At 61.7% G+C, this 453,096-nt stretch carries 422 protein-coding genes, 1 tRNA gene, 1 other RNA gene, 7 pseudogenes and 3 riboswitches (2 of these 434 running past the window's edge); of the genes and pseudogenes, 198 read left to right on the top strand and 233 right to left on the bottom strand.

What is annotated here, in order from left to right; genetic code table 11:
• The 4 genes from priA to aroF form a co-directional block, all read right to left on the bottom strand.
• Positions 1 to 1,037, bottom strand: partial view of a replication restart helicase PriA gene (gene priA, locus DSOUD_RS04750; RefSeq protein ID WP_053549930.1) — the 5' portion only. It extends 1,156 nt beyond the left edge of the window; the window shows 1,037 of its 2,193 coding nt (coding positions 1–1,037); the start codon lies at positions 1,035 to 1,037; its stop codon lies beyond the left edge, outside the window.
• A gap of 16 nt (positions 1,038 to 1,053) precedes the next feature.
• Positions 1,054 to 2,397, bottom strand: coding sequence for an alanine/glycine:cation symporter family protein (locus DSOUD_RS04745; RefSeq protein ID WP_053549929.1), 1,344 nt, complete (start codon positions 2,395 to 2,397; stop codon positions 1,054 to 1,056).
• 104 nt (positions 2,398 to 2,501) lie between these two features.
• Entirely contained in the window at positions 2,502 to 3,704 is a 1,203-nt protein-coding gene (locus DSOUD_RS04740; protein ID WP_053549928.1) for an FprA family A-type flavoprotein, read from the bottom strand.
• A 176-nt stretch (positions 3,705 to 3,880) separates the two neighbouring features.
• Positions 3,881 to 4,891, bottom strand: a complete 1,011-nt coding sequence (aroF, locus tag DSOUD_RS04735; RefSeq protein ID WP_053549927.1) for a 3-deoxy-7-phosphoheptulonate synthase — start codon at positions 4,889 to 4,891, stop codon at positions 3,881 to 3,883.
• Positions 4,892 to 5,103: 212 nt separating this feature from the next.
• On the opposite strand from aroF, the gene DSOUD_RS04730 reads away from it, so the two are divergent.
• From DSOUD_RS04730 to DSOUD_RS04705, 6 genes are all read left to right on the top strand, one after another.
• The gene (locus DSOUD_RS04730; RefSeq protein WP_053549926.1) at positions 5,104 to 5,421 is read left to right on the top strand and encodes a c-type cytochrome; all 318 of its coding nucleotides are present in this window, start codon (positions 5,104 to 5,106) and stop codon (positions 5,419 to 5,421) included.
• An 85-nt stretch (positions 5,422 to 5,506) separates the two neighbouring features.
• Positions 5,507 to 6,208: a tRNA (guanosine(46)-N7)-methyltransferase TrmB gene (gene trmB / locus DSOUD_RS04725; protein ID WP_082351071.1), complete on the top strand. Its 702-nt coding sequence runs from the start codon at positions 5,507 to 5,509 to the stop codon at positions 6,206 to 6,208.
• A complete protein-coding gene (gene truD, locus DSOUD_RS04720) occupies positions 6,201 to 7,391 on the top strand; it encodes a tRNA pseudouridine(13) synthase TruD (protein ID WP_053549925.1) in 1,191 nt (396 codons plus the stop codon). Before trmB ends, truD begins: the two co-directional genes overlap by 8 nt.
• 325 nt (positions 7,392 to 7,716) lie before the next feature.
• Complete coding sequence (locus DSOUD_RS04715) at positions 7,717 to 8,043, top strand: DUF4212 domain-containing protein (RefSeq protein ID WP_053549924.1); 327 nt, start codon at positions 7,717 to 7,719, stop codon at positions 8,041 to 8,043.
• A 9-nt stretch (positions 8,044 to 8,052) separates the two neighbouring features.
• A complete protein-coding gene (locus DSOUD_RS04710) occupies positions 8,053 to 9,579 on the top strand; it encodes a VC_2705 family sodium/solute symporter (RefSeq protein WP_053549923.1) in 1,527 nt (508 codons plus the stop codon).
• 18 nt (positions 9,580 to 9,597) lie between these two features.
• Positions 9,598 to 10,437, top strand: a complete 840-nt coding sequence (locus DSOUD_RS04705) for a sugar phosphate isomerase/epimerase family protein (RefSeq protein ID WP_279330678.1) — start codon at positions 9,598 to 9,600, stop codon at positions 10,435 to 10,437.
• 82 nt (positions 10,438 to 10,519) lie between these two features.
• Here the strand turns inward: DSOUD_RS04705 and DSOUD_RS04700 are convergent, their stop codons facing one another.
• Positions 10,520 to 10,972 carry a universal stress protein gene (locus DSOUD_RS04700; RefSeq protein WP_053549921.1) on the bottom strand — a complete coding sequence of 151 codons (453 nt, stop codon included), beginning with the start codon at positions 10,970 to 10,972 and terminating at the stop codon, positions 10,520 to 10,522.
• A gap of 286 nt (positions 10,973 to 11,258) precedes the next feature.
• Between DSOUD_RS04700 and DSOUD_RS04695 the strand changes: the two genes are divergently transcribed.
• Both DSOUD_RS04695 and DSOUD_RS04690 read left to right on the top strand, forming a co-directional pair.
• Positions 11,259 to 12,041 carry an IclR family transcriptional regulator gene (locus DSOUD_RS04695; protein WP_053549920.1) on the top strand — a complete coding sequence of 261 codons (783 nt, stop codon included), beginning with the start codon at positions 11,259 to 11,261 and terminating at the stop codon, positions 12,039 to 12,041.
• Between the two features lie 209 nt (positions 12,042 to 12,250).
• Complete coding sequence (locus DSOUD_RS04690; protein WP_053549919.1) at positions 12,251 to 13,063, top strand: alpha/beta hydrolase; 813 nt, start codon at positions 12,251 to 12,253, stop codon at positions 13,061 to 13,063.
• On the opposite strand, the gene coaE is transcribed toward DSOUD_RS04690, so the two are convergent.
• On the bottom strand, positions 13,026 to 13,634 hold the full coding sequence (gene coaE / locus DSOUD_RS04685; RefSeq protein WP_053549918.1) for a dephospho-CoA kinase: 609 nt from the start codon (positions 13,632 to 13,634) through the stop codon (positions 13,026 to 13,028). The two genes, DSOUD_RS04690 and coaE, sit on opposite strands and share 38 nt — an antisense overlap.
• Before the next feature lie 108 nt (positions 13,635 to 13,742).
• Between coaE and DSOUD_RS04680 the strand changes: the two genes are divergently transcribed.
• From DSOUD_RS04680 to DSOUD_RS04660, 5 genes are all read left to right on the top strand, one after another.
• A complete protein-coding gene (locus tag DSOUD_RS04680) occupies positions 13,743 to 15,581 on the top strand; it encodes an AMP-dependent synthetase/ligase (RefSeq protein WP_053549917.1) in 1,839 nt (612 codons plus the stop codon).
• A gap of 2 nt (positions 15,582 to 15,583) precedes the next feature.
• The gene (locus DSOUD_RS04675; RefSeq protein WP_053549916.1) at positions 15,584 to 16,156 is read left to right on the top strand and encodes an isochorismatase family protein; all 573 of its coding nucleotides are present in this window, start codon (positions 15,584 to 15,586) and stop codon (positions 16,154 to 16,156) included.
• A gap of 74 nt (positions 16,157 to 16,230) precedes the next feature.
• Complete coding sequence (locus DSOUD_RS04670) at positions 16,231 to 16,806, top strand: hypothetical protein (protein ID WP_053549915.1); 576 nt, start codon at positions 16,231 to 16,233, stop codon at positions 16,804 to 16,806.
• Between the two features lie 23 nt (positions 16,807 to 16,829).
• Entirely contained in the window at positions 16,830 to 17,810 is a 981-nt protein-coding gene (locus DSOUD_RS04665) for a HEAT repeat domain-containing protein (RefSeq protein ID WP_053549914.1), read from the top strand.
• The gene (locus DSOUD_RS04660; RefSeq protein ID WP_053549913.1) at positions 17,807 to 19,138 is read left to right on the top strand and encodes an HD-GYP domain-containing protein; all 1,332 of its coding nucleotides are present in this window, start codon (positions 17,807 to 17,809) and stop codon (positions 19,136 to 19,138) included. The genes DSOUD_RS04665 and DSOUD_RS04660 overlap by 4 nt, the downstream gene beginning before the upstream one ends.
• Before the next feature lie 82 nt (positions 19,139 to 19,220).
• Here the strand turns inward: DSOUD_RS04660 and DSOUD_RS04655 are convergent, their stop codons facing one another.
• From DSOUD_RS04655 to DSOUD_RS04645, 3 genes are all read right to left on the bottom strand, one after another.
• Positions 19,221 to 19,787: a HEAT repeat domain-containing protein gene (locus DSOUD_RS04655; RefSeq protein WP_053549912.1), complete on the bottom strand. Its 567-nt coding sequence runs from the start codon at positions 19,785 to 19,787 to the stop codon at positions 19,221 to 19,223.
• 85 nt (positions 19,788 to 19,872) lie between these two features.
• Positions 19,873 to 20,142 carry a DUF3024 domain-containing protein gene (locus tag DSOUD_RS04650; protein ID WP_053549911.1) on the bottom strand — a complete coding sequence of 90 codons (270 nt, stop codon included), beginning with the start codon at positions 20,140 to 20,142 and terminating at the stop codon, positions 19,873 to 19,875.
• A gap of 138 nt (positions 20,143 to 20,280) precedes the next feature.
• Positions 20,281 to 20,748: a single-stranded DNA-binding protein gene (locus DSOUD_RS04645; RefSeq protein WP_053549910.1), complete on the bottom strand. Its 468-nt coding sequence runs from the start codon at positions 20,746 to 20,748 to the stop codon at positions 20,281 to 20,283.
• Positions 20,749 to 20,893: 145 nt separating this feature from the next.
• Between DSOUD_RS04645 and DSOUD_RS04640 the strand changes: the two genes are divergently transcribed.
• The 34 genes from DSOUD_RS04640 to DSOUD_RS04475 all read left to right on the top strand — a co-directional run bounded on the left by DSOUD_RS04640 (position 20,894) and on the right by DSOUD_RS04475 (position 60,090).
• Positions 20,894 to 21,598, top strand: coding sequence for a lysophospholipid acyltransferase family protein (locus tag DSOUD_RS04640; RefSeq protein WP_053549909.1), 705 nt, complete (start codon positions 20,894 to 20,896; stop codon positions 21,596 to 21,598).
• A gap of 34 nt (positions 21,599 to 21,632) precedes the next feature.
• Entirely contained in the window at positions 21,633 to 23,312 is a 1,680-nt protein-coding gene (locus tag DSOUD_RS04635; protein ID WP_053549908.1) for a ribonuclease J, read from the top strand.
• Positions 23,313 to 23,406: 94 nt separating this feature from the next.
• A complete protein-coding gene (locus tag DSOUD_RS04630) occupies positions 23,407 to 24,198 on the top strand; it encodes an undecaprenyl-diphosphate phosphatase (protein ID WP_053549907.1) in 792 nt (263 codons plus the stop codon).
• A 30-nt stretch (positions 24,199 to 24,228) separates the two neighbouring features.
• On the top strand, positions 24,229 to 26,520 hold the full coding sequence (locus DSOUD_RS04625) for a DNA translocase FtsK (protein WP_053549906.1): 2,292 nt from the start codon (positions 24,229 to 24,231) through the stop codon (positions 26,518 to 26,520).
• A gap of 251 nt (positions 26,521 to 26,771) precedes the next feature.
• Positions 26,772 to 27,512 carry a hypothetical protein gene (locus DSOUD_RS04620; protein ID WP_053549905.1) on the top strand — a complete coding sequence of 247 codons (741 nt, stop codon included), beginning with the start codon at positions 26,772 to 26,774 and terminating at the stop codon, positions 27,510 to 27,512.
• A gap of 136 nt (positions 27,513 to 27,648) precedes the next feature.
• Positions 27,649 to 28,407, top strand: coding sequence for a nickel pincer cofactor biosynthesis protein LarB (larB, locus tag DSOUD_RS04615; protein WP_053549904.1), 759 nt, complete (start codon positions 27,649 to 27,651; stop codon positions 28,405 to 28,407).
• Positions 28,404 to 29,600, top strand: a complete 1,197-nt coding sequence (gene larC / locus DSOUD_RS04610) for a nickel pincer cofactor biosynthesis protein LarC (RefSeq protein ID WP_053549903.1) — start codon at positions 28,404 to 28,406, stop codon at positions 29,598 to 29,600. Before larB ends, larC begins: the two co-directional genes overlap by 4 nt.
• Entirely contained in the window at positions 29,597 to 32,662 is a 3,066-nt protein-coding gene (locus DSOUD_RS18670; RefSeq protein WP_053549902.1) for a class I SAM-dependent DNA methyltransferase, read from the top strand. The genes larC and DSOUD_RS18670 overlap by 4 nt, the downstream gene beginning before the upstream one ends.
• 241 nt (positions 32,663 to 32,903) lie before the next feature.
• Complete coding sequence (locus DSOUD_RS04600) at positions 32,904 to 33,290, top strand: endonuclease domain-containing protein (protein ID WP_082351387.1); 387 nt, start codon at positions 32,904 to 32,906, stop codon at positions 33,288 to 33,290.
• A 107-nt stretch (positions 33,291 to 33,397) separates the two neighbouring features.
• Positions 33,398 to 33,871, top strand: a complete 474-nt coding sequence (locus DSOUD_RS04595) for a phosphatidylglycerophosphatase A family protein (RefSeq protein ID WP_053552290.1) — start codon at positions 33,398 to 33,400, stop codon at positions 33,869 to 33,871.
• 2 nt (positions 33,872 to 33,873) lie between these two features.
• Positions 33,874 to 35,118: a CinA family nicotinamide mononucleotide deamidase-related protein gene (locus DSOUD_RS04590; protein ID WP_053552289.1), complete on the top strand. Its 1,245-nt coding sequence runs from the start codon at positions 33,874 to 33,876 to the stop codon at positions 35,116 to 35,118.
• 16 nt (positions 35,119 to 35,134) lie between these two features.
• Complete coding sequence (locus DSOUD_RS04585; protein ID WP_198300365.1) at positions 35,135 to 37,207, top strand: sensor histidine kinase; 2,073 nt, start codon at positions 35,135 to 35,137, stop codon at positions 37,205 to 37,207.
• Complete coding sequence (gene thpR, locus DSOUD_RS04580) at positions 37,194 to 37,754, top strand: RNA 2',3'-cyclic phosphodiesterase (RefSeq protein ID WP_053549900.1); 561 nt, start codon at positions 37,194 to 37,196, stop codon at positions 37,752 to 37,754. The genes DSOUD_RS04585 and thpR overlap by 14 nt, the downstream gene beginning before the upstream one ends.
• Before the next feature lie 76 nt (positions 37,755 to 37,830).
• Positions 37,831 to 38,886 (top strand): recombinase RecA, encoded by a 1,056-nt coding sequence (gene recA, locus DSOUD_RS04575; protein WP_053549899.1) that lies wholly within the window; start codon positions 37,831 to 37,833, stop codon positions 38,884 to 38,886.
• 3 nt (positions 38,887 to 38,889) lie between these two features.
• Complete coding sequence (locus DSOUD_RS04570; RefSeq protein ID WP_053549898.1) at positions 38,890 to 40,044, top strand: type IV pilus twitching motility protein PilT; 1,155 nt, start codon at positions 38,890 to 38,892, stop codon at positions 40,042 to 40,044.
• Complete coding sequence (locus tag DSOUD_RS04565) at positions 40,031 to 40,504, top strand: regulatory protein RecX (protein ID WP_053549897.1); 474 nt, start codon at positions 40,031 to 40,033, stop codon at positions 40,502 to 40,504. Before DSOUD_RS04570 ends, DSOUD_RS04565 begins: the two co-directional genes overlap by 14 nt.
• Complete coding sequence (gene alaS / locus DSOUD_RS04560; RefSeq protein WP_053552288.1) at positions 40,504 to 43,152, top strand: alanine--tRNA ligase; 2,649 nt, start codon at positions 40,504 to 40,506, stop codon at positions 43,150 to 43,152. The genes DSOUD_RS04565 and alaS overlap by 1 nt, the downstream gene beginning before the upstream one ends.
• A gap of 216 nt (positions 43,153 to 43,368) precedes the next feature.
• Positions 43,369 to 44,490, top strand: coding sequence for a hybrid sensor histidine kinase/response regulator (locus DSOUD_RS04555; protein WP_232426494.1), 1,122 nt, complete (start codon positions 43,369 to 43,371; stop codon positions 44,488 to 44,490).
• A 162-nt stretch (positions 44,491 to 44,652) separates the two neighbouring features.
• Complete coding sequence (gene hslV, locus DSOUD_RS04550; protein ID WP_053549896.1) at positions 44,653 to 45,183, top strand: ATP-dependent protease subunit HslV; 531 nt, start codon at positions 44,653 to 44,655, stop codon at positions 45,181 to 45,183.
• Entirely contained in the window at positions 45,180 to 46,496 is a 1,317-nt protein-coding gene (gene hslU, locus DSOUD_RS04545; RefSeq protein WP_053549895.1) for an ATP-dependent protease ATPase subunit HslU, read from the top strand. Before hslV ends, hslU begins: the two co-directional genes overlap by 4 nt.
• A gap of 91 nt (positions 46,497 to 46,587) precedes the next feature.
• Positions 46,588 to 47,472: an acetylglutamate kinase gene (argB, locus tag DSOUD_RS04540; RefSeq protein ID WP_053549894.1), complete on the top strand. Its 885-nt coding sequence runs from the start codon at positions 46,588 to 46,590 to the stop codon at positions 47,470 to 47,472.
• Between the two features lie 129 nt (positions 47,473 to 47,601).
• On the top strand, positions 47,602 to 48,798 hold the full coding sequence (locus tag DSOUD_RS04535) for an acetylornithine transaminase (protein WP_053549893.1): 1,197 nt from the start codon (positions 47,602 to 47,604) through the stop codon (positions 48,796 to 48,798).
• A gap of 172 nt (positions 48,799 to 48,970) precedes the next feature.
• A complete protein-coding gene (gene argF, locus DSOUD_RS04530; protein ID WP_053549892.1) occupies positions 48,971 to 49,879 on the top strand; it encodes an ornithine carbamoyltransferase in 909 nt (302 codons plus the stop codon).
• Between the two features lie 149 nt (positions 49,880 to 50,028).
• A complete protein-coding gene (locus DSOUD_RS04525) occupies positions 50,029 to 50,661 on the top strand; it encodes an RDD family protein (protein WP_053549891.1) in 633 nt (210 codons plus the stop codon).
• A gap of 52 nt (positions 50,662 to 50,713) precedes the next feature.
• On the top strand, positions 50,714 to 51,931 hold the full coding sequence (locus DSOUD_RS04520; RefSeq protein WP_053549890.1) for an argininosuccinate synthase: 1,218 nt from the start codon (positions 50,714 to 50,716) through the stop codon (positions 51,929 to 51,931).
• Positions 51,932 to 51,983: 52 nt separating this feature from the next.
• A complete protein-coding gene (locus DSOUD_RS04515) occupies positions 51,984 to 52,475 on the top strand; it encodes an NUDIX domain-containing protein (RefSeq protein ID WP_082351069.1) in 492 nt (163 codons plus the stop codon).
• Between the two features lie 13 nt (positions 52,476 to 52,488).
• Positions 52,489 to 53,667, top strand: coding sequence for a hypothetical protein (locus DSOUD_RS04510; RefSeq protein ID WP_053549889.1), 1,179 nt, complete (start codon positions 52,489 to 52,491; stop codon positions 53,665 to 53,667).
• 66 nt (positions 53,668 to 53,733) lie between these two features.
• Positions 53,734 to 55,116 (top strand): argininosuccinate lyase, encoded by a 1,383-nt coding sequence (gene argH, locus DSOUD_RS04505; RefSeq protein WP_053549888.1) that lies wholly within the window; start codon positions 53,734 to 53,736, stop codon positions 55,114 to 55,116.
• Positions 55,117 to 55,118: 2 nt separating this feature from the next.
• On the top strand, positions 55,119 to 55,901 hold the full coding sequence (locus DSOUD_RS04500) for a fibronectin type III domain-containing protein (protein WP_053549887.1): 783 nt from the start codon (positions 55,119 to 55,121) through the stop codon (positions 55,899 to 55,901).
• Positions 55,902 to 56,154: 253 nt separating this feature from the next.
• Positions 56,155 to 57,030 (top strand): 4-hydroxy-tetrahydrodipicolinate synthase, encoded by an 876-nt coding sequence (gene dapA, locus DSOUD_RS04495; protein ID WP_053549886.1) that lies wholly within the window; start codon positions 56,155 to 56,157, stop codon positions 57,028 to 57,030.
• Positions 57,031 to 57,192: 162 nt separating this feature from the next.
• On the top strand, positions 57,193 to 57,996 hold the full coding sequence (gene dapB / locus DSOUD_RS04490; protein WP_053549885.1) for a 4-hydroxy-tetrahydrodipicolinate reductase: 804 nt from the start codon (positions 57,193 to 57,195) through the stop codon (positions 57,994 to 57,996).
• Positions 57,997 to 58,171: 175 nt separating this feature from the next.
• Positions 58,172 to 59,407, top strand: coding sequence for an LL-diaminopimelate aminotransferase (locus DSOUD_RS04485; protein WP_053549884.1), 1,236 nt, complete (start codon positions 58,172 to 58,174; stop codon positions 59,405 to 59,407).
• Positions 59,408 to 59,464: 57 nt separating this feature from the next.
• Positions 59,465 to 59,671 carry a DUF3185 family protein gene (locus DSOUD_RS04480; RefSeq protein WP_053549883.1) on the top strand — a complete coding sequence of 69 codons (207 nt, stop codon included), beginning with the start codon at positions 59,465 to 59,467 and terminating at the stop codon, positions 59,669 to 59,671.
• Between the two features lie 152 nt (positions 59,672 to 59,823).
• Positions 59,824 to 60,090 carry a hypothetical protein gene (locus DSOUD_RS04475; protein ID WP_053549882.1) on the top strand — a complete coding sequence of 89 codons (267 nt, stop codon included), beginning with the start codon at positions 59,824 to 59,826 and terminating at the stop codon, positions 60,088 to 60,090.
• Positions 60,091 to 60,261: 171 nt separating this feature from the next.
• On the opposite strand, the gene DSOUD_RS04470 is transcribed toward DSOUD_RS04475, so the two are convergent.
• Positions 60,262 to 60,597, bottom strand: coding sequence for a YegP family protein (locus tag DSOUD_RS04470; protein WP_053549881.1), 336 nt, complete (start codon positions 60,595 to 60,597; stop codon positions 60,262 to 60,264).
• A 363-nt stretch (positions 60,598 to 60,960) separates the two neighbouring features.
• Positions 60,961 to 61,248: a lytic murein transglycosylase gene (locus tag DSOUD_RS04465; RefSeq protein WP_053549880.1), complete on the bottom strand. Its 288-nt coding sequence runs from the start codon at positions 61,246 to 61,248 to the stop codon at positions 60,961 to 60,963.
• Positions 61,249 to 61,474: 226 nt separating this feature from the next.
• Here DSOUD_RS04465 and DSOUD_RS04460 point away from each other — a divergent pair, with 226 nt between their 5' ends.
• The 3 genes from DSOUD_RS04460 to DSOUD_RS04450 all read left to right on the top strand — a co-directional run bounded on the left by DSOUD_RS04460 (position 61,475) and on the right by DSOUD_RS04450 (position 64,449).
• On the top strand, positions 61,475 to 62,677 hold the full coding sequence (locus tag DSOUD_RS04460; RefSeq protein ID WP_053549879.1) for a DUF898 family protein: 1,203 nt from the start codon (positions 61,475 to 61,477) through the stop codon (positions 62,675 to 62,677).
• Positions 62,677 to 63,714: a M48 family metallopeptidase gene (locus DSOUD_RS04455; protein ID WP_053549878.1), complete on the top strand. Its 1,038-nt coding sequence runs from the start codon at positions 62,677 to 62,679 to the stop codon at positions 63,712 to 63,714. Before DSOUD_RS04460 ends, DSOUD_RS04455 begins: the two co-directional genes overlap by 1 nt.
• Positions 63,715 to 63,834: 120 nt before the next feature.
• Positions 63,835 to 64,449 (top strand): MBL fold metallo-hydrolase, encoded by a 615-nt coding sequence (locus tag DSOUD_RS04450; protein ID WP_053552286.1) that lies wholly within the window; start codon positions 63,835 to 63,837, stop codon positions 64,447 to 64,449.
• Positions 64,450 to 64,636: 187 nt separating this feature from the next.
• Here the strand turns inward: DSOUD_RS04450 and DSOUD_RS04445 are convergent, their stop codons facing one another.
• Positions 64,637 to 64,972 (bottom strand): YegP family protein, encoded by a 336-nt coding sequence (locus DSOUD_RS04445; RefSeq protein ID WP_053549877.1) that lies wholly within the window; start codon positions 64,970 to 64,972, stop codon positions 64,637 to 64,639.
• Between the two features lie 414 nt (positions 64,973 to 65,386).
• Between DSOUD_RS04445 and lhgO the strand changes: the two genes are divergently transcribed.
• From lhgO to DSOUD_RS04425, 4 genes are all read left to right on the top strand, one after another.
• Positions 65,387 to 66,601, top strand: coding sequence for an L-2-hydroxyglutarate oxidase (lhgO, locus tag DSOUD_RS04440; RefSeq protein ID WP_053552285.1), 1,215 nt, complete (start codon positions 65,387 to 65,389; stop codon positions 66,599 to 66,601).
• 198 nt (positions 66,602 to 66,799) lie between these two features.
• A complete protein-coding gene (ric, locus tag DSOUD_RS04435) occupies positions 66,800 to 67,534 on the top strand; it encodes an iron-sulfur cluster repair di-iron protein (RefSeq protein WP_053549876.1) in 735 nt (244 codons plus the stop codon).
• A 183-nt stretch (positions 67,535 to 67,717) separates the two neighbouring features.
• A riboswitch (cyclic di-GMP riboswitch) is annotated at positions 67,718 to 67,804 on the top strand.
• Positions 67,805 to 67,883: 79 nt separating this feature from the next.
• On the top strand, positions 67,884 to 68,813 hold the full coding sequence (locus DSOUD_RS04430) for a hypothetical protein (RefSeq protein WP_053549875.1): 930 nt from the start codon (positions 67,884 to 67,886) through the stop codon (positions 68,811 to 68,813).
• A gap of 231 nt (positions 68,814 to 69,044) precedes the next feature.
• On the top strand, positions 69,045 to 69,536 hold the full coding sequence (locus DSOUD_RS04425) for a peptidoglycan-binding domain-containing protein (RefSeq protein WP_053549874.1): 492 nt from the start codon (positions 69,045 to 69,047) through the stop codon (positions 69,534 to 69,536).
• 150 nt (positions 69,537 to 69,686) lie between these two features.
• Here DSOUD_RS04425 and DSOUD_RS04420 read toward each other — a convergent pair whose 3' ends face one another.
• The 6 genes from DSOUD_RS04420 to DSOUD_RS04395 form a co-directional block, all read right to left on the bottom strand.
• On the bottom strand, positions 69,687 to 69,869 hold the full coding sequence (locus DSOUD_RS04420) for a hypothetical protein (RefSeq protein WP_053549873.1): 183 nt from the start codon (positions 69,867 to 69,869) through the stop codon (positions 69,687 to 69,689).
• Between the two features lie 67 nt (positions 69,870 to 69,936).
• The gene (adeC, locus tag DSOUD_RS04415; RefSeq protein ID WP_053549872.1) at positions 69,937 to 71,364 is read right to left on the bottom strand and encodes an AdeC/AdeK/OprM family multidrug efflux complex outer membrane factor; all 1,428 of its coding nucleotides are present in this window, start codon (positions 71,362 to 71,364) and stop codon (positions 69,937 to 69,939) included.
• 1 nt (position 71,365) lies between these two features.
• Entirely contained in the window at positions 71,366 to 74,530 is a 3,165-nt protein-coding gene (locus DSOUD_RS04410) for an efflux RND transporter permease subunit (protein ID WP_053549871.1), read from the bottom strand.
• A gap of 12 nt (positions 74,531 to 74,542) precedes the next feature.
• Entirely contained in the window at positions 74,543 to 75,739 is a 1,197-nt protein-coding gene (locus tag DSOUD_RS04405; protein ID WP_053549870.1) for an efflux RND transporter periplasmic adaptor subunit, read from the bottom strand.
• A gap of 73 nt (positions 75,740 to 75,812) precedes the next feature.
• A complete protein-coding gene (locus DSOUD_RS04400) occupies positions 75,813 to 76,385 on the bottom strand; it encodes a TetR/AcrR family transcriptional regulator (RefSeq protein ID WP_053549869.1) in 573 nt (190 codons plus the stop codon).
• A 115-nt stretch (positions 76,386 to 76,500) separates the two neighbouring features.
• A complete protein-coding gene (locus tag DSOUD_RS04395) occupies positions 76,501 to 77,076 on the bottom strand; it encodes a TetR/AcrR family transcriptional regulator (RefSeq protein ID WP_053549868.1) in 576 nt (191 codons plus the stop codon).
• A 201-nt stretch (positions 77,077 to 77,277) separates the two neighbouring features.
• Here DSOUD_RS04395 and DSOUD_RS04390 point away from each other — a divergent pair, with 201 nt between their 5' ends.
• The 3 genes from DSOUD_RS04390 (at position 77,278) to DSOUD_RS04380 (ending at position 80,272) form a co-directional block, all read left to right on the top strand.
• The gene (locus DSOUD_RS04390; protein ID WP_053549867.1) at positions 77,278 to 78,483 is read left to right on the top strand and encodes an MFS transporter; all 1,206 of its coding nucleotides are present in this window, start codon (positions 77,278 to 77,280) and stop codon (positions 78,481 to 78,483) included.
• 92 nt (positions 78,484 to 78,575) lie between these two features.
• On the top strand, positions 78,576 to 79,484 hold the full coding sequence (locus tag DSOUD_RS04385) for an ATP-binding cassette domain-containing protein (RefSeq protein WP_053549866.1): 909 nt from the start codon (positions 78,576 to 78,578) through the stop codon (positions 79,482 to 79,484).
• Positions 79,481 to 80,272, top strand: a complete 792-nt coding sequence (locus DSOUD_RS04380; protein WP_053549865.1) for an ABC transporter permease — start codon at positions 79,481 to 79,483, stop codon at positions 80,270 to 80,272. Before DSOUD_RS04385 ends, DSOUD_RS04380 begins: the two co-directional genes overlap by 4 nt.
• A 46-nt stretch (positions 80,273 to 80,318) precedes the next feature.
• Here the strand turns inward: DSOUD_RS04380 and DSOUD_RS04375 are convergent, their stop codons facing one another.
• The gene (locus DSOUD_RS04375; protein WP_198300363.1) at positions 80,319 to 81,080 is read right to left on the bottom strand and encodes an alpha/beta fold hydrolase; all 762 of its coding nucleotides are present in this window, start codon (positions 81,078 to 81,080) and stop codon (positions 80,319 to 80,321) included.
• Between the two features lie 253 nt (positions 81,081 to 81,333).
• On the opposite strand from DSOUD_RS04375, the gene DSOUD_RS04370 reads away from it, so the two are divergent.
• The 7 genes from DSOUD_RS04370 to DSOUD_RS04340 all read left to right on the top strand — a co-directional run bounded on the left by DSOUD_RS04370 (position 81,334) and on the right by DSOUD_RS04340 (position 90,901).
• Positions 81,334 to 81,759: a YbaN family protein gene (locus DSOUD_RS04370; RefSeq protein WP_053549863.1), complete on the top strand. Its 426-nt coding sequence runs from the start codon at positions 81,334 to 81,336 to the stop codon at positions 81,757 to 81,759.
• Positions 81,756 to 83,810, top strand: a complete 2,055-nt coding sequence (locus tag DSOUD_RS04365; protein WP_053549862.1) for an ATP-binding protein — start codon at positions 81,756 to 81,758, stop codon at positions 83,808 to 83,810. Before DSOUD_RS04370 ends, DSOUD_RS04365 begins: the two co-directional genes overlap by 4 nt.
• The gene (locus tag DSOUD_RS04360; RefSeq protein ID WP_053549861.1) at positions 83,803 to 85,185 is read left to right on the top strand and encodes a sigma-54-dependent transcriptional regulator; all 1,383 of its coding nucleotides are present in this window, start codon (positions 83,803 to 83,805) and stop codon (positions 85,183 to 85,185) included. The genes DSOUD_RS04365 and DSOUD_RS04360 overlap by 8 nt, the downstream gene beginning before the upstream one ends.
• A 463-nt stretch (positions 85,186 to 85,648) precedes the next feature.
• A complete protein-coding gene (locus DSOUD_RS04355) occupies positions 85,649 to 87,799 on the top strand; it encodes a multiheme c-type cytochrome (RefSeq protein WP_053549860.1) in 2,151 nt (716 codons plus the stop codon).
• A 204-nt stretch (positions 87,800 to 88,003) separates the two neighbouring features.
• The gene (locus DSOUD_RS04350; RefSeq protein ID WP_053549859.1) at positions 88,004 to 89,308 is read left to right on the top strand and encodes a DUF3422 family protein; all 1,305 of its coding nucleotides are present in this window, start codon (positions 88,004 to 88,006) and stop codon (positions 89,306 to 89,308) included.
• 115 nt (positions 89,309 to 89,423) lie between these two features.
• A complete protein-coding gene (locus DSOUD_RS04345) occupies positions 89,424 to 89,906 on the top strand; it encodes a YehS family protein (RefSeq protein WP_053549858.1) in 483 nt (160 codons plus the stop codon).
• 71 nt (positions 89,907 to 89,977) lie between these two features.
• Entirely contained in the window at positions 89,978 to 90,901 is a 924-nt protein-coding gene (locus tag DSOUD_RS04340; protein ID WP_053549857.1) for a hypothetical protein, read from the top strand.
• A gap of 211 nt (positions 90,902 to 91,112) precedes the next feature.
• Here the strand turns inward: DSOUD_RS04340 and DSOUD_RS18980 are convergent, their stop codons facing one another.
• Positions 91,113 to 91,247 (bottom strand): hypothetical protein, encoded by a 135-nt coding sequence (locus tag DSOUD_RS18980; protein ID WP_269745866.1) that lies wholly within the window; start codon positions 91,245 to 91,247, stop codon positions 91,113 to 91,115.
• Positions 91,248 to 91,860: 613 nt separating this feature from the next.
• On the opposite strand from DSOUD_RS18980, the gene DSOUD_RS18340 reads away from it, so the two are divergent.
• Entirely contained in the window at positions 91,861 to 92,157 is a 297-nt protein-coding gene (locus DSOUD_RS18340) for a TRL domain-containing protein (protein WP_053549856.1), read from the top strand.
• A 123-nt stretch (positions 92,158 to 92,280) separates the two neighbouring features.
• Here the strand turns inward: DSOUD_RS18340 and DSOUD_RS04330 are convergent, their stop codons facing one another.
• The 52 genes from DSOUD_RS04330 to DSOUD_RS04105 form a co-directional block, all read right to left on the bottom strand.
• Positions 92,281 to 92,886 (bottom strand): hypothetical protein, encoded by a 606-nt coding sequence (locus tag DSOUD_RS04330; protein WP_053549855.1) that lies wholly within the window; start codon positions 92,884 to 92,886, stop codon positions 92,281 to 92,283.
• A 9-nt stretch (positions 92,887 to 92,895) separates the two neighbouring features.
• Complete coding sequence (locus tag DSOUD_RS04325) at positions 92,896 to 93,660, bottom strand: DNA adenine methylase (protein WP_053549854.1); 765 nt, start codon at positions 93,658 to 93,660, stop codon at positions 92,896 to 92,898.
• A gap of 154 nt (positions 93,661 to 93,814) precedes the next feature.
• Positions 93,815 to 95,977, bottom strand: coding sequence for a hypothetical protein (locus DSOUD_RS04320; RefSeq protein WP_157671765.1), 2,163 nt, complete (start codon positions 95,975 to 95,977; stop codon positions 93,815 to 93,817).
• Between the two features lie 19 nt (positions 95,978 to 95,996).
• Positions 95,997 to 96,521 carry a YmfQ family protein gene (locus DSOUD_RS04315; RefSeq protein ID WP_082351066.1) on the bottom strand — a complete coding sequence of 175 codons (525 nt, stop codon included), beginning with the start codon at positions 96,519 to 96,521 and terminating at the stop codon, positions 95,997 to 95,999.
• Positions 96,511 to 97,293: a baseplate J/gp47 family protein gene (locus tag DSOUD_RS04310; protein WP_053549851.1), complete on the bottom strand. Its 783-nt coding sequence runs from the start codon at positions 97,291 to 97,293 to the stop codon at positions 96,511 to 96,513. The genes DSOUD_RS04315 and DSOUD_RS04310 overlap by 11 nt, the downstream gene beginning before the upstream one ends.
• On the bottom strand, positions 97,293 to 97,649 hold the full coding sequence (locus DSOUD_RS04305; protein WP_053549850.1) for a phage GP46 family protein: 357 nt from the start codon (positions 97,647 to 97,649) through the stop codon (positions 97,293 to 97,295). The genes DSOUD_RS04310 and DSOUD_RS04305 overlap by 1 nt, the downstream gene beginning before the upstream one ends.
• 8 nt (positions 97,650 to 97,657) lie before the next feature.
• Entirely contained in the window at positions 97,658 to 98,326 is a 669-nt protein-coding gene (locus tag DSOUD_RS04300; protein WP_053549849.1) for a phage baseplate assembly protein domain-containing protein, read from the bottom strand.
• Positions 98,323 to 99,375: a phage baseplate assembly protein gene (locus DSOUD_RS04295; RefSeq protein ID WP_053549848.1), complete on the bottom strand. Its 1,053-nt coding sequence runs from the start codon at positions 99,373 to 99,375 to the stop codon at positions 98,323 to 98,325. Before DSOUD_RS04295 ends, DSOUD_RS04300 begins: the two co-directional genes overlap by 4 nt.
• Positions 99,368 to 100,636: a DNA circularization protein gene (locus tag DSOUD_RS04290; protein WP_053549847.1), complete on the bottom strand. Its 1,269-nt coding sequence runs from the start codon at positions 100,634 to 100,636 to the stop codon at positions 99,368 to 99,370. Before DSOUD_RS04290 ends, DSOUD_RS04295 begins: the two co-directional genes overlap by 8 nt.
• Positions 100,637 to 102,415 (bottom strand): phage tail tape measure protein, encoded by a 1,779-nt coding sequence (locus DSOUD_RS04285; protein WP_053549846.1) that lies wholly within the window; start codon positions 102,413 to 102,415, stop codon positions 100,637 to 100,639.
• 71 nt (positions 102,416 to 102,486) lie between these two features.
• Positions 102,487 to 102,900, bottom strand: a complete 414-nt coding sequence (locus DSOUD_RS04280; protein WP_053549845.1) for a hypothetical protein — start codon at positions 102,898 to 102,900, stop codon at positions 102,487 to 102,489.
• Between the two features lie 62 nt (positions 102,901 to 102,962).
• Positions 102,963 to 103,319 (bottom strand): hypothetical protein, encoded by a 357-nt coding sequence (locus DSOUD_RS04275; RefSeq protein WP_053549844.1) that lies wholly within the window; start codon positions 103,317 to 103,319, stop codon positions 102,963 to 102,965.
• Between the two features lie 37 nt (positions 103,320 to 103,356).
• Positions 103,357 to 104,775, bottom strand: coding sequence for a phage tail sheath subtilisin-like domain-containing protein (locus tag DSOUD_RS04270; RefSeq protein ID WP_053549843.1), 1,419 nt, complete (start codon positions 104,773 to 104,775; stop codon positions 103,357 to 103,359).
• Positions 104,775 to 104,972, bottom strand: a complete 198-nt coding sequence (locus tag DSOUD_RS04265; protein ID WP_198300362.1) for a hypothetical protein — start codon at positions 104,970 to 104,972, stop codon at positions 104,775 to 104,777. Before DSOUD_RS04265 ends, DSOUD_RS04270 begins: the two co-directional genes overlap by 1 nt.
• A gap of 15 nt (positions 104,973 to 104,987) precedes the next feature.
• Positions 104,988 to 105,542 (bottom strand): hypothetical protein, encoded by a 555-nt coding sequence (locus tag DSOUD_RS04260; RefSeq protein WP_053549841.1) that lies wholly within the window; start codon positions 105,540 to 105,542, stop codon positions 104,988 to 104,990.
• A complete protein-coding gene (locus DSOUD_RS04255) occupies positions 105,539 to 106,042 on the bottom strand; it encodes an HK97 gp10 family phage protein (protein WP_053549840.1) in 504 nt (167 codons plus the stop codon). The genes DSOUD_RS04260 and DSOUD_RS04255 overlap by 4 nt, the downstream gene beginning before the upstream one ends.
• Positions 106,043 to 106,050: 8 nt before the next feature.
• Positions 106,051 to 106,770, bottom strand: coding sequence for a hypothetical protein (locus DSOUD_RS04250; RefSeq protein ID WP_053549839.1), 720 nt, complete (start codon positions 106,768 to 106,770; stop codon positions 106,051 to 106,053).
• Positions 106,771 to 106,822: 52 nt separating this feature from the next.
• Complete coding sequence (locus tag DSOUD_RS04245; RefSeq protein ID WP_053549838.1) at positions 106,823 to 107,281, bottom strand: hypothetical protein; 459 nt, start codon at positions 107,279 to 107,281, stop codon at positions 106,823 to 106,825.
• A gap of 85 nt (positions 107,282 to 107,366) precedes the next feature.
• Positions 107,367 to 109,628, bottom strand: a complete 2,262-nt coding sequence (locus DSOUD_RS04240) for a phage major capsid protein (RefSeq protein ID WP_053549837.1) — start codon at positions 109,626 to 109,628, stop codon at positions 107,367 to 107,369.
• A 24-nt stretch (positions 109,629 to 109,652) separates the two neighbouring features.
• Positions 109,653 to 109,877, bottom strand: a complete 225-nt coding sequence (locus tag DSOUD_RS04235; protein ID WP_053549836.1) for a hypothetical protein — start codon at positions 109,875 to 109,877, stop codon at positions 109,653 to 109,655.
• Between the two features lie 97 nt (positions 109,878 to 109,974).
• Positions 109,975 to 110,916: a structural protein gene (locus tag DSOUD_RS04230; protein WP_053549835.1), complete on the bottom strand. Its 942-nt coding sequence runs from the start codon at positions 110,914 to 110,916 to the stop codon at positions 109,975 to 109,977.
• Positions 110,917 to 112,335, bottom strand: a complete 1,419-nt coding sequence (locus DSOUD_RS04225; RefSeq protein WP_053549834.1) for a hypothetical protein — start codon at positions 112,333 to 112,335, stop codon at positions 110,917 to 110,919. It lies immediately after the preceding gene.
• Positions 112,335 to 113,921, bottom strand: coding sequence for a phage terminase large subunit family protein (locus DSOUD_RS04220; protein ID WP_053549833.1), 1,587 nt, complete (start codon positions 113,919 to 113,921; stop codon positions 112,335 to 112,337). Before DSOUD_RS04220 ends, DSOUD_RS04225 begins: the two co-directional genes overlap by 1 nt.
• The gene (locus tag DSOUD_RS04215) at positions 113,908 to 114,396 is read right to left on the bottom strand and encodes a DUF1804 family protein (RefSeq protein ID WP_053549832.1); all 489 of its coding nucleotides are present in this window, start codon (positions 114,394 to 114,396) and stop codon (positions 113,908 to 113,910) included. Before DSOUD_RS04215 ends, DSOUD_RS04220 begins: the two co-directional genes overlap by 14 nt.
• Before the next feature lie 100 nt (positions 114,397 to 114,496).
• On the bottom strand, positions 114,497 to 114,742 hold the full coding sequence (locus tag DSOUD_RS04210) for a hypothetical protein (protein ID WP_053549831.1): 246 nt from the start codon (positions 114,740 to 114,742) through the stop codon (positions 114,497 to 114,499).
• Positions 114,742 to 115,080 (bottom strand): hypothetical protein, encoded by a 339-nt coding sequence (locus DSOUD_RS04205; protein ID WP_053549830.1) that lies wholly within the window; start codon positions 115,078 to 115,080, stop codon positions 114,742 to 114,744. The genes DSOUD_RS04210 and DSOUD_RS04205 overlap by 1 nt, the downstream gene beginning before the upstream one ends.
• Positions 115,081 to 115,083: 3 nt before the next feature.
• A complete protein-coding gene (locus tag DSOUD_RS04200; RefSeq protein ID WP_053549829.1) occupies positions 115,084 to 115,869 on the bottom strand; it encodes a hypothetical protein in 786 nt (261 codons plus the stop codon).
• 12 nt (positions 115,870 to 115,881) lie between these two features.
• Positions 115,882 to 116,295: a hypothetical protein gene (locus DSOUD_RS04195; protein WP_053549828.1), complete on the bottom strand. Its 414-nt coding sequence runs from the start codon at positions 116,293 to 116,295 to the stop codon at positions 115,882 to 115,884.
• Positions 116,289 to 116,918, bottom strand: coding sequence for an N-acetylmuramoyl-L-alanine amidase (locus DSOUD_RS04190; RefSeq protein WP_053549827.1), 630 nt, complete (start codon positions 116,916 to 116,918; stop codon positions 116,289 to 116,291). Before DSOUD_RS04190 ends, DSOUD_RS04195 begins: the two co-directional genes overlap by 7 nt.
• A gap of 212 nt (positions 116,919 to 117,130) precedes the next feature.
• A complete protein-coding gene (locus DSOUD_RS04185) occupies positions 117,131 to 117,448 on the bottom strand; it encodes a hypothetical protein (protein ID WP_053549826.1) in 318 nt (105 codons plus the stop codon).
• 16 nt (positions 117,449 to 117,464) lie between these two features.
• On the bottom strand, positions 117,465 to 118,028 hold the full coding sequence (locus tag DSOUD_RS04180) for a regulatory protein GemA (protein ID WP_053549825.1): 564 nt from the start codon (positions 118,026 to 118,028) through the stop codon (positions 117,465 to 117,467).
• A 20-nt stretch (positions 118,029 to 118,048) separates the two neighbouring features.
• A complete protein-coding gene (locus tag DSOUD_RS18335; RefSeq protein WP_157671763.1) occupies positions 118,049 to 118,336 on the bottom strand; it encodes a hypothetical protein in 288 nt (95 codons plus the stop codon).
• Positions 118,333 to 118,479: an anaerobic ribonucleoside-triphosphate reductase gene (gene nrdD, locus DSOUD_RS18330; protein WP_053552284.1), complete on the bottom strand. Its 147-nt coding sequence runs from the start codon at positions 118,477 to 118,479 to the stop codon at positions 118,333 to 118,335. Before nrdD ends, DSOUD_RS18335 begins: the two co-directional genes overlap by 4 nt.
• Before the next feature lie 11 nt (positions 118,480 to 118,490).
• Complete coding sequence (locus DSOUD_RS04170) at positions 118,491 to 118,748, bottom strand: hypothetical protein (protein WP_053549824.1); 258 nt, start codon at positions 118,746 to 118,748, stop codon at positions 118,491 to 118,493.
• Positions 118,749 to 118,762: 14 nt separating this feature from the next.
• Positions 118,763 to 119,551, bottom strand: a complete 789-nt coding sequence (locus DSOUD_RS04165; RefSeq protein ID WP_157671762.1) for a hypothetical protein — start codon at positions 119,549 to 119,551, stop codon at positions 118,763 to 118,765.
• Positions 119,548 to 119,778, bottom strand: coding sequence for a hypothetical protein (locus tag DSOUD_RS04160; RefSeq protein ID WP_053549822.1), 231 nt, complete (start codon positions 119,776 to 119,778; stop codon positions 119,548 to 119,550). The genes DSOUD_RS04165 and DSOUD_RS04160 overlap by 4 nt, the downstream gene beginning before the upstream one ends.
• 64 nt (positions 119,779 to 119,842) lie before the next feature.
• An RNA gene (locus DSOUD_RS17705) (hammerhead ribozyme type II) lies at positions 119,843 to 119,918 on the bottom strand.
• Positions 119,919 to 120,077, bottom strand: coding sequence for a hypothetical protein (locus tag DSOUD_RS18325; protein WP_157671761.1), 159 nt, complete (start codon positions 120,075 to 120,077; stop codon positions 119,919 to 119,921).
• Positions 120,074 to 120,262: a hypothetical protein gene (locus DSOUD_RS04155; protein WP_053549821.1), complete on the bottom strand. Its 189-nt coding sequence runs from the start codon at positions 120,260 to 120,262 to the stop codon at positions 120,074 to 120,076. The genes DSOUD_RS18325 and DSOUD_RS04155 overlap by 4 nt, the downstream gene beginning before the upstream one ends.
• Entirely contained in the window at positions 120,262 to 120,462 is a 201-nt protein-coding gene (locus DSOUD_RS18320) for a hypothetical protein (protein WP_157671760.1), read from the bottom strand. Before DSOUD_RS18320 ends, DSOUD_RS04155 begins: the two co-directional genes overlap by 1 nt.
• A complete protein-coding gene (locus DSOUD_RS18315; RefSeq protein ID WP_157671759.1) occupies positions 120,419 to 120,595 on the bottom strand; it encodes a hypothetical protein in 177 nt (58 codons plus the stop codon). Before DSOUD_RS18315 ends, DSOUD_RS18320 begins: the two co-directional genes overlap by 44 nt.
• Positions 120,595 to 121,122, bottom strand: a complete 528-nt coding sequence (locus DSOUD_RS04150; protein WP_053549820.1) for a host-nuclease inhibitor Gam family protein — start codon at positions 121,120 to 121,122, stop codon at positions 120,595 to 120,597. The genes DSOUD_RS18315 and DSOUD_RS04150 overlap by 1 nt, the downstream gene beginning before the upstream one ends.
• 3 nt (positions 121,123 to 121,125) lie before the next feature.
• Positions 121,126 to 121,260 (bottom strand): hypothetical protein, encoded by a 135-nt coding sequence (locus DSOUD_RS18975; protein WP_269745865.1) that lies wholly within the window; start codon positions 121,258 to 121,260, stop codon positions 121,126 to 121,128.
• 14 nt (positions 121,261 to 121,274) lie between these two features.
• Positions 121,275 to 121,694, bottom strand: a complete 420-nt coding sequence (locus DSOUD_RS04145; protein WP_053549819.1) for a helix-turn-helix domain-containing protein — start codon at positions 121,692 to 121,694, stop codon at positions 121,275 to 121,277.
• Positions 121,695 to 121,700: 6 nt separating this feature from the next.
• Complete coding sequence (locus DSOUD_RS04140) at positions 121,701 to 122,591, bottom strand: AAA family ATPase (RefSeq protein WP_053549818.1); 891 nt, start codon at positions 122,589 to 122,591, stop codon at positions 121,701 to 121,703.
• Positions 122,588 to 124,183, bottom strand: a complete 1,596-nt coding sequence (locus DSOUD_RS04135) for a DDE-type integrase/transposase/recombinase (RefSeq protein WP_053549817.1) — start codon at positions 124,181 to 124,183, stop codon at positions 122,588 to 122,590. The genes DSOUD_RS04140 and DSOUD_RS04135 overlap by 4 nt, the downstream gene beginning before the upstream one ends.
• A 5-nt stretch (positions 124,184 to 124,188) precedes the next feature.
• Entirely contained in the window at positions 124,189 to 125,247 is a 1,059-nt protein-coding gene (locus tag DSOUD_RS04130; RefSeq protein ID WP_053549816.1) for a hypothetical protein, read from the bottom strand.
• Position 125,248: 1 nt separating this feature from the next.
• Positions 125,249 to 125,545, bottom strand: coding sequence for a helix-turn-helix domain-containing protein (locus DSOUD_RS04125; RefSeq protein WP_053549815.1), 297 nt, complete (start codon positions 125,543 to 125,545; stop codon positions 125,249 to 125,251).
• A gap of 129 nt (positions 125,546 to 125,674) precedes the next feature.
• Positions 125,675 to 125,923: a hypothetical protein gene (locus tag DSOUD_RS04120; protein ID WP_053549814.1), complete on the bottom strand. Its 249-nt coding sequence runs from the start codon at positions 125,921 to 125,923 to the stop codon at positions 125,675 to 125,677.
• On the bottom strand, positions 125,920 to 126,396 hold the full coding sequence (locus tag DSOUD_RS04115) for a hypothetical protein (RefSeq protein ID WP_053549813.1): 477 nt from the start codon (positions 126,394 to 126,396) through the stop codon (positions 125,920 to 125,922). Before DSOUD_RS04115 ends, DSOUD_RS04120 begins: the two co-directional genes overlap by 4 nt.
• Positions 126,397 to 126,398: 2 nt before the next feature.
• Positions 126,399 to 126,710 carry a helix-turn-helix domain-containing protein gene (locus DSOUD_RS04110; RefSeq protein ID WP_082351064.1) on the bottom strand — a complete coding sequence of 104 codons (312 nt, stop codon included), beginning with the start codon at positions 126,708 to 126,710 and terminating at the stop codon, positions 126,399 to 126,401.
• A gap of 3 nt (positions 126,711 to 126,713) precedes the next feature.
• Positions 126,714 to 126,923: a hypothetical protein gene (locus DSOUD_RS04105; protein WP_053549812.1), complete on the bottom strand. Its 210-nt coding sequence runs from the start codon at positions 126,921 to 126,923 to the stop codon at positions 126,714 to 126,716.
• A 284-nt stretch (positions 126,924 to 127,207) separates the two neighbouring features.
• On the opposite strand from DSOUD_RS04105, the pseudogene DSOUD_RS19130 reads away from it, so the two are divergent.
• The 7 genes and pseudogenes from DSOUD_RS19130 to DSOUD_RS04075 form a co-directional block, all read left to right on the top strand.
• Positions 127,208 to 127,414, top strand: a pseudogene (locus DSOUD_RS19130) (helix-turn-helix domain-containing protein); the annotation flags it as partial.
• 21 nt (positions 127,415 to 127,435) lie between these two features.
• Positions 127,436 to 127,699 (top strand): hypothetical protein, encoded by a 264-nt coding sequence (locus DSOUD_RS18800; RefSeq protein WP_232426493.1) that lies wholly within the window; start codon positions 127,436 to 127,438, stop codon positions 127,697 to 127,699.
• On the top strand, positions 127,696 to 128,385 hold the full coding sequence (locus tag DSOUD_RS04095; RefSeq protein WP_053549810.1) for a hypothetical protein: 690 nt from the start codon (positions 127,696 to 127,698) through the stop codon (positions 128,383 to 128,385). Before DSOUD_RS18800 ends, DSOUD_RS04095 begins: the two co-directional genes overlap by 4 nt.
• 15 nt (positions 128,386 to 128,400) lie before the next feature.
• Positions 128,401 to 128,967, top strand: coding sequence for a hypothetical protein (locus DSOUD_RS04090; RefSeq protein ID WP_053549809.1), 567 nt, complete (start codon positions 128,401 to 128,403; stop codon positions 128,965 to 128,967).
• A 626-nt stretch (positions 128,968 to 129,593) separates the two neighbouring features.
• Positions 129,594 to 130,667, top strand: coding sequence for a nucleoid-associated protein (locus tag DSOUD_RS04085; RefSeq protein WP_053549808.1), 1,074 nt, complete (start codon positions 129,594 to 129,596; stop codon positions 130,665 to 130,667).
• Positions 130,667 to 132,241 carry a hypothetical protein gene (locus tag DSOUD_RS18310; RefSeq protein WP_157671758.1) on the top strand — a complete coding sequence of 525 codons (1,575 nt, stop codon included), beginning with the start codon at positions 130,667 to 130,669 and terminating at the stop codon, positions 132,239 to 132,241. The genes DSOUD_RS04085 and DSOUD_RS18310 overlap by 1 nt, the downstream gene beginning before the upstream one ends.
• A 53-nt stretch (positions 132,242 to 132,294) precedes the next feature.
• On the top strand, positions 132,295 to 132,639 hold the full coding sequence (locus tag DSOUD_RS04075) for a hypothetical protein (protein WP_053549806.1): 345 nt from the start codon (positions 132,295 to 132,297) through the stop codon (positions 132,637 to 132,639).
• A gap of 123 nt (positions 132,640 to 132,762) precedes the next feature.
• Here DSOUD_RS04075 and DSOUD_RS04070 read toward each other — a convergent pair whose 3' ends face one another.
• Entirely contained in the window at positions 132,763 to 133,503 is a 741-nt protein-coding gene (locus tag DSOUD_RS04070) for an OmpA/MotB family protein (protein ID WP_198300361.1), read from the bottom strand.
• A 301-nt stretch (positions 133,504 to 133,804) separates the two neighbouring features.
• On the opposite strand from DSOUD_RS04070, the gene DSOUD_RS04065 reads away from it, so the two are divergent.
• The 5 genes from DSOUD_RS04065 to DSOUD_RS04045 all read left to right on the top strand — a co-directional run bounded on the left by DSOUD_RS04065 (position 133,805) and on the right by DSOUD_RS04045 (position 139,783).
• Positions 133,805 to 134,680 carry a site-2 protease family protein gene (locus tag DSOUD_RS04065; protein WP_053549804.1) on the top strand — a complete coding sequence of 292 codons (876 nt, stop codon included), beginning with the start codon at positions 133,805 to 133,807 and terminating at the stop codon, positions 134,678 to 134,680.
• 441 nt (positions 134,681 to 135,121) lie between these two features.
• Positions 135,122 to 138,046, top strand: a complete 2,925-nt coding sequence (locus tag DSOUD_RS04060) for a c-type cytochrome (RefSeq protein ID WP_053549803.1) — start codon at positions 135,122 to 135,124, stop codon at positions 138,044 to 138,046.
• Between the two features lie 148 nt (positions 138,047 to 138,194).
• Complete coding sequence (locus DSOUD_RS04055) at positions 138,195 to 138,659, top strand: dioxygenase family protein (protein WP_053549802.1); 465 nt, start codon at positions 138,195 to 138,197, stop codon at positions 138,657 to 138,659.
• 203 nt (positions 138,660 to 138,862) lie between these two features.
• A complete protein-coding gene (locus DSOUD_RS04050) occupies positions 138,863 to 139,267 on the top strand; it encodes a hypothetical protein (RefSeq protein ID WP_053549801.1) in 405 nt (134 codons plus the stop codon).
• A gap of 33 nt (positions 139,268 to 139,300) precedes the next feature.
• Entirely contained in the window at positions 139,301 to 139,783 is a 483-nt protein-coding gene (locus tag DSOUD_RS04045) for an SRPBCC family protein (RefSeq protein ID WP_053549800.1), read from the top strand.
• Positions 139,784 to 139,861: 78 nt separating this feature from the next.
• Here DSOUD_RS04045 and DSOUD_RS04040 read toward each other — a convergent pair whose 3' ends face one another.
• From DSOUD_RS04040 to DSOUD_RS04025, 4 genes are all read right to left on the bottom strand, one after another.
• Positions 139,862 to 140,827, bottom strand: coding sequence for a D-2-hydroxyacid dehydrogenase (locus DSOUD_RS04040; RefSeq protein WP_053549799.1), 966 nt, complete (start codon positions 140,825 to 140,827; stop codon positions 139,862 to 139,864).
• A gap of 222 nt (positions 140,828 to 141,049) precedes the next feature.
• Positions 141,050 to 142,306, bottom strand: coding sequence for an MFS transporter (locus tag DSOUD_RS04035; protein WP_053549798.1), 1,257 nt, complete (start codon positions 142,304 to 142,306; stop codon positions 141,050 to 141,052).
• Between the two features lie 60 nt (positions 142,307 to 142,366).
• Positions 142,367 to 143,212: a class I SAM-dependent methyltransferase gene (locus DSOUD_RS04030; RefSeq protein WP_053549797.1), complete on the bottom strand. Its 846-nt coding sequence runs from the start codon at positions 143,210 to 143,212 to the stop codon at positions 142,367 to 142,369.
• Between the two features lie 55 nt (positions 143,213 to 143,267).
• On the bottom strand, positions 143,268 to 143,519 hold the full coding sequence (locus DSOUD_RS04025) for a YheU family protein (protein WP_053549796.1): 252 nt from the start codon (positions 143,517 to 143,519) through the stop codon (positions 143,268 to 143,270).
• Between the two features lie 207 nt (positions 143,520 to 143,726).
• Between DSOUD_RS04025 and DSOUD_RS04020 the strand changes: the two genes are divergently transcribed.
• Both DSOUD_RS04020 and DSOUD_RS04015 read left to right on the top strand, forming a co-directional pair.
• Positions 143,727 to 144,278 (top strand): cytochrome c3 family protein, encoded by a 552-nt coding sequence (locus tag DSOUD_RS04020; RefSeq protein ID WP_053549795.1) that lies wholly within the window; start codon positions 143,727 to 143,729, stop codon positions 144,276 to 144,278.
• A 49-nt stretch (positions 144,279 to 144,327) separates the two neighbouring features.
• Positions 144,328 to 144,768 carry a DUF4149 domain-containing protein gene (locus DSOUD_RS04015; RefSeq protein WP_053549794.1) on the top strand — a complete coding sequence of 147 codons (441 nt, stop codon included), beginning with the start codon at positions 144,328 to 144,330 and terminating at the stop codon, positions 144,766 to 144,768.
• Between the two features lie 126 nt (positions 144,769 to 144,894).
• Here the strand turns inward: DSOUD_RS04015 and DSOUD_RS04010 are convergent, their stop codons facing one another.
• Complete coding sequence (locus DSOUD_RS04010) at positions 144,895 to 145,662, bottom strand: hypothetical protein (protein ID WP_053549793.1); 768 nt, start codon at positions 145,660 to 145,662, stop codon at positions 144,895 to 144,897.
• A gap of 209 nt (positions 145,663 to 145,871) precedes the next feature.
• On the opposite strand from DSOUD_RS04010, the gene DSOUD_RS04005 reads away from it, so the two are divergent.
• Entirely contained in the window at positions 145,872 to 146,834 is a 963-nt protein-coding gene (locus tag DSOUD_RS04005; protein ID WP_053549792.1) for an NADPH:quinone reductase, read from the top strand.
• 104 nt (positions 146,835 to 146,938) lie between these two features.
• Entirely contained in the window at positions 146,939 to 147,454 is a 516-nt protein-coding gene (locus DSOUD_RS04000; protein WP_053549791.1) for a ferritin-like domain-containing protein, read from the top strand.
• Between the two features lie 143 nt (positions 147,455 to 147,597).
• Here DSOUD_RS04000 and DSOUD_RS18305 read toward each other — a convergent pair whose 3' ends face one another.
• A complete protein-coding gene (locus DSOUD_RS18305; protein WP_198300360.1) occupies positions 147,598 to 147,741 on the bottom strand; it encodes a hypothetical protein in 144 nt (47 codons plus the stop codon).
• Positions 147,742 to 147,755: 14 nt separating this feature from the next.
• Here DSOUD_RS18305 and DSOUD_RS03995 point away from each other — a divergent pair, with 14 nt between their 5' ends.
• On the top strand, positions 147,756 to 148,490 hold the full coding sequence (locus DSOUD_RS03995; RefSeq protein WP_053549790.1) for a substrate-binding domain-containing protein: 735 nt from the start codon (positions 147,756 to 147,758) through the stop codon (positions 148,488 to 148,490).
• Between the two features lie 128 nt (positions 148,491 to 148,618).
• On the opposite strand, the gene DSOUD_RS03990 is transcribed toward DSOUD_RS03995, so the two are convergent.
• Positions 148,619 to 149,212 (bottom strand): superoxide dismutase, encoded by a 594-nt coding sequence (locus tag DSOUD_RS03990; protein ID WP_053549789.1) that lies wholly within the window; start codon positions 149,210 to 149,212, stop codon positions 148,619 to 148,621.
• A 194-nt stretch (positions 149,213 to 149,406) separates the two neighbouring features.
• On the opposite strand from DSOUD_RS03990, the gene msrA reads away from it, so the two are divergent.
• Positions 149,407 to 149,958, top strand: a complete 552-nt coding sequence (msrA, locus tag DSOUD_RS03985; RefSeq protein WP_053549788.1) for a peptide-methionine (S)-S-oxide reductase MsrA — start codon at positions 149,407 to 149,409, stop codon at positions 149,956 to 149,958.
• 25 nt (positions 149,959 to 149,983) lie between these two features.
• Entirely contained in the window at positions 149,984 to 150,688 is a 705-nt protein-coding gene (locus DSOUD_RS03980; RefSeq protein ID WP_053549787.1) for a DUF1722 domain-containing protein, read from the top strand.
• A gap of 12 nt (positions 150,689 to 150,700) precedes the next feature.
• Here DSOUD_RS03980 and DSOUD_RS17700 read toward each other — a convergent pair whose 3' ends face one another.
• From DSOUD_RS17700 to DSOUD_RS03970, 3 genes are all read right to left on the bottom strand, one after another.
• Positions 150,701 to 150,922 carry an Rdx family protein gene (locus DSOUD_RS17700; RefSeq protein WP_279330669.1) on the bottom strand — a complete coding sequence of 74 codons (222 nt, stop codon included), beginning with the start codon at positions 150,920 to 150,922 and terminating at the stop codon, positions 150,701 to 150,703.
• Between the two features lie 120 nt (positions 150,923 to 151,042).
• Positions 151,043 to 151,333, bottom strand: coding sequence for a hypothetical protein (locus DSOUD_RS03975; RefSeq protein ID WP_053549786.1), 291 nt, complete (start codon positions 151,331 to 151,333; stop codon positions 151,043 to 151,045).
• A 173-nt stretch (positions 151,334 to 151,506) separates the two neighbouring features.
• Entirely contained in the window at positions 151,507 to 152,211 is a 705-nt protein-coding gene (locus tag DSOUD_RS03970; RefSeq protein ID WP_053549785.1) for an alpha/beta fold hydrolase, read from the bottom strand.
• 494 nt (positions 152,212 to 152,705) lie between these two features.
• Between DSOUD_RS03970 and DSOUD_RS03965 the strand changes: the two genes are divergently transcribed.
• Complete coding sequence (locus DSOUD_RS03965) at positions 152,706 to 153,443, top strand: dienelactone hydrolase family protein (protein WP_053549784.1); 738 nt, start codon at positions 152,706 to 152,708, stop codon at positions 153,441 to 153,443.
• Positions 153,444 to 153,718: 275 nt separating this feature from the next.
• Here DSOUD_RS03965 and DSOUD_RS03960 read toward each other — a convergent pair whose 3' ends face one another.
• The 6 genes from DSOUD_RS03960 to DSOUD_RS03940 all read right to left on the bottom strand — a co-directional run bounded on the left by DSOUD_RS03960 (position 153,719) and on the right by DSOUD_RS03940 (position 159,361).
• Positions 153,719 to 153,994: a hypothetical protein gene (locus DSOUD_RS03960; protein WP_053549783.1), complete on the bottom strand. Its 276-nt coding sequence runs from the start codon at positions 153,992 to 153,994 to the stop codon at positions 153,719 to 153,721.
• A 15-nt stretch (positions 153,995 to 154,009) separates the two neighbouring features.
• The gene (locus DSOUD_RS03955) at positions 154,010 to 156,157 is read right to left on the bottom strand and encodes a phospholipase C/P1 nuclease family protein (protein ID WP_157671752.1); all 2,148 of its coding nucleotides are present in this window, start codon (positions 156,155 to 156,157) and stop codon (positions 154,010 to 154,012) included.
• Between the two features lie 17 nt (positions 156,158 to 156,174).
• Complete coding sequence (locus DSOUD_RS18300) at positions 156,175 to 156,645, bottom strand: hypothetical protein (protein ID WP_157671750.1); 471 nt, start codon at positions 156,643 to 156,645, stop codon at positions 156,175 to 156,177.
• On the bottom strand, positions 156,624 to 158,111 hold the full coding sequence (locus tag DSOUD_RS03950; RefSeq protein WP_053549781.1) for a hypothetical protein: 1,488 nt from the start codon (positions 158,109 to 158,111) through the stop codon (positions 156,624 to 156,626). Before DSOUD_RS03950 ends, DSOUD_RS18300 begins: the two co-directional genes overlap by 22 nt.
• A gap of 309 nt (positions 158,112 to 158,420) precedes the next feature.
• Positions 158,421 to 158,921 (bottom strand): Slp family lipoprotein, encoded by a 501-nt coding sequence (locus DSOUD_RS03945; protein WP_053549780.1) that lies wholly within the window; start codon positions 158,919 to 158,921, stop codon positions 158,421 to 158,423.
• Between the two features lie 17 nt (positions 158,922 to 158,938).
• Positions 158,939 to 159,361 carry a DUF3617 domain-containing protein gene (locus DSOUD_RS03940; protein ID WP_053549779.1) on the bottom strand — a complete coding sequence of 141 codons (423 nt, stop codon included), beginning with the start codon at positions 159,359 to 159,361 and terminating at the stop codon, positions 158,939 to 158,941.
• 204 nt (positions 159,362 to 159,565) lie between these two features.
• On the opposite strand from DSOUD_RS03940, the gene DSOUD_RS03935 reads away from it, so the two are divergent.
• Both DSOUD_RS03935 and DSOUD_RS03930 read left to right on the top strand, forming a co-directional pair.
• Positions 159,566 to 159,799: a hypothetical protein gene (locus DSOUD_RS03935; RefSeq protein ID WP_157671748.1), complete on the top strand. Its 234-nt coding sequence runs from the start codon at positions 159,566 to 159,568 to the stop codon at positions 159,797 to 159,799.
• A 13-nt stretch (positions 159,800 to 159,812) separates the two neighbouring features.
• Positions 159,813 to 160,490, top strand: a complete 678-nt coding sequence (locus DSOUD_RS03930) for an NnrU family protein (protein WP_053549777.1) — start codon at positions 159,813 to 159,815, stop codon at positions 160,488 to 160,490.
• A gap of 141 nt (positions 160,491 to 160,631) precedes the next feature.
• Here DSOUD_RS03930 and queF read toward each other — a convergent pair whose 3' ends face one another.
• Entirely contained in the window at positions 160,632 to 161,462 is an 831-nt protein-coding gene (gene queF, locus DSOUD_RS03925; protein WP_053549776.1) for an NADPH-dependent 7-cyano-7-deazaguanine reductase QueF, read from the bottom strand.
• Positions 161,463 to 161,662: 200 nt separating this feature from the next.
• Between queF and DSOUD_RS03920 the strand changes: the two genes are divergently transcribed.
• Complete coding sequence (locus tag DSOUD_RS03920) at positions 161,663 to 162,070, top strand: response regulator (RefSeq protein ID WP_053549775.1); 408 nt, start codon at positions 161,663 to 161,665, stop codon at positions 162,068 to 162,070.
• 6 nt (positions 162,071 to 162,076) lie between these two features.
• Here the strand turns inward: DSOUD_RS03920 and DSOUD_RS03915 are convergent, their stop codons facing one another.
• Positions 162,077 to 162,535: a phosphate-starvation-inducible PsiE family protein gene (locus DSOUD_RS03915; protein WP_053549774.1), complete on the bottom strand. Its 459-nt coding sequence runs from the start codon at positions 162,533 to 162,535 to the stop codon at positions 162,077 to 162,079.
• Positions 162,536 to 162,663: 128 nt separating this feature from the next.
• Here DSOUD_RS03915 and DSOUD_RS03910 point away from each other — a divergent pair, with 128 nt between their 5' ends.
• On the top strand, positions 162,664 to 164,055 hold the full coding sequence (locus DSOUD_RS03910) for an MATE family efflux transporter (RefSeq protein ID WP_053549773.1): 1,392 nt from the start codon (positions 162,664 to 162,666) through the stop codon (positions 164,053 to 164,055).
• 177 nt (positions 164,056 to 164,232) lie between these two features.
• On the opposite strand, the gene DSOUD_RS03905 is transcribed toward DSOUD_RS03910, so the two are convergent.
• The 3 genes from DSOUD_RS03905 to DSOUD_RS03895 are packed head-to-tail and all read right to left on the bottom strand — an operon-like array spanning position 164,233 to position 165,359.
• Positions 164,233 to 164,823 (bottom strand): hypothetical protein, encoded by a 591-nt coding sequence (locus tag DSOUD_RS03905; RefSeq protein WP_053549772.1) that lies wholly within the window; start codon positions 164,821 to 164,823, stop codon positions 164,233 to 164,235.
• A complete protein-coding gene (locus tag DSOUD_RS03900; protein ID WP_053549771.1) occupies positions 164,820 to 165,137 on the bottom strand; it encodes a redoxin domain-containing protein in 318 nt (105 codons plus the stop codon). Before DSOUD_RS03900 ends, DSOUD_RS03905 begins: the two co-directional genes overlap by 4 nt.
• A gap of 9 nt (positions 165,138 to 165,146) precedes the next feature.
• Positions 165,147 to 165,359 (bottom strand): thioredoxin domain-containing protein, encoded by a 213-nt coding sequence (locus tag DSOUD_RS03895; protein WP_053549770.1) that lies wholly within the window; start codon positions 165,357 to 165,359, stop codon positions 165,147 to 165,149.
• A 293-nt stretch (positions 165,360 to 165,652) separates the two neighbouring features.
• Between DSOUD_RS03895 and asd the strand changes: the two genes are divergently transcribed.
• Positions 165,653 to 166,762 carry an aspartate-semialdehyde dehydrogenase gene (asd, locus tag DSOUD_RS03890; protein WP_053549769.1) on the top strand — a complete coding sequence of 370 codons (1,110 nt, stop codon included), beginning with the start codon at positions 165,653 to 165,655 and terminating at the stop codon, positions 166,760 to 166,762.
• Positions 166,763 to 166,885: 123 nt separating this feature from the next.
• On the opposite strand, the gene DSOUD_RS03885 is transcribed toward asd, so the two are convergent.
• Positions 166,886 to 169,249 carry a glycoside hydrolase family 65 protein gene (locus DSOUD_RS03885; RefSeq protein ID WP_053549768.1) on the bottom strand — a complete coding sequence of 788 codons (2,364 nt, stop codon included), beginning with the start codon at positions 169,247 to 169,249 and terminating at the stop codon, positions 166,886 to 166,888.
• Between the two features lie 281 nt (positions 169,250 to 169,530).
• On the opposite strand from DSOUD_RS03885, the gene DSOUD_RS03880 reads away from it, so the two are divergent.
• Positions 169,531 to 170,967 carry an alpha,alpha-trehalose-phosphate synthase (UDP-forming) gene (locus DSOUD_RS03880; protein ID WP_053549767.1) on the top strand — a complete coding sequence of 479 codons (1,437 nt, stop codon included), beginning with the start codon at positions 169,531 to 169,533 and terminating at the stop codon, positions 170,965 to 170,967.
• A gap of 84 nt (positions 170,968 to 171,051) precedes the next feature.
• On the opposite strand, the gene DSOUD_RS03875 is transcribed toward DSOUD_RS03880, so the two are convergent.
• Positions 171,052 to 172,125: a mechanosensitive ion channel family protein gene (locus DSOUD_RS03875; protein ID WP_053549766.1), complete on the bottom strand. Its 1,074-nt coding sequence runs from the start codon at positions 172,123 to 172,125 to the stop codon at positions 171,052 to 171,054.
• A gap of 180 nt (positions 172,126 to 172,305) precedes the next feature.
• On the opposite strand from DSOUD_RS03875, the gene DSOUD_RS03870 reads away from it, so the two are divergent.
• Positions 172,306 to 173,040, top strand: coding sequence for a DUF4197 domain-containing protein (locus DSOUD_RS03870; RefSeq protein ID WP_053549765.1), 735 nt, complete (start codon positions 172,306 to 172,308; stop codon positions 173,038 to 173,040).
• 95 nt (positions 173,041 to 173,135) lie between these two features.
• On the opposite strand, the gene DSOUD_RS03865 is transcribed toward DSOUD_RS03870, so the two are convergent.
• The 4 genes from DSOUD_RS03865 to DSOUD_RS03850 form a co-directional block, all read right to left on the bottom strand.
• Positions 173,136 to 173,606, bottom strand: coding sequence for a DUF2889 domain-containing protein (locus tag DSOUD_RS03865; protein WP_053549764.1), 471 nt, complete (start codon positions 173,604 to 173,606; stop codon positions 173,136 to 173,138).
• An 89-nt stretch (positions 173,607 to 173,695) separates the two neighbouring features.
• Positions 173,696 to 174,169, bottom strand: a complete 474-nt coding sequence (locus DSOUD_RS03860) for an FKBP-type peptidyl-prolyl cis-trans isomerase (protein WP_053549763.1) — start codon at positions 174,167 to 174,169, stop codon at positions 173,696 to 173,698.
• A 190-nt stretch (positions 174,170 to 174,359) separates the two neighbouring features.
• Positions 174,360 to 175,580 carry an MFS transporter gene (locus DSOUD_RS03855; RefSeq protein WP_053549762.1) on the bottom strand — a complete coding sequence of 407 codons (1,221 nt, stop codon included), beginning with the start codon at positions 175,578 to 175,580 and terminating at the stop codon, positions 174,360 to 174,362.
• Between the two features lie 45 nt (positions 175,581 to 175,625).
• Complete coding sequence (locus tag DSOUD_RS03850; RefSeq protein ID WP_053549761.1) at positions 175,626 to 176,081, bottom strand: YqaA family protein; 456 nt, start codon at positions 176,079 to 176,081, stop codon at positions 175,626 to 175,628.
• Positions 176,082 to 176,213: 132 nt separating this feature from the next.
• Between DSOUD_RS03850 and DSOUD_RS03845 the strand changes: the two genes are divergently transcribed.
• Positions 176,214 to 176,327: an RCKP-type rubredoxin-like domain-containing protein gene (locus DSOUD_RS03845; protein ID WP_053549760.1), complete on the top strand. Its 114-nt coding sequence runs from the start codon at positions 176,214 to 176,216 to the stop codon at positions 176,325 to 176,327.
• A 107-nt stretch (positions 176,328 to 176,434) separates the two neighbouring features.
• Here the strand turns inward: DSOUD_RS03845 and ppnP are convergent, their stop codons facing one another.
• From ppnP to DSOUD_RS03830, 3 genes are all read right to left on the bottom strand, one after another.
• Positions 176,435 to 176,764 (bottom strand): pyrimidine/purine nucleoside phosphorylase, encoded by a 330-nt coding sequence (gene ppnP, locus DSOUD_RS03840; RefSeq protein ID WP_053549759.1) that lies wholly within the window; start codon positions 176,762 to 176,764, stop codon positions 176,435 to 176,437.
• Between the two features lie 93 nt (positions 176,765 to 176,857).
• A complete protein-coding gene (locus DSOUD_RS03835; protein ID WP_053549758.1) occupies positions 176,858 to 178,492 on the bottom strand; it encodes an ABC-F family ATP-binding cassette domain-containing protein in 1,635 nt (544 codons plus the stop codon).
• A 136-nt stretch (positions 178,493 to 178,628) separates the two neighbouring features.
• The gene (locus tag DSOUD_RS03830) at positions 178,629 to 179,039 is read right to left on the bottom strand and encodes an acyl-CoA thioesterase (RefSeq protein ID WP_053549757.1); all 411 of its coding nucleotides are present in this window, start codon (positions 179,037 to 179,039) and stop codon (positions 178,629 to 178,631) included.
• Between the two features lie 108 nt (positions 179,040 to 179,147).
• Here DSOUD_RS03830 and DSOUD_RS03825 point away from each other — a divergent pair, with 108 nt between their 5' ends.
• Positions 179,148 to 179,651: an MgtC/SapB family protein gene (locus DSOUD_RS03825; protein WP_053549756.1), complete on the top strand. Its 504-nt coding sequence runs from the start codon at positions 179,148 to 179,150 to the stop codon at positions 179,649 to 179,651.
• A gap of 6 nt (positions 179,652 to 179,657) precedes the next feature.
• On the opposite strand, the gene DSOUD_RS03820 is transcribed toward DSOUD_RS03825, so the two are convergent.
• On the bottom strand, positions 179,658 to 180,485 hold the full coding sequence (locus tag DSOUD_RS03820; protein WP_082351386.1) for a thiopurine S-methyltransferase: 828 nt from the start codon (positions 180,483 to 180,485) through the stop codon (positions 179,658 to 179,660).
• Between the two features lie 31 nt (positions 180,486 to 180,516).
• Here DSOUD_RS03820 and DSOUD_RS03815 point away from each other — a divergent pair, with 31 nt between their 5' ends.
• The 5 genes from DSOUD_RS03815 to DSOUD_RS03795 all read left to right on the top strand — a co-directional run bounded on the left by DSOUD_RS03815 (position 180,517) and on the right by DSOUD_RS03795 (position 186,396).
• On the top strand, positions 180,517 to 181,860 hold the full coding sequence (locus DSOUD_RS03815; RefSeq protein WP_053549755.1) for a DUF1015 domain-containing protein: 1,344 nt from the start codon (positions 180,517 to 180,519) through the stop codon (positions 181,858 to 181,860).
• 132 nt (positions 181,861 to 181,992) lie between these two features.
• Positions 181,993 to 182,736, top strand: coding sequence for a DUF1847 domain-containing protein (locus DSOUD_RS03810; RefSeq protein ID WP_053549754.1), 744 nt, complete (start codon positions 181,993 to 181,995; stop codon positions 182,734 to 182,736).
• Between the two features lie 176 nt (positions 182,737 to 182,912).
• On the top strand, positions 182,913 to 184,184 hold the full coding sequence (gene lysA / locus DSOUD_RS03805) for a diaminopimelate decarboxylase (RefSeq protein WP_053549753.1): 1,272 nt from the start codon (positions 182,913 to 182,915) through the stop codon (positions 184,182 to 184,184).
• 174 nt (positions 184,185 to 184,358) lie between these two features.
• A complete protein-coding gene (locus DSOUD_RS03800; RefSeq protein ID WP_053549752.1) occupies positions 184,359 to 184,700 on the top strand; it encodes a hypothetical protein in 342 nt (113 codons plus the stop codon).
• A 289-nt stretch (positions 184,701 to 184,989) separates the two neighbouring features.
• On the top strand, positions 184,990 to 186,396 hold the full coding sequence (locus DSOUD_RS03795) for a SulP family inorganic anion transporter (RefSeq protein ID WP_157671746.1): 1,407 nt from the start codon (positions 184,990 to 184,992) through the stop codon (positions 186,394 to 186,396).
• Between the two features lie 641 nt (positions 186,397 to 187,037).
• Here DSOUD_RS03795 and DSOUD_RS03790 read toward each other — a convergent pair.
• Both DSOUD_RS03790 and DSOUD_RS19125 read right to left on the bottom strand, forming a co-directional pair.
• Positions 187,038 to 187,700, bottom strand: a complete 663-nt coding sequence (locus DSOUD_RS03790) for a MipA/OmpV family protein (RefSeq protein WP_082351057.1) — start codon at positions 187,698 to 187,700, stop codon at positions 187,038 to 187,040.
• Between the two features lie 66 nt (positions 187,701 to 187,766).
• Positions 187,767 to 187,910: pseudogene (locus DSOUD_RS19125) on the bottom strand (DUF2141 domain-containing protein); the annotation flags it as partial.
• Positions 187,911 to 188,015: 105 nt separating this feature from the next.
• Between DSOUD_RS19125 and DSOUD_RS03785 the strand changes: the two are divergent.
• Positions 188,016 to 189,095, top strand: a complete 1,080-nt coding sequence (locus DSOUD_RS03785; RefSeq protein WP_053549738.1) for an IS5 family transposase — start codon at positions 188,016 to 188,018, stop codon at positions 189,093 to 189,095.
• A 322-nt stretch (positions 189,096 to 189,417) separates the two neighbouring features.
• Here the strand turns inward: DSOUD_RS03785 and DSOUD_RS03780 are convergent, their stop codons facing one another.
• From DSOUD_RS03780 to DSOUD_RS03755, 6 genes are all read right to left on the bottom strand, one after another.
• Complete coding sequence (locus DSOUD_RS03780; RefSeq protein WP_053549749.1) at positions 189,418 to 189,699, bottom strand: hypothetical protein; 282 nt, start codon at positions 189,697 to 189,699, stop codon at positions 189,418 to 189,420.
• 194 nt (positions 189,700 to 189,893) lie between these two features.
• Entirely contained in the window at positions 189,894 to 190,394 is a 501-nt protein-coding gene (locus DSOUD_RS03775; RefSeq protein WP_053549748.1) for a thermonuclease family protein, read from the bottom strand.
• Positions 190,391 to 190,816, bottom strand: coding sequence for a hypothetical protein (locus DSOUD_RS03770; RefSeq protein WP_053549747.1), 426 nt, complete (start codon positions 190,814 to 190,816; stop codon positions 190,391 to 190,393). The genes DSOUD_RS03775 and DSOUD_RS03770 overlap by 4 nt, the downstream gene beginning before the upstream one ends.
• 58 nt (positions 190,817 to 190,874) lie before the next feature.
• Complete coding sequence (gene larE / locus DSOUD_RS03765; RefSeq protein ID WP_053549746.1) at positions 190,875 to 191,684, bottom strand: ATP-dependent sacrificial sulfur transferase LarE; 810 nt, start codon at positions 191,682 to 191,684, stop codon at positions 190,875 to 190,877.
• Between the two features lie 88 nt (positions 191,685 to 191,772).
• Entirely contained in the window at positions 191,773 to 192,693 is a 921-nt protein-coding gene (cysK, locus tag DSOUD_RS03760) for a cysteine synthase A (protein WP_053549745.1), read from the bottom strand.
• A 40-nt stretch (positions 192,694 to 192,733) separates the two neighbouring features.
• Complete coding sequence (locus tag DSOUD_RS03755) at positions 192,734 to 193,201, bottom strand: RrF2 family transcriptional regulator (RefSeq protein ID WP_053549744.1); 468 nt, start codon at positions 193,199 to 193,201, stop codon at positions 192,734 to 192,736.
• Between the two features lie 142 nt (positions 193,202 to 193,343).
• On the opposite strand from DSOUD_RS03755, the gene DSOUD_RS03750 reads away from it, so the two are divergent.
• From DSOUD_RS03750 to DSOUD_RS03740, 3 genes are all read left to right on the top strand, one after another.
• Complete coding sequence (locus DSOUD_RS03750; protein WP_157671744.1) at positions 193,344 to 193,877, top strand: hypothetical protein; 534 nt, start codon at positions 193,344 to 193,346, stop codon at positions 193,875 to 193,877.
• A 63-nt stretch (positions 193,878 to 193,940) separates the two neighbouring features.
• Complete coding sequence (locus tag DSOUD_RS03745; protein WP_053549742.1) at positions 193,941 to 194,423, top strand: Hsp20/alpha crystallin family protein; 483 nt, start codon at positions 193,941 to 193,943, stop codon at positions 194,421 to 194,423.
• A gap of 169 nt (positions 194,424 to 194,592) precedes the next feature.
• The gene (locus DSOUD_RS03740; protein WP_082351055.1) at positions 194,593 to 196,227 is read left to right on the top strand and encodes an SBBP repeat-containing protein; all 1,635 of its coding nucleotides are present in this window, start codon (positions 194,593 to 194,595) and stop codon (positions 196,225 to 196,227) included.
• Here the strand turns inward: DSOUD_RS03740 and DSOUD_RS03735 are convergent.
• A complete protein-coding gene (locus tag DSOUD_RS03735; protein WP_053549740.1) occupies positions 196,221 to 197,048 on the bottom strand; it encodes a CvfB family protein in 828 nt (275 codons plus the stop codon). The genes DSOUD_RS03740 and DSOUD_RS03735 overlap by 7 nt on opposite strands.
• A gap of 198 nt (positions 197,049 to 197,246) precedes the next feature.
• Between DSOUD_RS03735 and DSOUD_RS03730 the strand changes: the two genes are divergently transcribed.
• Positions 197,247 to 197,321 (top strand) — tRNA-Gly (locus DSOUD_RS03730).
• A gap of 199 nt (positions 197,322 to 197,520) precedes the next feature.
• On the opposite strand, the gene DSOUD_RS03725 is transcribed toward DSOUD_RS03730, so the two are convergent.
• Entirely contained in the window at positions 197,521 to 198,168 is a 648-nt protein-coding gene (locus DSOUD_RS03725; RefSeq protein WP_232426492.1) for an SOUL family heme-binding protein, read from the bottom strand.
• 362 nt (positions 198,169 to 198,530) lie between these two features.
• On the opposite strand from DSOUD_RS03725, the gene DSOUD_RS03720 reads away from it, so the two are divergent.
• Complete coding sequence (locus DSOUD_RS03720) at positions 198,531 to 198,845, top strand: hypothetical protein (RefSeq protein ID WP_053549739.1); 315 nt, start codon at positions 198,531 to 198,533, stop codon at positions 198,843 to 198,845.
• Between the two features lie 152 nt (positions 198,846 to 198,997).
• On the opposite strand, the gene DSOUD_RS03715 is transcribed toward DSOUD_RS03720, so the two are convergent.
• Positions 198,998 to 200,077: an IS5 family transposase gene (locus DSOUD_RS03715; RefSeq protein ID WP_053549738.1), complete on the bottom strand. Its 1,080-nt coding sequence runs from the start codon at positions 200,075 to 200,077 to the stop codon at positions 198,998 to 199,000.
• Between the two features lie 497 nt (positions 200,078 to 200,574).
• Between DSOUD_RS03715 and DSOUD_RS03710 the strand changes: the two genes are divergently transcribed.
• On the top strand, positions 200,575 to 205,842 hold the full coding sequence (locus DSOUD_RS03710; protein WP_053549737.1) for a hypothetical protein: 5,268 nt from the start codon (positions 200,575 to 200,577) through the stop codon (positions 205,840 to 205,842).
• Between the two features lie 523 nt (positions 205,843 to 206,365).
• Here DSOUD_RS03710 and DSOUD_RS03705 read toward each other — a convergent pair.
• Together DSOUD_RS03705 and DSOUD_RS03700 are read right to left on the bottom strand one after the other, a co-directional pair.
• A complete protein-coding gene (locus DSOUD_RS03705) occupies positions 206,366 to 206,773 on the bottom strand; it encodes a putative toxin-antitoxin system toxin component, PIN family (protein WP_053549736.1) in 408 nt (135 codons plus the stop codon).
• The gene (locus tag DSOUD_RS03700; protein ID WP_053549735.1) at positions 206,770 to 207,033 is read right to left on the bottom strand and encodes an AbrB/MazE/SpoVT family DNA-binding domain-containing protein; all 264 of its coding nucleotides are present in this window, start codon (positions 207,031 to 207,033) and stop codon (positions 206,770 to 206,772) included. Before DSOUD_RS03700 ends, DSOUD_RS03705 begins: the two co-directional genes overlap by 4 nt.
• 94 nt (positions 207,034 to 207,127) lie before the next feature.
• On the opposite strand from DSOUD_RS03700, the gene DSOUD_RS03695 reads away from it, so the two are divergent.
• Positions 207,128 to 207,703, top strand: coding sequence for a recombinase family protein (locus DSOUD_RS03695; RefSeq protein ID WP_198300359.1), 576 nt, complete (start codon positions 207,128 to 207,130; stop codon positions 207,701 to 207,703).
• 187 nt (positions 207,704 to 207,890) lie between these two features.
• On the opposite strand, the gene DSOUD_RS03690 is transcribed toward DSOUD_RS03695, so the two are convergent.
• Positions 207,891 to 209,831, bottom strand: coding sequence for an aconitate hydratase (locus DSOUD_RS03690; protein WP_053549734.1), 1,941 nt, complete (start codon positions 209,829 to 209,831; stop codon positions 207,891 to 207,893).
• A gap of 137 nt (positions 209,832 to 209,968) precedes the next feature.
• Between DSOUD_RS03690 and DSOUD_RS03685 the strand changes: the two genes are divergently transcribed.
• Positions 209,969 to 211,102: a mechanosensitive ion channel family protein gene (locus DSOUD_RS03685; protein ID WP_053549733.1), complete on the top strand. Its 1,134-nt coding sequence runs from the start codon at positions 209,969 to 209,971 to the stop codon at positions 211,100 to 211,102.
• 107 nt (positions 211,103 to 211,209) lie between these two features.
• Here DSOUD_RS03685 and DSOUD_RS03680 read toward each other — a convergent pair whose 3' ends face one another.
• From DSOUD_RS03680 to DSOUD_RS03670, 3 genes are all read right to left on the bottom strand, one after another.
• Positions 211,210 to 211,653 (bottom strand): Hsp20/alpha crystallin family protein, encoded by a 444-nt coding sequence (locus DSOUD_RS03680; RefSeq protein ID WP_053549732.1) that lies wholly within the window; start codon positions 211,651 to 211,653, stop codon positions 211,210 to 211,212.
• Between the two features lie 65 nt (positions 211,654 to 211,718).
• The gene (locus DSOUD_RS03675; RefSeq protein WP_053549731.1) at positions 211,719 to 215,006 is read right to left on the bottom strand and encodes an AAA family ATPase; all 3,288 of its coding nucleotides are present in this window, start codon (positions 215,004 to 215,006) and stop codon (positions 211,719 to 211,721) included.
• Entirely contained in the window at positions 214,966 to 215,976 is a 1,011-nt protein-coding gene (locus DSOUD_RS03670) for an SPFH domain-containing protein (RefSeq protein ID WP_232426491.1), read from the bottom strand. The genes DSOUD_RS03675 and DSOUD_RS03670 overlap by 41 nt, the downstream gene beginning before the upstream one ends.
• A 259-nt stretch (positions 215,977 to 216,235) precedes the next feature.
• On the opposite strand from DSOUD_RS03670, the gene DSOUD_RS03665 reads away from it, so the two are divergent.
• Entirely contained in the window at positions 216,236 to 217,363 is a 1,128-nt protein-coding gene (locus tag DSOUD_RS03665; RefSeq protein WP_053549730.1) for a DUF362 domain-containing protein, read from the top strand.
• Between the two features lie 83 nt (positions 217,364 to 217,446).
• On the opposite strand, the gene DSOUD_RS03660 is transcribed toward DSOUD_RS03665, so the two are convergent.
• Entirely contained in the window at positions 217,447 to 218,679 is a 1,233-nt protein-coding gene (locus tag DSOUD_RS03660) for a cytochrome c biogenesis ResB family protein (RefSeq protein ID WP_053549729.1), read from the bottom strand.
• Between the two features lie 183 nt (positions 218,680 to 218,862).
• Here DSOUD_RS03660 and DSOUD_RS03655 point away from each other — a divergent pair, with 183 nt between their 5' ends.
• Both DSOUD_RS03655 and DSOUD_RS03650 read left to right on the top strand, forming a co-directional pair.
• Positions 218,863 to 219,609: a hypothetical protein gene (locus tag DSOUD_RS03655; RefSeq protein ID WP_053549728.1), complete on the top strand. Its 747-nt coding sequence runs from the start codon at positions 218,863 to 218,865 to the stop codon at positions 219,607 to 219,609.
• Positions 219,610 to 219,621: 12 nt separating this feature from the next.
• Positions 219,622 to 220,005 carry an OsmC family protein gene (locus tag DSOUD_RS03650; RefSeq protein ID WP_053549727.1) on the top strand — a complete coding sequence of 128 codons (384 nt, stop codon included), beginning with the start codon at positions 219,622 to 219,624 and terminating at the stop codon, positions 220,003 to 220,005.
• A 159-nt stretch (positions 220,006 to 220,164) separates the two neighbouring features.
• On the opposite strand, the gene DSOUD_RS03645 is transcribed toward DSOUD_RS03650, so the two are convergent.
• Positions 220,165 to 220,413 (bottom strand): DUF4911 domain-containing protein, encoded by a 249-nt coding sequence (locus tag DSOUD_RS03645; protein WP_053549726.1) that lies wholly within the window; start codon positions 220,411 to 220,413, stop codon positions 220,165 to 220,167.
• 107 nt (positions 220,414 to 220,520) lie between these two features.
• On the opposite strand from DSOUD_RS03645, the gene ald reads away from it, so the two are divergent.
• Positions 220,521 to 221,630 (top strand): alanine dehydrogenase, encoded by a 1,110-nt coding sequence (ald, locus tag DSOUD_RS03640; protein ID WP_053549725.1) that lies wholly within the window; start codon positions 220,521 to 220,523, stop codon positions 221,628 to 221,630.
• 155 nt (positions 221,631 to 221,785) lie between these two features.
• On the opposite strand, the gene DSOUD_RS03635 is transcribed toward ald, so the two are convergent.
• From DSOUD_RS03635 to DSOUD_RS03610, 6 genes are all read right to left on the bottom strand, one after another.
• Positions 221,786 to 222,955, bottom strand: coding sequence for an IS4 family transposase (locus DSOUD_RS03635; protein ID WP_053549677.1), 1,170 nt, complete (start codon positions 222,953 to 222,955; stop codon positions 221,786 to 221,788).
• Between the two features lie 369 nt (positions 222,956 to 223,324).
• Positions 223,325 to 224,206: an NAD(+) diphosphatase gene (gene nudC / locus DSOUD_RS03630; protein WP_053549724.1), complete on the bottom strand. Its 882-nt coding sequence runs from the start codon at positions 224,204 to 224,206 to the stop codon at positions 223,325 to 223,327.
• A gap of 35 nt (positions 224,207 to 224,241) precedes the next feature.
• Positions 224,242 to 224,754, bottom strand: a complete 513-nt coding sequence (locus DSOUD_RS03625) for an NUDIX hydrolase (protein WP_053549723.1) — start codon at positions 224,752 to 224,754, stop codon at positions 224,242 to 224,244.
• The gene (locus tag DSOUD_RS03620) at positions 224,751 to 225,650 is read right to left on the bottom strand and encodes a diacylglycerol/lipid kinase family protein (RefSeq protein ID WP_157671742.1); all 900 of its coding nucleotides are present in this window, start codon (positions 225,648 to 225,650) and stop codon (positions 224,751 to 224,753) included. The genes DSOUD_RS03625 and DSOUD_RS03620 overlap by 4 nt, the downstream gene beginning before the upstream one ends.
• Positions 225,651 to 225,738: 88 nt before the next feature.
• Entirely contained in the window at positions 225,739 to 226,365 is a 627-nt protein-coding gene (locus DSOUD_RS03615) for a methyltransferase family protein (protein ID WP_053549721.1), read from the bottom strand.
• Positions 226,366 to 226,632: 267 nt separating this feature from the next.
• Positions 226,633 to 227,370, bottom strand: a complete 738-nt coding sequence (locus tag DSOUD_RS03610; protein WP_053549720.1) for a hypothetical protein — start codon at positions 227,368 to 227,370, stop codon at positions 226,633 to 226,635.
• A 272-nt stretch (positions 227,371 to 227,642) separates the two neighbouring features.
• Here DSOUD_RS03610 and DSOUD_RS03605 point away from each other — a divergent pair, with 272 nt between their 5' ends.
• Positions 227,643 to 228,308, top strand: coding sequence for a metallophosphoesterase family protein (locus DSOUD_RS03605; protein WP_198300358.1), 666 nt, complete (start codon positions 227,643 to 227,645; stop codon positions 228,306 to 228,308).
• Positions 228,309 to 228,341: 33 nt separating this feature from the next.
• On the opposite strand, the gene DSOUD_RS03600 is transcribed toward DSOUD_RS03605, so the two are convergent.
• A complete protein-coding gene (locus tag DSOUD_RS03600; protein WP_053549719.1) occupies positions 228,342 to 229,559 on the bottom strand; it encodes a peptidase U32 family protein in 1,218 nt (405 codons plus the stop codon).
• Positions 229,560 to 229,787: 228 nt separating this feature from the next.
• Here DSOUD_RS03600 and ybgF point away from each other — a divergent pair, with 228 nt between their 5' ends.
• From ybgF to DSOUD_RS18665, 13 genes are all read left to right on the top strand, one after another.
• Positions 229,788 to 230,468 (top strand): tol-pal system protein YbgF, encoded by a 681-nt coding sequence (gene ybgF, locus DSOUD_RS03595; protein WP_053549718.1) that lies wholly within the window; start codon positions 229,788 to 229,790, stop codon positions 230,466 to 230,468.
• Positions 230,469 to 230,498: 30 nt separating this feature from the next.
• Complete coding sequence (locus tag DSOUD_RS03590) at positions 230,499 to 231,533, top strand: LysM peptidoglycan-binding domain-containing protein (protein WP_053549717.1); 1,035 nt, start codon at positions 230,499 to 230,501, stop codon at positions 231,531 to 231,533.
• 269 nt (positions 231,534 to 231,802) lie between these two features.
• Positions 231,803 to 232,900: a DNA-processing protein DprA gene (gene dprA, locus DSOUD_RS03585; RefSeq protein ID WP_082351050.1), complete on the top strand. Its 1,098-nt coding sequence runs from the start codon at positions 231,803 to 231,805 to the stop codon at positions 232,898 to 232,900.
• A gap of 14 nt (positions 232,901 to 232,914) precedes the next feature.
• The gene (locus tag DSOUD_RS03580) at positions 232,915 to 233,397 is read left to right on the top strand and encodes a Smg family protein (RefSeq protein WP_053549716.1); all 483 of its coding nucleotides are present in this window, start codon (positions 232,915 to 232,917) and stop codon (positions 233,395 to 233,397) included.
• A gap of 133 nt (positions 233,398 to 233,530) precedes the next feature.
• Positions 233,531 to 235,969 (top strand): type I DNA topoisomerase, encoded by a 2,439-nt coding sequence (topA, locus tag DSOUD_RS03575; RefSeq protein WP_053549715.1) that lies wholly within the window; start codon positions 233,531 to 233,533, stop codon positions 235,967 to 235,969.
• Entirely contained in the window at positions 235,966 to 237,327 is a 1,362-nt protein-coding gene (gene trmFO / locus DSOUD_RS03570) for a methylenetetrahydrofolate--tRNA-(uracil(54)-C(5))-methyltransferase (FADH(2)-oxidizing) TrmFO (RefSeq protein ID WP_053549714.1), read from the top strand. The genes topA and trmFO overlap by 4 nt, the downstream gene beginning before the upstream one ends.
• A 143-nt stretch (positions 237,328 to 237,470) precedes the next feature.
• Positions 237,471 to 239,513 (top strand): diguanylate cyclase, encoded by a 2,043-nt coding sequence (locus DSOUD_RS03565; protein ID WP_053549713.1) that lies wholly within the window; start codon positions 237,471 to 237,473, stop codon positions 239,511 to 239,513.
• A gap of 89 nt (positions 239,514 to 239,602) precedes the next feature.
• Entirely contained in the window at positions 239,603 to 240,223 is a 621-nt protein-coding gene (locus DSOUD_RS03560; RefSeq protein WP_053549712.1) for a Maf family nucleotide pyrophosphatase, read from the top strand.
• A 143-nt stretch (positions 240,224 to 240,366) separates the two neighbouring features.
• Complete coding sequence (locus DSOUD_RS03555) at positions 240,367 to 241,059, top strand: YggS family pyridoxal phosphate-dependent enzyme (protein ID WP_053549711.1); 693 nt, start codon at positions 240,367 to 240,369, stop codon at positions 241,057 to 241,059.
• Between the two features lies 1 nt (position 241,060).
• Positions 241,061 to 242,446, top strand: coding sequence for a sodium-dependent transporter (locus DSOUD_RS03550; protein ID WP_053549710.1), 1,386 nt, complete (start codon positions 241,061 to 241,063; stop codon positions 242,444 to 242,446).
• 145 nt (positions 242,447 to 242,591) lie between these two features.
• Complete coding sequence (locus DSOUD_RS03545; protein ID WP_053549709.1) at positions 242,592 to 243,230, top strand: HAD family hydrolase; 639 nt, start codon at positions 242,592 to 242,594, stop codon at positions 243,228 to 243,230.
• Complete coding sequence (locus tag DSOUD_RS03540) at positions 243,227 to 244,510, top strand: hypothetical protein (RefSeq protein WP_053549708.1); 1,284 nt, start codon at positions 243,227 to 243,229, stop codon at positions 244,508 to 244,510. Before DSOUD_RS03545 ends, DSOUD_RS03540 begins: the two co-directional genes overlap by 4 nt.
• Before the next feature lie 56 nt (positions 244,511 to 244,566).
• Positions 244,567 to 244,740: a hypothetical protein gene (locus DSOUD_RS18665; RefSeq protein WP_198300357.1), complete on the top strand. Its 174-nt coding sequence runs from the start codon at positions 244,567 to 244,569 to the stop codon at positions 244,738 to 244,740.
• 174 nt (positions 244,741 to 244,914) lie between these two features.
• Here the strand turns inward: DSOUD_RS18665 and DSOUD_RS03535 are convergent, their stop codons facing one another.
• From DSOUD_RS03535 to proC, 7 genes are all read right to left on the bottom strand, one after another.
• Positions 244,915 to 245,208 (bottom strand): c-type cytochrome, encoded by a 294-nt coding sequence (locus DSOUD_RS03535; protein WP_053549707.1) that lies wholly within the window; start codon positions 245,206 to 245,208, stop codon positions 244,915 to 244,917.
• 16 nt (positions 245,209 to 245,224) lie between these two features.
• Positions 245,225 to 245,950 carry a hypothetical protein gene (locus DSOUD_RS03530; protein ID WP_053549706.1) on the bottom strand — a complete coding sequence of 242 codons (726 nt, stop codon included), beginning with the start codon at positions 245,948 to 245,950 and terminating at the stop codon, positions 245,225 to 245,227.
• The gene (locus tag DSOUD_RS03525; RefSeq protein WP_053549705.1) at positions 245,947 to 246,243 is read right to left on the bottom strand and encodes a hypothetical protein; all 297 of its coding nucleotides are present in this window, start codon (positions 246,241 to 246,243) and stop codon (positions 245,947 to 245,949) included. Before DSOUD_RS03525 ends, DSOUD_RS03530 begins: the two co-directional genes overlap by 4 nt.
• Positions 246,240 to 247,442 carry a hypothetical protein gene (locus tag DSOUD_RS03520; RefSeq protein ID WP_053549704.1) on the bottom strand — a complete coding sequence of 401 codons (1,203 nt, stop codon included), beginning with the start codon at positions 247,440 to 247,442 and terminating at the stop codon, positions 246,240 to 246,242. Before DSOUD_RS03520 ends, DSOUD_RS03525 begins: the two co-directional genes overlap by 4 nt.
• A gap of 66 nt (positions 247,443 to 247,508) precedes the next feature.
• Entirely contained in the window at positions 247,509 to 248,573 is a 1,065-nt protein-coding gene (locus DSOUD_RS03515) for a twin-arginine translocation signal domain-containing protein (RefSeq protein ID WP_053549703.1), read from the bottom strand.
• Between the two features lie 404 nt (positions 248,574 to 248,977).
• A complete protein-coding gene (locus DSOUD_RS03510) occupies positions 248,978 to 250,045 on the bottom strand; it encodes an SO_0444 family Cu/Zn efflux transporter (RefSeq protein ID WP_053549702.1) in 1,068 nt (355 codons plus the stop codon).
• A 4-nt stretch (positions 250,046 to 250,049) separates the two neighbouring features.
• Entirely contained in the window at positions 250,050 to 250,862 is an 813-nt protein-coding gene (gene proC, locus DSOUD_RS03505) for a pyrroline-5-carboxylate reductase (protein WP_053549701.1), read from the bottom strand.
• 300 nt (positions 250,863 to 251,162) lie between these two features.
• Here proC and DSOUD_RS03500 point away from each other — a divergent pair, with 300 nt between their 5' ends.
• From DSOUD_RS03500 to DSOUD_RS03480, 5 genes are all read left to right on the top strand, one after another.
• Entirely contained in the window at positions 251,163 to 251,636 is a 474-nt protein-coding gene (locus tag DSOUD_RS03500; RefSeq protein ID WP_053549700.1) for a pyruvoyl-dependent arginine decarboxylase, read from the top strand.
• A 185-nt stretch (positions 251,637 to 251,821) separates the two neighbouring features.
• Complete coding sequence (gene speE, locus DSOUD_RS03495) at positions 251,822 to 252,670, top strand: polyamine aminopropyltransferase (protein WP_053549699.1); 849 nt, start codon at positions 251,822 to 251,824, stop codon at positions 252,668 to 252,670.
• Between the two features lie 272 nt (positions 252,671 to 252,942).
• Positions 252,943 to 254,856, top strand: coding sequence for a biosynthetic arginine decarboxylase (speA, locus tag DSOUD_RS03490; RefSeq protein ID WP_053549698.1), 1,914 nt, complete (start codon positions 252,943 to 252,945; stop codon positions 254,854 to 254,856).
• Positions 254,857 to 255,064: 208 nt separating this feature from the next.
• The gene (locus DSOUD_RS03485; RefSeq protein ID WP_053549697.1) at positions 255,065 to 255,349 is read left to right on the top strand and encodes a nucleotidyltransferase family protein; all 285 of its coding nucleotides are present in this window, start codon (positions 255,065 to 255,067) and stop codon (positions 255,347 to 255,349) included.
• Complete coding sequence (locus DSOUD_RS03480; protein ID WP_053549696.1) at positions 255,346 to 255,678, top strand: HepT-like ribonuclease domain-containing protein; 333 nt, start codon at positions 255,346 to 255,348, stop codon at positions 255,676 to 255,678. Before DSOUD_RS03485 ends, DSOUD_RS03480 begins: the two co-directional genes overlap by 4 nt.
• A 90-nt stretch (positions 255,679 to 255,768) precedes the next feature.
• Here the strand turns inward: DSOUD_RS03480 and mazF are convergent, their stop codons facing one another.
• The 14 genes from mazF to DSOUD_RS03410 all read right to left on the bottom strand — a co-directional run bounded on the left by mazF (position 255,769) and on the right by DSOUD_RS03410 (position 271,481).
• Complete coding sequence (gene mazF, locus DSOUD_RS03475) at positions 255,769 to 256,101, bottom strand: endoribonuclease MazF (RefSeq protein WP_053549695.1); 333 nt, start codon at positions 256,099 to 256,101, stop codon at positions 255,769 to 255,771.
• Positions 256,102 to 256,347 carry an AbrB/MazE/SpoVT family DNA-binding domain-containing protein gene (locus tag DSOUD_RS03470; RefSeq protein WP_053552278.1) on the bottom strand — a complete coding sequence of 82 codons (246 nt, stop codon included), beginning with the start codon at positions 256,345 to 256,347 and terminating at the stop codon, positions 256,102 to 256,104. It lies immediately after the preceding gene.
• 201 nt (positions 256,348 to 256,548) lie between these two features.
• The gene (locus DSOUD_RS03465; RefSeq protein ID WP_053549694.1) at positions 256,549 to 258,834 is read right to left on the bottom strand and encodes a multiheme c-type cytochrome; all 2,286 of its coding nucleotides are present in this window, start codon (positions 258,832 to 258,834) and stop codon (positions 256,549 to 256,551) included.
• Between the two features lie 589 nt (positions 258,835 to 259,423).
• The gene (locus DSOUD_RS18295; RefSeq protein WP_157671734.1) at positions 259,424 to 261,142 is read right to left on the bottom strand and encodes a CxxxxCH/CxxCH domain c-type cytochrome; all 1,719 of its coding nucleotides are present in this window, start codon (positions 261,140 to 261,142) and stop codon (positions 259,424 to 259,426) included.
• A 20-nt stretch (positions 261,143 to 261,162) separates the two neighbouring features.
• Positions 261,163 to 261,633 (bottom strand): cytochrome C, encoded by a 471-nt coding sequence (locus DSOUD_RS03455; protein WP_096335469.1) that lies wholly within the window; start codon positions 261,631 to 261,633, stop codon positions 261,163 to 261,165.
• Between the two features lie 31 nt (positions 261,634 to 261,664).
• Positions 261,665 to 262,951, bottom strand: a complete 1,287-nt coding sequence (locus DSOUD_RS03450) for a hypothetical protein (RefSeq protein WP_157671731.1) — start codon at positions 262,949 to 262,951, stop codon at positions 261,665 to 261,667.
• Positions 262,952 to 263,201: 250 nt separating this feature from the next.
• Complete coding sequence (locus DSOUD_RS03445) at positions 263,202 to 264,299, bottom strand: DUF2304 family protein (protein ID WP_198300356.1); 1,098 nt, start codon at positions 264,297 to 264,299, stop codon at positions 263,202 to 263,204.
• A gap of 34 nt (positions 264,300 to 264,333) precedes the next feature.
• Positions 264,334 to 265,131 carry a glycosyltransferase gene (locus DSOUD_RS03440; protein WP_053549690.1) on the bottom strand — a complete coding sequence of 266 codons (798 nt, stop codon included), beginning with the start codon at positions 265,129 to 265,131 and terminating at the stop codon, positions 264,334 to 264,336.
• A complete protein-coding gene (locus DSOUD_RS03435) occupies positions 265,128 to 266,081 on the bottom strand; it encodes a glycosyltransferase family 2 protein (protein ID WP_082351046.1) in 954 nt (317 codons plus the stop codon). Before DSOUD_RS03435 ends, DSOUD_RS03440 begins: the two co-directional genes overlap by 4 nt.
• Entirely contained in the window at positions 266,078 to 267,358 is a 1,281-nt protein-coding gene (locus DSOUD_RS03430; protein WP_053549688.1) for a glycosyltransferase, read from the bottom strand. The genes DSOUD_RS03435 and DSOUD_RS03430 overlap by 4 nt, the downstream gene beginning before the upstream one ends.
• The gene (locus tag DSOUD_RS03425) at positions 267,358 to 268,338 is read right to left on the bottom strand and encodes a polysaccharide deacetylase family protein (protein ID WP_053549687.1); all 981 of its coding nucleotides are present in this window, start codon (positions 268,336 to 268,338) and stop codon (positions 267,358 to 267,360) included. Before DSOUD_RS03425 ends, DSOUD_RS03430 begins: the two co-directional genes overlap by 1 nt.
• Positions 268,331 to 269,029 carry a methyltransferase domain-containing protein gene (locus DSOUD_RS03420; protein WP_053549686.1) on the bottom strand — a complete coding sequence of 233 codons (699 nt, stop codon included), beginning with the start codon at positions 269,027 to 269,029 and terminating at the stop codon, positions 268,331 to 268,333. The genes DSOUD_RS03425 and DSOUD_RS03420 overlap by 8 nt, the downstream gene beginning before the upstream one ends.
• 42 nt (positions 269,030 to 269,071) lie before the next feature.
• Positions 269,072 to 270,436, bottom strand: a complete 1,365-nt coding sequence (locus tag DSOUD_RS03415; protein ID WP_082351044.1) for a flippase — start codon at positions 270,434 to 270,436, stop codon at positions 269,072 to 269,074.
• Between the two features lie 70 nt (positions 270,437 to 270,506).
• The gene (locus DSOUD_RS03410) at positions 270,507 to 271,481 is read right to left on the bottom strand and encodes a radical SAM/SPASM domain-containing protein (protein WP_053549685.1); all 975 of its coding nucleotides are present in this window, start codon (positions 271,479 to 271,481) and stop codon (positions 270,507 to 270,509) included.
• 401 nt (positions 271,482 to 271,882) lie between these two features.
• On the opposite strand from DSOUD_RS03410, the gene DSOUD_RS03405 reads away from it, so the two are divergent.
• Positions 271,883 to 273,709, top strand: a complete 1,827-nt coding sequence (locus DSOUD_RS03405) for a tetratricopeptide repeat protein (protein ID WP_053549684.1) — start codon at positions 271,883 to 271,885, stop codon at positions 273,707 to 273,709.
• Between the two features lie 254 nt (positions 273,710 to 273,963).
• Here the strand turns inward: DSOUD_RS03405 and DSOUD_RS03400 are convergent, their stop codons facing one another.
• Positions 273,964 to 276,312: a multiheme c-type cytochrome gene (locus DSOUD_RS03400; RefSeq protein WP_053549683.1), complete on the bottom strand. Its 2,349-nt coding sequence runs from the start codon at positions 276,310 to 276,312 to the stop codon at positions 273,964 to 273,966.
• 694 nt (positions 276,313 to 277,006) lie between these two features.
• Here DSOUD_RS03400 and DSOUD_RS03395 point away from each other — a divergent pair.
• From DSOUD_RS03395 to DSOUD_RS19120, 6 genes are all read left to right on the top strand, one after another.
• Positions 277,007 to 277,324 (top strand): cytochrome b5 domain-containing protein, encoded by a 318-nt coding sequence (locus DSOUD_RS03395; RefSeq protein ID WP_082351042.1) that lies wholly within the window; start codon positions 277,007 to 277,009, stop codon positions 277,322 to 277,324.
• A 702-nt stretch (positions 277,325 to 278,026) separates the two neighbouring features.
• Positions 278,027 to 278,575 carry a prepilin-type N-terminal cleavage/methylation domain-containing protein gene (locus tag DSOUD_RS03390; RefSeq protein WP_053549682.1) on the top strand — a complete coding sequence of 183 codons (549 nt, stop codon included), beginning with the start codon at positions 278,027 to 278,029 and terminating at the stop codon, positions 278,573 to 278,575.
• Positions 278,576 to 278,976: 401 nt separating this feature from the next.
• A complete protein-coding gene (locus DSOUD_RS03385) occupies positions 278,977 to 280,347 on the top strand; it encodes an MBL fold metallo-hydrolase RNA specificity domain-containing protein (protein WP_053549681.1) in 1,371 nt (456 codons plus the stop codon).
• Between the two features lie 109 nt (positions 280,348 to 280,456).
• Positions 280,457 to 280,729 carry a YlcI/YnfO family protein gene (locus DSOUD_RS03380; RefSeq protein ID WP_053549680.1) on the top strand — a complete coding sequence of 91 codons (273 nt, stop codon included), beginning with the start codon at positions 280,457 to 280,459 and terminating at the stop codon, positions 280,727 to 280,729.
• The gene (locus tag DSOUD_RS03375) at positions 280,726 to 281,025 is read left to right on the top strand and encodes a type II toxin-antitoxin system RelE/ParE family toxin (protein WP_053549679.1); all 300 of its coding nucleotides are present in this window, start codon (positions 280,726 to 280,728) and stop codon (positions 281,023 to 281,025) included. The genes DSOUD_RS03380 and DSOUD_RS03375 overlap by 4 nt, the downstream gene beginning before the upstream one ends.
• On the top strand, positions 281,015 to 281,185 hold the full coding sequence (locus DSOUD_RS19120; protein ID WP_082351384.1) for a type II toxin-antitoxin system RelE family toxin: 171 nt from the start codon (positions 281,015 to 281,017) through the stop codon (positions 281,183 to 281,185). Before DSOUD_RS03375 ends, DSOUD_RS19120 begins: the two co-directional genes overlap by 11 nt.
• Positions 281,186 to 281,298: 113 nt before the next feature.
• Here the strand turns inward: DSOUD_RS19120 and DSOUD_RS03370 are convergent, their stop codons facing one another.
• Together DSOUD_RS03370 and DSOUD_RS18290 are read right to left on the bottom strand one after the other, a co-directional pair.
• Positions 281,299 to 282,630, bottom strand: a complete 1,332-nt coding sequence (locus tag DSOUD_RS03370; RefSeq protein ID WP_053549678.1) for a tetratricopeptide repeat protein — start codon at positions 282,628 to 282,630, stop codon at positions 281,299 to 281,301.
• Between the two features lie 218 nt (positions 282,631 to 282,848).
• Positions 282,849 to 283,181 carry a hypothetical protein gene (locus tag DSOUD_RS18290; RefSeq protein ID WP_157671728.1) on the bottom strand — a complete coding sequence of 111 codons (333 nt, stop codon included), beginning with the start codon at positions 283,179 to 283,181 and terminating at the stop codon, positions 282,849 to 282,851.
• Between the two features lie 139 nt (positions 283,182 to 283,320).
• Between DSOUD_RS18290 and DSOUD_RS03365 the strand changes: the two genes are divergently transcribed.
• Complete coding sequence (locus DSOUD_RS03365; RefSeq protein ID WP_053549677.1) at positions 283,321 to 284,490, top strand: IS4 family transposase; 1,170 nt, start codon at positions 283,321 to 283,323, stop codon at positions 284,488 to 284,490.
• On the opposite strand, the gene DSOUD_RS03360 is transcribed toward DSOUD_RS03365, so the two are convergent.
• Positions 284,435 to 288,496 carry a CxxxxCH/CxxCH domain c-type cytochrome gene (locus DSOUD_RS03360; protein WP_157671726.1) on the bottom strand — a complete coding sequence of 1,354 codons (4,062 nt, stop codon included), beginning with the start codon at positions 288,494 to 288,496 and terminating at the stop codon, positions 284,435 to 284,437. The genes DSOUD_RS03365 and DSOUD_RS03360 overlap by 56 nt on opposite strands.
• A 790-nt stretch (positions 288,497 to 289,286) precedes the next feature.
• Between DSOUD_RS03360 and DSOUD_RS18285 the strand changes: the two genes are divergently transcribed.
• Positions 289,287 to 289,610, top strand: coding sequence for a hypothetical protein (locus DSOUD_RS18285; protein ID WP_198300355.1), 324 nt, complete (start codon positions 289,287 to 289,289; stop codon positions 289,608 to 289,610).
• Positions 289,611 to 290,478: 868 nt separating this feature from the next.
• Here DSOUD_RS18285 and DSOUD_RS03355 read toward each other — a convergent pair.
• The 3 genes from DSOUD_RS03355 to DSOUD_RS03345 form a co-directional block, all read right to left on the bottom strand.
• Positions 290,479 to 290,922 (bottom strand): MarR family winged helix-turn-helix transcriptional regulator, encoded by a 444-nt coding sequence (locus tag DSOUD_RS03355; RefSeq protein ID WP_053549675.1) that lies wholly within the window; start codon positions 290,920 to 290,922, stop codon positions 290,479 to 290,481.
• 635 nt (positions 290,923 to 291,557) lie between these two features.
• Positions 291,558 to 293,000 (bottom strand): sigma-54-dependent transcriptional regulator, encoded by a 1,443-nt coding sequence (locus DSOUD_RS03350; RefSeq protein WP_053549674.1) that lies wholly within the window; start codon positions 292,998 to 293,000, stop codon positions 291,558 to 291,560.
• Positions 293,001 to 293,009: 9 nt separating this feature from the next.
• A complete protein-coding gene (locus tag DSOUD_RS03345; protein ID WP_053549673.1) occupies positions 293,010 to 295,421 on the bottom strand; it encodes a PAS domain S-box protein in 2,412 nt (803 codons plus the stop codon).
• A gap of 225 nt (positions 295,422 to 295,646) precedes the next feature.
• Here DSOUD_RS03345 and DSOUD_RS03340 point away from each other — a divergent pair, with 225 nt between their 5' ends.
• Positions 295,647 to 295,979, top strand: a complete 333-nt coding sequence (locus DSOUD_RS03340; RefSeq protein ID WP_053549672.1) for a nucleotidyltransferase domain-containing protein — start codon at positions 295,647 to 295,649, stop codon at positions 295,977 to 295,979.
• Positions 295,980 to 296,060: 81 nt separating this feature from the next.
• Positions 296,061 to 296,381, top strand: a complete 321-nt coding sequence (locus DSOUD_RS03335; protein ID WP_053549671.1) for a HEPN domain-containing protein — start codon at positions 296,061 to 296,063, stop codon at positions 296,379 to 296,381.
• Positions 296,382 to 296,490: 109 nt separating this feature from the next.
• Here DSOUD_RS03335 and DSOUD_RS03330 read toward each other — a convergent pair whose 3' ends face one another.
• Together DSOUD_RS03330 and DSOUD_RS03325 are read right to left on the bottom strand one after the other, a co-directional pair.
• A complete protein-coding gene (locus DSOUD_RS03330; protein ID WP_053549670.1) occupies positions 296,491 to 297,456 on the bottom strand; it encodes a UDP-glucuronic acid decarboxylase family protein in 966 nt (321 codons plus the stop codon).
• Entirely contained in the window at positions 297,456 to 298,202 is a 747-nt protein-coding gene (locus DSOUD_RS03325; RefSeq protein WP_053549669.1) for a glycosyltransferase family 2 protein, read from the bottom strand. The genes DSOUD_RS03330 and DSOUD_RS03325 overlap by 1 nt, the downstream gene beginning before the upstream one ends.
• Positions 298,203 to 298,395: 193 nt before the next feature.
• On the opposite strand from DSOUD_RS03325, the gene DSOUD_RS03320 reads away from it, so the two are divergent.
• The 3 genes from DSOUD_RS03320 to DSOUD_RS03310 all read left to right on the top strand — a co-directional run bounded on the left by DSOUD_RS03320 (position 298,396) and on the right by DSOUD_RS03310 (position 299,858).
• Positions 298,396 to 298,623: a hypothetical protein gene (locus tag DSOUD_RS03320; protein ID WP_053549668.1), complete on the top strand. Its 228-nt coding sequence runs from the start codon at positions 298,396 to 298,398 to the stop codon at positions 298,621 to 298,623.
• Positions 298,610 to 298,867, top strand: a complete 258-nt coding sequence (locus DSOUD_RS03315; protein WP_053549667.1) for a type II toxin-antitoxin system RelE family toxin — start codon at positions 298,610 to 298,612, stop codon at positions 298,865 to 298,867. Before DSOUD_RS03320 ends, DSOUD_RS03315 begins: the two co-directional genes overlap by 14 nt.
• 439 nt (positions 298,868 to 299,306) lie before the next feature.
• Complete coding sequence (locus tag DSOUD_RS03310) at positions 299,307 to 299,858, top strand: prepilin-type N-terminal cleavage/methylation domain-containing protein (protein WP_053549666.1); 552 nt, start codon at positions 299,307 to 299,309, stop codon at positions 299,856 to 299,858.
• Positions 299,859 to 299,978: 120 nt separating this feature from the next.
• Here DSOUD_RS03310 and DSOUD_RS03305 read toward each other — a convergent pair.
• A pseudogene (locus tag DSOUD_RS03305) lies at positions 299,979 to 301,231 on the bottom strand (ISL3 family transposase).
• A 271-nt stretch (positions 301,232 to 301,502) separates the two neighbouring features.
• Between DSOUD_RS03305 and DSOUD_RS03300 the strand changes: the two are divergent.
• Positions 301,503 to 302,315 (top strand): formylglycine-generating enzyme family protein, encoded by an 813-nt coding sequence (locus tag DSOUD_RS03300; RefSeq protein ID WP_053549665.1) that lies wholly within the window; start codon positions 301,503 to 301,505, stop codon positions 302,313 to 302,315.
• Here the strand turns inward: DSOUD_RS03300 and DSOUD_RS18280 are convergent.
• From DSOUD_RS18280 to DSOUD_RS03215, 17 genes and pseudogenes are all read right to left on the bottom strand, one after another.
• Positions 302,312 to 302,470: a DUF5989 family protein gene (locus DSOUD_RS18280; RefSeq protein WP_157671720.1), complete on the bottom strand. Its 159-nt coding sequence runs from the start codon at positions 302,468 to 302,470 to the stop codon at positions 302,312 to 302,314. The genes DSOUD_RS03300 and DSOUD_RS18280 overlap by 4 nt on opposite strands.
• Before the next feature lie 3 nt (positions 302,471 to 302,473).
• Positions 302,474 to 304,228 carry a carbamoyltransferase family protein gene (locus DSOUD_RS03295; RefSeq protein ID WP_053549664.1) on the bottom strand — a complete coding sequence of 585 codons (1,755 nt, stop codon included), beginning with the start codon at positions 304,226 to 304,228 and terminating at the stop codon, positions 302,474 to 302,476.
• A gap of 242 nt (positions 304,229 to 304,470) precedes the next feature.
• Positions 304,471 to 306,450: a tetratricopeptide repeat protein gene (locus tag DSOUD_RS03285; RefSeq protein ID WP_053549662.1), complete on the bottom strand. Its 1,980-nt coding sequence runs from the start codon at positions 306,448 to 306,450 to the stop codon at positions 304,471 to 304,473.
• 48 nt (positions 306,451 to 306,498) lie between these two features.
• Complete coding sequence (locus DSOUD_RS03280) at positions 306,499 to 308,424, bottom strand: SGNH/GDSL hydrolase family protein (RefSeq protein ID WP_053549661.1); 1,926 nt, start codon at positions 308,422 to 308,424, stop codon at positions 306,499 to 306,501.
• A gap of 18 nt (positions 308,425 to 308,442) precedes the next feature.
• Entirely contained in the window at positions 308,443 to 309,780 is a 1,338-nt protein-coding gene (locus DSOUD_RS03275; RefSeq protein ID WP_053549660.1) for a tetratricopeptide repeat protein, read from the bottom strand.
• 286 nt (positions 309,781 to 310,066) lie between these two features.
• Positions 310,067 to 314,341: a CxxxxCH/CxxCH domain c-type cytochrome gene (locus DSOUD_RS18970; RefSeq protein WP_157671718.1), complete on the bottom strand. Its 4,275-nt coding sequence runs from the start codon at positions 314,339 to 314,341 to the stop codon at positions 310,067 to 310,069.
• A gap of 948 nt (positions 314,342 to 315,289) precedes the next feature.
• Positions 315,290 to 323,668, bottom strand: a complete 8,379-nt coding sequence (locus DSOUD_RS03265) for a CxxxxCH/CxxCH domain c-type cytochrome (protein WP_096335421.1) — start codon at positions 323,666 to 323,668, stop codon at positions 315,290 to 315,292.
• A gap of 73 nt (positions 323,669 to 323,741) precedes the next feature.
• Positions 323,742 to 324,518, bottom strand: coding sequence for a cytochrome c3 family protein (locus DSOUD_RS03260; RefSeq protein ID WP_053549657.1), 777 nt, complete (start codon positions 324,516 to 324,518; stop codon positions 323,742 to 323,744).
• Positions 324,519 to 324,555: 37 nt separating this feature from the next.
• Positions 324,556 to 327,420 carry an FG-GAP-like repeat-containing protein gene (locus tag DSOUD_RS03255; protein WP_053549656.1) on the bottom strand — a complete coding sequence of 955 codons (2,865 nt, stop codon included), beginning with the start codon at positions 327,418 to 327,420 and terminating at the stop codon, positions 324,556 to 324,558.
• A gap of 213 nt (positions 327,421 to 327,633) precedes the next feature.
• Positions 327,634 to 329,005: pseudogene (locus DSOUD_RS19115) on the bottom strand (sigma-54-dependent transcriptional regulator).
• A complete protein-coding gene (locus tag DSOUD_RS03245) occupies positions 328,992 to 330,494 on the bottom strand; it encodes a sensor histidine kinase (RefSeq protein WP_053549655.1) in 1,503 nt (500 codons plus the stop codon). Before DSOUD_RS03245 ends, DSOUD_RS19115 begins: the two are co-directional and overlap by 14 nt.
• A 9-nt stretch (positions 330,495 to 330,503) precedes the next feature.
• Complete coding sequence (locus DSOUD_RS03240; RefSeq protein ID WP_053549654.1) at positions 330,504 to 331,055, bottom strand: type II secretion system protein; 552 nt, start codon at positions 331,053 to 331,055, stop codon at positions 330,504 to 330,506.
• Positions 331,052 to 331,990, bottom strand: coding sequence for a transketolase family protein (locus tag DSOUD_RS03235; RefSeq protein WP_096335420.1), 939 nt, complete (start codon positions 331,988 to 331,990; stop codon positions 331,052 to 331,054). Before DSOUD_RS03235 ends, DSOUD_RS03240 begins: the two co-directional genes overlap by 4 nt.
• Before the next feature lie 116 nt (positions 331,991 to 332,106).
• Positions 332,107 to 332,934 (bottom strand): transketolase, encoded by an 828-nt coding sequence (locus DSOUD_RS03230; protein WP_053549653.1) that lies wholly within the window; start codon positions 332,932 to 332,934, stop codon positions 332,107 to 332,109.
• Between the two features lie 120 nt (positions 332,935 to 333,054).
• A complete protein-coding gene (locus tag DSOUD_RS18790; protein ID WP_232426490.1) occupies positions 333,055 to 333,645 on the bottom strand; it encodes a hypothetical protein in 591 nt (196 codons plus the stop codon).
• 66 nt (positions 333,646 to 333,711) lie between these two features.
• Positions 333,712 to 336,120, bottom strand: coding sequence for a homocysteine S-methyltransferase family protein (locus tag DSOUD_RS03220; protein WP_053549652.1), 2,409 nt, complete (start codon positions 336,118 to 336,120; stop codon positions 333,712 to 333,714).
• A complete protein-coding gene (locus DSOUD_RS03215) occupies positions 336,117 to 336,731 on the bottom strand; it encodes a GerMN domain-containing protein (RefSeq protein WP_157671716.1) in 615 nt (204 codons plus the stop codon). Before DSOUD_RS03215 ends, DSOUD_RS03220 begins: the two co-directional genes overlap by 4 nt.
• Positions 336,732 to 336,852: 121 nt before the next feature.
• On the opposite strand from DSOUD_RS03215, the gene DSOUD_RS03210 reads away from it, so the two are divergent.
• Positions 336,853 to 338,040 carry an integrase core domain-containing protein gene (locus DSOUD_RS03210; RefSeq protein ID WP_053549650.1) on the top strand — a complete coding sequence of 396 codons (1,188 nt, stop codon included), beginning with the start codon at positions 336,853 to 336,855 and terminating at the stop codon, positions 338,038 to 338,040.
• A 60-nt stretch (positions 338,041 to 338,100) separates the two neighbouring features.
• On the opposite strand, the gene murI is transcribed toward DSOUD_RS03210, so the two are convergent.
• The gene (murI, locus tag DSOUD_RS03205; RefSeq protein ID WP_053549649.1) at positions 338,101 to 338,940 is read right to left on the bottom strand and encodes a glutamate racemase; all 840 of its coding nucleotides are present in this window, start codon (positions 338,938 to 338,940) and stop codon (positions 338,101 to 338,103) included.
• Between the two features lie 176 nt (positions 338,941 to 339,116).
• Here murI and DSOUD_RS03200 point away from each other — a divergent pair, with 176 nt between their 5' ends.
• The 3 genes from DSOUD_RS03200 to DSOUD_RS03190 all read left to right on the top strand — a co-directional run bounded on the left by DSOUD_RS03200 (position 339,117) and on the right by DSOUD_RS03190 (position 340,392).
• Positions 339,117 to 339,449 carry a hypothetical protein gene (locus DSOUD_RS03200; protein ID WP_053549648.1) on the top strand — a complete coding sequence of 111 codons (333 nt, stop codon included), beginning with the start codon at positions 339,117 to 339,119 and terminating at the stop codon, positions 339,447 to 339,449.
• A 71-nt stretch (positions 339,450 to 339,520) separates the two neighbouring features.
• A complete protein-coding gene (locus DSOUD_RS03195; protein WP_053549647.1) occupies positions 339,521 to 339,778 on the top strand; it encodes a hypothetical protein in 258 nt (85 codons plus the stop codon).
• A complete protein-coding gene (locus DSOUD_RS03190) occupies positions 339,778 to 340,392 on the top strand; it encodes a putative metallopeptidase (RefSeq protein WP_053549646.1) in 615 nt (204 codons plus the stop codon). Before DSOUD_RS03195 ends, DSOUD_RS03190 begins: the two co-directional genes overlap by 1 nt.
• A 218-nt stretch (positions 340,393 to 340,610) precedes the next feature.
• On the opposite strand, the gene DSOUD_RS03185 is transcribed toward DSOUD_RS03190, so the two are convergent.
• Complete coding sequence (locus tag DSOUD_RS03185) at positions 340,611 to 341,633, bottom strand: energy-coupling factor ABC transporter permease (protein WP_053549645.1); 1,023 nt, start codon at positions 341,631 to 341,633, stop codon at positions 340,611 to 340,613.
• A 339-nt stretch (positions 341,634 to 341,972) separates the two neighbouring features.
• Here DSOUD_RS03185 and DSOUD_RS18965 point away from each other — a divergent pair, with 339 nt between their 5' ends.
• Positions 341,973 to 342,104, top strand: a complete 132-nt coding sequence (locus DSOUD_RS18965) for a hypothetical protein (RefSeq protein WP_269745864.1) — start codon at positions 341,973 to 341,975, stop codon at positions 342,102 to 342,104.
• A 169-nt stretch (positions 342,105 to 342,273) separates the two neighbouring features.
• Here the strand turns inward: DSOUD_RS18965 and DSOUD_RS03180 are convergent, their stop codons facing one another.
• The 3 genes and pseudogenes from DSOUD_RS03180 to DSOUD_RS03170 form a co-directional block, all read right to left on the bottom strand.
• Positions 342,274 to 342,969 carry an anaerobic ribonucleoside-triphosphate reductase activating protein gene (locus DSOUD_RS03180; protein WP_053549644.1) on the bottom strand — a complete coding sequence of 232 codons (696 nt, stop codon included), beginning with the start codon at positions 342,967 to 342,969 and terminating at the stop codon, positions 342,274 to 342,276.
• Positions 342,970 to 343,063: 94 nt separating this feature from the next.
• Positions 343,064 to 343,201: pseudogene (locus DSOUD_RS19230) on the bottom strand (hypothetical protein); the annotation flags it as partial.
• A gap of 10 nt (positions 343,202 to 343,211) precedes the next feature.
• On the bottom strand, positions 343,212 to 345,200 hold the full coding sequence (locus DSOUD_RS03170; RefSeq protein WP_053549642.1) for a ribonucleoside triphosphate reductase: 1,989 nt from the start codon (positions 345,198 to 345,200) through the stop codon (positions 343,212 to 343,214).
• Positions 345,201 to 345,454: 254 nt separating this feature from the next.
• Here DSOUD_RS03170 and nikR point away from each other — a divergent pair, with 254 nt between their 5' ends.
• The 3 genes from nikR (at position 345,455) to DSOUD_RS03155 (ending at position 347,714) form a co-directional block, all read left to right on the top strand.
• Positions 345,455 to 345,874 (top strand): nickel-responsive transcriptional regulator NikR, encoded by a 420-nt coding sequence (nikR, locus tag DSOUD_RS03165; protein WP_053549641.1) that lies wholly within the window; start codon positions 345,455 to 345,457, stop codon positions 345,872 to 345,874.
• A gap of 281 nt (positions 345,875 to 346,155) precedes the next feature.
• Positions 346,156 to 346,968: a cobalt ECF transporter T component CbiQ gene (gene cbiQ / locus DSOUD_RS03160; protein ID WP_053552274.1), complete on the top strand. Its 813-nt coding sequence runs from the start codon at positions 346,156 to 346,158 to the stop codon at positions 346,966 to 346,968.
• On the top strand, positions 346,965 to 347,714 hold the full coding sequence (locus DSOUD_RS03155; RefSeq protein WP_053549640.1) for an energy-coupling factor ABC transporter ATP-binding protein: 750 nt from the start codon (positions 346,965 to 346,967) through the stop codon (positions 347,712 to 347,714). The genes cbiQ (DSOUD_RS03160) and DSOUD_RS03155 overlap by 4 nt, the downstream gene beginning before the upstream one ends.
• 194 nt (positions 347,715 to 347,908) lie before the next feature.
• On the opposite strand, the gene DSOUD_RS03150 is transcribed toward DSOUD_RS03155, so the two are convergent.
• The 30 genes from DSOUD_RS03150 to yihA form a co-directional block, all read right to left on the bottom strand.
• Positions 347,909 to 348,430: a hypothetical protein gene (locus tag DSOUD_RS03150; protein WP_053549639.1), complete on the bottom strand. Its 522-nt coding sequence runs from the start codon at positions 348,428 to 348,430 to the stop codon at positions 347,909 to 347,911.
• An 81-nt stretch (positions 348,431 to 348,511) separates the two neighbouring features.
• Positions 348,512 to 349,513 carry a tRNA dihydrouridine synthase gene (locus DSOUD_RS03145; RefSeq protein WP_279330661.1) on the bottom strand — a complete coding sequence of 334 codons (1,002 nt, stop codon included), beginning with the start codon at positions 349,511 to 349,513 and terminating at the stop codon, positions 348,512 to 348,514.
• Positions 349,510 to 349,863: a PilZ domain-containing protein gene (locus DSOUD_RS03140; RefSeq protein WP_053549638.1), complete on the bottom strand. Its 354-nt coding sequence runs from the start codon at positions 349,861 to 349,863 to the stop codon at positions 349,510 to 349,512. The genes DSOUD_RS03145 and DSOUD_RS03140 overlap by 4 nt, the downstream gene beginning before the upstream one ends.
• Before the next feature lie 56 nt (positions 349,864 to 349,919).
• Positions 349,920 to 350,141: a hypothetical protein gene (locus DSOUD_RS03135; protein WP_053549637.1), complete on the bottom strand. Its 222-nt coding sequence runs from the start codon at positions 350,139 to 350,141 to the stop codon at positions 349,920 to 349,922.
• A gap of 91 nt (positions 350,142 to 350,232) precedes the next feature.
• Positions 350,233 to 350,448, bottom strand: coding sequence for a DUF3820 family protein (locus DSOUD_RS03130; RefSeq protein WP_053549636.1), 216 nt, complete (start codon positions 350,446 to 350,448; stop codon positions 350,233 to 350,235).
• The gene (locus DSOUD_RS03125) at positions 350,445 to 353,111 is read right to left on the bottom strand and encodes a chemotaxis protein CheW (RefSeq protein WP_053549635.1); all 2,667 of its coding nucleotides are present in this window, start codon (positions 353,109 to 353,111) and stop codon (positions 350,445 to 350,447) included. Before DSOUD_RS03125 ends, DSOUD_RS03130 begins: the two co-directional genes overlap by 4 nt.
• Before the next feature lie 26 nt (positions 353,112 to 353,137).
• On the bottom strand, positions 353,138 to 354,214 hold the full coding sequence (gene cobD, locus DSOUD_RS03120; protein ID WP_053549634.1) for a threonine-phosphate decarboxylase CobD: 1,077 nt from the start codon (positions 354,212 to 354,214) through the stop codon (positions 353,138 to 353,140).
• Between the two features lie 24 nt (positions 354,215 to 354,238).
• Positions 354,239 to 354,853 (bottom strand): hypothetical protein, encoded by a 615-nt coding sequence (locus DSOUD_RS03115; protein WP_053549633.1) that lies wholly within the window; start codon positions 354,851 to 354,853, stop codon positions 354,239 to 354,241.
• 94 nt (positions 354,854 to 354,947) lie between these two features.
• Entirely contained in the window at positions 354,948 to 355,904 is a 957-nt protein-coding gene (gene cbiB / locus DSOUD_RS03110) for an adenosylcobinamide-phosphate synthase CbiB (protein WP_053549632.1), read from the bottom strand.
• Complete coding sequence (locus DSOUD_RS03105; protein WP_053549631.1) at positions 355,901 to 358,240, bottom strand: cobyric acid synthase; 2,340 nt, start codon at positions 358,238 to 358,240, stop codon at positions 355,901 to 355,903. Before DSOUD_RS03105 ends, cbiB begins: the two co-directional genes overlap by 4 nt.
• Before the next feature lie 74 nt (positions 358,241 to 358,314).
• Positions 358,315 to 359,370 carry a cobalt-precorrin 5A hydrolase gene (locus DSOUD_RS03100; protein ID WP_053549630.1) on the bottom strand — a complete coding sequence of 352 codons (1,056 nt, stop codon included), beginning with the start codon at positions 359,368 to 359,370 and terminating at the stop codon, positions 358,315 to 358,317.
• A complete protein-coding gene (gene cobM / locus DSOUD_RS03095) occupies positions 359,367 to 360,146 on the bottom strand; it encodes a precorrin-4 C(11)-methyltransferase (RefSeq protein ID WP_053549629.1) in 780 nt (259 codons plus the stop codon). Before cobM ends, DSOUD_RS03100 begins: the two co-directional genes overlap by 4 nt.
• Before the next feature lie 83 nt (positions 360,147 to 360,229).
• Positions 360,230 to 360,934 carry a precorrin-2 C(20)-methyltransferase gene (cobI, locus tag DSOUD_RS03090; RefSeq protein ID WP_053549628.1) on the bottom strand — a complete coding sequence of 235 codons (705 nt, stop codon included), beginning with the start codon at positions 360,932 to 360,934 and terminating at the stop codon, positions 360,230 to 360,232.
• Between the two features lie 155 nt (positions 360,935 to 361,089).
• Positions 361,090 to 362,301, bottom strand: coding sequence for a bifunctional cobalt-precorrin-7 (C(5))-methyltransferase/cobalt-precorrin-6B (C(15))-methyltransferase (locus DSOUD_RS03085; protein WP_053549627.1), 1,212 nt, complete (start codon positions 362,299 to 362,301; stop codon positions 361,090 to 361,092).
• A complete protein-coding gene (gene cbiD, locus DSOUD_RS03080) occupies positions 362,298 to 363,446 on the bottom strand; it encodes a cobalt-precorrin-5B (C(1))-methyltransferase CbiD (RefSeq protein ID WP_053549626.1) in 1,149 nt (382 codons plus the stop codon). The genes DSOUD_RS03085 and cbiD overlap by 4 nt, the downstream gene beginning before the upstream one ends.
• Before the next feature lies 1 nt (position 363,447).
• Positions 363,448 to 364,296, bottom strand: coding sequence for an energy-coupling factor ABC transporter ATP-binding protein (locus DSOUD_RS03075; RefSeq protein WP_053549625.1), 849 nt, complete (start codon positions 364,294 to 364,296; stop codon positions 363,448 to 363,450).
• A 47-nt stretch (positions 364,297 to 364,343) separates the two neighbouring features.
• Positions 364,344 to 365,114, bottom strand: a complete 771-nt coding sequence (cbiQ, locus tag DSOUD_RS03070) for a cobalt ECF transporter T component CbiQ (RefSeq protein WP_053549624.1) — start codon at positions 365,112 to 365,114, stop codon at positions 364,344 to 364,346.
• Positions 365,114 to 365,404 carry a hypothetical protein gene (locus tag DSOUD_RS18785; RefSeq protein WP_053549623.1) on the bottom strand — a complete coding sequence of 97 codons (291 nt, stop codon included), beginning with the start codon at positions 365,402 to 365,404 and terminating at the stop codon, positions 365,114 to 365,116. The genes cbiQ (DSOUD_RS03070) and DSOUD_RS18785 overlap by 1 nt, the downstream gene beginning before the upstream one ends.
• On the bottom strand, positions 365,401 to 366,135 hold the full coding sequence (locus DSOUD_RS03060) for an energy-coupling factor ABC transporter permease (RefSeq protein ID WP_053549622.1): 735 nt from the start codon (positions 366,133 to 366,135) through the stop codon (positions 365,401 to 365,403). The genes DSOUD_RS18785 and DSOUD_RS03060 overlap by 4 nt, the downstream gene beginning before the upstream one ends.
• Before the next feature lies 1 nt (position 366,136).
• Entirely contained in the window at positions 366,137 to 366,769 is a 633-nt protein-coding gene (locus tag DSOUD_RS03055; protein ID WP_053549621.1) for a precorrin-8X methylmutase, read from the bottom strand.
• 24 nt (positions 366,770 to 366,793) lie between these two features.
• Positions 366,794 to 367,192, bottom strand: coding sequence for a sirohydrochlorin chelatase (locus tag DSOUD_RS03050; RefSeq protein WP_053552272.1), 399 nt, complete (start codon positions 367,190 to 367,192; stop codon positions 366,794 to 366,796).
• Positions 367,193 to 367,280: 88 nt separating this feature from the next.
• Positions 367,281 to 367,454: riboswitch (cobalamin riboswitch) on the bottom strand.
• 90 nt (positions 367,455 to 367,544) lie between these two features.
• Entirely contained in the window at positions 367,545 to 368,852 is a 1,308-nt protein-coding gene (thiC, locus tag DSOUD_RS03045; protein WP_053549620.1) for a phosphomethylpyrimidine synthase ThiC, read from the bottom strand.
• Between the two features lie 97 nt (positions 368,853 to 368,949).
• On the bottom strand, positions 368,950 to 370,335 hold the full coding sequence (locus tag DSOUD_RS03040) for a cobyrinic acid a,c-diamide synthase CobB (RefSeq protein WP_053549619.1): 1,386 nt from the start codon (positions 370,333 to 370,335) through the stop codon (positions 368,950 to 368,952).
• Positions 370,336 to 370,338: 3 nt separating this feature from the next.
• Positions 370,339 to 370,938 (bottom strand): alpha-ribazole phosphatase, encoded by a 600-nt coding sequence (cobC, locus tag DSOUD_RS03035; RefSeq protein WP_053549618.1) that lies wholly within the window; start codon positions 370,936 to 370,938, stop codon positions 370,339 to 370,341.
• A gap of 198 nt (positions 370,939 to 371,136) precedes the next feature.
• A complete protein-coding gene (cobS, locus tag DSOUD_RS03030) occupies positions 371,137 to 371,886 on the bottom strand; it encodes an adenosylcobinamide-GDP ribazoletransferase (RefSeq protein ID WP_053549617.1) in 750 nt (249 codons plus the stop codon).
• Positions 371,883 to 372,944, bottom strand: coding sequence for a nicotinate-nucleotide--dimethylbenzimidazole phosphoribosyltransferase (gene cobT, locus DSOUD_RS03025; protein WP_053549616.1), 1,062 nt, complete (start codon positions 372,942 to 372,944; stop codon positions 371,883 to 371,885). Before cobT ends, cobS begins: the two co-directional genes overlap by 4 nt.
• Positions 372,945 to 373,114: 170 nt before the next feature.
• A complete protein-coding gene (gene cobU / locus DSOUD_RS03020) occupies positions 373,115 to 373,636 on the bottom strand; it encodes a bifunctional adenosylcobinamide kinase/adenosylcobinamide-phosphate guanylyltransferase (protein WP_053549615.1) in 522 nt (173 codons plus the stop codon).
• Between the two features lie 4 nt (positions 373,637 to 373,640).
• Entirely contained in the window at positions 373,641 to 374,162 is a 522-nt protein-coding gene (locus DSOUD_RS03015) for a cob(I)yrinic acid a,c-diamide adenosyltransferase (RefSeq protein ID WP_157671714.1), read from the bottom strand.
• A gap of 87 nt (positions 374,163 to 374,249) precedes the next feature.
• Positions 374,250 to 374,439, bottom strand: a riboswitch (cobalamin riboswitch).
• Between the two features lie 192 nt (positions 374,440 to 374,631).
• The gene (locus DSOUD_RS03010; protein WP_053549613.1) at positions 374,632 to 374,877 is read right to left on the bottom strand and encodes a SemiSWEET family sugar transporter; all 246 of its coding nucleotides are present in this window, start codon (positions 374,875 to 374,877) and stop codon (positions 374,632 to 374,634) included.
• Between the two features lie 8 nt (positions 374,878 to 374,885).
• The gene (yihA, locus tag DSOUD_RS03005; RefSeq protein WP_053549612.1) at positions 374,886 to 375,554 is read right to left on the bottom strand and encodes a ribosome biogenesis GTP-binding protein YihA/YsxC; all 669 of its coding nucleotides are present in this window, start codon (positions 375,552 to 375,554) and stop codon (positions 374,886 to 374,888) included.
• Positions 375,555 to 375,730: 176 nt separating this feature from the next.
• On the opposite strand from yihA, the gene DSOUD_RS03000 reads away from it, so the two are divergent.
• Entirely contained in the window at positions 375,731 to 376,243 is a 513-nt protein-coding gene (locus tag DSOUD_RS03000; RefSeq protein ID WP_053549611.1) for a ferritin, read from the top strand.
• 127 nt (positions 376,244 to 376,370) lie between these two features.
• Here DSOUD_RS03000 and DSOUD_RS02995 read toward each other — a convergent pair whose 3' ends face one another.
• The 6 genes from DSOUD_RS02995 to ettA all read right to left on the bottom strand — a co-directional run bounded on the left by DSOUD_RS02995 (position 376,371) and on the right by ettA (position 383,544).
• On the bottom strand, positions 376,371 to 376,790 hold the full coding sequence (locus DSOUD_RS02995; protein WP_053549610.1) for a thiol-disulfide oxidoreductase DCC family protein: 420 nt from the start codon (positions 376,788 to 376,790) through the stop codon (positions 376,371 to 376,373).
• Between the two features lie 139 nt (positions 376,791 to 376,929).
• Positions 376,930 to 378,945 (bottom strand): putative bifunctional diguanylate cyclase/phosphodiesterase, encoded by a 2,016-nt coding sequence (locus tag DSOUD_RS02990; protein ID WP_053549609.1) that lies wholly within the window; start codon positions 378,943 to 378,945, stop codon positions 376,930 to 376,932.
• Positions 378,946 to 379,314: 369 nt separating this feature from the next.
• Complete coding sequence (locus DSOUD_RS02985; protein ID WP_053549608.1) at positions 379,315 to 380,418, bottom strand: IS91 family transposase; 1,104 nt, start codon at positions 380,416 to 380,418, stop codon at positions 379,315 to 379,317.
• On the bottom strand, positions 380,415 to 381,287 hold the full coding sequence (locus DSOUD_RS02980) for a site-specific integrase (protein WP_232426489.1): 873 nt from the start codon (positions 381,285 to 381,287) through the stop codon (positions 380,415 to 380,417). The genes DSOUD_RS02985 and DSOUD_RS02980 overlap by 4 nt, the downstream gene beginning before the upstream one ends.
• Positions 381,288 to 381,454: 167 nt before the next feature.
• Positions 381,455 to 381,790, bottom strand: a complete 336-nt coding sequence (locus DSOUD_RS02975) for a hypothetical protein (protein ID WP_053549606.1) — start codon at positions 381,788 to 381,790, stop codon at positions 381,455 to 381,457.
• Between the two features lie 77 nt (positions 381,791 to 381,867).
• Positions 381,868 to 383,544, bottom strand: coding sequence for an energy-dependent translational throttle protein EttA (ettA, locus tag DSOUD_RS02970; protein ID WP_053549605.1), 1,677 nt, complete (start codon positions 383,542 to 383,544; stop codon positions 381,868 to 381,870).
• A gap of 891 nt (positions 383,545 to 384,435) precedes the next feature.
• Between ettA and DSOUD_RS02965 the strand changes: the two genes are divergently transcribed.
• From DSOUD_RS02965 to tatA, 10 genes are all read left to right on the top strand, one after another.
• Positions 384,436 to 384,762 carry a c-type cytochrome gene (locus DSOUD_RS02965; RefSeq protein ID WP_053549604.1) on the top strand — a complete coding sequence of 109 codons (327 nt, stop codon included), beginning with the start codon at positions 384,436 to 384,438 and terminating at the stop codon, positions 384,760 to 384,762.
• A gap of 72 nt (positions 384,763 to 384,834) precedes the next feature.
• Positions 384,835 to 386,541, top strand: a complete 1,707-nt coding sequence (locus tag DSOUD_RS02960; protein WP_053549603.1) for a DUF3373 domain-containing protein — start codon at positions 384,835 to 384,837, stop codon at positions 386,539 to 386,541.
• A 127-nt stretch (positions 386,542 to 386,668) separates the two neighbouring features.
• Positions 386,669 to 388,870: a molybdopterin-containing oxidoreductase family protein gene (locus DSOUD_RS02955; RefSeq protein ID WP_053549602.1), complete on the top strand. Its 2,202-nt coding sequence runs from the start codon at positions 386,669 to 386,671 to the stop codon at positions 388,868 to 388,870.
• Positions 388,871 to 388,898: 28 nt separating this feature from the next.
• Entirely contained in the window at positions 388,899 to 389,453 is a 555-nt protein-coding gene (locus tag DSOUD_RS02950; RefSeq protein WP_053549601.1) for a 4Fe-4S dicluster domain-containing protein, read from the top strand.
• A 10-nt stretch (positions 389,454 to 389,463) separates the two neighbouring features.
• Entirely contained in the window at positions 389,464 to 390,612 is a 1,149-nt protein-coding gene (gene nrfD, locus DSOUD_RS02945) for an NrfD/PsrC family molybdoenzyme membrane anchor subunit (protein WP_082351036.1), read from the top strand.
• A 411-nt stretch (positions 390,613 to 391,023) separates the two neighbouring features.
• On the top strand, positions 391,024 to 391,641 hold the full coding sequence (mobA, locus tag DSOUD_RS02940) for a molybdenum cofactor guanylyltransferase (protein WP_053549599.1): 618 nt from the start codon (positions 391,024 to 391,026) through the stop codon (positions 391,639 to 391,641).
• Positions 391,638 to 392,147: a molybdopterin-guanine dinucleotide biosynthesis protein B gene (gene mobB, locus DSOUD_RS02935; protein ID WP_053549598.1), complete on the top strand. Its 510-nt coding sequence runs from the start codon at positions 391,638 to 391,640 to the stop codon at positions 392,145 to 392,147. The genes mobA and mobB overlap by 4 nt, the downstream gene beginning before the upstream one ends.
• A complete protein-coding gene (locus DSOUD_RS02930) occupies positions 392,144 to 392,521 on the top strand; it encodes a winged helix-turn-helix domain-containing protein (protein WP_053549597.1) in 378 nt (125 codons plus the stop codon). Before mobB ends, DSOUD_RS02930 begins: the two co-directional genes overlap by 4 nt.
• Before the next feature lie 84 nt (positions 392,522 to 392,605).
• Positions 392,606 to 393,823, top strand: a complete 1,218-nt coding sequence (locus tag DSOUD_RS02925; RefSeq protein ID WP_053549596.1) for a molybdopterin molybdotransferase MoeA — start codon at positions 392,606 to 392,608, stop codon at positions 393,821 to 393,823.
• 74 nt (positions 393,824 to 393,897) lie between these two features.
• Positions 393,898 to 394,092 (top strand): twin-arginine translocase TatA/TatE family subunit, encoded by a 195-nt coding sequence (gene tatA / locus DSOUD_RS02920; protein WP_053549595.1) that lies wholly within the window; start codon positions 393,898 to 393,900, stop codon positions 394,090 to 394,092.
• A gap of 284 nt (positions 394,093 to 394,376) precedes the next feature.
• On the opposite strand, the gene DSOUD_RS02915 is transcribed toward tatA, so the two are convergent.
• Complete coding sequence (locus DSOUD_RS02915; RefSeq protein ID WP_053549594.1) at positions 394,377 to 395,027, bottom strand: YiaD family glycine zipper/OmpA-like lipoprotein; 651 nt, start codon at positions 395,025 to 395,027, stop codon at positions 394,377 to 394,379.
• Between the two features lie 187 nt (positions 395,028 to 395,214).
• Here DSOUD_RS02915 and gatC point away from each other — a divergent pair, with 187 nt between their 5' ends.
• From gatC to DSOUD_RS02865, 9 genes are all read left to right on the top strand, one after another.
• A complete protein-coding gene (gatC, locus tag DSOUD_RS02910; protein ID WP_053549593.1) occupies positions 395,215 to 395,502 on the top strand; it encodes an Asp-tRNA(Asn)/Glu-tRNA(Gln) amidotransferase subunit GatC in 288 nt (95 codons plus the stop codon).
• Between the two features lie 51 nt (positions 395,503 to 395,553).
• A complete protein-coding gene (gene gatA / locus DSOUD_RS02905; RefSeq protein WP_053549592.1) occupies positions 395,554 to 397,011 on the top strand; it encodes an Asp-tRNA(Asn)/Glu-tRNA(Gln) amidotransferase subunit GatA in 1,458 nt (485 codons plus the stop codon).
• Between the two features lie 140 nt (positions 397,012 to 397,151).
• On the top strand, positions 397,152 to 398,597 hold the full coding sequence (gene gatB / locus DSOUD_RS02900) for an Asp-tRNA(Asn)/Glu-tRNA(Gln) amidotransferase subunit GatB (RefSeq protein ID WP_053549591.1): 1,446 nt from the start codon (positions 397,152 to 397,154) through the stop codon (positions 398,595 to 398,597).
• Positions 398,598 to 398,637: 40 nt separating this feature from the next.
• Positions 398,638 to 399,036 (top strand): nucleotidyltransferase substrate binding protein, encoded by a 399-nt coding sequence (locus tag DSOUD_RS02895; RefSeq protein ID WP_053549590.1) that lies wholly within the window; start codon positions 398,638 to 398,640, stop codon positions 399,034 to 399,036.
• Positions 399,018 to 399,353, top strand: coding sequence for a nucleotidyltransferase family protein (locus tag DSOUD_RS02890; protein WP_053549589.1), 336 nt, complete (start codon positions 399,018 to 399,020; stop codon positions 399,351 to 399,353). The genes DSOUD_RS02895 and DSOUD_RS02890 overlap by 19 nt, the downstream gene beginning before the upstream one ends.
• Before the next feature lie 80 nt (positions 399,354 to 399,433).
• A complete protein-coding gene (gene mtnA, locus DSOUD_RS02885) occupies positions 399,434 to 400,480 on the top strand; it encodes an S-methyl-5-thioribose-1-phosphate isomerase (RefSeq protein ID WP_053549588.1) in 1,047 nt (348 codons plus the stop codon).
• Between the two features lie 3 nt (positions 400,481 to 400,483).
• On the top strand, positions 400,484 to 403,696 hold the full coding sequence (glnE, locus tag DSOUD_RS02880; protein WP_053549587.1) for a bifunctional [glutamate--ammonia ligase]-adenylyl-L-tyrosine phosphorylase/[glutamate--ammonia-ligase] adenylyltransferase: 3,213 nt from the start codon (positions 400,484 to 400,486) through the stop codon (positions 403,694 to 403,696).
• 584 nt (positions 403,697 to 404,280) lie between these two features.
• Positions 404,281 to 407,037: a metallophosphoesterase gene (locus DSOUD_RS02870; RefSeq protein ID WP_053549585.1), complete on the top strand. Its 2,757-nt coding sequence runs from the start codon at positions 404,281 to 404,283 to the stop codon at positions 407,035 to 407,037.
• 74 nt (positions 407,038 to 407,111) lie between these two features.
• Complete coding sequence (locus DSOUD_RS02865) at positions 407,112 to 408,182, top strand: pentapeptide repeat-containing protein (protein ID WP_157671712.1); 1,071 nt, start codon at positions 407,112 to 407,114, stop codon at positions 408,180 to 408,182.
• A 202-nt stretch (positions 408,183 to 408,384) separates the two neighbouring features.
• On the opposite strand, the gene DSOUD_RS02860 is transcribed toward DSOUD_RS02865, so the two are convergent.
• From DSOUD_RS02860 to polA, 5 genes are all read right to left on the bottom strand, one after another.
• Positions 408,385 to 409,170: a porin family protein gene (locus tag DSOUD_RS02860; RefSeq protein ID WP_157671710.1), complete on the bottom strand. Its 786-nt coding sequence runs from the start codon at positions 409,168 to 409,170 to the stop codon at positions 408,385 to 408,387.
• Between the two features lie 108 nt (positions 409,171 to 409,278).
• A complete protein-coding gene (locus DSOUD_RS02855; protein WP_053549582.1) occupies positions 409,279 to 410,145 on the bottom strand; it encodes an NAD(P)-dependent oxidoreductase in 867 nt (288 codons plus the stop codon).
• A 75-nt stretch (positions 410,146 to 410,220) separates the two neighbouring features.
• The gene (locus DSOUD_RS02850; protein WP_053549581.1) at positions 410,221 to 411,129 is read right to left on the bottom strand and encodes an acetyltransferase; all 909 of its coding nucleotides are present in this window, start codon (positions 411,127 to 411,129) and stop codon (positions 410,221 to 410,223) included.
• A gap of 9 nt (positions 411,130 to 411,138) precedes the next feature.
• Complete coding sequence (locus tag DSOUD_RS02845; RefSeq protein WP_053549580.1) at positions 411,139 to 411,789, bottom strand: class II aldolase/adducin family protein; 651 nt, start codon at positions 411,787 to 411,789, stop codon at positions 411,139 to 411,141.
• An 82-nt stretch (positions 411,790 to 411,871) separates the two neighbouring features.
• Positions 411,872 to 414,544 carry a DNA polymerase I gene (gene polA / locus DSOUD_RS02840; RefSeq protein ID WP_053549579.1) on the bottom strand — a complete coding sequence of 891 codons (2,673 nt, stop codon included), beginning with the start codon at positions 414,542 to 414,544 and terminating at the stop codon, positions 411,872 to 411,874.
• 302 nt (positions 414,545 to 414,846) lie between these two features.
• Here polA and gspC point away from each other — a divergent pair, with 302 nt between their 5' ends.
• From gspC to DSOUD_RS02765, 15 genes are all read left to right on the top strand, one after another.
• The gene (gspC, locus tag DSOUD_RS02835; RefSeq protein ID WP_053549578.1) at positions 414,847 to 415,743 is read left to right on the top strand and encodes a type II secretion system protein GspC; all 897 of its coding nucleotides are present in this window, start codon (positions 414,847 to 414,849) and stop codon (positions 415,741 to 415,743) included.
• Between the two features lie 13 nt (positions 415,744 to 415,756).
• Positions 415,757 to 417,955 (top strand): type II secretion system secretin GspD, encoded by a 2,199-nt coding sequence (gspD, locus tag DSOUD_RS02830; protein WP_157671708.1) that lies wholly within the window; start codon positions 415,757 to 415,759, stop codon positions 417,953 to 417,955.
• A 6-nt stretch (positions 417,956 to 417,961) separates the two neighbouring features.
• The gene (gene gspE, locus DSOUD_RS02825) at positions 417,962 to 419,653 is read left to right on the top strand and encodes a type II secretion system ATPase GspE (RefSeq protein ID WP_053549576.1); all 1,692 of its coding nucleotides are present in this window, start codon (positions 417,962 to 417,964) and stop codon (positions 419,651 to 419,653) included.
• A 2-nt stretch (positions 419,654 to 419,655) separates the two neighbouring features.
• Entirely contained in the window at positions 419,656 to 420,870 is a 1,215-nt protein-coding gene (gene gspF / locus DSOUD_RS02820; protein WP_053549575.1) for a type II secretion system inner membrane protein GspF, read from the top strand.
• 104 nt (positions 420,871 to 420,974) lie between these two features.
• A complete protein-coding gene (gspG, locus tag DSOUD_RS02815) occupies positions 420,975 to 421,424 on the top strand; it encodes a type II secretion system major pseudopilin GspG (RefSeq protein ID WP_053549574.1) in 450 nt (149 codons plus the stop codon).
• Positions 421,425 to 421,429: 5 nt separating this feature from the next.
• Entirely contained in the window at positions 421,430 to 421,960 is a 531-nt protein-coding gene (locus tag DSOUD_RS02810; RefSeq protein WP_053549573.1) for a prepilin-type N-terminal cleavage/methylation domain-containing protein, read from the top strand.
• Positions 421,960 to 422,364, top strand: a complete 405-nt coding sequence (gene gspI / locus DSOUD_RS02805; RefSeq protein WP_053549572.1) for a type II secretion system minor pseudopilin GspI — start codon at positions 421,960 to 421,962, stop codon at positions 422,362 to 422,364. The genes DSOUD_RS02810 and gspI overlap by 1 nt, the downstream gene beginning before the upstream one ends.
• A gap of 7 nt (positions 422,365 to 422,371) precedes the next feature.
• Positions 422,372 to 422,983, top strand: a complete 612-nt coding sequence (locus tag DSOUD_RS02800) for a GspJ family type II secretion system protein (RefSeq protein WP_053549571.1) — start codon at positions 422,372 to 422,374, stop codon at positions 422,981 to 422,983.
• Positions 422,980 to 423,966 (top strand): type II secretion system minor pseudopilin GspK, encoded by a 987-nt coding sequence (gspK, locus tag DSOUD_RS02795; RefSeq protein WP_053549570.1) that lies wholly within the window; start codon positions 422,980 to 422,982, stop codon positions 423,964 to 423,966. Before DSOUD_RS02800 ends, gspK begins: the two co-directional genes overlap by 4 nt.
• Before the next feature lie 8 nt (positions 423,967 to 423,974).
• Complete coding sequence (gene gspL / locus DSOUD_RS02790) at positions 423,975 to 425,375, top strand: type II secretion system protein GspL (protein WP_053549569.1); 1,401 nt, start codon at positions 423,975 to 423,977, stop codon at positions 425,373 to 425,375.
• Positions 425,372 to 425,899: a type II secretion system protein GspM gene (gene gspM / locus DSOUD_RS02785; protein ID WP_053549568.1), complete on the top strand. Its 528-nt coding sequence runs from the start codon at positions 425,372 to 425,374 to the stop codon at positions 425,897 to 425,899. The genes gspL and gspM overlap by 4 nt, the downstream gene beginning before the upstream one ends.
• A complete protein-coding gene (gene gspN / locus DSOUD_RS02780) occupies positions 425,896 to 426,786 on the top strand; it encodes a type II secretion system protein GspN (protein WP_053549567.1) in 891 nt (296 codons plus the stop codon). Before gspM ends, gspN begins: the two co-directional genes overlap by 4 nt.
• 19 nt (positions 426,787 to 426,805) lie before the next feature.
• Entirely contained in the window at positions 426,806 to 427,822 is a 1,017-nt protein-coding gene (locus DSOUD_RS02775; RefSeq protein ID WP_053549566.1) for a DUF3187 family protein, read from the top strand.
• A 320-nt stretch (positions 427,823 to 428,142) separates the two neighbouring features.
• Complete coding sequence (gene lon, locus DSOUD_RS02770) at positions 428,143 to 430,554, top strand: endopeptidase La (protein WP_053549565.1); 2,412 nt, start codon at positions 428,143 to 428,145, stop codon at positions 430,552 to 430,554.
• 48 nt (positions 430,555 to 430,602) lie between these two features.
• Complete coding sequence (locus tag DSOUD_RS02765; protein WP_053549564.1) at positions 430,603 to 430,836, top strand: hypothetical protein; 234 nt, start codon at positions 430,603 to 430,605, stop codon at positions 430,834 to 430,836.
• A 109-nt stretch (positions 430,837 to 430,945) separates the two neighbouring features.
• Here the strand turns inward: DSOUD_RS02765 and DSOUD_RS02760 are convergent, their stop codons facing one another.
• Both DSOUD_RS02760 and DSOUD_RS18960 read right to left on the bottom strand, forming a co-directional pair.
• Positions 430,946 to 431,407, bottom strand: a complete 462-nt coding sequence (locus DSOUD_RS02760) for a glutathione S-transferase family protein (protein ID WP_341475716.1) — start codon at positions 431,405 to 431,407, stop codon at positions 430,946 to 430,948.
• Positions 431,387 to 431,560 (bottom strand): annotated as a pseudogene (locus DSOUD_RS18960) (glutathione S-transferase family protein); the annotation flags it as partial. The gene DSOUD_RS02760 and the pseudogene DSOUD_RS18960, both read right to left, overlap by 21 nt.
• Before the next feature lie 240 nt (positions 431,561 to 431,800).
• Between DSOUD_RS18960 and DSOUD_RS02755 the strand changes: the two are divergent.
• Entirely contained in the window at positions 431,801 to 432,181 is a 381-nt protein-coding gene (locus DSOUD_RS02755; protein ID WP_053549563.1) for a DUF488 domain-containing protein, read from the top strand.
• Here DSOUD_RS02755 and DSOUD_RS02750 read toward each other — a convergent pair.
• A complete protein-coding gene (locus DSOUD_RS02750; protein WP_053549562.1) occupies positions 432,178 to 432,633 on the bottom strand; it encodes a hypothetical protein in 456 nt (151 codons plus the stop codon). The genes DSOUD_RS02755 and DSOUD_RS02750 overlap by 4 nt on opposite strands.
• 170 nt (positions 432,634 to 432,803) lie before the next feature.
• Here DSOUD_RS02750 and DSOUD_RS02745 point away from each other — a divergent pair, with 170 nt between their 5' ends.
• Positions 432,804 to 433,328, top strand: a complete 525-nt coding sequence (locus DSOUD_RS02745) for a hypothetical protein (RefSeq protein ID WP_053549561.1) — start codon at positions 432,804 to 432,806, stop codon at positions 433,326 to 433,328.
• Between the two features lie 80 nt (positions 433,329 to 433,408).
• Here the strand turns inward: DSOUD_RS02745 and DSOUD_RS02740 are convergent, their stop codons facing one another.
• Positions 433,409 to 434,089 carry a PilZ domain-containing protein gene (locus DSOUD_RS02740; RefSeq protein WP_053549560.1) on the bottom strand — a complete coding sequence of 227 codons (681 nt, stop codon included), beginning with the start codon at positions 434,087 to 434,089 and terminating at the stop codon, positions 433,409 to 433,411.
• Between the two features lie 12 nt (positions 434,090 to 434,101).
• A complete protein-coding gene (locus DSOUD_RS02735) occupies positions 434,102 to 434,866 on the bottom strand; it encodes a PP2C family protein-serine/threonine phosphatase (RefSeq protein ID WP_053549559.1) in 765 nt (254 codons plus the stop codon).
• A 353-nt stretch (positions 434,867 to 435,219) separates the two neighbouring features.
• On the opposite strand from DSOUD_RS02735, the gene treZ reads away from it, so the two are divergent.
• Positions 435,220 to 437,103: a malto-oligosyltrehalose trehalohydrolase gene (treZ, locus tag DSOUD_RS02730; RefSeq protein ID WP_082351033.1), complete on the top strand. Its 1,884-nt coding sequence runs from the start codon at positions 435,220 to 435,222 to the stop codon at positions 437,101 to 437,103.
• Positions 437,104 to 437,427: 324 nt separating this feature from the next.
• Entirely contained in the window at positions 437,428 to 440,424 is a 2,997-nt protein-coding gene (locus tag DSOUD_RS02725; RefSeq protein WP_053549558.1) for a malto-oligosyltrehalose synthase, read from the top strand.
• Positions 440,425 to 440,449: 25 nt separating this feature from the next.
• Here the strand turns inward: DSOUD_RS02725 and glgB are convergent, their stop codons facing one another.
• Genes glgB through DSOUD_RS02710 form a run of 3 tightly spaced genes read right to left on the bottom strand, consistent with a single transcriptional unit; the run spans position 440,450 to position 447,704 of the window.
• On the bottom strand, positions 440,450 to 442,369 hold the full coding sequence (gene glgB, locus DSOUD_RS02720; RefSeq protein WP_053549557.1) for a 1,4-alpha-glucan branching protein GlgB: 1,920 nt from the start codon (positions 442,367 to 442,369) through the stop codon (positions 440,450 to 440,452).
• A 3-nt stretch (positions 442,370 to 442,372) separates the two neighbouring features.
• Entirely contained in the window at positions 442,373 to 445,690 is a 3,318-nt protein-coding gene (treS, locus tag DSOUD_RS02715) for a maltose alpha-D-glucosyltransferase (protein ID WP_053549556.1), read from the bottom strand.
• A 28-nt stretch (positions 445,691 to 445,718) separates the two neighbouring features.
• Positions 445,719 to 447,704, bottom strand: a complete 1,986-nt coding sequence (locus DSOUD_RS02710; RefSeq protein ID WP_053552270.1) for an alpha-1,4-glucan--maltose-1-phosphate maltosyltransferase — start codon at positions 447,702 to 447,704, stop codon at positions 445,719 to 445,721.
• Between the two features lie 325 nt (positions 447,705 to 448,029).
• Between DSOUD_RS02710 and fdnG the strand changes: the two genes are divergently transcribed.
• The 5 genes and pseudogenes from fdnG to DSOUD_RS02685 all read left to right on the top strand — a co-directional run.
• Positions 448,030 to 451,086 (top strand): formate dehydrogenase-N subunit alpha, encoded by a 3,057-nt coding sequence (fdnG, locus tag DSOUD_RS02700; protein WP_082351032.1) that lies wholly within the window; start codon positions 448,030 to 448,032, stop codon positions 451,084 to 451,086.
• Between the two features lie 7 nt (positions 451,087 to 451,093).
• The gene (locus DSOUD_RS02695) at positions 451,094 to 451,867 is read left to right on the top strand and encodes a 4Fe-4S dicluster domain-containing protein (protein ID WP_053549554.1); all 774 of its coding nucleotides are present in this window, start codon (positions 451,094 to 451,096) and stop codon (positions 451,865 to 451,867) included.
• 2 nt (positions 451,868 to 451,869) lie between these two features.
• Positions 451,870 to 452,481, top strand: a complete 612-nt coding sequence (locus DSOUD_RS02690; protein ID WP_053552268.1) for a formate dehydrogenase subunit gamma — start codon at positions 451,870 to 451,872, stop codon at positions 452,479 to 452,481.
• Between the two features lie 80 nt (positions 452,482 to 452,561).
• Positions 452,562 to 452,714, top strand: a complete 153-nt coding sequence (locus tag DSOUD_RS18270; RefSeq protein WP_157671706.1) for a hypothetical protein — start codon at positions 452,562 to 452,564, stop codon at positions 452,712 to 452,714.
• Positions 452,715 to 452,726: 12 nt separating this feature from the next.
• Positions 452,727 to 453,096 (top strand): annotated as a pseudogene (locus tag DSOUD_RS02685) (DsbA family protein); its annotated part runs 56 nt beyond the window's last position; the annotation flags it as partial.

Raw genomic sequence — 453,096 nt, 5'->3', positions numbered from 1 at the left:
CGGAGAAGGGCGAGGTCGCGAGCGTGGTAGCGGAACCCCTCCCCCTGCTTGTAGCTCGCCTCGTGCTCCTCGTCGACGACGATGATGCCCAGATCGGTCAGAGGGGCAAAGACCGCCGAGCGGGCGCCGATGACGATACTGGCTCCGCCGCGGACGATGGCCCGCCAGGCGTCGTAGCGCTCGCCGTCGGAGAGCCCCGAGTGCAGGACGGCGATCTCTTTTTCCTGCCCACCGAAACGGGCCCGGAAACGCCCCACCAGCTGGGGGGTGAGGGCGATTTCGGGGACGAGGACCAGGGCGCGCCTGCCGCGGGAGAGGGCGGCGGCGATGGCCCGCAGGTAGACCTCGGTCTTGCCGCTGCCGGTCACCCCGTGCAGCAGCAGGGGAGTAAACGCCCCCCCTTCGAGGGCGGCGTCGATAACCTCCAGGGCGGCGGCCTGTTCGGCCGTCGGCTGCACCGGCACGTCGGCCGGCGGGGGGACGTCGAGAAAGGGGTCGCGGCGCACCTCCCGGGACGTCTCGACGAGAAAACCGAGCTCGACCAGGCGCCCCAGGGGGACATGGGGGGAGGCGAAGGTCTCGCGCAGCGCCGAGAGGGGGGTGGCGCCGCGGCGCCGCAGAGCGCCGAGAATCTCCTTCTGCAGGGCGCCGGCCGGTTCCCCCGAAAGCTCCGTGGGGGAAAAGATCCGCTCGTGAAGGATGCCGACACCGTCCTCCCTGCCGGAGAGCCCGGCGGGGAGGGCGGCGCGGATCACCTCCCCCAGGGGATGGAGGTAATAGTCGGCGGCCCGGCGGTAGAAGGGGACGAGCTCGGCGGGGAAGAGGGGCGCCTCGTCGAGGACCTCGGCGATCGCCTTGAGCCCCTCACCCTCCCCTTCCTCAAGGGCGATGAGGTAGCCGATGGCGCTGCGCCGCCCGAAGGGGACGCGCAGACGCATCCCGACCCGGGCCCGCTCCCGCAGGGGATCGGGGACCAGATAGGAGAAGGGGCCGGCGACGGGAGCGGCGACGGCGACGCTGGCAATCAGTGCAGACACGAATCGACCGTTCGGCTCACAAAAGCTCCTCGGGGTTGGCGAAGGCCTCGCGGGTCGTCGCCACGACGACTCCGGAAAGGCCGAGGAGGCCGATAAGGTTGGGGATCGCCATGGCGCCGTTCATGGTGTCGGAGAAATCCCAGACGAAACCGACCTTCTGGAAGGCGCCGACGGCGATGAGCAGGCAGAAGAGGTAGCGGTAGGGGGTGCGGGCCCTGAGGCCGAAGAGATATTCGATGCACTCTTCGCCGTAGTAGGCCCAGCCGATCATGGTCGAATAGGCAAAGATCGCAATGCCGATGGTGACGATCAGACCGCCGGGGCCCGGAAGGGCGCTCTCGAAGGCGAGATAGGTCAGGGCGCTGGAAGTCTCCCCCGAGGTCCAGGCGCCGGTGGAGAGGATCACCAGGGCGGTCATGGAGCAGACGATGACCGTATCGAAAAAGACGCCGGTCATGGCGATCAGCCCCTGGCGCACGGGGCTGTTGGTGCGGGCGGCGGCGTGGGCGATGGGGGCGCTGCCGAGGCCGGCCTCATTGGAGAAGACGCCGCGGGCGACTCCGAAGCGGACCGCGGCGGAGACGGCGGCGCCGGCAAAGCCGCCGCTGGCGGCGGCGGGGGCAAAGGCGTGGGAAAAGATCAGGGCGAAGGCCCCGGGGAGCGCCGAAGCGTTCAGGGCAAGGATCACCAGGGCGCCGAGGACGTAGGCGATCCCCATCACCGGCACCAGTTTCTCGGTGACCTTGCCGATGCGGCGGATACCGCCGATGATGACGACTCCCGTGAGAACCGCCAGGACGATCCCGGTGCCGACGGGAGGAATCCCCCAGGTCGCGGTGAGGGCGACGGCCACCGAATTGGACTGGACCATGCTGCCGATACCGAAGGCGGCCACGGAGCCGAAGAGGGCAAAGAGCCAGCCGAGCCATTTGAGCCCCAACCCCTCGGCGATGTAGCGCATCGGCCCCCCCTGCATCGAGCCGTCGGGGAGGAGGTGGCGATATTTGACCGCCAGAACCGCCTCGGCATACTTGGTCGCCATCCCGACCAGGGCGCAGATCCACATCCAGAAAATCGCCCCGGGGCCGCCGAGATAGATGGCGGTGGCGACCCCGGCGATGTTGCCGGTGCCGATGGTCGCCGCCAGGGCCGTGGTCAGGGCCTGAAAGGGGGAAATATCCCCCTCGCCGACGGCGGTACGGGAGCGGGAAAAGACCAGGCGGAGCGCCCGGGGGAGCTGGAGAATCTGCAGAAAGCCGAGGCGCACGGTGAGAAAGGCGCCCGTACCGACCAGAAGGGCCAGCATGACAGGACCCCAGACGAAACCGTTGAGGGTCGACATGATCGCAGAGGGATCCATGAAAAACTCCTGAGGCAATAGGCGCCGGTTGCCAGGGTGCGGCGCAAATCAAAGGGCCGGCACTGCGGCCGGCCCGGGAAATTCAGGGAGGAGGATGGGCCGCCCTAGGGGACAACCTCGCCGACGAGGGCCCGTCCCACCTCCTCGCCGAAAGCGCGGCAGGCCTGGCGGTCTTCGGCGGTGGGACGGAAACGGTAGGTGAGCCCGGGGGCGGCGAGGGTGAACTTGAGCCCTTTAAGGCGCTCCTCCACCTGACCCACCGCCTCCCCGCTCCAGCCGAAGGACCCGAAGACGGCGGCGACCTTCCCCTTCGGCGTCACCGACGAGAGGAGGGAGAGGGCGTGCCACACCGGCGGCGGGGCGTCGCGGTTGATGGTCGGGGTGCCGACGACGAAGGCATCGGAGCGCTCGATCTCGTCGCGCAGGACGGCATCGTCGGCATCAAGGAGGCTGTATTCGGCGACCTCCACCCCCTGGGATTCGAGGCCGCCGCGGATTTCGGCGGCCATGGTGCGGGTGTTGCCGTGGGGGGAGAGGGTGACCAGCAGGACCCGTTTTTTGCCGTTCTCAGCCGGTGCGGCCGACCATTCCTTGTAGCTCCTGATGGCCGCCAGAGGATCGCGGCGCAGCACGGGGCCGTGGGAAGGGCAGAGCATGGTGATGGGGAGATGCTCGACCTTGGCCACCGCCTCGCGGATCTTCGCCTTGAAGGGGCGCATGATGGTGTCGAAATAGAAGGCGAACTCGGCGGAGAAGTCGCCGACCTGATCGTTGAACAGCCCCTCGCCGCAGAAGTGGGCGCCGAAGGCGTCGCAGGAGAAGAGGACTCCGTTCTCCGGCAGGTAGGTGAACATGGTGTCCGGCCAGTGGAGGTTGGGGGCGTGAATAAAACGCAGCGTCTTTTCGCCGAGATCGATCTCCTCGCCGTCGGCGACGACCCGCGCCTTGAAGGGGCGGTTCAAGAGCTGACGGAGAAAGTTTTCGCCGGCCTTGGTGCAGACCACGGTCAGCTCCGGATTGATCTCGAGGAGCCTTTCGAGCGCCCCCGTGTGATCGGGCTCGGTGTGGTTGACCACCACCAGGTCGATGCGCTCCGGCGCCTCGAGGGAGGAAAGGCCCTCCAGGTAGTCCTCGGTAAAGATCCCCTTGACCGTGTCGATGAGGGCGACCTTTTGGTTGCCGCGCACCAGGTAGGCGTTGTAGGTCGTCCCCCTGTGGGTGGGAAAGAGCTCGTCAAAGACCTCCAGCTCGGGATGACGGGCGCCGAGCCAGTGGACACCGGGTCTTATCTCTGCAGTCGTCGACATGGGCTTTGTCCTCTTTTCTTTTCGAGTCGAAAAAATGTTCCGGAATTATACTGCGTCGGAGGGGCGTCGTCGATCCGGATAAGCATCGGCATTCGGCCCCTTCGGGTTGCAAACAAAGATTAAGCGGAAGAATGATAACCTATCGGCGGCCGCGGGACAACCACGACGATCCGCCGTCAGTAGCCGAGGTAGGTCAGCAGTCCGCGCAACTCGTCCATGAGGGTGGAGAAGCCGGGGCCGTTGAGGCTCTGGGCGCCGTCGCACAGCGCCTTCTCCGGGTCGGGATGGACCTCGATCATCAGGCCGTGGGCGCCGGCGACCAGGGCGGCCCTGGACATGACCGGCACCAGGGAGCGCTTGCCGGTGGCGTGGCTCGGATCGACGATGATCGGCAGATGGCTCATCTCGCGGATCAGGGGGACCACCGAGAGGTCGAGGGTGTTGCGGGTGGCCCGTTCGAAGGTGCGGATCCCCCGCTCGCAGAGAACCACCCGCTCGTTCCCCTCGGCGACGATGTACTCGGCGGCGGCGAGAAACTCCTCGAGGGTGGCGCTCATCCCGCGCTTGAGGAGAACGGGATAGCGCAGCTTGCCGACTTCCTTGAGAAGGTCGAAGTTCTGCATGTTGCGGGCGCCGATCTGCAGGATGTCGGCGTAGCGGCAGACCGCGTCGAGCTGCTCGATGCGCATCACCTCGGTGATCACCGGCAGTCCCACCTCGTCCCCGGCGAGGCGCAAAAGCTTGAGCCCCTCGATTCCCAGCCCCTGGAAGGAATGGGGGCCGGTGCGGGGCTTGAAGGCGCCCCCCCGCAGGATCCTCGCTCCGGCCGCCTTCACCAGGCGGGCGGCGGAGACCATCTGTTCCTCGCTCTCGATGGAACAGGGGCCGGCCATCACCACCGGCACCTGACCGTCGCCGATGAGAACCCCGGCGGCATCGATCACCGAGGAGGTGGGGTGAAAGTCCCGGGAGACGAGCTTGTAGGGCTTGCTGACGTGAATCACCTCCCGCACCCCGGGGAGCTCGCGGATGGAGCTGTCGTCCACGTACCCCTGGTTGCCGAGGACGCCGATGGCGGTGCGCTCGCTGCCGGGAATCGGCCGCGCCTCCAGTCCCAGCGCCGAGACGGCTTCCTGGACGGCGCGGATCTGCTGGTCGCTGGCGCTGTGATGCATGACGATGAGCATGGATCGGTCTCCTTGGAAAAGGATAATATCAATAAATGTTTTTTCATCGTTTAAGTTCTGGAGTCGCTTCAGGGCTGAGGCCATAGCCTAATCCCGTCCACGGCGAATTTCAACTCTTTTCCCCCCATCTTCCCCCTTGCCTCGGCGGCGCTTTCCGGTATCATACCGGATGGCCGCCGTGCCGGTTACCGACCCCTTCCCTGGAGCTCGCCATGACACCGATCCGCTGCATCCTTTTCGCCCTGGTCGCCCTCGCACTCGGTGCTCCCGTCCTGGCCGCAGAGGACGAGGGGCACGCCCGGGAACTGATCAACGCCCTCGGCTGCAAGGGATGCCACTCCCTCGGGGAAAACGGCGGCAACCTCGGCCCGTCCCTCACCGGCGTCGGCAGCCGCCTCGTCAGGGAGGCGATCCACCTTCAGATCGTCAATCCAAAGAGGAACAACCCCGCTTCGATGATGCCGTCCTACGACTATCTCCCCGAAGCCGACATCGAGGCGCTCACCGACTATCTCAATAGCCTGCGTTAGGCGCCGCGGTGGAGCGTTGAAATAATCCCCGGCCCGTGCTACTCTGCCGGTCCCTGCCCCCTCCGTTCGGAAAGGCCCGCCCGGAATGACCCAGAGAACCATCCAAATCACCTCCCCGACCTTCGTCGCCGCCTCCGAACTGGAAACAGTCGCAGCTCCCGGCGACCTCTTTGCCGTCTCCCGCCCCCTGGCCCTGGAGATCGGCTGCGGCATCGGCGACTTCATCCTGCAGCTGGCTTGCCAGCATCCCCACATCAACTATCTGGCCATCGACATCTACAACAAGGGGTGCCTGAAGACCTGCAGCAGAATCGATGCGGCCGGCCTCGACAATGTCCGCGTCGTCCGCGCCGAGGCCCGCGACCTCCTCGGCCGTCATTTCGGTCCCGAGAGCCTGACGGCGATCTACATCAACTGCCCCGATCCCTGGCCGAAGAAGCGCCACCGCGATAGACGCCTGGTCGGCGCCGACTTTCTGCGCTCCCTCCTCTATTACCTGGCCCCCGAAGGGGAGCTCTACTTCATCACCGACTTCACCGACTACGCCGAAGACGTCGCCGCCCTCCTGCCGACCGTCCCGGGGTACGTCAACGCCCTGACTCTCCCCAGCGCCACCGAACTCCCCGGCTACCCGATCTCCAAATACATGCGCCGCTTTCTCGATCTCGGCCAGCCGATCCACTACATCCATTACCGCAAGGCCCCCGGATTTGCCGCCGGAGCCGACCTGCTGCCGCCGCTTCGCCCCGGGTTCCGGGTCCATGGGGAGCACGCCGGAAATGAGTGACTATCTGACAGGTGCCCTGCCGGGAACAGGCGGGGCGATCAAGGAGATCCCCGAGGACTTCCTCGTGGAAGAAATCCCCCTCTACGCCCCCTGCGGCGACGGGGAGCACCTCTACCTGCGGGTCGAGAAGAGCGGGATCACCACCTTCGACCTTCTGCAGCGCCTCGCCAGGGCCCTCGGCGTTCGGGAGCGGGACATCGGCTACGCCGGCCTCAAGGACGCCCGGGCCACCACCCGTCAGACCCTCTCCCTGACCGGGGTGAGCGAGGAGCGGGCCCTGGCCCTCGACCTCGAGGGGATCCGCATCCTGGGTGCCGCGCGCCACCGCAACAAACTGCGCCTCGGCCACCTGGCCGGCAACCGTTTCACCATCCGGGTGCGCCAGGTTGGCGCCGACGCCCTCGAGCGGGCCCTCGACGTCCTTTCGGTGCTGCGGGATATGGGCGTCCCCAACCGCTTCGGCCAGCAGCGCTACGGCTCCCTCGGCAATTCCCACACCATCGGCGGCGCCCTGCTGCGCGGCGACCACGCCGCGGCCGCGGCGCAGATCGTCGGCGACCCGGCGGCCATCAGCAACGAACGCTGGCGCCAGGGGGCCGAAGCCTTCGCCGCCGGCGACTACGATACCGCCCTGGCCGCCCTGCCGGCGCGCTTCCGCGACGAGCGCCGCATGATCCAGATGCTCAAGGATGGCCAATCGGCCAAAGAGGCGGTCCTCGCCCTGCCGAAGAAGCTGCTGCGCCTCTATCTTTCCGCCTACCAGGCAAGCCTCTTCGACCGCATGGTCGACATGCGCCTGGCCACCCTCGACCGCCTGTGGGTCGGAGACCTGGCCTTCAAGCACGACAACGGCGCCTGCTTTCTCGTCGAGGACCCCGAGGTCGAACAGGTCCGGGCCGACCGCTTCGAGATCAGCCCCACCGCCCCCCTTTTCGGCTGCAAACTGACCCCGGCCCGGGGAGAAGCGGGGCTCCTGGAGGCCGCTCTCCTCGACAAGGAAGGGGTGCAGCCGGAAGATTTTCGCCTCGGCGCCGGGCTGACCATGGAGGGGGAGCGCCGTCCCCTGCGGGTGCCGTTGAGCGCCGCCGAGGCCCGTCTCGACGACGACGATCTGATTCTCTCCTTCGCCCTCCCCCGGGGGAGCTACGCCACCGCCGTGCTGCGCGAGGTCATGAAGGGGTAGAATCGACCAATAGAGACGACTATTAAAGCTTCAACGCAGAGATCGCAGAGAAGGTCCGGAGAACGCGGAGAAGAGCAGAATCGGAAGCGTTTTTTTTGGTTGCACCTTGAAACTCGATTTTCTCAGCGTTCTCTCTTTTCCTCTGCGTCTCGAGTGAGCACAGCGAACGGGCGTTGAGAATTGGTTCTCAAACAAGCTCGAATCTGTCCTCAAATATCCAATTTTTCGGACCGTATAGTCCGACAGGCTCCTAGCGGGAAGCAATCCTTCATGGTCGGCGATTTTCGACCATTTCGCCACAGACAGGCTTCGAGGAGAAAAAATCATGGCACAGCCCCAGGAAGAACACGGTCCCGCCCCCCGGGACACCGGCGTCAACTTCTTCCGCCCCCGGCCGGGATTCATGCGCAAAAAGGTCATGTACACCTGGATGTTGCTTTTGAGCTGGGCCTTTTTTACCTTCGGCTTCCAGCTGGTCCTGGCCCTTCAGGACGTGGGCAACGGCGGGGTGTTGACCGAGACGGTGATTTTAGGCTTCCCCTTTCATTACTGGTTCACCGGCCAGTTTCTCATCGTCTGGTTCATCCTGTTGTGCTTTCTCTTCAACACCTTCGTCGACCGCCTCACCAAAATCTACCAGAAGCGCAAGTAGGGAGAATCCATGACTGCCGAAGGTTTCAAGCTCCTCCCCGCCCTCCTGCTCCTGGCCGTTCTCGGGATTCTCATCCTGGCCGGGCTCGCCACCCGGACGAGCAAGGGGGAATACTATCTGGGCTCGGCGCGTTCCGTCGGCCGGATGGGGATCGGCGCCGCCATCGCCTCCAACTGGATGAGCGCCGCCTCTTTCCTCGGCATCGCCGGGGTCTTTTACCTCAAGGGGTACTTCGCCCTCGCCTACGTCATCGGCTGGACCGGCGGCTACGTGCTGCTGCTGATCCTGCTGGCCGGACAGATCCGCCGTTTCGGCAAATACACGGCCCCCGAGTTCGTCGACGCCCGCTATGAATCCCCCGTCGCCCGGGTCCTCTCGGCGGTCATCGCCATCCTCATCTCCCTGATCTACTGCGTCGCCCAGTACAAGGGGATCGGCCTGGTCTTCTCCTGGATGTTCGGCCTCGACTACACCCCGGCCCTCTTCTTCGGGTCGGCGGTGGTCATCTCCTATCTGGTGTTGTCGGGAACCCTCGGGCTCTCCAAAAACCAGCAGCTTCAGTACGCCCTGCTGATCCTCTGCTTCATCGTGCCGCTGATGGCCATCGCCAGAAAGCTCGGCTACTTCTGGCTCATTCCGCAGCTCGGTTACGGCGTGGCCCTCCGCGACCTGACGTCCGTCGCCGGCGGCAGCGACTACGGCGCCCCCTTCGCCTTTGCGACCCCCTTCCAGTGGATCGCCCTCTGCTTCACCCTGATGGTCGGAACCGCCGGCCTCCCCCATGTCCTCGCCCGCTTCTATACCGCGCCCAACATCCGTGATGCCCGCTGGAGTGTGGTCTGGGGTCTGTTTTTCATCGGCCTTCTCTACTGGAGCGCTCCGGCCTACGGGACCTTCGCCAAGCTCCGGGAATTCCAGGGGGGCATCCCCTCCGACCCGGCGGCGGCCCGGGCCGTGGCCGACCTGATCGTCATCAAGGCCGGCGAGTGGGCGGGGATCCCCCTCTGGCTCACCGGCGTCATCGCCGTCGGCGCCATCATCGCCGCCTTCTCCACCGTTTCGGGCCTCCTGGTCACCGGCGCCAGCGCCTTCTCCTACGACATCTACTACCGCCTGATCAACCCCCGGGCCAGCGAACGCAAGCGGATGGCCGTCGCCAAGGGGGCGACCCTGGTGCTGGCGCTGCTCGTCGTCATCGGCGCAATCAACCCGCCGGGACTGATCGCCGAGATTACCGCCCTGGCCTTCGCCCTGGCAGGGAACACCCTCTTTCCCGTCTTCCTCCTCGGCATCTGGTGGGATCGCACCAACAAGTACGGGGCCGTCACCGGGATGGTTCTCGGCCTGTGCATCACCTTCGCCTCGCTCCTATTCGGGGGAATCTTCCCCTGGCTCCACGCCGTGGTTCCCCCCACCAGCTCGGCTCTCGTCGGCGCACCGCTGGTTATCGGCGTGATGATCGTCGTCTCCCTTCTCACCCCGCCGCCGCCGGAGAAGATTCGCCGTTTCCTGGCCGAAGAAGTTCATGCCCCCTGATCGCCGGAAACGGCTGTTTTGCAACGACCCCGCCCCTGGAGCCCGCTGGAGCCGATGAAACTCGTCCTTTCTTCCGGAAGCCTCTACACCCTCCCCCTGGAGAAGGTGTTCGAAATCGCCAAAGACACGGGCTTTGACGGCATGGAAGTCATTATCAGCTACAACTTCCAGTACCTGGACGAAGCGGCGCTGATCCGCGACCTGCAGCAGATCCTCCCGGTCTCTTCTCTGCACGCCCCCTTCTTCGAACTCGACGGCTGGGGGAACAAGATCGACCAGCTCAAGCGCACGGTCAAACTGGCCCGGGAGACCGGCATCCCCCTGATCAACTTCCACCCCCCCGCCTGGATGGGGTTCGAATTCCGCTTCTGGCGCTGGTTCAAGAAAATCCTCGACTACCAGAAGGAAATCGGCCACGACGAGGTGATCATCACCGTCGAGAACATGCCCTGCACCGGGGACTTCAAGGTCAACCCTCACTTTCTCGGCCAGACCGCGGCGATGATCGACTTTCTCAAGGAACACAACCTCTATCTCACCTTCGACACCGCCCACATGGGGTCCTCGAAGGCGAACTTTCTCAACGACTTCCACCTCTTTTACAATTCCGGCATGATGCGCAATATCCACTTCTCCGATTACGGCTACGGCCGCGAGCACCTCCTGCCGGGACACGGCGTCCTCCCCCTGACCCGTTTTCTCAACCATCTCCGCGAAACGAGCTATGACCAGGCCCTGACCCTGGAGCTCTCCCCCCACGAATTTCCCTCCGAGGAGGAGGGGATTCGCGAGAGCATGATGGAGATCTTCGAATACCTCTGTCAGGAAACCCGCTTTGCCGGCGGCGCCCCGCGCTGAGGGGGACCCGTCAAAGGCGTCAAAAAAAACACCGCCCCCGGGGTGCGGGGGCGGCGGCGGAAAAGCTGCGGACGAATCCTTTTTAGCGAACGATGTAGACCGAACAGCGGGCGTGCATGGCGACCCTGGTCGAAACGCTGCCGAGAAGGGCCCGCTTCACCCGCCCGGCCCCCGAAGAGCCGATGACGATGACGTCGATATCCTGCTCTTCGGCAAAAGCCAGGATCTCTTCGGCGGCGTCGCCGTAGACGACGACATTTTCCATCGGGATGGACGCCTCGGCTGCCGCCTTCTCCACCACGTAGAAGATCCGCTTGCGCTTTTCCTCCCAGCCGGGAAGTTCCGTCGCCGGGGGCGAGGGGAAAAAATCGGTGAAGGAGGGGGTCCGGTTCCCGGGAAGGACCAGGATGGCATAAACTTTGCTCTTGAAGCGCGTGCCGGAGGCCGTCGCGAGGCGAATCGCCTCCTCCGCCGCCTTGTCCGACTGGGGCGAGCCGTCGATGGCCACCACGATTTTCTTGCTGAGATTCAGCATCGCACCTCTCCTGTGAGCCGATTTTCGCCCAATCTAGCGGAAAGAAGCTCAATAGTCAACCGCACCGGCACCGGCGGTGATTTGGCCAACGCCTGTTAATATTGACTTTTATAAAACAACATTCTATATTCAATGAAATCCAGGTCAGATCCACCCCTGCCGCCATTCGACGGAGGGGGGGGAACAGATCTCGCAAATTTTCCCATAATCACTTGACATGCCGGGCGAATTTACTAAGATGGGGGCGGCTTGGCCTCTGCAATACCAACATGAGGGAAAAGAAATCATGGCGAAGAAGGAAAAATCCGAATATATCATCCAGGCGGTCTCCCACGCGCTTGACCTGCTGGAACAGTTTCATGGCGACGTCGACGAGCTGGGAGTCACCGAACTCAGCAAGCGCCTCAAGCTGCACAAAAACAACGTCTTCCGCCTTCTGGCGACCCTGGAGTCCCGGGGCTACATCGAGCAGAACCGGGCCACGGAAAACTACCGCCTGGGACTCAAATCCCTGGAACTGGGACAGACCTTCATCAAGCAGATGGGGCTGTTGCGCCAGGCCAAGCCGATCCTCGACCGTTTGGTCCAGGGGTGCAACGAAACCTCCTACGTCGCCATCTTCAAGGAAGGGCACGTCGTCTATCTGGATGTCGTCGAAACCGACCTGACCGTCCGGGTCGTCTCCCGGGTCGGCTCCCGGCTCCCCGCCTACTGCACCGCCGCCGGCAAGGTCCACCTGGCCTACATGTCCGATGAAGAGATCGACGCCCTCCTCCCCAGCCGGGAGCTCAAAGGGTACACGGCCAACACCTTCGTCGACCGGGAGGTCCTCAAAAAGGAACTGCGCCAGATCGCCGAGCAGGGGTACGCCATCGACAACGAAGAGCTCGACCTCGGCGTGCGCTGCGTCGCTGCGCCGATCCGCGACTACACCCGGCGCATCGTCGGTGCGGTGAGCATCTCCGGCCCCTCCATGCGCCTCCCCGACGAACGGCTGGAAAAGGATTTGATTCCGCTGGTCACCCACTCGGCCGAAGACCTCTCCACCCGCCTCGGCTACCACAAGTAGCGGGTCCGTCACAACACTGGAACGACGTGAGATCCCCCTTGGTCCAAGGGGGATCTTTTTTAGTCTCCGGGGAGCGACAAATTGACTTGACCCAGCCCTGCTGATAGACTCTCAGACAGATATTCCGTAACAATTTCAGAGAGAAAGAATCACTTAATAATATAGACGCAGACGGACTCCCCCCGGACAGGGGCGCCTGTGGAGGAACATTGCCGACACCTCTTTCGATCGATGGGGAGCTCGAACTGGCGCGCCGACAGGGGGTGCGTCACCCGGCCCAGCTCCCCTTTCTGCTCGAACCGGAGATGGTCCGGAAGGGCGCCGTCCTTCTCGTGCACGGCTTTTCCGCCGGACCGGCCGAGATGAAGCTTTTCGGCCAGGCCCTGGCGGCGGCCGGATTTACCGTTCTGGCGGTGCGCCTCCCCGGGCACGGCACCTCCCCCGGGGACCTGGCGACCCGACGCTGGGAGGAATGGCTGGAGGCGGTAATCGACGGCTACCGACTCCTGTCCGAGCGCCACGAACGGATTTACGGCCTCGGCATGAGTACCGGAGCCCTGCTCCTTCTGGCGCTGGCGGCGAGGAAGGAGCTGGCCGGGATGGTCCTCCTCTCCCCCTACCTGCGAGTGCGTCACCCCCTGGCGCCGCTTGTGGGGATGCTGCGCTTTGTCAAAAAATACCAGAGGAATCCGAACGCCGAGGGGATGGAGGGGCTCTACTACCAGAACCGGCCCCTGCAGGGGGTCTTCGAGCTGCGTCAGCTGACTCGCCGGGTGGAGGGAATGTTGCCGGAAATCACCGCCCCGGCCCTGGTCGTCGGCGCCGAAGGGGACGAGACGACCGACATCGAGAGCGGCCTGGAGATCTTCCGCCGCCTGGGGAGCCGGCGCAAGGAGTATCATCGCTACGGCCCGGAGGTCCCCCATGTGCTGTGCACCGAGGAGAACCCCCGCTGGCGGGAGGTTCTGGAACTGACCGGCGCCTTCATCGGCTCGCTGGAGCCCCGGGAACCAGCCGGCTGAAGATCCTGCGGACCTGTTCCTCGGTCTGCTGGAGCGACCCCGAGTTGTCCACCAGGAAATCGGCCCGGGCGACCTTCTCCTCCTGGGGCATCTGGGAGGCGATCCGGGCCCGGGCGGACCCCTCGTCGAGGCCGTCCCGCTCCATCAGCCGACGCAGCTGCAGGTCCTCGTGGAGGCGCACCACCAGCACGGCGTCCACCCGCTCGGCGGCGCCGGCTTCGAAGAGGAGAGGAGCCTCGTAGACGATGAGGGGCAGCCCCCGGCGCGACAGCTCCTGCAACCGCGCCTCCGCCAGGGCGGCAATCGCCGGATGGATGATGGCGTTGAGGTCCTTGCGGGCCGTTTCATCGGCGAAGACCAGCGAACCCAGGGCCTTGCGGTCGAGGGTGCCGTCGGGGAGGAGGATCGAAGGTCCGAAGCGCCGCACCAGGCGCTCGAGGGTTTCGGTGCCGGGGCGGACCGCCTGGCGGGCCAACTGGTCGGCGCTGACCACCGTAGCGCCGAGGGAGGCGAGGATTTCCGTTACGGTACTCTTGCCGGAGGCGATGCCGCCGGTGACGCCGAGAATCATCTGCTACCTGCCGTTTTGGGGTGGACCCCAACCTTTCACAGTCAGAGCCCCGGTGTCAACCGGTTTTCCGCCGAGAGCGCCCGCCGCCCGCCGGCCGAAGGAGGTCCCATGAGCGATACCCTTGCCCGCATGGTTTTCAATCAGGCCCGCCGTTTCGGCGGCCGCACCGCCCTGCGCCGCAAAGAGGGGGGAAGTTACCGCGACATCCCCTGGGCGGACGTGGAATCGAGCATTCGCGCCTATGCCCTGGCTCTCCTGGCCGGGGAGGTGGCTCCCGGCGACCGGGTGGCGATCATGGCGCCCAATGCCCCCGAATGGCTCTATGCCGACATGGCCGCCATGGCCTGCGGCGCCCTGTCGGTCCCCGTCTACCACACCGAAGGGATCGACACCCTGCTCCACATTCTCAGGGACTCGGAAAGTCGCCTCCTCTTTCTCTATTCCCCGCTCTTGGCCACCGAACTGGCCGAACACCTCGATGCCCTTCCGGACCTGGAGAAGGTGGTCCTCCTGATCGGAGAACATTCCCACCCGTCCATTTTTACCCTGAAGGAGTTCCTCCAGGAGGGGCGGGGAGAAAACGAAGCCGAACTCGAGGAACGCCTGGCCGCCGGCGATCCCGAGAAACCCGCCTCCATCGTTTATACCTCCGGCACCACCGGTCTCCCCAAGGGGGTGGTCCTCAGCCACCGCAATTTCCTTTCCAACATCGAGGCCTGCCTGCAGCTCTTCGACATCGGCCCGAACGACCAGTGCCTCTCCTTTCTCCCCCTCTCCCATGTCTTCGAACGGATGGCGGGGTACTACCTGATGCTTCACCAGGGGACGGTCATCGCCTACGCCGAAAATTTCGATTCGGTCCCCCACAACCTCGCCGAGATCGGTCCGACGGTGGTGATCAGCGTGCCGCGACTCTACGAAAAGATGTACGCCCGGATCATGGAGAGGGTCCTTGCCGGATCGATGGTGAAAAAGCAACTCTTCTTCGGCGCCCTCAAGGCCTGCCGTTCCCTGGTGCGGACGGAGCTGTCGGGAGACAGTCCATCCCTGTCGCAACGACTGCTGGCGAAGATTTCCCGGGCGGGGGTCTTCTCCAAGCTCAAGACGCCGCTGGGAGGTAAGCTGCGCTTTTTCGTCTCGGGGGGAGCACCCCTCGGCGCCGAAATCGCAGAGTTTTTCCTGGCGGCGGGGATCCCGATCTACGAAGGGTACGGCCTGACGGAAACCTCGCCGGTGATCGCCGCCAACACGCCGGAAGCGCTGCGCCTCGGCACGGTCGGGCGACCGATTCCGGGGACCGAGGTGCGCATCGCCGACGACGGCGAAATCCTGGTGAAAGGCCCCGGAGTCTTCGCCGGCTACTGGAAGCGCCCCGAGGAGACCGCCGAAGCCTTCGTCGACGGCTGGTTTAAAACCGGCGACATCGGAGAAATCGACGCCGATGGCTTCCTGGCGATCACCGACCGCAAAAAGGACCTCATCGTCACCGCCGGCGGGGAGAACGTCGCCCCGCAGAATATCGAAAACCTCCTGAAAACGGACAAATATATCGCCAATTCCATGGTCTACGGCGACAAAAAGCCCTTCCTGACCGCACTGCTGGTCCCCAACTTCGACAATCTGGAAAAGTACGCCCGCTACAAGAAGATCGACTTTCTCAATCATTGCGACCTGGTCAGCCACCCCAGGGTGCTCGATCTGGTCCGCCGCCGCGTCGACGCCCTGCAGCAAAACCGCCCTTCCTTCGGCCGGGTGAAACGCTTCACCCTCCTCTCCCGGGACTTCTCCGGCGAGGAAGGGGAGGTCACCCCGACCCTCAAGGTCAAGCGCAAGGTCGTTGCCAAACACTTTCACAAGGTTCTGGACGACATGTATCTCCCCCAGGATCACGCCATTCACGACAGCGGCTTCTGCGTCATTGAGAGAGCGCCGACCACGGAGGATTGACCATGAATCAAGATCTCGCAAATCTCTGGCTCCCCCGCAGCGACACGGCCCTGGTGGTGGTCGACGTGCAGCAGCGCCTCGTCCTGGCCATGGAACCGGCGATCTACCGGCGGATGCTGGGAAAACTCCGGTTGCTGGTGGAAGCGGCCGAACTCCTCGCCCTCCCGACCATCTTCACCGAGCAATACCCTGCCGGCCTCGGAGCGACCGTTGCCGAACTCCTCCCCGCCGGCGCCCCCATCATTGAAAAAACCTCCTTCAGCTGCTGCGGGGCGCCGGAGTTCGTTGCCGCCCTCGAAGAGCGGCAAATCCGTCACATCCTCCTCTGCGGGATGGAGGCCCATGTCTGCGTCTACCAGACCCTCCTCGACCTGCGCCGTCTCGGATACGTCGTCCACCTGGCCGCCGACGCCATCTCCTCCCGGAAAAAGATCGACTACCGGATGGCCCTGGACAACGCCCGCCGGGCCGGAGCGACGGTCACCACCACCGAGGCGGCCCTCTTTCAAATTCTCGGCGACTCGAAGGCACCCGAGTTCCGCGCCATCTCGGCCCTGATCAAGGAATGCGGCTGAATTGCCATTTACAACGACCGGGGCAACAGGGTATCTTGAATGAAATTTTTCGCTATAAACGAGGGCAAGCTCCTTTGACAGAGACCGCAGCCGACATACGCCACCTCGAGACCGTCCTGCGGGCCCTGATCAAGCTGATCAAGGCCGTCAACTTCTATCCTCCGGGACACCCCGCCCTCCGTTCCGTCCTCGAGGAGTGTTTTGCCGCCTTTTCTCTCCTCCTCGTCCGGGGCTCCCTGACCTTCTCGGTTCGCAAGGACCGTTTCCTTCTCGGTGAGTCCCCGGTTTCTCCGGAAAATCTCCTGCTGCAGAAGCTGGCAACCGCCTTTTTCGCTCGCCGCCTGCAGCATGTCACGATCATGCCCGACCTGGCTCCCCGCGACCTCCTCGGTCTGGTCCGCTGTCTGACCCTGCGTCCGCCGGCGATCCAGAAACACGGCGGAGTCCAGGAGATCCTCTTTCAGGCGAAAATCACCTCGATCTGGTTCAACGAACTCGATCTGGCGCGACTGCTGCTGCGCAAGGAAGAGATCGACGGCCAGATCGCCGCCCTCGACCTCCCCCCCCCGACCCCTGGGACGATCCACCGATCGACGAAGCGACAGGGGGGAACGCGGCCCCGGCCGACCCGGCCCGCACCCTGGAGATAATTTTCAGGGAACTCCAGAAGGAGGTGGAGGATCAGCGCTACCGCCTCCTGGTCCAGGAACTGATCCCCCAGATCCGTTTCAATCTCGGCGACGAGAAGCGGCCGCTGATCCTCCAGGCGCTCTTCACCCTCCTCCGCGACAGCAATGACCCCCAGCTCTCCGAGGCGCGCCGCAGCCATGCCCGGTACGCCATGGATGAACTGGCCCTCGACGAGGTTCTCGACTTTCTCCTCGGGACCCTCTGCCTGCCGAATCTGGAGGACAGATACCGGAGCGCGACCCGCAAAATCCTCCTCGGCTTCCGGGAAAAGGCCGTCGCCCCCGCCATGGAGCGCCTCGCCCGGGAATCGACTCCCCAGGCCCGCAAGTACCTGATTGAATTCCTTGCGCAGCAGAACGCCGCCGCCATCCCCCTTTTGACCCGCTTTCTCGAGGACAAGCGCTGGTACATGGTCCGCAACGCCGCCTTTACCCTTGGAGAAATCCGCGACCCGTCCTCCCTCAAGGACCTGACCCCGCTCCTGGAGCATGGCGAACTGCGGGTACGGCGGGTGGCCATGCGGGCCATCACCCGGATCGGCGGACAGGGCGCCCTGAAGATCCTCCTCGGCGTCGCCCAGGGGGACGATCCGGACCTGAGGCGCCTGGCCCTCCTCTCCCTGGGCGCCCTCAAGGAGCCGTCCGCCATCCCCTTTCTTCTCAAGACCATCCTCCGCCGCGACCCCTGGCTGAAGACTCTCGGCGAGAAGCGCGACGCCCTCAAGGCCCTGGGCGAAATCGGCTCCGAAGACGCTCTCCCCGTCCTCCTCCAGGTCCTCCGCCGCCGTCCATTTTTCGGGCGCGCCCGCTTCGACGAACTGCGGACCTGGGCCGCCTGGGCCATCGGCAGGATCGGCACCGCGGCCGCTCTCGAGTCGCTGGCCGGGGCCGTGAACGATCGCTGTCCCCTGGTGGCGCGCACCGCGGCCCAGGCGTGCAGCCAGAAGAGAAACGAGCAGCCATGAATCCGGAACAGATCAAGGACGTGATCCAGTCGGTCTCCCGCACCTTCCAGGGGCTGCGCCTCTATTCCAGTCAGCATCCGGCCATCAAGCAGCATGTGCAGGACTGGCTGGCGGCCCTGTCCAAGCTTTTTCTCGAGAAAAAGACTTTGAGGATGGGGCTTGTCGATGGCACCCTCTTTTTCGAGGAGGAACTCTTCGCCTACCCTTCCGCCGCCGAAGAGGAAATCTCCAGGCAGCTCGGGCAGCTGGAGATCGAAGGGCTGGAATTTGTCTCCGGCCTGACCAATGAAGAGCTCCTCGACTTTTTGAACATCGCCACCAAGGGGGAGATCCGCGGCGACGACCTCGAAGAGGCCTTCTCAAAGAAGGGGATTCACCACATTCGGATCATCCGCATCCAGTACGAGGAGGAGAAACAGGGGGAACCGCGCAAGATCTACAAGCGGGCCATCAAGGTCATGGAATCCCTCTTTCGAGACGTGCGCCTCGGCGAGATCCCCTCCTCGCAGGAGGCCAAGGAGGTTGTGACGGAGATGGTCGAACTGACCCTCGCCGATCCCCACGCACTCTTTGCCCTGACGATGCTCAAGGATTACGACAACTACACCTTCACCCATTCGATCAACGTTTCGGTCATCTCCCTGGCCGCGGGCCGGGCCTGCGAACTCAGCGAGGAACAGCTGCGCAACCTCGGACTCGGAGGGATGTTCCACGATCTGGGAAAACTGAAGATCGATCTGCAGATCATCACCAAACCGGGGAAACTCACCGAAAAGGAATTCGAGTCCATCAAGACCCACCCCCGCAGCGGCGCCGACATCGTCGCCAAGATGGAGGGGATTCCCCAAACGGTCAAGGATATCGTCCTCGGCCATCATCTGCGCTACGACCGGGCCGGCTACCCCGCCGACGCCCGCGGCCATCGCCTCTCCCCCCTGACCGACATCGTCGCCATTGCCGACGCCTACGACGCCATGACAACCCTGCGCTCCTACCAGAGCCCGATCACGCCGCGCCTGGCCATCAAGGAACTGCGCAAACTGGCCGGGACCTCCCTGCACCCCCACTTTCTCGAACGGTTCATCACCTCCCTCGGCCCCTATCCGGTGGGGAGCCTGGTTCGCCTCGAGAGCAACGAGATCGCCCTGGTCATACGGGTGGACATTTCCGACCCCGGCGTCGCCGAACTCAAGATCCTCTTTGACGGCGACGGCCTCCTCCTCCCGGAACCGCGGCCGCTAAAAATCGCCAGCGGCCAGACCCCCCGCATCGTCGGCGAGGTCGACCCCTTTCTCAAGGGGATCGAGGTGGCCAGCTACTTCTCCTGACCCGGCATCGAAAAGCAAGAAGGCCGGCCCCCTTCGGGGGCCGGCCTTCTTCATTTCGGGGAGATTGAACGACGGCACAGGATCAGACGCCCAGCCTTCCGAGGGCGCGAACCGCCTCCCGGCGAACGCCGGGGCGCGGGTCGTGCAGGAGGGGGACGAGAAAAGGGTGCGCCTCGACAAAACCGAGGGCGGCCAGGGAACGAACCGCGCCCTTCACCAATGCGTCGTCCTCCGCCGCCAGGAGCGCCCCCAGATAGGGAACGAGCCGCGGGTCGGAAAAGTGGCCGAGCGCCTCGGCAGCGTGAACCCGCACCGCCGGATGGGGGTCGCGGAGGTGTTTGACCAGGCTGCCGATGGTTTTCGGATTCTTCTTGCGCCCCAGAACCTGAATGGAAGCGCCGCGGACATCGGCCTGGGGATCCTTGAGGGCCGCCAGCAGAAGGGGGAAGATCTCGGGAGACCGGAAACGCTCCAGGGCAAAGATGGCCCGGATACGGTTTCCCCGGTCTTGGTCACCGAGAGCCGCCCGGATCTGCTCCAGCCCCAGAACCGACTCCAGGTTCTCCAGCGCCTCGGAGGCGGCAAGCCGCACCTCCTCGTCCGGGTCACCGAGGGCCTCTTTGAGCATCCGCTTTCGTTCCTGAAGCATGAGCGCCCCTTCTCTCTTTCGCTGGACAGATTGTTGCACGGTATCAAATCAGGCCGTCCAACGCAACGAGATTGAAGAGGCGTCCCTAACCTTCCCAGAATTGATAGTGCTCGTTTTCGGAGAGAAACTCCAGACACTCCCTGAGCGTCCCCTGAAAATCGACAAACTGCCAGCGCTCGAGGTTGTGAAAGTATTCCATGCGCCAGAGTCCGACCGTTTCGGCGGGAGACAGGCGGGCGAAGTGGTCGTCCCCCCGGGCCAGGTAGAGGCGCCCCTCCATTTCCCTGACCTCGAGGCCGGCGAATTTCGGGTCGCTGCGAACCAGATTCCGCGCCTCGGCAAGTGCCGCGTCCATGGCGATCCTCCCCTGTTGAAGGTCTTCATCTTTTGTCTAACACAACTAAACCGCCGAACCGGCGGTCGGTCAAGGAGAGGGGATCACGAAAAAGGGCGAGGACATCGTCCTCACCCGGGATCCCCTGGTCGTTATTTTTCAGAACGGGATATCGTCGTCGGGATTGAAGGGGGGATCGGCAAAATCCTCGTAAGCCGGGGTGGACTGGGACTGATTTGAAGCCGCGGGGCGTTGCTGACGGGGTTCGGCCTGGCGCTGGGACCCTCCGCCCTCGTTGCCTTTGCTGCCGAGCATCTGCATCTGGTCGGCGACGATCTCGGTGATGTATTTTTTATTGCCGTCACGGTCGTCGTAGGAGCGGGTCTGGATCTTCCCCTCGATGTAGACCTGCTTCCCCTTGTGGAGATACTTGCCGCAGATCTCGGCCAGCTGCCGCCAGGCGACGACGTTGTGCCATTCGGTCTTCTCCTGGCTCTGACCCTCTTTGTCTTTGTAGCGTTCCGAGGTCGCCAGCGAAAAGGTCGCGACCGCGGCTCCCGCCGGGGTGTAGCGCAGCTCCGGGTCTTTCCCCAGATTTCCCACCAGTATTACCTTGTTGACGGACATATCCCCTAGCCTCCGTTTTATGTTGAGTGCACCCGAGTCTAGCGGAAATCCCTTCAGCTGTAAAGAGGCCTGACCTAAAAAGGTTTGACTCCCCCTGTCAACTTCCCTAGACTTGCTCATTCGATTGTTTGCGGAGAATTAACCGATGTTTCGAGCCCTTTTCGCCTATACCCTGTTTCTCCCCTGGACCCTCTTCGTCATCGTCACCGGGCTCCCCCTGTCGCTGGTGAGCCCCGATTACCTCCACGCCTACGCCCGCCTCTGGGGAAAGGTCGGCCTCCTCCTCGCCGGGGTCTCCCTCGTAGTCGAGGGGCGGGAGAGGATTCCGACAGACCGCGCCGTGATCTACATGGCCAACCACCAGAGCAACCTCGACATCCTCGCCCTCTTCGCCGGCCTCCCGGGCCAGTTCCGCTGGCTGGCCAAAGAAGAACTCTTCCGCGTCCCCCTCTTCGGTTTTGCCATGCGCCGCAGCGGCTACATCCCCGTCGCCCGCTCCGACCGCAAACGCTCGATGCAGAGCATGGCCGAGGCCGCCGAGCGGATCCATGGCGGAACCTCGGTGGTAATCTTCCCCGAAGGGACCCGCTCCGACGACGGTCGGCTCCTCCCCTTCAAGAAGGGGGGCTTTATTCTGGCGATACAGGCCCGGGCCACCATCCTTCCGGTCACCATCGTCGGCAGCGGCGCCATCACCCCCAAGGGGACCCTCCGGATAGGCCGCGGCCCGAGAACGATCCGCGTTCACATCGGGGAGCCCCTGGAAACGTCCGGCCGGGTCTTAAACGACCGGGACGCCCTGATGGAAGAGGTTCGCCGCAACATCGCCGCCCCCCTGGTCACCCCCTGAAGGAGAGCGCCATTTCACGGAAAGCAGGCAGACCTTGACACTGGAACCGCTGCACGGCGATGCCCTGCGCCTCCTCCCCCTGGGGGGACTGGGCGAAATCGGCCTCAACATGATGGCCCTGGAGTGCGACGGGCAGATCCTCATCATCGACTGCGGCCTGATGTTTCCCGAGGCCTACATGATGGGGATCGACCTCGTCATCCCCGACATCGGCGCCCTGGACGGCCGCACGGCCGACATCTGCGCCCTGGTGCTGACCCACGGCCACGAAGACCACATCGGAGCGATCCCCTTTCTCCTCGAAAGACTGGGGAACCCGCCGATCTACGGAACCGGCCTGACCCTCGCCCTCCTCAAAAACAAGTTGCTGGAGCATCGCCTCGAAGGCCGGGCCGACCTCCACCGGGTCGTCCCCCGCCAGGAGGTGGAGCTCGGCTCCTTTCGCGTCGAATTCTTTCGCGCCGCCCATTCCATCGTCGACGGCGCCGGCCTGGCGATCCGCACCCCCGCCGGACTGGTGGTCCACACCGGAGACTTCAAGCTCGACCAGACCCCCGTCGACGGCGAGCGCACCGACCTCACCCGCCTGGCGGCCTACGGCGAGGAGGGGGTCCTCCTTCTCCTCGCCGACTCGACCAATGTGGAGCGGCCGGGGATAACCCTTTCGGAGAGGGTGGTCGGCGAGGCCTTCGCGGCGATCCTTCCCACCTGCACCGGCAAGGTGATCGTCGCCACCTTTTCCTCCAACATCCATCGCATCCAGCAGGTGGCCGACGCCGCCTGCGCCGTCGGCCGCAAGATTTTGGTCAACGGCCGCAGCATGGTCGCCAATATCGCCATCGCCCGCCAGCTCGGGTACCTGGCGATCCCCGACGACACCCTCATCGACCTGCGGCAGATGCGGGACCTCCCCAAAGAAGAGGTGCTGATCATCACCACCGGCAGCCAGGGGGAGCCGATGTCTTCCCTGGTGCGCATCGCCATGGACGACCACAAACAGATCGAGGTGGACCCCGGCGACACGGTCATCCTCTCCTCCAAGTTCATCCCGGGGAACGAAAAGGCCATCACCACCCTGATCAACCATCTCTACCGGCGGGGGGCCGAGGTCCACTACGAGACCACCAGCGAGATCCACGTCTCCGGACACGCCAGCCAGGAAGAGCTCAAACTCGTCCATTCCCTGGTACGGCCGCGCTACTTCGTCCCTGTGCATGGCGAGTACCGCCATCTCGTCAAACACGCGGCCCTGGCCCGGAGCATGGGGATGGCCGAGGAGCACGCGGTGGTGCTGGAGAACGGCATGCCGCTCCTCGTCTCGGAAAACGGCCTGCGCCGCGAGGAACGGGTCAATACCGGGCGGGTCTTCATCGACGGCAAGGGGGTCGGCGATGTCGGCGTCATGGAACTGCGGGACCGCAGCCATCTCGCCAATCACGGGCTGGTGGTGGTGCTTCTGGCCCTCAACCAGGAAAGCGGCGCCATCGTCTACGGCCCCGAGCTCTTCACCAAGGGGTTCGTCCCCGAAGAGGAGAGCCAGGAATTTCTCGAAGAAGCCAAGGAAGTGGTGCGCCAGCTTCTGGCCGAGCACAGCCGCGAGGCGATGACCGAATGGGAGGAACTGCGGGTCGAGGTGCGCAAGGCGTTGCGCCGCTTCTTCAACCGCACCATCCAACGGCGCCCCCTCATTTTACCCGTCGTCCTCGAACTGTAGAGCTTCAGCTTTCTTTTTCTATATTCTATTTTCTGTGTTCTGTATTCTATTCTCTGTATTCCGCATTCCATTTTCCGCTCACAAAAGGCACGGCATGACCCCGATCCAATCGATCCTCCTCGGCATTCTGCAGGGCCTCACCGAATTCCTCCCGGTCTCCTCCTCGGGGCATCTGGCGATCGCCCAGTCCCTGATCCCGGGATTTTCCCAGCCGGGGGTCCTCTTCGACGTCCTGTTGCACCTCGGAACCATGGGGGCGGTCCTCCTCTATTTCCGCCGCGAGATCGGCGCGCTCCTGTGCGCCCCCTTTCGCAGCGGCCCCGAGGACCGGCTGCAGCGCCGTCTGCTGCTGCTGCTGATTGCCGGCTCGGTGCCGACGGCGATCATCGGCCTGGCCTTCAAGGACTTCTTCGAGGGGCTGTTCGAAAATCTCCCCGTCATCGCCCTCATGCTTCTGGTGACCGGCACCCTCCTCTTTTTCTGCGAACGGTTTCGCCGCGGCAGCCGCCGGGAGGGGGAGCTGACGATATCCGACGCCCTGATCGTCGGGACGGTGCAGGGCTTCTCCATCATCCCCGGCATCTCCCGCTCCGGCTCGACCATCGCCACCCTCCTGCTGCGGGGGGTGGACGGGGAGACCGCCGCCCGTTTCTCCTTTCTCCTTGCAATGCCGGCGGTTTTCGGCGCAACGCTCCTCTCCCTGAAAGACCTGGAGGGGGCCGCCGCCGGAACCCTCCCCCTCTACCTGAGCGGAACGGCGGCGGCTTTTGCCGCCGGCCTTCTCTCCATTCACTTTCTGCTGGCGGTCATCCGCAAAAAGCGGCTGTTCGCCTTCGCCATCTACTGCTGGCTGGCCGGCGCCGCGGTCCTTTTCTGGACCCTTTAGCCGCGGCCGAAACCGACGAGGTTTGTTCTGATGAACGACGAAAAAAGAGTCCTCTTCCGGGAACATATCAAAAAGGAGATCGGCGGCTTCTTCTGGCTGGCGACCGGCATCTTTTTGCTGCTGTCGCTGGTCTCCTTTCACAACGGCGACCCGTCCTTCAACAACAATTTTCACCCGAAAACCATCCATAACTACGGCGGCGTGGTCGGCGCCCATCTCGCCGACCTCCTCTTCCAACTCCTCGGGCTGCCGGTCCTCCTCCTCCCCATCGCCTGCCTCCTCCTCTCCTGGCGCCTCCTCAAATTCCGCGACATCACCTTGCGCTGGTACAAGATCGGCGCATTTCTCGTCCTTCTCTTCTCTTTATCGGGACTGATTTCATTGCGTTTCGAGAAGGTGACCTTCGCCGGGCAGAAGATCGGCCAGGCCGGCGGCGCCATCGGCCGCCTGCTGGAGCGCTCCCTGGCCGATTATCTCAACGTCACCGGCGCGGCGATCTTTCTCTCGGTCTTTTTCCTCGTCTCGCTCATGCTCACGGCCCGCTTCTCCATGGTCCTCTTTCTCGAGGGGGTCCTCGCCCGCTTCGCCGGCTACCTGGAGCGGCGCCGGGAACTGCGCCGCCAGCGGCGCGAACGGAAGAAGCCGGAAAAACTCAAGGTCATCGAAATCCGCCAGGCCGGACCGGTGATCCTCGCCCCCGAGCCGAGGCAGCTGCCGATTCCCTCCAAACCGGCCAAAAAAAAGAAGAAGGATGAACTGGAGGGGCAGGACGCCTTCGCCTTTCTCGAGCCCACGGGAACCTACCACAAGCCGACGCTCTCCCTTCTCGACCACGACGGCGAACCGCCCAAGCCGATCGACAAGGAGGTCCTGACCATGCAGGCGCGGATTCTCACCAAGAAGCTCCAGGACTTCAACGTCCAGGGCGAAGTGGTGGAAGTCAAGCCGGGACCGGTGGTCACCATGTACGAGTTCGCACCGGCTCCCGGGGTCAAGGTCAGCAAGATCGCCGGACTCTCCGACGACCTCTCCATGGCCCTGAAGGCCCTGTCGATCCGCATCGTCGCGCCGATCCCCGGGCGCGGGGTGGTCGGCATCGAAATCCCCAACAAGGACCGGGAAACGGTCTACCTCAAGGAAATCCTCGCCTCGGAGGAATATCAGAAGACCGGCGGCCGCCTCCCCATGGCGCTGGGGAAGGACATCTTCGGCCGCACCGTCGTCGCCGACCTCGCCAAGATGCCCCACGTCCTCGTCGCCGGCTCCACCGGCAGCGGCAAGTCGGTCTCCATCAACACCATGATCCTCTCCCTCCTCTACCGGGCGACCCCCGAGGATGTGCGGATCATCATGGTCGACCCGAAGATGCTCGAGCTCTCCATCTACGAGGGGATCCCCCACCTCCTCCTCCCCGTGGTCACCAACCCCAAGAAGGCGGCCCTGGCCCTCAACTGGGCGGTACGGGAAATGGAGCGGCGCTACAAGCTCATGGCCGACAAGGGGGTGCGCAACATCGACGGCTACAACAAAAAGATCGCCCGGGAGGCCAAGGAGAAGGACGATCTCCGGGCCAGGGGGCAGATGGTTGTTGAAGCACTCGAGGAGGGGGAGGAGGAACTCCCCGAGGTCGAGCTGGCCGAGGGGGAAATCCTCGAACATGGTCACCTCCCCTTCATCGTCGTCATCGTCGACGAACTCGCCGACCTGATGATGGTCGCCGGCCGCGACATCGAGGAATCGATCGCCCGCCTGGCACAGATGGCCCGCGCCGCCGGCATCCACCTCATCCTCGCCACCCAGCGCCCCTCCGTCGACGTCATCACCGGCCTGATCAAGGCCAACTTCCCGACCCGGATCTCCTTCAAGGTCTTCTCCCGCATCGACTCGCGCACCATCCTCGACTCCATGGGCGCCGAAACCCTTCTCGGCATGGGAGACATGCTCTACCTGCCGCCGGGAACGGGAGCCCTGCAGCGGGTCCACGGCGCCTTCGTCTCCGAACTCGAGGTGCAGCGCGTCGTCGATTTTCTCAAGAAGCAGGGGGACCCCGAATACGACAAATCGATCCTCAGCGCCCCGCCCTCGGCCGACGGCGGAGGGGACGAAGGGGAAGAGGAATACGACGAGAAATGGGACGAGGCGCTGGCCCTCGTCGCCGAAAGCCGCCAGGCCTCCATCTCCATGCTGCAGCGCCGGCTGCGTCTCGGTTACAACCGCGCGGCGCGCATGGTGGAGAAGATGGAGCAGGAAGGGATCGTCGGCCCCTCCGACGGCACCAGCCGCCCCCGGGAAGTCTTTATCGGCAAGATCCCCCCGACCTGAGGGAGGGCCGTCGCCCGCTCTCCTCCCCCGGCCAAAGGGCCGGGTCGACCTCCGCCAAAAGGTTCCCTTCCCGGATTCCCCTCCCCCTCTGGCGGCCCGGAATCGGGCTCCGCCCCCCCCTGCCTCGACAAAACCGCCCCTGGCCTGGCGAAACAGGGATAAATTTGGATCTGCTCCGGCACTGGTACGGGAATTGCTCAGGGAACATTATTCTCTTTTCCTCGAAACCGCCCAACTCAACGAGGTCCCCCGTGGAAAAATTCACCCTGAAAAAATCCCTGCCGTCCTGCCGGGTCGACAAGCGGCTCCTGGCGCAGATCGAGACCTTTTTCCTGACCCAGGTCGCCCGGGGATTCAAAAAGGAAATCGAGAGCATGATGTACGTTCTCGAGGTGAAAAACCCAGGCGAGCTGCGCAAGTTCTCCGTGACCCTCCTGACCCGTGAAGGCATCCTGGATCTCCCCTCCATGTCCGAGTTCAAGGGGGAAGCCCTCGATCCGTCCCTCAGGAAGGCGGTCGTCAGCCTCAAGCTCGGTCGACCGGAACTCATCGACATCACCCTCACCTTCTCCCGGCAGGGGTTTCCCCTCATGGAGCTGACGACCTTCAGCAAGACGGTTCACCAGGCCGGAGCCCAGATCCATCAAAAACTCCTCTCGATCATGGGGAACTGGAGCAACCGCAACTGGATCGTCCACCACCGCCTCTTCCGCGGCGCGCTGATCCTGGCCATCCCGGGGGGCGTCGTCGGATACGGATACCTGCGGCAACTCGACCTGTCCAGGCTCCTCTTCGCCCAGGGGTGGCTGCTGATCCTCGCGGCGCTGCTGAGTCTGGCTCTGACCCGTATCTTTCCCCGCACCAGTTTCAAGACCCGAAGACACATCAATTTCAGGATGCTCGGCGCCCTGGTCCTCTTTTCGACGACCCTCGCCGCCATCGCCGGCTATGTCACCCTCCTTCTCTTCGAACTCGGGCACCTCAGCCGCTGATTGCCGAAGGGGACGCAAGGCCGCTGCAAAAAAAGGGCGCGGGGAGCGACTGCCAACCCCGGGCAATTCTCCCTTTGAAATCCCTCCGGCAAGTTGCTATTCTGTCAGGCCAAACGCTTCTCTGCCGAGGATGGCCATGAATCCCACCGAATTGCAAACCATGCTCACCGCCCTGAGCGAGGGGAAACTCTCCGTCGCCGAAGGGATGGAGCGGCTGCGCACCCTCCCCTTCGAGGATGTCGGGGTGGCCATGATCGATCGCCACCGCGAACTGCGCCAGGGAGCCCCCGAGGTCGTCTTCGGCGAAGGGAAGAGCGGCGAGCAGCTGTTGACCATCGTCGGGCGGATGGCCGAACACGGCGGCAACATCCTCGTCACCCGTCTGGCTGCCGACAAGGCCGGACCGCTCCTCGAGCGTCACCCCGGCGCCGCCTACGACCGCGACGCCCGCGCCCTGACCCTGGTGCAAAAACCCGTCGCAAAATGCGGCATCGGCAAGATCCTGGTGGTCTGCGCCGGCACCTCCGACATCCCCGTCGCCCGCGAGGCGTCCCTCACCGCGCGCATCCTCGGCAACGAGGTGGACGAACTGGTCGACGTCGGCGTCGCCGGCATCCACCGCCTTCTGGCCCGGGCCGACCTCCTGCAGGAAGCGGCGGTCATCATCGTCGTCGCCGGAATGGAGGGGGCCCTCCCCTCCGTGGTCGGCGGCCTGGTCTCCGTCCCGGTCATCGCCGTCCCCACCTCCATCGGCTACGGCGCCGCCTTCGGCGGAGTCGCCGCCCTCCTCGGCATGCTCAACTCCTGCGCCGCCGGGGTGACGGTGGTCAACATCGACAACGGCTTCGGCGCCGCCTTCGCCGCCCACCGCATCAATACCCGGAGGGAGCCGTGAAGACCCTCTATCTCGACACCTTTTCGGGGATCTCCGGCGACATGGTCCTCGGCCTCCTCGTCGACCTCGGCGTCCCTCTCGAGGCGATCGAAGCCGAACTGGCCAAACTTCCCGTACCCGGCTACCGTCTCGGCGCCGCCCGGCAGAGCCGCCGGGGGATCGCCGGAACACAGGTCACCGTGGCCGTCGAGGAGCAGCACCACCACCGCACCTGGTCCGACATCGACGCCATGCTTGCGACCTCCTCCCTCAAGACCGGACCGCGAGAAGTGGCGCGGCGGATCTTTAAGCGCATCGGCGTCGCCGAGGCGGCGGTGCACGGCGTCCCCCTGGAGGCCGTCCACTTCCACGAAGTCGGCGCCGTCGACTCCATCGTCGATATTGTCGGCGCCGCCGTCGGCCTCGATCTCCTCGGCGCCGGGCGCATCGTCTGCGCCCCCCTCCCCCTCTCATCCGGCACCGTCTCCTGCGCCCACGGTGTCTTTCCCCTCCCGGCCCCGGCGACCCTGGAAATCCTCAGGGGGCTGCCGGTGGTGGATGGCCACAGCGACCAGGAGCTGGTCACCCCCACCGGCGCCGCCATCGCCGCCGAGATCGCCGAATTCGCCCCGTTTCCGGACCTGATTCTGGAGCGCGTCGGTTACGGCGTCGGCAGCCGCGACCTCCCGGACCGCCCCAACCTGCTGCGGGGAATCCTCGGCCGCGCCGCCGCAAGCGCCGGACTGGAGCGCGACACCGTCACCCTTCTCGAAACCCATCTCGACGACTCCACCCCCGAAGTTCTCGGTTACCTGATGGAGCGCCTCCTCTCCGAAGGCGCCCTCGACGTCGCCTTCTCCCCCCTGCAGATGAAGAAAAACCGCCCCGGCGTGCGCCTGACGGCGGTGGCAAAAATGGAGGACACGGATCGCCTGGCGCGCCTGATTCTCCGACAAAGCAGCGCCATCGGCATCCGCACTTCCACCTGCCAGCGCCTGAAGCTGCGCCGCGAGGCCGCAACGGTGCAGACCGAATTCGGACAGGTGCAGGTCAAGCTCTTGTTCGAGGGGACCAACCTGCTGCGCATCGCCCCGGAGTACGAAAGCTGCCGCGCTCTGGCGTCGGCCTCCAGACGACCGCTGCCGGAAATCTACCGGATCGTCGAACAGGCGGCCGACAAAAAACGGTTGGAACACGAAGGGAAATCACGTTGACCGTACGGGAATTCATCGCCAAGTGGAAGGCCTCGACACTCAAAGAACGTTCGGCGTCGCAGGAACATTTCATCGACCTCTGTCGCCTCCTTGCCCATAAGACTCCGGCAGAGGCCGACCCCACCGGCGAACATTTCACCTTCGAACGCGGCGCGAGCAAGACCGGCGGCGGCGAGGGGTGGGCCGATGTCTGGAAAAAAGGTTTCTTTGCCTGGGAATATAAGGGCAAGCACAAGGACCTGATTGCCGCCTTCGCCCAGTTGCAACGCTACGCCATCGCTTTGGAGAACCCGCCGCTGCTGGTGGTTTCCGATATGGAAACCATCGTCATTCATACCAACTTCACCAACACCGTCCAGGAAATACACACCCTCGCCCTCGAAGACCTCGAAAAGCCCGAGGCGTTGCAGAAGCTGCGCTGGCTCCTCACCGAGCCGGAGCGTTTTCGTCCCGGCATCACCCGGCACATGGTCACCGAGCGTGCCGCTCAGACCTTCGCCGAGCTCGCACAAACCCTGCGCAGCGCCGGACACACCAGCCACAGCGTCGCCCATTTCGTCAACAAGCTGATCTTCTGCATGTTCGCCGAAGACAGCGGCCTCCTCCCCGGGCACCTCTTCACCCGCATGGTCGAATCGATCCAATCCCGACCGGCACAGTTCGCCGACCGTGCCCGCCTCCTTTTCGCCGCCATGCGCCACGGCGGTGAAATCGGCTTCGGCGACGTCGTCCCCTGGTTCAACGGCGGTCTCTTCGACGATGACGACGCCCTCCCTCTCGATGCCGTCAGCGTCGCCCAGCTTCTGGCCTGCGCCAAACTCGACTGGAGCGACATCGAACCGGCAATCTTCGGCACCCTGTTCGAACGCGGTCTCGACCCGGCCAAACGCAGCCAGCTCGGCGCTCACTATACCGACCGCGATTCAATCCTGCGCATCGTCGGCCCGGTGGTGATCGAACCCCTGGAGCGAGAGTGGTCAGCGAGCAAGATAGAAATCTCCTCTCTCCTCGACAAGGGGACCGCCCCGGCCCGGAAGAAAGCCGAAGGGTGTTATCGCGCCTTTCTCACCAAACTCCGTGCCATGCGGGTTCTTGACCCGGCCTGCGGCAGCGGGAACTTTCTTTATCTCTCCCTGGTCGAGCTGAAAAATCTCGAACACCGGCTGATGCTCGAAGGCGAAATCTTCGGCTTTCAGCGCGACTTCCACCAGATCGGTCCGCACAACGTCCTCGGCATCGAGATCAACGACTACGCCGCCGAACTCGCCCGCGTCACCGTCTGGATCGGCGACATCCAGTGGAATATGAAAAACGGCGTCGGTTACAGCACCGACCCGATCCTGAAAAAACTCGACGGGATCGCCTGCCGCGACGCCCTGTTGACACGCGCCCCCTCTCCCCAGCCCTCTCCCGCAAGGGGAGAGGGGGCGATTCAACCCGAGGCGCTCACGATGGACGCGGATGCCAGCCCGCCTACCTCGCCCCTCAACGAATTGCACGGGACACAAGCCCCCCACGGCCCACAAGCCCCCCCTCCCTTCATGGGAGGGAGCGTTGCTCAAGCTCCCCCTCCCTTCATGGGAGGGGGCTGGGGGGAGGGTAGCCTTTGGCTTGAAGCCGCCTGGCCCGAAGCCGACTGCATCGTCGGCAATCCGCCGTTTTTGGGCGACAAGAAGATGCTTGCCGAACTCGGCGAAGATTACGTCACCCGGTTGCGCTCGCGCTACAAAGGACGCGTCCCCGGCGGGGCCGATCTGGTCACCTACTGGTTCGAAAAAGCGCGAGCAGAGGTCGAAGCTGGCCGCGTGCAACGTGCCGGGCTGGTTGCCACCAATTCGATACGCGGAGGTGCCAGCCGCAGAGTTCTGGAGCGTATCTGCGCCAGCGGCCGGATCTTCAATGCCTGGAGTGACGAGCCCTGGATCAACGAAGGAGCAGCGGTGCGGGTGTCGCTGATCTGTTTCGCGGGAAATGGTTTAGCAGAGTCAGAATGCAAATCTGCCCGATTGGATAGCAAACCCGTTTCAGCCATTTACGCTGACTTGACCGGACCGGCAGAACGGGCGGGTTTTGAACCCGGTCCTACCTGCGACCTCACCACGGCAACGGCGCTGAAGGAAAATGAAAGTGTGGCCTTTCAGGGACCAACGAAAGGCGGCGCCTTTGATATTCCTGGGGAACTTGCACGGCAATGGTTGCACCAGCCGAATCCACACGGAAAATCGAATAGTGAGGTCATCAAACCTTGGGCAAATGGCCAAGCTATTACCGGACGATGGCCCGACATGTGGATCATCGACTTTGCTGAATGGAGTGAAGATCAAGCCACTCTTTTCGAAGCACCTTTTGCTCATGTTTTGGTAAATATCAAACCGGACCGAAAATTTAGCCCGGAAAAAGGAATGCGAGAGAGATACTGGCTTTTCAAACGTTCAGGCGCTGATATGCGCCTAGCCATCTCTGGCCTATCGCGCTATATAGCCACCCCGGAAGTGGCCAAACATCGCGTCTTTGTCTGGTGTCCGGCCAGCATTGCCTCGGACAAGAATCTGGTCGTTATCGCCCGCAACGACGACACCACTTTCGGCATCCTGCAATCTCGAATCCACGAACTCTGGGCGTTGCGCATGGGAACCAGCCTTGAAGACCGTCCTCGTTACACATCGAGCACGACGTTCAGAACCTTCCCCTTCCCAACCGGCCTCACCCCCAACCTGCCGGCCAGCAGCTACGCCGGCACCCCGCAAGCCGAAGCCATCGCCACGGCGGCGCAACGTCTGGTCGAACTGCGCGACAACTGGCTCAATCCCCCCGAATGGGTCGAGCGACTGCCGGAAGTGGTAGCGGGCTACCCTGACCGCATCCTTCCCAAACCGGGTTGTGAAAAGGATCTTGCCAAGCGCACCCTGACCAACCTCTACAACCTGCGCCCGCAATGGCTGCAAAACGCCCACGCCACTCTCGATGCCGCCGTCGCCGCCGCCTACGGCTGGCCCGCCGATCTCGCCGACGACGAGGTGCTGGGGCGACTTCTGGCGTTGAATCGGGAACGGAGCGGGTAATCGCCCCTCCCCCCAGCCCCCTCCCACAAAGGTGAGGGGGAGCAAAACTACAACATTTTTGACTCCGCATGTTCCTCCTCTCCCATAGTGGAGGGGGGGGCGAAGCTGACAAGTTTTTTTACTCTGGACGTTCTACCTCTCCCGCAACGGAGAGGTAGATCAAACTCAACAACTTGCCTTGCCTGCAGCGATTTTCTCCCTCTCCCCTCTGTGGGAGAGGGTCGGGGAGAGGGGAGACCCGGTGCCAATTAACCTGACGCAGACAGCCAAAGAACTGCGCCACAACGCCACCGATGCCGAACAATTGTTATGGCGGCACCTCCGCGGCAAGCAGATGTCCGGATTGAAATTTCGCCGTCAGGAACAGATCGGCCGGTTTGTCGTCGATTTTGTTTGTTACGAAAGGCGCTTGATTGTCGAGGCCGACGGCGGACAGCATGCGTTGGAGCAAACAAAGGATGCCGAGCGAACGCGCTGGTTGAATGCACAGGGTTTTACGGTCGTTCGTTTTTGGAACCACGAGATTCTGACCAATTGCGAGGGTGTTCTGGAATCGATTCGACGGCGCTGTCTCGAACTGCCCCTCCCCCCGGCCCCCTCCCACAGAGGGGAGGGGGAGCAAGGCTGACAACACCAACACCTTTGACTTCGCAGGTTCGCCCTCTCTCCTTTGCGGGAGAGGGGCACCCCTGACGATCACCCTATTTTCCCCACTCTTTGCCTGCGAGCTTTGCCATGCGCCGCTTCATCCTCTTTCTCTCCAGCAACGCCGGCCTCGGCTATTTTCCCGTCGCCTCCGGGACCGTCGGCACCCTCGCCGGGATTCCCCTCTTTTTTCTCCTCGCCCCTCTCCCCGCCCCCCTCTATGCCCTGACCTGGGTCGGGATCCTCTTCCTCGCCTTCTGGGTCTCCGGCGCGGCGGGGCGCTATTACGGAGTAATTGACGACGGGCGCATCGTCATCGACGAACTGGTCGGCTATCTGGTGACCGTCGCCTTTCTCCCCTTTTCCTGGACCACCGCCCTCCTCGGTTTCCTCTCTTTCCGCTTCTTCGACATCAGCAAGGTCTTCCCCGCCAACTGGTTCGACCGCCGCCTCAAGAACGGCTTCGGCGTCGTCCTCGACGACGTGGTGGCCGGCCTCTACGGCGCCCTGGCGTTGCGCCTGATCCTTCTGGCTCTCGAACACCTTGGGGTCATCGCATCATGAACCTGACCATTGCCGTTCTCACCGTCGGCGACGAACTCCTCAACGGGGAGATGGCCGACACCAACACCACCGCCATCGCCCGCATCCTCGGCGGCGAAGGGTACCGTCTCAGCGAGTCGCTGACCGTCGGCGACGTCGAGACGGACATCGCCGCCGCTCTTTGCGCCCTGGCCGCGCGGCGGGATGTGGTCATCGTCACCGGCGGGCTCGGACCGACGGGGGACGACCTGACGGCCCGGGCGGCCGCCCGCGCCTTCGGCCGCCGCCTTGTCCTCAACGACGAGGCCCTGGGGCAGATCCGCGCCTTTTTCGCCGCCCGGAACGAGGCCATGGACCCGCGCAACGAAAAACAGGCGCTCCTTCCCCAGAAGGCGGCGATCCTCGCCAACGACAGGGGGACCGCTCCCGGCTTCGTTCTTTCCCAGGAGAAGACAGAATTCTTTTTCCTCCCCGGGGTCCCCGACGAGATGACGGCCATCCTCCGAGAATCGGTTCTCGGCGCACTGCACCGCTTCAGCGGCGGCGTTCCTCCCCGCAGGGAACGGGTCCTGAAGGTCTTCGGCCTCAGCGAAGTGCAGACCGAGGAAAGGCTGGAACAGGTTCTCCCCCCGGGGGTCGAACTCGCCTTCGGAGTTGACTTTCCCCTGGTCCATGTCAAACTCAGAGCTTGCGGCGAGGAGGCGGAGAATCTTCTCGACCGGGGGGAGCTGGCCGCCCGCCGGGCCCTCGACGACTTCATCGTCGCCGCCGGCGAGACGACCCTGGCGCAGAACGTTGCCCGCCTCCTGGAGAATACCGGCCTCACCCTCTCCCTGGCCGAGTCGTGCACCGGCGGCCTGATCGCCAAACTCCTCACCGACGTCCCCGGGTCCTCCTCCTTTTTCGAACGCGGCGCCGTCACTTATTCCAATCAGGCCAAACAACAGTGGCTGGGCGTGAGCAGGAAACTCCTCGAAGAAGAGGGGGCGGTGAGCGAGGCCTGCGCCCTGGCCATGGCGCGCGGGGTGCGCCGCGCCGCCGCGACGGACCTGGCCTTGGCCGTCACCGGCATCGCCGGGCCGGCGGGGGGGACAGCAGACAAACCGGTGGGAACCGTCTTTGTCGCCCTGGTCGCCGCCGGGTACGAACAGGTGCAGCGATTCGGCTTCGCCGGAGACCGCAGCCAGATCCGCCTGATGACGGCCTGCACGGCACTGGAATGGATCCGCCGCATTGCCATTAAACACCTCAATGACGGAGCCCCCTGAGATCCCCGAGATGGCCATGGACTGGACAGCAAACCGCGCCCCCTCTCCCCTTCTTTGCGCCGCACTTTTTTTCCTCCTCCCGGGAGCCAGGCCTCTCCAGGCCGCCCTCTCCCCCAATGCAACCCGAGCCACTCCCCTCGTCCTCCTCACCTCCCTCGGCTGGGCCCTGGCCATCCTTCTGGCTTTTGCCCTGTGGAGCCAGTTCCGCAGAACGAAAACGCGCCGGCAGTCGGACCAGGAGGAAATCTCCCGACTCGGCACCCGGATTAAGGGAAACGAAAAACGCTGCCGCGACCTTCTCGACTCCGCCGGCGACGCCATCTTTCTCATCAACCCGCAAAACGGCCGCCTGCAGGAGGTCAACCGGGCGGCCGAAGGGCTCCTCGGCTACAGCGCCGCAGAGATCCCCCTCCTCCCCCTCGACGTCATTTTCGCCGGTCGACAGCGGCGCCGCTACCTGGCACTGGTCAAGAAGGTCATCCGCCAGGGGTACGGTGAAGACGGCGAACTCATCTTCCGACGCCGCGACGGGACCTCGTTCATTGGCGCCGTCCACGCCCGGCTGGGCCGGATCGGCAGCGAGGAAATGGTCCACGGGGTGGTGCGGGACGTCACCGAACGTAAAATGACCGAGCAGGAGCTGCGGCGCCGCAACCGCGACCTGACCCTGGTCAACCAGATCGCTCACCAAGCTGCCTCCAGCGGCGACCTCGCCGAGATGCTCCAGGCGGTTCTGGACAAGGTGGTGAGCAGTTTCGACAGCGACGGCGGCGGCATCTATCTGGTGCGCCACGCCGGCAAGGATCTCGAGCTGCTGGTCCACCACAACATCGACACCGAGACCCTCGCCTCCCTGCGTCAGCTCTGCCCCGGCCAGGGGATGTGCGGACGGGTGGTGGTCAGCGGCCGCCCCCGCTCCTCCGTCGACCTAACCCAGGACCGCCGGCTGGAGGTCGAAGCCGTGCGCCACGCCGGCTGGCGCGGCTTTCAGGCCATTCCCCTGGCAACGCACGAGAGAACCCTGGGGGTGCTCTTCATCTTCAACCACAGCCGGCGACTCTTTAAACGCGAAGAAATCCGTCTTTTGCTCGGGATCGGCAAACAGCTGGGAACGGCGGTGGAAGGAATTGAACTTTTCGACTCCCTGCAGTGGCAGAACCGGCTCACCGAGGCCAGCAATCGCGAGCTCGAACACTCCCGCATGCAGCTCAAGATGAACCTGGCCTCCGTGGAGGAGAGCAGCCGGTCCCTGGAACAACTCGACCGGATAAAGAGTAACTTCCTCGCCCTGGCCTCCCACGAACTGCGCACCCCCCTCACCTTCGTCCTGGCCAGCACCGACCTGCTGCGGGATACTCTGCGGGAGCGCCTCAGCGACGACGAAAAAAGCGCCCTCGATGCGATTCGCCAGGGGGGACTGCGGCTCGACGAGATCGTCAGCGACCTCCTCGAAGTGGCCCGCCTCGAGTCCCAGAGCATCTACCTGGCAAGGGAGAGGGTCTGCCTCCCCACCCTGCTGCAGGACATCCGCTACGACACCCTTTTCCTGTTGCAGGAGAGGGGGCTTACCCTCAGCATCGTCGATCCGGGAGAGATCCCGCCCCTGGTCGGCGACCACTATCACCTGAAGAAAACCTTCTGCCGCCTTCTGGAAAACGCCATGAAGTTCACCCCCGAGGGGGGGGAAATCAACATCCTCGCCGCCTGCCGCACCGCCGGAGAGATCCAGGCGCTGGCTCCGGTGCTGCGCCCCTTTTCGCCGGCGTTTTTCGAGAAGGAGCCGGGGTCCTCCTACGTGCAGATCACGGTGCGCGACACCGGCATCGGCATCCCCGCCGCCGAGCAGTTGCGCGTCTTCGACAAATTTTACGAGATCGGCGACATCGCCTCCCACTCCACCTCCCAGACCCGTTTCGGCGGCAAGGGGGTCGGCCTCGGCCTGACCCTGGTGAAGGGGATGGTCGAAGCCCATGGCGGCATGGTCTGGGTCGAGAGTCAGGGAGAAGCCTCCCTGGAACCGGGGAGCGCCTTCCACGTCCTCCTCCCCCACCCCCCGCCGGCCGAAGAGACCGCCGATGTCGCAAATTAGAGCCTTCCTCGCCGTCCCCCTCCCCCCGGACCTGCAGCGGCAGATTGCCCGGCTCCAGAATCGCCTGGCCGAAACCCTTCCGGACGTCCGCTGGGTCCGCCCCGGGACGATCCATCTGACTCTCAAGTTTTTCGGCGAACTCCCGGAAGAATCCCTTGATAGGATAGGGGAAGTTGTGCTATCGATAGGGCATTTGAGCGTCCCCTTTCAGGCACGGTTGATCGGAGTCGGAGCCTTTCCTTCACCGCTGCGACCAAGAGTGATCTGGCTCGGCGTCGACGGCGGCCCTCCCCTGGCAAAACTGCAGGACGACCTGGAGTCGGCACTGGAGAAAATCGGCATTCCCCGCGACGATCGTCCCTTCACTCCCCACCTGACCCTGGGCCGCCGGCGCGGGACGGCCCTCGCCGAAAAGTGCGACCTGGCCCCCTTTAAGGATGCGACCTGCGGGGAGCTCGTCGTCGATTCGCTGGTCCTCTTTGAAAGCCGCCTGGAACCGGGCGGCGCTTTGCATCTGCCGCGGAAAACCGTCGGCCTCGGCCGCTGAGGCTTAAACAGGGGCGAACCCCTCTGCTCTCCGGCGGACCCAAACACGAAACTCACCCCTTTCAGGAGATATCCCCATGGCGGAATCCAACCGCGAACATGCCATTGACCTGGCAATCGGCCACATCGAAAAACAGTTCGGCAAGGGGAGCATCATGCGCCTCGGCAAGGACGCCGTCATCCCCGACGTCCAGGCCGTCTCCACCGGAGCCCTCTCCCTCGACATCGCGCTCGGCGTCGGCGGCGTCCCCCGGGGACGGATCATCGAAGTCTTCGGCCCCGAGTCTTCGGGGAAAACGACCCTCGCCCTGCACATCGTCGCTGAAACCCAGAAAAAAGGGGGAATCGCCGCCTTCGTCGACGCTGAGCATGCCCTCGACATCCGCTACGCCAGACAACTCGGGGTCAATACCGACGACCTCCTCGTCTCCCAGCCCGACACCGGCGAGCAGGCCCTGGAAATCACCGAAGTCCTGGTGCGCAGCGGCGCCATCGACGTCCTGGTGGTCGACTCGGTGGCCGCCCTCGTCCCCCGGGCCGAGATCGAAGGGGAGATGGGCGACTCCCACATGGGGTTGCAGGCGCGCCTCATGTCCCAGGCGCTGCGCAAACTCACCGGCACCATCAGCAAATCGAACTGCATCGTCATCTTCATCAACCAGATCCGCATGAAGATCGGCGTGATGTTCGGCAATCCCGAGACCACCACCGGCGGCAACGCCCTCAAGTTCTACGCCTCGGTGCGCCTGGATATCCGCCGCATCGCCTCCCTCAAGTCGGGCCAGGACGTCATCGGCAACCGCACCCGGGTCAAGGTCGTCAAAAACAAGGTCGCCCCCCCCTTCAAAGAGGCGGAATTCGACATCATGTACGGCACCGGGATCTCCCGCGAAGGAGACATCGTCGACCTCGGCGCCGAGACCAACATCATCGAAAAGAGCGGCGCCTGGTACTCCTACAACGGCGAGCGCATCGGCCAGGGACGGGAGAACGCCAAGCAGTTCCTCAAGGAACACCCGGAGACCGCCCGCGCCATCGAGGAGAAGGTCCTGACGCATTTCGGGCTCCCGTCCGCCGAAACGCCCCCGGCCAAAGGTGCCGAAACGCCTCCGGCCAAGGCGGCCAAGGGATAAAAAATGGAACTCAACGACATCCTGTCCGTCGCTCTCAAGGCCAAGGCCTCGGACATCCATATCAAAGCCGGACTGCCGCCGACCTACCGGATCGACGGCGCCCTCCGTCCCCATCCCAAGGCGCCGCGGATCTCCCCCGAGGAGACGGAGAAGATGGCGCACGCCATCATGAACGAGCGGCAGCGGGCCCGCTACGAGGAGACCCACGAGGCCGACCTCTCCTACGGGGTGCCGGGGCTGGGGCGCTTCCGCGTCAACGTCTTTTCCCAGCGCGGCTCGACCTCCCTGGTCTTTCGCGCCATCCCCTTCGATGTCCCCGACATCGAAACCCTGAGCCTGCCGCCGGTCCTGAAGAAGCTGACCCTCGAGAACCGCGGCCTGATCCTGGTCACCGGGGCGACCGGCTCGGGGAAATCGACGACTCTGGCCGCGATGATCGACTACATCAATTCCAACCAGACGGCGCATATCATCACCATCGAAGACCCCATCGAATACCTGCACCGCGACAAGAAGTGCCTGGTCAACCAGCGGGAGGTCGGCTTCGACACCGAGGGTTTCGACGTCGCCCTGAAAAGCGCCCTGCGCCAGGATCCCGACGTCATCCTCGTCGGCGAGATGCGCGACTTCGAAACGATCGAGACCGCCCTGCACGCCGCCGAAACCGGGCACCTGGTCCTCTCCACCCTGCACACCATCGACGCCACCGAAACCATCAGCCGCATCGTCTCGGTCTTCCCCCCCTACCAGCAGCGCCAGGTCCGGCTGCAGCTCGCCTCGGTCATCAAGGGGATCGTCTCCCAGCGCCTGGTTCCGCGGGCCGACGGCAAGGGGCGGGTTCCGGCGGTCGAGGTCATGATCTCCACCGCCCGCACCCGCGAACTCATCGACGACAAGGAGAAGACCCGTCTGCTGCGCGACGCCATCCAGCAGGGGTTCGTCTCCTACGGCATGCAGACCTTCGACCAGTCGCTGATGGTCCTCTTCAAAAAGAAGCTGATCACCTTCGAAGAAGCGCTGCGCCAGTGTTCCAATCCCGACGACTTCAAGCTCAAGGTGTCGGGGATCTCTTCCACCTCCGATCTCAGCTGGGACTCCTTCGAGAAAAACGGAGAGGACAACACCGGGGAGGACGAACCGAAGATTGAGCGTTTCTGACCCCTTCGCCGCGGCTCTGCGCCTGCTCACCGTCCGGGACCGCAGCGAAGCCGAGCTCGGCGAGCGCCTGCGACTCAAGGGACACGACGAAGAGGCCATCGCCTCGGTGCTGGAACGCTGCCGCCGCCTCGGTTATCTCGATGATCGCCGCTTTGCCCGGGAGCGGGCGCGGTCCCTCCTCCGCCAGGGGCGCGCCGTCGGGCGGCGCCTCCTCGACGACCTGCGCCGCCACGGCATCGTCGAGGGAGAGGCCCGCGACGCGGCTGCCGAGGCCGAAGACGAATTCACTCGCGAAGAAGTCCTGGCCGCACTGGCCGAGCGCCGTTTCCCCAGCTTCGATTACCGCCAGGCCGACGACCGGCAGCGGCAACGGGTCGTCAACTATTTTCTCCGCCGGGGTTTTGCCCTGTCGCAGGTCCTGACATTTTTCAAAGAAGAGAGGTCAAGAGAGTCTCCATGATCACCGGCAACCAGATCCGCGCACGTTTTCTCAAATATTTCGAGGACCGGGGACACACCGTCGTCCCCTCCTCTTCCCTGGTCCCCCACAACGACCCGACCCTCCTCTTCACCAACGCCGGGATGAACCAGTTCAAGGACTGCTTCCTCGGCCAGGAGAAACGGCCCTACGTCCGGGCGGCGAGCTCGCAGAAGTGCGTACGCGCCGGCGGCAAGCACAACGACCTGGAAAACGTCGGCCGCACCGCCCGCCACCACACCTTCTTCGAGATGCTCGGCAACTTCTCCTTCGGCGACTATTTCAAGAAGGAGGCGATCGCCTATGCCTGGGAGTTTCTGACCCAGGAACTCCGCCTCGACAAGGAGCACCTCTACGTCACCGTCTTCACCGAGGACGACGAGGCCGCAGCGATCTGGCACGAACAGGAGGGGGTGCCCAAGGAGCGGATCTACCGCTTCGGCGAGAAGGACAACTTCTGGTCCATGGGCGACACCGGCCCCTGCGGCCCCTGCACCGAGATCTTCTGGGACAACGGCCCCGAGGTCGGCTGCGGCTCTCCCGACTGCGCCGTCGGCTGCGACTGCGACCGCTACATGGAGATCTGGAACAACGTCTTCATGCAGTTCAACCGCAGCGCCGACGGCACCCTCACCCCCCTCCCCAAACCCTCCGTCGACACCGGCATGGGGCTCGAGCGCATCACCACCGTCATGCAGGGGGTCAAGACCAACTACGACACGGACCTGCTGCGCGGCATCATCGCCTTTATCGAAAAGCTTGCGGGAAAACGCTACGGCGCCGACGCCGACAACGACGTGTCGATGCGGGTCATCGCCGACCACTCCCGGGCCACCGCCTTTCTCATCGCCGACGGCGTCCTCCCCTCCAACGAAGGGCGGGGCTACGTCCTGCGGCGAATCCTGCGCCGCGCCGCCCGCCACGCCAAGATGCTCGGCTTCACCGAGCCGATGCTCTATCGCAGCGCCCGCTACGTCATGGAGGCGATGGCCGAGGCCTATCCCGACCTCAGGGAGCGGGCCGACTATGTGACGAAGATCGTCAAAATCGAAGAGGAGCGCTTCATCCAGACCCTCGACAACGGCCTGCGCATCCTCAACGACGAGGTGGAAAAGCTCCGGACGCTCAAGCAGACCGTCGTCCCCGGCGAGATCGTCTTCCGCCTCTACGACACCTTCGGCTTCCCCGTCGATCTCACCGCCGACATCGTCGAAGGGACAGGCCTTACTCTCGACGAAGCGGGGTTCGAGGCCTGCATGAACCAGCAGCGCCAGAAGGCCCGGGAGCACTGGAAGGGATCGGGGGAAGAAGCCGTCTCCGCCATCTACCGCACGCTCTTCGAAGAGGGGGTAGAGAGCGAGTTCACCGGCTACCAGACCCTCAGCGATTACGGCACCATCACGGCGATCCTCAAAAACGGCGTACCGGTTTCAAAGGCCGCCGAAGGCGACCGGGTCGAAATCATCACCTCGGTCACCCCCTTCTACGGCGAATCCGGCGGACAGGCCGGGGACCGCGGCGAAATTTCCACCGGCTCCGGCCGGGTCCGGATCGACGAGACGAGAAAGCCCCTCCCCTCCCTGACCGTCCACGTCGGCACCGTGACCAAAGGGAGCGTGCAGCAGGGGGAGGCCGCCGATCTCACCGTCGATCTCCCCCTTCGCCAGGCGACCGCCCTCAACCACACGGCGACCCACATCCTGCAGGCCGTGCTGACCGCGGTCCTCGGCGACCACATCAAACAGGCCGGCTCCCAGGTCACCCCGGAGCGGCTGCGCTTCGATTTCACCCACTTCTCTCCGGTGAGCGCCGAGGAGCTGGTGCAGATCGAGAGGGAAGTCAACGGGCGGATCCGGGACAACCAGCAGGTGGAAACCGAGGAGATGGCCGCCGACGACGCCATCGCCACCGGCGCCACCGCCCTCTTCGGCGAGAAGTACGGCGACCGGGTGCGGGTGGTCCGCGTCGGCGACTTCAGCAGGGAACTCTGCGGCGGCACCCACATCCGCGCCGCCGGCGACATCGGCCTCTTCAAGATCCTTGCCGAGAGCGGCATCGCCGCCGGGGTGCGCCGCATCGAGGCGGTCACCGGCGCCCGCGCCCTGGAGTGCGTCCAGGAGGAGGAAGCGACCCTGGCGCGCCTGGCCGTTCTGGTCAAAAGCGACCGCGGGCAGCTCGAGGGGCGCCTGAAAAAACTCCTCGACCAGCAGAAGGAACTGGAGCGGGAAATCGAATCGATGCAGGGGCGCCTCAATGCCGGGCGGGCCTCCGAGCTCCTCGCCCAGGTCCGCGAGGTGGAGGGGGTCCGCCTCCTGATCTCCCGGGCCGACGACCTCGACGGCAAAGGGTTGCGCGAGCTCGCCGACCAGCTGCGCGAGCGCCTCGGGTCGGGTGTCATCGTCCTCGGCGCCGCCGCCGACGACAAGGCGAGCCTGCTGGTCGCCGTGACCAAGGACCTCACCGGCCGCCTCCAGGCCGGCAAGCTGATCGCGCCCCTCGCCGAGACCGTGGGCGGCCGCGGCGGCGGACGCCCCGATCTGGCCCAGGCCGGAGGGAACCTCCCCGGAAACCTCGACCAGGCCCTGGGCGCCGCCACCGACCTGGTGGCCCGGAGCCTCGGCGGCGGGTAGAGGATGACGAACAGAGGTTTGTCTTCCTGCAAAAAACCTGGTTTTTTGCCACCAAGTCACCAAGGCACCAAGTTTAAACCTTTAGAATGAACTGTTCGTTCCTTCTTGGTGTCTCCGTGTCTTGGTGGCAATACCGGTTCTTTGCGACGGCATCAGGCTGACCGAAAACGGCGCTTGAACCCGCCCGCCCGACAATAAAGCACAGGGGAGAAGCGCGTGCGCCTGCAGATCGAAGGGGAGATGACATTGCGCCAGGAAAAGGAGGGGCGCTGCATCCTGATGGTGGATGACGAGTCCGTGATCCGCGAACTCTGCGCCCGGGTCCTCAAGGGTTACCGGGTGCTGCAGGCGACCTGCGGCGAAGAGGCCCTGGAGATCCTTTCCCGGGAAACGGTCGACCTGGTGCTGACGGACGTGATGATGCCGGGGATGAACGGACTCGACCTTCTTCGGGCCGTCAAGGAGCGGGAACCGAATCAGGTGGTGGTCGTCATGACCGGCTATGCCGACAAGGAGATCATTCTCCGCGCCCTCAAGGCCGACGCCGACGACTTCATCAGCAAGCCGATCAACCTTCTGCAGCTCAAGACCACCATCGACAAGGTTCTGGAGAAAAAGGACCTCAAGGAGGAACTCCTCCAGCTCAAGCGCATGGACCGGCTCAAATCCGATTTTCTCGGCCTGATCTCCCACAAGCTCAAGACCCCGACCACCGCCATCTCCCTCTTCATCCAGAACCTGGCCGGCGGCATCGGCGATCCCACCGACCCCGCCTTTCTCAAGACCCTCGACTTGATCCTCGACGAATCCCGTTATCTGACCTATCTGATCCAGGACCTTCTCTTCTACAGCGAGATCATTCTCCAGGAGGGTCCCCTGAAGCCGACGGCGGTTTTCCCCCGGGATCTGGCCATGGCCGTGGTCACCGATCTCAAGGATGCCTTTGTCAACAAGGGGGTCCTCTTCGAAACCCTTCTCGATGCTCCCCAACCGCCCATGCAGCTCGACGGCAAACTCATCCGATTCGCCCTGCTGGCGCTGCTGGAGAACGCCCTCAAGTTCACCCCTCCGGGGGGAACGGTCTCCCTGAGCGTCGAAGGACGGGACCGGGAACTCCTTCTGGTGATTGCCGACACCGGCCAGGGGATTCCGGCCGACGAACTTCCCCGGGTCTTCGACAAGTTCTACCAGGTCGACCCCGCCCATACCGGACAGGTGCGCGGCTTCGGCCTCGGCCTCTACTATGCCCGCCAGTTCGTGCAGATGCACGGCGGCACCATCCGTCTCGAAAGCCAACCCGGCCGCGGCACCGTCGCCACCCTGACGTTGCCGCGCTGACCTCTCCCCCCTTCGCCCTGTCCCCCGGCACGCCGGAGCAGAGGCCTCTGTTCGCGGGAATAAAAGCGTTTTTCCTTTTTTTATTCCCCAATCTCTGTGTTATATTTATCGCATTTTTCATTTCCCGGCTGGCGCTTGTTGCGGCCACGAAAAGGGGTCGAGATGTTTCGAGGAACCACCATCATCTGCGTTCGCAAAAACGGCGAGATCGCCCTGGCCGGAGACGGCCAGGTGACCATGGGGAACACGGTGATGAAGCACACCGCCCGCAAGATCCGCCGCATGTACCAGGACCGGGTCATCGCCGGCTTTGCCGGGAGCACCGCCGACGCCTTCACCCTCTTCGAAAAGTTCGACGTCAAGCTCCAGGAATTCCGCGGCAACCTGATGCGGGCGGCGGTCGCCCTGGCCAAGGACTGGCGCACCGACAGGATGCTGCGCAAACTCGAGGCGCTCCTCATCGTCGCCGACGCCGAAACGACCCTGATCCTCTCCGGTTCGGGGGACGTCATCGAGCCGGATGACGGCATCGCCGCCATCGGCTCCGGCGGCCCCTACGCCCTGGCGGCGGCGCGGGCGCTCATGGCCCATTCGGACTTGCCGGCGCAAAAGGTGGCCGAGGAGGCGATGCTGATCGCCGCCGGCATCTGCATCTACACCAACGACCAGATTCTGGTGGAGGTGCTGCCGTGAACAACTTCACCCCCCGGGAGATCGTCTCCGAACTCGACCGCTACATCATCGGCCAGAAGGGGGCCAAGCGCGCCGTCGCCGTCGCCCTGCGCAACCGCTGGCGCCGCCAGCAGGTTCCGGCCGAACTGCGGGAGGAGATCGCGCCGAAGAACATCATCATGATCGGTCCCACCGGGGTCGGCAAGACGGAGATCGCCCGGCGCCTGGCCAAGCTGGCCCAGGCCCCTTTCGTCAAGGTCGAGGCGAGCAAGTTCACCGAGGTCGGCTACGTCGGCCGCGACGTCGAGAGCATGGTCCGCGACCTCCTCGACCTGGCCATCCTCATGGTCAAGGCCGAAGAGGCCCAGACGGTGCGGGTCAAGGCGGAAGATCTGGCCGAGGAGAGGCTGCTCGAGCTGCTGCTGCCGGGAGAAAGCGAAGGGGGGGAAAGCCGCGAGGCGACCCGCGACAAGCTGCGCAAGCTCCTGCGCCAGGGGGCCCTCAACGATCGCTTCGTCGAGATCGAAACCGAAGAGTCCCGGGCGCCGATGATGGAGATCCTCACCCCCCAGGGCTCGGAGGAGATGGGGATCAACTTCAAGGACATGCTCGGCAGCATCTTCCCCAAAAAGACCAAACGCCGGAGGATGAAGATCGAGGACGCCCGGGAGATCCTGGTCGCAGCCGAAGCCGAGAAGCTGGTGGACATGGACAAGGTCTACACCCTGGCCCGGGAGCGCACCGAGCAGAGCGGCATCATCTTCATCGACGAGATCGACAAGATCGCCAGCCGCGAAGGGGGGCACGGCCCCGAGGTTTCCCGCGAGGGGGTGCAGCGCGACATCCTCCCCATCGTCGAGGGGAGCACGGTGAGCACCAAGTACGGTCCGGTAAAAACCGACCACATCCTCTTCATCGCCGCCGGAGCCTTTCACGTCTCCAAGCCCTCGGACCTGATCCCCGAGCTGCAGGGGCGCTTTCCGATCCGGGTCGAGCTGGAGAGCCTCGGCGAAGAAGAGTTCGTGCGCATCCTCACCGAACCGAAGAACGCCCTGATCCGCCAGTACGAGGCGTTGATGCTCACCGAAGGGATCACCCTGGTCTTTGCCGACGATTCCATCCACGAGATCGCCCGCACCGCCGCCACGGTCAACGACCGCACCGAGAACATCGGCGCCCGGCGCCTGCACACCATCATGGAGAAGCTCCTCGAGGACCTCTCCTTCGACGCCCCCGAACGCCAGGAGAAGACGTTGGAGATCAACGCCGCCTACGTCCGGGAGCGCCTGGCCGAAATCGTCAAGGACGAAGATCTGTCGCGGTACATTTTGTGAGCGGAGACAGGTGACAGGATCGCCCCGTCACCCGTCTCCGATTTACCGTTACTTCTTTACCGCCTTTATCGTCACTCGTCACGGGGTAATTATGCAGGACATCATCAACAAGGCCAAGGTCCTCATGGAGGCCCTCCCCTACATCAAGCGCTTCGCCAACAAGACCATCGTCATCAAATACGGCGGCAACGCCATGGTCGAGGAGGTGCTCAAGGAAGGGTTCGCCCAGGACATCATCCTGATGAAATACATCGGCCTCAACCCCGTGGTGGTTCACGGCGGCGGGCCGCAGATCGGCCGGGTCCTAAAGGCGATGGGGAAGGAATCCTTTTTCGTCCAGGGGATGCGGGTCACCGACACCGAAACCATGGATGTGGTGGAGATGGTCCTCGGCGGCAAGGTCAACAAGGAGATCGTCGGCAACATCAACCGTCACGGCGGCCGGGCCGTCGGCCTCTCCGGCAAGGACGGCGGCCTGATTCTCGCCCGCAAGCTGGAGATGACGGGAATCAACCCCGACTCCCTGACCCCCGAGATCATCGACATCGGCATGGTCGGCGAGGTGGAGAGCATCAACCCGGCGATCATCACCGCCCTCGAAGAGAGCAACTTCATTCCGGTCATCGCCCCCATCGGCGTCGGGTTGCGCGGAGAGACCTACAACATCAACGCCGACCTGGTCGCCGGCAAGATCGCCGGGGCCCTGCGCGCCGAGAAGCTCATCCTCCTCACCGACGTCGAGGGGGTGCGGGGGAAGGACGGACGCCTCATCTCCACCATCGATATCGGCCGGGTCCCCGACCTCATCAACGACGGCACCATCACCGGCGGCATGATCCCCAAGGTCAACTGCTGCGTCGATGCCATCGAGGAGGGGGTGGCCAAGACTCACATCATCGACGGCCGCATGGAGCACGCCTGCCTGCTGGAGATCTTCACCGACCTGGGGATCGGGACGGCAATCGCGAGATTCTAGAAGGCAGAAGGTAGAATACAGAACACAGAAAACAGAATAAAACCGGAAACTTCTACCTTCTACCTTCTATATTCTATATTCTGTATTCTATATTCTACTTTCTATATTCTGCATTCAAAGGATTAACCCATGTCCAACTCATCCGAATGGATCGCCCGCGGCGACCAGCATATCGCCAAAACCTACGGCCGCTACCCCCTCGTCCCCGTGCGCGGCGCCGGGTGCCGGCTGTGGGACGCCGACGGCAGGGAGTATCTCGACTTCCTCGCCGGAGTCGCCGTCAACAATCTCGGCCACTGCCATCCCAAGGTGGTGGCGGCGCTGCAGGACCAGGCGGCCAGGCTGCTGCACTGCTCCAACTACTATCACATCCCGCAGCAGATCGAACTGGCGGAGATCCTCTGCGCCCACTCCTTCGGCGACCGGGTCTTCTTCTGCAACTCGGGGGCCGAAGCCAACGAAGCGGCGATGAAGCTGGTGCGCAAGTACAGCCGCGAGAAGTACGGCGAGAACCGCTTCGAGGTCATCACGGCCCTGGCCTCCTTCCACGGCCGCACCATCGGCACCATCAGCGCCACCGGGCAGGAGAAGGTCAAGACCGGCTTCGCCCCCATGGTTCCGGGATTCAAGTACGTCCCCTTCGGCGACGCCCAGGCCCTCAAGAGCGCCATCTCTCCCAACACCTGCGCGGTGATGCTCGAACCGGTGCAGGGCGAAGGGGGGGTCAACGTCCCCCCTGCCGGCTATCTGCAGGCGGTGCGGCAGATCTGCGACGAGCACGGACTGATCCTCGTCTTCGACGAGGTCCAGGTCGGCTGCGGCCGCACCGGCAAGCTCTTCGCCTACGAGCATGACGGCGTCGAACCCGACGTGATGACCCTGGCCAAGGCCCTGGCCGGCGGCCCCCCCATCGGCGCCATGGTCGCCCGGGAACCCTTCGTCTCGACCCTCGGCCCCGGCACCCACGGCTCGACCTTCGGCGGCAACCCGCTGATGGCCGCCGCCGGGATCGCCACCCTGAAGGTCCTTCTCGAGGACGGCGTCCTGGAGAACTGCGTCGCCATGGGGGACTACCTGCGCATTCGCCTCGAGGAGCTTCAGCTCCGCTACCCCTTCGTCACCGCCATCCGCGGCCGCGGACTGATCCTCGGCATGGAACTCTCCATCGACGGGGGCGAAATCGTCACCAAGGCGCTGCAGCGGGGACTTTTGATCAACTGCACCGTCGGCTGCGTGCTGCGCTTCGTCCCGCCGCTGATCGTCTCCCGCGCCGAAATCGACGAGATGATCGCCATCCTCGACGGGATTTTTGCCGAACAGCGATAGACCGGCGGCCACGGGGCCTTTCTTTCTCAACGCAGAGACGCAGAGAGAGGGAGGCGGAGAGAAGAGACCGATCCGAAGAGCGTTCCTGCTTTTCCTCTCCCTGTTTTTCTCTGCGTCTCAGCGTCTCTGCGTTGAAACCTTTGTTTGTATTCTGAATTTCTGGAGGAACCTGGTGAAAAAAGATTTTCTCTGCCTCTCCGACTGGAGCCGTGATGAGCTGGAAGCGATCTTCGCCCTGACCCTTGACCTCAAGGCCAGGCAGAAACGCGGCGAAGAGCATCATCTCCTCAGGGGGAAGACCCTGGGGATGATTTTCGAGAAGAGCTCGACCCGAACCCGGGTCTCCTTCGAAGTCGGGATGTACCAGCTCGGCGGTCACGCCCTCTTTCTCCATTCAGGGACGACGCAGCTCGGCCGCGGCGAGCCGATTCGCGACACCGCCCGGGTCATGAGCCGCTACGTCGACGGCATCATGATCCGCACCTTTTCCCAGGCCGGAGTCGAGGAGCTGGCCCGGTGGTCGGACATCCCGGTGATCAACGGCCTCACCGACAGCTATCACCCCTGCCAGGTCATGGCCGACCTCTTCACCGTCGTCGAGCACAAGGGGAATTACCGCGACCAGGTCTACGGCTGGATCGGCGACGGCAACAACATGGCCAACAGCTGGATCAACGCCGCCGCCGTCTTCGGCTTCGAACTGCGGGTCGCCACCCCGAAAGGGTACGCCCCCGACCCGGCGGTGGTCGAACGCGCCCGGAAAGCCGGCGCGAAGGTACTCTACACCCACGACCCGCGGGAGGCCGCGGCCGGCGCCACGGTCCTCAACACCGACGTCTGGGCGAGCATGGGTCAGGAAGCCGAGCAGCAGGCGCGGGAAAAGGCCTTCGCCGGCTTCCAGATCGACGGCAAGGTCGTGGCCGCCGCCGACCCCGCCTGCATCGTCCTCCACTGCCTCCCTGCCCACCGGGGCGAGGAGATCAGCGACGAGGTCATCGAAGGGCCCCACTCGGTGGTCTTCGACGAAGCCGAAAACCGTCTCCACGTGCAGAAGGCGATCATGGCGACGTTGATGGCCTGAAGTGACAAAAAGAATTTTTCACCACGGAGGACACTGAGGTCACAAAGAAATTCCTTTTACTTTAATTAATTACCTCTGTGTCTCTGTGCCTCTGTGGTAAATTTTGTGCTTTTTGCGAAGACATCATCCTTTCCAGGCAAGGTTATCTTATGACCATCAGCTGCCCCCATTGCCAGTTCGCCCGGGAAATCGATGAGGCCAAAATTCCCGACCGGCCGATCCGGGTGACCTGCCCGCGCTGCAAGGAGTCCTTCCCCTTCAGCAAGGGGGAGTTTGTTTTCGAAATCGCCGAGATCCCGGCCGCATCGCCCCAGTCCGTGGTTTTGGCACCACCGGCGGCGGTTTCGGCAACTGACCTGGCCAAGGCCGGCTTCTGGATCCGCGTCGTCGCGGCGGTGATCGACTCCTTTGCCGCCGGCGCCATCCAGATGACCTTCGCCGCCCTTTTGGGGGTGGTCATCGGCCTGACGAACGGCGGCGACGCGGAGGCCCAGAGCGGTCTGGCCATCGTCGCCGGATTCTTCTCCATCGTTATCGGCGTCGCCTACTACGTCTTTTTCACCGGCTACTGCGGCCAGACGCCGGGGAAGATGGCGCTGCGCATCAAGGTGATCCGCACCGACGGCAGCGACATGGATTACGGCCGCGCCCTCCTGCGGGAGACCCTCGGCAAGTTCGTCTCGACGATCCTTCTCGGCATCGGCTACCTGATGGTCGCCTTCGATCCCCAGAAGCAGGGGCTGCACGACAAGATCGCCGACACCTACGTCATCAAACTCTGAGGTGCCGGAGGGAGTCCTCCCCGCACCCTTATTCACTCAAAGGAGACACTTCATGTCCAGAAAAGGTACCGTCAAAAAGGCCGTCCTCGCTTATTCCGGAGGTCTCGACACCTCGATCATCCTCAAGTGGCTGGTGGAGGAATACGGCTGCGAAGTCATCGCCTTCTCCGCCGACCTCGGCCAGGGCGAGGAGCTCGACCACATCCCCGAGAAGGCCAAAAAGACCGGCGCCAGCAAGTGCTTCATCGAGGACCTGCGCGAGGAGTTCATCCGCGACTTCGTCTTCCCCATGTTCCGCGCCAACGCCATCTACGAGGGGCGCTACTTCCTCGGCACCTCCATCGCCCGGCCGCTGATCGCCAAGAAGCAGATGGAGATCGCCAAGGCCGAAGGGGCCGACGCCGTCTCCCACGGCGCCACCGGCAAGGGGAACGACCAGGTGCGCTTCGAGCTCGCCTACTACCACTTCGACCCGGCGATCCGCGTCATCGCTCCCTGGCGCGAATGGGACATGAACAGCCGCACCGCCCTCGAAGAGTACGCCAAGAAGCACGGGATCCCGGTGCCGACGAGCAAGAAGTTCCCCTGGAGCTCCGACCGCAACCTGCTGCACATCTCCTTTGAAGGGGACATCCTCGAGAACCCCTGGTCCGAGGCCCCCGAGGAGATGTACGCCCTCACCAAGCGCCCCGAGGACGCCCCCGACACCGCCGAATACGTAGAGATCGAATTCAAAAACGGCGACGCGGTGGCGGTCAACGGCGAGAAACTCTCCCCGGCGCTGCTGCTGGCCAAGCTCAACGTCCTCGGCGGCAAGCACGGCATCGGCCGCGTCGACCTGATGGAGAACCGCTACGTCGGCATGAAGAGCCGCGGCGTCTACGAGACCCCCGGCGGCACCATCCTCGAGGAGGCCCACCGCGCCGTCGAGTCGATCACCATGGACCGCGAGGTCATGCACCTGCGCGACTCGCTGATGCCCCGCTACGCCGAGATGATCTACAACGGCTACTGGTTCGCCCCCGAGCGCCTGGTCATGCAGACCCTCATCGACGCGACCCAGAAGACGGTCAACGGCATCGCCCGCATCAAGCTCTACAAGGGGCACTGCCGCGTCGTCGGCCGCCAGAGCGCGACGGACTCCCTCTTCAACGTCGACTTCGCCACCTTCGAGGCCGACCAGGTCTACAACCAGGCTGATGCCGAAGGGTTCATCAAGCTCAACGCCCTGCGCATGCGCATCGCCGCCATTCAGCGGGCAAAAAAATAAACACCCTCCCAAAGGCGCCGGGGCGGCGCAGCGTCGCCCCGGCCACGGTTTTATGGACTACAAAAAACAGGCGATCAAGACCTCCGTCGTGGCCTGCATCATCGACGCGGAGGATCGGGTCCTTCTCACCCGGCGCTGCATCCACCCCTTCTGCGACCAGTGGGTCATGCCCGGGGGGAAGATCGACCTCGGCGAAGGGATCATTGAAGCGCTGCACCGCGAGGTGCGCGAGGAAGTCGGCATCGAGATCCGGGTCGAAGGGCTCATCGACGTCTTCGAACACCTGAAGGTCGGCTCGAAAAACGACCATTTCGTCATCCTCTACTACCGCGCCGTCCCCCTCTCCGCCGAATTGCGCCCCAACGGCTCCGAATGCACCGAGGCGATCTGGGTCCACAGGGATCAGCTCCACCCCTTCGACCTCACCCCCGGCAGCCGGCACATCCTCGCCAAAATTTTTCCCGGGATCGCGCTCGGCGGCAATGAGGCCCTCCCCTCCAGCGCCTTAGGGGAAGTCCCCGGCGGCGCGCCGCCACGGACTTAAGAGGAGGGCGACCATGGTTTTTATCGTCGAAAAACACATCAACGTCGCCTTCCCCCAGGGGCACCATCAGCACTGCCTCGTCTGCCAGCTCCCCAACCGGCTCAAGCGCACCGACTTCGGCTACAGGGTCGCCGATCCCGAGGCCAAGTGGGACCAGGTGCGGTCGATCCTCGAGCTGGTCGCCGCCGGCAAGGGGAATCTGAAAAAGCTCCATTTTCTCCTGTTCCCCGAATCGACACTCCCGGCGGCTCATGTCAAGGACGTGCTGACGCTGATCGGGGAGCGATTTCGTCCCAACACGGTGACCGTTTTCGGCGTCGAACACATCCGCCTCGGCGAGTACCGGCAACTCCTCGAAACCTACCGGGAGGACAACGAAGAAGCTCTGGCCTCGGTGACGGAGGATCTGGAAGCCGGCGACGTCGACCAGGCGCCGGTCAACTGGTGCGTCATCGCCGTCAAGGAGAATGACGGCCGCCTGCGGGTCTTCCTCGAAGCGAAAAGCCACCCCTTCTTCGGCGAGGAGAATCTCGACGCCCTGCGCGATCTCTACCGGGGGAAGGTCTTCCCGCTCTTTCGCTGCCACCCGACCTGTTTCAACTTCATGGCGCTGATCTGCCTCGACTATGTCTACCGCGATCTCTACCAGTCGAACATCAGCGTCATCATCGACAAGGCCGACCAGCTCTTTTTTGAGACCCGCCAGCGCCTCGACCTGCTGGCCGTCATCGAATGCAATCCGAAACCGGAGCACCCGGCGTTTCGCGACGTGGTCCACGGCTTTTACGGCGAATACCTGGCCTACACCCCGGGGGTCCGGGACGCCACCACCGTCTTTTGCAACACCGCCGGGGAGACGGACTACGGCGCCAGCACCCAGGGCGAGGCCTTCGGCCACTCGTCGGTCATCCTGCACAAGAGCCACAAGCTGGAACGGGTCCAGCTCGCCGAGTTCTCCACCGACGACTTCGGCGGCCTGCCGGTCTGCCGCCTGCGCTTCGGCCGGGAAACCCGTCTGTACTTTTTCAACCTGCCGCTCTTCCATGAGCTCGACCCGCGGACCACCCGGGCGCCCCTGAAAATCCACAGCATCTTCCGCCCCTCCCGCAGCAGCGGATGGATACGGATGGCCGGGGAAGAGATTGTCCGGGGGGTTAACGGGGAGAATGGGGAAACAGGGAAGGTCCTTTAGCCTCCTCTTCGCCTTTTTTGCAGCAATCGGATTTTTTGCCGGAATATTTTCACCTACGGAGTCCACATGAGTCAGGAAAAACCCTGGGCCGGCCGCTTCACCCAGCCGACCGACAAGTTCGTCGAAGAATTCACCGCCTCCATCGGTTTCGACAAGCGGATGTACCACTACGACATCCAGGGCTCCATCGCCCACGCCCGGATGCTCGCCAAGCAGGGGATCATCAGCAAGGACGAGGCCCAGACGATCATGGCCGGCCTCGAATCGATCCTGACCGACATCGAGAAGGGGGCGTTCGAGTTCAAGGTCAGCCTCGAGGATATCCACATGAACATCGAGGCGCGGCTCATTGAGCGCATCGGCCCCGTCGGCGGCAAGCTCCACACCGCCCGCAGCCGCAACGACCAGGTCGCCCTCGACGTGCGCCTCTACCTGCGGGATGAGGTCAAGGCCGTCCTCGCCTACCTCGACGCCCTCCAGGAGTCCCTCCTCGCCCAGGCCGAGGCCAATCTCGCCGTGATCATGCCGGGTTTCACCCACCTGCAGACCGCCCAGCCGATCCTTTTCTCCCACCACATGCTCGCCTACTACGAGATGTTCAAGCGCGACGCCGGGAGGATGCAGGACGTCGCCAAGCGTCTCAACTTCATGCCCCTCGGCGCCGGGGCCCTGGCCGGGACGACCTTCCCCATCGACCGCGAGTTCGTCGCCGAGCAGCTCGGCTTTGCCGGGGTGACCCGCAACTCCCTCGATTCGGTCTCCGACCGCGACTTCGCCCTCGAGTTCTGCGGCGCCGCAAGCATTTTGATGATGCACCTCTCGCGCCTCTCCGAAGAGCTCATCCTCTGGTCGACGGCCGACTTCCGCTTCATCGACCTTTCGGACGCCTTCTGCACCGGAAGCTCGATCATGCCGCAGAAGAAGAATCCCGACGTCCCCGAACTGGTGCGTGGCAAGACCGGGCGGGTCTACGGCAACCTGATCTCCCTCCTCACCCTGATGAAGGCGCTGCCGCTGGCCTACAACAAGGATATGCAGGAAGACAAGGAGCCTCTTTTCGACACCATCGACACCGTCAAGGGGTCGCTGAAGATCTTCGCCGAAATGATCGCCCAGATGAAGGTGCGCGCCGAGGAGATGCGCCTGGCCGCCGCCCGGGGCTTCTCCACCGCCACCGACGTCGCCGACTACGTGGTGCGCAAAGGGATCCCCTTCCGCAACGCCCACGAGATCGTCGGCAAGACGGTGCGTTACTGCATCGAGACCGGCAAGGATATCCCCGAGCTCACCCTCGACGAGTTCCGGGAGTTCTCCGAAGTGATCGAAGCCGACATCTACGACTTCGTCACCCTCGAGGCCTCGGTCAACGCCCGGTGCGCCACCGGCGGCACCGCCCGCGTGGCCGTGGAGCGCGAACTGGCGCGGGCCCGCGCCGAGCGTCAGGGGTGAGCATGCCCTCCAGCACAGCGAAATCCGCAAGACGATGGACGTATCTGTTCCTCGCCTTTTTTATCATCCTGGCCGGCTGCGGCCACAAGGGGCCGGTGCGCCCCCTCGCACTCAAGCTCCCCGTCGCCCCGGGGGAGCCGACGGTGACCCAGAAGGGAGCGCGCTTCCTCCTCGCCTGGACTCTGCCGGGGAGCAACCAGGACGGCTCCCCCCTCACCAACCTGCAAGGCTTCCGGGTTTACCGCATGAGTTACGACCCGGCCGAGGACTGCCCCGAGTGCCGTGACACCTCGATCCTGCTCCAGACCCTCGACCTCGACTATCTGCAGGGCGCCCGCCGCATCGGCGAACGACTCTTTCTGTGGGACAGCGCCCTCGAGGCCGGCGTCGGCTATCAGTACCGGATCGTCCCCTACAACCGCTCCGGACGGGAGGGGCTCGGCGCCCTGCTGCGCCTCCCCTTCCACAACCCGCCGCCGCCCCCCCAGTCCCTGGCCGCCACCGGCCTCGACCGGTTGGTGCGCCTGACCTGGGAGTCGGTCGTCGAGAAGCGCGACGGCGTCGAATTCCTCGGCTACAATCTCTATCGCGGCGAGGCCGGCTCCCCCCTGCAGCCGACCCCCCTGACCCGGATGCCCCTGACAGAGACGAGCTACGACGATTTCGGCCTGGAAAACGGCACCACCTACCTTTACGGGGTGCGGACGGTGGTGCGGATCTTCGGCCAGATCGTCGAGAGCCCCCTGTCGCCAACGGTCGAGGCGACTCCCGGAGCCAGTCTCTGAGAGAAGGTCGGAAAAAGGCGGTTCACCACTGAGACACAGAGACACGGAGAAATTCTTGAATCCCTGTGGCATTTCCCTCGGTGTTCTCTGTGTCTCTGTGGTAAGACCCGGTTTTTTCAAAGATACGGACAGCTCAGGTTATGCTTCGCGAGCCCTTAGGGCGGCTTTGACTTTGACCTGCAGGTATGTTACCAATACGGCTCAATTTTTCTGTAAAACATTTTTTTAGACTAGCTTTCCGGAGGAGGATCTCATGTTTCACGGATCTATGGTCGCCATCGTCACCCCCTTTACCCCCAAAGGCCGGGTCGACGAAGAAAAGTATCGCCAGCTCATCGAGTTCCAGATCGAAAACGGCACCGACGTCATCGTCCCCTGCGGGACGACCGGCGAATCGGCGACCCTCGACTACAAGGAACACGACCGGGTCATCGAGATCTGCATCGAGCAGGTCAAAGGACGCGTCCCCGTCGTCGCCGGCACCGGGTCCAACTCCACCGCCGAGGCGATCGAGCTCTCCCAGCACGCCAAGGAGATGGGCGCCGACGGCGTCCTGCTCGTCTCCCCCTACTACAACAAACCGTCCCAGGAGGGACTCTACCTGCACTACAAGGCGGTCGCCGAGGCCGTCGCCCTCCCCCAGATCCTCTACAACGTCCCGGGGCGCACGGGGATGAACATGGAAGCCGGAACAACCATCCGCCTCGCCGAATTCAAGAACATCGTCGCCATCAAAGAGGCCTCGGGGAACGTTACCCAGGCCAGCGAGATCATCGCCAAGGCCGGCGACAAGATCGACGTCCTCTCCGGCGACGACTTTCTCACCCTGCCGCTGATGGCCTGCGGCGCCAAGGGGATCATCTCGGTCACCGCCAACATCATGCCCGCCGACGTCAAGGCGATGGTCGTCGCCGTCGACGAGGGACGCTGGGACGACGCCAGGGCGCTGCACCTGAAGATGCTCGAGATTCACAGCACCATGTTCATCGACTCGAACCCGGTGCCGGTGAAGACCGCCCTGTCGCTGATGGGGAAAATCGACGCCCATGTCCGCCTCCCCCTCGCCCCCCTCTCGGCGGCCAACCTCGCCAAGCTCACGGCGGTGATGAAGGGGTACGGGCTGATTTAAAATTCTGGAATACGGGAAGCAGAATGTAGAATACAGAATGTAGAATACAGAAGATAGAATACGGGAAACAGAGGACAGACAGCAGAATACAGAATGTCTTTTTGCAGTCCTTCTATATTCTACATTCTGTATTCTGTATTCCAATTTGCATAGGGGAAAACAATGATCAGAGTTGCCGTTGTCGGCGCTGCCGGACGCATGGGCGGGCGCATCATCACTGCCATCAAGGAAGCCGAAGGGCTCGAGCTCGGCGGCGCCATCGAGCGCCCGGGGCACGCAATGCTCGGCCAGGATGCCGGGAGCCTCGCCGGCTGCGGGCCGCTGGAGGTCGCCATCGTCGATTCCCTCGAGGAGGGGCTCAAAAGCGCCGACGTCCTCATCGACTTCACCTTCCCCGAGGTGACGCTGAAAAACGTCGCCGTCTGCGCCCGTCTCGGCAAGATGATCGTCATCGGCTCCACCGGTTTCACCCCCGAACAAAGGGCCGAAGTCGCCGGGCACGCCAGGAAAATTCCCGTCCTCCTCGCCCCGAACATGAGCGTCGGCGTCAACGCCTGCTTCAAGCTGTTGAAGGAAGCGGCGCAGATCCTCGGCGACGGCTTCGACGTCGAGATCGTCGAACTGCACCACAACAAGAAGAAGGACTCCCCCTCCGGCACCGCCGTGCGCATGGGCGAGGTCGTCGCCGACGCTCTCGGTCGCGACTACAACAAGGTCGCCAACTTCCACCGCGAAGGGATGTGCGGAGAGCGCAGCAAGGAGGAGATCGGCATGCAGACCGTGCGCGGCGGCGACATCGTCGGAGAGCACACCGTCTACTTCATCGGCATGGGCGAGCGCATCGAGATCACCCACCGCGCCATGAGCCGCGACATGTTCGCCAGAGGCGCCGTCCGCGCCGCCACCTGGCTTCAAGGGCAGGCGCCGGGGATGTACGACATGCAGGACGTGCTGGGGCTAAGGTAGGACAGAAGGCAGAACACAGAATGTAGAATACAGAAGGACTGCAAAAAGACATTCTGTCTTCTGCCTCCCGTATTCTGTGTTCTATCTTCTGCTTTTCCCTATTCTGTCTTCTATATTCTGTATTCTATATTCTACATTCTGGCTTTCTGCCCCCCCCAAATAGAAGGAGCTACACATGGCCCGTATCAACGACAACTACCTGAAACTCAAAGCCGGCTACCTCTTCCCCGAGATCGGCCGCCGCGTTCGTGAATTCACCGACGCCAACCCTTCGGCCAAGGTCATCCGCCTGGGGATCGGCGACGTCACCCTTCCCCTGGTGCCGGCCGTGATCAAGGCCTTTCACGCCGCCGTCGACGACCTCGCTAAAGGCGAAACCTTTCACGGCTACGGCCCCGAGCAGGGGTACTCCTGGCTCATCGACACCATCATCGACAAGGCCTACAAGCCCCTCGGCGTCTCCCTGAAGACCTCCGAGATGTTCATCTCCGACGGCTCCAAGTGCGACTGCTCCAACATCCTCGACATCTTCGACAACGCCAACGTCGTCGCCATCGGCGACCCCGTCTATCCGGTCTACAACGACACCAACGTCATGGTCGGCCGCACCGGCGAGGCCGACGAAAAGGGGTATTACGAGAACATCGTCTACCTCCCCTGCACGGCGGAGAACGACTTCTCCCCGGCCTTCCCCAAAGAGAAGGTCGACATCATCTACCTCTGCTCCCCCAACAACCCCACCGGCACCGTCACCACCCGGGAGCAGCTCAAAGGCTGGGTCGATTTCGCCCGCAAAAACGACGCCATCATCTTTTTCGACGCCGCCTACGAGGCCTTCATCACCGAATCCGACATTCCCCGCTCCATCTACGAGATCGACGGCGCCAAGGAATGCGCCATCGAATTCCGCTCCTTCTCCAAGACCGCCGGCTTCACCGGCGTCCGCTGCGGCCTGACCGTCGTCCCGGAAAATCTCCTGGCCACGACCGCCAAGGGGGAGAAGGTCGCCCTGAACAAGCTGTGGAACCGTCGCCAGAGCACCAAGTTCAACGGCGTCTCCTACCCTGTGCAGAAAGCCGCCCAGGCGGTCTACTCCGACGAGGGGTGGCCCCAGGTCAAGGAAGTGATCGACTATTACATGGACAACGCCCGCATCATCCGCGAGGGGCTCACCGCCGCCGGGATTCAGTGCTTCGGCGGCGTCAACGCCCCGTACATCTGGCTGAAGACGCCGGAAGGGATGAGTAGCTGGGACTTCTTCGACAAGCTCCTCACCGAGTGCCACGTCGTCGGCACCCCGGGGAGCGGCTTCGGGCCGAGCGGAGAAGGTTACTTCCGCCTCAGCGCCTTCGGCGACAAGGGAAATGTCGTCAAGGCGGTGGATCGGATCAAACAGAAGTGGGGAAAGTAAAATAACCAAGGGCGGCCGATTCGGCCGCCCTTTATTCTTTAATCCGGGAGAAAAAATATGTCGCAATCCGCAAGCAAAATTATTGGCCTGATCCTGTTGGTCGGCGGCGCCGGTCTGGCTTTCTGGGGCTATCAGATGTCCGGCTCGCTGACCTCCGAACTCTCCAAAAGCTTGACCGGGGCACTACCTGACGAGGTGATGTATCGCTACATCGGCGGGGCGGTAAGCGCTGCGGTCGGGGCCTTTCTGCTGGTGAAGAAGTAGCGGTAACAGACATTTTCAATCTACGTCGATGGACAAATGGGACCGGTCTCCGTTAACTCTCAGCTGAATAATGAGATACGAACCCTGGACGTCTCTCCTACAAGAAACATGGGGAGTGTCCCTCCTTTTATTTCCACACGGGGTAAAACCAAATGACCGAAACCACCAATCTCCTCGCCGCCGGACAAACCCTTCTCAAGGACGTCGCCCTCCGCTACGCCACCCAGCACGGCATGCGCCCCGACACGATCGAATGGACCGAGCAATACGACCAATGGTGGTTGAAGATCACCACCGCCGACCACTCGGTCAAGATCGTCTTCTCGGCGGATGAAATCGAGGACTTCGCGACGGATGGGGACGGCTCCAAAAGCTCAAAGGTCAAAATACGCAACGCCTTCGCCAGCCTGGCGATGTAAATACGGGCATAGAATACAGCCGTTACCGCCTTTCGAACCTGCCAAAGATGTTGAATATGGCCATACCCTCGGTGTCAAATTTCCAAACTATCGGGGTCGCCAAACTATCGGGGGTCGCGTCTACAGATTTCAGAAAATCGAATCTGTAAACGCACCCCCTCAGGATTTACGCTAGATGGTCAGATCCTGCAGCTTGGCTTCGGGAGCATTGTTCTTGACCGAGGCGATACCATTTTCCATAGCCACAGTCGATGAGTAGTATTCACTGCGACCGACTTCCTGGCCGTTGGTCGCCTTGAGGATGAAGTACGGCTCGCCCTTGGCATTGGTTTTGACCTCGAAGGCCCCCTCGCGGACAGAGTTTTTACGAACCGATTCGATGCCGTTTTCTGCACTCGGTTTGGTTTTGTACAATTCACTGGTCAAGATTACCTGTCCGTTGGCTGCCTTCAGGTTGAACATGAACTGCCCGTCTTTGCTTTTTTTCAGTTCGAACTTGCCAGCCATGGGGATCTCCTTTCAAGGATGTGCGAGCGTTGATGGTTTGCCTAAACCCTGGGGCCACTGTGTCGCAGTATATGCCATACTGGGCCAATTGCCATTTTCAGGACTCCGGAAATCTTGGCGGCCGGCAGAAAATCCTCGATTTTTCGTGACAGTATGCTCGATCCAAAAGGCGGCTATTCGAGTAAACAGAGGTACGCTTCCCACATCAATTGACATTGTAGACTTGTTCGCGAGGTATTCCAGGGACAACACAGGATACTCTCCCTGACGACAGCCCTAATCCATCAACAATCCTGGAATTGATTCCCAAAATATCCAACAGAACGGCCCAATCAGATTAAAGCTGGGTGGGCCGTTTCACGTTCAGAGAATCATTTTATTTTTCGGCGGGATAAGCCCCTTGTCAAGAATGTGCAGAGCCTCGAGCAACTCCCTGCCGAAATAAACGATTCGGCGCCCGTCATGAGCCAGGGTCGCCTGCGGCTGGATAACCGGAAAACTTCCCGGGAAAATGTCGGAGGAGCGGGCCTCCTCCCTGAAACCTTCCAACCAGATGGCGAAATCCTCCTCCGTGTCCTTTGCAGGGACGTTGGTCGTCAACAACCAGCAGACGCTCACGAATATCAGAACCAGTGTGCTGACAGTCTTCATTCTCAACTCCTGAGTTCGGAAGTCGGCATAAGAATTAGAGCGGCGCCTGATTACAGGCACTTAATTCCCTATATCGAAGTTTTTCCGCACATCAATGAGGTGACGATAGGCGAAGTGGAAAATGGACCGGATAGATTTCAAAGCTTGACTTCAGCTTCCGCTCTTATTAAAAACAAACGGGAATTGTCGCTACGAGGCGGTGAAATGAACTTTTTACGGAGGAGTCATGAACCAGATCAACGTGGTTTGTCCACACTGTGGATACAACAAGGACGTCGACAGGGAGAAGATTCCCGCCCGGGTAAAGAGCGTCACCTGCCCCTCCTGCGAGCGCTCCTTTTTCTTTGATGCTCTGAAAAATACCGATTCCCCGCAGAACGCCCCTCCGGATCAGACGGAGCCGAGGCATCTCCCCTTCGTCTTCACCGGCAACGCCCGGGAATATTTCGGGATCTGGATCGTCAATACCCTCCTCAAGATCGTCACCCTCGGCCTCTACTCCCCCTGGGCCAAGGTGCGCAAGCGCCAGTACTTCTACGGCAACACCCTCCTTGACGACGCCAACTTCGACTACCTGGCCAATCCCCTGGCCCTCCTCAAGGGGTGGCTCATCGGGGCGGCGCTCTTCATCATCTACACCCTCGGCTCCCGGTACAGCCCCGTCGCCGGCATAATTTTCGGTCTCCTGGTTTTCCTGCTGATTCCGTGGGTGATCGTCCGCTCCCGGCTCTTCAACAACCGCAACTCGGCGCACCGCAACATCCGCTTCAACTTCCGCCCGGCCTACGGCGAATCCTACAAAATCCATGTCGGATTGCCGATCCTGTCGGTCTTCACCCTCGGACTCCTGACCCCGTACGTCTACTACCGGCAAAAGCGCTTCCTGATGGAAAACAGCAGCTTCGGCCGGTCGTCCTTCGGTTTTGACGCCCGGGCCGGGGATTTCTACATGGTCGCCTTCAAGACCTTCGGCTTCGTCCTCCTCGGGGTCGCCGTCTTCGGCGGCGGCGCCGCCCTCCTTTCCACGGTCATCCCCGGCATCGACCCTTCGTCTCCGGTCTTTGCCGGGGCGCTCATGCCCCTGGTGATGGCGGGGTACTTCTGCGTCTATTTCTTTATCTTTATCTATTCCTACGTGCGCATCTCCAACCTGACCTGGAACGGCACCCATCTCGGCGGCAGCCGTTTCCTCAGCACCCTGCGGGTCCGGGGCATGACCTGGATCCTTTTCTCCAATACGCTCGCCGCGATTCTGTCCATCGGTCTCCTCATCCCCTGGGCTTCGGTGCGACTGGCGCGATACCGCCTTGAAAATCTGGCGCTTCTGGCCGCTGGCGATCTCGATCATTTCCGCAACGCCCCCGTGGAAGAAACCAGTGCCGCCGGCGAGGAGATCGGCGACATCTTCGGCGTCGATTTCGGTTTCTGATGCATACCGATGGAGACTACTTCGACGGCCGGTCCTCGGTGCGCCACAGAGTGACGCTGACTCTCGACGGCAACGACCTGCGGATCGAGGGGGAGCAAATCGCGCTTTCCTCCCCCCTTGCCGAGATCAGGATCTCTGCCCCCCTGGGTGAGGTCAAGAGTTCGCTCTACCTTCCGGACGGCGGAAAATGCGATTTTGCCGACAGGGACTTCGCCCGCCTGGCCGAGCGGGGCAAAGGGAGGGGGGGCTTTTTCCGCGGCGTCCACCGCTGGGAAAACAGCCTCCGACTCGCCTTTGTCGCCCTGGCCCTGACGGTCGCCCTGGTTCTGGGCTTCATCAAGTTCGGACTCCCTCTTTTCGCCGAGCAGGCCGCCTACGCCATCCCCCCGGCCACCGAGACCGCCCTCGGCGCCGAAACTCTGCAGATTCTCGACAAAGCGCTTTTCTCCCCTTCCGGACTCGACACGGACCGAAGGTCTGAGCTGCAGCACCTCTTCGCCGGGGTGGTCGCCACCCTCGATGGTGCCGAGCGTCCCTACCGGCTCGAGCTGCGCAGCTCGGCCAGGCTCGGCGCCAACGCCCTGGCCCTTCCGGGGGGGACGGTGATCCTCACCGATGAGCTGATCGCCATCGCCGAAACCGACGAGGAGATCGCCGCCGTACTCGCCCATGAAGTCGGCCATGTCCGCCACCGCCACGCCATGCGCCAGGTCATCCAGAGTTCGGCGGTCGGCCTGATGATCGCCACCCTGACCGGGGACGTCTTTTCGGCCGCCTCCATGGCCGCGGCCCTGCCGACCCTGCTCGTCGATGCCGATTTTTCCCGGGACATGGAGCGACAGGCCGATGACGTCGCCGTGGAATACCTGACCCGCAAAGGGGAGACCCCCGACCACTTTGCCGCGATCCTGACCCGGATCGAAGAGGCCCACGCCGAGCGGTCGGGGCAAGCCGAATCGGGCGGGAGCGGAATTACGGACTACTTCTCCTCCCACCCGCCCACAGAGGAACGGATCGCGCGGTTGAGGGGGGATTAGGCCGTGAGATCATCCCTCGGTCATAGGAGAGGGGGGAGGAGTTCCGACATGGAAAATCCCGCAGGAGGTGATAAGGTTGCCGCAAAGGGTCCGATAGGGACGAACCTGCAGGAGGCGACGATGGAAGAGATCCGACCGGGAATTTTTCACTGGACGACCTTTCACGAAGGGATCGGCCAGACAGTCCATTCCTGTTTCCTCTCCTGCGCCGCCCCCCCGGCCCTGATCGACCCGCGGATGCCGGAGGAAGGTCTTCCCTGGTTTAAAGCCCACCCGACGCCGGCCAACGCCCTTCTCACCAACCGCCACCACTATCGCCACAGCGGCCGCTTCGAGGAGGCCTTTGGACTCAGGGTCTGGTGTCATCGGGAGGGTCTGCACGAGTTCACCGCCGGAGAAAAGGTCCATCCCTTTGTCCACGGCGACGAACTCCCCGGCGGCATCCTGGCTCTGGCCGTCGGGGTCCTCTGTCCGGAGGAGACGGCGCTCTTTTTCCCTGGCTGCGGAGGGGTTCTGGCGATCGGCGACGCGATTATCCGCCAGGGCGACGACCTCGGATTCGTTCCCGATGCCTTGATGGGGGACGACCCCGAAGGGGTGAAAAAGGGATTGAAAATCGCCTTGACCCGCCTCCTGGACAGAGAGTTCGACACCCTCCTCCTGGCCCACGGCCGCCCCTGGGTCGGAGGCGCCAGGGACGGGTTGTGCCGGTTTCTCCAAACCCTCCCCGATTGAACAGGCGGAGGACCGAGGCCAAAGCGGGGGCGGTTTCTGCTCAGGAGACCAAACCGAAATCCTGCGTGGGAATGGGGAGGGTTATTTCTGCAGGCCCGCGGCGCCCTGGGGCCGGTCCGCGATCAACGAAAAAGAGGCCCCTGTACGACACAGGGGCCTCTCTCTTTTTTGGCGGCAGGTCTTCAGGTTACAGGGTGAGATCCTCCACCGTCGCCCCGGGGCCGTTGCTTTTAACCGAGGCGATTCCGGCTTCCATGGCCGATGTCGACGAGTACATCTGGCTCTGGCCGATGATCTGTTTATTCAGTGCCTTCAGCACAAAATACGGCTTATTGTTCTTGGATTCTTTTCGTTCATAGTTGTCATCGGCAGCGGCATTCTTCTGGATCGACTCGATGCCGTTCTGGGCACTGGCCTTGGCCTTGTACATCTCACTGGTCAGGATCACCTGTCCGTTGGCGGCTTTGAGGTTGAAGTAAAACTGCTCGTCCTTTGCTCTTTCAATAACAAATTTTCCGGTCATATTTCCTCCAATCGGGGTGAGTGTTTACGGTCGGCGTTCCAGGCAGGTGTCGCGCGTGAATTCCCAGTCTGAGGGACGATTTTTCCGGCTGCTCGACCATCAATCTATAGACTAGGTCATCGCAACGAACGTGCCGGCGGGGCTCTGCGCAGAAAATCGATTGCAACATATTGATTATATTAATTAAAAATGGAGTAGGGATACCTGAAACAGGCGGGTCGCCCTCGGGCTTTAACCGCCACATCTGACGGAACCGCCTCATTTGAAGGGTTTTGCAATATTTCAGAAACCCTTCAATCGGGGAAAATGATTTGACTAACGGATGAGCGGCAGACCCGGATTGCCGCGGCCGCCGGGAGATGATACATTTCCCGGCGGCCGTAAAGAGAGAACCTTCTGCGGGGGAACGACATGATCACCTATGACTACATCATTATCGGCGGCGGCATCGTCGGCATCTCCACCGCCTGGCAGCTGCAGCAGCGCTTCCCGAAGCTGAAGATCCTCCTGCTGGAGAAGGAAGAGGCCTTCTCCATGCATCAGACTGGCCACAACAGCGGCGTCGTCCATGCCGGCGTCTACTACGCGCCGGGGAGTCTGAAAGCGCGATTCTGCAAGGCCGGAGCGGCGGCGACGGAGGCCTTTTGCGCCGAGCACAACCTCCCCTTCGACCGTTGCGGCAAGGTGCTGGTGGCGACCAGCGACGCGGAACTGAGGCGCATGAAGGGATTGATCGAACGCTGCCGGATCAACGGCATCGACGTTGAAGAGCTCACCAGGTCACAACTGGAAAAAAGCGAGCCGAACATCGAGGGTCTCGGCGCCCTGCTCGTTCCGGGAACGGCCATCGTCGATTACCGGAAGGTGGCCTCCACCATGGCGGATTGCTTTGTCCGGCTCGGAGGGGAAGCGCGGCTCGGTCACGAGGTGGTTGCCCTGGAGGAATCGGCGGAGGCGGTGACGGCGATTGCCCGGCATCGGGGTAAGACGGTGACCGTGCGCGGCCGGTTTCTCATCGCCTGCTCCGGCCTGATGGCCGATCGCACCGCCCGGATGCTCGGCATCCCCATCGACTTTCGCATCATCCCCTTTCGCGGCGAGTACTACCGGCTGCCGCCGAAGCACAACAAAATCGTCAACCACCTGATCTACCCGGTACCGGACCCCGACCTCCCCTTTTTAGGGGTCCACCTGACGCGGATGATCGACGGTTCGGTCACCGTCGGACCGAACGCCGTGCTCGGCTGGAAGCGCGAAGGGTATGACAGACTCAACCTCAGCCTCCTCGACACCTGGGAGATGGTCACCTTCGCCGGCTTCTGGCGCCTGCTGCAGGAGCAACTTGTGACCGGCCTGATCGAGACGAAGAATTCCCTGTGGAAGCCGGGTTACCTCAAACTCGTGCAGAAATACTGCCCGCAGCTGCAGCTCTCCGACCTCCTCCCCTACCCGCCCGGTATCCGCGCCCAGGCGGTGATGGAGGACGGTTCGCTGGTCCATGACTTTCTCTTCGCCGAGACCCCCCGGACCCTCCATGTCTGCAACGCCCCGTCTCCGGCGGCCACCGCCGCCATCCCCATCGGCAGCCATATCTGCGACCGGGTGACAGACCACCTGAAGGGGGATTGAGGGGAGATCTGATTGGCTGCGGGGAAGGATTTCGGAAACGAGGGGGGGGGCCATCGGGCCGCCCTTTTCTTTTGGGAACGGGAGGGCGAGGTTTTTGATCCACATCAATGACGGGAGGACGCCGAGCGTCCAGGATGGAGACGTGGCAAAGGAAAAACCCCGCGCCCCTGAAACTCCACCTCAAGAGGAGATTTTCCCATGACCGAAAACAAAAGAGCACAGACGACGGATTCTGCAAATAAAACGATCGGCGAATTCGTCGCCGAAGATTACCGGACCGCGACGGTCTTCGAAGGACACGGCATCGACTTCTGCTGCGGCGGCCAGGCGACCCTCGCCGAGGCCTGTCAGGCCAAGGGAGTCGATTCGGACGCCCTGCTGAAGGAGATGGAGGGGGTCAAAAGCGCTCCGATCGAAGGGAGCCGGAATTACGGGGCCTGGGAGCTGCCCTTTCTTGCCGACTACATCGTCAATACCCACCATGCCTACCTCAACGAGAATACCGGGCAGATTGCCGCCTACGCCGACAAGATCGCCGGGGTCCATGGCGCCCATCACCCTGAGGTCGTGGAGATATCCGCCATTTTCCGCAAGATTGCCGCCGACCTGGCCGACCATCTCCGCGAAGAGGAGGAGGTTCTCTTCCCGGCGGTCAAGCGGATCGAGATGGCCCGCAAAAGCGGAGGGGCCCCCGAAGCCGGGGACGTCAGGGTCATCCGGGCGTCGCTGGAAAAACTGCAAAAGGAGCACGAGGAAATCGGCGACGCGGTCCACGCCATCCGCCGTCTCGCCAGGGATTATGCAATACCGGCGGATGCCTGCAACACCTTCGTCCTGACCTACCGCAAGCTCGAAGAATTTGAAAACGATCTGCACATGCACGTCCACCTGGAAAACAACATCCTCTTCCCGAAGGCGGCCCGACCCTGCTGAGGGAGCTCAAGAGTCCCCCTGGAGGGTCGGGGGATGGCCGACCCTCCAGGAGCTTCTCGGCCGGTCCCGAAAAAGGTGATCTTCTCCTCCTTCGCCCCGTTGACGGGGGAGATGGTTTCATGCCATAGTCAACGGGCTTTCGACATTTCCTGACCGCGGGTAGCCCGGCAGGCTCCTATGCCATTGTGAAAAAGGCAACTCCATCGCAAGGTGGACGCGCAAAGTCACCGGTCCGAAAGGGTTCGCGCCCTGGACAGCGGGACTGCCGAATGGTCTGACGCACACTTCCTGCAACATCTGCAGTCCTCGCCCCTTTCGGCACGAACCCAGGCCGACGAGAATTGCGGATATGACCGTCCCCGTCACAATTCCTCTGAAACGACTCTCCCTGCTGTTGTCGCTCCTTCTGTGCCTGCCGGCATCGGGCGCTGCGAGCCAGCTTCGCCCGGCCGCCATCGACTCCATCGACGCCGTTGCCGCACCCCTCCCTCTTCCCTTGGCCTTCCCCCCCGACCTCGGTGAAATCGTCTATCGGCAGAACGGCGGGAGCTCCGTGCAGGTTTTCATCATCGTCAACAGCCATCGGAGCGGCGGCACCGGCGACAACGGACCGGGCACCGTGCAGGCCCAGGTCGAGACCTTCCGGATCGGCGAATGGCTGATCGGACAGGAACAGATCGCCCTTTTGCTCCCCGAAGGATTTTTCGGCCGTGAAGCGACCACCCCTCCGGTGCCCGGCGTTCCGGTTGGCCTGGACGGGGAAGAACTCGCCGCCGAACTCACCGATACCTCCGCCTTCGTCAATGCCGAGCTGCTGCTGCACCGCAATTACGGCATCGGCCTGCAACAGATCGAAGACCAGGCGCTCTACCGGCAGACCCGGGACCGGCTCCGGACGGGATTAAGCGGAGCGGCCAGGCTGGAGCCCGGTTTCGCCGCCGGACTCGACTATCTGCAGAAGCGCCGACTCGCGGCGATCCTGCAGAACGTCCCCGAAGCGATTGAAGGCGAATATCGCCTCGGCCGCATTCCCCGCCCGAAAGCCATGCTCACCATCGGCATGGCTCACCTGCCTGACCTCATCGACTATCTCGAAACCGGCCGGATTCAGCTTCCGGTGCCGGCCACCGAAGAAGAGGGCTTTGAGTCCCTGAACGCCGAACTGGAACTGGTCAGACAGGCGATGGGCGTGACCATTATCGTCCCGCGGGTTCTTTGCGACAGCCGGAGTCCGCTGCAAACGGCGCGTGTCAAGCCGGAAGCAAACCCCGTCCGCTGAAAAATCCTCCCCCCAGGGCACAGCCGCAACCCCGGCGTTTTAATCCCAACTCCTTGTTTTTGCGATTTTTTTCTTCGATTGACAGGGCCGCAGAAGGTGCTATTGGTTAACCTGATGCAATTGACAGGGGACTCGGAACCCTGCTGAACTGGGCGTACGCCCCCCGGACGGGGGAGGACGCTCAAGAGGAACTGTTGGTGACCTCGCAAATGACGAAAAGGAGCTTGGACGATGAAACCTCTACTTCTGATCACCACCCTGGCCGCTCTCGGGAGCCTGTTCATGGCCGGACAGGCGCTGAGCGCCGGGGAACAGCACATGGGGCGGTCCGGTTCGGACAACGCCCCGGCGATGGCCGGGGAAAGGCAGATGCAGCACCGCGTCACCTCCCAGAACCTGAATCGAAACCAGATCCGCGAAGCCCAGAGACTCCTCAACGAACGCGGCATCCGGGCCGGGGAGGCGGACGGCGTCCTCGGGGAGCAGACCCGAGCGGCCATACGCGAGTTCCAGCGGACGCAAAATATGACCGCCACCGGAACGCTTGACGATCCGACCCTGAGGGCCCTGGCGCCGGATGCCGAGAAACAGGAATTTTTCGGCCTGTCTCCGGCCTACGGCGAACCGGAGGACAAAGGCATGGAAAAGATGCCGATGACGCCGGAGCCGACAAGAGAACAGCGGATGGAAGAGGAACAAAAACAGGAAAAAACCGGGTATTGAGTGCACCTGCTTCGGCAGGTGCACCCAGCAGCGCCTCTTGATCTCGGCCGGGCTCTTGCAGCCCGGCTTTTTTGTTTGCCGTCCGCCAGTGTCAAGGTGTGGCCGTAGGGAAGTCTTATTGAGTCTCCCGGTTCAAGGTGACGTTTCCGCCTAGTCATCCTCCTCAAACTGTCCCTTTTTTCCAGGTCGGGGGAGGAAAATCCCCAGTGTGGCCATGGCGAAAAACACCAGAGCGAGAAGGGTTCCGTAAATAGTGAGGGGATCGAAAAATACCCAGGTCATTCCGAAAACGAGGGCGCCCACACCCATCGTGGCAAAAACAAGTCTCTTCATCGTGCCCTTCCTTTGCCGGCAAGACCTTTTCTTCCGGTCATACGGGGGCGACTTAATTTCCCCGCCATCAAACGGCGCCGCCGCCGAGGACCCTGTAAAGTGTCACCAGATTGTTCAGACGGAAAAGACGGATGCTGATCAGGTTTTGCTGAGCACCGTAGAGTGAACGCTGGGAATCGAGGACGTTGAGAAAGCTGTCAATCCCCTTGCTGAACCGCGCTTCGGAAAGGCGATAACTGTCGGCGGCGGCCTCGACCAGCGATTGCTGGGCGGTCAGCTGATCGTTGACTGTTCCGCGTTGCGCCAGGGCATCGGCCACCTCCCGAAAGGCGCTCTGGATCGCCCCCTCGTACCGGGCCAGGGAGATCTCCCGATCGATCTTCGACGTCTTCAGGCGAGCCCGCAGGCTTCCGGCGGTGAAGATGGGGATGTCGATGCGAGGGGCAAACGCCCAGGTCCCCGTGCCGGAGCCGAAAAGGTCCAACAGATCGTCGCTGGCGAATCCGGCCGAAGCGGTCAGGGCGATGCGCGGGAAAAAAGCTGCCCGGGCGGCACCGATATTGGCGTTGGCCCCCTTGAGCCGATGCTCGGCAGCAAGGATGTCGGGGCGACGCTGCAGAACCTCCGACGGCACCCCGGCGGGTATCTCATCAAGAAGTGTGACGGAATTGACGGGGGCATCGGGGAGAAGTTCCGCCCTCAGGGAGGTGCCGGCCAGGAAACTCAGGGCATTTTCGTCCTCGGCGACCAGACCGGTGTAGCGGGCGATATCGACGCGGGTCGAATCAACGCTCGTCTGGGCCTGGCGCACTTCGAGGGCCGAGGCGACCCCGACATCGAAACGACGGCGGGTGAGGTCATGAGTCGCCTGATGGCTCGTCAGCGTTTGCCGGGCGAGCGCCAACCGCTCACGGTCAGCAGCCAGGACCAGGTAGCCCCTCGCCACCTCGGACACCAGGGTGATCTGGGCGCTGCGGCGCGCCTCTTCGGTGGCGAAAAACTCTTCGAGAGCCCGCCCCTTGAGGCTTCGCACCCGGCCGAAAAAGTCGAGCTCGTAGGAACTGAGTCCGACGCCGACGCCGTACTGGTCGATAGTCTCTCCCTTTCCTGCGGGGGAGAGGCTCTCCGACAGGCGGCTGACGCTCCCCTCGCCGGAGGCGCCGACAGACGGAAAAAGTTCGGCCCGCTGAATCCGGTACTGGGCCCGCGCTCTTTCGATATTGAGAGCGGCCACCCGCAGGTCGCGGTTGTTTTCCAGAGCGAGCCCGATCAGCGCCTTGAGTTTCTCGTCGCTGAAAAAGTCGCGCCAGGCCATCTCGGATAGGACGGGACTTGCGGCCGGCAATGCCGTGGCCGGGTACGCCGGACCCTCGGGCCAGGAGACCGGCACGGGGGGAGCAGACCGGGTGTAATTCGGGGCAAGGGTCCCGCAGCCGGCCAGAAAAACGCAGGCGAGGACGACCGGGATCATAATCCGGGTGATTGTTTTACGCATATCAAGGGATCTCCACAGCGGGTTGTATCGGGGCGACGGCAGGTGCAGACCGCTCCTTTACCGGAAAGAACTTGCGGACGACGACGAAAAAGACCGGCACGAAGTAAATCGCCAGCACCGTAGCGAAGACCATGCCGCCGCTGACGGCGGTCCCCATGGCGTTCTGGGCGCCTGAGCCCGCCCCGCTGTTGAGGGCCAGAGGGAGAACCCCGAAGAAGAAAGCCAACGAGGTCATGAGGATCGGCCTCAGGCGAAGTCTTGCCGCCGCCAGGGTCGCTTCGACCAGCCCCAGGCCTTGCTCCATCTGCTCCTTGGCGAATTCCACGATCAGGATGGCGTTCTTGGAAGCCAGACCGACGGTGGTGAGGATGGCGATCTGGAAATAGACGTCGTTGTCGAAGCCGCGCGAGCTGGCCGCAAGTACGGCGCCGAGGACACCCAGGGGGACCACCAGTATGACGGAGAAAGGGACCGCCCAGCTCTCGTAGAGGGCAGCCAGACAGAGAAAGACCACCAGGAGCGAGAGGACGTAGAGGGTCGGTGCCTGGGCGCCGGCCATCCGTTCCTCGTAGGAGAGACCCGTCCACTCGAAGCCGATCCCCGCAGGGAGCTGACCGGCCATTTTCTCCATTTCCGCCATGGCGTCGCCGGAACTTCTCCCCGGTGCCGCCTGCCCCATGATCTCCGCCGACGGCATGCCGTTGTAGCGTTCCAGGCGGGGCGAACCGTATTCCCAGCGGGCGCTGGAAAAGGCGTTGAAGGGGACCATTTCGCCCCGATCGTTGCGCACATGCCATTTGCTGATGTCCTCGGGGAGCATCCGGTATTTGGCGTCGGCCTGGATAAAGACCTTCTTGACCCGGCCGTTTTCCAGATAGTCGTTGACGTAGGAGCTTCCCCAGGCCGTTCCGATGACGTTGTTGATATCCGACAGGGAGACGCCCAGGGCGCCGGCCCGCAAATCATCGATGTCGAGCTTGAACTGGGGGGTGTCATCCTGGCCGTTGGGGCGCACCGCCACCACAGCCGGATTTTGAGCGGCCATTCCGAGGAGCTGATTGCGCGCCTCCATCAGCTTGACATGCCCCAGACCCCCACGGTCCTGCAGCATAAAATCGAAGCCGTTGGCCTGCCCCAGTTCGATCACCGCCGGCGGCGTAAAGGCAAAAGCCAGCGCGTCCCTGATCCGGGAGAAGGCCCCCATGGCCCGCCTGGCGATAGCCGGCGCGCGCAGCTCCGGGCTGTTGCGCTCTTCCCAGGCCTTGAGCTTCACAAAGGCCAGGCCCATATTCTGGCCCCGACCGGCGAAGCTGAAGCCGGCCACGGCCATCACCGAATCGACGGCCCGATTATCGACTTCGAGGAAATGGTGTTCGACCTGTTTGAGAACATCCAGGGTCCGTTCCTCCGTGGCTCCGGCCGGCAATTGAATCTGGCAGATGATGAAGCCCTGGTCCTCGTCGGGGAGGAAGCCGGTGGGCATCCGCGCGAAGAGCAGAGCCATGACGACCACAATGACTCCGTAGAGGAGCATATAGCGCCCGGTTTTTGCCAGCATCCGCCCGACCATGGACTGATACCCCGCACTCCCCCGATCGAACCACTTGTTGAACCAACGGAAGAACCCGGAGAACCAGCCGCTGTCGGCGGCCACGTGCCCTTTGGCCACCGGTTTGAGAAGGGTGGCGCAGAGCGCCGGAGTCAGAACCATCGCCACCAGCACCGAGAGGATCATGGACGAGACGATGGTGATGGCAAACTGCCGGTAGATAACGCCGGTGGAACCGCCGAAGAAGGCCATCGGCACGAAAACCGCCGAGAGGACGAGAGCGATCCCCCAGAGAGCCCCGGTGATCTGCCCCATCGACTTGATGGTCGCCTCCTTCGGCGGCAGGCCCTCCTCCGTCATAATCCTCTCGACATTCTCGACGACGACGATGGCGTCATCCACCAGCAACCCGATGGCCAGGACCATGGCGAACATGGTCAGGGTGTTGATGGAAAAGCCGCTGGCCAAAAGGACCCCGAAGGTACCGAGGAGCACAACCGGCACGGCGATGGTGGGGATCAGGGTCGCGCGAATGTTCTGCAAAAAGAGGAACATGACGACGAAAACGAGAAAGATCGCCTCGATCAGGGTCAGGACCACCTCCTCGATGGAGATCTTGACAAAGGGGGTGGTGTCGTAGGGGTAGACCACCTTCATGCCGGCCGGGAAGAACTGGGAGAGTTCCGCCATCTTGGCCTTGACCCGCTCGGCGGTCTCGAGGGCGTTGGCGCCGGCCGCCAGTTTGAGGCCCATTCCGGCGGTCGGCTTGCCGTTATATCGGGCCTGAATATCGTAATTCTCGGTGCCAACCTGGCAGTCGGCCACATCCCGCAGATAGACCGCGGAGCCGTCGCTGTCCGTGCGCAGGATAATATTCCCAAACTCCTCCGGGGTCTGCAGCAAGGTGCGCGCGGTGATGGAGGCGTTGAGCTGCTGCCCCATGGCGGCAGGGGTACCGCCGAACTGCCCGGCCGAAACCTGCGCGTTCTGCGCCTGGAGGGCGGCGGTCACATCGGCGGGGGTCAGATGATAGTTGTTGAGCTTGTCCGGATTCAGCCAGATACGCATGGCGTTCTGGGTACCGAACATCTGCAGTTCGCCGACCCCTTCGACCCGGCTGATGATGTCCTGGATGTTGGAGACCGCATAGTCGGAGAGTTCATTGCGGCTCATGGTCCCATCCTCGGAGACGAAGCCGACGATGACCAGGAAATTCATGGTCGCTTTCAAAACCGAAATTCCCTGCCGCTGCACGACCTGCGGAAGAAGCGGCGTGGCCAGCTGCAGCTTGTTCTGCACCTGCACCTGGGCCATGTTCGGGTCGGTGCCGGCTTTGAAAGTCAGGGTGATGGAGACGGCCCCCGCCGAGTCGCTGCTGGAGGACATATAGATCAGGTTGTCGATCCCGTTCATCTTCTGTTCGATGATCTGGGTGACGGTATCCTGCACGGTCTGCGCCGACGCCCCGGGATACATGGCGTTGATCGAGATCTGCGGCGGCGCGATCGGCGGGTACTGGGAGACCGGCAACGTCTTGACGGCCAGCACCCCGGACAGCATGATGATGATGGCAATCACCCATGCGAATATCGGGCGATTGATAAAAAACCTTGCCATGAAAAAACTCCTTTAATTCTGGGCTGAGGCGGATTGCGGTTGGCCGGCAAGGGCTGCATCTAGCTTGCCGACGAAGAGAGCCGCCTTGACCGGCGTTCCGGGGCGGGCCCTCTGGATTCCTTCGAGAATCACGCGGTCGCCGGCCTCAAGCCCTTTGCTGACCAGCCAGTTGTCGCCCACCGTCCTGGCGACCTGAATCACCCGCGGCTCGACCTTCTCCTCGGCGCCGACGACCATGACCATGGCCTTGCCGGCCGCGTTGCGCGAGACTCCCCGCTGCGGCACGAGGATCGCCTGCTCGTTGCTTCCTTCCTCCAGGATGGCACGGACGAACATCCCGGGGAGCAGGAGCTGTTCGGGGTTTGGGAAAAGGGTGCGCAGGGTGACCGATCCGGTACTCGGTTCGACGGTGACTTCCGAGAATTTCAGTATCCCCGGCAAAGGGTAGGCAGAGCCGTCCTCGAGGAGCAGACGGACGTCGGCCTCTGCGGCTCCGTCGCTGTTGAGCAGACCGCTGGCAAGGCTCTGTTTCAGGCGGAGAAGGTCGCCGGTGGACTGGGTCACATCCACGTACAGGGGATCGAGCTGCTGGATCGTGGCGAGGGGTTCGACCTGGCTGGCCGTCACCAGAGCCCCGGTGGTCACGGTGGAACGGCCGATCCGCCCCGTGATGGGCGCCTTCACCACCGTGTCATCGAGGTCGATGCGGGCGCTCTCGAGGGCCGCTCCGACGGCTTCGACGTCCGCCTTCGCCTCTTTGAGGGCGGCGCTGGCATCGTCGTAGTCCTGTTGGCTGACGGCATTAATTTCCACGAGTTGACGGTAGCGTTCTTCCCGCAGCCGTGCCGTGGAGAGATTCGCCTCGGCACGGGAGAGGGCGGCCCTGGCGCTGTTGTGCGCCGCGCGATAGCGAGCCGGATCGATCTGGTAGAGCACCTGTCCTGCCTTGACCTCGGCCCCCTCGGTGAAGAGGCGATTCTGGATGATCCCCCCCACTTGCGGCCGCACTTCAGCGATCCGGTGAGGAACGACCCGGCCGGAGAGCTCGGTGGTCAGCGTCACCCTTTCGGGGTGCATGACCAGTACCCCCACCTCCGGAGGACCGCTCGGCGGCGGCCCTGCGGCGGTCGTTTCTTTTCCACATCCGGTTGTGAGCAACATCAGGGTGACAGCAACGGCCGCCAACATTCCAAATTTGATTCTGCGCATTCGAGTCCTCTTTTCTGTGAATTTGGCCCCTCTCCGGGACAAGAACCCGGACGGCGGCAGGTGAATTTCCGGCTCAAAGTCTGATGGCATCCCAGGTCGCTTCCAGGCAGGCATCGACCAGTTTTTGATCCAGTTCAATGAAGTTGAAAATATGGTCCCGGACCAGGCAAAACAGAGGCCCGAAGATCAGGGCGCAGAGCACCGTATGGGGCAAAGGTTTGAGCATCCCGTCTTTTCGCGCCTCATCGAGGAGCTTTTGAAGGACCCCGGTATCATTATTGCCAAGAATCCGATCCCGACGGTAGGAGACGCCGAAAGGTGAATTGTAAAATTGTTCGAGAAAACAAAAATCCGTGGGGGACGCCAGGCTGTAGCGGACAAAAACCCGACTCACATGGAGAAACCTTTCCCGGAGGGGCTCCCCGGATGGAAAATCCTGCATGATCGCTGTCTGGAAGCGACTTTCCAGCTCCCTGTGCAACTCATGGATCAGGGACTCCTTACTCTCGAAGCAGCGGTAGATTGTTCCCATGGCGACCTGAGCCTGATCGGCGATCATCGACATCGGGGCGCCATGAAAGCCCTTTTGGGAGATCAGCACCAGGGCCGAGCGCAATATTTCACTGCGTTTTTCCGTTTGAGTCATCTTCAGGAACCTCCGTTTTCTGATCATCCCTCCAAGGGAATAAGCCTTCAGCCGCCAGGTCTATGTCGGCCACATATTCATAACTGACTAGTCAGTCATTTTAAGTGGAAAAAAATTATTCGTCTTGCCTTTTCAACCCGTCCCAGCAGGCATCAATGGTCAACCGGATGATCTCGTCGTCGATGGAAGTTCTGCGGTTGGCATGTTCCTTAACCAAAGAAGAAATGGGCCCGAAAGCAACCGCTTCCAGGCAGAGGAGAGGCACATCTTTGACAATCCCTTCTTTGCGGGCCAGAAGCAAAAGGTTGCGGATCGCCTCGTTCTCATCACGGAAGCTGCCGCCCCGTTCACTAAAGGGTGAAAAATGATATTGCTCCACAAACTTGAATTCGGCGGGATGTTCCAGGAAGTAGCGCAGGAGATTGGAAAGGATCCGCAGGAGACGCTCCCGAAGGGCCATGCTTCCAGGAAAATTCTCCAGAACCCGGCTGTCGATTTTCGACCGGACCTCTTTGAACAAGGCATGAATCAGTTCTTCCTTGGAGGTGAAATGGAAGAAAAGGGTGCCGCTGGCAACGCCGGCCCGCTTGGCGATAAGGGCCGTTGACGAACCGTTGAATCCCCTCTCAGCGAAGAGCTCCAGAGCAGCATTCAGGAGGGCCATACGCTTCTCTTCTTTTTTTGACGACATGGACCACTCCCTTACTGACTGACTGTTCAGTCAATTTATTCTTTTCCCAAGCTGCCGTCAAGAACAAAAATCTCTTTTGCTCCGTCGTCCCCACCACCTTCGACCTCCGGATCCCCCCGACCCTCCCTGAACGGCAAGAGCGCCGCCTCGACAAGAAATCGCCTTGCATCCGCCCTTGCCATCGCCTAATCTTTCAATCCTATGATGACTCTTACCTCCCCTTCCCGTCTCGCCTCGCACCTGGTCCTGTTCAGCGTGCTGGCCACCGGCATCGGCCAGTCCATGACCTTTGCCCTGCTGGCGCCGCTGGGGCGGGAGGTCGGACTGAAGGAAATTCAGGTCGGCCTGATCATCACCTGTTCGTCGCTGGTCTTCACCCTGGCCAGCCCGGTCTGGGGGCGGATCTGCGACCGCTGGGGGCGCAAGCCGGTGCTTCTGGTAGGGCAGTTCGGTTACGCCCTCGGCACCCTGCTCTTTGCCACGGTCTTTTTCTATGGCCTCAAGGGGGTGCTGACGGGGCTGACGCTCTACCTGTTGGTCATTTCCTCGCGGGTGCTGATGGCCTCGCTGATGTCGGCGGCGCCCAGCGCCGCCTCGGCCTATATCGCCGATACCACCACGGCCGGGGAGCGGGTGGCGGGGATGGGGCAGCTGGGGGCGGCCCGCACCCTGGGAGCGATCCTCGGCCCGGCCCTGAGCGGGCTCCTTGCCGCCATCGGCCTGCTGGCCCCGCTCTATCTCGCCGCCGGGGTCACGCTGACGAGTTCGATTCTTCTCGCCGTGGTGATGAAGGAACCGATGCGAACCGCCGCCCAGCGGTCCGCCAGGGTGAAACTCAAGCTTTTCGACCGGCGGTTTTTCCCCTTCATCCTCATCGGATTTTTGACTTTTCTCGCTTTTTCCATGGTGAGCCAGACCATCGGCTTTTATTTCCAGGACCGCTTCGTCCTCAGTGGCCAGGCGACGGCCCAGGGGCTGGGGATGGGGATGATGATGTCGGCGGCCATGTCCCTTTTTGCCCAGACTCTGGTGGTCCGCCGGACGTCCATGACGCCGCGCCGGCTGATGAACCTGGGTCTGCCGATCCTGCTCATCGCCTACCCGGCGCTCCTCCTGGCCGGCAGCGAGCCGGTGCTGGTGGCGCTGATGGGGATTCTCGGCCTCGGCCTCGGGCTGGTTTCCCCCGGTTTCACCGCCGGGGCCTCCCTGGCGGTCGGGCCGGACGAGCAGGGGGCGGTCGGCGGCCTGATCTCCGCCTGCCCGGCGGCCGGGTTCGTGCTGGGACCGTTGATCGGCACCAGTCTCTACCAGATCAATCCCGTCTATCCCGCCCTCTGCGCCGCCCTGCTCATGATCCCCCTGACGCTTTATGCCCGGCGGTTTCGGGACCCGGACCCGACCCGCTGAAATCCGGACTCATTCCTCGTCCGCCCCTTGTCAACGGCCGGGCGGCGGCGTAAAATCTTCCGGCACTTCTTCCCACAACGAAAGCGAAGACGATGGCCATACTCGAGGTCGACAATCTGCGCAAGGCCTACGGCCGGCTCGCCGCCGTCGACGGCATCTCTTTTGCCGTTGCGCGCGGCGAGTGCTTCGGCCTCCTCGGCCCCAACGGCGCCGGCAAGACCACCACCATCCGCATGCTCTACGGCTACACGCCCCGCGATGCCGGAGACCTCACCCTCTTCGGCCTCGCCATCGATGGTCACATCCGCACCATCAAGGGGCGCCTCGGCATCTGTCAGCAGGAGGATTCCCTCGACCCCGATCTCTCGGTGCGGGAAAATCTCACCGGCTTCGCCCGCTACTTCGACATCAAAAAAGCCGCCGCCGAAAAACGGGCCGGCGAACTGCTGCACTTCTTCGCCCTCGAGGGACGGGCCAAGGACAGCATCCGCATCCTCTCCGGCGGTCTCAAGCGCCGCCTGATGCTCGCCCGCGCCCTCGTCAACTCTCCCGACCTGCTGATTCTCGACGAGCCGACCACCGGCCTCGATCCCCAGAGCCGCCAGCTCCTCTGGGACAAACTCGCCGAACTGAAAAGCCAGGGGCTGACCATCCTCCTCACCACCCACTACATGGAGGAGGCGGAGCGCCTCTGCGACCGGCTGGTCATCATCGATCACGGCCGCATCCTCATCGAGGGGTCCCCCAAGGCGCTGGTGCGCCGGGAAATCGGCCACTCGGTGCTGGAGGTGGCCCAACCCGATGCGGCGGTGCGCGCCTTCCTGGCTAAAGAGAAGTGCCCCGTGGAGGACCTCGGCCATCGGCTGCTGGCCTACCTCGGCGACGGCGACGACCTCTTTTTGCGCCTGACCCGCCAGGTGCGCGCCGAAGGGTGCACCCTGCGCCCGGCCTCCCTGGAGGATCTCTTTCTCAAGCTCACCGGAAGGGAGCTGCGGGAATGAACTGGCCCCGCCCCTCGCAGATCAGCCATCGCACCTGGCGCGTCTGGCAGCGCAACTACAGCGTCTATTGCCAGACCTGGAAGATCTCCTTCATCCCGCCGCTCCTGGAGCCGATGTTCTACATCCTCGCCTTCGGTCTCGGCCTGGCGGTCATGGTCGGCGAGATCGACCTCGACGGGCGCATCGTCCCCTACACCGTCTTCATCGCCCCGGCGCTCGTTTCCGTGGCGATCATGCAGAACGCCTTCTTCGAAACCACCTACAACAGCTTCGTGCGCATGTACTACCAGAAGACCTTCGATGCGCTGCTGACGACGCCCCTCAATCTCGAGGAGATCATCCTCGGGGAGATCCTCTGGGCGGCGACCAAGTCGCTGATCGCCACGGTGCTGATGGCCTTCGTCCTCGCCCTCTTCGGCCTCTTCGATTTTCCCGGCGCCCTTCTCCTCCTCCCCCTGGCGCTCCTTGGCGGTCTCTTCTTTGCCGCCCTGGGCATGGTCTGCACCGCTCTGGTGCCGAATATCGAGATGTTCAACCTGCCGATCTTCCTCGGCATTACGCCGATGTTCCTCTTCAGCGGCACCTTCTTCCCGCTCTCCAATCTCCCCGGATGGGCGCAGCAGGTCGCCCAGCTCCTCCCCCTCACCCACCTCGTCGCTCTGGTGCGCGCCGGCACCCTGGAGATCCCCGATCCCACCCTGTGGCTGAGCCTCCTCTATCTCGCCCTCGCCTCAGCCCTCCTGGTGCCGCTGGCCATCGCACTGATGGTGCGGCGGATTGTCCGCTGATCCGGGGAGGGCCAGAGGTCGCTTCCGTCCAGTGGCGCCCCGACGCTCAAGGCTCGAAGCGCAACTGACTCTCCCGGCGGTTGAGATGCTCGGCCCAGATCGCCTTGAACGTCGGATAGTCATGCCCCCCGGGGAGGGAAAAGACATGGCTTTTTTCCAGGGCCTCCCCGAGAAGTTCAGGGCCGGTGCCGATCAGGATGTCGTTATTTCCATAACCGAGATAAAGGGGAGGATAGCTCCCGGGATTCGACGCATAAAGGTGCAGAAAACTCCAGATCAGGAATTGCCAGTCGTCAAACTGACTCTCTTCCGGCTGCCAGGTTCTTATCCCGCCGGCCAGCTGGATCTCTTCGCGAATCCAGCTCCAGCCCATAAACGGACTGGCCAGCATGACCCCGTCGATATCTTCGGGATGCTCCCGGATATATAACAGGCCTCCAAGCCCGCCCATGGAAAATCCCGCCAGCCAGATTTGCCGGTACCCCCGGGCCCGGGCGGGATCGACGATATCCTCCTTAAGCCGCAGGACGATCGTCTCGGTCTGGTAATAACCGAAGTGGGCATCCGGAACGACAATATCCAACGGCAGATTCCGCGACCGGACCTCTTCGATCAGGCCATATTCTTCAAAGTCCGTGTAGGCTCCGCCGATCCCCCGGAGGAAAACCAGCAGGATCCTGTGACCGGTGGTTTCTATCCGCCCGTATTCCAACACCGGCAAGGGGATTGTTGCTTTCGGAGCGCAGGCCGAGGAAAGGAGGAGGAAAACCAGGAGAGAGCAGCGAAAAAACATGTTCCGACGACACATCAAAACACCTCCCGGCCACGTCAGAAGCCCCCGGGCTTATCCCGGGAGGGGGCAGTAAAAAATGGCGGCGGATATCGCTAAAGACGAATAAATCCGCCAACCTTTCATTGTAAAATTTCTAACATACTCCCCCCCATCGTCAAGACGGCGCCGGGCAACGCGGGCGCGGCCCGCCTCTCCCTCCCCCGAATGCAATTTCCTCCTCCGAGTTTTCCATTGCCCCGGGGAAGCCGAATCAGCTACCCTGCAGGTCATGAATTCATGCGACCCCACCCCGAAGGAACGCCATCCGGCTCTGCGCTGGGCCCTGCTGGCCGCCGGTTTTGCCGCCGTAGTCCTAGCGGTTATCGGCATGGTCCTGCCGGTCCTCCCCACCGTCCCCTTTCTCCTCCTCGCCCTGGCCTGCTTTGCCCGCAGTTCCCCCCGAATCCACGCCTGGCTCATCGGCCACGCGTCCTTCGGCCCCCTGGTTCGCCCCTATCTGCAGGGGGGCGGGTTGCCCCGCACGGCGAAGGTCAGGGCCATCGCCCTCCTCTGGGGGAGCATCGGCCTCTCGGTGTTGTTTCTTCTCGAGGGGACCGGACTGAGAGTCCTGCTTCTGGCGGTCGCCCTCGGCGTCACCCTCTACCTGCTGTACCTCCCCACCACCCCACCGGAAGGAGCCAAGGCCGACCAATGAAACCTTCCCCCTACAAACCGATCCGCCGCAGGGTACTCCTTCCCCTCTCCCTGACCTTTGCCGTTCTATTCTGCACCTTTATCTACACCAACTACCAGATTCGCGCCAACCAGAACCTGATCGACATGCGCCACCGCTTCGAGGTGACCCAGGCCTTCAACAAGGAGTCTCAGGTTCAGTGGCAAACGCTGATGCGCAACATCATGGTCGAGATCACCCGCGACGAGCAGCTTCGTCAGGCGATGGCCGCCGCCGACAGTGCGACCCTTTACCAGCTCTCCCTGCCGCGACTCAAACAACTCTCCGAGACGCACGGGATCTCCCATTTCTATTATCATTTGCCGACCGGCTCGACGTTACTGCGGGTCTACAACCCCCAGGAGCTCGGCGGAAAGGTCGAACGAAACACCTTTTTGCAGGCAGCCCGCAGCCGGGAGTTTTCCTTCGGGCTGGAACTCGGCAAGATAGGGACTCTGACCTATCGGGGCGTGCAGCCATGGATCGTCTCCGGGAAGCTGATCGGCTATATCGAACTGGGTATCGAATTCGATTACGTCCTCGAGCAACTCAAGGCGATCGTCAAGGAAGATTTTCTCGTCACCGTGGAAAAAAGTTTTGTCGACCGTGAACAGTGGCGTCGGGGACGGGAGCACTTCGGACGGTCGCAGAACTGGGATATTCTCGAGGACAGGGTCATTGCCTACCAGACCTTGCCGGACTTCAACACCTCGGGGAAAATCCAGCTTTTGGCCGGAAAACACCCTTCGGCGGATGCCTTCAGCGAAATAGTGATCGACCAGCAGTCCTATCGGGTCAAGAATTTTCCCCTCCGCGACTCCGCTGACAGATTGATCGGCAATCTCTCGGTCCTGCATAACATCACGCTGGAAAAATCCCTCTTCCGGTCATTTATCTCAATGAATATGCTGGTGAGCGGAGGACTGTGTCTGGCGCTCTTTTTCTTTACATATACGGTGCTGGGGAGAATGGACCGACACTTGGCGATTACCCGGCAGCGACTCAATGACAAGGTGGCAAACCTCAAAAATGTGAACGCACAACTCGAGGGGGAGATCGGTCACCGTCGCAAGGCCGAATCGGAGTTACACCTGCTCAACGAAACGTTGGAAGAAAGAGTGGTGCAGCGTACGACAGCGCTGGAAGAGATGAACCGGGAGTTGCAGGAGAAACAGGCCACCATCCTGCACCAGGACAAGATGGCCTGTATCGGGCAACTCGCCGCCGGCATCGCCCACGATATCAACAACCCCGTCGGCTTTATCAGTCACAATCTGGTCATCCTCGATCGTTATCTGAAGCGCCTGAAACAGTTTGCCGACCTGCAGAATCTCCTGATCAAAGGTCGCGCCGATGCCGAGCTGAACACCGCCTGGGAGAAGGGCTGGAAGGACTTCGACATCCATGGTCTGTTTCAGGAACTGCCGATCATACTCAGCGAATGCCGCGATGGAACGGCGCGCATCAGCCAGACGGTTCAGAGCTTGCGCAACTTTTCGCACAAGGAGATTCCGCAACTCAAACTCACCGACATCCACCAATCGATCGAAAGCAGCCTTTCGATCATCTGTCATCAGCTCCGCAACAAGATCGAGGTCGTCCGCGATTACGGCCAAATACCCCGCCTCGACTGCTACCCCGGGCAGATCAGCCAGGTCTTTCTCAATCTCCTGATCAATGCCACCCAGGCCATTGCCGATCAGGGTGAAATTTCCCTTCGGACCTGGGCCGATGATCTCCGAATTTACGTATCAATCAGCGATAACGGCTGCGGCATCCCTGCCGACAAGCTCGAACGCATCTTCGAACCCTTTTACACCACCAAGGATGTCGGTGTCGGCACCGGTCTCGGCCTGAGTATCGTCTACGACATCGTCACCCGCCATCAGGGGAGTATCGAGGTCGTCAGCACAATCGGCGAGGGGACCACCTTCACCCTGAGCCTCCCTTTCAACGAAAAACCGACCCCAGGGGCAGAGACCGTGATTTCAGAAGACCCGACTCGGGCCGAGACAGGACATTGCTGTGGCTGAAAAAACAACCCGACTTCTTTACGTGGATGACGAAGCGGCCTATCGGAGTATCTTTTGCCGCGAAATGAGGGAGGATAAACGCTTCATGGTCGAGACGGCCGCAGACGGTCCGAGCGCCCTGCGCCTTCTCGAAAGCTATCGGGCCGACATCGTCCTGACCGACCTGGTGATGCCCGGCATGGACGGCATCACGGTACTTCAGGAAATTCACCGACGTTACCCCGAGATCTTCGTGTTGATCCTGACCGGCGTTAACTCGGCCCAGGAAGCGGTTCGGGCGATGAAGGCGGGCGCCTACGATTACATCCTCAAGCCTTTCGATGCGGCGATGCTGCAGATGCAACTGGAAAAAATCCTTCACCACCGGCTCCTGCTGCAAAGCAACGCGAGAGAGACCCAGGAACTCAATTTTGAACATCTGGTCGGACAGGACCCCGCCATGTTCGAGCTATTCGAGGGGATCCGCCGCATCGCGCCGACCAACGCCACCGTGCTGATTCGCGGGGAAAGCGGGACCGGCAAGGAACTGATAGCCGAAGCCATTCACGCCCGCAGTTCCCGCCGCGATAAAATGTTCGTCCCGGTCAACTGCGCCGCCCTCACCGAAAGTCTGATCAACAGCGCTCTCTTCGGCCACGAAAAAGGCGCATTCACGGGGGCCGCAGCGCGCCAGATCGGATTTTTCGAGCGCGCCACCGGGGGCACCATCTTTCTCGACGAAATCGGCGACATTCCCCAGCAGACCCAGGTCTCCCTGCTGCGGGTCCTCGAACTGGGGACCTTTCAACGGGTCGGCGGCACCGAGACGATTCAGGTCGATACGCGCATCATCTGCGCCACCAACAAGGATCTGGAAGGAGCCATCTCCGAAAAAACCTTTCGCCAGGATCTTTTCTACCGCCTTAATGTCGTCAGCCTGACCGCGCCGCCCCTGCGGGAGCGAACCTCCGACATTCCGCTCCTCGTCAATGTCTTCCTCAACAAATTCAATCGCCAAATCGGCAAGGAGGTCGCCTCCATCGACCCGGTCGCCCTGACCCGCCTCTGCGCCTATCGCTGGCCGGGGAACGTACGCGAACTCTCCAATGCCGTGGAGCGCGCGGTGGTTTTCTGTCCCGGCAGCCAACTGCGCCTCGAACATTTCCCCACCGAACTGCAAAAACCTCCCGCCGTCGATGAAGATTTCTCCCTCCGACTGCATACCAGCAACCTCCCCGAGATCGAAGCCGAAGTGATCCGCAAAGTCCTTGAGGACAAGCAGTGGAACCTGTCGCGAGCCGCCGAAGTCCTGGGGATTGCCCGGGGGACTCTGTACAGCAAGATCAAGAGTTACGGCATCGAAAAGAACGGACACTCACCGTCTGTTGATATTTGAACAACTATCGGCCAATCCGGAAGTCCCCGTGGCGGGGCTTCCGATCGGGCCCCCTGCCTCCCGGTTTTCCCCTGTTGAAATTTGAACAACTCCCCTGCCCTGGGAAAAATTCCTGTTTCTGGTGACTTACCCGTTACAACGATTTTTCACTGTCGATAATTGAACAATCCTGCCGAGCCCCCTCCCCCTGACCAAAACTCTTCAGCACGCCTAAGGTCCTGTTTTTATTGATTAATTTAGACAGTTAATATTTGGAGCCATAATTGCACTTCCTCCAGCCGAAGCGTACACCTTCCGAGCGTGCGTATGCACAGTCGCCACCTGTTGTGAGCAAAAGGCACAACACAGATCGTTGGCCGATGCGCGTTTTTCACCACGTCATTCCGGAGGAACGGATCAGCCAGGGGGGAGTCCCCGCAACCGGCTCTGAGCGTTCCTCCTTCCTACCAAGAAGGAGATAAAAATGGGTAAAAGGTTCTTGCTCAAACCACTTTTGGCCGGTCTGTTGATTCTGGCCCTGCTGATGGCCGGCTGCGCCGGCGATGACGGCGCGACGGGAGTTGCCGGATCTCCCGGGGTTGATGGTCAGGATGGCGCTGCCGGCACTCCGGGACCGGTTGGCGTCGGTCTCAATACTCCCGCCATCCAGACCCTGACGGTTGACAATCTTGTCTTCGGCAAAGATGCCGGCGGTTTTATCACCGCAAGCTTCGATGTCACCGACGGCACCAGCGCCGTGACCGGCCTGACCACCGCCGATTCGACCATCTACCTGGCCGGTCTGGTTCCCGGAACGGCTGCGACCGGTTCCGACGAATGGCAGTACTGGACGGGCGTAGACGACACGGCGCTGGTCGAAGGGCCTGCCGGCACCTATCTGCTGACCTCCAACAAACTCGACAGCGACGCTCCGGTGAGCACGACCACTCAGCGCGGCATCGTCCGCATGGGCAAAACCGGCTTCAACACCGTCGTCAGCAGCTACGACTTCGACATCGCCGACCCGGCGACTGCGGTCGCTGCCGGCAAGGACGTGGTCAACGACGCGTCCTGCAAGGAATGCCACGGTTTCGGCGTCACCATTCACAGCTATGGCCGCAACGACACCAAGACCTGCGTCGTCTGCCACAGCCCCAACTACAATGCCGATATCGCCGCCCATGAAGCCGACATGGTGACCATGGTGCACCAGATCCACACCAACAAGGCCGACATCCTCGGCGCGCTGCATGTGAGCGGTCACGGCGAAAACTGGCCGACCCTGGCCTACCCCGGAACCATCCTCAACTGCGCCAAGTGCCACAACACCGTGGCTCAGGCCGACAACTGGAAGACCAAGCCGACCATGGTCGCTTGTAATTCCTGCCATACCACGATCACCTTTGATGGGACGGCGTACGAAGGGATCAAATCGACCCTTGCCTTGCCGGTTGCCGGGACACTCCACACGGAAACGGACAATTCAAGCTGTGTTTTTTGCCACAATTCCACCAAAACTGCCGCTGACCACACTCCGGCCGCCAACGACGATGCCAGCCAGCGTCTGGTTGAAGCCGTCATTAACGACGTCGTCGTCGATGTCGACGGCGGCGTGACCGTCTCCTTTTCCGTGACCGAAGACGGCGTGGCAAAAACCGGCGTCACGACCTCCGGTACCTCCTTTACCCTGGCAAAACTGGTTCCGTCGACCGCTGTCACGCCGAGCTTCTGGCAGAGCTACCTGAGCAAGGCACGGACCAAGGATGCTGCCAAGGCTCCGGTCATCCAGGGACGGACCGAAGCGGCAGGGGATGGTGGGCTCCTCACCGATAACGGCGACGGCACCTATACCTACAAGTTCAAACTGCTCAACGCCGAAACCTTCAACCTTGACGCCACCGGCGACATCCGCACCATCACCCACGCCCACAACAACTCCGCCGACACAATGGGTATTTACGGTGCGACGGCCCTGCCGACCTTGGCCTATGCCGTGCCCTATGAGCCGACCCTGACCCATCGGGTCGCGATCAGCCTGACCGGGATCAAGACCAACACCTTCCTCGACTTCGTGCCCGACGGCGTCACCGTCGCCGAAACCCGCAACATCGTCAGTCGCGATGCCTGCAACAAGTGCCATGGCGACAGCAGACTGCACGCCGGATTTGCCCTCGAGTATTGCGTCGGCTGCCACACCCAGAACTCCTACGACCCGTTCTCCGGGCCCGCGGATCTCGGCGTTCTGGCCACCACCGATGCCGCACCCGCCGGTTCCTCTTCGGTGGAACTGGAGCGGATTATCCACAAGATCCACATGGGCAAGGACCTGGAAAAAGGTTTTGTCCTCAACGGCACTCACGACTACAGCAACATGCAGTACCCGAGCGGCGTGCCGTCCGACAACAGAACCCCCAAGGCATCCGACTGCAAAGTCTGTCATGACGAGTCGAATGCGGCGATGACCGAAGCGGACTTCTGGCGGTACGGGACCCGTGCCTGCGGCAGCTGCCATGACGGTGATGTGGCGACCGCGCACATCGATGCAAATACCGCTGAAGGGCGTGCTTCCTGCGTCCTGTGCCATGCACCGGGAAAATTGGCCCCTGTCGAAGAGGCCCATTACGGTATTCAATAAAGAATGGCTTTAAAGATCAGCTTCAAAACAAAAACCCCGCTCCGGCGGGGTTTTTGCTTTTTCCGATGGGAAAATGCTGGAGCCCGGAGGATGCCCCACCTCAAGAGCGCTGCCATCCCCTGACCCGGGTACGTATACCTCGTTGCGCACCGCCGCCAATCGCGGTATCCTCGTCCTTCCCGAACCCACCGAAGGACTTCACCCATGACGACCCAAAAGACGCCCCTCCCCTTTGCCGGCCACCCCCTGCGCGATGCCCTCTACGACGAACTTCACGCCCGCCCCTTCCAGTTCGTAGCGACCCCGCAACTCATTTCCCATCTTGCCTTCAAGGCGACCCCCGCCGAGCAGGGGAGAGCCCTGGATCTCCTCGGTGAGCTCTGTCGCCGCTACAGCGTCAACCAGCCGGGGCCGGAAACGGTCTCCTACCAGCAGGAGTTCGGCGAATTCACCGTCCGCTGGGACAAGCACATGGAATTTTACACCCTGACGGTGATGCGCGGTGCCGCCGTTGAGGCCGAGCCATTTCGCCACCCGGTGATCACCCTCCTCCCCGGGGACTGGCTCGCCGCGCTCCCCGGCGAAGCAGTGGCCGCCTTTCATCTGGCGGTCGACGGGGGGGAACTCCCCCTCGACGACGACGCCCTGACCCGCTATTTCGAGGGACAGCGCCTGGTGACCAGCGAGCCCAAGGGGGGGAAGGCATTTTTCTGCACCGCCTTCAAACTGCACAGCGACGGCTACGGCCGTTTTCTGATCCAGAACCGGGGGATTTCCGACTATCAGATGGGGCGCCTGGTGCAGCGGGTGATGGAGATGGAAACCTACCGCCTCTTCGCCCAGCTGTCGATTCCCACCGCCAAGCGCCTGGCTCCCGAACTCCACCAGATGGATTGCCAACTGGCCGATCTGCTGGCCCGGGTGCCGACCATCGACACCGGAGAGGAGGAGCGGACCCTGATGCAGCAGCTCTCCATCCTCTCCACTCGCCTCGAGATCTACCGCACCGAAACCAACTACCGCTTTTCGGCGACCCGCGCCTATCACGACCTGGTGCTGACGCGCCTGAAAAACATCCGCGAAATCGAGGTCGAGGGGCACATGACCGCCGCCGAATTCATGACCCGCCGCCTGACGCCGGGCTTGCGGACCTGCGAATCGGTGCAGAACTGGATGGAGGACCTCTCAAGACGGATCGAGAGGGCCGGCGACATGCTGCGCACCCGGGTCAATCTCACCCTGCAGGAGCAGAACAAGGGGTTGCTCAGCGCCATGAACCGCCGCAGCCGCCTGCAGTTCCGCCTGCAGGAAACGGTGGAGGGGCTGTCCGTGGCGGCGATCAGCTACTACACGGTCGGCCTCCTCGGCTATCTCCTCAGCGGCCTCCCCCTGGAGGCCTGGCATCTGCACAAGAATGCCGTTCTGGCCCTCCTGGTCCCCCTGGTCCTCGGCACGGTCTGGGGAGTGACCCAGCGGATCAAACATCGCATCCACAAGGAACCCCTGTGAGGAAGCGAAGGGGAGTTTAGCCGCCGGCACATTTTCAGGAGAACCGCCGGGGAATTTCTGCTACTGTGGGAACTTCGAAACAGCCCTCCTTCCCAGTCAAATAAAAGGACAGATGATGACCAACAACGATATATTGCGCCGCATCCGCTACATCTTCGACCTGAGCGATTCGAAGATGATTTCCGTCTTCGGCCTGGCGGATCATCCGGTTACGCGGGAGGAAATCAGCGACTGGCTTAAAAAAGAGGACGACCCCGCATACAAGGTCTGTAGCGACACCCTCCTGGCGACATTCCTCAACGGGTTCATTATCGACAAACGGGGAAAAAAAGAAGGGAAAAAGCCGGAACCGGAGAAACGCATGACCAACAATCTCGTTTTTCTGAAATTAAAAATCGCCCTGGACCTGAAAGCCGACGATCTGCATGAAATAATGAATCTGGCCAAGTTCAGCATCGGCAAGCACGAACTCAGCGCCTTTTTCCGCAAACCGGATCATAAAAATTACCGGGAATGCAAGGATCAGGTTTTACGCAACTTTCTGAAGGGCCTGGAACTGAAATACCGGCGGAGCGATTCGCCTGAGGATGGGCGTTAGGTCGGGCGGTTTCATGACAGAGAAGCCTTGTTTTAAATACGTTTATTCCAACCTGCTGGATCACCGGGAAAATGACGGCTAAAGAAAAGGCGATAAGGTCGGCTCTCGGAATATTCATCGCGATCGTGCTCCTCTTTTCCGCCGGGGCCAGACTCCCGGCCCTGGACGCCACCACCGATGACTATTTCCGGGAGGCAATTACCAAGGCCGGGGTGGCCTATGCGACCTGCCGGATCATTAACGCCTCGGTTTCCATCGTTAAAGAGTCGAGCCTGCAGTTGGAACCGGCCGGAGTCGGCGTCTCCCTGGCGGTGGGACAGGCCCTGGATCCCATCGATGACATGATCGAACGGCTCTCCGATGTGATCGTAACGGCGATAACTTCGCTCGGGGTGCAGAAACTGGCCTACGAAATCAGCGTATCGCTCGCACCTCCGTTGATTGCTTTCTGCCTTTTCGCACTGTCTATTTTGATCTGGTTCGAGAATGCCAGGCTTGCCTCCCTGCAAAAGCTGACGATGCAAATTTTGCTCCTTCTTGCCGTAGCACGCTTTTGCCTTCCCATATCTTCCATGGCCAACGGGTACGTTCAAAAACATTATTTCGAAGAGAAAATATCCGCAGCCAACAATGAACTGGCACTCGGCTCTGTTGACCTTGATAAGTTGAAAGATTTCTCGCTCCCTGAGATCGATGGTTTTATCGGGACAATTGAAAATAGCGCATCATTTGTAAAACAGAAATCCATACTATTTAAAAATGCCCTTGTGAATACCGTCAGCAACATGGGGAGCATCATAGAGAATCTCTTGAAACTCATGTTCCTTTATGTCGGAATTTTCATAATTCAAGTCATCATTTTACCGCTGCTGTCCTTCTGGTTCCTCATGAAAACTGCAAACACCCTCTTCCGGACCAACATTCCGGTAATCCTTCGTCCTTCGCAAAAATCAAAGGACCTGAACCCCGAACAACCCCCTCCCCTCGAAAGCTGAGGGCCGGAGGCTACACCTCCCCTCCCCAGGGGGATCGACACGGACGGGGTCTCCCCTCCCTCTTCCATTGCAGGGCAACAGACAAAAAAAAACCGTCAACCCCAGGCAATCCGGGGTGACGGTTTTTTTGTTTCTCGAAATCGAACCGGGCTGCCGCCGTCAGCAACCCTCAGGAGCCCGGCAATCGCCTTCGGTTCGAGGGAACGGAGGTTTAATCATGGCCCTTCTTGTGGCCATGGTCCTTCTTGACCTGCCCCCAGGGAGCATGTCCGCGGGGATGGATGCAGCCGGCAAAAGTCGATACGAAAAACGCTGCGATGACCAAAAAGATGATTGCACGAAACATGAAAAACCTCCTGAGGGATAATGACTGATTGATCCTGAATTCGGGATATGTGGATTAAAACTCCGACACTGAATTTGTCGGAAGAAATTCACCGCCGGAAAAGTACCTGCGATGGGACACATTAAGCTAAACCGGTGAGAAGACCATTCTTTTACATCCAGATTATTTTTTCGCCAAGATAACACAATTATTCTTTTTGCACCAATACGGGCTTTGTTTGATACGATACTTAACCGGCATGGCACTCCAACATATAGACAAAATGCGACATAAATCCACCAAAACACCTACAGGTAGACAAAGCGACATTTGAATACAATAATTATTTTGTCCCATAAAAAATACAAAAGCTTGAAATTGAAACAAATTTTTTACAGGAAATTTGGAATTTAAAAAATGGCTCCTTCCAGGAATACGAACAGAACAAGGGGAGGAAAATAAACTTATGTTCTCCCGCTCTCCTCGCCAACAATCAGGAATCCTCAGCCCTCCCTCAAGGCTGCGGCCACCTGCGACGGGGCGGGGGAGTCGTCTCGCATTTCCTCCACGGTGCTGTAGTATTGTGACTGAGATCCCTCAGCTAAAATGGCATTCAATCCATGGAGAAAAACAGATGAAAAGAGTGCGCCTGATCCTTGTCGTTTTCGCCACCGTATTTCTTCTCAGCGGCTGCCTGTATATGGATATCAAGGCACCCTACGACACCGACCTGAACCGGACGGTCCTGGGCGACAAGGTCGGGGAAGCGTCCATGTACTCCGTTTTGTGGCTGGTCGCCTGGGGGGATGCGGGGACGGCGGCGGCGGCAAAAGCCGGAGGGATCACCACCATCAACCACATGGACCGCAAGGGTTTCAACCTGATCTTCGGCCTTTATACCCGCAACACCACCGTTGTCTATGGGGATTAGGTGAACTCATGAAAAACAAGAATCTCTGAAGCCGCGCGCGAAAACTCAGTCTCAAAAATTGCGAAAAGTTGCCGCCAAAAAACACTTGAAGTCTTCAAAATACATTTGACCAAACAGAGCCTTTCAACGAAGCGAGGGCTTAAACTGCTCTTCAGTGTAAGCCTCCAGCTTTTCTCTAAAACCCTTCTGGGCCGATGACAGTCCGATTTCATCAATAAGTGAATTGGCCAAATCATCTGCGTACCTGCTCGCCTTAGTTGGTTCAGGAAAACCTCCAGCCCAAAACATATCCAATAAAATCTTATCCATACCCAGGGCACATTGGGTCGCCTGCCCAACCATGCGCTGAAACGCCATCACCCTCATACATAAGGGCTTTTTTAAATACGCCCTTGAGAGAATTTCCAGATCCCTAAGCTTCGACTGAATGTCTTTTATGTCGTAGTTTTCCCGAAGCGACTTGGCGCTCTCCATATACGTCTTTAAAGCGGCACTCCTCTCAACCGTACTAAAGTCAACCCTGTGATATTGTATCAAATCCAAGTAGACCCCATAAGGTCCGAAGTAATAAGTTGCGAGTTCTTCAACAATTGTATAGATCGATTCAATCTTCCCGTTTCGAATATTCCTTTCAAAATTTGCACTATTCCGCATCAAGGCGACAAGGGCGATCACCGCCACCACTACAGTCGATACCGTCTTCATATCCTCAATATAACCTGGCCACATAACCGCCTCCTATTCCCAATTCCGAATAATCAACTCCACCCGCTTGGCGCCCTTACCAGCGCCGCCGACGGTGTAGTTTATCCCGACGGTGTCCATCGGCAAACCTTTAAATGCGTCCCTGATGTCCGGATGGTCGTTGATGCTGAGGATGGCCTTGCCTTTGATCTCCCGCAACAGGGAGGCCATGGCCAGGTACTGATCGAAGTCGAAATCGACGCCGTAGCCTTCGGTTTCCCAATACGGTGGGTCAAGATAGAACAGCGTGCCTGGCCGGTCGTACTTGGTGATGCAGGCTTGCCAGTCAAGATGCTCGACATAAACCCTGGAGAGGCGCAGGTGAGCTTGGCTGAGATCTTCTTCGATGCGGGTGAGGTTGAGGCGGGGCGGGCTGGTGGCGGCGATGCCGAAGACATGGCCGTCGACCTTTCCACCAAAGCCCATCTTCTGCAGGTAGTAGAACCGTGCGGCCCTCTGGATGTCCGTCAAGGTCTCACCTGGTGTGATCTTCAGCCACCGGTAGATTTGCCTGCTGACCAGGGCGTGTTTGAACTGCCGGCAAAATTCTTCGAGGTGGTGCTGCACGATCCGGTAGAGGTTGACCAGGTCGCCATTGATGTCGTTGATCACTTCCACTTTTGCGGGAGGCTTCAAAAAGAAGAGCGCGGCCGCGCCGCAAAAGGGCTCAACGTAGCAGGTGTGCTTGGGGAATAGGGGCAGCAGGTGTTTTGCCAGGCGGCGTTTGCCGCCGATCCAGGGGATAATTGGTCTGTGCATGGTGAGCTCCTTGTCAAAAGTGTTTTGACGCGCTAAACTCGCCCCACCTCGTACGGGGTGGGGGAGCCTTTGGCTGGGCTCACAGGCTGGTTCTGTGATCTTGGTGCCCGGGATGGTGTTCGCGCACCAACCCGGGCGCTCCCTTCTATTTCAGTTACAAATTCCCCTCGCTCGTCCATACATCGACCGCTGCTGAGGTCGTCAGATACCACCCCTTTGGACTTCCTACGACCGGCGCAGGGTTCCGGGCGTAGCTACCAATGATCCCATATGCGCTCGTCGGGATTGTCGATGATACCCACGATGGTAGCCAGGTTGTCCCGTCCGCGTGCAGGTTCCACGTCTTTTGTGTAGTCAGGTCCTTGACGTAGCTGCCCGCCCGAAACGTGTAAAGAGGGGCCAGAAATTTATCAACAATATCCCCCTGAATGACGGGGTAGGTTGCTGGTGAGCTTGGCGCCAAATAGGGCCTGACGAATGCAACTTTGTCACCTGTGACGGTAATCCTGTTTTCTCGCACCTCAATATTCTTCCCCGCAGCCGAGCAGCTTAAATACATCGCCGCGGCAGCGCGGGTCACGGCAAAATCATCAATAATATGGTTCCGTTCGATGAGGATAAAACCGGTAATGTCGGTCGGAGTTAAAAAGATCGGCAGTTTAAACGCCGCCGTAACTACAGCCATTCCCTGCCCCGCGTTGTGTATCCGATTCTCTTTTATCGTGAGGTTTGTTACCGGGCATCCCGAAAAACGAATACCCGCAACGGGGGCGTTTTTGACCGTGTTTCCGATGATCTCACAATCAACAAGCGCGAAACCAGCCACGCCTGTATAAGCGCCAATTCCCATGGAATAATTATTCCCGGTATAGGCGGGGACAGTATCCTCCCGCTCAAATTCCACGCTATTATCAATGATACGTAAGCCCTTGATGGGCATATCGGAGTTGCCTTCGACCACAATCCCGATCATTGCGCCAACGGTGGTTGTGCCAGAGGTTACTTGCAAAACACGGATAGTGTTATTCGTAACCAGCATATTTTCTATGCCATATCCGGTAGTGTGCGCAGCATATTTATAGGACCAAATTTTGATACCAGCGATGCAAATATCCATCACATTATCAGCGATCACGGTCAATTCTGTCGCCAGATGCGTTATCCCTGTAAGGTTCATCCCCGCTTGATATCGCACAATGGTATTGCCTGTCACAACGGACAGTCCACCATGGGTTTCGATTGCCGTGACCGCAGACCAGGACGCGCCCTCGAATGTGTTCCCGGCAATAACCATGTTATGACCATTTGTGTAGATCGTAGAGTGGTCATTAAGAAGAGTTTCAGACCCAACACAAATATTCACAAAATCATTATCGGTTATCCGGCAATTAGATACAGCAGCACCGTTTAGCGAAACCGTATTAATACTGATGTCATTTTTGAATAGGCAGTTTTTTACCACCATGTTCGACCCGGTTTGTGCGTACACGGAAATGCGGGGATATGTTTGAAGATCCGTTAAATTCGGGGGGGCGTTCAGTGCCGCATTGTTGTCAAAAATCACACCGTCGATAAGTAGGCCAGACAGATCGACGCTGCTTGTGTTCCCGATAATCGCCTTGAATGAGCCAGATCCGCTGGCAATCTTAAAGGTCAGTGCCTTGTGCCCTAAAATCTGCACACTATGAGTCAACGGCAGGATAAAATTGGCGGGGACAGTCGGGACAAGGAGAAAAACACCAGCCCCGGTCAATACAGTATGGTTGTCGAGGGCAGAGCGGATTGCCGCGGTATCATCAGTTACACCGTCCCCCTTTGCGCCGTACCACCGAAAATCAGCAGGCCCATTCCATTTCCGCACCCACGCCCCACTTACTCCGGTAGGAACCGAATCAGGAGGTACGTAGATACCGCCAAGTAGGTCGGCGGCTACGTCTGCTGAATGGTCCGAGGCCTCCCATTTGAAAAGCCCCCCTCTGCCGTCTTCCATGACCTGGACGGCTTGCCCTGTTTCAGTTCCAATAACCCCCCGCAACGAAGCAATGGTATCGACCTTTAACACCAACGCCTTTTTTAACTGCCCCTGCGACCCCTTGGCCGGGGTCTGTCCGCTCGCCTCGACGATCCCGACCAGCTCCTCCTGGATGTCATTGAGCCAGGCGGCGCCGAGGACGGTGGCCGGTTCGGCCAGGGCCTGGTTCCCCTCCGTGAACTTGTTGTCGACGGTGGCCCCTTCGGTGTCGACTCGGCCGAGAGCCAGGGCGAACTGGGGGAAAGTCAGCAGGAGAACCAACAGGACGATTAAACGCTTCAACATGAGATCTACCTCCAAAAGTTTAGGCCCCGTAGGCGAAAACCACCTCGGTGTGGGCCGGTTTCAGGCGATTGATGGCGCACTCCAGGACGATATTGTTCCACCAGCGCAGGGGCGTTCCGGCGCGGTGGATTCCGGCGCGAAAGGCGGTCACCGGCTGGGCCGGGGCGTTGACCCGCCATTTGAACGGGTCGGCGTCGATCCCCTCGTCGATGGTGATGACAAAACCGAGATGAGCGGCCAGGTCAATGAAGTACTGCCGAGACAGCCCGCCGGTGGCGGCATGCTTGAGCACCGCCGCCTGCTGGCGCTGGGCGCGAATGGTGAGTTTGCCGGTACAGGGTTCCGGCAGGCCGAGCTCCCGTTCCCAGTCGTCGAGGGTGGCGTAGCAGGTGTCGGGGTGCATCTCCTTGAGCAGCTTGTCGGCCTGCGCTTGGGCGGCATCGAGCAGAGCCCCTTCGATAGCGATATCCCCGTCAAAAACTCCTTGAATCTCCAGCGGCATCAGCAACCGCAGAACGTCTTCATTGCGCCCCTCAGGTAACATTGACCACCCCCGGACGGATCATCTCGTAGTTGACCGGGATGACGGCCGCAGCCGGCGCCGTCACCGACGCATCCACCGCGCCGTTGGCCAGAGCGATGGCGGCCAGTTGCGTCAGATAGAGAATCTGTCCCGGCACGAAGGTCGCCAAGTAGGCCTCGATGTCCGCCTTGATCTGCGCCACGTCGACATTGAGACCGACGGTCGACATGGTCACGTCGGTCACCAGGGGCGTCGGGGCAAAAATCAGCACCGGATCCGGAGACGCCATCCCTGCCGGGCGGCGGGGATCGATGTAGGCCAGGACGGCATCGAGGAGCACCTGTGTCGGGATCTCGTCGCCGGTGAGCACCGCGTCGGCCAGCACCACCACGTCCACCGTGCCGTTGCCGCGAGCCCGGGGATAGCTCCAGGCCAGGCGCACACCTTCGACGGCCCGCGCCCATTGCACGTAGTCGTATTGATTGCCCCCCGCCGGCGGGTTGCGCCGCTTGGTCTGATATCGCTCCAGGAGCGCCGCGTCGGTCTCGCCGGCCAGTCGGACGATGCCGACATCCTGGCAGTGGTGCTCGAGGTTCTCGGTATCGGACGTGTCAGCAAAAATCTGCCGGTATATATATTGCTGATGCTGATAGATCCCCCAAACCGCCGACGCCGTGCAGGCGCTCTTGATGAAGACCAGCGATCCGGGGCTGAGATCGACGCCCGGGAACTGGTTCGCGTAATCGGCCAGGATCTGCGCCAGTAGTTCATCAAAACCCTTTTGCCACTGCATCAGACCACCTCCACAAAATGCTCAAATTCCACCAGGCTGCCGTCCGCCTGGGTCACGGCCAGCGACAGCCTCATGCGGGTCAAATCCCGGGTCCGATCGCGCTCGGCAGCCACCTCGATCTTGCGGGCGCGGCCGGTATCGAGCAGCCACTGCAGCGCCTCGAGGGCGTAGCTTTCGACCAGGGCTTCGGCCCGGGCGGTGTTCTTCTTCGGCAGCGGCCGCATGCCGAAATTCGGGTTGAACCACCAGTCGCCGCGGCGGATCAGCAGCGAGAGGATCACGTTGTTGCGGATGTCCGTGGCCTTGGTCCAGGTCATCCCCGGCTGACCGTCGATCATGTCGAGTTGATAATCCATCGGGTTCCTTACTGCTGCGGGGTCGGGGTGCCGGTCACGCCGCCCGAATCGCCGGGGTGCGTGTGCCCGTTATAAATCGCCCGATCGGCGGCGATGCTGCGGATGCTGTCGGATACTTCCCCGCCTGTGCTCTCGATGTCTCCCGGGGTGCTGATCTTGCCGCCGGAGGCGCCGAATGTCCCCAGACAGCTGACCCCTCCGGCCACGGCCAGGTTTCCCGTGCAGGTCGTCAGTGGCGTATCGAGCAGCACCTGGACGCTGGCCACCGCCGTCACTTGCGGGCTGGTGACCGTCGCGCTCTCGCTGGCGTTGACCGCACAGCGGGCGGTATTGGCGATCACGTCCTGGGCCGCGTCGATCGTCACCGTGTCGGCGCCGTAGATATGCAGGTGCTTATCCCTTTTGAGATGCACCGCCATCCCCTGGTCGTCATAGAGGGCCACCTCTCCGGAGGCGATGGCGATCCGGTACCGGCGGTCATCCTCGGCGATGACGTAAAAACAGTTCCCCTCCCGAATCACGATCGCTTCGGCGCCGGAGAGCGCCCGGCTGGTCAATCCGTAGTGCTGAAAAATCTCCCGGTCGAGCAGCTGCTCGCCGGCGACTCCCCGCAGGCCAACCCGCTTGATCGCCCCCTCGATGACACTCTCGATGATCCCCCGGATTACCTTCCTCATGCGATCACCCCCGGCAGGCCGAGACGCACTTCGGTGCTGCGGCCGCTCTGTTTGTCCAGCTCGAAGGAACGGCCGGTAATGAGAAAAATGCCGTTGGCCGCCGGGCGGAGGATTTCATCATTCACCCGGCAGAGACGATTGATTCGCCAGTTCTTCCGATCCTGGGCATGGCCCTGCACCCGGTAGGAAAACTGCAGGGAGGCCATGCGCTGTTTTTCGAGGAGCATCCGGGCATGCTGGGCCGGGCTCTGGGCGTCGTTGTCATTCTGGATCACCAGCGGCTTGAAGATCGCCACCTCGGGATCGTTGACCGTCGCCGCCGTGTTGATTTCTTCGGCGCCGATCGCATCGCTTCCCTGCTGCTGCCCCAGGACCGTGATCCGGCTATAGCGCTGCGAGATGTCCCGGGTCCGCCCTCCGGAGAGGACGGTGTTGCCCTGGCCGCTGCGGAGGCGCGTCAGCCGAAAGTCCTCGGAGCCACCAGCCTTCGGACGGCCGAAAACCATGGTGCCGTCCGGCAGGGCGAAGAACATCACTCCCCGGGAGACGGCCGCCTCGCGCAACGTTTCAAAAACCGTGCGGGTGGCGTCGAGATGGGTCTTTTGCCCGAGGTCAAAGGCCTCCTCGGTGGTTCGCTCGGCGGCGGATCCGGCCAGCCCCGCCTGATAGACGAGGCGCTTGCGATTGAGATAGGGGATACTTTTGATCAGGCGCTCGGCCAGGGCCTGCAGCGTCACGGATTGCAGGTCGACAAACTCCCCCTCGATGTAGCTGTCCACCAGCAGGCCCATCAAATCGCGCCCCTCGATGCTCACGTTGTTGCCGTTTTTGTCGCCGGTCTCGGCGACCTTGTCGATGATCCCGGTCAGCTCCAGCGTGCCGTTGACGCGCAGCTCGCAGGGCATCCCCGGATTGATCTCCATCCCCGGATCGGCCAGCTCGAGACTGAAGGCGTCGGCGGCCTGGTACAGGTCCGAATCGACCCGGTAGGAGAGAAAGCGATCGATCCGGCGGCCGCCGATGTGGAGGGACAGCGTGGACTCAGACATAGACCTGCACCTCCCCGCGGACAAACGACGGATGAATAATCGTCGAGTTGATGGCCAGGATGCGGGCGGCGTAGCGGTAGGAGAGCCCCTGGTGCAGACAGAGCAGGTGCAGCGGCATCGGGTTGTCGAGCAGGAGGGTGACTAGGCGGTCCCGCTCCAGCTTGACCTGGCTCACGTGCTCGAGGAGTTGCCGGGCGGCGGCCTTGAGACTCTCCATGCCGCGGGCCAGGTCGATAGCCTCCTGCAGCGCCGTCCGCACCTCGGCCAGGCTGCGTTCCAGGTCGATGGCGGTCATGACCTGGTCGCCTGCCGGCGCGGCGATAAACCGGCCGCTGGCGTCGAAAGCCGGCGTCTGTTCCGACCGCCGCAAGCCGTCGCGGGACTCCTCGTCGGCGCCATAGAGTTCGGCGGCTTCCAGGGCCAGGCGCTGCGTTCCGGCGATGGTGGCAACAGTGGCGTAGTTGTCGTTGAGAGCGCTGAAATCCGGCAACCCCGCGCGATAGGCGGAAAGAAACCGCGCCGGCGAGCTGCGCAGCGAGACCAGCCCCAGGGCGTAACGCTCGGCAGCCCTGGCCACACTGCCGACCACCCGCCCCGGGAGATTCGCGGCGAAGGCGGTGGTCGAAACCAGCGAGCCGGCGGGGTTGGCGACCAGCGATCCGGAGGCGTCCCAGGCACTGACCGCGGCCTCGACGGCCTTGAGCCAGTTGCGGGTTTTGAGCGACACGCCGGGGAACTGCTCGGCGATCCCCAGGGACGGGTCCAGAGACTGAGTGAACAAGGCGGCCGCCGTGGCCTCGCCGAGTTCGGCACTCGCCGAGGTGCGCAGGTTATCCTGCAGCTCGGACTGTCCGAAAAGAAACGACTCCTCTCCGCCGGCTTTCACGTCAGGATAGACGGCCGGGGTCTCCTGGCTGGAGAGATCCTCGACAAAATCGATATCGACCTCGGCCAGTTCCTGGCGGTCGTCGTGACGCACCGAAACGGAGCGGATCCGCCCCTTGATGAGGCCGTACTTTGGATGGGTCAGAGAAAAGAGGGAGCGCTGCTTGAGGTGATCGAGAAACTCAAAGTGTTTTTGATACGTCTCTTCCCACCAGTAGCAGCGCAGCCGGAGTGACCGGGCCTTCTGCCCGAGATCGTCGGTCCCGGCGCCGTCCCGGTACGGGTATTCGTAGACCGCAACGGCCTTTTCGAAACTGTCGTCGAGGGTTTCGACATCGAGGGGAAACTCGTCGAGGGTGGCGGCAAAGCGGTCCATTTAGAATTCCCCCCGTTTGACGTTGACCTTGGTGTTGAGATCGTTGCTGTACGCGGTCAGGCGGTTCTGTTCGTCGATCGACAGCCCGATGCTGATGTCGTTTTGCACGGGTGTTGTCCGGTCGTTTCGTCCGGAAAGCACCTCGTCGATGAGCTTGACCTGGTAGGAATCGGGACCGCCGCCCATCACCATGTGCTGCATGCGCAGCTGCTCCAGTCCGGCGGTCGACGTGCCGTTGGCCTGTTTTTCCGCCAGCCATGATCCGACGTCCCGGGAAGCGGCGCCGACGGAGACGGCCAGAAACGCCGGGAGGAGAGCGACGCCGCCGGCAATGAGCGCCCCCTTCGTCGTCAGGCCGGCAGCGGAGAGGACCTTGCCCGCCGCCCGACCGGCCGCCTGATCGGCGACCATTGACGCCGCGCCCAGCGTCGCCGGCCAGTTGGTGACGAAGATCGGCTGAACGCCGGTGGCCGCTTCGATCGCCTTGCCTTCGGCGATGCCGCCGACGACCGAGCCGCCTCGCGACAAGAGACGTTTAGCCAAGGTGCCGCCGTAGCGGGCGACCAGGGCCGTACCGCCGGCGATGGCGAGACCGCCGCCGAGGAGCTGCTTTCCGGAGAGGCCGAGGCCGCCCTCCTCTTTCTTGTCGAGCAGATACTTGGACGTTTTGCTCAGGGCGTCCTTGATCGGCTTGGCGAAACCGTCGGCGGCTTCGCGCAGCGTGTTTTTCATGCGCCCGGTCTGGTCGATCAGGTTGTCTGTGGCGTCGCCGAAATCACGTTTCAGGGTGCCTCCGGCGGCTGCAATTACCGCCGAAAACTCCCCTATCTTGTCGAGATTCGACCCCGCCAGCAGCGCCCGAAGGCCCTTGATGGTATCGAGATCGGCCTCGCCGAAGGCCTTCTGAACGTAGAGCGCCCGTTCCTTGTCGGTGCCGAGCTTGTCGTACTGGGTCTTGATGTCCTTGAGCACCGCCACGGCGTCGCGGCGCTCGCCCTTGGCATCGAAGAACTTGACTCCCGTCGCCTTCTGAGCGTTGGCCATGTAGCGCAGGTTGGTGAAGAGGCGCAGGGTCGAGTCGGCCATGGTGGCCAAGCGCTCGGGGTTGCGCTCGACCATGGAGAGCGTTTCGAGAAAGGCCAGGGTCTTGTCGAAGTCCATCCCTGCGGCCGAGGCGTTGACGCCGACCCGGGCGAAGATCGAGGCGAGGTTCTCCAGTTCGGCGTTGCCGAGGCGGCCGGCGGCCGTCATCTTGTCGAGGAGTTCGAGCGCTTTGCCGGGCTTCTCCAGGTCGATGTTGTAGGCGGCGGCGCCGACCGTGAGGCCACCGGCGAGAATTGCGCTGCCGGCGCCGGTCACCCCTGAGGCGACATTGATCGCCCGGGTCGACTCCAGAGAGGCCTTCCACGACTGTCCGGCCTGGATCAGGTTATTGAAGCCGTCCTTGAGCCCCTCGACCTGGGCGCCGCCGTCCTTGCCCATGGTAAAGAGCTCTTTGCGTAGGCCGGCGACCTGGTCCTTGCTCGCCCCGGCCGTCTGGCCGATCTGGGTTAGCTCTTTGTCGAGCAGGGCGGATTGCTTGGTGAGGGCCACGGCGCCGACCGACAGACCGATGCCGGCCAGGGTCCCCTGCAGCGAGCCCGCCGCGCGACGCAGCGCGGCGAACTCGCCCTTCACCACCCGCCCGAACTTGCGCACGCCGTTGGACGACGTGTCGAGCTCGCGAAGGAGCTTTCCGGCTTTGCCGATCAATTCGATGGAGACGACGTTTCTGCTCATCGGGTCACTTCTTCCGCCTGATCTTGGTGGCTTTGGGTTTGGGCGTCTGGGTGTTCAGATCTTTCCAGGCTTCAAGCCACAGCATCGCTTCCGGCGGGTCCATCGCCTGGGCTACCTCCCAGGGGATGCGCAGCTTCAGAAGCGCCAGCGTCAGCTTTTTCTGATGGTGCGCCTCGAAATCGGGCGATTTCCTCTTTCAACCTCTGATCGGCTTCGAGGATTTCCGTCAGGTCATCGTCCAAAAGCTCGAGCATGAAATCGAGGGTCATCTCCTCGCGGGGCACCCCGTCGATATCGAGCCGGGCGGCAAACGAAATCAGCCCGAGCAGGTTGTCATCACCTTCGGCGCGGGGCATATCCGGAGAGCGCCGGGCAGCGAGCGAATCCTTCACCCGCATGGGGCGCAGGGTGTAATTCCGCCGCAGGGTCCCTCCGGAGATAACGCCGATCGGCAGAATTCCACTTTCCATAGGTATTTCGACCATTGTTCAAACCTCCCTTGATAAAAGCCCCCGCCCCCCTGAATCAGGAGGGGCCGGGGGTGGTGTTATTCCGCAGCCCGTTTCTGGGCCCCGAATTCGATGGTCTGCACCAGCTCGTTGTCCCCGTCGATCGTCGACTCGCCGACCTTCAGGGTGCGCACCCCGCTGAAGGTGATGCGCTTGCCGTTCTCGTATTCGACACTCAAGGTGCCGTCTTTGACGACGTCGAAATCGAAGGGCTCCGAATCGAGAGGGACCACATAGTCGAGCTTGCACCCGGGGCGCTGGGTGACGCCGCAGTGGCCGGTTTTGTTCATGAGATTGACCTGCCGGGCCAATTCGCGTTCGTTGTCGGTGAACTTTTTAAAATCGGTGATCTCCTGGCCGTTGATGCTCAGGGTGCAGCGGTTGATGTATTCCATGGGCGATGCTCCTTATATAAGTACTGGGTGGCCGGGGTTACAGCAGCAGGTCGATGCGGCCGGCAAAAACGTGCAGGCCGTTGACGATGTCGACCGGGATCTTCGAGTCGAGGCGGTTGGGGTCCTGGAGGCTCTTCTCGACGATCACGCCGTCTTTATTGGCGGCGACCTCCTCGACGATTTCCAGCTCCTCGAGCTTGTCGAGGACGTCGAGAATTTCGGTGCGCACCCGGGCCGGGGTGCGGGCGGAGAGCTTCGAGCGCGGGAAGCGCAGCGCCACCCGGTCACGGCAGGCCTTGCGCACGTAGTCGAGGGTGCCGATGGTCGTGAAATCGAGGAGGCTGATGTCGGCAATCCCCTGGGGATCGAGGGTGTAGGTGGAGATGGCGCGGACGATCTGCACCTTCTCGCCCGGGCCGACCTCGAGGGGGGTGACGCCGTTGGCGAGCTCGGCTTCCTGTTCGGTACGGCTGAGGCGATCGGAGATGCCGGGGGCGTGGATCCCCTTGAGCGCCAGGGTGTTCCAGGGGCGGGCGGGATCTTCTTCGCCGGCGCCGACGGCGGCATAGGCGGCAGCGACGACCATAGCGGCGCTACGTGTGCCGCGCAGGTGCGGCAGGCTCACCCGGCCGCCGTTGACCTGCCCGGCCAGGGTGGTGGCGGCACCCAGTGAACCGGTCATGGCGGCCACGCCGCGCCCGGGGCGCTGCTCCAGCGGGCCGCTGACGGCATCGAGGTGATCCCTCAGTGCGGTCGCGGCGGTCTGGTCGGTGTAGGGGATGGCGATGAAATGATACTGGGCGCCGAAGATAACGGCAAAAGCCGTGGTGGTGTCGGGATCGGTGGCGCCGCCGACCATGGCGACGGTCACCGCTGCGACGCCGGCAGCCGAGATCTCGTGAGCGATGCTGATCTGGTTGCCGGTGGTCCCCTTGTGCCGGGCGGTGATGTCGATCTGCTCCGGAGTGACGCCGTTGACCGCCAGGCCCGCCGGCAGGTCGGCGTAATTGGCCGCTTCGGCGACCAGGGCGGCGGCGATCGAGGCGGCGGTGGCGCCGTTGGCGATGCCGACTTCGATTTTGCGGCCGCCGATGAAGAGCCTGTACGACCCGGGGCCGGTGGCCGGACCGGAAACCAGCTCGCTGCCGGCCGCCGCCACCCCGGCGACGGCATCGTCGAGGGCGCAGACAGAAAGATCCAGATAGGGGTTGGCGGTGATCGCCGCGCGCACCATCAGATGCGCATCGCTGCCGGAGCCGAAATAGCCGGCGGCTTCGGCGTCGCTGAAGACCCGGGTCGGCACCAGGGCCGCGACGCTTCCGGCGGCGAGGCGCTGGGCGACGATCAGCATCTTCTGCAAATTGGCCGGCAGGGTGCGGACGGCCAGGGCGGTGTTGAACTCCAGATACTTGCCCGGCTTGCGGATGCTGGCCGGGATGTTGTCGAACTCGATCATCAGACTTTACCTCCCTTTTTGGCCGCATCCGGAGACGGGGCGGCGGGTTTGTCGGTCTCCTCGACCAGCGAGCCGTCGCGGACCAGCCGCCGGTAATAGGCGGTGTCCGGCAGGTCGAGGGTCTTGGCGTCGGTGATGTACTCGCGGGGCTTTCCTTCTTTGGGGACTTTGAGTCCCGGGGCGGCCTTGGCTTTCATGCAATCCTCCATTGGTTAAGGTCCTGAAAGGGTGATCTCGTCGCTGGCGTCGACCACGTCGTCGCCGGCCTTGAGGTAGTAATCGAGTCCGACGGCGAGCAGGTCGGTTTCCCCATCCTCCGGCAGCTGCTCGACGATTTCGGCAACCTCGGGGAGCTCAATCTCGGCGCGGTGGCACAGGACGTTGCCGAACATCCACTGTTCGACCTTCCCCTCGGGGAGCTGGTCCCCCTGGGTGCCGGCGATGCGCTGCCGGGTGAAATTGAGAATGATGGTGTCGGCCAGGGCGTTGATGACTTTCTCGGTACCGGCAGCGTCATTGAGTCCGTAGTAGCCGCGGATCATGTAGCGGTGGACCACCTTCCACTTGCCCATGGCGACCTTCTGCACCCGGAAGGAGCGGCGGGTGATTTCCCAGCCGAAAAGCTTCTTCGTCGTCGGGTCCTGGAAGAGATCGATGAACTCTTTGACGGTGACGGCCATCCGCTCGTAATCGTGCACCCGGCCGATGCCGGGGCCCATGGCGGCGAGGCGCGCCTTGATCGCGGCTCTGATTGTTTGATCGCTCATTTGTCCAACTCCCGGGCGATGGTCACGCCGTGGCGGTCAAAAATCCGTTGAAAATCCTGCCAGTCTTCTTTGAGCGTCTGCTCGAACATGAACGCCCCCTTGGTCCCCTTTTTGGCGATGGCCCGCCGGAGGGGGAATTCAATCCTCTCGGCCTCCTCGCGGGAGACCCCCATCTTCACCTCGATCCAGCGCAGCATGCTCCCCTCGGGAGGAAACCCCTTGCCGGGGCGGCGCCCCTTCTCGACCACCAGGCCGTAGGGGGATGAGGTGCCGATGATGCCGATGACCCCGGACGACCGCTTCCGGACCTCGGCCTGGATCGTCGAGAGGAGCCCCCCGGCCGCGCCGCTCACCCCCTGGGGAGTGCGCTCCTTGACGGCGCGCACGCCGAACTGCGTGGCCTCGTGCATGGCGGCCACCTGGGCCTTGCGCACGATCTTGGCACCCTGCCCCGTGAGCAGCGTCCCCTTTTCGACGATCCTGGCGATCGGCTGGAACATGCAATCTCCTAGTGAGTCAACCGGGGGCGGCCGCCGCGCGGGGCACTGGCGACGACGCCGGCGGCCGGGGCGGAGCCGTCCTTGTCGATGCCGAGGTGAGCGTTGAATCGCGCCTCGAGGGAGTCGGCCATGCGGCGGAATTCGTCCATCTTGCTCCGGTAGTTCACCACGTCGGCCTGAATCGTCGGGTCCGAGGTCTGCCCGTAGAGGGCGGCCAGGGTGCGCAGGCAGATCGAGGCAGCGAGGCAGGCCACCGCGTCGACGTCGCCGGGCGGGATGTCCGCCTCGAGGCGCGGCACGGTCAGGGTGACCCGTACGCTTTCGGTGACGACAGGCGCCACCTCGATCAGGCGCAGCGACAGCCCCAGGGGGGAGAGGTAGAGGGCCCACTCCCCGGCATCGAGGAGCGTCTCGGGAATCTCGCCGATCGGGTATTCGACGCGGCGCACCTGGGAGAATCCCTCCACCCACTCGGCCGGAAGCGCCAGATCGTGGGTGCCGTCCCCGGCAAGATCTTTGACGATATCCTTCGGCCGGTGCTTGGAATAACGCTCCAGGGCTCCGGAGAGCGCCGGGGTGTAGTCGGCGGCATCGGTGAGCCGGGCGCTGTCGTCTTTGACTTTGGCTTTGATGAGGTCGAGCAGCATGGTGTCCTCGGCATGGGGGTTGATCGTTCCGATCCGGAGCGTCGGTCTGGTCCGATCGATGCGCCCGATCCGCGCGATCAAACTGGCGGGGAGGATCTCTCCCCGCCGGTTTCACGTCACGGGTAATGGTCAGTCAGTTCGTTCGTCGCAGTGTCAGCAGAACCGTCACATCTTCGACGCTGGGCGTGGTGCCGGAGACGTCGAGAACAACGGTGACCACGGCCTCGTCGGCAATTGTCGTATCGGCGAGGGTGCCGCCATAGACCGTATCGGCGGCGGCCAGGGTGATTGGCGCCGACAGGATCGTCGTGCCGGCTTCCAGAACGTCGATGGTGTAGACCTCGTCGGTCGAGGCATAGTCGGCGGTTTCGCAGCTGCTTGAGACCCCGAGCACCTGGGCCTTGAAGGGGAGCTGCAGCCGGGCGATCACCGGGGCCGAGACGGCGGTGACCGCGCGGTTCATGGTGACCGGAACCACCTGGATGCCGGTCACCACTTCGGAGAAGTTGGCCGTGGCGGCCAGGGCCGGCAGGGAAAGCAGAAGAATCGCCAGGAGCAGAAGGGAGCCGAGACTCCACCGAAAAGCTTTCATGTCGTCACATCCTTTGTTCAAAAGGTTTTTTGATGATCACCTCCTTGCCCCCCTCCTGAATCAGGAGGGGGTTGGGGGGTGGTTTCTAGCCCGCGACGATGTTCCCCTGGAACCCGCGGAAGTCACCCACGGCGCCGCCGTAGATGTGGCGGATCTTGTAGGTGAGCTTGTCGTTGCTGAACATGCTGCCGACGTTCGGCATGTCCTGGACGAAGAGTTCCGGCTCTTCCTTGCCGTCGAGGAAGCCGATCTCGATGGTCGGGAGATCCTTCGGATCGGCGGCCAGGAACCAGTTGTTCACGTCGGTCCAGAAGGGATTGACGATCAACTCCCAGGTGTGCCGGCGGATGGTGTCGGCCTGGGTCGGAGTGAACTGGCCGAGGTTGGGCTGCACGGTCAGCTCGTAGCCGGTGTCCTCGAGGGTGCTCGGCAGGATCAGGAACCGGGGCGGGATGCCGAGGTAGTCGTTGCCGCCGAAATCGGTCTGCTGGATCATCTGCAGACGGGCGGCCTGCAGTGCGGCCTTGTCGAGGGCGGCGGCCTTCAGGTTGGCGTGGTCGACGTGGAAGAGCGCCTTGGCGTCGTAAATCGCCGAGTTGGTATCGAGGAAGGCGAAAACGAACTTGTACAAGGTGCGGGCGGCGGCGCGAGAGAGCTTGACGGGGATGCGCCGGATCAGCTGCACGTCGTCGTTGCGGATCGCCTCGAGGGTCACGTCCTCGGTCCCGCCGCGTTTGGAGGGCGCGTAGGTCATTTCCTCATCGCCCGGGCTGGCCATGGCGGCGTAGCCCGCTCCCTCATTGACCCCCGGAAGGTCCCCGTAGCCGCCCATGCGCGGACGGTGCTGGGTGCGGAAATCGTTGAGCGGCGCAACCTCGACGATCTTGCGCCAGTCGCTGAGGCCGGCGAGGTTGTACTCCTTGAGCATCTGCCGGGTGATGGCATCGCCGAGGGCCTCGGCGAAGGTGCCGCTCTGGATCGAGGCGGTCAGCCGGGTGGCGTTGCGCGTCTGGCCGGTGAAGGAGAGGTCGCCGGTAATGTCCTGGTAGGCGGCCTTGAAGGAGTTGACCTTACCCGCGAAGAAGTCGTCGAGATAGGCATCGACCTTCTCTCGCTGGTCGATGACGACCCGCACCCCGCCGGCGCCGAGCACGGTGCCGCTGGCGGTGAGCTGGTCGAGCATCTCCTTTTCTTCCTTGATCGCGGCCCGCAGCGCCTCGACGGGAAAGACCGTCCCTTCGAAGCGGCGCTGCAGCTTGCTCGCGACCGGCTCCGGGAGCTTGCTCCCCGAGAGTTCGTCACGCAGCACCAGCTTGCAGGCCAGCATATTGACCGCCTTCATGCTCTCGCCTTCCCCCTGGGGGGATTTCCCGGCGCGGCCCATTTCTTCGGTAACAACGGCGGCGATCGCCGCGCGCATCTCCGAGCCCATGTCCACCAGCGGCGAGGCCATGGCCGCGGTGATCTGGTCGAGGGCTTCGTCTTCGGTGATGGATCCGTCATCGATCTTGCCCTGGACTTTGAGATACAGATCCGGACGCTTGGCCTGTAAGGCCGCCAACAGTTTCTTGAGCATCAGCTCCTCCGTTTCGCCGCCGACAGCGGCGGCCAGTTGTTGAATGAAACCTCCGCCGGCAGCCGGCTCGTAGACGACGTCCACCTGGACGCTCTTGACCTGCTGCGGCACCATCATTTTTTTGCCGCCGATGTTCACCTTGGCGGCCTTGGCGTTGATGTCCACGGACAGGCCGTAGACGTAGGGGATGTTGTTCTGCTGGCAGGCGACCAGGTCGCCGTGCAGCCAGGTCGCCGAGGGCATGATGACGATCTCGGCGGAGATGCCGGTGTCGTCGGCCACGGCCTTGGTGAGCGCCCCGACCAGCTCGCGGGTGCTCTTGCCGAACTTGGACTGCCGCTCCTGGTGCTGGCTGTTGTTGAGAGCGAAGACCTTGGCGCCGTCGAACATCGGCAGAGCGGCGGTCAACGCCCCCTTGTCCCAGAAGATCGCCCCCTGCTTGTCGGGGCCGAACTCGATGACCCGCACCTTCCACTTGAGGCAGGCCGGCTGACCTTCCTCGGCCGCCACGGCGGCGAGGAATTCGCAGGCCGCCTTGACCGGCAAGAAGTCGACCTGACGCTGCACCTCGGCCGCTTCGCCGAGGGTCACCTTGCCGTCGACGATGGCGTAGGTGCGGCGATAATACTTATCGACCCTGTCGCCGCCGGCCGACTGGTAGACCACCGCGTCATCGAACAGCTCGACGACGTAGCAGCGGTAATCCTTCCCTTCGGCGGCGCGCACCGCGTTCATCAATAACTCGCGGATCTGGTCAAAGCTCAGCTTCACGATTTGGCTCCTCTCCGGTCCGGGTTACTTCTTTTCGGCCTTCTTCTCGACGGTCAGCTTCTGCCCGTCGGCCGTGACCAGGGTGACCGTGGTCTCCGTTTCGGTAAAGGCCAGCACGTCTTTGGGTTGCAACGGCCGCTCGTAGGGCTCGTAGGCCGTCATCTTCCGGCCGTCCTTGTCGATCTTTTTGACCTTGCTGCCGCGAAACTTCAGCCCGACCAGATGTGCCTTGTCGATTTGCTCTGTCATGTCGTCCTCCTCGTGGGTTGATAATAGGGTTGCCGCCGACCCCGGTCCTTGCCCCTGTGGGGCCCAAATTTTGTTTATAAACGGCCTGTCAAGGATTTTAGGTACCTTTGCCCGCCTTCGGCTTTATCTGCCCCTGTTCGAACTTTCCGACCAGGGGCTCTTCGAGCCCGGTGCGCTGTCCTCTTTGGGCGATCACTTCGCCCCGTTCGTTGAAGATGGGAAGCTTGTCCCGCCCCCAGACATCCATATACGGCACATGGTCGCAGCCGCAGCGGATGACCTCGGACGCCGGCGCCTTCGGATCACGGGGGTGCATGATCGAAAGCGACCCGAGCAGAAAGGGTTTGTCCACCGGCTGCACCTGGCCGTGCAGCGCCAGATGGTTTTTCCTCGGCTGCTTCGGGTGCCCGGCGTGCCACCACTGTTTCTTCAGATCGGGGACGCTCTGCGTCGCCTGCGCCATGCCGGTCTGGGTTGCCTGGGAAAAGGTGCGCCCCATCTCGGTACCGGTGATGACCCAGGCGCGCTCTTCGATGCTCTTGAAAACGCCGGGCGAATCGAGACTGCCGGCAATGGCGCTCATCACCTGCTGCGGGCTCTTCTGCCCGAGGATGCCGAGGGAGAGCTCGCCGCGAATCCGGCCGAAGGCGTCGGCCGTCAGATTCGAGATTTTGTGAAAGCTGTAGTCCTTGAGCGTCTGCAGCACGCTCGTCGGGATGTGGCCGTAGCCGAGGACCAGGCCGCTCCCCTTGGTCGCCTCGGGGAGAAGATCGGCGCCGCCTTCCCAGGTGGCGTCCAGCAGGCTCCCCAGCTCGCGCCCGGCCAGGCTCTCGAACTGCGCCAGGTGCCCCTCGATCGAGTCGAGGTTTTGCCGCAGGTGGTAGGCGGTGTAGCTGTCGCCGGTCACGCCCTGCAGCTCGCCGAGGATCTGGGCGCGCACCTCGATCAAGATCGACTTGACCGCTTCCTGCCCACCAAGGATCTTCTTGTCCTTGGCGGCCAGCAGGCGCACCAGGTTGGCTGTGACGTTGACCGCCATCTATTCCGCCCCCTCCTCAGGTTTCTCTTCCTTCTTCCCTTTGGCCTTTTTGTCCTTGTAGTCCCGATATTCCGGATCGGTGTCCATGGTGTCGGGGTCGAACTCGTAGCCGATCAGGGCCAGGACGAAGGCGAAGACCTTGGTGGCATTCTCCGGGTCGATCCATTGCTGCGCCGAGGCGGCCACCAGGGAGGTGACGATATCGCGGACGGCACTCGACACCTTGGCCATGTCCTTTTCCTTGGTTTCGGGCTTCTGCGCCGCGAAATCAAAGGGGTCCTCGTCGCGTTCGACGTGCAGGTTGGACGCCTCGAGGGCGCTGGCCACCACGTAAGTGAAGATCGTTTCGAGGATGTGCTTCACCAGGTTCTGCCGGTCGTCGATCATGGCGTAGAACGGGGCGTCCATCTCGCCGGCCGTGGCCCGGTTGACGTCGCCGCCGCCGCCGTAGAAGTGCTCGGGGATGCTCTTGTTGCCGAGGATGTGGTTGCGGAAGAGCCGCGCGCCGGCCGACACGTCGAGGGCCTTGAGGTCGGGGGCAACCGCCTCCCATTTCACCTTGTGGTTGTGGTAGCGGGTGGCCCCTGGCTTGGGGGTCGGGTTGTCCTTGGCGTAGGCCTCGATAGCCTTGGGATCGGCGTCGGTCAGGGTGACGTCCCACATGAAGGCGTTCATTTGGGATGTCTTTTCGGAGTAGCCGAAGACGAAGCGCTCGTACTCGTCGATCCAGTCGGCGATGGGAAAGAGATCCGAGGTCCCCAGGGGATCGTTGCTGATGTTGTTGATCGAGAAGAGAAAGCACTCGCCGTCATTCCAGTTTTCGCGGAGCTGCCGGGCCTCGTTGGAGACGACGGTGTCGGTCTCGCCGGTGAGAATGGTGCGCAGGATGCGGGTGCGGGTCGTATCCGAGTGATGCTGCACCTTGACGCCGATGACGATCTCGACGTTCTCCGGGTCGGTGTAGACCTCGACGATCAGCGCCGGGTCGATGGAGCCGAGGCGCACCCGGCCGGTCTGCTCGGCCTTGAAGACGGGCCAGACCTGGACGCCGAACATGAACAGCTCGCGCACCATGCGCTTGAGCCGGATGTCCATGCGGTTGACCGGATCGAACCAGAAGCCGTCGAGCAGGTTGTTCACGGCCTCCGGGCCGGCGGTGTAAGTGAAGCCCTTGCCGACCACGAAACTGGCGAGGGTCTCGATGATCCAGTTGCCCAGGGGGTTGGTCTTCCAGATCCAGTAGCAGATTTCCACCTGCCGCGCCCAGGTCGCCACTGGCAGTTCGCGGTTGGCGTTGCCCGACAGGCGCCGCCACCCGGCCTCGTCGAGGCTGCTGCCGGCGGCCTGCATGCGGGTCTCGACCTGGCGAACGATCTCGGCGCCAAAGAGCTTGTCCGTCAAAAACGACTTGATGCCCATCAGGCGTGTCTCCTGTTGAAAATGCGGCCAAGGCGGCCGGTGATTCCTTCGGCCCGCTCGGGGCGGTAGGTGTCGGTGTCGGGGTCGCTGGAGATGCCAGCAGCGGTGAAGCAGCCGTTCTGCAGCTTGCTGATTGCCATCTCCGTGGCGTCCGGACCATCGTCGTGAACGGCGGGTGTCAGGATGTAGACGAACTGGTCCTTGAGCAGGATCTGGTCGCTGTGCCCCTTGATGAACCTCATCTTGCCGAACTCCCACAGGTAGGCGCAGGTGCCGACGATGCGCGCCTCCTTGTTGGTCGAGTGGTTCACGGGGGACCACGGCAGATAGGAGCCGACGTCCTTGGCGTAATTGGCGATCGCCTCGTGAAGGAAATCCTTGAGCATGTTCTCTTCTACCTCGACGCACTCCGAGCCGTACTCGGCCCGCTGGGCGTAGGCGGCAGCGAACATCTCGCCGATCGCTCTCTTTTTCAGCCAGGCATGGCGGCAGTAGAAGGTCATCGTTGCCCGGTCGAGACTCCAGGTGACCACCGCCCGATAGTCGTTGTTCTCGCCGGCCTTGGCGCTGGGGTCGAGGGCGGTGACGGTGATCAACTCCTTGCCCGCGAGCTCGGAGGGCTCGTAATACTGGGCTTGTTCGTCGGGGAAGGGGGAGCCGTCAACCGCCACCTTGTTGCGCATCTCGCGGTTGAAGTCGAAGGTGCCCATGTCGTGTTTTTTCTTCAGCAGGCGCTCCATCGACCAGTTCGCCGGCCACAGCGGCCGCTCATGGGGCGTCCCCTCATCGAGAATGGCGTCATAGACCCGGGAAAAGTACAACGGTCCGCCGACCTCCTCATCGGTCAGGGCGATTAGCTGGGAGATCGCCGAGCGGGGGTGAAAAAGGTTGCCAACCATCAGCGCCTTGTACCCCTTGCCCATCGAGCCGATGACCGAGCCGCGGATCCAACTGATCATCCGTTTGACCAGGCGCGGGTTCTCGACGTTGTCGTCGTTTTCCATGTCGTCAAAGCGGGCGTAGTCGGGGCGGTGCGGCCCGTTCTTCAAACCGCGAATCTTGTCCCTGCGGCCACGGGCCAGATACCAGATGCCGTTTTTGGTTTTGAAGTCGTCGTCGCTCCAGTGCTTGGTGCGCAGGTCGCCGAAGTCATGACGGATGCGGACGTTCTCTTCCAGCTCCAGCTTGACCGCGACCGTGAAGCCCTGCGCCTGTTCATGCGTGTCCGAGAACTGAAGGCCGAACTTGATCAGGCTGTGGCAGATGACGTGCAGCGGGTCGCCGAAAGAGAAGAACGTCGATTTGGCGTGCTCGCGGGGGGCGCCGACCAGGGCGAACTGATCTTGAAGTCCGGCGATCTCCGCCCATTCGTCGTGAAACTCACCGAAGGCCGAGGTGAAATAATGCGGTAGATAGGTCTGCATGTAATAGAGCTTGTCCCACAGCGACCGGGCGATGCGCTCTTTTTTCTTGGCCGGCGTGTCATTCTCGAAGGGGCTGACGGCCTCCTTGATGAACGCGCGAAGTTCCGCGACCTGCTTGTCGTATTGCCCCTCGCTGAGCAGGGGGCGCTTACGCATTGCCATTGCAGCCCGCCTTGAATGCCTGGGTTAAGGAGTCGAAGCTTTCGGCCAGCACCTTGAGGCCCTCCGGATCGTTCTCGCTCAACCAGCCGATGATGAACTGGAGGTTATCGAGGAAGACCTGCGGCTTGTCGTAGGCCGGGGCACTTTCTGCCTGTTCCCAGCGCTGCACCAGGGTGCCGAGCTTGGTGATGGCATCCAAGGAGACTGCCGACATCTCCCCGGCGCGTGACTCTTCGAGGGCGGTCAACTCGCGGTCGAAGAGATCGCGCAGCCGTTGCACGTTGCTGCGCTTGAGTTTGCGGGCCTTATCCCAATCGTCGAGATCATCGTTAGGGCGTTTGCTTTCGGCCTTCCAGGCGGAGAGCGTCTGGCGGGAAACATCGAGGGTCAGCTCGATCTCACTCAGGCTCCGGCCTTCGCCATAGAGACGGAAGGCAAAGTCATAAAGTTTGGCCTTGGCGCCCTTCTCGGCCATCAGTTCCCCCCGAATTCGGTGACGACCAGGTTGAGCAGGCCATCGACCAGAAAGATGAGCAGATAGACGGCCGGTACCGCGCCGATCAGCAGCCACAGCATCAGCGCAACTCCTTCTGCAAGCGGGCGATCTGCCCCTGCAGCGCCGCCAGCTCGCCCATGGTGATGACCAGGTCATCCATCTGCTGGGCCGCCTGGGCCGTGTCGATCTCCTCGACGTCGATTAAGGCGGTGAGCAGACCGGCGCGGATCGCCGTGCACAGCCCCTCTGCCTTGAGGCGCAGGCGGTGGCGGGTGTCCTGGGCTTCGGCCAGTTTCCCGCGCATGGCGGCTCGCTCCAGACTCATCAGCTTTTTCCTTTCCGCACCACCGGACAAAAATGGTTGTTATCGATCTTCTGGACCAGCCCCTCGAGGGTGCGGGTCGACAGGGTGATGATGCTCGTCAGGTCGGCGGCCAGGCGCTCGTAGCCCTTGACCAGGAGGACGTTGTCTTCATAGAAACGGGCGATGCGTTGGACGTCCTCGCGGTACCGTTCAAGGACTTCGTGCAGCTCCTTTTTGTGCTCCTGCATCATCCGGTCGGTACGCCGCTGATCGACGTACCAGAAGACGACGGCCATGCCGGGAAGCCCGAGGGAGCTGACGATCAGCGCAATAAATGAGATGGAAACTCCCTCGAGCACCCCTTACCTCCCGAGTCCGGTCGCACTGTCCGCCTTGGCCGCCGCTTCCTCGATCATGCTGTCCAGGATCCGGTCCAGCTTGGCCCGGTCGGATTCCAGCTCGCTGCCGAAGGAGGCGAAGATATCGGGAGCGATGGGCGGAGGTACCGCCGTGGAGCGCTGCGCCCGGATCTCGGCGCTCTGGTTGATCCAGCCGAGGACGGTGGCCACCTGCACCACGGCCTCTTGCGGGGACTTGACCCCCTGCCTGGCCAGAGAGTCGGTGGTCTCGGCGGCGATGGCGGTGATGAGCACCCGCAGCAGTTCTTCTTCTTCGGGGGTGAGGGCCTGCCAGGGGATCATTTCGAGGATGTAGGGTTGGAGATTGCCGAGAGTGACCAGATCGCCCTTCTGCAGGGCGCGGATCGCCTCGGCGGAGATCCGCCGGGCCGGTTCGACCCAGGCGGGGTGCTGATCGAGCACCCGCCCGGCGGCGGTGCGAATCGCCAGCTCGGTCAGGACCGGCTTTTGCTTCAGGGCGTTGAAGGCGCAGCCGCCCAGCAACGGCGCTACCGTGACGCTGGCGACAGCCAGCGCGAGGAGGCAGCCGACACCCGTGATTTTGATCTTGCTCCAGTCGAGGGGCTGTTTCGTGATCGTCCGCAGCCCGAGGTTGCCGGCGGCCAGGAGCAGGGTCTGGGCCTCCAGGGGGATGACGTAGCCGGTCTGCGACTGCACGGCCATGGCGATAATCGCCAGCAGATTGGTCCACAGGGTTTTGCTCCACAGGGGGCTCTTGGTGCTGAACATGGCGTCTCCTTTTCAGATGGCGGCCGCGGCCGCGGTGATCATGGTCCCTTGCGGGTTTTTGTTGTGCCAGAAGGCCGGGCCGCCGAAGAGATGGACCGCCTCGTAATAGATGCGGGCCCTGCGGCGCCGAAGGCGGCGCAGCAGCCAGGGACCGCCGGCGGCGTCGACCAGCCGGAGCAGGTTGTTCAAAAAGGTGCGGTCGGCTTCCTCCTTGTCGGCGATGCTCTCGCCGGCGGTGTACATCCAATCGTGGATGTTGCAGGCCGCCGTCACGTCGAGGCCGTAGATCGTCTCGGGAACCAGGGCGCCCTTCCAGCCGCCGGTACCGCAGCCGTTGACGACCAGGCGGCGCACCACGGTTGCGGCATTGACGTAGGCGGCCGGGGCGTAGAGGAGCGCGGCGCCTGCTGGGAGGGGCTTCAACATGCCGCCCCCGGATGGCTCTTGCGGATGTCGTCGATGCGGGCGTGCGCCTGATCCTTGAGGGTGCGGTGCCAGGCGAGGATGCCGGCGGCGATAGCCAGGGCCATGTGTACCTGGGTGGCCGTGGACTGGAGCCAGGCGCGCTCTTCGGCGTTACTGACAAACCCCATCTCCAGCAGAACGGCCGGGCCCAGGGTGCCGGTGAGCACCCGGAAGCGCGCCTCTTTGTCGAGGTCGCTGTCGGTGTAGTCGGTGCGCAGGCGCCGGTCGGGGAAGGCTTTGCTGACGGCGCGGAAGATCTCCGTGGCGGCCGGGTCGGCCGGGGAATCTCCGGGGGCGGTCCAGATCTCGATGCCCTTGGCGCGGGGATCGGCGGCGGCGTTGCAGTGCAGGCTGATAAAGAGGTCGCTGTCGAACTGGTGCTCGAGCATCACCCGTTCATCGAGGGAGAGCGTACGGTCGACGAGGCGAGTGACGATGACGGCAAAGCCCTGATTTTCGAGGATGTCGCGCAGGTGCAGCGCGACCGCCAGATTGATGCCGGCTTCGATGGGGGACTCCGGCGTGGCGCCGGGATCGGTCCCGCCGTGGCCCGGGTCGATCATGATGAGGGGGAGTTTGCGCATGGCGGCCTCGCGGGTTTTGTTAAGGTTGGCCCGGCGGGGGTCAGCCGCCGGGCCGGGACAGGAGGTCGAGGCGAAAAGCCTCTTTGCTGGACTGGAGAATATAGGTATTACGAGGGGATAGCGCGGTGGACTGGTGGCATCTGACAGTCAAAAGGCCCCTCCGGAAGAGGGGCCTTTTGTGTGGGGATGAGGTTATTGGGGCACTCTTAAATTCATGTGCCGAACAGATCGAGCTGATTGGGGTCGATGCCGTGATTGCGCTCGTAGGTGTTGTTGCGGATCAGGTATTCGACCAGCTCGTCGAACCGGACCCGGCGGGTCCGTTGCAGCATGTAGCTGTCGAGGCAGTCGGGGTAGCGCAGCTGATCCGTCCCGGGGTCCCGCTCGCAGCGGGCCAGCAGCCGCCAGTAGGTACTCTCGCTGCAGCCGAGGATGGCCTGCACCTCTCCGGGAGAGTAGCTGGCCTTCTTGTGCAGGCCGGAGGCTCTCAACATTCCTTCCAGTTTTTTTTCCGCCCGTTCCTTGACCATGGGAACGCCCCTCTGTTTATCGCTTGTAAACCTTGCCCATCAAATCCCGAAACTCCGCCGGTGCGTGACGGTGGATGTACTCCTCGATCTCCGGAGCGTGGCGCATCGTCCACCACTCCGGGCCGTGGGCCTTGACCATGCCGTTTTCGAACATCTTCTTGAGGGCCTCGATGGCCAGATACGCCTCCCGGGCGGTGCGCACCCGGCCGCCCTTGATGGCGAGGCGCTTCTCGAGAAAGAGCGCCAGCCCGTTTGCCACCCGCCAGCGGATCAACGAGGCGACGGCGTTGAGCTTGTCGATCTCGGCCGCACTGGCCAGGTGCACCACGTTTTTCCCCTGGGGCCGCTTCTTGGCCGGTCGCGGGTGGCGTGAGACCACCCGGAAACCCCGGGCCTTGAACTCCTCGAGGAGATCGTCCGCCTCGGCGGCACTCAGATCCTTGCTGCTGCCGGCGCCGAACATCTCCTGCAGCATGTCGCGGTAGGTGTCGTCATCGATCCCCAGCTCGCCCTTGGCTACGTGGATCAGCGTGACCTGGACCCTGGTGATCGGCGCTCCGTGCGTTTTCCGTTGACTCATGATCTGCCTTCCTTTTTTGCTTAAAAGTTGCCGAGATACTTCCCTGCCGCCTTCATTTCCTCGTTGTGCTCCGCCCGGGTTTTGCCGAAGTGTTTCTCCGCGCACCGCGCACAGAAGTAAAACCCGCAATAAAGGCATTTGTACGCATAAAAGATCGACATCACTCTTCCGCAGCCGGCACTGTAAGCCTTATCCGGATGCGGACCGCAACAGCGTATTTTAACCGGTTCGGCCTTGACCGCTTGCATGGCTTGCCTGAAGAGTCGGCCACGAACGCGGGAAAGAAGTCTGGATTTTTGCTCGGTCATTCATCTGCCCCATCTGCGTCATCTGCGGATATGGCATAAGGTTTCCGCTCCCGGAACTCCTCCTTTTTCCCCTTGTTCCACTGCTGCACCGGCCGGAAAAACCCGCACACCCGCGACCAGACCTCGGTCTTACCGTCGCACATCTTCGGCGTGTTCAACCCTTCACCCCCACCAACTCGTAGCCGTACACCCGCCGGCCGCGTTTCTTACCCAGGGCGTGCGTCCGAATCAGGATGTCATTCTTGCGCAGCGCCGCGATGTCCGAGTGCACGGCCTGCGACCGGGTGGCGCGGCGGATCGTCGCCGTGGTGCGGATCCCGCCCTGCTGCAGCACGGCCAGGGTGGCCTTGAGCTGCTCGCTGGTTTCGATGCTGCCGTAGTGCATCTCCTTGCGCTTTTCGGTCTCGCTCATCAGGTCCTCCTTCTTTAGAGTTTTGCGCGGATTGCGGCCATCGCCGACAGGGCGGCCGCGCGGTCGTCGGCGCTGGGGTCGGCCGCGAGTTTGTGCCGCTCGGGGCGACGCGGTAAATGGGCGATCACGGCGGAGGGCTCGGGCCATTCTTTCAAGCTGTTTTTGAGCAGCTCGCCGAAGGCTTCGGTCACCCGGCCGCGATCGACCTCGACGATGTTCACCCGGCGGCGGATCACCGTCTCGTACACCCCGGCGGTCATCTCGACGGCGTCGGTTCCGGGGGGCGCCAGGTGCGGCAGGGCGGTGAGCGCCGACAGCCCGTGCGCGATCTCGATCCGCAGCCAGTCGTCACCGGCCCAGGCGGCCAGCAGCTCGATGGCCTGGCGGCGCTTGCCTTTTGCTGCGGGCGCGGCCTGATCGGACCGATCCGTCAGATCCGACCGAGCGGGCTGATCGGTCGCCGCGACCGATTCCAGAACCTGTTTGAGATAGTTGTTGTTTTTTAGCGGCCGGGCGTCACCCCGTTCGCGCTTGGACCGCAGCGCCTCGACCGTTTGGCCCAACGCCGTCGCCAGGGCGCGCTGGTCGCCGGTGAGATCCATCACCTCGCGCGCCAGGCGCAGGGCCCGCTCCCAGGCAAGCGCCCGCGAGGCGCTGCGAAAGCACCCGAGGTACGCCGCCAGGGGACGCGCAAGCGGCCCCGCCTGCGCAAGCACACCCATCAGCTCACGTCCGGCGGCCGACTCCAGGGCGGCCTCGACGGGGAAGGCGGCAAAGCAGCAGGGGCAGGTCAGCTGCATCACTTCTTCTCCTTGGCCGCCGTGGCGCCGATGTGCTGCGGGGCGGTGTCAATTCCGGAGACGACGAGGATCAGGCTCGGCTGATGCTGGTGCGCCCGCCACCAGGCCAGCGGTACCCGCAAGGTGCCGAGGCCGGTGGCCAGCACGGCCACGTCATCGACGATGCGGGTGCAGCGCAACGTGTTGCATGCCTCGATGCGCTGGGGAAACAGGGGGGCGGACTTGGCCATGGGATCCTCGTCGTGTCTATGGTCAAAAAATCCCCGGGGGCCAGGAGGGGACACCCCCGGGGCAACTTGGCTGCATCATCAGGCCCGGGGCACCACCCCCGAGCGACGACTACCCCCCTGGGGGGGTGGTCGTTTCGCTTTTATTCCCACCAGAGGATGAAGCAATCCTCCGATTCATCGGCGGAGATATCGACCTCGTCGAGCGGGAGCAGTTCTTCTCCGGAGTCGATGGCCATGGGGAGATCTCCGTGATCGTCGACCAGGCGTTGCAGTTCTTTGATCAGTTCGCTTGCTTTCATCCCTTCACCTCCTCGATTTTCGTGACGTAGCCCCAGGCGTTGCACTGGGGACAAACCAGACGGTCAATGGTGTACTCCTGTCCGCTGGTTGATATTTTTCGGACCTGCTTGCGGTCGACCTGCCAGGTGTCGACCGAGCAGCCGGTGTCGCAGCGGCCGGTGACCTTGAAATAGGGTGGTTTCATCACGCCACCTTCCCATTGGGTACCGGAACCCCGTGTACGACCAACATTATTTCCCAGGCGTTCAAGCTCCCCTCGGCAAAAGCGCGATCCCGCTCGGTCGCCGCGGCCGCAACCTTCTTTTGCCAGTACCGCACATGGGCCTCGACGGCCAGCACGTCAAGCGGGACATTCCGGCTGATCCTGATGATTCGTTTCGGCATACACCCTCCTGTTCTCGACGAGTTTCACTGCTCGGGCGCCTTCGCGAATGGCCTGTTGCACCAGGTAGTCTTCGGCCAGGTCGCGGTTGGCGAACTCCTGAAAGCCGATGGTGACGCCCATGCGCTCGATCATCAGGCCACCTCCCGGAGGAGCTTTTCGCCCTCCTCGAGGAGGGCGCCGACGAACTTGTCGATGTCGTCGCCGATCGGCTTGATGTAGACCGCATCAGTGTCGGCGGTGATGGTGACGCCGATCATCTTGAGGGTGGCGGCCGGCAGCTGTTCGAGGCCGGTCTTGAGGCAGTATTCCTTCTTCTGCACCAACTGATCGGCGAGCTTCGGCACGACCTTGCGGATCAGGGCGATGGTGGTTTCTTCGTCCTCGATGACGATTTTCCCCTTTTCCTTTTTGAAGCCGACGCGGATCCCGGCGAAGGTGCGGGTCTTCGGCTTTTCGAAGAGAGGGGCCGCGCCCTCGACCTCGGCATAGAGGGCCTCGTGGGCAATGGTCAGATCGGCGGCGGCCTCCTTGATGGCAGGGAGGCGCTTGCGCTTGGTGCCCTCGATTTCGTCCTGGAGCTCCTGGACGAGGGCCAGCAGCGCGGCGCGCTTGTCGGCGAATTCACAGGTTGATTTTTCTATTTCGGCGAGGGTTGCCATGGGTCATTCCCTTTCTTCTCTGGGGCCGGGCCCGAAGATCTCGGGCTCTTCCGACCGGTTGATTTGCAGGAGAGCCATTGTCATCACGCCGATGACAGCCCCGGAACTTGCTGATGCCAGACACAAAATGATGGTCATCTATTCCCCCTTTTTCACAGCATCCCGGCCGCTTCGGCCTCGATGTCGACAATCCATTCTGGTTGACAACTGCGCAGCTCACCCAACAAGTACCGCGCCACCCGAGCCAGGCTCAGCAGATCGTCTGTCCTTGGTCCGGCCGTCGCGACGCGCCCGACGACGGTCAGGATGGCGTTGTCCAAATCGACCGGCTCGGAGCTTGGCGGCCGGTCGAACAGGGCGTCGATGGTGAGGCCCTGCTCCCGGACCCATGCCCTTACCTCGGGTGTTTCATCGACGAACTTCCGAACGCCCGAGCGGAACCGTTCGGAGTCCACCGGAAAGCGCCCCTTGCGCAGGGTCAGACTGATCTGAGTGGGGCTCCAGCCGATGGCCGACGCCAGGCTCTTCTGTGTGATGCCGCACGATTCAAGGCATTCTCTGAGTCGCAGCATGACCCCTTACCCCGCCGCCTTGACGGGCTCGGATACGCCGGAGCGGCGGCCGAGAACAGTCTGGAGAGCATCCCCGCCAGTGACCGGCGCCGCTTGTGTCTTGCGCGGCGCCTTCGGCAGCGGCGTTTGCGTGTTGCCGGCCATGGCCCTGACATCCGCCAGGGTCACCTGCTCGCGGCCTTCGGCCATGGCCAGGTTGATCAGCTCGACGGTCAGGGCCTGCAGCTCGAGGAAATTACGGGCCGAAGGGAGTTCGGAAAGGGTCTCCACGGCCTCGTCGACAAAGTGCTTGCCGAGCATCGACCGTACGTAGCCGGCGGCTTCTCCGGCGCTGAGGCCGTGCATGCGCACGCAGTCGGTGCGCAGCCGCACTTCGCTGACTCCGGCCCGGGCCATGGGATCGCTCTGCCCGACCAGCACCACGGTGAACAGTTCGCTCTCGCCCATCCACTGGATTTCGCGCAGCGTCTTGAGGCTTCGCAGGGTGCTTCCGTGCAGCCGGTGCGCCTCTTCGATGACCAGCACGATCTGCTGCTTTCGGCTGGCCTCTCCGACGATCCGCCGCACCTGGCGGCTGCGCGCTTCACCGCCCCGGCGGGGCGATTCGTCGGACAGGTCGAGGACCAGGGCGTTCTCGATGTCGCCGATACTGATTTTTTCTTTTTGTCCCCGGGTGACGGCGACCTGCCGCACCCCGAGTTTTTCCAGGGCGGCCCGGATCGCCGCGCTCTTGCCGATGCCGCGCTCGCCGCAGATGCTCACCATGGCCCGGCTCTCCACCGCCATGGTGAGAATGCGCCGCACCCGCAGGCCGTCTCCGGTCTCGAAGGCCGCCCCCTTAAAGGGGTCCCTGCGATAGCCCAGATTGACAAACGTCTCCAGCCTCGTCATACTCATCCCGTCACTCTCCTTTCCCTTTCGACCTGTACCTCGCCGGCCAGGTCGGCCACAAAACGCCGGGACAGGCGGTTATCGGTGATCAGAGCACCGACGCCTTCCCGGCTTTCTTTATCCAGCACAAATCCGCAAAGCTTTTGAAAATCCCGCATCGCTTCGCCCAGCGAGGCGTAGCTGTCGACAGCCAGAGGATCGTCCAACTGTCGCGGCGCCTTGACCCGTGTGGGGATCCGGCTGACCTTGGCAGAGGCGACGGGCTTCTCGACATAGAGGGTGTTGTGCATTCCGTCGAGCAGGGCGCCCGCCTTGGCGGCCTTTTGATAGGGGGCCTCTTTCTGGGTGCTGTATTCGCCGAGCTTGTTGGGCGCAAAATCCTCCACCTCGTACTTCTGCCCGGTCACCTGGTCGACCACCACCATCTTGTTTTCGAACACGCCCTGATAGACGTAAACCCAGGCGTCGTGCAGCCCCTTGACCTCGTAGAGCACGTTGTCGAGGCTGAACACCCCGGCCTGATCGAGCTTGCGCGCCCAGCGGCGCACCACCGTGCGGATGGCGTTTTCAGGCAGCGCCACGGCGCCGCCGAGCAGGCTGATCTTTCGCCAGGCGTCGATGCGGTTGACCGTGCGCTCGAAGCGATGGCGGCGATTGTTGAGTTCCTGCTGATAGATAAAAAACCGCCGATTGAGTTCGCCCAGGGTGATCTCGAACTTTTTCCAGTCGGTTTCGACGAAAAAGGGGAGCTCGAAGCGCTGCCACATGGTGCGCCAGGGGCGCTCGATCTTGCCGTGAGACTCCTTGTTCAGGGGGGTCGAGGGGTCGATGTCGACGCCGAGGCGGCCGAACCACTCGGGCGCGCCCTCGCTGCTCATCATCGGGCCCTTGTCCCCTTTGATCTTTTCGGGAATACCGAAAAGTTCCTTGTCGTCGTTTTTGCTCCAGGCCCAGGAGAGAAAATCCATATTGTCGCCGGCGCTCTCGCCGCAGGCCGCCACGTAGCGGGCCACGTGCACGCCACTGTGATCGTCGGTGAGGCCGTACACCCAGGGGCGCAGGCCATCCACCGGGATCGGTTTATTCTTGTAGTCCTTCATCCCCTTGTGCAGCTTGAGCACGAATTCGCCGTCCGGAAGCCGCTTGGCGATGTAGAAACAACTGGAGGTCGAACCGTCGACGTGGTGGAGCTGGTTGGGACGCTCGGCCTGGAATCGGCTGATGCGGCGCGTGGTGCGCAGGTCGCAGACGTCGCGAATGACCCGATCCCAGGTGGCCGAATGCACTTCGGCGTGCGCTGCGGGGAGTTGCCCGTTGGCCAGGGCCAGCTTCACCGCCTGCTCGGTCGTGATCTTGCCGCGGTGCTCGGGCGGGCGGCACTTGATGGCGGCGATGACCCGGGCTGAATCCTCGATTCCCTCGATCTTGCGCTCGGCCTTGCGCTCGCGGCTCCTCGGCAGGGCGCGGTAGAGCGTCGCTTCCGAGACGCCGAGGCGGCCGGCCCAATTGAATATCACCATCGTCTTGTGCCCCTGGGGGGCGCTGCGCCAGTCGGAAAGGACCATGGTCAGCACCGCCGGTTCGATCGCCTTGGCCATGATTCTCACGCCTCGTAAAGGTTGACGTTCTCTTCCCACTGGCGCCGCAGATGGTTGATCAGCACCTCGGCGCCGCTGATGAACCCTTCGACCTGGCCGAGCACAACCGGATCGTCGAGCGCCCGCTCGTCGATGATCACCCTTCCGCACATGGCCGCGAGATGCGCCACCGCGTCATGGATTTCCTTGAGCTGCTGGGCGCACCAGGTGTGATCCTTGTCTTCGGGGTCGAAGGCCTTGAGGCGCTTGATCTCCTTGACCAGGGCGTCGCGTTCGACCTTGAGTCCGCGCGTTTCCTCCTTGACCACCGACGCCACGTCCTTCTCCAGTTTCTCGACCCGCTGGGTGAGCTGGGTTTTGCTTTCGATGATCTTCTCGATCGCCGCCTGCAGCTCGTCGGCGTGATCGCCGTCCATGGGGATCCGCTCCTCGCCGACCGTCACCGCCTCGGCATCGATGGTGACTACGCCATCGTGGGCTAGTTGGCGGAGTTTACGGAGATCTCGGTAGCCGACACCTAAACCGCAAACGGTTTGCAGAAATTTTTCCCCAAGCGCCGACAGGTTTTTTAGTTGGTCTTCAATGTGCTGACGAGAGAAACCTATTGATTTACAAAAGTTTTCCCATGTTCCAATTTCCTTATATGCCTTGGTTTCCTGCATTTGCTTTATCCAAAGCAAGGAACTGATATTTGCAAATTCCGCAAACATGTTTGCGGTTTTTATCTGGCCGATAGCTTGATGGTACTCGGCGATCAGCCGTTCTCGATCGGTCTGTTCAGCCTGTTCTGCCTGCTTCGCGTCCCGCTCAGCCTGGAGCGTCCCCATGTCCATGGCGAGCCCCCGGCTCTGCCGGTTATTGACCTCGACCAGGCCGTCCAGACACTGTTCGAGGCGGGACGCCAGCGCCCGGAGTTTGACTTTGTTTGCGGGCTGCTCTTTGACGAATTCGATGGCCGCCTGCACGGTGGCAGAGTTGGCCTCCTTGAGGCATTGTTTGAAGTTGCCGTCGCTGGGCGGGGTGTTGACCAGCCAGTCCAGAATTTCTTGGTTAATGTCGCTCATGTCATGCCTCCAGTGCTGTCAGGTCACGCTGCAAGGTGTTGATCTTATGTTCTATCCCCAATTTGTAGGCCGCATACATCCCGGGGATCCGGGAGCCCGGCTCGAAGCAGTTGCCGACCTGCTTGACCCACTTGCGATCCAGCGCCGAGAACAGGTAGCACCGTACGGTACCGGACGGCTCGCCGAGGCCGGTGGCGATTTCGGGCAGGGTCAACGGCTCGGGTTGGGCGAAAAGAAACTCCATCAAGTCGATCATTTTTTCAGCTGCGCCGATGCGCTTGTCCGTCGTTTTGGCCACTGCCTACCTCCTGTCGCCGCATCACCGCGGCAAATAACATGATCAATCCCACCCCGACCAGGTTCGGCCCGGGAAACAGCGGCCCTTCCGATCCCGCCAGGGCCAGCCCCGCAAAGAGCACCGATGCCATCACCCAGCGCATTTGCCCGCCTTCGTCCATTCGGTGGCCCATTGCAGCTGGGTGTCCACCTGGATGACGCACGGACAAGAGGGGCAGGTGCAGCGCACGGCTGCGACCAGCTGATTTTCCTTCTTTTCGGGGGTCAGCCAGATAAACCGCGCCCGGGTGGTCATCGGGGTCTGGCAATCCGGGCAGATCACCGCGCCGTCTTCGTCCAACAGGGCCGCGACCTCTTCTTTCATCCACATTCTGCTCATGATCGACCTCCTTCCATCTCACGTAGGAAACACTCTCTCTTCTTCCGCTCGCGGGCCGCCGCCTGTTCTTCTTCCCGCAGCTTCTGAATCTCGGCCCGTAGCGCCTCGGGCCCCGGCAACGTGAAGAGCCCCGCCGCCTCGGCCAGAATCTCCATCGGCCGCCGCGATCCCGTTGCCCTGCAGAAGGCCGGCAAGCGGCTTCCCCAGAGCTGGTGGCGGGTTTTGCTCTCGGCCGTCCAGCTGTAGATCATTTCGGCAGTGATCGTCTCGCCGAGCAGGTGGCTCATCTCCCCGGCGACCTGGTGGATCGACAACGGACACCCCTTGATCGCCTCAGACAGCGACCGCCGCAACTGCGCCTCAATGCACAGGCTCCCCTGGTCGGCCGCGGACTCGGCCATCTCCTGCGCCCGCTGGATCAAATCCAGGAGCGAAAGCTGGGCACTGTCTGATTTTGCAGGCCTTTTAGCCATTGCTAATTGCTTTCCTCTTTGCTACCCTCGGTTTTAACCCTCAACCGGCTAAAACTCTTCATGTCGGCACGCAGCGGCTTGCGTTTCTTGTCGTAACGCGACGGCCAAATATCCGAGGGATGCACTCCGATCAGATCGGCCACGATCTGCTCCATTACCGGCCATGGCTTCCACATCACCATGTTTGGCCCGTTTGGCGCGTAATCGTAATCGCGGGCGATCCGGGCGAAGGTCCAACCCTTCTTCGCCAGGGCGCACTTGATATCGGCCGTATGCCAGTCGGTTCTTTCCGGTTTTTTATGAGCAGCGTTCATAGGTCAATCCTTTTCATTGTCGTTATCGTCGTCATCGAACCCGTCTTCGTCGCAGAAAATGATGTAGCAATAGATCCAATCAACGGTATATCCGGCAAGAAAGCCGGCCAGGTAAATATAGGGATCAGCAGAGACCCCCAACACAGGCCGCAGGGTCATAGCGAAAAAGAAAAGAGCAAACGCCGGATAAACAATCTGGAGAATTTTTTTCATGAGGGCTGTTTTCCTTTGGCTTAGCCGGAATAAAGATTTTCTGCTTGCACTTGCCGGCTTCCTGCTTGTGGCCGGTCCCGCCGCCATTAAGGGCTGGCGGTGGTGGCGCCTGAAAAGACTCAAACCTTATGGCGTCACTTCCGACCCTCCTGATCACCGGCGCCGCGTTCTCGGGCGATACTGGTAGCGGCGCTAGCCCTCTCTTTTTTTTGACTGTCTGTGTTTGAATCTTCAACTAGACAGTCAGAGACTACTTCAAAACGTAGGCATGGTCAAGGATAAAATTGCGAAACGTAGTCATTAACACATCCGAGATTTATGAGCGTCTCAAGAAGGTCCTAAATCTTCGAAATGACGCCGAATTGGCCCGTGTATTGAAAGAGCCACCGAAGAAACTCGCCGTATGGAAAACGAGAAATACCGTCCCATACGAGATTTTGGTTTCATTCTGCGGGACAAAAGGACTACGTCTTGAGTGGGTGTTGACGGGCGAGGGCGAAGAATTTGAGACTGTGGGGGGTATAATCCAAACGGCCACGGGCAACGGTCACGTCCAGGTCGGGGGAAAAATCGAGACTGGAGCCGGCGCTAGAATCGGCGGGGTTCATATAGGGCGGGAAGTGATCACGGTGGAGGAAGGCCAGGCGATCTGGCAATCGAATGATCGCGACCTGGTCGAACTGATCGCGCTACTCAGGGACTACGGTACACCGAAGATGCTCGCCGAGCTGCGCGACAAACTATTGCAGGTCAAGAAGGCTGTGGAGGGGGGATGATGAGGGTTGTAGGTTTAGCGGCATTTATATGCTTGCTTCTTTTGGGTTGCAATGATCCGAAAATGGATCGTCTTTTTCCAAAAGCTCAACTGGTCGGCAGGGCTGAAAATTTAACGGTCGAAATAGATAAACCCAAAACGGGGAAAATGGTACAGGGAGGGATGTTTATTAACGTAAATGTCCTTTTGCCGCCCGACGTAAAAAATGAGCAGATCCGGCCGACTGAACTTTACGTTCTTAAAAAATTAAAAGAAAAATATCCAGAATGCGAGTGGTTCCGCATTAGATTTTCCGACGATTCGCGAATGCTTGAGGCTGGTCACTGTCTCGGTCGAGTTGAATACAGAGAAGGGAAATTGGAACTGTACGGCGGAGTCATTACTGAAAAAGATATCAACGAATCCGGCGATAAAATTTGGCCACCAACAGAAGCAGACAAGCGCATCGCCTACGAGTTTCACACCATTAACCGACTATATGAGCAAAATCGTTCCATTAAAATCCGTGAGCTACAGTCGGCCGGCAGGTGGGCCGAAGTAAGCGACCTGGGTCCGATAGACCCAGTTACCGATTCAGTCGTATTCTCCCAAGTGGCCAAAAATCTAGGTCTCACCGTTGAGGAGGTTTCAAAGCGGGTCGGGAATGTTTACAAATGCTATATGATGACTGAATTCCGAAAATTATAAGCCGAAGGAATTACGATGCCGGAGACATTTGAACAGACGGCTACTGGTGACAAAAACATACAGGCCGGTCGGGATGTAATCTCGAAGACGTTTAATATATATAGGGCCAGCACAGCCGAGACGATCCACGCGATCGACGGCTACCTGGCCCTTTTTTATTTGTCCCTGGTCGTCAGCCTGGCGGCCACCATGCTCCCCAGTGCAGCGCTCAATGTCATCGCCAGCATCGGCACGCTTGGAAGCGCCGCCCTGGTCGGCCTTCTGCATTGGGAGCGACGCCGTCTCTCCAGATCCAGCTCCCGCGGGCTGATGAAATTCCAAGTCGCAGCGGCGGCGCTATTGATCCTCTCAGGCTGCTCCGGCGCGCAACTGGCCGACCTTCATGACCAAACCCTCCTGCAGTTGATCCACCAATACAAGACCGGCTCCGCCCAAGGCGTCGGACTTTTCGGCCTCGGCCTCGAGGACATAACTGCTGAAGCCGCCATGATGAACGGCAATATAGAGAAGGTCTATGCCTCTGAATCTGTCCGGAGTTTTGGGATAATCAGCGTGGCCCGGGTGACGGTGTACGGGGAATGAGTTGAATTTACGATAATTGAGGGGAGGTATTTGTGGCACAAGTAAATATAGAAGAGGTTCTTGACCACCTAAAACCTGATATTCGTAGGGCCCTAAGGGCCGCGGTAGAGAGGACAATCCCTGGAGTTGATTTCGATCATCACCAGCTTTTTCGTGAATTCATTCGTGCGGTTAGAAGGAAGTGCAGCACATGGGAAGTAGTCCCTGATGATTGCATTGATCGCGATTAAAGTTGAGTCTTAAAAAAGTCGTTTTTTTTCGCCGTGCCCCCAATACGGCCATAACAAGAGGTGATCTATGGGAAAAGATGAAAAAACTTCAAAAGGTGTAGCATCCATTGCCTCTAAGGGGTTGCGAGACCCCAAAAGTCTCACTCCCACCGAAATAAAAAAAATATCTGGGTCGGTTTTAACCCAGGCGCCTGACAAGCCCAAGCCCAAGCCCAAGAAGAGTAAGTAAACCTGATCCGACATCAATCTTCGTAATCAGGCTGTTTTACCGCTACGGTGCCATTCTGCTTTTTTCGATATCTGCCATATTGGGGGCAACTGCTTTAACTTTTTGTGGTTTTTGATGAATTTTGGTCGTATCCCTCGTGAGGGAACTTTTATAGGGAGAAATTTAACATGGCACGTGAAAGTGTTCTTCTCACAACCCATAAAGACAGTTTGATTATCGAAGATTTTATTTTTCACGTCATTCTGAAGGACGAAGAAACTCCAAGGTATTTTGACGCCGTAACTTTTAGGAGCCAAAGTCAGAGGGATTTTTTTAAAGAAATTATTCTTTTGGCTGCCGTAGGTACGCAATATGTTTTTGCTGACCCAGAAAATTCCGATTTTGTGCAGAATTGTCAGGAAATTATTGCGAACCCGGCAGAAAGATTTGTTCCCCTGTCCAGGACTCTAGCTAACTCTTTTCGCCAATTGCATATTGGCCATGTCAATGATGGCGTGTTTATCGCCGCAAGAGTTTCCATGCTCATTGATGGGCATAGACAATCATTTATATCTCTATTGAAGGTCGACTACGCCAATGTTCTTCAGCACGTCAGAGATCGGATAGGGACTGACGATGTGGTCACTTTCAACGAAATTACAGAATCAATTGCTGAGGATAAAAAAACCATTCAGAAATGGGCATTTATCGATGTCGGCAACCACTTTGGTTGGGATGTATTAGCACAGCAGAGGGGGCGCTTGGGGAAACAGGCCGATACTACCGAAGCAATTGCAGATTATTTCAAACAGTTTTTAGGAGTAACGGAGAGAGAAACTGATAGCGTTTTAACTCGGGCGGTGGTCCAGGAGGCTTCTGCTTGGGCTCGCCAGCAGGAAGGCCTTCCAGAAATTCCCAATAATTATAAAGCAAGAGCTTTTGATTACATGGGGGCATCTGACAATTTCGATACAGATGACTTCATTAATTTGGTCGTTCGCGACGAGGACCCAGAACGAAAACAAAGATTGATGGGATCACTTCGAGAGCACCTTGCTGCAAAGGGCCTTGCTGGACAGACATTTACACCAAGAGCAGGCTCACTAATAAAATCACAGAAAAAAAACACCTTAAAAACGACCAACGGCGTTACCCTTACTTGGGAGGGTCAGGCTGAAGATCGAGGAATTATGATTGAGCAGGAAAGGAAAAACGGCTATAAACATATAACGATTCGCACTCCCGATTTTGACCTAACCTGATGACTCAACGCCTTCAAACAATTGCAGAACATCTCTCCGGCCTAAGGACTTACGCAAGTAACCCTTTTGAGGCATGGGATTCCATTGTTTTCAGTGGCGATTTTTCGAATGATTTATGCCGGAAGGCAATTGAGTGCCTAGAGGCATTTGAACAATTTGGTTGCCTAGACGCCTGTTATTTCTGGTTTGATTCTGATTGGCCAGCCACTCTCGATGATCTGAGGGCCGTTGAAGCTGGAGCCAGAAGGCCTTTAGAATGGCGGCTTTCCGTGAACAAAAACGGCTTTGTTAACGGGGAGGTGTTTGAGGAAACCGATGTCAAACAGGTTCTTTTTTGTAGCATTGATTCTTTTCGAGCTTGGGCAGGGGGAATTAATCCGTTCCTGTTAGATAAGGATTTATTTCATGCGGGACGGCCCGTAAAAATCTTTGTAAATGGCCTTGCTAAGGCCTTCGGAGGTCCCCGCATTGCTGTTTGTCCTTTAACTCCAATCGCCCTGCCAGCTTCCTGGCTTGGCCCATTCAAACTCCCCCCTGATACTGAACTCCGAACGCATATCCACGTTGCTACAAGCTTCAATATGCGCCTTGAACCAGCCTCTTTCCTTCTGAATTGGGGAAATGTTGACGATCAAGATGCAGAGCCTTTTCGCAATTTATGCGCAAAGAGTCTTTCTGCCTGTTTAGTGCAAGAATTTTTCGACGTCGACCATGTAACTTTAAATGGCACTAAACGCCGCTCTTTACCTTTGGTGGCGACCGGAGATGTGGCGCCCACTGGGAATCAACTGGAAAGTCTTTATAGTGCCATCGAGTGGGGATTTAGTGAAAATGCGGATACTCGCATTCTATTGATCGTCGACAGGCTTTCTCTCGACATTCCTGAAGGTGCCTCTTTTGTCGAAGGAATCAAAAACCGCATCGACGAGGCGCTAGAGCATGCTAAGAATAAATATCGATTCGTCATACTTAAACGAAAAGAAGAGCACTCTAAAGAGCTGGCAAATATACAAAAAGAGCTTCGCACCCAATCAGATTTGTTCGCCCAGAAGGTCAGGAGCCTTTTGAATGGATTACTACGGGACTTCCTTGCTGCCCTTCTCCTGGTGAGCATTGGCCTGTTCGCAAGGTTTATAAAAGATATCAATGTCCTCCAGTCCCTCGAGGCTGGACTTCTTTTCAGGGCGCTTGGGGTCTATTTCCTGGTCAGCGTCAGCTTACAGGCGTTGGTGCACTGGCGGGACCTTCGGATATCAGAAAAAGAGATGATTTTTTGGACAAGTGATCTCACAAGAAGCTACATGACTCCCGATGAACTGAAAAAATTGACTGAAGAATCAATTAAAGAACGGAAGACTAGTTGTTACCGTCAAGCGGCTCTGATCATTTTTCTTTACGTTGCCATCGGCCTTTTCTCCTGGAACCTCCAGCCGATCATAAGTCATTGGGTATTCCGTCCTCAACCAGCCAAAGCGGCAACATACCAACAACCCGACGCAACGAATCAAAACAATCTTGATCCGTCACTCCTTTTGCCTCCTCGTAAACCATCCGTAAAGCATCGCCAACCCTAGTTTTCGCAATTCTCGTTACTTCCGTTTATCATCCCCCCTCACTCCGGTGGCCAATGGCCCTCATCCTGCTCCTCTTTCTCCCCGGGTGCAGCCGCGGGTTGCTGTATACCCACACCGTGGAGCCACTGGATATAAATCTCCATCAGACACCTCAGCCTCTCGGCGGCAACAAGGGAGACATCAAGCGCTTCCAGATCCCGCTGATTTCTCCCTCCATCGACCTCGCCTGGGACACCAATGCCATCGGCGAGATAGCAAAAAGATCCGGGATGGAGTCGGCGGAATACGCCGACCTGGAAATTTTTTCGATTTTATTGGGTCTTTGGCGGCAGTACACCGTCCATGTTTACGGCCGAACCGCAGGGGAATATCGCCACTCGGAGGCGAGGGTTCATTGACCGCGGCGGCACCGGACAAGCCGAAAGAGCCTTGAACAGATCAGAAGCGACAAAGGGCGACCCCCTGCAGGGTCGCCCTTTGTCGTTCAAACGTATTTTCCGAAAGATTCGGACCAGGAGAACCTAGCGCATCTGGATCGCCACCGGGCGCAGAAGGATTTCGATCCGGCGGTTTTTCTTGCGCCCTTCCGGGGTGTCGTTGGAGTCCACCGGGCTGTTCTCGCCGAAGGAGATCGCCAGCATCTGGGCACTCGGCACCCCTTCTTCTTCGAGGAGCCGGACGACGCTGGCTGCCCGCGCACCGGCCAACTCCCAGTTGCTGGGGTAGCGCTCGAGCAATTTGCCGCTGATCGGGACGTTGTCGGTGTAGCCGGCAATCAGGGTCTGATAAGGACTCTTTTTCAATTCGGCAGCCGCTCTTTTCAGCACGTCGACCCCGGTTTCATTCAGCATCGACGACCCGGAAGGAAAGAGGATCTCATTGTCGAGGTTGACCTTGACCCCCGACTTCAACATCTCGATCTTCACCTGATTCTGCTGCTGCTCTTTGGCAAAGGTCTGCTCCAGGCTGTCAAAGACCGCCTGCTGACTGGCCAATTCGGCCCGCGCCAGTTCCGCTTCCTTTGCCGCTTGGGCCTTTTGGGCGGCCACCTCTTCAACCTGCTGATTCAGATCCCCCATCCCCTTGATGAGATCGCTGCGCTCGGCGGCCAGCAGATCCCTTTCGGCGACCAGGGCGTCCCGCTCGGCGGCGGTGCTGTCCATTTCCGCCAGGGCGCTGTCCCGTTCCTTGACCACCGTTTCGAAACGCCCCTTGGAAACGCAGCCGCTCAGCAGCATCACCCCGGCAACCAGCAAAAGCAAACCCCGACCCGCACGGATCAGTTTCTTTTCACTATTCAATGACTTTACTTTGTCTCTTCCCTGCACCGCCATAACATCCTCCCCGGTTTGTCCCTGAAATGTCCACCCAAGGATGGGGCATTGAGTGGATGCCGCACCGGCCGACCCGGCAGCGACCCAATCGGCAAACTATAACAGAGATCCAGGTTGTTGCGGAAAACTTCCGGTCGCCCGGTTGGGGTATTTTGATGGATCTGCCGATTATTAAATGATAGCGTGACGAGCAACGACAACGACCGCTCCTTCCTTCCCAGGATTCCCGATGCAGGAAAACCAACGAGACCAGGAAACAGCCCTTGAGCTCTCCCCATGGGAGGAAGAAGGATCCCGGGACGCCGGGAGAGGGGCAATCTCCGACAATAGCGGTGAAGAACCGGTGCGTTCCGGAGGGGGGCTGCGCAAGTTCGGATCGATCGGCCTGGTGCTCTTCTTCCTCTTCGGAAAATTGAAGTACCTGGGGCTGATCCTGCAGATCGGCAAGTTCAAGACCTTCCTCAGCATGCTGGTGAGCATCTGGGCCTATGCCATGTTCTGGGGGTGGTCGTTTGCGGCGGGGTTTGTGGTGCTGATCTTTATCCATGAGATGGGACATGTTCTGGCGCTGCGCCTCATGGGGATCCAGGCATCGGCGCCGATGTTCATCCCCTTTGTGGGCGCGCACATCGTCATGAAGCAGATGCCGAAGAACGCCTTTGTCGAAGCGGTGGCGGCCTACGGCGGTCCGCTCCTCGGCACACTCGGCGCCATCGCCTGCGTCGGTATCGGCCTGGCGACGGGAAATCTCTTCTGGTACGCCCTGGCCTCGAGCGGCTTCCTTCTCAACCTCTTCAACCTCCTCCCCATTTCCCCCCTCGATGGCGGACGGATCATCGGCGTCATCAGCCCCAAACTCTGGGTGCTGGGGCTGCTGGGAGCCATCGCCCTCTTCTATCTGACCTGGTCGCCGATCATCGCCCTGATCCTGATCCTCGGAAGCGTCCAGATCTATACCTCCTTCAAAAAATCGAAAACCGAGCGGGCCCGGTACTACGACGTCTCGCCCATGAAACGGGTCGCCATGGGAGGCGCTTTTCTTTTCCTTCTGGCAGTAACCTCCCTCGGAATGCTGGCGATGCAGGGACCTCTGCAGGGGCTGTAGTTGTCGGCGGGGAATCAGACTGCGCATTTCCACAGGGAAGAAGTGCGCCTGTAGTCACCTGCAAGCCCCCCGTACACCTGTGTAACAAATTCGCCACACCTCCCCGTCCCGGCGCCCCTCCCCTCCCCCTGGCCGGCCAGACTCCTTTCTGGAATTCCGGCAGGTTGGCTTTCTTTGAAGGAAAAAACATCGAAGTTGGCAAAGGATATGCATTAACCGCTCACGACACTTCAACATCTTTCCGTTGCGCCCGGCGGCGCAATCCAGGAGTTCAGCAAAGCTAAATCCCTTTTCAATCAACGATCTTCCGGTCCGCTTTCACGATCCCGCAGATTCCATCCGCCGGGGCGTGGGGACCACCTCCGCGACAACATTTCAGACGCCCGTCAAACCGGACAAATTTCCGGTTGTAGCCGACGTGCGTCCAAAAGGAGAAACCAAATGAAAAAAGCAAAACAGTTTCTGTGGCTCCCAATCCTTCTGCTGACAGGGGTGCTGACCGCCTGCGGCAGCGGCGGAGGGTCCTCCGACACGGCCGCAGGCGCTCCCGCCACCGCGGTCAGCGCCGGGGTCGCCGTCGACCCCTACATCGTCGGCGCCCGCTTCGAAGAGGTCTCCTCCGACGGCACCCACATCCTGCAAAGCAGCTCCACCGCCAGCGACAGTCGCGGTCGCTTCTCCTTCGCCAACCCGGTGCAGGAAGAGTCGATTATCCGCCTCAAGAGCTCGACCCGCGGCATGCACGGCAACGCTCCCTATACGGGGATGCTCAAGCGCCGCGTGCACGCCGGCGACGCCGAAAACGCGGTGGTTTCGCCTCTGACCACACTTCTGGCCAACGGCATGAGCGAGACCGAGGTCATTGCCCTCCTCGCCTCCGCGGGCCTCAGCGGCATTGAGGTTGCCGAACTCACCAGCGATCCGATGAAGGACCTCTTCGGCGCCACCGGCGAACTGAGCAACGCCCAGCTCCGCGGCCTGCGCGCCAACATGGCGGTCAATACCCTCTTTATGGCTCTCAACGATTTCGATTACGCCGGCGAGGAGCAGAACGCCGTCAGACTCGTCGACTGCGTGGCCCTGAGCGTCGAAACCCTCAACGCCGCAGGCTTCCAGGCCATGGCCGCCACGATCTCCGGCGAACTCGGCGCCCCCTTCACCTTTGACGACCTGGCCGCGGCCGCAGTCGAAGTGCAGCGCACCGTGGTGGCGCAGATCCGCCAGGATCTTGCCGCCGGCAGCGGCTCGATCTCGGCGGAGCGTTTTTACCAGATGAGCAGCTCCGCTGCCGCCGAACTGCACACCCTCGCCCGCAGCATGTGTGCCGCCCGCCTCGGCGGCACCCTCCCCGGAACCGGAGCCGAGAGCCTCTTTACTGCCAATTGCCAGGGGTGTCACACCCTCGGCACCGGCAGCGGCATGATGGACCTCGCCGGCGACGGCGCCCTCCTGACCGGCAAATTCGACAACGGCTCCAGCCACAAGGGGCAATCCCTGAGCGCCGGCGAACTCCTCGCCCTGGCGGCCTACCTTGACGCCGCCGCACCGACCGAGCCTCCCCCTACCCCTTTAACCGGCAGCGCCCTTTACTCCGCCGAGTGCCAGGGGTGCCACGGCAGCCTCGACACCACGGACATCAGCGCCCGAAATGCCGACTCCATCGCCGCCGCCATCGCCGCCAACGCCGGCGGCATGGGGTACCTGACGCTGAACGCCGAGCAGATCGCCCTGATCGCCGCCGCCCTGCCGGCGGTGACCACACCGCCCACACCGACCCCCGAGCGCACCGGCAGCGAGGTCTACAATCTGGAGTGCGCAAGCTGCCATGCCCTGGGGAGCCACGACTCGGCAGGAGCCATCGATCTCGCCGCCAGGGGGAGCCTAATCGTCACCAAGATTCAGAACGGCCACATGGGAAAAACGCTGAGCTCCTCCGAGCTGACCGCACTGGCCGACTTTGCCGACACCTTCGGCAGCACCCCGCCGCCGGTTGTGCCGCGCAGCGCCGAAACCGTCTACAACGACATCTGCGCCGCCTGTCACATGCTCAGCGGCTTTGACGCCAGCGGCGCCATCGATCTTGCCGGTCTCGGCAACACGGCGGTGACCAAGGTTGCCGCCGGCCATGGCGGCACGGTTTCGACGGTCGAGCTGACGGGGCTGGCCACCTGGCTCGACACCTTCAGCTCCCCCCCGCCCCCGGTGGTGGCTCGCGACGGCGCCACCCTCTACAACCAGAACTGCGCCGCCTGCCATAAGATTTTCGGCTACGATGCCGACGGCAACATCGACCTGGCGAGCCTTGGAAATGCAGCCCTGAACAAACTCGCCGCCGGCCACGGCGGCACGGTCTCCGGCGAGGAACAGCAGAACCTCGCCGCCTGGCTCAACACCTGGACCCCGGCACCGCCGCCGGTGGTCGATCGCAACGGCGTCACGGTGTACAGCGAGAACTGCGCCGGCTGCCACAAGCTCTACGGCTATGATGCCAGCGGCAACGTCGACCTTGCCGGCCAGGGGAGCCTCGCCACCACCAAGGTTGGCAGCGGCCACGGCGGCAGCGTCACCACCGGCGAGCTGGTCAATCTCACCAACTGGCTCGACACCTTCAACCCCGCGCCCCCTCCCGTCGTCGCCCGCCTCGGCCAGGACATCTACGACGCCGAGTGCGCCGCCTGCCACAAGGTCAACGGTTTCGACGCCACCGGCAGCGCCCCGGACATCGCCGGCAACGGCAGCGGTGCGACCACCAGGCTTAATGGCGGCCACAACGGCATCAGCCTGATCGTCGAGGAGGTCGGCAATCTCGCCGGATGGCTCAACACCTTCCAGGCCGGCGACCCCTATGCCGGCTCCTGCAACTCCTGCCACGGCCAGCCGCCGGATGTCGGCGCCCACGGCGTGCATACCGCCCTGGCCCAGGTCGGCACCGACTGTGCCGTCTGCCACAGCGGCGCCGGCCACAACGGCGGGATCGACCTCGCCTTCCCGGCCACCTGGAACGCCAAGAGCGGCACCGCCGGCGGCAACGGCAGCACCTGCTCCAACCTCCGCTGCCACGGCGGACAGACGACCCCGGACTGGACCCTCGGCACCCTCAACAGCAGCACCCAGTGCAAGAGCTGTCACGCCTACGGCACCGGCCAGTACAACGGCTACACCTCCGGAGAGCACCGCAAGCACGCCGTCGACAAGAACTACGACTGTCTCGTCTGCCACGACGCCGGCAAGCTCGCCAACGGCCACTTCGGCGATTTGAGCACCATCTCCTTCGAACAATCGCCGGCCGCCACCATCAAGAGCTCGCTGAGCTATTCCAGCGGCACCTGCCGCACCGCCGGCTGCCACGGCAGCGAAACCTGGTAATCCACGCACCCAAGGGTGTCCAGGAAAAGGGCCGGTCCGGAAGGACCGGCCCTTTTTTTCTGAACTCCGTCCTCCCCCCCGGGGCGAATCAGGTATTTGTCCGGCATTCAGGGCAAAACATGCCCCATTGCGGTGATATACTTCCGGCATGACACGAAAGATTTCGCCCCTTCTGACCATCCTGGCCCTCACCCTGATGGCGTCGGTTACCGGCGCCGGGGAGCCATACCGATGCCTGCCGACCCCGCCGGATGCCGAGGGGCCGTTTTACCGGGCGGGCGCGCCGGTGCGCAACAAGATCGGTACAGGATATCTGCTTCTGGGGGAAGTCAGGTCGGCCGCCGACTGCGCGCCTGTCGCCGGGGCGAAAATCGAGGTGTGGACGACCGGAACGGACGGCCGTTACGACGACCGCTGGCGGGCGACCCTCTTCGCGAACCAGAACGGGCGCTATTTCTTCGAAAGCCACTTCCCCGGCCCCTACGGCAGCCGGCCGCCACACATCCATCTCTCGGTTACGGCGCCGGGCTTTGCCGAGCTGACCACCCAGCACTATCCGAGACCGGGGAGCGCCGAGGCCGTATTCGATCTGGTCCTCGTCCCCGCCCCCTGAGGTCAATCGGAGAGACGGCGCCAGGAGGTCGGACCGTGAACCGCCAGGCCCCGTCGGCGAGGCATTAAAAGCTTTCCGAAAACGGTTCATATATGCTAGGAGTCTGTAGGACTTTCCATGAGCTGGCCCGTATCGTCCGACAGGCTCCTCGACACTGGGTCGTAAGGAGCAACAGACCCCTTGCCGAATCCCCCCGGAGCCCCATGGCCTACGACACCGTCGACGACGCCTTTCACTTTGTAAGCGACGCCCCCCCCGGCGAACGGAGCGCCGTCGTCCGCCGCACCACAGGGGAGGTCTTCCTCGCCTCCTTCAAGGCCGGTTACGACGAGCGCCCGGACGGTTTTGAAACGAACCCCGACTACCGGACCATCCCCCACCGCCAGGACCTCGATCCGGGCAAGGCCCTGGTGCTGGAATTTATCCGGAGTCGTTGCCCGGCGGAGTTGACCCGCGTCGAAGCCCTCTTTGCCCGCTCCGGCGCCTTCCGCAATGTCAAGGATCTGCTGCGCCGCCAGCACCTGCTGGAGAGCTGGCAGGTCTTCGAGAGTCAGCGGATCGAGACGCTGCTCCGCCAATGGTGCGAGGACCAGGGTCTCCGCCGGTAACGGCAGCAGGACGCAACGATGAAGGGAGGTCCCATGCCCGAACACATCCTCCGCGACTCCCTGACCCTGCCGCTGCCGCGCCCGGAGGTCTTCGCCTTCTTTGCCGACGCCGCCAACCTCGGCCGGATCACCCCGCCCGAACTCGACTTCGCAATCCTTTCGCCGCTGCCGATCATCATGTGCCCGGGGGCATTGATCTCCTACCGGCTTCATCTCTTCGGTGTCCCCTTCAACTGGACGAGTGAAATCACCGCCTGGTCGCCCCCGGACTTCTTCGTCGACGAACAGCGATCCGGTCCGTACCGGCAGTGGATTCATACCCACACCTTCAGCGACACCGCCGACGGCGGCACCCTCATCGAGGATGAGGTCCACTACCGCCTGCCGCGCCTCCCCCTCGGCGAGGTCGCCCTGCCGCTGGTGGAAAAACAGCTGCAGCGCATCTTCGCTTACCGCCGCGCCGCGGTAGAAAAACTCCTCCTTCATCCCGGGGGACCGGAAAAAAATACCGATTAAAAAAAGGCGGCCCGCCAAGGCCGCCTTTTTCATTTCCTTAACTATTTACTCCGAATCCTTGGCGGAGGAACCGGGACCTCAGTTCACAACGTTCTGCGGTTTTCCGGCGAGAAAGGCGCCGACATTGGCGACGGCGGTGGCCATCAAGCGCGACCGTGCCGCCCGGGTCGCCCAGGCGATGTGCGGGGTGATGCAGCAGTTTTTCGCCTGGAGCAGGGGGTTGGAGGCGGGGGGCGGCTCCGTCGACAGGACATCGAGCCCCGCTCCGGCGATCCCCCCGGCGTTGAGGGCGGCGGCCAGGGCCCCCTCGTCGACCAGCGCCCCGCGCCCGGTATTGATGAGATAAGAGGTCGGCTTCATCAGCGCGAGGCGGCGGGCATCGACCATCCCTTTTGTCCCTTCGTTCAGGGGACAGTGGAGACTGACCGCGTCGCAGGCGGCAAAGAGTTCGTCGAGGCCGACAAATCTCACTCCTTCCCCTTCCGGATTCCCCCGGTACTTCTCAGGATGGCTGGTATGCACCAGCACCTCCATGCCGAAGGCGCGCCCGAGGAGGGCGACCCGGCGACCGATGGCCCCGAAGCCGACAATCCCCAGGGTGAGGGCGTCGAGCTCGACCAGCGGCCGTTCCCAGAAGCAGAAGTCCGGAGAGTGCGACCATAAACCCTCGCGCACCCGGGCGGCATGGTGGCCGACCTGCTGGGAGAGCTCGAGGAGGAGGGAGAAGACCATCTGCGCCACGGAGGCGGTGCTGTAGGCTGGGACGTTGGTGACCAGGATCCCGCGCTTTCGGGCGGCGGCGGTGTCGACCACGTTGTAGCCGGTGGCCAGGACGCCGATGTAGCGCAGCTGGGCCAGCTGCGCCACTTCCTCGCTTCCCAGAACGACCTTGTTGGTGAGAAGGATCTCCGCTTCCGAGGCCCGGTCAAGGAGGAGATCCTTCGGCGTCCGTTCGTGGACCCGGAGCGCGCCGAGGCTCTCAAGCTCCGACCAGTCGAGGTCCCCGGGATTGAGGGTGTAACCGTCGAGTACGACAATTTTCATTGTTTCCCTCCTTTTTTGCATGAAGCTTGATGGAATCGCAAAAAGGCTATTTTCACCACGGAGGCACAGAGATCGCGGAGGAAACCATTTTACAATCAACAGGTTTTCTCTGTGCCTCTGTGACTCTGTGGTCAAGTTTGAGGTTTTTGCGAGCCCATCAAGCTTAGTTTCGCCGAAAAAAGCAAATTTTGCCACCAGGTCACCTGGACATAATTCGCTAAATTACTTTCTGATAATGGGACGCCCTTTACAGCCGGAGGCGAGAAACCAGAGGCAGGCGGCCGATTGCAGGGCCAGCATCAGGCCGAACCCGGCCCGGTATCCGGTGGCCGCATAGGTCCCGGCGGCGGTCCCCAGCCAGAGACCGATCACCGAACCGATCCCCCATTGGGCGGCAAAGGCGGCGACAAAGACCAGCAGATTAAGCCCCGTATTGGCCCGGCCCGCCAACCGGGGACCGAAACTCTGGGACAGGACCGCATAGGGGAGGATGCTGGCCGTGCCGAAGAAACCGAAGAGGAGCCAGAGCGGGGCGGAGAACCGGGTCCCGACGAGCGCCAGCAGCAGCTGAACCAGCATGAAGGTCCCCATGCCGAAGGCCGCCACGGTCATCAGCGGCACCCCCCGTCGGCCGAGCCGCTCGGAGATGATCCCGAAGAGGAAAAACCCGGCCACCATCGAGAAGGCGATCAGAAGGAGCACCCGGGCCGCCGCCGGGCCATCGAGGCCGGCCACATCCCGCATCCAGGGTCCGGCCCAGAGCCCCTGGATGGCGAGAAACGTCGCCTGGGAGGCGATCGTCCACGGTGCGATGCGCCAGAAGAGCGGGCTGCCGAAGACCGTGGCGATCCCCCGCAGCTGCAGCTGCAGATCGGGTGCGGCCTCCTTTTGCTTGCGCTCCGGGACGACGGAAAAGACGATCACCGCCGCCAGGAAAGAAAGGAGCGCCAGCAAAGTGAAGACCCCCCTCCAGTCGGTCACTTGCAGCAGCGCGGCGACCGGTGCCGTGGCCGTCATCGCTCCCAACCCGCCGGAGACCATCTGCAGTCCGTTGACGAAGGGGAGACGCGCAGGGGGAAACCAGAGGACGAAGGCCTTGAAGGCCGCCATCAGGCAGGCCGAGACCCCCAGGCCGATCAGGGCCCGTCCCAAAACCAGACCGGCGAGACTTTCGGCCCGGGCGAAGACCAGGGCACCGATGGCGGCGAAGAGGAGGAGGATCGCCTCGATCCGCCGCGGACCGTAGCGGTCGAGGAGGAGTCCGAGGGGGAGCTGAAAAGCGGCAAAGGTGAGAAAATAGGCGGAGGTGAGGAGCCCGAGACGGGAGGGATCGAGTCCCAGGTCCGAAGCCAGGCTTGGGGCAATGACCGCATTCACCACCCGGAAGATATAGGAGAGAAAATATCCGAAGGCAAAGGGGAGGAAGACCCGTGCCAGGGAAGACCAGGAATTCGGCGTTGGCGGGGATTTCATGGTCATAGGGGAGACGCCGGGGGATAAGAGTGGAAAGGAACGATTGCGACGCCAGGGATGCCGCCGTTATTTTTGCGCCGTGACGCCCATGAGCGCCGCGACCTTCACCACTTTTGTGAAACCGGCCGCCCTGAGGCGCTGCGCGGCATGATCGACAAAACTCGCCCCCCGTTTCAGCAGGTGCGGGTTCCCCGTATAGTGAAAGAGGGCGCCGCGCCTCTTCAGCACCCGGTAAATTTCCCGGTAGAACGGCTCGCCGTAGAGCTCTCCGGCGAGCGAAAACCGGGGAGGATCATGAATGACCGAATCGAAGGATGCCGCAGGGAGCGTCCGGATGTACTCCTCGATGTCGCCCTGCACCAACTGGATGTTTGGACCGAAGATCCCCCGGGACCAGGGGTTTTTCTCCCGCAGCGCCATGACCGTTGCACTCTTCTCGACGGAGAGGACGTCCCGCGCCCCGAGCCTTACCGCCGCTTGGGCCGCGTAGCCGAGCCCGCTGCAGGTATCGAGGACCCGGTCCCCTTTTTTCACGACCTGGGCGGCCATCTGCCCGGCGCTCTCAAAGGGGTTGATCCCCTTGGAAATGTGCATTTTCACCCCGCTGATCTCCAGCAGCGGCGCCTGATCCGTGGGGACGAGTTTGTAATAACCCTCCCCCCGCTCCTCGAGAACGTCGAGACGACCGCCCTCCAGGTAGTAAATCCGGCTCTCCTTCCCCTCGATCTGCCGCAACTCCTCACGGCTCAGGCGATTCTCCCCGTCGAGGACCAGCTCGTCGCCGCAGAGGGGAAAGGTCTCCCGGGAAAGGTTGAGATCGGCGGAAATCTCGATGCCTGTCTCGCCCCGGTCCATCGCCTCGAGAACCTTACGGGCAATCGCCGAATAGATCCAATAACCTTTATTGCTCATGACCACCTGTCTGCCGAAGGACCGCCACTTTTCCGGTCGGGGTGAGGTTATAGAATCAAGCCTGGCGGCAGGGGATGAAATTGGCCGTTTGTGATTTCAGATCCAGAACGACCCTCACCCTTCGGCTCTTCAGCTGCTCAAGGACCTCTTCGACCTTTTCGGCAAGCGAGCAACCGGCATCACCCCAATCCGCGCCGTCGCGGGTCACAAACTCCTGGACCATCTTCTTCAGGGTCTCGGGATGGATCCGCTCGTAGGGGACCTCGACACCTTCTTCTTGCTCATCCTCTTCTTTTTTCTGCGACATGAAATCCCTTCAAGTAAGCGCTACGGCTTCAGATCCGACTCAAAAAACTTTCGCCCGAGTCATCCGTTTGCCGGTTTCTTGATTGTCTGCGCCCAGCATAGGGCAAAGCCGGCCGGTGTGCCAATTTTTTTCCGACGGTGACGAGAGGCTCCTTGCGTGATACCCTTGGAGAACATTGCCGCAAACCCAACCTTCAAGGAGAACGACATGCGACCGATCACGACATTATTCCTGGCCCTTCTGACGACACTCCTCCTGAGCGCCTGCAAACAGGAAACGCCCCCGCCCCGCCCGGAAACGGCCCAACCGGCAGCGACGGAGACGCAGCCGGTTACCGAGGAAGCAAAACCCCCCGTCGCCGAGCCGGCGGCCGAGCCCCAGAAGGAGGCGGAAAAACCCGCCGCCGACGTCCAGGCTCCGGCTCCAGCTGTCACCAAGGAGGAGGCCAAGGCACCGGCCGCCGCGGCCGTTCAAGAGGCGCAGCAGGAGGTGGCTCCCGTTACGGCACCGGCGACCGTCAAACCGGCCGTTCCTGCGGCCGCGGGCCCGGCGACCGTCATCTACGAGGCAACGATGGGGAAGGTGACCTTCAATCATACCGTCCATTCCGCCAGCCTCGACTGCAGCAAGTGCCATCCTACCGATCCCCCGCAAAAGGTCGTCATCGACAAGGAGATCGCCCACACCCTCTGCAAGGATTGCCACAAGGTAACCGGCGGCAGCGCCCCGACGGCCTGCACGGGATGTCACAAAAAGTAGCGGGTCGTAAGGAATCGAGAAAATCAACGCCCCTTTTTCAGGAGTCGCCATGTCCTTCATCCCTGTCCTCTACCGCCTGGCGCTCTCCTTCTGGGTCGGCGGGGTCGCCCTTTTCACCTTCGTCCTCACCCCCATCCTCTTCAAGACCGAGGCGCGCGACCTGGCCGGCAGGATCGTCGGCGTCCTCTTCCCCGGCTACTTTCGCTACGGACTCGCCTGCGGCGCCGTTGCCCTGGTCTGCCTGCTGCTGCAGCGCGGCCGGCACTTCATCCCGGCCCTCGTGCTCCTCGTCCTGATGCTGGCGGCCACCTCCTTTCAGGCCCTTGTCATCGAGCCGAAGGCGGCCGCCCTCAAGGAGCAGATCGTCTCTTTTGAAACAACCCCCAAGGACGACCCCCTGCGGCAGGAGTTCTCCCGCCTGCATGCCGTCTCGGCCGTCTGCAACCTCACCGTCTTTGCCGGCGGCGTGGCGTTGATCATCCTGTTGTAAGCGCAGAGGTGGGACCGGCAACGGAAAAATTTCATTCAGGGAAAACAGGAAGGGCGGCCGATCGGGCCGCCCTTCCTGTTTCAACGAAATATATTCCGGACGGACGGAGAGGTCGAGGGGAAAAAATCAGGGATTTTTCCTCAGGCTGCGGGCCAGGATTTCGAATGCCAGATCGAGGTCGGCCTCCGGACTCAGGGCCGGACCGAGAACCTTGACCAGCGCGGCCCGCTTGAGCAGGCGGTCACTGTAGATTGCCTGGGGCGCCAGACGCCGCAGGGCATTTTTCAGGTAGCCGAAATTGAGGTCGCGCGACACCTGCATCGCCTCGCCGAGACCATCGTAACTCATCACTGACCTGTTAAAGACCACCGTTTCCCCTCCCCGCCGATAAAGCCAGAGGGTCTCGTCACGCTCTTCGGAGAGGACAGTCTCTTCCCGCGTCACCTTCTTGGTCATCGGCACGCCGCCGGCGAGAAGGGTTTTGCCGATGCTGAATTTGCGCTCCGTCACCGTGGCGGTGGTCTGTTTTTCCCCGGAGCTGCAGGTGGCGACAAGAAGGAGCTCAATGGTGCCGTAGTCAATCGCGCAGCGCTCTGCGGCAAATGACTCGAGCTGCAGCGCCTGCGCACCGAGGACGAAACGGCGGACGGGAAACGCCGCCTTCCTCTGCCGGACGTCCGCGCTATCGATCACCAACGCAGGGACGGCGGCCTGGGACAATCTGGCCGCCAACGTCTCGGCCTGCTTCGGATCGGCGAAACTTGCCAGGACCGCCGGGCCGCCGCCGGCAATCTTCTGCCGGGCCTCGAACGCCAGAATGCCGAGAATCTCGGCGATAGTGGCGGCGACCGCAGCTTCTTCCTGCTGCCAGGAGCAGACCGCAACGATATGCATCGTGATTCCCCCTTGAAGGTGAATGAGTAAAAACTTCATCCCTGCCGGTTACTTTATCATGAGCGGAGGGCAGGGGGGAGGGACCTTTTTCCCCGGGCCTGAAATAATACGGTCCGGGAAAAGGATCGGAGGATCTGCCTCGCCCCGGCGGCCGGGTGGTATACTTGTGCTGATCCCTGAAGCGAGCCGCCGGTAAAGGAGTCTTTGCCATGAAAGCGATCCGTGTCCATGAATTCGGTCCTCCCGAAGCAATGCTGCTCGAAGAGGTCCCCCCCCTCGCCCCCGGTCCGGGTGAAGTGGTGGTCCGACTGCAAGCCGTCGGCGTCAACCCCGTCGACACCTATATCCGCTCCGGCCTCTATGCTCCGGACCTCCCCCTCCCCTACACCCCCGGCAGCGACGGCGCGGGGATCATCGAGGCCGTCGGCACCGGCGTCAGGCACCGCACCGTCGGCCAGAGGGTCTACGTCGCCCGCTCCCTCTCCGGCACCTACGCCGAAGCGGCTCTCTGCAAGGAGTTCCACACCCATCCGCTCCCGGAAAAAACGAGCTTCGGCCAGGGAGCGGCGATCGGCGTTCCTTACGGGGCGGCCTTCCGGGCCCTCTTCCAGCGGGCGCACGCGGTTCCGGGGGAGACGGTCCTGGTCCATGGCGCCAGCGGCGGGGTCGGGATTGCCGCGGTGCAGCTCGCCCGGGCCGCCGGACTGCGGGTGATCGGTACCGCCGGAACCGCAGAGGGGGAGGCGCTGGTGGCCGCCCAGGGGGCCCACCATGTCCTCAATCACCGCGAAAAGGGGTATCTCGAGAAGTTGCCGGAACTGACCTGCGGCGCCGGAGTCGACGTCATCCTGGAGATGCTGGCCAACGTCAATCTCGACCGCGACCTCGGGGTGCTCGCCAAGGGGGGACGGGTGGTGGTGATCGGCAGTCGCGGCCGGGTGGAGATCGACCCGCGCACCGCCATGGGACGGGAAGCCGCCATCCTCGGCATGATTCTTTTTGCCGCCAGCGACAAGGAACAGGCAAGCATGCACGCCGCCCTTGCCGAAGGGATGAGAAACGGAACGCTGCAACCGGTTGTGAGCCGCGAGCTCCCCCTGGCCAAGGCAGCGGCGGCCCACCACGCGGTGATGGAGACGAGCACCTGTGGCAAGATTGTTCTCCTCCCCTGACCGGAGGCAGCACCCCGGACTTTTCCGGAGAAACTTGACAGCCGGACGCCATCTCCTAGAGTTAGAAAACAGACCGGCAACCATCAATCGACAGGGAGAGCATTATGAACGTATTCGATTTTGCGATGAAGATGGAAGTGGATGGCAAGGCCTATTACGAAAAACTCGCCAAAAAGGCCGATTTGGCCGGGTTGAAAACCATCTTCTCCCGCCTGGCCGAGGATGAGCAGAAGCACTACGATATTTTTCAGGAGTTGAAAGCGGGGGCCAGGGCCCCGGCCATGCCGGAGACGACGATCCTCAATGAAGCCAGAAACATCTTTGCCGAACTGCCGAAAGGCGAGGCGGCCCTGAAAAATGTCGCTGACGACCTCGAGGCCTATCAGCATGCCATGAAGCTTGAAACGGACAGTTTTCGCCTCTATGAAGATGCAGCGGCCAAGGAAAAAGACCCGGGGGTCAAGGCCCTGCTCCTGAAGATCGCCGGCGAGGAGCACAAGCACTTCAACATCCTCGGGAACATCTTCCACTTCGTCAACGCCCCCAACCAGTTCCTCGCCTGGCGCGAATTCAGCAACCTCGACGAGTTCCATCAGTTCGGCCGGGATGTCGATCGCTGAATTCGGCGACAGGACCCAGGCCTGGCGAAATTACTTAAATTGAATAAAAGGCGGCCAGACGGCCGCCTTTTCCTTTGCCCGTTTTTCAGACGGGACTTATTAATCAAGGCACATCTCTTGCTTGGATTTAAGGTCTCCTGGGTCTAGGCGTTGATGACGGGGAAATTTCCCGGCGGCTCGCCCCGCCCGCAGCGGAAGGAGAGCGGCACCGGGGCATTTTTCAGGAGGCCGAACCGGTCGCCATATCCCCGCTTCCCCCTGGTGAGGAGACGTAACCTCATTGTCAAGAAAGAGATTGCCTATGTCAGTCAAAGAGTGGCTCCTGATCGTCTCCCTGCTCCTCTGCGCGGCCTCGGCCTGGTCTTCAACGGAGGAGCCGACAAAGCGCCTGCTCGTCTATGGCCCCGGTGGCCCTCATCACGTGATCGAGGAGTGCGCAGAACTCTTCGAGGAGCGGCACGGGATCGATGTCGCGGTCTTCAAGGCCATGCCCGTTGAACTGGGCCAAAAGCTCCGGGAAAATGGAGATATCTACTTCGGCGGGGCCGAATACATGCTGGAGAGTTTCGACCGCCGCCATCCCGGTGTGCTCGACATGACCTCGGCAGAAAAACTCCATCCGCGGCGCATGGGGGTCCTCGTGCGCAAGGGGAATCCCCTGAACATCAAGGGGACCGAGGACCTGCGGCAAAAAGAGGTCGGAATCCTCGATGTCAAACTTGAGAACATGAGACACTTCCATGGCGCGCCCTCGGGGCTGAGCAGCAACATCCGGAAGTTCGAGTACACCGGGCAGCAGGGGGCTGCGGCCTGGCTCTCCACCCCGGAGATCGATGCCTGGGTGACCTACAAATCCTGGCACTTTTTTCTCGAGGCCGAATCGGACTTCATCGAAATCCCCGGAGACGCCGGACTGCGCTTCACACCGGTGGCCCTGACCCGGCAGACTCCCAACAGGGAGGCAGCGCTGCAGTTCATTTCCTTCTTGAAGTCGGAGGAGGCGCGCCGGGTCTTTGAGGAACACGGGTGGTACTAAGTGCGACCGCATGGAAATCAACGAAACAGCAACCTTTACCAGTTATTAAAATTCGTCACTGCGTCAAACGAAAGGCCGCCCCCTCCCGGGAGCGGCCTTTCGTCCTTTTTCAGAGGAGACACCCCGCCTCAGCCGAGGTTGGCGTTGACGAAGTCCCAGTTGACCAGGTGGTCGAGGAAGGCCTGAAGAAAGTCAGGACGACGGTTCTGGTAATCGAGGTAATAGCCATGTTCCCAGACATCGACCACCAGCAGCGGCTTATGCCCCTTGGTCAGCGGGGTTTCAGCGTTGGCGGTCTGGGCAATCTCCAGTTTGCCATCCTTGAGGACCAGCCAGGCCCAGCCGCTGCCGAACTGGGTGGCGCCGGCGTTTTTGAAATCGGCGGCGAACTTCTCGTAGCCGCCGAGGTCGGCGTCGATTCTGGCGGCCACCTTCCCCGTCGGCTTGCCGCCCCCTCCGGGTTTCAGGCACTTCCAGAAGAAGCTGTGGTTCCAGACCTGGGCGGCGTTGTTGAACAGCCCCTTCTTGGCCTGGTCGCCGGCGGCCGCCAGGATGATCGACTCGAGGTCCTTGCCGGCCAGGGGAGTCCCCTCGATCAGCTTGTTGGTGTTGTCGACGTAGGCCTTGTGGTGCTTGCCGTGGTGAAACTCGAAGGTGCGCGCACTGATATGGGGTTCCAGAGCGGCTATGGGAAAGGGGAGTTCGGGCAGGGCGATGGTCATTTCTTCCTCCTTGGGTTGAAGATTGGGTTTGAGATCGACGGGAGTTGAAAGTTTAACAAGTTCTGGTTGAGGGGCAAGCAGGGGGGGGAAAGCGGCCGCTGCCGAAGCGTTTTTTTCTCGGGATGCGGAAAGAACCTCCAGAGACGCAGGGGGTACGGTGTACTATGGTACAATCAGGGGCAAAGGAGATCATCATGACAAAGAGAGGGGAAACGACGCTCCTTGCCGCAGGGTGCTTCTGGTGCGTCGAGGCGGTCTTCAGCCGGATCAGGGGGGTGGAGGAGGTCGTCTCGGGGTACGCCGGCGGGACGGTGGAAAACCCCACCTATGAGGAGGTCTGCAGCGGAGCCACCGGCCATGCAGAGGCTGTGCGCATTACCTTCGATCCGGAGGTGATCTCCCTGGCCGAGCTCCTCGAGGTCTTCTGGCACATCCACGACCCGACCACCCTCAACCGCCAGGGAGCCGACGCTGGCACCCAATACCGCTCGGCCATCTTCTACCTCGACGAGAGGCAGAAGGAGGTCGCCGAGAGATCGAGACGCGCAGCCGGGGAGGCGGGGAACTGGCCCGACCCGATCGTCACCGAGATCGTCCCCTTCAGCAACTTCTACCCGGCAGAAAAAGTCCACCAAAATTACTTCGAGCAAAACTCCTTCCAGCCCTACTGCCGGATGGTCATCGACCCGAAGATCAGAAAGTTGCAGAAGAACTTTGCCGAGAAGCTGAAGACGCCATCGGCCTGAGTGGGTTCCGACCCAGGGACAAAGCATGCGCATCTGGGACATCAATCCGGGATATCTGAACCGGCAGAGCCTCCTCGGCGAGCACCGTGAACTTCACGGCATCGTTTCGATTCTGGTCAACGGGAAGAGGGGATATTCCCGCCATCCGGAAACCTTGCGGTGGGCCGGCTTCGGCTGGGCGTTGCGGCAGCGCCACCAGTTGCTCGCCGCTGAAATGGAACTGCGCGGCTATACCGACCGCTCGCCGGTGGCCACCCTTGCCAACAGGGGGCTGTGGCCGACGACCTGGATCGACGAGCCCTTCCGGCAGTTGCAAATTCTTGAAGACAAATATCGCGACAGGGAGCCGGGACGCATCCCCCTGCCGAAAAACGCCCAGCAATTCTGGAGCCAGCATAAATATTCGGTCCTGGCGCGCAACGTCCCTCTCTACCGGGAACTGGGCAGGGAGGTCGCGGCGATGAAACCGGGGGACGACTTTTCGCCCCTGGTCAGGAGGCTCACGGAACTGCTGCGGACTCCCCCGGCAACCGGCGGATTAATCAACGCGCTGCAGCACATGTGGGGATACGTGTCAAAGGACGATTCGGCTCAGGGAGGCGACGTCGCCGCCTGGGACCCGGGCCGTCTCCTCGATGAGATCCAGCGCCGCGCCCGTTCCTCCAAAGAGCCGTACCTGATGATGTCCACCGCCCTGAGCGAGCTGAAGGCGTGGCTGCCAGAGTCCTGACACTTTTGGCGCCTACCTTCCGCGGATTTTTTCTGTCAGCAGCTCCTCGTCGGGGAACTCACCCGTCTCTTTTTTGGAATAGACCAGCCTGCCGTCGACGACAACCTCAAAGACCCCGCCGCTCGATTCGATGAGACTGACGTCCGCGGCCATCGCTTCCCTGATCCTCGCCGCCAGACTGGCGGCGTGCTCGCGATAACCTCACCTGTTGCAGTATTCGATGGTGACTTCCATGGGGTCCTCCCGGACGGTGAGAATGGGCTTGCCATGAGATTATAACATCGCCGGGGCCATCCGCGTCCCCGGGCCTCAAGGAAAAGGCGACCCCAGGGCCGCCTTTTTTTCACTGTCATTTCACCTTGCGGGCAACCGGTAATCCGCCCCGGCAAACTGGATGTTGGCCGGATCGCTGCATCGCGGCGGCGAGACGGCATGCACCCCGCCGCAGGCCGGACAGCTGCCGACATAGGTGAGAAGGGTGAAGGGCACGCCGCACCCCTGGCAGGCGGCTGACAAACCACCGCCGGGGACGGCCTGATTTCTCAACCCCCCGCCATGGGCGTGAAAAACAAATTCCACCAGGTCGCGCCCCTCGGCAAAAGGTCCGCCGTTTCCGGCGCCCTGACCGCATCCGCAATTGTTCATCGTTGAATCTCCCCGTTGATGATTGGTAGTGGGCGACGAGCCCGAGGCGTAAAAGATTACCCCTCGATCGTCCCGGGGGACATGACCCAGGTCAAAAGGGGAAAAAAGAAAGGCCCCCTTTTGCGCAAAGGAAGCCTCCCATTTTTCATCTCTTCGGTCCCGGCCGGAGAGGTTCAGGTCCGGTCGGAGAGGATCTCTTCGTCCGGCGCCTCATCCCGGGGAAAGAGAGCGTCGAGGAGGGGCGCCAGGTGCCCGTTGAGGGTGCGGATCGGACGCCAGCTCCGGGTCGGGACGGGAGCGGAGGGCGGGTCCTGAGAGGGTTCCGCCGCCAGCAGGGGCGGAAGGTCCATGGCGGCCAACAGGGAGTGGAGATCCCTTCGGCCGCCGACGCGGACGCGAATGCGCTCCACCCAGGCGGGGAGGATCCGACGATCGACCGGAGCCGCAAAGGAGGAGGAGGCCGAAAGGCGGGCCTTCCTGAAGGCGTCCATGCCGTTGCCGTCCTCACCCCTTTCCCCCGCACTCCGTCGCAGGGCCAGGACCGTTTCATCGCTGACCACCAGGCTCCCCGCCGCCACCCGTCCGGGATAGGTCTCCATCAATTCGAGCAGCACCTGCCCTCCCCGCGAAATGCCGAGGATCACCGCCCGGCCGACGCCGAGATAGTTGAGCAGGGCCACGGCGGCCGCGGCACGCCCCTGCTCCCTGCCGTCCGATACCCCGAGGTTGCTGAGGATCACCCGGTAACCGGCCTGAACCAGAGGGATGAAATGGCCGCGCAGTTCGCTGCCGGAAGGATCGTCGTGAAGTACCATCACCGCCGGACCGCAACCGCCGTCCTCATATTCGATCGCCACCCCATCAAGATTTGCTTCCATCGATTGCCCCCTGAATTTTTTCGCCTTCGCCGCTGCGGAGAACCGACCGTCCACCGTCGACCGCTACCGGGGAAACTAGCAATTAATATACCGACGTTCTATTATCTTCTTGTAAAATTTAATTTATACCTATTTACGGTAACTTAAACCTCAAACAGCAAGGACGGAAGCCCTCCTCTGCCGCACCATTTTTTGCAACGATGCCAAAACAGATAGCGCATTTTTTATGCCTTATCACAATCCCCCGTCATTCTCCCAAGGAATCATCTGTCTTTTTGATGACTTGGACTGACTCACCGGCCCCCGTCAAGATTTGCAATTCTGCAAAACAGTATTCTACCATCCGCACTGTGCCTGCTGCAGCCTCGCGAGTCCTCGGAGCGCCGCGCCGTGGGTCGACCCGCCCTGCGGCCGTTGCCTTCCCGCAGGCCGGTGGTAATGTAGAGTCAAACGCTCCGCTTCGTTTAGAGCGGACCGGACAAAGGAGATACGCCATGAAAAGAATATTGACCCTGTTCTCCCTGTTCCTTTTCACCTCGACCGCGCTGGCCGCCGGAACTGCGGTCACCTACGAAGTCGACGGCCAACCGTACGAAGGTTACTACGTCACCCCCGCACCCGGCGCCCCGCTCGTCTTCCTGGTCCACGACTGGGACGGCCTCACCGACTACGAGGTGAAACGCTCGGAGATGCTTGCGGATATGGGATATGCGGTCTTTGCCGTCGATCTCTTCGGCAAGGGAGTCCGACCGACGACGCTGGAGGAGAAGCAGAAGCTGACCGGCGCCCTCTACGGCGACCGGGCGCGGATGCGCGCCTTGCTGCAGGGGGGACTGAATGCAGCGAAAAAACAGGGAGGGGATGTCAAAAACGCCGTGGCCATCGGCTACTGCTTCGGCGGCGCGGCGATCCTCGAACTCGCACGCTCCGGAGCCGACCTCAAAGGATTCGTCGCCTTCCACGGCGGACTGACGACCCCCGAGGGGCAAGACTACCGGCAGACCAAGGGGACGCTCCTGGTTCTGCACGGCACAGCCGACAGCAGCGTGTCGATGGAAGATTTTGCCACACTGGCCGTCGCCCTCGAAACGGCCGGAGTGACCCACGAGATGACGACCTACAGCGGAGCCCCCCACGCCTTCACGGTTTTCGGCAGCGACCGCTACCGCAAGGACGCCGACGAGAAGTCCTGGAAACGCTTTGGTGAGTTTTTAAGGGAGACGCTGCGTTAGGGGGACTGGCTACTTTTGCAGTCCAAAAAGTTGCCTGTCCCCCTGCATAGAGCTTTCGACCGGCACGGTGGCAGGGCGGGAGGGAAAATCGCTTCTGTTCAAATCGCCGATGAATATGTCCCGGCGTTCGATACCGCGGCGGATGTTGTGGTGCAGGGCGAAAGAACGCCTATGAATTATTGGTGAGGCATGAGTAAATTATATCGCCGTGGGGCGGCGCAGCTTGTTCATATCCGATAAAAGGGGAGACCAACCTCTGGTCTCCCCTTTGTATGCTAACGTTTTTTTTCTTTTTGAATCCTCGCTGGCAGAACACCGCGAATACGTTCTTCGTCGTTCAGCCATTTCTCGATGATCACCGCGTCCTTGTCGACCGTGACCACAGTCCAGCCGTCTTCGAGTGGAGCACCTGGCTTGACCTTGAATAGTTTATGTTTGTCGGTGTCCCTGATTTCGGCGTTACCGTTCTGGATCGAGATCACTTCGTAGGTCTTGGCACCGGCGGGGAGGGCACCAAGGGTTAGGAACAATGCCAAAATGAGTATTTTCATCATCAACTCCTTTAATTATTGGTGCAGTTCAACGGCTTCCGGTCCTGCCAATGGGATGTCGGATGTTCCCTCATCGCAGGTCGAGTCAGAGGGGAAATCCATGTTCGTCCAGTGAATTCCACCCCACACCTTGATGCCGCGCATATCCGTCATGCCTGAATAATAACGGGTGCGAATTCCATCTTCATAAACGGCTTGATTGATCATCCCCTGGGGGTACTGGCTAGCCGTTTGGTACCAGTGGACAAAGTTGTCCCTGCTGTCAAGGGATCGGGTTTTCATTTGGTTATTCAGCCGAATAAATGTTCCGTAAGGCTCGGTAAGAATGAAGTGGCGTGCATAATGCCCTGCTGTCAACAATGGCAGGGTGACGTCGTAATTGGTTGAAGAGGCATAGCTGATCCGACTTTCTGGCGAATATTTGAGATAAGTATCCAAAAGATCATGCGAATAGACATCGATATAGGTTGAAATAACCTTGCCATTGGAATCAAGGGTATTGACGGCTTTGTCGCTGCCGGCAAGAAGAATCTCTTCGTTGACACAGACGACATCCATGCCGTTGATGTAATCGATGGGAGTAGGCTCGCTGATATCCTTGAACCCGACGGCTACGCCTTCCATCTCGCCAGAAAATCCGCTGGTGGTCTGGAGGCCAAATTGTCCATGATAGACGACCTGCAAGGTCAGGTCTGTGGCATTGAAGGGGATATTGCTCCCTCCAAGGTCAAAAAGCAGTTCAACGGGAGCATCTTTCGGGATGCTGGTCCTCCCGTTGGCTTCCGGCACCACCACATAGGTGAAGTCCGTACTGACGGCCACCGGCACCCCCTGAAAGGGGTCTTCCAAGGCGGTTTTATATTTCACGACCAGTTCGATGGTCCCAGATGGCATCTCCTCATTGTTGGGAGTAACGTTTTTGGCCTTGATCCGGATGTTTCCGAAGCCCCCCTGGTCCGGGGTCCTGATGGCGTAAATCCCGGCATCCGGAAGACTCAGTTCGATTTCTCCACGAAAAAAATAGTTCATCAGGGATGCGGCGTAACCCGCGGCCCTGGGTATGAGGAGTCTAGCGTAGTCTTCATAGACATTCTCATCCAGAATGGGGACAGTGATGTTGTCGGTTGTTCCATGGATGTTCTGCCAGTAAAAGGACAAGACTGACATGGCGGTCAACTTGTAGCCGTTTCCCCCTGCTGTTTCCCCTGCACGATCCTTGACATAATACCAGCGCTTGATTGTTTCCCACGGGATAAGGGGGTGAGGAATGTCGAACGCCTTTGGCGTTGTACTCGAGATAAGCGGTGGGATTGAAAGGCTGGTTGTGACAGGGTTGGTGTCGGTACTGAGAAAGTTGGCATTGGAATATTCGGCAAGACCGATGGTATTGGCTACGGTGTCATCCGGGTTGCTGCCGTTGTACACATTCGTGTCGAAGAGGTTCGCAATGGGAACGGGTGCGCCTCCGGAGCCAAAGGCACTGGGGGTTGACTGGAGGATTTTGAAATCAAAAAAGAAGGGCTTGTCTAAAACTGTTGAGAAGGCACTTTCATCATTTTTGAACTTGTTTTCGATATACAATTCGATTGAAGGAGAACCTGGGGGGTGCGCGTCGTTCCGCGTGTGCTCGGGGACCGCCATATCTTCGACGAGATGCATGCCCTGCCCAACGGACCGGAATGTTCGGGCAAAATTCGCGTTTCGCTGATCAGTTCTGGTTGCTGTGAGCGCGGCGTAGTAAAAATGGCGAGCATCATTCCATGAGTAGCCATTTTGGCCAACGTCCTTTTGGGCCCAAAAAAGTGCTGAGTCGAAGTAATTCCCAAGACCAAAATTCTCGAGACCGTCATGGAAATGCCATAAATAACGAGGATCTTCATCTTCTGAATAACTACCTTTAAGCAGAATTTCTTCTGCGGATATGGTTTGGAATGATAATAGGCGATAATTAAAGGAATCTTCTAGTGGCTCCTTTGTGCCCATCTGCATGCCAAGCTTGTTTGTTGAAAAGTTATTTAAATTAAATAAAGTATCCGGAAATGTTGAAAGTTTAAGTGCTGGTCGAGTTATTGCTGTATGTGTATAATCTTGGAAACAATAACCTGTTTGACAAAATACAAATATCAACAAATTTAAAATTACTATTTTTGATATTTTATTCATAAATCCTCCAATTTATTTCAAAGTTTTGGCAGACGAATCAAGTTTGAGCTGACAAATATCTTTTTTGATTTTTCAAAAATATACGGAATGACAATTTCATCACAACCTGTTGACATGCAATCAGCAATATTAGCGCTAAAATTTGCATATCCTGATTTGTCGAATGAAAAAAATACCGCAAAATCACTTGATAAAGGTCCAATAAACGATCTAACAGGAGGAACACTGAAACTGCCATCTTTTCCAGTAATAATATAGAATGTTGTTATCTGCTTTGATCCTTGTTCAATCAACTTATTAACAGATATGTCATATCTTATCACAATATGTACCTGACTAAGAGGCTGCCCAGTCTCAGCATCAACAACTCTTCCTCTATATGCCGGCTTTGAATACCAGGAGCATCCTTGTACAAAAAGAAGGAATAGGATTAGAGCCACCTTGAAAGTAGCTCTAATTTTTCTTGTCAAAATGCTCGAATTCGCCATAACCCATCCTCGTCGTGGATAAACTCCAGTTGGAAAGAATAAGGAACACCGTCTTTGACGATCCTAAGATCGTAGATGGCCCGGTCACCCTCAATGCGTAACAGGTTGATACCCTGCATGTCGGCAACGATCTGTCCCAGGGCGGTGCTCATTCCCGCAAATTGCTGGGCATAGGCCTCCCTTGTCCGTGTCGAAAAAGACGCGAGTGCGACGTCCAGGTCCCCCTTCCCCATTGCGGCGGTCGTAGCATCCCATTTCGATTTGAGCAACGAATCCAGAGTCGTTGCGGAATAGGCGTTGACGCCGATTGTGTCTTCATGGACCATTCCCAAGCCGTCCACGACGCTGAGTCGGCAGGTGTAAAGCCCGGGTACGTCGAGAAGAGTCGAAAAGGTGTTGTCATCGCCTGCAACCGGCGTCTTATCTCCAGGGCCCGTGCATTGCAGCGAAAAACTGCCGACACCTTGAGTCAGGTTGTCTGCGACCGACAAAGTGACGGTCAGAGGGACAAGTCCCGCCATGGCATCGGTCTTCAGGCTGACATGTTCGGCCTCTGGTCGGCAAAACACCTGGGCGGAGGCGGACCAGGTTTGCCCCGCAGCATCGGTCGCGATGCCCGTCAAGGTATTCAAACCCTCGGTCAACGAAACGTGGTTGACGATAAAATGCCCATCGCTGACCTGGGCAACGACTCCGTTGACGGTGACACCGACCTCTGTTTGATTTGCCACCGTAACCCTCCCGGCGACAGTGATTTCGAGTCCTTCGACCGTGGCGCCATCGAGTGGCCCTCTCTGGTAGGGATCAAAAGTGATCCCCAAAGGGGCGGGAGGGGCATTGACCGAAATGGTGACTTCGGCGACCGTTTGTCCTCCGGTGCCTTCGGCAACAAGACGGTAAAGAGTTGTCTGCGTCGGGCGCACCTGGATGCTCCCCGAAAGGGGCACGTCCCCGAGTCCCGGGTTGATGGTGACCCGCTCGGCATTCGTCGTGGTCCAGGACAGGGTCGCGTCGTCCCCGGGGGAGACTGTTTCGGGATCGGCCTGCAGGCGCGCAGTCGGAACCGTTGGGGGCGGTGTCCCCTCCTCGGGAATAATGACAAGAGTGATAATGCTCCCTGGGCCACCGCCGACCTCCACCGTCAACTGGTTGCTTCCCTTGAGCATGACCGTGCGGACAAGGGTGCCGACCTGCTGATTGAAATCCGATGGTGTAATGACATCTATTCCGTTGATGGAAATTGATCCGGTCGAAACCTGATTGTCACCCTGTTCCGTTCCGTTGTTCAGGGTCAGGGTCGCTTGTCCGGCGTGGGCCGTAAATGATCGGGTAACGGTGATCGGTTTTCCTTTCCCGACGACAAAGGTTTCCGGGCCGAAGGCATTCGCTCCTCCTCCCAGAACGGGGGTAGCTATAGCCAATAATAAGGCCACTAAAGTTATCCAGGTTTTATGTCCTGTGCTCATTTCTTTTACTCTCCTCCTTGTTGATAGACAATTAAACGCTTTTCCTCCTCTTGGCACCATCCGACCTGATCAAATTGCCAGGACACGCCCCGAGGTAGGTTGAAAAAACGAAAACCGCCCTTCGGCGCACGGACCGAATAGGCGGTTCTCATTTACGGTCAGTCTCCCCTGTTTCATTCTCATCTCCCGAAAAAAGATGAAAATCAAATTAGGGGAACCTCAGGATGATGTCAATTTTTTAATTTTCCTTCTATAATTTTGTAGTCTTCATGGAGACAGGGGGACAGGCACCGTGCCGGAGCCAGTCCCCTAGAAGGCCGTTCCGACGCCGATGCCGATGCCGAAACGGACGGGGGAGGCGCCGGGACGTTCGTCCTCGGGCCAGAGGTGAAGCTCGTGCACGGTGAGGACCGGGTAGGAATAGTCGATGTCGCCGATTTGACCCTGCTCTGCCCCTTCGACCGTCCCCACCAGGGTCATCAGACGCCCGGGGCGGTAGATGGCCGGATCGCGGAAAACCGTATCCCGGACAATGAAACGACCTCCGGAGGTGTTGGTGGCGGTGATCCGGCCGGACCTGTCGGTGGGAAACTGCACCATCTCCAGGTCGCTGCCGCCGCCGGGGAGACCGCGCACCGCGGCGATCGCACCGCCGAGGAGGAGGGTGCTCCCGCGATAACGCTCGGGGTTCTGGCGCAGGGCCGCAAAGGAGACCGAGGGGTCGACCAGGTTCAGCGACGGCCGGCTGATGGGCCGGGCACACCCCGCGACGCAGGTCAGGGCGGCGACGATCAAGAAGAAGAGACGCATTTTCAGATCTCCCTCTCCTAGGGACAGTTGCCGAGGCGCCGCGCCTGGTAGCGGCTCTTCATGGTCATCCCCTCCATCTCGAAGACCATGCTCCCCGTATAGGCGCTATCGCCGGTGAAGACCATCTCTCCCGAGCCGCGGCCGCTGTTTTCGCCGCTGCAGACGACGGTCCAGGTGATGCGGTTGCCGCTGGTGGTGGTGTCCGTCACCCGGCAATCCCCTTCCTGTGGCGGGACGAGGCTCCCCCGGTCGCTGACCTCCTCGGCGGTGTAACAGTGGGTCATCGTTGCCGGGGGCGGAGCAAAGGGGAGTCCGGGCATCTCCATGGTCGTGGTGATCTCCCAGAGTCCGGGCTTCATTCCGGTTCCGGCGGCGGCCGCCGCACCCGTTAGCAACAACGATCCGGCAATCATCAGAAAACCGACGAACCTGCGCTTCATGGGGCCTCCTCGCATTGTGGTTTGTCCCTCCATTGTCCGGCAAAACCGACGGTTTTCAATCCCGAAAGGAAAAATACTTGTCCTTCGGGACCGTCCCCCCTGTTCAGGGATGGGCAATCTCTGCTATTCTCGAAAAAAAGAGGGCTGATGCCGGCGCGCTCTCGCCGGACCGATTCCCCCAGGACGAATCCCAAGGAGAAAAAATTGTTTTCAGACGAAATGATATCCCTCGACTGCCCCTGCTGCCGCGAAGCGATCTACCAGCCGTTGAGCTGGTTCAAAAAAACCTACGCCACCTGCCCCGCCTGCAACGCCGGAGTGGCGGCCAGCCAGTTCGCCGCTGCCGTCGGCACCATCGAGGAAGCCATCGATGCGCGCCTCGAAGAGCTTGTGGCGGGCAAACCACACGGCGGCTGTTGCGGGGGACACCATTCCTGAGAGTGAGGCCGCCATGGCCTCGGCCTCGATTTTCTTCTGGTGGCTTTTGTTCGCCGGGACCCACATTGGCGGCTCGAGCCCGGCTGTGCGCACCCCCCTGATTCGTCGACTCGGCCTGCTCGGCTTCAAGGGGATCTATACATTGATCGCCCTGGCCACCTTCATCCCCCTGTGCAGCGTCTATGCCCGGCACAAGCACGCCGGCGCCCTCCTCTTCGTCCCCGACCGAACCCTGCTGGCGGCGACCGAAGCTTTGATGCTTCTGGCTCTGGTGGTTCTCGCCCAGGGACTGGCGACTCCGGGACCGCTGTCGACCCAGGCGGAACGGGACGGCCGGTTCACGAAAGAGGCCCGGGGGATCCAGAGGGTGACCCGCCACCCCCAGAATCTCGCCTTCGTCCTCTTCGGATTCAGCCACCTCCTGGTCAACCCCTTCAGCGCCGACCTGATCTTTTTCGGCGGCTTCGTGGTTTTCGGGATCGCCAGCGCCATCCTTCAGGACCGCCGCCAGCGCATCTCCGGTATTCCTGAGATCCGGCAATACCAGGCCGAAACCTCCGCCCTCCCCTTTGCGGCGATCGTCACCGGCAGACAGCGCCTGGCGGCCAAAGAGTACAGCCGGACGGCGCTGGTCGCCGCCCTCCTCCTCTTCGTGGCGCTGCAGATCTTTCATCCCCGGATCTTCGGCTGACGGGGGTCAGCCCCGCGCCCTCGATCAGCCTGAGCGGCGCCCGGCGAACAGGGCGAGCAACCCCAGTTGACGAAAAAAGAGGGGCCGGCATCTGCTGCCGGCCCCCCTTTTTTTGTCCCCCTCCCCCGCTCTTCTTCACGGCTATTGCCGGGCCAGGCGCAGGTTGGCAACCTCGTTTTCGAAATTACTGCGGAAGGGATTGATGTCGAGGCCGCCGCGACGGGTGTAGCGGGCGTAGACCGTCAGGTGCTGCGGATGGCAGCGGCGCATGAGGTCGACGAAGATCCGCTCGACGCACTGCTCGTGGAATTCGTTGTGCTGGCGAAAGGAGATGAGGTACCGCAGGAATGCCGCCGGATCGATGCGCGGCCCCCGGTAGCGGACCAGAACGCTCCCCCAGTCGGGCTGACTGGTGATCAGGCAGTTGCTCTTGAGGAGGTGGCTGTGCAGCGTCTCCTCGACGATGCGCCCCGGGTCGGCGGCGCCATCGAGAAGGGAGGGATCGAGGGCGTAGCGGTCGATAGCGATATCGAGGTCATCGATACAGCGCCCCGGAAGGGTGCGGAGAGACTCGCCGGCGAATTCGCCGCTGCCGATGAGCCGGACGGTGACGGGCGCTCCGGCCACCCTGCCGAGGTCTTCGGCCAGGAGCTTCTGCACCTCGGCAGAGGTGGCAAAACGGGTCTGGTTGAAGGAATTGAGGTAGAGCTTGAAGGATTTGGATTCGATGAGGTTTTTTGAAATGCAGGGGACGTGGAACTCCCCCATCGCCACCACCGGCTTCCCCTTGGGGGTGAGCCAGGAGAGCTCGTAGGCGTTCCAGATGTCGTAGCCGCCGAAGGGGAGTGGGGAAGCGACGCCGATCTCCTCCCGCTTGAGGGTGCGCGGCACCGGACAGAGAAGGGTCGGATCATACTGGTCTTTGTAAACGGATCTTCTCCCCAGGGGGAGGCTCGATTCGAGATCGGTCATCGGTGCGGTGGCTCCTGGCGTTGCGGTGAGGGCCCCCCGGGAGGGAGAAATGTCCGTTATTGTACCACTGTCGAGGCCGCCGGGGAATCCCCGAGTTGCCGCGGGATGGACAGCCTCAGGAAAACAAGCCTGTTTTTAATGCTTTTCCATCGGCCGCAAATTCCCTATACTGGGCCCTTCCTCTTCTTCAGGACGCTCCCATGCCCCGCATTCTGATCATCGACGACGATCGCGCCTTTCTCTCCCTCCTCGAGGAGACCCTGGCCGAGCGCTATCCGGCCCTCGAGGTGCAGACCTGCGCCGACCCGGTCAAGGCCCTCTCCGCCATCGACCCCGACCTCGGTCTTCTCCTGGTCGACCTGGAAATGCCGGGGATGGACGGCGCCAAAATCCTCTCCTATGCCACGGAAAAGGGGTTAAACAAAAACCGCATCATCATCCTCTCCGGCCGCGACGCCGAATATCTGCACCGGCGCTTCCCCATGGGGCGCTGCCTGGCGGTCCTCAACAAGCATGAAGTGAGGCAGCAGGGGGTTCTCGAGATGGTTTTCCGCTCTCTCCACGAACGCGGTCTCAGGAGTGCTATCGACAGGCGGGGAGAAAAATAATCGGTATCACAGCCCCTCGCACAGCTCCCGGCGCTTGGGAGAAAAACGGATGGCCATGATGCGCACCGCCATCAGGGTCAGCACCAGCGCCAGGAGGAGCAGCATCCGGCTCGCATCGACCTCCCGGTACCAGAAGGCCATCACCTCGGTAAGAACGGCGACAAGGACCGTGTCGATGATGTAGGTCACCTTGACCCGCCCTTCGGACAGATAGGTCATCGCCGTGCGGTAGATCTCCACCACGGCCAGCACCATCAGCACGTCGAGGAGGATCGCCTTGAAGCCGTGGTGCAGGCTCCCCTCGGCAAGGATGTCGCCGAAACAGTGCCAGAGATCGATGAAGGTCCGCACCACTCCGACGCCGCAAACCCCCAGAATCGCCAGCAGCAGGAGGCTGAGCAGTCCCTTCATCGACTGTTCGAAAAACTGCACGGGAAAATCCCGCAGTCCGTCACGCATTTCCATGGAATACCTCCGTTTTTGAGATACCCCATTGGGCGGCAACTCTGTTAAAATCCAGTGAAGTTGTCGTTAGTATTTTGCCCGACCGACCGGATTTTCCCCCTCCCCCCTTGCAAGGAATTCCCCGTTTCATGCCGAGCGCCGCCCCCGCCAGACGCCAGCGCATCGTCGCCGAACTCGGCGCCCTACTGACCCTGGCCGGACCGCTGATCGCCGCCCAGGTCGCCCAGTCGGCCATGGGGTTTGTCGACACGGTGATGGCCGGCCGGGTCAGCTCCGTCGACCTGGCGGCGGTGGCCCTGGGGTCGAGCATCTGGTTCCCGGCCTTCCTCTTCCTCCTCGGCATCCTCATGGCGGTGACCCCCACCGTCGCCCAGCTGCACGGAGCCGGCCGTCAGGAGGAGATCGGCGGCCACGTGCGCCAGGCCCTATTCCTCGGAGTGCTGATCAGCCTGGCCATCGCCCTCGCCCTGCGCCACGCCGAGCCGGTTTTGACCCTCATGGAGGTCGACCCGCGCGCCGTCCCCCTGACCCTCGCCTACCTGCGGGGGGTCTCCTGGGGGATGCCGGCCGTCGCCGGCTTTTTCGTCCTGCGCCACTTCAGCGAAGGGCTCTCCTGCTCCAAGCCGAGCATGGTCATCGGCCTGATCGGCCTTTGCTTCAACATTGTCGCCAACTATCTGCTGATCTACGGCAAACTCGGACTCCCGGCCCTGGGAGGAGCCGGCTGCGGCTGGGCGACCGCCCTGACCATGTGGGTGATGGGGCTGGGGATGGCCGTCGCCGTACGCCGCGGCGCCGTCTACCGTCCGGCGAAGCTCTTCGCAGGCTGGCCCCGTCCCGACCTCGGCGAATGGGGGAAGATCCTGCGCCTGGGGCTCCCCATCGGCTGCTCTCTCTTCGTCGAGGCGAGCATCTTTGCCGTGATCGCCCTCCTCATCGGCTCCCTGGGAGCGGATATCGTCGCCGCCCACCAGATCGCCCTGAGCTTTGCCTCCCTGATTTTCATGGTGCCGATGAGCATCGCCACCGCCATCTCGGTGAGGGTCGGCTGGGCCCTCGGCCGCGGCGATCTCCTTCTGGCCCGCCGCGCCGGAGGGATCGGCATCGCCCTGACCGTCGCCTTCGCCCTCTTCTCCGCCGCCTCCACCTACCTCCTCCGGGGACCCATCGCCGCCCTCTACACCCCCCACGCCGGGGTCGCCTCCATGGCGGCTTCGCTCCTGGTTCTCGGCGCCCTCTTCCAGGTCTCCGACGCCGTCCAGGTGAGCGCCTCCGGGGCCCTGCGCGGCTACAAGGACACCCGCACCCCGATGCTGCTGCTCATCTTCGCCTACTGGGTCATCGGCCTCCCCCTCGGAGCCACCCTCGGCCTCACCTCCGCCCTCGGCCCGCCGATGGGAGCCCGGGGTTTCTGGATCGGCCTCATCGCCGGCCTCAGCGTCGCCGCCCTCCTCCTGACCCTGCGCCTGGTGCGTGTAGTCCGCAAACACCGCCGCAAATCGTTACTCCCCGCCGATTGACTGGTTTTCTTCTCTCCCTTCTGTTTTCTGTGTTCTGTATTCTGCACTCTGCCTTCTCCCTTCTCCCTTCTCCCTTCTCTGCGTCTCAGCGTTGAAAGCCTTGCCCGGTTCAATGAACCAAAAAACAAAGGACGGCCAAACGGCCGCCCTTTATCCCTCGCCAGGATTTGTTTTATTTCAGAGCAATTCGAAAAAGGAAGGTTTGAGAAAACGGAAGGAGCCGACGAAACGGTCGAAATCGGCGACCTCGGCGAGGTCGAAGGGGACGGAGGCGGGGCGCCACTGGTTGTAGTGGAAGGCGACGACCCGCTCGCCGCGGAGGCCGAAGAGGACCTTGCTCCAGACCTTCTGCCCCTTGACCGGCTCAACCCCCTCGATGGTGGCGACAAGCGCTGGAGAGCCGTTGAAAGTGGACTTTTCCAGATGCGGCGCCGCAAAGACCACCCGGCTGGCCCAGAGGTAGCGTTTGAAGAACTCCTCCTGGCGCCGTTCGAGATCCCTGGAATAGCCAAAGGGCTCCTCGGCATAGGCAAGGGTCGACTGACAGGGGAAGAAGGCGTCGCAGCTCTTGGAGAAGGCGAGGCTGTAATCGTCCTCGTCGAGGGTGATCAGCTGCCAGTCCCCGCCCGGCGAAACGAAGGCGTATTCCCCCTGCCAGACCAGGGTGCCGTCCCCCTGTCGCAGGGAAGCCAGGCGGTCGACGGGGGGAGGAGCGGCGCAGCCCCCCAAAAAGAGGAGGAGCAGAGAGGCGCAAAGGATGCGGGTCATGGCGTCACCCCCTCTTCGGCATGGAGCACCTTGAGCTGGGCCAGGATGGCGTGGTAATCGGGGGACCCCCGGTGCATGTAGCGGATCACCCCCTGCTTGTCGATAATGACCGTCATGCGGCTGAACATCGGATAGCCCGGGGGCTGGGCACCGAACCAGATGCCGAGGTGGCCGGCCACATTGGAGAGGATGGGAAAGGTCAGGCCGAGGTCCCGGGACCAGTATTTCAGGGTGGTGATGTCGTTGCGGCTGACGCCCGCGACGCGGGCGTTGAAGCGGTCATAGAGTTCGAGGTTCCTCTGATGACCCTCCATTTCCCCCGTTCAGACGGGGGTGTAGGCCGCCGGGAAAAAGGTCAGCACCAGATGGTGTTTCCCGTAGTAATCCCGGTCATAACTGACCAGGGTATCGAGGCTGCTGGCGGCAGAGAAGATCGGCGCCCGGTCTCCGACCCCTTTCTCGAGAGCCGATGGCCGCGGCGCCGGAACGCAGGCCAGAAGGAGGAGACAGAACAGGACGGTGACAACTGGTTTCATGGCGAATCCTTTGTCTTGGGCTGGGGTGATGAAAAACTCGACCCTGAAAATATAAACGATATTGATTGCATGGCAAGAAAGTCGACGACAAATTCCCCCGGGGGCCTTTCCTGTCCCTCCCTTTGTTTTTCTGCCTGAGAAGGAGAGCATATTTTCTTTTTGCGGAGGAGAATCCTTGCCGGCACCCCTTGCATTGCAACCTTGGGTGTGATTACAATGTGTGGCCCGGGTTTCCCCGGTCATTTTTTGTTTGAAAACAAGCAGCCAACCCCATATTCAGCAAGGAGACAAAAATGAGAGTCGGTTTTATCGGCTGGCGCGGCATGGTCGGATCCGTCCTGATGCAGCGGATGCTGGAAGAAAATGATTTCGCCGGAATAGAGCCGGTTTTCTTTTCCACCTCGCAGGTCGGCCGTCCCGGTCCCGAGATCGGCGGCTACAACGGCGTCCTTGAAGATGCCTCCGACATCGATGTCCTCTCCAAGCTCGACGCCATCGTCTCCTGCCAGGGGGGTGATTACACCAAGGAGATCCACCCCAAGCTGCGGCAGAAAGGCTGGCAGGGGTACTGGATCGATGCGGCCTCGAGCCTGCGCATGGAAAAAAATGCCGTCATCATCCTCGATCCGACCAACCGCTCCGTCATCGACGCCGGCCTCAAGAGCGGCATCAAGGACTACATCGGCGGCAACTGCACCGTCTCCCTGATGCTGATGGCCATCGGCGGCCTCTTCAACGCCGGCTTGGTCGAATGGGTCTCGACCATGACCTACCAGGCCTCCTCCGGCGCCGGCGCCCAGAACATGCGGGAACTCATCGAGCAGATGGGAACCCTGCACCAGTCGGTGGGGACCCTCCTCGACGACCCGGCCTCGGCGATCCTCGACATCGACCGCAAGGTCACCGCCACCCTCAATTCCCCCGACTTCCCGACGGAACAGTTCGGCTTTCCCCTGGCCGGCAGCCTCCTCCCCTATATCGACCGCGAGGTGGAAGACGGACAGTCCCGCGAGGAGTGGAAGGGTTTTGCCGAAACCAACAAGATCCTCGGCACCACGACCCCCATCCCCATCGACGGCCTCTGCGTGCGCATCGGCGCCATGCGCTGCCACAGCCAGGCGCTGACCATCAAGCTGAAAAAGGACCTGCCGCTCTCCGAGATCAGCCAGATCATCGCCAAGGCCAACCAGTGGGTCGATGTCGTCCCCAACACCAAGCCCGAGACCCTCTCCCGGCTGACCCCGACCGCCGTCTCCGGAACCCTGCGCGTTCCCGTCGGCCGGTTGCGCAAGATGAAGATGGGTCCCGAGTACCTGGCGGCCTTTACCGTCGGCGACCAGCTTCTCTGGGGCGCCGCCGAACCGCTGCGGCGCATGGTGCGGATCCTCATGGAACAGCGCTAGCAGTTCGAACGCTCCACCGGACGTACAAAAAAGGGGAGGCCGCGAAATTTCGCGGCCTCCCCTTTTTTATGGAGTTCCCCCCAATTCCTTCACGAAGGAACAAGGGCTTCGAAGCAAGGAGGCCTACCGGATCGCCATCACGGCGGGGATTCCCGGGAGGAGGGCGATGAGCTCTCCCTGGTGGGATATGGCCAGCTCCATCCCTTTTTTAAGGAGGTAGGTGGCCTTCACCGCGGTGAGTTCCACCTCGAGATTGCGTCCCTGCACCTGCAGGGCGAACCGTAGCGAACGGACCGTATCCGGGAGCCTGGGGTTGAAACTCAGGGCCCCGTCGTAGTCCCGCATCCCCCCGAAGCCGTAAACGGCGACCATCCAGGTCCCCCCCATGGAAGCGATGTGGCAGCCGTCCTTGACATTGCCGCCGATGTCGGCCAGATCCATGAGGACCGCATAGCGGGCGTATTTCTCCGACTTCTCCCTGTCGCCGATCTCGGCGGCGACAATGCTCTGGATGCAGGCGGACAGAGAAGAATCGCCGGTAGTCAAGGGGTCGTAATATCGAAAATTGTCTCCCTTCTGCTCGGCGGAAAACTCGTTGCCGAGGAGAAACATGGCCAGGACGATATCCGCCTGCTTGATGACCTGATGGCGGTAGATGACGAGAGGGTGATAGTAAAGGAAGAGGGGAAACTTGTCCTGCGGCGTCCGTTTCAGGTCCCAGACCTCGCGGTCGAGAAAATTGTCGTCCTGGGGATAGATTCCGAGCTTTTCATCAAAGGGGATGTACATGCTCTCCGCCGCCGCCTGCCATTCCCCTATTTCATCCGGGTCGAGGGCGGTCCGGTAAACAAGCGTCTCGAAGAGGTCGGGATAGGTGTCCCGCAGGGTGGCGATGGTTTTGGCGGCGTAATTCAGATTCATTCGCGCCATGAGATTGGTATAGGTGTTGTTGTTGACGACCGTATTGTATTCGTCGGGGCCGGTGACGCCGTGGATGCAGAACTTGCCCCCCTTGCGCTCCGAATAAAAACCGAGATCCGCCCACAGCCGCGCCGTCTCCACAAGCATCTCGGCCCCCTCGTTATAGAGGAGGGAGTTGTCTCCGGTCACTTCGACGTATTTTTTCAGGGCGAAAATAATGTCGGCGTTGATGTGGTACTGGGCCGTCCCTGCCGCATAGTAGGCCGAGGCCTCGTTGCCGTTGATGGTTCGCCAGGGGAAAAGAGCCCCCTTCTGGTTGACTTCCCGGGCGCGCAATCGGGCCTGGGCGAGCATGCTGTAGCGGAAGAGGAGGAGGTTGCGGGCGACCCGGGGAGCCGTATAACTCAAAAAAGGCAGGAGGTAGATTTCCGTGTCCCAGAAATAGTGCCCCTGGTAGGTCTGCCCGCTCAATCCCTTGGCGGGGATTCCCGTATCTTCGGCCCGGCTGCTGGCCTGCAGGATCTGGAAGAGATTCCAGCGCAGGGCCTGCTGGGTTTCACCCGGCGGGCGGGGCGAATCGACCGGCACCTCGGTGATCTGCACATCGCTATGGGACCAGAAGTCATCGAGGTAGCGGGCCTGGCTGGAGAGGAGTTCGTCGAACCCCTGCTCGAGGGCACGCCCCAGAATCCTTTCCGCCCGGGTGCATAATTCTTGGGGATGGGCGTCTGCCGAGCTGTGGTAGGAGAGATATTTGACGATCTGGAACGGTTTCTTCGCCAGGGCGTCGACCAGAAAGACCGCTTCGCCGCAATCCTCGCTGCAGTTCAGCTCCACCGTATAGGGGCAGGAGGACTCTACCGCATGTTCGATTCCGCAGCCGAGGGTCATGCCGCTTTCTTTTGTCCGGTACCCGAGCAGGGCGCGCTGATCCTTGAGGTAATGGACCTCCGGCTGCAACACCCGGTTTCGAAATCCCGGCGCCTGGCGAGGGTCCCCCTGACTGATCTGGTTGACCTGGTTCCCCCGGAGCTGCGAGGCGATGACAACGGTCGCCGCGGCATTGAGCACCGTCACCTGATAGGAGATCGCCGCCAGATGCCGGTATTCGAGGGAAACCAGGCGCCGCGACTCGATAAGCACCTGCTTGCCTGAGGGGGTTTCCCAGAGGATTTCGCGATCGAGCGTGCCGGATCGCATGTCGAGGGTGCGCTCAAAAAGGAGGAGCTTGGCCGAGGGGAGGCTGAAGAGCTCATCGTCGACATAGAGGTTGATCCGCTTGCCGTCGGGGAGGTTGAGCATCGTTTGACCGGTTTTGGCAAAACCGAAGGCGAGCTCGCCGTAGATGATCGGCCAGGTTTCGTGAAAGCCGTTGATAAACGTCCCGGTATGAACCTCCGGACTCCCCTCTTCGAAATTCCCGCGCATGCCGAGGTAACCGTTGCCGATGGCAAAGAGCGTTTCGGTCTGGGCGAGAAAACGCGGGTAAAAGCTTCGCTCGATAATTTTCCATTCATCCACGGGATAGATATGGGGGGGCGGATTCAAGGTCTGATGTCTGATCATGGAGGTTCCTCGCCGGAAGGGGGCCGGTATCCCGAGTAATTCGTCCGTTCAGATCGGGGGGCGCCTGGCCGAGAAGGGGCAAGGCGGAACGGAACAAAAAAACAGAATTAATTGGGTTCTATGTTATCATTTTTACAACAATTTTCCAACACCTGGGCGCCCAAAACCGTCCAGGGTTTTTCGATTGTGCTAAACTGTTATCTGGTTTTTTTAAATTGCAGGAACGGCTTCTCCCTCCCTCCACCTCGGGACGAGCCGGGCAACCGCCGGAAAGGAAGCGGATGGAAAAACAGAAACGACTGGTTGTGGTCTCCAACCGGCTGCCGATCGTCGTCGGTCAACAGGAGGAGGCTTGGGAGATCGCACCCGGATCCGGCGGCCTGGTCACGGCCCTCGCTCCGATCCTGAAATCACGAAACGGGCTGTGGATCGGCTGGCCGGGATGCGGCGAGGAGGCACCCCTCGACGAACTTTTTGCACGCTTCAGCCAGGAGCACAACTATCGCCTCCATCCTGTCCCCCTGACCGAGACGGAAGTCGAAAAATACTACCTCGGCTTTTCCAACGAAACCCTCTGGCCCCTCTTTCACGACCTCTTGGGGCACTGTCACTTCAGTCAGGAGAACTGGCTGGCCTACGACGAGGTCAACCGCCGGTTCGCCGAGGGGATCCTCCAGGTCGCCACAGAAGATGATTTGATCTGGGTCCAGGACTACCAGCTCGCCTTGGTCGGCGCCCATCTGCGGCAGATGGGGGTCCGTCAATCCCTGGCCTATTTTCTCCACATCCCCTTCCCCTCCCCGGACCTCCTGCGGCGCCTCCCCTGGAAGATCGAGCTGTTGCGGGCCCTGCTCGAATACGACCTCATCGGTTTTCAGACCCTTCGCGACCGCCGCAATTTCACCAACGGCGTTCTCGCCTTTCTTCCCGGGGCCGAAGTTCTCAGCCGGCAGCGTCATTACACGCTGATCAAATGGAAGAACCGCGTGATCAAAACGGGGCATTTTCCCATCAGCATCGACTTCGATCAGTTCGATGCCGACGCACGATCGACCGAGGTGGCCGATGCGGCCTGGTACCTGCACGAAAAATTCCAGGATCACCAGCTGATACTGGGAATCGACCGCCTGGACTACACCAAGGGGATTCCCGAGCGCTTTCTGGCCTTCGAGCGCGCCCTGCAAAAGTACCCGGCCCTGCACAAGAATCTCTCGCTCCTCCAGGTGGTCGTTCCCAGCCGGACCCTGGTCCCCGAGTATCAGACCCTCAAGGAGGAACTCGACGGCCTGGCCGGGCGGATCAACGGCCACTTTGCCGAACCGGGGTGGACCCCGATCCACTATCAGTTCCGCAGCCTGGACAGGGTTCAGCTCCTGGCCTACTACCGAACCTCGGAAATGGCCCTGATCACCCCGCTGCGCGACGGCATGAACCTGGTCGCCAAGGAATACTGCGCCTGTTCGGTGGACCACGACGGGGTTCTGATCCTGAGCGAATTCGCCGGCGCCGCCGATCAGCTCGGCAAGGAGGCCCTGCTGGTCAACCCTTACGACATTGAAGAGACCGCCGATGCCATCTACCGGGCCTTCACCATGGAGCCCGAAGAGCGGAGGCGACGGATGCATCGCCTGCGGGCGCAAATCCGCCGCAACGACGTCCACCGGTGGGCCCGCTCCTTTCTGGCGGAAAACAAAATCCAAAGGGCCCCTCCCCTCTGAACATCTCTGCATGAAGGGTGCAAGCAAAGAGACGGCCGCCCTTTTCGGAACGGCCGTCTCTTCTTCATTCAAGTCCGCCACGATTTATTCGGGGGTTGAAGCGACCTCGGCGCGCAGCCGCGGCAGGGACTCAGGGTAGGTGCGACTGATAAAATCAATGAGCTTCTCGCGCACGGCACAGCGCAAATCCCAGGCGGACCCGGAGTCTGCAGCGCTCACCAGAGCGCGCAGCTCGAGGGTCTTGTCCGTGGCGTCGGTGACCTGCAACCCCACGACCTTGCCGTCCCAGGCTTTTTCCCCGGCGACGATCCGTTCCAGCTCGGCGCGCACCTCGGCCACCGGAACGCTGTAGTCGACGTGGAAAAGGACCGTTCCGAGGATGTCCGCCGAAACCCGGGTCCAGTTCTGAAAAGGTTTTTCCAGGAACCAGGAAATCGGCACAATCAGGCGCCGCCGGTCCCAGATGCGCACCACCACGTAGGTCAGGGTGATCTCCTCGATGCGCCCCCACTCCCCCTCGACGATCACCACGTCATCGAGTCGAATCGGCTGGGTGATGGCGATCTGAATACCGGCGATCAGGGTCGCAAGGCTGCGCTGGGCGGCAAATCCGGCGATGATTCCGAAAATACCCGCCGACGCAAGGAGGCTGACCCCGACCTGGCGGACCTTGTCGAAGGTCATCAGCATCGTCGCCCCGGCGAGGAAGAAGAGGACGACCATGACGATTTTGACCAGCACATCGACCTGGGTATGGACGGTCCGGGCCTTGAGGTTGTCCCGCTCCTTAAGATCGTAACGATCGAGCATCACCTCCCGCAGGCCGAAGGTGGTGGCGCCCAGAAGCCAGCAGACGCCGCCGATCAGAACCAGGCTCAGGAGGTGACGCAGGAGACCGGTCAATTCCACCGGAAATCGCAAAACAGGAAGGATCAGCAGCAGAGCCAGCGACGGCAGGAGCAATCTGGCCGGGGAGCGCCAGCGCCGCACCAGGGACTGGTGAAGGGAACTCTCCTGACGGCCGGCAAGGCGAAAGAGAATCTTGAACAACAGAAGGCAGGCCAGGAGACCGATCGCCACCGCAACGGCCAGAATGACCAGGGAGACTCCGGCGGCCTGCCATCCGCTGAGGCCCTCGAGTTCTTTGCTCCAGTCCATTTCCCCTCCTTCTCCGGCGCTTCCGGATTCACCGGTCGCCGCCGACCTCGTTTTTTTTTGCTGCATTCAAGTATCGGCGACAGCGCGGGGCCCGTCAAGGGCGACACCCGGAAGGGAGGCTTGCCAGAAACGGCGGCTTCTGCTACCTTCCCGCTACCTGCCCCCATTCAAGGAGAAACCATGCTGCTGCGCACCCTGATCCTGCTGACCCTGGGCCTGACCCTTGCCGGCTGCGTCGAAATGCAGAACGGTTCGCTGGGCGGCGACCTCCTCAAAGTGCTCTCCGAAAGCGGAGGGGCGGCGCCCCTCGACGAACGGACTGTCGCCGCCGGTCTGCGCGAGGCGCTGCAGATCGGCACCGAGCGTACCGTGCAATCGACGGCCAGGGTCGACGGTTTTCTCGGCAACGCCCTGATCCGCATCGCCGTGCCGAAGGAGTTCGCCGGGGCCGCCAGGACCCTCCGCCAGGTCGGCCTCGGGTCCCAGGTCGACGCCCTGGAGACCGCCATGAACCGGGCGGCCGAAAAGGCCAGCGGCGAGGCGAGAGAGGTCTTTTTTGCTGTCCTGGCCCAAATGACGCTGGCCGACGCCTTTGCCATCCTCCGCGGCGGCGACCACGCCGCCACCGACTATTTCCGCACCCGCAGCACCACCGCCCTGCGCAGCCGTTTCCAACCGATCGTCAGGGAGAAGATGGGCGAAGTCGGCCTCTACCGGATCTACGACCAGGTCTCCCGCACCTACGCCGCGCTCCCCTTCGCATCGAAGACTCCGGCCGTCGATATGGAACGCTACGTGACCGACAAGGGGCTCGACGGGCTCTTTACCGTTTTGGCCGACGAAGAAAAAAAGATCCGCCAGGATCCGGCGGCCCGAACCACCGCCCTTTTGCGCCGGGTTTTTTCCGGGACCTGATCGCTCCCCTTAACAAAAAAGAGAAAAAAAGAGGGCGACCCAAATCGGGCCGCCCTCTTTTTTTCTCTTCGGTCACCAAACGTTTTCCCACCGGATCATCCCGCGGAGTGCGCCCCGTCCTTTACGTCGAGAGGATAACCGCCGCAGGTCCCCTGCAGGTGGCGATGAATGGTGTCGAGCATTTCGTCCTCGTCGTCGATCCCGGCGGCGGCCTTGACGTTGAGAGCCAGCGGCAGCAGCCCGAGAAGGAGGGTGCGCAGGTTGCCGCACCCCTGCTCCCCGCCGAGGGCCGCGTTGAGGGCGCGACTGAGTCCGGGCCCGATGACCACCCCAAGCAGGCCGTCGAGCCGCTTGGCCACGACGCCACAGTGGATACTTGGCGACTTGCTAAAGGTAACGCCGGCCTCGCGGATCGCCAGGGTCGCGCCGTCGACGACGACCCGCAGGTCGACGTCGTGGAAGCGGTCGCGCATCGAGGCGGTCAGTTCGATCGATTCGTCCTCCCGGACCAGGACCCGGTAGCAGATGTCCCGCTGGAAATCCTCCATGGTATTGAGCTTGCGCATATCCCCTCCTGTGGCGTCGCCGCCCCAAACGGCGGCGGCCTCCGAACTGGATCCGGAGGCCGCCTATGTTCGGATGTTATCGGTCCGGTTCAGAGAATCTCGAGAAGTTCGAATTCGTAGGTGAGATTTTCTCCGGCCAGAGGGTGGTTGGCATCGAGGGTCACGGTCGCGTCGTCGACTTCGACCACAGTCACGGGGTAGGTCTCGTCGTCATCATCGGCGAACTCGAGTTCCTGCCCGAATTCGGGGGTGATGTCGGCGGGGAACTGGCTGCGTTCAACGGCAAAGACCTTCTCCTCGTCGTACTCGCCAAACGCCTCTTCTGCGGGGATGATCACCGATTTTTTCTCGCCGGGGGACATACCGATGAGCGCTTCTTCGATCTGCAGGAAGAATTCCTCTTCGCCGAGAGTCAGTTCCATGGGTCCGGCTTCCTCGCAACCGCAGTCGTCGCAGCCGCAATCCCCCTCGTCATCCTTGAGGGTGCTGTCGAATACCGTGCCGTCTTCGAGGGTGCCGGTGAAATGGATGCGGACGCGATCGCCCTTTTTTACCTGTGCCATTGTTTTACCTTTCGCTGTGCGTTGGTGTTGTCCAGCCCGATACTCCGGGCCGAAGCGGAGAGTTGGATTTTTCGGGACGAATCGGGGATTCGTTCGCCAGGTTGGTCACTTGTCAGAGGGGCATGGTAAGGGAGATGGCCACTTTCAGTCCAGTAAAAAAAACGGCCGACGGCAAAAGGGGGACGCCGGGTCAGCGCAGAGCGCCGGAACGGGGGAGGAGAGTCGAAAGACCGAGGGCCAGGGCGGTCAAAGCGGCCGCGGCGAGATAACTGGTGGTGAAGGTGCCGGTGGCCGTGGCGAGGACCCCGGCGCTCCCCGGACCGACGGTCTGTCCGAGAGCGAAGAAGAAAGTGACGAGGGAGAAGGCTGAGGCGGCCCGGGTCAACCCGAAATAATCACCGATGGCCGCCGCCATGATGCTGGGGATGGCGAAGGCCGCCAGCCCGTAGAGGACCACCGATCCGAGGAGGGCCAGGGTACCGAGACCGGAGCCGGCCAGAAGGTAGGCGAGGGTCTGCACGGCGAAGGCCGCCGCCAGCCCCCCGCGGCGGCCGATACGGTCCGAGAGGGCGCCGAAGGCGATGCCGGAGAAGAGGGCGAAGAAGCCGACCCAGGACCAGAAGAGACCGGCGCGGGCTTCGGCAAAGCCGTATTCGACCACCAGGGTGGTGACGAAGAAGGTGCCGTAGATCATGTAGGTGGCGCCGAAGATCAGGTAAAGAACGCCGAGAGTCACCAGGACCCGGGCCGTCCCGGGCACCTCCCGGGGGATTACCGCTTCGGCCGGGAGCGCTTCCCGGCGGCCGAGGGGTTCGAGACCGAGGTCGGCCGGGTCGTTGCGCAAAAGGTACGCGGCCAGAACGGCGATGAGGAGCGTCAGGGCGCCGAGGACCAGCCAGCCGCTGCGCCAGCCGGCGTCGCCGAAGGTGCGGTTGAGTACGGGAATCAGGAGGCCGGAGAAGATGATCGCCGCGCCGTTGCCCATCACCATCATCCCCGCCGCCCGCCCCCGGCGCTCGCGGCGGAACCAGTGGGAGACCAGGACCATGACCGGGATATTGGCCAGGCCGCTGCCGATGCCGACCAGGGCATAGAGACAGAGGACCGCGGCAAAGCAGCGGCTCAGCCCGATGCCGAGCATGCACAGGGCGATGAGAAGGAGTCCGGAGGCGATCAGGGCCCGGGGACGAAACCGGCGGATCAGCGTCGGCGCCATGGCCACGGCGGCGAGGTAGCCGACGAAGTTGCCGGTGCTGACGAAACCCATCTCGTCAAAGCCGAGGCCGAGTCCGGCGCCCATCCCCGGCAGCAGCATGCCGAAGGCAAAACGGGCCAGCCCCAGGCAGGCAAAAAGGGTCAGGGCGCCGGTGGCGGCGATCACCCAGGCGTAGTGAGGAGTAGATCGGGACATGGCGGAGACCTCGCAAGGGAGGGGACGGACAAAGAGAAAAACGATTCAGGCCAAAAGACGCTCCCCCTGCAGCACCAGCAGGGCGACGACCAGGTAGCGGCCGAGCTTTCCGACGGCCACCGGCAGGAGAAAAGGGACGAAGCCGACCCGCAGCACTCCGGCGGCCAGACAGAGGGGGTCGCCGACGACCGGCACCCAGGAGAAGAGGAGACTCCAGGGTCCCCAACGGCGGTAGAAATGTTCGGCCCGCTCCCGGGCGCCCCCGTCGATGCGCAGCAGCCGGCCGAACAGGAGGGGAGAACCCCAGAGGCCGATGGCGTAGGTGGTCAGGGCCCCGAGGGTATTGCCGGCGGTGGCAATGGCCACGCCGAGAACGGGATCGCTCCCCTGCAGCAGCAGCGTCGCCAGCAGCCATTCGGACCCGAGGGGGAGGAGAGTGGCGGCGCAGAAGCTTAGCAGAAACAGGGCCGGGTAGCCGTAGGGAATCAGGATCTCTTCCATGGCGCGAATCTAGCCTCAGCGCCCGCCCCTGTCAATCTCCGAGACGGTCGAACGATTTCTTTGTTGACAGAAGACGAAGGCGGCGTAATATATGACCGTTCTTGTAACCTTTACCCCGAAAGGAGATCGACCATGGCAACCTGGACCTGCGAAGCCTGCGGCTACGAAAAAGAGGGGCGCTGCAAGCCGAAGAAATGCCCGACCTGCCAGGCCAGCGGCGGTTTTGTCAAAAAACCCGAGGCCTGATTTCTCTCCCGTCTCCCGGGGCGCGGCGCAGAGAAGAAAAAAGGGCGACCATGCGGTCGCCCTTTTTCGTTGTCATGGGAAGGTCGCGTCGCTCTGGCCCAGGCTCCTCAGCAGAAGGAGCAGACGTACTCGGCGACACCTTTTTCCACCTCGATCTCGAAGAAGGACTTCCCCGGAACGTCGAACCAGGTCCCGGCAGGAAAACCGATCCAGTCCCCCTTCCCGGCGATGCGCACCCGGCAGCCACCGGCGATGATCTCCATCTTTTCCGGCGCGTCGGTGTTGAACTTGAAGCTCCCGGGATAGATCAGGCCGAGGGTCTTTTTGCTGCCGTCGCTGAAGGTGACGGCGTGGCTGACGACCTTGCCGTCGAAATAGACGTTGGCCTTGCAGGCGACGGTGACGCCGGAGAACTCTTCGGGGGGGGCATAGCTCATGGTGGCCTCCTGATCGATTATTGGATAGTCAAGAACGACTCGTGTAGTTATCACAACCGGAAAAACCGCGCAAGCCGATTCATCGACAGAAGCCTAGACCAGCCGGTGATCCCGCCCGGTCTTGTGCAGGTAATACTCGTAATCCCCCTCGTAGGTGCGCATCTCGCCGTGGTCGATCTCGAAGACCCGGTTGACGAGGGCGCGCAGGAAGTGGCGGTCATGGCTGACCAGCACCACGGTGCCGGCAAAGGACTGCAGCGCCTCGAGGAGGGTTTCGCGGGACTGGATGTCGAGATGGTTGGTCGGTTCGTCGAGAACCAGAAAGTTGATCGGCCGCGCCAGGAGCGTGGCCAGGACCACCCGGCTCTTCTCGCCGCCGGAGAGCTTGTCGATGCGCTTGTCGACATCGTCCCCCTGAAAGAGGAAGGCGGCGCAGAGGTTGCGCACCACGCCGATGGAGGCCTGGGGGATGACGTCCTGCACGGTGTCGAAGACGGTTTTTTTTGGGTCGAGGACATCCATGGCGTGCTGGCTGAAGTAGCCGAGATTGACGTTGGCGCCGATCTCGGCGCTCCCGGCGCTCGGCTTTGTCTCCCCGGCGAGGACCTTGAGAAAGGTCGACTTGCCGGCGCCGTTGATCCCGACCACGGCGATCTTCTCGCCGCGGCGGATCAGCCCCGACACGCCGGAAAAGACCGCCTTTTCGGCGCCGTCGGCCAGGGGCCAGACCTTGCCGAGCCCCTCGATTCTCACCACGTCGTCCCCCGAGCGGGGGGGGGCGGCCCACTCGAAACGCACGCTCCTCTGTTCGGCGGGGATCTCGATGCGCTCGATCTTCTCCAGCTTCTTGACCCGCGACTGCACCTGGGCGGCGTGGGAGGCCCGGGCGGCGAAGCGGGCGATGAACTCCTCTTCCTTGGAGAGCATCTCCTGCTGGCGGCGGTGACTGGCGAGGAGCTGATCGCGGCGGATCTCCCGCTCCCGCAGGTAGAAGTCGTAATTGCCGCCGTAGGTGGTGACGGTTTTGTTGCCGACCTCGATGATGCGCGTCACCAGGCGGTTCATGAAATCCCGGTCGTGACTGGTCATCAGAAGCGCCCCCTTGAAGTCGCTGGCGAGCCAGTCCTCGAGCCAGACGATCGATTCGACGTCGAGGTGGTTGGTCGGCTCGTCAAGGAGGAGGACGTCGGGGTTGAGGGTCAGGATGCGCGCCAGGCTGATGCGCATCTTCCAGCCGCCGCTGAAAGTCTCCACCGGCCGGTCGTAATCGAGAGGGCCGATGCCGAGCCCGGTGAGAACGGCCTGGGCGCGATTTTCCAGGTCGTAGCCGCCGCGGTGCTCGTACTCCTCCTGGGCGTCGCCGTAGCGTTCGAGCAGGGTCGCCAGGGCGGAGTCCTCCATCGGCTCGCACATGGCGGCCTCCATCGCCTGGATCTCCTCGCCGAGGGCCATGGTCCTGGCGGACCCGGCCATGACCTCGTCGAGAGCCGAGCGTCCGGCCATCTCGCCGACGTCCTGGGAGAAATAGCCGATCACCGTCTTTTTCGAACAGCTGATCTCCCCGGCGTCAGGGTGTTCTTCGCCGGTGATCAGCCGGAAGAGGGTGGTCTTGCCGGCGCCGTTGGGACCGACCAGGCCGCTGCGGGTTCCGGGGAGGATCTGGAAGCTGGCGTTCTGGAAGAGAATTTGAGAGCCGTGCTGGCGGGTGATGCCGGTCAGGTGAATCATAGAGGGAACTCCAGAGGAAAAATTTCAGGCACAGTTAGCACGGCACGTCGATTCGCCGCAAGCCTTTTCTGCGCAAAATCGCCACCCTAGGAGCCTGTCGTTCATCAATGTCGCGGTAATACCTCCCTTCCCCGCCTTATCCGCAGGGAGACTCCAGCGCCGCCACGATCTGCGGCGGCAACTTCGGGCGCCCGCCCCGGTTGAGAGCGGTGCCGACGATGCGGGCACTGAGGATCAATGCCCCGTCGGAGAGACGGCGGATCTGTTGAAGGAAAGCGAAGCGCACCGGCGAGACCCTCTCCACGCGCAGCTCGACACAGAAGGAGTCGCCGCTGGAGAGCGACTTTTTGTAGTCGAGCTCGGCCCGCACCACCACCAGATTGATCCCCTGGCGGGTGAACTCGGCGAAATCGAGTCCGAGGGTCTTGAGATACTCGTGGCGGGCATGTTCGAGATAGTTCTGGTAGACGGCGTTGTTCACCACCCCCTGCATGTCGCACTCGTAGTCGCGGACCTGAAATTCGAGACGGTAAGGCCATTCTTTCATCCCGGCGCTCCTCCTTTTTAAAGCCCTTTGCAAGGGGATTGAATTTTCCCGGCCGTCGATCTACACTGAGCCGCCGCTCCCTTCCCCTGCGGCAGAAAAGGAAGGACCATGGATCTCATTCTGACCATCGCACCCCTCAAGTGGGGCGCCATCTTCACCGTCCTCACCTGCGGCGCCATCATCGGCGTGGAACGTCAGCTCTCGGGGAAGCCGGCGGGGATCCGCACCAGCTGCCTGATCTCCCTGGGAACCTACATCTTCGTCGCTTCGGGACTCGGCCTCACCGGCGGCCAGGCGGATCCGGCGCGGGTCATCGGCCAGGTCGTCACCGGCATCGGTTTCCTGGGCGCCGGAGTGATGATGGCCCGGGACGGCGCCGTCATCGGCGTCACCTCGGCGGCGACCATCTGGGTCCTGGCGGCCATCGCCGTCCAGGCCGGACTCGACCACTATTGGGCGGCCATCGTCCTGTCGCTGCTGACCGTCGGCATTCTGGTGGGGGTGAGCTGGCTCGAGAACACCTTTATCAACCTGCAGTCCGGGGTCCACAGTCACCTTGCCAGCCTGCGCCGCCGCAACGACCGCCGCGCCCCCGAGGAGCCCCGGGAGTAGGTCCGGTCAGCGGCGGACCAGGAGCCTGGCGCTCTCGGTGAGGGCGGTAAGCCCCCGAGCCCGGAGGGTTGGATGGTCGGAGAGAGCATCCTCCTCCTCGAGGAGCTCGATGGTGAAAGCGTCGCCGAAGAGTTCCTCGACCTCCGCCGGAGGGACAGAAAAGGGGGGGCCTGCCAGCTCGCTCTGCTCATAGGTGTAACTCACCAGCAGGATGCGGCACCCCGACGGCAGCAGGACGGCGAGATGGTCGGCGTAGCGCCGGCGCATGTCGGGAGGAAAGGCGACCAGCGAAGCCCGGTCGTAGACGGCCCGAACTTCTGCCAGATCGGCGGGAACGAGAGCGAAGAGGTCGCCAAGGAGGATCTGCAGAGTACCGCTACGCCAGGATTCGAAGGGACCGTAGCTCTGACGGGCAGCCTCGAGGGCGTTCTCGGCAAAAAAGGCGTCGACGGCCAGGGTGCTGAGCTCGACGCCGCAAACCGCCGCCTCTTCCTCCGCCAGCCAGAGCAAATCACGGCTCTTGCCACAGAGGGGGACGAAGACCGTCTCTCCCGTCGCGACAGCGAGCCGGATATAATGGCGGCGCAGATAGCGATGAACCTCCTCCTTGTGAAAACCGATATTCCCCTTCTGCCAGGCCTCCTCCCAGAATCTTCTGCGCTTCTCCTCTTCCTTCCGTTGGTTGGCACTTCCCTCCCGGCCATATGTAACACAGGATCCACGGGAGCGGAAGAAACAAGGCGCCGGGGATAGGAGTTGACACCCCGGAAGGGGCAGTGTAATTCTAGGAGCCCCTCTTATCCCGGCGCGGTCCCAGGCCGCTTCTACACACATCCAACCAACCCGATCGCGCAGGGAGCCTGCCATGAATTTCGACCGGATCGCTCTTCGAGTCCCCACCATCCTCCTCCCCGCCGAAGGGGTCGACATGACCCGCTGGGCGGTGATCGCCTGCGACCAGTACACCTCCGATCCCGATTACTGGGCAAAGGTCCGGGAGGTGGTCGACGGCGCCCCCTCGACTCTGGAGCTGATCTTCCCCGAAATTTTCCTCGAGGAGGAGGAGAGCGCCGAGCGCATCGCCGGCATCAACGCCGCCATGGACCGCTATCTGGCCGAAGGAATCCTCCAGCCCCTCCCCCCCGGCTTCGTCCTTGTCGACCGCCAGACCGCCCACGCCCCCTCGCGCAAGGGGCTGATGGTCGCCCTCGACCTCGAGGCCTACGACTACGGCGCCGCCTCCACCTCCCTGATCCGCGCCACCGAGGGGACGATCCTCGACCGCCTGCCGCCGCGGATCCGGGTGCGGGAGAAGGCGAGCCTCGAGCTGCCGCACATCATGGTCCTCATCGACGACCCGGAGCGCACCGTCATCGAGCCCCTCTTTGACAAGGAGCACCCGATGGCCTACGACTTTCCCCTGATGCTCGGCGGCGGACGCCTCCGCGGCTGGCGCGTCGAGGACGAGGGGAGCATCGCCGGGGTGGCATCGGCCCTGGCGGCCCTCGCGGAGCCGGCGGCCTTCCGAAAGAAATACGCCCTGCAGGACCAGGCGCCGGTCCTCTACGCCATGGGGGACGGCAACCACTCCTTTGCCACCGCCAAGGCGATCTGGGAGAAGCTCAAGAGGGAAGCGGCCGATTCGACGGCGATCATGGATCACCCGGCCCGCTGGGCGCTGGTGGAGCTGGTCAACATCCACGACCCGGGGCTGGAGTTCGAGCCGATCCACCGCGTCGTCTTCGACGTCGACTTCTCCAAACTGGCCCGGATGATGACGGGATTTTTTGCCGCCGCCGGCTCCTCCTGCCGCATCCTCGAAGTCGCGAACCGCGCCGCCCTCGACGCCGCCTTGCAGGCCGAGAAAGGAGAAACCCGCCATCTCCTCCCCCTGGTCGCCGAGGGGCACTTCGCGCTGGCGGTGATCGAGAATCCCACCCTTCAGCTGACGGTTGCCACTCTGCAGGGTTTTCTCGACGCCTACCTCGCCGAGACGGCCGGGGCCCGCATCGACTACATCCACGGCGAGGGGAGCGTCACCGCCCTCGGCTCCCGCCCGGGGAACGTCGGCTTCTACCTCCCGGCCCTCTCCAAGCATGAACTCTTCAAAACCATCATCCTCGACGGCGCCCTCCCCCGCAAGACCTTCTCCATGGGAGAAGCGGACGAGAAACGCTTCTACCTCGAGTGCCGCCGCATCGGCCGCTGACCCTTTCTGCCCCGGCGTCGCGGCGCCCCGGGAGGGGCGCCGCGCCCTCTCCCCCCTTGCAATTTCTTCCGTTTCCCGCCACAATAGGCCTTCTTCGAAGACGATGCCCCCCCTTCAAGAGAGGCCCTCACCATGAGCGATCCCCGCGACAAAGAGACACCCCTGAGCTGCGCCAGCTGCAGCGCCGTCTGGCAGAAACAGGGAGCGACCAGCTGCTGGAGCGGACCGGAGAGTTCCCTCCCCCGCCCCGGCTACTGCCCCTCCGAGCGCGAAGAAGAGGTGATCGCCGACGCCTTTGCCCTCTACAGCGGCGACAGCGAGGATGCCCGCCTCGCCCGGGTCGCCGCCGAGGTCGAAGGGCTCTGCTACCAGCCGATCCCCGGTTCGGATGCGGTCAACGCCCGCTGGACCCGGGTCGAGGACACCATCGCCCTGGCCAAACTGATGGGATACCAGAAGATCGGCATCGCCACCTGCATCGGCCTCCTCGAAGAGACCAACCGCCTCTCGGCCATTCTCGAAGCCCAGGGCTTCGAGCCCCTCTCGGTCTGCTGCAAGGCCGGGAGCATCGACAAGCTCGCCCTCGGGATCAGCGAAAGTTACAAGGTCCGCCCCGGCACCTTCGAGCCGGCCTGCAACCCCATCGCCCAGGCCGAACTCCTCAACAAGGCCGGCAGCGACATGAACATCATCGTCGGCCTCTGCGTCGGCCACGACATGCTCTTCGCCAAACATTCCCGGGCGCCGGTGACGACCCTGGTGGTCAAGGACCGGGTCACCGGCCACAATCCGGCGGCGGTTCTCTACGGCCAGAATTTCTATTACAAACGGCTGCAGAAACAGCCGCTGGTGATTCCGGAACGGGACAAAAGCTAGGAGCCCCTCGGACCATCCCTGAGCCGGCACCTCGAGACCCCCTTGTTTTTTCCGCAGGAATCCTTTACATTTCCGGCTTTTGCTCCGCGAAAAAGGGGCGCCGATTCGACGGCGCCTCCGGGAACGCGGACAGCCAACTAAAATTATCCTTTTAATCGACAGGAGATCTTCACCCCATGCCCATGTCCGAATCCTTCAAGAGCCGCCTCTTTCCCGCCGTCGAAGAGATCGCCGCCCATTTCGGCACCCCCTTCCACCTCTACGACGAAGCCGGAATCCGCGCTACCGGCGAGGAGCTGAAGAAGGCCTTCGCCGGAATCGAAGGATACCGTGAATATTACGCCGTCAAGGCCCTCCCCAACCGGCGCATCCTCCAGCTGATGAAGGAGATGGGGTTCGGGTTCGACTGCTCCTCGATCCCCGAGCTGATCCTGGCGCGCGAGCTCGGCGCCACGGCCGAGGACATCATGTTTACCTCCAACAACACCAGCGACGAGGAGTTCGCCTTCGCCGCCGCCGACGGCGGCTGCATCCTCAACCTCGATGACATCACCCTCATCGACAAGGTCCCGGCCCCCTTCCCCGACCTGATCTGCTTTCGCTACAATCCCGGGCCGCGCCGCACCGGCAATTTGATCATCGGCAACCCGGTGGAGGCCAAGTACGGCATCAGCCACGAGCAGGTGGTCGAAGCCTACCGCAGGGCGCAGAAACGCGGCGCCCGCCGCTTCGGACTGCACACCATGGTCGCCTCCAACGAGCGCGACTACACCTACATGGTGGAGACGGCGCGCATGGTCCTCTCCCTGGCGGAGACGGTGGAGGACGCCCTCGGCATCCGTTTTGAATTCGTCAATATCGGCGGCGGCTTCGGCATCCCCTACAAGCCGGAAGACCACGGGCTCGACCTTCCCGCCATGTCCGCCGAGATCGGCGCCCTCTTCGCCGCCTTCCGCGCCAAACACGGCTATGCCCCGAAGATGTACATGGAAAGCGGACGCTTCATGACCGGACCCCACGGCGTCCTGGTGACGAGGGCCATCAACCACAAGGACATCTATCGCAAGTACGTCGGCGTCGACGCCTGCATGTCGGCGCTGATGCGCCCGGCCCTTTACGGCTCCTACCACCACATCGACGTCATCGGCAAGGAGCAGTCGCCCAAAACCGAGGTGTACGACGTGGTCGGCTCCCTGTGCGAGAACAACGACAAGTTCGCCGTGCAGCGCGAGCTGCCGAAAGTCGACGAGGGGGACCTGCTGGTGATCCACGACACCGGGGCCCACGGCCACGCCATGGGGTTCCAGTACAACGGACGGCTGCGCCCGATGGAACTCCTCCTGCGCACCGACGGCAGCGTCGAGATGATCCGCCGCGCCGAAACGGTGGAGGACTATTTTGCCACCTACAACTTCTCCCCCGACCGCTTCACACCGGCCCAGTCCTAAAAGAAGAGGGTCGGCCGTTGGCCGACCCTCTTCTTTTTGAACCCTGTCCCTTCCGCAGCCAAAGATGGAGGAGAGACGCCAGGGAGAAGTTGCCCTCCCTTTTTCCTTCTTCCTTTTATCTTCTTCCTTCTTCCCCCTTCCACCCGCCCGGACCAGGGCGAAACGGAGAAGCACATGCGCCTGATCAACCGTACCGCCGCAGTCATCAAACCCCGCCAACCCTATGTCGACTGGGCCAACAGTTTCCAAGGGGCCGCCGGGGTCGTCTCTCTCGAGGAAGTCCGCAGCAACGCCACGGCCCTGCTGATCCCCGAATTCGACTGCCCCGCCGACGGCCGCGACTTTCTCGAGGAGAATTTTACCCTCATCTTCGACAATCAGCTCGCGGCCTGGTCCGCCGACGGCAAAACCTGGCCGAAGAACCGCGACCTCGACCTGTTCCGTCAGTGGTTCGACCTGGAAGTCCACGAACTCGTCTACGACGTCGCCGAAGAACCGATCGAAATCGAAGACTGATCCCACCCCCCTGCCGCCCCCCGCCCCCCCTTTGGCTCCTGGCCAAAAAGGGGGGGCTCCCCGCATTTCTCGTCGCAAAAAAACATTGTTATTTTTTTCCATATGGCCTATATCTTTTATCCATATTAAAAAAATACACAGCCAAACTATAACTGTCGGCGACCAAAAGGGGTTTGGCCCTCATCCGGATCGCCCCGCCCCCCCCCATCCTCCTCCCTTCCGGGAAGAGAGGAGGATGGGGGGGGGCGATGACGACCAAAACAAAACAGAGGACGGCCGGACTCAACCCATGAAAAGCGAACTGTCTCAAGCCCCCCCGGCCAGCTTCACCTCCCCTGTACTGGCGGCGGAAATCCTGCAGAACATCATTATCGGACTGACCGTGAGCTTCGTTGCCCTCAGTCTCGGGGCGGCCCTCGGCATCCTCTCCGGACGGGGAGCCTTCGTCGGCATGTTCTCCGCCGGGATCATCGCCTTCGTCTGCTCCCTTCTCGGCGGCACCCGCATCCAGTGCTCCGGCCCCACGGCGCCGATGGGGGCGCTCACGGCCACCGTCGTCTCCTTCGCCTACGAGAACCCCCCGGCGGCCCTCTCCGGCTACAACCCCGACCACTTCATCACCCTGGTCCTCCTCCTCACCGGCGCGCTCCTGATGCTCATGGCGGTTCTGCGCCTGGGGAAATTCATCAGTCTGGTCCCCAACGTGGTCATCTCGGGATTTATGAGCGGCATCGCCCTGCTGATCTGGATCGGCCAGAGTCAAACCATCTTCGGCCTCGGCGGTAAACGCGCCATGGAAGGGCCGATCGTTCTCAACGTCCTCGTCACCCTGTCCACCGTCGCATTGATCTTCCTCCTCCCCGGTCTCCTCAGAAAACGGGTCCCGGGCCTGGCTCACTACCTCCCCGCAACCCTCGTCGCCATCGTCCTGATGACACTGCTGGCCAACGGGCTCAGCCTCCCCATCGCCCATGTCTCCCTCGACGGGCACCTTGGCAGCTTCGCCGACCTTCAGTCCCTGATCCACAGCCAGTGGCCCGCCTCCTGGTCGCTGGCGCTGATCGTTGCCGCCGCGCCCTTCGCCATCCAGCTCAGCCTTCTCTGCTATCTCGATACCCTCCTGACCTCCCTCGTGATCGACAAGATGACCGGCGAGCCGACCCGCCAGGACCGGGAACTGGTGGCCCAGGGGGTCGCCAACGCCTCCGTGGCGCTCATCGGCGGCATTCCCGGCGCCCAGGCCACCATCCGCTCCGTCCTCCTGGTGAAGGAAAACGCCACCCTGCGCCTGGCCGGGGTCGCCGCCGGGATCTTCGTCCTCGTCGAGATGATTCTCTTCCAGGACGCCATCAATCTGATCCCCAAGGCCGTTTTTGCCGGGGTGCTGTTCAAGGTCGGCTACGATGTTTTCGACTTTCGCCCCCTGCGCATCTACTGCAAGGAACTGACCCGTTACCGGGCCCGGCTGATCACCGACTTCTTCAACCGCCACGACGAGGAGCCGATCTTCGTCAGCAACCGCGAGATGCTGCTCATTCTCGGCACCGCAGCGGTCACCATCGCCTGGAACCTCAATGTGGCCGTCGCCGGTTTTACCGCCCTCTTCTATCTGCACAACCGCCTGCTGTGCCGCGGCAACCCGATCCGCGACCTGATCCCCGCCGCGGAGACCGAAGGTATTTTCCGGGAGGATTGACGGACCACACCCTTCGACCCCAGGGGATAGTCCCGAAAGGTCCTTCAACGATCGACGAGCTCTCTCCAGTGGCCCCGGCACCCGCCGGGGCATTTTTTCGTAAAAAAAAAAGGAGCGCCCCGGAGTAGAACTCCGGGGCGCTCCTTTTGACAGAGATGCCGATGTGACCACGGCCCGCTTTACTCCAATCCGTCGACCCTGGCGCCTCCGGAACCAGCCGTGTCGCTCCTTGCAGGACCGAAACGACCGTAAAACCCTCGGCGCCGGCTCACTTTGCGGGGGTGATACGCCCCAAGCGGATGGGATGATACGGCTTCCGTCGTGAGGCCGGGGCAAACCGGCATCTCGAATATTTCAGGAATGTAGAGTCGCGGCGGCTCACGGCCGCCTTTCTCCGGAGGCCCTCTTCACGGAATCCGGTGTTTGTTGTCTTCCGGCAGGCGCATCCCTTGGCGAACCCACACTCCCTTTCCTGTCAAAGAACTCTCTCCTCCCGCACCTTCATTATACCACCCTTTGACCAACAATTCGAAGGGGAAGCCTCCGCCACTGCCGGTCCGCCCATTCGGTTTGTCCAGCAATGGTCTTGCCGTTATATTCGTTGAACTTCATAGTAGGCCGATTTATATGGGCACAGATCTTCAGAACCTTCGGGTGACGGCTGTGAATAAATTGATGACTTGCGACTGATCAACAATCGGACTGTCCTTTAGATTCGAGGGTAAGAAAACAATACTGCTACCAAGAATGATTTGCCAATTCTTATAAAGTTCGCGAAACAGGGTAACTCCTAATTCGAGATTCACTGCATCACCGGGATGATAAGCAGGGCGGTCCGCACGGATTTGAACCGCAGACACTCCGTATTCGTAATCGGCCAGTTCATCGGTAAGCCAGTTCATTGAAATTTTCGGTGAAATCGTCAGCAAGTTTAGCTGAAAGGCCTTTTTCAAACCTAAACGACCTATTCCCCCGCCAGTTCGGCCAAGGATATCATGCTCGTAACCGGCAGAAAGGTTGAACCCCTCGGGCAATTCATACTGCAATGCCAGCCCTCCCAAAACGGTGTCCTTTCGGTTTCCCATACCCTGGAGGTAGGAGCTGTCTTCCTCGCGATAGACCCCGAATCGGTAACTTGCAGTCGCTGCCAGCGCGAAATCACTCCACTCCAGAAGTCCACAATTAACAGTCAAACCAAAAACCTGTATTCGGTCACCGATATAACTGATCGCCGGAACGGGCTGAACATTCCAGCTTTTGGCCTCACGGTATGGACTCGTGTTTGAGATAACACCTGCTCCCAAGCTAAGGATGCCTGAGCTTCCAAATACAGACTGCAGTTTGACATCGATCGTTTTAGCTTCGCCCGCTTCGAGCTTGAACGCGGCGTTGGTGAATGTGGGCGGCCCCTGTGGCCAGTAGCGATTTGAAAAACCAAGGGGCTCACTCGGGATGCCTATGAAGTTCTCGTCCAGGCGGCCATTGCCATTTTCATCGTGGTAAACGACTAGCAGGCTGTTGAAAAACTATTTGCCCAAGCCCTTGATTTTGCTGGCCTTCATATCTTGATTTTGTTATAATTTTGCGCATAAACGTCTGATATTGCAGGAGAAAACGTTATGCGCGGAGAAGACCAGAATCAACAGGCCATGTTCAGTTATGTTTCACCGGAAGCTCGGGTTCCCAAGGATCACCCCTTGCGTCCGATTCGGATCATGGTCGACAGCGCCTTCAATGATCTGGCTCCCTTGTTTCGGGAGATGTATTCGCATACCGGCCGGCCGTCAATTCCGCCGGAGCAGCTCTTGCGAGCCTCTTTACTGCAAGTGCTCTACTCCATTCGTAGCGAGCGGATGCTGGTTGAGCAACTGGATTACAACCTGTTGTTTCGTTGGTTCGTCGGGCTGTCCATGGACGACAAGGTCTGGAATCATTCCACCTTCTCCAAGAACCGGGAGCGCCTGATGCAATTCGAGGTTGCGACGGCGTTTTTCCAGGCGACCAAGGGACTTGCCGAGCGGGCCGGACTGATGTCGAAAGACCACTTTACCGTAGATGGAACCCTGATCGAAGCCTGGGCCTCGATGAAAAGTTTCCGCCCCAAGGATGATCAGGATCAAGACCCGCCAGCAACGGGCGGCCGCAACCCTGATGTTGATTTCAAAGGACAAAAGCGCAAGAACGACACGCATCAGTCGATCACCGATCCGGATGCCCGACTCCTCAAAAAGGGCAAAGGAAAGGAATCGAAACTCTGCTACATGGGTCATGCCCTGATGGAAAACCGCAACGGCATGGTGGTCGACAGCCGCCTGACTCTGGCCAATGGCACCGCCGAATGGGATGCCGCCCTGGAGATGGTTGAAAATCTGCCGGGCACAAATCGGGTCACGGTCGGCGCAGACAAGGGCTACGATGTTCCGGTCTTCGTCGATGGTTTACGGGAACGGTTGGCAACGCCGCATGTGGCTCGGAAAGACAAGGGCACTGCGATTGATGAACGAACCACCCGTCATGAAGGCTACCGGGTCAGCCAGAGAATCCGCAAGCGGGTTGAAGAAATCTTCGGCTGGCTCAAAACTGTCGGCTGTCTGCGCAAGACGCGACATCGAGGGCTTGACCTGGTCGGTTGGATATTCGAATTCGCCATGAGCGCTTATAATTTGACCCGAATGCGTAACTTGATTTGGTCAACATAGGCAAAAAGGGCAAAGACTGCCGATTGATGGCAGAAAAACGGCCTTAACGGGCCACTAAACAAGGAGAATTGGCAAGAAACCAACGAAACACAGATTGTCAAAGATCAAAAAAATGATTTCGGGAGGGAACAGGTCGCCTCCCAGTTGGTTTTTCAACGACCTGCTAGATCACTATGCTTGGGCTTATACTGAGGATTCTTGAGCACCTGCTTGTGGAGATGAATGTCTAGTTTGCGAGTAGGTATAGAGTCCATAAATGACTTAATGTCACTTTTCCCCCATGATTCAATATCAGAATTCGGGATTTTATGCTTACTCATCACTATATATAAAGGTTCTGTGATGTCAGCCATGGATAATGCATGCATCCAATCTTCCCACTTTCCCTTTTCAAGATCTCCTTTTTTTCATGAATCGAACGTAAATGGTTAGCGAAATTGTTGCGATGCTCAGAGCCTACCCCACCTTGGATTGGAGGAATATCATCCATACCGCATAACATCGCCTCATCAATTTTGTCTGAAAACATAGCAGCAATTGTTTTAAAAATGACCAAGTGGAAGGTGTGCAAAAATTCAGCCCATTTCTTTAACTTGACGATCATACTGAGACAATTTTTTTCTTGGTGAACAAATCGGAAGCCATTTCAAGATCTCGCCAATTTAAAAGAGGGCTAAATTTGTATTAAATACCCTAATTTCTGAGGCACGCACGAGCTATCCGTCTACCTTAACATCGAAATATTTTAGCCTGACGTGGAGTTAAGTGCATACCCCAGAAAAGAAAAAACGTTTGCGATTACCTGTTGCCCCAGAGCCCCCGGCCGGCCCCGCGGGCTGTCGCTTCGGCGGCGAGGAACTCTTTTTTGCGGGCGAAGTCGAAGCGGCGGTAGACCACCGACAGTCCCTCCTCGAGAAGGAGGGAATTGAGAGTGCGTCCGTCGGGGAGGATGACGTAGGCGAGGGTGCGGCCGTGGCGGTCCGTCCTCTCCCTATCGAATTCCAGGGCTACGGTCTTCCCCTTGGCGGCGGCGATGGTGAAACGCAGGGCCTCGGCGGAGATCCGGCGCAGGGCCGCGGTGGATACCCCCTGCTGCTGCAGGTAGCGATCCCGCTCCGAATCCTCCCGCTCGGGGGCGTCGATGCCGAGCAGGCGCACCTTGCCGATTCCGGCGACCTTGATGGTATCGCCGTCGTAGGCCCAAAGGACCTTGCCGGATGTTTCCTGGGCCAATACGCCTGGAACGAAGGGGAAGAGGAGGGCGACGGCGAGAAAAAAGCGAAGGAGGGCGGCTTTCAACCCCGACCCCAGAGGAGACGGGCGAAGAGGCCGGTGAAGAAGCCCCAGACGCAGTTGAAGAGGAAAACGAAGAGAGGAGTCAGGGCGCCGAGGCCAAGGCCGAGGAGGCCGTAAGGGGTCTGACGGGGAAAGACGAGAAGAAGCTGGACCAGGGTGGGGAGGAGGCTGATCCACAGCCCCTTGCGCACCCAGTGACAGCGGGCGTTGCGCCCTCCGACGGTGAGGAAGTAGAGAAGCCCCCAGAGCCCGCCCCAGACGAGGCGCGGATAGAGCCAGGCCGGCGTCAGATCCGGCGCCAGGGCGACCCCCGCCAGGGCGGTGATCCCCAGGTCGCCGGCAAGCCAGAGAGCAAGGCTGTTGGCCAGGGCGCCGATCATGCCGGCACAGAAGCAGACAGCCATCATGACGCTGTTTCGGGACATGCGACCTCCTTGAGGGGCGACCCCGGATTCGATGGAAGGCGAACGCGTGAGATGAGGGTCAGGGGGTGACTTCGTTCATGCTGCCGGTGCGGTATCCCTCGAGGTCGAGAGCGACGTAGGTGAAGCCGGCCCCCTTGAATTCCTCTACCAGGGCGAGGCGCAGGGTGTCGTCGAGGAGGCGGGGGATCTCGCCGGGAGCCAGCTCGATGCGGGCCGTTTCCCCATGGTAGCGCACCCGGTAGTTGTGAAAGCGGTGCCGGCGCAGAAAGGTTTCGCAGCGCCCCACCTGCACCAGGCGCTCCGGGGTGATCTCGGTGCCGTAGGGGAAGCGGGAGGAGAGGCAGGCAAAGGGTTGCTTGTCCCAGGTCGGCAGGTTCAGCTCCCGGGAAAGCTGGCGGATTTCCTCCTTGGTGAGCCCGGCTTCCAGCAGCGGCGAACGGACCTCCAGTTCTTCGGCGGCCTCCCGTCCCGGTCGAAAGTCCTTGAGATCGTCCAGGTTGGAGCCGTCGAGAATCGCCCTGTAGCCGAGCTCCCGGGCCTTGTCGCGACAGAGGGTGAAGAGTTCCTTCTTGCAGTGGTAGCAGCGGCGGCGGTCGTTCCGGGCGAAGCCGGGGATGTCCAGTTCGTTGCTCTCGATCACCACCTGACGCACGCCGAAGGCGGCGGCCAGGGCGCGGCTTTCCTCGAACTCATGCTCGGGATAGGTCGGCGAGGTGGCGGTGAGGGCCACCACCTTCTCCGGACCGAGGACGTTCACGGCGACCCGCAGCAGAAAGGTGGAGTCGACGCCGCCGGAGAAGGCGATCACCGCCGACTCCATCTCCTTCAGGAGGGTCTGCAGCCGTTCGTATTTGCGGGCGACGGTCATGGGGCGGGTGTCCTTGCTGGCCAGGTCGGGTTGGAGGGAACGGGACGACGGCCGAATACTTTACCTTCCTGCAGGCGGCGCTGCGACCTCAGTCGAAGATCCCTGTCGAAAGGTAGCGTTCGCCGGTATCGCAGAGCATGGTGACAACGTTCTTGCCGGGGCCGAGCTTCCTGGCCACCTGGAGGGCGGCAAAGATGTTGGCGCCGGAGGAGATGCCGGAGAAGATCCCCTCCTCGCGGGCCAGGCGGCGTGCGGTGTTCAGGGCATCGTCGTTGCTGACGGTGATCACCTCATTATAGACGGCGGTGTCGAGAACATCGGGGATGAATCCGGCGCCGATCCCCTGGATCTTGTGCGGCCCCGGTTCGCCGCCGGAGAGGACCGGCGAGTCCGCCGGTTCGACGGCGACGATGTGGATCTTCGGGTTGTGACGGCGCAGGACGTGGCCGACCCCGGTGATCGTTCCGCCGGTGCCGACGCCGGCGACGAAGGCGTCGATCTTGCCGTCGAGGGCCCGGAGGATCTCCGGTCCGGTCGTTTCCTCGTGGATCCGGGGATTGGCCGGATTCTTGAACTGCTGCGGCAAGAAGCACTTTTTGGCGGTGGCGATCTCTTCGGCCTTTTCGATGGCGCCGCGCATCCCCTGGGCTCCGGGAGTCAGGACGAGTTCTGCGCCGTAGGCGCCGAGGAGCCGCCGCCTCTCGAGGCTCATGGTGTCGGGCATGGTCAGGATCAGTTTGTACCCCTTGACCGCGCAGACGAGGGAGAGGCCGATGCCGGTGTTGCCGCTGGTCGGTTCGACGATGGTGTCCCCGGGCCTGATGCAGCCGTCCTTTTCCGCCTGCTCGACCATGGCCAGGGCGATACGGTCCTTGACGCTTCCGCCGGGGTTGGTCCCTTCGAGTTTCCCCCAGACCGTGGCGCCGGCCGGGTCGGAGAGACGGGTCAGGCCGACCAGCGGGGTGTTGCCGATCTGGCCGAGGGGATTGGTGCTGATGACATTCGGCATGAACGTCCTCCTGTGGAATGTTTGCCGGGGGGCCCGGTCGTCAGATGAAGTACATGAATCGGTGGTCGAGTTCCTTCTCCAGCCCGAGTTTTTTCCCCTCTTCGCAGAGATCCTGGAGGGTGACCGAGTCGAAGTAGTCGTTGAGTCGCCGGCTCGCCTCGCTCCAGACCCGCTGAGTGACGCAGTGGGAGTCGAACTCGCAGGATTTTTTGTCCTTCTTGCTTTCACTGGCGCAGTCGACCAGGGCCATCTCCCCTTCGGCGGCGAGGATGATCTCCCGGACGGTGATCTCCTCGGCTTTTCGGGACAGGGAGTACCCCCCCTGGGGGCCGCGCTTGCTTTTGAGCAATCCCCCCTTTTTCAGGTCCTGGAAGATCTGTTCGAGGTAGCGGGGGGAGATGGCCTGGCGACGGGAGATGTCCTTGATCTGCACCGGCAGGTTTCCCGAGTGATAGGCCATGTCGAAGAGGGCCCGCAGGCCGTAGCGACTCTTTGTCGAGAGTTTCATGTTGGTATTATCCTCCAAGCTGTTGTTGTTAAAGTATTAATAAAGTCCATCAATTCTGTCAAGAATTAATTCATCCCTCCCCTTGAGAATGGGTCTTTTTCTGCTTTACTTAGATCCCAATCTTTGCCAAGCCGGGAGTCTGATGATGGTCGAATGTCTCAGGAAGCTCGACAGGGAGCGCCTCCATACCGGGGGCGCCTGGATGACCTATACCACCCCCGACGGCGACTGGGGGGTGTCGCCGGTCGGCTGGCTCGGCATCGTCTGTTCCCTGCCGCCATTGATCTCCTTTCGGCTGCAAAGCCGGCAATACGGGGAGGGAGAGCTCTGTCCCGGCAGTTCCTTCGAGATCCATCTCGCCCCTTTTTCCGACCCTGCGGATCCTAACGCCTCGGAGAAGGGGGGACTCGGCGTCGAAAGGGGGGCGAAGTTCCCCCCGGCCGCCTGTCCGGTGCGCATCGAGTGTCGCAATGCCTCCTTCGACGGGGACGACCGGCTGGGGATGGTGAGCGGCGAAGTACTCACGATCCATATCGGCGGGGTCAGCTATGGCCTCGCCGAGGAGAATCCTTTCGAGCCGATCCGCTCCTTTGCCCGGACATGGAAACGGCACCTTCAGCCCGCCGATTCCAGCGCCGGAGAGGGTCTTGACATGGCCGGGTTAGGGTGTAAATAATTGAATTGCAGAGTAAAGTTGTTTGGCGAAAGACGGGTCCGAAAACCCAAGGAGGTGACGTTTATGCTACCGATACGCTGGGATCCTCTCAGGGATCTGGGCAGCCCGCTTGGAACCCTGCACAGGGAAATGGATGAGCTGTTCCGCCGTACCTTCGGAACGGCCCTTGAGCCGGCGACAGAAGGGGAGCTCCTGATGGCGCCGCAGGTCAACTGTTTTACCAAGGACCAGACCTTTTACGTCGAAGCCGAGATTCCCGGTGTCGAGAAGAAGGATCTGGACATCAACGTCGAGGGGAGAGTGCTGACGCTCCGCGGCGAGCGCAAGATCAGCAAGGAAACGAAAAAAGAGGAATATCTGCTCCGCGAATTGCAGAGCGGCTCCTTCCTGCGGCGGCTGACTCTGCCTGACGGGGTCGATACGGAGAAGATCCGTGCGACCTACAAGAACGGAGTCCTCGAAATCACCATGCCGATGGCCAAAACCCTCGGCGGCCGCAAGGTTCTCATCGAGGGGGCCGAGGAAGGAACGAAGAAGATTCACTAAATGCTTAGATTAACAAACCAAAGACGACCGGACCCGTCTTGTCGCAGTCGGTTTTTACAGACGCCCCTGAGGCGTCTGTTTTTGTTGGGATGCTTGCGTTTTTTTTCTCAGGGGATAAAAGTTCTGTAGGGTTTCTTTTTTTCCCGACAGAGAAAAAAGTGAGGAAGGCATGACAAGAATGACAATTGACTCCAAGGCCGTCGTGCTCGTCGGCCTCCTGCTGGCGGGGCTGACGGCTGCCTGCGGCGGAGGGTCGGGGAACGTGGTGCCCACGCCCCCGGTGGTGACGGCGACCAGTCCGGCGGAGGGATCGGCGCCGGTGGCGGCGACCGTGGCGATCGAGGCGTTTTTTGATCGGAGGATCAATCCGCAGACGGTCCATAACGGCACCTTTGTGGTCCGCGCCGGGGGGGTCGGAATCCCCGGACAGGTCCTCCTCGATCCCCTCGGAACACGGGTGACCTTTATCCCTTCGAACCCGCTCCCTCCCGGCACCACAATCAGCGCCACCCTGACCACGGCCATTGCCGCCCAGGACGGGGGGACGCTGGCGGCCGACCACGACTGGACCTTCTTTACGGAGACCCTTTCCTGGGGTGCCGGAGCCCGCCAGTTCGGCACCGCCGCTTTTGATGCCGTTCGGGGAACGGCGATGGATGGGGTCGGCAACCTCTATCTCGTCGGCGAAACCGGTGGCGCCCTCACCGCCGACCCCGGGAACGGCGGCGCGGATATCTTCCTGGCCAAGTACGACGCGACCGGAACCCGGCAGTGGCTACGGCAACTGGGGACCGTCGCCGACGATTTCGGCTATGCCGTGGCCGTGGACGGCGGGGGGAGCGTCTATCTGGCCGGAGGGACCGGCGGGGCGCTGACCGCTTCCCCGTCGCAGGGGGGGACGGATATCTTTGTCGCCAAGTACGACGGCGGCGGAACCCGGCAGTGGCTCCGGCAGTTCGGCAGCGCCGGAGAGGATGCCGCCTACGGACTGGCCGTCGACGGTCTCGGCAACCTTCTGGTGGCGGGGGGAGCTTCCGGAGTCCTCGGCAGCGACCCCTTTGTCGGGGGGACGGATCTGTTCGTCGCCAAGTATGACAGTCTCGGAACCCAGGCGTGGCTGCGCCAGGGAGGGACTCTTTCCGCGGATCTGGCCTACGGCGTGGCCGCCGACGGAAGCGGCAACGTCTATGCCGTCGGGGCGACCCAGGGGGGCCTCGACGGCAACGCCGGAGCCGGCAGCGACGACCTCTTTCTCCTCAAATACGACGGTGCTGGAATCCGGCTGTGGACCCGGCAGCTCGGGACCGTCTCTTCCGATGTCGCCTATGGCGTGGCCCTGGACCATGCCGGGAGCGTCTACGTTGCCGGCGCCACCTCAGGAGCCCTCGACGGCAATCTTCGGCAGGGAGGGGAGGATGCCTTTCTCCTCAAGTACGACGGAAGCGGCGGACTGCTGTGGAGCCGTCAGTTCGGGACAGTTTCCGCCGATGCCGCCCGGAGTGTGGCCTGCGACCCCCACGGCCAGATCTCTGTGGCAGGGGATACCTTCGGCAGTCTCGGGGAACTCAACGCCAGCGCCGGGAATTCGGATCTCTTTGTCGTCCGCTACGATGGGGAGGGGAGTCGCCGCTGGGCCCGGCAGATCGGCACGGGCGGCGCCGACCGGGGGTACGGGGTGGAAACGGATGGGGGGGAGAACGCCTTCGTCGCCGGAATGGTCAGTGGCGCCCTCGATGCCAATCCCTGGGCCGGAGGAGAGGATGCCGTGCTCGTCAAGTACGACGCATCCGGCAACCGTCAGTGATTCCTGAGGCGGGTGCCGTCGCTGCCGAGGTCGACGAGCTTTTCCCGGTAAAGGGCGCCGAGGGCCTTTTTGAAGGTCTTCTTGCTCATCCCCAACCGGCTGCGGATCTCTTCGGGGGAACTGCCGTCGTGCAGGGGGAGAAAGCCGCTCTTTTTTAGAGCCGCCAGGATCGCTTCCCGGGCCTCGGAGGTGACTTCGGCGCCGCTTCGGCGCAGGGTGACATCGATCTTGTTGTCGGCGCGTATTTTTTTCACATACCCTGTGCGCCGCTCGCCGACGGTCGCTCCCGGCCAGAGTTCGTCCCTGTAGAGCAATCCGTCGTAGAGATCGTTGATGATCATCTTGGCGCCGAGGTCGGTCATGCAACGGACCTGGAGCGCTACCTCTTCCCCTTCTTCGAGGCGGATCTCCTCCGATTCGAGACAGCGGTCGATGCGGGCGGTGCCGACGACCCGACCTTCGTTGTCGAGGCCGATCTTGACCAGGTATTTGCGCCCCGCCACCATCTTCTCCGGCTGCTCGGCGAGGGGGACGAGCAGATCCTTGGCCAGCCCCCAGTCGAGAAAAGCGCCGAAGGGTGCCGTCTCCCGGACTTCCAGAAAGGCAAATTCCCCGACCTGGGCCTTCGGCGTGCGGAGCGTCGCTTCGAGGGGGCCGGCGCCGCGGCGGTAGACGAAGGCGGTGAGGCGGTCCCCCTCGGCGATCCCTTCGGGCAACTCGGTGCGGGGGAGGATGACCTCTTCGGAGCCGCCCTGCAGGTGGGCGCCGGAGCGGTCGATGGAGGAGACGGTCAGGGTATTGAAGCGGCCGAGTTCGAGCATGGGTTCTCACAGGGTAAAGGAGGAAGGGGGCCGCGGCGGGGTCGCGGCGGGGATGAACACCATAGCAGATTCTGCTTCTTTTCTCCAAAGTCTTCGACGGCGCTCCGGACAAAAAGCACCTCCTCAGCCAGAGAGCTGTTGACTTGCGCTCAATGATTTGTTATTAGTACGACCCCGTCAGTAAAGACAGGCTCCTAAGCGGGAATAACTCAGTGGTAGAGTGCGACCTTGCCAAGGTCGAAGTCGCGGGTTCGAATCCCGTTTCCCGCTCCAAAAATATTCAACTATTTTCAAATGGTTGACGGTAAAATGCCTCGGCTTTCGCATGTTCTTTCGCATGCAGCCGGGGCATTTCTGTTTTACTGTCGGATTGAAATCTTTTCCGTAAATAACCTTGATGCACTCTGCAGATTGTGGGGGTATTTAACCCTGCCGTCTTTAAGCAATTAATTTCACAGGGACCCTTTCTGAATCAGTCAGCTCCGGCATCTACCGGAATCTGGATCTCATTTCGGCGCATGAACCACGGTGTAAAAGGAGGGTTATAACGTGCCCAGACCGGTTCACCGGTAACAGTAAAGCGGTTATCCTTGATCCATTTTTCCAGTTTTTCTTTGTAGAGCTGATATTTTTTCTCACTCCAGAAACCGGAATAGCGCACAGTTGCAACCTGGCGAGCAGGAACCTGTCGGAGCTTGATGTCTGGATCATCAGGAACCGGCAGAGTTTCCAGGGTGTATGATGGCGGCATCATGAAACTTACAGCCCACTTCCCTTGTACTCTCTGCTGACTGACCGGCGCGGTCATGGATATTTTCTCTCCCAGTTGCTCCTGAGAAACAGGAGCCGTCATGGCAATCTTACCGCGTGATCTGTTGTCACCGGAGATGTAACGAAACAGCGGTCTGAAGGCCTTGCTACCCGCATCTTCCAACTCTCCCTCCACAATGATTTCGGCCAGGATCTGGGGCGGGTATTCGCGCAATTCGAAGATATGGTCTGTTTTCAGAACAGTGTAGGGGGCTTCTTCTGTTGCCATGGCGTGCACCACTCCTGCGAATATGAATAAGGCTACCGTTGCGATCAATCTGAACCGGTTTTCCGCTGTCGATATGGTCATCGTTCGGCTCCTTCTTATATAAATTTAGTTCCGGCATGGACGGCACACCGAGGGTTGCGGACATTGTCATGACAGAAACCGGACAGCTTGAGCAGTTGTTCGCTGCGGTTCATGGCGAGCAGTGATTTGGCGGCGGTCCTCCGGAAGGAAATTATTTCTCGTTTGGACAGGCAGCACAAACCAAAAGGCATTGCGTTTCGCCTCCTCGTATATTTTGATAATACTATAGCAGTAACGTCGGCAAAAGATTGATAGTCAAGATATTAGTAGTAATATCATTGCTGTACACTGAATCACCCACGCCACCTGGTTCAAGGTGACAGAGCTCCGGCCACTTATCTGGCCCAAGGGATCGTACGATTATGCACGTAAAAGCCCACTTGGCCGGAGATGCCATTGGAAACCATGAACTTAACTTTAAATTCATCGTTCTCAGCATTGCACTGCTCGCGATCACCTGTGTTTTCTGGTCTTCGAATGTAGAAGCGGCTGAGCTGATAATCAGAGTTGATACCCCGCCGAAGAATGGGGCGGTGATTGCGATGTTGTTCAACTCCAGCAGTACGTTTGTCGACCTTCGTGATCCATTTAAGATCATCACTCTTTCGTCCGGGGGAGCTACCCCCGGACGAATTACGGGTCTGGCAGCAGGCGAATATGCGCTAGCAGGTCGTTGAAAAACCAACTGGGAGGCGACCTGTTCCCTCCCGAAATCATTTTTTTGATCTTTGACAATCTGTGTTTCGTTGGTTTCTTGCCAATTCTCCTTGTTTAGTGGCCCGTTAAGGCCGTTTTTCTGCCATCAATCGGCAGTCTTTGCCCTTTTTGCCTATGTTGACCAAATCAAGTTACGCATTCGGGTCAAATTATAAGCGCTCATGGCGAATTCGAATATCCAACCGACCAGGTCAAGCCCTCGATGTCGCGTCTTGCGCAGACAGCCGACAGTTTTGAGCCAGCCGAAGATTTCTTCAACCCGCTTGCGGATTCTCTGGCTGACCCGGTAGCCTTCATGACGGGTGGTTCGTTCATCAATCGCAGTGCCCTTGTCTTTCCGAGCCACATGCGGCGTTGCCAACCGTTCCCGTAAACCATCGACGAAGACCGGAACATCGTAGCCCTTGTCTGCGCCGACCGTGACCCGATTTGTGCCCGGCAGATTTTCAACCATCTCCAGGGCGGCATCCCATTCGGCGGTGCCATTGGCCAGAGTCAGGCGGCTGTCGACCACCATGCCGTTGCGGTTTTCCATCAGGGCATGACCCATGTAGCAGAGTTTCGATTCCTTTCCTTTGCCCTTTTTGAGGAGTCGGGCATCCGGATCGGTGATCGACTGATGCGTGTCGTTCTTGCGCTTTTGTCCTTTGAAATCAACATCAGGGTTGCGGCCGCCCGTTGCTGGCGGGTCTTGATCCTGATCATCCTTGGGGCGGAAACTTTTCATCGAGGCCCAGGCTTCGATCAGGGTTCCATCTACGGTAAAGTGGTCTTTCGACATCAGTCCGGCCCGCTCGGCAAGTCCCTTGGTCGCCTGGAAAAACGCCGTCGCAACCTCGAATTGCATCAGGCGCTCCCGGTTCTTGGAGAAGGTGGAATGATTCCAGACCTTGTCGTCCATGGACAGCCCGACGAACCAACGAAACAACAGGTTGTAATCCAGTTGCTCAACCAGCATCCGCTCGCTACGAATGGAGTAGAGCACTTGCAGTAAAGAGGCTCGCAAGAGCTGCTCCGGCGGAATTGACGGCCGGCCGGTATGCGAATACATCTCCCGAAACAAGGGAGCCAGATCATTGAAGGCGCTGTCGACCATGATCCGAATCGGACGCAAGGGGTGATCCTTGGGAACCCGAGCTTCCGGTGAAACATAACTGAACATGGCCTGTTGATTCTGGTCTTCTCCGCGCATAACGTTTTCTCCTGCAATATCAGACGTTTATGCGCAAAATTATAACAAAATCAAGATATGAAGGCCAGCAAAATCAAGGGCTTGGGCAAATAGTTTTTCAACAGCCTGCTAGAAGATTGGGCTGGTTTAGTCCCGGCCACGTGCTACGCGGATATCGTAGTGGGTAAAACACTTCGCCGATTTGGCATGTCGTGGCAATTACAAGCACCACGCAAGAATCGAGACAAGTATTTATGACATGTTTCAATCCGTCTAAAAGAAGCCATAACAAACGCATGTTGTCGGACTGTTTTTCCGCTGCGCTCCAAAACAGCCGCAAATGAGGGCGTTGGGCGTCAAGGAGTCCGGAGCGCCCGCTTTCGACCCTTTGAAGACGTTCCGGAGGTCTGCAATCAGGAATTGCTTCAAGCTCACCATAAGGCTGCGAGGAGCCTGCACGCCCAGCTTCTCGCCGACGGATATGGCAATAATCCAGAGCTACAAGCATTGGGAAGCTAATGGCCCCGGCTAAGAAAACATCGAAGCCGAAAGCGCCTCGCGGCGGTAGCGCGAAACGTGCGCCCGCGACGCTGCGGTCGACGAGCGGCGCCGGGTTCGAGTTTGAGGACCTGATAAGCGCCTGGCAGTTGGTGAAGGCCCTGTCAGGTGAGCAGGCACCGGGTATCGGCGGCGTGATCACGCAGGTCCAAGCCCAAGTCTCGACGTTGGGCTGGCGTATTGACGACCTGCTGCTGACGGTCCAGGCGACCGGCGTGCCGCGACGGCTGGCGATCTCGGCGAAGGGCAATTTGCAGGTGACCGGGGCGGGCCTCCCCGCTGACTTCGTGACGTGCGCTTGGGAACTGTGGCGTGACCCGCAGGGGCCGTTCAACCGCGCGGCCGACGGGCTGGCCTTGGTCACGCTCGGCACGCATCAAGCGTTCGAACCTGCGTGGCGCGAGGTGAAGAGCGCGTGCAGTGGCCCGGATACCGCGCTCGCGATGAGTCGCATCCGCAGCAATATGAGGCAGTCGCGCGTCTTCGCCAGCGTCCAGAAGCCCGGCGGCGCGTCAGACGAGGAAACCATCGGGCTCATTCGCTGCCTGCACGTGCTGCCGACCGACTTGCAGTTCGCGCACTCCGAGAATGAGACCCAATCTATCGCGCAATGCCGTCGCTTGCTCGCGTCTGGCCGTGAAGACGAAGCGCAGGCGCTCTGGAAACGGCTCATCAACGTCGCAAAAGAGGTGCGCCTTCGTAGCGGGACCATCACCGTCCCCGATCTGTTGTCCTTGCTCCGGGGCCAGTTCGGCCTCCGCCATCACCCTGACTTTGAGCGTGATTGGGAGACGCTCTCCAACATCACCACGGACTACAAGGCGCGGATAGAGACGGAGCTGCCCTCAGGCTATGCCGTGCCCCGTACGGCGGAGAAAGCGTCGCTCCAGGTAGCGATCGTCGACCACCCGGTCGCGGTGGTCTTCGGGGAGTCGGGCTCGGGTAAGTCGGCGCTGGTCAAGTCGGTGTTGGACGGCTCGTACCCAACTTGGAACCAGGTGTGGCTCGGTTCGGAAGATTTGAAGACGGCGCTCAGCGCGGCGCGGCGCAGCGACCTTCCCCTGACGCACGAACTTTCGCTGGTGCTGAAGGCCACGGTGAAACCGCAGAACGTGCTGGTCATCGACTCGATGGAGCGCATCGAGGCCGGCGAGTTCGTCGTCATCCGCCAACTGCTTCAAGCCATCCGCCTGAATGACGGCGAAGAGAACCAGGGTGCGTGGCGGGTGGTCATCGTCACGCAAACGCAGAGTTGGGTAGAAGGCGAAGAGATGCTACTCGGCGGGCGGAAAGCGCATCTCGTCGAGGTCGAAACGCTCAAGCCCTATGCAGTGAAGCTCGCGCTTCTGCCTTCGCCCACCTTGGGCTGGTTGGCCGCGCATGACGACACCATCGCGGCGCTGACGAACCTGCGGACACTGGCGTGGGTCATCAAGGCGGGTCCGGCGCTCGGGCCGAACGCCGGCGGACTGACCTCTCACACCGCCATCGCCGACCGCCTCTGGAAGTATTGGACCAAAGACCGCGCCGACGTGCAGGCGTTGATAATGCGCCTCGCCCAGCGAGAAGGATCGTTCGAGCGCAGCTTCGCGCTAACCGACTTGGAGCCGGCGGACACGGCGACGTTCACGCAGCGGCCCGAGGAGCTTCCGCTGCGCCTGAACGAGCGGACTAACCGCATCGAGTTCGAGCACGACCTCGCGGCGGATTGGGCGCGCTTTCAGTTCCTGAAGCAGATTTGGACCGACATGCCGCAGTGGGCTGTCCTGGCCGGCAATCCGCTCTGGACGAACGCGCTCCGGATGTTGGGCCAGTTTCTGCTGCGACAGCCGGCCGAGACTGGCACGGCCTGGGACGTCGCCTTCGGGGCCGCCGAGGCTGCGAAGAACGAGCTGGCGGGCGATATCCTACTTGATGCGCTCTGCTTGGACCCCGACGCCGAACGCTTCCTGATTGAACGCGTCGAACTCCTGCTCGACAACGGCGCGAAACACTTCACGCGGCTGCTGCTGCGCTTCCACCACATCGCGACGGTACCAACCGGCGGCGGAATGGGACTGAGCGCGGCGGTTGGCTTGTATATGGAGGTGCGGTACCGCTCGATTGTCTTTGGCCGGTGGCCGCCCGTTCTCCGCTTTCTCATCGCTCAGCGGGAGCGACTAGCTGGGCTGGTTTCGGCCGCTCTCGCGAAGGTCATCGAGACTTGGCTCACGAAGACGCCGCGCACGCTGACCAGCGGCAATCCGATGCCTTTTCGCCTGGAAATGGCGGAGATGGCGCTCGCCATGGCTCGGACCGTGCAAGTCGAGAAGGGCCACGGTGTGATGTACCTGACGCGTGAGCCGTTGCTGTACACAGCACCACTGGCTGGCGCGGCCGACCTGCCGACCGAGGTCGGGAACTGGGTGCTCGAACTCGCGGGACGCCGAGAGGTCGACACTGACGTCAAACGGCGCATCGCGGAGGCTCAGCTACAGAAGGCGAAGGCGCACGCCGAGCGTCTGAAGACGGATGCCGAATACAAGGCGCGGCACGGAAAACGGAAGCAGATGCCAGTCTCCCTCGGGTCGTTCCGCGAGCGATTGCCGCCTTGGCCGCTGGGGGCGATGGGCAAGGTCGACAGGGATTTCCTGACCGCCTGCATCAAGGATAACGGCATCCAGTCTCTGATGCGTGCGCAGCCTGGGCTGGCGGCCGAAGTCCTGCTCGCACTCATCATCGAAGACCAGCCGGAACGGGAGTACGGGCCCGCGCGGTTCGAAATTGACCTCGGCCTCGAATACCCCGAGGAAGCGTATCCGACGGCCTTCTGGAAGAGCCCATTCTTCCCCTTCTTCCAGCTGGCCCCGGAACCGGCGCTCACCTCGCTCATCGCGCTGGTGAACTTCTGCACGGAGCGCTGGGTCGCAGAGGTCATGAAGGGCCGCACCGGTGAGGCTCCCGGGGTGACACTGCGTTTCGCGGACGGGTCGGATAAGACGTTCCCCGGCGGGTGGCAGGTTTTCGGCTGGCCGCAGTCCAATGAGATGCGCAACGGAAACCTGTTCTGTGCTCTCGATGCGTTGGAGCGCTGGCTTACGATACGGCTAGACGCGGGTGAGGACATCGCCGCTGATATCGAGAGGATACTCCGGGAGGGAAACTCCGCGGCGCTCGTCAGCGTGCTTCTCAACGTCGCCAAGTATCGGCCGTCGCTGCTGACGGGGCCCCTCGCGGCCCTGATTACGTTCTCGAACCTGTTCTATTGGGACAGCGTTCGCGTGAAGCAGGTTGGCGACAACTTCATCGGATGGAGTTGGCTCCAGGGCGGCCAGGCGATGTTCGACTTCGCGCGTGATTGGACTCTGGCACCCCATCGCCAGCAGAAGTTCCTCGATGTTGTTGTCGACCTCCTGTTGGCCGACGGCGACGTTGCGCGGCGTCTTCAAGCGCTGCTGCCGACGTGGGCGCTGCCTGAAGACCCGAAAGAGGCTTTGGAGTTCAAGCTGCTCTTCGCCGCGCTTGACCGGTCTAACTATCAGACCGTCACCGACCAGGCGACGGGCGCAGAAATACAGGCCTTCGTCTGTCCTAACGAACTGAGCCTTGAGGTGCAGTCGTGGCAGACCGATAGCGCGCATACCCTCGCATACCTTCTTGTGCCGGACCGGTGCGAACAGCGGCTTCTTGGCGGCCAATCGCTTACCGACGATGAGGCCGCGTACCTCTTCAATCTGCTCCAGGAGTGTGAGGCGGGGACAGAAGGTGAGGATGAGGACGCGAAATCAAGATGCCGCTTCGCCGCAGCCGGCACGCTTGTCGCATTGGGGGGCGCTTGGCTCGCCCAGAACTCTGAAGCACAGAAGCACGCGCGCGAAGTGGTGCGCGCTGGTGTGGCGGCGGTCGCGCCAACAGGAGAAAAGATTCGCGGGCAGCGCATGGGGAGCCGCGACGAGCTGAAGTTCGTCGCCTACGCGGTCATGCACCTGTGGCTTGTCGATGAAGATGGCGTTGAGGAATGGGAGACCGCCGTCCTGCGCCTTCTGACGAGCGGCGACTCGCGAGCGGCAGCGGTTGTTGTCGGCGTCGCCTATGCCAATCGTGAGCGGCTTGGCGCTGCGTGGTGGCGGCTGCTCCGCGCCGGGCTCTTCTGGTCGGGCCTCATCATGCTTGCTCCGCACCACGGCGATGGCGACGACGCAGAACGTGCCTGGAAAGTGTGGCTTGCGCGACTACGGCGCTTTCCGCTCCGCGGACCGACCGCGACGCCGGATGACCTCGACTTTAAGCGTGTCGTCGCGGGCCGAGAGCGTTTGGACTTCCAGCGCCGGTTGCGGTTCTACAATGCCGGCGACCAGGCTTGGCGCGGAAAGCCGAAGCGCAAACGGGGAGGCTCGCTAGACGGCCACTTCCTCGAAGTCCTGTTTAACTGGCTCATCGAAGGCGGTGGCACTGGCGACCGCGATCTCGACACGCGCTTGGCGCTGCGCATATGGGATTACGACGCCACGCGCGCCAAGGCGCGCGAGAAGAAGAAGCATGGCGAGTACGACCTGCCGAGCCAGAACCTCGGCTACGACATCCTTCTGAAGCTCGGAGCTCTGTCGATCGCGGCGCCCGCAGGGGAAGAGCGCGCGGTTTGGGAATCTGTTCTCTCCCACGGCCCGGCCGCACACCACGCGCTGCAGCACTTCATTCGCGGGTTGTTCCTGCGTCTCGGGAAAGGTGAGGACCCAGTGGCATTCGAGCGCGTTTGGCGGGCGACCGCGGAGTACGGCCTAGCGGCCGATTGGTCTCAACCCGGCCTCTGGTTTTACGGCGAGCGCTTGATTTGCGACCTGCTCGGCTTCGGCAACGAGGACGCGCTGTCCCGGCTCAACCCGGGCGCGGCTCTGCGGATGAAGGATGTCTACGAACGCTGGTCCTCCGCGCACCTGGCTCACGACGAAGAATGCATCACGCGCTTCTGCAACTTCCTGACAACGAATTTCGGAGCCCCGCTTCGCCTTGACGGGTTTCGCTGGCTCGCAGCCATGCTGAAGGAGCACGAGCCTTCCGGTCGCTGGTACCGCGAAGGTACGGGGGACGCATTGGTCGAGCTCGTAGCGGCGGCGTTGAGCTCCGACGCGCAAGCCCTGTCGCAAGACGCTCAGGCGCGCCAGGCGGTTGTCGAGATAGCCGCTGCACTTGCAGCTATGAATACCCCAACCGCCTTAGCTCTCCAAGAGCGCATTAAGCGGCTGCGATAGCGGTCAAGAACAGGCTTCACGTGGTCGAAATGACGAAAGTTTGTTCGCCTCCCCAATTTCAATGTCTGCAGTTGGCCGAAACCGACCGTGGATAGTCCATCGTGATTTGACGCCCAACCGTCAGTTGAACCGGAGCCGCAACGGCGGCGCTGCGCTTGCCGTCGCGGCCCGGTGGACTGAGTCGTTGAGTGTGTAGATAGATTCCAGTCCTATAAATCACCATCCGCAATACAAAAACGCCCCGCCTGTTTGTAAGGGCTGGGGCGTTCCTATAAGTCGTTCTAAATGGCGGTCCTGCGTTTCCTATGGATTAATAGTACACCCATCCTCATCAAGCAGGGGGCAGAGAGTCGTCTCGATACTTCTGCATTCTGAAAATCCTACCCACTCATGAGAACAACGAATGGCCTACCCGTTTCCAGGTAGGCCATTTTGATGTCGCTTAGTTTGGTTCTTGTGAGGATCTCGGCTCAGCCTGCCCGCAATTGTCGGAATCGGTAGCAGCGTTGCCCGGAATTTTTGGCTAGTCGAGTAAATGTTTGTCCACAAATGGTCTCGGCTTAAGGATCTCGATCCCCCGGTACCCCGCGACATCGAGAAGATGCTTGTCACCGCTGACAATCAACTTGCTGCCACTGGACAAGGCACAGGCAATGAATTTGTCATCATCCGGGTCAGCGCAGACCGCCTCGGAAAGAGGCTCAACCTGGCACATCTCTGCTTCGACGAGCACCAAATCAAGGATTGCCGATAAATCCACCGCAGGAAATTGCTTATGCAAAACCTCCGCAACTCTCTGGTACTCCTCAAAAATCTCAGGCGAGAGCACCAAATGAACCCGTCCGTCTCGCCACCCCTGGAGAATACGATGGGGTGGCCCGGAGAAGAATATCCCGGAAATGAAGACGTTGGTGTCAAGGACGATTCTCATTTCCGTCCGCGCACCTGGGCGATGGCTTCCTCGATATGGTTCTGCTTCAAACCTGAAGCCTTGGCTTCCCGACGGGCCTTGGCGATGAGCTCGTCAAATTCCGAAATCGATGGCTGGGAAATCGATTTCAGGATGACGACATCATTCTCGCCAACCACAACGAATTGTGCACCGGCCTTGAGGTTGAGTCGCTTTCGTACCTCTTCGGGAATAACGACTTGCCCTTTGGACGACATTTTGGTTGTTGCCAGGGTTCCCATAGAATCCTCCTCCTTGTTGTTCTTACTGGTAAGATCATAGCGGATGCCACAGTCAACGACAAGCGAAATCACACAGACAAAAAAGGAGGACGCTATGGCGACGGGAATGCGAATCGGTTATGCAAGGGTCAGTTCGTCCGGGCAAAGGCTCGATGTCCAACTGGATCGGCTGTCGGACTGCAATCGGATTTTCCATGAAAAGGTCTCCGGAAAATCAACCAAGGGTAGACCGGAGCTGCAGAGCGCCCTCGATTTCGTGCGGGACGGAGACGTTTTTGTGGTAACCAAGCTCGATCGCCTCGCTCGATCGGTGGTTGATTTGGCAGGAATTGTCCAGAAGCTTGAAGCCAAAAAGGTGGATTTGGTGGTCCTTGACCAGGGAATCGACACAACGACAATGTATGGACGGCTCCAGTTCAATATTCTCGCAGCCATTGGCGAGTTCGAACGGGAGTTGATCAAGGAGCGATCTACTGAGGGCCGCATCAAGGCAATAGCCAGGGGCGTAAAGTTTGGCGCCAGGCCGAAATTGAAAAAACAGGAAATTCAGGACCTGATCAGAGACTTTGAAGCTCCAGGGTGCAGCAAGACTGAGATCGCTGAGCATTACGGCATCAGCCGCTCATCAGTCTACAGACTCTACACAGAGAGCCGCCCACAAAGTGTCTGAAAAGGCCCTCGAGTGCCAAATCGGGGGCCTTGGTGTTCGAAAATGGCTGACTTTCGAGATTCTACAACAGCGTCCAGGTGGTGAAGTTAAGTGCTTAACCCAGTTCCTTTTTTCCAACACAAAAGCCGCCCGATCAGCCATGGCTGACCGGGCGGCTTTTGCCTTTGCGGCCTGAATCCGGACCGTTTTATTTCTTCAGCTCCCGACGCACCAGATTCAAGGTTCCGCCGGCGATGAGGTTTCGGCGCTGGCGTTCCGAGACGTCGAGGGAGGTGAGAACCGTCTTCCCGTCGATTTCCACAGGAATTTCCGTCGCCCCTTTTTCGAGGTGTTTCTTCACCCCGGGGAAGCGCACCGTCTTCCCCTTTTCGAAGAGGGCGAAGTCGTCGGGGTTTTGGAAGGTCAGCGGCAGGATGCCGAAGTTGCAGAGATTGGCCTTGTGGATCCGGGCGAAGCTCTTGACGATCTTGGCCCGGACGCCGAGGAAGCGCGGCGCCAGGGCGGCATGTTCGCGGCTTGAACCCTGCCCGTAGTTTTCGCCGCCGACCACGATCACGTTCCCCTTCTCCCTGCACTCCCTGTGAAAATCGGGGTTGATCTGGTAGTAGACAAACTCGCTGATCGCCTCGATGTTGGAGCGCAGGGGGAGAACCTTGTTGCCGGCCGGCATGATGGTGTCGGTGGAGACGTTGTCCTCCACTTGCAGCACCACTTCGGCCTCGAGGGTTTCGGGCAAAGGCTCGAAGTCGGGGAGGGGTTTGATGTTGGGGCCGCGCACGATCTCGGTTTTTTCCCCGTCAGAGTTGGGGAAGAGGATGGACGATTCGTCGACGAGGTATTTTTTCGGATCCTCGATCCGGGGATAGGCCATTTCCCTGCCGAGGTCGCGGGGATCGGTAATCACCCCCTTCAGGGCCGCGGCGGCGGCGGTCTCCGGGGAACAGAGGTAGACCTGATCGTCCTTGGTCCCCGAGCGGCCGGGGAAGTTGCGGGGAAAGGTGCGCAGGCTCACCTGACCTGTCCCCGGCGCCTGCCCCATGCCGATGCACCCCAGACAGCCGCTCTGGTGGATGCGGGCCCCGGCGAGGAGGAGCGGCATGACGCCCCCCTGGTCGGCGATGTTCTCCAGGACCTGGCGGCTCCCGGGATTGATGTGGAAGGAAGTTTCCGGATGGGCATGGCGCCCCTCGACGATGCGGGCCACCACCATCAGGTCGCGGAAGGAGGAGTTGACGCTCGAGCCGACGATGGCCTGGTCGACCTTGACCCCCGCCACCTCCCGCACCCGCTTGACGTTCCCCGGGGAGGTCGGGCAGGCGATGAGGGGCTCGACCTGGGAAAGGTCGAGTTCTGCCTCCTCGTCGTAGGAGCAGCCGGGGTCGGCCGAGAGCTCCTGCCAGGCGTCCCCCCGTCCCTGGGCCTGCAGATACTCTTTCGTCCGCGCGTCGGAGGGGAAGACGGTGGTCGTGGCGCCGAGTTCGGTCCCCATGTTGCCGATCGTCTCGCGGTCCGTCGCCGAGAGGGTGGCCACCCCGGGGCCGTGATATTCGAGGATCTTGCCGACGCACCCCTTGACGCCGTAGCGCCTGAGCATCTCGAGGATGACGTCCTTGGCGCTCACCCAGTCGGGGAGCTTCCCGGTGAGCCGGACGCCGAGGACCTTCGGGCAGGGGAGGTGATAGGGGTGGCCGGCCATGGCCAGGGCGACGTCGAGGCCGCCGGCGCCGATGGCGAGCATGCTGACCCCGGCGGCGCCGGGGGTGTGGCTGTCGGCGCCGATCATGGTCAGCCCCGGACGGCCGAAGCGCTCCATGTGCACCTGATGGGAGACGCCGTTGCCGGGACGGGAGAAGTGGATGCCGTAGCGGGCGCAGGCGGTCTGCAGATACCGGTGGTCGTCGGCATTCTTGTTGTCGGTCTGCAGCAGGTTGTGATCGACATACTGGGCCGCCAGGCCGACCTTCACCCGTTCGAGCCCCAGGGTCTCGAACTCGAGCATGGCCATCGTCCCCGTGGCGTCCTGAAGGAGGGTGTGGTCGATCCTGATGGCGATCTCCTCGCCGGGGGTCAGTTCCCCTTCGGCAAGATGGGCGGCGAGTATTTTTCGTGTGAGATTTTCGCCCTTCATCATTTCTCCTCTATTTTAGGGTGTGTGGATTACCTCCATTCTAGCAGGCTCTCCTCCCTCTGCAGGGACGGCGAGCCTTGCATCGGCGGCCACCATCTGTTAAGAAAGGGGGCACTCTTTTCCCCCGGAGGACTTTCATGCTCGAAACCCTGTCGCAGCTTTTCTCCCAAACCTTTCTCGGCATCGCCCTCGGCCGCTTCGCCGCCGCCTTTGCCCTGCTCATCCTGACCCTGATCCTCAAAAAGGTCCTCGGCCACCTCTTTGTCACCGTCCTCTTCCCCTTCGCCGGCAAAACGGAGACCAGCTACGACGACCAGGCCCTGGACTGCATCCGCAAGCCGGCGGAATTTCTCGTCGTCATCGCCGGACTCTTTGCCGCGGTGCAGATTCTCCAGCTGCCGCCGGAGCCGGTGGATCTCCCCGGCTTCGCGGCAACCTTTCTCAAAATTCTCGTTATCTTCGATATGGCCTGGGTCCTCTTCAACCTGGTGGCGGTTCTCAATACCTTTCTCTGTACCCTGGTCAGCCGCACCGAGTCGACCCTCGACGACAATCTCCTCCCCTTCGTGCGCAAGAGTCTGAGAATCTTCATCGTCTTCATGGCGGTTCTGATGGCCATACAGAGCCTCGGCTTCTCCATCTCCACCCTTCTGGCCTCCCTCGGCATCGGCGGCCTCGCCGTGGCCCTGGCGGCCCGGGACACGATCTCCAACCTCTTCGGCTCGCTGATGATCATCCTCGACCGTCCCTTTCATATCGGCGACTGGGTCAAGGCCGGGGACATCGAAGGAACCGTCGAGGAGGTCGGCTTTCGCTCCACCAAGATCCGCACCTTCGCCAAGACCCTGGTCAGCGTCCCCAACAGCACTATCACCAACATGGCCATCGACAACCTCAGCCGCATGCCGAAGCGGCGCATCATGCTCACCATCGGCGTCACCTACCGGACGACGCCGAAAGAGATGCGCGACGCCGTCGCCGCCATCCGCGCCATGCTCGGCAGCCATCCGGCCATCGATCAGGAGTTTTCCCTCGTCAACTTCACCGAATTCGGCGCCTCCTCCCTCGACATCCTCGTCTACTGTTTCACCACCACCACCGCCTGGGCGGAGTACCTCGCAGCGCGGGAGGACGTCTGCCTGCAGATCATGGATATCCTCGAAGGGATGGGGCTCGAGTTCGCCTTCCCGAGCCGCACGGTTTACCTGGCCGGCGGGGAAACCAGGAGCCCGTCGGAGGATAGGGTCGAGAGCGAAAAACTCGTAATTTGACGGCCGATTGGAGAAACAAACGATTTTGCAGCCGGCTCGGGAATAACAAAAAACGGCGACCTTAAAGGTCGCCGTTTTTATTGAATCGTGATGTGGGGGGCAGATGTTCAGTCGGCTTCGATATCGATCTGCCGCGCCTCGCCCCGGTTCTTTTTCAACAGGACGACCTTGAGGACCCCCTGGTTGCATGTGGCCCGGACCTTCTCCTGGTCGACACTGGCCGAGAGGACGAAACTGCGGCGGAAGGTGCCGTAGCAGCGCTCGATGCGGTGGTAATTCTGCTTCTTCTCCTCCCTCTCGAGCTTGCGCTCCCCCTGGATGATCAGGGTATTCCCCTCGATATGGAGGTCGATGTCCTTCTGCTCCACCTCGGGGAGTTCCATCTTGACCACCACCTCGCGATCGTCCTCGTAGATGTCCACCGCCGGCTGCCAGACCCCCGACTCCAGCGGCTCGCCGTAGCCCCCCGCCCGGTTCGGATCGAAGAGCCGGTCCATCTTCTCCTGCATCAGTTTCAATTCCAGCATCGGATCGGGGTTGACGATGGCCATCGTTTCAGCTCCTGGGCAACATGGGATGAAAAACTTCTTGATTTTGCCACCGAATGTTCCGCATTTCAAGCCCGTCCCTTCAGATCGGGTTTTTTGTCGACTTCGAACAACGCCTCAAGGCTGAGATGACCATGCGCCGTCCCCGCTGAGACAAATCTCCGCAACGCCTCGAGCCGGCGGCGAAGCTCCTCTTCGGCCTCCCCGCGCAGCTGCACCTCCATCTCGGCGAGCTGGTCCGCCGCCCCTCCCCCCAGATCGGCGGCGATGCGCCGCTCCATAAAGAGCGACTGGCGCCCCCGATGCTCCGGACCGAAATCGAAGACCTCGGGAACCAGGGCGGAGAAGCTGCGCACGCCGCGGATGTCCCGTCCTTCGAGGCGATAGGCGTCGAGAACCTCGGGCTCGAGATCCTGGTAGTTCTGCAGCGGCATGTACATCCGGCGCAGGTACTGCAGAACCTTTTCCGCCTTCTTGCGGTGGCCGCCGATGATCACCGAGGCGCCGACCTCCCCCGCCTGCGCCCCCTTGATCCACGGCGCGCCGGTGATGCCGAAATCGTTGAGGACCGGCAGGCAGAGGAGGACCGAGAGGGTATTGATGGCCAGGGCAAATCCCGCCGACGGCCCGCCGACGTTGTAGGAGGCGGAGAGGAGCTGGTGATGGATGGTGTACCCTTCGAGAAACTCGCCGAGGAGCCGGGAGACGTTGTGCTGCGGAGCCAGGGACTGCAGGTAATTTTCCACCAGGGTCAGCGCCTCCTGGGCGCTCTGCCGGGTCATCTGCACCGCCAGGTCGAGTTCCGCCGCGCCGGCAGCGGCGGAGGAGACGGCGCCGGTGACCACGACTTTTTCGGGGAAGACCCGGTAAACCAGGGCCGAGGCGACGGGAAGGAGGACGCCGCTGACGTCGTTGGCCCCGACGCCGACCACGAAGCCGACCTGCGGCTCGCGGGAGAGTTCGGTCTCGAGAAACTCGTCGAGCTGCTGCTTCCCCCTCCGGGTCGGGCTGGCGCCGAGCTGCGCCCGGGCGCTGGCCAGGTGCCAGCGGGTCACCGGATAGATCCCCACCTCCCGCACATGCTCGAGCAGCTGCGCCACCCCGTCGAGAACCGAGAGGAGCCCCTCCTCGCCGTGGCGACACTGCAGCGCCAGTCCCGGCTCCCCGTCCCCCCCTTCGAGGAGCCCGAGGAGGGTCTTGTAGTTGAAGCGCACGAAGCGGACCCGCTCCTCCTCCGAGCCGCGCACCGCCTCCATCAGCTTGCCGATCACCTCGATCTCTGTGGCGCGCAGGGAGCGCACCTTCTCGGCATAGGCGGTAAAGTCGGCCGGGGTCTCGCAGAGGCTGCGGGCGATGCGCACCATCTCCTCGAACCCCAGCCCCTCGGCAAGGGGGATCCCCGCCATCTCCTTGCGCATGATCCGCAGGGCGTCCTCGTCCCGCATGTGGCCTGTGACGGCGAGGACCTTGAGACGCTTGGAGCGGATCAGCGCCGGATCGAGGATATCGAGGCGATTGGTGGTCAGAACGGTAAAGACCCGGGAGAGGGGGGATTCGCCGTCGATGATGGAGAGAAAGCGGTTGGTGACCTTGTCGTAGGGGTTTCCCCCCTGGGATGAGCGCCGCGGGGCGACGGAATCCCCTTCGTCGAAGAAGACCATCGCCGGGGAGAGCATCTTGGCGATGTCGTAGACCCGCTCCAGGTTGTCGACCATCCCCTCGAGGGGATTGACCGGATCGGCCAGGTCGCCGAGATTGACCACCAGATCCTGCACCTCGCGGTTGTCCCCCAGCCAGGCCCGCACCATGTAGGTCTTCCCCGAGCCGGGGGGGCCGGTGAGGACCACCCCCTTTTCGTCGTTGACGTTGTAGAAGAGGGCATTGTTGGCCATCTCGGAAAATTCGTTCTTGATGGCGCCGATGTAGTCCTCCCAGCGGATCCCCCTCTCCAGGTGGCCGACCACCTTCTTGTAGAGGGTGCCGTGGGCGTTGCGCGCCACCGCCTTGAGGGCGTCGCGGACCAGGAACTGGTCGTCGAGGTCGGCCAGGGAATAATCGCCGCGCAATGCGATGATCGAGTCGATGAGCCGGCGCACATAGGCCGGGGTAATGCGCAGGCTGCGCTCGCGAAAGATGGGAGCCAGGCGTGCCACCGTCCCGGCCAGATCGGCTTCGCTGAGCGTGCGCCCCCCGCTCCCCGGGAGAGTGCCGAAGGTGAAATTGTGGCGGCGCAGCTCCATCCGCACCACCTCCTGCAGACTCGCCGCATCGTCCCAGAGTTCGCCGACATCGAGGACCAGCCCCCGCTCGACGAAACGGCGGTAGACGGCGGGGTCGAACTGCTCGGGCTGGTCGCTGGTGGCGATCAGCAGGCAGTCGCGGCGGCCGAAGGAGATCTCGTCGAGGAGGATGTTGGCGGCATCGACGAGGGTCGCCTGCTGCCCCTTGACGCTGCTCATCTGATCGGGGCGGCCGAAGGCGCTGTGGGCCTCCTCGATGTGGCGGATGCAGGTGCGCTGGGGATCGCCCATCGCCTTGCGCAGGTAGTTGCCGGGCTCTCCGGCCCAGGCGGTCTGATAATCGTTGGGCGTGATCATCGCGTAGTCGACCCAGACCCCCTCCTCTTCGAGGGCCGAGAGGGCCTGGCCGATCCTCTCGCGGAAGAAATACTTGAACCCCGGCAGACGGGCCCAGAGGCGCAGGCGTTCGGCCTTGCGCCGGCGCTCGATTCGCACCGCCAGTTCCGGATCGACCTCCTCCAGACTCCGCCAGAACGGCTGGTCGGCCAGCACCTCGTCGCACTGCGCCTGCAGATCGACCACCGGCCGCACCTCGGAGGAAAACACCGCCTCTTCGAGGGCCTGACGCACCGTGGCGCTCTTGCCGCTCCCCGAGCCGCCGATCACCAGCACCAGGGGGGCGCGGGGGACCGCCGGATCCTCGGTGTACTCCTTGAGAATGTGGGCGTGGTAGATCTTGCGGAAGATTTCGAGGAAGGACGGAGGGACGTAGATATCGGCGGTTTCCCGCTCGAGGAGGAAGACCAGGTACTGGTAATCGTGCCAGTCGAGTTCTTTTTCGAGGATCCGGTTCCAGGCTGCCAGGGCGCTCTGCGACCCGGCCACCTCGAAACGACGCCGCCAGTCGGAGAGCTGCTCGGGGTCGCGCAGGAGTTTGAAACTGCGCTCCTGGGGATGGAGCAGGCGGCGCAACCAGGCAAAGAGGAGGCTGAAGAAGGAGCGGGACGGATCGTATTGGCGCAGGCGGCGCAGCACGAAAAGGCGGGTTTCGAACCCCCACCCGGCGACCAGCGCCTCAATCTGCCTGATGCGCTTCTCCGGGAGCCGGACGTACACCGGGCTTCTTGTTTTGCGGGGTTTGGCCATGGACGGTCGTCAGATCCTTTCCGGTCGTGCCGGCGGGGTTCGGCAGGACCACGGGGGGAGAGCCGGCGGTATTGTTCAGCACGAAGGTGTTCTGCCCCTGCTGGTTCTTCTCGTAGGCCGCCGCCCAGCGCTGCTGGTTGAGAAAGTCGAAGAGGAAGCGGTCGTTCTCCCCCTTGAGCCCCAGGGAGTCGCGGAATTCCTGTACCCCGTCCCGGTAGGCGGCGTAGAGCTTGCGGGTGCGGCTGGCTTCGAGATCGGCGGCGTAGTTTTCCGCCTCGGCGATCAGTTCCCGACGTTTCTTCTCCTCGCTGGCTTCAGTGAGCTTTTCGCCGAAGCGGGTGTCCCGGAGCACGAAGGAGACGACCTCGATCCCGTACTTCTGCTCCAGGGTCGGCCCCCCCTCGTTGATCGGCCGGTCCTTGAGATCGCGGTAGATCTGCTCCTTGATCCGCTCCCGGCCCGAGATCAGCTCGTCGACGGTCTGGCTCTGCATCACGTCCTTGACGATGCCGTCGAAGTCGTTCTGCAGCAGGGTCTGCGGCGACTTGTTCTCGATCCCCCAGCGCTGCAGGTCGGCGATGCGGTAGGTGAGCATGGCGCTGGTCCACAGGGCCACATTGCCGCGGCTCATGATCCGCTCCCCTTCCTGGACGCCGCCGAGATAAACCTGCTGGTTCATCAACGGCACTTCCAGTTCGAGACGGGTGAAAAAGGGGAGGCGGGAATGCCAGCCGACCTCCTGCACCACCCGCCGATCTCCGGAGAGATCCTCGAGAATCACCGCATAGTTGCGCCGCACCTTGTAGATCGTCTTTGTGGCGTAGACCAGGGCGACGCAGTAGTAGAGGAGGAGTCCGGCCAGGAGAAGGAGCAGGGTGCGTTTAAAGAGTTTTTTGAGCCGGGCCCGCTGCAGCAGGCGAAAGCGCTGTTCCGGTTCCACATCAAACCTCCTCGGCAAAAGTCTCGGAATCATTATAACACTTTTTGATTGCACTTTTGCTTCCGGAGAAACGACCGACCCAGAGGACAGATAGACAAGAACCGGAGGCTCACAGAAAGGGCTGAATAAAATTCAATAAAATTTCAGAACAACGTTTCTCCTAATGCATTTGATCAAACATTTCAGCTGTGGTAACGTCTGGAAATGTTTTGACGTATCTCCTCCTCCGCCCCGGCGGGGAAACGAAAAAGGAGCAGCCATGCGCAGCACCGTCTACTTTGCCGACATGCGGGCCGGCCACAAAGAAAACCTCTTCGGCAAGCTCGAGCGCCTCCTCGACGAGGCCGGGATCCAAGGCCTCGTCGCCCGCGGCGACTTGACCGCCATCAAGATCCACTTCGGCGAAAAAGGGGGACATGCCTACATCCGGCCGACCTTTTTGCGCCGGGTGGTCGACCGGGTGAAGAGCCTCGGCGGCCAACCGTTTCTCACCGACTCCTGCACCCTCTACCCCGGCGAGCGCAAGGAGGCCGTCTCGGCACTGACCTGCGGCATCGAGAACGGATTCGCCTACGCCGTCGCCGGGGCGCCGCTCATCATGTGCGACGGCCTGCGCGGCCACAGTGCCCGCCGGGTGGCGATCGAAGGCGAAATCCTCCATCAGGTCGACATCGCCAGCGCCATCCTCGAAGCCGACGTCCTGATCACCGTCTCCCACTTCAAGTGCCACGAGCTCACCGGCTTCGGCGGCGCCCTGAAAAACCTCGGCATGGGGTGTTCGAGCCGTCAGGGGAAGCTCAAACAGCACTCCAACGTCGCGCCGAAGGTGGCGGAGAAGTTCTGCACCTCCTGCGCCGCCTGCCTCAAGGCCTGCGTCCACGACGCCATCACCTTCATCGAGGGGAAGGCGCGGATCGACCCCGACAGGTGCGCCGGCTGCGGACGCTGCATCACCGTCTGCCAGGAGAAGGCGATCCAGATCCAGTGGAACGAGGGGCCGCCGCAGGTGATGAAGAAGATGGCCGAATACGCCCTCGGGGCCCTCCACGGCAAGGAGGGGAAAAAACTCTTCGTCAACTTCATCACCCAGCTCTCCCCGGCCTGCGACTGCTACGGCCACACGGACGCCCCCATCGTCGCCGACATCGGCATCGCCGTCTCCACCGACCCCGTCGCCCTCGACCAGGCCTGCGCCGACCTCGTCAACGCCGCCCCGGGCCTCCCGGGGACCGCCCTGCAGAGCGGTGCCGAGCCCGGCGGCGACAAGTTCCGCGGCGTCCACCCCGACATCGACTGGGAGATCACCCTGGCGCACGCTGAGAAGATCGGCGCCGGGAGCCGGGAATACGACCTGGTGAAACTCGAGCCGAAGGGGAAGGGGTGGTAAGAGCGAAAAAAAGACCCATCTTCAAAAAAGAACGGCCGGTCAAAGATGACCGGCCGTTCCTTTTTTTATATATTGCCCAAAAGTCAGCTTGCCTTCTCCGCAAGGGACGCGGCCACCCCCCGTTCCAGATCGTCGAAGGCGCCGCTCCCCCCCGCACCACGGAAACCGGCCAGGGCCAGCAGCAGCGTTTCGCCGCCGATCCGGCTCACCCCCACGGCCCGGTAGGGGATGGCAAAGGCGGCCAGCAGGCCGAGAATCAGCAGGATGCAGCCGACCCAGACCACCGGCTCGCCGGGGTCCCGGGAGAACTGGAACCCGGCGGACCAGAACCCCTTTTCGTCGCGGGCGTAGGCGGTCTGGTAGATGGCGACTCCCCGGTGCACCAGGGGATGATTGATCTCGATGACCCCCTGCTGGACCCGTTCCCCCTTTTCCAGGATGGACACCTCGCTGTGCAGCTGGCGGAGGATCGGGGTGCGAAAGGCCGACGGACGTATTTCGAAACCGAGATCGATGGGGTTTGAGAGCGCCTTCGTTCCGCCGAAGGTATGATACTCGCCGAGTTCGGCACCTCCCCGGGAGATGGCGAGGACAAGATGTTCATCCTCGGGGATGAATTTAATCACCCGGGCCCGCACCCCCGGCGTCGGCAGGTCCACCGTCTCCCCCTCGCTCGTGGTGTAGGCTTGAATGACCTGGCGGGTCTCGGGATCGATGGCGACGAACTGCAGCTCGATGGGGTAGTAGAGAGGCTCGAAGCTGTCGAGACGGAACTCGAACCCCAGGGGGAGATCCTCCTGGCGGTCCCAGTCGAAATAGACGGCGCTCCGGTCGCCGACGTACATGTTGAGGGTACCGACAAAGCCCAGACCGGCACCGAGAGCCCCGATCATGATCGCCAGCACCGACAGGTGCACCAGAGTCGATCCCCAGCGCCCCGCCAGTCCGCGCCGGCCGAGAAGGACCCCGCCACTGCGATCGATGCGGTACCCCTGCCCGGCGAGCCCTTTTTCCAGCAGGTCAAGGGAGGGGTTCCCGGGGAGAACGTAGCGCAGGGGGACGGCAAAGACCTGCTCCCCACGAAGAAGCTCGAGGGCGTTCCTCTTCTCCCGCAGATTGCGCCGAATGGTCTTGAGGGTGCAGACCGCCATGTTGAGTGCCAGAAGGGCCAGCAGCAACCGGAACCAGGGACTCTGATAAAAGAGGTCGTAGCGCCCTCCGGCAAACGGCTTCAGGGTGCCGGCCACCGCGACCAGGGCAAGACCGAGGAGGAGAGTCAGGGTGAGGCGCAGCGAGCTGAGAAAGGAAAGGATCATGGGAACGACACGTCCGCAAAGGGTGGATAAGCCTTGACCGGCGAATTTCCCGGGAGTCTAGCATTATTGCCGATCTCGGGCAAGCGACCCGGAGGAACGGTTTTTGGCTGACTCCTTCGCCGGTTTGGCTCTATAATGCGGAATCTTCAGCCTGCCGACCCCTTACCCAGGATTATCGCCGTCATGACCTTTCTGCGCCTCCCGATCCTCCTCCTGATCCTGCTCATCCTCCTTTCCGGCTGCAACTCCCGCCAGGAATCGTCCACAACCGACACCGCCCCTTCTCCCGTGGCCGAACCCGGCGCCCCGGCGACCGAAACGGCCGCCGGGGAGGAACCGGCGCCACCGGCGCCGCCGGTCGCCGAAACCTTCGACGGCGAGCCCCAGCTCTCCCTCTTCCCCCGGGTCGCCGAATTCCGTCCGGAGGACGAAAAGAGCCAGGAGCAGGGGGTCTGGGCCGCCTATATCGATCATGTGCTGCGCACCTCGGGCGTCGTCTCCCGGGGGGGAGAGAAGGAGGGGAAGGCCTGGGCAGTGCGGGGAATCAAGGGACTGGAATCGGTGGGGTTTTTCGCCCCCCTCGGCGTGGAGCCGCAGCAGAGGTATAAGCTGAGCTTCAGTTACAAAGGGGAACTCCCCGAGGGGGGCTCGGCGGGGATCGGCATCCTCGAATTCGACGAGTTCCTGTGGATCGGCGAGCAGTTCACCGAAGCGATGCTCCGGGAGCATCAGACCGGGCAGCAATCCGGCATCAAACTCAAAGGGAGCAGCGACTGGACGGAGCAGACCTTCACCTTCACCACCTCGCCGAATTCCCGCATGATTCACCTGGTCCTCTTTCGCGACGGGACCGCCGACCGCCAGCCGGTCTTTTTCGACAATATAGCCGTCGAGCCCGCTGGACTTCCGGCGGCGACCAAGACCAAATAGGGAAAACGAATCATGGAAATCACCTTTCCCGGCGGCGTCGCCGTCGAGGCCCGCTACGACAATTTCGTCATCCGCAGCGACCAGCCGGAGAGCGGCGGCGGCGAGAACAGCGCCCCCTCCCCCTTCGACCTCTTTCTCGCCTCCCTGGGAAACTGCGCCGGGTTCTTCGCCCTCCGTTTCTGCCAGCAGCGACAGATTGACACCACCGGCCTGAAACTCACCCTGGAGAACGTGCGAGACCCCGAACGTCACCGCCTGGCGACGGTGCGCATCCACATCGATCTACCCGAAAATTTCCCCGAAAAGTACCGCGGCGCCATCATCAAGGCGACGGACCAGTGCAGCGTCAAGCGGGCCATTCTCGATCCACCGGCCTTCGAGGTGACAGCAGGCTAAGGGGCAGAAAGCAGGGGCATTCACCACAGAGACACGGAGACACAGAGAAAAAACACAAATCCATACCTGATCAGGCCCAATTCTCAACCAGAGAAAAATCAGGATTATTGTACGCAGATAAAGGCCTTCTCTTGGTGGCAATTTCGGACCGGGATGAGATCAGAGCGGGCGGTAATCCTCCGCCGGGGGCGGCGGGACTTCGAGGAGGGGGATTTCGGCGGACAGAGCCGTCAGCAGGGCTTCAGCATCGACGGCGCGGGAGGGGGGGTAGGCGATTTCCACCAGGGCGCCGACGGAATCGAGGGTGCGGGCAAAGAGGAGTCCGTCGTAGCTTTCGAGTATGAAGCGCAGATAACCAATCGATGCGCGGGAGAGCCGGTAGTAGCGTTTGCTCAGCGGTGAATCCATGTTCGCTCCGAAAGGCGGAGAGGGAGAGTCGGTCCGGCCCGCTGTTTTTCCTTGACGGGCAAGATCCGAAACGATATTTTGCCTAAACATTATTTAGTGGGATTAAAATGATCGTCGCCGTCCCCAAGGAAATCAAGACCCGGGAATACCGGGTGGGCATGACCCCGGCCGGGGTGCGCGCCCTCACGGAAGACGGCCACAGCATTCTCATCGAAATCGGGGCAGGAATCGGCAGCGGTATCGCCGACGAAGAATACCGCCGCGCCGGAGCCCTCCTGACCGAAACCGCCGAGGAACTATATGCCAGGGGGGAGATGATCGTCAAGGTCAAGGAACCGCTCCCCGAAGAATACCCGCGGCTGCGTCCGGGGTCGATTCTCTTCACCTACCTGCACCTGGCGCCGGCGCCGGAACTGACCGCCGCCCTGCTGCAGCGGCAGGTCACCGGAGTCGCCTACGAAACGGTGGAGCGCGCCGACGGCACCCTCCCCCTGCTCCTGCCGATGAGCGAAGTGGCCGGACGGATGGCGGTACAGGTCGGCGCCCACTATCTGCAGAAGGAAAACGGCGGCAAGGGGGTCCTTTTGGCCGGAGCCCCGGGGGTGCGCCCCGGAAGAGTGGCGATCCTCGGCGCCGGGACCGTGGGGAGCAACGCCCTGCGCATCGCCGTCGGCATGGGGGCAGACGTCACGATCCTCGACATCGACCCGGCGCGACTGGCGGCCCTCGACGAGCATTACGGCAACCGGATCCACACCCTGATCTCCAATTCGCAGAATATCGAGGACGAGGCGCTCCGAGCCGACCTCCTCATCGGCGCGGTCCTGGTCGCCGGCGCCCGGGCGCCGATGCTGGTGAGCCGGGAGATGGTCGGCGCCATGAGCGCCGGAAGCGTGATCGTCGATGTGGCCGTCGACCAGGGTGGCTGCGTGGCGACGACCCGGCCGACGACCCACGACGACCCGGTCTACTCCGTCGACGGGGTGCTCCACTACGGCGTCGCCAACATGCCGGGAGCGGTGAGCCGTACCAGCACCTACGCCCTGACCAACGCCACCCTCCCCTACGTTCGCAAAATTGCCGCAAGCGGCCTGGCGGCGGCGACGGCCGCCGACGAAGCCCTGCGCCGGGGAGTCAACACCCATAAGGGAACCCTCTGCAGCGCCACGGTGGCCCGGGCCCTCGGGCTGGGCTGGCGCCCGTATGAAACTACGTAAAATGAGGAATGTAGAATACAGAATATAGAATTAAGAAGAAAAGCACTGCCGGTCTCCTGCCCTCCGCAAATTGCCGAAGGAGGTTCCACTCACCTCTCGATTTTGCCAGAGGATCTAACTTCAAACTTCTATATTCTATATTCACTACTGTCCGGTTAATAGCCGAATAAATTCAGCTGGTTATAATCTTGGGTGTCTGGAATCTGCTTGAGCGCTTCCGCAACCAACGATGAAATGGGCTTTTTCTCGAACAGATTGACCTCCAGGATCTGCAAAAAAGTGTAGAGAGTACATTTGATGCTAAGCTGCCTTTTAGCGATCGCCACAAGTAGATATATGCAAAGAGCTACCCATATCTGGCTCTTGACCGCATTGATAGAAGTCCCGTAGAACGCTTTTATTCGTAGATGCTGTTTGATCCACTTGAAGAATAGCTCCACTTGCCAGCGCTGTTTATAGATGTCTGCAACCGTTGTGGCTCCAATTTCAAAGTGGTTGGTGAGGAATACAAGCCGCTTGTTTCGCTCTTTATCAACATAACTGACCCGGCGCAATCTCTCCGGGTAACCCTTTTTCGATTTCTGGGTGACCAAGGCAATCACTTGGTCGGCTCGGACGCCGGCCTCCTTGTCCTTGGGCAAAGAGTACAACCGCTGGTAGCGTAGGTTGTCCTTGGCCCGCACCACGAAGAAGGCGCCCTGTCGGTGAATGGCATAGAGCCGGGCAAAATCTACGTAGCCGCGGTCCATCGTGTAGATGGCCTCTTCGGTGACGGGCATTTCGTCAAGCATCTTGACGTCATGTACTTTGCCGGTTGTCACGGCCACAAACGTGGGGATGATGCCGCGCAAGTCAATGAGCGTGTGCATCTTGACCGCTGCCTTGGTCGTGCGAAACTCGGCCCACGGAAACAGGGTGAGGCAGAGGTCAATGGTCGTCGAGTCAAAGGCGAACAGTGGCTGCTTCAACTCGATGGCCAAGGGCTCATCCCGGTACAGCTGCTGTGCCATGCCGATCAGGACTTGGCCGAAATCCTGAAAAATGCGCCAATCCCGGCGCTCGTTGGCGTCGGCAAGGGTGGAGCGGGAGACAGCGCCACGAAATCCGATGTGGTAGAGCTTCTCCCGATGAGAGTTCAGGCACGTTTCGATATCCCTCAAGCTCTCGCGACCCGATAGCTGGGCATAAGCCAGGCACAGGAACTGGTCAAATGCAGTAAAGCTTTTGGCCCGGTACTCGCCGCGATACCGTCGGGCACAGAGGTTGAACTCGTGACGCGGGAGAAACTGAAGTAGCTGTCTGAAAACGGTCTGGCCAGCGTTCATGGATGCCCTCCTGAAGTGTCAGGAAGATATCACTCGCGGGCGGGGTGAAGCGATTTCAAATCGAGAAAAGAACAGTTGAGCCAAAGTACTATAATTTTCAGTAGGTTATCGACGTACATTCAAAGTTAACCGGACAGTAGTGTTCTATATTCTGTTTTCTGTGTTCCGTATTCTGCTTTTCGCAATATCTCTTCTTTAGCCATAAAACCTCCTCCAGAGTCGGCTGATCCCCGAAAAGAGATATTTTAGCGGCCCCCCGGGTTCCCCACCCGGGGTTTTTTTTGTCAGGAAAGTGCAAAGTTGAAAAAGCTTTTAACGCAGAGACGCAAAGACGCGGAGAAGGGTCGTTAAAGACGTTGAATTTTTTGTTTAAGTCCAATCCCCCGCAAGTGCCCTGTCGATGATATAGCGGGCGATGCTGCGCCGCGGCGGGAGCTGCGGGAGGGCCTCCGGCGAAAACCAGCGGACGTCCTCCAGCTCTTTTTCCTCCACCACCACCTCCCCTCCGGCATAATCGGCGACGAACCCCGCCATCACTTGGCTGGGGAAGGGCCAGCACTGGGAGCCGAGATAACGCACATCCCGCACCTCAATCCCCGTCTCCTCCCGCACCTCCCGCACCACCGCCTCCTCGAAGCACTCGCCGAAATCGACAAAGCCGGCCACCAGACTGTAACGCCCGGGAGGCCATTCGGCCTTGCGCGTCAACAGGAGCTCCTTGCCGCGGCGCACCAGAACGATCACACAGGGGTGGATGTGGGGATAATGGGCATAGCCGCAGCCGGAGCACTTCTTCCCCCATTCTCCGGGGACGGGGAGCGTCGCGAAACCGCAGCGGGAGCAGCAGACGCTGTTTTTCTCCCAGTGAAGAATCTGCCCCGCCGTTCCGCCGAGGGACAGGAGCTCGATGGAGAGCTGCGGCTCGGCGGCCAGGAGGCTCTCGGCCACCAGCCCCGAAGGAACCTCCCGGTCCCTGGGCCAGGAGAGAGCCCGGCAGGGGCGCCCCTGCCAGAGGCCGAGATAGAGGGGGGCGATCTCCCCTTCGCCGGCTCCCAAAGGAAAAGGGCCGGAGGGGAGGCGATACCCCCCTCCGGCCGGCTCGACCAGCAGGTCGCCGCCGCGCAGCAGGACCGAGAAGCCGGGACCGCCAGGGTCGGCGTCGGGGGGAGCGAGGACGAAGTCCCGCTGCAGGGCCGTGCTGTTGAAGGGGAGATGAAGGGGGGAGGGATAGAAATCGGGGAGCGGAGTCATGGTCTTTACCGTTGAATGGGGAGGGAGGAGGGAAATCAGGCGAGGCGCTCCCGGGCCAGCAGGAGGGCGAGCTGGGTCTTGCCGTCGGCGATCTCTCCGGAATGCAGGGCGGCCAGGGCCTCCTCCAGGGAGAGGGTAAGAACCTCGATGAACTCGTCGGGCTCCGGCGCGGCAGGGACGGCTTCGAGGTCGCAGCCGAGGAAGAGATAAATCCGCTCGTCGCAGAAACCGACGGAGCTGAGCATCTCCCCGAGTTTTTCCAGGCGCCCGGCACGGTAGCCGACTTCCTCGGCGAGCTCGCGACGGGCGCACTCCTCGGCCGCCTCGCCGACCTCGAGACGTCCGGCGGGGATTTCCAGGACCATGGCGCCGATGGCGGGACGAAACTGGCGGATCAGCACCACCCGGCCGTCATCAAGAAGAGGGAGAACCGCCGCGCCTCCGGGATGGCGCACGATCTCGAAGGGGGCGCGGCGGCCGTCGGGGAGCCTGTGCTCCTCAATATCCAGGGTGACGATCCGGCCGCTGAAGAGGGGACGATGGCTCATGCGACCTCTCCTGAGGCAGGGGGGAGAACCAGGAGGAGTTCTCCGGCCGTCACACTGAAGTTCATGGGGAGGCCACCGTGGCTGTCGCCGTCGATCTGCACCGCGACCCCCTCTCCCCTCAGGGTAAGGGCGGTCGTCTTGAACAGGGCGACATCGGGCGCTCTCAGGGGGCGGCCGAGACCCACGCGCAGGGCGCTCCTCAGCAGGGGGAGTCGACCGGGGCGGCAGAAGAGACAGACGTCGAGGGAGGGCTCCTGCAGGGAGGCGTCGCGGGTGATGGAGAAGCGTCCGCCGTAGAGGCGGCCATTGCCGATGATGGCTCCATACCCGGTCCGGCAACGGCCGTCGTCGAGACAAAGTTCCATCGGCGCCGGGGGATGACGCAGCAGAGTCAAAAGGGCGCTGACGGCATACGCCAGTTTGCCGACCCGGCGCTTGAGGGTCGTGCTGACCCGGGCCACCACCTCGGCATCGAAACCGATCCCGGCCATGAGCAGAAAGCGCGCCTCCCCCGCCCGACCGAGAGCCACCGGAGTCGGTGTCCCCGCCAGAGCGAGGCGGCAGGCGTCTGCCAGGCCCTTCGGAATCCCCGCCTCCAGAGCCAGAACGTTGGTGGTCCCCAGGGGGAGAAAAGCCAGGGGGAGGGTGCTGGGAGCCAGGCCGTTGATCGCTTCGTTGAGGGTGCCGTCGCCGCCGGCGACGACGAGCCGCTCAAAGTCGCCGGTGCGGGCCGCGGCGGCGGCAAGGCGGGCGTCTCCCCGCTTCTCCGTGAGGGTCAGATCGACGACATACCCGGCCTCCTCGAAGAACTTCCGGGCTTCCTCGATACGGAGGCGAGCGTCGCCGCCGGCCACCGGGTTGGCGATCAGCTTGAGTGTCTTTCTGGGGTCAGTCATCAGCGGAAGGCTCCAGAAAAGCATGCGGGGCGCTTTGGCACCCCGCGAAGAAGCGGCAGACCGGAAAGGGATCGCTCCGGGGTCCGGGTCAGTTCCCCGTCAGCGGAAGGATCCCTCTCTGATAGAGGAGCAGGAAGAATTGGGCGAAGACCGGAATGAGCAAAAAGAGGATGGTATCGAGGAGCCCCCGGAAAACGTGACGGGTACTGGCCGACACCGACGGGACCTCCCTGATGCTGCCGGAGAGGTTCCAGACCTTGGGGAAGAAGCGCGGCACATGCTGGCAGTAATTTTTGAAATCCTCGCCGAAGGCCGCCCCGAGATCCCCCTCTTCGACGGTCACCGCCGCGGTGTGAAAGACGATGAAGAAGACGATGAAGAGGATCAGAACGATCAGATTCTGAAAGATCATCGTCGCCCCGAGCCCGATGGCGAAGCTGAAGAGGTAGAGAGGGTTGCGGCACATGGCGTAGGGTCCGGCGGTGACCAGTTCCCGGCATTTGCGCCCGGCGATGTAAAAGATGCACCAGAGCCGCCCGAGAGCGCCGATGACCACCAGCAGATAACCGACGGACTGGAAAACCAGGTAGGCAAGCGAGTCCATCGGCCAAAGGGGGCTGGTGAAGAGGAGCGCCAGGATGGCCCCGACGCCGGCCACTTTCATCGCCTTGGTGCGCATCTTGCGGACGGTGAGCAAGAAGTTCCCCTGTTGCATGTGTGTAGATCTCCATTTCAGCATGTAGGAAGCGACTCTCGGAAATGCGGCCGCCGCCGGGTGAATTCCCGGAGGCGGCATTTTACTTCACCCTGAAGGGAAAGTCCTAAAAAAAATCACCGCCCCCCCGCCCTCACCCCAAAACCCCGTCGCCGCCCCGGAGCGGGGCCGGCTTGCTCGTCGGGGTGTGCCGGAAGAGCGGCGGGCAAAAAAAGTGCGGCAGGGCCTCTGGCCCTGCCGCACCGGGAGAAGAGGTCGCAGCGGTGATTACCAGCCGAGGCTGACCTTGACGGTGTAGATGGGGCGCTCCAGGTACTCGACCTCGCCGGTGAGGCGCAGCAGGGCCAGGGAGGCCTGGACGCCGGCGAAATAGCGCGCCTCGGTGAGGCTCTGGTCCTGCAGGTTGGCCTGCAGCGTCGCATTGTTGCCGGTATATTCGGCCTCGATCTGCACCACGCCGGCACCGATATAGGGGGTGAACATCAGGAAACCCTTGGACAGGACGGCATCGGCGGCGTAGGTCTGAAGGTCGAGATCGTCGACCCCTTCCAGGGAGCTGTAGCTGCCGCGCAGGGCCAGGGCCGGGGTCGCCGCGCCCCCTTCGAGGAGCGCCACCTGCAGCTCGCCGCCCCAGAGGGCGATGTTGCTGTCGGGGACCTGGGCGTACATGGCGCCGACGTCGATGTTGAAGGGGAGTCCCTTGCGGACGTGAAGTCGCGGGACGACCAGGTAGCTCGGGGGATCGTTGGTCTCAGTGAGGACCTCGTTCCAGACACTCGAATCGATGTCGACGAAGCTGGCCTCGACGCCGATGTCGAAGCCGGTGATCCCCTGGGGCTCGGCCGGAGCGACACCGCGGTAGGCGGCCATCGCCCCCGCCTCGCGGGCAAAGCTCTTGAACTGGTCGTTGGCGAAATCGGTGGCGAACTTGAGGTCGTACTTGGCAGCAAAGGCCGTTCCGGTCGCCAGCAGGGTGACCAGCAGTGTCAGGACAATGCGTTTCATGAAATTCCTCCTTGGTTAGGGTCCATCAGAGATAGGTACGGTGAACAACAGCCAACGACATTAAAATCCTGTTAAAATGCTTTTTTACCACAGAGACACAGAGACAGGAACCCAATGCCTGATTTGGCCTTTACTCTGTGTCTCTGTGCCTCCGTGGTGGATCTTTTTGGTTTCTGGCAAATCGGCAACGGATCTATAGGACTGCGATAATAATGCCAACTGCCGCCGGATGCAGGCAGAAAGGGTAAAATAGGGACAAAGGAGCAAAATTCATGGTCAATCCTCTGCCCATGGCTGCCGAAGAGGACCGGAACCGGGGGCGCCTCCTGGCGGTGGGGGACATCCACGGCTGCCGTACCAGCCTCGAAGGGTTACTGGAGAGGGTCGTTCCCTCGGAAGCCGACCGGCTGATATTTCTCGGCGATTATATCGACCGGGGCCCGGACAGTAAAGGGGTGATCGACACCCTCCTCGCCCTGGCAAAGCGTTTTCCGCAGACGGTCTTCCTCAAGGGGAACCACGAGGCGATGTTCCTCGACTTTCTCGCCGGGCGCAACCAGGATCTCTATCTGGCCAACGGCGGCGCCAGCACCCTGGAGAGCTACCGGGAGGAGGGGGGGATCCGCGTCCCCGGTCGGCATCTCGATTTTTTCCGGTCCCTCCCCCGGACCTACGCCACCGAACGCTTCATCTTCGTCCACGCCGGACTCCGTCCGGGGGTTCCCCTCGAGGCGCAACGGGAAGAGGACCTGCTATGGATCCGCGACGACTTTCTCGACTCGGACTACGACTGGGGAAAAACCGTGGTCTTCGGCCACACCCCCCTGATGCAGCCTCTTCTCTCCGCGACCCGGATCGGCCTCGACACCGGCGCCGTCTACGGCCGCTCTCTGACCTGCTGCGACGTGGAGATGCTCCGCCTCTGGTCCTGCCCATAGGGTTGTCAGACGGAAGCTGGAAGCTGTGAGCCTTCAGCCTTCAGCCTTCACCGCCCTCCGCAACAGATCGCCGGGGCGGGCATCCGGCGGCAGCGCCATGACAATGCGGCCGTTGGGCTGCCCGGCGGCCAAAGTCTCCCCCTGCGGGCCGGTCAGAGGCCCGACCTCGAAGGAGATCTGGCGCATCTCGGGACCGATGAGCTCGAGGGTTTCCCCGGCGAAAAAGCGGTTGCGACCCGCCACCAGACCCTGGCCCCCCTCGGCCTCCAACACCACGCCGACAAAATCGTGGGCCCGCAGATAACGGGAATCGGCGGCGTGGATCAGGGGATCGCGACCGCCGAAGAGAAAGCCGCGGTCGTAGGGGCGGTGGCTGATCTTTTCCAGCTCGTCCCGCCAGCGGGGATCGACCTGCCAGGTTTCGGGAGCGGTCAAATAGCGGTCGAGGGCGTCCCGGTAAACCCGGGTCACCGCCGCCACGTAATAGCGGCTCTTCATCCGCCCCTCGATCTTCAGGCTGTTCACCCCGGCGCGCAGCAGTTCGGGGAGGTGCTCCACCAGGCAGAGATCCCTGGAATTGAGGATGTAGGTTCCCCGGCCGTCCTCCTCGACGGGAAAGAATTCCCCGGGACGGGTCTCTTCCATGAGGGCGTATCCCCAGCGGCAGGGGTGGGCGCACAACCCCTGGTTGGCGCTGCGCCCGGCCAGAGCGGCAGAGAGGAGGCAGCGCCCCGAGTAGGCAACGCAGAGAGCGCCGTGGACGAAGACTTCGAGTTCCACATCGCAGCCGTCTCTCACCGCCGCCATCTCCTCGAGTGTCAGTTCTCTGGCCAGATTGACCCGTTTGACGCCCGCCTCCTGCCAGAAACGGGCGGCCCCGGCGTTGGTGGTGTTGGCCTGGGTGGAGAGATGGATCTCCCGCTGCGGATCGACTTCGCGCACCAAGGCAAGGACCCCGGGGTCGGAGACGATATAGGCGTCGAGATCGAGCCCCCGCAGCTTTTCGAGGTAGGCGGCCAGGGGCGCAAAGTCCCCGGGGCGCAGATAGGCATTGAGGGTCAGATAAAGCTTCTTCCCCTGGGCGGCGGTCAATTCCCGGGCGCGGGCCAGGCCGTCGAGGGTGAAGTTTCCGGCCAGGGCCCTGAGCCCGAACCCCTCGCCGCCGAGATAGACGGCATCGGCGCCGTAGTCGAGGGCGGTTTCGAGTTTTTCCATATCCCCGGCGGGGACGAGCAGTTCCGGCTGGGACATCACGGTATCCTCCCTGAAATTTTCGGGAGAATAACACAAACCGCCCCGCCGCCGTTAGCCCCATGTCCCATATCCCTTCTTTCTCCCTTCTCCCCTCTCCCCTCTCCTTGCTTCCTTCTCCCTGTCCCCGCAGGCTTTCCTCCTTGACAAGACCTTAAAAACCTTATAATTTTTACCCAAATTTTCCCGGCGCCCTCTGCGGCATCCGGCAGTGGAGACCAACCGACCATGCGCACCCTCATTGCTTCTTTCGTCCTGGCCATTTTCGCTTTTGCTGCGACCGGTTGCGCCCTGAATCCGGCCTCTCCGGGAGGGGCCGGATTCGAGAGCGAGCTGGCCCGGCTCCGCCAGGACCAGCGTGACCTCGCCCGCCAGCTGGAGCGGACCCAGGACAACCTCCTCCTCATGGAAGCCCGGGTTCAGGACCAGCAGAAGGTCCTCGAACAGCTGCGCGGCGCCGCCGGGACGGGAAAAGTCACCGAAGGCGGGGAAATGACCGCACCAGGGGAGAATGGGGACGTCCTGGCCTCCCTCGCCCCCGGGGCAGGATCGCCGACGGACATCTATCTCAAGGCCTTCGCCGATTACGCCGCCGGGCGCTACCCCCAGTCGATCCTCGGTTTCGAAGCGTTTCTCAAGACCTACCCCAACAGCGAATATGCCGGTAACGCCCAGTTCTGGCTCGGAGAATGCTATTACTCCCTGCAGCGTTACCCGCGCGCCATAGAAGAATTCCGCAAGGTCGTCGACCTTTATCCCCAGGGGGGCAAGGCCCCCGAGGCCCTGCTGAAAACGGCGGCGGCACAACTGGAGCTGCACCAGATGGAACAGGCCAGGGAAACGCTCCAGGTCCTGCGTCGGCTTTATCCGAACAGCGACGCGGCAAAGAAGTCCCGGCAGGGCGAATAACAAACCGAAGAATTCCGATAGGGGGATTGAATGACTGTCCGAAAAGCGCTGATTCTGATTTGCCTGTTGATCCTCCCCCTCTCCGCCTGGGCCAAAGGGGAAACGAAAACCTACGTCATCAAAAAGGGGGACACCCTCTGGGGGATTTCGCAGAAGTTTATCACCGACCCCTACTACTGGCCGAACCTCTGGGCCAACAACCCCTTCATCACCAATCCGCACCTCATCTACCCCGGGCAGACCGTCGCCATCCGCGACGGCCGCATTGAAATCGTCCCGGTCCTCCCCGAAACCGACGGCGGCGAAATCCCGGCGCAGGAAATCGTCGAGACGCCGCCGGCGATGGAAGAGTGGAGGCAGGAGCTCCCCGAGCCCGTCGAGTCGATCACCATCAAGACCGCCGGAGGCGGCCAGGGGTTTGTCACCCTCGAAGAACTCGACGCCCTCGGCACCATCGTCGACACCGTCGACAACCGCATCCTGATGGGCGAAGGGGAAACGGTCTTCGTCGACATGAAGGAGCTCTCCGCCACCCGTCCCGGCGACAAATTCTCCCTGGTCGAAATCGGCAAAGAAATCCGTCATCCCCTCACCGACAAACTGATCGGTTACCAGATCGCCGACCTGGGGAGCCTGAAGATCACCGAAGTCCATCCGCGCATTGCCACGGCCGTGATCGACTACACCTTCAGGGAAGTGCACCGCGGCGCCCTCCTCCTCCCCTACCAGGCGCCTCTGATGGAGATTGTTCTGAAGAGGGCCGACCGCAGCCTCGACGGAGTCGTCATCAGCAGCGGCGACGGCAAGATTGCTCTCGGCCAGCACGACATCATTCACCTCGACCTCGGCGCCCTCGACGGGCTCCAGGCCGGCAACATGCTCTACGTCTCCCGCCAGCGCCAGGCAAGCGACCTCGGCCTGCAGGGAGACCAGCTTCAGCTTCCCGACATGCTCCTCGGATCGGCCGTGGTTCTCGAAACCCGCGCCCACACCGCCTCGGCCCTCCTCCTCAAGTCGGCGGACGCCATCTACCGCGGCGATAAGGTCACCACCGTGACCGAATAACAAGGGGCGCTGGCCCTGAGTCGATGTGAACAAACAACAAAGGGATTGAAGGGAACTTCAATCCCTTTTATTTGCAGGCCGCTCAAAGACAAACTTAACCACAGAGTCACAGAGGCCACAGAGAAGAGCCGATAACCGGGAACAAATGATCAGAGAGGGACCCTCTCCGCGTCTCTCCTTCCTCGGCGCCTCAGCGTTGATAAGCCCTTTTATGGGTGTTCCATTTTTGGATTGTGCTTCCGTTTTTTTCTACAAGCAGGGAGAGAACGATGACCAAGGATGAACTCGGGTGGCTGCGCCTCCACCTGACCCCGGGCCTCGGCCGGGCCGGCCTCCTCCGCCTGCAGGAGGCCTTCGGCTCTCCCGGGGAGATCCTCGACGCCGGACCCTCGGCCTGGCGTGATCGGGCCGGCATCCGCCCCGCCGTCGCATCCGCCCTCCCGAAGGAAGATGCCCCCCTGTTCGTCGAAGCCGCCGAGCGCCTCCGCCGTCTCGCCGTCCGGATCATCCCCCTCGGCGATGAAACGCGGTACCCCTCCCTGCTGCGGAAAATTCACGACCCCCCCGCCCTCCTCTATCTCCGCGGCACGCTGCCGCCAGGCGACGCCCTGGCGGTGGTCGGCGCCCGCCGGGCCTCCCCCGCCGGCCAGCGCCTGACCTTTGAGCTCTGCCGCGAACTCGCCAGCCGGGGGATCGCCGTGGTCAGCGGCCTGGCGCGAGGGATCGATACGGCGGCCCACCAGGGAGCCCTCGCTGGCGGAGGTCCGACGGTCGGCGTTCTCGGCTGCGGCATCGACCGCATCTATCCGCCGGAAAACGCGGACCTGTTCAACCGGGTCGCCGCCGAAGGCGCGGTGATCTCCGAGTACCCGCCGGACACCCCGCCGCTCCCCGGCCACTTTCCCGGACGCAACCGCATCATCAGCGGCCTGTGCCGCGGCGTGCTGGTGGTGGAGGCGGCCCTGGGGAGCGGCTCGCTGATCACCGTCGACTTTGCCCTGGAACAGGGGCGGGAGGTCTTCGCCGTCCCCGGTCCCGTCTATGCCCCGGCCAGCGAGGGGGTCAACCGTCTTCTCAAGGAGGGCGCCCATCTGGTGACGGAGGTGGGGGACATCCTCGAGGTCCTCTGGCCCGCCCTGCCGTCGGCCGCGGCACGAACCCGGGAGGATGCCTTCGCCGCCACCCTCTCCGGAAAGCCCCTCGAACTCTACCGGAATCTCGAAGAAATTCCCCTTCACATCGACGATCTGGCGAGGAAAAGCGCCTTGACACCCATGGAGGTTTCCGCTATTTTACTGCACTTGGAACTCCAGGGAGGTGTCGAACAACTCCCCGGGGCACGGTTTATCCGCAACAGGCGACCTTGACGGCGCGGGAATCCATGACGAAAGATCCTCAAAAAGAGCGGGTTCTGGCCATCGTCAGCATCATTGCCCAGTACGTGATGGAAGACCGCGGCTTTCTCAGCGAGTCGGAAATCGTCGAAGAGCTGCTGGCCGTAGGGTTCGAATCGGAAGAGATCGATGCGGCCTTCAGCTGGATGGAAAATCTCTCCCTCCACGCCCCCCCCAAGGCCTCGGCCCCCCTCGCCCTTTCCACCCACCGGGTCTTCACCGCCGAGGAGAACCGCAACCTCTCCCGGGAGGCCCGCGGATTTCTGGTGCAACTGCGGACCATGGGGATTCTCGATGACGACACCGAAGAGGAAATCCTTGAAAAGGCCCTCGACGGCGCCGAAGACGAGGTCTCCCTGAGCGAGTTGAAAACCATCACCGCCTTCACCGTGTTCGCCCGTTCCCATGACCAGTGGCGCAGGGAGGTCGACTGCATACTGGACAACGACTGGTCGCGGCTGTATCACTAGCAACACAACCGGGCTGCGGGGGTACCCTGCAGCCTTTTTCTTTGACCTTTTGTCAGGCGGCACCGCCGCAGACCGACCGGGGAGATAGACGCCCCGACCGGCCCATCCCGCCGCTGACCCCATTGAGGCCCCCATGGCACAGACCCTCGTGATCGTCGAATCGCCGGCCAAGGCAAAAACCATCGAGAAATTTCTCGGCAAGGGGTTCAAGGTCCTGGCCTCCTACGGCCATGTGCGCGCCCTCCCCAGCAAGCAGGGATCGGTGGACATCGCCAACGACTTCGAACCCAAATACCATATCCTCCCCGAGAGCAAGAAGCACGTCGACCTGCTGAAAAAGGAAGCCGCCCGCAGCTCCGAACTGATCCTCGCCACCGACCTCGACCGCGAAGGGGAAGCCATCGCCTGGCACCTGCTCGAAGCCCTGGAGATCTCCGAAGAGAGCACCTCCCCGGTCGTCAAGCGGGTCACCTTTCACGAGATCACCAAAAAGGCGATCCTCAAGGCGATGGAGGAACCGCGGCACATCGCCCGCGACCTCGTCGACGCCCAGCAGGCCCGATCGATCCTCGACTACCTGGTCGGCTTCAACCTCTCCCCCTTCCTGTGGAAGAAGATCCGTTACGGACTCTCCGCCGGACGGGTGCAGTCGGTGGCCCTGCGCCTGATCTGCGACCGGGAAAAGGAGATCCAGGGCTTCGACCCCCGGGAATACTGGACCATTGAAGCCGACATGGCGACGGAGCGCAAAGAACCGTTCCGCGCCCGCCTGCACGCCGTCGGCGGCGAAAGGCTCGACAAGTTCGCCATCGCCACGACGGCCGAGGCCGAAGCTCTGGTGGCCGATCTCGAAAAGTCCCGCTTCGCCGTGACTTCGGTGGCGCGCAGCGAAAAGAAGCGTAACCCCGCCGCCCCCTTCACCACCAGCACCCTGCAGCAGGAAGCGAGCCGCAAACTCGGCTTCTCCGCCCGCAAGACGATGACCACCGCCCAGAAACTCTACGAGGGGATCGACATCGGCCAGGGGGACGTCGGCCTGATCACCTACATGCGGACCGACTCCGTCGCCCTCTCCGAAGAGGCGACGGACGAGGCGAGAGAGGTCATCACCCGGGTCTTCGGCAAGGAGTACGCCCTGGAGAAACCGCGGGTCTACAAGAGCAAGGCAAAAAACGCCCAGGAGGCCCACGAGGCGGTGCGGCCGACGGCGATCATCAACACCCCGGACAAGGTCAAGCCCTTTCTCAGCTCGGACCAGCATCGCCTCTACAGCCTGATCTGGACCCGCACCGTCGCCTCGCAGATGGCCTCGGCCATCCTCGACGCCACCACCGTCGACATCGGCTCGACCCCCGGCGCCCCCCGGGAGTTCACCTTCCGCGCCTCGGGCCAAGTGATCCGCTTCCCCGGCTTCATGAAGCTCTACATCGAGGGGACCGACGAGGCCGAGGAGAAGGCCGAGGGGCTTCTCCCTCTCATCAACGAGGGGGAAGGAGTCGAGCGAGGGGAGCTTTATCCCGAGCAGCACTTCACCCAGCCCCCTCCCCGCTATACCGAAGCGAGCCTGGTCAAGACCCTGGAAGAATACGGCATCGGCCGCCCCTCGACCTACGCCTCGATCATGAACACCCTGGTGACCCGCAAGTACGTGCGCCTGGAAAAACGCGCCTTCTTTCCCGAGGACGTCGGCATGGTGGTCAGCGACCTCCTCGTCAAACACTTCCATCAGTACGTGGACTACGACTTCACCGCCAAGCTCGAGGAGGACCTCGACGCCATCTCCCGCGGCGAAGAGCAGTGGCGCCCGGTGCTGCGCGGCTTCTGGGATCCCTTCATCGCCCTCCTCAAGCAGAAGGAGCAGGAAGTCTCCAAGGAGGACGTCACCACCGAGAAGACCGACAAGCTCTGCCCCGAATGCAGCAAGCCGCTGGTGGTCAAGCTCGGGCGCTCGGGGAAGTTTCTCGCCTGCTCCGGATTTCCCGAATGCCGCCACACCGAGCCCCTCTCCGGCGAGGAGCAGGAAGAACCGGTCCTCTCCGAGGAGAAATGCGACAAATGCGGGGCGCCGATGCTCATCAAGATGGGACGTTTCGGCAAGTTTCTCGCCTGCAGCGCCTATCCGGCCTGCAAGAACATCCAGCCCCTGATCAAGCCGAAGGCCCTCGGCATCACCTGCCCCGAATGCAAGGAAGGGGAGATGATGGAGAAGAAGAGCCGCTACGGCAAGATCTTCTACTCCTGCAACCGCTATCCGCAGTGCAAGTACGCCCTCTGGGACCTGCCGATCAACGAACCCTGCCCCAAGTGCGGCCATCCGGTGATCGTCGAAAAAGTCACCAAGCGCGACGGCACCTACCGCAAATGCCCCACCGAGACCTGCGACTACCGCCTGGTGCTGGTGGAGCCGGAGAAAAAGGCGGCGGCCAAAAAGGCACCGGCCAAAGCGCCGGCAGACAAGAAGGAACCGGTCAAGAAAGCGCCGGCTAAGAAGGCGCCGACCAAAACGACGGCTGCCGCGGGAGCTGTACCCAGGAAAGTCGCCGTCCCGGCGAAGAAGAAAAAACCGGAATGATCGCCACTCCTCCGTCAGTGAACAGCGACGCCTCGCCCCCCATCACCATCATCGGCGGCGGCCTGGCCGGCTGCGAGGCCGCCTGGCAGGCGGCTGGCGCCGGGGCCGAGGTCACCCTCTTCGAAATGAAGCCTCAGCGCTTTTCCCCGGCCCACCACTCCCCGAACCTCGGCGAGCTCGTCTGCTCCAACAGCCTGCGGGGAGCGGGGATGAACAACGCCGTCGGCTGCCTCAAGGAAGAGTTGCGCCGCTGTGGCTCCCTGATCATGGCGGCGGCCGACGCCACGGAGGTCCCCGCCGGCGGAGCCCTGGCCGTCGACCGCGACGCCTTTGCCGCCTACCTGACGGAGAAGGTCGAAGCACACCCCCGCATCCGGGTGCGCCGCGAGGAGATCACCACCCTCCCCGCCGAGGGGACGGTCATCGTCGCTTCCGGCCCCCTGACCTCCGAGCCCCTCTCCCAGGAGATCGCCCGGCTCACCGGCAGCGAACACCTCTACTTCTACGACGCCATCGCTCCCATCGTCGAGGCCGACTCCATCAACTTCGACAGGGCCTGGCGGGCCTCCCGCTACGGCAAGGGGGGGGACGACTACATCAACTGCCCCCTCTCGAAGGAGGAGTACTTCGCCTTCGTCGAAGCCCTCAAGGCCGCGGAGAAGGTTCCCGCCCGCGATTTCGAAAAGATGATCCACTTCGAAGGGTGCATGCCCATCGAGGAGATGGCCGTTCGCGGGGATCTGACCCTGGCCTTCGGGCCGATGAAGCCGGTGGGACTCCCCGATCCCCGCACCGGCCGGGAGCCTTTTGCGGTGATCCAGCTCCGCCAGGACAACCGCCACGCCACCCTCTACAATCTCGTCGGCTTCCAGACCAAGCTCACCTACCCGGAACAGCGCCGCATCTTCCGCACCATTCCCGGGCTGGAAAACGCCGTCTTCGCCCGTCTCGGCAACGTCCATCGCAACACCTTCGTCAACGCTCCCGCGTGTCTGAACCGCTCCCTGCAGCTCAAAAGCGAGCCGCGCATCCTCTTTGCCGGGCAGATCACCGGCGTCGAAGGGTACGTCGAGTCGGCGGCCTGCGGCTTTCTCGCCGGGCTCTTCGCCCCGCGCCTGGCTGAGGGAAAAAGCGTTTCCTTTCCCCCGCCGACCACCGCCCTCGGCGCCCTCCTGGCCCACCTGGCCGACTCCTCCCCGGAAGGATTCCAGCCGATGAACGTCAACTACGGCCTCTTCCCCCCCCTCGAAGGGCGCAAAATGAAGCGGGCCGACCGGCGCCTGGCCATGGCCGAACGGGCCCTGGCCGATCTCGGGGAGTGGTGGCGGAGCCCAGACAGCAAACAATTTGCACATTAATACAGCCTTATCGCGCTTGCTTTTCCCTCTCGGCAATGGTATTTAATTCGGAATTTCAACGGACTCGGATAACAAGCTTTTTTCTGCTTCAGTCTGGAATCCTCCGGCGTCCACCGTACTCATCCCCAAGAGCCGGAAAAGCGATGCACGAAAAATTCTTACCCATCCGTCCTCTCCCGCCCGGCGAACTCCTATCGGTTCTTCGGGATCATGCCGTCCTCTCCCGTTACAGCCTGGCCCTCTACAACGACGCCGAAATCCTCCTCGCCCGCCATGGCCAGACCGAGCGCTTCTGCGGAAGTGCCGCGGAGAGCCCTTTCTGTACTGAACCCTGCCAGAGCGTGTGCCGGCCGAAAATCAACTGGAGAGGGACACGGATCCGGCCCCGAGTCTACCGCTGCCCCGGCGGGCTCCTCTATTTCGTCATCCCTTTCAAACACGAACCCGCGGTCGACTATATTCTCCTCGGCGGAGGCTTCCGTGAAAAGTTCATCGACATCGGCCGTCTCGAACGCCTCGCCAGGGAACGGGGGGTGAACGGCATCGACCTTCTTGAAAGCTGGGAAGAGCTGCCGTCGACATCCCTCGAGGAGATGCACCGCACGGCGGAAGAGGCCAATCTCCTCCTCGAATCCCTCGGCAACGGCCAGTTTCACGCCCTCTCCCTGGAGCGGATACTGACCCTGTTCAACGGTGTCGCCGGCATCGGACCCGAACTCGACCGGGTGACCTCGACTGAAGGGGTATTGGCCCTCCTCAGCGAGTCCCTGACCATCCTCTTCTCCTTGTCGCGAATTGCCGTCGCCCTCCCTCTCCCCGACGGGGGTGTCAGCATACGCGATCTCCTCGACCACCAGGCGCCAACCCTGCACCACGACGGCAAGACCGGCTCCATCCTCCTCCGGGGGGCGGAGCGCAGACATTTCCTTCTGAGCGGCGAACGGGCGGCCCAACTCCTCCCCGGGTACGAGGTCAAGCGTCTGGTCTGCTTCCCCTTGAACGCCGGCGGACGTTTTTCCGGGTGTCTGCTCCTTGCCGATCCCCGGTTGAGTTCCAGCGAGCTGGTTCTTGTGGAGCTGCTGGTCAGCCGAGCGGCGATCCGTCTCCGCCTGCTGCTGGACGATCAGGAACACGGCCGCGACCTCTTTCTTACCAACCGCTTCATGGACAGGCTCGGCGCCCTGACCCTCGCCCGTAGCCGCAACGAACTTTTGGGGAGCGTTCTGAACGCGGCCACAGAGCTTCTGAGAGCACGAAAAGGGTCTTTGATGCTCGTCGACAACGCCGGGCAGACCCTGCGCATCGCCGCCAGCAAGGGGATCAACCGGGAGCTCGCCGTCAACCTGCGCATCCCCGTCGGCCATGGGATCGCCGGGGGCGTCGCCCAGCGGGGTGAAATGCTTCTTGTGCGGGACATCGAGCACGACCCGCGCATCGCCGCGGCAAACCGCCCCCGCTTCCAGAGCAAGTCATTTATCAGCCTCCCTTTCAAGATCGGCAAGCGGATAATCGGCGTCCTCAATCTCTCCGACTGGGAGACGACGACTCCCTTTACCGTCACCGAGGAGAAACTCCTCGGTGCTCTCCTTGACCACAGCGGAGCCCTGATCGAACGCGCCGAAAGCATTAAGCGAACCAAACACCTCGAAGCCCTCACCATCACCGACCCCCTCACCGGACTTTACAACCGCCGTTTTCTCAAAGAACGCTTCGAAGCCGAGATCAGTCGTGCCATCCGGAAGAAGGAGTCGCTGGCGGTGATGCTCATCGATCTCGACCATTTCAAAAACTACAATGATCTCTGCGGCCACCTCGCAGGAGACGCGGTATTGCGCCAGACCGCCCGTATTCTGCAGCGCAGCGCCCGGGAGATGGATCTCGTCATCCGCTTCGGCGGCGAGGAATTCTGCGTCCTCCTCCCCGGAGCCAGCCTCAGCGAAGCGCTGCACGTCGGCGAGCGGATGCGCAGGGCCATCGAAACGGAGCCCTTCCCCCGCCAGGGAAGCCAACCCCTGGGAACCCTGACGGCCAGCTTCGGCATCGCCGCCTACCCTGAAAACGGCCTCTCGGCGCAGAGCATTCTCGGCGCCGCGGACGTCGCCCTCTACCAGGCCAAGGACCAGGGACGCAACTGCATCGTCCTCTCGGAACCGATGGTCCCCCGGGAGAAGATCTCCTACCTCTGATCTGCCCGGCGTTTTTCCCGTCCCCGCCCCCTCCGCAACTGTGCTACACTCCTGTCCCATCCTTCAACCCTTTTGCCTCAGGAATAACCATGAATCCCCATTCCGCCGACACCGCCGGAGGAGCGCCCCTGCTCGTTCTGGCCTCGGCCTCCCCCCGACGCCGCGAACTGCTGGCCTCCGTCGGCCTCCATTTTTCCGTGGTGGCCAGCGACGCACCGGAAGAGGAGATCCCCGGCGAGACGCCGCAGGAGCATGTGGTCCGCCTGAGCAAGGACAAGGCCCGCCAGGTCGCCGGGCGCCCCGAGGTTTCCGGACGCTGGTTCATCGGCAGCGACACCATCGTGCTGCGCGACGAGACGATCCTCGGCAAGCCCAAGGATGCCGAAGAGGCCGCCGCCATGCTCGCCTCCCTCTCCGGGCGCAGCCACCGTGTCCTCTCGGGATACGCGGTTTTCGATCGCCAGACCGGCTCGACGGTGGCCGGAGCGGTCTCCACTCTTGTGCGGTTCAAGGAGTTGACAGAATCGGAGATCGCGGGGTACATTGCCACCGGCGAACCCTTCGACAAGGCGGGCTCCTACGCCATTCAGGGGATCGGCGTCTTCATGGTCCTCTCCATCAAGGGGAGCTACACCAACGTCGTCGGACTCCCCCTCTGCGAAGTGATCGAGGTGCTCGAGCGCCTCGGGGCGGTCCGGCTCTTTGCCTAGACACAGAACATAGAACATAGAATACAGAAGAAGGAAGAAGGAAGAAGGAAGAAGGAAGAAAGAAGAAAGAAGAAGGAAGAAGCGATTCTGTATTCATCTGTGCATCAGGGTGAATATTTTTTCTGTTGCGGAGCACCTCAACGATGAGCTTAAAAGCCAACCTGCAGACCATCCGCGCCGGGATCGAGACAGCCTGCCGCCGCTGCGGCCGCGACCCGCGGACGGTCCGCCTGGTGGCTGTCTCCAAGACCAAACCGGTCTCCCTCATCGAGGAAGCAGCGGCCGCGGGGCAGACCCTCTTCGGCGAGAGCTACGTTCAGGAGTTCGTCGCCAAGGCCGAGGCGATAGCCCTCCCTCTCGAATGGCACTTCATCGGCGCCCTGCAGAGCAACAAGGTCAAATACCTCAGGGGGCACACCGCTCTCATCCACTCCGTCGACCGCTATTCGCTGGCCGCCGAGATCGACCGCCAGTGGGCCTCCCTGGAGGAGCCGGCCGCCATTCTCATCCAGGTCAACATCGGCGAAGAAGCGAGCAAGTCGGGGACGACGGCCAAAGAACTCGAAGAGCTTGTGCGCCGCGTCAGTCTCCTCCCCCACCTGCGCATCCGCGGCTTGATGACCCTCCCCCCCTACTGTGAAGACCCGGAAGAGGTCCGCCCCTACTTCCGCAGCCTGCGGCAACTGGCGCTCACCATCGAAGAACTTAAACTCCCCGGCGTCGCCATGGAGGAGCTGTCCATGGGGATGAGTCACGATTTTGCCGTCGCCATCGAAGAAGGAGCGACCCTGGTGCGGGTCGGCACGGCGATTTTCGGCGAGAGGGAAAGGAACTGACATGAAAAACATCGGCATGCCCCGGGCTCAGTGGGCCTCCCGCCTCGGCTTCATTCTCGCCGCCGCCGGCAGTGCCGTCGGCCTCGGCAACATCTGGAAGTTCCCCTACATCACCGGCAACAACGGCGGCGGCGCCTTTGTCCTCGTCTACCTGGGGTGTATCGCCATCGTCGGCTTGCCGATCATGATGGCCGAACTGATGATCGGCCGACACACCCAGCGCGACGCCGTCGGCGCCTTCGTCCAACTCGAGGGGAAGCGCTCCTTCTGGCTCTCCGCCGGCTGGGTGAGCGTGATCGCGGCCTTCATCATCTGCTCCTACTATTCGGTGGTCGCCGGCTGGACCCTCGACTACGTTTACCGGGCCCTCATCGGCAGCTTCAGCGGAGAGCCTGCCGAAGCGATCGAATCGATGTTCGGCACCTTGATCGCCGACGGCCCCCGGCAATTGATCTGGCAGGCGATCTTTCTCCTGTTGTGCCTGGGGATCGTCATCGGCGGGGTGCAGAAGGGGATCGAGCGCTGGAGCAAGATCCTGATGCCGATTCTCTTTCTTCTTCTCGGTCTCCTCTTCATCAACGGCATGCTCAGCAAGGGGGCCTGGGAAGGGTTCGCCTTCATGTTTCGCCCCGACTTCAGCAAGCTTTCCGCCGGCTCGGTCCTCGAAGCCCTCGGCCACTCCTTTTTCACCCTCTCCCTGGGGATGGCGGCGATGATCACCTACGGCTCCTACCTCAACAAGACCGAAGACCTGCTGGCGGCCAGCCTGCGGGTGGTGATCCTCGACACCCTCATCGCCCTGATGGCGGGACTGGCGATCTTTTCCGTGGTCTTCTCCGTCGGCATGGAACCGGCGGCCGGCCCGGGCCTGGTCTTCAAGACCATCCCCGTGGTCTTCTCCCAGATCCCCGGCGGCGCTCTCCTGGCGATCGTATTCTTTCTCCTCCTCGCCTTTGCCGCCCTGACCAGCAACATCTCTCTCCTCGAGGCCCAGGTCGCCTACTTCATCGACGAACGCGGCTGGAGCCGGAAAAAGGCCACGGTCTTTCTCGCCGGACTCGCCTTCGTGGTCGGCATCCCCACCGCCCTCTCCTACAACACCCTCGCCGACTGGGAAGTCATCGGCGAGCGCAACTTCTTCGATTCCGCCGACCTCATCGCCTCCAACTACCTCCTGCCGATCGCCGGTCTCCTCATCGCCCTCTACGTCGGCTGGTTCTGGAGCGGCAGCAAGGAAAAGGAGGAACTGGTCGCCGGCGGCTCCGGCTGGGTCTACCCCACCTGGCACTTCCTGATCCGCTACGTCTCCCCCCTGGCCGTCGCCGTCGTCCTCTATTTCAAAGCCAAGGAAAGCGGACTCTTTACCTGGCTGGGGGGATGGTTTTAGTAGAAACATAGAACGAAGAATACAGAACACAGAATATAGAATAGTTCTTCCCTCTTCTGTATTCCCCATTCTGTTTTCTATATTCTGTATTCTGTATTCTGTGTTCTGTATTCTGTGTTCTGCCCCTCCTCCCCCCCGGTCCCCCATGCCCATCGACACCTTCCTCTTTGATCTCGACGGCACCCTGGTCGATTCGGTGGCCGACCTGGCCACCGCCGTCAACCTGCTGCGCGGCGAACTCGATCTTCCCCCCCTCCCCCGGGAGGCGGTGCGCAGCTACGTCGGCGACGGCGCCACCCTTCTGGTGCAGCGGGCCCTCCCTCCCGGCCTCTACAGCGAACGGCGGTTGCAGCGCTTCCTTCGGCTCTACGGCGACCATCTTCTGGAGGAGACGGCGATCTATCCGGGGATCCGCGACTTTCTCGAAACCTTGCACAACCGGCGCCTGGCGGTGGTGACCAACAAGCCCCTGGCGTTGACCCTTCGCCTTCTTGACGGGCTGCACCTGCGCCGCTTCTTCCCCGTGGTTCTCGGCGGCGACAGCTGTCTCACCAAAAAACCCGACCCGGCCCCCGTCGTCGAGGCGCTGCGACAGCTGCAGCGCCCGCCGGAATCGGCGGTGATGATCGGCGACCACCACACCGACCTGCGAGCCGGCCGTGCCGCCGGGGTCCGCACCTGTTTTTGCGCCTGGGGAATCGGCGAGAGCGGCGGAGTCGCCAGCGATTTTTTCGCCGCGACCCCCTTCGACCTCCCCCGCCTCTTTCCGGGAGCTGCGCCGTGACCGACTCCCCCACCATCGGACAGAAGGAGATCAGCCTCTTCTTCTTCCCCCTCCTCCTCAACGTCCAGCTGATGGGGGTCTCCCACTCCATCATCAACGCCGCCCTGGCCCGCCAGGAGGACTTTCTCACCGCCCTCGCCGCCTTCTCGGTGGCCATGGTTCTGCACCTCTTTTTCGCCTCCCCCTCCTACCAGAATCACACCATCACCATCGCCGTGGTGCGCGGCCGCCGCTCGCTGCGCGGCACGGTGATCTTCGTTTCGCTGGTGGCGACCTACGTCTCGACCATGCTCGCCCTGATCGCCTTCACCCCCATAGGAGACCTGGTGCTCGTCCGGCTTCTGGGAGTCTCCGGAGAGGTCGCCGCGGAGGCCCGCTCGGTCATCGCCATCCTCGTCTTTCTCCCCTTTTTCACCGGATTCCGCGGTCTCTTCCAGGGTCTGGTCATCCGCGCCCGGCGCACCGGCCTGGTGTCTCTGGCCACGGGGGTGCGGATCGGGGCCCTCTTCGTCTTTCTCCTCCTCGGCCGCCCGTGGTTTTCCGGCCCCGCCCTCGGGGCCTTCGCCCTCCTCACCTGCATCGCCGTGGAAACCGCCTTCATGGGGTTTTTCGCCCTGCGCTGCCACCTCCCCCTCACCGGCTGCCAGGACGAAAAGGGAACCCTGGAGATCCTGCGCTTCGCCTTCCCCCTGGCCTACTCCTCCTGCCTGCAGCAGGCAATCCCCCTGCTGATCAACGCCGTCATCAGCCGCCTCCCCGACGGCACCCTGGCCCTGGCCTCCTTCGGCGTCATCCGCGGCTTCCTCTTTCTCCTCGCCGGGCCGATGCGCAACCTGCAGCAGGTCTATCTGACCCTGGTGAAAAATACCGCCGACGCCCGGGTGCTCGCCTCCTTCTGCCGCCGGGTCGGAAGCGGCATGGGGGTGCTGATGCTCCTTACCGCCTACCCCCTCAACACGGCGGTCCTCGGCCGGATCATGGGGCTCGAAGAGACGATGCGCACCTACATCGCCCTGCCGCTGGCAGTCTGCGCCGTCTTCCCCCTCCTCTACGGCGCCAGCAACCTGCTGCGCGGCTACTTTACCGGCTCCCATCAGACCGGAATCCTCGGACGCTCCACCGTCTACAAAACCCTCTACCTCCTCGGCTGCTGGGGAATCCTCACCCTGCGCCCTCTCCCCCTTCCCGGCGTCGCGATCGCCATCGCCCTCTTGATCAGCGCCGAAATCTGCGAGGCCTCCTACCTCCTCGGCCGGCGCCGCTACCTCCCCCTCTCCTGAGGACCCTTGCACCCTCCCGGAAGCACGGCGTACAATAAGCCACCAAGGAGACCGCCATGGAGAAGAAACACCCCTGCCCCGACTGCCGCCAGTGCCAGTGGTGCTCGGACGACCGCTGCCGGTTGTGCCTGAAGACCGGCTGCGGCAAAAAATTGAGCATGGCCGAGCAGATTGAGCTATACGAAAAGCTCAACGCCCCCGACTGCCCTCCCCCCGAGTCCAATTCGTAGTTTCTCCGAAAGATCCGTGCTCCAGCCGCAATCTGCCGAGACCTCTTGGACTGTATCTATATCGATCCGCCTTACAACACGGGCGGTGGGGGCGTAGTTGGGGTCACGTCTTTCGCCGACGAAATAAAAAAAAAGGGGGGCTTGTGAAGCCCCCCCTTTGAAATGCCGCGTATTCTAGCCAGCCTCTTGTTCCATCCCCTTTCTTATCGTAAAAAGGTAATCGATCAGTGCTTCCTTTTCTTCATTGGAGAGCTTTTGCAGCCCATGTTTGTGCATCAAATTGAGTGTCAAATGCCAGGCGTCCCTCGTAAACCCGGTTCTTTCAGGGTTTGCCACCGAATCATGGCAGGACACGCAATATTTATTGTGCAGAGAGTATCCGTCTTTTACCGATTTTGCATCGAGCGCAAAACTGCTTGTGACTTGCATGGCACAGATGAAAATCGCGATTAACATGATTGCTTTCATCGGTCTCTCCCCTTAGTTAGTGGCAGCAGCATGTGCTTTTCATTGAACAGTTGACATCAATACGACTGGAATTTTTCCATTTAAATAATAGTTTTTCCATTTTTGGCTCGTGGAAGGAGATTTCATCCAGGCTGAAATGACTTGTAAAGTTATCGAAGGCGGTCTGGTCATAGATCAAAAAAAGCGACGTTCCCTGGCCATCTGTAAGCTGCAAGGCTTGCCGGTGATGGATCTTGTTCGCGAAATGCAGCGTACTGACCAGCAGGTCAAGAAACTGGATCGAAAAATGCTTCATTCCGTTTTGCGTGCTATAAACAAGCAGCTGCAATTGATTGTCAGACCCGATCAGCAACCCGATTTCCGCCGTAATAAAGTAAGGTAGGCAGGCATCGAACTCCTCGAAGCGAGGGGTGCAGGTGGGCATGTCGAAGACGCTGCGGTCGGAAAGTAGACGCTGCTCTTCAATGGAAAGTTGACAGTCCTTTGTTTCGCTCGTGGAGGGATAAAAATGGACCGACAGACTGACGTACTGGCTCCCTTTGAGAGGTTCATGGTCGTGCAATCTCAGAAGAAACCCGCCTTGCACAGAATCGAGCCAGAAGTACCAGGCGGGTTCATCTTTCCAGACCTGGCTGATACCCTTGAAGCCGGCGGCCTTGCAGGCGTCCTCGTGCCAGGTCAGGTATCTGAAGGCATTTTCGACCAGATTCCTGGTGGCTGCATGTGCATCGATCAGGGTCATATGACCCCTCTTTTGCTCAATTCCTTTGCGATTTCTATCGTTTCAACACCCTCGTAAACAATTCCCTGATCTCGGGCCATTTGTTCAAACATTTCCCTGGGGTAGGCCAGAGTCAGAGAATAGCTCAGTTCGTAGGAATCGAAGAATCCCCCCGTAGCCATGCTGGTACCGTTCATCGCGTCCTGGATTGAATTGTTTAAATCGCCGAAGGTTTCTCTGAGGCCGTCGAATCCTTTGACGGCGCTACGGAGCGTTTCGCCGAATGCATCTCTAAAAAAATCGCGTCGTTTCATGCTTTTTTCCGGATCAGTATGGCGTTGAAATACTTGTCATAGACAAAAATCAGAGCCAGGGACATGAGGGTCCAAGCCAGGGAGGTTTCATCCATGTTGCCGATGCCAGGGACGCGGTCGACAAACTTGGGGCCGACTGTTTCGCTGTAGTAAAAGACGTAGAGAAGCGTTCCCGCAAACGATACTGCGAATAGACGCGCAAGGAGGTTAAACCATCGGCTTGAAGTCTGGACCACATTATTGAAAAACACTTTGATTACCACTAAGCCGAGCATGAGGAAGGCGGCGATCTCCGCAGTATGCAAGTACCTGAAGCGCGGATCATCGGTGTAATTACCGCCGGTAAAAGGTTCATACCAGAAGTGGGTCATTACTGCCTGGGCAATACTCATGAATACGAAACCGCCCACCATTGAAATGAGCAACGCGGCCAGGAGGCCCCACAGGGAGCCTGATTTGTCTCCGCGCATCAGGTTGAAAGGGAAGCCGTCGGCACAGTTCACCAGGAACATAATCAGAAAAAGACCAGCAAACATCCAGCCGAGATGATAGAAGGAACTGGCCGTCATCGCTATTTCTTCCCACCAGGGCATTACTCCGGCAAAGATCTGCCTCGGGACGAACAGGGCTGTTACGTTGGGATGATAGAAGATGGCATAAACAATGATAGCAATGAAGGCTGTCGCAAAGAATTTGCTGGAACCGACGATCCTTCGCTTCAGGCCGCTGTCGTCCCAGGGAGCATCGCCCATCCCTGCATTCCAGACGTACGAAACCCAGATAAGTGCTGTGGCCAGGTAGAGGATCGCCAGCGATGAGTTTTCGCGAGCGTTCCACATTTCAAGACCGGTTCCTCCCGTGTCGATCAGCGCCTGAGGGCTGAAATAGGTAATGCCGAACTTCCCCAGAAGGTTCCAGAAGAAACCGTAATAAACAACCAAAAAGAAGGCCGTCGTACCGGCCAGCAGCACACCCCCCCTGCCAAGGCTCCCCGCCTCATTCCGGTAACCGAAAACATCCGCAAAAAGAATAACCGCATAGAGGAAGAGTGCGACCAGGGATAGTCCATAGAACGGCGTGAACAGCTTGAATACCCCGTTGGAGGGCGCAAAGAATAGCCGCCACAGAGCAAAATTGATGGCGACCATGACCACGAAGGCAATCAGGCCGTGCAGATAATTGTTTTTATGTGCATTCATCACAGCACCTATAGATTCGTGGCAGAGGCCAAGCGCAATGACCAGGCCATTGCGCTTGGCGGATCATCAGAATACGACCGTGTCACCGTTGGCCAGGAAAACATTGCTGTCCTTTGCGACGGCGGACTGGCGCGGATAAGTCTTATAAGTATCGGTACCTTTGACGATCGGCAGGCCGGCCTTGGCGGCATTTTCGGCCCAAATCCAGCCAGTGCAGTGATTGCAGCCCATTTTGGTCGGGTTGAATGCTTTAGCCCCCTTGATAAGATCGTCGAATTTTGGGTCCCAGTTCTCGAACAACGAGACATGCAGCCCACCGTAACAGCCGTAAATCTTGTCGCCGCCCTGAATTTCGCGCCGTGCGGTGGAAAACAGGGTAAGCAGGCCCGGGTGGCAACATCCGGTGACTGTGACAATACCTTTCCCTTTAACGTTGACGTAGATGACGCTTTCGCCGCGCACTCTGAGCAGAATCGGTACATCGAAATTCTTGACGGCTACGCCAGGGTACAGTTTGTAGAAGTCCTTGGAATTGGTTTTGACCAGTTTGCCTTTGAAAGGAACGTCATTTTTCGCCAACAGCACACCCTTTGCCTCAAGTTTTCCGCCGTTAAGCAGTTTTTCGTCCTCAGGATACATGGTTTCCGGGCCGTACATGGTGATCTTGTCGTTATGCTTAAGAGTCGATTCAATACCCCAGAAATGATCAAGGTGCCAGTGGCTCTGCACCATGGTGTTGATTTCGCCACTGGCAAGCATCTTGTCTATACCATGACGTTTAAAGACATAATCCATCCATTCGTTGTTCCAACCAGAATCGAGCAGCAGTTTGTTGATGGTGCCATCGAGTTGCTCAATTTCGAGCAAAGCAGAGTACCCGCCGGAGTTTTTCGGGTCCCAAGGGATATCATACTGGTTAGTGCTCGCCCCACCGTAGTTGGTGATATCCGCCTTGAACTGGTCGTTGTTAAACCAACTTGTTTCGGACAGAACAGTGACCTTGAGACTTTTACATTCTCCAATGTCTTCCTTGCCGCGAGCAAAAGCCTTGGTCGGGTTCCCTAATGTCCCAACTGCGGTGACGCCTGCTGCGGTTGCTCCAAGAGCCTTGAGAAAACTGCGCCTTTTCATTCCGTCCTCCTTTGTTGTGCGGTGCCATGCTGATGTGCCCCTGCCGTTTACTAAGGATTAAAGAGACCTTTAATCAGGAGCCAGTTGCCATCCAAACTTATGAGATGGCGTTTTACAGTGAAGTCTCCATCTGGAATATGTATTAACATATATATGTTTTTTTAAAATTCCAGTCAATACTAAAAATCTATGTTTTTCAATAATTTAACGGGAGCCTGTTGGTAAGGAATGAGATAAAAAATAAACCGATGGAATCGGTAAACAATATAATATCGTTTTATTTCCGTCATATTACGGGCGGATTAGCGCCCTGTAGTGGGCGATTTTTCCGGCTCCAAAAAACAAAAAGAGCGGGGTCCCGTAAACTGGGATCCCGCTCTTTTTTTTCGAAATACCGGTACGATTCAGCAATCGCCGCAGGATTTGCCGGAAGGGCGAGGGAGGAAATTGCGGCCGATGAGGATCAGCAACAGCACGGCCGGCAGGGCGGCCCAGGGGGAGGATCCTGCTTCGGCGCCGTGGTGCACCCAGGTGGTGATGTCGGCGCCGGTTGCGGCGTAGAGGCGGTTGACGAGATAGCCGCTGACCAGGGAACAGAGGGCGATGGACGCCAGATAGACGGCGGTGATCTTCCGACCCCAGAAGCGGGCGACCACGGCGAGGGTGGCGGCGTTGGTCGCCGGACCGGCAAGAAGAAAGACGAGGGCGGCTCCGGGGGAGAGCCCCTTGAGGACCAGGGCGGCGGCGATGGGGGTCGAGGCGCTGGCGCAGATGTACATCGGCACCCCGGCCAGCAGCATCAGAAAAAGGGAGGTGTATTCGCCGCCGAGATGGCGGGCAAAGAACGCGGCGGGGACCAGGGCGGCGATGATCCCGGCGAGAAGAATGCCGAGCAAGAGCCACTTGCCGATGTCGCCGAGAAGCTCGCCAAAAGCGTAGCCGAGCCCATCGGCAAGACGCTTCCGCAGGGACGGCGACGGAGCGGGAGTCTCCCCGCAGGCGCTGCCGCTGCAGCCGCACCCCGGAGCCTGAGGGGCTGCCGGAGCCTCCTCCTCGTCGGGGAGGACGTTGATGAGGAGTCCGGTGACGGTGGCAGTGACGAAGGCGGCCAGGGGGCGGACCACCGTCATGATCGGATCGAGGAGGGCCCAGGTGATGGCGATGGAATCGACCCCGGTCTCGGGGGTCGAGACGAGAAAGGCCGCCGAGGCCCCCTTGCTCGCCCCCTGACGGCGCAGCCCGATGGCCGCGGGGATGACTCCGCAGGAGCACAGGGGGAGGGGGATGCCGAAGAGGGAGGCCTTGAGAACCGAGGCGACGCTCCTGCTCCCCAGATGCCGGGCGACCATCTCGACGGGGAGCAAGGCCTTGAGGAGTCCCGCCGCCAGAAAACCGAAGAGGACATAAGGAGCCGCTTCCACCAGGAGCCCCCAGCATTCCAGCAGGATTTTCCCAACCAGTTCAAAGAGCATGGGACTATTTCCCGCCCAGTTCCCGGGAACGGCGGCTGGCACTGGAGACCGCGCCCATGAGCGCCGCCCGCAGTCCCCGCTCCTCCAGAGTCTTCACCCCGGCGATGGTGGTGCCGCCGGGAGAGCAGACCTTGTCCCGCAGCGCCGCCGGGTGCTCGCCGCTTTCCTGGACCAGTTTCGCCGCCCCCAGCACCGTCTGCACGGCCAGAGCCAGGGCGGTCGGCCGGGGGAGCCCTTCGAGGACCCCGCCGTCGGCGAGCGCCTCGATGATGGTATAGACGTAGGCCGGCCCCGAGCCGGAGAGCCCGGTCACCGCATCCATCTCCTTTTCGCTGACGACCAGGGCGGTGCCGATCGCCTCGAAGAGGCGCTGCACGAGGAGGAGGTCCTCGTGCCGGCAGAACTGACCGGGGCAGAGCCCGGTGGCCGCCGCGCCGACGAGGGCCGGGGTGTTGGGCATGACCCGCACCACCCGGGGGGAGCCGTCGAAATGAGCTTCGAGAGCCGCCGTCGAGACGCCGGCAAGAATGGAAACGAGGAGTTGCTCGCCGCTGAAATGGGCCGCCACCCCGGGGAGGACCTCGGCAACGGCCTGCGGCTTGACCGCCAGCACGACGACTTCGCAGGTGCGCACCACCTCGTCGAGTTCCGCCGTCGTCCGGATGCCGTACCGCTCCTCAAGCAGGGTACGTCGCCGTTCTTCGAGCTCGGCGACGAGGATCCCCCCGGCCGGGAAGGTTCCGCGAACCAGCCCCTTGATGATGGCTTCCGCCATGTTTCCCCCGCCGATAAAACCGATGCTTGCCACCGATGCCATGATAAGTCCGTCCTTTCGCAATGGTCTGTTGGAGCCTTCGCCAGTAGATCGAAATTCGCCGGCAAAGTCAAGCGATGCGCTCCCCCGAAGTCCCGGCCTCTGCGCCCCTTTTTCTCCCCTGAAGGATAGGCGATAAAGCTGTTGACAGGAAGGGACCGGGGGTATAAAAAATGCCCCGTCATATCGCCTTTTTCGCCGGCGGAGGCGCTGAGGATTTGCCTAATCGGCCAATCGCTGGTAATCTCGAAAATCGTCACCCCGGCGCTCCCCGCCGGACCCCTATTTCCACGGAGCAGCGCGATGATCTTCACGACCCCGACCGGCCATTTTTTCGTCTGCGGCGCCTCCGAAGGTCCGACCCGACTCAACGCCCGGGACGGCGCCCTGCTGCAGGCCCGAGTCGGCGACTGCAATCTGATCCGGCTCGGCTTCATTCTCCCGCCCAAGTGCCGCCTTGTCGATCCCCAACCCCTCCCCGCCGGGGCGCTTGTCCCGGCGGCCTGGGCCGCCATCACCTCGGAGATGAGCGGAGAGGTGATTTCCGCCGCCGTCGCCATCGCCTACCCGAGCGATCCCTCCCGACCCGGAGTGATCATGGAATATTCCGCCCGCGGTCACAAGGAGGACGCCGAAGGGATCGTGCGGCGCATGGCCGAGGAGGGGCTGAAGATGCGCGGCCTCGAGCTTGGCGACATCCGCTCCCTCGCCGTACAGCACCGCGTCGAACAGATCGGCAGCGCCTTTGCCGGCGTGGTTCTCTGGGAAGGGGAGTAATTCTTCAGAAAATAGAATACAGAATGTAGAATATAGAAGAAAGCGGTGCCGGGCACTTACCTTCAGACAGATTCCCGAAGAGTTTCCTGTCACTCTTTCGAGGACGCCCGGAGTTCCTAAAAATATTCTGTATTCTGTATTCTATATTCAACATTCTACCTACCATCTTCAAGGAGTTCGAACCCATGGATCTGTGGTACACGGAAAAACATTCGGAAAACGTCGGCATCACCATGAAGGTGACCGAGACCCTCTTCTCCGGCAAGAGCGAGTTCCAGCAGCTCGACATCGTCGATACCCTCGAATACGGCCGGATGATGCTCCTCGACGGCCTGGTGATGTGCACCGAGCGCGACGAGTTCGTCTACCACGACATGATCACCCATCCGGCGCTCTTCACCCACCCCGACCCGAAGCAGGTCCTGGTCATCGGCGGCGGCGACGGGGGCACCATTCGCGAGATCATGAAACACAAGAAGGTCGAGCTCGCCACCCTCTGCGAGATCGACGGCCTGGTCATCGACAAGTCCGTGGAACTCCTGCCGTCCATGGCCTGCGAGATCGACGGCAACAACCCCCGGGTCAAGCTCCACGTCGACGACGGCCTCGCCTACATCCGCGAGCACCAGAACGAATTCGACGTCATCATGGTCGACTCCACCGACCCCATCGGACCGGCCGTCGGCCTCTTCGAGGAGGATTTCTACCGCCTGGTCTTCGGGGCGCTGAAGGAGGACGGGATCATGATCGCCCAGAGCGAGTCCCCCTTCTACCACGCCGAAATCCAGAAGAACATGTACGGCAACCTGCGGGCGGTCTTCCCCATCGTCGAGATGTACCAGGCCTTCATCCCCACCTACCCGAGCGGCTTCTGGTCCTTCGCCTTTGCCAGCAAGAAGTACCACCCGGTCAAGGATTTCGACCGCAAGCGGGCGGCGGCACGGGATTTCTACACCAAGTACTACAACGAAGACCTGCATCTCGGCGCCTTCATGCTCCCGACGTTTGCCAAAGAGAACATTGCCGCTAAATAGAATCAAAAGATTTCAACGCAGAGACGCAGAGACGCAGAGACGCAGAGACGCAGAGACGCAGAGACGCAGAGAAAACCGGAGAGTACGACAACCAGGGTTTGAAAAAATAGAGCTTTTTGCCACCAAGTCACCAAGAAAAGCTGTGACTTCTGATTTTAACTTGGTGACTTGGTGCCTTGGTAGCCAGCTAGGGTTTTTCCCGATTTGTTTTTCTCTGCGTCTCTCCGTTGAAGATTGTTGTTTGATCCCGTAATTCCTGGAGATCCACCACGATGACGAGCAAGGCAAAAAAGAGCTGGACCATCGACGACGCCGCGGCCCTCTACGGCATCCGCGACTGGGGCGGGGGGTTTTTCGACCTCGCCGAAAACGGCGACGTCACGGTCAAGGCCCGCTTCAACGGGAAGGAGGTGGCGGTCTCGCTCATGGAGATCGTCGCCGGCATTGAGGAGCGAGGCCACGGCATGCCTGTGCTGCTGCGCGTCGAGAACCTTCTCGACGCCCGCATCGCCCTCCTCAACGAGACCTTCCGCGCCGCCATCGCCAAAGCCGGTTACCGCGGCGAGTACCGGGGGGTCTTTCCCGTCAAGGTCAACCAGCAGGCCCACGTCATCGAAGAGATCATCCGCTTCGGCGCGCCCTACGGCCACGGCCTCGAGGCCGGGAGCAAGGCCGAACTCGTCCTGGCCCTGGCCGCCCTCCACGAGGACGCCCTCCTCATTTGCAACGGCTACAAGGACCAGGAATTCATCGATCTCGGTCTCTGGGCGCGCAAGCTCGGCTACCGCTGCTTTTTCGTCATCGAGTCCCCTTCCGAGCTCCCCATCATCCTCGAGCGCAGCCGCGCCCTCGGCATCCGGCCGCTCATCGGCGCCCGGGTCAAGGTCTCGGCCAAGGTCGGCGGCCTGTGGACGGAGACGAGCGGCGACCGCAGCAGCTTCGGCCTCAGCACCACCCAGCTCATCGCCGTGGTCGACACCCTCAAAAGCGAGGGGATGCTCGATACCCTGCAGCTCCTCCACTGCCACCTCGGCTCGCAGATCCCCGACATCCAGGACATCCGCATCGGGGTGCAGGAGGCCTGCCGCTACTATGCCGACCTTGTGCGCGAAGGGGCGCCGATGGCCTATCTCGACCTCGGCGGCGGCCTCGCCGTCGACTACATGGGGGCCCGCGCCAACCACGTTCATTCCCAAAACTACTCCCTCGACGAGTACTGCAGCGACATCGTCGAAGTGGTCATGACGACCCTCGATCCGCAGGAGATCGCCCATCCCCACATCGTCACCGAGTCGGGACGGGCCACCGTCGCCTACGCCTCCATGCTCCTCTTCAACGTCCTCGACGTCATGCATTTCGAGGCGGCGCCCCTTCCCGAGGCCCCGCCCGAAGGCGCCCACGAGCTGGTCAAGAACCTCTTTGCCGTCATGGGCAACCTCGCCGCCGCCGATCTGCAGGAGAGCTACAACGACGCCCTCTACTACCGGGACGAGATCCGCGACCTCTTCAAACGCGGTCAGGTCAACCTGCGGGAGCGCTCCCTGGCCGAGAACGTCTTTCTTTCCATTGCCCAGCACATCGCCGCACGCCTCGATGCTCTCGCCAAGATTCCCACCGGCCTTTCCGACCTCAGGGAGAGCCTGGCCGACATCTACTACGGCAATTTCAGCGTTTTTCAGTCCCTCCCCGACACCTGGGCCATCGGTCAGGTCTTCCCCGTCGTCCCCCTGCACCGCCATGATGAGAGGCCGACCCGTGAGGGAATCATCTCCGACCTGACCTGCGACTGCGACGGCAAGCTCGATGCCTTCATCGCCGGCAGCGGCGAGCGAAAAACACTCCCCCTCCACCCGTTGCGGCCGGAAGAGGAATACTACCTCGGCGTCTTCCTCATGGGCGCCTACCAGGAGACCCTGGGGGATCTGCACAACCTCTTCGGCGACACCCACGTCATCAGCGTACGCATCAACGAAAACGGCGGCTTCGACGTCATCAAGGAGATCTCCGGCGACACCATCGCCGATGTTCTCAGCTACGTGGAGTACAACCCCCAGACCCTCTTCGACGGCTTCCGCGACACCGCCGAGGCGGCGGTGCGCAAGGGGAAGATCACCGTCGGCGAGCGGCAGCGGATATTGGAGGATTTTTCTGCGAGTTTGCGGGGATATACCTACTACGAACGGTAGGTAATGGATAACAAGACCAGATCAAAAAAAAGCGCATCCGGTCAGGTGCGCTTTTTTGACAAGTATTGGAGCATAATGATCCACGTCCATTAAAAGCAATCGCAACCTCTGATGATTCAATGGCTTTACGAATTCTTGATCCTGTCAATTGACCTGGAATATGCTATTCTCATCGACAACGCACCATCGTCATTTGGGAGATCAAACTATGGACCCTTTTATTGAAACGCATCGCCAGGCCATTCTTGAGCTGGCAGCTCAGAGGGGAGCACATCGGATTCAACTCTTTGGATCGATGGCCAAAAACAAGGGAGGCCCAACCAGCGACGTCGATTTTCTTGTCGAAATGGAACCAGGCAAATCGGCTTTCGCTCTGGGCGGCCTCCTCATGGACCTTCAAGACCTGCTGGGCCGCAGGGTCGATGTCGTCACACCCGCAGCCCTTCATCCCAGAATCCGTGAGCAGGTTTTGCGCGAGGCGGTCGACCTGTGAGCCGGTCTGATAGGGACCGGACATACATTCTTCACATCCTCGAATGCATCGACCGGGTCGAGCGGTATGCGAACAATGATCGCACTCGCTTTGACGCCGATCCCATGGTGCAGGACGCCATATTGCGGTCATTGCAGGTCATGGCCGAATCGAGCCAGCGTTTATCCGAAGAAGTCAAGGCAACCCAGAGCCACATCGACTGGCGAGCCATATCCGGTTTTCGCAACATTCTGGTGCACGATTATCTCGGTGTCGATCTTGACTTGATATGGCAGGTCATCAAACAAGAATTACCCGTTCTGAAAAAGTCTCTAAAGGCTCTATCATAGCGGCGCCCCTCGTATTTTCCTCCTCTTTTCTCCCTGAATCCTGTTCCCGCACACAAAAAAAGCCCCCGCCGAAGCGGGGGCTTTTGCATTTCATCCCTTCAAAAGAGTCTCTATTTTGGCGAGTGTCTCTTCGAGCACGGATTGAGTAACGATCCCTGCTTTTTTTGCCTTGCGAGCCCGCCAGTCAAGGCTTTTTACCTGATCGGCGAGGATGACGCCAGCCTTTTCGTTTACGGTTGTCGCCACCTCGAAAGGATACCCTTTGATTGCACTTGTCAGGGGGCAGCAGAGCATCAAACTGGTGAGCTTGTTGTACTTCAGAGGTGACAGCACCAACGCGAGTCGATGGCCCGACTGTTCATGCCCGGCCTGCGGATCAAAAAGCAACCACACCACATCACCCCGGTTCGGAATATAGCCCACTTACCAAACCTCCTTGCCGACCGGATGGACAGAGTCCGTCTCGCCGTGAAGATTGTCCGATGTCACCCCGGCCAGCAGATCATCGAGGTCGAATATCTCTTTTTGACGCAGAGGCTGTATGCAAATGGTATGGTCGCGGACGGTAATTTCCACAGGCGAATCAAGATGAACATCGGCTTCGTCAGCCAACGCTTTCGGCAGGCGCAGAGCCAGGCTATTCCCCCATTTCTGTACTTTTGCAAGCACGAATACCTCCTTGGTTAAAGGTATGCCTAGCCTACCAATGTTTATACAAAGTGTCAACATTTGGGGGAGAAGGGGACGTCCCCTTCTCCCTTCTCCCTTCTCCACATAAAAAGCCCCCGCCGAAGCGGGGGCTGACAACTCGAATCATTCAAGAGAATCGGATTTCAGTCCATGATTGACTGAAAGGCAAGAAATCCCTCATTACTCGTTCGGGTCGACCGGAAGCGCCCGGAATTGAATGAGGTTGTGGGTTTCAAAAAGATCCGCGATTCTTCCTTCCCCGTGACAGACGAGGCAGGACAGGGTCGGAGTCACTGTCGGATCGGTGGAGCCGCCATTCTGCACCATATGCTGGGCGGCGGCCGCTTCGGTGAGGACACGGTTCGGATCAGCCGTCGGGAAATCCGCCGGAAGGACAGCGGGGTCGGTCCCATGGCAGCCACCGCAGGCGAGCATGTCAGGTGTTCTCCAGACCGGGGTCGGAGCGGCAGCATTGGTATGACAGACCGTACAGTTGTTGGCCGGCTGCGGGAAGGTCACCTCGGACCAATCGATGCCGTGGGTGTCGCCGGTTACGGAGCCGCGATGAACGGCATGAACCCGATTGCCGATGTAATCTCCATAGTTCCCGGAGAAGTCATGGCAGCCCAGGCACTCGTCGGTATTGAAGGCGGTATTATGGGGATGGGCTCCCTGGAGATGCATCCGGGTGTCGCCATGGCAATCAAGACAGGCATCGCCGGAGAGTTTCGCCTCGACGGTTGCGGTCTCGACCTGGAAGTTGATAAGTGCACTGGACGAAGTCACATATTCGGCGTTTGTGGCGCCAAAATCTGCGCCCTCAAAGCGAACCATATACGTCCCCGGCTCCATGCCGACGGGGATGGGAAGCAATTGATAGGAGAACCCGGCGGCGGTGGTCGTCACCTGCGGATCCGGATTAGGCGCGATTACCGGTCCTGTCGCAAGGGTTGCATCGGTCATCAGATTCAGGAACAGTTTGTGGCCCTGGGTCGGAGGCGCGACGAAACCGACGGTATCGGTGATCGTATCGGTGGCCAGAACAGGCACCGCATGGCTGCGCGGACCATAAATATAGAGGCTGGCTGTCGACAGACCTTCAGTCAAATCAGAAATGGTCAGGCCATCAAGCCCGGTCCCTTCGCCATCCTGATCTGCCGTATAGACCGTGCCGGGAACGGGGGTTCCGGCGCCATCCGCCAGGGTCACGGTGACCACCGGAGCTTCGCCGGCGAGGTAATGGGTCCCGTTGGCGGGGGGGGTCATGGCAATGGTGACCTGGAACTCGGGGGTGTCGATCACGGCCGGAGCCGGGTTATGGGCGGTCGTAATGGATGCTGCGGAATGGCAGCCGGCGCAGCCCGTGTCAGTTGTTGCCGCACCACCTGGATGATTGGTGCCCGTTGCGAAATCGACAGGTGTCGGGACAGTGCTTCCTGGCTTGGTGAAATTCACGTCCGAATGGCAGGAACCGCAATTGCTGCGGGTCGGATTGGAATTGGCGAGGCTGGCCTCAGGGCCGTTGTGACACGTGCTGCAGGTATTGATCGCCTGAGGATAAGTCAGTTCGGTGAACTCGACAGGGACACCGTTTCTGTCAACGAGGTCGACGAAGGTGCCGGCAGCGTGGATTCGGTGGATCATAAAAGCCAGGTCAGCTTCCAGGGGATCGCCTTGCGCAGCCAAGTAGTTGAGATTGTGGCAGTGGTTGCAGGTTTTAACCTGGGTGTAGCCGCCGCCATGGCCGACGTCGCCGATGCGGTCGCCGTGGCACAATTCGCAGGCGGCGGTGGTCACCATATCGGCTCCGGAAGAAGCAAGGGGCGTGGCGGGGGCGGCCTGGAGAAAATCGTAGGAGGCGTTGACCGGGTTGGCGACAACGACATAATCATTATTTAGGTCGCGGAAACGGAACCGGGCACGCATCGTCACCCGGGTGACATTGGTGGACGCGGCCAAGGTGGCGGCGGTAGTGTAATTGTATTCCCCGGTCGCTGCATTAACCAGGGTCAGGGTACCCGGCGGAGGGCTCATCGCCGGAGTAAAGGTTTCGGCGACCAGCTGAGTCCAGGCTGACCCAGGATTCACGGCTGCGGGGGGGACAGCCGCAGGTATCAATTCGGAAACGTAGACCCTCATCTCGTAAGGGAGTTTGGTAACATCGATGCCGACCCCAGCTTCGTCGGTCAGGAAGAAGTGAACCGTCAGAGCACCGGTCGCCGCATTGTAGGCAACCGTTTGGCTCAGATCGAGGGTAGGATTGATCGCAACGACATCTCCTGAAAAGACGAGACCAAGATTGGCCAGGTCCTGAACGGTGACCTCGGCGCCAGTGGCGCCGTCGGCTCCGGGAGGACCGGCCGGACCTTGCGCGCCGTCGTCCCCTTCACAACCGGCCAGGGCAAGGACGGCAAACAACAGACACGCGAATAGAGGCTTAAACCAAAATCCCATTTTTCTTTCCATTGCCAGCTCCTTTTTTCAATTAGGGGGTTATTTGGTCCGGGAATAAGTGCCTCCCCTTCGGCAAAACATATCCCTTTGGCTACGCGAAAGAATCCAGGTCGCTTGAACCCCCGGAAGGCGTTGAATCTAATTTTTTAGGAATGGTTGATTTAAAAAGGTGCCTCAAAAAATGCTTAAGAAGAACTTAATATTCATGCCACATAGGAAACACTATACGAGCCAAAACTCATCTTGCAACTCTGTCCCGGAATTTTTTTTAAAAAAAGGCCGGCACCCCGAAGGGACCCGGCCCAAAAACCCAGTCTGATTTTACAACCTGAAATTGTCCTTATTAATTGTCGGTGTACAACTGAGGTCCTTCCCTTCAGACTTTTAAAATTTCGCGGTCAGGGGTTACTTCCATTTAAGTTACAAAGATCCTTTGACATTGCCGGCACCACCATGACAACTCATGCTGGTGCGGTTTCCGGTGGCCGGATTGTAAGTCTCGGAGAAGGGAGAATATCCCCTTTTCTTTCTCCAAAAACAAAAAAACCCGGGGTCGCGAGACCCCGGGTCACATCAATATTCTTTTACGTTGCTCTGCTTACTACCAAGCTTGTGAACCGTGGCAGCCTGGCGTACTACAGGTGGTGCCATTGTAGCCAAGGGTAGTTCTGATGGTCTGTTGCGGATCAAGCTCGAAAGCCGCGGTCGACAGGCCGCTGAAGTGCGAATTGCCAGCACTGCCAGTTTGCAGAGCTGTTGTGTCATGGCAGGTTAGGCAGGTTATCGTTGAAACGGCGAGATGTCGACTATGTTCGCCTGACACATAAGAATTCGTCTCGCCACTCGCTTTGTGGCATTGCTGGCAGCCAGCTGTGCTGTCACCGTACACATTGATAATTCCGGTGTTCCAGTTGGGGGTCGTCACGCCACCGTGGCAACTGACGTTACTGCAGGTGTCAGCAGTCGCGTTGTAGGCTGCTGCCGAGGCCGCATTGTAGGTTGCCAGGAACTGGACATTGGCCGGCTCAGTCGTATCAAAGTGATTGAGCGTATTTGTCCCGGCTCCGGAGTGACAGGCCGCGCAGTTGCCGGTGTCGACGGTGAGAGTTGCGTGAACGTTGTGATTACCTGCCCGGTTGGGACGATCAGCGAGAACAGTCGAAGCAAGACTTGGCGGTGCGCTATGGCAGGATTCGCATGCTACGACAGTCGTCAACGGATCAGTCTGATGACAGGTCAGACAGCTGGGGGCGGTACCGCTACCATCTGCGACGTGGCAACTCAGGCAACTCGCAGCCGCAGCAGCAACGTGGCCGCTGGGGAGCAACCAGTCAGCACCGACCGGATGAGGTGCGCCACCAGCGACATAAGCATCCAATACGACGGGCAAACCGGAATCGGAGAGTTGGTGTGCGGCATCGTTGCCGTGACAGAGGGCGGTGTCGCAACCGTAATTGGTCTCGTTGTAACCGGTCCCGGAGTTCATGTTGATGTTGCCGTCCCAGTGATCGCCCTGGGTATCGGTCGCTTTATCGAACAGGGTGTAATTGGCGGTCGGCGAAAACGATCCGCCAGCCGCGCTCTCCTTCATGCCGTGGCAGACGGTACAGACATCGTGGGAGGTGATAGCGGAAACACCGCCATGGTCGACCGTTTCCGTCGCGCCTGGGGGTGTTCCGTGACAGGCGGTACAATCGAGAGTCAGATTCGTGGTTTCAGCATGACAATCGAGACAAATTACAGCACCAACAGCGCCGCCGACACCGTCAAGAGAAGTGCCGTGGCAAAGCGCACAGGCGGCCTGGATGTTACCGGCCGAGTAATGGAATGCTGAAGCGGTCGGTCCGGCCCAAACGGCCGGATGAGCAGCATTAGCCGGATGGCAGGCTTCACAGCCAGTACCACCCTGGCTGTCGATGCCCTGGTTGAAACGCGGGTTACTCCCCGGGCCACCAGTCGGATTATCCGAATGACAGATTTGGCAAAAGGTCAGATCGGCCTTGGCTTCCGGTCCGTGAACCGAGCCAGACAAAAAGGTGCCGTCCATCGGATGAGGTACGGGACCGCCGGCATGGCAGCTGCGGCCGTCGAAGCTGGCGGAAAAACAGCTGGGCGCTCCGCCGCTCCCCATCAAATCCACGCCATGGCAACCGGTGCAGTCGACGAATTCCGGCGAAGCCGTGGCGACCGGGCGATGCGCTGTATACCAGTCAAAGGGGTGCGCCTGAGTCGACGGGGGCGCGCTGGAATTTCCGTCGGAACACCCTGTCATGACAAGGGGGACGAAAAGCAAAAGAAGCAATGCAGATCGGCGTATCATCTTTTTCTCCTTAGGGACACTTACCCGTGACAGGGGGCGCAGGTTTGAGCGGACTTGGGATTGCCGTGGCAGCGGAAGCAGGAGGTCGGGTCGACCCGACCATCGATCCGGTGCCGACTCAGGTAATCGCCGCGATGGGGCATCTGCCGGTAGGTTTCCGACTGGTTCTTCAGCGACGGCTTGAGCTCCACGCGCGTGGCGTGACAGTCGTTGCAGAAACTGGTCTGGTGGCACATGGCGCAGACCGCCTCCTGCTGATACGCCTGCTGGCGGTGCGTCTGCCCCCAGGTGGCCGTGTGGTCGAAAGCGCCGAAGGCCAGTTTTTCGCCGCGTGCTTCATGGCAGGCGGTGCACTTGGTCGGAGACTCCCCCAGATCCGCCGCCGTCATGTGACGTGCCGGCAAACCCAAGCCGCTGTCCATCGCCGCGCAGGCCCCGAGGACCAGCAGCAGCAGAGTCAATCCCATTCCTATCCAAAAATTAGTACGCATCATTAGGCTCCTGATCGTGATGAAAACTTTATTACAGAGTCCGGCCGAAACGGTAGCTGGCGATCAGCATCCCCCGCAGGTCGTTGTCGAAGTACGGATCGCTGCTGTAGTCTCCGGAGAGCTTGAGCTCGAGAGCCTCATCGGCGAGAAACTTCTTGCCGGTGGCCAGGGAGATGAACAGCGAGCTGTCTTCGCCGTAGATCGCCTCATCGTAGCCGATATAGACCACATCGCCGCTGACGAACCCGACCGGACAGCCTGCGGGGACCTTGTCCCAGTAGGTATAGGCACGGACCAGATAGTAGTCGTTCTGCGCTGAATCGCCCTTCATGTAGCCGAACTCGCCGCCGACCTGGGTGTGCTTTTCACCCGACCAGATCGCCTGCGCGGCGTAGTACTGGGAGGTGTCGTCGAACACCTTGTAGTCATAGTTCTTGGCCTTGCCGACCAGGACCCAGGCGTCGCCGACGGGGAGGGTCAGGTCGGTACCAAGGATCGTCAACTCCTCGCCGGAGCCGGCCAGAAAGCGGAAGGGATTGGCGCTGTTGATCCCGGTGCCGAAATAGTCTTCGTACTGGAATTTCTGGAAATAGGGGCGCACCGACACCGGCCCCAGGTTTGCGCGCAGTTCGAAGGAGTGCTCGCCCCAGTTGTTGGTGTCGACATTGTAGGCGGAGAAGCCGTAGACGTTGATGCCGAAGGGGAGATAGGCCGACAGGTCGACACCGGCCTGCTCTTCGGCGTCGTCACCGTCGTTGCGGATCTTTTTGTAGGAGAGACCGAGGTCATACTGGCCGGCCAGGTGGTGCGCCAGACGCCCGCCGTAGGTGCTGTCGCCGCTGCGGCCGTTTTCGAGGGTCATCGGCACCTGCTGCCCGGCATAGAGTGATCCGGAGAAGTACCGTCCCAGGTCGGAGCTGAGGCGCAGGCCGTCCACCGATTCGTTGGCCACCCCTTCAAAAACATACTGCCGGCCGAGACGGGCGTTGAAGCGGGCGTTTTTATGGCTGTATTCGAGATAGCCATAGAGGAGCTCGCCGGTCGTCGCATCTTCGTAATAATCGTTGTCCGTCAGATCGCCGCGACCCCAGCCGTAGAGGTGAAAGGCCAGCCCCGGCTCATCGGGCGTGTCCATGTCGACCCGCAGGTACTCGTAGATCGGCGTCACCGCCGCATCGTTTTCCGTCGCGGTGTCCCGCTGAAAAACCCGCAGCAGCGTGTCCGACTGAATGCTCAGCTCGGCTGCTGAAACAGCAGGCGGTACGCAAAGCATCATTGCCATTCCCATCAGGAGCAATCGTCCCAAACATTTCTTCATAAGCATTAAGTCCTCCGGAGCAAGAGATAGAACAACTGGATAGACCAGTCGTCATGGAGCTCAAATAACAGATACACAGCCTAACTGTTTGAAATTTTTAAAAATACAGGGGACAGGAAATAGAGTCCGCCTAGAATATTCACCTTTATATACAATTGCCGTGACCAATGCAATCTCGAAGATTGTAGCAATATTGACCCTGCGCGCAAGCCTCGGGGCAACTTTTTCCGGCAGACCGTGGTTTTCTCTCCTAACCTCTACACCGTCCGTTTCTTCCACCAGGAACCGGCTTTCTGAGGGCCGTCATCAGAATAGCCAGAAGGACCTTGATCATGTAATAGACGCCGATGATTCCGGCGATGGAGGAACCGCCCCCCTGCCGGCAGCGCATGACAGTGAACACCTCGGCCACCCTGAAACCGTTCCGACCGAGGAGGATAACCGCCTCCGGTTCGGGGTAGTCATGAGGGTAGTATCTGGCCAGAAATTCGATGGCCCGACGATCGTAAGCCCTGAATCCCGACGTGTTGTCGGTCACCCGCTGGCCGATGAGCAGGGAATTGACGGTCTGAAAGAGACGGATACCGATACGCCGCGGAAATGTCGAGCGGTACCCCTGCCGGGACTCCAGAAACCGGGAACCGATCACCATGCCGGCCTTCTGCGGACCTTTAAGGGCCTCAAGGAGTTTGGGGATTTCGCCGGCAATGTGTTGGCCATCGCCGTCGAACTGGACGGCGAAGTTGTAGTTATTCCTCTCCGCATATTTGAAACCGGTCTGCACGGCGCCGCCGATTCCGAGATTTTTAGGGAGGTCAATGACCAGCACCCGTTTCCCCGACCGGGCCACATGAGAAGTATTGTCCATCGAACCGTCGTTTATAACGACGATATCAAGGGGTATTTCAATACTCGTCAGATCTTCGATGACCTGTGCGATATTTTCTTCCTCGTTGTAGGAAGGGACGATGACCAGGAGTTCGGAACTTTTTTCCGCGGGTCCGCACCGTGACAAACCCATTTCCTGGATCAGTTCCTTGCTCTGCTCGGAGAGCCTGGTCACAACGACGGTCAGGTGGATGAGGAGGAGGAAGGTAAAACCGGTCGTCAGCAGCGTCAGGACACTGGGAGAATAGGCGACGCCGAACAACTGCCCGAGCCGGTCAATGGCGAAACGGTCAAAGGAAAGGTAGAGCAGGAAGAGGCTCAGGGCGAACCAGAGGAGAGAATATTCCTCCCGGATGCGCTTGTTCTTCACCAGGCTGAAAATGAAAAAGAAGATAAACAGACTGAAAATGATAGAGAAAATCTGGATTTTATCTACGAAAAAGGAACCCGGTATCATCATGGCCTCCCGGCCTGCATCCGTCGACAGGATGGCATCAGGGCTTTGTCAGCCGGTAGATAATTCTTGTGCGCACGGCATAAATCCTGTGGAGGGCCAGGGATATTTTTCCTCTCCACCCGCAGGGTTCTGCATGCTCGCATACAGTCAAAAAAGCCTCTTCGAGATGCGCCTTCGTTCTCAGACTGCTCTTGGCTTCACGGTGGACCCGGAAATCCGCCAGATATTCTTTGCAAACAGCGGGATCCGAAATTTTGGCGAAACGCAGAAAGAGGTCATAGTCCATGGCCAGGTGCCGCATTTTGTCAAGCTCTCCTGATATCTCCCATAGGGGTCGGTTCCAGAAGGTCGCCATTTGCGGGACGAAATCCTCGGTCAGAAACTTGAAAAAGGTAAAGCGGCGGCCGCGAAAATTCTTGTACCACACGACATAGGGGGAAATCTGCCGCCCCCTCTCATCGATGATGCCGCAGCGTCCGTAAAGCCAACGGGGTTCAGGGTCGTTCAGAAAGGAAACAATCTGCCGGAGGGCGCCGGGACGCAACCTGTCGTCGGAATTGAGCCAGCCGAGAATGGTGCCGCGGGCCAGGGTCATGCCGCGGTTAATGGCGTCGGCCTGCCCCTCGTCGGGAGAAAAGTGGAGTTGCAGCCGCTCCCCGTAGATCTCCCGCAGGGACTGCAGCAATCCCCTGGAGCCATCCGTCGAACCGGGGTCCATGACCAGCAGTTCAAGATCGACATTTTCCTGATCAAGGACCGAACGGACCGCCTCTTCGAGGAATTTCACCTGCTGGTAGCAGGGCATGATGATGGAAATGAGCGGTTGGGACGTCATGATCGATCCGACCTCAACTCTTCGACATGGCGATACAGCATCTGGGCGGTCCGATAATTCCGCCAGACATGGGGTGTAAACAGGCTTGTTGTCGCCCCCCAGGACGTCAAAACCGTTGTCGCGGATTTGGCAAGGTTTTTCAACATCGGCACAAGTTGCCGTTGTTTCAGATTCTGACTTGCCTGAAGGGCAAGGAGTCGCGCCTGTTCGAGGCGAAAGTACGCGGGGAGGCCGTGGCAGCCGTATTGCCGGGCGACGGTTTCGATCTCCGCGAGTCGATGAAAACCTCCCTCGGCGGTCTTGTTTGAACCGAGCCAGCGGTAGCTGGCCAGGAGCTTATCGATATAGACGACGCCATCCTCCTCTGCCAGACGGATCCACAGATCCCAATCCATGGCCCAGTTGAGTGCAGTGTTCAATCCCCCCGCCGCTTCATACGCCTGGCGGGTGAAAAAGGCGGCCGGCTGAATGATGTAATCGCCGTAATGAAGGAGACGGTGCCCTGAATAAGGCTCAACGACGGTGCAGGGTCCAAGAATGCATCCGTCGGCATCGATAAAATCGGCATTGCCGTAAATCAGCGCCGCATTCGGATTTTCCTGAAAGGCTTCCACGGCGCTGCGGACAGCGCCGGGTTTGAGCTCGTCATCGGCGTTGAGCCAGCCGAGAATCGTGCCGCCCGTCTGCTCGAAACCGCGGGCGATGGCGTCGGCCTGCCCCCCATCCTTTTCACTGACCCAGCGCAGCCTCGGGGCGTATTCCTTGAGCAGTTCGACCGAACCGTCCGTCGAGCCGCCATCCATGACCAGATATTCAATATGCGGATAATCCTGACCTAAAACGCTGTCGATGGCAGCACGGAGATAGGGGCGCGCATTGTAGCTCGGCGTAATCAGTGTCACCTGCGGCCATTCGTTTTTGGGCAATCCGGACAAAGGTGCGTTTCTCATGAAGCTGATGCCTCCCCTCCGATGTCCCCGATCAACTCCTGATAGAGGGCGACGTACCTTTGGCAGACGATGTCCAGAGCAAAGGTTGTTTCGACCTTTAGCCGGGAGGCTTGCGCCATCGCAGATCGCAACCCGTCGTTTTCCAGAATCAGGCGAATCCCGCTCATAAGGTCTTCGATATCATAAGGCCTCGCCAGATAACCGTTTTGCCCGGGGTCGATCAAATCGGCCATCCCCCCCTGCTCGAAGGCGACGCAGGGGGTGCCGCAGGCCATCGCCTCCAGTGCCGTGTTCGGCAGATTTTCCTGCAAGGACGGTATGACAAAGAGATCCGCGGCCGAGTAGGCCGCCGCCAGAGAGGCTTCGTCCTGAAGCCATCCAAGGTAGTTTTCCTTGAGACCGGAGCCTCGCTCCTCGTCGGGACCGGACAGACCGAAGACGACCAGCTCTGCCTTCCCTCCCCAGTCCGTGGAGGCCAGGGACCGCAGGGCAGATTTCAAGAGGCCGAATCCCTTGTTGGCCTGAAGGTTCATTCCGGCTCCGCCGCAAAGGATAAGCTTCTTGTCCTGAGGCAAGGAGAGCAATTCCCTGGCCCGGGCCTTGTCCATGGGGTTGAAGATTTTCGTATCCAGTCCGTTCGGGATCACCTCGACCCGGACATCGCAAAAGAGGGAACTCGACCTGGCGCAGTCGGCCAGCCACCGACTGGGGGCGACAACGGTCAAATCGAGATTTTCCCAGGCTTTTTTCTTTCGCTCCCAGACCTTGCGGGAGAGATCGCCTTCAGTGCTTGAGCCGAGGACGGGACAGGCGCCGCACCTCTGACGATATCGGGTACATTCGAAGGGGACGTGACAGCCGCCGGTAAACGCCCAGGAGTCGTGGAGCGTCCACAACAGCGGCCTATTCAGCCGGTTCAGTTTGCGAAGAGTTTCCAGGCGCAGAAAGCCCGCCGCCAGCCAATGGAGATGAATCACATCGGGCCCGATTGCCGCCACCTGGCCGGTCACGCGGTCCGGCAGCCAGGCGGGGGAAAAGTTCAGCAGGGGCCGGTTCGGTGTGCAGCGTACCGGCAGCATATCCAAATGCACTCTGAGCGCCTGGATTATCTTCCCCGCCGGCGCCGCCGTGCTGAGAACTCCCGGGGCGCCGCTTGTCCCCTTTTGGACGAGAAGACGCGTATCGACGCCAAGCCTTTGCAGTCCGCAATGGAGACGAAACGCCGCCTTGGCAGCCCCGCCGCCGCCGTCGGCCTCATTGAGCATCAGGATGTTCATCAGACCCAGTTCTTCATGTGACCGGCAAATGTGTCCAGATCCCAGTTGCGTACGACCCGGCGGGGAAGCTGGTACGGATCGGTCCAGCGGTGAACCTGGCCGGGGAAATTGGCGGCGGCCTTGAGGAAGCCGGCCTGGCGACAAAGGGCAATCGAATCGCGGTTGTAGTGCGCCCGGTTGCCGAAAGGGTAGGAGAAGACTTCTATTTTCTTATCGAGCTCCTTCTCCAGCGTCTCTTTGGAGACAAAAATTTCCTCTCGCTGCCGCTCGGTGCTGAGGGCCGACAGGGCGGCATGGGAGACGGTGTGTGCGCCGACGGTGGCCCAGGGACTCCGGCCCAGCACCCGCAGCTCCTCCCGGGTCAGGGTACGGTTCACCCCCGCGCCCCCTTCCTGCTGACCGGACCATGCGGCGAGTTGTTCCAGCCAGCCGTCAATCCGCCCAATCTCGACTTTTTGAGCCAGGGCATTGAGGGCATGGTAGAGGGTCTGGCGCTCTGCGGCGGTTTCCGTCGGCCAACTCTGGCCGTACCGACAATCGACGAGGGTGAAGGCCGCAGGCAGATTCACCCCTCGGAGGAGGATTCTCTCCATCCGGTCCCACCAGAATTCCTTGTCGGTGCCCATATGGCCGGTGCTGATGAAAAAGGTCGCCGGCACCCCGACATCTTCGAGAATCGGCAGGGCTTCAAGGACATTATCCGCGTAGCCGTCATCGAAGGTCACGGCCACGGCCGGTTCGGAGAGGGCCGACCAGTCCTCCTCGAGCCTGACCAGACGGAAGCGCTCTTTGAGAAACCCCATCTGGCGCCGGAAATTATCGGGGGAGACGGCCAGGCGCTCCGGATCGGACGACAAAACCGTCACCCGGTGAAAAAGAAGGACCACCACCGGCGGATCGATGAGCCCTGTTGCCGCGTTTTTCAACCGTTGCAGAAACCGGTAGGCCGGGAGAACCGTGCGATAGATCCCGTCACCCATGGTTCAGGCTTTTTCGGGCGACGATGGCGATGATCAGTTGATAGTCGCCGTCGGCCGCATCGAGGAGAGCAGGATCGGGGAGGTCCTCGACGGCCAGCCCCTGGAGAAAGGCCGTTGCCGCCAGGACATTGCCGAAGGTGTGAATTTCCACACCACCGGCAAAAACCGGCGCGAAAAGTTTTTCGACGGACGCCGTGGTAAAGCGCCAGTAATCCCCCCACCGGTCCATGTCGTAGCGGCTGATCTGGCTGATTCCGCCGACGGTGGCCAGCAGCACCCCTCCCGGTTTAAGGAGGGCATGGGCGCCCTGGATGGCTTTTTGAACTTCGAAAATGAAATTGAAGGTCTGGGTGCAGATGAAGCAATCGACGGCATTTTTCGGCAGGGTGGAAGGGTCGGTGAGGTCTCCGACAATCGTCGAGCTGCGCGCCGTCGAAGTGGCGTGCAGGACTTCGAAAGAGGTGACCTTCCCGGCGCCGAAGCGGCGGCTGTAGGTGTCGTCTCCGACCTCCAGCACCCGCCCGAGGACGAGATTAGCCCGTGAAGCGAGAAATTTTTCGATGTAATAGCGGTCGATGGGCGTTCCCCGATCCAGGCCGAAGAAGGAACTGACAGGCCGGTTGACCGTCAGGTCGTTGAACACCACCCTGGTCTTCTTGCGGGTCAGGTATCTGATGAAATCTTCGAACATTGTCATCCTCGGTCGGTTGACCAGATCAAGACTCGCAACACTCTACCAGAGCTTCGGATAAAGCAATGCCCGGGTCAGCATGAAGGCGGTACGGTGCAGCGGCTTGTAGAGAAAGCAGGCTCCATGGGCCGCAAACCAGTAGGAGACGCAGGTGGCAATCGCCGCCCCGAGCCCGCCGTAACGGGGGATCAGCAGCCAGTTCAGCAGGACGTTGAGGGCGGCGCCGAGCGAGAGCGTCACAAAATAGATGCGGTTCCAGTTCATCACATTAAAAAAAGCACTGCGGGCCACCTCGAGAAAGGTGAAGAGATTTGCCCAGATCATGACGGCCAGCATCAGACCGGCCTCTTCATAGGGGGAGCCGAAGAGGGACAGCACCAGCCATCTGGCCAGAAGCATCACCGGGATGGCTATGAGGTAGGCCAACAGGGCCATCAGATTGTAATACTTCTGCAGCCGCGAATAAAAGAGGTCATTGCCTGCCGCCCTGGCTTCCACGAGACTGGGCAAAACGGACCAGTAGATGGCCGTCGGAATAAAGAGCCACACTTCGGTCAGACGAACCGCCACCGAATAGACGCCGACGGCCTCGCTCCCCACCATCTCGCCGAGCATGACCTGATCGATCCGCAGATAGATCATGATGACGATGCAGGATAAAATGAGCGGCCAGCTGTCGCGCAGCAGCGTCTTCGCCCTCGTCAGGCGGCTCGACCACCGCCGCAGGTTGAGACCTCGGGACCGGTAGACGAGAACCAGAAGGAGTGCGCCGAGGAGGAACTCCAGCGTGCCGACCCAGGCAAAAGCGATGAGCGGAGCGCCGCCGAGGATGAGAGCGACCTTGACGCCAGCACAGAAGAGGAAGGCCGTACTCCGGGCAACGACGACATACCGGGCCTGGACCTGCGAATTGAACCAGAACTCGATCACGTTGAAGGCCTGGAACAGGGCCCCGGCGGCAATGATCGCCACCAGAGCGCGGCTCAGGCCGTTCTCCGGCCGCAGCACGAAAATCACCGCCGTCGCCGCGGCCAGGGAGACGATGCCGCCGATCAGCTTCAGAACGAAAGCCGTCCCCAGGGACTCATCCCGCGTCGTCGGATCGCGCACGAGGTTGCGGACGACAATGTCGTCGAGACCCAGGGAGGCCAGGGGCGAAAAGAGGGCGACAAAAGCCAGGGCGAAACTGAGCAGACCGAAGGGGCCCGGCCCGAGATAGCGGGCGACCCAGATGCCGATCAGCAGTCCGATCCCCATCCGGACAAGGTTGTCGACAAATTGCCAACCGGTGTTGCCGATGACCTTCTGCAGATCATCGCGTTCTTCGAGCTTCTTCCTGAAAATCCCCGGAAGCCATCTCATCCAGAGGCGGAATTTGCGCTCATCGCTGTTATGGTGTTCGCTCATCAGACCCTGGAATTCCGTGGATTATTCTGCCGGGACATCACCACCCCTCGTCAGCCGCCGCCCGAAGACTTCAACCACCCCAGAAGTTGTGCAGATATTCCAGGGTGAGCGGCTGTCGGGGGATGACGTCCCTGAATAGCGGTTGGGCAAAGAGGGTATCCGCTTGATAGGCCGTGCACTGGCGGCAGATCGGGGTCAGTCGTCCGGAGGTGAACGATTCCAGAATTCGGCTCCGTTTCTCCCCGTGCCACAGTTCGGCCAGAGAATTCTCCTGCGCCTGACCGACCCAGAGGCTCTTCCCCTCAAAATCGGCGCAGCCGCAGGCCGTCACCCGTCCGTCCCAGCAGACGGCCATGTGGACGCAGGGATAGACACAGGTGGTGGTTGTTTTTGCCTCCGTCTCATTGACCTGGAGATTCATGCGGCTGTCGCTTTTAATGACCCCGGAATAATTGGCATAGGTCCAGATATGGCTGACAAAGACACCGCGGCGCCGATACTCGTCCAGCTGCCGTTTGAAGCGAAGCTCGAATGTCCAGTCGTTGGTGCGAAAGGCAAAGGTGAGGTTTGCTCCGCTTTCGACTCCATCCTTGAGTGTCAGCAGCCTCTCCATTGCCGCCTTGACCTGGGGGAAGCGATCGACACCGTAGAGCGTTTTGTAGGTTTCCGCGTCCAGGCCGCCGATGCTGACCTGGATGCCGTCGAGGGACTCAAGGAGAAAGCGGACTTCGTCGTCGGCATACCGGTCAAGAGCGATGGCGTTGGTCGTCATGGTGATCTGGTTGACCAGGGGATGAGCGGAGAGGAGGCGAAGGCGTTCCAGCAGATGGGGATCGAGCAGCGCATCGCCGACCACCGGCGTCAGGGAGACGGGGCCGCCGCCCATGCCAGCATAGTCGTTTACGAGTTTGTCGAACAAGGCCATGCTCATGACCCCTTTCGGGCGCTGCATGGCCGAATAGGCGCAGAAGATACAGGCGGCATTGCAGACATTGGTGGTTTCAATCTGCAGAATCAGCGGCGCCTCACGAGTCAGCGTCTGCAACCGCCTCCTCTGGGCCTCGTCACCTCGCCCCGGCCGAACAACCCCAAGGATATCGGTGAGGGTCTTCCCGGGCGCCTGCATCAAACCGAGCAGAAGCGTTTTCAACCTTCGTGTTGCAGATCTCATAAGGGTCACTTTGAAAGGGCGCCCGGGGCCTGGCCAGGGTGAATATTGTTTCCTGTCTGACAATAGACAAATAGCTGATAAAACACAAGAACTTTAAAAAACCGACGCGGGGGCAGGCAACGGAGGTTCGAACGTTCCACCGGATAAGGGTTTGAACATTTCAAACCCCTGGGCTATGATGAACCCCGCGTTTTCCTTGACTCGATGATCCCCGCCCTCCGCCACTTTCCAGACGATGGCCGCGCCGCAGACCGCTGTCGCATTCCAGGGATAAGATGCTGAAGAAAATTATCCGCCACCCGTTTTGCCATGTCCTGCTCATCCTCTGTCTCGGGTCCCTGGCCTATGCCAACAGCTTCAAGGTTCCCTTTGTCATCGATGACCTGGAATCGATTGCCAACAACGAAATCATCCGGAACCTCGGCAATTTCCTCCCCGGCGGTTCTGCTTATGATTTCCTTCCCCGCCGCATCGTCGGCTATTTCACCTTTGCCCTCAACTACCGCTTCGGCGGACTCGATGTCACCGGTTATCACCTCTTCAATCTGGCCGTCCATCTCTGTACGGCTTTGCTGGTCTATGCCCTCGTGCGTCTGACTTTTCGCACGCCAAGGCTGGTCGCAAGCGGTCTGGCCCCGCAGGCGGGGACAGTCGCCCTCCTGGCCGCCCTCTTCTTCATCGCCCACCCCGTCCAGACCCAGGCGGTCACCTATATCGTCCAGCGCCTTGCCTCCCTCTCCACCCTCTTCTACCTGCTGTCCCTGGTGCTCTACGCCGCGGCGCGTTTGAGGTTCGAGACGTTGCCGCTGACGGTCAGAGGCGAGTCCGGTCCGGCCGCTGAACGTCGCCGCGCCCCTTTGCTGCTGGCCGGATCAGTGGTGGCCGCGCTTCTGGCCATGGGCACCAAGGAGATCGCCTTTACCCTGCCGCTTGTCGTTCTCCTTTACGAGGCAAGCTTCTTCCGGGGGAAGTGGCTCCGCCGCATGCGCTATCTCTTGCCGCTGCTGCTGACCCTGCCGCTCATCCCCTGGAGCATTCTCACCTCCGAAGCCGTCGATCCCCTTGCCAACGGCTTCGAAGAGCACCTGCGGGCGCACACCGATCTCCCAAGAATCTATTATCTATTGACCCAGATCCGGGTCATCGTCACCTATCTGCGGTTGCTGATCCTGCCGGTCGGACAGAATGTGGATTATGATTATCCGGTTTACACGACCTTTTTTACCCCACCGGTCTTTCTCTCCTTTTTACTCCTTGGCGCACTCTTTTCCCTTGCCGTTTACCTGTACGGATACCGGCCGAAAGATATTGACCAGGAACAGGGAACCGGGGGCGAAGCGCGGCTTGTCGCCTTCGGCATCGTCTGGTTTTTCCTGACTCTTTCCGTGGAATCTGGGCTTGTGCCCCTCGCCGACGTCATCTTCGAGCATCGTCTGTACCTGCCATCCATCGGCCTTTTTATAGCCCTTGCCGTTCTCATTGTCCTCCTGGCGAGGAAAGCTCCGGCCCTGTTCGTTGCCCGGCTTATACTGCCGGCGGCTTTTCTGGCCATTGCCCTCCTGACCGTTGCCACCTGGGAGCGCAACCGGGTGTGGCGAAGCGAAGTGAGCCTCTGGACGGACGCCACACGGAAGTCGCCGGCGAAATGGAGGCCCTGGTATAATCTCGGGACCGCACTGATCGGTGCCGACAAAGCACAAGCGGCTCTTCCGCCCTTGCAGCAGGCCGTCAAGCTCGATCCTGAAAATGCCGAGATCTGGCACAATCTCGGCCTGGCCCACCTCATGGTCGGACACTACCAAGAAGCTCTCCAGCCTCTACGACAGGCGGTTCGTCTTGATCCGGAACTGACGGACGCCGAGGCAAATCTGGCTATTGCCCTGATCTACACGAATCAACCGCGCGAAGCGGTCGAGCATCTGGAACGGATTCGGCAGCGGTTTCCCAATCGACCGAATGTCCGCTACAACCTCGGCATGGCCTATCTGCTTGTCGGCAATCTCTCTGCGGCCAGAGGAGAACTGGCCGCCCTCGAACGGATCGATCCCGATAAAGCGCTATTGCTGTACGGAGAAATCAGCCGAATGGTTAAGGTTCCCTAGTTATCATTTTGCATCAGACCGCCCCACCACAGAAGATTTTTCCTGTCATTCGAGACAATAGACCGATCAGCTAACCGCCATTCCTGAATGACTCTATCAGGAACTCATGCTCCTGTCTGATCGAACAACCGGATCCTTGATACAGCCCCACAGGGATGACAACACTTGAAAGAAGAGTTAGAACAAAAAAATGGCGGAGGAGATAATCTCCTCCGCCATAAGCTGACGATTATAAAACAGTGGTCAGTTGCTGCTTACTTTGCTGCGTCGAGAATGGTCTGACGCCCGTTTTCAAAGTAGGTCGGGAACCAACCTTCCTTGTAGGCGTGGGACATGGCAGCGGCCGACTGGTGGCAGTTCAGGCAGGCAGCGGCAGCCGGACCCTGGAGTGCATCGTCGAGCTGGTTGTCCCAAGGTGCTGCACCGGCATAGACGGTGGTGGCAATGGCCTTGGTCTGGTCAGGCACCGCCGAGAATGACGAGGTGTGGCAGGCGGAGCAGTCATTCAGGTTGCGCGGATAGTGGGCAGTGGCGAAGTTATGGGTCTGCATGACCGGGGCTCCGGTGCCATCGTCGGAACCGAAGATTGCCTGCGATCCTTCGCCGGGCCAGTTGGGGAGCATGTCGCGGGTCGGGGCAAAAGCGTAGATGCCGCGGGTCCGGTAGACGACGATCGGCTTGGTAGCTTCGCCGGAGGCGTGGAAAGCATGGAGCATCGACTTGAAGCCGTAGGTCTGGCCAGACTTGCCGTCATAGGCTTCGGAAGCATCGACGCCGTAGCCTTCACGGACATTCTGCTCGCTGGACGCTTCGTTGTGGCACATGACGCACAGTTCGACGTTGTCAACGCGGTTGCCGCCGTGCTGGTAGAGGGAACCGACGTGGCAGTTGAGGCAGAGGCTGGTGTCGGTAATGGAACGACGAGCCGCTGCGGCTGTGCCGTCGGCCGCAGCAAAGTCATAGATCGGAGACTTGGCGCGAACCTGGATGGTGGTGCCGGTGGTCATGGAAGCCGGCTCAAAGAACAGGTTCGGCTTGCCCTGCAGGGCGACTCTGGCAGTACCCGTCAGTGCGGCTTCAGCGGCAGTCAGAGTAATGGTGGTCGTGGCTTCATTGCCCACGCAGGCGGTGTTCCCCGTGACGGCGGTGAAGTCCAGATTGGTGCTGTTCGGCTGGCCGGGTGAAGTCGCGCCGTTGTCGGCATTGGCCGGATCGTCGCCGGTGAAGAAGGCTTTAAGGACGCTGTAACCGGCGTTGAAGGTCGGGGCATCCACGGTGGCGGTAGTGTTGCAAGGATCGACTGCAACGCCGTCAACGGTTGCGCCCCAGGTGATGGCGAGATCGTCGCCGGTGCGGACGACACCGGTAATCTGATGGTTGACGCGGGCACCCTGGGTGACCGAAGCATCATAGCCGTCCCAGAGGAGACCGGCACGCTCGGTGGTGAGACCATTGTGGAAGCCCGCCGCTGTATCGGGGACCGTCGTGCCGTCATGACAGAGTAAACAGTTGGTGGCGGTCGTAAAGCCCGAGTGATCAGGAGCTACGGGGAGGTGGGCAAAACCGGTCATGTCGCCATGACAGCTGACGCAGAGGTCGTAGCTCATCGGTTCGGCAATCACGGTAGCCAGAGGAGTTCCGGTTTCGTGACAGATGCTGCAGTTGTTCATGTAGGACGGGAAGGCGATGGCGTAAATGTCGCCGCGAGGTGTCCCGTCTTTGCGAAGAAGGGCGAACTGACCAGCCGGCATATTGGCCGAGCTGTGGATGCCGTGAACCATTTCCCCCAACCAAGGGTAGTTGTTTACTACCGGAGTAACAGAACCATTTACTGTCGCATCATGACAGACGGTGCAGGTCTTGCCGCCGTAGGACGGATACCCGTAATGGAAGCCATTACCGAAGGAGCCGTGGCAATCGGCGCAGGAGGTGGAAGTACTACCGAGTGCGTCGGTGATCGGAGCAACCGGATAGTCAAACAGCACCATGGCGCGATAGCCGGCCGGGCGGTCTGCTGAGGCGAGCGCCGAATCAGCCTGGTTATACAACCGAATCAGGTAACGCGAGGCGGCAAGGGGCGTCCCGAGGCTGCCGATTCCCGGCAGGGTGAGGGTGTAATTGCCGTTGGTCCCAGCGACCAGTCCGACGGTGATACCGTCGTCGGTCGACAGGTCGAGGCGGGTCATGGCGCCGGCGACATCCGTCAAACGATAATCGGAGGCGACGAAATCATAGTATCCCGTTTTATTGGCGCCATCGATCTTGACGTTGAAGGTGACGACCAGATTAGCGGTCGTGTCGTCAATTACGATGTTGCTGACGGCAATGTCGCCGGTGCTGGAAGAGGCGTGCATTACATCGACGCCAACCGATTTTCCATCAGCGTGGCAGGTGCCGCAAGCTTCGACCGGGAAGGTTGCATTGGCGTTGGCGGTCGCCAGCCATTCTGCTTCGGTGCCGGTGAAGCCGTTGGCGACGGCGATCTCGTAGGCAGAGGCGCCGGCCACGCCGGCGACGCCGTCCGATCCATCATCGGCGCAACCGAACAGACCCACGGTGGCAAACAGCATGGCTGTTACCAGAAGTCTTGTAAAACCCTTCATGTTACTCCTCCTTCTTCTTTGTTGGAATGACCCGAACCTCGGGATTGAGGGAAGGGCCGCGTTAACAGATTGATAAAATGGTTAACAGTTTAATTGAATGATTGCTACTTAATGTCTGGGAGCGAATGTACGGAATGAAACTCAAGTTGTAAGCATATCTCAAAAACAAAAATTGTCCACTTAGAGAATACCGAAAGTGAACCTCGGAGATTTAACATATAAAATCTTCCAACGGACTTGAAACAACGACCTGCCCTCCAGGATCAATGCCAACCTCTAATCATTCAAAAAACAATATATCTCTTCGGATACACAGGGCTTATGACGTGCAAAAACAAAGCCAAGGAATATAGACATGGCGATCCTCCAGAGTGTTTATCCCTATCTAATTAACTTTACCGTTCACTGGATATTTACCCATTAGTCCATCCCGCAATTTCACAGGGTCCACCGCCCCCATGCCGAGGGAAGGGCTCTAATTCGACACCAGGGTGCCCTTCCCGGAGGGTCAGAAGTCTTCAGTCATGGATTCCTGCCATTTGACGCAAGGGGCGAAAAATTGACAGGTCCAGGCCCCGACCTTTCCCCTGCCGGCAAATGGTCCATTGACGGGCGAGAGGAGTCTTTGTCATAATCGGCGCGGAAAAAGCGGCGACCGAAATTCTTAAACCCGGCAGACACCGCGGAGGAAACAATGACACTCGAAGAACTGGCAAAGTGCGACGGACAGGAGGGGCGCAAGGCCTGCGTGGCGGTCAACGGCAACGTCTACGACTTCACCTCCAGCCCTCTGTGGCAAAAAGGGGATCACCAGGGGATGCACCGCGCCGGCGCCGATCTGACGGAGGAGTTGCAGGACGCCCCGCACGTGCGGGCGGTCATCGAGCGTTATCCGGTGATCGGTCAGATCGAGGAGGACGAAGCGGAGGAGGTTAAAAAAGGAGGGAAGGTGCTGGTGGCGGCCATCGTCATCGCCGTGCTGGGAGGCGTCCTCGCCCTGCTGCTGCGCTGAAAAGGGGGGAGCAACGCCGTGTCGGGATTTTGACAGGCCTTCATGCCGGCATGAGTTCTTTGACAGATCGCAACAAAAAGCCGGAAGGTTTAGCTTGCAGGACACGGAGACACCAAAGGGTGACGGGATTTGGGTCTTCGATGGGAGGGCGGGAGGAGGGTTCAGAACGATTCGTCTTCTTTTGTAGAAACTGCTGAAAAAAGAGAAGGGCCGGGAAAATCTCCCGGCCCTTCTCTTTTTTGCGGTTCAGCAGGGGTGAACGTTGCTGCTCCCCACGACCTTCGGCTTCATGTACTTCTGCATGGTCTTCCTCCCTTTTTCAGGTTATCGAGTCGTACTCCTGTCAATTATTCAGCCATTCAACCGGCCCTCTCCGTCCTTTGACCGCAGAATACCGGAAAATGTTTACAATTCCTAAGACTTGGCTGAATTTTGCAAAATACAGACCATCCCGAACCTCCCTCCGGGAAAAAACGACGGCAGCGCCTTTTCTCCTCTTCAGACTTTGGGCGCGGGACTTGCACAAGCATAGATCGTCGTCGGCAGATTGACGCGACGGCCATTAAAATCAGGAGGCGACGGTCAAAAAAAACCTTCTCCATCGCGGCCGTTTCGTACATCCCGTACGTTTAAGGAGAGGATCTGATTCAGAGCGCTATCTTCCCTATCAATACGAATACAACCATTCACAGGAGGCAGAACATGAAACTCAAGAGCCAGGACGGCTTCACCCTCATCGAAGTCATCGTCATTGCCGCCATCCTCGCCATTCTGGCCGGGGTTCTGGTCCCCATGGTCTTCAGCCAGATTGACCAGGCCAAGGTCGCCCGCGCCGAAGCCGACTGCAAGTCGATCAGCTCGGCCATGCTCACCTTCCGCAAGGACCTCGGCGTCTGGCCGAATCTCTCCGGGGCGGGTTGCGCAGAAAACACCGAGCTCCTGCGCGGGGAAGGGAGTCTCCCGGGCGGACTTACCGACATGGCCTTTCAGACCACCAACGTCATGAATTTCAGCGACGTTCTGATGATCGATGACGAAGGATGCTATAACGCCAAGATGTTCAAGGGCCCCTATATCCCCGTCGTCACCGCCGACCCCTGGGGGAATGCCTACATTGTCGCCGCCAACAACTTCGCGACGGACAACACAAACCCGGCCTTTGTCTTCTCGGCCGGCCCTAACGGGATCATGGAAACGCCGATTTTTTCCGTCTCCTCCCTGGGTGACGACATCGGCATCCGCGTCAAGTAACAACTGAGACCGCAAAAAGCAAAAGGCCGGTGAGGACTTCCTCTTCACCGGCCTTTTGCTTTTTTGAAAGACCTCAGGACTGTCCGGTTAGCAATTTGCGGGCAAGACTTTAAAAAACCTTGCGTCGTTGCGGCGTCGCGTGAGGCAAGGGTTGGGTCAGGTCTTCGACGTTGTAGGGGCACCCCTTCCGGATGCCCGATTGTATTTAATTTGACACCGATTCCCCGGACAGGATACCCGCAAGGGGTATCCCTACAACAGGGCCAATTAAAGGCTTGTTTCACGCGACGACGCGACGAAAATCTTGTCTTGGACCTTCAGGACACACTTCTGGAAAAACATCGCTTGCGATGATGGTGAAAATATATTAACAATAGGCCCCTCTTGAAGGAGGGGGTTCTATGAATCAAATACCGATCATCCACCACGGAGGCCGCACTCAGGTCACCGGCTCCTGCCACGAACTGCGCCTCGCCGACGGCTCGGGGCTCCTCATCGACTGCGGGTTGCCGCAGGGGGACGATGCCGGCTCCCCTGAAATCGATTTCCCCGTCGCCCAACTGCGCGCCCTGGTCCTGACCCATGTGCACATCGACCACTGCGGCCGGATCCCCTACCTCCTCGCCGTCGGCTTCGACGGGCCGATCTACTGCAGCGAGCCTTCGGCGCTCCTCCTCCCGGAGATTCTCGAGGACGCCATCCGCCTCGGCATCACCCGCCAGCAGCCGCTCATCGATCAATTGCTGCGAAAAATAAAAAAGCAGCTTCGTCCCCTCCCCTACGGGGCGTGGCAACAACTGCCGGGAAAGGCCGACCTGAAGATTCGACTGCAACCGGCCGGACACATCCTCGGCTCGGCCTTTATCGAGTGCGATGCCGAAACGTCCACGGGAAAAAAACGCATCGTCTTCTCCGGCGACCTCGGCGCCCCCTATGCGCCGCTGCTGCCGGCCCCAAAAGCCCCCTACCGCGCCGATCTGCTGGTTCTGGAGAGCACCTACGGCGACCGTCTCCACGAGGGGCGCCGTGAGCGTCGCGAGCAGTTGCGCCAGGTCATCGAACGGGCACTGACCGACCTGGGCGCCATCCTGGTGCCGGCCTTCTCCATCGGCCGCACCCAGGAGCTTCTTTACGAAATCGAAGAGATCATCCACCGCAACCGCAAGCGCTTCGCCGCCGCCGGCCTCCCCTGGGAAGAGCTGGAAATCATCGTCGACTCGCCCTTGGCCGGCCGCTTCAATGATCTCTACCGCGGCTTACGCCCCTACTGGGATGCCGAGGCGCAGAAGAAGCTGCGCTCCGGACGCCACCCTTTAAGTTTCGAGCAGCTCACCACCGTCGACAGTCACCAGGACCACCTGCAGGTCGTCGACTATCTGAAACGCAAGGGTCGCCCCTGCGTCGTCATCGCCGCCTCCGGCATGTGCAGCGGCGGCCGCATCGTCAACTACCTGCGCGCCCTCCTCGGCGATGCCCGCACCGACGTCCTCTTCTGCGGCTATCAGGCTTCCGGCACCCCGGGACGGGAGATTCAGCAGTACGGGCCGCAAGGAGGGTACGTGCGCCTCGACGGAGAGCGGGTGGACATCCGCGCCCGCATCCACACCCTCAGCGGTTTCTCGGCCCACGCCGACCAGCAGAACCTCCTCAACTTCGTCAAAGGGATGCGCATCAAACCGTCCCAGATCCGCCTGGTGCATGGAGAGGACGAAGCCCGGAACGAATTGGCCGGAAAATTTCGAGGGATGGGGATGGGGATCGGTGTCGATTGAAGCACCCTTGAACCATCGCACCTCCCAATCCCCAAAAAATGACAATCGACTTGCCACCAGGAGTTCACGCCGGTAGAATGTGTTGCAAATGCAACGCAAGGAGGCAAACATGAAGACAGCATCCCTGCCATCACTTCGGGTTGACCCCGAATTACGCCAGGACGCCGAAAGCGTTTTGCATCAGGGGGAAACCTTGTCCAGCTTTATGGAGCAAGCTCTGCGCGCAAGCATCCAATCGAGGAAGTCCCGGCAGGAGTTTATCGCTCGAGGATTGGCGTCTCGCGATGAAGCTCGCAAGACAGGTGAATATTTCGCCGCGGATGAGGTCTTGAGTGAAATGGAGGCGCTGCTGGTCAAGTCAGACAGCAGGACGCGCCGGTGAGTTATCGTGTTCGTTACACAAAGGCCGCAAAAGAGGACCTCCTGCGGCTGTACGGCTTTCTGGTAATAAAAGACCAGGAAGCGGCTCGACGGGCGCTGGCGACGATCAAGAAAGGGATGGATCTCCTGCAGGACTTCCCCTTCACCTGTCGCAAGGTGTCCCCTGAAAACCCGTTTCTTCGCGTAATGGTCCTCTCTTTCGGTGCCGGCGGCTATGTCGCACTCTTTGAGATCGAAGACGAGCGGACGGTGACCATTTTAGCGGTACGGCACCAACGAGAAGAGGATTACGAATAAGGCTGTCCCCCCGAGGGACTGGAAAAAAACACTGTCCGGCAATCTGGGAAGACTCTGGCGTTACCGTGTTGGTAACTGCCGGATCATCTGCGAGATACAAGGCACCAGTTTATGCGTCCTCGTAGTTAGGATCGGCAATCGCCGCGAGGTCTACAAATAAATGTGGAGTAGAGGAGAGAAAACAAAAGAGGAGACCGCCAAGGCGGTCTCCTCTTTTGTTTAACCGTCGGTCCTTTGAGTAGGCAAGGCACCCGCGACGTTTTGATTTGGAAATCACGGCGAAACAGCCGGCTTTTTCCCCTCAAGATGGGCGGCGAACCCTTTCAGATAATCAGGCATCTCCGGATAATAGACCGGCGACCAGGGGAGTCTTTGCAGCTGAGCGACCAGGTGCAGAGCCGTCTTACGGTCGCCGAGTTCGCTGGAAAGCTGGGCGATTTTCAGACGGATGAGCGGATTGTCGGGGAAAGTCTCGGTGGCCAGTTGAAGCATCTGCAGGGCAGCATCCGGCCGACCTTTGTCGTAGGCCTGTTCGGCAAGATTTTCGTATTCCAGCGCATACACCGGATCAAGCCGCACCGCTTCCGCCAGAGCCTGAAGCGCCGTTTCACCCTCATCGCTTTCTTGCGCGGCACGGAAAAGGGTGAACCTGACCCATGCCGAATTGGGCTCGGTGGTGACCATCTGTTTGGTGATCTGTGCAATCTTCTCTTTTTGCATAAAATTCTTAAGGTAGAGGATTTCCGCCTGCCCCTTCCAGATCTCGGGGAGTTCTTCTCCCAGCTTTTGCGGATCAGCAATCATCATCGCCAAAAAGTCACCCAGGTAACGGCCATCGAGGGCAAAGCGCATATCCAGATTGGCATCGGCATAGGAGAGTCCCAGGGATTTGAATTGCAGGGCCTTGAGCTGCTCCAGGCTTGTCTTCACCAGCGGCAGGAGCGGGGTTCTGATTTCGTTTCTGTAGAGCTTCTCATAATAGCTCGGATCGATATGCACTACCACCGGCCCGTTGAGAGTTTGAAGCGCCGACAGTGACCCGACGGTGAACGGCGTGTCCCGCAGTCGCCCTTCAACCAGCGGCCCGACCTGGTGCAGGCTCGCCGCTTCGTCAGGAGTCGCAAGTCCAGCGTCTGACAGTTGCAGGCCAAGGGCTTTGGCGTCCACCTGCGCTCCCCCCTCCAACTGGGGAATCGCCCACACCACCCGCGCAAAATATCCGGCACGCAAGGCGGCATCGAGGGTCATGTCGCGCAGCAGCAACGGATCAGCACGGCGCATCGACCCGCACTCTGCAAGCAGGTCGAGATCTGCCTCTTTGAGCTTTTCGGCCACTTCGGCTCGTAACGCCTCAGGGACAGGCTGAAGAAGCGGATCGTTGCTCAGCAGCAGCAGGGTCGGTTTGCTGTCCGCAAAACTCCGCCAGGCGATCAGCACCTGGGGCGTCCACTCAAAACGCTGCAACTCTATTGGGTCAGAGAGCAGATTCAAGGTCTGAACCTGGGCAGTTTTCACAGAATTTTGCGGAACAGGTTCGGGAGTCTTCTCCTGAGTGCAGGCGAACACAAAAAGGCCGAATAGCAGCACGACGAGAATACGTATCATCCAGATCATTCCTTGGTCAAAAAATTCAGGCGAACTACAACAGGATATCTTCAAAGGGGCGTAAAAGAAAGGGCCGGAGTGATCCGGCCCTTTCAACTTACGTCAGCAGGGATGAACGATGCTGCTGCCCACCACTTTCGGTTTTAGATAACGCTTCATGTCTGACTCTTTCTTCAAGGTGGGACACGTCCAGCGAAAGGACGTATCCCGGTTCAATACTACCAGGGGGTGACGTTGTTCCAACCTGCGCCGCGCGATTGGCTAAAGGCCGGATCTTTAACGCGGTGGCAGTTTTGCGCCGAGGTGGCCTGCGAGAAGGTCACAAGAGCATTATCTACACTGGGGTAGGCCCCGCCATCGGCATTCCGGGTCGTTGTACTCGGAATCGAACCCACACCTGCCTGATTGTCCCAGGTGTTGTGCTTGGTGTCGAGACAGTTGGTGATCATCAGGCGCGGCAAACGTGAAGCGTGCGGGTTGTGACATTTGGAACAGCTGAAGTTGTGGTAGTTGCTGTCCAGTGCATTATTGGTATTTGCTCCCCAATTCACTACTGTCCGGTTAACTTTGAATGTACGTCGATAACCTACTGAAAATTATAGTACTTTGGCTCAACTGTTCTTTTCTCGATTTGAAATCGCTTCACCCCGCCCGCGAGTGATATCTTCCTGACACTTCAGGAGGGCATCCATGAACGCTGGCCAGACCGTTTTCAGACAGCTACTTCAGTTTCTCCCGCGTCACGAGTTCAACCTCTGTGCCCGACGGTATCGCGGCGAGTACCGGGCCAAAAGCTTTACTGCATTTGACCAGTTCCTGTGCCTGGCTTATGCCCAGCTATCGGGTCGCGAGAGCTTGAGGGATATCGAAACGTGCCTGAACTCTCATCGGGAGAAGCTCTACCACATCGGATTTCGTGGCGCTGTCTCCCGCTCCACCCTTGCCGACGCCAACGAGCGCCGGGATTGGCGCATTTTTCAGGATTTCGGCCAAGTCCTGATCGGCATGGCACAGCAGCTGTACCGGGATGAGCCCTTGGCCATCGAGTTGAAGCAGCCACTGTTCGCCTTTGACTCGACGACCATTGACCTCTGCCTCACCCTGTTTCCGTGGGCCGAGTTTCGCACGACCAAGGCAGCGGTCAAGATGCACACGCTCATTGACTTGCGCGGCATCATCCCCACGTTTGTGGCCGTGACAACCGGCAAAGTACATGACGTCAAGATGCTTGACGAAATGCCCGTCACCGAAGAGGCCATCTACACGATGGACCGCGGCTACGTAGATTTTGCCCGGCTCTATGCCATTCACCGACAGGGCGCCTTCTTCGTGGTGCGGGCCAAGGACAACCTACGCTACCAGCGGTTGTACTCTTTGCCCAAGGACAAGGAGGCCGGCGTCCGAGCCGACCAAGTGATTGCCTTGGTCACCCAGAAATCGAAAAAGGGTTACCCGGAGAGATTGCGCCGGGTCAGTTATGTTGATAAAGAGCGAAACAAGCGGCTTGTATTCCTCACCAACCACTTTGAAATTGGAGCCACAACGGTTGCAGACATCTATAAACAGCGCTGGCAAGTGGAGCTATTCTTCAAGTGGATCAAACAGCATCTACGAATAAAAGCGTTCTACGGGACTTCTATCAATGCGGTCAAGAGCCAGATATGGGTAGCTCTTTGCATATATCTACTTGTGGCGATCGCTAAAAGGCAGCTTAGCATCAAATGTACTCTCTACACTTTTTTGCAGATCCTGGAGGTCAATCTGTTCGAGAAAAAGCCCATTTCATCGTTGGTTGCGGAAGCGCTCAAGCAGATTCCAGACACCCAAGATTATAACCAGCTGAATTTATTCGGCTATTAACCGGACAGTAGTGTCCCCAATTATACGCTGCATGGGCACGTCGGTTGGTAATTCTCGGGTTGAGGTTCCAGCCATCCGGCTCCTGCGTACTACTGCGGAAGCTGTAAACTTCACCGTTATAATCCAGGTTCTGCTGGTTGCCCATGGCCGGATTTCCGGCGCTGGTACCATTGTTCGTGCTGAAAGTCGGGGCCGTACTGTTACGGTCGGCCACGGAGAAGATATTCGCCGCGACGGAATCACCACCGCCGAGGACCGCGGCCGAGTGTCCGTTGGTGCCAACCCAGTCGGTGCTGGCGGTGCCGAACTGGTTGAGGCTGTCGATTTCGGCGGCGGTGAAGTTGCCGTCACCGTTGCCGTGACAGAGCTCGCACAAGCCGGCCGAGGTGTTGGCGGTCCAGCCGGTGGTCGGATTGCCGTTGTTCTGATCGATCTGATACCCTCCCAGCCCAGTATAGGTGGTGCCGCCACGTGGCACGGCGCCATAAAGATTTTGCCCAGTCCAGGTGTCCCCGCTCTGCGGCGCCCCGTCCTCGCGGTAGGGGTTGCCCAGCCAGGTGCCGCGCAGGTAGGGCGCACCGCTCAGGGTGTCGCCGGTGGCCAGATTCAGATTGTGGACATCGTGGCAGTAGGAACAGCGAATGGCTCCAACGGCATCCATACCCGGACCCGTCGCAGCCGGATTGACCGAGTGGGTCGACTGAATGGGACCTGTCTTGTAGCCGAATTTGGTCGTACCGCTGGTCCAGGTGGCCCCGACCCAGTTCGATTGGTTCAACGTGCCGTAGTTGTAAGCCATGCTGCCGGTGTTGGCTTTGTTGTTCACACCAAATTCACTGTAGGTTGCGCCATGGCAGTTCCAGCAGATTTCGGCTTCGGTGGCGCCCGGGGCGGTACCGGCGACCCCCAGGGCGATGCCGGTTTCACCGTTGGCGGTGTAGTTGATGCCGACCGCCGGGTTGTTGGGGATCTCGATGGTGCCGCCGCCATGGCTGCCGTGACATTCTTCGCACTGCAGGCCGGTGGATGCCAGGGCATGGGCGCTGTTGTCGTTGACCAGGGTGGCGCCGGTGCCGGTGCCATCATGGCAACCGGTACAGGAGCCGCTGCCGTACTCGTGGGTGACCACGGTCAGCGCCGAATTGGAGAGCTGGTGGGCGGCGTCATTGGCATGACAGGCCTTGGCACAGCCGAAGGTAGCCTGGTCATATTGGGCGCTCTGGGCGTTATCCGGTGCCGAGATGCCGTTCATCTCGATATTGCCGTCACGATGGTAGCTGACCTGGTACAGGTCGCCGCCATTGCCGGTGTTGTCGGTGGCGCCGTTGGCCTGGCTGTAGCCGTGACAGAGGTTACATTCATCATGCTTGGTGGTCATATTGACACCACTGTGGTCCACCGGGGTCGCCCCGGCGACGTGCAGATCGCTGGCGCTGCCATCGGTCAGCGGCGGGTAGCCGTGACACATGTCACAGGAGGCCGGTGTGGCGGTATCCCAGACCTTGCTGATGTGACAACTGAGGTTGCTGCAGGTGTTGGTCGCGTTGTTGTAGGTGGCGCTGGCGCCGGCCACGGCGGTATCGAACCAGATGTCGACCGTGCCGTTGACGTGGTCCGGCGTGCCGAAACCCAGATCTTTATGGCAGGTGGTGCAGGCCAGACCGGCGCTGACCACATGCTCGGGGTGCTTGCCGACCTGGCTGCCGCTGTTTGCGCCCGAGAGGTCGCCATCACCAGCTACGGCAGAAGGCATGCCGTTGGTGTCGCCGTGGCAGCTGCCGCAGGCGGCGGTGCCGGCGTCGGTCCAGGCCGGAGTGGCGGTGCCGTGACAGTAGATGGCCGAACAGCTCAGGCCGTTGCCGGCGGTGACGCTGGTGCCTACTGCTGCGTTGTAGCCACCGCCTGTGCTGCGGCCGTCGTAAGCCCCGGTGCTGTCGGTGGTGGTGCCGAGGGTAATGTTGAAGCCGAGGTTGAGGTTGCCCCCCTTGGGCATTTCACCGCTAGTCTCCCAGCCGGTGTGGCAGGTGTTGCAGGTGTAGCCCTTGGTCACGACGTGATAGTCGTGCTTGCCGGCGGTGGCGCTGCCGGTCGTGTTGGTCAGATCGAGCGTGGCGGTCAGGTCACTTGCAACCAGCGGCGGATTGCCGTGGCAGCTGGTACAGTCGGCCTTGAAGCCGTTGCCGTGCTGGTGACATTTGATACAGTCGCTATTGTCGTAGTGACCGGCAGCAACGGACTGGTCAGCGGCATGTTGCTTGACGCCGACGGTTTGAGAAGCGTCGTAGGTGTGACAGACTTCGCAGACACGGTTGGAACTGGCGCGCGGCGCCGTGCTGTCGTCACCGAAGTCGCTGCTGCCGTCTTCCACGGTCAGAAGGCTGACCGCCGAGCTGACGCCGCCGCCCGGCATGACCGAGCCGTCGGGGAAGCTGATGGTCGCCTTGACGCGTTTGACGTTACCGGTATTTTTTCCGTGGCAGGTGCTGCACAGAATGGCGCCGGCATAATCGCCGGGTTTGCCCCAGTTGCCGGTGTGCTTGGTGGTGCCGACAAAGCGGTTGCTGTTGTGCAGCAGCGGGTTGTCGGCCCAGGAGACCAGTGTGACCTGAACATTATAGACAGCCGCACCGATCAGACCGTCGGTTGCATCGGCAAAGGTCATACGGATGTCGTAGGTTTCACTGCTGGTCAGGCCGGACAAATCGACGAAGACCTCTTCATCCCTGGTGCCGTCGGTATCGCCGGCGCCGCCATCGGCGGTCGGCATGTTGGGCGGGGTCGTCCAGGTGGTCGGCTCGGAGGCGAGCTTGTACTCCACCAGGAAGGTCCCGGTGCTGTTCTTGTCGTTGTGGTAGCCCATATGGACACGAATACCGGTCAAGCCGTTCTGAGCAGCGGTATAGGTGAGCGGCTCCAGCGCATCAACGCGGGTATCATAAGTACGGGGCAGGATTGTCGAATAAACCGGGCTGCTGGCCCCACAGGAGCCGTCGGCCATGGCTTCGAAATCAATGGTGCCAAAACGCGAGGAAATGGGGGTAAAGGTTGCGCCGGAGGGTGCCCAGGTGGTCCACAGGCCACCATTATTCCGCCAGCGCACCATGCCGTTGCTCGCTCCGTTGGCCAGGATCGCGGCAACCGAAGTTGCACCGGTAATGTCGGCCGGATCGGGATCGGGACTGATGGAGACGCTGACCGTACCTGCTTCAACACAGTTCGACACGGTGGTGCTCGCCGTGGCGGAAAGCGATACGTTCCCCGCCGCGTCCTTGGCCCAGGCGTAAAGGGTGTAGGTGTTGTAGCTTCCGACGGTGTAGACGGCCGGAGCGGCGCCGCTCCAACCTGCGTCGCCGGCGGTGGGGGCCGTGGCGCTTTCGGTGATCATGTAGCCGGTCACGCCGACGTTGTCCGATGCCGTGAAGGTGTTAACCGGAATCTCCAGCGGCGCCGCGGTATCGATGACCGTCGCCGGAATCGAGAAGGCCGTAACAGTCGGCGCGACCATGGTGTTGGTGCTGACATTGAGCTGTGAATCGGTGAGGGGGCCGCAGGTACCGGTGCCGGTGGCGTAGAAGCTGACGGTGGTGGTGTTGTCATCCTGGGCCGGGGTGTAGATCCAGCCGCTGGCGTTGGTCGGTGCCGGGACAATACCGACCTGGATGCCCGTCGCACTTCCAGAGGCCGTAACCGAGACGTTGCCGGTGATCGGATCGGTGATCGGATTCAGGGTCAGGGTGGCGGTTTCGGTGCAGGCGCTCCAGGTGAAGAGCTGCGAGGTTCCAGGCGAAACGCTCTGGGCGACGCTGTCGCCGTAGTAGGCGACGCCGCACTCGGTATCGAGGCCGCGAGCGTAGAGATTATAGGTGTTGCCGTCGGTCAGCACGCCAGAGGCGGAAATCGGATCGTTGGTCCAGGGGATAACGGTCGTCTCGGTCGCGCGGGCGTTTCCATAAACGCGGATGGTATCCAGGGCATAGTCGCCGGCAAAGCTGTTTGTATTAAACACAAACCGCATCTGCAGGCTGCCGCTGGTGTAGGCGGTACCGGTGCCGCCGACGGTCGTGGTCGAAACATAGGCCCCGCCGTCGATGCTGATGCTTCCGTTGTTGAGATTAATATCAGCGGTCTGCCAGGTACCATCCGCATTGGCATCCGCACCATTCAGAATCCATTCCGTCGTCCAGCCGCTACCATCGTTGACCTCAAAGGCCAGACTGATGAGGTTGCCGCCCCAGCCTTCGAAGGCGTAGGAGATATTCGGCTCGTAGGTGCCAGCATCAAACGCAGCGTTGCGGGTGAAGGTCGCGTTGTAAGGACCGGTCCCTGACGATTCGATGAACAGGAACCCGCCCGGAGGCGATGTACCACTGTGCAGTGAGGTCGGGCCAGTGCCCGCTGAACCGGTCAGGGTGCCATCACCATTGGTCGATTGACCTGAGTTGAATACATAGAGCGGACCACCAGCAGTACCGGCATCAAAAGGACCACCGCAATTAGCCGTTGGGGCACTACTAGCCGTCCAGTTGGAGTAGTCACAGACGTCATCGGCGGTATCAAAATACTCAAGTTCTTCAAACGGCGTGCCCGGCCCGCTCCCTTCCGTCACCAGATACTCCAGAGTATTGACATCGGTCGCAGTCACAAAAGACGCGCCGATGAAATCACCGGCTGCGGTGTTAGTGCCGTCCCAGATAATCGAGGACTGGGTCGATTCGGAGCAGGTATTGTCAACGGTAACGGTGATTGAATCGGTAACATAACCGCCGCACTCGTCTTCGATGGCGCGGACATCAACGGTGACGCCAGCCACCGGCGCGGTGGTGCTGGCCGGGTGGGTGTTGGCGGAATTCCACAGAGTGAGGTCGGAAATCCAGGCGCCTCCGTCGATGCTGTATTCGACGTTGGAGGCATTGTTCAGGCTGGTAGCAATGGAGATCGAACCGGAGACCGTGGCGCCACTGGTCGGAGCGGTCAGGGCAACGGCTGAACCGTTGGTGTCGGCGCACGAAAGCGGTGCGAGCGCCATGAAGGCCCCCGTCCAGCGGGCATTCTGTGCGGTCGCGGTCAGCGTTTCCGAGGTACCTGGCAGTGCCAACCGTGAACCGATGGTCGACATGTAGTTGCCACTGGCATCATTCTGGTCGACGTGTTCAATGTAGTTGGTCGGAACCGGCGTGTTGGCGCCAGTGACATTGGTCGAAAGTGCGTAGATGGCGACACCGTCGAGGACCGTGGTAATCGGGCCCATGCTGACCGCCGTCGTGGTATTGGGGGAATCGGCCTTGACCGAACCGGAGACCGGTGCAATCTGATCGACTCCGGCATAGACCGCGTAGTAGGCCTCCGTACCTGCGAAAGCCACAGAAGAAGTCACCGTCATGCCTATGTTCGATCCGGCATTCGCGGCGATCTGACTCTCATCGATGTAACCCATCCAGGTATAGCGACGGTTGTCGTTGTTCCCATAGCTGTTCTGAACTTCCGTGAAGGTTGCGGCACCGTAGGTTGCCGAGGTATTGGCCGGGTTGTGATTGCCCGAGCCTTCACCGGTTACGACCAGAACCAGGACACGGTTGACGCCAGCACCGATTGTCGGGTTGGTGCAGGTCATGTTGCCGGTGCCTATCGCGCAGGGCGTCGCACTGAACTGGTTGGTGACCGCGACGGCGGCCCGGGCGCTTTCTGCGCAGACCCCAAGAAACACCATCCCGACCACGGCTACCATCGCCCATCGAAACAGACCGCTCAAACCGGACATCCTCCCCTGCAGACCATTCATAGAACTCTCCCTATCTTCAATTGAATATTTTCCATGACACCGGGAAGTTCCCGCCTCGAAAGTCTTTCCTCGACGGTCTCCCCTGTTGCATTCCGGAATGACTTGTCTGCCCATCGCGATCAATCTCCTGACTGGTAGCGCCCCGGCTTGCCTTCCACCCTGGCTCTATTGAAAAACCGAAATTCGATACCGAATAGTTGCGGTCACCGTTAAAACTCGCGCACCGCCTGATTCAGCCAATAGCGGTTGCGCCACTGTCCCTCGTCGATGGCCGGCCGGCCGCACTCCCTGGCTTCACCGGTTTTATCCCCGGCCTGGAGGCCCCGGGCGATTTCCTGGGAGAGGGCTTCGCCCCGTCCAGTGGGATAGACCGCCAGGATGTGGCGGTTCCCTTCATCCGGGCGGGTGCGCAACAGGTTGCGGCCGTGGGGGACGGCAACGCCGTCCTGCCAGACGACATAATGGGAGAGAGCCTTGACGTTGCGACTCACCGTCCCCTGGGGCATGTCGAGCCTTTCAACCAGTTCGGGCATGGTGATTCCGGGATTTTCGACAACGGTCAGAAACAGCACCAGTTGCTGCAGGGGGAGCTCGCGATGAACCTTGCTCCGTACAAGATCGAGTATTTTTAGCAAAAGGCTGATTTGATTCACAAAAGAATCCTCAAACGAATAGATAAACAAGACCTGACATGCAAATACTGACAAAATACTGTCATTGGCGATAAAGCAAATTATATTCCAATGGATTCAATGAACTCAGTGCGTCCATAAGCCCCGAAAATTTAATTCAAAATATTTTTCGTGCCAACAAAGTAGATAATTTTTCAGCCCACAATAATACTTGCAACCATAGTCATCAGACAAAGTCATAGGGTGTGCAACATTTCAATCATAAAAATACGACCTGACGCTGCCGGTCATATCTTTTCTACGTTTATTGGATTTTCGTTCGATTTACCGCTGTGACTTTTTGCACATGGTTTTTTTTCGGTCAGGTCAACCGGAATTCCCATCATTTCCGAGAACCTGGCGTCGTCCTTTGACCGCTCCCCGTCATATGCCCAAAAGAGGTACGGCGAAGAACAGGCCTTTGGCTCCATGTGCAGGGAAAAGCCGCGGAAGGGCGAGATCAGGTGGGTTAGTCCTGAATAATAGAGGCATAGGGAGGGCAAGCGGGATCTCCGCCCCGAACAAGGACAACCGGGATTTTGTCGAAAAACGGTGTGGGCGAAAAAAGAAAAGGCCCGCCGAAGGCGGGCCGGAAGGAGCTGGAACGGTAGAACAAGTCAGAATTCGTCCTCGTCGTCGAGCTTTTTGAGGCGCTTGTTCAGAGCGGGGCGGGAGATGCCGAGCATGCCGGCCATGATCGACTGATTGCCGCCGGAACGCCGGGAGGCCTCGGCGATCAACTGGCTCGTCAGTTCGCGGATGCTGGGAAGTTCCTGCGGGAATGCCACCACCCTTTCACCCTGGGCGGCTTCGACACCGGCCTCGACCATTCCGGAGAGCTCACGCCCTTCCTCCCGCCCCATGGCCCGTTTGAAGGCGTCCATGGACAGCTTGCGGGTCCGATGGGTGCTGACGGCGTCGTAAACCATGGCCCGCAACTCCCGGACGTTGCCGGGGAAATGATAGGTGGAGAGTAAGATATCGAGCTCCGGAGGAGGGGTCGGTTTGTTCTTGTGAAACTCCCTTGCCGCCTCGCCGAGAAAAAAATCGAGGAGCACAGGGATATCCTCAGGGCGCTGCCGCAGAGCCGGGAGGTGGACATGGTGGGTCCGCAGGCGGTAGTAGAGGTCGCGACGGAGGCCCCCGGTCTCCTGCAGGCGCCCAAGGTCCTGGTTGGTCGCCGCCACAATGCGCATCTCGCTGCGGCGGGTGCGGTCCCCTCCCACCGGACGATACTCTCCATCCTGGATCAGTCGCAAGAGTTTGAGCTGGGAGGACTGGCTGAGAGACCCGATTTCGTCGAGAAACAACACCCCCCCGGCGGCCTCTTCCACCAGTCCCTTGCGGGGCTGCTCGGCGCCGGTGAAGGCTCCCTTGACATGGCCGAAGAGGGTATCGGCGAACATGTCGTCGTCGAGCCCGGCGACATCCACCGCCACCCAGGGACCCTGCGGCGAGCCGAGCTTGTGCAGGATACGGGCGATCAGCTCCTTCCCGGTCCCGCTCTCGCCGGTGACGAGGACCGGCTGGCGGCTGGCGGCGATCGCTTCGACGTATTTGCAGATTTTCAGAAGACGATCGGAGCGGGTGATCAACCCGGAAAAAGCCTCGGGGCTGGCCAACTCCCCCGTCATGTACCCTTCCTGCAGGCGGAGGTTTTCCTGCTGCAGTTCGCCGAGGCGCAGAGCCCGCTGGATGCCGGCCAGAAGGCGCTCATCCTCGACGGTCTTGACATAATAGTCGAAGGCTCCCAGCTTCATGCAGCGGACCGCCGTTTCGGCCTGATCCCGACCGGTCAGAATGATGACCGGAACCTCCGGGTAATTGCGGCCGAAGAGCTCCAGCAGCTCCTCCCCCGAAACATGGGGCATGGTGTAATCGATCAGGGCCAGGGCGACCCGGTGCTCCTCAAGGAAGGGAGCCACCTCCCGCGGGTCGCTGAGGGCGACGACATTATTGATTCCGGCGTGCCGCGCCAGACTGATCGTCATGCTGCGCAGCCAGGCTGGTTCGTCGTCCACCAGCAGCACCGGCAGGGCGGGATAGAGGACTTTGCTCATGGAAGGCTCCTAAGCGACGGGGAGGGCCAGGGTGACCTGCGTTCCCTTCCCCGGTTCGGTCTGAAAACTCAGCGTACCGCGATGCTGCTTGACGATGCGGGCGGAAACCGACAGTCCCAGCCCCGTTCCCCCCTGTTCACGGCGGGTGGTGAAAAACGGATCGGTCAGCCGCTCCAGATCCTCTTTGGCGACCCCCCTCCCCTGATCGATGACTTCGGCAAGGATGCGCTTTTTGGCCGGGTCGAAACGGGTGCGGACAAGGATTCCCCGGCTGCGATCCGGCAGGGACTGGCAGGCGTTCATCACCAGATTGAGAACGACCTGCCCGATCTGGCGGCTGCTCCCCACTCCCGGCGGCAGATCGTCGCCGAGTTGCAGTTCGAAGGCATCGGTGGCCTTGCGGATCGGCCCATCGAGGAGACGAACCGCGGTCGCCACCGCTTCGTTGAGATCGAGAGGACCGTCGTCGGAGGGATCGTCGAGACGGACAAAATCCTTCATGTCGCGAACGATATCGCGAATATGGCCGGCGCCCTGCTGCATGTCGTCGATCAGCTGCGGAACCTCGGTGCGAACCTGGGAGAAGTCGAGTCCCCCCAACTGCAATCCGGCCTCTCCTTCCTTCTCCAGCAGGGGGAGGGCGTCCGAGAGGATATCGCCGATAAAATCAAGATTGCGCAGGATCATGCCGTTGGGGTTGTTGATCTCGTGGGCGACCCCTGCGGCCAGCTCGCCGAGGGCGGCCAGCCGTGAAACCTGGTCGGCTTCGCGGCGAAGGCTTTCCTTCTCGGTCATGTCTTCGGCCATCACCAGAAGAGCGGATCGGTCGGCAAAAGGGATCTCCTTGCGGACGATCTCCATATCGAGAATGCGCCCATCCTTGCAGCGGTGCGGCCAGGGACCGACGGAATCTTCTCCCCCCTTTTCCCGGGAAACGACCTCCGGAAAACGCGTCCCGTCCCCGGCCGGGCGGGGATTCAAGACCGGCATGGCGAGGAACTCTTCCCGGGAATAGCCGTAGGTCTCGAGGGCGGTCTGATTCACATCGAGATATCTCAAATTCTCCATGTCAACGACCCACATCGGCAGGGGCGAGTTCTCAAACAACTGGCGGTAGCGCTCCGCCGAGGCCTTCAAGGCGTCCTCGGCGGCTTTCTGGGTGGAAACATCGCGAATCTGCAGCAGGAGATAGTGATCCTCCTCGCCGCTGACCTGAGTCGCGCTCCCCTCGCACCACAGCGCCTGCCCCGAACGGTTTTGCAGTTCCGCCGAAAAATTGCCCAGGCCTTCCCTGACCTGACCGGAGAGCTCCTCCCAGAAAGGGTTCCCTTCGGGGGTTCGGAAAACGTTCTCCGCCCTGGGCGCCTTCTCCTTCAGGGGAAAAAGTTCCCGACCCCGGGGATTGGCCTCCAGCACCCGACCATCGGTCATGCCAATGAGGAAGATGGCTTCGCCGGAGCGCTCCAACAGGTTCCGGACCAGGCGATCCCGCTCGGCGCGCCGGGCATCCAGACGACTGACGCGGTTAAGCAGCCAAATAGCGAGAAGGGCAAAAAGAAGGCTGGAACCGAGAGTCCAGCAGAGAAAATACCTGACGCTGGCCCGACCGCGGGAGTAAATGAGCCGGTCGATCGTCACATCGAGGGCCCCTCCCGGACGGCCCAGCAGGTCGGGAAGATTGACATGAGCGGAGATGGTCCCGCCCTGACGCCGGACGGCAACTCCCGAATCGGCCGTTTGCAGATTTTTTTCGCTGTCGATCCCCAGATCCAGCTGGATGAGTTCACCCAACTTATCGATTCTGCCGGGATTCAGTTCCCTTGCATAGAGCAGCATCCCCCGACCGGGGCCCGTGCCGTCACTTTTCAGAATCGGCGCGGCAGCCACCTGGAAGGGATAGGGCCTGGCAAAGAGGAGACCGACCTGAACCGACCCGATCTCTCCTTCCGTCAGACGTTTTTGAATCGGGAACAGGTTCTCCAGCAGGACGGGAGCAACGGAAGACTCGCTGCCGGCATCGAGGTCATACCCGCAGCTGAATAATATCCGCCCCTCCGCATCGGTCATGATGATGGCCGAGAGTCGACCTTCCTCCAGGGTCTCAGCGGTCATATCCCCGGTCATATCGTTGCTGCCGGGATCCGCGGCAAAGGCATACGCCTTATCCCAGAATGCCTCGTCGACCACCATCCGGCGGAGGAATTCCCCTTCTCGGGCGAGAGTGTTGACGGCACGGTCGGCATGCTCGCGGATTCGCTCCTCCTCCAGATCCCGGAAACTGGAGAGGATGAAGACCTCGGAGAGCAACAGAGCAATCAGGTTGAGGGAGAGCACCGCCAGGCCGACCCAGAGGAGATGACGGCGTCGGTAATCGAGGGGAATGTTTCTGGATGAGGAGGGATTTTTCAGGGCGCTTGCCATGAACGTCTCGTTTTCAGGGAAGAGCAGATTCGGGAGGAGAAAAGTGTCTCCCCCTTTCTAGCAGTCCCCGGGGGCAACGGTCAACTTTTTCGACCACCTTGGGTTTTTGCAGCGTCCCGCAGTTAATAAATCGGTGATTGCCCACAGGCAAGACCTCTGGTACTCTCCACTTTGAGAACATGATCATCAATGCCAACGAAACCGCCACGCTATCCGAGGTATCCCATGCTGACCGATGACATGAAAGAAGAACTGGTTGGCCGAATCAAATCCGCAGAGAGAATCGACAAAATCTTCCTTTTCGGCTCCGAAGCCGCCGGCACAGCCGGCCCCGGCAGCGACATCGACCTGCTCGTTGTGCTCGACAAAATGACCATGCCGTCCAGTTTTCAAGAGCGAAGTGCCAACTACCTGCTCATCAGCCGGGCGATTCGGGATATTGAAAAAAAACACCCCATCGACTTGCTGGTTTATACCCGGCCAGAGTTTGAAAAGATCAAAGCCAGTGGAAGCCTGTTCGTTCAGAGAGTACTCCGCGAGGGGATCGAACTTTCATGAAGTCCGTAACGGCCGACTGGCTCAGATCGGCACGGGCCGATCTGGAAACCATTGAGGCCATTCTCGACAATTCAAGCCACCATGGTGGCTTTTCACACCCAACAATGTGTGGAAAAATGTCTGAAGTCACTCCTGGAGGAATTCGGTATCGAATCAGGCAAGACCCACAATCTGCTGACACTTAAAGCCGCAGTGGAACGCAAGGACCCTGTCGATCTGGACGAAGACACCCTAAGCCTGCTCAACAAACTCTATATCGATTCACGGTATCCAGGTGAATTCGGCCTTTTACCAACGGGGGCACCCACAGTGGATGAGGCCCGGGAATTCGCCCTCTTTGCCCACGAAACAATGCGTATAACAACAGAGATTCTGGCCGGACAAGGGAAACCCGGCCGCTAGTCCTTCCGGGCCGGCACCCTACCGTCCTCTCAGATTCGAACCAGGGTCGTTGAAATCGTAAGGGCGCCTCTCACTGCGCCCCCATGACAATGTCAACAATTATTTTGGCTTACCCACCTGCCGCCAGAAGCCTCTCCTCAAAATAGCCAATCGTCCTCTTCAACCCCTCCTCCAGCAAAACGACAGGCTCCCAGCCGAGCTGCTTCCGCGCCAGGGATATATCCGGCAGACGCTTGCGAGGATCGTCCTCCGGGAGCGGCTTGTACTCCAAGGTCGATTTCGACCCGGTGAGCTCGAGAATCCGGCGAGCGAGATCGGCCATGGTCGTTTCCACCGGATTGCCGAGGTTGACCGGTCCGGTGAAACCTTCCGGAGATTCCATCAGGCGCACCAGCCCTTCCACCAGATCGTCGACATAGCAGAAGGAGCGCGTCTGCTCTCCGTCCCCGTAGAGGGTGATCGGCTCCCCTTTGAGGGCCTGCACGATGAAGTTGGAGACCACCCGGCCGTCGTGGATCGACATCCCCGGCCCGAAGGTGTTGAAGATCCGCGCCACCTTGATGGCGACCCGGTTCTGCCGGTAATAATCGAAAAAGAGGGTCTCGGCGCAGCGCTTCCCCTCGTCGTAGCAGGAGCGGAGGCCGATGGGGTTGACGTTCCCCCAGTAGTCCTCTCGCTGAGGATGGACCAGGGGGTCGCCGTAGACTTCGCTGGTGGACGCCTGAAGGATCCGCGCTCTGACCCTTTTCGCGAGCCCGAGCATGTTGATGGCGCCGTGGACGCTGACCTTGGTCGTCTGCACCGGGTCGAACTGGTAATGGATGGGGGAAGCGGGACAGGCCAGGTTGTAGATCTGGTCGATCTCGACGTAGAGGGGAAAGCAGATGTCGTGGCGCTGCACCTCGAAGAGGGGATTGGAGAGGAGATGAGCGATATTGGCCCGGCGCCCGGTATAGAAGTTGTCGACGCAGAGGACCTCGTGCCCCTCGGCAAGGAGGCGCGCGCAGAGGTGAGCGCCGATGAACCCGGCGCCCCCGGTGACCAGAACGCGCTTGCCGGAAATCCTGACGGTCATCACTTCTCCCTCCCGTTGACTTCCCCACGCGACCACAGATTGTATTTTAGAATACACCAGAGGGCCTGAAAACCGTCCTTCCAGCCGATCTTCTTCCCCTCGGCGTAGGTGCGTCCGGCGTAACTCACCCCCACCTCGTAGATCCGGCAGCCGAGGCGTGCGACCTTGGCTGTGATCTCCGGTTCGATGCCGAAGCGGTTTTCCTCAAGGTGGATCTTCTGGAGGACCTCGCGGCGGAAGACCTTGTAGCAGCATTCCATGTCGGTGAGATTGAGGTTGGTCAGGGCGTTGCTGGCCAGGGTGAGGAACCGGTTCCCCAGAGCATGCCAGAAGTAGAGGACCCGGTGGGCCTGCCCCCCTGAAAAGCGCGAGCCATAGACCACATCGGCTTTGCCTTCGAGTAGCGGAGCAAGCAATCGCGGATAATCGGCGGGATCGTATTCGAGATCGGCATCCTGGATCAGGATAATCTCGCCGGTCGCCTCGGCAAAACCGCGGCGCAGGGCGGCACCCTTCCCCTGATTCACTTCCTGGAAAATGACTTTGATCTCGACTTCGTTCCCCATCTCGCCGACAAGAAGGGGGAGATCCTCAAGCAGGTCGCGGGTTCCGTCGCTGGAACAGTCATCGACAATAACCACTTCCCGCCGCACCCCCGGGAGCGGAACAGCCAAAACCCGGCGCAGGATTTCGCCCAGATAGTCTTTTTCGTTGAACACCGGAATGACGATGGAGAGAGTGGTCATGAAACATCCCTTCGGCTTGAGCGCCGGCACTGTCCATGCCGCCGGGTCTGAATATACCGGTCTTCATTGCTGTCACACCAGAAAAAACTGAAGGACGGGAAGAACCTGACGACATGGTTTTGGCAAAGGATTGGTTTGCCGGTCCTCTTGACGTCAAAACGTCGTGGAGTTAGAATGTTTTCGGAGGTACCCCATGGAATCAAAACGAGCAACTGTTTATTTCGACCCCGATCTTCACCAGGCGCTGCGCCTGAAGTCCGTGGCGACAAACCATTCCATCTCGGATCTGGTCAATCAGGCTGTGCGCTATGCGTTGGCCGAGGATGCGGACGATTTCGAAGCCTTTCAGTTGCGCGAAAATGAGCCCCTGCTGCAGTTTGATGACTTTCTGAAAGAGCTTAAAAGCAGTGGAAACCTATAACATCCTCATTCGCAAATCAGCCGCCAAGGAGCTTGAATCCCTCCCTAAACGCGATTTGCAAAGGGTTGTTGCGCGTATTCAGAGCCTGGCCAAAAACCCACGTCCGTCCGGCGCCGAAAAACTCGCAGGAGATGACCGCTACCGCATCCGCCAGGGGAACTACCGGATCATCTATTCCATACAGGACAACGAATTAACCGTCTGGCTCGTAAAGATCGGCCATCGTCGTGACGTCTACCGGTAGCCCCGGAGGTAGGCGCGACTCAGCAGCGTGGAAGCCCGCGACCATTTATAATGCTGATGTCAATATTCTGACTGAATTACAAGCTAGTTTCCTTCAAGATGGACGGAAAATTCAGATACCCTTGCATCTCCGGATAACAGTACGGTGAGCATGGCAACGGATGAAGGCCATCCCCCAGGAGCCATCGCTCTTGCTAACCCCCGACACCAACGAAACCTTCCCATCGAATGATTGCACTCCAATTATAGGCCTAGAATTTGCACCGGGCCTATCATAGATGCCATAAACGCGACAACCTCAAAAAAAGGACTGAAACAGTCAAAACAACCCTCACTCTCTCAACAAGGCCGTATGGCAAAACAGGACATCCGATAGCGACCTTAAACCAATGCTCTATCTTTCCGAAAAAGCAAAATCAACCGATCACAGGAGACAGAAAATGAAACTCAAGTGTCAGGCAGGGTTCACTCTCATCGAAGTCATCGTCATTGCCGCCATCCTCGCCATCCTGGCCGGAGTTTTGGTGCCGATGGTCTTCAGCCAGATCGATCAGGCCAAGGTCTCCCGCGCCGAAGCCGACTGCAAGTCGATCAGTTCCGCGATCCTTGCATTCCGCAAGGATGTCGGAACATGGCCAGACCTTAGAGATATCACCTCCTGCACCTCGAGCGCCACGCTTTTGCGTGGGCAGGGCAATGAACCCCAGGGCTTGGCCGCTGAGGGATTCAACACAACGAGTACCCTCTATTTGAAGGACGTCCTTATGGAAGACAATGAAGAGTGCTATAATGTTGCATTGTTCAAAGGGCCATACCTTCCCGTGGTCAATGCTGACCCCTGGGGAAATGCATACGTCCTCGCCGCTGTCAACTTCAACGCCACCGGAACTTCGCCCGTTTTTGCTTTATCGGCAGGCCCTAATGGGATAATTGAAACTAGCGTTTACTCAGTATCGACCCTGGGTGACGACATCGGTAATCGCATCAAATAACAACTAACACAGACAAAAATAAAAGCCCTTGGACAGCAACGACCAAGCCAGAGGATCGGTCTGCGTTTCATTCAACAGGGCGGTGAAACGCTCCAAAAAAAGGCTAATATCCGTGGGTCGTCAGCAGAATCTGTGGTGATACTCAGGTTCCGGTAACTTGCCAAGTTCATGATATAAGGCAATTTGCAGGCATTTGAGGGTCTTGAAACCGTAGGCTTTTCTCTTAGTGAGTTTTGCCTTGAGGCTCAGACCCTCCACCGCGCCGCGGGATAGCTGCCCTTTGGCCTTGAACCAGTTGAGGATCAGGGGCTTGTGGCTGCGCAGCATTCGGGCCACTTTCTTCATCGGGTCCAAGTCGGTTTGTAACGCCCGAGTAACCCAGTTGTCGAGGAACTTTCCCGCGAAGTCGGAGCGTTGATACTCCCAGAACCGTTGGAAATCCTCACGCAGAAGGTAGCCCTTGATCGACGCCAAGTTGAGCTTGAGCAGTTCCTCCAGTCGGGTTGTCTGCTTTTCGGAGAGGTTCTCCGGGCGTTTCAGGAGCAGCCAGCCCCCGCGTTCGAGAACATTCTCCTGTCCGTTCGCCTTGAACTGCTTGACTTCGTCGCGACGGATCTGATCGATCGCCTCGCTGAAGGCCCGCATGATATGGAAGCGATCGAGAATATTCAGTGCCTGCGGGGCCTTCTTGGCGATGACCTTGAGATACGGGGCCCACATGTCACTACAGACGAACTTGATCTGGGCGCTGCGCTCTTTGCCGAACTCGTGGAAGAAGCGCAGCAGCGTTTTAGCCCGCCGCTCGGGGCCGCACCACAGAAGCCTTCTGACCCCGGCGTTGAGCTGGTAGACCAGGGTCAGGTACTTGTGCCCCTTGAAGACCTTGATTTCATCTACGCCGATCTCGGTCACACCGTCAAGACTTCTGTGGGCCAGGCCGTAATCGACGACAAAGTTGACGGCCCGGAAGACCGTGTCCCAACTGGTCTCGAAGATGTCGGCGGTCTCCTTCCAGGAAAGCCGTTTCGCCCAGCGAGCCAGAAAGACCTGGTAGGAAAAGGTCATCCGTTCTTTGCCATAGCCCCAGGGCAACGCCTCTACCTTGACGCCACAACTCGGGCAGTCGACCCGGCGCGGAGCATAGTGGTAGTAGGACTTGAACGTCCAGACCGGCAGATACTCGAACAGTCGCTGGGCTGCCGATTGTACACGCGCCGCCGCTTGCAGAACTCGGGGCAGATCGGCCGGCTGTTGCGGCGCGGCTCGATGTCAACGACCAGGGCTTCCACCCCGTCAACGAACATGATGCAGATGGACCCGTAAACAAATGACTTGAACCGTTCAACCTTGTTCAGTAAAGTCTTAATCAGCATTGCCTTTCCTCTGCCTGGGTTGGATAGTTTCCGCAAAAACCATCTTACCCAGCCATGAAAGGCAGTGCTCTATTTTTTTCCGCTACCCTCTACCCACAGATTCTGCGGAAGAGGCATATCCGTTTTCACATTTAGGCGACGTTAGAATACCGCAAACGATGCCATGATATGGCAGACATTGGATATGGAGATGTAAGATACGGGGGAATGCTAAAATACTAATAATGCCCCCCAAGATAATCGTCACTCGTATCCTCCTGGAGGTTTTCCCATGGTTAAGACCCTTGCGTTAGCCCTTTCCGCCATATCGCTATTTGCCTGCGCCCCCATAAGCAAAACTCAACCGGTCAGCTATATTGAACCGACCACTGGCATGAAATTTGTTCATGTGAAAGCCGGCAGCTACACAATGGGTGATCCAACCTCGGCCCGGCAAGAATCGACCCCGGCTCACAAGGTAACGCTATCCGATTTTCACGTTGGCATTTACGAAGTTACCTTCGATCAATATGACTTTTTTTGTAAAATGACCAATCGCGAAAAACCCAACGATCAGAACTGGGGCAGAGGCAATCGTCCGGTCATCAACGTCAGCTGGGATGAGGCCAACGCCATGGCCGAATGGCTCAATAAGCAAACAGGCCTGCCCTTCTCCCTGCCAAGTGAAGCTCAGTGGGAATATTTCGCCCGTGCCAACACCTCTTCAGACTACTGGACCGGGAGCAACCTCCCGCCGAACTACGCGGTTTGCCTAGACTGTGGCAGCCAGTGGGATGGTTTGACAACGGCCCCGGTTGGGTCGTTCCCACCGAATGGTTTGGGGCTTTACGATACCGCCGGCAATGTTGGCGAATGGGTTTTGGATGATCCCCACGACAACTATCAAAACGCCCCTGCAGATGGCAGCGCCTGGCTCAATGCGGATTCGCAAGAAAAAAATTACCGTGGTGGAGCCTATAGTTACCATGCGGGGGATTTGATGTCTCATTTACGCGACTGGACCCGCCGCGACGCAAAGAAGAAAGACTTGGGATTTCGGCTGGTTATCAACGATCCGTCCCCGGTACCGGCGGCAAGAAATTAGAACAATGCGTAAATAAACGGGGTTAGAACCGGTATTTCGGCCAACAGAATAAACAGCGCCATCAGAAACAACAAAATCGCAACCGGGGCAAAAACCCACTTTTTGCGTTGCGCCATAAATGCCAAAAAATCTCGAAGTGACTGGAATCTGTTCATCGATCAGACTTTCTCCACCCAATAGTTGCCAATTGCCAGAAAATCGATATCGGTCTTCACGAAACATCGTAACGCATCTTCGGGGTTGCAGACAATCGGTTCATCTTTGACATTAAAACTGGTGTTTACCAGCATCGGACAACCCGTAATGGCTTCAAAGTGTTTCAGCAGGGCATAAAAAAGTGGGTTGCGTTCACCATCAACGGTCTGAACCCGTGCCGAGTTATCCACATGCGTAACGGCCGGAATCTGCGAGCGTACCTGCTTGAGTCGGGCCAATCCCTCCACCTCAACGTTTTCAATCCGCTGATTTTCCGCAACCGGACAGACCAGCAGCATGTAAGGGCTTTGTCCCGCAAGATCAAAATATTCGCCGGCACGCTCGGCCAGAACAGCCGGTGCAAAGGGCCGGAATCCTTCCCGAAATTTAATCTTCATATTCAGCCGATGTTGCATGTTGGCAACACGTGCATCGGCCAGGATACTCCGACTGCCCAGTGCCCGTGGCCCGAATTCCATACGCCCCTGAAACCAGCCGCCGATCCGCCCAGCGGCGAGGGCGGCGGCAGTCTTTTCGAGCAGGGCCGATTCTTCCAGCAACGACCACTTTAATCCTGACCCCGTCAGCGCCTCTTCTATTTCTAGGGCAGAGAACTCCGGCCCCAACAGGGCGCCACGCATCGAATCTCGCCCCGTATCGGCAGACACTTCCCCACCTGATGCCAAATGCCCCAGGTAAGCAGCACCCAGCGCCGCGCCCGCATCCCCGGCCGCCGGCTGAATCCAGATTTCCTTGAAAGGGCCTTCACGCAGCAGGCGGCCGTTGGCAACACTGTTGAGGGCAACCCCACCAGCCAAACAGAGCCTGCTCTCCCCGGTCTTTGCATGGACTTGCCGAACAAGACCTAGCATCAATTCCTCGGTGGCCAGCTGAATAGAGGCCGCAATATCAAGATGTCGTTCTTCGAGTTCAGCATCGGGAAGACGCGGGGGCCCACCAAACAGTTGGTGAAAGCGCTCATTGGTCATGCAAAGTCGCGAAAGGAACCCAAAATAGCGCATATCGAGAGTAAAGGAACCATCCCCCTTCTGCTGCATCAGTTTGTCCAGAATCACCTCGGCAAACCGTGGCCGGCCATAGGGTGCAAGCCCCATGACCTTGTATTCGCCCTCATTGACCCGAAAACCAAGGTAGGCCGTAAAGGCCGAATAGAGCAGCCCCAGGGAATGCGGGAAGCGCAGTTCTTCATCGAGAGAAACAACCCCCTGCCGGCCAGTGCCGTAACTACAGGTACTCCATTCGCCAACCCCATCGACGGTCAGAATCGCTGCCCGCTCAAAGGGGGAGGGATAAAAGGCTGCCGCCGCATGGGATAGGTGATGACTGCTGAACAGATATTCGCCGGCGCCGGGAACCGCCTTGCGCAGCTTTCCTGGGATCCATAGCTTTTCCCGAATCCAGGTCGGCATGGCGGCACGGAAAAAACCGAACCCGGCCGGGGCCGTTGCCAGGGTGGTGCTGAGCAGACGTTCGAATTTCACCAGCGGCTTGTCGTAAAAGACCACCGCGGTCAAATCTTCGGGCTGCAGCCCGGCGGCGGCCAGACAAAAGTCAACCGCCCGCGTCGGAAAGGCGGCATCATTTTTAATGCGACTGAAGCGCTCTTCCTGCGCCGCGGCCAGCAACTGGCCATCCAGCAACAGCGCAGCGGCACTGTCGTGGTAATAGGCCGAAATACCCAGAACCGCCGTTGCCATCAGAAAGACCGGCGCATTTTGTCAAGCGACAATGCCGCAGATTCACTTTTTGACCAACCCCCCGACGGCAGAAATTTAATTCTGAAAACAAGTCGCAGCATCAGCGCGTAGGGCGTCAGAAATAAAAAATAAAGTAAACCCAGCAGCAGATTCAGCTGAACCCACCCGATGAACATAAGCGCACGCCGAAAACCGGCAGTTATTTTTTTCATTATCATTTGCCCAGTTTCATTTCAATCACACTAAGGGTTTGAATTCCCCGGCCTCTGCCCCGGCAGCACCGCCGGAATCCGCTGGTAGTTTTCACTATAACCCGGCTTGTCCGGATCGAGTTGCATCGCCCTGGAGAATGCGGCTTTGGCTTCGCCTGCTTTTCCCTGAAGAGCCAGGGCAATGCCGAGATTATTCCACGTTTCCGCCGTCTCGCCAAGCTTGAGGGAGCGGCGCAAAAAAGCCTCCGCGCCGGGATAATCGCCCTGGTTGAGCAAAAAAGTCGACAATCGCGCATCAAGGCGCCACTGCTCCAGCGGCACCTTGATCTGGCGATAACTGGCAACCGCTCCCGTCACATCTCCCAGCGCCTCGTAAACCCACCCTTGCAGGAAGAGGAAGTAATCATCCTGCGCGTACCGCCAGCGCGCTTTTTCCAGCCAGCGACCGGCCTCCTGCGGATTCCCCAGTTCCAGATAAATATCGGCGACCAGCATGTACAGATTCGGCATGTCACTGGTCTTCAGTCCTTCCGCATGCAGGGCGAGCTCTAGGGCCTCATCAAAGCGCTTCTGTTCAAGCAAAAAGGAGGCATAAGCGAACAATGCCTCGGTGAACTCTGGCCCCAATTGCAATGCCTGACGAAAAGCCACTTCGCTCTTCGTCAGTTCTTTTGCTTCCCAGTAGCGATTGGCCAAATACATCCATGCGGTGATATTGAGGGGGTCCCTGTGAACATCCGCCTCCCAGAGAGCTAGTGGGCTGGCAAAATCGTTATTGCGCACCAGAGTACGACCGGAATAACCGAGCAATACGAAAACACAAAATCCCAGACCCAATCGCGACAAAGCGGTGCGCTCGGTCAGTTGGACCAGCACTCCGGCCAAACCAAGGCAAAACCAGACCGAAGGCAGATAAGCCAGACGTTCAGCCATGGTCGCCCCTGTGGCGAAGAAGATATTGGCGGTTGGGGCAAAGGCACATGCATACAAAAGCACACTCAGGCCCGCCACCGATCCACGCCGGTAAAGCCAAACTCCTGCCACCAGCACCACCAGGCTGGCCACAAGCACAACCATCCCCAGCAGCGACCAGGGCGTATCCACCGGCAGCAAATATCCCCCGCCCGAATAGATACCGCGCAAATCGGCAGGGTACAACTGTTTCCATAGGTAGAGCCACTGGATCTGCAGGGCGGTCAACACCCGCTCGATCGGCTCCATCAGTTTCAGTGGCGTATAAAATGGGTCGGCGGCGTCACGGGGCACCCACCGCTGCACCCCCCAGTTGCGCAGCGCCAGCCAGGCCAGTGCCGTTCCTGACAGGCACACATAGTCGCGCCAGTGTCTGTGCCACCAGACGGCCACCCCTCTGTTACGACGAAACCCGTCCAGCAGGGGGAGCAGTGCCAGCACGGTAACTGCATTCTCCTTGGCCAAGACACCGAACAAAAAACTCAAAACCAGCAGCGGATAGCGCCACCACCCCGCGACCGCACGCGCCACATAAAGTACCAGCAGGACCCCGAGCGCGGCCAGCAGTTCCGCCCGCCCCACTGCCTCATTGACCACTTCGGTATGTATCGGGTGAACGGCGAACAGGGCCGCCGTCAGCCAGGCAACCGTTTGCCCCATCTGCCAGCGGCGCAGCGTCAGATAGATCAGCAGGCTGACCAGGGCATGCAACAGAACATTGAGCAGGTGATCGGCCAGGGGCGCCGGGCCAAACAGCCAGTGCTTCAGCGCGAAGGAAAGGATTACCAACGGCCGGTGCAGCCCGGAATTAACATCGGGCCCCCAGTAGTCGGTGAGAAAGATCTCGACCACATCGGGTTCACTGACCAGCGGATTGGTCTGCACAACCACGTAGTCATCAAGAAAATAATTCCCCGGAAACGAATTGGCATAGACCCCGCACACCATCAGCAGAAGCAGGAGCGGATACAACCAACGCGCCATTGGGGACGGCACAGCCGTATTTTCAAGGTCGTTCGTCCACAGACGCACGCTCACACCCTACCCTTCGCCCACAACAGCGCGATGCTTGATCCGATCCTCAACTCAGCCACCTTTCAGCCAGACGGCCAGCTCTGCTTCGGTGAAGGGTGCCCCCGACAGCTGGAGGTAAACCCGGTATTCCTGTTCAGCTTGCAGCAGGTCACCATGGCCGCGATGCGCCTTGGCCAGAGCCAGATGTACGGCCGCTGCCTCAGGGGCGAGTTCAACCGCACGTGCAAGCGTCACCATCGCCTCGTCATAAAGACCGCTCATCAACTCGACCTCACCCCTTACCAGCAGCAGCTGGGCCGGAGCAACCTTTTCTTCGGGAACTCTTGCCAAAACATCGAGAGCCTCGCCCGTTCGTTGTTGCGCGGCCAGTACCTGGGCCAGTAACAGCCTAACCTGCGGCTCGTCGGAGTCGATTTGCGTCGCGTCTTGCAAGCGTTGATAGGCCAGACCGTAGTCACCGCGCATATATTCAATGGCGGCGATCTGACGCGGAATTTCGCCCACATTGCGAATGGTGAGCCAAGCCCGCAGCAGGGCCGGATACGCCTCGTCATATTTCCCGGCCCAGAAAAACAGCCGCCCGACCCCCCATTCACCGAGAGCAATGTAGTCAGCGGGCAATTCGCGCAGTGACTGACGCATTGAGCGGTCGGCATCCTCGCGACTTGCCAGCCATTGCTCCCGTGACAACGGAACAACCCCGGCCCGAGTCGCAGCATCCAGAACTTCCCAGGCAATCAACTGCTGCCCGGCAATGGTCGGATGGACATGATCGTCGAACCAAGTATTGCCGGGAATGCCATGCTCCGAAGCGCCACGGATCGCCGCTTCAACATCGGCCAGCGGCACCTGCTTTTCCTGCGCCAGTTCACGAATCACCTGGTTGAATACCTCAAGGGCGCGCAAAGGCACAACATCTTCCTCTTTAGCACGCAGGTAGGCCCGGTAAGCTTCGGGATAGCGACCAAGTTTTTCCAATGCCGCGCCCTTAAAAAAATGCAGCAGGGCATAGGAATCATCAAGAGCTTCGGCTTCGCTCAGCTCAACAAGCGCTTCACTAGCCGACCCGCTATTTAAGTTTTCTGCCGCCTGCTGCAGCAGTTTGGCAAAGCGTTTTTGTTCATCCAATAGCAGCCCTGGCCGGTGTTCTGATTTAAACGGCGACATCCCGGCCAGGTTGCTGGGGAGAGTGCAGAGAATCACCGGGATATGGCGTTGGCGGGCCCGGTCGATAATTCCGGCCATGCTGTACCGGTACTGCGCGATCACTCCCCGGCGAAAGTCGGCGTCACGGTGATAGAGGTCGGTACCGCCAACTTGTTCCAGCTTTGCAGCGACCTCATCACCGAGCACTGTTTTAGCGGCGTCCTCGCCTGCGGCCTGACCCTTTGGCAACATGCGAAAGAGTAGCGAGTAAAGCCGAGAGTGGTGAAAAACCCCGCGTACCTTGCGCAGCAACGGCAGCTCGGATTTCTGGCCGGCAAAAGTGCGTGCTTCCAGAAATTCATTGTGCCCGGCATAAAGGACAAACAGATCGGGTTCATACCCGGCCATCTCTTCCGCCACCCTCGCCACCCGGTAGCTGGCATAAGAGATCCCGCCAAGATTTAACGGTTCGTAACGATGACTTGAGTCATAGCGGCCGAGCAGTTGTGTGAGCCAGGCGACAAATGAGGTCTGACCCAGATAGGGGCGACCGTAGGTCGTTGACCCGCCAAGCGCGACAATGCGAAACGTCCGCTTTGGCTTCGGCTCCTGGAAAGATTGAGGGCTGTTGAAGTAGTGTTCTTTAACCGGATTAAGGACCAGGCGCCCGGGCTCGGCTTCTATGAACAGAGGCGCACTGCCGCTGAAACCGATGAAAGGGTCTTCGTTGGCCAGAGGGGCAACGCCTCCCAGGGTGAGAACCCCTTCGATCAGCGCCAGCAATGCAAGACCGGTAACAACAGCCAGCAGGTTATAAAGGATATTCTTCAACCGCAGCCTCTTTTCGGCTCACCTGCTTTCGGGTGCGTTCCGCATGCCCTCGATCAGCGCCGGTAGTTGCGCATGGTAAACCGGCGACCAGGGCAGTTTTGCCAATTCAGCCAGTAACGACTGCGCTTCCATCACCCGCCCCTGCTGCTTGAACAGCTCGGCCAGTCTCAATTTGATGCCCGGGTTGTCGGGCGCCAGTTGCTGATATTTTTGCAGCAATTCAATGGCATTTTTCGAATCTCCGGCCTTGATGGCCTGTTCGGCCAACGCAAGATACGTCACCACATACCCCGGGTCGAGGCCGACCGCCCGGTCGATCAACTCTAGTCCGGCTACCAGCTGTTTTGCATAGAACAGCCGGGTGGCGACATCGTACAGGGCCGCAGGGTCTCTAGGGGCCAGGGCCAGCAATTCGCGATAAAGCCTTGTGGCTTCGGTTTCGTTGAACATGGTCAGATGATTCAACGCCTGGGCGCGCAGTTTCCAGGCAAGCGGCAAGGGTTCGGCTAGCCGTTGCGGCTCTCGCATCAGCGTGGCGAGTGCCGGCAGGGTAAAGCGGCCATCCAGATCAACATAACCATCGAGGGTGCTATAGGAAAGAGTGATGGCAACGACCTCCAACTCCATCGCACGCAGCATCCTGGCCAGCGTGGTAATCAGTTCATAGACCGGAATGCGTGCCTCGCTACGATAGGTCGACTTGAAATAGCTCAAATCCAGATGCAAAAGCACCGGAGCAGCGAGTTGCAGATTGCTCCAGGCATCGGGGTGGACCAGAGTCAATATCTTTGCCTCGACCTGCAGCCGGGCAATCCCCGGTTCGTCATCCAGAGCAAGCTCCTGATCGGCGGCCAACAGGCCATTGACGCGCAGTTGCTCGGTCATGATGGCCCAGGAAAATTCGCCAATTGGCCGATCATCCGGCAGCAGCCAGACAACCTCGCTGAAGAGCTTCGCCTGCAAAGCCGCGCGCACCGCCTGCGGCGAGATAATCAGCGGGTCGGGCTGGTCGTAATCGGCCCGGCGGCCCAATTCGGCATCGGTGCCGTTTTGCAGCAGCTCAAGCGCTTCGGCCTGCAAAGGTTGGGGCAGGGGGCTCAAATAGGGCTGGTCGGCCAGAATGACCAAAACCGGCTTTTGCGCTTCATATTGCCGCCAAGTGATCAGCGCCTCGGCGGGGAGCTCATAGATGCGCGGTTCAACCGGAGCGTGAAACAGCTTTGCCGTCTGAACCGGCGCGGTAGTTTGCGCAGCTTTATTGACCGGAGCGGGGGATTGTGTTTCCTGGGCGGGCTCGCTACGGTCGCAACCCAAGAGAAGAATCAGCAAGAACAATAAAAAATAAATCAGTTTCATAGTGACTCTTTCTCTTTGCGCCAGTTTTTGGCAGCAGGTGCTGTGAATTTTAACTAAACCGATCATAACCAAATCAGCAGCATGCTGCAAACATCCTTTTTGCAAGATCCTTTTCACAAATGCAAAAAGGCCGGAAATTTCCGGCCTTTTTGCATATCTTTTGAATGAGGCGTATCAGCAGGGATGAACGTTGCTGCTCCCGACAATTGCGGGTTTACTGTATTTTTTCATGTTCACTCCGTATCGATGCGGGGACACGTCCCTCGGACGTGCCCCCTTAGGTTAATTACCAAGGTGTAACCTTGTTCCAACCGGCGCCGCTGTAGCCGGTGCCGTTATGGCCGCGGGCATCCCGCGTATCGTCAGGGTCATCGCCAGTCAGGCGGTGACAGTTCTGGGCGCTGGTGAAGTTCGACAGGGTCACGTTGACGTTGTTGGTCGTGTTCACAGTCTGGTAGACGTTATCCCAGGTGTTGTGCTTGGTGTCCAGGCAGTTGGTGATCATCAGCTTCGGCAAGCGCGAGGCATGGGGGTTGTGGCACTTGCTGCAGCTGAATTTATGGTATTGCGTTTGCGCCGTCGTTTGTCCCGCCACCTGGACTGCCGGTGTCAGGGTCTCAAAACCACCGGTCAGGGTCTTGTACTTGTACGGACGGGTGGTACCGCTGCCGGGGGCCGCTGCCGTACCGACGTGGGGCAGGTTGTAAGTCGCCATGGTTCCGGTGGCGTTGCCACGGAAACCCTGGTTGCTGCGGCCGGGGTCGGTTGCCCAGCCGGAGTAGTGGGCGTAGGGGTTGTTGCCGGTGGAGCCGCCGCGGGCGTCATAAATATTAACTTTCGCGCTGCCGGTGCCGCCGATGACGGCGTTGCTGTGACCGTTGCTGCCGACCCAGAGGGCTTCACCGGCCTTCTCATCCATGCCGTCGACGTTGGTGCCGTGGCACATTGTGCAGAGCCCGGCCGAATTGGCCAGAGTCCAGCCACTGGTCGGGTTGCTGGCGGCCGTACCGGCGTTGGTCGCGGTGGTCGACATCGGCACCGCATTGTTCTGGTCGATATAGAAACCGCCCAGATAGCGCATGCTAATGTCGGCACGCGGCACACTCCCCCAGTTATTGAGGTTGCCGTAGGCCCCCGCGGTGGCGGTGGCGAGGTTGTTGCCGGTGCCGCTACGCGGTGCACCGTCCTCTTCGTAGGGATTGCCCATCCAGGTGCCGCGCAGGTACGGAGTACCCAGCTTGGTGTCGCCAGCGGCCTTGGCCAGTTCATGTACATCGTGACAGTAGGAACAGCGGATGTCACGAACGTCGTTGCGGGTTTCGGTGAACCCACCACCGGCGTTGGCGGTAAGCGTATCGCCGGTCAACGGGTAGGTCTTGGCTGGGTTGGCGGTATGGGTCGACTGGATCGCACCGGTCTTGTAGCCGAACTGTGAGCGCGAGCTGCTCCAAGAGGCGGTAGTCCAGTTGCTTAAGGTCAGGGTCCCGTAGTTGTAAGGGCTGCTGCCGGTCGCCGCCTTCTGGTTGACGCCCCACTCGCTGATCACGTTCGCCGGCAAGTCGTGACATGCCCAGCAAATCTGCGCCTCGGTGGTCAGCGCGGCGATGGTGGCGTTGGTGCCGGTGCCGCCGAGCTGGATGCCGGCATGGCCGGCGGTCGAGTAGTTGATGCCGACCGTGGTGTTGTTCGGGATATCGACCCCGCCGGTCGCCGTGGTGTGGCCGGCGTGGCAGTCGGTGCAGTCGCCGTAGGCGGCGACCTTGGTCACCTTGACGTGGCTACTTGCTGCTCCAACCTGGGGTACGGTGGCCGCCTTGGTCGCGTCGCCATGGCAGGTGGCGCAGGCACCGGGGCCGAAGTCCTTCTTGGTGACGAGGGCAGCGCCGCCGGTGGTCAGCTGATGAGTGGCATCGTTGGCATGGCAGGCGGCGGTGCCGCAGCCGGCATTGGTCGTGCTGTAGCCGGCGTCATTGGTGGTATTGGCGTCAGTGTCGCCGTTCATCGTCACCTTACCATCGCCATGATCGGTGGCCCAGACATAGGTTTTGGAGGCCAGACCTTTGAGGGTGAGGGGATCGAGAATGACAGCCGTGGTCCGCCCCGCATCCCCCTTGACGCCGTGGCAGTAGGAACATTCGTCGTGGTTGTCAAAGACACCGGTGGCGGAGAGTTTGTCGTGGTTCACCGCCGTGACGCCCGCCGCATGCTTGCCACCGGCAACGGGCGGATAGCCATGGCAGAAGGTACAACCGCCGGAGGAGGTGGTGTTCCACACCGCGTTGCTGTGGCAAGCGAGGCTGGAACAGGTGCTGGTACCGCTGGCGAAGGCGGCGCTGCCGCCGGCTGCCGCGTCGAAGGCGATCTCGGCTCCGCCGCCGTTGACGTGCGTGGCCCCCAGGTGGCAGAGGCTGCAGGCGAAGTTTCCCCGCGAAGGGTTGACGTGGGCGTCGTGCTTGCCGACCTTGGTGCCGATGATGGCACCGGAGAGATCGCCGTCGCCGGCAACTTCAAGGGGAGCACCGGTGGCGTCGCCGTGGCAACTGCCGCAGACGGCGGTTCCGGCATCGCTCCATTCGGGGCTGGCGTTGCCGTGGCAGTAGATCGCCGAGCAGGTCAGGGTACCGGTCTGGTTGACGGTGGTGCCGACAGGTTTGGTATAGGTGGCGCCCGAAGCGATCGTACGGCCGTCGTAGGTGCCGACGGTGTCGCCGAGAGCATTGAAACCGATATTAATGTCGCCGCCCTTGGGCATCTCGCCGTTGGTCTCCCAACCGGTGTGGCAGGTGTTGCAGCCGTATGCCAGGGTGTTGACGTGCAGGTCGTGCTTGCCGGCGGTGCCGCTGCCGGTGCTGTTGGCCGGATCGAGGGTCGCGGTCAGGTCCGTCGAAACCAGCGGCGGATTGCCGTGACATCCGTTACAGGAGGCCTTGAAGCCCTGCTTGTGCTCGTGGCACTTGACGCAGTCTCCCTTGTTGTAGTGGCCGCTGTTGGAGGGCTGGTTGTTGGCGTGGTACTTGACGCCGTTGGCCTGCGTTGCATCATAGGTATGGCAGGCTTCGCAGATCATGGTGGAACTGACCCGGGGCGCCGTGGAATCGTCACCGAAATTGCTGCTGCCGTCGACCGCCGTGGTGAAGGTGATGGTCTGTCCAGAACCGGGGAAGTCGCTGGGAACGGGGTTCGGAGCGGTGACGCCCGTCTTGATCCGCTTGATGTTGGTGGTGTTCTTGACGTGGCAGGTGGCGCAGGTGAAGCGGCCGTACTTGCCGCCGGTCACGCCCCAGAGACCGCCCCACTTGGCGGAGCCGGTACTGACCGAGTTGTGCAGCAGCGGGTTGGTCGGAATGATGTTGTTGAAGGTCTGCACGGCGCTTCCGGTTACCCCGTTGGCGACATCGAGGTAAGTCACGCGCACCTGGTAGGCGGTCTGGTTGACCAGGGGAGTGATGATGTAGTTATAGGGGCTGGCGGCATGAGCAAGGGTGACGGTGCCGTAGTTGACGCCGCTCCAGGCTCCCCCTTCGAGATCCCACTCGATCTTCAGCTGGTTGCTGGCGTTGAGGTCGCCGCTGTAGGGTGCCGAAACGCCGATCTGCTCGTCGCCGCTGGTGACGCTGGCGGTGCCGGAGGCGGTGCCGAGGGCGTTGTTGACGGAGATGGTGTTGCTGGCCACCACCGTCGAGCCGCCGCAGTCCGGGTCGTTGCCGGTGACTTGGAAGGTGACAACCTCGGGACCGGCGCTGCCGAAGGCGCTGCTGTTCCACGGAGTGGTGACTCCCCCGCCGTTGATGGTGTAGGCATAACTGCTGAAGTTCGGGGTACCGCCGACCGTGTAAAGAGCGGTCAGATCGACGCTGCTGCCAGAAACCGTCTGGCTGGCCGGGACGCTGATGGTGCCGACGGTGAGATCGGTGCAAGATTGATCGATGATGTATTGCGAGGACTTGGTCGTCTCGATCGCACCGAAGAAGTCGGTCGCACGATAGCGCAGATACTTGGTCACCGAGCTGCCGGGTGTGCCGGTGACGCCCACCGCACCGGTGTAGGATGTGCCCGGCACGCAGACGTTGGTGGTATCGACACAGTAGGCGGTGCTGGCAACACCGACACCGGAATCGACCGGGGTCAGGGTGACGCTCTGGTCGCTGGAGTAGGTGCCGGCGGCCGGAGCGGCGGTCGTGGCCGGAGCAGTAGTATCGACTGTTCGCGAGAGCGCGGTGCCGGTTGTCGGGCCGCCGCCGATGGATGAGGCACGGATGTTCAGCGTCACCGAACCGGTCAGGCCGGTGACAGTGGCGGTGCAAGTATAGGGCGAAGAGGCGCCGGAAATAACGCCGGCGGTCCAGGTCGAACCGTTGGTGGTGTACTGACAGGTCGGGGTCGACTGCGGCTCGGTAATTGCGGCGGTGAAGATCACATTGGCCGGGACGTAAGTGGCGGTGTTGGTGGCCGGGCTGGTGATGGTCACGGTGCCGACGGTCGGGGCGGTTGAGTCGGAAACGATATATGGCTCAAGGGTGATCCCAGCAAGACCGGAATAGCCATTTGCACTACTGACCAAGTTCGGAAGTGTTGTCCCAGGCGTCGCGAATGCTTTATCCGAAACACCGGAGTACGCAGTGCCAACAGTTGTTTGGCCGTATTGCGTATAAGTCTCGTTCGCACCAAGGCTCGTGAGTGTCGTGCTGGAAACTGAACCAACAATACCATACCCCCCCGCACTGACGTTGATTGCAGTGCCCCAATTGTAATTATTTACTGTTGTCGTACCGGAATAGATATTCCCAGTCGCAGTCACCGGAGCCGTTTGATCCACACCAGTGTAGGTCGCAACATGCAAGACATACCCGCTGCCCGGGTTGTTGGTATTGATCGTAATCACGTTCCCCGGAGAAGCCGCAAGTTGGGATTCTTTCAAGGTTGCAATCCACACCTGACGGCGCTGAGCGGAGTCACTATTGACCGCCGGGGTAGCCGTAATTTCAGCCGCACCACCGGGCCCATCGCCGTAAGTCATTGAAATTGTGGTTGCGGTGGTGTTGTTCGTGTGAGTTTGCACCATCAGAACCACCAATCGATTTGAACCTACCGGTGGTGTGTAGGTGGTTGTCGCCCCACTGGCCGTCGTGTTTGTGATTTCCGCCGGATTGGCGAAACTCTCCAGAACCGAAATCGCAGCATTGGCACTGCTCGATAGCCCCGCAGTGCCGAAGACCATCGCCAGCACCGCAACCAGGGCTAGCCGTGCAAATCTCAACATCCCTGCACTTCTCCGGATTCCATCCTTCATAGCCGTCCTCACCTCGTTTCTATCCGCTTTATTCAAAGTTCGATTATTCATATCTGAATTTGCCTCACCAAAAAAATCTTCCCTGAACCGGATTCCGAATTTCATAAGCCATCTCCTTCAGGGAAGTTCGGCGTGCGCCGGGGGGCCAAAGCCCCCCCGGCGGACCGGGTCAAGTGACTTCCCAAGGTTAATTTGCATCCGCGTCATGCCCGGATCTCCTTACTTGGGAAGCGAAGTGTGGCAAGTCATACAGTTGTTCTGCGGCGTCTGCCAGGTAACAGCTATGCCGTTGTGGCAGGCGTTGGTACAGGTGACGTCAGCGTAGCTGTCGGCACTGAGGTTGGACTTGGCCGTATCAAAGTCGCCGGCCCCCTTGTAGGCGCTGGTCCGGGTCCAGTTGTTGTTGATCTCGGCGACGGCCGTGATGTCGTCGCGGAGCTGGGCCTTCGACTTGACGGCGATGTTCTGGAAGGCCACATCCTTGATGCCGTTGACGTGGCTGTTATAGGTGGTAATCGCCAGGGCATTGTCGCCGAGGCTGGTATTGCTTGTGTCGTGACAGCTGACACAGGCTGTGTTATTGGCGTTGTACCAGCTGGTAACGGTGTTGTTGTGACAGACGTTACAGCTGATCACCGTCGAGGTGGTGCCGTCGCCGTGGGCGCTCGGGGCGCCGGCGCTGGCCGCCAGGAGCCCGGTGGTGCCTGTGTAGATGTCCTCGGCATGGATGCCGACGGCGTGGACCGCGTGGGCACCTGTGGTCGGGGTATTGCCGTGGCAGTTGTCGCAGGTGTCACCGGCGGTCGGGTCGCTGACCCAGCCGGTGGACCAGTTGGCGGCCACGGCCGCCGCGGCTCCCCTACCGTTCTGGTGGCAGGCGTTGCTGGAGCAATTGCCGAGGGTGTAATTGACCCCGGCGGCGACGTTGAGCGTATTGTTCATATGGTTCGTGCCGGTGCTGCCGTGGCAGTTGGCGCAGTTGAAGTCATAGGCCCCGGCATTGGCCGTTCTGGCGGCGGCGGTGGTGTAGGCGGCCGGGGTGGTCAGGTTGTGGGCATCGTGCTGACCGGTGCCGGTGTAGACACCACCGACGTAGGTGCCGCTGTGGCAGTCGCTGCACTCGAGAGCGCCGGTGGTCCACTCGTCACCCGCCGTGGCGCTGTGACAGTTGTTGGTACAGGTGTTGGTCCAGCCCGCCTGGGTTTCGGCAGGGGCGGTAATGCTGCCGGAAAGGTTGACGTTGCTGGCCAGGCCGGTGCTGCCGCCGTCGGCGTGGGTGGCCGCCGCAAAGGAGCCGGAATGCGGGTGGCAGGCGGTGCAGCCCACCGAGAGGACGGAAAGGTTATTGGCATCATGCAGGTCATGCTTGCCGGTTGCCGGCGGCGTGGCGGCGGTGAGGGCGCCGGAGACGTAGAGCGACTTGCCCGTGGCGTTGTGGCAGTCGTTGCAGGTCAGGGTCGCACCGTTGACCCAGAGGCTGCCGGCGGCGTCGTCGTGGCAGAGGTTGGCCGAGCAGCTGCCGGCGGCATAGCCGCCGAGGCTGTTGCCGTAGGTGGTGACCTGGTTGGCATGACCGGTCTGGCCGCCGGTGCTGGCGTTGGCGCCGTGGCAGGCGTTGCAGTCGTCGACGTAAGCGGTGGCTGCGTCGGTCACGTGACGGTCGTGGATTCCGGCGGTGGCGGTCGGAACCGCGTTGGCCAGGCTGCCGTTATCGGTGCCGTTGTTGTGGCAGGTGGTACAGGTGGTGGAACCCACCGCACCCCAGGCCGGGGTGGTGTTATTGAAGTGGCAGTCGACGGTGGCGCAGGAGCCGTTGTCGAGACCGTCGCCGGCGTAGTTCACGCCGGCTGCACCGTTGTCGGTGTAGCTGCGGTTGAGGTTGACGGTGAGGTTCTGGTGTGTCGCCAGGCCTCCGGTGGCCGAGTAGCCGTTGGCGCCGGTGTGGCAGCTCTCGCAGTCGGCAAAATCGCCGTCGTTGTTGGCATGGGCGGCGTGGCTGCCGCCGATGGAGCCGGAGGGGAGCGGACCCGTCCCGCCGGTGTTGTGGCACTTGCCGCAGCTGATGGTGCCGGCACCCCAGGTCGGGGTGGTGATCCCGTTGTGGCAGAGGACCGCCGAACAGGTGGTGGTTCCGGCGGCGCCGGCGGCGCGATTGGCTGTTCCGGCTTCGTAGTTGAAGCTGCCGTTGAAGGCGAGGTCGCCGGAGATCAGGTTGAGGTGCGTCCCGGCCGCCTTGAGAGCGCCGGTGTTGTCGATGGTACTGTCATGGCAGGCGTAGCAGTCGCTCTGCGCTGAGTTCGGCAGGGCGTTGGACGCCAGGTGGTTGGTGTGGGCGCTGCTGACCGGCGGCCAGGCGCCGTTGCCAAGGTCCTTGACGGCGTTGGCAGCGTGGCAGTCGGCGCAGGCCAGGGCGTTGCTGTCGGCCCAGTCGCCGCTGCCGGCGACGTTGACGTCGTGGCAGGAGTTGGCGCAGCCCCCGGCACCGTCATAGCTGGTGACTTTGGAGGCGACGCTGTTGGCGCCGTCGACGTGGCTGGCAACGGCCAGGGAGCCGCTGTGGCCGTGACAGTCGGTACAGCCGGCGGTCACGTAGTTGCTGCTGGCCATGTGCTCGTCGTGACGGCCGGCGTTGGGGCCGATGGTTGCGGAGAGATCGCTCTCGCCGCCGCCGTTGAGGGACTTGGCCGCAGCGCTGTGGCAGTCGTTGCAGTTGAGAGCGCCGCTGATCCATTCATTGGCGTCAGCTGCAAGGTGGCAGGCGTTGGCGCAGCTCGAATCGCCGTTGACGGTCAGGGTGCCGACCAGGGTCGGGTTCGTCCCGTTGACGTGCCCGGTGACGGCATAGCTGCCGAGTTCTCCGTTATGGGTATGGCAGGTCGCACAGTCGGCGACGAAGGTACTGTTGGCCAGGTGGGCGCCGTGCTTGTCGCCGGTGGGGCCGACGGTGTTGCTGATGGCGGCGTCGACCGGTGCGCCGAGGATGTTACCCGCAACATTGTGACAATCGCTGCAGCTCAGGGTCGCCGCGCCGCTGGTCCAGGCGCCGGCAATCGAGGTATGGCAGGTATTGGCGCAGTTGGTGCCGTTGTAGGCCGTAATGACCGTGGCATCGAGGTTGATGCTGGCGCCCATATCCTTATGGCCGGTATGGGTACCGTTGACCGCACCGGCGCCGTGACACTTGTCACAGTCGGAAGCCGGGGGGAAGATCGCGTCGTTGGCAAGGTGAGCGCCGTGCTCGCTGGAAGTCGGCGGGTAGCCGCCCTGGTCGAGAAGCTTGCCGGAGGCGCCGTGGCAGTCGACGCAGCTGTTGCCGCCGAGGGTGCCGGCGGCCCATTCGCCGGCGGCGGAGTCGTGGCAACCGTTGGCGGTGGCGCAGGTGCCTCCGAAGGCCGTGGCCGAGTAATCGGTGGCGCCAAGCATCTGATTAGCGAAGTTAACGGTTCCGGTGCCGTGCACTCCGGTTCCGGGAGCGACGGAAGTCCCGTCGTGGGGGTGACAGACGGCACAGTCGGTCACGTAACCGGAGGCGACGTGGCTGGCGTGCATGCCGCTGTTTTCGCTGGCATCGCTATGGTCGCGGCTCGGGACGGCGGCGGCGTGACAGGTGTCGCAGTCGCCGGAACCGAAGTCGCCGTAGTTGATCGGCCAGGTGGAATCGGCCAGGGCATGGTTGAAGTTGGCATCGCCGGCGTTGGTCAGGGAGCCGCTGTGGCATGCGGCCAGACAGCCGAATGCGGATTCGTCGTACTGGGCGCCGGCCGCCGGCCCGTGGGCGGCGTCGGGGCCGTTCATGGCGAGCGAACCGTCACCGTGACCGGGGGAGCCGGCATTCCAGGCTTTGTTGTAGGTCGCTCCGCCCCAGCCGTGGCAGGTTTCGCACCCGCCGTGCTGACCCATCATCTCGATGCCGTTGTTGCCGTCGACATCGCCGTGCGCTGGGGCCAGGCCGGCATTCCAGCTATTATTGACAGCAGCGCCGGTCATGCCGTCGCCGTGACAGTTGTCACAGACCGCGGCTCCGGGGTTATCCGTTGCCAGGGGCTTGAGGTCGATGACGCCCATCCACTTGCGGGACCATTTTCCGACTCCGCCGTTGGCGACGGCGTCGCTGTGGCAGTTGGCGGCGCAACCGGCGGCGCTTGAGTAGGAAGCGACATTGGAGGCGTTGAAATTGTAGGTCGTCTGCAGCGACGTCTGAGCCGCGCCGCCATTGATATGGCTGGTGGTCGGAGTCGTCGTATGGCAGGAGTTACAGGTGCCGCCGGCGCCGAAACTATCGTCATGGGCGAGGGCGACGGTGGTTGCGTGGAGACCGCTGGTCGGGACAGTGCCGATCTTGCCGGTGGTGTGGCAATCGACACAGGCGCGGCTGGTCGAAGTCCAGTCGTTGTCGTTGGTCGCCACGTGACAGGTATTAGTGCAGTTATTGGCCGCGTAGGCCGAAACCTCGGCGCCGCCGATGGCAGCCTTCGCATTGTCAATCGGGCTGTGGGTGACGCTGTTGTCGCCGTGGCAGTCGGTACAACCGGAGACGTAAACGTTGCCGACGTGCTGGTTATGGGCGCCGGCCGCCGGCGGGTTGCCCTTGTCGAGAGTTCCGCCTGCGCCATGGCAGTTGCCGCAGTCGAGTTTGGCTGCGTCTTTCCAATCGCCGAAGGAAGCGGCGGTGACGGTATGACAGTTGTTGGTACAGCCGCCGGTCCCACCGTCATAAACCACGGCGCTGGTGCCGCCGGTATTGACGGTAAGATCGATATGGGTGACGGCCGTTTCGGCGGTGTGACACTCGGCACAGTCGCCGGAGACAAAGGTATTGTTATTAAGATGGACGGTATGGCGGGCGCTGTCCATCGGGTTTTTGTGACAGATGACGCAGTTGGCCAGAGGCGCATCCCCCCAGGCAACGGCGACAGCCGGGACTCCTCCGGCTCCGTCGGTATGACAGTTGTTGGTACAGTTCGGAGCGGTGTAGCCGGTCACCCGGGTGCCGGTAACATCGACAACGCCGTCGCGGTGAGCGTTGTTGGTGCCGTTATCGACGTGGCAGTCGAGGCAGGTAATAGTCAGACCGAAGGTGCCAGGGACGGAGGCTGCCAGGTGAGCCGTATGGTTACTGTTGTTGGTCGCCGGATCGGTAGTGCTGTGACAGAAGGCGCAGCCGAGGGCATTGGGGGTGTTCCAGGTCGCCTGGAAGCCCTTGTCGGACGGATCATGACACTGGGTGTTGCTACAGGTGGCGTTGCCTGGAAAGACGGGATTCGTCCAGCTTCCGGCCTCGGCAAGGGTCAGGAGAGCCTCGTCCTGCAGGGCGTTGGCCCGCCCGGTGAGGACAGCCGCCTGATCGGCGCCGTCGGTATTGCTGATATGAGCGGTGTCGCCGGCAGCCGGTACCGTGTGACAGTCGGCGCAGGTGACGCCGATGGCGTCGAAGTGGGTGGAGTGGTCGCCGGTGAGGGGCTTGGCGGCGGCGTTATTGCCCAACAAGGTCGGGGTGACGCTGGAGTAATGACAGGCGTCGCAGTTGAGCCCGTCTACATCCTGCCAGGAGCCGTCGGCCACCGAGGAGGCGTGGCAGCCCAGGGCCGAGGAACAGGTGGTCCCGGCGGCCTGGGGATTGGTGATTCCGGCGGCGAAGTCGTTGACGACGCTGGCGAAATGGTCCGCTGAGCCGCCGGCGATGGTGTACCCCTGGACGCTCGGGTGGCAGATGGCGCACTCGGACTTGTCGGCGTCGACGGTCGGGGAAATGTTGATGTGGGCCGCGTGAAGCGGTTCGGCGAGCTTGGCAGAGTGGCAATCCTCGCAGGAAGAGCCGCCGGACGCCATGAAGCCCTTGTCATGACCGTGACAGGACATGCAGTTGGCGTTTTCGTTATGGACAACGCCGGTCGCGTCAGCCCGGTTGTGGCTGGTGGTGGTATGACAGGTGGCGCAGATGTCGTCTACGTTGACGGCATCGGCCTCGTCGAAGGAATCGCCGCTGGTGCGGGCGGTAAAGACGACGCCGGGGACGTCGATCATCGCCGCGTTGGCGCCGATGCCGCCGTGGGGATCGTGGCAGTCGAGGCAGGCCTTGGTGAAGTCGCTCTCGGTCTTGATGGTGGCGCCGATGTTGGTGTGAGTCGCCACGCCGGTGTGGCAGGTGAGGCAGGCGAAGCCGGCCTTGAGGCGCATGTCGCCGGCGCCGCCGGTAAGGTGTCCGCCAGCGGTGCGGTCATGGCAGTCTTCGCAGCCGAGGTTGGCGGCGGCGTTGAGGGTCAGGGCGTACTGGCCGCTGGCCTTGTTGTGACCGGTCGTTTCAGCCGAGGTCTTGTCGGGAGTACCGGCCATGGTCGAAAGAGTATTGGTATGGCAGCTGGCGCAATCCAGGGTGGCGGCATTGGTCCAGACCGGGGCAGTCTCGGCACCGTCGACGCCGTGGCAGGTGTTGCAGACGGTCGCCTGGAGGCTGGCGAGGGTATCGGCGGCGCCGCCGCTGATGTGGCCGGCGTGGCTGCCGGTATTAGAACCGGCGGGGTGACAGGTATCGCAGGAGAGACCAACGCCGCCGGAGACGATGCTCGTCGTGTGGGTGATGTGGGCACCTTGGGCCGGAGGATTGCCGTGACAGGAGCCACAGGCCTCGGAGCTGGCGTTATCCCAGGTGGCCGCGGTATCCCAGTCGGGGGTATTGGCACCGTCGTAGGCGTAGGGGTCGTGGCAGTAGACGGAGCAGGTGCCGTCAGTGCCGTAAGCGAGGCCGGATCCGCCGCTGAGCAGGGGATTGGTGCTGTCCAAAGCGACATCGGCGGAGTTGTTAACGTGAACGGTGCCGATGGCGTTGGCGGCGAGAGTCGTTGAATTGGCTGCGGTGTCGCTGTGGCAGAGGGAGCAGCTGTATCCCTTGGCAAGATGCTGCTCGTGGGCCGCCGAGTTCTGCTTGGTGGTCATGGTCCCGACGGTGTTGCCGTGGCAGGCGTCGCAGGTGGAGATGGTGCCGTTGCCGTTGGTCCAGACAGGAATGGAGGCGGCGACAGGAGCGGCGGCGCGAGCGCCACCGTTACTGTGGCAGTAAACGGCCGAGCAGGTGGCAGTGCCTGGGTTGTAGACCGGCGACAGAGCGCCGTTGCCGGTAGTGAGTGTAGTGAGAATTGCACCCTGATTGCTCAGAACGTTCTGGAAAGTGCCAGTATCATGGTCGGCCCGGCCTGTGCCGGAAGCGGCTCCATGACAGTCGTCGCAGGAGAAGGTGTAGTTGCCGGCGCCGTTGGCGTGGGTCACGTGGGGAGTCGCACTCTCGTCCTTGAAAACGCCGGAAGTGCTGTAGTCATTGGCCGGATTGGTCGTCGAATGGGCGTAACCGCCGGCGGTGACGCTGCCGTCGGCATTGAGGGACGGGGCGAAACCGTGACAGGCGCCGCAGGATGGGCCAAAGGACGGAGAGCCGCCGCCATGCTGGTGGCACTCGGCGCAGTTCATGCCAGAATCATGGCCTCCGGGGAGGTCATGGCAGGAGAGGCACAGGCCGCCGTTGCCGCTGCCATTGTCAAAGTTGGGAAGGGGGGGATACTGGGTAAACTCGAGAGAGACCGTATCGTTTGCGGAACCGCCGACCTTGATGGCGGTGGTATCGAGGGTGATCTGCTTGCGGAGCATGAAGACGTTGGGATTGCCGCCGGCATCGTACTCGTGACCGCCGTGGCAGACGAGACAGCCGAGGCTGTTGGTGGAGCCGTGCTGCATGTAGGTATGGCAGGTCTGGCAGAGGCTGGTCGTCCCGGTTTCCTTGGCGGGGCCGTTGTGCTTGAGCATCAGGCCGTCGCCGGTGCCGTAGGTCCCGGCGATTCCGTCGCTGGTCGAAGCGTCAGAGTCGGAGAAGTGAACCCCGTGACATGTGGTACAGGAGACCGTCGTTCCGCCGACGAGGGCGATTTCCCCGCCGTTGCTCATGTCGATAGCCGGCTTGAGCTTGCGATCGACCGCCGCCGGGTTGGCGGCAACGTCAGCGGCCACAGCGGCGGCGTAATCGACATTCATCGGGTGCGTCACGACGCCGTGAGTCGTGGCGCTGTTCCAAGAGCGGTGGCAGTCGAGACACATGGCGTTGGCGGTGAGAACCGCCCCCTTGCCGATGCGCAGCAACTGGGTATCCTGCGCACCGTGGGGCTCGTGGCAGGTGGAACAGGCCACCTTGCCGCCGGTGATGTTGGTGCGGGTCTTGTAGAGGTCGAGGCTCGGAGCCTCGGCACCGGCGGCCGGAACCACGTTGGTGGGAGACGCCCAGTAGTGGGAGGTCTGTTCGGTCGGCGCGACGGCCATGCCGGCGGCTGTTGCCGAACCGAGGGCGTTGCTGGCATCCTGCAGGTGCAGGTAGACGTCTGGTGCCTTGGTCCCCCGAGGATCTCCGGCGTTGAAGGCCACCGCAACAGGGGCCCCCCGGGTATGGCACTTGAGGCACATGTTGTTCATCGATGTGTTCCCGAGGGCGCCGGGATCGATGGAGGCATTGTGACACGCGTTACAATCGAAATAATGCATGGGCAATGCCGTTGCCAGTGCGGGGACCGCCAACAGAATCATCAGAACCAATACGCCTACCAGAGATCTCGGCCTCATGGACACACTCCTAACTTGTAAACATTCAATTTATACTGAAGATCTATGAATATCGATATTGCGTTCAAATGCCCTACTTATTGTGGCAGGCCAGACAGAGGGCACTGCCGGCGTTGGGGGTAATGAGAAACGGGGTATAGGCCGCCGCAGTTGTATAGTCGACATGGGGGTCATGACAGGAGGAACACTCGACACGTTTATCGGCATCGGCGGCGCCGAGGGGGAAAAACCGCACCCCCTGCCCCTCGGCGTAGGCGATCGTCTGCAGCCGGTTGCTGTCCTTGGCTGCGTCCGTGAGAACCGGCAGATACTTGAAGGAAATCGGGTGATCGTCGGAGAGGTCGTTGTTGACCGTGTCGTTGACCGTTCCGTCGGCATTGCGCCCCATGCCGATCCGCGGCCCCTGGGTGAGTCCCGTTGCTCCGCGCATCTCTCCCGTTCCCCAGAACGGTAGAGGCGGGCCGGTCACATTGTTGGCATTCATGACGGTGTACATGGAGATGGAGCCGTCATGGCAGCTCAGGCAGAGTCGCGATTCATCATAGATATTCGTGCCCCGGCTGGCGGCCACCTGGGTGGAGAGGGTACTGCTGGTGTAGTGGGTGTAGACCTGAGCCGAATTCGCGCGGTTCCAGAGGGGACCGGTAAGGCTGCCGCCGTGCGGTGTGTGACAGAAGATACAGATCTCTTCTTCATTATTTGACGCAATCATCCAGTCAGTCTGCCACACCGACAGGTTGTGGACCGTATTGGCGACATTCGGGGTCCCCTTGACGGCCAGCGCGGGAATCGCGCCGAGCGCGAGGAGGACCAGGGTCACGAGAATCGATTTGAACGCAATTTTATACATTTAAGAAATCTCCCTTGGACAGATCGTGTCGGGGTGGTTATTTGAGAAGTGCGACCAGTTCGTTGACCGCCTGGAGAGCAGGGCCTCCGCAAGGCATCTGTCCGGCGAGGTCGGCAGCGGCAGGATATTTACCGGATTTGACCAGGGTTTCCACTGCGGCCAGTTTCACCTGCAAAGCGGCATCTTCTCCGATCAGCTCTCCGATCTGGGCCACCTTGTCGAGGAGCGCGGTGCCAAAGGCCGGGAGACACTCTTTGCCGGCGGAACAGAAGAGTTTGATTTCACCGCTCTCGTCGCAGACGATGAGATCCTTTCCGGCCGTGTCGTCGACGTCGACAGCGGCGATGCGCAGGGACGTAGCGGCCGGGCCCGAAGTCGTGCGCCCCTGCCCTTTGTTCCCTTTTTTGTCGCCCTTGACGGTATCGGTCCCCTGTACGGCACCGACGACCAGGACCGGAACCGGCAGGTAGCTGCCATCGACCTGGGGTTCGGCGACGAAGAGGCGACCGTCGGCCGCCAGGAGAAGATCCCGCTTTCCGTCGGCGTCCCAGTCGACAAAGATCGGGGCGACGGCGCCGGAGAGACCGGCGACAAGCCCCTGAACCGCGGCGAAAGCGGGGGCTGCATCTTCAGCCACATTGAGATAAAGGGCAACCTCCCCCGCCGAGGAGCCGACGAGAAGGTCCTTTTTGCCGTCGCCGTTGAAGTCGGCCACGACGGGAACGGCGTCACCGCATACGGCCAGGTTGGCACCGGCGACCTGCAGGTACGCCCCTTCGCCGAAGGACGGAGCGCTTTCGCTCCCTTCATTGAGATAGAGGCGGAGCGAGCCGTCGGAAAAACCGATCACCAAATCCTTTTTGCCGTCGTTATCCCAGTCGGCGACGAAGGGGACGGCGCCGGGGGCGAGGCCTTCGAGAACGACATTATCCAGAACCAGCGGCGAGGTCCCGCCGACAACTCCGGTGTAGAGAAGGAGGCGACAGGCCGTATCGACGACCAGAAGGTCGGATTGACCGTCGTTGTTGAAATCGACGTAACAGGGAGCGCCCTTGCTGCTGACCCGTATCGAAGTGTGCCCGTTTTTCAGGGTTTGCCCCTTGAAGTCGGCGGGGGTCATGGCGGGAAGAAGATCGGCCTGGACGGTCGCGTTATCCTGATAGGCGAGCTGCACCTGGGCGACGAAGGGCTCGAAACCGGATCGCTCGATCACCAGGGAGGAGGTCCCTTCGGGGAAGGTGCGCAGTTCGAGGGGGGTTTCGCCGAGAAAGCGGCCGGCATAACCGTGGTTGCCGCCGAGATAGACCCTGGCGCCCGGCATGTTGGCCGTTACCCGCAGCAGGGTAGTGTCGAAAACGAAGTTGCCGGGGTCCGAGACGGCGGCCAATCCCTTGTCGTCGACAGCGGCAACCTTCCAGAAGTAGGTTCCGCCGTCCTCGAGGGCGAGGTAGTCAGCGAGCTCGCCGAGAGCAACCTCGGTCCCGCCCAAGGTCTGGACAGCGATTTCAGCGCCGAAGGCGTCGGAGACCTCAAGACGATAAGTGATCTGATCGAAGGGATCGGAATCGGCGGCAGCCCCCCAGGAGAGAAGACCGTCGGCATCGAGGGTTTCACCGAGAAGGGGGCTGGCAAGGATCGGAGCGGCCGGTGCCTCATTGACGGCGTTGACATAAAAGGAGACGGTGGCGCTCCACTCGGAGCACGCCAGAGCGTCGCAGGCACGGGCTTTCCAGCTGTAAAGATTGTCAGCCAGGGACTCGTTGACGGCCACCTGGGTGTTTTCAGCCCCTTCGGCCTGCGCCAGGGACTCGGCCACGACGGCACCCGCACCGTCGAGAATCATCACATCATAGGTCAGGGGGTCATTGTCGGCGTCCACGGCATTACCCAGCTGAAGCTGCGGCGTGGCGGTGACAAGCTCCTGTCCGGAGGTCGGGGCGATCAGGGAGGGAGCCCCGGGAGCGCTGTTGGCCACGGGGGGAGCGGGATTGACAGCGCCGTCGATCCCGAAGATCTCGACCCGGCCGTCGCTACAGCTGACAAAGAGCCGGCCGGTGGCAGGATCAAAGAGCGCATCGAGGGGATTCTTGATCTGGCCGCTGGCGAATCCGCCTTCGGCAAAAGTGGAGAGATAAGGTCCGGCCAGGTCTTTAACAACCATGAAGGAATTCATGGAATCGAAGAGATAGAGGCGTCCGGCGCCGTCAAAGGTGATCCCGGCGATTTCGAAAATGGCTTTGGGCCCAAAATCCGTGGCGCCGTTGAGGGTGCGGAGATAGGTTCCGGCCAGGTCAAAAGCCTCGACTTTACCCATGGCGTGCGCGACATAAACCGTGCTGGCCGCCTGATCGATGGCCAGGGACGTCATCCCCACAAACTGGCCGGTCGCCGTGCCGACGCCAGTGATTTCGTACTGAAAGAGACCGGCCGGATCATAAACCCGCACCTTCTTGTTCCCGGCATCGGCGACAAAGACGAATCCGGCGGCATCGAGAGCCAGGTCGCTGACCTCGGCGAATTCGCCGGCCCCCTGACCCAGCTGGCCGAGAAGGGTGCCCGTCGCTCCGTCCACCCGGCTGACGGCATGGCGGTCGGCAACATAAAGGACGCCGCCGTCCGGCGTCACCGCCAGGCCGATCCCGCTGAAGGCCAGGCCCGTGTATTGACGGAGTAGCTCGCCATGCTTGCTGTATTTTACGACCGCTCTTTTCGTGACATCGGCGACATAGAGCGCACCCTGCGCATCCACGGCAATTTTGGAAGGCGTCGACAGCCCGTCGCGAATCTGACCCAGCGGCGCAATGGTCGGCGCAGTCGCCGCGTCGGCCGGATTCTGCCATATAACACTCAGCAGCAGTGAAAACACCGCGATAAGGCAGATTTTGGTGTTGGACCGTTTCATAGTGACGCCTCCTGAAATGTACGGAAACTAGGGGTATACGTATATTTGTCAGAATCCATAATGTCGTGACAGTTCTCCGTCCGCAGAAGTAGTCTGCAATCATGGTACCAACTGTGCTTACCCGCATAGCTTCTGTGTGGAGGAGTGCAGCAGGCACAAAAAAAGGCCGGATCGCTCCGGCCTCTTCACTTTCAATTATTTTCCGTCGGTTCCCTAGAGGAAACCGAACTTTTTCATCCGGTATCGGAAGGCATCGATGCCGAGGCTGAGCTTTTTCGCCGCCTTGGACTGGTTCCCCTCGCTGAGCTCGAGGGCCTGGCGGATCAGCTCGCGCTCCACGTCCTCGATGTCGATCCCTTCGGGGGGGAGATTGAAGGCGACCGGGCCGGCGCCGCTGCCGCCGGTTTTGGCGACGATCTCCTGGGGGAGGTGCTCGAGGAGGATCGTATCCTCGCTCTCGAGAATGATCGCCCGCTCGATGACGTTCTTGAGTTCGCGAATGTTTCCCGGCCAGGAGTATTCGGTGAGGAATTTCTCGGCCATCTTGGAGATCCCCTTGACGCTCTTGCCGAACTCGCGGTTGAAGTGGGCGATGAAGTGCTCGGCGAGGGTGATGATGTCGTCCTTGCGCTCCCGCAGGGGGGGGGAGAAAGATCGGGATGACCTGGATCCGGTAATAGAGGTCGTTGCGGAAGGTTTTATCTTCCATCCCCTTGATGAGGTCCTTGTTGGTCGCCGAGACGATCCGCACGTCGACCTGGATGTCCTTGGTGCCGCCGACGCGGCGGAAGGTGCGCTCCTCGAGGACTCTCAGGAGCTTGGCCTGCATGCCGAGGTCCATGTCGCCGATCTCGTCGAGGAAGATGGTCCCGCCGTCGGCGGTCTCGAAGAGACCCTTTTTCATCGCCTTGGCGTCGGTGAAAGCCCCCTTTTCGTGCCCCATCAGCTCGCTTTCAAGAAGCGTCTCGGGGACGGCGGCGCAGTTGATGGCCATGAAGGGTTTGTCGGCCCGGGCGCTTTCGTAATGAATGGCCTTGGCGATCAACTCCTTGCCGGTGCCGCTCTCCCCCTGAATCAGGACGGTGCTGGCATCGCTGCGGGCGATCTTTTCCACCATGGCCAATACGGCGTGCATGTGGCGGTTGGCGCCGATGATGTTGCCGATGCCGTACTTGCGCGACTGCTCGGAACGCAGGTGCTCCACCTCGCGCTTGAGCTCGCCGGTTTCGAGAGCCTTTTTGATGACGATGGCGAGCTCGTCGAGATTGAAGGGCTTGTTGACGTAGTCGTAGGCCCCCATGCGCATCGCCTTGACGGCGGTCTCAAGAACGCCGAGGGCGGTCACCATGATGACGGTGGTCTCCTCCTCCATCTCCTTGACCCGCTCGAGGACCTCGAGGCCGCTGATTCCCGGAAGCTGGATATCGAGGAGCATCAGATCCGGCGCTTCTTCGCGCACCAGCCGGAGGGCGTCTTCACCGGTACCGGCGGTAAAGACCTCATACCCCTGCTTCTTGAGATTCTGCTCCAGGGACCAGCGAATCAGATGTTCGTCGTCGACGACCAGAATTTTATATTTGCGCACGACTCTCCTCGTTTCTGCCTGCAGTCCCCCCGTCCAAGACGGGAAGCTCAATGGTGAACGTGGTCCCCTCGCCCAGCCGGCTCTCGACGCGGATCGCGCCGCCGTGCTGCTCCAGGAGGCGGCGGCAGATCGGCAGGCCGAGCCCGGTCCCCTGGGTCTTGGTGGTGTGGAAGGGGATGAAGATATTTTCCAGCTCCTCTTCGGCGATGCCTCCCCCGCTGTCGGCGATCAGGACCCGGACCAGTTCCACGCCGTCGTGGAAAAGAGCGTCGGTGAAGACCGAGAGGGTGCCGCCGTCCTTCATCGACTGGATGGCGTTGATCGTGACATTAAAGAGAACCTGCTGAATTTGCTTCTCGTCGACCCACACGGCGGGAAGGTCGCGGGTCAGCTCCTTGACCCGATGAATATTTTTGGCCTCGGGGTGCTGAGCGATGAAGAAGAGCGTCTTCTTGACCAGGGCGTTGATGTCGGCATAGGCGAACTCGGGGGTCCCCGGCTTTCCGAAATAGAGGAGGTCGGTGGCGGTTTTGTCGAGCCGGGCGATCTGTTCGAGGACTTCCCCGATGATCTGCCTCCGTTCGTCCGCCGGATCGAAATCGTCTGCGAGAACGGAGATGGCGCCGCCGATTCCCGCCAGGGGGTTCTTGATCTCGTGGGCGATCCCCGTCGCCATTTCGCCGATGGACGCCAGGCGGTCGGCGCGTTCCATCTGCCTGAAATGGCACTGTTCCAGTTCCTTGCGGGCCCCCTCCAGATTGTCGACCATGGAATTGAAGCTGCGGGCCAGGCTTCCCATCTCGTCGGTGGAACGGGGGATCAGACGCACCGAAAAATCCCCCTCCTCCACCCGCTCCATCTTCTCGGCCATCTCCTGGATGGGGCGCTTGACGAAGCGCAGCAGAATCAGGGAAATTCCGCCGGACAGCAGAAGGATCAGGGCCGCCGTGGAGAGCATGAAGAACTGGGACGACTCCCGCAGGCGGCGCGTGGTGTCGTCGAGAGAGAAGTTGAGATTGAGAACGCCGATGACCTTGCGCCCCACGCCGTGACAGAGGTAACAGCGCTCGTCGGAGACGATCGGCTTGATCATCCCCAGCACGTCCTCTCCGTCGACCTTGAAGACCCCTTCGGTGCGGCCGTTCAGAAAGAGAGCCAGATCGTTGGGATCGACCTGGCTGCCGATCTCCTGGCGATGGGCGGACTTGAGAATGGTGCCGCCGGGGTGGAAGATGCGCACCCTGGCCAGGTGGTGGCTGCGCCCAACCATTTCGAGGATGGCCTGAACATCCTCGCTGTTGCCGATCCGCATCGAGTTGAAAATGGATCGCTCGACGGTCGACAGCAGGAGGTCGGCGCTCTCGACGGTGGAACTGATGAGGTGTCCCTGCTCCCTGCGGATGTAGAAGAGGGTCAGGGCTCCGATGCCGATGGTCAGCAGGAGGATATTGAGTATGATGACGCGGCCGACCAGATTTCTGAAAAACAACGCGCCCCCTTAATTGGCCCTGGCTGGCGGTGCGACCGGAGAGCCGGGAACCCCTGGCCTTGTTGGCGGCGGAACTTTCGTGACTTTCGGCACGTAAACGAACTCCCACTCGCTGTACTTGCTGCGCGAAACGAAGCTTTCATACCCCTCGGGGAAACCGTCCTTGCGGAAGGGCTCGAGGGTACTGGCGCTGCGGACTCCCGTAATATGCCCTCCCGGATCCTTGATCAGGACCCAGTCCTCTCCGGTCATCGGGTCGAGATAGACCCGGCGGAGGTGGCGGTTGGTCTGCAGGGACCGCGGATCCTTGACCAGGTCCTCGAGTTTGGCCGGCAACTGATTGCGCGCGCCGCTGGTCGAAAAGGTGTAATAGCTTTCGATGCCCCGGCGGATCTGATCCCCGCGCCAGAAGAGTTCTTCTTCCCGGGATTGCTGGACAAGAGTCTTCCAGCTGGAGCCGGTCACGGCGGCGGTCAGGCCGAGGATGACCACTGCCACCAGGACCGTCAGCAGGGCGAAACCGTGCTGGTTCCCCAGACGGGGTGTTACGCTTCGCTTCACTTGCGCTTGAGGACCCGTTCCGCCGCTTCGACCAGGTGGGCGGGGGTCAGACCGTAGTGGGCCAGCAGCTCTTCGCCGGTCCCCGACTGGCCGAAGACGTCCCGCAGTCCGACGCGCTCCACGGGGACCGGGAACCCTTCGGCGAGGGCTTCGCAGACCGCGCCGCCGAGACCGCCGATCACCGAATGCTCCTCGGCGGTGACCACGGCGCCCGTTTCCCGGGCGGCCCGCAGGACGAGTTCCACATCGAGGGGCTTGATGCTCCCGAGATGGATGACCCGGGCCGAGATCTTTTCGGCTTCGAGAATCCGCGCAGCATCGAGGGCCATGGCGCTCATCAGGCCGGTGGTGATGAAGGTCAGATCGCTCCCCTCACGGAGGGTCGCGCCCCGGCCGACGGTAAAGTCGCAGCCGCCGGGGAAGATGACCGGCACCTTGGCGCGGCCGAGACGGACGTAGACCGGTCCCTGCAGGGCGGCGGCGGCGCGAATGGCGGCGGAGGTTTCCGGACCGTCGGCGGGGCAGAGGACCGTCATGTTGGGAAGGGCGCGCATGATGGCGAGATCCTCCACCGACTGGTGGGAACCGCCGTCCTCGCCGACGGTGATGCCGCCGTGGGTCGCCACGATCTTGACGTTCATCTTCGGATAGGCCAGGGACTGGCGGATCTGTTCGAAGGCGCGACCGGCGGCAAAGACGGCAAAGGTGGAGGCGAAGGGGATCATCCCCCCGGAGGCGAGTCCTGCGGCCATGCCGACCATGTTGGCCTCGGCGATCCCGGCATTGAAGAAGCGATCGGGGAATTCCTTGGCGAAGAGGCCGGTCTTGGTCGACCCTGAGAGGTCGGCGTCCAAAACCACAACGCGAGGATTCTCCCGACCGAGTTCCAGAAGGGTCTTGCCGTAGGCGTCTCTAGTTGCGATCATTTCACTCATACAAACCAAAACCTTTCGGATATCTGGAAGAAGAATTCAATCTACAGAACTCAAAACCCTTCTGTATTCTGTATTCTATTTTCTGTGCTCTATGTTCTGTATTCTGCCTCAGTCCCTCAAGAATGCCCGAGGTGCTCGAGGGCCCGGCCGAGCTCGTCGTCGCTGGGCGGAACTCCGTGATAGCTCGCCTTGTGCTCGAAGAAGGGAACCCCCTTCCCCTTGACGGTGCGGGCGATAATCAGGGTCGGACGACCGTCGGTCTTCTCGGCGTCGTCGAGGGCCCGGCAGATGGCCTGGAGATCGTGGCCGTCGACTTCGAGGACGTGCCAGTTGAAGGCGAGAAACTTGGGGCCGACGGGACCGACGTTCATGACCTTGGCCACCTCGCCGTCGATCTGCAGTCCGTTCTGGTCGAGGATGGCGCAGAGGTTGTCGAGCTTGTAGTGTGCTGCGGCCATGGCGGCCTCCCAGACCTGCCCTTCCTGAAGCTCGCCGTCGCCGAGGAGGGTGTAGATCCGCGCGCCCTTTCCGGCGAGGCGGGAGGCCAGGGCGATGCCGACGGCCTGGGAGATCCCCTGGCCGAGGGAGCCGGTACAGACCTCGACGCCCGGGGTCTTGTTCATGTCCGGATGCCCCTGCAGATGGCTGCCGAGGCGGCGCAGGGTCTTGAGATCTTCGGACGGGAAATATCCGGCCCGCGCCAGACAGGCGTAGAGCGCCGGGGCCGCATGCCCCTTGGAAAGGATGAAACGATCCCGGTCTTCCCAGCGGGGATTGCTGGGATCGTGGCGCATCTTGTGGAAATAGAGGGCGGTCATGGCATCGATGGCGGAGAGACTTCCGCCGGTGTGCCCGGACTGGGCGGCATTGAGCATCTTGAGGATGTCCACACGCAGATGGAGGGCGGTCTCCTCAAGTTCCCGGACGGTGGTTTCAGTCAACATCAAAAATGTGCTCCCTTTGGGTCAGGCCGTCCCGGACGGGGCGGTGAGGTCATCGCAGTTTCGGCCCCGGGTTCTGAATCCCCAGCTCCGGAACGGGTTTCATGTTATTTCCCCTTGCCGTCATCCCCCACCAGATAGGAGAGGATGATGTCGTCGAGGGTCGTCTCGACCACCGTAGCCTCCGGCTCGGGAACGGGCTTCGGCGTGGCGGGCGCGGCAGGAGCTGTCGGCCTGGGGGGTGGGGGGCCGCGGCGGGAGGGGCGGCCGGTCTCGGGGGGGGACAGGAGGAACAGCCGGTCTCGGGGGGGGAGTGACAGGAGCGGCCGTCGGTCTCGGGGGGGCGGCAACAGGAGGAGCAGCCGGTCTCGGAGGAGCGGGAGGGGCCGGAGCCGCGACGGCTGCCGGAGCCCTGACAACGGGTGCTTCCGGCGGAGTGCCGACCATCATCCGGCCGCCGATGATCTCGTCGTACTCGCCTTCCTTGAGGGCGCGCAGCATCTCCTTGTGCTGCTCCTTCATCAACTCCTCGACGACCTGTTCGAGGTTGTCGACCTTCGAGATGTCGGCGTAGGAGGTCTTCTTGGAACCGAGAATCGTCCCCCCCTTGTAGAGGAGGGTGATGATGTTGGGACTTCTGCGCCCGCCATCCTCGGTCTGGACGTGATACATCTCGCCCTTGTAACGAAAATTGTGATTGAAGCCACCGACCATCCGAGCCCCTCAGAGAAGATGAAAAATTAAGCCCTTTCTAGCACGTTCCGCGAAATGACGCAAGCCCTATACCGTCTTTTGCCGGAGGAGTTCCTTGATCCTGGCCACGGCCTCCAGGGCGTCGGCGGCGTAGAGATCGGCGCCGATGGAGGCGGCGTACTCGGGGGTCACCACCGCACCGCCGACCATGGTGAAGACGGTGACTCCGGCCTGACGCAGCAGGGCGACAGTCGTCTCCATCTGGGCAAGGGTCGTGGTCATCAGGGCCGAGAGGCCGACGGCATCGACCTCGAGGGCGCGGGCCTGTTCGACGATCCGCGCCGCCGGGACGTTCTTGCCGAGGTCGATGACCTCGAAGCCGTGGTTTTCAAGGAGGGTGCAGACGATGTTCTTGCCGATATCGTGGATGTCCCCCTCGACGGTGGCCATGAGGATCTTCCCCAGGGAGGCGGTGTCGAGCCCGCCCAACTCCTTCTTCAGGCGGGCAAAGGCGGCCTGCATCGTTTCGGAGGAGAGCATGACCTGGGGGAGGAAGATCTGGTTTTTGCCGAAGCGCCGTCCCACCTCTTCCAGGCCGGGGAGGAGCCCCTCGTTGCTGATTTCCAGGGTCGAGAGCCCCTCGGCCAGGGCCTTCTCCACCAGGGGAAGGATCCCCTCGCTGTCCCCTTCGATGATCGCCGCGGTAAGCTGTTCGCGGATGCCGCATTCGGCGCCTTCGCCCTGCGGCAGGGTGGGGGCGGCGGTGAGGCCGCCGTACTCGGCGATGTAGGCTTCGGCCCGCTGATCGTGCCCGAGGAGGACCATGGCCGCCCGGAAGGCGTCCATCATCCGTTCGTCCCGGGGATTGATGATGGCGGCATCGAGTCCGGCCTCCAACGCCATGGCGAAAAAGGCCGAAGAGAGGATGGGCCGGGCCGGCAGTCCGAAGGAGATGTTGCTGACGCCGAGAACGGTGGCGACTCCAAGTTCTTCCTTCACCCGGCGCAGGGCGCGAAGGGTCTCCATGGCCCGTTTCTGCTCCGCCGACACGGTGAGCGTCAGGCAGTCGATGACCACGTCCTCCCGGGGGAGTCCTGCGGCCACGGCCCCGTCGACGATCCGACGGGCCACGGCGAGGCGCCCCTCGGCGGTCTCGGGGATCCCCCTTTCGTCGAGAGCCAACCCGATGACGGCGGCGCCGTACTTACGGGCCAGGGGGAGGATCGCGGCGAGACTTCTGGCCTCGCCGGAGACCGAATTGATCAGGACCTTGCCGTCGGCGGCCTTGAGCCCCCTCTCGAGGGCGACGGGGTCGGAGGAATCGAGGACCAGCGGGGCGGCGACCACCCCGGAGGCGGCAAAAACCGCGCGCTCGAGGGCCAGCGGCTCGTCGACTCCGGGAGAACCGCAGTTGATGTCGAGGAGGGTGGCGCCGGCGGTGACCTGATCCTGGGCCTCGCGGCGCACGTAGGCCGTTTTCCCTTGACGCAGTTCGGCGCTGTAGATCTTCTTGCCGGTGGGATTGATCCGCTCGCCGATCACCGCACAGGGAGCAAGGCCGCCGATGGGGACGACGGCGCCGCGGCTGGAGAGGAAGCCGCGGCGCGGCGGCGGCGTCCAGCGCTGGTCCCGGCCGGGGAGGGCGGCGCGCATCGCCCGGATGTGCTCGGGGGTGGTGCCGCAGCAGCCGCCGATGACCCGCACCCCAAGAGCCAGGAGGCGCTCGTGGTAGGCGGTCATCTCCCCGGGGGTTCCGGGGAAGATCGTCTGGCCGTCCTTGAGAACGGGGAGACCGGCGTTGGCCTGGGCGATGAGGGGGAGGGAGGTGACGGAGCGCATCTTTTCGAGGATGGTGTAGATGCCGTCGATCCCCAGCCCGCAGTTGGAGCCGATGACGTCGACGCCGAGGGCATCGAGGGTGACGGCCGCCGCCTCGGGAGGGGTCCCGAGAACCGTGCGTCCGCCGTCGTCGAAGGTCATCAGAGCCATCACCGGCAAGGAGGAGAATTCCTTGCAGGCGACGACTGCGGCGCGCAGCTCGCGGATATCGAGAAAGGTTTCCAGGGTGATCAGGTCGGCGCCGGCAGCGGCGAAGGCGGTCACCTGCTCGCCGAAGATCTCCACCATCTCGTCGAAGCCGGCATCGCCCACCGGCTCGAGGAACCGCCCGGTGGGGCCGATGGAGGCGGCGACGAACCCTCCCTCGGGCGTTTCCCCGCGGGCGATCTCCACGCCGCGGGCGTTGATCTCGGCGACCCGTCCTTCGAGCCCGTAATGGGCCAACTTGGAGCGGCTGCCGCCAAAGGTATTGGTGACGATGATCTCGGCACCGGCCGAAGCGTACTCCCGGTGCACCCCCGCCACCACCTGCGGAGCGATCAGATTCATTTCTTCCGGGCAACCGCCGGCTTTGAGGCCGCGTTCCTGGAGGAGGGTCCCCATGGCCCCGTCGAGAATCAACACCCGCTCCAAAAGCGCCTGTCTGAAATCGGTCATCGCTGCGTCTCCTCCCTGGATCCGGCTGCGGGGGGGGTCCCCTGGGACGGGCGGCCGTAGGTGAAATCGGCCTTGACCGGCTCGCGCAGATCGACATGCCCCTTGAGGGTTTCGATGGGCGCTCCGTCGACCAGAATCTGCACCTGCCGGACATAGGGGAAATTTTCCGAGAGGGTGTTGGCCAGTGAATAGATCGTCAGCAGCTCGGAGATGCTGCCGCCGGGGTGGCCGGTGACAAGATCGCCGCTGAAATCGACCTGGGCCGTCCCCCCCTCCTCGACGATGTCGAGAAGGACGGCATGGGAGGGGAAGACCGGCGTCAGATCACCGACAGGACCGGCAATCAGGGCGCGCACGGTTTCCATGAGGCAGGCCCGCTCTTCGAGGCAATCCTCGATCTCCCGACCCTCGGGGACGAGGTGGCTGCCGTCGGCGGAACCAAAGTAGAGGACGACTTCGCGCAACGCCTTTGGCCCGGAAACCTCGGCGACAGGGAGAGGGCGCGGCGCCGAGGTGAAAAGATACTTGCGGGCGACCAGTGCGCCGAGGACCAGCAGCAGAATCAAAAAAGCCAGAAGAATGGGGCGATGTTGCAGGCGTTTTTTTTGCATGGCAAAAAGTCTCCCGGAAAGGGTCAGAAAGGTACGGTTCATAATCATAGGTAACACTTCGGTTCAGGTACATAGGTAACACTTTTGTATCCTGAAGGCACTTTCTGCAAGGAGGTGCCCCATGCCCTGGGAAGAGGTGAAGCCTATGGATCAAAAGTTGCTGTTCATTGCCGATCACCTGCGGGAGGTGACCACGTTCAGCGAACTTTGTCATCGTTACAGCATTAGCCGAAAGACCGGCTATAAGTGGGTTGCTCGCTATAAGGAGCTGGGTCTAGAAGGATTGAGTGATCATTCCCGCAGACCGCTCCAGCACCCATGGAATACCCCCCATGCTGTTCGGAAAGCGATCATTGAACTGAGGACAACTCCTCGGGATTCGCCGGGTCCAAAGAAAATCCGGGTACTTCTCGAACAGAATCACCCGGACTGGGACATTCCTTCCAAAACGACCATTTACAAGATTCTTGTCGCGGAAGGGCTGGTTCATCCTCAACGGCGCCGGAAAAGGGTTCCAGCCGGCCAGTTGCCCTTCTCCCCGGTGAATCAACCGAACGACGTCTGGTCGGCAGACTTCAAAGGACAATTCAAAACCATGGACGGCACCTGGTGTTATCCGCTGACTGTCATGGATCATCAGAGCCGCTTCTTGCTGGATTGCCGGATCTTTGAAGGGACGCGGCTTGAACCAACGAAGAAGACCTTTGAAACCCTTTTTCGGGAATATGGATTGCCATGGCGGATTCGCACGGACAACGGCGTGCCCTTCGCATCACTTTCCGTTGGAGGACTATCGCAGTTGTCCAAATGGTGGATTCGACTCGGCATTATGCCTGAACGCATCGAACCCGGAAAACCGCAACAAAATGGCCAACATGAACGCATGCACAAGACCCTAAAGGAGGCGACCGCCATCCCTCCGGCCCGGACGAGCGAACTCCAGCAGCAGGCGTTTGATGATTTTCGTAACCGGTACAATAATGAGCGCCCGCATGAAAGTCTCGGCCAGAAAACTCCAGCCTCCCTGTACATTCCGTCGATACGAACGATGCCAGATTCATTGCCAGAGTTGGAGTATCCCGGTCACTTCAAGGTTGTCCAGGTTCAATACAACGGGATCATTTACCACCAAGGACACCGTATTTACATCGCCTGCCTCCTCCAGGGTGAAAGGGTCGGCATCGAAGAGATCGCAGATGGTGTTTGGAATGTCTTTTATGGTTTCCTAAAATTAGGTAGCTTCGATATGCGGCAAGTTAAACGGGCACGGAACGACTATTTGAGACTAATGTGTAACCCATGTATCTGAACTTTTTTGTTACCTATGTCCTTGACCCGTACAAAACCTGGACAGAAAATTGACATCGGTTCAGCGGCGCCGCAGGGAATCGTCGAGGGGATGGAACAGGGCACCGTCGATCTCCACCCGGTCCACCCCGCAGAGGGGGGTGCCGAGGAAGGCGCCGCCGACGCGTTCGAAACGGGTCGGTACATCGGTGACAAAAAATCGCGGGGGGAGGAGCGGACCGCGCCGCGCCAGGTCGTCCCGTGCCAGAACCCCGGCGACCTCGTTGGCGGTCTCCTCGGCGGAATCGACCAGGGTCACACCGTCGCCGAGAATCGCGCCGAGGGTCTTCTTCAGCAGGGGATAGTGGGTGCAGCCGAGGACCAGGGTATCAATCCCCCGGGCCATGAGCGGCTCCAGGTATTCCTCGGCCGCCAGGCGGGCGACGGGGTGGTCGGACCACCCTTCCTCGGCCAGAGGGACGAAGAGTGGGCAGGGTGCGGCAAAGACCTCGACCTCCGGTGCCAGGGCATGAATGGCGCGGGTATAGGCGCCGCTTTTTACCGTCCCCTCCGTGCCGATGACGCCGATGCGGCAATTGCGGGTCACGGAAACAGCCTTGCGGGCACCGGGGGCGATAACCCCGAGAACCGGCAGGCTGAAACGCTCGGCCAGGGCCTCGAGGGCCACGGATGAGGCGGTATTACAGGCGACCACCAGCATCTTCACCCGCTGATCGACGAGAAAGGCGGCCGCCTCGAGGGCGTAACGCAGCACCGTCCCGGGGCTTTTGGTCCCGTAGGGAACCCGGGCGGTATCCCCGAGATAGAGCAGCTCTTCTCCGGGAAAAAGCCGGTGGATTTCCTTGAACACCGTCAGGCCGCCGACCCCAGAATCGAATATTCCGATCGCCCTCTCAGACACGCCCCATCCTCCTCGCCACAGCTCTGCAAACCAAGCGTGTGATACTAGGGAAAGGGGAGGGAAAAGTCAAGGGGTGGCGGGGCATTTGACCTTTGCCTTTGCCGGCGAAACCTGCTATCTTTACGCCCCGAAGCTCTTGGCCATTCCTACCTTCCCGAACAATGACAGGAGTCGCGATGGACGTTTCCACAGCAATCGACTTTTTCAAAAATTTTGAAACCGCCAAGGTCGTCGCCGCCCTTCAGGAGATGAAAGTCGGGGACCTGATCCACAACCCCCTCTTCCTCGGCGCCATGGGCGCATTGGCACTGCTGGCGCTCCTCATGCGCTGGCGGATCATGCTGACCACGATCCTCGCCGTGGTCGGCTTCGCCGGCCTCCTTTCCTACACCCTGCAGCAGGACACCAGCCTCACCGGCCTCAACAACCAGACCCTGCTGGTTTTCGTCGGCGGCGGCGCCGTGCTGATCATGATCGTCATCTACCTGCTGTTCATCAAGTCGGACTGATCCCGGCTCTCGGCCGGATTGACCCATGCCTGCCGGAGACCCTGGACCTCCGGCCTTAAAAAGGATATTCCATGAATAAGCGCGACTATATCCTGATTGCCGTTGCCGCCGTCATCCTCGGATTTCTCTGGGCAGCCCCCAAGGAATCGACCCACCGCGTCCCCTTCGACGAAACCCATGAGCGCTTCTACACCCTCGTCAAGGCGGAGGGGAAGAAGGTCGCCGAAAAATTCTGCGAGGAGTGCCACAACGCCGACGGCGTGCAGTTCCCCAAGGACCATCCCCCCAAATCCCGCTGCCTCCTCTGCCACAAGCTCGAGGAACGCTGATGCCCCCCGGGGGGGGCGAACCGGTGCGGATCAACCTCTCCGCCCGGCTCGCCGAACTCGGCGCCGACCTCTGCCTGAAACTTCCCGATCTGGCGCATATCGATTCCCGGCGCATCCTCTTCGCCCTCGGGCGCTCCCGGGCCGCCGGAACCCACGGCACCTACGCCCGTATCGCCCCGCTGCGCTTTTCCGCCGGCAGCCAGGAGGTAACCCGGCGCCGCGGGCGATTTCGGGAAACCTACCGCATGCCGGCCCTGGTCCACGAAGGGCGGGAGATCCTCTACCTGATCCACATCCTGGTACCGCGTTTTTTGCGCCTCACCTTCGAGGAGAAGCTGCGCACCCTGATTCACGAGCTCTACCACATCTCGGTGCGCTGCGACGGCGACATCCGACGCTTTTCCGGACGCAACTTCGCCCACGGCTCCTCCCGGCGCGCCTACAACCGCCACATCGACACCCTGGCCGACCGTTATCTGGCCGCCGCCCCCGACCCACTCCTCCTCGACTGGCTCCATCTCGGCGAGGAAGAGTGGCTGCAGCAAAAAGTCCGCCTCACCGGCCTCTCGGTCCCCCTCCCCCGCCCCATTCTCATCGCCCGCAGCCGGCTCTGATCCCCCCTGAAACGAAGAGAGGCCGCCGGAATGATCCGACGGCCTGTCTTTTTGATGCTCTCTGGATAAAACCATTAAATTAGATTTTTAGCCACCAAGACACGGAGGCACCAGCAAAATCAGTTAAAAGAAAAATGGTTTACTTGGTGTCCTGGTGCCTTGGTGGCAAATTAGTCTTTATGAAGCCTTCATTACTGCATGCCCCGACGTACCCGGGTTCAAGTTCTCTGCCGGCGGCGCAGCAGAAGGCCGACCAGCAATGAAATCCCGAGCGTCGCCAGTCCGCCGACGAGTCCGGAAAGGCTGGTGCCGGCATCGACGGAGGTCTCGGACTCGGCCGTCGGCGCGTCCCCTCCCCTCCCCCGAAAACCGTAGTCGGGGAAGAGAGCGATCTTTTCCTGCAGGCCGGACAGGGTGCCGTGCCATCCATCCAGCGGCGCCTGCGGCTCGACGCCGCCGGCCACCCGGGCGATGGACCATTCGAGGCCGTCGGGACGACTGGAGGCGAACCATGAGAGGCCTGTCCCGACAAGGATGGTGGCGACACCGAGTGCGGCCAGGAGTGGTTTCAGCGAGACCCTCCTGGAACCTTTGCCGCAAAGCGCCGTTGCGAGGATCTCGGGGCGGGCCCGGACGATAAAGGCGATGAGCGCCGCGGTGACGACCCCCTCCACCAGCCCGATCGCCAGATGAATCGGCTGCATGACCAGCAGAAAGGTGGTAAAGGGGAGTTCGGCCACCCCGGAGAGCGCCGTTTCGGCCACGACGGCAAAAGAACCTAACTGCAGGGCGACCAGGGCCGCCAGAACCGTGGCGCCGTAGAGCCGCCCGGGAGAAGGGTCGTTTCCGGCAAGGCGGCGAAAAACCAGCGGCCAGGCGACGAAGCAGGGGAAAAAACCGAGATTGAAGATGTTGCAGCCGAGCGCCAGAAGTCCGCCGTCGGCAAAAAAGAGCGCCTGCACCGTGAGGACCGACGCGATGGAAAGAAAGGCCGCTGCCGGTCCGAGGAGGATCGCCAGGAGCAATCCGCCGCCGAGGTGTCCGCTCGACCCCGTCCCCGGGATGGCGAAATTGATCATCTGTACGGCAAAGACGAAGGCGCCGAGAACGCCCATCAGCGGCAGCTTGCTGTCGTCGAGGGCTCCCTTGATGCACCGGGAACACCAGGCGATGGTCCCGGCGGTCACCGCCCACATCGTGCCGCCGACGGCGGGGGAAAGCAGGGCATCGGCCATGTGCATGACAAAATCTCCTCGCAAGCCGGAGCACCGTTCCCGCCGGCCCCGGCAATCACCCCGAAAATACACAAGGAGCGGCGCCGCTGTCAATGGAAAGATGCTACCGAAGTATCGATCCGTAGCACGACAGGGTGCCGCAATATGACCGGACCGGAAAAAACCGGCTCCGCGGAAACACCGACCGGGAGAGGGAAACCCTCCTTGAAAGGAAGTATTTCCCTTGAAAATCGGTCACCTGCCCTGCCTCGTCGTCGACTGCCTCCGCTTGGTATCCATGTTGCATCGATAATCAACCGCAAGTTCCGCTACGGAGAAGAACACCTCCCTTGCCGACGAGGACCGATGAACACATCCACAACAGACAAGAGTCAGAACAGGGTCCGACACAGCGCCCTCGATTACCTCCTCTATGTCCTGGCCGGAGGCGTGGTGGCGGCCATCAGCTTCTCCTTCATCCTCTGGCTGCGCTTCTAGCCGACGTCGACCCTGCAGAAGCGGCTTCAGCCGCGATCAATCGCGCCTGAAGGCGCTCCTACATTTAAACATTTAGCCGCCGTCCCAATAGCTGTATTCCCATCCAGAAACAAAAAAGCCGTGGCGGCCGCCGCGGCTTTTTTTCGTCCTGATCCCCCCCGGAGAGCGGTCACAGGCCGCGGATCGACACTTCCCGGGCGTAGGGTGCCGCCAGGGACGCCAGAAGTTCGAGCTGCTCCGGCGGATAGGGCTCGATGCCCTGCACCTGCAGGGAGAGGGCATGCCGGGGAACGAACTGCTGCAGCACCCAGCGCCGCGCCCCCTGCAGCGTTTCGCCGATCCGGCGGATATCTTCCTGATCGACGAAACCGGGGACGCAGGTGGTACGAAATTCATGGTCCACTGCGCCGCCCACAAGGAGGGAGACGCTGTGCTGGAGATCGGTCAGGGACACCGGTCCGGAGTGCAGCTGCGGATAACGCTCCGGCGCGGTCTTGAGGTCGATGGCGACATAATCGACCAGATTCCCGTCGATGAGCCGTTCGAGGACGCGGGGCGCCAGACCGTTGGTGTCGAGCTTGACCAGCAGCCCGAGCTCCTTGACCCGCCGCAGAAGTTCGGAAAGAGCGGGGTCGAGGGTCGGCTCCCCGCCGGAGATCACCACGCCGTCGATGAAGGTGCGGCGCTCCGCCAGCCCTTCGATGAGGAGTTCTACGGAGAGATCGGGGTACTGCCCGGGATCGAGGACCAGCCCCGGATTGTGACAGAAGGGACAGGTCAGGTTGCAACCGCCGAAAAAAACGAGGGATGCGATCTTCCCCGGATAGTCGAGGAGACTGGTCCCCTGAAACCCCTTGATCCCCATCGTCCCTGGTCCCCTAGTCTTCGCTCTTGGACGCGCCGACGACGTATTCGGTGCGGTCCTTGAATTCTTCCTTCTTCCCCTTGTTCCACTGCTGTACCGGACGGAAAAAACCGCACACCCGGGAATAAACCTCGGTCTTGCCGTCGCACTTGGTCGCCATAAAGCCTCCTTTGGGGGTCACGCAGGGGCGACCCATGGGTCGCCCAGGGCGAGGGATGCCTCGCCCCTGCAAATTACATCCGTCAGGCCGCCTTCCCCTCGTGGTGATGGGGGCAGGAAAAGTGTTCGCCGCTGATGTAGCCGTGAACCGGACAGATGGTGAAGGTCGGACTGAGGGTGAAATAGGGGAGATGAAAATTCTCGGCGATGCGCCGCACCAGCAGCCGGGCGCTGCGCCAGTCATCGAGACGCTCGCCGAGAAAGCCGTGAAAGACGGTGCCGCCGGTGTAGAGGGTCTGCAACCCGTCCTGATGCTGAAGGGCGGCGAAGATATCGTCGGTGCTCCCCACCGGCAACTGGGTGGAGTTGGTGTAATAGGGCTCGTCGCTGCCGGCGGTCAGGATCTCGGGAAAACGCTTGCGGTCGCGCCGGGCGAGGCGGAAGCTCGTCCCCTCGGCGGGGGTCGCCTCGAGATTGTAGAGGTGGCCCGTCTCCTCCTGGTAGGCCTCGAGCTGACGGCGCATGAACGCGAGCGTCTCCCCGGCCAGCGTCTTGCCGGCGGGGGTTTCGATGCCGACGCCGATGAGGTTGAGGCAGGCCTCGTTCATCCCCAGAAGTCCGATGGTCGAGAAGTGGTTGTCCCAGTAGTGGCCGGTCCGCTCGCGGATGGCACCGAGGTAATAACGGCTGTAGGGGTAGAGCCCCTCCTCGGTGAATCGTTCGAGCTGCTTGCGCTTGATCTCCAGCGATTCGAAGGCCAGGCGCATCAGCTCGGAGATGCGGGTGAAAAAGAGCTCTCTGCTCTCGGCGACGTAGGCGGCCCGGGGGAGATTGAGCGTCACCACGCCGATCGACCCCGTCAGGGGGTTGGAGCCGAAGAGGCCGCCGCCGCGGCGGCGCAGTTCGCGATTGTCGAGGCGCAGCCGGCAGCACATGGAGCGGGCGTCTTCGGGATCCATGTCGGAGTTGATGAAGTTGGAGAAATAGGGGATGCCGTACTTGGCGGTCATCTCCCAGATCGGCTGAAATCGCTCGCTCTCCCAGTCGAACCCGACGGTAATATTGTAGGTCGGAATGGGGAAGGAGAAGATCCGACCCGAGGAATCCCCCTCCATCATCACCTCGCAGAAAGCCCGGTTGAGCTGGTCCATCTCCTCCTGGAAGTCGCCGTAGCTCTCGTCCATCAGCTTGCCGCCGATGACCACCGCATCGCCGGCCATGTTCTTCGGCGGCGTCATGTCCATGGTGATGTTGGTGAAGGGGGTCTGGAAGCCGACCCGGGTCGGGACGTTCATGTTGAAGATGAACTCCTGGATCGACTGCTTGACTTCCTTGTAGGAGAGCTTGTCGTAGCGGATAAAGGGGGCGAGGAGGGTGTCGAAGTTGGCGAAGGCCTGGGCGCCGGCCGCCTCGCCCTGCAGGGTGTAGAAGAAGTTGACCGCCTGGCCGAGGGCGGTGCGGAAATGGGCCGGAGGAGCGCTCTGCACCTTGCCGTAGGCGCCGGTGAACCCCTTGAGGAGAAGGTCCTTCAAGTCCCAGCCGCAGCAGTAGACGCTGAGCATCCCGAGGTCGTGAATGTGGAAGTCCCCCTCGCGGTGGGCGCCGGCGATGGTGGCGGGATAGATTTTATTGAGCCAGTAGTTGCTGGTGATGTTGGCGGCGATGTGATTGTTGAGCCCCTGCAGCGAGTACCCCATGTTGGCGTTCTCGTTGACCCGCCAGTCCTCCTGGGTCAGGTAGGAGTCGATGGCTTCGATCGACTCCTGCATGAACTCGCGGGTCTTGCGCAAGGCTTCATGCTGCTTGCGGTAGAGGATGAAGGCCTTGGCGACCTGAGCATGGCCGTTCTCGATGAGGATCTTCTCCACCAGATCCTGCACGTTCTCCACCGTCGGCACCCTCTCGTCCTTGTACAGGACCTCGAGTATCCCCGCCACCTGCCGGGTGATGCCGGCGACCTTTGCCATGTCCGTTCCGCCGACGGCGCGAACCGCCTTGCAGATCGCCCCGTCGATTTTTTCGGCCTCGAAGGGGACCAGCCGCCCGTTTCTCTTCCGGATAAATTCCAGCATACCAGCTCCCTCCCCCGCCGAATGGACACAGGTCGCCCCAGGCGACAATCAGGGTGAAAGTTAACACAGCCGCCCGCGGAGTCAAGGCAAAAACCACTAGATATGGGTATTTTTTTTCATAAAAACCACTAGATCTTGTGAACAGTCCGTGGACAGATTGTGGATGAACCCTGCTAAGCCGTCAACATTCTTGACCCGCAGGGCGCATCATGCTAAACAGGCCGGGAGAAAACCCTGCTGCCGTGAGGAGTCCCGTGGCCGATCTGACCCGTTTCGGAATATCCATCGACGACCGCCTCCTGCGGCGCTTTGACGACCTGATCGCCGAAAAGGGGTCCGCCAACCGCTCCGAGGCGATTCGCGACCTCATCCGCGGCGCCCTCATCGAGGACCAGTGGGCCCGGGGAAACGACGAGACGGTCGGCACCGTCACCCTCGTCTACGACCACCACACCCGGGACCTGTCGGACAAGCTCACCGAGCAGCAGCACAGCCACCACGACGCCATCGTCTCGGCGCTCCACGTCCACCTCGACGCCCATCATTGCCTGGAGGTTGTGGTGGTGCGGGGGAAAGCGCGGGAAGTCAAGCGCCTGGCCGACGAGCTGATCGGCACCAAGGGCGTCAAGCACGGCAAACTGGTGACCACGACCACCGGGAAGGACCTCCTGTAAAGCCCCCCTGCAAGCGATACCCGGGGGAGAGCTCGAACCAGGTGTGCCACGAAACGATAAAACGTATGACACAAAACCGCCAGGAGGCTCCCCGTCCCTCGCTGCGGCGGCAGAATTCCGTCATTGAAGGGGGGCAAAACCCGGGCGTTGCTCCCTTCGCCGCCGTGGCACCCTTCTTGTAAATAGAAGAGGCGTGATGGACAAACGCCAGGGGTCCCGCCACGGAAATGGCCGCCACCCCCCGATCTCACCCCGACACCCGACCCGGAGCCGCCACCTTCATGGCGAAAATCGAAACGGCCTTTTTCGACATCGGCACCCTCGACACCCTCGCCGGTGGCGATACGCCCCTCCACCGTCTCGACCCCCGGGCCAAACTGGTGACGACCCTCGTCTTCGTGGTGACGGTGGTCTCCTTCGGCCGCTACCAGATCGCCGCCCTTCTCCCCTTCGCCCTCTTCCCCATGGCGCTCATTCTCCGCGGCGAGCTCCCCGCCGGCTACCTCGGCAAGAAGCTCCTGATCGCCGCCCCCTTCGCCTTTTTTGTCGGCATTCTCAACCCCTGGCTCGATCCGGCCCCCCTCCTCCACTTCGGGGGAGTGACCGTCTCGGGAGGATGGGTCTCCTTCGCCTCGATCCTGTTGCGCTTTGGCCTCACCGTGAGCGCCGCCCTGGTTCTGATCGCCACCACCAGCTTTGCCGGGGTTTGCATGGCCTTGGAGAAGCTTGGCGCCCCGAAGATATTCGCCCTGCAGCTCCTCTTTCTCTACCGCTACCTCTTCGTCCTGGTCGACGAGGGGCAGCGTCTGGTGCGGGCCCGGGCCCTGCGCTCCTTTGCCGGACGCGGCATGGGGATGAAGATATTCGGCCACCTGATCGGGCAGCTGCTGCTGCGCACCGTCGACCGCGCCCAGCGCATCCACCTGGCGATGCTCTGCCGCGGCTTCGACGGCGACATCCGTCTGTTGCGCCGTTCCCACATCGGCCGCCCCGAGGTGATCTTCACCCTCGGCTGGAGTGCGGCCTTTATCGCCCTGCGGCTCTTCAACCTGCCGCACCTTCTCGGCACCCTGTTAACGGAGCTGTTCCGATGAGCCATCACATCGTCGAGGTCGACAACCTCTGCTACGCCTACCCCGACGGGACCGCCGCGGTGCAGGGGATCTCCTTTTGCATTCATCACGGCGAGTCGGTGGCCATCGTCGGCGCCAACGGCGCCGGCAAGTCGACTCTGCTGCAGCACCTCAACGGCTACCTGACTCCCGGTGAGGGACGGGTGCGAATCGGCGACTTCCCCCTGACCAAGGAGACGATCCGCGACGTGCGCCGCACCGTCGGCATGGTCTTCCAGGACCCCGACGACCAGCTCTTCATGCCGACGGTCTATGACGACGTCGCCTTCGGTCCCCTCAACCTCGGCCTGCCCCCTGAGGAGGTGCAGGCCCGGGTGACCGAGGCCCTGGCCCGGGTCGAGGCCCTGCATCTGCAGGACCGCCCCCCCTACCGCCTTTCCGGGGGGGAAAAGCGTTCCGTGGCCATCGCCTCGGTCCTCTCCATGAAGCCGGACATCCTGGTCATGGACGAGCCGACCACCGGCCTCGACCCCCGCGCCCGGCGTCGGCTCATCGAACTGTTGCGCGGCTTTCACCACACCAAGATCATCGCCACCCACGACCTCGATCTGGTTCTCGACCTGTGCGAGCGGACCATCGTCATCCACAACGGACGGGTCACCGCCGACGGACCGACCGCCGCAATCTTCCAGGATCAGGAGCTCCTCGCCGCCAGCCATCTGGAAAAGCCGCTGCGGTTGCAGGGGTGCCCGGTGTGCTCCCTCTAGGAGACGCCGGAAGCCCGTCCCGCAACGACAAGGGGGCCGTCCATAATCGGACGGCCCCCTTGTTTTCAGAGCTTCGGTACTTCAGGCGAAATTGCCTGCAGCATTGAGAAAGGAGTTGCCGGGGAAGGAGGCTCCGTCGTCAGCACCGATTTCGCGCAATGCCTCTGCCGATGACAAGGAGCGGTCGGCAGTCCTTATTTCTTGGGCTTCTCGGGGGTGGGGGGAGCGACATCGACGGGGAGGCAGGGGAGATCGACACGGACGATCTGGCCGCGGCGCTCGATGAAGACATCCCGGCTGGTCCCGGTGGGGGCAAAGCGCTCGCCGCGGCAACGGATCTCGAAATTTCCGTTGCGCTTCAGCCCGGGGATGAAGGCCGGCAAGCCGTAGTCGATGCCGTCGACGGAACAGGTGAGCTCCCCGGGCAGATCCTCTTCCCCGGCTTCCTGCAGGCCGTTTCCGTTGCGGTCGAAGAAGGCCTCGAGAACCAGGGTGCCCCGCTCGGTCGGCATCGCCAGCGGGAGGCCGAAGATGACCTGGATGACGCTTTCCTTCGGCGGCTGCGGCGCTCCGACGTTGAATTCGGCCTGCGGCTCGCTCCCCCGTGCCGCACCGGCCGTGACTCCCATCACCCCGAGTAGCGATGCGAGGAGAAGACACCGCCGGAAAAATGTCCGGCGGCGCAAAGCGGCGACTTCGGGGACGGAAAAAACCATGATTGATCCTTTCGGGGCTGAACAGAGCCCGGGATTGGGAAGACTGGGCTGAACCCGGCAGCGGAGTCGGCAGGAATCTCTTCAGTTGCCGATGGCGGCGACCAGCCGGGAAAAATCGGAGAGTTTGCCGGCGCGGCGCAACTGCTTGACGGTCCTGGCCAGGGACGGAGCGTTGGTGAAGGCCAGGGACTCCTTGAGTTTGTTGAGAATCTGGGTATCACCGCAGAAAATTTCCCGGTAACGCACCTCGAGGGCCTGAAGATATCTGTGCAGCACCGCCGCCTCCTCACAGGGATCGGGGATGGCCGGGGCCCGTCCCCGCAGCCGCTCGAAGAGGAGGGGGTCGGCGATGGCGCCGCGCCCGAGCATCAGCCCGGCGGCGCCGGTCTGGTCCAGCACCCGTTGGCCGTCGGCGGCGCTGTTGATGTCGCCGTTGGCGATCACCGGCAGGGCGCAGGAGGCTACCACCTCGGCGGTCACCCGGTGATCGGCGCTCCCGGCGTACTTTTGCACGACGGTGCGGGGATGAAGGATCAGATAGTCGATTCCCACCGACTCGAAGAGGGGGAGGAGGGCGAAAACCTGGCGGGGGTCGTCGTACCCGGCGCGCAGCTTGACGGAAAAACTGCCGCGGACCGCGGCGCGCAGGGCCGAGAGGAGTCCGGGAAGGACGTCGGGCGTTTTGAGGAGGGCTCCCCCGGCGCAGGTGGAAGAGAGACGGCCGAAGGGGCAGCCCATGTTGAGATTGAGGTGAAGCGCCCCCTCGTCCTGGGCCGCCTCGGCTGCCGCCACCAGGGCCTGCCGGTCGCGGCCGATCAGTTGCACCACCAGCGGGACTTCGTCCTGGCGGCTGGCCGCCTCCCGGCGGTCGACGGCGGAGAGGGTCCGGCGGGCGCCGGGGCCGACACGCATGAATTCGGTGAAGACCACGTCGGGGCGCACCCATTCGACAAAGAGGGCACGAAGGGCACGATTGGTCAGCCCCTGCATCGGCGCGAGCATCAGGGGGAACGAACCGGGAATCCAGGGGAGGTTCAAGGTCCGGGGGATAGATTCTGCCACCTCATCGACTGCCTGATTCAACCGAGGAAGGTCTCCTTGAAAGCGGCGAGATAGGCACTGAAGATCCGTCGTCCATCGCCTTCGAGACTTGCAAATTCGATCCCCGCTTGAAACTTCTCCCCCCCATCCGGCTCGATGCGAACCACCCGTCCCTGGAGATCGACCAGATCCTCCCGGAGCCCGATGGTGATACGAACGGTCTGACCCGCCGTCAGAGGGTGGTGCGTTTCGAGGAGCAGGCCGTTTTCGCCCACATTGAGGGTGCGCCCCAGCCCGCGAAAGGCGATCTCGCCATCGGCTCCCAGAGCCGTGTAATCGAGGAGATTCAGGGCGTTCTGCCGCTGGTTTTGCCGTCGATTGGTCCCTGTCATTTCCGTCTCACTTTCACTTTTTAAATATGATTTTCCGGCGGCCATCCTTCAGGGGGTCACTCGCTGAATTTTTCTTTCAGCGCCTTGCCGCTCTCCTCCAGGGCCTGGCCGCTCTTTTCCAGCATCTCGCCACCGGTCTTCTGCAGCTGTTTCTGCAACGACTTCTCAGAGAAGGGGTTGCTGAGCAGCGGTTCGTCCCGTCCCAGATTGACCCCGAACCACAGACCCACAGCCAGCCCCAGGATCAGCCCGACAAGAAAGATTTTAAAAGCCTTCATGATCGTTTTCCTCCCTTAAATAAAAATCAAAACCTTCATAAAGATAGCACCTGAACCACCGGTTTGTACAGCCGTCGGGAAAATTGGGCTTTCACCGCAAGGGGTCGAAGAGATATTCGAGGCCGTTGACCTTGATTTCATACAGGGCGCGAAGCATCTGCCCGAGCTCCCCCTCGGGAAACCCCTGGCCGGCGAACCAGACGACATACGGCTCGGGGAGATCGATGAGCCGCCAGTCGGCATATTTTCCGAAGGGCATGCGCATCCGAAGGAGCTTGAGCAGTTCGTTGCTGTCCGGTCCGGTCATGGCGCAGCCCTCCGCCGTTTCGCTTCCGCGGGGAGTTGGATCACCTGGCCGGGAAAGATGAGGTCCGGCTCCGGGATGCGGTTTTCCCGGGCCAGCTGCCGAAAGGCCCAGGGATCGCCCATGTATCGTCGGGAGATCGTCCACAGGTTGTCGCCGGGGCGGACCTCGTAGGGCTCCACCGCCGGCATAGCGCCCGGAAGAGGGGGATCGAAGGGCGGAGGCGCAAGTTCAACCCCGGGGACCTCGGTCAGGGGGGCTACGACGGCCCTCGCCTCCGCAGAATTTCCGGCCCCCGGAGCTTCGCCAACCGGTGTTTCGATCCCCGGAACGCCCGCTGCGGGGTTGTCCGTCGCCGCAACTTCGACCATAGGGACCGCTGCCGCCGGAGCCTCAGCCGCCACGTAGGGGGCCTTATCCGGGACGACGGCGGGGAGGGCGGTCGATGGCAACCGTTCCCTGGCCGACGGGGAGGAGACACCGGGCCGTGCCCGTTCACCGTCGACTGGAATGATCCAGTAGAGGGCGAAAGCGACAAACAGAACCACTGCGGCGGCAGCCAAATAGAAGCGCCTTCCCCCGGCGGCCTGTCCCCTCGAAGGGGGCTCTTCCTCCCCCAGGGGAGAGGGGAGAGGACAGACCGCACCCGCTACGTTTTCCACCGGCTCGTTCAGGACGACCTCCACCGGTGGTGGAAGAGGGGGGAGTGCAGAAGGCTCATCCCTGGGCGGTGGCTTTTCCGCCTCCTGCACCGGGGGCGCTGCGTTCTGGACCTGCGCCGTCGGGAGTTCAGCATCGGCAGACTTCTCAACCGACGAAAGACCCGGCCGGAAAGGGGTTGGGGGGGCGATCACCGGAGTTTCGGGACGTTCGACCGGGTCGACGCCGGGAAGAGCGGACGGGGGGGGGATCTTCGCCCCCTGGGAATCCGGAGGAGCTGCAGGGGGCGCCGGTTCAGCCGCCGGGCGTTTTGGCAAGGGGATCCGGGCGGCGAGCTCCGGCAGCTCCGGCAGTTCCTGCGGCCTCAGGGGCGGGACAAGGAGAGGGGGATCGCTTTCCGGGGTCGGCAGGAGAGCGGCAGGGGGAGTCTCCTCCTCGAGAGGCGATAAGGGCCTGATCCCAGAGTCCCTCCCCTCCTCGGTAACTTCTCCCTCCTCGCTCTCCTGGCATTCCGCCTCCGGAACAGTGACGACGCTCTCGTCCTGGGCCTCCACCGGAGTCGGCATCCCGGTGAAAAAAGGGCCGGCGGCCGATGGGGCGGCCTCTTTCGGCGCCTCGTCGCCGAGGCCAAGGAAAGTCCCCCGGACATCCTGCGCCAGTTCGGAGCTGAAATGCAAAGCCATGCTCCGGGCGTTCAGGACCAGCAGAACCGCGCTCTCCTGCAGATAGCAGCCGTAGACCAGCGGCAGGGGGAGGGCAAAGGGCAATTCGCGCTGCAGCTCCCGGGGGATGGTGCGCTCGCCGAAGACTTCTCCGGCGACGATCACGGCGTTGAAGTCCCCCTTGGTCAGGGCAATCCCCTGGCTCTGCGCCGTGATCGCCTGGCGGCAGCCGAAATAGACGGTGAGGTCGATGACCGGCCAGAGGGTTCCGTCCCGCCGGGTCAGACCGAGGAGGAGCGGCGACATCCCCGGCAACGGCCAGTAGCCGGGGAGCGGCTGCACATCGACGACCTCTTCCCGCGGCAGGGCATAGTGACTGCCGAGGAGCGCGAACTCCAGGACCCGGTCGGTCCGCTCACCCCTCATCTCCCCTTCGGCCGGTTCTTCCTCCCCCTCCCCTTCGGCTTCTTCCTCTCCTCCAAGGAGAAGGGCCAGGTCGAGACAGGGGACGAGACCGCCGCCGTGTTCCAGGGCATGGGCGATAGCCGGGCGCCGGGCGAGGGGAGGCAGAGGGAGGAGGGCGTCATGGGCCACCGGGATCGTCCCTCGATCCTCCGCCACCAGAAATCCCCAGAGTGCTCCGTCGAGGCGGGCGGAAAGAATCGTCCCCTTGCCACGACTCTCCTCAGGGAGGTGCAGGGCGGCGGCGAGGTCGATAACGGTCAGGGGGCGACCCTCGTGAAGGACGACTCCGGCCACCATCGGCGGGGTCGCGGCGACGGGAGTGATCGCCGCCGAAGAGAGGACCGTCCCCTCGAAGAGGCCGGCCGGGGCGGCGAAAAGGGTGCCGGCGGCGCAAAAGAGCCGGCACTCTCCGGAAAAGTCGACGCCGCCGGAGGGGGAGGAAACCAGCGCCGGACGGGGGAGCTCCCAGTCGGGGGCGCTGATCGCCTCAAGAAGCCGGTCGAAATCGAGCAGGGGGATCACCGCCCCGTCGACGAGAAGAGAGTCGGCGGAGACGGGGCTCTGCAGAAAGGGGGGGAGAGGAAGAATCTCCGCGGCTGCGGGTTGGAGAGGACGGCAAGAACCGCGGAAGTGGAGGGCGATTTCGCCGGGTGCGCCGGAGAGAAGTATCTGGGACGGGCCGACGCCGGGGGGGAGTCCGATGCAGGCGGCCAGGTCGAGAAGGGTCAGGGTCCGTCCGTCGAGAACGGTGAAGCCGGCCATTTCCACGGGGCTCAGAGGGGGGCGGGAGACGGGCGGCGCACTGCGGAGTTCCAGCTCGCCGGCCGAGCCGACGGCGTAGCGTACCTCTCCCATATCGACCAGCCAGTATCTGCTCATGCCCTGTCCTTGTCCCTATCCTATGATTAATGTCCGTGCAGGGCGTCGTCGAGCAGAACCAGGAGACGCCGGTTCTCGAATTCGCTGCGCACCGCCAGCCGGATATACCGCTCGTCGAGGGGGGGGAAATTGGCGCAGCAGCGGATCAGGACCCCCTGCTCTTCGAGCCGTGCGGCCAGGGACGCGGCGTCGCGCATCCCCAACGGAATTTGCGCCAGGAGATAGTTGGCGGCCCCGGGGAAAACGGTCAGACCCAGGGACTCCAGCCCATCCGAGAGCTGCCGGCGCAGCTCAGGGATCAGCGCCAGCGTCTGCTGCCGGTACCCCTCTTCGCCGAGGGCGGCCAGAGCCGCCGCCAGGGCCGGGGAGCTCAGGGACCAGGGGGGACGGGCCGCCGCCAGCCTGGCGACACCCCGGGCCGGTCCGGCCAGATAGCCGGCGCGCAGGCCGGGGATGGCGTAGAACTTGGTCAGGGAGCGCAGGACATAGAGGTTGGAATGGCTCGGCACCCGGTCGATGACCGACAGTTGCGGGTCGAAATCGATAAAGGCCTCGTCGACCAGGAGGACCCCCCGGTTGGCCAGACCGTCGGCGATCGCCTCGAGGGCCGCCGGTTCGATCGTCGCTCCCGTCGGATTCCCGGGATTGGCCAGCACCACCAGCTCCGTGTCGGCTTCGAGGCGCCCCAGGAGGCGAGCCGGATCGAGGCGAAAACCGTCCTCGGGGCGCAGGGGGAAGTAATCGACGGCGGTTTCCCCCTGTTTCAGGCTCCGTTCGTATTCGCTGAAGGCCGGAGTGACCAGGAGCGCCCGGCGGGGGCGCAGCACCCGGGGGAGGAGATAGATGAGTTCGGTGGAGCCGCTGCCGGGGAGGATGTGGTCGGGAGAAATGCCGTGAAAATCGGCCAGCGCCCCGCGCAGGGAGGCGCCGTCGATCTCGGGATAATGGACCGCCTGCGTAAGCGATCCCCGCGCCGCCTCGAGGACGGCCTCCGGCATCCCCAGGGGGTTGATGCTGGCGGAAAAATCGAGGATGGCCGAGGCGTCGAGGCCGAGGCGCCGAGACGCCCGGGCCACACCGCCGCCATGCTGAAAAGTATTCATCGGATCGGTCTCTCCCGGCACAGGCTACAGGGACTTGCCGGCATCGGGCCTGCCGTAGGCGGCCAGGGCGCCGATTTCGACCACGGGGGGACCGGCCGCTTCCAGCGCGGCCAGGGCTTCGGAGCGAACGGCGCTGCGGGTTTCGGCGGCGGAGGCGTCGAGGGAAAGCCCCTCCTCCCGGCCATTTTTGAAGGCCCAGACGCGGTAGGGGGGCGCCTCGGCGAAGAGGAGATAGACCCTGGCGTCCCCGGGGACGACTCCCGCCAGATACGAGCCATCGAAGAAATACTCGCCGTTGTCGAGATCGGCCAGCGACTTCGGATAGTCCCCGTACATGGAGGCAAACCCCTCAAGAACATCGCGGACACTCCCCAGGGCCTCGGTCAGCTCCCCCTTTTCCCGGGCAAGGGTCAGACGGATCGCCCGGAGCCCGGTTTCTGCTTTGACCGCCGCCTTGCTCTTCGGATAGTCGGCGACAACCGCCTCGTAGAGGGGGATGGCGCCCGCAAGATTTCCGGCGGCGGCCACAGCTTCGGCCTGTTCCAGAGCCTTGACGGCCTTCGGCTCGGAAGAGCAGGCGGCCAATAAAAGGAGAAGGACGAAAAGCGCCGAGGCCGGCAGTACCTTGGGGTTGAGCATGGCAGAGCTCCTTGATGGATGGAATCAGCAAATCGACCATGGGAAAAATATCCCCGTCCGCCGACAGGGGGACAAAGGGAAAATCAGTCAAAATTCAGATGCATGGATTATGCCGCAAACACCACGTCAGCAGCACCCCGCCGGCCAGGGTCAGCAAAGAGGCGAGATACATCAGGGCGACCGTCTGCCGGTAGTGCTCCGGGGTGACGGGAGCGAGATCGTCGCCGAGAGCCGGCTTGTCGACCGGCGTGCCGAAGTAGACCGCCGGTCCGCCGAGGCGGATCCCCAGGGCGCCGGCGACGGCGGCCTCGGGGAAGCCGGCGTTGGGGCTGTGGTGCTTGCGGGCGTCGCGGCGCACGGTGCGCAGCGCTCTTCCGGCATCGAGACGCAGGAGAAGGGCCGCCAGCACCATGCAGAGGGCGGTGAGCCGTGCCGGGACCAGATTGAGGAGGTCGTCGAGACGGGCCGAGGCCCAGCCGAAGTCGCGGTAACGCTCGTTGCGGTAACCGACCATCGAATCGAGGGTGCTCGCCCCCTTGTAGAGGAGGGCGCCGACGGGTCCGCCGGCAAAGAGGTAGCACAGGGGGGCCACCACCCCGTCCGAGGTGTTTTCGGCCACGGTCTCGATGCAGGCGCGCAGAATCCCCTCGCGATCGAGGGCGGCGGTGTCGCGGCTGACGATGAAGGAGAGGGCGAGCCGGGCCTCATCGAGGCGCCCCTCCTCCACCAGGGTCACCACCGCCCGGCTCTCGCTGTGCAGCGAGCGCAGCGCCAGGGTGGTGTAGGCCAGCCACAGGGCCAGAGCCCCCGCGAGGGCCTCCCCCAGCCGTCCGGCCAGGGCCAGGGCCCCCCAGGCGGAGGCGAAGACGACGGCCAGGGTCGCCGCGGCAAGGATCACTCCGGCCAGCCGGCGATTTTTCGGACGCTCCTCCAGTGCCGCTTCGAGGCGGCGGATCAGGCGCCCGATCCAGACCACCGGATGGGGGAGGGAGCGGGGGTCTCCGAGAAGAAGGTCGAGGGCGAAGGCGGCGGGGACGAGCCAGAAAATCATTCTTTTTTCCCTCCGGGCAGGTCGAGGAGGGCCAGGATGCGACCCAGGTCGAGGTGCATTGCGAGGTGATCGGCGAGGCGATCGAGTTCGCTCTCGAGGGTCGGTCCGCTTGGGGCGCAACCCGGGGGGAGGCCGCGCCGGGAGCGCAAACCGTCGAGAAAACCCCGGCGGGTCATCGGGTCGTCGAAGAGGCCGTGCAGGTAGCTCCCCCAGACCCGGCCGTCGGCGGAGACGGCGCCGTCTTCGAGATCGACGGCTTTCCCGGAGCGGGAAATCAGGCGCATCAGGGGGCGGGCATCGGCACCGAGAACCGTCTCCCCCATGTGGATCTCATAGCCGCAGATCCGCTCCGGCCCCGAGAATCCAACGGCGGCGGCCGCGGCAAGGAGGAGGCCCTCCGCCTGATGGGTCTGCTTGACGGCGCCGAGGACGGTTTCGACGTCGAGGAGTCCGAGCCCCTCCCCTGCGACCCGGTCCGACTCGACTCCGAGGGGATCGCGGATCGCCCGGCCGAGGATCTGGTAGCCGCCGCAGATCCCGGCCACCTCGCCGCCGCCGGCGTGGAATTCGAGAATGGCCGCAAAGAGACCGCTTTGGTGGAGAAAGGAGAGGTCGTCCAGGGTGTTCTTGGTCCCCGGCAGGATCAGAAGATCGAGGCCGACGAGCTCCTGCGCCCTGTCGAGGTAGACCAGTTCCACCCCCGGGTCCTGCTCCAGGGGGTCGAAATCGCTGTAGTTGGAGAGGCGCGGCAGGCGCACCACGCCGATGCGCAGGGCGCTTTTTTTCGTCGCCGCAACCTTGCGCCCCAGGGCCACCGAATCTTCCTCGGGGAGCTGCAGCTTGAGCCAGGGGACCACGCCGAGAACCGGCACCCCGCAGCGCCGCTCCACCTCGGCGATGCCGGACGCCAAGAGAGACGGTTCGCCGCGGAAGCGGTTGATGATGATCCCCTTGACCTGGGCGGCCTCAGCCGGGGCGAGGAGGGCGAAGGTGCCGACGAGGCTGGCGAAGACGCCGCCGCGGTCGATGTCGGCGACCAGCAGGACCGGCGCCCCGGCCATTTGTGCCGCCCTGAGGTTGGTGATGTCGTGGGCCATGAGGTTGATCTCGGCGATGCTCCCCGCCCCCTCCATCACCACCACCTCGTGGGCAGCGGCCAGGCGGCCGTAGGATTCCCGCACCCGCTCGAAGGCCTCGGGCTTGTAGGCGTGATAGGCGGCGACGGTCATGTTTCCCACCGGTCGCCCCTGGATCACCACCTGCGAGCCGGTATCGGAATTGGGCTTGAGGAGGACCGGATTCATGTCGGTGTGGGGGGGAAGGCCGCAGGCCGCAGCCTGCAGCGCCTGGGCGCGGCCGATCTCACCCCCTTCGGGAGTGACCGCCGAGTTGAGGGCCATGTTCTGGGCCTTAAAGGGGGCGACGGAAATCCCCCTGCGGCGGAGCAGACGGCAGAGTCCGGCGGCGATGACGCTCTTGCCGACGTCGGAACCGGTGCCGCCGATGAAGAGTGCCCGAGCCGGGGATGCAGAAGAAAGGGGCTCGGTTACAGGACTCGGTTCAGGCTCTCCAGCTTCTTCCTTTTTCCTTTTTCCCTTTTCCTGGTAGCCGCGGGGGGTCACCATCCTTCCGGCGCCGTCGACTCTGGTCGCCCCATTGCCGATGATCACGACGGTGAACATGTCGATATCGTGCTCGAGAAAGGAGGAGAGGTCGCTGACCGTCACCGTCTCGCCGGCGCGGCAGGCGTTGCGCACCAGACCGACGGGGGTCTGCGGCGAGCGGTGGCGCAGAAGGATTTCCCGGGCCTCGACGATCTGGGTCACCCGTCCGCGGCTTCTCGGGTTGTAGAGAGCGACGACGAAATCGGCGCCTGCCGCCGCCTCGAGGCGACGGCGGATCGTTTCCCAGGGGGTGAGGAGGTCGGAGAGGGAGATCACCGCAAAATCGTGCATCAGCGGCGCGCCGAGGAGAGCGGCGGCGGCCTGGACCGCCGAAACGCCGGGAACGATCTCGATCTCGGGTTTCTTCCCCGGCCAGTTCTCCGCCAGTTCCAGCACCAGCCCCGCCATGCCGTAGATCCCGGCGTCGCCGGAGCTGACCAGGGCGACGGTCTCTCCCGACCCGGCGATCTCCAGGGCCCGGCGGCAGCGTTCGACCTCCTTCATCATCCCCGAAGAAACCAGCTTTTTCCCCTCGAGAAGTTCGGGGAGAAGCTCCAGGTAGGTCTGGTAGCCGACCACCGTGGTGGCCGCCCCGATCGCCGCCCGGGCGGCGGGGGTCATATGTTCGGCGCCGCCCGGGCCGATGCCGACGACGTAAAGTTTTCCGCTCATGTATCGTCCATTTCAAAACGCCGTCGACGGACCGGCGGACAGGAGGCTGATGGCCGGGAGAGCGGGAGGGGCGTTTACCCCCCCCCTCGCTGCGCCACGGCCAGGGTGACGTTGCCGCGTTTCTTCTTGGTCACCAGGAGCGGACCGCCCCCGGCGGAGAGGAGGGCCGCCGGCTCGCAGACCCCGCGGGCGCCGACGGCCGCCAGGGCGTGGCTTGATTCGGCGCTCGGGGCGTCGACGGCATTGAGGGCCGCGGCGGAGTGCAGGGCCAGCGGGAGGCGATGGAGGAGGGCGAATTCGAGAAGCCCGGCTTCGTCCCCCTTGGCCTCGATGGTCGCCAGGGAGGCGATGCTGCCGAAGGCGAGAAAGGCCGCGGAGAGTTCCTCTTTCACCGCCGCCTCGATCTCCCCGGCACCGGTGCCGCGGTTGCAGCCGATCCCCACCACCAGGTCGCGGGGGCGCAGCAGCAGCAGATTCTCCTGATCGCGGGGCAAAGGGATGTGGCGGTGGGTGACGAAAACCTGCCCTGCGGCCCCCGATCCCAGCGCCTGGGCAAAATTGCCGTGGCAGCTCACCGTTGCCACGGAGGCGAAATGGGCGGCCACCCGACCGCCGCGATCGACGAGGGCGATCGGCTCGCCGCGAAGGAGGAGGGCGTTGAGGCGTTTGATGCTGGGCAGCGGTTCGATCCCCATCCCCTCCTGCCGGGCAACGTCGTCCCAGGCCGGCAGGTCGTTGACGTCGGTGGCGGTGGTGATCACCGCCTGGCCGCCGGTGAGCTCGGCCGCCGCCCGGGCCAGATCGTTGGCGCCGCCGAGATGCCCCGAGAGGAGGCTGACGGCGAAATCCCCTTTTTCGTCCATCACCACCACCGCCGGGTCGGTCTCCTTCCCCCGCAGGTGCGGCGCCAGCAGGCGCACGACGATCCCCGTCGCCATGATGCACAACAGCCCCTGGTAGCCGGCAAAGAGCGCCGGGAGCTCCAGGGCCAGGGGACGGGAGAAGTAGCGGCAGTTGTCGGGGCGGCGCAGACGTTCGGGGAGATAGACCTCGGCGTCTTCTGCTGCGGTCCCCAGGGTGCGGGCGAGTTTCGCCCCCCCTTCGGTGATGGCGATAATGGCAAGTTTCATCGGGGGGACTTTTGGCGAAAGCCGTGGCTGAATTCCCGGTCGTAGAGGAGGGATTTTTCCGGCACCCCGTCCCGACGGGCGCTCAGCACCTCGCCGACCAGGATCAGCGCCTGGCGGCCGATGCCCGCTTCCTTGACCCGGGCGGCGATGTCGGCGAGGGTCCCCTCGACGATGCGCTCGTCCGGCCAGCTCGCCCGGCAGACGACGGCGACGGGGGTCGCCGGGGTATAGACGCCGCCGGCGAGGAGTTCGTCGACCACCTCCTCCATCATCGACACGGAGAGGTAGAGGGCAAGGGTGGCGCCGAGGGCGGCGATTTTGCGCAGCCTTTCTTTTTCCGGAACCGGGGTGCGCCCCTCGATGCGGGAGAGGATGACGGTCTGGGAGACGCCGGGGAGGGTGAGCTCCTGTTTCAGGGCGGCGGCGGCGGCAAAGGCGGCGGTGACCCCGGGGACGACCGAATAGGCGATCCCCCGGGCGGCAAGTCCCTCCATCTGCTCCTGGATCGCCCCGTACACCGAGGGGTCGCCGGTGTGCAGCCGCACGGCCGTCTTCCCTTCGGCGACCGCCGCGCAGAGAATCTCCAGCACCTCTTCGAGGGTCAGGGGGGCACTGTCATGGGCCTGGGCTCCGGTCTTGAGCTCGCGCAGCAGCTCGGGATTGACCAGAGAGCCGGCATAGACGACGACGTCGGCCCGCTGCAGGGCCTTGAGCCCCTTGACGGTGATCAGTTCGGGGTCGCCGGCTCCGGCGCCGACGAAAACGACTTCAGACAAAACAACCTCCATAACAAAATCTTCGGGGTCGAGCGGTGGTCTGGAAAGGGTCCCGAGAAGGACGGGACGACGGTGCGCGTCCGTCACTTTCTGACGATGAGGAGCGAGAGATAATCGAGTTTTTTGCCGACGAGGGAGGCGAGATCGAAGATCACCTCCTGGTCCGCCGAGCCGACCCGGCGGACGAAGACCCCCTTCTTCTCGAGACCGAGCTCCTGGAGAAGGGCATAGACCCCGTCGAAGACCCGGTGCACCTTCATCAGGATGACGGTGTCGAAGGACTTCAGGGTGCTGCGCAGCTCCTGCTCCTCGTAGGTGGCCGGGAGCACGGCGATGCGGTCGGCGGAAATCCCCAGGGGGACGCCGGATGCCGCGGCGGCGGCGTTGATGCTGGAGATCCCCGGAACCACCTCGATGGGGATCTCGGGATATTTGTCGCGAAAAATCCGGTACAGATAGAGAAAGGTCGAATAGAGAAAGGGGTCGCCGATGGTGATGAAGGCGACATCCCTGCCGCTGCGGATATGCCCGGCCACTTCAAGAGCCGCCTCCTCCCAGTAGGGATTGAGCCCCTCCTGGTCCTTGCGCATGGGGAAGACCTGGCTGAGGACCTGCTGGCGGGAGCGGTCGATGTGCGCCTCGACGATGGAGAGGGCGTAACTGGCCGCCTCGGCGGCGCCGGTGGGGGCGCAGATCACCGGGACGCTACGCAGAATGCGCGCGGCCTTGAGGGTCAAGAGTTCGGGATCGCCGGGGCCGACGCCGATGGCATAGAGACGGGAAGACATGGGGGTACAACCTCGGGTATTTTTATTCCAGGATGAAATCGTAAAAGAGCTTTTCACCACAGAGACACAGAGGCACAGAGAAAGTCCTTTTGATTTTGACAAGGTTCCTCTGTGTCTCCGTGCCTCTGTGGTTGCCAATTTTTTTTCTGGTGCCCCTACTCCTTCACAGCGGCGATGATGTAGACGGGGTTGTAGGACTCGAAGATCTTGTAGTCGGAGAGGGGCCGGGTGCGGGCGATGTTGACCGTGGTGACCTCGAGCTGGTAACCGGCGTTTTCGAAGAATTCGCAGGCCGCGGTGAGGGTGTCGAGGGTGACGGCGTTGATGACCACCCGTCCCTCGGCGGCGAGCCTGCCGTCGACGGTGTCGAGGATATCCCAGAGGTTGCCGCCGGAACCGCCGATGAAGACCCGGTCGGGATCGGGGAGGTTCTCCAGGCAACCGGGGGCGTCCCCTTCCACCAGGGTGACGTGGCGGGCATTGAATTTGCTGAGGTTTTCCTTGATGAACTCGACGCACTGGGGGTTGCGCTCGACGGCGAAGATCCGGCCGTTGGGGAGGAGGTGGTCGGCCTCGATGCTCACCGAGCCGCTGCCGGCGCCGATGTCCCAGAGGCACATGTCGTGGCGCAGCTTGAGCTTGGCCAGCGTCACGACCCGGATCTCCTCCTTGGTGATCAGCTTCTTGACGGTGGCAAATTCCTCGTCGGGAATCCCCAGGGTCGGAATGTACTCGTCGCCGCCGGCCTCGTATTCCTTGATGAGGATGAGAACGTTGAGGGGCGCGGCCTTGATCTCCACCAGCCCCTTGACGTCGGTGACCAGGATGCGCTCCTCGGGAGTGCCGAGATTCTCGCAGAGGTAGGCGGCATACCCGTCGCGGCCGCGCTCGATGAGTTCGGCGGCGATGGCCGCCGGGGTGTTGATCTCGTCGGTGAGGACCGCGGCCTTGTCGTTGGCGACGATGCGATCGACGGCCCCTTTCAGGCCGCGGCCGTGGGCGGAGACGAAGACCGTATCGTCCCAGGGCTCCTTGATCTTGGCAAAGGCGTACTGCACCGAGCTGACGTTGGGGATGAACTCCAGATCGTCCTCGGGGAGATTGCGCAGCAGATAGCGGCCGATGCCGAAGAAGAGGGGATCGCCGGAGGCCAGGACCACCGCCTGGCGCTCGGCGTGGCGGAGACGCTCGACGACCTCGGCGAGATTGCTGCCGATGGTCACTTTTTCGCCGGGGAAGTCGGGGAAGAGCTCGAGCTGCCGCTCCCCGCCGAGAAGGATTCCGGCGTTGGCAATGAGTTCCAGGGTCCTGCGGCTGAACCCCTCCTGCCCTTCGACCCCCGCTCCGATCACGTAGACTTTTTTCATATCCCTTTATCCCCTGCTGAATTGAGAATCCATTCCCCGAAGCGCCGCGCCGGCCGTTTGCCGTAGCCGGCGAGGAAAATCGCCACCGCGACCCCCGGAGCCCATTGCCGCGCCATCTCCAGCCCATGGGCGGCGACCGCGGCGATCAGCGGATGGTCCGGGCCGAGGGTCTCGTAGACCTCCCGGGCGGTGTTGGCACACTCTATCTTTTTCACCGCGTCGCCGTCAAGGCCGGCGGTCGCCCCCCAGCGCCCCAGTTCCTCGAGGTCGAGCCGGGAGGCACTGACGTGGGTCTGGGGGTGACCGCAGGCGATCTTGACCAGCTTGGCGAACTGCACCGCCAGAACCACCGCCGGAACCCCTTTGCGGTGGCAGGCCTCGAGGGCGTAGCCGACGTGATCCCCCATCATGACGAAGGCCTCCTCGGCCAGGGAAAGTTCCGCCATCGCCGCCTGTTCGCTGGAGCGCCCGGTGGCCAGGACGACCCCGGGGGAACCGGCCGCCAGGGCGACGTCGAGCGCGACGTCGATGGTGTCCGTCCAGGCCCGGTGGGAGATCGGCCGCACCACCCCGGTGGTGCCGAGGATCGACAGACCGCCGAGAATGCCGAGACGGGCGTTGAGGGTCCGCTTGGCGCGCTCCTCCCCGTCGGGGATGGAGAGGCGGCAGAAAAGAGTGCCGGGGAAGGGGTGACCGGTGAAGACTCCGGCGAGGGCTTCGGTGATCATCTGCCGCGGCACCGGGTTGATCGCCGGTTCGCCGACCGGCACCGCCAGCCCCGGCTTGGTCACGGTGCCGATGCCGACGCCGCCTTCGATGACTATCCCCCCTTGCCCCCCCACCCCCCCTTGCCCCCCCTTAACTAAGGGGGGGGAGGGGGGGTGGGGGGAGAGGGTCACTTCCGCGTGCGCTTCGACGCCGTTGGTGACGTCGGGGTCGTCGCCGGCGTCCTTGACCACGAAACAGCGGGCCGCCCCGGCGGAAAAGGTCTGTCCGAAAAGGGGGAAGGTCACGGAGAACCCGGCCGGGAGGGGGAGCTCCACCGAGGGGTAAATGCGCTGGTCGCGAAGCATGAGGGCCGCGCCGAGGGCGGCGGCGGCGGCGCAGGCGCCGGTGGTGTAACCGTGGCGGAGCGTTTTGCCCATGTCAGACCCGCGACGTCACGTCCTGCACCGAAAGGAGGCGCAGGATCTCGCGGCGCGCCTCGCCGACGGTGAGGGGGATATGGTGAAGCTTGAGATGATCCCGGGTCTTGAGCAGGTTCATCAGTTCGGCGACCAGCGGCAGGTTGAGCTTGGCCCGTTCGATCGCCTCCGGGTCGCCGAAGACCTCGGACGGCGGGCCGTAGCGCAGCACCTTCCCCTTGCTGAGGATGGCGATCTTGCTCATGAAGAGCGGCACCAGGTCGACGACGTGGGTCGCCATGATCATGGTGATCCCCTGCTTCTTGTTGAGGTCCTCGAGGAGGTGCATCAGCGAATGCACCCCCATCGGATCGAGACCGGCGGTCGGTTCGTCGAGAATGATCACCTGGGGTTCCATGGCGAGAATCCCGGCGACGCAGATCCGCTTCTTCTGCCCGTGGGAGAGGGCATGGATCGATTTGCGGCCGTAATCCTGCATGTTGACCTGGTGCAGGGCCCTGTGCACCCGCTCCTTGATCTCCTCCGGGGGGAGCCCCATGTTGGTCGGACCGAAGGCGACGTCCTCCTCGACGGTGGAGGCAAAGAGCTGGTCGTTGGGATCCTGAAAGACGATGCCGATGCGGCTGAAGACCTCCCGGTCCTCGACGCGCTCGATCGGCTTGCCGTCCAGCAGGACCCGGCCGAGGGTCGGTCGGAGAAGGCCGTTGAGATGCTTGATCAGGGTCGTCTTGCCGCTGCCGTTGGAGCCGAGCATGGCGAGGAACTCCCCCTGGGCGATCTCCAGGTCGATGCCGTTGAGAGCCGGGGTGCCGTCTTCGTAGGTGTAATGCAGGTCTTCAATCTTGAGCATGGGAACATACCTTATGGGAAAGATCGGTCGTATCGGACCGATCTTGTTTACCGCATTGCGAACAGAATCCCCAGAAGCCCCAGCCCCGCCCCGAGAGCGATCCAGTCCCGCCCCTGCAGGGGGTTGCCAACGGCCACCGTCAGAGCCCCGCGGTAACCGCGGCAGCGCATGGCGGCAAAGGTGGCCTCGGCCCGGTCATAGGTGCGCAGGATCAGCATGCCGCCGAGAATCCCCGAGGAGCGAAGGACATTGCGGAAATCGACATAACCGAGGCGCGACTTCTGGGCGTTGCGGATCCGTGCCCCCTCTTCGAGAAAGAGAAAGATGTAACGGTACATGATCAGCGCCAGCTCCACCAGGACCGGCGGACAGCGGAAGAACCGGGCGGCCCGCATCAGCTCCGGCAGGGGGGTGGTCAGGGAGAAGAAGAGGAGAGTCCCCATCCCGCCGAGAATGCGGGCCGAAAGCTCGCTCCCGCGCTCCACCCCTCCGGAAGTGAAGACGAAATCCCAGGAGAAGAGGGTGAAGCTCAGCAGCGGTTCCCCCTGACGGACCCAGAAGAGCTGGGTGACAAAGGCGACCAGGGCGAGCATGGTCGGGATGGCCATCCGCTTGAAAAAGTCCCGTGCCGGAACACCTGCGGCCACGACCAGCAGCAGGGCGAGGATTGCCAGGGCCAGAGGGGTGCGGATCCCCCCGGCCGTCAGGTTGACGCCGAGGGCGGCCAGAAGCAGCACCAGCTTGATGCGACCGTCGAGGGCGGCGAGCAGACTCCGCTCCTCCCCCTGGGCGTCGATGAAATGGTGCGCTCCCCCCATCAGTCCCGCGGCTCCAGATCCTTTTTGCCGGCAACGAAGACCTTGTGCCAGTAGTAACCGATGATGAAGCCGCCGGCCGTCCCGGCCAGGGCGAAGAGAAAGAGGAGGAGATCCCCCTGGTCGGTGTTGATGTAGGGATCCCGGGCCTCGCGTCCCAACTCCTTGGCATATTTGCCGACCACGGTCTCGTCGACCCCTGGCCATTTGGGCGCCTCCTCTTCGGCCAGGACCGGAGAAAAAAGAAGGAGGAGAAAAACCGAGGCCAAGAGTCCGCGCTTCAAAAAAGTCATGAAACCTCCTTGCCGAGAACCTTCAGCCTGCGCAGGATGTCCGGACGATGCTTGTTCACGTAGACGAGGATGCCGCCGGTCACCGCCCCTTCGAGAAGGGAAAGGGGGATCTGGGTCGGCATGAAGGCGAGGTAGATCTGACCGAGAACAGACCAGAAGGACTGATCGCCGTGCAGGGCGATAGCCATCTCGAAGGAGGTGGAGAGGTAGGTCAGAAGGTCGGCGGCGACTCCGGCGGCAAATCCGCACCAGAAGAGGTTGAAGCGCAGCAGGCGGCCGGTCCGAAAGGCTCCGTAGCCGGCGAAGGAACCGATGATCCCCATGGAGACGGTGTTCCCGCCCAGGGTGGTCAGTCCGCCGTGGGCAAGAAACAAGGCCTGGAGAAGGAGGGAGATGAAGGCGACGACGACGCTGGCAAAGGGACCGAGGAAGATGGCGCTCATCCCCGTCCCTGCCGGATGGGCGGTGCTGCCGGCCACCGGCACCGGTATCGGAAAGCAGGAAAAGACGAAGACGGCGGCGCCGAAAATCCCCAGAAGGGGGATGTAGGAGGGGTCGATATCCTTGCGCCGGTTGATCTGGCGAATCCCCCAGAAAACAAAGGGGGCCGCGACGACAAACCACAGGGCCGCCCAGCCGGGGGGGAGAACCCCCTCGGAGATGTGCATGGCCAGAGCCTCCCCGGGACAGAGGAGGAAAAAAGCCAGGGCGGCGGCGATCAGGCAAGGCATCTCAGGCCTCCTCGGCAAGGATCATCAGGGCGTTGAGGATGGTGGCGGCGATGGCCGACCCCCCCTTGCGCCCGCGGCAGACGATGGAGGGAAGACGGCTCTCCAGGAGCGCTTCCTTCGATTCGGCGGCGCCGACGAACCCCACCGGCACGCCGACGACCAGGGACGGTTTTATTGCCCCGGCCCGCGCCTGATGGAGAAGTTCATAGAGAGCCGTGGGGGCGTTGCCGACGAGGAAGATGCCGCACCCCCCGTCGATCCCCTTGCGCATCGCCATGATCGACCGCGTCACCCCGGCGGCGCGGGCCGCCGCGGCGACATCGGGATCGGCCACATGGCAGCGCAGCGCGCAGCCGAGGGCGGCAAGACGGACCTTGTTGATCCCGGCGCCGACCATGGCGGTGTCGCAATAGACCGGCTCCCCCCGCCGCAGGGCGCCGAGCGCCTTGTCGATCACCTGCGGGGAGAAGACGGTGTTGGCGACAAAATCGAAATCGGCGGTGGTGTGGATGATGCGCCGCACCACCGGCCACTGGCGGAAATCGAAGGCATGCTCGCCGACCTCGCCGTCGATGATGGCAAAGGATCGGGCCTCGATCTCCAGGGGATTAACAATAACATCCGGTGCGGACATGACAACACCCTCCTTCCTTGAGAATCAGGCGACCTTTTGGTCCCAGCCGGAGCGCGCCATCGCCTCGCCGATGCGCTCGCAAACGATTTCGCCGAGCTTGGGATGCACACCGAGGGGTTCGCCGAGAGCCATCTCCAGACCGGGATAACGCTTCGCGGCCTCGGTCATCTCCGCCGGCAGATCCTCGAGGACATGGGCGCCGGCATAGAGGAAATAGGGATAGAGAAGGACCCGCTCGGCCCCCCGGGCGACGCAGGCGTCGATCCCCTTCTGGATGTTGGGGGCGTGCTGCTCGCGAAAGGCGACCTCGACGATGGGGATGCCGCTGGTCTCCTCGACCATGGCGGCGATGGCGTGGAGCGCCTCGTTGGCGGCGGCGACCCGGGAGCCGTGCCCCATGAGGAGTATGGCGGTTTTCTTCATTTCTTTCTCCTTGAAAAAACGAACGCCCCCGGCCGCGCGGCCGGGGGCGTGGATCATCCACACCCTCCGAACGCCTTTGCCGTCAGCGAACAAGTTCATTTTCCAGGCAGGCTTTCTGGCTCCGGGATCATCCCTCCCCCTCCCCTTCCCGCACGGCTCGATGTCCGTCCAGTGGGTCTGCGAGGGGTCGGTCCTCCGTTACAGCGGCGGGTCCGCGGGGGTTTTCCACCCCCTTTCCTGCGCCTGAAAACGTTAAATTTTATCTACCACAGAGACACAGAGAAAACAAAAAACCGCCTCACAGAGGTTTGGGTTTCCTCTCTGTGTCTCAGTGCCTCTGTGGTGAAATTATTTAAATTTTGTCCCCCTTCAAATCCCCCTTGAAAAGCTCTCCGGCGCCGCGGGAGGCGCAGAAATCGCCGCACATGGTGCAGGTCTTCTCGTCCTCGGGCGTGCGGCTGGCGCGGATCGCCCGCGCATCCTCGGGGAAGATGGCGAGTTCGAACTGCTTCTGCCAGTCGAGGTCGCGCCGCGCCTTGCTCATGGTCTTGTCCCGCTGCCGGCCGCGCTCCGGATATTTGTTCATGTCGCCGATGTAGGCGGCGACCCGGGCGGCCTTGACGCCGTCGATCACATCCTGCTCGTTGGGGAGCGCCAGGTGCTCGGCGGGGGTGATGTAGCAGATCAGGTCGGCGCCGTAGCGGCTCGACTGGGCCGAGCCGATGGCGGCGGCGATGTGATCGTACCCGGGGACGACGTCGCAGGAGATCGGTCCGAGCATGTAGTAGGGAGCGTCGTTGCTCATCCTCTTCTGCAGGCGGATGTTGGTCTCGATCTCGTCCAGCGGCATGTGTCCCGGCCCCTCCACGAGCATCTGGCACCCCATCTCCCGCCCGAGTTCGGCTAGTTCGCAGTTGATGAGGAGTTCCTGGACCATGGCGCGGTCGTGGGAGTCGTGGATCGCCCCGGCGCGCAGGCCGTTGCCGAGGGAAAGGACGGTGTCGTACTTCTTGAGGATGGAAACGACCCGGTCGAACTCCTCGTAGAGGGGGTTCTCGCGCTCGTTGGCCATCATCCAGGCGACCATGGAGACCCCTCCCTTGGAGACCAGGCCGCCGTAGCGGTACCCCTGCTTCCTGAGGCGCTCGATGGTGTAGAGGTTGATGCCGCAGTGCACCGCCATGAAGGCCATGCCGTCGGCGCACTGCTGCTCGATGATGTCGAAGAGCATCTCCTTGTCGAGCTTGTTGGGATTGCCGTACTTGCGGGCCGCCTCGCAGAAGGCTTGGTAGAGGGGGACGTTTCCCACCGGCAGGTCGACGGCCGCGATCACCTCGCGCCGCACCCGGTCGAGGTCGCCGCCGACGGAGAGCTCCATCAGGGTGTCGGCGCCGGCCGTCTGGGCGGCCAGCGCCTTGCGGATCTCGGCGTCATAATCGACGATGTCCGAGGAGGTGCCGATGGAGGCGTTGACCTTGGTGCGCATCCCCTTGCCGATCCCCACCGCCTTCGGTTTGCGGTTGTGGTTCCAGGGGATGACGATCTTCCCTTCGGCGACCATCTGCCGGATATATTCAGGCGCAACGTCCTCATCGCGGCCAACACTTTCCATCTGCGGGGTAATGGTTCCCGCAACGGCGAACTCAACTTGAGTTTTCAAACGAACATCCTCCTGATGATTAATTCTATTGACCACAGAGACACAGAGGCACAGAGAACCGCGTAGAAGACTCAACATCAGCCCCAAGGATCCTGTTTTACCTCTGTGTCTCCGTGCCTCTGTGGTGAATCTTGCCCTGATTGCAAAATTGAACGAAATTCTCCGCCAGCTGCGGATTGCTGCCGAAGTGGAGATGAATATAGGAGCCGAGGACGTTGCCGTGGCAGTACCCTTCGCGACCGAGGTCTTCGCCGCCGCGACGGGAGAGGCGATAGATGCGGGAGACCTCCTCCGGCAGGGTCATCTCCGAATAGTGAAACTCGTGGCCGCGGGCGACGGTTCCCGCCGGGCCGAGGAGGGAGTCGGCGGTCAGCTCCACGTGCCGGTAGCCGAGGGCCTTGCGCTTCGCCAGCATCCGCGCGGCGCCGGGGAAGAGTCCGGCCATCGCTTGCCCGTCGATCGATTCGGCCAGGAGCATGAAACCGCCGCACTCGGCGTAGATCGGCAGGCCGGCCGTTCCCGCCTCCCGGATCTCCCCCAGGAGAGAGACGTTTTCGCTCAGCTCCCCGGCATGCAGTTCGGGATAGCCGCCGGGGAGATAAAGGCCGTCGATCTCCGGAGGGAGAGCCCGGTCATGCAGCGGCGAAAAAAAGACCAGTTCGGCCCCGGCCGCCTGCAGAAGCTCGAGATTTTCCGGATAGCAGAAACAGAAGGCCTCGTCCCGGGCCACGGCGATGCGCACCGTCGGAAGGGTCGGGGCGCCGCTCCGGAGGGACGTGTCAGGAGTTGAGACCTGACCCCCTGTCTGCAGCAGACCGTCGAGATCGAGGTGCGCTTCGACGGCCGCGGCGAGGCGCGCGGCGAAGGCTTCGTCGAGGCCGGCCTCGGCGGCCATCACCAGGCCGAGGTGGCGCTCGGGGAGGGCGAGATTCTCCTCCCGCGGCAGGCAGCCGAGCACCGGGGGGAGCCCCGGAACCGAGGCCATCGCCTGGCGCAGCAGCTCCTCGTGGCGGGGAGTGCCGACGCGGTTGAAGATGACCCCGGCAAAGTGCAGCCGGGGATCGAACTCGACGAACCCCTTGACCAGGGCGGCGACGCTGCGGGCCTGGGAGCGGGCGTCGACCACCAGGACGATCCGGCCGTCGAGCCAGCGGGCGATCTCGGCGGTGCTGCCGGCGTCGTCCTCCCCGGAGGCGCCGTCGAAGAGCCCCATCACCCCCTCGATCACCGCCAGATCGGCGTCACGGCAGCCTCGGGCATAGCTGCCGGCCACCCACTCCCTGCCGCACATCCAGCCGTCGAGGTTGCGCGAAGAGCGGCCGCAGACCGCGGCGTGATGCCCCGGATCGATGAAATCGGGACCGACCTTGAAGGGGGCGACGCGCAGGCCGCGCGCTTTAAGTGCCGCCATCACCCCGAGGGCGACGGTCGTCTTGCCGCTGCCGCTGCTCGGTGCGGCGATGATGATCGGCTTCGGCGGCATGAACTACCCGTTCAGCAGGGCGACGACGCTCACCCCGTCGGGGTAGTAGTCGATGACGTTGAGGCAGCCGAAATCCTGCTCGATGTGAAAGAGACGATCGAGGGGGGCGCCGATGGCGTCGAGGAGAATCACCCGGTTGACGCCGCCGTGGCCGACCACCAGGACCTCCTCGCCGGGATGAGCGGCGACAATCTCGCCCATCGCCTGGCGGACCCGCTCGGCCATCTCCAGCAGGCTCTCGCCGCCGGGAACCTGGTAATGGATGATGTCGTCGAGGCGCGCCTGCCACTCCTCGGGATATTCGTCCTGCAGCTCCCGCCAGGTCTTTCCCTGCCACATGCCGATGTTCAGCTCCCGGAGGTCCGGGCGGGCCATCGGCTGGAGTTCATGGGGGGCAAGGAGGAGCCGGGCGCCGTCGAGGCAGCGGGAGAGGTCGCTGCTGTACCCGGCGGAGAGCTTCTTTTTCTTGAGACGCAGCTGCAACAGGCCGAACTGGGCCTGCCCCTCGGCGGTCAGAGGAATATCCCCCTGGCCGTTGTAGCGCTTCTGCTCGTGCCCCTCGACCTGGCCGTGGCGGACGAGGTAAATCCTGGTTCGCGTCATCTCGGCTCCTTTGCTTAATAGCCTCGCCAAAAACGTTTTTTCACCACAGAGACACAGAGGCACAGAGAAACAACTAATAACATTAAGTTCCTAGCTCTGTGCCTCTGTGTCTCTGTGGTAATTTTTGAGTTTTTGTTAAGCCCTCAAATATTCAAATCCAATCAGGCCCGACCATCGCGGCTTAATCACCCCGGCGCATCAGTGGAGAGCCAGCACCAGCACCAGGGTCAGGACCTCGATGATTTCGGTCCCGGCACCGAGGACGTCGCCGGTGACCCCGCCGAGGCGGGCGTTGAAGTAGCGGATCAGTCCAATGGCGGCGATCCCGAGGAGAAGGATGAGGAAAAATCCGCTTTTGCCGAAGAGGACCACCGCGGCCAGGATCAGGGTGGCGGTGGCGATGAGCATCTCGCGCTCGCCGACGTGGTCGACGAAGGCCCCGCCTGTCCCCCCTTCGGCGCGCACGTAGCGGCAGGAGGCGGCGAGGACAACCTGAATCCAGCGCCCGGCGACCGGCATGAAGATCAGTGCCGCCGACTTGAGGGGCGCCGGGACGTTGTACAGGGAGAGGTACTTGAGGAGGAGGACCATCACCAGCCCGACGACGCCCATCGCCCCGACCCGGCTGTCCTTCATGATGGCCAGGGCCCCTTCCCGGTCCTTGCCGCCGGCGAGGCCGTCGATGAGATCGGCGATGCCGTCGAGATGGAGGGCGCCGGTGGCGGCGATGAGCATGAGGATCAGCAGGCAGTCGAGAACCGGCCGGGGAATCAGCGGCGTCAGCACCCAGTTGAGCACCACCAGGGCGAGGCCGATGACCGCCCCCACGGCCGGGAAGAGGCCCATGCTGCGCGCCAGGCGCTCCGGCTCCATGGAGAGTTCCCGGGCGACGGGAAATATGGTCAGAAAGGCGCCGGCGATGCGGAAATCTTCCCACTCCTGCTTCATGGCGCCTCCTGCCCGCTGACTCCGGCATCGTCAAAGGTGCGGATCTCTCGCAACGCCCGCAGCGATGCTTCGATCAGCCCCATGGCCAGGGCGCCGCCGGTCCCTTCGCCGAGACGCATATCGAGGTTGAGGATCGGCCGCTGGCCGATGCGCTCGAGCATGGCGCCGTGACCGATCTCCACCGACTGGTGGGCGGCGAAAATATAGTCCCTGACCCCGGGGTGCAGCTCGGAGGCGATCAGCGCTCCGGCCGTGGAGATGAAACCGTCGACCACCACCGGAATCCCGCAGGCGGCGCAGCCGAGAACCAGTCCGGCGATGCCCCCGATTTCGAAGCCGCCGACCTTGGCCAGCACGTCGACGGGATCGGCGGGGTCGGGGGCGTTGAGTTTGAGCCCTTCTTCGATGACGACGATCTTGCGGGCCAGGGCCGCATCGCCGATCCCGGTGCCGCGGTGGGTGAGCCTGGCGACGGAGAGGCCGGTGAAGGCGGCGGCAATGGCCGTCGAGGGGGTGGTATTGCCGATCCCCATGTCGCCGGTGCCGACCAGATCGATCCCCTTTTCCTTGCAGTCGAAGGCGATCTCGATCCCGGTCTCCAGGGCCTGAATGGCCTGCCGGCGCGTCATCGCCGGACCCCTGGCAAAATTGGCCGTTCCTTTGGCGACCTTCTTCAGCAGCAGTCCCTCCATCGGCGAAAAGTCATAGTCGACCCCCATGTCGACCACCACCACCTCGGCGCCGACGGACCGGGCCAGAGCGTTGATCGCCGCGCCGCCGTCGAGGAAGTTGAGGACCATCTGCGGGGTGACTTCCCTGGGAAAGGCGCTGACCCCTTCCTCGACCACGCCGTGATCGCCTGCGAAGGTGAAGACCGCTTTCCTGCGCACATCCTCGCGCCCGGTGATGGCCACGTAACGGCGGGCGAACTCCTCGAGGCGCCCGAGCGACCCCTGGGGCTTGGCCTGGCGGTCGATGCGCGACTGAATTTCGGCCAGGCGTTCGGAACTGACGGGGCGGATGCGTTCAAGGGCGCTCTGCAGATCGATGCGGGACATGTCGGAACCTCTTTGTATCGCGTTAAAAATGGTGGATTCACAAAATCTCAAGAATGACCACAGAGACACAGAGTCACAGAGAAAAACATATATAAAATCGAGCGCTTAACTCTGTGCCTCTGTGCCTCTGTGCCTCTGTGGTAAAAAGACTTTTCCCGAACAACCTCGAATCATTTCAACCGCAACGGCAGCCCCGAGACCACCAGCCAGGCCTCGTCGGCAGTGGCCGCCAGGCGCTGGTTGACCTCGCCGGCCAGATCGCGGAAGAGACGCGCCAGGCGATTCTCCGGCACGATCCCCTGGCCGACTTCATTGGAAACCAAAAACAACGGGGCCTCAAGGGACGGGAGGATGCGGATGAATTCCTCGACCGCCGCAAAGACCGGCGCCGTCTCCTCGCCGTGGTGGAAGAGGAGGTTGGTGATCCACAGGGTGACGCAGTCGAGAAGGATCGCCCCCTGGCCCGCTGATGCGGCGGGGAGGCGGCCGCTGAGGTCGAGTGGTTCCTCGAGGGTCGACCAGCGATCCCCCCGCTGCCGCTGGTGCCGCGCGACCCGCTCGGCCATCTCGCCGTCATGAACCCCGGCGGTCGCCAGATAAAGAAGCGGCCCCGGACAGGCTTCGGCGAGACGCTGGGCATATGCGGATTTCCCCGAGCGGGCGCCGCCGCTGATATAGATCACTTGGGCCATAACTTCAGAACTCGATCCCCCGGCGCGCCGGGATCCCCTGCTGCAGGGGGTGTTTTTCCGCCGCCATCCGGGTCACCAGGTGGGCCCGCTCGAGGACGGCTTCCGGGGCGTTGCGCCCGGTCAGAACAATTTCCAACCCCGCCGGACGGTCGTCGAGAAAGGCGAGAAACTCCTGCAGCGGGAGATGGCCGCGGTGCAGGGCGTTGTTGATCTCGTCGAGGATGAGGAGGTCGAACTGCCCCTCCGCCAGTCTCTGCCGGGCGCGTTCGAAGGTCTCGACGACGCTGCGGGCCACCACAGGAGAATCACCGGGCGTACCAATGATCCCCACGCCGGCGGTGAGGATCTCCAGCGACGGCGTCCCCTGCAGGAAAAGGATCTCGCCGCTGGCGGGCTCCTGCGGTTTGAGAAAGCGCACCAGCAAGACCCGGAACCCCTGCCCCAGGGCCCGCACCGCCAGTCCGGTGGCGGCAGTGGTCTTCCCTTTTCCTTCGCCGGTATAGACCTGGATCAATCCCTGTTCCACCTTCGACTCCCCGACGCAAAAAACCCCGCCTCGCGAAAGAGGTCGGGGTTTCCAAATGGCAGAGACCCCAACCTCTCCCGCGAAAGGCTGGCAAATAAAATCCGGGCAGGTCTCCTGACTCGTGGTTCGTCCTACTTAACCGGGCCTTCCCATCCCTGACGGGACAGTGGCATGAACTCCGGTTTTCGTCACCACACACAGTTGCGGGGCAGCGAGGGGTTCTCACCCTCTTCCCTATTCTCCCGCCGAAGCGGGCACCTGGATCTCTAATTGTCTGACTCTTGTAACAAACCCTTCGCCGGACTGTCAATGAAATAACCGGTTTTCAGGGGCCGTCGCCGCATGATGTCCTCTTGAAAAAACAAATTGAACCACTGAGGCACAGAGGACACCGAGTCAGGCCAAATTTAGCAAAGAAAATTTCTCTGTGCCTCTGTGCCTCAGTGGTGAGAAGCCTTATTTTGGAAGCCTAGCGGTAGCGCACCTTGAGGATAAGGAGGACCAGGGTGTTGGCGGTGGCGAGAAGATTGATGGTGATGAAGACCGGGTCGCCGGCCCAGAGGGCGTAGGCGGTGTAGAAGAGGCCGCCGGTGAAGATCGTCATCAGCATGAAGATCGAGAGGTCACCCGTCGAGCGGGTGCGCAGCGCCTTGACGATCTGGGGGACGAAGCCGAAGGCGACCATCAGGCCGCCGAGAAAACCGAACCACTGCATGGCGCCGCTCACTCTCCGGTCGGGGGCGAAAGGTCGGCTTCGTCACCGGGGACGGCGGAGGAATCCGATTCGATGGAGGGATCGGGCTCCTCGCCGGCCTCGAGGGCCGCTTCAACGCGCTCCCAGATCTCCTCCATCCCCTCCCGGGTCGGCGCCGAAAAGAGGGTGAAATCGTCCCGGTCCAGGCCCGTCGCCTCGAGGATCGGGCCGATCTGCTTGAGCCTCTGCCCGCGGCTGACCTTGTCGATCTTGGTGATCACCGGGATGGTCGGCACGGAGAGCTCCTCGAGCCAGTCGAGGAGCTGCAGGTCCTCCTCGCGAGGAACGCGCCGGATATCGAAGAGAACGACCACCGCCCGCAGGCTCTCCCGCCGCTCCAGATAGGTGCGGACCATCGGTCCCCACTCCTTCTTCACGGCCAGGGGCACCTTGGCGAAGCCGTAACCGGGGAGGTCGACGAGCGAGAAGGCGCCATTGATGTCGAAAAAATTGAGGAGCTGGGTCCGCCCCGGCGTCGAGGAGGTGCGCACCAGGGCCTTGCGATTGACCAGGACGTTGATGAGCGAACTCTTGCCGACGTTGCTGCGGCCGGCAAAGGCGATCTCAGGGAGCGCGGCGGGGGGGTAGTTGGCGGGTTTGGTGGCGCTCTTGACGAAGGTGGTGGACTTGATGTGCAAAACGGCAATCTCCGAAAAAAAGGGGGTCGATATCAGGGAGCAGAATAGCCCAGCGGTTAAACATTTGCAACGACCGCAAGGAGAACGTCATCGGGCTGGACAAAGTTTACCTATTTGGTATGCTTTACGGCGACATTGACCGGCACCACTTCATTCAATCCCCAGCGGAGGACACCATGATCAACCCCAAACTGCAGGATGCGCTCAACGAACAGATGAAAAACGAATTTTTCTCGGCCTACCTCTATATGGCGATGGCCGGTTATTTTCAATCGGAGGATCTCCCCGGCTTTGCCAGCTGGATGCGGGTCCAGGCTCTGGAAGAAATGACCCATGGCGAGAAATTCTTCAAATTCACCTGCGACGCCGGCGGCCGCACCGAACTGCGTCCCATCGACGGGCCGCAGAACACCTTCAAGTCGCCCCTCGACGCCTTCGAGTTCGGCCTCAAACATGAGCTCTTCGTCACCGATCGCATCGGCAAGCTGATGGATCTCTCCCGCAAGGAAGGACACCACGCCGCCCAGATCATGCTGCAATGGTTCGTCACCGAGCAGGTCGAGGAAGAGGCCTCCTTCTCCCTGATCATCCGCAAACTGAAGCGGGTCGAAGGGGACGGCCGCGGACTCCTTCTCCTCGACCAGGAACTCGCCGCCCGGGTCTTCGTCCCGCCGACGGCAGCGGCCTAGCGACCGGTGAACAACGGAGACCGCCAAGCTTTAATCTGCCACCAAGGCACCAGGCCACCAGGAAAGCTTTTTGTTTAATTTATTTTTCTTGGTGTCTCCGTGTCTTGGTGGCTAAAAACCCCTGATTTCATTTTTTCCGGTGCCCCAGGTTGCAGCTCTCATCGGCGCATTCCGGGGTGCGCCGCGGCAAAAGGTAGCGATACCGGGCAAAAACCTTGTAACCGAGGCGCGCCAGAAGGTTAATCCCCGGAAGGTCCAGAATCTCGGCCAGGGCAGAATAAAAAAATCCGGGGACGATCCGCCAGATCGCGGTGAACGCTGCAACACCGGTATAAACCACGCCGTCCCCATCGATGGCGTGCATTTCCTTCTCCACCGCCTCGCGGGTCAGTCCATGGTCCTCGGGGACAAAATCCGCGGCGCTGATGTCGACGAACACCAGCCGCTTCGGACTCTGCTGACTCCGGTAGCGGCTGATTTCCGCCGCGCAGATGCTGCAGGCGCCGTCGTAAAAGACCGTCAACGGCAAAACAGGGCTCGCGCTCATTGTATCCCCCCTCTTTATTCCTTCGACTTCAGTCTACCACGACACCGACCCTCCGGCTCCGGAAGAGAAAGCGCCCCGGAAATTTCATTCCGGGGCGCTTTTCCGTTTCTGCGGCGGAGCCGATCGCTGCGCAATAGGCTCAGGAGGCCTCCGATTGCCGGAAGATCTTCCCGAGGAAAGCCTCAATCTCCGAGGCCGGCAGGGCCCGGCTGAAATAGAATCCCTGCACCTCGTCGCAGCTGCACCCCTGCAAAAAGGAGAGCTGCCCCAGGGTTTCCACACCCTCGGCCACCACCTTGAGATTGAGACTGTTCGCCATGGCGATAATCGCCGTGGCGATGGCGGCGTCGGCGGGATTGCTGTCGACGTCCCGCACGAAGGACTTGTCGATCTTCAGAGTATTGACGGCGAAGCGCTTGAGATGGGCCAGGGACGAGTAGCCGGTGCCGAAATCGTCAATCGACAATGAGACGCCGATCGCTTTGAGCTCGTTGAGAATGCCGATGGTGAAGTCGGGGTTCTGCATGATCACCGTCTCGGTGATCTCCAGTTCGAGGGAGCGCCCGTCGAGCCCGGTGGTTGCCAGAATGCCGGAGATGGTCTCGGCCAGGTTCTTCTGCTGCAACTGGACCCCGGAAAGATTGACGGAAATCGGCGTCAGGGGGAGTCCCGCATCCTGCCAGAGGCGGGACTGCCGGCAGACCTCGGAGAGGACCCATTCGCCGATGGGGACGATCATCCCGGTCTCCTCGGCGATGTTGAGAAATTCCGCGGGGAGGAGGAATCCCAGCTCAGGGTGCTGCCAGCGCAGGAGGGCTTCCAGGGAGGACATTTTGCCGCTGCCGGTGTCGACCTTGGGCTGGAAGTAGACCCGGAACTCCCCCCGCTCCAGGGCCTTGCGCATGCTGTTTTCGAGCCCCAGTTTGCGGAGGGCGTCCCGGTCGAGGGCGGGGGTGTAGAACTGGCTGTTGTTCTTCCCCATCGCCTTGGCGTGATACATGGCGACGTCGGCCTTCTTCACCAGGGCGGAGGGGTCGTCGGCGTCTCCGGGATAGACGGAGATGCCGATGCTGGTGGTGATGAAGAGCTCGTTGCCGTCGATCTGTACAGGAGCAGCGAGGGATTTGAGGATTTTCCGGGAGACCAATTCGGCATCGGCGATCTGGTTCAGATTGACCAGGGTGAGGATGAACTCGTCGCCGCCGATGCGGGCGACGGTATCGACCTCCCGTACGCAGGCGGAAAGCCGCGTTGCCACCTCCTTCAGAAGCTTATCGCCCACGCCGTGGCCGAGAGTGTCGTTGATGATCTTGAAACGGTCGAGGTCGAGAAAGAGGATGGCGACCCGGTGCTCGAGGCGGCGGGCGAGCGCCAGCGCCTGCTTGAGACGGTCGAGAAAACAGCGGCGGTTGGGGAGGCCGGTCAGGGTGTCGTGGTGGGCCATGTGCAGGAGCTGCTCCTGCGCCTCCTTGCGTTGGGTAATGTCCCGGCAGATCCCCCAGATCGACTCGGGGGCCCCGTCGCGAAAATTGCAGGTGATGTTCCCCTCCACCGCCACCGGGTGGCCGTCCCGGGAAAGGAAATACCCCTCGATGGGCGTCACCTTCGCACCGGCCATGGAACGGCGGAAGCCGGCCAGACATTTGACCTTCTGCTCTTCCTGGACGATGTCGAGCATGGTCATATCTGCGAGAGCATCCAGATCGTAACCTAGGATCTGCTTCCAGGAGCGATTGACGTAGAGGAATTTCCCTTCCGGGGTGAAGCTGAAGATCAAATCGTTGGCCGAATTGAGGAATCCGATCAGTTTTGTCTCGCTTTCGCGCAACGCCACATTCTCGCGGCGAATCACCCCCATGAGAAAGGCGGCAATCACTGCAACGGTGCCGTTGAGGATAGAAACCCAGAGCCACAGCAGGACGATATTAAACACATCGTTGTGAACCCAGGGATTGACAAAGGGCATTTCCACAAAGGAGATCAGGTGCAGGTTTTCGGCACCGAGAAGGGCGCCGTAGAGGAGCCCGCCGAGGGCGCCGTGCCACCAGACATCCCGGGGCTCTTCGAACAACACCGCGGCTTCGATGGTCACCAGAAAATAGACCGGCCAGAACCAGCTGGCGACCCCGCCGCTGAAATGGACAAGTGCCGTCACGAAGAGAAGGTCTATGAGAATCTGGAACCCATAAGGATTGACACGACCTGAAAGGTCGTCTCAATCCATTGTTCATGAAGCCCGGCAATTGGGCACGGATCTTTGAGATAAGGGTATTGGTTTTTTGGTCAGGGGTGGGGTGTGGCTCGTGGCGGGGACGAACGGGTGTTGAAAGCGGGGGATGGGACGATCAATGGTCCTTTTTCGGCGATCCTCTCGGGCCCATGGCCTTTCCCAACGGGTTCAATGCAGTAGAATCGGGCCATTTTGCTGGGTTTTGGGCAAACCTCACCCGGCCCGTTCCGGGAGTACGACCCGTCGGGCTACTGCCACCCTCATTGGTATATGGCTGCGGATCTCCGTTCCGGCTTATCCCGATGGCACCTCTGCGGCAAGTCGGCGTCTGTGGGGCAGGATCGAGTAGCGGTAGACGAGTTCGTGCCCGCAGTGCCGGCAGACGATCTGCGGCGGTGGCTCCGGCTCCACCTCCGGGGTGGTGAGCTCGAAGCCGAAGGCCATCTCGATTCTTGCACGCACCTCCTCCAGAGGCACCTTGGAGCCGGGGCTGAGGAAACCGTAGTAACGCACCTTCATGAAACCTGTGGGGAGCACGTGCTGGAGGAAACGCCGGAGGAACTCCAGGGCGTCGAGCGCCAGGGTGCGCAGGCGATTGCTGCCAGTCTTTCTGTAGTGGAGGAAGACTTTGCCATCCTCGACCTTGACGATGCGGCTGTTGGAGATCGCCACCCGAAAGACGTAGGGGGTGAGGTACTTGATGGAGGCCTCGGCACTCCCGACGGCCTGGGAGTTGACGTTCCAGTCGGTGGCCCAGACCTCGGCCGGGATTTCGGACAGCAGCTCCGCCTTGGCCATCCGGTCACGGAACTTGGCCCGGACGATCTTTGACAATGCCTGAACCGGCAGGTAGAAATTGACTGCCGAGGGATGCCACTGGCCGCTTTGACTCGCCAGCATCCCTCCCGGGACCACATAGTGGATATGCGGATGGTACTGCAACTGGCGTCCCCAGGTGTGCAGCACGCCGAAGAAGCCCGGAGTGTCGCCGCCGGTAAAGCGAGGATCGGTGCAAAGCGCCTTGATCGCTTCCGAAGACGCCGCGAACAGTGCCGCGTAGCCGATGCGCTGGTGGCTGCGGAGAAACCCTCGGAGCTCCTGCGGCACGGTGAAGGTCAGCATGAAGTGGTGCCCCGGCAACTGTCGCCGCAGTTGCTTGTCCAACCACTGGCGGCTCTTGTGATTCTGGCATCCCGGGCAATGGCGGTTGCCGCAGCCGCGATGCACCAGGTGAAGCTGATTGCAGTCCTGGCAGTGGTAGACCACCGAACCGTTGACCTCTGTGCGGCAGTTGATGATGGCGTCGATTACCTTTCTGTGTTCGGCGGGCATGGAGTCGCCGAAGCGGCGCAGATACTCGGGAGCAAAGGTGCGGAAGATCTCATTGATGCGGCTCATCGCAGATCCTCCATCAGGGCGTTGATCAGCTGAGAGGCATCCTCATTCCCTTTCTGGGTCAGGTGCAGATAGATCATGGTCGTCTCGATGGAAGCGTGGCCCAGATAGCGCTGGATGACCCGCAGGTTCACCCCCTCTTCGAGGAGGTGGGTGGCGTAGGAGTGACGCAGGGTGTGAATCCTCACGTTCTTTTTGTGGATGCCCGCCTCCCGCACGGCGTTTTTCATGGCCCCCTGAACGCTGCTGATCGCCATGGGGTACTGAGCCTTTGCCGCGTTCTTGCCATTGCGCCCCAACGCCGGAAAGAGCAGGCGCGGATGCCGGTGAGTCTTCCAGTAAGAACGCAGCATCGGCAGCACTTTCGATGGCAGCGGCACGAAGCGGTCCCTGGACCCCTTTCCGCGATGGACGTGGAGCATCATTCGGTCGCTGTCGATATCCGAAATCTCCAGGTACAGCGCCTCCTGCAGACGCAGACCGCAGGCATAGGCGGTGGAGAGGTAGGCGCGGTTGTGGAAGGTGTAGACGCAGGACAGCACCCGGCGCACCTCCTCCCGACTTAAGACCGTCGGCAGCCGGAACTCCTTCTGGGCGCCCAGGTAGTCGAAGGTCCGCCAGTCGCGCTCCAGCACATGGGCGAAGAAAAAGCGGATTCCGGCATGGCAGATCCGCATGGTGTTCGGCGACCACTCGTCGACGATACGGCGGTGCAGAAAGTAATCCTGCAGCTCCGTCTCCGAGATCAGCTCCGGGGACTTGTCGAAGAACTCCACCAGCTTGCGCACGGACCGGGTGTAGGCCTGCTGGGTGCGTTCCCCCTTGCCGGCCAGTTGCAGAGCGCGCATTGATTTTTCGTACCAGTCGGTCATCACGTTTCTCCTTCCCACAGTTGAAGTTTCGCCGCCAGATACGGCTTGTGGATAGGAAAAGCAGATGATCGGCTGGTACGGAAGCTTTTTTTGGGGGCGATGGGGAAGTAGGGTGTGAAGGCTGGAATGTAAGATGTTGATTTTAGGAACTTCTGCCGCGAAGCGGCTTACTTGAACTGGGCGTTGCAGCGCAGCTGGTTGATTTTTTCGTAAAAGAAGTGACAGAGGCCGTTGTAGACGACCATGAAGGCCACAGCACCGGCCAGGAAGAGGACCTGGGGATGGCTGAGGAAAAAGCCGTAGGGACTCCGGATGAACATCACCATGGCACAGGTGCCGTAGAGGCCGACCACCAGCAGGGCGAGCCAGCGGGCCTTGGCCACCAGCAGGGTGCGGACGGCGGGATCGGCAAAGTTGGTCGGACCGATCCCTTTGCCGCTGAAGGCGGCGGTGAGAGCCGGAACCTTCTGCCAGAGGCCGGAACCATTCGTCTTTTCGGTCATCTGATCCTGCTCTCCTGCAGCGGCCGGGCCTCTTCACCGGGGGACGCGCGTCTGCGGTTTACTGTCCGGGGACGCGCTTATCCGCGGGTCAGCTGCCGGTACTTGATGCGATGAGGACGCTCGGCTTCGGCGCCGAGGCGGCGTTTCTTGTCCTCCTCGTACTCGGAGAAGTTTCCCTCGAACCAGACCACCTGGCTGTCCCCTTCGAAGGCAAGGATGTGGGTGGCGATACGGTCGAGAAACCAGCGATCATGGCTGATGACCACGGCGCAGCCGGCGAAGTTCTCCAGCGCCTCTTCGAGGGCCCGCATGGTGTTGATGTCGAGGTCGTTGGTCGGCTCGTCGAGGAGGAGGACGTTGGCCCCTTCTTTGAGCATCTTCGCCAGGTGAACCCGGTTGCGCTGGCCGCCGGAGAGGGTGGAGACCTTCTTCTGCTGATCGCTCCCCGAGAAGTTGAAGCGCGAGACGTAGGCCCGCGCGTTGACCAGCACCTGGCCGAAGGCGATCTGTTCCTGGCCGCCGGTGATCTCTTCATAGAGGCTCTTGTTGCCGTCGAGCTCCCGGCTCTGGTCGACGTAGGCCAGCTTGACCGTCTCGCCGATCTTGAAGGTTCCGCCGTCGGCCTTCTCCTGGCCGGTGATGAGGCGGAAGAGGGTCGTCTTGCCGGCGCCGTTGGGGCCGATGATGCCGACAATGCCGCCGGGGGGGAGGCGGAAGCTGAGGTTCTCGTAAAGAAGACGATCGCCGTAGGCCTTGCTCACCCCATCGGCCTCGATGACGATGTCGCCGAGGCGGGGTCCCGGCGGGATGTAGAGCTCGAGTTCCTTGTCCTGCTTCTGCACCTCCTGCCCCAGGAGCTTTTCATAGGCGCTGATACGGGCCTGGCTCTTGGAGTGACGCCCCTTGGCGCTCATGCGGATCCACTCCAGCTCCCGCTCCAGAGTCTTCTGCCGGCTCCCTTCGGACTTCTCCTCGCGGCGCAGGCGCTCCTGCTTCTGTTCCAGCCAGGAGGAGTAGTTCCCCTTCCAGGGAATCCCCTCGCCGCGGTCGAGCTCGAGGATCCAGCCGGCGACGTTGTCGAGGAAGTACCGGTCATGGGTGACGGCGATGATGGTGCCGGCGTACTGCTGCAGGTGATGTTCGAGCCAGGCGACCGACTCGGCGTCGAGGTGGTTGGTCGGCTCATCGAGGAGGAGGATGTCCGGTTTCTGCAGCAGCAAACGGCAGAGGGCGACGCGGCGCTTCTCGCCTCCGGAGAGGACGGCGACCCTGGCATCCTCCGGCGGACAGCGCAGGGCGTCCATCGCCATCTCGAGCCGCGAATCGAGCTCCCAGGCGTCGAGGGCATCGAGCCTTTCCTGCACCCTGGCCTGCCGGTCGCAGAGCTTCTCCATGTCGGCGTCGGGATCGGCGAAGGCGGCGTTGATCTCCTCGAACTCCTTGAGGAGGTCGACGGTTTCCTGCACCCCTTCTTCCACCACTTCGCGCACGGTCTTGGTGCAGTCGACCAGCGGCTCCTGCTCGAGGTAGCCGACGGTGTAGCCGGGGGAGAGGACCGCCTGGCCGTTAAAATCCTTGTCGACCCCGGCGAGGATGCGCAGCAGCGAACTCTTGCCGCTGCCGTTGAGACCGAGCACACCGATCTTGGCGCCGTAGAAGTAGGAAAGAGAGATATCCTTGATGACCGGTTTCTTGTCATAGAACTTGGAAACCTTCATCATGGTGTAGATGATTTTATTCGGATCGATTGCCATATCCTTTTTTACCTCCGAGTGTTAAATTCGCGGCCCATCCGCTCGGGGCGGTGAGACCAGTCCTAGCGGACCCGTGATTGTAGCCGCTTTTCCCCCTTTATTCCAGCGGAAACATCATTTTCATCCCCGCCTGAAACCTCCCGATCCCGGCCTGAGGACAGAAGGTCGGCCATTTCACTACCCGCCCATCAACAATACGGCCAAATGACCGACCGTCCCTCTCCGACCGATGAATGACCCCTCCCCCCAACCGCACCCACCCCCATCGGCCCGCCGACGGCAGGACAGGAAAGGTTCTCATGCCACACCGCACCCCGCCAAATCAGAGAATCAAGGGGTCCGGACGAAAATTCTCCGACAGTTAATCCCTGACCTCCTGTAACTTTAATCCAAATTTGCCTTTTCAACATCACCCAGGCCCTGGTGACTTTTATCGTTAAATTTTTCACATGTGTTTTGCCGACCCGCCAACCCGTCCCGCCGGACCCGGACCTGAAACAGTTTGTTTCGTGAGACGTTATGTTTCAGGGAGATGCGATGCCGCCGGCAAAGCGCAGACCGGGGCCTCTGCCGGGATTTTCCCGGGCGCCGAAATGAAACATGACGTTTCATTTCGGCAATCTTCACCAAAACGCTCCGCTGGAACAATCCTTTTCTTTTCAGTCTCTTGGCCCGCACCGGGGGTTTCGGCACACATCGTGAAAGCAGAATATAAGAAATTTTAGATAAATGCTTTCCCGACTATTACGAAACCTTGATTCAAGTCCCAAACGCATCCCCGGACATTTCGGGCAAGGCAAAAAACGGCAAGGGCCCCGGGGTGGGGCACACCGTATGCACTCGTGACACAAGCTGCTCCACCGGAGCAGCAAACACCAGATGGAGGAACACATGAAACGCATCAGCAAAATTATCGCCTGTCTCGCCATTGTGGCTCTTGCCGCAACGTCCGCCCTCGCCGCCGAAGGCGGAAATCCCAAAAAGGGAAAATACCTCTACAAGAAGAACTGCAAGGTTTGTCACGTCGCTGGAGCCGCAGGAGGCGCCCTGACCCCCCTCTCCAAGACCCAGCGCCAGTGGGACCGCTTCTTCGAAAAGGACGGCCACAAGGCCGCTCCCGAAGCGATCAAATCCTTCTCCCCGCAGGATCTCAAGGACATCCAGCAGTTCCTGTATGACCACGCTGCCGACTCCGATCAGCCGGAAACCTGCGGTTAATCGATGAATAACCGGCTGACGCCGGACCCTCCGGCGTCAGCCTCCTTCGTTACTTTTTTGAGGAGGCATTACATGCGCAAGTTGTTCGCACTGCTGCTCGTAGCAGCTCTGGCCGTTCCTGCCACAGCCCTGGCCGCGCCGACCGTCGAAGATCTGCAGAAGAAGATCCAGGAGCTCTCCGCCGAGCTCGAAGACATCTCCGACCGCGTCGACCGGAACGGGATGCACGCCGCCACCGACCGCATCAGCTGGTACGGCGATATGCGGGTCAAGGCCGACACCCTGCACTATAAGGATGTCACCTGGAATCCCGGGATCCTCGTCGACTTCGATGATTTTGGCGCCAAGGCAATGAGCGGCGCATTCGGTGACCCCGCCGACCCGACTTCTCCCCTCGGAAAAATGCTGATCCAGAACCCCGACCTGGCGACTGCCTTTGGAATGGGGCTTCTTTCCGGCGTTGGTCCCTTCGCCTTCCCGGGCGGTCAGAAGAGCGACATCAACAACGACATCCTTTACACGACCCGCCTGCGCCTCGGCATGAAAGCCAAGGTCGCCAGCAACGTCAACTTCAGCGGTCGTCTCTCCATGTACAAGAACTGGGGTGACTCGACCGGTTCCAAGGTCTTTGATTCCTGGAACTCCTTCACCATGGACGGCACCGACGGCGGCAACACCACCGGCGACTGGCTGCGCGTCGAGCGCGCCTACTTCGACTGGAAAGAAATCGGCGGCAGCGACGCCTATCTCTCCATCGGCCGCCGTCCCTCGACCTACGGTCCCCCCACTCAGTTTCGCGAAAACGAAATGCGCGGCGGCACCCCCACCGGGCATCTTGTCAACTTCAATTTCGACGGCATCACCGTCGGGTACCACCTCAGTGAACTCACCGGCATCGAAGGCCAGACAATTCGTTTCTGCTACGGCCAGGGCTTCGAGTCCGAGTGGGGCAACGGCGAACTCTTCAACGACAACTCCGTCAACACCAAGGACACCCACCTGGGCGGCCTCAACTTCGACGCCCTCAACGACGGCACCAACTTCCTCCAGTTCACCCTGTTCCGGGCCATGGATGTCAACGACGGTTTCAAGGGCGTGATCGCCTTTCCCAACCAGTTCGCGGCCCTGTTTGCCCCGACCCTCTATCAGGATCTGCAAAAGTTCCCCAACTTCAACTTCGTCACCCGTGTTCAGCCGAGCACGGTTATCGGCGACATCAATCTCGCCGGCGTTGGCTTCACTCGTGAAGAGATGAACGGCATCAAGTGGTTCGCTTCGGTTTCCGCCACCCAGACCGACTCCAACGGCAAGGCCGGCATGTTCGGCGGCATGCTCTCCGATGCGGTCTTCCAGGCTGAACTGAATGCCGACGGAAGCGAAATCATCATGACCCCGGCCCGCGCCACCTCCAGCGACAAGGAAGAAGGATACGGCGTCTACGTCGGTCTGCAGATCCCCGCTCCGGCCGGCAAATTGGGCCTCGAGTACAACTACGGATCCGAGTTCTGGACCCCCTTCACCCAGGCCCAGGACGACATGATCGGCAGCAAGCTCGCCACCCGCGGTCAGGTCGGCGAGGCTTACTACATCATCGACATCAATCCCAACATGTTCATCAAAGTCGGCGGCCTCTATTACGATTACGAGTACACCGGCAGCGGCTCCCCCGTCGGTACACCGCACAAGATCGAAGATGTGCAGAACGGAACCGCCTTCTCCATGCTCCCGGCAGTCGACAAGGCCTGGGACGGCTACGCCTCTCTGACGGTTCAATTCTAGTCGCAGTCGTGCTATAATCCGCGGGGAGAGGAGCCCAGGCGCCTCTCCCCGCTTTTAACCGCCAAATATGCAATAATTCAAATTAACAGAATGATAACCGATAGATCCATCTGCAAAGGAGACTGACGTGTCAGGTCCTACTGAAAAAAAATTGAGTCGCCGCCGCTTCCTGGGGCTCTCGTCCTGCGCCCTGGCCACGGTCACGGTCGGTTCGCAGGTCAAGGTGCTGCGGGCGCTGGCCAAGACTGGAGAGGTGGGAGAACCCACCACCCTCCCCACCAAAGACATCTTCACCAGCTGCGGCATGTGCGTAAACAAGTGCGGAGTCATCGCCCGGGTCCGCGACGGCGTGATTTTCAAGCTCGATCCCAACCCCAACTTCGTCAAGAGCCGGGCCATGCTCTGCGCCCGCGGCAACTCGGGGACCAAGGTGGTCTACGATCCCGATCGCCTCAAGTACCCCCTGATCCGGGTCGGCAAACGTGGCGAGGGCAAATGGCGCCGCGCCAGCTGGGAAGAGGCCCTCGACCTGGTCGCTAAGAACATGAACGAGATCGGCGATAAATACACCCGCGCCGGGATGATGTTCGCCTCCACCGAGGGGACCTTTCAGGAGCACTTCTTCCTGCAGCTCGCCGAGTGTTACGGCTCCCCCAACACTCTCCGCCACCCGTCCCTGTGCCTGTCCTCCAACATCCAGGGTTTCGGCGCCACCTACGGCACCAACCCGACGCCCGATGTTCTCAACGCCGACTACATCATCATGAGCGGCGCCAACCGCTCCGAGGCGCTCATCACCCCCGACTCCATCGACATGCTCAAAGGGGACGGCGGCCGGCGCAAGCTCATCTACCTCGACCCGCGCTTCACCAAGACCGCGGCCAAGGCCGATGAATGGTATCCGATCAAGCCCGGCACGGACATGGCCTTCATCCTCGCCATGATCCACGTCATCGTCAATGAGGGCTTGTATGCCCGGGATTTCGTCAAGACCCAGACCGTCGGCTTCGACCAGCTGATCCCGCACATCGCTCCCTACACCCCCGAATGGGCGTCGACCGAGTGCGACATCCCGGCCGCCGACATCCGCCGCATCGCCCGCGAGTTCGCCGCTGCGGCTCCCAAGGCCGTCTACTACCAGGGGCGGCGCTCCTCCTTTTTCGCCAACGACACCCAGATGCGCCGCGCCATGGCGATCCTCAATGCCGTCATCGGCAACTGGGACGTCAAGGGGGGTCTGGTCCCCAACAGCAGCATCAAGCTGACAGCGCATGAATACCTCGCCCCCTGGTATGACGATGTCCCGGTCCGCCTCGAAGACGGGGCCGTCGCCTATCTCGCCGAGAAGGACGGTTCCTGGCCCCTCTTCCGCGACCGGGTGCTCGAAGGAAAGCCCTACCCGGTGAAGGGGATGATGATCTACAAGCAGAACGTGGTTTCGTCGGTTCCCAACCGGGCCAAGACCCTGAAGATGATGGACCAGATGGACTTCATCTGCACCATCGACATCACCATGAGCGACACCGCCTGGCTCTCCGACGTGGTTCTCCCCGAGGCCACTTATCTCGAGCGCCAGGACCCCCTCGAGGGTCTCGGCGGACTGGTGCCGGTCGTTGCTTTCCGGCAGCCCTGCATCGAGGCGATGTTCGAGAGCAAACCGAACCTGTGGATCATGCAGCAGATCGCCAAACGCCTCGGAGACGAAATCTACGAGCAGTTCGACTTCACCATGGACGAGCACATCCATCACCAGGTGAAGAACAACCCCAAAATCCTCGAAGATCTCAAGAGCAAGGGGGTCTATCTCGAATCGGAGGAGCCGGTTTACGGCAAGACCTTCGGCAAGAAGCTCAAGACCAAGAGCGGCAAGATCGAGATCTACTCGGAGAAGTACGCCGAAAAGGGTCTCGACCCCCTGCCGGTCTATCAGTCGCCGACGGCGGTTCCCAGCGGCAAATACCGCCTGGTGGTTGGCCGCCACGCCTACTTCACCCACGGCACCACCGCCAACGTCTCGTACCTTCACGACATCATGCCGAACAACGCCCTGTGGCTCAACCCGGTGGAGGCCCAGCGCCTCGGCCTGAAAAACGGCCAGATGGTCCGGGTGAAGAGTTCCGTCGGCGAGGAGCAGCTCCCTCTCGAGGTCACGCAGAAAATCCGCCCCGACACGGTCTACATGGCCCACGGCTTCGGGGTCATCTCCAAGGGTCTGACCAACATCTACGGCAAGGGGGGTTGCGACGCGGCCCTGATCGAGGAGAAAACCTGCCCGATTTCCGGCAACGTGGCGATGCACGAGACCTTCGTCGAAATCTTTCCGGCCTGACCCGGCTTAAGCACAAGGAGTCCTGATCATGAAAAACAAAAGGTTCGCCATCGTGCTCGATACGCGCAAGTGTATCGACTGCAAGGCCTGCACGGTGGCCTGCAAGGCGGAAAACAACGTCCCCCTGGGGCGCGACAACTACCGTAACTGGGTCGACCAGGGAGAGGTCCGGGGAACCTACCCCCACCTGGGGCAGACCTTCACTCCCGGGCAGTGCATGCACTGTTCAAATGCCCCCTGCGACCATGTCTGTCCGACGGGTGCCACCGGCGTCAACGCCGACGGCATCGTCACCGTCGAAGAGAAGAAGTGCATCGGCTGCAAATACTGCATGACCGCCTGCCCCTACAACGCCCGTTACTACAACGAGGAAATCGAGGCCGTCGACAAGTGCACCTTCTGCGCCCACCGGGTCTACCAGGGGCGTCTGCCGGCCTGCGTCGAAACCTGCCCGACCAAGGTCCGGGTCTTCGGCGACCTCAACGATCCCTGCAGTGAAGTCTCGCTCCTGGTCGCCAAATATCCCCACCGGGTCGTCAAGCCGGAGATGGGGACCAAACCGTACCTCTACTACATCATTTAAGGAGAACGTCATGACTGCTACTGCCAAACGTCCAGGCGAGCTGTTGTGGTTCGCCCTCCTCGGTGCGGGTGTCCTCATAGGGGCCGTCTCCGCCGTGAACGTGCTGATCCAGGGGCACGCCCACGTCTACAACGTGACAAGGGAAGTCCCCTGGGGGATTCTCATTGCGACCTACGTCTTTTTCGTCGTTTCGAGCACCGGCCTCTGTCTGGTATCGAGCCTCGGTCACGTTTTCGGCATCGAGAAGTTCGAACTCATCGGCCGCCGCGCCATCATCCTGGCGATCATCACCCTGATCACCGGGTTCGGCGCCATCGGCATGGAAATCAATCATCCGATCCGCTTGGGGATCTACGCCATCCTCAGCCCCAACTTCTCCTCACCGATCTGGTGGATGGGAACGCTCTACGGGCTTTACCTCGCCCTTTTGTGCGGCGAGTTCTATTTTCTGATGCGCGGCCACCACAAGGGGGCCTTCGCCCTGGGGATGATCGGCTTTATCGCCGCCGTCTCCGCCCACTCCAACCTCGGCGCCGTCTTCGGACTGCTGGAGGCCCGCCCCTACTGGCACGGCTCCTTCCTGCCGATCTACTTCATCCTCTCGGCCCTGGTTTCCGGAGGGGCGCTGGTGGCTCTGTTCGTCTATTTCAACCACAAGTTCCGCGGTATCGACCTGCCGAAAGCTTACCAGGACTTCATGGTCTCCCTCGGCAAACTGCAGGCCCTGTTTCTAGTCATCCTGATCTTCTTCGTCATCTGGAAGATCATCCCGGGCCTTTACGGTCAGCCTCCCGGAAAATATGAGGCGACCATGGCCACCCTCACCGGTCCCCTGGCCTTCAACTTCTGGTTCTTCGAAGTGCTGATAGGACTGTTGATCCCCGTCACCATCCTCCTCAACCGCGCCACCCGCACACCCTTCGGCGTGATGGTCGCCGGTCTGCTGTCGACGGTGGGGATCTTTTTCATGCGCTACGACCTGGTGATCGCTGGGCAACTGGTGCCGATGCGTGAGGGGGTCGACGGCCTCGTCAACGGTCTCCTCACCTACACCCCCTCGATCACCGAGTTGGGTATCGTGATCGGCGCCATGGCCTTCTGCCTCCTTCTCTACTCGATCGCCGAGAAGTTCCTGTCTCTCGGAGAGCAGAAACACTAAATTTGACAATATGATATGCAGCAACAGGGGCCCTTCATCCCCTGCCTCCTTGGGCCGGCCTTTGCGCCGGCCCTTTTTTTTTGAATCGAAAAAACCTTTTCAACGCAGAGACGCTGAGAGGGAGAGGACGGCAGAGAAACGATCGCTTTCATTCCCGCCGTAATCTCTTCCGACTCTCCGATCTCTTCCGACTCTCCGATCTCTTCCGACTCTCCGATCTCTTCCGACTCTCCGATCTCTGCGCCTCTCCATTCTCTGCGCCTCTGCGTTAAAACCTTTATCTTGCCTTGTTTCCATTTTTCACGTACGGAACGGCCTCCGGGACAAGTCAGATCGAACCTTCGCAAGACATATTGAAATCGGAATATTTCTCTTGCACCGGCCCTGACCCGCGACTATACTGTCCCCGTTATGCAAATTCCGCATATCGACAACGCCCCGCCGGGGGAACCGCTGCAGGACGTCACCGGGGTCATCCTCGCCGGAGGACGGAGCTCGCGCATGGGACGGGACAAGGCGCTCCTCGAGGTCGACGGCGTCCCCCTCTTCGAGCGGGTGCTCTCGGTCATGACTCCCCTCTTCTCCCGGCTGCTCATCGCCGGCGAGCGCCCCGACCTGGCCCGTCCCGATCTCCCGTTCGTTCCGGACATCTACCCCGGCAGCGCCCTGGGGGGCCTCCATGCGGGCCTGACCGCCGCCGAAACCCAGTGGATTTTCGTCGCCGCCTGCGACATGCCCTATCCCGACCCGGCCCTGATCCGGCAGATCCTTGCCCTGCGCTTCGGTTACGACGTCGTCGTCCCGCGCACGGCCACCGGTCTCGAACCCCTCTTCGCCCTTTACGGCAAGGGGTGCCTGGCGCCGATGGAGGCGATGCTGCGGCAGGGAAGCTGCCGAATTTACGACTTCTACGACGAGGTCAGGGTCCGCGTCCTGACGGCCGAGGAACTCCCGGCCGGGGCCGATCGGGCCTTCGTCAACATCAACACCCCGACCGACTACGGCCGGGCTACGGAGCGCAAGCCATGAGACCTCCCGTCGTTTCGGTGGTGGCCAAAAGCGGCACCGGCAAGACCACCCTCCTCGAAAAACTCATCGCCGAACTCACCGCCCGCGGCTACCGGGTCGGCGCCCTCAAGCACGACGCCCACCGCTTCGAGATCGACCACGAGGGGAAGGATTCCTGGCGCCTGACGAAGGCCGGGGCCGCGACCACCGTCGTGACCTCGCCGCAAAAGAGCGCCATGGTCCGCATCCACTCCGACGAAGTCGAACCGACGCTCGAAGAGACCATCGACCGCTACTTTAACGACGTCGACATCCTCCTCACCGAGGGATTCAAGAAGAGCCCCCTGCCGAAGATCGAGGTTCACCGCCGCGAGGTGCGCAAAGACCTCCTCTGCCGCGGCGAACTTCACGACCCGGCGCTTCTGGCCGTCGCCTCCGACGAGCCCCTCGACCTCGACGTCCCCCTCTTCGACATTAACGACGCCGCCGGCCTCTGCGACCTCATCGAGGAGCGTTTTCTGCGATGAACGGCCTTGAGGTCCGCTCCAAGGTCTGGCTCGAGACCGAGGGGGCGCCGTTTCTCGGCGAGGGGCGCGAGCGTCTGCTGCGCCTCATCGACGACTGCGGGTCCATCAGCGGCGCCGCCCGGCAGATGGGGATCAGTTACCGCAAGGCCTGGAGCTTCATCGAGAACATGGAGAAACGGGTGCGCTTTCCCCTGGTCCACCGCCGCAAGGGGGGCGCCCGCGGGGGGACCACCACCCTGACCGCCGAGACGCTGCTCCTCCTCGAGAAGTTCGACGCCCTCAACCGCGGGGTGCAGGAGTACGTCGACGCCCGCTTCGCCGCCGACTTTCTCCCTCTAAATCCCGGCGAAGAGCCGAAGGTCGACAAATCGTAAAACATAACTACGGTATTGCCACCAAAGCACCAAGGAGAAGTCTCGCAACAAAGCTTTTTGGGGTTTGAAAAGGAGTCACTTGCAATGTTGACCTACAAGGAAGCCGTCGATCTGATCCTGCGCACGGTCGTCCCTCTGGCGGCGGAGGACCTCCCCCTCGGCGATGCCCTCGGCCGGGTTCTGGCCGAGCCGGTAACGGCCCGCTGGGACCTGCCGCCGGCGGACAACTCGGCCATGGACGGCTACGCCTTCCCCTTTGCCGGCCAGGAGGCCGGCTGCGAGCTGCGCGTCGCCGGATTTCTCCCCGCCGGGGCCAGCCACGAAACGTCCCTGGCTGAAGGGGAGGCGATCAAGATCATGACCGGCGCCCCCCTCCCGGCGGGGAGCGACACCGTGGTGCCGATCGAGGATGTCAAGGCAAGCGGAGGAACCATCCGCCTCGAGCGCACGCCTAAGGCAGGGCAGCACGTGCGCCGCCGGGGAGAGGAACTGCAGGCCGGCGAGACCGTCCTCCCTGCCGGAACTCCCCTCCATTCCGGTGAGATGGGGATCCTGGCGGCCGCCGGAGCGCAGCGGGTCCGGGTTGTCCGCACTCCGCGGGTCGCACTCCTTTCCACCGGCGACGAACTGGTGGAACTCGGCCAGACCCCGGGACCGGGACAGATCGTCAACTCGAACTACCACCTGCTGGCGGCGCGACTCCAGGAGGAGGGGTGCACGGTGATCCCCCTCGGCATTGCCCGCGACGAACGCGGCGGCCTCGGCGCCCGCATCGCCCGGGGGCTGGAAGCCGACGTCCTGATGACCACCGGCGGCGTTTCCGTCGGCGACCGCGACCACGTCCAGGAGACCCTGGTGGCCCAGGGCTTCGAACTCGGTTTCTGGAAGGTCGCCATCAAACCGGGCAAGCCTCTCCTCTTCGGCCGCTGCGGCTCGACCCTGGTCTTCGGCCTCCCCGGCAATCCCGCCGCCTCTGCGGCGACCTTCGAACTCTTCGCCCGCCCGGCCCTGCGCCGTCTCGCCGGGCACGGCGACCCCCTGCAGCCGCGCCTGGCCGTGACCCTCACGACGGCCGTCAGCGGCGGCGAAAAGCGGCAACGCTTTCTCTGGGGAACCCTCGCCGAGCGGGACGGCCGCTACCTCTTCACCCCTTCGGGGCGCCAGGGTTCGGGGCAGAACCGCAGTATCCAGGGTTCGCAGGCGTTGCTGCCGGTACCCGGAGGGAGCGGGGAGATTTCCGCCGGCAGCGAGGTCGAGGTGCTTCTGCTGCGCCTCCCCCCCGGCGCCGCAATCCCCGCATGACGTATACGTCTATTGAGATTTTTCTGAAAAAAGAGTAACATAGGACCTCAAAACCCCATTCAGGAGAAAAGCGCATGTTCGGACTTGGCACCCAGGAACTGATCATCATCCTCGTTCTGGTACTCATCATCTTCGGCGCCGGCAAGCTCCCCCAGATCGGCGGCGCCCTCGGCAAAGGGCTGCGCAACTTCAAGGAAGGGGTCAAGGACGCCGATGAGGCCACGGAAGAGGCCAAAAAACTCGACGACGACAAGAAGAAGGACGCCTGACCCGGCGTTGCTCCCCTCAGGATAAAAGAAAAAAGCGGCCCCGGAACTGTGTGTTCCGGGGCCGCTTTCTATTGACTGAACAACAACCGGGACAAAGACTTCAACGCGGAGGCGCGGAGAAGGAGAGAATCGGAGAGGAAAGCGGGGACCCTTCCGAGATCCCTTTTAAACCCGTGGCAAAAGTCAAAAGAGGATTGGAGCGAAGGGGGCGATCAGAAAAAACAAACGGCGGGATGGCACTAAAGAGGCCATCCCGCCGTTGGCTATGGGTTCGAAAGAGAGATCTACTGCTGGGGGACGATGGTGATCTCCACCCGGCGATTGAGCTGGCGCCCCGACTCGGTGTCGTTGCTGGCGATCGGACGGCTCTCGCCGTAGCCGACGGCGATCAACCGACCGGGATTGACGCCCTGGCCGGCGAGGGCGTTCTTCACAACCTGGGCGCGACGCTCGGAGAGCTGCTGGTTGTAAGCCTCGGTCCCCTTGCTGTCGGTGTGACCGGCAATGGTGATATTGGTCTGGGGGTACTGGACCAGGACCTGGGCGACCCGTGAGATCTCGTCGTAGGCACCGGCCTTGAGGGTGGAGGAGTCGAAATCGAAGAGCATGTCGGCCTTGAAGGTGACGGCAAGGACATCAGCATTGCGCTGGATGTTGGCCGCCTCGACACCGGCGAGCTGCTGGCGCATCGCCGCTTCCTGATTGTCCATGTAACGACCCATGGTGCCGCCGGCGAGTCCGCCGACGACGGCGCCGATTCCGGCACCGAGGAGGGTCGCCTTGGTGTCACCGCCGATCGCCTGGCCGAGCCCGGCTCCCGCCGCCGCGCCGACCCCGGTGCCGATCAGGGCCCCTTTCTGGGTCTTGTTCTGCGGGGCGACACACCCGGAAAGAATCAACGAAACGCAAAGGACCGCCATAAGAAATCTTTTCATATTCATCTCTCCCTAGGAAAATTTGGACCGGCATCCTCGTAACTTGCCGGCCATATGCAGAAACATTAGCACTCTAAAGAGATAATTACAACTGCCCTCGCCACCCCTTAATACTTGAATCTCACTCCAATCCCATGCTAGTTTGCACAGTTATAAATTGCTGACACCAAAAAAGGGAGAGTCTGAAATGAAAATAACCCGACCCGAAGTGGAGCATGTGGCGCGCCTGGCGCGCCTGGCCCTCGACGACGGCGAATTCGACGCCCTCACCGGGGAAATGGACGCCATCCTCGGTTATGTGGCAAAGCTTCAAGAACTCGACACCGAAGGCATCGTCCCCACCGCCCACGCCGTGCCGATGGAGAACGCCTTCCGCGATGACCTGGTGAAACCGTCCATCGGCATCGAAGCGGCCCTGCAAAACGCGCCGGATGCCGCCGACGGCTGCTTCCGGGTTCCCAAGGTTATCGAGTGACCGCCTTCCTGCCCTTGAATTGATCAGGTATTCGTTTTTTCTGGAGACACCATGAATTTTACGGATCGGACCATCCACGAACTGCACGACCGGCTGCGCGCCGGCGAGGTGACCTCCGTCGAGCTGACCCGGGCCCATCTTGAGCGGATCAAGGCGACCGACGGGGCGATCAACGCCTACATCACCCTCTGCCCCGAAGAGGCTTTGGCGGCCGCGGCGGCCGCCGACGCCCGCATCGCCGAAGGGCGCGCCGATCTCCTCACCGGCATCCCCATCGCCCTCAAGGACATCTTTCTCACCGAGGGGGTGCGCACCACCTGCGCCTCGAAGATTCTCGACAACTTTGTCGCCCCCTACGACGGCACCGCCGTCGCCCGCCTCAAGGAACGGGGGGCGGTGATCCTCGGCAAGCTCAACATGGATGAGTTCGCCATGGGGAGCTCCAACGAGAACAGCGCCTACGGGCCGGTGAAGAATCCCTGGAACCTGGGGACCGTTCCCGGCGGCTCCTCCGGCGGCAGCGCCGCGGCGGTCGCCGCCGGCCAGGCGGTGGCGACCCTCGGCACCGACACCGGCGGCTCGATCCGCCAGCCCGCCTCCCACTGCGGCGTCGTCGGCCTCAAGCCGACCTACGGCCGGGTCTCCCGCTACGGAGTCATCGCCTACGCCTCCTCCCTCGACCAGGTCGGCCCCCTGACCCGCGACGTGGAGGACTGCGCCATCATGCTCCAGGCCGTCGCCGGTTTCGACGGCGCCGACTCGACCTCCGTCGACCTCCCGGTCCCCGACTACCGCGCCACCCTGAAGGACGGCATCGCCGGACTCAAAATCGGCCTGCCGAAGGAATACTTCATCGAAGGGCTCGACCCGGAGGTGAAAAAGGCCGTCGAGACCGCCATCGCCGTCTGCCGGAATCTCGGCGCCGAGATTGTCGAGGTCTCCCTCCCCCACACCGACTACGCCCTGGCCTGCTACTACCTGGTCGCCACCGCCGAGGCCTCGAGCAACCTCGCCCGCTACGACGGGGTGCGCTACGGCGTGCGGACCGAGAGCGCCAGGGGACTTTCCGACCTGTACAGCCGCAGCCGCGCTGAAGGCTTCGGCGCCGAGGTCAAGCGCCGCATCATGCTCGGCACCTACGCCCTCTCTTCCGGCTACTACGACGCCTACTACCTCAAGGCGCAGAAGGTGCGGACCCTGATCCGCCAGGACTTCCTCGACGCCTTCGCCCAGGTCGATCTCCTCCTGACCCCGGTGGCGCCGACGGCGGCTTTCCCCATCGGCGAGAAGACGGCCGACCCGTTGCAGATGTACCTCTCGGACATCTTCACCATCCCCGTCAACCTCGCCGGAACCTGCGCCCTCTCCCTCCCCTGCGGATTCACCGCCGAAGGGCTCCCCATCGGCCTGCAGCTGATCGGCAAACCCTTCGACGAAGCGACGATCCTGCGGGCGGCCTGGGCCTTTGAGCAGGCGACGGAGTGGCACAAAGAAAGCCCCCATTTTTAAAGATATATTTAACGCAGAGACGCAAAGGCGCAGAAAACGCGAAGAAAATCAAAACTCGATCGGGAAAAACATACAATCATTCCTTTTGTCCCCTGATTTTCTCAGCGTCTCGGCGCCTCCGCGTTGAAAAGGATTTTCTTATGTCATCAAAATACGAAGTCGTCATCGGCCTGGAGGTTCATGTCCAGCTCACCACCGCGACCAAGATCTTCTGCGGCTGCTCCACGGCCTTCGGCGCGCCCCCGAACTCCCAGACCTGCCCGGTCTGCCTGGGGATGCCCGGCGCCCTGCCGGTTCTCAACCGCAAGGTCGTCGAATACGCCATCCACGCCGGCCTGGCGACCAACTGCGCCATCACGGAGCGCTCCATCTTCGCCCGCAAGAATTACTTCTATCCCGACCTCCCCAAGGGGTATCAGATCAGCCAGTTCGAGCTCCCCATCTGCCAGCACGGCTGGCTCGACATCCAGGTCGAGGGAGAGGAATCGAAACGCATCGGCATCACCCGCATTCACATGGAAGAGGATGCCGGCAAACTCCTCCACGGCGAGGGGATGGAGAACGCCTCCCTCGTCGACCTCAACCGCGCCTGCACGCCGCTTCTCGAAATCGTCTCCGAGCCGGACATGCGCTCTTCCGACGAGGCGATCGCCTATCTGAAGAAGCTCCACCAGATCGTCATGTACCTCGGGATCTGCGACGGCAACCTCGAGGAGGGGTCCTTCCGCTGCGACGCCAACGTCTCCATCCGCCCCCGGGGACAGAAGGAGCTGGGGACCCGCGCCGAGCTCAAGAACATCAACTCCTTCCGTTTCATCAAGCAGGCCATCGACTACGAGGTCGAGCGCCAGGCCGAACTCCTCGAGGACGGCGGCAAGGTTGTGCAGGAGACCCGCCTCTTCGACGCCGCCACCGGCGTCTCCCGCTCCATGCGCGGCAAGGAGGAGGCCCACGACTACCGTTACTTCCCCGACCCCGACCTGGTTCCGGTGGTCGTCTCCGAGGCCTGGATCGCCGAGGTGCGCGCCGCCCTCCCCGAACTCCCCGGGGCCCGCATCGCGCGCTTCGTCCAGGAGTACGGCATCCCCCTCTACGACGCCGAGGTTCTCAGCGCCGAGCGCGGACTCGGAGACTACTACGACGCCTGCGTCCGGCTCCACGGCAACGCCAAGGCCTGCTCCAACTGGGTCATGGGGGAGGTGATCCGCGCCCTCAACGCCGACGGAATCGCCATTGCGGCCGCTCCGGTGACTCCGGCGATGCTCGCCGGGATGCTTTCGCGCATCGACGACGGCACCATTTCCGGCAAGATCGCCAAGACCGTCTTCGACGCCATGTGGAAGAGCGGCAAGGAGGCCGACGTCCTCATCGAGGAGCAGGGTCTCAAACAGGTGACCGACAGCGGAGCCATCGAGACGATCATCGACGAGATCATCGCCGCCAATTCCGGGCAGGTCGAAGAGTACCGCGCCGGCAAGGAGAAGGTCTTCGGCTTCTTCGTTGGCCAGGTCATGAAGGCCAGCAAAGGGAAGGCCAATCCCGCCGCCGTCAACGAGCTGCTGAAGAAGAAGCTGGCGGGGGAATAAAAAAAGCGTTGCGCCCTTCTCACCGCAGACAGGAACTCCCATGGAAGCAGAAAGCCTGGCAGAACGGATCGACGATTATCTCAAGGCCCTGAAGCAGCTCGAGAAAGCCGTGGCGCAGCCCAAGAATGAGTTCATCCGGAATTCGGTGATTCAACGCTTTGAGTTCACCCATGAGCTGGCCTGGAAGATGCTGAAACTCCAGCTTGAGGCGGAGGGGCTGATCGTCAGGACCCCTCGCGAAACGCTGCAGGAGGCGTTGCAGGCGGGATTGATCGAGGACGGCAATCTCTGGAGCGACATGCAGAAGATGCGCAATCTCACCAGCCACACCTACCATGAGCAACTGGCTGAGGATGTCTACGCTTTTATCGTCGGCCAGGCGCTCCATCTCTTTCAGCTTCTGGCGGAAAAGAGCAGGACATGGCAAACAAACGGTTGATTTTCGGCCTGGCCGAGCGCCACTATGACGAATTCGAGCGGATTTTTTCCCGCTATCCTCAGGTCGATCGGGTCCTGATCTTCGGTTCGCGGGCCAAGGGGACCGACAAACCGGAATCCGACTTCGACCTCGCCGTCCTCGCGCCGACGATGAAGGAGAGTGAGTTTTCCCGACTCTGGAACGAGATCGACGCACTCCCTCTGGTTTTCAAGGTGGATTTATTGCACTGGGACCGACTGACGCAGAACCGACTGAAGGAAAAGATTACTTCGGAAGGACGCCTCTTTTATCCCCGACCGACCAATTCAACCGAATGATCACCGGGACATCGAATGCCAACCTGTCATCCGTAGCCCGTCACCCGTCACTGTTTTCCCGTCACATGCCGGAGTCAACCATGTCCATCAAACCGATTCTCTATGAAAACAACGTCCTGAAAATGATCGACCAGCGCCTCCTCCCCGTGGAGGAGGTCTGGCTCGAATATACCGACTACCGCGCCGTCGCCGAGGCGATCAAGACCATGGTGGTGCGCGGCGCCCCGGCCATCGGCGTGGCGGCGGCCTTCGGTGCCGCCTTCGGGGCCCGGGAGATCGTCGCCGCCGACTACGACGCCTTCGCGCCCGAGTTCGAAAAGGTCTGCGCCCTTCTCGCGGCGACCCGGCCGACGGCCGTCAACCTCTTCTGGGCTCTCGACCGCATGAAGCGCTGCGCGAAGGCTCACCGCGCCCTCTCCCCCTCGGGGCTCAAGGCGCGCCTCGTCGGCGAGGCGATGGAGATTGCCGCCGAGGACGAACGCCTCAACCGCACCCTGGGAAAAAACGGCGCGACTCTGATCCCCGACGGCGCCCGGGTCCTCACCCACTGCAATGCCGGAGCCCTGGCCACCGCCGGCTACGGCACGGCCCTCGGGGTGATCCGCGCCGCCGTGGAGGCCGGCAAGAAAGTCGCCGTCCTCGCCGATGAGACCCGCCCCTGGCTGCAGGGGGCCCGCCTCACCGCCTGGGAACTCATGAAGGACGGAATCCCCGTGACCCTGATCTGCGACAACATGGCCGGCCACCTGATGAGCAAGGGGGAGATCGACTGCGTCATCGTCGGCGCCGACCGCATCGCCGCCAACGGCGACACCGCCAACAAGATCGGCACCTACACGGTGGCGATTCTCGCCCGGGAGCACGGCCTCCCCTTCTACGTCGCCGCGCCGATCTCCACCATCGATCTGGCGATCCCCGACGGCAGTCACATCCCCATCGAGGAGCGCGACCGCCGCGAGGTGACCCACAGCGGCGAAAGGCAGCTGGCCCCCGAAGGAGTGACGGTGCGCAACCCGGCCTTCGACGTCACCCCGGCCCGCCTAATTACCGCCATCATCACCGAGCGCGGGGTGGTCAGCGGCGACTATCGGGCCGAACTGCTCCGGCTGGTTTCCGGAAAGGAATAAGCGATGAGCAGCGGTACTCCCGCCGCACGTCTGGTCGACGTCTGCCGGGCCAAGGACAAACCGGGACTCCTTCGCCTGGCGGCCGAACTCGGCTTTGCCGAGGGAGGGAAAACCGCGGACAATCTCCTTCTCATCTCCGAGCGCCCGGCTCTGGCGGCGCTCCTCCCGGAGATCGTCGAAGACGCCCTGTCTTCCGCCGATCCCGACCAGGCCCTCAACGGCCTGGAGCGCCTCCTGGCGACCGTCTCCGAGAACGAACTGGCGGCGGTGCTCCGGACCCCCGGGGAACGACAACGCCTCCTCACCGTCCTCGGCGCCTCCCTCTTTCTCACCGGGATCCTCTGCCGCCGTAGCGCCTTCTTTCATGACCTCTTTTCCGCCGGCGAATTCGAGCGAGCCAAACCGGAAGGGGTGATGCTCGACGAGCTGCGCCGAAGGATCCCCGACGGCTCCACTTTTGCCGAACTGCAGAAGGGGGTGCGTCTCTACAAGTCCCGGGAAATCCTCCGCATCGGCAGCCGCGACCTCTGCCGGATGGCCGATCTGGTCGAGGTCACCGCCGAGCTCTCGGCCCTGGCCGCCGCCACCCTGCAGCGCGCCTTCGAGATCTGCGAAACGCTGCTGCGCGCCGAGTACGGCACACCGCGCCTCCGCACCGCCGACGGCGCCCTCGGCGACGAGCCGGAATTCACCATCCTCGGCATGGGGAAATTCGGCGGCCGCGAACTCAACTTCTCCTCCGACATCGATCTGATCTACTTCTACTCCTCGGAAAAGGGGGAGACCGAAGGTGTCGCCGACCCCGTCCGGGGCCGAAAGAACGCCCTCCACCTCCACCAGTACTACTGCAAGCTCGGCGAGCTGATCACCAAGGCCATCGGCCAGGTCACCGAAGACGGCTTCGTCTTTCGCGTCGATTTACGGCTGCGCCCCGAGGGGAACAGCGGCGACATGGCCAATTCCCTGCGCAGCGGCGAGGTCTACTACGAAAGCTGGGGACAGAGCTGGGAGCGGGCGGCGATGATCAAGGCCCGCCCCGTCGCCGGCTCGATCCCCCTCGGGGAGAGACTGCTCAAAAACCTCGAACCCTTCGTCTACCGCAAGTTCCTCGACTACGCCATGGTCGAGGACATCAAGGTGATGAAACAGAAGATCGACCGCAGCCTGACCCGCGACCGCGAGGGGGAGCTCAATCTCAAACTCGGCCGCGGCGGGATCCGGGAAATCGAATTCTTCATCCAGGCGCTGCAGCTGATCTACGCCGGCAAGAACCCGCGGCTGCGGGTGAAAAACTCCCTGAAGGCCCTCGATGCCCTCCTTGCCGAGGGACATATCAAGACCGAGGACCACCGCACGCTGCGCGACGCCTACATCTTCTTGCGCACCGTCGAACACCGCATCCAGGTGGTCCAGGAGCGCCAGACCCACAACCTCCCCACCCACCCCGGCGAGGTTCGGGCTCTGGCCCGACGGTCGGGGTTCGCCGAGGCACTCCCCTTTCACCAGGCGCTGCAGAACCACCGGAACAGGGTCGAGGCGATCTACCGCGACCTCTTCTATACCGCCGAGGAGGAGATCCGCGAAGAGGTCCGTCCGGAGATCTCCTTTCTTTTCGACCCGGCGGCAAATTCGGACCTGGTCAAGGACATCCTCGAAGAGAAGGGGTTCAAGGATCCCGACGGCGCCTTCGAGAGCCTACTGGTGCTGCGCGACGGCCCCCCGCACGCCCGGCTCACCGAACGGGCCCGGCGCCATCTGGAGCGCATCGCTCCCCTCCTCCTGCAGGAGGTCGTCGATTCCCCCGAGCCGGACATGGCGCTGCGCAACCTCGAGCGTTTTCTCGGCGTCCTGCGGGCCCGGGCAACCTTCTACGCCCTCCTCGCCGAAAACCGCGAAATCATCAAACTTCTCATCACCCTCTTCGGCACCAGCCAGTTCCTCTCAAGGATCTTCATCCAGCACCCCGAGATCCTCGACGCCCTGGTCTCCCGCTCCTATGCCGTGGCTTACAAGGAAAAAGAGACGCTGGAAAGGGAACTGCGCGCCTATCTGGCGGAGGCGGCCGACTACGAGGAAAAGCTCGACGTACTGCGACGCTTCCGCAACGAGGAGTTTCTGCGCATCGCCCTCAACGACATCCACGGTCACACCCCCCAGGGGGCGGGGACGGCCCAGCTCTCCTGCCTGGCCGACGTCTGCCTGCAGTCGGCGGTGGAGATCGCCCGGGAGGAACTTCTGCCGCGCTTCGGCCTCCCTTTCTGCAAGGATGAGGAAGGCCGGGAGCACGAGGCCGCCTTCGCCATCGTCGGCATGGGGAAGCTGGGGGGGAGGGAGCTCAACTACCATTCGGACCTCGACATCATCTTCATCTACGAAGGGGACGGCGAAACCCGTTCGGCCGAAGGGACCGATTCCGGCCGTTTCCGCGGGCAGAGCAATCAGGAATACTTCTCGCGCCTGGCGCAGCGCATCATCTCGGTCCTCACCCTGGTCACCCGCGAGGGGACCGTCTATCAGATCGACACCCGGTTGCGCCCCTCGGGGAACCAGGGACCGCTGGTGACGACCCTGTCGGCCTACGAGCGCTACCACGAGTCCTCGGCCCAGGCCTGGGAGCGCCAGGCCCTGACCAAGGCGCGGGTGGTCACCGGCCCCGAAGCGCTGGCCCGGCGCATCGAGACCCTGACGCAAAAAATCGTCTACGAGCGCCCCGTCCCGGACAATCTCCGCGAGGAGATTTTCCGCCTGCGGGCCCGGATGGAGACGGAAATCGCCCGCGAAGGGGACGACCACTTCAACATCAAGACCGGCCGCGGCGGCATGGTCGACGTGGAATTTCTCGCCCAGTTCCTGCAACTCAAGTACGGCGGCGACCGCCCGCCCCTGCGGCAGACCAACACCCTGCACACCCTGCAGGCCCTGGAGGAGGAAGGCCTTCTCTCCCCGGCTGATCACACCGCACTGGTCGTCGGATACAAGTTTCTCCGCCGTCTGGAAAACCGCCTGCGCCTGGTGCACGACCAGTCGATCAACGACCTCTCGGGCGAACGCGGCTACCTGGTCAAGCTGGCCAAGCGCCTCGGCTATCCCGACCGCCCGCGCCGCCCCGACGAGGTATTGATGGAGGACTACCGCCGGGCAACGGAGAAGATCCGCGCCGTCTTCGACCGCTTCCTCGGCCCGGAGAGCGCCGGAACACCCCCCGCGGAGGCGTAGCGGACCGTTCTGCCAGAGGTTTCCCTTCCGGCCGGGACGACGACCGTTCCTTTACCCCATCCGATTGGCCAGATTCGCGGACAAAGAAAAACCGCCGCTCTCAGGCCGATGCGTTTGGCTAACCTGTTAAACGCAGAGGAACCTATCAGAAGTTAAAAGCCCCGTTCCCGGTATTTCACCGGGAGCGGGGCTTCGTTATTTACTGAGGGGAAAAGTCGTCTTGAGGCTTTCGAAAGGCATTTTCAGGGGACGAAGTAGAGGATATTCCAGACCCTTCCCATTGAACGTCTCTGACTTTCTGCTCCAGTCTGCCAATCGCCACTTGACAATCCGGAAAAATTTAGCGATAAACAAAAAATTTTAATGGAAAACTTCTATCTTTTTTTGGGAGGCATTCTGTTTTCCCCACCGCTCGGCTCCGGGTTTACCCCGCTCTATCGTTTGGCTCTTTGGCCAGCCCGCCCCTTACCCTCTACGGGGACGACCTTTCCTCCGACCTTCCCCGCAATTGCCCTTGGGCACGAAGTTGACCATGAGTATCCCCCCCTCAAAATGGTCATGGACAAAGAGAAAGCAGACGTTTGATGAAAAACCCCCCCACACCCCCCAAAGAGACCCGGACCCTCTCCATTGCGCTGCACGCCGCGCCGGAGAGTACGGCGAGCAAAAAGATTTTCAAAGTCCGCCAGCCCTCCTATGAGGCGGTGATCCTCCACCCGTCCCTCGGCTCTCCTCTCCTGGTCGACGACCCGGCCTGTTTCAGCCTCTTTCTGGCCGCCAACGGGAATTTTGCCGCCACCTTCGCCAATGGCAGCGACCGGGGAAACAAAAGGGGAGCCGTCGGTGGCGACAACATCAAGCTGGTCATCGCCCAGAGCCTCGCGGTCATCCCCTGGGATGACTCCACCGGGGCGATGAAGGATCCGGGGAAGGTGGAAACCCTCCTCTATCCGTCCCCGGAGAAGGCCTTTGCCGGCATCGGCTGTACCTGTCTCGGTGAGCTCGGGCCGGAGTTGCAGGATAAAAACGGCAGGCATTTTGCCAACACCCACCCCGCCATCCGGAAACAACTCGCCGAGGCCGGGCTCACCTCCCTCTATCAGGTCGATCTGAAAAACCTCAAAGACATCCATCCCGGCCAGATGTATGACTCTTTCTGGAGCGGACGCAACGACCGGCCTGCAGCCAGCGATCTCAGCCGGGACGTCCTCGACACCCAGGATCGCCTGACGCGAAATTACGTTTTTACCTCCTTTTACAAATACAAAAACAAAGGGAACGGCGCCCCTTCCGACGCACCCCGGTATGCCTTCAAGGTCGGTGTCGAGGGGGTCGTCTTCGAGGAGGACAGCGCCATCCCCCTGATCAACCGCCACCCGATCTACGTGCCGCCGGCGGGGAAAAAGGTTCTCAACCTCGGCCATCTCTCCGACATCCATGTCTCGTCAAAACAGCACGCCTACAAGGGATGCAAAGCGACGGTCATCCCCGGTGTCGAGGATGCGATCTCGCCCCCCCTGGGCGACAAGGTGAATAACAACTGCGACAACTTTCACAATCTGCTGGGCCAGTTCGGAAACGACAAGGATGTCGACCTGCTGGTAATGACCGGCGACCTCTACGACCACACCCACAACTTCGATCCGCGAAGCCGCAAGATCGAGACGACCGGCAACCTCTGGGAGGCAATGTATCTCGACGGCAAAAAAGCAGTCCATGACCGCGCCGCCGAGTATCCCTACGGCATCGACGGCCTCATCGTCTATTCGCTGCTGATCCATTTCTACAACACCTTCCACAAACCGGTCTTCATCGTCTCGGGAAATCATGAGGCCTATGAATACCCGTACGGGATTTCGCCTCGGGTTCTGGGGAAAAGGGCCAATGACGGGATCCCCCTCGATCACAACCTGACCTTTTACGAGGCGATTCTGCTCTACGGGCCGGGCTACGACAAGGTGCTCAAAGGTCTTAATTTTGCCAAAGAGAATTTCGACTGGTTCGCCACCGTTTTTACACCCCTTTCCGATTATGTGGTGAGCTACGGCGAGCAGAAACTGGTCGGGCTCGCCTGGGGAGACGGCGAACACTTTTGGAACAACTGGTCCCTGACGACGTTCTCCAACGGCGGCACCTTGCCCCGGGCAACGGAGAGTCCCGGCAATGCCCAGATTGCCCTGAAAGAGACCCATGTCGCCCGGGAATCCATCAAGAAGAACCCCGATGCGATGCGCATTCTTTTCAGTCATTTCACCCAGATCAACTATGACCTGGACAAGCCGTTAACCGAAGTGGGTGAAATCAACTGCAACGATTTTCTCGAGAAATACAGCAGCTACGACCATGGCTCGGTGAAGACAAATCGTCCCGTCCTCTATGGCCAATGGCTGGCACAAAATGAATTCACCTATACCCTCAGCGGCCACTCCCATCGCGCCGGCCTCTACCGCTGCCTGAACTATGACGACAACCTGATCGGCCGAAAATACATGACCACCCTCGGGCATTATCCCGAAAACGAAAACCTTCAACAGGCGCACTGGCGGGGACGGACCAAGGCCCTCGTTTCCGCCAGCGCCGGCCCCATTCCCAAGCAGAACCTGCACGGCGAAATGAGCGGGCAGGGGATGGAGTACCCCTCGGGGAGCAAGGTCATCCTTAACGGGGAACAGAAAATCACCCTCGTCAAAAGCGGCTGTGCCACCGCCAGGCCCCGCTTCGCCGTCGCCTGCGACTATATCGATATTATGAATGGGGGGTTTTGGGAGTACTTCAGATCTACAGGTGACAACAGTGAGTTCGAACTGAAAATCTGTTGGGAGAAGATCCACCCGAGGTTTCCTGAAGACAAAATGGAGAAGTTTGTTGAGAATGTTACGTTGTGCCTAGTGGGGGATGAAGTTACGACAGTGATTGACATGAACTCCATGAAATTGCGAGGCGAATCTCTTTTTTTGACTTTTTCATCTGACCTAAAGTCAGAAGTCGAATTTCATGGTAATTCTTCCGGAGCTATTTTTGCCTCTATTATATTTAGAGGATCGGAGGTTTCACACCTTCCTGGTTTTAAGAATTATACGTTTAAATCTGCGTGGAATATTCAAGTTGGTATTTATGATCTCATAGGACGTGGGTATCATGGATTTTCCGAAAATCAAAGACCTACTAGCGGCACAAAAATTGGTCACTCTTTTAACAAAAAAAATAATACTCATAAACAAAATATTGGACAATGGATAATATTAAGACATAAACAAAATGGTGAAATACCAGATCATAAATGGCGCTCAAAAATATGGTCAGATGAATATTTTTATAAACTGGAGACAAGGGAAAAATAACAATGGTTTTACCAAAGATAAATATATTCATTTTTATATTAATTATATTTGTTATTACAGGAGTGACTCAGGCAATGAACATTTTCCAGAGCGATTTTCAAAAAAATTGGCAAGTCTATTTTACAGATACGAATAAATTAAACGAATATACTTCAATCCATATTATTGAATTAAAAAACGTAGAAGCGGATGGTTACGATCTTGATGGGGCAGTTTTTAACGGAGCTATGTTTGAAAATAATAACTTTAAAAATATCTCTGCTGAAAATTCAAAGTTCAAAAATGCGCGATTTAAGGAATGTAAATTTATCAACTGCAAATTCTGGTCTGCTGAATTCACAAATGTTGTCTTTGAAGATTGTGAATTCATAAGCACCACATTTCTCCAAAGTAAAATGATAAATGTTACGATTGTTAATGGCAAAGCTCTAGAGAGTGAATTTGATGAGCTTGAAGGTACTGAGCTTCTAATAATATCATCAGAATTCAAAATGCGGTCATCATTTACTGACAGCAAGATTCCTATTAAATTTCAGAATACCAATTTGTCGGGTGTCAACATGATGGGTATGACAGGCCTGTTTCCGTTATCATTCGAGGGGGGTGTACTGGATGAGGTAAATTTCGGGAAAAGCTACTTCTCGGAAGTGACGTTGTGCCGAGTGAAACAGGGCGAGGGTGGAATTAAATTCAACAGCGTAACGGCCAAGAGCATCAGCTTTGAAGATGTGGAGATGTTGAAAGGCGTCGGTATGGGATGGGCCAATGTCGAATTAGTCAGGATCGTCGGCGGGGAATTGTATGGTCCATCCTTTAAGGAGGCCAACATTGCCAAAACAGTGATTCGAGACGCCTATGTGACACGGTTTGCCACAGGCCATATGGGGAAGGTTGAGGTCGCCAATTCGACCCTGCACAGATCAGGGTTGTTTGAGGGAGAAATTCAAGAGCTCTCGGTCGTTAACTCGACGATAGATGAAATTGTCGGCAAAAACTTCAAAGCCGACACCGTCCTCTGGGACAACGTCACCCTCAACGGCAAGATCGACCTGACCAACGCCCAGGTCAAAGACTTTCGCCCGACCCGGATTCAGCGCGGCCCGGACCTGCAGCTGATCACCACCGGCTCGAATATGAAGTTTTGATTATCTGCGACAACCTTCCCCTTGTTAGATTTGCAGATTTATCGGTCTTTGCTCAGGGCGACGGGTGCACCATTAAATAATCCCTCCAGGCAAAATGCCTGGAGGGATTATTCGGTTCAGAAGACCTTTCTGAACTGACCTCAACCAAACGCGGTGGCCGAATCACGGCCTTTCAAAGACAATCCTGCAGGAAGTCGACGCTTTAAAAGCGCATTTCCACGGCCACGCCGGTGGCGACATCGGGGCTGGCGTCATAGAGGCCGAGGGCGATATAGGGAGCCAGGCGCAGCTGGTCGGCCAGCACCAGGTTGACCCCGAGGGTCAGGTCGAGAGTGTTGCTTCCCGTCCCGACATGCGCCTCTTCGCCGGCCAGCTCGATGTTGACGGCCAATCCGTCGGTCAGGGGGAGCCCGAAACCGAGGCCGTAGTTGATGTAGTTGCTGGTGTCGAAATCCCCGCCCTGAACCGTATAGCCGAGCTCGCCGTAAAGAAGACCCGCTCCGATGCGGCGCTGCAGGGGGAGATTGACGAAGAGGTCAAGGCCGTCGTTGGGATAGGGCGCGACATCGTCGGCCCCCAGGGCCGTGAGGCCGACCTGCAGGGCGGCGTAGTCGTTGAGGGCCACCTTGCCGAAAAGGGTCAACCCCTCAAGGCCCGATTCGTCCGGCGCAAAGGGCTCGTTGGCGTCGTTGACGGAAAAAGCCAGAGAGGCGCCGACTTCCAGATCCCTGGCCACCCCGAACCGCACTCCGAGAGGCGCCAGACGGATATTGTCATACTCGAATCCGGCCACCTCCCGGTCGAACTCGACGGCCAGCCCGGCGTTGAGAGCCAGGGTCCCCGCGTCGAGGACCGAGGCCCGTTCGAGGCGAAGCGGCGTGAGAGCCGAGAGTTGCGACGGCGTCGAAGGCCTTGTCTGGGCCGGAGCCGCAAAGGCCGGAGCCCCCCCGATCAACATCAGCATCAGAACCGAAAATATCCTTTTCATGCAGCTCTCCTCCTTGATGTTCAAAAGACGTCCCAACGGACATAAAAGGGCGCCCGCATCCGGCGGGCGCCTCCTTGTTTCAAAAACCCGGGGAGTGATCCACCCCCCCTACTTGCGCAGAACCTTGACCACCGCAGAGAAGTCTTCCTCCCCCCGCCCGTCCTCGATCGCCTGCGCGTAGACCCGGCGCACCGCCTCGGCGCCCGGCAGATCGAGACCGGCCCCCTTCTCCACTTCCTTGGCGAGCAGCAGCCCCTCGTAGACGTATTTGAGGGCGAGATTGCGGGAAAAATCGCCGCGGGAGATGGCGCGCCCCTTGGCATTGAAGAGCGGCGAAGAGACGCCGCCGGACTCGAGGACCTCGAGGATCTTCTCCCCCTTGAAGCCGAGCTTTTCACCGAGGACCAGCCCCTCGGCCAGCGCCTCCATCACCTCGGCCTGCACCAGGTTGACGACGAATTTCATCCGCGTGGCATCGCCGATCGGGCCGATGTGGATAATGTTGAGGGCGAAGTGGGAAAAAGCCTCCCGGCAGCGGCTCAGGAGCGCCGGATCGCCGCCGGAGAGGATGGTCAGCAGGCCGTTGGCGGCGTGCTCCTTGGTCCCCCAGACCGGCGCCTCGAGGAAGAGGACCCGGCGCCGCACGGCTTCCTCGGCCAGTTCCAGGGTCGCCTCCAGGGAATGGGTCCCCATGTCGACCAGAATCGTCCCCGGGCTCAGCCCCTCGAGAATCCCCTGGGGCCCGTCGAGAGCCGCGGCCAGTTCCTCCTTCTCGGGGAGGATCACGATCACCATGTCCCGCCCCCGGGCCGCTTCCATGGGGTTTGCCGCAGCTGTGGCGCCGGCCCGAACCAGATCGTTGACCTCGGTGGCCTGCCGGTCGAAAACCGTCAGCCGATAGTGCGCCTTGAGCAGATTGGATGCCATGTGCTTGCCGACCGTCCCCAGTCCGACAAAACCGATTTCCCTGATCATTGACTGCCTCCCATCTGAATATGAATACCTGAAAATTTCCTCATTCTATCTTGCCCCTCAGGGAATGACAAGCGCTTATCGGCCGGTGAAATCTCCCCCTGCATGCTCTTTGGCGAGCAGGCCGTCGATACTCCGGTCTTTTTCTTCCCAGATCTCTTCGATCCAGCCCTGAAAGTTCCGGCGATACTCGCCGTCGGCGCCGTAATCGCCCCCCCGCAGGTGGGACGGTATCCCCAGGACGCGGGATGTCGCCCGGACCGGTTGCCGGTGCCCGCAGAGAAAATCCCAGAAGCTCGGTACTCCGGCGGGATAGACGACGGTCAGATCGAGAATGGCATCGAGATTCTCGCCGAGGGCGTTGACGACCAGGGCGACCCCGCCGAAACGGGGCCGGAGAAGGTGCCGGTAGGGGGATTCCTGACGCGCATGCTTTTCCGGAGTCAGGCGGGTCCCTTCGAGAAAATTGACGATGGTCACCGGGCGCCGTCGGAAACGCTCGCAGGCCCGGCGGGCGTTGATCAGATCCCGGCCGCGCAAATGGGGATGGCGTTCGAGAAATTCCCGGGAATAGCGGTGCATGATGGGGAAATCGAGGGCCCAGAAGGCAATGCCGAGGAGGGGGAGCCAGAGCATCTCTTTCTTGGTGAAGAAGCGGGGGAAGGGGATGTTGCAGGGGAGAAGGTGGATCAGGACGATGATATCGACCCAGCTCTGGTGGTTGCAGACGACGAGATAACGCCCCTGCGGCGCCAGTTCGGGGAGAGGTTCAAGCTCGAGGTCGAGGGACCGGAGGCGGCGCGTAAGCCACAGGGTTCCGCGGACCCAGCCGCCGGCCGCCGCGGCAAGGAGCCTGTCGACCCGGGCCCGCCAGGCGGGGCGAAAAGCCAGAAACTTGACCGGGATGAGGGCATAGAGGGGGAGGCACCAGAGCAGGGAATTTCCGAAATGCAGCAGAAGGGCCGTCAGGCCGCGCAGGCTCCGCATGTCTCCCCCTCACCGATCCAGGGCCAGGGCCCGGGCCAGCTGACGCAGCAGGGCCGTCCCCGCTTCCTCGGCGCTGTGGCCGAAGGCGACGACGCCGTCCTCATGCCCGCCCATGGCGAAGACCGGACCGGCGGAAAAATCTGCGGTGCCGAAGAGGCGCCGCACCTCGGCGGCCATCTCCGGCGTACCGTAGGGGACGGCGGCGGCGGTCATCGGGATCCCCAGGGCACCGGCATGGCGCCAGAGAGGGGGCGAATGGACATGCATCACCACCTGCAGCCCGCCGTCGAGGTCGTAGAGGATGCCGTGGGTCAGCGCCTCGGAGGAGGGGCGGACCGGCCCCGAAGCCTCCACCCGATTGCGCCCGGAATCGCAGCCGGACACCACCGTATAGTGCTCCGGACCGAGCTCGGGCAGGGCGCCGGTCTGGGTGCCGCTGATCACGAAGGGACGGCGCTTTTCCGGAGCATCCAGGGGGGGGAGGCGCCGGCTGAGGTTGCCGAATCCGAACCCGTCGTAGCGATGGGGGTCCTGGCCGATGAGCTGCAGCAAAAAGAGGATGCGCCGCCAGGCGTTGAGCTCGCGCAGCTCTTCGACGGCCAGAGGGGGACCCGGCTCATACTCCAGCTGAAACTTTATGACCCCTTCGCGTTCAACCATCCCGGTATCCTGACTGGTTAATTTCATGTTCTGCATTTCATATTCTATATTCTATATTCTGTATTCCACGTTCTGCTCTGCTCTAGTGCGCTTCCCGCCAGTTTTTGCCGACTCCGATCTCGACCCGCAGCGGCACGGAGAGGGAGAGGGCCCCTTCCATCTCCTCCCGGACCAGGGCGGTCACCGGATCCACCTCCTTCTCGGGGACATCGAAGACCAGTTCGTCGTGGACCTGAATGACCATCCGGGTGCCGAGCCCTTCTGCAGCCAGACGCCGGTGGATGGCGACCATGGCGACCTTGATGATGTCCGCCGCCGACCCCTGGATCGGATAGTTGATGGCGTTGCGTTCGGCGTAACTGCGGATCGAGCCGTTCTGGCTGTTGATCTCCGCTACCGCGCAGCGCCGTCCGAGGAGGGTGGTGACGTACTGCTTCTGGCGCGCCTCCTCCTTCTTGCTCTCCATGAACCCCTTGATCCCGGGGTAGCGGGCGAAATAATTGTCGATGAAGGTCTGGGCCTCGCGGGTGGGGATGCCGAGATCCTTGCCGAGGCTGAAGGCCCCCATGCCGTAGATGACCCCGAAGTTGATCGTCTTGGCCTGGCGGCGCATCTCGGACGTGACCATCTCGGGGAAGACGCCGAAGACCTCGCTGGCGGTGCGGCTGTGGATGTCCTCTCCCTTGGCGAAACTCTCCTTGAGGACCGTCTCGTCGGCCATGTGCGCCAGGACCCGCAGTTCGATCTGGGAATAGTCCGCCGAGAGGAGGAGATTCCCTTCGGCGGGGAGGAAGGCCTCGCGGATCCGCCCCCCCTCCTCGGTGCGGATCGGGATGTTCTGCAGGTTCGGATCGCTGGAGGAGAGGCGCCCCGTGGCCGTCACCGTCTGGTTGAAGGAGGTGTGGATGCGCCCGGTCCCGGGGTGAATCAGCTTCGGGAGGGAGTCGGTGTAGGTGCTCTTGAGCTTGGAGAGGGAGCGGTAATCGAGGATCCGGGCGGCAATCGGCTGCTCCGCGGCCAGCGCCGTGAGGACGTCGACGTCCGTCGACCAGCCGGTCTTCGTCTTTCGGCCCCGGGCGAGGTGGAGGCGCTCGAAGAGGACCTCGCCGAGCTGCTTGGGGGAGCCGATATTGAAGGGGCCGCCGGCCAGCTCGAAAATCTCTTTTTCGAGATGGACGAGCTTCCCCTGCAGCTCCCCGGAGAGGGCGCCGAGGAATTCGGGGTCGATGCGCACCCCGGCCCATTCCATGTCGGCGAGAATCTCCATCAGCGGCATCTCCACCTCGTGGAAGAGCTTTTCCTGACCGGTCTCGGCCAGCATCGGCTCGAGCTTCTCCGCCAGGCGCAGGGTGATGTCGGCATCCTCGGCGGCGTAGACGATGGCCTTCTCGACCTCCACCTCCTCGAAGCCGATCTGCTTCTTGCCGCTGCCGGCGACCTCCTTGAAGCTGATCGTCTTGTAGCCGAGGAGATCGGCGGCGAGATTGTCCATGCCGTGGCTCTTGGCGGCGGGCTGAGCGAGATAGGAGGCGACCATGGTGTCGAAGGCGAGGCCGGCGACAAGGATCCCAGCCCGACGCAGCACCTGCAGGTCGTACTTGGCGTTCTGGGCGATCTTGGGGAGGGCGGGGTCTTCGAGCAGCGGCCGCAGACGCCCGAGGACCATCGCCGGGTCGAGCTGCTCCGGAACCCCGAGATAGCGGTGGGCCAGGGGAATGTACCAGGCCTTGCCGGGCGTGACGGCAAAGGAGATCCCCACCAGGTCGGCGCGGGTCGGATCGAGGCTGGTCGTCTCGGTGTCGAAGGCGAAACGGCGGGCCTGGCGCAGCTCTTCGAGGAGGGCGCAGAAGGTCTCTTCGTCGAGGACCCCGTGGTACTCCTCGCCGCTGGCCCTCTCGTCGCTGGAAAATTCCTGAATCAGCCGGTGAAATTCCATCTCCTTGAAAATCTTCGTCAGCGCCGCGCGGTCGGGTTCCGAGAGAGCGAAACTCTCGAAGTCGGGATCGAGGTCCATGTCGTCGACCAGCGTCACCAGCTTCTTCGACAGCAGCGCCTGGTGGCCGAAGTCGCGCAGCTTCTCCTGCAGCTTCCCCTTGACCCGGTCGAGATTTTCGAGAAGATTTTCCACGGTGCCGAATTCGCTAATCAGCTTGACGGCCGTCTTCTCGCCGATCCCGGGGACGCCGGGGACGTTGTCCGAGGCGTCTCCGGCCAGGGCCTGCACCTCCACCACCTTCTCGGGACCGCCGCCGAAGCGTTCGGCGACCTCCTGGAGACCGGAGAACTTGTCCTTCATGGTATCCAGGAGGCGGATGTGCTCGCTGACCACCTGCATCAGGTCCTTGTCGCCGGTGACGATGGTGACGTCCACCCCCTCGGCCGCGTATTTTTTGGCCAGGGTGGCGATGATGTCGTCGGCTTCGAACCCTTCCTCTTCGATGGCCGGCATGTTGAAGGCCCGCACTAAATCCTTGATCACCGGGATCTGCGGCACCAGATCCTCGGGCATCTTCAGCCGGTTGGCCTTGTATTCGGGATAGATCTCCTTGCGGAAGGTCGGCCCTCTGGCGTCGAAGATCACCGCCAGATGATCGGGGCGCTCTTCACGCACCACCTTCAGGAGCATGTTGACGAAACCGTAGACCGCATTGGTGGCAAACCCCCTGGAGTTGGAGAGGTGGCGGATGGCGAAATAGGCCCGGTAGATATAGGAGGAGCCGTCGATGAGATAGAGTCGCTGTCGGGTTTCAGTCATGGTCTCGCTTTTTTTGTCCGGGAGGTTGAAAGGTCGGTGAAATTATTCCACAGGACGGGGCAAATACCAAGGCAAGAAAACTCCTTTTCCCCCTGGTGCCGCCGCAAGGGGCGGGGATGGGCAATTTCCCCATCGGAAGGAAGTCCTTTCCCGGCGGGATCGGGGGGAGGGAAAGGACAATTGCAGCTCCCCCTGGCGGCTAAAACCCTTTTGCCCCTTGCAATTTGACCGGTTTGACCCTATCCTTTGTTCCATCTTTTCCCTTATTTACCGGCCTTGCCGGGTTTCCGCACGAGTCCTCCATGCTGTCGCTGATCCAGAAACATCTGACCCTCTTTCACCTCCTGCTCATCGGTCTCGTCGGGATCGCCGCCGGCCACCTGGGGGCAACCGTCCTCGGGGTCTATCTGCGCCCCCCGCCGCAGCAGCTGCAGGCTCCGCGTCCGGAAACCCGGGCGGCTCCCCGGGCGGCTCTCGGGGAGTACAGCGCCATTTTGCAACGCAACATCTTCGACTCCACCTCCCCCGGCCTCCAGCTCCCGGCGACCGAAGGTGCCATGGCCGAAGAGACCGAGACGGCCGGTACAAGCGCGCCGCCGGCCGATCTCCTTCTCTTCGGCACGGTGACGGCAAGCGAAAACTCCCTGGCCCTGATCCGGGTCAACAAGGAAATCCAGATCTTTCACCTCGGCGACCCGCTCCCCGGCGGAGCAAAGGTCAAGGAAATCCTCCGCAACCTGGTGCGCCTCGAAAATCCCGACGGCACCACCAGCGACCTCCCCCTCTACGAAGGGGAGTCTGACGCATCTGCACCGGGACCGGGTCCGACGGTGACCCGCTCCGAGGGCGCCACGACCGTCGGCATCCGCTCCGTCGGCGAAAACCGTTTTCAGATCTCCCGGCAGGAGATCGACAAGGCGCGGGGGAATCTCAACGAGCTCCTGAAACAGGCGCGCATGGAACCGAACATCGTCGACGGCCGCACGGAGGGGTTCGTGGTGCGCATGATCCAGCCCCGTTCCCTTCTGGCCAACCTCGGCATCCAGCTCGGGGACGTTGTCAACGAGGTCAACGGCGTGACTCTCGACGGCCCGGAAAAGGCGCTGCAGATATTCCAGCAACTGCGGGAGGCCAACAATATCACCATCGGCCTCACCCGCGGGGGAACCCGGATGAACTACGAATATGAAGTCAACTAGGAGGATGCTCCAGGTGTCGATCAAAAAAACGTCTCTGATCTGTCTATTTTTCGCCCTGTTCACCGCCGCTTCGGCCATCGGAGCGATGGCCCAGCCTGCACCTGCCACGGCCAAACCGGCGGCGGCGCCGGAGGGGATCACCCTCGATTTCAAGGGGATCGAACTGGCCGACCTGATCCAGACCGTCAGCGAGCTGACCGGCAAGAACTTTCTCTATGACGACTCGGTCAAGGGGAAGGTCACCATCATCTCCCCGAAGACCATGTCCCTCGACGAGGCCTACCAGCTCTTTCTCACCGTCCTCAGCGTCAAGGGGTACACCGTCGTCCCTTCCGGCAAGGTCAACAAAATCGTCGCCATCCGCGATGCCAAGGAGAGCAACCTGCCGACGGTGACCGGGGAGCGCCGCGGCCCCACCGGAGAGCAGTTCGTCACCCGCCTCGTCCCGCTGCAGAACATCGACGCCACCCTCATGGCGACCACCGTCCTGGCCCCGCTGATCCCCAAGACCAGCAACATCGTCGCCTATCCCCCCTCCAACACCCTGATCATTACCGATAACGGCGCCAACATCGAGCGCCTGATGAAAATCATCACCGAGCTCGACGTCCCCAGCTCCCTCGACCTCATCGAGGTCTTCCCCCTCAAGTACGCCGGGGCCGACGAGGTGGCGGCAATCCTCAACCAGATCCTCACCCAGGCCGCCGCCAGCCCCCGCCGGGGCCGGGCCGCCGCCAACGTCCAGACCGCCGGGGGGAAGGAAGTCAGCAAGATCCTCCCCTACGTCCGCACCAACACCCTGGTGGTGATGGCGACGCCCGAGGATCTGACCATCATCAGGACCGTCATCGCCCAGCTCGACCAGAGGCCGACCCAGGAACGCTCGCACATCAACGTCTACTATCTGGAAAACGCCGACGCCGAGACCCTGGCCAAGACGCTCAACGAAATCCTCTCCGGGGTCAAGGCCCCGATCACCACCGGCCGTGCCGCCCCCCCGGCGGGACAGGCGGCCACCCTCACCACCGCCCCGGTGAGCATCACCGCCGACAAGCCGACCAACTCCCTGATCATCAATTCGACCCCCGAAGACTACGACATCTTCAAGGGGATCGTCAGCCAGCTCGACATCAAGCGCAAGCAGGTCTTCGTCGAAGCCCTGATCCTCGAGATCTCCATGGACGCCACCCGCGACCTCGGCGCCTCCCTCGCCGGCTTCATCCCCACCGGCGACGAAGGGGTGATCTACGGCGGCATGAACCAGCAGTCTCCCGCCCTCGGCGTCCTCACCCCCGGCACCAGCGGCGTGCCGAGCCTCCTCACCCAGAGCATCGAGGGGGTTCTGGCCGGCGGCCTCTTCAACATGATCAATGTCACCGCCCCGGACGGCACCCAGGTCGCGGTGCCGGCGATCTCGGCCCTGATCAACCTGTCGAAGAAGGACAGCGACATCAACATCCTCTCGGCGCCGCGCCTTTTGACCTCGGACAACGAAGAGGCGGAGATCATCATCGGCTCCAACGTGCCGATCATCACCAGCCGCCTCACCGATACCGGCGGCAGCACCGGCCTGGCCCAGAGCGTCACCGTCGAGCGCAAGGACGTCGCCCTGACGTTGCGCTTCACCCCGCAGATCACCGAGGGGAACCAGGTGCGCCTCAATATTTTTCAGGAAATCACCGACATCGCCGAAACGAGCCTCGCCGGCAACGTCAACGAGGTCGGCCCGACCTTCACCAAGCGCCTGCTGCGCAACACCATCCTCGCCGAAGACGGCCGGACCGTGGTCCTCGGCGGGCTGATCCGCAACAACGAGCAGGTGACCATCTCCAAGGTTCCCTTCCTCGGCGACATCCCCGGCCTCGGCTGGCTCTTTAAACGGAAAACCAACTCCAACACCAAGACCAACCTCCTCATCTTCATCACCCCGAAGATCGTCAAGAATGCCGACGATCTCGAGAAGGTGACCCAGTCGAGCCGCCGGTCGATGGACGACTTCCAGGAGGGGATCCTCCCGGCCCTGCCGCCGGAACGGATTCAGGCTTATCCGGCGCCTCTCGATCCGCCCGTCCCCGTCCTCTTCATCCCCGAGGAGGAGCCGGCCCTCCCCGCCGATCTTTACCCCGGGGAAGAACCGGCCCTCCCCGATGATCTTTACCCCGAGGTGCCCGAGGCGGAGACGAACGACGCCCCGGCCACAAAGGGGGACTGAGCCGTCATGGACCGCTGGCAACCTCTCGGCGCCATCCTGCAAAAGGATCATGGCGTCACCGCAGCGCAAATCGACGAGGCGCTCGCCGCCCAAACCGGCAGCGCTCTGCGCCTCGGCGAAATCCTCCTCGAAACCAGGACGATCAGTGCCGAGACGCTGGCCCAGGCCCTGGCGGGTCAACAGGGGCTGCCGTACATGGCGACAATTCCCCCCGAAAGCGGCGCCGGGCTCCTCGATCTTTTCCCCATCAACTTCGCCAAGGAATACCGGATCTATCCGGTGCAGCGCGACGAAGGACGGCTGCTGGTGGCCGTCGCCGACCCCCTCGACAGCCGCCCCCTCAACGACCTGGCGACCCTGACGGGCGAGCCGGTGGAAATCTGCGTCGCCACCCCCGAAGAGATCCTGCGCGCCATCAACCGCGGCTATGAGCACCATGCCGGGGAGGCCCAGGAATTCGTCGAGGACATCGGCGGCGGCGTCAACCTGGTGAAGAACCTCGAGCCCGCCGACCTCCTCGACGCCTCCGACGAGGCGCCGGTGATCCGTTTCGTCAACTCCCTGATCACCCAGGGGTACAAGGAGCGGGCCAGCGACATCCACATCGAGCCATTCGAGGCGGTGCTCATCGTCCGCTACCGCATCGACGGCATCCTTTACGAAGTGCTGCGCCCGCCGCCGAAGGCGATGGCGAGCATCATCTCGCGCATCAAGATCATGGCCAACCTCAACATCGCCGAAAAACGCCTCCCCCAGGACGGCCGCTTCCGGGTGCGCATCGCCGGCAAGGACGTGGATGTCCGCGTTTCCACCCTGCCGACGGCCTTCGGCGAGCGGGTGGTGCTGCGCCTCCTCGACAAGGCGTCCAACGTTCTGACGCTCGAAGAGATCGGCATGGCCGACGACCTCCTGCGCCAGGTCAATGCCATGATCACCAAGAGCCACGGCATCTTTCTCGTCACCGGCCCCACCGGTTCGGGGAAGACCACGACGCTCTACGCCGCCCTCTCCCGGCTCAACAGCCGCGAAAAAAACATCATCACCGTCGAGGACCCGATCGAATACCAGCTCGCCGGCGTCGGCCAGATCCAGGTCAACACCAAGATCGACCTGACCTTCGCCAACGGCCTGCGCTCCATCCTCCGCCAGGACCCGGACATCATCATGGTCGGGGAGATCCGCGACCGCGAGACGGCGGAGATCGCCGTGCAGTCGGCCCTCACCGGCCACATGGTCTTCTCGACCCTGCACACCAACGATGCCGCCGGGGCCCTGACGCGCCTGGTGGAGATGGGGATCGAGCCGTTTCTCGCCGCCTCCTCCATCGTCGGCATCCTCGCCCAGCGCCTGGTGCGCAAGATCTGCCCCGACTGCCGGGAGTCCTACACTCCGACCCCCGAGCTCCTCGAGGAGATGGGGCTGACCAGCGTCGTCCCCGAAGGCGCCACTTTCTACCGCGGCGCGGGGTGCCCGCGCTGCATGGATATCGGCTACCGCGGCCGCGGCGGGATCTATGAAATCCTCCCGGTGGACGAGAAGATCCGCGACCTCCTCCTGCAGAACCGCGACTCGATGACCATCCGCAACGCCGCCGTCGCCCGGGGGATGAAGACCCTGCGCGACTCCGGGATATCCATGGCCCTGCGCGGCGAAACGACCATCGAAGAGGTTGTGCGCGTCACCCAGGAGGAGGTCTAGCCTTGCCGCTCTTCGAGTACACGGGCCTGGATGCCGCAGGAAAGAAGGTCAGGGGGGTCATCGAGGGCTCGGGGAAGAAATCCGTCCAGCAGAAGCTGCGCGCCGAAGGGATTTTTCCCACCGACCTGCGCGAGGAACGCGCCCAGACAGGCAGTGGATGGACGCTGCGCCGCGGCGGCGGGAAGGTGCCGGCACCGCAGCTGGCCGCCGCCACGCGCCAGCTGGCAACCCTCCTCGGCGCCGGCCTCCCCCTCGACGAGGCCCTGGCCACCGCCGGCTCCCAGCTCGAGCACCCGGCGCTGGAAAGAGCCCTCGGCCGGGTCCGCGAAGAGGTGGTCCAGGGGCAGACCCTCCACGACGCCCTCGCCGGGCAGGGGGGACTCTTTCCCCCTCTCTACATCAACATGGTGGAGGTTGGCGAGAACACCGGCACCCTCGATCAGGCCCTGCAGCGCCTCGCCGATTTCCTCGAGGACCAGGCGAAGATGGTCGGCCGCATTCAGGCGGCAATGGCCTATCCCATCCTGATGGCGCTCATCGGCACCGGCGTCCTCATCTTCCTCTTCACCTTCGTCGTCCCCAAGGTCACACGGATGCTCGAAGACCTCGGACAGGCCCTCCCCCTGCCGACGCAGCTTCTCATCGGCACCAGCGACTTTCTCGCCGGCTGGTGGTGGCTGCTGCTGCTGATTCTCGGCGCCGCCGCCGTCGCCCTGATCCGCTACCGGCGCACCGACGCCGGACGGCTGGCCTTCGACGGCTGGGCGCTGAAAGTGCCGGTGATCGGGCGGCTCAACCTCCTCATCGCCACCTCCCGCTTCAGCCGCACCCTGGCCACCCTGCTGCGCAGCGGCGTGCCCCTCCTCGCCGCCCTGGAGATCACCCGCAACCTGTTGCAGAACCGCCTGCTGCGCCGCGCCCTCGAAGAGACGTCGCTGGCGGTGCGCGAAGGGGAAGGGCTCGCCCCGCCGCTGAAGCGCTCCGGGGTCTTTCCGCCGATGGTCGCCCAGATGGCCGCCATCGGCGAGCGCAGCGGCGATCTCGAAGCGATGCTCTTCCGCGTCGCCGACACCTACGAGCACCAGGTCGAGATGGCGATCAGCGGCGCCCTCTCGCTCCTCGAACCGCTGATGATCCTCCTCATGGGGACCGTCGTCGGCTTCATCGTCCTGGCCATCCTGTTGCCGATCTTCCAGGCCAGCCAGGGGATAGGGTAGCGTTGGAAAATATGATCCTTCAACGCTGAGACGCCGAGGCGCAGAGAATAGCAAATCGAATTTTTGACAACCCGGACAAATCATCGAAATCAAGGAGTCATTTCATGCAGCAGAACAAAAAGAACCTGGCCCGCGACCAGCGCGGCTTTACCCTCATCGAGATCATGGTCGTGGTCGTCATCCTCGGCATCCTCGCCGCCATCGTCGTCCCCCGCCTCCTCGATCGCCCGGAGGAGGCCAAGCGCACCAAGGCCGCCGTCGACATCAAGGGGCTTGAGCAGGCCATAGGGCTCTACAAACTCGACAACGGTTTTTATCCCTCCACGGAACAGGGGATCAAGGCGCTGGTCACCAAACCGGAGACCGGACGAATCCCCACCAAATACCCCGAGAACGGTTACCTGAGAAAAGTCCCCACCGACCCCTGGGGCGGCGAGTACATCTACCTGTCGCCGGGCGTCCACGGTTCCTTCGACATCCTCTCCTACGGCTCCGACGGCGAACCGGGGGGCGAGGGGGACAACGCCGACGTCAACAGCTGGGAGCTGGAGTAACCTCCGTGCCCTCCCCTGAAGGGCGCGGAGCGTTCCGCATTTCTCCCGGTTCCCAGAGCGGCTTCACCCTGATCGAGATCGCCCTGGTGGTCTTCCTGATCGGCCTTTTTTCGGCCCTGGTCATACCGATGGTCTCGGGGATCGGCGACGACAAACTGGCGACCACGAGCCGGCGCCTGGCCGGCACCGTCAAGTATCTCTACAACGAGTCGGCCCTCTCCGGCCTCGAGTACCGCCTGGTCTTCAATCTCGATCGCCAAACCTTCGGCGCCAAGCGCCTGGAGCGGGACGGCGAACTCCTCGAAGTCGACGGGACCGGCAAGCTGCAGAACCTCAAAGGGGATGTCGTCATCGCGGAAATGAACGTCACCGGCCGCGGCTCCTTCACCAGCGGCGAGGTCACCCTCGAGATCCTCCCCGTCGGCTGGATCGACGAGACGGTCATTTACCTCACCGAGGACAAGAGGGAGATGACCCTGCGCATCATCCCCTTTACCGGCTCCACCGAGGTTTACGAGGGGCACCGGGAGTTCTGATGGAGTGCAAAACGAGGGGAGAAAAGATCCCGACACCACACACTTCCGGCGGCTTCACCCTGCTGGAAGTCATGATCGCCATGGCGATCGTCAGCATCGCCCTCGTCTCCCTTCTCGCCCTGGGGAACCGCTCCATCGGCGTCAACGCCCGGCTGCAGAAGATCACCCAGGCGACCCTTCTGGCCCAGGAAAAGATGACCGACATCGAGGTCAGAGGCGCGACCGGCGGCGTCCAGCTCGTCGAGGAGGAGGGCGTTCTGCCAGAGCCCTTCGCCGAATTCCGCTGGCGCACCGCCTATGAAGAGACCCCCCTCCCCTCGGTGCGCATGGTGACCGTCACCGTCGCCTGGGGGGAGGAGGCCCGCAACGAAGCGGTGCAGATCAGCTCCTTTTTGTTTCAATAGGACGGCGATGAGGGCAGGCAGCAGCCGGGGGTTCACCCTGGTCGAAATCATGGTCGCGGTGACCATCGTCACCCTCCTGCTGACGATGGTCTACGGCGTCGTCACCTCGGTGACCGGGGCCAGGAATCGCATCGAGGAGGACGGCGAAAGCTATCACCGCGCCCGGGTCATCTTCGACCGCATCGGACGGGAGATCCGCGGCGCCTACCGGGTCTCCTCCAACCCGCGCACCGTCTTTACCGGCGGCGAGACTTCGGAGGGGGAGCCGTTTCTCGAACTCTCCACCACCGGTTCCACACCCGCCGGCGGGCGGCTCGGAGGCATTTCGCTGGTCCGTTACCAGCTCAAGGATGACACCGAGGCCGAAGACGACGGCAAGGTCCTGCTGCGCCGCGAGGCTTCCCTCCTCGGCGATCCAGGGGACCCCGGGCGCGAGTACCGCCTCGCCACGGGGGTCGACACCATGCAGTGGCGGTTTTTCAGCGGCGGCGACTGGCTCGACGAATGGGACAGGGGCGTGCCGGAGATGGTGGAGCTGACCCTGACGATGCGCATCGGCACCGGCCTCATCCCCTTTCGCACCGTCTTCGACGTCCCCAGGGTCGAGGCCACGCCATGACTTCGGTGCTCCGCGAAGAGCGGGGGATGGCGCTCCTGCTCGTCCTGATGATTGTGGCGATGCTGGCGGCGCTCCTCACCGAATTCGCCTTTTCGACCCTGGTCGATCTGCGCCTCACCGAGACGTTTCGCGACAGCACCCGTGCCTATTATCTCTCCAAGGGAGGGGTGACCGTCGGCCGGGTCCTGCTGCAAAGCGACACAAACGACTACGACGCCGGCAATGAAATGTGGGCCCAGGGCGTCGCCAACTACCCGGTGGGTGACGGTTTTCTTTCGGTCTCGATCGAGGACCAGGGGGGCAAACTCGACATCAACAATTTGTGGAACCGCATCGGAAAAAATCCAGATTCCACAAGGGTGCGCCAGGTCTACGAACTCTTTTCCCTTCTCGGCCTTCCCGAACCCGAGAATCTTGTCGCCGCCTTAGTCGACTGGCTCGATGAGGGCGATGAGGAGACGACAGAAATCAATCTGGGCCTCAACGACCCGCCGATCAATGCCCGGGGGGTGGAAGCTCCCTATTATTTGAGACTGGATGCGCCTTACCCCAGTCGAAACGGACGCATCACCTCGATTGAGGAATTGAGACTGATCCGCGGCTTCACTCCTGAGGTTCTCAAACAGGTCGCACCCCACCTCACGGTGAACGGGAGCACCACCATCAATGTGAACACGGCCTCTCCTCAGGTTCTGGCGGCCGTCATCGCAGGGGGTACCATCACGACCATGGCCGATGCTGAAAACGCCGCCGAACTGATCGCCGCTCAGCGCCAGGTGGAACCGATCAAGAATATTTCAGAAATCAAAAATATCCAGGGAATCTCTGCGGGAGACTATTCGCGGATTTCAACCGCCGGATTGACCGTGAAGAGCGACACCTACCGCATCGACTCCGAAGGCGGAGTCGGCGACGGCGTCCGCAGGATCGAAGCGTTCGTACAAAAGACCGGAGACAAACTCCTCTACATCAAGGTGAACTAAAAACAGCCATGTCCAGACGTTTTATCGGAATCGACATCGACCGCAGCTCGGTGCGGGTCGCCATCGCCGGCGAGGAGAAGGGGGAAATCCGCCTCCTTGCCATCCTGCACGCTCCCTGCGACCCTCCCGGGGAGCCGGACTCGGCCCTGCAGGAGCTCCTCGGCGCCGACAAGCAGCTCGGCGACCGGATGGCTGCGGCCCTCCCCGCCGGGGCGGCCTTCGTCCGCCGCCTGACCTTCCCCTTTGCCGAGTCGCGGAAGATCGCCGCCGCCCTCCCCTTCGAGCTGGCGGCCCGCCTGCCGACGTCCATCGACGACTTCATCCTCGCCCACCAGGCCCCCCGGGAAGACGAGGGGATCTTCGCCGTCACCGCCGCCGCCGTCGACCCCGCGGTCATCGCCCCGGTTCTGGCCCCCTTCGATGCCGCCGGTTTGCCGCTGCAGACCCTCGACCTCGCCCCCTTCGCCCAGGCGGCGGGGCTGCGCAGCCAGATCCCCGAGGGGATTCTCGCCCTCCTCTTTGAAGAAGAAATCATCGTCGCCCTGGTGGAAGATGGCCGGGTCCTCGATCACCGCCTCCTCCCCGTCTCCACCATGCCGCCGGAGGATAAAATCCTCTCCTTCGTCCTCAAGGAGAGCGAGGCCCTGCAGCGGGGGGCCGGCCGCAGCGGCCTGGTCCTGGTCCCCATCGGAGCGGGGGCGACCCCTTCCCTTCTCGATGCCCTCTCCCGCCAATGGGAGAAGGTGATGATCCCCCCCTTCTTCCTCGACGGCGCCGAGGTGCCGCCCGAATTCATCCCCGCCGTCGCCCTCGCCCTGCGGGCCGCCCGGGGAGAAAAGGAAGGAGGGATCAACTTCCGCCGCGGCGCCTTTGCCCTGAAGAGCGAGTGGGGAGCCTTGAAGCGCGGGCTGATCGCCGCCGCCATCCTGGCGACCCTCGGCCTCTCGCTCTTTATCGCCTCGGCCTGGCTCGGCTATGCCGACCGGGCGCGGCAGGCCGAGAGTCTGCGTCAGGAGATGACCCGGGCTTTCCGGGAGACCTTTCCCGGGACGCCCCTCCTGGCCGAGGTGCCGATGCAGATGCAGAGCAAAATCAACGAGCTGGAGAATCGGGCCCGTCTTCTCGGCGTCGGTCCCCAGGGTTCGGCCTTAACGCTCCTCAACGAGATCTCCCTGCGCACCCCGGCCGACCTCAGGGTCGACATCCGCGAATTCACCTATACGCCCGAAACCCTGCGTCTCGACGGCTCCACCACCTCCTTCGACGCCATCAATCGCCTGGCCCAGAGCCTCGGGGCCTCGCCGATGTTCGGTACGCCGCAGATCTCCGACGCCAAGATGAGCCTCGACGGCAGCCTCGTCGACTTTCGCCTCCAGCTGCCGCTTCTGGCCCCAAAGGAGAGCCCATGATTTCCAACCTGAGCCCCCGGGACCGCAACGCCCTGATCATCGGCCTGGCCGCGGTGCTGATCGCCGTTTTCTATCTGGGGATCGTTTCTCCCTACCAGAGCGCCATCGCCCGCCTCGACAGCCAGATCGCCTCGCGGCAGCGGCAGCTTCAGGAGGTCCAGGTCCTGCGCCAGAGATACCTCTCCTTGCAGGGCGCCTTGACGCAGGCCGAGCGCCGCGGCGGTTCGAACCGCACCTTCTCCCTCTTCTCTTTCGTCGAGAATCTCACCGGCCAGATCGCCAGCCGGGAGAACCTGGTGTACATGCGCCCGCAGCCGGTCGCCGTCAAGGACGAGTTCAAGGAAGAGTCGGTGGAGATCAAGCTCGAAAAGATCGCCCTCGACCAGCTGGTGCGGATCCTCTACCAGATCGACACCGCCGACGCCTTTCTCCAGGTCAAGAACCTGCGGCTGAAGGTTCGCTTCGACAACAAGGCGCAGTTCGATGCCGTGCTGACCATTTCCGCCTACGAAAGGAACGCATGAGACGCTTCCGCTTTTCCCTTCCCGGAGCGCTGCGGAGAAAACCACGGACGACCCGGGGGATCTCCTTTTACCTCGGCGCCTTCGCCGTTCTTCTTTCAGGAGCGCTGCTCGGCTTCTATCTCTTCTTCCCCACCGCCGCCCTCCAGGCGCGCCTTGAAGGGGAAATTTCCTCCCGCACCCCGGTCCGGGTCGAACTCGCCGGCCTGAACCTCCTCTTTCCCCCGGGACTCGGCAGCCAGACCCTCACCGTCCGGCCGCCCCTCCCCGACGAACGGGCCTACACCTTCGACAGGCTGCGCCTGCGCCCCCTCTGGCTCACTCTCTTCACCTCCCGCCCCGGAGTTCAGGCCAGCGCCGGCCTGCAGGGGGGGACGATCGAGCTTTCCGCCCGCCGCGGCGGATCGGTGACCGGAGAGCTGCACCGGATCCCCTTCGACGAACAGCTCGCCCCCGGTTCATCCCTGCAGATCGGCGGCACGGTAAACAGCGCCACCCTCCTCAGCGCCTTCCCCCTGCAGGCGACGACGGAGAGCGCCCTGCACGTTCAACTCGGAGCCGTGCAGCTGCGGGGGCTCAAGAATGTCGGCGCCGCCGTCGACACCTTGAATCTCGGAACCCTCACCCTCGAGGGGAGCGGCAAGGGGACGGCGCTGAAAATCAACCAGCTCAAAGGTGAGGGGGGTGACCTGGCCGTCAGCGGCACCGGAACCCTCCTTCTGGCCCAGCCTCTGCAGCGGAGCCGCATCAACCTCAATGTCACCCTGAAGCCTTCACCCCGGCTCGACCGCGCACTCCTCGACCTCCTCGAACTGCTGGTCAAGCCGGCCCGGGACGGCAGCTACCTCCTGCGTCTCTCCGGCACCCTGGGCAACCCGGTCCTGCGTTAGTGTCTCAGGAGTCTCTTCTATGCCGACTGCGCGTCTTCTTTGGGCCTTGCTGATCGCCTTCGTGCTCCTTCCCCCCCCCGGCGCCGCCGACGCCGAGCTGCTGGCCCCCTTTTCCCTCAGCAACCAGAGCCCGCTGATTCAGATCTTCGGCCTCCCCGGGGCGGCAGAATCCACCGTCCTGGCACCGGGGAAAACCGCCGCCGCCCTGCGTCTCTTTCTGGCGAGCAACAACACCGGCAGCAGCGACAACTCCGAGAGCCTCCTCTTCGACGGCGAAACCAGCCGCCTCACCCTGGAAGTGCGGCACGGGATCGGCAATGACTTCGAAGTCGGGGTCGAGATCCCCTGGGTGATGCACCGCAAGGGATTTCTCGACCGCTTCATCGTCGACTGGCACGACACCTTCAATCTTCCCCAGGGGGGTCGGGACGAAAGACCTGTCGACCGTCTCGCCTACCGCTACAGCCGCGACGGCGTGGAACTCGTCAACGTCGACGAATCCACGGAAGGTTTCGGCGACCTGCGCCTGACCGCCGCCTGGCAGCTCTCGCGCCGGGAGGAGCCTTCAGGAGCCCGCAGTGCCCTGGCTCTGCACTCCTCGCTCAAACTCCCCACCGGCGACAGCGACCGCCTCCTCGGCAGCGGCAGCACCGATCTCGCCCTGTGGCTCTCCGCCGAAAATTCCTGGCGCGCCTCCCTCGGCCGCGGCAGCCTCTACGGCGCCGCCGGAATGATGCTCCTCTCCGACGGCCGGGTCCTCCCCGGCCAGCAGCGCAATCTGGCCGGCTTCGCCACCCTCGGCAGCGGCTGGGCCCCCTGGGAGCGGCTGGCTCTCAAGGTGCAACTCGACGGTCACACCCCCTTTTACGGGGGGAGCGACCTCGATGAGCTGGCGTCGCCGACGGCGCAGCTGACCCTCGGCGGCACCCTCGGGCTGTGGCCGGAAGGATGGCTCGACCTCGGAGTCGGCGAGGACCTGGCCGTCAGAACCTCGCCGGATGTCGTTTTTCACCTGGCCCTGCGCACCGCTTTTTAGACGACCTGCGTAACGATTCCACACTCAACGCCCAATGACCGCCGCTTTGCTCAACACGCTTTTCAAGCAAAAGGCATTTATAACGCTGAGCCGGAGAAAAGAAGAGATGGCGAGGAATCTACGGTCAGAAAATCGTTTCGATCCTTCCGGTCTTCTCTGCTTCTCAGCGCCTCTGCGTTAAGGCTTTTGCCTCTGATCAATGATTTCATCGCCCCGGCGGTTGACATTTCCCCCCTGAGTGATTAATTTCACGGTCTGCAACCACCGCGGAAAACCCTTCGCTTCCCGATTCTGACCCCGATCACCCCGAGGATTCACCGATGGACAAAGAGCCGGAAGAAATCATCGACGCCGAGATTAACGGCGCACCCGAAACCGCCGGACAGGAAGATGGACTCGTCCTGGCCAGCGAGATCCTCCCCGCCGGGCTGCCGATCCTCCCCCTGCGCCCCCGCCCCGCCTTCCCCGGGCTGCTGATTCCCATGGCCATCAGCGGCCAGGCCGAGGTCGCCGCCGTGCGTCAGGCGATGGAGACCCCGTCCCAGGCCATCGGCCTGGTGCTGGTCCGGGATCTCGACGGCGAGGATTCGCCGGAGAATCTGCACCGCGTCGGCGTCGTCGGCAAGATTCTCAAGGTCATTCATGCCGACGATGAGACGGCCCACTTTCTCGTCAATTGCATGGAGCGCTTCTCCATCGAGGAAATCTCCGAAGCCGGCGACGGGCTCTTCGCCCGGGTCCGGTATCATTCAGCTCCTGAACTCCAGGTCAACGCCGAGCTCAAGGCCTACTCCATGGCGATCATCGGCACCCTCAAGGAGCTGGTGCAGATCAACCCCCTCTATACCGAGGAGATCAAACTCTTCCTCAACCGCTCAAGCATGGACGATCCGGGGCGGCTCGCCGATTTCGCCGCCAACCTCACCAGCGCCGACGGCCAGGAGCTGCAGAAAATCCTCGCCAACTACGACGTGCGCAAGCGCATCGATCTCGTCCTGGTCCTGCTGAAGAAGGAGCTTGCAGTCTCGCGCCTGCAGACCAAGATCACCAAGGGGATCGAGGAGAAGGTTTCGGCCCAGCAGCGGGAGTTCTTCCTCAAGGAGCAGCTCAAGGCGATCAAGAAGGAACTCGGTCTTGAAAAAGAGGGGAAGACGACCGAAATAGAAAAATTCCAGAAACGCCTGAAAAAGCTCAAACTCAACCCGGAAGCGGAAAAGACCGTTGCCGAGGAGCTGGAGAAGCTGGCCCTTATCGAACCCTCCAGCCCCGAGTACAACGTCACCCGCAACTATCTCGACTGGCTGACGATTCTCCCCTGGGGGCTCCACAGCCGCGACTCCTTCAACCTCGACAAGGCCCGGCGCGTCCTCGACCGCGACCACTACGGCCTGGAGGACGTCAAGGAGCGGATCCTCGAATTCATCGCCGTCGGCAAGATGAAGGGGGACATCTCCGGCTCGATCCTCTGCCTGGTCGGCCCTCCCGGAGTCGGCAAGACCTCCATCGGCAAGAGTATCGCCGGCGCCCTCGGCCGGCAGTTCTACCGCTTCTCCCTCGGCGGCATTCGGGACGAGGCCGAGATCAAGGGGCATCGCCGCACCTACATCGGCGCCATGCCCGGCAAGTTCATCCAGGCCATGAAGAGCGCCGGGACCGCCAATCCGGTGCTGATGCTCGACGAAATCGACAAGATCGGCGCCTCCTTCCAGGGGGATCCGGCCTCGGCCCTCCTCGAGGTCCTCGACCCGGAGCAAAACAGCACCTTCCGCGACCATTACCTCGACGTCCCCTTCGATCTCTCCAACGTCCTCTTCGTCGCCACCGCCAACCAGATCGACACCATCCCGGCGGCCCTCCTCGACCGCACGGAGGTGATCCACCTCTCCGGCTACATTCTCGAGGAGAAGGTCGAAATCGCCAGGCGCTACCTTATCCCCAAGGCGTTGGAAAAGCACGGCCTGGCCAAGGGGCAGGTGACCATCCGCCGCGCCGCCCTCAAGGCGATCATCGACGGCTACGCCCGGGAAGCCGGGGTGCGCACCCTGGAAAACCGCATCCGCAAGATCATGCGCAAGGCGGCCATGGCCTTTGCCGGCGGGAGCAAGGAAAAGATCGTCATCGGCGCCAAAGATCTCCAGACCTATCTCGGCCAGCCGGTCTTCACCACCGAGGAGGTTTTCGAAGGAGTCGCCGGGGTCGCCACCGGCCTGGCCTGGACCAGCCACGGCGGCGCGACGCTGCAGATCGAGGCCACCGCCATGCCGAGCAAGACCAAGGGATTCAAGCAGACGGGGCAGCTCGGCAACGTCATGGTGGAAAGCTCGGAGATCGCCTACTCCTACGTCATGGCGCACCTCGAAGAATACGGCACCGCCGCCGACTACTTCGACAACCACTTCGTCCACCTGCACGTCCCCGCCGGGGCCACCCCCAAGGACGGCCCCTCCGCCGGCGTCACCATGACCACCGCCCTCCTGTCGATGATCACCGGCATTCCGGTGAAGAAAAAACTCGGCATGACCGGGGAGCTGACGTTGACCGGCCGGGTCCTCCCCATCGGCGGGGTCAAGGAAAAGACCATCGCCTCCCGCCGCGCCGGCCTGAAGACGTTGATCTTCCCCGAGGGGAACCGCAACGACTTCCAGGAACTCGCCGACTACCTCAAGGAGGGGCTCGAGGTCCACTTCGCCCGGGAATACCGGGACGTCTACCGCATCGCCTTTGACCAGTAGCCGTTTCATTGCTCCTGTTTTCCATCAACCTTCAACCTGGAGTTTTGCATGACCGTTTCCGAGCTCAAAACCGCCGTCATGGCCCTCCCCCTCGACGAGAAGAAGTCCTTTATCCTCGAAGCCCTCCCCGACCTGGCTTCGGACGCCATGGCCGACCCCTCCTTCATGATGGAGCTGTTGCCGGTCCTCCTCGGCATCGTCAAGAAGAGCGGCATCGACATTCAGCAGCTCCTGCAGTTCGCCATGATGATGCAGGGCGCTCCCGCCGGCGAGAACCGCTGAACCGGAACGCCCTCGTTAAGCACAAAAAAACCACCGGCAACGGTGGTTTTTTTGTGCTCATTTTCAGGGGAATCGCCCCCCCTCTTTTTACCTTATAACCGTCTCCCACTTAAGAGCCGATCCTGCTCCCCAGATAGCCTCCATCAGCGGCAAGATACTCCCGGAACAGATCGCGAAACTCGGGCACCACCGAAGCGCGCACCGACTCCCGATCGAGGAGGGCGCTGCTCCACCGCTGCACCTTGGGGAGATGGTCGAAAAGAGAGAGGGGGAGGATTCCGTCCATCAGGGAGATACGGTAAAAAGCCGGGGCGATGGCGGCGTCAACGAGAGAAAAGCCAGCGCCGTTGAAAAAGGGCCCCTCGGCGAGCTGAGTCTCGAGGCGCTGGAGCTTTTTCCGGGCGGCGGCCAGATTCTCCTCGAAGGCTTCGCGGTCCCCGGCCAGCGCCATCCGGTACAGATCGACGAAGAGCTCGGAAGTAAATTCGATCCAGGCCCGGTTGAGGGCCTTTTGCAGGGGATCGGAGGGATGCAAGGAGGGGGGCGTGACCTCGTCGAGGTACTCGAGAATGACCGCCGACTCGAAGAGGACCGTCTCCCCCACCCTGAGGGCGGGAACCTTCCCCAAGGGCGAGATGCGCAGGAACCAGTCGGGCTTGTTCTTGAGGTCGATGTAGGTGACGTCGTACTCGATCCCTTTTTCGTTCAGCAGGACGACCGCCCTCTGGACGTAGGGTCAGAGCTTGAAACTGATCAGTTCGAATTTCTTTTTCATGGCGACCTCCTTTTGACGAACGATAGCAACCGAAGGAAAAAAGTCAAACACACCCTCTTCGTCCCCTCCCTTTCCACCCCCCTTCTTGTCAACCCCGCGTCATCGTTCATACTGGAAAAACCCCGGAAACCCGAGGGGGACAGTTGAGCATTTCGACGGGGACGCACCTGAAGGGAGAGGAGGCCAGGCGTGCAGATTTTCCTGAAACGAGCCTACGAAGATCCCGGACCGCAGGACGGCCTGAGGGTTCTGGTCGACAGACTCTGGCCGCGAGGGGTGAGCAAACAGGAGGCGGCCATCGACCTCTGGCTCAAGGAGATTGCTCCCAGCAGCGAACTGCGAAGGAGCTTCGCCCACGACCCGGCGCGGTGGGAGGATTTCCGAAAGGGCTATTTCGCCGAACTCGACGGGCGCCCCGATCTCGTGGAGATCCTGCGGGAAAAGAGTGCCGCCGGACCCCTGACCCTGGTCTTCGCCGCCCGGGACGAGGAGAGGAACAACGCCGTCGCCCTCAAGGAATATCTGGAAAATCAGGGGTCTGCGGGACGATGGGGGGACGGCCGTTCCTAACGGCGCGCGGCTTCCAAGACCCGGGCGGGGAGCGCGCCCTCCCCGGCGGCGGCCAGTTCGCCGAAGTCTCCGCGCAGCGCCTTGAGTGAGTAGCGCTCCAGTTCGATCTCGTACTGGGTCCGGACCCGCAGGCGACGAAAGAGCGGGACAGGCGGACACCACCCCTGCAGGGCGTGCTGCAGCAAAAATCCCATGACGAGCGCCGGCATGAGGTAAAATCTGCGATTTACCGCCAGGCCGAGCCCCATTCCGAGGAGGGCCAGGGTCGAGGCGTTGGCTTCGAGAAGCCGCTCGATATCCCACTCTTCGTCAAGTTCCCGCAGCCGCTGATCGATTTCCTCGGGATGATCGAGGTAATACCAGAGCCGCTGCGCCGTCTCCTTTTCGATCCGGATCGTCTTCCACCCTGCCGAATGCAGGGCGACCCGCTGCGTCGTCGCCGGCAGTCTCATCGCGCACCTCCCTCTCCGGTGTCTTCTGTCCTTTTGTCTCCTGCTTTGAAGTTTAACACGATTTTTGGGGACGAATACTCGCCCTCTTGCCCTCGAAGGCCGGTCATGGTATTGTCCCGGAAATTACCGGACAACACCGGCGATCCTACTTTGAGAAAAGGAGAAAATTCATGCGAAGCGGTATGAAAGGTCTGATCTGGCTGCTGGTCATCGGCGGAGTGCTTGTGCTTTCTGGGTGCTTCGGTATGCACGGCAAACACCATCGCCAGATGAAATGCGCCAACTGTCAGGGGCAGGGGATGAATGCCGGGGGGATGACGGCAATGCCGATGGCGGCCGATCAGGCGGCGCAGCGCAGCGACCTCCTCTATGTCTGCAATTGCGGCCCGGAGTGCAATTGCAACTCGGTGAGCGTTCGCCCCGGCGACTGCGCCTGCGGCAAACCGATGGTCCCCTACCATGTGGTCAAGGTCGAGGGGGACGAAGTCCTCCTCTGCACCTGCGGCGCCAACTGCGCCTGTGCTCTCGACAAAAACGACGGCAGCAAATGCGGCTGCGGCATGGCCGTCAAGCGGGTCAGCCTGAAGGGGACCGGCATCTACTTCTGCAACTGCGGCGGCTCCTGCTTCTGCAATACGGTCTCCGGGGAACCGGGCGCCTGCAAATGCGGCATGCCCCTGAAGACGATCAACTGACCGAAGACGCGACCGAAACGAGAAGGGGGAGGCGGGCATTTCAGGCCCGCCTCCCCCCTTTCTTTAAAAACCTTTCAGCATCATCCCTCCCGATTTCCTTCCCCCGGGGTCTGAAAAAAGACCGCCCCTGCGCAAAAAAGATCCTCATCGACGGCGAGGCGCACCCTCTCCAGATAACTCCGGGCGATAAAGGCCTGCAAGGTCTTCTGTTTCTCCTCCTGCCGGTCAAAGACGACCCCCACATTATAATCCGGTCCGCTCTGCCATTCCCCCAGGGGGACGGCGTAGATCACCCTCGCCCCGAGGGTCAGGTCAGCTTCCCCGATCGGCAGCCGCAGCTCCACCTCCTCCCCCCGCGCCACTTCCCGGGGATACGCGAATCTCCCCCCCCTCGGTGACAGGCTGACCAGGGAAGAGACCTGGCGAAGGCGTCCCTGCCGCACCTCGATATCCTGCGGAAGGGTGATGCGCAGATGACGCCGGGGACGGAGATGAAATCGGGATTCCAGCGCCTGCCAGAGAGCCTCCAGCGACAGGGGAAAGGAGAGGGGTCCGGGCGTGCCGAGACGGAGCACCGGCCCGTCCCCGGCGGGCGTGCCGGCGCCTTCGTCGGCCAGGATCAGTTCGCAGGGACCGTCGACCACCACCTCATAACGCCATTCCCGGAGGATTGCGCCGAGGACCGCCTGCAGTCCGCGGCCGTCGATCCGCAGGGCAATCCTTCGTTTCTCCGGAGCTTCGTCGGTCCTGTCGAAGAGCATGGTGGACTCCCCTCAGAGGGGGAAGGGGTGAAAATCGAGGACGATGGCGGTGCAGTCATCCGTCGGCGACTCCGGAGCGCCGAAGGAGCGCAGGGAGGCAAAGAGCTGGTCGAGAAAGTGCAGATGGTCGCCGTTTTTGTGGAGAAGGACCTCTTCGAGGCGGGAGCGGCCGAAGAGGATGCCGGCGCCGTCCGATGCTTCGGTGATGCCGTCGGTATAGAGGAGAAACCGATCCTCCTTCTCGAAGCGGAAGGTCCCGAGGGAGATGTCCGGGTCGTCGAAAAATCCCACGGGAGGGGCCGTGGTTGCCAGGCTGTGAATCGCCTCCCCCCGGCGCACCAGGGGCGCCGGATGCCCGGCGTTGACGTAGGACATCTCCAGGGTTTCGGGGTGGATGACTCCGCAGAAGAGGGTCGAGGAGAAGTAGTGGTCGAAGACCCGGGAACGGGTGGCAAAGGTCTGCAGGAAGTCGTTCACCTGCCGCACCAGCTCCAGCGGGGTGCAGAGCTCCCGGGCCGAATGGTGAATGTAGCCGTAGAGAAGGGACATGACGACGCTGGCATGCAGGCCGTGTCCGGTCACGTCGCCGAGGAAGATCGCCTGGCAGCCGTCGGCGGTGGTGATGAAGTCGAAGTAGTCCCCTCCCAGCCCCGAGGCCATGCGGTTCTTGATACCGATGCAGCACCAGCTGCAGAGCGGCGATCCCTTGGGAAAGAGGAGCTGCTGGACATGGGTGGCCAGGTCGATGTCGAGACCGCATTGGCACTTATGCTTCATTTTTATCCCTCAGAGAAGAAACGCCTCCCGGGTTCGGCGGCGGGTCAAACAGCCTGTGTCGCCGCCAGGGGCGGGAGGCGCCAGGGGAAAAGCCATCCATGCAAGGGAGTTATTGGTTGCCCCGGAGTCCTGGTGACCATTTTAAGATTTTTTCCTCCTGGAATCAGTCTAGCGAATTTTTTCCACGGCGCCAGCCGCTTCCGAATTCCCTGAATCTGCAGTCGGCAACCGGCACGCGACGAAGCGGAGAATTGCCCAATGAAAAGGAACTGTTAAAATCGACCTGAGGGGTTACTGCCTGAGTGTTTGGCGTCCCCTTGGGGTCACGGCGACCCGGACCGGCAGGAGAAAAAATGACGGCTGCTGACATTCCATCCGCAGGGGGAATTCCTCCCTGGCAACTCGATCTCGGGGCGACCTGCCTCGACAACGGCAGAACACGCTTCCGCGTCTGGGCGCCGAAGGCCGACAGCCTCTCCGTTGTCCTCTTCTCCGCCGAAACCAGCCGGACGCTCCCCCTGAAAAGGGATGAAGAGGGTTACTTCTCCGGCACGGCCGGGGAAACGGCGCCCGGCGATCTCTACCTCTATCGGTTCGAGGACGGCACGGAGCGCCCCGATCCGGCCTCCCGCTCCCAGCCCCGGGGGGTGCACGGCCCCTCCCGGATCGTGGACCCCAGCAGCCACCCCTGGGAGGATGGCGAGTGGGAGGGGCTCCCCCTCGAAGACTATCTCCTCTACGAACTCCATGTCGGCACCTTCACCATGGAGGGGACCTTCGCGGCGGTCATCCCCCGCCTCGACGACCTGCTGGAGCTCGGGGTGACGGCCATCGAGCTGATGCCGGTGGCCCAGTTCCCCGGAGAGAGGAACTGGGGATACGACGGCGCCTTTCCCTTCGCCCCCCAGAACAGCTACGGCGGACCGGAGGGACTCAAGAAGCTCGTCGACGCCTGCCACCGCAAGGGGCTGGCGGTGGTCCTCGACGTCGTCTACAACCATCTCGGTCCGGAGGGGAACTACCTTGGCTCCTTCGGGCCGTACTTCACCGACCGCTACCGCACCCCCTGGGGGGAGGCAATCAACTTCGACGGCCCGGACAGCGACGAGGTGCGCCGCTTCTTTATCGGCAACGCCCTCTACTGGGTGACGGAGTACCACGTCGATGCCCTGCGTCTCGACGCCATTCACGGCATCTTCGATTTCAGCGCCCGACACATCCTCCAGGAGCTGGCCGAGGCGGTCCACCGGGAAGGAGAGCGGCTCGGGCGCCGGGTGCAGGTCATCGCCGAGAGTTCCCTCAACGATGTGCGCACCATCACCCCGGTACACCGCGGCGGCCACGGGCTCGACGCCCAGTGGAACGACGATTTTCACCACGCCCTGCACACCCTTCTCACCGGCGAAAAAGACGGCTACTACCGCGACTTCGGGGATTTTTCCCAGCTGGGCAAGGCCTTCGCCGAGGGGTTCGTCTATTCCGGGGAATATTCCCCCTTCCGCCGTCGGCGCCATGGCAGCCCTTCGGCCAACCTCCCCCCGAGCCGGTTCGTCGTCTTTTCCCAGAACCACGACCAGGTGGGGAACCGGATGCGCGGCGAGCGCCTGAGCAGCCAGGTCTCCCCGGAGAAGCTGAAGCTGGCCGCCGCAGCGGTCCTCCTCTCCCCCTTCCTCCCCCTCCTCTTCATGGGGGAGGAGTATGCAGAGCGCGCCCCCTTCCCCTATTTCATCCATCACGGCGACGCCGGGCTCATCGAGGCGGTGCGGCAGGGGCGAAAAGAGGAGTTTGCCGCCTTCGCCTGGCAGGGGGAGATCCCCGACCCCCAGGCGAAGGCGACCTTCCTGGCGGCGAAAGTCAACCCGGGACAGCGCCGGGAGGGGATGCACCGCACCCTTTTCGAATTCTACCGGCAGCTCATCCGCCTGCGCAAGGAGCGCCCCTCCCTGAAAACGCTCCGCCGGGAGGGGCTGGAGGTGATCGAGTTCCCCACCGCAAAGGTTCTGGCCCTGCACCGGCATGAGGGCCTCGACGAGACCCTGATCCTCTTCCATTTCGGCGAGGGGGAGCAAACCGTCTCCATCGCCACGGGGAATGGGCCCTGGAGCAAACTCCTCGATTCGGCGGACGAAGAATGGGGGGGGAGCTTCCCCCTGGCCGCCGCAGAGCTTGCGGCGGAAGCGGAGGGGACGAAGGTTTCGCTCGGTCCCTGGAGCTTCGTTCTCTACGGAAGGGAATAACACGGGCAAATCCGTTGTTCACGCAAAGCCGCAAGGCCCGCCAAGAAATTCAATGGTGAGAACAGATGAGGCACATTCAAAAAAGATTTTTTCACCACAGAGGCACGGAGACACAGAGGCCGTCTAAAAAATACCAAAAAATATCAGAGCCATATCTCTGTAGCTCTGCAGCGATAGGTTGATTTTTCACCTGGCCATCGTGGAGCCTGACCGATATCCGGGTTCAAAGTACCGGGTTTAAAAACAGATCGGTTCTCTCTGCGTCTTCGCGCCTTTGCGTGAGGCCGGTTTTTGCGTTCCGCCCGCATTCCCCCAGGAGTGGCGATGCCCGACACACCCTTTGACGAGCCAAGAATCCCCGTCGCCACCTACCGGGTGCAGTTCCATGGCGAATTCGGCTTCAGCGACGCCCGGCAGATCGTTCCCTACCTGCGCGAGCTCGGGATCAGCGACCTCTATGCCTCCCCCTGCTTCCGGGCGAAGAAGGGGAGCCGCCACGGCTACGACATCGTCGATCCGAACGCCCTGAACCCGGAGGTGGGGAGCGAAGAAGAGTTTGAAGCCCTCATCGCCGAGCTCCGTCGCTGCGGCATGGGACTGATTCTCGACATCGTGCCGAACCACATGGGGATCGAGTCCCCGGAAAATCTCTGGTGGATGGACCTCCTCGAGAACGGTTCGAGCTCGCCCCACGCCGATTTCTTCGACGTCGACTGGGAGCCGGTGAAAAAGGAGCTGAAGAACAAGGTCCTCTCCCCCATCCTCGGCGATCAGTACGGTGCGGTCCTCGAGCGGGGGGAGCTGGTCCTGGCCTTCGAGGAGGGGGCGTTCTCCCTTCGTTACTACGACCACCGCCTGCCGATCCGGACCAAGAGTTCCAGCGCCATCCTCACCTGCCGCCTGGAGGAGCTGGAGGCGGCGCTTTCGGCCGACCACCCCGACTACCAGGAACTGCTGAGCATCGACACCGCCCTGAGAAACCTCCCCCCCCCGACGGAGGACGACCCGAAGAGGATCGCCGAACGCTTCCGGGAAAAGGAGGTCGTCCGGCGCCGTCTCGGCGCGCTCTACGGCAAAAGCCCGGAGATCAGAAGATTTATCGACGAAAACATCGCGCTCTTCAACGGCGAGCCGGGCGATGCGGAGAGCTTCGACCACCTCGACGAGCTCCTGCGGCGCCAGGTTTACCGCCTCTCCCATTGGCGGGTCGCCACCGAAGAAATCAACTACCGGCGCTTTTTCGACATCAACGGACTGGCGGCGCTCCGGGTGGAGAACCCGCAGGTCTTCGCCGAGACCCACCGGCTGATCTTCCGCCTCATCCGGGAGGGGAAGGTGACCGGCCTGCGAGTCGACCACCTCGACGGCCTCTACGACCCCGCCGACTACCTGGGGCAATTGCAGCGCGGCTGCTATCTCCAGCGCGGCCTCGCCGTCCTGGAAAACGCGGCGGGAAAGAGCCTCTCCGGGGCCGCGGAGGAAGAAGGCACGGCACGGCTTCTCCGCGACTGGACGGAGCGGATCGGCCGGGAGCCGGCCTTCAAGCCGTTCTACCTCATCGGCGAGAAGATCCTCCTCAAGGGGGAGAAGCTCCCCGAGGAGTGGCCGGTGTTCAACACCACCGGCTACGAGTTCGCCAACCTGGTCAACGGCCTCTTCGTCGAAACCGGCAACGCCCGGGCCTTCGACGCCCTCTATGAGAGGTTCATCCGCTCGGCGATGAATTTTCCCGACATCGCCTACGAAAAGAAAAAACTGGTCATGCAGGCGACCATGTCGGGGGAGATCAACACCCTCGGCCACCGCCTCAACGCCATCTCGGAAGTCAACCGCCACACGCGGGACTTCACCCTGAACAGCCTCATCAAGGCCCTGGTGGAGGTGATCGCCTTTTTCCCCGTTTACCGCACCTACACCGGGGCCGACGGAGTGGCGGACCGGGACCGCCGCTACGTGGAGTTCGCCATCGCCCGGGCGAAACGAAAAAATCCCGCCACCGACCCCTCCGTCTTCGACTTCGTCCGCAAGGTCCTCCTCCTCGACCTCTATGCCGGGGCGCCGGAGCGGCAGCGGGGGGAGTGGCTCGATTTCGTCCGCCGCTTCCAGCAGCTCTCTGGCCCGGTGACGGCCAAGGGGGTGGAAGACACGGCTTTTTACGTCTACAACCGGCTCGTCTCTCTCAACGAGGTCGGCGGAAGCCCTGAGCGCTTCGGTCTCCCCCTGGAGGCCTTCCACGGCCAGAACATCGAGCGCGGCCGCTCCCACCCCCAGGCGCTGCTGGCCACCTCGACCCACGACACCAAGCGCGGAGAGGATGTGCGGGGGCGCATCAACGTCCTTTCGGAGATCCCCGAGGCCTTTCGGGACGCGCTGGCCCGGTGGCGGCGCCTGAACAAGAAGAAAAAGACGCTGGTGGACGGACAGCCGGCGCCCGACCCGAACGAGGAGTATCTCCTGTACCAGACCCTCGTCGGAACCTGGCCGACGGCGCCGGCAACCGCCGAGGAATTTTTTGCCTTCAGGCAGAGGATCAGGGACTACATGCGCAAGGCGGTGCGGGAGGCGAAGGTCAATTCGAGCTGGATCCGCCCCAACGAGGCCTACGAAGAGGCGCTCCTGAGTTTCGTCGATCTCCTTTTGCAGGACCATCCCGGCAACCTTTTCCTCGCCGACCTAGGGGCGTTTCAGGTTCTGACGAGCCGCTGCGGGATGTTCAACGCCCTCTCCCAGACCCTGCTGAAGATGACGGCTCCCGGTCTTCCCGACTTTTACCAGGGGAGCGAACTCTGGGATCTGAGCCTCGTCGACCCGGACAACCGGCGGCCCGTCGATTTCGCCCTGCGGCGGCGTCACCTCGAAGAGCTTGGGAAAAGGGAGAAGGAGGAAGGATTGCTGAGGCTCGCCCGGGAGCTTGGCGAAACGATGGGGGACGGACGAATCAAGCTCTTTTTGATCCGCCAGGCCCTCGGACTCCGGAGGGCCCGGCGCCGGCTCTTCGAGGAGGGGAGTTATCTCCCCCTCGAGGTCCGCGGGGAACGCTCCGACCACGTCTGCGCCTTCGCGCGGAGGGAGGGGGAAAGGGAGGTCATCGTCGTGGCGCCGCGCTTATTCACCCGGCTGCTCCAGAACCCGGCAGACCTCCCCCTGGGGCAGAGGGTCTGGGAGAAGACCTGCCTCGTCCTCCCTGCCGGGGAGGAGGAGCGGTACCGCAACGTCTTTACCGGCGAAATCTCACCTTCCCGCCCCCAGGGGGATCTCAGGGTCCTCCTCCTCTCCGAGCTCCTGGCGGACTTCCCCGTGGCTCTCCTCGAAAGGATCTGAGGCCCTCCGGACGAACGACCCGGGCTCAGTCCGGAGCCGTCAGGAAGAGGACCGAGAGGGGGGGGAGGCTCAGGGAGAGCGAATCGTAGAAACCGTGATCCGGCACCGGGGTCGATTCGACCCCGCCGAGGTTCCCCCAGCCCGAGCCGCCGTACTCCGTCCCATCGCTGTTGAGCGCCTCCCCCCAGAACCCGGCCCTGGGGACGCCGATCCGGTAGTTACTCCGCGGCACCGGGGTGGCGTTCAGGACGACGAGAAGCTCGCGCCCCTCCCTGTCCCTGCGCAGCCAGGAGAGGACGCTGTTTTGCTCGTCGCGGAAATCGATCCATTGGAACCCCTGCGGGCTGAAGTCGAGCTCATAGAGCGCCGGCGTCCGGCGATAAAAGGCGTTGAGGTCCTCGATCCAGCGCTGCACGCCGTGGTGCGGGGCGATCTCCAGCAGGTGCCAGTCGAGGCTTTGATCGTGATTCCACTCCCGCCCCTGGGCGAACTCCCCCCCCATGAACAGCAGTTTCTTCCCCGGATGCCCCCACATGTAGCCGAAGAGGAGCCGGAGATTGGCGAACTTCTGTCCCCCCTCCCCCGGCATGCGGTCGAGGAGGGAGCGCTTGCCGTGCACCACCTCGTCGTGGGAGAGGGGGAGGACGAAATTTTCGTTGAAGGCGTACCAGAGGCTGAAGGTGAACTGGCCGTGGTGGTGTTTGCGGTGGATCGGATCCTGGGCGAAGTAATCGAGGGTGTCGTGCATCCACCCCATGTTCCATTTCATGCCGAAACCGAGCCCGCCGACATAGAGGGGACGGGAGACCATCGGCCAGGCCGTCGATTCCTCGGCGATCGTTTCGGCTCCCGGAAATTCGCCGTAGATCGCCTGGTTCAGTGAGCGGAGAAATTCGATCGCCTCGATATTCTCCCGGCCGCCGTAGCGGTTGGGGATCCACTCCCCCTCCTTGCGCGAATAGTCGAGGTAGAGCATGGAGGCGACGGCATCGACGCGCAGGCCGTCGCCGTGGAACCGGTCGAGCCAGAAGAAGGCGCTGGAGATCAGGAAGGCGCGCACCTCGTTGCGCCCGTAATTGAAGATCTCGCTCTTCCAGTCGGGGTGGAACCCCTGGCGGGGGTCGGCGTGCTCATAGAGGTGGGTGCCGTCGAAGCCCGCCAGGCCGTGGGCGTCGCTGGGGAAATGGGAGGGGACCCAGTCGAGGATGACGCCGATGCCGGCCTGGTGCAGCGTCTCCACCAGGGCCATGAAATCCTGCGGCGTGCCGTAGCGCGAGGAGGGGGCGAAAAAGCCGAGGCACTGGTACCCCCAGGAGCCGTAGAAGGGGTGCTCCATGACCGGCAGAAACTCCACGTGGGTGAAGCCGGTCTGTTGCAGGTAGGGGGGGAGGAGCTCGGCCAGCTCCCGGTAGCTCAGGAGGCGCTCCGGGTCGTCGCCGGGGCGCCGCCAGGACCCGAGGTGCATCTCGTAGACGCTCATCGCCCCGGCGAGGCTGTCGGATTTTCCCCGGGCCTCCATCCAGGCCCCGTCCTGCCAGTCGTGGGAAAGATCCCAGACCACCGAGGCCGTCCGCGGCGAGAGCTCCCAGTGAAAGGCGAAGGGGTCCCCCCGGTCTGAGACCGCCCCGCCGTCACCGGGAACGATCCGGTACTTGTAGCGGGTTCCCGCTCCGACGCCGGTGAGAAACCCTTCGAAAACCCCCGAACCGTCCGGACGCTCCGCCAGAGGATGGGCCTCGGGGTTCCAGTGATTGAAATCGCCGAAGACGCAGACCCGGGCGGCGTTGGGCGCCCAGACGGCAAAATGGGTGCCGGCTTCCCCCGCCACCTCCCCGGGGTGGGAGCCGAACTTCTCGTAGAGGCGGTAGTGCCGCCCCTCCTTGAAAAGGTAGATGTCGTGATCGGTAAGCAGGCTCGTGTCGAGGATGACCCGGTGTTTTTCCATGGTTTACTCTCCGCAGAGGAGTTGAATCCCGCGCAGGGGGATGAGGAGCCAGGCGGGACGATTGTTCCGCTCGTAGCCGAGTTCGTAGACCGCCTTTTGCAGCAGGAAGGGGAGGAGGAGTTTTTCCAGCTCTTCGGGCTGGCGGGGGAGGAGATCGCTGTCCTCCATGGCCCCCAGGTAGCCCTGGAGGAAGGAGACGGAGACCGCCTCGTACCAGCGGTCGGCCCAGGGGGTCAGCGTCTCGGTGACCTGCGGCCGCAGGGCCGAACCCGACAGGAGGGCGGTATAGGCGGCGTACTGGAAGGAGCGGAGCATGCCGGCGACGTCCCGCATCGGCGAACGCTTGATGCGCCGTTCGCTCAGCGGCCTCGCCGGTTCCCCCTCGAAGTCGAGCATGACGAAATCGTTGCCGGTGAACAGGACCTGCCCCAGGTGGTAATCGCCGTGGATGCGGATCCTTTTCGCACTCAGCTTGCCGGCGGTGATGGCGTGCATCCCGGCGAGGATTTGCGGCTGCAGATCGAGGACCTTCTGCACCTCGGCCTGCAGCGCAGGGGAGAGTCCGGAGGCTCCCTTCTGCAATTGCCGCAGCTCCTGCCTGGCCTGGTTCTGCATCGCCTGGTAGAGGGAGCGCTGGTAGAGGATGGAGAAATCTTCCGGGCGGAACGCCTCCCCCTTCCCGCCCGAGAGGGCCTGATGGAGCTCGGCGGTGCGCCGCCCGAGGAGGCCGGACATTTCCAGGGTCACGCCGGAAATGACTTCAAGCAGCCGCGGCGGGAGGGGGGTCCCGACGGCGCGGAGGAAACCTCCCGGTCCTTCGGGGGGGAGTTTGCCCGCCTGGTCGCGAAGGAGCACCCGTTCGAAGTAATGTCTGGCCAGATCGACGAAGTGCCCCCAGGCGTCTCCCTGGTTGGGAACGAAGGTCTGCATCAGGCCGAGAACCAGGGGGGGCTCCTCCCCGCGCCGGTATTCCAGGGACCCGGCATAGGCCGGGACATGGGGAAAAACGGCGTCCTCGCTCAGATACCGGACGATCTCCAGATCGGGATGGACCCCGGTCTGGCAGCGGCGGTAGAGCTTGAAGATGAAGTGCTCGTTGTAGAGGATCGACGTATTGGACTGCTCGGTTTCGAGGAGCTTCGGGGTCGATTCGGCCTCCCCCTTGCGCCACCAGCGGGCCAGTTCCCGGCTGGCGTCGGCGTGCAGCTGGCCATGGCTGCCGGTCTGACGCCGGCGGCCGGCAATGCCGGAGAGGACGTCGATACCGAAGGAGGGGGCGTAGATTCCATCGTAGACCACCCCCTGGCTGTCGCCGAGGGTGAGATGGGCCATCGCCCCCCGGGGCGCCTCCCCTCCCCCTTCGGCCAGCCTCTGGTAAGCCAGGGGGAGGACGTAAGTTTCCGGAGTCCCCTCCTGGTAGGCGACCTCCACCAGAAGAAGGAGGGGGGAGTCGGGACTGCGGCTCAGGGGGATCGCTTCGACGAGGGTGAGGGTGCGGATCTTTCGGTCCTTGCCGCCGTACCAGCGCTGCCGGGGGAGGTAGGCCGGGAGGATGCGCGTCTCCAGGGCCGTTCTGATCCCCTTGTCCTCCATGATCCCCCGCCAGGAATCCCCCTTGAGGCGCAGAAGGGTTGCCGGCGGTGCCGCCGCCTCCTCGGCGGCCGGCTCGGTGAGGGTGAAGACGTAGTAGCCGTAGGGGCCGAGGGCCAGGGAGTAGGGGGACTCGGCGACGGGCAGGAAGCGATTCTTGCTGAACATATCCTCGGCGACGCGCCCGGCATAGGGGGAGAGGTCGAGGAGGACCATCTGGGCGTGCCGGGAGAGGTTGGCGACGACGCAGATGTGCTCCTCCCCCAGGGAGCGGATGTAGGCCAGGACCTTGACGTTCTCCGGCGTCAGAAAACGGATCGTCCCCCGGCCGAAGCAGGCGGAGGACTGGCGCAGATCGATGGCGCGGCGCATCCACCAGAGGAGGGAGGACTGGCGCTGCTCCTGGGTGGCGACGTTGAGGGCGGTGGCGTTGTACTCGGGGTCGATGACCAGGGGGAGGAAGAGCTTCTGCGGGTTGGCCCGGGAGAAGCCGGCGTTGGCATCGGTATTCCACTGCATGGGGGTCCGCACCCCGTCGCGGTCGCCGAGATAGTAGTTGTCCCCCATGCCGATCTCGTCGCCGTAATAGATGATCGGCGAACCGGGGAGGGTGAAAAGGAGGACATTCATCAGTTCGATCTTGCGACGGTCGTTGTCGAGGAGGGGGGCGAGGCGGCGGCGGATGCCGAGATTGACCCGCGCCCGGGGATCCTTGACGTAGATATGGTACATGTAGTCCCGTTCCTCGTCGGTGACCATCTCCAGGGTCAGCTCGTCGTGATTGCGCAAAAAGAGCGCCCACTGGCAGCTCTCGGGGATCTCCGGCGTCTGCTCGAGGATGTCGGTGACCGGGTAGCTGTTCTCCATCTCCAGGGCCATGTACATGCGCGGCATGAGGGGGAAGTGGAAACACATGTGGCAGCTGTCGCCGTCGCCGAAGTAGCGGGCGGCGTCCTCGGGCCACTGATTGGCCTCGGCCAGCAGCATCCGGTCGGGGAAGTGCTCCTGAACGTGGCTGCGCAGCTTTTTGAGGAAGGCGTAGGTCTCGGGGAGGTTTTCGCAGTTCGTCCCTTCGCGCTGGTAGAGGTAGGGGATGGCGTCGAGGCGCACGCCGTCGACGCCGAGGGAGAACCAGAAGTCGAGAATCTTCAGGAGGGCGGTGTGGACCCGGGGATTGTCGAAGTTGAGATCCGGCTGGTGGGAATAGAAGCGGTGCCAGAAGTAGGCCCGGGCCACCGGGTCCCAGGTCCAGTTGGAGAGCTCGAAATCCTGGAAGATCACCCGCGCATCGGGGTAGCGGTCGGTGGTGTCGCTCCAGACGTAGAAGTCGCGGGCGGAGCTGCCGGGCTTGGCGTTGCGGGCGCGCTGGAACCAGGCGTGCTGATCCGAGGTGTGGTTGAGGACCAGCTCGGTGATGACCCGCATGGAGCGGGCGTGGGCTTCCTTGAGAAAGCGCTTGAAATCGCTCAGGTTTCCGTAGTCGGGATGGATCTGTCCGTAGTCGGCGATGTCGTAGCCGTCATCCCGCAGCGGCGAGGGGTAGAAGGGGAGGAGCCACAGAGCGTTCACGCCGAGGTTTTCCAGATAGTCGAGCTTGCCGATCAGCCCCTTGAAGTCGCCGATACCGTCGCCGTTGCCGTCGCAGAAGCTCTTCACGTGCAGCTGGTAGATGACGATGTCCTTGTACCAATCGGGGTTTTCGCCCTGCGGGTCGAAATTTGCTGCGGTCATCTTGAGGTCGCTTTCTTTTTTTGGCCGGTTACATGAAATAGTCGAAGTCGGTCTCTCGCTTGAGGCGCCGCTTGAGGTGGAAGATGCGCGCCGGCAGGACCTGCGGATCGAAGGCCATCAGATTGCGCGGGCCCTGCCAGATGAATTTGTCGTCCCCCAGCAGGTCGTGCACCATGTAGCTCCGTTCCTCATCGAGGGCGAACTCCTCCAGCGGCAGGTTCAGCCAGGCCGACTGGGTGTGATGGGGATCGAGATTGACGGCCACAAGGATCAGATCCTGGCGGGCGTTGTCGTATTTGGCGAAGAAGAGGACGAAATCGTTTTCCGCCTCGAGAAAGCGGAGGTTCCAGGTCTGCTGCAGGGCCGGATGGGCCCTGCGGATGACGTTGAGGCGACCGATGAAGGATTCGAGACTCCCGGGCGCCTTCAGGTCCCAGTCGCGGATCTGGTACTTTTCCGAATCGAGATATTCCTCGGTACCGGGGAGCGCCGCCCCCTCGCAGAGCTCGAAGGCCGGGCCGTAGATGCCGTAGTTGGAGGAGAGGGTCGCCGCCAGCACCAGGCGGATGAGGAAGGCCGGCCGGCCGCCGTACTGCAGGTATTCGGGGAGGATGTCGGGGGTGTTCGGCCAGAAGTTGGGGCGGAAGAAGTCCCTGGGAGCGCTGTGCACCAGGCCGGTCATGTACCGGGTGAGCTCCTCCTTGGAATTGCGCCAGGTGAAATAGGTGTAGGACTGGGTAAAACCGGCCTTGGCCAGCCGGTACATGACCTTCGGCCGGGTGAAGGCCTCGGCGAGGAAGATCGCCTCGGGAGAGGACTTGCGCACCTCGGCCAGGCACCAGGTCCAGAAGGCGATCGGCTTGGTGTGCGGATTGTCCACCCGGAAGATGCGCACCCCCTGTCCGACCCAGAAGAGAAAGACATCCCGCAGCGCCTCCCAGAGGGATTCCCACTCCGGGCATTCGAAGTCGAAGGGGTAGATGTCCTGGTACTTTTTGGGGGGATTCTCCGCGTACTGGATGGAGCCGTCGGCGCGGATGCGGAACCATTCCGGGTGCTCCCTCACCCAGGGGTGATCCGGGGAGCACTGGAAGGCGATGTCGAGGGCGATCTCGAGTTTCGCCTTCTGCGCCGCCGCAATCAGGGCGGCAAAGTCCTCGAAGGTCCCGAGCTCGGGGTGGATGGCCGTATGCCCGCCGGCCGACGAGCCGATGGCCCAGGGGCTCCCCACCTCGCCGCTGCCGGTCCCCGGGGTGTTGTTCGCCCCCTTGCGGAACGTCTCGCCGATGGGATGGATCGGCGGCAGGTAGAGGATGTCGAACCCCATGGCGGCGACGCGCGGGAGCTGGGCGATGACGTCCCTGAGGGTGCCATGGCGCCCGGGGGGACCCGCCGAGCGGGGGAAGAGTTCGTACCAGGCGCTGAAGGCAGCCAGCGGCGGCTCGACGTGGACGTAGAATTCCTCGGGGAAGCGGCTGGCCAGGGTGCGGTCGGCGTGCCTCCCCATGAGAAGCGCCAGGAGCGGCTCGGCGGCCGCCTGAGCTCCCCCGTCTCCACCCTCCTCCAGCACGGCGGCAAAGCGCTGCAGCGCCCCGGCGTCATCTTCAACGCCTTCTGCCGCCGCCCGCTCGGCGGCTTTGCACACCAGGGCCGCGCCGTCGAGGAGTTCCACCGCGACATCCTGCCCGGAGGCGATCTTCTTTTCGAGGAGCTGCCGCCAGGAGGCGAAGTGATCGACCCAGGCCTCGACGGTGAAGTAGATGTCGTGCAGCTCGGCGACGGGGATCTCGGCGCTCCAGCTGTCGTTGAGCCCCGGGCTCATCCTCGTTTCCGCGACTTCCTCCGCGCCGGCGAGGCGGTGAAGGACCAGCGCCTGGAGGGCGTCGTGACCGTCGACGAAGATGTCGGCCGTCACCGTCAGGACCTCCCCCACCGCCCGCTTGGCGGGAAAGCGCCCCCCCTCGACCTGGGGAGCCATGTTTTCGATAACGACCCTGCGTCTTCCGTCGGTCATGGTCACATCCGTTTCTTCGCTGGCCGGCGCCGGCAACTCTTTTCCCTGGCAGCAGACGCCCCTCTGGTTTAATTCAGTCCCTTAAGTATACAGGACTGGGGAGATCCTCAAGTTCAAGGAAGAAGGAAGAGGGGAGAAGGGAGAGGGCTGCCCGCGGCGGGAGGAGGGGCGTTGCCGCGGATCCCCATATCACAAAAACAATGGTATATTTTTTTTATTTGAATTTTTAGTTAGATGCGATATGTTCATCCTGACTAATGCACCACTCCTAAAGTAAAATATAAAGATGTTCTAGTATGTTGTCGAAGCAAAGGAGGTCATTCGCATGCAACTGAACAGACGGGGTTTTTTCAAGGTTTCAGGGAGCGTCGTCGCCGGATCGATTCTCGGCATCGGCCTGGAGGCGGCGGAAGCCGAAGCAGCTCTCCCCCTGGCGATCCAGTACGCCAGGGAGACCACCACCATCTGCCCCTATTGCGCTGTCGGCTGCGGGCTGATTGTTCATTCCCGGGGCGACGAGGTGATCAACACCGAAGGGGATCCGGATCACCCGATCAACCGCGGCACCCTGTGCAGCAAGGGGGCGGCGGTCTTCCAGTTGCGCGACAACAAACAACGCATCACCGAGCCGATGTACCGCGCCAAAGGCTCCAGGGAGTGGCAGAAGGTCTCCTGGGACTGGGCCCTCGATCAGATTGCCGATCGGGTCAAGGCAACCCGTGACGCCTCCTTTAGGGAACAAAACGCCAAGGGTCAGGTCGTCAACCGCACCGATGCCATCGCCTCCGTCGGCAGTGCGGCGCTGGACAACGAGGAATGCTACCTGCTGCAGAAGATGCTGCGCAGCTGGGGCCTGGTCTATATCGAACACCAGGCCCGAATATGACACTCCGCGACGGTTGCCAGTTTGGCAGCCACCTTCGGCCGCGGCGCCATGACCAACCACTGGATCGATATCCGCAACGCCGATGTCATTCTGATCATGGGCGCCAATCCCGCCGAGAACCACCCCGTTTCGTTCCGATACGTCCTCGAAGCCAAAGAGCACGGCGCCAAGGTCCTGAGCGTCGATCCGCGCTTCACCCGCACCAGTTCCAAGGCCGATGTTTACGCGCCGTTGCGCAGCGGCACCGACATCGCCTTTCTCGGCGGAATGATCAAGTACATCCTCGACAACGAGCTGGGTCACAGGGAATATCTGCAGCTGCACACCAACGCGACCTTCCTCGTCGATCCCCTCTTCCAGATGCCGGGTGAGCTCGACGGTCTTTTCTCCGGCTACAACCTCGACAAACGCAGCTACGACAAGGCGACCTGGGGCTTTCAGCGCGACGAAAACGGCATTCCCAAAACGGATCTCAGCATGCAGGATCCGAACTGCGTCTTCCAGCTTCTCAAAACACAGTTCGCGCGCTACACCCCCGAAGTGGTGTCGGACATTACCGGCACCCCGGTCGAAAAACTTGAAGAAATCTACGGAATTTACGGGGCGTCAGGCCAGCCGGGGAAGGCGGCGACCATCATGTATGCCATGGGCTGGACCCAGCACACCGTCGGCACCCAGAATATCCGCACCATGGCGATCATCCAGCTCCTCCTCGGCAACATCGGCGTCGCCGGGGGCGGGGTCAACGCCCTGCGCGGCGAATCGAATGTTCAGGGGTCCACGGACCACTGCCTCCTTTTTCATATCCTCCCCGGATACCTGCCGACGCCCCACGCCGGCCTCAAGGATCTGTCCACCTACATCGAAAAGACCACCCCGACCACCACGGACCCCCAGAGCGCCAACTGGTGGGGGAACCGCAGCAAGTACATCACCTCCCTGCTGCGCGCCCACTTCGACCAGACCCTGACCGCCGAGGACGAATTCGGCTACCAGCTGCTGCCGAAACTCGACGAAGGGCAGAACGCTTCGTGGCTCATGCTCTTCGATCAGATGTTCCGGGAAAAGATCAAGGGCTTCTTCGCCTGGGGACAAAACCCGGCCTGCAGCGGCAGCAACGCCAACAAAGTCCGCGAGGCGCTGTCCAAGCTCGACTGGATGGTCGCCGTCAATCTCTTCGACAACGAAACGGCCTCCTTCTGGAAAGGTCCGCGGATGGACCCGGCCAAGATCGATACCGAGGTCTTCTTCCTGCCGGTGGCGGCCTCCTTTGAAAAGGAGGGGAGCATCACCAACTCGGGGCGCTGGGCCCAATGGCGCTACAAGGCGGTCGAACCGTTCGGCAACAGCCTTCCCGACTCGGAACTGATGAACGAACTGCAGCACCGGGTCCGGGCGCGCTATGCCGCCCAGGGAGGAGCCTTTCCCGCGCCGATTCTGAAACTGAGCTGGGATTACGGCTTCAAACTCCTGAACGGCAAGGTCGGCAAAATCGATGTCCACGCCGTCGCCAAGGAGATCAACGGCTATTTCCTGGTCGACAAGGAGGTCAACGGCAAACAGTTCAAAAAGGGGGATCCGGTCCCCTCCTTTGCCTTCTTGCAGAACGACGGCTCGACCTCCTCGGGGAACTGGCTCTATTGCAACAGCTACAACGCCGACGGCAACAACATGGCCCGCCGCAGCCACAGCGACCCGAGCGGCATCGGTCTCTATCCCCAATGGTCCTGGTGCTGGCCGGTCAACCGGCGCATCCTCTACAACCGCGCCTCGGTCAACGCCGACGGAATCCCCTGGGACAAGGAGAAACCGGTCATCTGGTGGGACGGGGGGAAATGGAAAGGGGATGTCCCCGATGGCGGCTGGAAACCGCTCTCCCAGGAAGGGACGAAGAAATCGTTCATCATGCTCCCTGACGGCGTGGCCTCGATCTTTGCCGCCGGGATGAAGGAAGGCCCCTTCCCCGAGCACTACGAACCCCTGGAGTGCCCGATCGAGAAGAACCCCCTCTCCGGAACCAAGAACAATCCGGCGATGAAGCTCTTCTACGAAGGGGAAGAGAAGCTCCCCGAAGATGTCTTCTTCTCCTGCGACCAGCGTTATCCTTTTGTCGCCACCACCTATCGCGTGACGGAGCACTGGCAGACCGGAATCATGACCCGCAACACCCCCTGGCTGCTGGAGATGCAGCCCCATCTCTTTGTGGAGATGAGCCCTGAGCTGGCCAAGGACCGCAATATCGCCCAGGGTGAAATGGTCAGGGTCAGTTCGGGACGCGGCAGCGTCGAGGCGGTCGCCGTTGTGACCAAGCGGTTCCGCCCCTTCAAGGTCCAGGGAACGACCATCCATCAGGTCGGTCTCCCCTGGTGCTACGGCTGGAACACTCCGAACGTCGGCGACAGCGCCAATCTGCTGACCCCGACCGCCGGCGACGCCAACACCATGATCCCTGAAACCAAGGCGTTCATGGTCAACGTCGAAAAACTGGAGGGGTGAGGACGCTATGAAACGGAAAGCATTTCTGATCGATACCACCCTTTGCACCGCCTGCCGCAGCTGCCAGGTCGCCTGCAAACAATGGAACAAACTGGATGCCGAAGCCTCTGTCAATTCCGGAAGCTATGAAAACCCCCCGGATCTGACCCCCCAACTCTACAACAAGATCCATTTTATCGAACAGCAGGAGGAGGGGGAGGACCTGCGCTGGCTCTTCATCAATCGACGCTGCATGCACTGCGCCGATGCCGGCTGCGTCAAGGTGTGCCCCTCGGCTGGGGCCCTCTATCACACCAAAGAGGGGCTGGTCGCCTACAATCAGGAGAAGTGCATCGAATGCCACTACTGCGTCAACGGCTGCCCCTTCGATGTCCCCCGCTACGATGAAAAAAAGAAGGTCACCAAGTGCCACGCCTGCAGTGACCGGATACAAAACGGCCTCCTCCCGGCCTGCGTCAAGGCCTGCCCGACGCAAACGCTCAAATTCGGCGACCGCGATGAACTCATCGCCGCCGCCAGGGGCGCCGGGAAAAAGCTCTACGGCGAGCAGGATCTCGGAGGTCTCGGGGTCCTCTATGTCCTTGACGACCAGCCGGGGACCTACCAGCTCCCCAAAAACCCGGCGATTCCCGCCTCGATCTTCTTCTGGAAGGATGTCGTCAAACCCCTCGGCATTCTCGGCTTCTGGGGGGCCATCGGCGTCGCGGCCCTGCACTATGTGACCGTCGGGCCGAAACAGGTTGAAGATTCGGATGACCTCGAAAACAAGGGAGGTGAATGATCATGTCAAGATACATCGATCGCTTTAACGCCACCGACCGTATTGTCCACTGGGTGGTCGCCATCTCTTTTTTCCTCCTTCTCCTTTCCGGCCTCGGCCTCTTTGCCCACACCTTTTTCGGCTATTTCACCCTCTTCGGCAGCCCGCAGCAGGGGATACTGGTTCACAAATGGGCCGGTCCCGTCTTTTTCTTCGCCTCCCTCCTCCTTTTCCTGCGCCATGCCGGCGATACCATCCACTTCGATGCCGATGATCGCCGCTGGATTGCCAAATTCGGCGGTTATCTGTCCCGCCAGCGCCAGGAGATACCCCAGGACAAGTTCAACGCCGGGCAGAAGCTGTTCGGAATTTTCGCCATAATCGCCGCGCTGGTCATGGGCGCCACCGGCCTGATCATCTGGGATCCGACCGCCTACGGCCGCGGACTGACCCAGTTTGCCCTGATGCTGCACGGTCTTTTCTTCACCCTCTTCATGGTCGGCATGGTGGTTCATGTTTACCTCGCCACCATCGGCAATCCGGGAACCCTCGAAGGGATGCTCTGGGGGAGAGTGACAAAAGGCTGGGCCAAAAAACACGCCAGCAAGTGGTATCAGAAAATCGTTAAGGGTTAGGGACCGCTCGGGGGCGACCCCGCCGTGGACCGGTCGCGCCGCCGTTGACAAACCGATCGACCTGAAAAAAGGAGCTGCGCTTGCTGCGATCATTGATCGTCCTCGTCCTGCTGCTCAACTTTACCCTCCCGGCGCTGGCGGGGACGCTGAAGGAAGTCCCCCTGGGGGATTCCCCGGCGCGGGGTGCAAACGATGCGCCGGTGGTGATGGTGGAGTTTATCGACTTTCAGTGACCCCACTGTCAGGCGGTCGGTCCGATCGTCCAGCAACTGATGGAGGAATACAAAGGAAAGCTCAAGCTGGTGATCAAACATTACCCCTACCGTTACCGCGACTTTTCCGCGCTGGCAGCGCAGGCGGCCGAGGCGGCGGGCGCCCAGGGGAAGTTCTGGGAGATGCACGATCTGATGCTTGAGCGCAAACAACTCGACCGCGACAGCCTGCTCGGCTATGCGCAAGAACTGGGACTGGATGTGCCGCGTTTCCGGCGGGAGCTGGACGGGCAGAAATACCTGCCGCGGGTCGAGGCCGATTTTGCCCTGGCGCGCAGGCTCGATTTTTTCCAGACCCCGACCTTCGTCATTAACGGCCGGGTGCTGGTTGGCGAACGACCGA

The organism is Desulfuromonas soudanensis, assembly GCF_001278055.1.
Lineage (GTDB): Bacteria > Desulfobacterota > Desulfuromonadia > Desulfuromonadales > WTL > Deferrimonas > Deferrimonas soudanensis.
Note: the sequence above shows the minus strand (reverse complement) of the source record. Positions and strands in the feature narration are given on the sequence as shown.

Excerpts from the sequence above, each read along its gene's own strand:
- DSOUD_RS04745 (WP_053549929.1), bottom strand. The coding sequence starts at position 2,397 with ATGGATCCCTCTGCGATCATGTCGACCCTCAACGGTTTCGTCTGGGGT.
- DSOUD_RS04740 (WP_053549928.1), bottom strand. The coding sequence starts at position 3,704 with ATGTCGACGACTGCAGAGATAAGACCCGGTGTCCACTGGCTCGGCGCC.
- aroF (WP_053549927.1), bottom strand. The coding sequence starts at position 4,891 with ATGCTCATCGTCATGCATCACAGCGCCAGCGACCAGCAGATCCGCGCC.
- DSOUD_RS04730 (WP_053549926.1), top strand. The coding sequence starts at position 5,104 with ATGACACCGATCCGCTGCATCCTTTTCGCCCTGGTCGCCCTCGCACTC.
- trmB (WP_082351071.1), top strand. The coding sequence starts at position 5,507 with ATGACCCAGAGAACCATCCAAATCACCTCCCCGACCTTCGTCGCCGCC.
- truD (WP_053549925.1), top strand. The coding sequence starts at position 6,201 with ATGAGTGACTATCTGACAGGTGCCCTGCCGGGAACAGGCGGGGCGATC.
- DSOUD_RS04715 (WP_053549924.1), top strand. The coding sequence starts at position 7,717 with ATGGCACAGCCCCAGGAAGAACACGGTCCCGCCCCCCGGGACACCGGC.
- DSOUD_RS04710 (WP_053549923.1), top strand. The coding sequence starts at position 8,053 with ATGACTGCCGAAGGTTTCAAGCTCCTCCCCGCCCTCCTGCTCCTGGCC.
- DSOUD_RS04700 (WP_053549921.1), bottom strand. The coding sequence starts at position 10,972 with ATGCTGAATCTCAGCAAGAAAATCGTGGTGGCCATCGACGGCTCGCCC.
- DSOUD_RS04695 (WP_053549920.1), top strand. The coding sequence starts at position 11,259 with ATGGCGAAGAAGGAAAAATCCGAATATATCATCCAGGCGGTCTCCCAC.
- coaE (WP_053549918.1), bottom strand. The coding sequence starts at position 13,634 with ATGATTCTCGGCGTCACCGGCGGCATCGCCTCCGGCAAGAGTACCGTA.
- DSOUD_RS04680 (WP_053549917.1), top strand. The coding sequence starts at position 13,743 with ATGAGCGATACCCTTGCCCGCATGGTTTTCAATCAGGCCCGCCGTTTC.
- DSOUD_RS04675 (WP_053549916.1), top strand. The coding sequence starts at position 15,584 with ATGAATCAAGATCTCGCAAATCTCTGGCTCCCCCGCAGCGACACGGCC.
- DSOUD_RS04660 (WP_053549913.1), top strand. The coding sequence starts at position 17,807 with ATGAATCCGGAACAGATCAAGGACGTGATCCAGTCGGTCTCCCGCACC.
- DSOUD_RS04655 (WP_053549912.1), bottom strand. The coding sequence starts at position 19,787 with ATGCTTCAGGAACGAAAGCGGATGCTCAAAGAGGCCCTCGGTGACCCG.
- DSOUD_RS04650 (WP_053549911.1), bottom strand. The coding sequence starts at position 20,142 with ATGGACGCGGCACTTGCCGAGGCGCGGAATCTGGTTCGCAGCGACCCG.
- DSOUD_RS04645 (WP_053549910.1), bottom strand. The coding sequence starts at position 20,748 with ATGTCCGTCAACAAGGTAATACTGGTGGGAAATCTGGGGAAAGACCCG.
- DSOUD_RS04640 (WP_053549909.1), top strand. The coding sequence starts at position 20,894 with ATGTTTCGAGCCCTTTTCGCCTATACCCTGTTTCTCCCCTGGACCCTC.
- DSOUD_RS04630 (WP_053549907.1), top strand. The coding sequence starts at position 23,407 with ATGACCCCGATCCAATCGATCCTCCTCGGCATTCTGCAGGGCCTCACC.
- DSOUD_RS04625 (WP_053549906.1), top strand. The coding sequence starts at position 24,229 with ATGAACGACGAAAAAAGAGTCCTCTTCCGGGAACATATCAAAAAGGAG.
- larB (WP_053549904.1), top strand. The coding sequence starts at position 27,649 with ATGAATCCCACCGAATTGCAAACCATGCTCACCGCCCTGAGCGAGGGG.
- DSOUD_RS04595 (WP_053552290.1), top strand. The coding sequence starts at position 33,398 with ATGCGCCGCTTCATCCTCTTTCTCTCCAGCAACGCCGGCCTCGGCTAT.
- DSOUD_RS04585 (WP_198300365.1), top strand. The coding sequence starts at position 35,135 with ATGGACTGGACAGCAAACCGCGCCCCCTCTCCCCTTCTTTGCGCCGCA.
- thpR (WP_053549900.1), top strand. The coding sequence starts at position 37,194 with ATGTCGCAAATTAGAGCCTTCCTCGCCGTCCCCCTCCCCCCGGACCTG.
- recA (WP_053549899.1), top strand. The coding sequence starts at position 37,831 with ATGGCGGAATCCAACCGCGAACATGCCATTGACCTGGCAATCGGCCAC.
- DSOUD_RS04570 (WP_053549898.1), top strand. The coding sequence starts at position 38,890 with ATGGAACTCAACGACATCCTGTCCGTCGCTCTCAAGGCCAAGGCCTCG.
- hslV (WP_053549896.1), top strand. The coding sequence starts at position 44,653 with ATGTTTCGAGGAACCACCATCATCTGCGTTCGCAAAAACGGCGAGATC.
- argB (WP_053549894.1), top strand. The coding sequence starts at position 46,588 with ATGCAGGACATCATCAACAAGGCCAAGGTCCTCATGGAGGCCCTCCCC.
- DSOUD_RS04535 (WP_053549893.1), top strand. The coding sequence starts at position 47,602 with ATGTCCAACTCATCCGAATGGATCGCCCGCGGCGACCAGCATATCGCC.
- DSOUD_RS04525 (WP_053549891.1), top strand. The coding sequence starts at position 50,029 with ATGACCATCAGCTGCCCCCATTGCCAGTTCGCCCGGGAAATCGATGAG.
- DSOUD_RS04520 (WP_053549890.1), top strand. The coding sequence starts at position 50,714 with ATGTCCAGAAAAGGTACCGTCAAAAAGGCCGTCCTCGCTTATTCCGGA.
- DSOUD_RS04515 (WP_082351069.1), top strand. The coding sequence starts at position 51,984 with ATGGACTACAAAAAACAGGCGATCAAGACCTCCGTCGTGGCCTGCATC.
- DSOUD_RS04510 (WP_053549889.1), top strand. The coding sequence starts at position 52,489 with ATGGTTTTTATCGTCGAAAAACACATCAACGTCGCCTTCCCCCAGGGG.
- argH (WP_053549888.1), top strand. The coding sequence starts at position 53,734 with ATGAGTCAGGAAAAACCCTGGGCCGGCCGCTTCACCCAGCCGACCGAC.
- DSOUD_RS04500 (WP_053549887.1), top strand. The coding sequence starts at position 55,119 with ATGCCCTCCAGCACAGCGAAATCCGCAAGACGATGGACGTATCTGTTC.
- dapA (WP_053549886.1), top strand. The coding sequence starts at position 56,155 with ATGTTTCACGGATCTATGGTCGCCATCGTCACCCCCTTTACCCCCAAA.
- dapB (WP_053549885.1), top strand. The coding sequence starts at position 57,193 with ATGATCAGAGTTGCCGTTGTCGGCGCTGCCGGACGCATGGGCGGGCGC.
- DSOUD_RS04485 (WP_053549884.1), top strand. The coding sequence starts at position 58,172 with ATGGCCCGTATCAACGACAACTACCTGAAACTCAAAGCCGGCTACCTC.
- DSOUD_RS04480 (WP_053549883.1), top strand. The coding sequence starts at position 59,465 with ATGTCGCAATCCGCAAGCAAAATTATTGGCCTGATCCTGTTGGTCGGC.
- DSOUD_RS04475 (WP_053549882.1), top strand. The coding sequence starts at position 59,824 with ATGACCGAAACCACCAATCTCCTCGCCGCCGGACAAACCCTTCTCAAG.
- DSOUD_RS04470 (WP_053549881.1), bottom strand. The coding sequence starts at position 60,597 with ATGGCTGGCAAGTTCGAACTGAAAAAAAGCAAAGACGGGCAGTTCATG.
- DSOUD_RS04465 (WP_053549880.1), bottom strand. The coding sequence starts at position 61,248 with ATGAAGACTGTCAGCACACTGGTTCTGATATTCGTGAGCGTCTGCTGG.
- DSOUD_RS04460 (WP_053549879.1), top strand. The coding sequence starts at position 61,475 with ATGAACCAGATCAACGTGGTTTGTCCACACTGTGGATACAACAAGGAC.
- DSOUD_RS04455 (WP_053549878.1), top strand. The coding sequence starts at position 62,677 with ATGCATACCGATGGAGACTACTTCGACGGCCGGTCCTCGGTGCGCCAC.
- DSOUD_RS04450 (WP_053552286.1), top strand. The coding sequence starts at position 63,835 with ATGGAAGAGATCCGACCGGGAATTTTTCACTGGACGACCTTTCACGAA.
- DSOUD_RS04445 (WP_053549877.1), bottom strand. The coding sequence starts at position 64,972 with ATGACCGGAAAATTTGTTATTGAAAGAGCAAAGGACGAGCAGTTTTAC.
- ric (WP_053549876.1), top strand. The coding sequence starts at position 66,800 with ATGACCGAAAACAAAAGAGCACAGACGACGGATTCTGCAAATAAAACG.
- DSOUD_RS04430 (WP_053549875.1), top strand. The coding sequence starts at position 67,884 with ATGACCGTCCCCGTCACAATTCCTCTGAAACGACTCTCCCTGCTGTTG.
- DSOUD_RS04425 (WP_053549874.1), top strand. The coding sequence starts at position 69,045 with ATGAAACCTCTACTTCTGATCACCACCCTGGCCGCTCTCGGGAGCCTG.
- DSOUD_RS04420 (WP_053549873.1), bottom strand. The coding sequence starts at position 69,869 with ATGAAGAGACTTGTTTTTGCCACGATGGGTGTGGGCGCCCTCGTTTTC.
- adeC (WP_053549872.1), bottom strand. The coding sequence starts at position 71,364 with ATGCGTAAAACAATCACCCGGATTATGATCCCGGTCGTCCTCGCCTGC.
- DSOUD_RS04410 (WP_053549871.1), bottom strand. The coding sequence starts at position 74,530 with ATGGCAAGGTTTTTTATCAATCGCCCGATATTCGCATGGGTGATTGCC.
- DSOUD_RS04405 (WP_053549870.1), bottom strand. The coding sequence starts at position 75,739 with ATGCGCAGAATCAAATTTGGAATGTTGGCGGCCGTTGCTGTCACCCTG.
- DSOUD_RS04400 (WP_053549869.1), bottom strand. The coding sequence starts at position 76,385 with ATGACTCAAACGGAAAAACGCAGTGAAATATTGCGCTCGGCCCTGGTG.
- DSOUD_RS04395 (WP_053549868.1), bottom strand. The coding sequence starts at position 77,076 with ATGTCGTCAAAAAAAGAAGAGAAGCGTATGGCCCTCCTGAATGCTGCT.
- DSOUD_RS04390 (WP_053549867.1), top strand. The coding sequence starts at position 77,278 with ATGATGACTCTTACCTCCCCTTCCCGTCTCGCCTCGCACCTGGTCCTG.
- DSOUD_RS04385 (WP_053549866.1), top strand. The coding sequence starts at position 78,576 with ATGGCCATACTCGAGGTCGACAATCTGCGCAAGGCCTACGGCCGGCTC.
- DSOUD_RS04380 (WP_053549865.1), top strand. The coding sequence starts at position 79,481 with ATGAACTGGCCCCGCCCCTCGCAGATCAGCCATCGCACCTGGCGCGTC.
- DSOUD_RS04375 (WP_198300363.1), bottom strand. The coding sequence starts at position 81,080 with ATGTGTCGTCGGAACATGTTTTTTCGCTGCTCTCTCCTGGTTTTCCTC.
- DSOUD_RS04370 (WP_053549863.1), top strand. The coding sequence starts at position 81,334 with ATGAATTCATGCGACCCCACCCCGAAGGAACGCCATCCGGCTCTGCGC.
- DSOUD_RS04365 (WP_053549862.1), top strand. The coding sequence starts at position 81,756 with ATGAAACCTTCCCCCTACAAACCGATCCGCCGCAGGGTACTCCTTCCC.
- DSOUD_RS04355 (WP_053549860.1), top strand. The coding sequence starts at position 85,649 with ATGGGTAAAAGGTTCTTGCTCAAACCACTTTTGGCCGGTCTGTTGATT.
- DSOUD_RS04350 (WP_053549859.1), top strand. The coding sequence starts at position 88,004 with ATGACGACCCAAAAGACGCCCCTCCCCTTTGCCGGCCACCCCCTGCGC.
- DSOUD_RS04345 (WP_053549858.1), top strand. The coding sequence starts at position 89,424 with ATGACCAACAACGATATATTGCGCCGCATCCGCTACATCTTCGACCTG.
- DSOUD_RS04340 (WP_053549857.1), top strand. The coding sequence starts at position 89,978 with ATGACGGCTAAAGAAAAGGCGATAAGGTCGGCTCTCGGAATATTCATC.
- DSOUD_RS18980 (WP_269745866.1), bottom strand. The coding sequence starts at position 91,247 with ATGTTTCGTGCAATCATCTTTTTGGTCATCGCAGCGTTTTTCGTATCG.
- DSOUD_RS18340 (WP_053549856.1), top strand. The coding sequence starts at position 91,861 with ATGAAAAGAGTGCGCCTGATCCTTGTCGTTTTCGCCACCGTATTTCTT.
- DSOUD_RS04330 (WP_053549855.1), bottom strand. The coding sequence starts at position 92,886 with ATGTGGCCAGGTTATATTGAGGATATGAAGACGGTATCGACTGTAGTG.
- DSOUD_RS04325 (WP_053549854.1), bottom strand. The coding sequence starts at position 93,660 with ATGCACAGACCAATTATCCCCTGGATCGGCGGCAAACGCCGCCTGGCA.
- DSOUD_RS04320 (WP_157671765.1), bottom strand. The coding sequence starts at position 95,977 with ATGTTGAAGCGTTTAATCGTCCTGTTGGTTCTCCTGCTGACTTTCCCC.
- DSOUD_RS04315 (WP_082351066.1), bottom strand. The coding sequence starts at position 96,521 with ATGTTACCTGAGGGGCGCAATGAAGACGTTCTGCGGTTGCTGATGCCG.
- DSOUD_RS04310 (WP_053549851.1), bottom strand. The coding sequence starts at position 97,293 with ATGCAGTGGCAAAAGGGTTTTGATGAACTACTGGCGCAGATCCTGGCC.
- DSOUD_RS04305 (WP_053549850.1), bottom strand. The coding sequence starts at position 97,649 with ATGGATTATCAACTCGACATGATCGACGGTCAGCCGGGGATGACCTGG.
- DSOUD_RS04300 (WP_053549849.1), bottom strand. The coding sequence starts at position 98,326 with ATGAGGAAGGTAATCCGGGGGATCATCGAGAGTGTCATCGAGGGGGCG.
- DSOUD_RS04295 (WP_053549848.1), bottom strand. The coding sequence starts at position 99,375 with ATGTCTGAGTCCACGCTGTCCCTCCACATCGGCGGCCGCCGGATCGAT.
- DSOUD_RS04290 (WP_053549847.1), bottom strand. The coding sequence starts at position 100,636 with ATGGACCGCTTTGCCGCCACCCTCGACGAGTTTCCCCTCGATGTCGAA.
- DSOUD_RS04285 (WP_053549846.1), bottom strand. The coding sequence starts at position 102,415 with ATGAGCAGAAACGTCGTCTCCATCGAATTGATCGGCAAAGCCGGAAAG.
- DSOUD_RS04280 (WP_053549845.1), bottom strand. The coding sequence starts at position 102,900 with ATGGTCGAAATACCTATGGAAAGTGGAATTCTGCCGATCGGCGTTATC.
- DSOUD_RS04275 (WP_053549844.1), bottom strand. The coding sequence starts at position 103,319 with ATGGAATACATCAACCGCTGCACCCTGAGCATCAACGGCCAGGAGATC.
- DSOUD_RS04270 (WP_053549843.1), bottom strand. The coding sequence starts at position 104,775 with ATGATCGAGTTCGACAACATCCCGGCCAGCATCCGCAAGCCGGGCAAG.
- DSOUD_RS04265 (WP_198300362.1), bottom strand. The coding sequence starts at position 104,972 with ATGAAAGCCAAGGCCGCCCCGGGACTCAAAGTCCCCAAAGAAGGAAAG.
- DSOUD_RS04260 (WP_053549841.1), bottom strand. The coding sequence starts at position 105,542 with ATGAGCGATCAAACAATCAGAGCCGCGATCAAGGCGCGCCTCGCCGCC.
- DSOUD_RS04255 (WP_053549840.1), bottom strand. The coding sequence starts at position 106,042 with ATGTTCCAGCCGATCGCCAGGATCGTCGAAAAGGGGACGCTGCTCACG.
- DSOUD_RS04245 (WP_053549838.1), bottom strand. The coding sequence starts at position 107,281 with ATGAAAGCTTTTCGGTGGAGTCTCGGCTCCCTTCTGCTCCTGGCGATT.
- DSOUD_RS04235 (WP_053549836.1), bottom strand. The coding sequence starts at position 109,877 with ATGACAGAGCAAATCGACAAGGCACATCTGGTCGGGCTGAAGTTTCGC.
- DSOUD_RS04230 (WP_053549835.1), bottom strand. The coding sequence starts at position 110,916 with ATGGCGGTCAACGTCACAGCCAACCTGGTGCGCCTGCTGGCCGCCAAG.
- DSOUD_RS04225 (WP_053549834.1), bottom strand. The coding sequence starts at position 112,335 with ATGGGCATCAAGTCGTTTTTGACGGACAAGCTCTTTGGCGCCGAGATC.
- DSOUD_RS04220 (WP_053549833.1), bottom strand. The coding sequence starts at position 113,921 with ATGGCAATGCGTAAGCGCCCCCTGCTCAGCGAGGGGCAATACGACAAG.
- DSOUD_RS04215 (WP_053549832.1), bottom strand. The coding sequence starts at position 114,396 with ATGGCCGAGAAGGGCGCCAAGGCCAAACTTTATGACTTTGCCTTCCGT.
- DSOUD_RS04210 (WP_053549831.1), bottom strand. The coding sequence starts at position 114,742 with ATGAGTCTGGAGCGAGCCGCCATGCGCGGGAAACTGGCCGAAGCCCAG.
- DSOUD_RS04200 (WP_053549829.1), bottom strand. The coding sequence starts at position 115,869 with ATGTTCAGCACCAAGAGCCCCCTGTGGAGCAAAACCCTGTGGACCAAT.
- DSOUD_RS04195 (WP_053549828.1), bottom strand. The coding sequence starts at position 116,295 with ATGTTGAAGCCCCTCCCAGCAGGCGCCGCGCTCCTCTACGCCCCGGCC.
- DSOUD_RS04190 (WP_053549827.1), bottom strand. The coding sequence starts at position 116,918 with ATGCGCAAACTCCCCCTCATCATGATCGACCCGGGCCACGGCGGGACC.
- DSOUD_RS04185 (WP_053549826.1), bottom strand. The coding sequence starts at position 117,448 with ATGGTCAAGGAACGGGCGGAAAAAAAACTGGAAGGAATGTTGAGAGCC.
- DSOUD_RS04180 (WP_053549825.1), bottom strand. The coding sequence starts at position 118,028 with ATGAGTCAACGGAAAACGCACGGAGCGCCGATCACCAGGGTCCAGGTC.
- DSOUD_RS18335 (WP_157671763.1), bottom strand. The coding sequence starts at position 118,336 with ATGACCGAGCAAAAATCCAGACTTCTTTCCCGCGTTCGTGGCCGACTC.
- nrdD (WP_053552284.1), bottom strand. The coding sequence starts at position 118,479 with ATGTGCGACGGTAAGACCGAGGTCTGGTCGCGGGTGTGCGGGTTTTTC.
- DSOUD_RS04170 (WP_053549824.1), bottom strand. The coding sequence starts at position 118,748 with ATGAGCGAGACCGAAAAGCGCAAGGAGATGCACTACGGCAGCATCGAA.
- DSOUD_RS04160 (WP_053549822.1), bottom strand. The coding sequence starts at position 119,778 with ATGGCCAAGTCCGCCCCCCTGTTTCCCCAGCGCATCGAGGCATGCAAC.
- DSOUD_RS18325 (WP_157671761.1), bottom strand. The coding sequence starts at position 120,077 with ATGAAAGCAAGCGAACTGATCAAAGAACTGCAACGCCTGGTCGACGAT.
- DSOUD_RS04155 (WP_053549821.1), bottom strand. The coding sequence starts at position 120,262 with ATGAAACCACCCTATTTCAAGGTCACCGGCCGCTGCGACACCGGCTGC.
- DSOUD_RS18320 (WP_157671760.1), bottom strand. The coding sequence starts at position 120,462 with ATGCCGAAACGAATCATCAGGATCAGCCGGAATGTCCCGCTTGACGTG.
- DSOUD_RS18315 (WP_157671759.1), bottom strand. The coding sequence starts at position 120,595 with ATGATCGAGCGCATGGGCGTCACCATCGGCTTTCAGGAGTTCGCCAAC.
- DSOUD_RS04150 (WP_053549820.1), bottom strand. The coding sequence starts at position 121,122 with ATGGCAACCCTCGCCGAAATAGAAAAATCAACCTGTGAATTCGCCGAC.
- DSOUD_RS18975 (WP_269745865.1), bottom strand. The coding sequence starts at position 121,260 with ATGACCATCATTTTGTGTCTGGCATCAGCAAGTTCCGGGGCTGTCATC.
- DSOUD_RS04145 (WP_053549819.1), bottom strand. The coding sequence starts at position 121,694 with ATGCTGCGACTCAGAGAATGCCTTGAATCGTGCGGCATCACACAGAAG.
- DSOUD_RS04140 (WP_053549818.1), bottom strand. The coding sequence starts at position 122,591 with ATGAGTATGACGAGGCTGGAGACGTTTGTCAATCTGGGCTATCGCAGG.
- DSOUD_RS04135 (WP_053549817.1), bottom strand. The coding sequence starts at position 124,183 with ATGGCCAAGGCGATCGAACCGGCGGTGCTGACCATGGTCCTTTCCGAC.
- DSOUD_RS04130 (WP_053549816.1), bottom strand. The coding sequence starts at position 125,247 with ATGAGCGACATTAACCAAGAAATTCTGGACTGGCTGGTCAACACCCCG.
- DSOUD_RS04120 (WP_053549814.1), bottom strand. The coding sequence starts at position 125,923 with ATGAGCAGAATGTGGATGAAAGAAGAGGTCGCGGCCCTGTTGGACGAA.
- DSOUD_RS04115 (WP_053549813.1), bottom strand. The coding sequence starts at position 126,396 with ATGGCTAAAAGGCCTGCAAAATCAGACAGTGCCCAGCTTTCGCTCCTG.
- DSOUD_RS04110 (WP_082351064.1), bottom strand. The coding sequence starts at position 126,710 with ATGAACGCTGCTCATAAAAAACCGGAAAGAACCGACTGGCATACGGCC.
- DSOUD_RS04105 (WP_053549812.1), bottom strand. The coding sequence starts at position 126,923 with ATGAAAAAAATTCTCCAGATTGTTTATCCGGCGTTTGCTCTTTTCTTT.
- DSOUD_RS04095 (WP_053549810.1), top strand. The coding sequence starts at position 127,696 with ATGATGAGGGTTGTAGGTTTAGCGGCATTTATATGCTTGCTTCTTTTG.
- DSOUD_RS04090 (WP_053549809.1), top strand. The coding sequence starts at position 128,401 with ATGCCGGAGACATTTGAACAGACGGCTACTGGTGACAAAAACATACAG.
- DSOUD_RS04085 (WP_053549808.1), top strand. The coding sequence starts at position 129,594 with ATGGCACGTGAAAGTGTTCTTCTCACAACCCATAAAGACAGTTTGATT.
- DSOUD_RS18310 (WP_157671758.1), top strand. The coding sequence starts at position 130,667 with ATGACTCAACGCCTTCAAACAATTGCAGAACATCTCTCCGGCCTAAGG.
- DSOUD_RS04075 (WP_053549806.1), top strand. The coding sequence starts at position 132,295 with ATGGCCCTCATCCTGCTCCTCTTTCTCCCCGGGTGCAGCCGCGGGTTG.
- DSOUD_RS04065 (WP_053549804.1), top strand. The coding sequence starts at position 133,805 with ATGCAGGAAAACCAACGAGACCAGGAAACAGCCCTTGAGCTCTCCCCA.
- DSOUD_RS04060 (WP_053549803.1), top strand. The coding sequence starts at position 135,122 with ATGAAAAAAGCAAAACAGTTTCTGTGGCTCCCAATCCTTCTGCTGACA.
- DSOUD_RS04055 (WP_053549802.1), top strand. The coding sequence starts at position 138,195 with ATGACACGAAAGATTTCGCCCCTTCTGACCATCCTGGCCCTCACCCTG.
- DSOUD_RS04050 (WP_053549801.1), top strand. The coding sequence starts at position 138,863 with ATGGCCTACGACACCGTCGACGACGCCTTTCACTTTGTAAGCGACGCC.
- DSOUD_RS04045 (WP_053549800.1), top strand. The coding sequence starts at position 139,301 with ATGCCCGAACACATCCTCCGCGACTCCCTGACCCTGCCGCTGCCGCGC.
- DSOUD_RS04040 (WP_053549799.1), bottom strand. The coding sequence starts at position 140,827 with ATGAAAATTGTCGTACTCGACGGTTACACCCTCAATCCCGGGGACCTC.
- DSOUD_RS04035 (WP_053549798.1), bottom strand. The coding sequence starts at position 142,306 with ATGACCATGAAATCCCCGCCAACGCCGAATTCCTGGTCTTCCCTGGCA.
- DSOUD_RS04030 (WP_053549797.1), bottom strand. The coding sequence starts at position 143,212 with ATGAGCAATAAAGGTTATTGGATCTATTCGGCGATTGCCCGTAAGGTT.
- DSOUD_RS04025 (WP_053549796.1), bottom strand. The coding sequence starts at position 143,519 with ATGTCGCAGAAAAAAGAAGAGGATGAGCAAGAAGAAGGTGTCGAGGTC.
- DSOUD_RS04020 (WP_053549795.1), top strand. The coding sequence starts at position 143,727 with ATGCGACCGATCACGACATTATTCCTGGCCCTTCTGACGACACTCCTC.
- DSOUD_RS04015 (WP_053549794.1), top strand. The coding sequence starts at position 144,328 with ATGTCCTTCATCCCTGTCCTCTACCGCCTGGCGCTCTCCTTCTGGGTC.
- DSOUD_RS04010 (WP_053549793.1), bottom strand. The coding sequence starts at position 145,662 with ATGCATATCGTTGCGGTCTGCTCCTGGCAGCAGGAAGAAGCTGCGGTC.
- DSOUD_RS04005 (WP_053549792.1), top strand. The coding sequence starts at position 145,872 with ATGAAAGCGATCCGTGTCCATGAATTCGGTCCTCCCGAAGCAATGCTG.
- DSOUD_RS04000 (WP_053549791.1), top strand. The coding sequence starts at position 146,939 with ATGAACGTATTCGATTTTGCGATGAAGATGGAAGTGGATGGCAAGGCC.
- DSOUD_RS03995 (WP_053549790.1), top strand. The coding sequence starts at position 147,756 with ATGTCAGTCAAAGAGTGGCTCCTGATCGTCTCCCTGCTCCTCTGCGCG.
- DSOUD_RS03990 (WP_053549789.1), bottom strand. The coding sequence starts at position 149,212 with ATGACCATCGCCCTGCCCGAACTCCCCTTTCCCATAGCCGCTCTGGAA.
- msrA (WP_053549788.1), top strand. The coding sequence starts at position 149,407 with ATGACAAAGAGAGGGGAAACGACGCTCCTTGCCGCAGGGTGCTTCTGG.
- DSOUD_RS03980 (WP_053549787.1), top strand. The coding sequence starts at position 149,984 with ATGCGCATCTGGGACATCAATCCGGGATATCTGAACCGGCAGAGCCTC.
- DSOUD_RS03975 (WP_053549786.1), bottom strand. The coding sequence starts at position 151,333 with ATGAACAATTGCGGATGCGGTCAGGGCGCCGGAAACGGCGGACCTTTT.
- DSOUD_RS03970 (WP_053549785.1), bottom strand. The coding sequence starts at position 152,211 with ATGGAAGCAAATCTTGATGGGGTGGCGATCGAATATGAGGACGGCGGT.
- DSOUD_RS03965 (WP_053549784.1), top strand. The coding sequence starts at position 152,706 with ATGAAAAGAATATTGACCCTGTTCTCCCTGTTCCTTTTCACCTCGACC.
- DSOUD_RS03960 (WP_053549783.1), bottom strand. The coding sequence starts at position 153,994 with ATGAAAATACTCATTTTGGCATTGTTCCTAACCCTTGGTGCCCTCCCC.
- DSOUD_RS03955 (WP_157671752.1), bottom strand. The coding sequence starts at position 156,157 with ATGAATAAAATATCAAAAATAGTAATTTTAAATTTGTTGATATTTGTA.
- DSOUD_RS18300 (WP_157671750.1), bottom strand. The coding sequence starts at position 156,645 with ATGGCGAATTCGAGCATTTTGACAAGAAAAATTAGAGCTACTTTCAAG.
- DSOUD_RS03950 (WP_053549781.1), bottom strand. The coding sequence starts at position 158,111 with ATGAGCACAGGACATAAAACCTGGATAACTTTAGTGGCCTTATTATTG.
- DSOUD_RS03945 (WP_053549780.1), bottom strand. The coding sequence starts at position 158,921 with ATGCGTCTCTTCTTCTTGATCGTCGCCGCCCTGACCTGCGTCGCGGGG.
- DSOUD_RS03940 (WP_053549779.1), bottom strand. The coding sequence starts at position 159,361 with ATGAAGCGCAGGTTCGTCGGTTTTCTGATGATTGCCGGATCGTTGTTG.
- DSOUD_RS03930 (WP_053549777.1), top strand. The coding sequence starts at position 159,813 with ATGGCCTCGGCCTCGATTTTCTTCTGGTGGCTTTTGTTCGCCGGGACC.
- queF (WP_053549776.1), bottom strand. The coding sequence starts at position 161,462 with ATGACCGATCTCGAATCGAGCCTCCCCCTGGGGAGAAGATCCGTTTAC.
- DSOUD_RS03920 (WP_053549775.1), top strand. The coding sequence starts at position 161,663 with ATGCCCCGCATTCTGATCATCGACGACGATCGCGCCTTTCTCTCCCTC.
- DSOUD_RS03915 (WP_053549774.1), bottom strand. The coding sequence starts at position 162,535 with ATGGAAATGCGTGACGGACTGCGGGATTTTCCCGTGCAGTTTTTCGAA.
- DSOUD_RS03910 (WP_053549773.1), top strand. The coding sequence starts at position 162,664 with ATGCCGAGCGCCGCCCCCGCCAGACGCCAGCGCATCGTCGCCGAACTC.
- DSOUD_RS03905 (WP_053549772.1), bottom strand. The coding sequence starts at position 164,823 with ATGACCCGCATCCTTTGCGCCTCTCTGCTCCTCCTCTTTTTGGGGGGC.
- DSOUD_RS03900 (WP_053549771.1), bottom strand. The coding sequence starts at position 165,137 with ATGGAGGGTCATCAGAGGAACCTCGAACTCTATGACCGCTTCAACGCC.
- DSOUD_RS03895 (WP_053549770.1), bottom strand. The coding sequence starts at position 165,359 with ATGAAACCAGTTGTCACCGTCCTGTTCTGTCTCCTCCTTCTGGCCTGC.
- asd (WP_053549769.1), top strand. The coding sequence starts at position 165,653 with ATGAGAGTCGGTTTTATCGGCTGGCGCGGCATGGTCGGATCCGTCCTG.
- DSOUD_RS03885 (WP_053549768.1), bottom strand. The coding sequence starts at position 169,249 with ATGATCAGACATCAGACCTTGAATCCGCCCCCCCATATCTATCCCGTG.
- DSOUD_RS03880 (WP_053549767.1), top strand. The coding sequence starts at position 169,531 with ATGGAAAAACAGAAACGACTGGTTGTGGTCTCCAACCGGCTGCCGATC.
- DSOUD_RS03875 (WP_053549766.1), bottom strand. The coding sequence starts at position 172,125 with ATGGACTGGAGCAAAGAACTCGAGGGCCTCAGCGGATGGCAGGCCGCC.
- DSOUD_RS03870 (WP_053549765.1), top strand. The coding sequence starts at position 172,306 with ATGCTGCTGCGCACCCTGATCCTGCTGACCCTGGGCCTGACCCTTGCC.
- DSOUD_RS03865 (WP_053549764.1), bottom strand. The coding sequence starts at position 173,606 with ATGCGCAAGCTCAATACCATGGAGGATTTCCAGCGGGACATCTGCTAC.
- DSOUD_RS03860 (WP_053549763.1), bottom strand. The coding sequence starts at position 174,169 with ATGGCACAGGTAAAAAAGGGCGATCGCGTCCGCATCCATTTCACCGGC.
- DSOUD_RS03855 (WP_053549762.1), bottom strand. The coding sequence starts at position 175,580 with ATGTCCCGATCTACTCCTCACTACGCCTGGGTGATCGCCGCCACCGGC.
- DSOUD_RS03850 (WP_053549761.1), bottom strand. The coding sequence starts at position 176,081 with ATGGAAGAGATCCTGATTCCCTACGGCTACCCGGCCCTGTTTCTGCTA.
- DSOUD_RS03845 (WP_053549760.1), top strand. The coding sequence starts at position 176,214 with ATGGCAACCTGGACCTGCGAAGCCTGCGGCTACGAAAAAGAGGGGCGC.
- ppnP (WP_053549759.1), bottom strand. The coding sequence starts at position 176,764 with ATGAGCTATGCCCCCCCCGAAGAGTTCTCCGGCGTCACCGTCGCCTGC.
- DSOUD_RS03835 (WP_053549758.1), bottom strand. The coding sequence starts at position 178,492 with ATGATTCACCTGACCGGCATCACCCGCCAGCACGGCTCTCAAATTCTC.
- DSOUD_RS03830 (WP_053549757.1), bottom strand. The coding sequence starts at position 179,039 with ATGAAAGAATGGCCTTACCGTCTCGAATTTCAGGTCCGCGACTACGAG.
- DSOUD_RS03825 (WP_053549756.1), top strand. The coding sequence starts at position 179,148 with ATGGATCTCATTCTGACCATCGCACCCCTCAAGTGGGGCGCCATCTTC.
- DSOUD_RS03820 (WP_082351386.1), bottom strand. The coding sequence starts at position 180,485 with ATGTGTGTAGAAGCGGCCTGGGACCGCGCCGGGATAAGAGGGGCTCCT.
- DSOUD_RS03815 (WP_053549755.1), top strand. The coding sequence starts at position 180,517 with ATGAATTTCGACCGGATCGCTCTTCGAGTCCCCACCATCCTCCTCCCC.
- DSOUD_RS03810 (WP_053549754.1), top strand. The coding sequence starts at position 181,993 with ATGAGCGATCCCCGCGACAAAGAGACACCCCTGAGCTGCGCCAGCTGC.
- lysA (WP_053549753.1), top strand. The coding sequence starts at position 182,913 with ATGCCCATGTCCGAATCCTTCAAGAGCCGCCTCTTTCCCGCCGTCGAA.
- DSOUD_RS03800 (WP_053549752.1), top strand. The coding sequence starts at position 184,359 with ATGCGCCTGATCAACCGTACCGCCGCAGTCATCAAACCCCGCCAACCC.
- DSOUD_RS03795 (WP_157671746.1), top strand. The coding sequence starts at position 184,990 with ATGAAAAGCGAACTGTCTCAAGCCCCCCCGGCCAGCTTCACCTCCCCT.
- DSOUD_RS03785 (WP_053549738.1), top strand. The coding sequence starts at position 188,016 with ATGCGCGGAGAAGACCAGAATCAACAGGCCATGTTCAGTTATGTTTCA.
- DSOUD_RS03780 (WP_053549749.1), bottom strand. The coding sequence starts at position 189,699 with ATGATCGTCAAGTTAAAGAAATGGGCTGAATTTTTGCACACCTTCCAC.
- DSOUD_RS03770 (WP_053549747.1), bottom strand. The coding sequence starts at position 190,816 with ATGTCCCGAAACAGCGTCATGATGGCTGTCTGCTTCTGTGCCGGCATG.
- larE (WP_053549746.1), bottom strand. The coding sequence starts at position 191,684 with ATGACCGTCGCCCGCAAATACGAACGGCTGCAGACCCTCCTGAAGGAG.
- cysK (WP_053549745.1), bottom strand. The coding sequence starts at position 192,693 with ATGCCGAATGTCATCAGCACCAATCCCCTCGGCCAGATCGGCAACACC.
- DSOUD_RS03755 (WP_053549744.1), bottom strand. The coding sequence starts at position 193,201 with ATGAAACTCTCGACAAAGAGTCGCTACGGCCTGCGGGCCCTCTTCGAC.
- DSOUD_RS03750 (WP_157671744.1), top strand. The coding sequence starts at position 193,344 with ATGATGGTCGAATGTCTCAGGAAGCTCGACAGGGAGCGCCTCCATACC.
- DSOUD_RS03745 (WP_053549742.1), top strand. The coding sequence starts at position 193,941 with ATGCTACCGATACGCTGGGATCCTCTCAGGGATCTGGGCAGCCCGCTT.
- DSOUD_RS03740 (WP_082351055.1), top strand. The coding sequence starts at position 194,593 with ATGACAAGAATGACAATTGACTCCAAGGCCGTCGTGCTCGTCGGCCTC.
- DSOUD_RS03735 (WP_053549740.1), bottom strand. The coding sequence starts at position 197,048 with ATGCTCGAACTCGGCCGCTTCAATACCCTGACCGTCTCCTCCATCGAC.
- DSOUD_RS03725 (WP_232426492.1), bottom strand. The coding sequence starts at position 198,168 with ATGACCATATCGACAGCGGAAAACCGGTTCAGATTGATCGCAACGGTA.
- DSOUD_RS03720 (WP_053549739.1), top strand. The coding sequence starts at position 198,531 with ATGCACGTAAAAGCCCACTTGGCCGGAGATGCCATTGGAAACCATGAA.
- DSOUD_RS03715 (WP_053549738.1), bottom strand. The coding sequence starts at position 200,077 with ATGCGCGGAGAAGACCAGAATCAACAGGCCATGTTCAGTTATGTTTCA.
- DSOUD_RS03710 (WP_053549737.1), top strand. The coding sequence starts at position 200,575 with ATGGCCCCGGCTAAGAAAACATCGAAGCCGAAAGCGCCTCGCGGCGGT.
- DSOUD_RS03705 (WP_053549736.1), bottom strand. The coding sequence starts at position 206,773 with ATGAGAATCGTCCTTGACACCAACGTCTTCATTTCCGGGATATTCTTC.
- DSOUD_RS03700 (WP_053549735.1), bottom strand. The coding sequence starts at position 207,033 with ATGGGAACCCTGGCAACAACCAAAATGTCGTCCAAAGGGCAAGTCGTT.
- DSOUD_RS03695 (WP_198300359.1), top strand. The coding sequence starts at position 207,128 with ATGGCGACGGGAATGCGAATCGGTTATGCAAGGGTCAGTTCGTCCGGG.
- DSOUD_RS03690 (WP_053549734.1), bottom strand. The coding sequence starts at position 209,831 with ATGAAGGGCGAAAATCTCACACGAAAAATACTCGCCGCCCATCTTGCC.
- DSOUD_RS03685 (WP_053549733.1), top strand. The coding sequence starts at position 209,969 with ATGCTCGAAACCCTGTCGCAGCTTTTCTCCCAAACCTTTCTCGGCATC.
- DSOUD_RS03680 (WP_053549732.1), bottom strand. The coding sequence starts at position 211,653 with ATGGCCATCGTCAACCCCGATCCGATGCTGGAATTGAAACTGATGCAG.
- DSOUD_RS03665 (WP_053549730.1), top strand. The coding sequence starts at position 216,236 with ATGCGCAGCACCGTCTACTTTGCCGACATGCGGGCCGGCCACAAAGAA.
- DSOUD_RS03660 (WP_053549729.1), bottom strand. The coding sequence starts at position 218,679 with ATGATCCTTTCCTTTCTCAGCTCGCTGCGCCTCACCCTGACTCTCCTC.
- DSOUD_RS03655 (WP_053549728.1), top strand. The coding sequence starts at position 218,863 with ATGACCTTTCTGCGCCTCCCGATCCTCCTCCTGATCCTGCTCATCCTC.
- DSOUD_RS03650 (WP_053549727.1), top strand. The coding sequence starts at position 219,622 with ATGGAAATCACCTTTCCCGGCGGCGTCGCCGTCGAGGCCCGCTACGAC.
- DSOUD_RS03645 (WP_053549726.1), bottom strand. The coding sequence starts at position 220,413 with ATGGATTCACCGCTGAGCAAACGCTACTACCGGCTCTCCCGCGCATCG.
- ald (WP_053549725.1), top strand. The coding sequence starts at position 220,521 with ATGATCGTCGCCGTCCCCAAGGAAATCAAGACCCGGGAATACCGGGTG.
- DSOUD_RS03635 (WP_053549677.1), bottom strand. The coding sequence starts at position 222,955 with ATGAACGCTGGCCAGACCGTTTTCAGACAGCTACTTCAGTTTCTCCCG.
- nudC (WP_053549724.1), bottom strand. The coding sequence starts at position 224,206 with ATGACTCCGCTCCCCGATTTCTATCCCTCCCCCCTTCATCTCCCCTTC.
- DSOUD_RS03625 (WP_053549723.1), bottom strand. The coding sequence starts at position 224,754 with ATGAGCCATCGTCCCCTCTTCAGCGGCCGGATCGTCACCCTGGATATT.
- DSOUD_RS03620 (WP_157671742.1), bottom strand. The coding sequence starts at position 225,650 with ATGACTGACCCCAGAAAGACACTCAAGCTGATCGCCAACCCGGTGGCC.
- DSOUD_RS03615 (WP_053549721.1), bottom strand. The coding sequence starts at position 226,365 with ATGCAACAGGGGAACTTCTTGCTCACCGTCCGCAAGATGCGCACCAAG.
- DSOUD_RS03610 (WP_053549720.1), bottom strand. The coding sequence starts at position 227,370 with ATGAAACGCATTGTCCTGACACTGCTGGTCACCCTGCTGGCGACCGGA.
- DSOUD_RS03605 (WP_198300358.1), top strand. The coding sequence starts at position 227,643 with ATGGTCAATCCTCTGCCCATGGCTGCCGAAGAGGACCGGAACCGGGGG.
- DSOUD_RS03600 (WP_053549719.1), bottom strand. The coding sequence starts at position 229,559 with ATGTCCCAGCCGGAACTGCTCGTCCCCGCCGGGGATATGGAAAAACTC.
- ybgF (WP_053549718.1), top strand. The coding sequence starts at position 229,788 with ATGCGCACCCTCATTGCTTCTTTCGTCCTGGCCATTTTCGCTTTTGCT.
- DSOUD_RS03590 (WP_053549717.1), top strand. The coding sequence starts at position 230,499 with ATGACTGTCCGAAAAGCGCTGATTCTGATTTGCCTGTTGATCCTCCCC.
- dprA (WP_082351050.1), top strand. The coding sequence starts at position 231,803 with ATGACCAAGGATGAACTCGGGTGGCTGCGCCTCCACCTGACCCCGGGC.
- DSOUD_RS03580 (WP_053549716.1), top strand. The coding sequence starts at position 232,915 with ATGACGAAAGATCCTCAAAAAGAGCGGGTTCTGGCCATCGTCAGCATC.
- topA (WP_053549715.1), top strand. The coding sequence starts at position 233,531 with ATGGCACAGACCCTCGTGATCGTCGAATCGCCGGCCAAGGCAAAAACC.
- trmFO (WP_053549714.1), top strand. The coding sequence starts at position 235,966 with ATGATCGCCACTCCTCCGTCAGTGAACAGCGACGCCTCGCCCCCCATC.
- DSOUD_RS03565 (WP_053549713.1), top strand. The coding sequence starts at position 237,471 with ATGCACGAAAAATTCTTACCCATCCGTCCTCTCCCGCCCGGCGAACTC.
- DSOUD_RS03560 (WP_053549712.1), top strand. The coding sequence starts at position 239,603 with ATGAATCCCCATTCCGCCGACACCGCCGGAGGAGCGCCCCTGCTCGTT.
- DSOUD_RS03555 (WP_053549711.1), top strand. The coding sequence starts at position 240,367 with ATGAGCTTAAAAGCCAACCTGCAGACCATCCGCGCCGGGATCGAGACA.
- DSOUD_RS03550 (WP_053549710.1), top strand. The coding sequence starts at position 241,061 with ATGAAAAACATCGGCATGCCCCGGGCTCAGTGGGCCTCCCGCCTCGGC.
- DSOUD_RS03545 (WP_053549709.1), top strand. The coding sequence starts at position 242,592 with ATGCCCATCGACACCTTCCTCTTTGATCTCGACGGCACCCTGGTCGAT.
- DSOUD_RS18665 (WP_198300357.1), top strand. The coding sequence starts at position 244,567 with ATGGAGAAGAAACACCCCTGCCCCGACTGCCGCCAGTGCCAGTGGTGC.
- DSOUD_RS03535 (WP_053549707.1), bottom strand. The coding sequence starts at position 245,208 with ATGAAAGCAATCATGTTAATCGCGATTTTCATCTGTGCCATGCAAGTC.
- DSOUD_RS03530 (WP_053549706.1), bottom strand. The coding sequence starts at position 245,950 with ATGACCCTGATCGATGCACATGCAGCCACCAGGAATCTGGTCGAAAAT.
- DSOUD_RS03525 (WP_053549705.1), bottom strand. The coding sequence starts at position 246,243 with ATGAAACGACGCGATTTTTTTAGAGATGCATTCGGCGAAACGCTCCGT.
- DSOUD_RS03520 (WP_053549704.1), bottom strand. The coding sequence starts at position 247,442 with ATGAATGCACATAAAAACAATTATCTGCACGGCCTGATTGCCTTCGTG.
- DSOUD_RS03515 (WP_053549703.1), bottom strand. The coding sequence starts at position 248,573 with ATGAAAAGGCGCAGTTTTCTCAAGGCTCTTGGAGCAACCGCAGCAGGC.
- DSOUD_RS03510 (WP_053549702.1), bottom strand. The coding sequence starts at position 250,045 with ATGCTCTTTGAACTGGTTGGGAAAATCCTGCTGGAATGCTGGGGGCTC.
- proC (WP_053549701.1), bottom strand. The coding sequence starts at position 250,862 with ATGGCATCGGTGGCAAGCATCGGTTTTATCGGCGGGGGAAACATGGCG.
- DSOUD_RS03500 (WP_053549700.1), top strand. The coding sequence starts at position 251,163 with ATGATCTTCACGACCCCGACCGGCCATTTTTTCGTCTGCGGCGCCTCC.
- speE (WP_053549699.1), top strand. The coding sequence starts at position 251,822 with ATGGATCTGTGGTACACGGAAAAACATTCGGAAAACGTCGGCATCACC.
- speA (WP_053549698.1), top strand. The coding sequence starts at position 252,943 with ATGACGAGCAAGGCAAAAAAGAGCTGGACCATCGACGACGCCGCGGCC.
- DSOUD_RS03485 (WP_053549697.1), top strand. The coding sequence starts at position 255,065 with ATGGACCCTTTTATTGAAACGCATCGCCAGGCCATTCTTGAGCTGGCA.
- DSOUD_RS03465 (WP_053549694.1), bottom strand. The coding sequence starts at position 258,834 with ATGGAAAGAAAAATGGGATTTTGGTTTAAGCCTCTATTCGCGTGTCTG.
- DSOUD_RS18295 (WP_157671734.1), bottom strand. The coding sequence starts at position 261,142 with ATGATACGCCGATCTGCATTGCTTCTTTTGCTTTTCGTCCCCCTTGTC.
- DSOUD_RS03455 (WP_096335469.1), bottom strand. The coding sequence starts at position 261,633 with ATGCGTACTAATTTTTGGATAGGAATGGGATTGACTCTGCTGCTGCTG.
- DSOUD_RS03450 (WP_157671731.1), bottom strand. The coding sequence starts at position 262,951 with ATGAAGAAATGTTTGGGACGATTGCTCCTGATGGGAATGGCAATGATG.
- DSOUD_RS03445 (WP_198300356.1), bottom strand. The coding sequence starts at position 264,299 with ATGATGATACCGGGTTCCTTTTTCGTAGATAAAATCCAGATTTTCTCT.
- DSOUD_RS03440 (WP_053549690.1), bottom strand. The coding sequence starts at position 265,131 with ATGACGTCCCAACCGCTCATTTCCATCATCATGCCCTGCTACCAGCAG.
- DSOUD_RS03435 (WP_082351046.1), bottom strand. The coding sequence starts at position 266,081 with ATGAGAAACGCACCTTTGTCCGGATTGCCCAAAAACGAATGGCCGCAG.
- DSOUD_RS03430 (WP_053549688.1), bottom strand. The coding sequence starts at position 267,358 with ATGAACATCCTGATGCTCAATGAGGCCGACGGCGGCGGCGGGGCTGCC.
- DSOUD_RS03425 (WP_053549687.1), bottom strand. The coding sequence starts at position 268,338 with ATGGGTGACGGGATCTATCGCACGGTTCTCCCGGCCTACCGGTTTCTG.
- DSOUD_RS03420 (WP_053549686.1), bottom strand. The coding sequence starts at position 269,029 with ATGTTCGAAGATTTCATCAGATACCTGACCCGCAAGAAGACCAGGGTG.
- DSOUD_RS03415 (WP_082351044.1), bottom strand. The coding sequence starts at position 270,436 with ATGAGCGAACACCATAACAGCGATGAGCGCAAATTCCGCCTCTGGATG.
- DSOUD_RS03405 (WP_053549684.1), top strand. The coding sequence starts at position 271,883 with ATGCTGAAGAAAATTATCCGCCACCCGTTTTGCCATGTCCTGCTCATC.
- DSOUD_RS03400 (WP_053549683.1), bottom strand. The coding sequence starts at position 276,312 with ATGAAGGGTTTTACAAGACTTCTGGTAACAGCCATGCTGTTTGCCACC.
- DSOUD_RS03395 (WP_082351042.1), top strand. The coding sequence starts at position 277,007 with ATGACACTCGAAGAACTGGCAAAGTGCGACGGACAGGAGGGGCGCAAG.
- DSOUD_RS03390 (WP_053549682.1), top strand. The coding sequence starts at position 278,027 with ATGAAACTCAAGAGCCAGGACGGCTTCACCCTCATCGAAGTCATCGTC.
- DSOUD_RS03385 (WP_053549681.1), top strand. The coding sequence starts at position 278,977 with ATGAATCAAATACCGATCATCCACCACGGAGGCCGCACTCAGGTCACC.
- DSOUD_RS03380 (WP_053549680.1), top strand. The coding sequence starts at position 280,457 with ATGAAGACAGCATCCCTGCCATCACTTCGGGTTGACCCCGAATTACGC.
- DSOUD_RS03370 (WP_053549678.1), bottom strand. The coding sequence starts at position 282,630 with ATGATACGTATTCTCGTCGTGCTGCTATTCGGCCTTTTTGTGTTCGCC.
- DSOUD_RS03365 (WP_053549677.1), top strand. The coding sequence starts at position 283,321 with ATGAACGCTGGCCAGACCGTTTTCAGACAGCTACTTCAGTTTCTCCCG.
- DSOUD_RS03350 (WP_053549674.1), bottom strand. The coding sequence starts at position 293,000 with ATGAGCAAAGTCCTCTATCCCGCCCTGCCGGTGCTGCTGGTGGACGAC.
- DSOUD_RS03345 (WP_053549673.1), bottom strand. The coding sequence starts at position 295,421 with ATGGCAAGCGCCCTGAAAAATCCCTCCTCATCCAGAAACATTCCCCTC.
- DSOUD_RS03340 (WP_053549672.1), top strand. The coding sequence starts at position 295,647 with ATGCTGACCGATGACATGAAAGAAGAACTGGTTGGCCGAATCAAATCC.
- DSOUD_RS03335 (WP_053549671.1), top strand. The coding sequence starts at position 296,061 with ATGGTGGCTTTTCACACCCAACAATGTGTGGAAAAATGTCTGAAGTCA.
- DSOUD_RS03330 (WP_053549670.1), bottom strand. The coding sequence starts at position 297,456 with ATGACCGTCAGGATTTCCGGCAAGCGCGTTCTGGTCACCGGGGGCGCC.
- DSOUD_RS03325 (WP_053549669.1), bottom strand. The coding sequence starts at position 298,202 with ATGACCACTCTCTCCATCGTCATTCCGGTGTTCAACGAAAAAGACTAT.
- DSOUD_RS03320 (WP_053549668.1), top strand. The coding sequence starts at position 298,396 with ATGGAATCAAAACGAGCAACTGTTTATTTCGACCCCGATCTTCACCAG.
- DSOUD_RS03310 (WP_053549666.1), top strand. The coding sequence starts at position 299,307 with ATGAAACTCAAGTGTCAGGCAGGGTTCACTCTCATCGAAGTCATCGTC.
- DSOUD_RS03300 (WP_053549665.1), top strand. The coding sequence starts at position 301,503 with ATGGTTAAGACCCTTGCGTTAGCCCTTTCCGCCATATCGCTATTTGCC.
- DSOUD_RS18280 (WP_157671720.1), bottom strand. The coding sequence starts at position 302,470 with ATGAACAGATTCCAGTCACTTCGAGATTTTTTGGCATTTATGGCGCAA.
- DSOUD_RS03295 (WP_053549664.1), bottom strand. The coding sequence starts at position 304,228 with ATGGCAACGGCGGTTCTGGGTATTTCGGCCTATTACCACGACAGTGCC.
- DSOUD_RS03275 (WP_053549660.1), bottom strand. The coding sequence starts at position 309,780 with ATGAAACTGATTTATTTTTTATTGTTCTTGCTGATTCTTCTCTTGGGT.
- DSOUD_RS03265 (WP_096335421.1), bottom strand. The coding sequence starts at position 323,668 with ATGAGGCCGAGATCTCTGGTAGGCGTATTGGTTCTGATGATTCTGTTG.
- DSOUD_RS03260 (WP_053549657.1), bottom strand. The coding sequence starts at position 324,518 with ATGTATAAAATTGCGTTCAAATCGATTCTCGTGACCCTGGTCCTCCTC.
- DSOUD_RS03255 (WP_053549656.1), bottom strand. The coding sequence starts at position 327,420 with ATGAAACGGTCCAACACCAAAATCTGCCTTATCGCGGTGTTTTCACTG.
- DSOUD_RS03235 (WP_096335420.1), bottom strand. The coding sequence starts at position 331,990 with ATGAGTGAAATGATCGCAACTAGAGACGCCTACGGCAAGACCCTTCTG.
- DSOUD_RS03230 (WP_053549653.1), bottom strand. The coding sequence starts at position 332,934 with ATGTTGACTGAAACCACCGTCCGGGAACTTGAGGAGACCGCCCTCCAT.
- DSOUD_RS18790 (WP_232426490.1), bottom strand. The coding sequence starts at position 333,645 with ATGGTCGGTGGCTTCAATCACAATTTTCGTTACAAGGGCGAGATGTAT.
- DSOUD_RS03220 (WP_053549652.1), bottom strand. The coding sequence starts at position 336,120 with ATGACCGATTTCAGACAGGCGCTTTTGGAGCGGGTGTTGATTCTCGAC.
- DSOUD_RS03215 (WP_157671716.1), bottom strand. The coding sequence starts at position 336,731 with ATGCAAAAAAAACGCCTGCAACATCGCCCCATTCTTCTGGCTTTTTTG.
- DSOUD_RS03210 (WP_053549650.1), top strand. The coding sequence starts at position 336,853 with ATGCCCTGGGAAGAGGTGAAGCCTATGGATCAAAAGTTGCTGTTCATT.
- DSOUD_RS03200 (WP_053549648.1), top strand. The coding sequence starts at position 339,117 with ATGGACGTTTCCACAGCAATCGACTTTTTCAAAAATTTTGAAACCGCC.
- DSOUD_RS03195 (WP_053549647.1), top strand. The coding sequence starts at position 339,521 with ATGAATAAGCGCGACTATATCCTGATTGCCGTTGCCGCCGTCATCCTC.
- DSOUD_RS03190 (WP_053549646.1), top strand. The coding sequence starts at position 339,778 with ATGCCCCCCGGGGGGGGCGAACCGGTGCGGATCAACCTCTCCGCCCGG.
- DSOUD_RS03185 (WP_053549645.1), bottom strand. The coding sequence starts at position 341,633 with ATGCACATGGCCGATGCCCTGCTTTCCCCCGCCGTCGGCGGCACGATG.
- DSOUD_RS18965 (WP_269745864.1), top strand. The coding sequence starts at position 341,973 with ATGAACACATCCACAACAGACAAGAGTCAGAACAGGGTCCGACACAGC.
- DSOUD_RS03180 (WP_053549644.1), bottom strand. The coding sequence starts at position 342,969 with ATGGGGATCAAGGGGTTTCAGGGGACCAGTCTCCTCGACTATCCGGGG.
- DSOUD_RS03170 (WP_053549642.1), bottom strand. The coding sequence starts at position 345,200 with ATGCTGGAATTTATCCGGAAGAGAAACGGGCGGCTGGTCCCCTTCGAG.
- cbiQ (WP_053552274.1), top strand. The coding sequence starts at position 346,156 with ATGGCGAAAATCGAAACGGCCTTTTTCGACATCGGCACCCTCGACACC.
- DSOUD_RS03155 (WP_053549640.1), top strand. The coding sequence starts at position 346,965 with ATGAGCCATCACATCGTCGAGGTCGACAACCTCTGCTACGCCTACCCC.
- DSOUD_RS03150 (WP_053549639.1), bottom strand. The coding sequence starts at position 348,430 with ATGGTTTTTTCCGTCCCCGAAGTCGCCGCTTTGCGCCGCCGGACATTT.
- DSOUD_RS03140 (WP_053549638.1), bottom strand. The coding sequence starts at position 349,863 with ATGACAGGGACCAATCGACGGCAAAACCAGCGGCAGAACGCCCTGAAT.
- DSOUD_RS03135 (WP_053549637.1), bottom strand. The coding sequence starts at position 350,141 with ATGAAGGCTTTTAAAATCTTTCTTGTCGGGCTGATCCTGGGGCTGGCT.
- DSOUD_RS03130 (WP_053549636.1), bottom strand. The coding sequence starts at position 350,448 with ATGACCGGACCGGACAGCAACGAACTGCTCAAGCTCCTTCGGATGCGC.
- DSOUD_RS03125 (WP_053549635.1), bottom strand. The coding sequence starts at position 353,111 with ATGAGCAGATACTGGCTGGTCGATATGGGAGAGGTACGCTACGCCGTC.
- cobD (WP_053549634.1), bottom strand. The coding sequence starts at position 354,214 with ATGAATACTTTTCAGCATGGCGGCGGTGTGGCCCGGGCGTCTCGGCGC.
- DSOUD_RS03115 (WP_053549633.1), bottom strand. The coding sequence starts at position 354,853 with ATGCTCAACCCCAAGGTACTGCCGGCCTCGGCGCTTTTCGTCCTTCTC.
- cbiB (WP_053549632.1), bottom strand. The coding sequence starts at position 355,904 with ATGATTTTCTGGCTCGTCCCCGCCGCCTTCGCCCTCGACCTTCTTCTC.
- DSOUD_RS03105 (WP_053549631.1), bottom strand. The coding sequence starts at position 358,240 with ATGAGCGGAAAACTTTACGTCGTCGGCATCGGCCCGGGCGGCGCCGAA.
- DSOUD_RS03100 (WP_053549630.1), bottom strand. The coding sequence starts at position 359,370 with ATGAAACTTGCCATTATCGCCATCACCGAAGGGGGGGCGAAACTCGCC.
- cobI (WP_053549628.1), bottom strand. The coding sequence starts at position 360,934 with ATGTCTTCCCGTCTCTATGCCATCGGCGTCGGCCCCGGCGATCCCGAA.
- DSOUD_RS03085 (WP_053549627.1), bottom strand. The coding sequence starts at position 362,301 with ATGAAAAAAGTCTACGTGATCGGAGCGGGGGTCGAAGGGCAGGAGGGG.
- cbiD (WP_053549626.1), bottom strand. The coding sequence starts at position 363,446 with ATGGGCAAAACGCTCCGCCACGGTTACACCACCGGCGCCTGCGCCGCC.
- DSOUD_RS03075 (WP_053549625.1), bottom strand. The coding sequence starts at position 364,296 with ATGCTCAAGATTGAAGACCTGCATTACACCTACGAAGACGGCACCCCG.
- cbiQ (WP_053549624.1), bottom strand. The coding sequence starts at position 365,114 with ATGGGGGGAGCGCACCATTTCATCGACGCCCAGGGGGAGGAGCGGAGT.
- DSOUD_RS18785 (WP_053549623.1), bottom strand. The coding sequence starts at position 365,404 with ATGACTTTTTTGAAGCGCGGACTCTTGGCCTCGGTTTTTCTCCTCCTT.
- DSOUD_RS03060 (WP_053549622.1), bottom strand. The coding sequence starts at position 366,135 with ATGCCTTGCCTGATCGCCGCCGCCCTGGCTTTTTTCCTCCTCTGTCCC.
- DSOUD_RS03055 (WP_053549621.1), bottom strand. The coding sequence starts at position 366,769 with ATGTCCGCACCGGATGTTATTGTTAATCCCCTGGAGATCGAGGCCCGA.
- DSOUD_RS03050 (WP_053552272.1), bottom strand. The coding sequence starts at position 367,192 with ATGAAGAAAACCGCCATACTCCTCATGGGGCACGGCTCCCGGGTCGCC.
- DSOUD_RS03040 (WP_053549619.1), bottom strand. The coding sequence starts at position 370,335 with ATGCCGCCGAAGCCGATCATCATCGCCGCACCGAGCAGCGGCAGCGGC.
- cobC (WP_053549618.1), bottom strand. The coding sequence starts at position 370,938 with ATGACGCGAACCAGGATTTACCTCGTCCGCCACGGCCAGGTCGAGGGG.
- cobS (WP_053549617.1), bottom strand. The coding sequence starts at position 371,886 with ATGAAGCAGGAGTGGGAAGATTTCCGCATCGCCGGCGCCTTTCTGACC.
- cobT (WP_053549616.1), bottom strand. The coding sequence starts at position 372,944 with ATGTCCCGCATCGATCTGCAGAGCGCCCTTGAACGCATCCGCCCCGTC.
- cobU (WP_053549615.1), bottom strand. The coding sequence starts at position 373,636 with ATGGCCCAAGTGATCTATATCAGCGGCGGCGCCCGCTCGGGGAAATCC.
- DSOUD_RS03010 (WP_053549613.1), bottom strand. The coding sequence starts at position 374,877 with ATGCAGTGGTTCGGTTTTCTCGGCGGCCTGATGGTCGCCTTCGGCTTC.
- DSOUD_RS03000 (WP_053549611.1), top strand. The coding sequence starts at position 375,731 with ATGATCAACCCCAAACTGCAGGATGCGCTCAACGAACAGATGAAAAAC.
- DSOUD_RS02995 (WP_053549610.1), bottom strand. The coding sequence starts at position 376,790 with ATGAGCGCGAGCCCTGTTTTGCCGTTGACGGTCTTTTACGACGGCGCC.
- DSOUD_RS02985 (WP_053549608.1), bottom strand. The coding sequence starts at position 380,418 with ATGAGCCGCATCAATGAGATCTTCCGCACCTTTGCTCCCGAGTATCTG.
- DSOUD_RS02980 (WP_232426489.1), bottom strand. The coding sequence starts at position 381,287 with ATGACCGACTGGTACGAAAAATCAATGCGCGCTCTGCAACTGGCCGGC.
- DSOUD_RS02975 (WP_053549606.1), bottom strand. The coding sequence starts at position 381,790 with ATGACCGAAAAGACGAATGGTTCCGGCCTCTGGCAGAAGGTTCCGGCT.
- ettA (WP_053549605.1), bottom strand. The coding sequence starts at position 383,544 with ATGGCAATCGATCCGAATAAAATCATCTACACCATGATGAAGGTTTCC.
- DSOUD_RS02965 (WP_053549604.1), top strand. The coding sequence starts at position 384,436 with ATGAAACGCATCAGCAAAATTATCGCCTGTCTCGCCATTGTGGCTCTT.
- DSOUD_RS02960 (WP_053549603.1), top strand. The coding sequence starts at position 384,835 with ATGCGCAAGTTGTTCGCACTGCTGCTCGTAGCAGCTCTGGCCGTTCCT.
- DSOUD_RS02950 (WP_053549601.1), top strand. The coding sequence starts at position 388,899 with ATGAAAAACAAAAGGTTCGCCATCGTGCTCGATACGCGCAAGTGTATC.
- nrfD (WP_082351036.1), top strand. The coding sequence starts at position 389,464 with ATGACTGCTACTGCCAAACGTCCAGGCGAGCTGTTGTGGTTCGCCCTC.
- mobA (WP_053549599.1), top strand. The coding sequence starts at position 391,024 with ATGCAAATTCCGCATATCGACAACGCCCCGCCGGGGGAACCGCTGCAG.
- mobB (WP_053549598.1), top strand. The coding sequence starts at position 391,638 with ATGAGACCTCCCGTCGTTTCGGTGGTGGCCAAAAGCGGCACCGGCAAG.
- DSOUD_RS02930 (WP_053549597.1), top strand. The coding sequence starts at position 392,144 with ATGAACGGCCTTGAGGTCCGCTCCAAGGTCTGGCTCGAGACCGAGGGG.
- DSOUD_RS02925 (WP_053549596.1), top strand. The coding sequence starts at position 392,606 with ATGTTGACCTACAAGGAAGCCGTCGATCTGATCCTGCGCACGGTCGTC.
- tatA (WP_053549595.1), top strand. The coding sequence starts at position 393,898 with ATGTTCGGACTTGGCACCCAGGAACTGATCATCATCCTCGTTCTGGTA.
- DSOUD_RS02915 (WP_053549594.1), bottom strand. The coding sequence starts at position 395,027 with ATGAAAAGATTTCTTATGGCGGTCCTTTGCGTTTCGTTGATTCTTTCC.
- gatC (WP_053549593.1), top strand. The coding sequence starts at position 395,215 with ATGAAAATAACCCGACCCGAAGTGGAGCATGTGGCGCGCCTGGCGCGC.
- gatA (WP_053549592.1), top strand. The coding sequence starts at position 395,554 with ATGAATTTTACGGATCGGACCATCCACGAACTGCACGACCGGCTGCGC.
- gatB (WP_053549591.1), top strand. The coding sequence starts at position 397,152 with ATGTCATCAAAATACGAAGTCGTCATCGGCCTGGAGGTTCATGTCCAG.
- DSOUD_RS02895 (WP_053549590.1), top strand. The coding sequence starts at position 398,638 with ATGGAAGCAGAAAGCCTGGCAGAACGGATCGACGATTATCTCAAGGCC.
- DSOUD_RS02890 (WP_053549589.1), top strand. The coding sequence starts at position 399,018 with ATGGCAAACAAACGGTTGATTTTCGGCCTGGCCGAGCGCCACTATGAC.
- mtnA (WP_053549588.1), top strand. The coding sequence starts at position 399,434 with ATGTCCATCAAACCGATTCTCTATGAAAACAACGTCCTGAAAATGATC.
- glnE (WP_053549587.1), top strand. The coding sequence starts at position 400,484 with ATGAGCAGCGGTACTCCCGCCGCACGTCTGGTCGACGTCTGCCGGGCC.
- DSOUD_RS02870 (WP_053549585.1), top strand. The coding sequence starts at position 404,281 with ATGAAAAACCCCCCCACACCCCCCAAAGAGACCCGGACCCTCTCCATT.
- DSOUD_RS02865 (WP_157671712.1), top strand. The coding sequence starts at position 407,112 with ATGAACATTTTCCAGAGCGATTTTCAAAAAAATTGGCAAGTCTATTTT.
- DSOUD_RS02860 (WP_157671710.1), bottom strand. The coding sequence starts at position 409,170 with ATGAAAAGGATATTTTCGGTTCTGATGCTGATGTTGATCGGGGGGGCT.
- DSOUD_RS02855 (WP_053549582.1), bottom strand. The coding sequence starts at position 410,145 with ATGATCAGGGAAATCGGTTTTGTCGGACTGGGGACGGTCGGCAAGCAC.
- DSOUD_RS02850 (WP_053549581.1), bottom strand. The coding sequence starts at position 411,129 with ATGCGGAGCCTGCGCGGCCTGACGGCCCTTCTGCTGCATTTCGGAAAT.
- DSOUD_RS02845 (WP_053549580.1), bottom strand. The coding sequence starts at position 411,789 with ATGGTTGAACGCGAAGGGGTCATAAAGTTTCAGCTGGAGTATGAGCCG.
- polA (WP_053549579.1), bottom strand. The coding sequence starts at position 414,544 with ATGACTGAAACCCGACAGCGACTCTATCTCATCGACGGCTCCTCCTAT.
- gspC (WP_053549578.1), top strand. The coding sequence starts at position 414,847 with ATGCTGTCGCTGATCCAGAAACATCTGACCCTCTTTCACCTCCTGCTC.
- gspE (WP_053549576.1), top strand. The coding sequence starts at position 417,962 with ATGGACCGCTGGCAACCTCTCGGCGCCATCCTGCAAAAGGATCATGGC.
- gspG (WP_053549574.1), top strand. The coding sequence starts at position 420,975 with ATGCAGCAGAACAAAAAGAACCTGGCCCGCGACCAGCGCGGCTTTACC.
- gspI (WP_053549572.1), top strand. The coding sequence starts at position 421,960 with ATGGAGTGCAAAACGAGGGGAGAAAAGATCCCGACACCACACACTTCC.
- DSOUD_RS02800 (WP_053549571.1), top strand. The coding sequence starts at position 422,372 with ATGAGGGCAGGCAGCAGCCGGGGGTTCACCCTGGTCGAAATCATGGTC.
- gspK (WP_053549570.1), top strand. The coding sequence starts at position 422,980 with ATGACTTCGGTGCTCCGCGAAGAGCGGGGGATGGCGCTCCTGCTCGTC.
- gspL (WP_053549569.1), top strand. The coding sequence starts at position 423,975 with ATGTCCAGACGTTTTATCGGAATCGACATCGACCGCAGCTCGGTGCGG.
- gspM (WP_053549568.1), top strand. The coding sequence starts at position 425,372 with ATGATTTCCAACCTGAGCCCCCGGGACCGCAACGCCCTGATCATCGGC.
- gspN (WP_053549567.1), top strand. The coding sequence starts at position 425,896 with ATGAGACGCTTCCGCTTTTCCCTTCCCGGAGCGCTGCGGAGAAAACCA.
- DSOUD_RS02775 (WP_053549566.1), top strand. The coding sequence starts at position 426,806 with ATGCCGACTGCGCGTCTTCTTTGGGCCTTGCTGATCGCCTTCGTGCTC.
- lon (WP_053549565.1), top strand. The coding sequence starts at position 428,143 with ATGGACAAAGAGCCGGAAGAAATCATCGACGCCGAGATTAACGGCGCA.
- DSOUD_RS02765 (WP_053549564.1), top strand. The coding sequence starts at position 430,603 with ATGACCGTTTCCGAGCTCAAAACCGCCGTCATGGCCCTCCCCCTCGAC.
- DSOUD_RS02750 (WP_053549562.1), bottom strand. The coding sequence starts at position 432,633 with ATGAGACTGCCGGCGACGACGCAGCGGGTCGCCCTGCATTCGGCAGGG.
- DSOUD_RS02745 (WP_053549561.1), top strand. The coding sequence starts at position 432,804 with ATGCGAAGCGGTATGAAAGGTCTGATCTGGCTGCTGGTCATCGGCGGA.
- DSOUD_RS02740 (WP_053549560.1), bottom strand. The coding sequence starts at position 434,089 with ATGCTCTTCGACAGGACCGACGAAGCTCCGGAGAAACGAAGGATTGCC.
- DSOUD_RS02735 (WP_053549559.1), bottom strand. The coding sequence starts at position 434,866 with ATGAAGCATAAGTGCCAATGCGGTCTCGACATCGACCTGGCCACCCAT.
- treZ (WP_082351033.1), top strand. The coding sequence starts at position 435,220 with ATGACGGCTGCTGACATTCCATCCGCAGGGGGAATTCCTCCCTGGCAA.
- DSOUD_RS02725 (WP_053549558.1), top strand. The coding sequence starts at position 437,428 with ATGCCCGACACACCCTTTGACGAGCCAAGAATCCCCGTCGCCACCTAC.
- glgB (WP_053549557.1), bottom strand. The coding sequence starts at position 442,369 with ATGGAAAAACACCGGGTCATCCTCGACACGAGCCTGCTTACCGATCAC.
- treS (WP_053549556.1), bottom strand. The coding sequence starts at position 445,690 with ATGACCGCAGCAAATTTCGACCCGCAGGGCGAAAACCCCGATTGGTAC.
- DSOUD_RS02710 (WP_053552270.1), bottom strand. The coding sequence starts at position 447,704 with ATGACCGACGGAAGACGCAGGGTCGTTATCGAAAACATGGCTCCCCAG.
- DSOUD_RS02695 (WP_053549554.1), top strand. The coding sequence starts at position 451,094 with ATGAAACGGAAAGCATTTCTGATCGATACCACCCTTTGCACCGCCTGC.
- DSOUD_RS02690 (WP_053552268.1), top strand. The coding sequence starts at position 451,870 with ATGTCAAGATACATCGATCGCTTTAACGCCACCGACCGTATTGTCCAC.